The 329,566-nt window shown below is 63.2% G+C and carries 318 protein-coding genes, 3 tRNA genes, 1 pseudogene and 1 riboswitch (1 of these 323 cut by a window edge); of the genes and pseudogenes, 190 read left to right on the top strand and 132 right to left on the bottom strand.

What is annotated here, in order from left to right:
* Nucleotides 1-485 precede the first annotated feature (485 nt).
* From ACGYK9_RS04155 to rarD, 3 genes are all read left to right on the top strand, one after another.
* The gene (locus ACGYK9_RS04155) at nucleotides 486-695 is read left to right on the top strand and encodes a hypothetical protein (protein ID WP_067266439.1); all 210 of its coding nucleotides are present in this window, start codon (nucleotides 486-488) and stop codon (nucleotides 693-695) included.
* The gene (locus ACGYK9_RS04150; protein ID WP_209218648.1) at nucleotides 692-1,147 is read left to right on the top strand and encodes a host attachment family protein; all 456 of its coding nucleotides are present in this window, start codon (nucleotides 692-694) and stop codon (nucleotides 1,145-1,147) included. The genes ACGYK9_RS04155 and ACGYK9_RS04150 overlap by 4 nt, the downstream gene beginning before the upstream one ends.
* Nucleotides 1,148-1,213: 66 nt before the next feature.
* Complete coding sequence (rarD, locus tag ACGYK9_RS04145) at nucleotides 1,214-2,134, top strand: EamA family transporter RarD (RefSeq protein WP_067266431.1); 921 nt, start codon at nucleotides 1,214-1,216, stop codon at nucleotides 2,132-2,134.
* Here rarD and ACGYK9_RS04140 read toward each other — a convergent pair.
* Nucleotides 2,071-2,619, bottom strand: a complete 549-nt coding sequence (locus ACGYK9_RS04140; RefSeq protein ID WP_394408912.1) for a TIGR00730 family Rossman fold protein — start codon at nucleotides 2,617-2,619, stop codon at nucleotides 2,071-2,073. The genes rarD and ACGYK9_RS04140 overlap by 64 nt on opposite strands.
* Before the next feature lie 104 nt (nucleotides 2,620-2,723).
* On the opposite strand from ACGYK9_RS04140, the gene ACGYK9_RS04135 reads away from it, so the two are divergent.
* The 3 genes from ACGYK9_RS04135 to ACGYK9_RS04125 all read left to right on the top strand — a co-directional run bounded on the left by ACGYK9_RS04135 (nucleotide 2,724) and on the right by ACGYK9_RS04125 (nucleotide 7,748).
* Nucleotides 2,724-4,826: a LysM peptidoglycan-binding domain-containing protein gene (locus ACGYK9_RS04135; protein WP_394408909.1), complete on the top strand. Its 2,103-nt coding sequence runs from the start codon at nucleotides 2,724-2,726 to the stop codon at nucleotides 4,824-4,826.
* Nucleotides 4,827-4,942: 116 nt separating this feature from the next.
* The gene (locus ACGYK9_RS04130) at nucleotides 4,943-6,814 is read left to right on the top strand and encodes an ABCB family ABC transporter ATP-binding protein/permease (RefSeq protein ID WP_394408906.1); all 1,872 of its coding nucleotides are present in this window, start codon (nucleotides 4,943-4,945) and stop codon (nucleotides 6,812-6,814) included.
* 103 nt (nucleotides 6,815-6,917) lie between these two features.
* The gene (locus ACGYK9_RS04125; RefSeq protein ID WP_394408903.1) at nucleotides 6,918-7,748 is read left to right on the top strand and encodes an ion transporter; all 831 of its coding nucleotides are present in this window, start codon (nucleotides 6,918-6,920) and stop codon (nucleotides 7,746-7,748) included.
* A gap of 23 nt (nucleotides 7,749-7,771) precedes the next feature.
* Here the strand turns inward: ACGYK9_RS04125 and ACGYK9_RS04120 are convergent, their stop codons facing one another.
* The gene (locus ACGYK9_RS04120) at nucleotides 7,772-8,221 is read right to left on the bottom strand and encodes a DUF302 domain-containing protein (RefSeq protein ID WP_394408900.1); all 450 of its coding nucleotides are present in this window, start codon (nucleotides 8,219-8,221) and stop codon (nucleotides 7,772-7,774) included.
* Nucleotides 8,222-8,372: 151 nt separating this feature from the next.
* Here ACGYK9_RS04120 and ACGYK9_RS04115 point away from each other — a divergent pair, with 151 nt between their 5' ends.
* The 3 genes from ACGYK9_RS04115 to der all read left to right on the top strand — a co-directional run bounded on the left by ACGYK9_RS04115 (nucleotide 8,373) and on the right by der (nucleotide 12,069).
* Nucleotides 8,373-9,077, top strand: coding sequence for a hypothetical protein (locus tag ACGYK9_RS04115; protein WP_394408897.1), 705 nt, complete (start codon nucleotides 8,373-8,375; stop codon nucleotides 9,075-9,077).
* 67 nt (nucleotides 9,078-9,144) lie between these two features.
* Nucleotides 9,145-10,527, top strand: a complete 1,383-nt coding sequence (locus ACGYK9_RS04110; RefSeq protein WP_394408894.1) for a PQQ-binding-like beta-propeller repeat protein — start codon at nucleotides 9,145-9,147, stop codon at nucleotides 10,525-10,527.
* Between the two features lie 60 nt (nucleotides 10,528-10,587).
* Nucleotides 10,588-12,069 carry a ribosome biogenesis GTPase Der gene (der, locus tag ACGYK9_RS04105; protein WP_394400526.1) on the top strand — a complete coding sequence of 494 codons (1,482 nt, stop codon included), beginning with the start codon at nucleotides 10,588-10,590 and terminating at the stop codon, nucleotides 12,067-12,069.
* Nucleotides 12,070-12,075: 6 nt separating this feature from the next.
* Here der and ACGYK9_RS04100 read toward each other — a convergent pair whose 3' ends face one another.
* Both ACGYK9_RS04100 and serS read right to left on the bottom strand, forming a co-directional pair.
* Nucleotides 12,076-12,792: a hypothetical protein gene (locus ACGYK9_RS04100; RefSeq protein WP_394408891.1), complete on the bottom strand. Its 717-nt coding sequence runs from the start codon at nucleotides 12,790-12,792 to the stop codon at nucleotides 12,076-12,078.
* 197 nt (nucleotides 12,793-12,989) lie between these two features.
* Nucleotides 12,990-14,420: a serine--tRNA ligase gene (gene serS / locus ACGYK9_RS04095; protein WP_394408888.1), complete on the bottom strand. Its 1,431-nt coding sequence runs from the start codon at nucleotides 14,418-14,420 to the stop codon at nucleotides 12,990-12,992.
* Between the two features lie 217 nt (nucleotides 14,421-14,637).
* Here serS and yajC point away from each other — a divergent pair, with 217 nt between their 5' ends.
* The 10 genes from yajC to ACGYK9_RS04045 are packed head-to-tail and all read left to right on the top strand — an operon-like array spanning nucleotide 14,638 to nucleotide 21,449.
* Nucleotides 14,638-14,916: a preprotein translocase subunit YajC gene (gene yajC / locus ACGYK9_RS04090; RefSeq protein WP_067627241.1), complete on the top strand. Its 279-nt coding sequence runs from the start codon at nucleotides 14,638-14,640 to the stop codon at nucleotides 14,914-14,916.
* A 35-nt stretch (nucleotides 14,917-14,951) separates the two neighbouring features.
* Nucleotides 14,952-16,601 (top strand): protein translocase subunit SecD, encoded by a 1,650-nt coding sequence (secD, locus tag ACGYK9_RS04085; protein ID WP_394408885.1) that lies wholly within the window; start codon nucleotides 14,952-14,954, stop codon nucleotides 16,599-16,601.
* Nucleotide 16,602: 1 nt separating this feature from the next.
* Nucleotides 16,603-17,571, top strand: a complete 969-nt coding sequence (gene secF / locus ACGYK9_RS04080) for a protein translocase subunit SecF (protein ID WP_394408882.1) — start codon at nucleotides 16,603-16,605, stop codon at nucleotides 17,569-17,571.
* Nucleotides 17,564-18,319, top strand: a complete 756-nt coding sequence (locus tag ACGYK9_RS04075) for a sulfite exporter TauE/SafE family protein (protein WP_394408879.1) — start codon at nucleotides 17,564-17,566, stop codon at nucleotides 18,317-18,319. Before secF ends, ACGYK9_RS04075 begins: the two co-directional genes overlap by 8 nt.
* Before the next feature lie 18 nt (nucleotides 18,320-18,337).
* Nucleotides 18,338-18,691 (top strand): Mth938-like domain-containing protein, encoded by a 354-nt coding sequence (locus tag ACGYK9_RS04070; RefSeq protein ID WP_067266397.1) that lies wholly within the window; start codon nucleotides 18,338-18,340, stop codon nucleotides 18,689-18,691.
* Nucleotides 18,692-18,710: 19 nt separating this feature from the next.
* Nucleotides 18,711-19,322, top strand: coding sequence for a heme ABC exporter ATP-binding protein CcmA (gene ccmA / locus ACGYK9_RS04065; RefSeq protein WP_394408876.1), 612 nt, complete (start codon nucleotides 18,711-18,713; stop codon nucleotides 19,320-19,322).
* Complete coding sequence (gene ccmB, locus ACGYK9_RS04060; RefSeq protein WP_394408873.1) at nucleotides 19,319-19,975, top strand: heme exporter protein CcmB; 657 nt, start codon at nucleotides 19,319-19,321, stop codon at nucleotides 19,973-19,975. Before ccmA ends, ccmB begins: the two co-directional genes overlap by 4 nt.
* A 52-nt stretch (nucleotides 19,976-20,027) precedes the next feature.
* Nucleotides 20,028-20,762, top strand: coding sequence for a heme ABC transporter permease CcmC (gene ccmC, locus ACGYK9_RS04055; RefSeq protein ID WP_067266389.1), 735 nt, complete (start codon nucleotides 20,028-20,030; stop codon nucleotides 20,760-20,762).
* Complete coding sequence (gene ccmD, locus ACGYK9_RS04050) at nucleotides 20,762-20,917, top strand: heme exporter protein CcmD (RefSeq protein ID WP_394408871.1); 156 nt, start codon at nucleotides 20,762-20,764, stop codon at nucleotides 20,915-20,917. The genes ccmC and ccmD overlap by 1 nt, the downstream gene beginning before the upstream one ends.
* Before the next feature lie 13 nt (nucleotides 20,918-20,930).
* On the top strand, nucleotides 20,931-21,449 hold the full coding sequence (locus ACGYK9_RS04045; RefSeq protein ID WP_322329688.1) for a DsbE family thiol:disulfide interchange protein: 519 nt from the start codon (nucleotides 20,931-20,933) through the stop codon (nucleotides 21,447-21,449).
* Here ACGYK9_RS04045 and ACGYK9_RS04040 read toward each other — a convergent pair.
* The 3 genes from ACGYK9_RS04040 to acnA all read right to left on the bottom strand — a co-directional run bounded on the left by ACGYK9_RS04040 (nucleotide 21,439) and on the right by acnA (nucleotide 25,823).
* Nucleotides 21,439-22,029, bottom strand: coding sequence for an NAD(P)H-dependent oxidoreductase (locus tag ACGYK9_RS04040; protein ID WP_394408868.1), 591 nt, complete (start codon nucleotides 22,027-22,029; stop codon nucleotides 21,439-21,441). The two genes, ACGYK9_RS04045 and ACGYK9_RS04040, sit on opposite strands and share 11 nt — an antisense overlap.
* A gap of 63 nt (nucleotides 22,030-22,092) precedes the next feature.
* Nucleotides 22,093-22,905: a hypothetical protein gene (locus ACGYK9_RS04035; RefSeq protein ID WP_394408865.1), complete on the bottom strand. Its 813-nt coding sequence runs from the start codon at nucleotides 22,903-22,905 to the stop codon at nucleotides 22,093-22,095.
* 143 nt (nucleotides 22,906-23,048) lie between these two features.
* Entirely contained in the window at nucleotides 23,049-25,823 is a 2,775-nt protein-coding gene (acnA, locus tag ACGYK9_RS04030; RefSeq protein WP_394408862.1) for an aconitate hydratase AcnA, read from the bottom strand.
* A 252-nt stretch (nucleotides 25,824-26,075) separates the two neighbouring features.
* Here acnA and ACGYK9_RS04025 point away from each other — a divergent pair, with 252 nt between their 5' ends.
* Nucleotides 26,076-26,786: a DUF1223 domain-containing protein gene (locus ACGYK9_RS04025; protein ID WP_394408859.1), complete on the top strand. Its 711-nt coding sequence runs from the start codon at nucleotides 26,076-26,078 to the stop codon at nucleotides 26,784-26,786.
* A 9-nt stretch (nucleotides 26,787-26,795) separates the two neighbouring features.
* Here ACGYK9_RS04025 and ACGYK9_RS04020 read toward each other — a convergent pair whose 3' ends face one another.
* From ACGYK9_RS04020 to ACGYK9_RS04005, 4 genes are all read right to left on the bottom strand, one after another.
* Nucleotides 26,796-27,704, bottom strand: coding sequence for a lysophospholipid acyltransferase family protein (locus ACGYK9_RS04020; protein WP_394408856.1), 909 nt, complete (start codon nucleotides 27,702-27,704; stop codon nucleotides 26,796-26,798).
* Nucleotides 27,705-27,842: 138 nt separating this feature from the next.
* Entirely contained in the window at nucleotides 27,843-28,001 is a 159-nt protein-coding gene (locus ACGYK9_RS04015; protein WP_162931827.1) for a hypothetical protein, read from the bottom strand.
* Nucleotides 28,002-28,075: 74 nt separating this feature from the next.
* A complete protein-coding gene (gene purB, locus ACGYK9_RS04010) occupies nucleotides 28,076-29,380 on the bottom strand; it encodes an adenylosuccinate lyase (RefSeq protein WP_394408853.1) in 1,305 nt (434 codons plus the stop codon).
* 315 nt (nucleotides 29,381-29,695) lie between these two features.
* Nucleotides 29,696-30,907, bottom strand: coding sequence for an alpha/beta fold hydrolase (locus ACGYK9_RS04005; RefSeq protein WP_394408850.1), 1,212 nt, complete (start codon nucleotides 30,905-30,907; stop codon nucleotides 29,696-29,698).
* A gap of 168 nt (nucleotides 30,908-31,075) precedes the next feature.
* Between ACGYK9_RS04005 and ACGYK9_RS04000 the strand changes: the two genes are divergently transcribed.
* Nucleotides 31,076-32,230, top strand: coding sequence for a trans-sulfuration enzyme family protein (locus ACGYK9_RS04000; protein ID WP_394408847.1), 1,155 nt, complete (start codon nucleotides 31,076-31,078; stop codon nucleotides 32,228-32,230).
* Between the two features lie 38 nt (nucleotides 32,231-32,268).
* On the opposite strand, the gene ligD is transcribed toward ACGYK9_RS04000, so the two are convergent.
* The 11 genes from ligD to ACGYK9_RS03945 form a co-directional block, all read right to left on the bottom strand.
* Entirely contained in the window at nucleotides 32,269-34,728 is a 2,460-nt protein-coding gene (gene ligD, locus ACGYK9_RS03995) for a DNA ligase D (protein ID WP_394408844.1), read from the bottom strand.
* Entirely contained in the window at nucleotides 34,728-35,567 is an 840-nt protein-coding gene (locus ACGYK9_RS03990; protein WP_067266361.1) for a Ku protein, read from the bottom strand. Before ACGYK9_RS03990 ends, ligD begins: the two co-directional genes overlap by 1 nt.
* Before the next feature lie 10 nt (nucleotides 35,568-35,577).
* Nucleotides 35,578-36,525 (bottom strand): YihY/virulence factor BrkB family protein, encoded by a 948-nt coding sequence (locus ACGYK9_RS03985; RefSeq protein ID WP_394408841.1) that lies wholly within the window; start codon nucleotides 36,523-36,525, stop codon nucleotides 35,578-35,580.
* Between the two features lie 74 nt (nucleotides 36,526-36,599).
* Nucleotides 36,600-37,871 carry a DUF3618 domain-containing protein gene (locus ACGYK9_RS03980; RefSeq protein WP_394408838.1) on the bottom strand — a complete coding sequence of 424 codons (1,272 nt, stop codon included), beginning with the start codon at nucleotides 37,869-37,871 and terminating at the stop codon, nucleotides 36,600-36,602.
* Complete coding sequence (locus tag ACGYK9_RS03975) at nucleotides 37,861-38,259, bottom strand: phage holin family protein (protein WP_394408835.1); 399 nt, start codon at nucleotides 38,257-38,259, stop codon at nucleotides 37,861-37,863. The genes ACGYK9_RS03980 and ACGYK9_RS03975 overlap by 11 nt, the downstream gene beginning before the upstream one ends.
* Nucleotides 38,256-38,873, bottom strand: coding sequence for a hypothetical protein (locus tag ACGYK9_RS03970; protein WP_394408832.1), 618 nt, complete (start codon nucleotides 38,871-38,873; stop codon nucleotides 38,256-38,258). The genes ACGYK9_RS03975 and ACGYK9_RS03970 overlap by 4 nt, the downstream gene beginning before the upstream one ends.
* Before the next feature lie 285 nt (nucleotides 38,874-39,158).
* Nucleotides 39,159-39,959: a lytic transglycosylase domain-containing protein gene (locus ACGYK9_RS03965; RefSeq protein WP_394408829.1), complete on the bottom strand. Its 801-nt coding sequence runs from the start codon at nucleotides 39,957-39,959 to the stop codon at nucleotides 39,159-39,161.
* A gap of 96 nt (nucleotides 39,960-40,055) precedes the next feature.
* A complete protein-coding gene (locus ACGYK9_RS03960; protein ID WP_394408826.1) occupies nucleotides 40,056-40,286 on the bottom strand; it encodes a hypothetical protein in 231 nt (76 codons plus the stop codon).
* 82 nt (nucleotides 40,287-40,368) lie between these two features.
* On the bottom strand, nucleotides 40,369-40,959 hold the full coding sequence (locus tag ACGYK9_RS03955; protein WP_394408823.1) for an exopolysaccharide biosynthesis protein: 591 nt from the start codon (nucleotides 40,957-40,959) through the stop codon (nucleotides 40,369-40,371).
* Nucleotides 40,960-41,098: 139 nt separating this feature from the next.
* Nucleotides 41,099-42,505: a type I glutamate--ammonia ligase gene (glnA, locus tag ACGYK9_RS03950; RefSeq protein WP_168613076.1), complete on the bottom strand. Its 1,407-nt coding sequence runs from the start codon at nucleotides 42,503-42,505 to the stop codon at nucleotides 41,099-41,101.
* A gap of 49 nt (nucleotides 42,506-42,554) precedes the next feature.
* Entirely contained in the window at nucleotides 42,555-42,893 is a 339-nt protein-coding gene (locus tag ACGYK9_RS03945; RefSeq protein ID WP_067266338.1) for a P-II family nitrogen regulator, read from the bottom strand.
* 211 nt (nucleotides 42,894-43,104) lie between these two features.
* Between ACGYK9_RS03945 and ACGYK9_RS03940 the strand changes: the two genes are divergently transcribed.
* Complete coding sequence (locus tag ACGYK9_RS03940) at nucleotides 43,105-43,959, top strand: NAD(P)H-hydrate dehydratase (RefSeq protein WP_394408820.1); 855 nt, start codon at nucleotides 43,105-43,107, stop codon at nucleotides 43,957-43,959.
* Here ACGYK9_RS03940 and ACGYK9_RS03935 read toward each other — a convergent pair.
* Complete coding sequence (locus tag ACGYK9_RS03935) at nucleotides 43,956-44,477, bottom strand: Hint domain-containing protein (RefSeq protein ID WP_394408817.1); 522 nt, start codon at nucleotides 44,475-44,477, stop codon at nucleotides 43,956-43,958. The two genes, ACGYK9_RS03940 and ACGYK9_RS03935, sit on opposite strands and share 4 nt — an antisense overlap.
* A 134-nt stretch (nucleotides 44,478-44,611) precedes the next feature.
* Between ACGYK9_RS03935 and ACGYK9_RS03930 the strand changes: the two genes are divergently transcribed.
* Nucleotides 44,612-44,695, top strand: a tRNA-Leu gene (locus tag ACGYK9_RS03930).
* A gap of 49 nt (nucleotides 44,696-44,744) precedes the next feature.
* Here the strand turns inward: ACGYK9_RS03930 and ACGYK9_RS03925 are convergent.
* The 7 genes from ACGYK9_RS03925 to ACGYK9_RS03895 form a co-directional block, all read right to left on the bottom strand.
* Nucleotides 44,745-45,674, bottom strand: a complete 930-nt coding sequence (locus ACGYK9_RS03925) for an AEC family transporter (RefSeq protein ID WP_394408814.1) — start codon at nucleotides 45,672-45,674, stop codon at nucleotides 44,745-44,747.
* Between the two features lie 62 nt (nucleotides 45,675-45,736).
* Nucleotides 45,737-46,546 (bottom strand): MBL fold metallo-hydrolase, encoded by an 810-nt coding sequence (locus ACGYK9_RS03920; RefSeq protein WP_394408812.1) that lies wholly within the window; start codon nucleotides 46,544-46,546, stop codon nucleotides 45,737-45,739.
* Nucleotides 46,546-47,352 carry a TatD family hydrolase gene (locus ACGYK9_RS03915; protein ID WP_322329503.1) on the bottom strand — a complete coding sequence of 269 codons (807 nt, stop codon included), beginning with the start codon at nucleotides 47,350-47,352 and terminating at the stop codon, nucleotides 46,546-46,548. The genes ACGYK9_RS03920 and ACGYK9_RS03915 overlap by 1 nt, the downstream gene beginning before the upstream one ends.
* A gap of 13 nt (nucleotides 47,353-47,365) precedes the next feature.
* Nucleotides 47,366-48,478 carry a DNA polymerase III subunit delta' gene (locus ACGYK9_RS03910; protein ID WP_394408809.1) on the bottom strand — a complete coding sequence of 371 codons (1,113 nt, stop codon included), beginning with the start codon at nucleotides 48,476-48,478 and terminating at the stop codon, nucleotides 47,366-47,368.
* Nucleotides 48,479-48,530: 52 nt separating this feature from the next.
* On the bottom strand, nucleotides 48,531-49,175 hold the full coding sequence (gene tmk, locus ACGYK9_RS03905) for a dTMP kinase (protein WP_394408806.1): 645 nt from the start codon (nucleotides 49,173-49,175) through the stop codon (nucleotides 48,531-48,533).
* The gene (locus ACGYK9_RS03900) at nucleotides 49,172-50,362 is read right to left on the bottom strand and encodes a D-alanyl-D-alanine carboxypeptidase family protein (RefSeq protein ID WP_394408803.1); all 1,191 of its coding nucleotides are present in this window, start codon (nucleotides 50,360-50,362) and stop codon (nucleotides 49,172-49,174) included. Before ACGYK9_RS03900 ends, tmk begins: the two co-directional genes overlap by 4 nt.
* 22 nt (nucleotides 50,363-50,384) lie before the next feature.
* Entirely contained in the window at nucleotides 50,385-51,278 is an 894-nt protein-coding gene (locus tag ACGYK9_RS03895) for an SPOR domain-containing protein (protein WP_394408800.1), read from the bottom strand.
* A 247-nt stretch (nucleotides 51,279-51,525) separates the two neighbouring features.
* Between ACGYK9_RS03895 and ACGYK9_RS03890 the strand changes: the two genes are divergently transcribed.
* Nucleotides 51,526-51,615, top strand: a tRNA-Ser gene (locus tag ACGYK9_RS03890).
* 384 nt (nucleotides 51,616-51,999) lie between these two features.
* On the opposite strand, the gene ACGYK9_RS03885 is transcribed toward ACGYK9_RS03890, so the two are convergent.
* On the bottom strand, nucleotides 52,000-52,857 hold the full coding sequence (locus tag ACGYK9_RS03885; protein ID WP_394422395.1) for a hypothetical protein: 858 nt from the start codon (nucleotides 52,855-52,857) through the stop codon (nucleotides 52,000-52,002).
* A 157-nt stretch (nucleotides 52,858-53,014) separates the two neighbouring features.
* Between ACGYK9_RS03885 and ACGYK9_RS03880 the strand changes: the two genes are divergently transcribed.
* Nucleotides 53,015-55,045, top strand: a complete 2,031-nt coding sequence (locus ACGYK9_RS03880) for an NERD domain-containing protein (RefSeq protein WP_394408794.1) — start codon at nucleotides 53,015-53,017, stop codon at nucleotides 55,043-55,045.
* A 29-nt stretch (nucleotides 55,046-55,074) separates the two neighbouring features.
* Here the strand turns inward: ACGYK9_RS03880 and ACGYK9_RS03875 are convergent, their stop codons facing one another.
* The 5 genes from ACGYK9_RS03875 to ACGYK9_RS03855 form a co-directional block, all read right to left on the bottom strand.
* Entirely contained in the window at nucleotides 55,075-55,467 is a 393-nt protein-coding gene (locus ACGYK9_RS03875; protein ID WP_394408791.1) for a hypothetical protein, read from the bottom strand.
* Nucleotides 55,464-56,795, bottom strand: a complete 1,332-nt coding sequence (locus tag ACGYK9_RS03870; RefSeq protein ID WP_394408788.1) for a recombinase family protein — start codon at nucleotides 56,793-56,795, stop codon at nucleotides 55,464-55,466. The genes ACGYK9_RS03875 and ACGYK9_RS03870 overlap by 4 nt, the downstream gene beginning before the upstream one ends.
* 2 nt (nucleotides 56,796-56,797) lie before the next feature.
* Nucleotides 56,798-57,295: a DUF2924 domain-containing protein gene (locus ACGYK9_RS03865; protein WP_394408786.1), complete on the bottom strand. Its 498-nt coding sequence runs from the start codon at nucleotides 57,293-57,295 to the stop codon at nucleotides 56,798-56,800.
* Nucleotides 57,296-57,693: 398 nt separating this feature from the next.
* Entirely contained in the window at nucleotides 57,694-58,614 is a 921-nt protein-coding gene (locus ACGYK9_RS03860) for an ImmA/IrrE family metallo-endopeptidase (RefSeq protein WP_394408783.1), read from the bottom strand.
* Nucleotides 58,611-58,931 (bottom strand): helix-turn-helix domain-containing protein, encoded by a 321-nt coding sequence (locus tag ACGYK9_RS03855; protein WP_093359951.1) that lies wholly within the window; start codon nucleotides 58,929-58,931, stop codon nucleotides 58,611-58,613. Before ACGYK9_RS03855 ends, ACGYK9_RS03860 begins: the two co-directional genes overlap by 4 nt.
* A gap of 161 nt (nucleotides 58,932-59,092) precedes the next feature.
* Here ACGYK9_RS03855 and ACGYK9_RS03850 point away from each other — a divergent pair, with 161 nt between their 5' ends.
* The 21 genes and pseudogenes from ACGYK9_RS03850 to ACGYK9_RS03750 all read left to right on the top strand — a co-directional run bounded on the left by ACGYK9_RS03850 (nucleotide 59,093) and on the right by ACGYK9_RS03750 (nucleotide 75,850).
* Nucleotides 59,093-60,319: a hypothetical protein gene (locus tag ACGYK9_RS03850; RefSeq protein ID WP_394408780.1), complete on the top strand. Its 1,227-nt coding sequence runs from the start codon at nucleotides 59,093-59,095 to the stop codon at nucleotides 60,317-60,319.
* Nucleotides 60,312-61,241 carry a hypothetical protein gene (locus tag ACGYK9_RS03845; protein WP_394408778.1) on the top strand — a complete coding sequence of 310 codons (930 nt, stop codon included), beginning with the start codon at nucleotides 60,312-60,314 and terminating at the stop codon, nucleotides 61,239-61,241. The genes ACGYK9_RS03850 and ACGYK9_RS03845 overlap by 8 nt, the downstream gene beginning before the upstream one ends.
* Nucleotides 61,242-61,400: 159 nt before the next feature.
* The gene (locus tag ACGYK9_RS03840; protein ID WP_043869387.1) at nucleotides 61,401-61,610 is read left to right on the top strand and encodes an AlpA family transcriptional regulator; all 210 of its coding nucleotides are present in this window, start codon (nucleotides 61,401-61,403) and stop codon (nucleotides 61,608-61,610) included.
* Between the two features lie 11 nt (nucleotides 61,611-61,621).
* Nucleotides 61,622-62,107: a hypothetical protein gene (locus ACGYK9_RS03835; RefSeq protein ID WP_394408774.1), complete on the top strand. Its 486-nt coding sequence runs from the start codon at nucleotides 61,622-61,624 to the stop codon at nucleotides 62,105-62,107.
* The gene (locus ACGYK9_RS03830) at nucleotides 62,107-62,853 is read left to right on the top strand and encodes an ATP-binding protein (RefSeq protein ID WP_154491241.1); all 747 of its coding nucleotides are present in this window, start codon (nucleotides 62,107-62,109) and stop codon (nucleotides 62,851-62,853) included. Before ACGYK9_RS03835 ends, ACGYK9_RS03830 begins: the two co-directional genes overlap by 1 nt.
* A 19-nt stretch (nucleotides 62,854-62,872) precedes the next feature.
* The gene (locus ACGYK9_RS03825; RefSeq protein ID WP_164612602.1) at nucleotides 62,873-63,373 is read left to right on the top strand and encodes a DUF669 domain-containing protein; all 501 of its coding nucleotides are present in this window, start codon (nucleotides 62,873-62,875) and stop codon (nucleotides 63,371-63,373) included.
* A gap of 64 nt (nucleotides 63,374-63,437) precedes the next feature.
* A complete protein-coding gene (locus tag ACGYK9_RS03820; RefSeq protein WP_394408769.1) occupies nucleotides 63,438-63,812 on the top strand; it encodes a hypothetical protein in 375 nt (124 codons plus the stop codon).
* Nucleotides 63,812-64,756: a PD-(D/E)XK nuclease family protein gene (locus ACGYK9_RS03815; protein ID WP_394408766.1), complete on the top strand. Its 945-nt coding sequence runs from the start codon at nucleotides 63,812-63,814 to the stop codon at nucleotides 64,754-64,756. The genes ACGYK9_RS03820 and ACGYK9_RS03815 overlap by 1 nt, the downstream gene beginning before the upstream one ends.
* Nucleotides 64,750-66,486: a DEAD/DEAH box helicase gene (locus ACGYK9_RS03810; protein ID WP_394408763.1), complete on the top strand. Its 1,737-nt coding sequence runs from the start codon at nucleotides 64,750-64,752 to the stop codon at nucleotides 66,484-66,486. Before ACGYK9_RS03815 ends, ACGYK9_RS03810 begins: the two co-directional genes overlap by 7 nt.
* Nucleotides 66,483-66,707, top strand: a complete 225-nt coding sequence (locus ACGYK9_RS03805) for a DUF6511 domain-containing protein (RefSeq protein ID WP_394408760.1) — start codon at nucleotides 66,483-66,485, stop codon at nucleotides 66,705-66,707. The genes ACGYK9_RS03810 and ACGYK9_RS03805 overlap by 4 nt, the downstream gene beginning before the upstream one ends.
* Nucleotides 66,707-68,980: a PriCT-2 domain-containing protein gene (locus tag ACGYK9_RS03800; protein ID WP_394408757.1), complete on the top strand. Its 2,274-nt coding sequence runs from the start codon at nucleotides 66,707-66,709 to the stop codon at nucleotides 68,978-68,980. The genes ACGYK9_RS03805 and ACGYK9_RS03800 overlap by 1 nt, the downstream gene beginning before the upstream one ends.
* A 390-nt stretch (nucleotides 68,981-69,370) precedes the next feature.
* Nucleotides 69,371-69,859 (top strand): crossover junction endodeoxyribonuclease RuvC, encoded by a 489-nt coding sequence (locus tag ACGYK9_RS03795; RefSeq protein WP_394408754.1) that lies wholly within the window; start codon nucleotides 69,371-69,373, stop codon nucleotides 69,857-69,859.
* Entirely contained in the window at nucleotides 69,856-70,053 is a 198-nt protein-coding gene (locus ACGYK9_RS03790) for a hypothetical protein (RefSeq protein WP_394408751.1), read from the top strand. Before ACGYK9_RS03795 ends, ACGYK9_RS03790 begins: the two co-directional genes overlap by 4 nt.
* Nucleotides 70,046-70,426 (top strand): DUF6362 family protein, encoded by a 381-nt coding sequence (locus ACGYK9_RS03785; protein WP_394408748.1) that lies wholly within the window; start codon nucleotides 70,046-70,048, stop codon nucleotides 70,424-70,426. The genes ACGYK9_RS03790 and ACGYK9_RS03785 overlap by 8 nt, the downstream gene beginning before the upstream one ends.
* Before the next feature lie 161 nt (nucleotides 70,427-70,587).
* Nucleotides 70,588-71,259, top strand: a complete 672-nt coding sequence (locus ACGYK9_RS03780) for a hypothetical protein (RefSeq protein WP_394408746.1) — start codon at nucleotides 70,588-70,590, stop codon at nucleotides 71,257-71,259.
* Nucleotides 71,256-72,197, top strand: coding sequence for a hypothetical protein (locus tag ACGYK9_RS03775; RefSeq protein WP_394408743.1), 942 nt, complete (start codon nucleotides 71,256-71,258; stop codon nucleotides 72,195-72,197). The genes ACGYK9_RS03780 and ACGYK9_RS03775 overlap by 4 nt, the downstream gene beginning before the upstream one ends.
* 443 nt (nucleotides 72,198-72,640) lie before the next feature.
* Nucleotides 72,641-73,867, top strand: coding sequence for a DNA modification methylase (locus ACGYK9_RS03770; protein ID WP_394408740.1), 1,227 nt, complete (start codon nucleotides 72,641-72,643; stop codon nucleotides 73,865-73,867).
* 3 nt (nucleotides 73,868-73,870) lie between these two features.
* Nucleotides 73,871-74,377 (top strand): annotated as a pseudogene (locus ACGYK9_RS03765) (DNA cytosine methyltransferase); the annotation flags it as partial.
* A 205-nt stretch (nucleotides 74,378-74,582) separates the two neighbouring features.
* Nucleotides 74,583-75,065, top strand: a complete 483-nt coding sequence (locus ACGYK9_RS03760; RefSeq protein WP_394408982.1) for a hypothetical protein — start codon at nucleotides 74,583-74,585, stop codon at nucleotides 75,063-75,065.
* On the top strand, nucleotides 75,062-75,271 hold the full coding sequence (locus tag ACGYK9_RS03755) for a hypothetical protein (protein WP_394408737.1): 210 nt from the start codon (nucleotides 75,062-75,064) through the stop codon (nucleotides 75,269-75,271). The genes ACGYK9_RS03760 and ACGYK9_RS03755 overlap by 4 nt, the downstream gene beginning before the upstream one ends.
* Before the next feature lie 225 nt (nucleotides 75,272-75,496).
* Nucleotides 75,497-75,850 carry an HNH endonuclease gene (locus ACGYK9_RS03750; RefSeq protein ID WP_394408734.1) on the top strand — a complete coding sequence of 118 codons (354 nt, stop codon included), beginning with the start codon at nucleotides 75,497-75,499 and terminating at the stop codon, nucleotides 75,848-75,850.
* 81 nt (nucleotides 75,851-75,931) lie between these two features.
* Here ACGYK9_RS03750 and ACGYK9_RS03745 read toward each other — a convergent pair whose 3' ends face one another.
* The 3 genes from ACGYK9_RS03745 to ACGYK9_RS03735 form a co-directional block, all read right to left on the bottom strand.
* Nucleotides 75,932-76,444 (bottom strand): DUF3489 domain-containing protein, encoded by a 513-nt coding sequence (locus ACGYK9_RS03745; protein WP_394408732.1) that lies wholly within the window; start codon nucleotides 76,442-76,444, stop codon nucleotides 75,932-75,934.
* A gap of 93 nt (nucleotides 76,445-76,537) precedes the next feature.
* Nucleotides 76,538-76,789, bottom strand: coding sequence for a hypothetical protein (locus ACGYK9_RS03740; RefSeq protein ID WP_394422392.1), 252 nt, complete (start codon nucleotides 76,787-76,789; stop codon nucleotides 76,538-76,540).
* 9 nt (nucleotides 76,790-76,798) lie between these two features.
* The gene (locus ACGYK9_RS03735) at nucleotides 76,799-76,981 is read right to left on the bottom strand and encodes a hypothetical protein (RefSeq protein ID WP_374292961.1); all 183 of its coding nucleotides are present in this window, start codon (nucleotides 76,979-76,981) and stop codon (nucleotides 76,799-76,801) included.
* Nucleotides 76,982-77,096: 115 nt separating this feature from the next.
* Between ACGYK9_RS03735 and ACGYK9_RS03730 the strand changes: the two genes are divergently transcribed.
* The 8 genes from ACGYK9_RS03730 (at nucleotide 77,097) to ACGYK9_RS03695 (ending at nucleotide 84,631) form a co-directional block, all read left to right on the top strand.
* A complete protein-coding gene (locus tag ACGYK9_RS03730; protein WP_394408726.1) occupies nucleotides 77,097-77,693 on the top strand; it encodes a terminase small subunit, Nu1 in 597 nt (198 codons plus the stop codon).
* Complete coding sequence (locus tag ACGYK9_RS03725; protein ID WP_394408979.1) at nucleotides 77,608-79,521, top strand: phage terminase large subunit family protein; 1,914 nt, start codon at nucleotides 77,608-77,610, stop codon at nucleotides 79,519-79,521. Before ACGYK9_RS03730 ends, ACGYK9_RS03725 begins: the two co-directional genes overlap by 86 nt.
* Complete coding sequence (locus ACGYK9_RS03720) at nucleotides 79,512-79,733, top strand: phage head-tail joining protein (RefSeq protein ID WP_394408723.1); 222 nt, start codon at nucleotides 79,512-79,514, stop codon at nucleotides 79,731-79,733. The genes ACGYK9_RS03725 and ACGYK9_RS03720 overlap by 10 nt, the downstream gene beginning before the upstream one ends.
* 62 nt (nucleotides 79,734-79,795) lie before the next feature.
* On the top strand, nucleotides 79,796-81,253 hold the full coding sequence (locus ACGYK9_RS03715) for a phage portal protein (RefSeq protein ID WP_394408720.1): 1,458 nt from the start codon (nucleotides 79,796-79,798) through the stop codon (nucleotides 81,251-81,253).
* 4 nt (nucleotides 81,254-81,257) lie between these two features.
* The gene (locus tag ACGYK9_RS03710; protein WP_394422390.1) at nucleotides 81,258-83,273 is read left to right on the top strand and encodes a prohead protease/major capsid protein fusion protein; all 2,016 of its coding nucleotides are present in this window, start codon (nucleotides 81,258-81,260) and stop codon (nucleotides 83,271-83,273) included.
* A 73-nt stretch (nucleotides 83,274-83,346) separates the two neighbouring features.
* Nucleotides 83,347-83,682, top strand: coding sequence for a DUF2190 family protein (locus ACGYK9_RS03705; RefSeq protein WP_394408714.1), 336 nt, complete (start codon nucleotides 83,347-83,349; stop codon nucleotides 83,680-83,682).
* The gene (locus ACGYK9_RS03700; RefSeq protein ID WP_228657450.1) at nucleotides 83,682-83,993 is read left to right on the top strand and encodes a hypothetical protein; all 312 of its coding nucleotides are present in this window, start codon (nucleotides 83,682-83,684) and stop codon (nucleotides 83,991-83,993) included. The genes ACGYK9_RS03705 and ACGYK9_RS03700 overlap by 1 nt, the downstream gene beginning before the upstream one ends.
* Before the next feature lie 5 nt (nucleotides 83,994-83,998).
* On the top strand, nucleotides 83,999-84,631 hold the full coding sequence (locus tag ACGYK9_RS03695; protein ID WP_394408711.1) for a DUF6441 family protein: 633 nt from the start codon (nucleotides 83,999-84,001) through the stop codon (nucleotides 84,629-84,631).
* Nucleotides 84,632-84,681: 50 nt separating this feature from the next.
* On the opposite strand, the gene ACGYK9_RS03690 is transcribed toward ACGYK9_RS03695, so the two are convergent.
* Complete coding sequence (locus ACGYK9_RS03690) at nucleotides 84,682-85,059, bottom strand: hypothetical protein (RefSeq protein ID WP_394408709.1); 378 nt, start codon at nucleotides 85,057-85,059, stop codon at nucleotides 84,682-84,684.
* A gap of 107 nt (nucleotides 85,060-85,166) precedes the next feature.
* Between ACGYK9_RS03690 and ACGYK9_RS03685 the strand changes: the two genes are divergently transcribed.
* The 13 genes from ACGYK9_RS03685 (at nucleotide 85,167) to ACGYK9_RS03625 (ending at nucleotide 97,932) form a co-directional block, all read left to right on the top strand.
* Complete coding sequence (locus tag ACGYK9_RS03685) at nucleotides 85,167-85,586, top strand: acyl-CoA transferase (RefSeq protein WP_394408706.1); 420 nt, start codon at nucleotides 85,167-85,169, stop codon at nucleotides 85,584-85,586.
* Between the two features lie 24 nt (nucleotides 85,587-85,610).
* Complete coding sequence (locus tag ACGYK9_RS03680) at nucleotides 85,611-86,549, top strand: phage tail tube protein (RefSeq protein ID WP_394408703.1); 939 nt, start codon at nucleotides 85,611-85,613, stop codon at nucleotides 86,547-86,549.
* On the top strand, nucleotides 86,549-86,986 hold the full coding sequence (locus ACGYK9_RS03675; protein ID WP_394408700.1) for a hypothetical protein: 438 nt from the start codon (nucleotides 86,549-86,551) through the stop codon (nucleotides 86,984-86,986). The genes ACGYK9_RS03680 and ACGYK9_RS03675 overlap by 1 nt, the downstream gene beginning before the upstream one ends.
* A 98-nt stretch (nucleotides 86,987-87,084) precedes the next feature.
* Nucleotides 87,085-87,225 (top strand): hypothetical protein, encoded by a 141-nt coding sequence (locus ACGYK9_RS03670; protein ID WP_394408697.1) that lies wholly within the window; start codon nucleotides 87,085-87,087, stop codon nucleotides 87,223-87,225.
* On the top strand, nucleotides 87,206-89,623 hold the full coding sequence (locus tag ACGYK9_RS03665; RefSeq protein WP_394408694.1) for a phage tail tape measure C-terminal domain-containing protein: 2,418 nt from the start codon (nucleotides 87,206-87,208) through the stop codon (nucleotides 89,621-89,623). The genes ACGYK9_RS03670 and ACGYK9_RS03665 overlap by 20 nt, the downstream gene beginning before the upstream one ends.
* Nucleotides 89,623-90,249: a DUF2460 domain-containing protein gene (locus tag ACGYK9_RS03660; RefSeq protein WP_127657658.1), complete on the top strand. Its 627-nt coding sequence runs from the start codon at nucleotides 89,623-89,625 to the stop codon at nucleotides 90,247-90,249. The genes ACGYK9_RS03665 and ACGYK9_RS03660 overlap by 1 nt, the downstream gene beginning before the upstream one ends.
* The gene (locus ACGYK9_RS03655) at nucleotides 90,246-91,130 is read left to right on the top strand and encodes a DUF2163 domain-containing protein (RefSeq protein WP_394408691.1); all 885 of its coding nucleotides are present in this window, start codon (nucleotides 90,246-90,248) and stop codon (nucleotides 91,128-91,130) included. The genes ACGYK9_RS03660 and ACGYK9_RS03655 overlap by 4 nt, the downstream gene beginning before the upstream one ends.
* The gene (locus ACGYK9_RS03650; RefSeq protein ID WP_203331078.1) at nucleotides 91,127-91,561 is read left to right on the top strand and encodes an NlpC/P60 family protein; all 435 of its coding nucleotides are present in this window, start codon (nucleotides 91,127-91,129) and stop codon (nucleotides 91,559-91,561) included. The genes ACGYK9_RS03655 and ACGYK9_RS03650 overlap by 4 nt, the downstream gene beginning before the upstream one ends.
* Before the next feature lie 9 nt (nucleotides 91,562-91,570).
* A complete protein-coding gene (locus tag ACGYK9_RS03645; protein ID WP_394408686.1) occupies nucleotides 91,571-95,536 on the top strand; it encodes a glycoside hydrolase/phage tail family protein in 3,966 nt (1,321 codons plus the stop codon).
* Nucleotides 95,537-95,546: 10 nt separating this feature from the next.
* Nucleotides 95,547-96,623 carry a DUF2793 domain-containing protein gene (locus ACGYK9_RS03640; RefSeq protein ID WP_394408683.1) on the top strand — a complete coding sequence of 359 codons (1,077 nt, stop codon included), beginning with the start codon at nucleotides 95,547-95,549 and terminating at the stop codon, nucleotides 96,621-96,623.
* Nucleotides 96,624-96,642: 19 nt separating this feature from the next.
* Nucleotides 96,643-96,930, top strand: coding sequence for a DUF6127 family protein (locus tag ACGYK9_RS03635; RefSeq protein ID WP_026784118.1), 288 nt, complete (start codon nucleotides 96,643-96,645; stop codon nucleotides 96,928-96,930).
* Nucleotides 96,931-97,003: 73 nt separating this feature from the next.
* Nucleotides 97,004-97,678: a YcbK family protein gene (locus tag ACGYK9_RS03630; protein ID WP_394408680.1), complete on the top strand. Its 675-nt coding sequence runs from the start codon at nucleotides 97,004-97,006 to the stop codon at nucleotides 97,676-97,678.
* Entirely contained in the window at nucleotides 97,675-97,932 is a 258-nt protein-coding gene (locus ACGYK9_RS03625) for a hypothetical protein (protein ID WP_394408677.1), read from the top strand. The genes ACGYK9_RS03630 and ACGYK9_RS03625 overlap by 4 nt, the downstream gene beginning before the upstream one ends.
* A gap of 194 nt (nucleotides 97,933-98,126) precedes the next feature.
* On the opposite strand, the gene ACGYK9_RS03620 is transcribed toward ACGYK9_RS03625, so the two are convergent.
* The 5 genes from ACGYK9_RS03620 to ACGYK9_RS03600 all read right to left on the bottom strand — a co-directional run bounded on the left by ACGYK9_RS03620 (nucleotide 98,127) and on the right by ACGYK9_RS03600 (nucleotide 106,556).
* Complete coding sequence (locus tag ACGYK9_RS03620; protein WP_394408675.1) at nucleotides 98,127-98,792, bottom strand: hypothetical protein; 666 nt, start codon at nucleotides 98,790-98,792, stop codon at nucleotides 98,127-98,129.
* Between the two features lie 94 nt (nucleotides 98,793-98,886).
* Nucleotides 98,887-101,556 carry a TnsA endonuclease N-terminal domain-containing protein gene (locus tag ACGYK9_RS03615; protein WP_394408672.1) on the bottom strand — a complete coding sequence of 890 codons (2,670 nt, stop codon included), beginning with the start codon at nucleotides 101,554-101,556 and terminating at the stop codon, nucleotides 98,887-98,889.
* Nucleotides 101,549-103,423, bottom strand: coding sequence for a site-specific DNA-methyltransferase (locus ACGYK9_RS03610; protein ID WP_394408669.1), 1,875 nt, complete (start codon nucleotides 103,421-103,423; stop codon nucleotides 101,549-101,551). The genes ACGYK9_RS03615 and ACGYK9_RS03610 overlap by 8 nt, the downstream gene beginning before the upstream one ends.
* On the bottom strand, nucleotides 103,423-106,341 hold the full coding sequence (locus ACGYK9_RS03605; protein WP_394408666.1) for an ATP-dependent helicase: 2,919 nt from the start codon (nucleotides 106,339-106,341) through the stop codon (nucleotides 103,423-103,425). Before ACGYK9_RS03605 ends, ACGYK9_RS03610 begins: the two co-directional genes overlap by 1 nt.
* Entirely contained in the window at nucleotides 106,338-106,556 is a 219-nt protein-coding gene (locus tag ACGYK9_RS03600) for a helix-turn-helix domain-containing protein (protein ID WP_394408663.1), read from the bottom strand. The genes ACGYK9_RS03605 and ACGYK9_RS03600 overlap by 4 nt, the downstream gene beginning before the upstream one ends.
* A 137-nt stretch (nucleotides 106,557-106,693) precedes the next feature.
* Here ACGYK9_RS03600 and ACGYK9_RS03595 point away from each other — a divergent pair, with 137 nt between their 5' ends.
* Nucleotides 106,694-109,981: a sacsin N-terminal ATP-binding-like domain-containing protein gene (locus ACGYK9_RS03595; RefSeq protein WP_394408660.1), complete on the top strand. Its 3,288-nt coding sequence runs from the start codon at nucleotides 106,694-106,696 to the stop codon at nucleotides 109,979-109,981.
* Between the two features lie 246 nt (nucleotides 109,982-110,227).
* Here ACGYK9_RS03595 and ACGYK9_RS03590 read toward each other — a convergent pair whose 3' ends face one another.
* The 3 genes from ACGYK9_RS03590 to ACGYK9_RS03580 are packed head-to-tail and all read right to left on the bottom strand — an operon-like array spanning nucleotide 110,228 to nucleotide 113,549.
* Nucleotides 110,228-111,124 carry a plasmid partitioning protein RepB C-terminal domain-containing protein gene (locus ACGYK9_RS03590; RefSeq protein ID WP_394408657.1) on the bottom strand — a complete coding sequence of 299 codons (897 nt, stop codon included), beginning with the start codon at nucleotides 111,122-111,124 and terminating at the stop codon, nucleotides 110,228-110,230.
* Complete coding sequence (locus tag ACGYK9_RS03585) at nucleotides 111,121-112,032, bottom strand: plasmid partitioning protein RepB C-terminal domain-containing protein (protein WP_394408976.1); 912 nt, start codon at nucleotides 112,030-112,032, stop codon at nucleotides 111,121-111,123. Before ACGYK9_RS03585 ends, ACGYK9_RS03590 begins: the two co-directional genes overlap by 4 nt.
* Entirely contained in the window at nucleotides 112,032-113,549 is a 1,518-nt protein-coding gene (locus ACGYK9_RS03580; RefSeq protein WP_394408973.1) for a recombinase family protein, read from the bottom strand. Before ACGYK9_RS03580 ends, ACGYK9_RS03585 begins: the two co-directional genes overlap by 1 nt.
* A gap of 151 nt (nucleotides 113,550-113,700) precedes the next feature.
* Between ACGYK9_RS03580 and ACGYK9_RS03575 the strand changes: the two genes are divergently transcribed.
* Nucleotides 113,701-114,075 carry a hypothetical protein gene (locus ACGYK9_RS03575; protein ID WP_394408654.1) on the top strand — a complete coding sequence of 125 codons (375 nt, stop codon included), beginning with the start codon at nucleotides 113,701-113,703 and terminating at the stop codon, nucleotides 114,073-114,075.
* A 362-nt stretch (nucleotides 114,076-114,437) separates the two neighbouring features.
* Here the strand turns inward: ACGYK9_RS03575 and ACGYK9_RS03570 are convergent, their stop codons facing one another.
* Nucleotides 114,438-115,352: a LysR family transcriptional regulator gene (locus ACGYK9_RS03570; protein WP_394408651.1), complete on the bottom strand. Its 915-nt coding sequence runs from the start codon at nucleotides 115,350-115,352 to the stop codon at nucleotides 114,438-114,440.
* 147 nt (nucleotides 115,353-115,499) lie between these two features.
* Here ACGYK9_RS03570 and ACGYK9_RS03565 point away from each other — a divergent pair, with 147 nt between their 5' ends.
* The 8 genes from ACGYK9_RS03565 to ACGYK9_RS03530 all read left to right on the top strand — a co-directional run bounded on the left by ACGYK9_RS03565 (nucleotide 115,500) and on the right by ACGYK9_RS03530 (nucleotide 123,764).
* Nucleotides 115,500-116,267 (top strand): ABC transporter ATP-binding protein, encoded by a 768-nt coding sequence (locus tag ACGYK9_RS03565; protein ID WP_394408648.1) that lies wholly within the window; start codon nucleotides 115,500-115,502, stop codon nucleotides 116,265-116,267.
* A 1-nt stretch (nucleotide 116,268) separates the two neighbouring features.
* The gene (locus ACGYK9_RS03560; protein ID WP_322329521.1) at nucleotides 116,269-116,970 is read left to right on the top strand and encodes an ABC transporter ATP-binding protein; all 702 of its coding nucleotides are present in this window, start codon (nucleotides 116,269-116,271) and stop codon (nucleotides 116,968-116,970) included.
* Between the two features lie 28 nt (nucleotides 116,971-116,998).
* Nucleotides 116,999-118,201: an ABC transporter substrate-binding protein gene (locus ACGYK9_RS03555; protein ID WP_394408645.1), complete on the top strand. Its 1,203-nt coding sequence runs from the start codon at nucleotides 116,999-117,001 to the stop codon at nucleotides 118,199-118,201.
* 74 nt (nucleotides 118,202-118,275) lie between these two features.
* The gene (locus ACGYK9_RS03550) at nucleotides 118,276-119,133 is read left to right on the top strand and encodes a branched-chain amino acid ABC transporter permease (RefSeq protein ID WP_322329523.1); all 858 of its coding nucleotides are present in this window, start codon (nucleotides 118,276-118,278) and stop codon (nucleotides 119,131-119,133) included.
* Entirely contained in the window at nucleotides 119,133-120,086 is a 954-nt protein-coding gene (locus tag ACGYK9_RS03545; RefSeq protein WP_394408642.1) for a branched-chain amino acid ABC transporter permease, read from the top strand. The genes ACGYK9_RS03550 and ACGYK9_RS03545 overlap by 1 nt, the downstream gene beginning before the upstream one ends.
* A complete protein-coding gene (locus ACGYK9_RS03540) occupies nucleotides 120,083-121,204 on the top strand; it encodes an acyl-CoA dehydrogenase family protein (protein WP_394408639.1) in 1,122 nt (373 codons plus the stop codon). The genes ACGYK9_RS03545 and ACGYK9_RS03540 overlap by 4 nt, the downstream gene beginning before the upstream one ends.
* Nucleotides 121,205-121,207: 3 nt before the next feature.
* The gene (locus ACGYK9_RS03535; protein ID WP_394408636.1) at nucleotides 121,208-122,224 is read left to right on the top strand and encodes an NAD(P)-dependent alcohol dehydrogenase; all 1,017 of its coding nucleotides are present in this window, start codon (nucleotides 121,208-121,210) and stop codon (nucleotides 122,222-122,224) included.
* Between the two features lies 1 nt (nucleotide 122,225).
* Nucleotides 122,226-123,764 (top strand): acyl-CoA synthetase, encoded by a 1,539-nt coding sequence (locus ACGYK9_RS03530; RefSeq protein ID WP_394408633.1) that lies wholly within the window; start codon nucleotides 122,226-122,228, stop codon nucleotides 123,762-123,764.
* A gap of 390 nt (nucleotides 123,765-124,154) precedes the next feature.
* Here ACGYK9_RS03530 and ACGYK9_RS03525 read toward each other — a convergent pair whose 3' ends face one another.
* From ACGYK9_RS03525 to hemN, 4 genes are all read right to left on the bottom strand, one after another.
* Complete coding sequence (locus ACGYK9_RS03525; RefSeq protein WP_394408630.1) at nucleotides 124,155-125,939, bottom strand: TRAP transporter permease; 1,785 nt, start codon at nucleotides 125,937-125,939, stop codon at nucleotides 124,155-124,157.
* Between the two features lie 61 nt (nucleotides 125,940-126,000).
* Nucleotides 126,001-126,954: a TAXI family TRAP transporter solute-binding subunit gene (locus tag ACGYK9_RS03520; protein ID WP_394408627.1), complete on the bottom strand. Its 954-nt coding sequence runs from the start codon at nucleotides 126,952-126,954 to the stop codon at nucleotides 126,001-126,003.
* Nucleotides 126,955-127,310: 356 nt separating this feature from the next.
* Nucleotides 127,311-127,655, bottom strand: coding sequence for a DUF3140 domain-containing protein (locus tag ACGYK9_RS03515; RefSeq protein WP_394408624.1), 345 nt, complete (start codon nucleotides 127,653-127,655; stop codon nucleotides 127,311-127,313).
* 159 nt (nucleotides 127,656-127,814) lie between these two features.
* The gene (gene hemN, locus ACGYK9_RS03510; RefSeq protein ID WP_394408621.1) at nucleotides 127,815-129,170 is read right to left on the bottom strand and encodes an oxygen-independent coproporphyrinogen III oxidase; all 1,356 of its coding nucleotides are present in this window, start codon (nucleotides 129,168-129,170) and stop codon (nucleotides 127,815-127,817) included.
* Nucleotides 129,171-129,724: 554 nt separating this feature from the next.
* On the opposite strand from hemN, the gene ACGYK9_RS03505 reads away from it, so the two are divergent.
* Entirely contained in the window at nucleotides 129,725-130,072 is a 348-nt protein-coding gene (locus ACGYK9_RS03505) for a GNAT family N-acetyltransferase (RefSeq protein WP_394408618.1), read from the top strand.
* Nucleotides 130,073-130,331: 259 nt separating this feature from the next.
* Here the strand turns inward: ACGYK9_RS03505 and ACGYK9_RS03500 are convergent, their stop codons facing one another.
* The 13 genes from ACGYK9_RS03500 to ACGYK9_RS03440 form a co-directional block, all read right to left on the bottom strand.
* The gene (locus ACGYK9_RS03500) at nucleotides 130,332-131,078 is read right to left on the bottom strand and encodes an ABC transporter permease (protein ID WP_394408615.1); all 747 of its coding nucleotides are present in this window, start codon (nucleotides 131,076-131,078) and stop codon (nucleotides 130,332-130,334) included.
* Nucleotides 131,078-131,761 carry an ABC transporter ATP-binding protein gene (locus ACGYK9_RS03495; protein WP_394422387.1) on the bottom strand — a complete coding sequence of 228 codons (684 nt, stop codon included), beginning with the start codon at nucleotides 131,759-131,761 and terminating at the stop codon, nucleotides 131,078-131,080. The genes ACGYK9_RS03500 and ACGYK9_RS03495 overlap by 1 nt, the downstream gene beginning before the upstream one ends.
* A 50-nt stretch (nucleotides 131,762-131,811) precedes the next feature.
* Nucleotides 131,812-132,495, bottom strand: coding sequence for a TenA family protein (locus ACGYK9_RS03490; protein ID WP_394408609.1), 684 nt, complete (start codon nucleotides 132,493-132,495; stop codon nucleotides 131,812-131,814).
* On the bottom strand, nucleotides 132,492-133,439 hold the full coding sequence (locus ACGYK9_RS03485) for an ABC transporter substrate-binding protein (RefSeq protein ID WP_394408607.1): 948 nt from the start codon (nucleotides 133,437-133,439) through the stop codon (nucleotides 132,492-132,494). The genes ACGYK9_RS03490 and ACGYK9_RS03485 overlap by 4 nt, the downstream gene beginning before the upstream one ends.
* A gap of 37 nt (nucleotides 133,440-133,476) precedes the next feature.
* Nucleotides 133,477-134,439, bottom strand: a complete 963-nt coding sequence (locus ACGYK9_RS03480) for a ThiF family adenylyltransferase (RefSeq protein WP_394408603.1) — start codon at nucleotides 134,437-134,439, stop codon at nucleotides 133,477-133,479.
* On the bottom strand, nucleotides 134,436-135,032 hold the full coding sequence (locus tag ACGYK9_RS03475; RefSeq protein ID WP_394408600.1) for a thiamine phosphate synthase: 597 nt from the start codon (nucleotides 135,030-135,032) through the stop codon (nucleotides 134,436-134,438). The genes ACGYK9_RS03480 and ACGYK9_RS03475 overlap by 4 nt, the downstream gene beginning before the upstream one ends.
* The gene (locus ACGYK9_RS03470) at nucleotides 135,029-135,790 is read right to left on the bottom strand and encodes a thiazole synthase (RefSeq protein WP_394408597.1); all 762 of its coding nucleotides are present in this window, start codon (nucleotides 135,788-135,790) and stop codon (nucleotides 135,029-135,031) included. The genes ACGYK9_RS03475 and ACGYK9_RS03470 overlap by 4 nt, the downstream gene beginning before the upstream one ends.
* Nucleotides 135,791-135,793: 3 nt before the next feature.
* On the bottom strand, nucleotides 135,794-135,991 hold the full coding sequence (gene thiS / locus ACGYK9_RS03465) for a sulfur carrier protein ThiS (protein WP_394408594.1): 198 nt from the start codon (nucleotides 135,989-135,991) through the stop codon (nucleotides 135,794-135,796).
* Nucleotides 135,981-136,961 carry an FAD-dependent oxidoreductase gene (locus ACGYK9_RS03460; RefSeq protein ID WP_394408591.1) on the bottom strand — a complete coding sequence of 327 codons (981 nt, stop codon included), beginning with the start codon at nucleotides 136,959-136,961 and terminating at the stop codon, nucleotides 135,981-135,983. Before ACGYK9_RS03460 ends, thiS begins: the two co-directional genes overlap by 11 nt.
* Nucleotides 136,954-137,757: a bifunctional hydroxymethylpyrimidine kinase/phosphomethylpyrimidine kinase gene (gene thiD, locus ACGYK9_RS03455; protein WP_394408588.1), complete on the bottom strand. Its 804-nt coding sequence runs from the start codon at nucleotides 137,755-137,757 to the stop codon at nucleotides 136,954-136,956. Before thiD ends, ACGYK9_RS03460 begins: the two co-directional genes overlap by 8 nt.
* A gap of 67 nt (nucleotides 137,758-137,824) precedes the next feature.
* Nucleotides 137,825-137,921: riboswitch (TPP riboswitch) on the bottom strand.
* Between the two features lie 111 nt (nucleotides 137,922-138,032).
* Nucleotides 138,033-141,362, bottom strand: coding sequence for an error-prone DNA polymerase (locus tag ACGYK9_RS03450; protein ID WP_394408585.1), 3,330 nt, complete (start codon nucleotides 141,360-141,362; stop codon nucleotides 138,033-138,035).
* On the bottom strand, nucleotides 141,362-142,849 hold the full coding sequence (locus tag ACGYK9_RS03445) for a Y-family DNA polymerase (RefSeq protein WP_394408970.1): 1,488 nt from the start codon (nucleotides 142,847-142,849) through the stop codon (nucleotides 141,362-141,364). The genes ACGYK9_RS03450 and ACGYK9_RS03445 overlap by 1 nt, the downstream gene beginning before the upstream one ends.
* On the bottom strand, nucleotides 142,797-143,531 hold the full coding sequence (locus ACGYK9_RS03440) for an ImuA family protein (protein ID WP_394408582.1): 735 nt from the start codon (nucleotides 143,529-143,531) through the stop codon (nucleotides 142,797-142,799). Before ACGYK9_RS03440 ends, ACGYK9_RS03445 begins: the two co-directional genes overlap by 53 nt.
* Before the next feature lie 145 nt (nucleotides 143,532-143,676).
* On the opposite strand from ACGYK9_RS03440, the gene ACGYK9_RS03435 reads away from it, so the two are divergent.
* Nucleotides 143,677-144,315 carry an SOS response-associated peptidase gene (locus tag ACGYK9_RS03435; protein WP_394408579.1) on the top strand — a complete coding sequence of 213 codons (639 nt, stop codon included), beginning with the start codon at nucleotides 143,677-143,679 and terminating at the stop codon, nucleotides 144,313-144,315.
* Here the strand turns inward: ACGYK9_RS03435 and ACGYK9_RS03430 are convergent.
* Entirely contained in the window at nucleotides 144,312-145,742 is a 1,431-nt protein-coding gene (locus tag ACGYK9_RS03430) for a UdgX family uracil-DNA binding protein (RefSeq protein ID WP_394408576.1), read from the bottom strand. The genes ACGYK9_RS03435 and ACGYK9_RS03430 overlap by 4 nt on opposite strands.
* Nucleotides 145,742-146,977 (bottom strand): putative DNA modification/repair radical SAM protein, encoded by a 1,236-nt coding sequence (locus tag ACGYK9_RS03425; protein ID WP_394408573.1) that lies wholly within the window; start codon nucleotides 146,975-146,977, stop codon nucleotides 145,742-145,744. The genes ACGYK9_RS03430 and ACGYK9_RS03425 overlap by 1 nt, the downstream gene beginning before the upstream one ends.
* A 227-nt stretch (nucleotides 146,978-147,204) precedes the next feature.
* On the opposite strand from ACGYK9_RS03425, the gene dctP reads away from it, so the two are divergent.
* The 14 genes from dctP to choV all read left to right on the top strand — a co-directional run bounded on the left by dctP (nucleotide 147,205) and on the right by choV (nucleotide 162,508).
* Entirely contained in the window at nucleotides 147,205-148,176 is a 972-nt protein-coding gene (dctP, locus tag ACGYK9_RS03420; protein ID WP_394408570.1) for a TRAP transporter substrate-binding protein DctP, read from the top strand.
* Nucleotides 148,177-148,195: 19 nt separating this feature from the next.
* Complete coding sequence (locus ACGYK9_RS03415; protein ID WP_394408567.1) at nucleotides 148,196-148,678, top strand: TRAP transporter small permease; 483 nt, start codon at nucleotides 148,196-148,198, stop codon at nucleotides 148,676-148,678.
* A 13-nt stretch (nucleotides 148,679-148,691) separates the two neighbouring features.
* Nucleotides 148,692-149,996: a TRAP transporter large permease subunit gene (locus ACGYK9_RS03410; RefSeq protein WP_394422384.1), complete on the top strand. Its 1,305-nt coding sequence runs from the start codon at nucleotides 148,692-148,694 to the stop codon at nucleotides 149,994-149,996.
* Between the two features lie 175 nt (nucleotides 149,997-150,171).
* The gene (locus ACGYK9_RS03405; RefSeq protein WP_394408561.1) at nucleotides 150,172-151,689 is read left to right on the top strand and encodes a malonyl-CoA synthase; all 1,518 of its coding nucleotides are present in this window, start codon (nucleotides 150,172-150,174) and stop codon (nucleotides 151,687-151,689) included.
* 174 nt (nucleotides 151,690-151,863) lie between these two features.
* A complete protein-coding gene (locus ACGYK9_RS03400) occupies nucleotides 151,864-154,722 on the top strand; it encodes a monovalent cation/H+ antiporter subunit A (protein ID WP_394408558.1) in 2,859 nt (952 codons plus the stop codon).
* A 1-nt stretch (nucleotide 154,723) separates the two neighbouring features.
* On the top strand, nucleotides 154,724-155,071 hold the full coding sequence (locus ACGYK9_RS03395; RefSeq protein ID WP_067260931.1) for a Na+/H+ antiporter subunit C: 348 nt from the start codon (nucleotides 154,724-154,726) through the stop codon (nucleotides 155,069-155,071).
* Entirely contained in the window at nucleotides 155,068-156,612 is a 1,545-nt protein-coding gene (locus ACGYK9_RS03390) for a monovalent cation/H+ antiporter subunit D (RefSeq protein ID WP_394408555.1), read from the top strand. The genes ACGYK9_RS03395 and ACGYK9_RS03390 overlap by 4 nt, the downstream gene beginning before the upstream one ends.
* Before the next feature lies 1 nt (nucleotide 156,613).
* Nucleotides 156,614-157,114, top strand: coding sequence for a Na+/H+ antiporter subunit E (locus tag ACGYK9_RS03385; protein WP_394408552.1), 501 nt, complete (start codon nucleotides 156,614-156,616; stop codon nucleotides 157,112-157,114).
* A complete protein-coding gene (locus ACGYK9_RS03380) occupies nucleotides 157,111-157,398 on the top strand; it encodes a K+/H+ antiporter subunit F (protein WP_067260936.1) in 288 nt (95 codons plus the stop codon). Before ACGYK9_RS03385 ends, ACGYK9_RS03380 begins: the two co-directional genes overlap by 4 nt.
* Nucleotides 157,395-157,790, top strand: coding sequence for a monovalent cation/H(+) antiporter subunit G (mnhG, locus tag ACGYK9_RS03375; RefSeq protein WP_394408549.1), 396 nt, complete (start codon nucleotides 157,395-157,397; stop codon nucleotides 157,788-157,790). Before ACGYK9_RS03380 ends, mnhG begins: the two co-directional genes overlap by 4 nt.
* Nucleotides 157,791-157,909: 119 nt before the next feature.
* A complete protein-coding gene (locus ACGYK9_RS03370) occupies nucleotides 157,910-159,526 on the top strand; it encodes a caspase family protein (RefSeq protein ID WP_394408546.1) in 1,617 nt (538 codons plus the stop codon).
* A gap of 128 nt (nucleotides 159,527-159,654) precedes the next feature.
* A complete protein-coding gene (gene choX, locus ACGYK9_RS03365; RefSeq protein ID WP_394408543.1) occupies nucleotides 159,655-160,575 on the top strand; it encodes a choline ABC transporter substrate-binding protein in 921 nt (306 codons plus the stop codon).
* An 86-nt stretch (nucleotides 160,576-160,661) separates the two neighbouring features.
* Entirely contained in the window at nucleotides 160,662-161,495 is an 834-nt protein-coding gene (gene choW / locus ACGYK9_RS03360) for a choline ABC transporter permease subunit (protein ID WP_093925898.1), read from the top strand.
* Nucleotides 161,492-162,508: a choline ABC transporter ATP-binding protein gene (choV, locus tag ACGYK9_RS03355; RefSeq protein ID WP_394408540.1), complete on the top strand. Its 1,017-nt coding sequence runs from the start codon at nucleotides 161,492-161,494 to the stop codon at nucleotides 162,506-162,508. The genes choW and choV overlap by 4 nt, the downstream gene beginning before the upstream one ends.
* A gap of 67 nt (nucleotides 162,509-162,575) precedes the next feature.
* On the opposite strand, the gene cueR is transcribed toward choV, so the two are convergent.
* Both cueR and ACGYK9_RS03345 read right to left on the bottom strand, forming a co-directional pair.
* Nucleotides 162,576-162,968 carry a Cu(I)-responsive transcriptional regulator gene (cueR, locus tag ACGYK9_RS03350; RefSeq protein ID WP_067260948.1) on the bottom strand — a complete coding sequence of 131 codons (393 nt, stop codon included), beginning with the start codon at nucleotides 162,966-162,968 and terminating at the stop codon, nucleotides 162,576-162,578.
* A gap of 9 nt (nucleotides 162,969-162,977) precedes the next feature.
* Complete coding sequence (locus ACGYK9_RS03345; protein ID WP_394408537.1) at nucleotides 162,978-165,497, bottom strand: heavy metal translocating P-type ATPase; 2,520 nt, start codon at nucleotides 165,495-165,497, stop codon at nucleotides 162,978-162,980.
* A gap of 271 nt (nucleotides 165,498-165,768) precedes the next feature.
* Between ACGYK9_RS03345 and ACGYK9_RS03340 the strand changes: the two genes are divergently transcribed.
* On the top strand, nucleotides 165,769-170,988 hold the full coding sequence (locus tag ACGYK9_RS03340) for a GEVED domain-containing protein (RefSeq protein ID WP_394408534.1): 5,220 nt from the start codon (nucleotides 165,769-165,771) through the stop codon (nucleotides 170,986-170,988).
* A 237-nt stretch (nucleotides 170,989-171,225) separates the two neighbouring features.
* Nucleotides 171,226-172,110, top strand: a complete 885-nt coding sequence (gene purU, locus ACGYK9_RS03335) for a formyltetrahydrofolate deformylase (protein WP_394408531.1) — start codon at nucleotides 171,226-171,228, stop codon at nucleotides 172,108-172,110.
* 128 nt (nucleotides 172,111-172,238) lie between these two features.
* Here the strand turns inward: purU and ACGYK9_RS03330 are convergent.
* A tRNA-Thr gene (locus ACGYK9_RS03330) sits at nucleotides 172,239-172,314 on the bottom strand.
* Between the two features lie 127 nt (nucleotides 172,315-172,441).
* Between ACGYK9_RS03330 and ACGYK9_RS03325 the strand changes: the two genes are divergently transcribed.
* Nucleotides 172,442-173,317 carry a hypothetical protein gene (locus ACGYK9_RS03325; RefSeq protein ID WP_322329625.1) on the top strand — a complete coding sequence of 292 codons (876 nt, stop codon included), beginning with the start codon at nucleotides 172,442-172,444 and terminating at the stop codon, nucleotides 173,315-173,317.
* Here ACGYK9_RS03325 and ACGYK9_RS03320 read toward each other — a convergent pair.
* Nucleotides 173,314-174,714 carry a pyridoxal phosphate-dependent decarboxylase family protein gene (locus tag ACGYK9_RS03320; protein ID WP_394408527.1) on the bottom strand — a complete coding sequence of 467 codons (1,401 nt, stop codon included), beginning with the start codon at nucleotides 174,712-174,714 and terminating at the stop codon, nucleotides 173,314-173,316. The genes ACGYK9_RS03325 and ACGYK9_RS03320 overlap by 4 nt on opposite strands.
* A gap of 195 nt (nucleotides 174,715-174,909) precedes the next feature.
* On the opposite strand from ACGYK9_RS03320, the gene hpaR reads away from it, so the two are divergent.
* Nucleotides 174,910-175,371, top strand: coding sequence for a homoprotocatechuate degradation operon regulator HpaR (gene hpaR / locus ACGYK9_RS03315; RefSeq protein WP_271689953.1), 462 nt, complete (start codon nucleotides 174,910-174,912; stop codon nucleotides 175,369-175,371).
* Nucleotides 175,372-175,395: 24 nt separating this feature from the next.
* Here hpaR and ACGYK9_RS03310 read toward each other — a convergent pair whose 3' ends face one another.
* Nucleotides 175,396-176,274, bottom strand: coding sequence for a 2-dehydro-3-deoxygalactonokinase (locus ACGYK9_RS03310; protein ID WP_394408524.1), 879 nt, complete (start codon nucleotides 176,272-176,274; stop codon nucleotides 175,396-175,398).
* Between the two features lie 180 nt (nucleotides 176,275-176,454).
* On the opposite strand from ACGYK9_RS03310, the gene ACGYK9_RS03305 reads away from it, so the two are divergent.
* The 14 genes from ACGYK9_RS03305 to ACGYK9_RS03240 all read left to right on the top strand — a co-directional run bounded on the left by ACGYK9_RS03305 (nucleotide 176,455) and on the right by ACGYK9_RS03240 (nucleotide 190,651).
* Nucleotides 176,455-178,746 carry a bifunctional salicylyl-CoA 5-hydroxylase/oxidoreductase gene (locus ACGYK9_RS03305; RefSeq protein ID WP_394408521.1) on the top strand — a complete coding sequence of 764 codons (2,292 nt, stop codon included), beginning with the start codon at nucleotides 176,455-176,457 and terminating at the stop codon, nucleotides 178,744-178,746.
* Entirely contained in the window at nucleotides 178,743-179,474 is a 732-nt protein-coding gene (locus ACGYK9_RS03300) for an SDR family NAD(P)-dependent oxidoreductase (RefSeq protein WP_394408518.1), read from the top strand. Before ACGYK9_RS03305 ends, ACGYK9_RS03300 begins: the two co-directional genes overlap by 4 nt.
* On the top strand, nucleotides 179,471-179,932 hold the full coding sequence (locus tag ACGYK9_RS03295) for a MarR family winged helix-turn-helix transcriptional regulator (RefSeq protein WP_271689827.1): 462 nt from the start codon (nucleotides 179,471-179,473) through the stop codon (nucleotides 179,930-179,932). Before ACGYK9_RS03300 ends, ACGYK9_RS03295 begins: the two co-directional genes overlap by 4 nt.
* Nucleotides 179,922-180,722, top strand: coding sequence for an enoyl-CoA hydratase family protein (locus ACGYK9_RS03290; protein WP_394408515.1), 801 nt, complete (start codon nucleotides 179,922-179,924; stop codon nucleotides 180,720-180,722). The genes ACGYK9_RS03295 and ACGYK9_RS03290 overlap by 11 nt, the downstream gene beginning before the upstream one ends.
* A 44-nt stretch (nucleotides 180,723-180,766) precedes the next feature.
* On the top strand, nucleotides 180,767-181,918 hold the full coding sequence (locus ACGYK9_RS03285; RefSeq protein ID WP_394408512.1) for an acyl-CoA dehydrogenase family protein: 1,152 nt from the start codon (nucleotides 180,767-180,769) through the stop codon (nucleotides 181,916-181,918).
* Complete coding sequence (locus tag ACGYK9_RS03280) at nucleotides 181,915-183,537, top strand: AMP-binding protein (protein WP_394408509.1); 1,623 nt, start codon at nucleotides 181,915-181,917, stop codon at nucleotides 183,535-183,537. Before ACGYK9_RS03285 ends, ACGYK9_RS03280 begins: the two co-directional genes overlap by 4 nt.
* Nucleotides 183,534-184,361, top strand: coding sequence for a tryptophan 2,3-dioxygenase (locus tag ACGYK9_RS03275; RefSeq protein ID WP_394408506.1), 828 nt, complete (start codon nucleotides 183,534-183,536; stop codon nucleotides 184,359-184,361). The genes ACGYK9_RS03280 and ACGYK9_RS03275 overlap by 4 nt, the downstream gene beginning before the upstream one ends.
* Entirely contained in the window at nucleotides 184,362-185,549 is a 1,188-nt protein-coding gene (gene kynU, locus ACGYK9_RS03270) for a kynureninase (RefSeq protein WP_394408503.1), read from the top strand.
* An 87-nt stretch (nucleotides 185,550-185,636) separates the two neighbouring features.
* Nucleotides 185,637-186,782, top strand: a complete 1,146-nt coding sequence (locus ACGYK9_RS03265) for an ABC transporter substrate-binding protein (RefSeq protein ID WP_394408500.1) — start codon at nucleotides 185,637-185,639, stop codon at nucleotides 186,780-186,782.
* A gap of 96 nt (nucleotides 186,783-186,878) precedes the next feature.
* On the top strand, nucleotides 186,879-187,796 hold the full coding sequence (locus ACGYK9_RS03260) for a branched-chain amino acid ABC transporter permease (RefSeq protein WP_394408497.1): 918 nt from the start codon (nucleotides 186,879-186,881) through the stop codon (nucleotides 187,794-187,796).
* 3 nt (nucleotides 187,797-187,799) lie between these two features.
* A complete protein-coding gene (locus tag ACGYK9_RS03255) occupies nucleotides 187,800-188,783 on the top strand; it encodes a branched-chain amino acid ABC transporter permease (protein WP_394408494.1) in 984 nt (327 codons plus the stop codon).
* Nucleotides 188,776-189,543, top strand: coding sequence for an ABC transporter ATP-binding protein (locus ACGYK9_RS03250; RefSeq protein ID WP_394408491.1), 768 nt, complete (start codon nucleotides 188,776-188,778; stop codon nucleotides 189,541-189,543). The genes ACGYK9_RS03255 and ACGYK9_RS03250 overlap by 8 nt, the downstream gene beginning before the upstream one ends.
* Nucleotides 189,540-190,229, top strand: coding sequence for an ABC transporter ATP-binding protein (locus tag ACGYK9_RS03245; protein ID WP_394408488.1), 690 nt, complete (start codon nucleotides 189,540-189,542; stop codon nucleotides 190,227-190,229). Before ACGYK9_RS03250 ends, ACGYK9_RS03245 begins: the two co-directional genes overlap by 4 nt.
* 23 nt (nucleotides 190,230-190,252) lie before the next feature.
* On the top strand, nucleotides 190,253-190,651 hold the full coding sequence (locus tag ACGYK9_RS03240) for a RidA family protein (RefSeq protein ID WP_394408485.1): 399 nt from the start codon (nucleotides 190,253-190,255) through the stop codon (nucleotides 190,649-190,651).
* A gap of 18 nt (nucleotides 190,652-190,669) precedes the next feature.
* Here the strand turns inward: ACGYK9_RS03240 and ACGYK9_RS03235 are convergent, their stop codons facing one another.
* The 3 genes from ACGYK9_RS03235 to ACGYK9_RS03225 are packed head-to-tail and all read right to left on the bottom strand — an operon-like array spanning nucleotide 190,670 to nucleotide 192,703.
* A complete protein-coding gene (locus ACGYK9_RS03235; RefSeq protein ID WP_394408482.1) occupies nucleotides 190,670-191,476 on the bottom strand; it encodes a metal ABC transporter permease in 807 nt (268 codons plus the stop codon).
* Nucleotides 191,469-192,227: a metal ABC transporter ATP-binding protein gene (locus ACGYK9_RS03230; RefSeq protein WP_394408479.1), complete on the bottom strand. Its 759-nt coding sequence runs from the start codon at nucleotides 192,225-192,227 to the stop codon at nucleotides 191,469-191,471. Before ACGYK9_RS03230 ends, ACGYK9_RS03235 begins: the two co-directional genes overlap by 8 nt.
* Complete coding sequence (locus ACGYK9_RS03225; protein WP_067267520.1) at nucleotides 192,224-192,703, bottom strand: Fur family transcriptional regulator; 480 nt, start codon at nucleotides 192,701-192,703, stop codon at nucleotides 192,224-192,226. Before ACGYK9_RS03225 ends, ACGYK9_RS03230 begins: the two co-directional genes overlap by 4 nt.
* Before the next feature lie 83 nt (nucleotides 192,704-192,786).
* Here ACGYK9_RS03225 and ACGYK9_RS03220 point away from each other — a divergent pair, with 83 nt between their 5' ends.
* Nucleotides 192,787-193,932: a zinc ABC transporter substrate-binding protein gene (locus tag ACGYK9_RS03220; protein WP_394408476.1), complete on the top strand. Its 1,146-nt coding sequence runs from the start codon at nucleotides 192,787-192,789 to the stop codon at nucleotides 193,930-193,932.
* Nucleotides 193,933-194,044: 112 nt separating this feature from the next.
* Here the strand turns inward: ACGYK9_RS03220 and ACGYK9_RS03215 are convergent, their stop codons facing one another.
* The 4 genes from ACGYK9_RS03215 to ACGYK9_RS03200 all read right to left on the bottom strand — a co-directional run bounded on the left by ACGYK9_RS03215 (nucleotide 194,045) and on the right by ACGYK9_RS03200 (nucleotide 197,880).
* The gene (locus ACGYK9_RS03215) at nucleotides 194,045-196,066 is read right to left on the bottom strand and encodes a PhoX family protein (protein ID WP_394408473.1); all 2,022 of its coding nucleotides are present in this window, start codon (nucleotides 196,064-196,066) and stop codon (nucleotides 194,045-194,047) included.
* A gap of 65 nt (nucleotides 196,067-196,131) precedes the next feature.
* Nucleotides 196,132-197,190 carry a YeeE/YedE family protein gene (locus ACGYK9_RS03210; protein ID WP_394408470.1) on the bottom strand — a complete coding sequence of 353 codons (1,059 nt, stop codon included), beginning with the start codon at nucleotides 197,188-197,190 and terminating at the stop codon, nucleotides 196,132-196,134.
* Nucleotides 197,183-197,521, bottom strand: a complete 339-nt coding sequence (locus ACGYK9_RS03205) for an ArsR/SmtB family transcription factor (protein ID WP_394408467.1) — start codon at nucleotides 197,519-197,521, stop codon at nucleotides 197,183-197,185. The genes ACGYK9_RS03210 and ACGYK9_RS03205 overlap by 8 nt, the downstream gene beginning before the upstream one ends.
* Nucleotides 197,518-197,880: a hypothetical protein gene (locus ACGYK9_RS03200; protein ID WP_394408460.1), complete on the bottom strand. Its 363-nt coding sequence runs from the start codon at nucleotides 197,878-197,880 to the stop codon at nucleotides 197,518-197,520. Before ACGYK9_RS03200 ends, ACGYK9_RS03205 begins: the two co-directional genes overlap by 4 nt.
* Before the next feature lie 97 nt (nucleotides 197,881-197,977).
* Between ACGYK9_RS03200 and ACGYK9_RS03195 the strand changes: the two genes are divergently transcribed.
* From ACGYK9_RS03195 to ACGYK9_RS03130, 14 genes are all read left to right on the top strand, one after another.
* A complete protein-coding gene (locus ACGYK9_RS03195) occupies nucleotides 197,978-198,715 on the top strand; it encodes a cytochrome c biogenesis CcdA family protein (protein ID WP_394408457.1) in 738 nt (245 codons plus the stop codon).
* A gap of 28 nt (nucleotides 198,716-198,743) precedes the next feature.
* The gene (locus ACGYK9_RS03190) at nucleotides 198,744-199,328 is read left to right on the top strand and encodes a thioredoxin family protein (protein ID WP_394408454.1); all 585 of its coding nucleotides are present in this window, start codon (nucleotides 198,744-198,746) and stop codon (nucleotides 199,326-199,328) included.
* Nucleotides 199,329-199,463: 135 nt separating this feature from the next.
* Entirely contained in the window at nucleotides 199,464-199,940 is a 477-nt protein-coding gene (gene soxX / locus ACGYK9_RS03185) for a sulfur oxidation c-type cytochrome SoxX (RefSeq protein ID WP_394408451.1), read from the top strand.
* Nucleotides 199,941-200,059: 119 nt separating this feature from the next.
* A complete protein-coding gene (soxY, locus tag ACGYK9_RS03180) occupies nucleotides 200,060-200,479 on the top strand; it encodes a thiosulfate oxidation carrier protein SoxY (RefSeq protein ID WP_168613463.1) in 420 nt (139 codons plus the stop codon).
* Nucleotides 200,480-200,510: 31 nt separating this feature from the next.
* Nucleotides 200,511-200,840: a thiosulfate oxidation carrier complex protein SoxZ gene (soxZ, locus tag ACGYK9_RS03175; RefSeq protein WP_322329644.1), complete on the top strand. Its 330-nt coding sequence runs from the start codon at nucleotides 200,511-200,513 to the stop codon at nucleotides 200,838-200,840.
* Between the two features lie 44 nt (nucleotides 200,841-200,884).
* Nucleotides 200,885-201,736, top strand: coding sequence for a sulfur oxidation c-type cytochrome SoxA (gene soxA / locus ACGYK9_RS03170; RefSeq protein WP_394408448.1), 852 nt, complete (start codon nucleotides 200,885-200,887; stop codon nucleotides 201,734-201,736).
* Between the two features lie 87 nt (nucleotides 201,737-201,823).
* Complete coding sequence (soxB, locus tag ACGYK9_RS03165; protein WP_394408445.1) at nucleotides 201,824-203,524, top strand: thiosulfohydrolase SoxB; 1,701 nt, start codon at nucleotides 201,824-201,826, stop codon at nucleotides 203,522-203,524.
* Nucleotides 203,525-203,597: 73 nt separating this feature from the next.
* Nucleotides 203,598-204,860 carry a sulfite dehydrogenase gene (soxC, locus tag ACGYK9_RS03160; protein WP_394408442.1) on the top strand — a complete coding sequence of 421 codons (1,263 nt, stop codon included), beginning with the start codon at nucleotides 203,598-203,600 and terminating at the stop codon, nucleotides 204,858-204,860.
* The gene (locus ACGYK9_RS03155) at nucleotides 204,844-205,899 is read left to right on the top strand and encodes a c-type cytochrome (protein ID WP_394408439.1); all 1,056 of its coding nucleotides are present in this window, start codon (nucleotides 204,844-204,846) and stop codon (nucleotides 205,897-205,899) included. Before soxC ends, ACGYK9_RS03155 begins: the two co-directional genes overlap by 17 nt.
* Nucleotides 205,900-206,020: 121 nt before the next feature.
* Nucleotides 206,021-206,677, top strand: coding sequence for an ATP-dependent Clp protease proteolytic subunit (locus tag ACGYK9_RS03150; RefSeq protein WP_067267539.1), 657 nt, complete (start codon nucleotides 206,021-206,023; stop codon nucleotides 206,675-206,677).
* Between the two features lie 124 nt (nucleotides 206,678-206,801).
* Nucleotides 206,802-208,070, top strand: a complete 1,269-nt coding sequence (clpX, locus tag ACGYK9_RS03145) for an ATP-dependent Clp protease ATP-binding subunit ClpX (RefSeq protein ID WP_271689851.1) — start codon at nucleotides 206,802-206,804, stop codon at nucleotides 208,068-208,070.
* Nucleotides 208,071-208,137: 67 nt separating this feature from the next.
* Complete coding sequence (locus ACGYK9_RS03140) at nucleotides 208,138-208,506, top strand: Rid family hydrolase (RefSeq protein WP_394408436.1); 369 nt, start codon at nucleotides 208,138-208,140, stop codon at nucleotides 208,504-208,506.
* A gap of 103 nt (nucleotides 208,507-208,609) precedes the next feature.
* Nucleotides 208,610-208,993, top strand: a complete 384-nt coding sequence (locus ACGYK9_RS03135; RefSeq protein WP_394400811.1) for an NADH:ubiquinone oxidoreductase subunit NDUFA12 — start codon at nucleotides 208,610-208,612, stop codon at nucleotides 208,991-208,993.
* A gap of 55 nt (nucleotides 208,994-209,048) precedes the next feature.
* Nucleotides 209,049-209,411: a DUF2155 domain-containing protein gene (locus ACGYK9_RS03130; RefSeq protein ID WP_394400814.1), complete on the top strand. Its 363-nt coding sequence runs from the start codon at nucleotides 209,049-209,051 to the stop codon at nucleotides 209,409-209,411.
* On the opposite strand, the gene aat is transcribed toward ACGYK9_RS03130, so the two are convergent.
* From aat to ACGYK9_RS03090, 8 genes are all read right to left on the bottom strand, one after another.
* Nucleotides 209,375-210,010, bottom strand: a complete 636-nt coding sequence (gene aat, locus ACGYK9_RS03125; protein WP_394408433.1) for a leucyl/phenylalanyl-tRNA--protein transferase — start codon at nucleotides 210,008-210,010, stop codon at nucleotides 209,375-209,377. The genes ACGYK9_RS03130 and aat overlap by 37 nt on opposite strands.
* Nucleotides 210,011-210,016: 6 nt before the next feature.
* Nucleotides 210,017-211,369: an acetyl-CoA carboxylase biotin carboxylase subunit gene (gene accC / locus ACGYK9_RS03120; RefSeq protein ID WP_394408430.1), complete on the bottom strand. Its 1,353-nt coding sequence runs from the start codon at nucleotides 211,367-211,369 to the stop codon at nucleotides 210,017-210,019.
* 9 nt (nucleotides 211,370-211,378) lie between these two features.
* Nucleotides 211,379-211,885: an acetyl-CoA carboxylase biotin carboxyl carrier protein gene (accB, locus tag ACGYK9_RS03115; RefSeq protein ID WP_394400822.1), complete on the bottom strand. Its 507-nt coding sequence runs from the start codon at nucleotides 211,883-211,885 to the stop codon at nucleotides 211,379-211,381.
* Between the two features lie 197 nt (nucleotides 211,886-212,082).
* Complete coding sequence (locus ACGYK9_RS03110; RefSeq protein WP_067261816.1) at nucleotides 212,083-212,835, bottom strand: ABC transporter ATP-binding protein; 753 nt, start codon at nucleotides 212,833-212,835, stop codon at nucleotides 212,083-212,085.
* A gap of 33 nt (nucleotides 212,836-212,868) precedes the next feature.
* Nucleotides 212,869-213,633 (bottom strand): ABC transporter ATP-binding protein, encoded by a 765-nt coding sequence (locus tag ACGYK9_RS03105; RefSeq protein ID WP_394408427.1) that lies wholly within the window; start codon nucleotides 213,631-213,633, stop codon nucleotides 212,869-212,871.
* Between the two features lie 10 nt (nucleotides 213,634-213,643).
* Entirely contained in the window at nucleotides 213,644-214,849 is a 1,206-nt protein-coding gene (locus ACGYK9_RS03100) for a branched-chain amino acid ABC transporter permease (RefSeq protein WP_394408424.1), read from the bottom strand.
* Between the two features lie 3 nt (nucleotides 214,850-214,852).
* Complete coding sequence (locus ACGYK9_RS03095; protein WP_271689857.1) at nucleotides 214,853-215,881, bottom strand: branched-chain amino acid ABC transporter permease; 1,029 nt, start codon at nucleotides 215,879-215,881, stop codon at nucleotides 214,853-214,855.
* 101 nt (nucleotides 215,882-215,982) lie between these two features.
* Nucleotides 215,983-217,329, bottom strand: a complete 1,347-nt coding sequence (locus ACGYK9_RS03090; RefSeq protein WP_067261823.1) for a substrate-binding protein — start codon at nucleotides 217,327-217,329, stop codon at nucleotides 215,983-215,985.
* A 234-nt stretch (nucleotides 217,330-217,563) separates the two neighbouring features.
* Between ACGYK9_RS03090 and ACGYK9_RS03085 the strand changes: the two genes are divergently transcribed.
* From ACGYK9_RS03085 to ACGYK9_RS03070, 4 genes are all read left to right on the top strand, one after another.
* Complete coding sequence (locus tag ACGYK9_RS03085; RefSeq protein WP_394408421.1) at nucleotides 217,564-218,856, top strand: helix-turn-helix domain-containing protein; 1,293 nt, start codon at nucleotides 217,564-217,566, stop codon at nucleotides 218,854-218,856.
* A gap of 117 nt (nucleotides 218,857-218,973) precedes the next feature.
* Nucleotides 218,974-219,342, top strand: coding sequence for a response regulator transcription factor (locus ACGYK9_RS03080; RefSeq protein ID WP_067261826.1), 369 nt, complete (start codon nucleotides 218,974-218,976; stop codon nucleotides 219,340-219,342).
* A gap of 6 nt (nucleotides 219,343-219,348) precedes the next feature.
* On the top strand, nucleotides 219,349-219,639 hold the full coding sequence (locus ACGYK9_RS03075; RefSeq protein WP_394408418.1) for a hypothetical protein: 291 nt from the start codon (nucleotides 219,349-219,351) through the stop codon (nucleotides 219,637-219,639).
* The gene (locus tag ACGYK9_RS03070; protein ID WP_394408414.1) at nucleotides 219,639-222,338 is read left to right on the top strand and encodes an ATP-binding protein; all 2,700 of its coding nucleotides are present in this window, start codon (nucleotides 219,639-219,641) and stop codon (nucleotides 222,336-222,338) included. The genes ACGYK9_RS03075 and ACGYK9_RS03070 overlap by 1 nt, the downstream gene beginning before the upstream one ends.
* Before the next feature lie 32 nt (nucleotides 222,339-222,370).
* Here the strand turns inward: ACGYK9_RS03070 and ACGYK9_RS03065 are convergent, their stop codons facing one another.
* Nucleotides 222,371-222,793 carry a TIGR01244 family sulfur transferase gene (locus ACGYK9_RS03065; RefSeq protein ID WP_394408411.1) on the bottom strand — a complete coding sequence of 141 codons (423 nt, stop codon included), beginning with the start codon at nucleotides 222,791-222,793 and terminating at the stop codon, nucleotides 222,371-222,373.
* 67 nt (nucleotides 222,794-222,860) lie between these two features.
* Complete coding sequence (locus tag ACGYK9_RS03060) at nucleotides 222,861-223,100, bottom strand: hypothetical protein (protein ID WP_168612596.1); 240 nt, start codon at nucleotides 223,098-223,100, stop codon at nucleotides 222,861-222,863.
* Nucleotides 223,101-223,208: 108 nt separating this feature from the next.
* Between ACGYK9_RS03060 and ACGYK9_RS03055 the strand changes: the two genes are divergently transcribed.
* The 3 genes from ACGYK9_RS03055 to tig all read left to right on the top strand — a co-directional run bounded on the left by ACGYK9_RS03055 (nucleotide 223,209) and on the right by tig (nucleotide 226,024).
* The gene (locus ACGYK9_RS03055; RefSeq protein WP_067261835.1) at nucleotides 223,209-223,493 is read left to right on the top strand and encodes a DUF2312 domain-containing protein; all 285 of its coding nucleotides are present in this window, start codon (nucleotides 223,209-223,211) and stop codon (nucleotides 223,491-223,493) included.
* A gap of 127 nt (nucleotides 223,494-223,620) precedes the next feature.
* Nucleotides 223,621-224,538 (top strand): calcium/sodium antiporter, encoded by a 918-nt coding sequence (locus ACGYK9_RS03050; protein ID WP_394408409.1) that lies wholly within the window; start codon nucleotides 223,621-223,623, stop codon nucleotides 224,536-224,538.
* Nucleotides 224,539-224,692: 154 nt separating this feature from the next.
* Nucleotides 224,693-226,024, top strand: coding sequence for a trigger factor (gene tig / locus ACGYK9_RS03045; RefSeq protein WP_394408406.1), 1,332 nt, complete (start codon nucleotides 224,693-224,695; stop codon nucleotides 226,022-226,024).
* A gap of 315 nt (nucleotides 226,025-226,339) precedes the next feature.
* Here the strand turns inward: tig and ACGYK9_RS03040 are convergent, their stop codons facing one another.
* The 6 genes from ACGYK9_RS03040 to rpsF all read right to left on the bottom strand — a co-directional run bounded on the left by ACGYK9_RS03040 (nucleotide 226,340) and on the right by rpsF (nucleotide 230,684).
* Nucleotides 226,340-228,298, bottom strand: coding sequence for a bifunctional 2',3'-cyclic-nucleotide 2'-phosphodiesterase/3'-nucleotidase (locus ACGYK9_RS03040; protein WP_394408403.1), 1,959 nt, complete (start codon nucleotides 228,296-228,298; stop codon nucleotides 226,340-226,342).
* Nucleotides 228,299-228,370: 72 nt separating this feature from the next.
* A complete protein-coding gene (locus ACGYK9_RS03035) occupies nucleotides 228,371-228,856 on the bottom strand; it encodes a lytic transglycosylase domain-containing protein (RefSeq protein WP_271689866.1) in 486 nt (161 codons plus the stop codon).
* A gap of 127 nt (nucleotides 228,857-228,983) precedes the next feature.
* Nucleotides 228,984-229,274 carry a hypothetical protein gene (locus tag ACGYK9_RS03030; protein ID WP_394408400.1) on the bottom strand — a complete coding sequence of 97 codons (291 nt, stop codon included), beginning with the start codon at nucleotides 229,272-229,274 and terminating at the stop codon, nucleotides 228,984-228,986.
* A 161-nt stretch (nucleotides 229,275-229,435) separates the two neighbouring features.
* Nucleotides 229,436-230,062 (bottom strand): 50S ribosomal protein L9, encoded by a 627-nt coding sequence (rplI, locus tag ACGYK9_RS03025; RefSeq protein WP_067261846.1) that lies wholly within the window; start codon nucleotides 230,060-230,062, stop codon nucleotides 229,436-229,438.
* An 11-nt stretch (nucleotides 230,063-230,073) separates the two neighbouring features.
* Nucleotides 230,074-230,301, bottom strand: a complete 228-nt coding sequence (gene rpsR, locus ACGYK9_RS03020; protein WP_005852865.1) for a 30S ribosomal protein S18 — start codon at nucleotides 230,299-230,301, stop codon at nucleotides 230,074-230,076.
* A gap of 29 nt (nucleotides 230,302-230,330) precedes the next feature.
* Nucleotides 230,331-230,684, bottom strand: coding sequence for a 30S ribosomal protein S6 (gene rpsF / locus ACGYK9_RS03015; RefSeq protein WP_067261847.1), 354 nt, complete (start codon nucleotides 230,682-230,684; stop codon nucleotides 230,331-230,333).
* A gap of 224 nt (nucleotides 230,685-230,908) precedes the next feature.
* On the opposite strand from rpsF, the gene fabD reads away from it, so the two are divergent.
* The 24 genes from fabD (at nucleotide 230,909) to cysE (ending at nucleotide 251,554) form a co-directional block, all read left to right on the top strand.
* A complete protein-coding gene (gene fabD, locus ACGYK9_RS03010) occupies nucleotides 230,909-231,841 on the top strand; it encodes an ACP S-malonyltransferase (RefSeq protein ID WP_394408397.1) in 933 nt (310 codons plus the stop codon).
* A gap of 66 nt (nucleotides 231,842-231,907) precedes the next feature.
* The gene (fabG, locus tag ACGYK9_RS03005; protein ID WP_007119971.1) at nucleotides 231,908-232,645 is read left to right on the top strand and encodes a 3-oxoacyl-[acyl-carrier-protein] reductase; all 738 of its coding nucleotides are present in this window, start codon (nucleotides 231,908-231,910) and stop codon (nucleotides 232,643-232,645) included.
* Nucleotides 232,646-232,847: 202 nt separating this feature from the next.
* Nucleotides 232,848-233,081, top strand: coding sequence for an acyl carrier protein (locus ACGYK9_RS03000; RefSeq protein ID WP_067261852.1), 234 nt, complete (start codon nucleotides 232,848-232,850; stop codon nucleotides 233,079-233,081).
* Between the two features lie 159 nt (nucleotides 233,082-233,240).
* Nucleotides 233,241-233,774 (top strand): GNAT family N-acetyltransferase, encoded by a 534-nt coding sequence (locus tag ACGYK9_RS02995; RefSeq protein WP_394408394.1) that lies wholly within the window; start codon nucleotides 233,241-233,243, stop codon nucleotides 233,772-233,774.
* A gap of 142 nt (nucleotides 233,775-233,916) precedes the next feature.
* A complete protein-coding gene (fabF, locus tag ACGYK9_RS02990) occupies nucleotides 233,917-235,176 on the top strand; it encodes a beta-ketoacyl-ACP synthase II (protein ID WP_271689878.1) in 1,260 nt (419 codons plus the stop codon).
* Nucleotides 235,177-236,361, top strand: coding sequence for an endolytic transglycosylase MltG (gene mltG, locus ACGYK9_RS02985; RefSeq protein WP_394408391.1), 1,185 nt, complete (start codon nucleotides 235,177-235,179; stop codon nucleotides 236,359-236,361). It begins immediately after the preceding gene.
* A 222-nt stretch (nucleotides 236,362-236,583) separates the two neighbouring features.
* A complete protein-coding gene (locus ACGYK9_RS02980; RefSeq protein ID WP_394408388.1) occupies nucleotides 236,584-236,928 on the top strand; it encodes a hypothetical protein in 345 nt (114 codons plus the stop codon).
* Entirely contained in the window at nucleotides 236,837-238,207 is a 1,371-nt protein-coding gene (locus ACGYK9_RS02975) for a DNA-packaging protein (protein ID WP_394408967.1), read from the top strand. Before ACGYK9_RS02980 ends, ACGYK9_RS02975 begins: the two co-directional genes overlap by 92 nt.
* 131 nt (nucleotides 238,208-238,338) lie before the next feature.
* Nucleotides 238,339-239,517, top strand: a complete 1,179-nt coding sequence (locus tag ACGYK9_RS02970; RefSeq protein WP_394408385.1) for a phage portal protein — start codon at nucleotides 238,339-238,341, stop codon at nucleotides 239,515-239,517.
* Nucleotides 239,507-239,734 (top strand): hypothetical protein, encoded by a 228-nt coding sequence (locus ACGYK9_RS02965; RefSeq protein WP_394374191.1) that lies wholly within the window; start codon nucleotides 239,507-239,509, stop codon nucleotides 239,732-239,734. The genes ACGYK9_RS02970 and ACGYK9_RS02965 overlap by 11 nt, the downstream gene beginning before the upstream one ends.
* A gap of 23 nt (nucleotides 239,735-239,757) precedes the next feature.
* On the top strand, nucleotides 239,758-240,366 hold the full coding sequence (locus ACGYK9_RS02960) for an HK97 family phage prohead protease (RefSeq protein WP_394408382.1): 609 nt from the start codon (nucleotides 239,758-239,760) through the stop codon (nucleotides 240,364-240,366).
* Between the two features lie 35 nt (nucleotides 240,367-240,401).
* The gene (locus tag ACGYK9_RS02955; protein WP_394408379.1) at nucleotides 240,402-241,580 is read left to right on the top strand and encodes a phage major capsid protein; all 1,179 of its coding nucleotides are present in this window, start codon (nucleotides 240,402-240,404) and stop codon (nucleotides 241,578-241,580) included.
* A gap of 166 nt (nucleotides 241,581-241,746) precedes the next feature.
* On the top strand, nucleotides 241,747-242,346 hold the full coding sequence (locus ACGYK9_RS02950) for a head-tail connector protein (RefSeq protein ID WP_394408376.1): 600 nt from the start codon (nucleotides 241,747-241,749) through the stop codon (nucleotides 242,344-242,346).
* Nucleotides 242,343-242,681 (top strand): head-tail adaptor protein, encoded by a 339-nt coding sequence (locus ACGYK9_RS02945; protein WP_394408373.1) that lies wholly within the window; start codon nucleotides 242,343-242,345, stop codon nucleotides 242,679-242,681. The genes ACGYK9_RS02950 and ACGYK9_RS02945 overlap by 4 nt, the downstream gene beginning before the upstream one ends.
* Nucleotides 242,678-243,088, top strand: a complete 411-nt coding sequence (locus ACGYK9_RS02940) for a DUF3168 domain-containing protein (protein WP_394408370.1) — start codon at nucleotides 242,678-242,680, stop codon at nucleotides 243,086-243,088. The genes ACGYK9_RS02945 and ACGYK9_RS02940 overlap by 4 nt, the downstream gene beginning before the upstream one ends.
* A 35-nt stretch (nucleotides 243,089-243,123) precedes the next feature.
* On the top strand, nucleotides 243,124-243,546 hold the full coding sequence (locus ACGYK9_RS02935) for a phage major tail protein, TP901-1 family (protein ID WP_067263135.1): 423 nt from the start codon (nucleotides 243,124-243,126) through the stop codon (nucleotides 243,544-243,546).
* Nucleotides 243,547-243,548: 2 nt separating this feature from the next.
* Entirely contained in the window at nucleotides 243,549-243,863 is a 315-nt protein-coding gene (locus ACGYK9_RS02930; protein ID WP_394408367.1) for a gene transfer agent family protein, read from the top strand.
* Nucleotides 243,860-244,072 carry a rcc01693 family protein gene (locus tag ACGYK9_RS02925; protein WP_394408364.1) on the top strand — a complete coding sequence of 71 codons (213 nt, stop codon included), beginning with the start codon at nucleotides 243,860-243,862 and terminating at the stop codon, nucleotides 244,070-244,072. The genes ACGYK9_RS02930 and ACGYK9_RS02925 overlap by 4 nt, the downstream gene beginning before the upstream one ends.
* The gene (locus tag ACGYK9_RS02920) at nucleotides 244,065-244,724 is read left to right on the top strand and encodes a phage tail tape measure protein (protein WP_394408361.1); all 660 of its coding nucleotides are present in this window, start codon (nucleotides 244,065-244,067) and stop codon (nucleotides 244,722-244,724) included. The genes ACGYK9_RS02925 and ACGYK9_RS02920 overlap by 8 nt, the downstream gene beginning before the upstream one ends.
* Before the next feature lie 27 nt (nucleotides 244,725-244,751).
* Entirely contained in the window at nucleotides 244,752-245,384 is a 633-nt protein-coding gene (locus ACGYK9_RS02915) for a TIGR02217 family protein (RefSeq protein ID WP_394408358.1), read from the top strand.
* Nucleotides 245,384-246,271, top strand: a complete 888-nt coding sequence (locus ACGYK9_RS02910; RefSeq protein ID WP_394408354.1) for a DUF2163 domain-containing protein — start codon at nucleotides 245,384-245,386, stop codon at nucleotides 246,269-246,271. Before ACGYK9_RS02915 ends, ACGYK9_RS02910 begins: the two co-directional genes overlap by 1 nt.
* On the top strand, nucleotides 246,268-246,714 hold the full coding sequence (locus ACGYK9_RS02905) for an NlpC/P60 family protein (RefSeq protein WP_394408351.1): 447 nt from the start codon (nucleotides 246,268-246,270) through the stop codon (nucleotides 246,712-246,714). Before ACGYK9_RS02910 ends, ACGYK9_RS02905 begins: the two co-directional genes overlap by 4 nt.
* Nucleotides 246,714-250,643, top strand: a complete 3,930-nt coding sequence (locus ACGYK9_RS02900; protein WP_394408349.1) for a glycoside hydrolase/phage tail family protein — start codon at nucleotides 246,714-246,716, stop codon at nucleotides 250,641-250,643. Before ACGYK9_RS02905 ends, ACGYK9_RS02900 begins: the two co-directional genes overlap by 1 nt.
* A 98-nt stretch (nucleotides 250,644-250,741) precedes the next feature.
* Nucleotides 250,742-251,554: a serine O-acetyltransferase gene (cysE, locus tag ACGYK9_RS02895; protein WP_394408346.1), complete on the top strand. Its 813-nt coding sequence runs from the start codon at nucleotides 250,742-250,744 to the stop codon at nucleotides 251,552-251,554.
* 70 nt (nucleotides 251,555-251,624) lie between these two features.
* Here cysE and ACGYK9_RS02890 read toward each other — a convergent pair whose 3' ends face one another.
* The 5 genes from ACGYK9_RS02890 to ACGYK9_RS02870 form a co-directional block, all read right to left on the bottom strand.
* A complete protein-coding gene (locus ACGYK9_RS02890; protein ID WP_394408344.1) occupies nucleotides 251,625-252,980 on the bottom strand; it encodes a pyruvate dehydrogenase complex dihydrolipoamide acetyltransferase in 1,356 nt (451 codons plus the stop codon).
* 10 nt (nucleotides 252,981-252,990) lie between these two features.
* Nucleotides 252,991-254,382, bottom strand: coding sequence for a pyruvate dehydrogenase complex E1 component subunit beta (locus ACGYK9_RS02885; RefSeq protein WP_394408341.1), 1,392 nt, complete (start codon nucleotides 254,380-254,382; stop codon nucleotides 252,991-252,993).
* A 4-nt stretch (nucleotides 254,383-254,386) separates the two neighbouring features.
* The gene (gene pdhA, locus ACGYK9_RS02880; protein ID WP_067265381.1) at nucleotides 254,387-255,394 is read right to left on the bottom strand and encodes a pyruvate dehydrogenase (acetyl-transferring) E1 component subunit alpha; all 1,008 of its coding nucleotides are present in this window, start codon (nucleotides 255,392-255,394) and stop codon (nucleotides 254,387-254,389) included.
* Between the two features lie 205 nt (nucleotides 255,395-255,599).
* Nucleotides 255,600-255,899, bottom strand: a complete 300-nt coding sequence (locus ACGYK9_RS02875) for a septum formation initiator family protein (protein ID WP_067265383.1) — start codon at nucleotides 255,897-255,899, stop codon at nucleotides 255,600-255,602.
* Between the two features lie 121 nt (nucleotides 255,900-256,020).
* The gene (locus ACGYK9_RS02870) at nucleotides 256,021-257,199 is read right to left on the bottom strand and encodes a phosphoglycerate kinase (protein WP_394408338.1); all 1,179 of its coding nucleotides are present in this window, start codon (nucleotides 257,197-257,199) and stop codon (nucleotides 256,021-256,023) included.
* Between the two features lie 127 nt (nucleotides 257,200-257,326).
* Here ACGYK9_RS02870 and ACGYK9_RS02865 point away from each other — a divergent pair, with 127 nt between their 5' ends.
* Both ACGYK9_RS02865 and ACGYK9_RS02860 read left to right on the top strand, forming a co-directional pair.
* Nucleotides 257,327-257,833: a peptidylprolyl isomerase gene (locus tag ACGYK9_RS02865; RefSeq protein ID WP_394403571.1), complete on the top strand. Its 507-nt coding sequence runs from the start codon at nucleotides 257,327-257,329 to the stop codon at nucleotides 257,831-257,833.
* Entirely contained in the window at nucleotides 257,826-258,380 is a 555-nt protein-coding gene (locus tag ACGYK9_RS02860; RefSeq protein ID WP_394408336.1) for a peptidylprolyl isomerase, read from the top strand. Before ACGYK9_RS02865 ends, ACGYK9_RS02860 begins: the two co-directional genes overlap by 8 nt.
* Before the next feature lie 230 nt (nucleotides 258,381-258,610).
* Here ACGYK9_RS02860 and ACGYK9_RS02855 read toward each other — a convergent pair whose 3' ends face one another.
* The 4 genes from ACGYK9_RS02855 to ACGYK9_RS02840 form a co-directional block, all read right to left on the bottom strand.
* Nucleotides 258,611-259,111, bottom strand: a complete 501-nt coding sequence (locus ACGYK9_RS02855) for a polymer-forming cytoskeletal protein (protein ID WP_394408333.1) — start codon at nucleotides 259,109-259,111, stop codon at nucleotides 258,611-258,613.
* On the bottom strand, nucleotides 259,101-260,429 hold the full coding sequence (locus ACGYK9_RS02850) for a DUF5930 domain-containing protein (protein ID WP_394408331.1): 1,329 nt from the start codon (nucleotides 260,427-260,429) through the stop codon (nucleotides 259,101-259,103). Before ACGYK9_RS02850 ends, ACGYK9_RS02855 begins: the two co-directional genes overlap by 11 nt.
* Nucleotides 260,430-260,622: 193 nt before the next feature.
* The gene (locus ACGYK9_RS02845; RefSeq protein WP_209217615.1) at nucleotides 260,623-261,441 is read right to left on the bottom strand and encodes a ferritin-like domain-containing protein; all 819 of its coding nucleotides are present in this window, start codon (nucleotides 261,439-261,441) and stop codon (nucleotides 260,623-260,625) included.
* Nucleotides 261,438-261,911, bottom strand: a complete 474-nt coding sequence (locus tag ACGYK9_RS02840) for a peroxiredoxin (RefSeq protein WP_394408328.1) — start codon at nucleotides 261,909-261,911, stop codon at nucleotides 261,438-261,440. Before ACGYK9_RS02840 ends, ACGYK9_RS02845 begins: the two co-directional genes overlap by 4 nt.
* A gap of 108 nt (nucleotides 261,912-262,019) precedes the next feature.
* Here ACGYK9_RS02840 and ACGYK9_RS02835 point away from each other — a divergent pair, with 108 nt between their 5' ends.
* The 8 genes from ACGYK9_RS02835 (at nucleotide 262,020) to uvrA (ending at nucleotide 274,800) form a co-directional block, all read left to right on the top strand.
* The gene (locus ACGYK9_RS02835; protein ID WP_394408325.1) at nucleotides 262,020-265,361 is read left to right on the top strand and encodes a DUF3971 domain-containing protein; all 3,342 of its coding nucleotides are present in this window, start codon (nucleotides 262,020-262,022) and stop codon (nucleotides 265,359-265,361) included.
* Between the two features lie 40 nt (nucleotides 265,362-265,401).
* Entirely contained in the window at nucleotides 265,402-266,466 is a 1,065-nt protein-coding gene (gene queA / locus ACGYK9_RS02830; RefSeq protein WP_394408322.1) for a tRNA preQ1(34) S-adenosylmethionine ribosyltransferase-isomerase QueA, read from the top strand.
* Between the two features lie 72 nt (nucleotides 266,467-266,538).
* Nucleotides 266,539-267,873 (top strand): MFS transporter, encoded by a 1,335-nt coding sequence (locus ACGYK9_RS02825; RefSeq protein WP_394408319.1) that lies wholly within the window; start codon nucleotides 266,539-266,541, stop codon nucleotides 267,871-267,873.
* 65 nt (nucleotides 267,874-267,938) lie between these two features.
* Nucleotides 267,939-268,538 (top strand): DUF924 family protein, encoded by a 600-nt coding sequence (locus tag ACGYK9_RS02820; protein WP_394408316.1) that lies wholly within the window; start codon nucleotides 267,939-267,941, stop codon nucleotides 268,536-268,538.
* Nucleotides 268,539-268,635: 97 nt separating this feature from the next.
* The gene (lpdA, locus tag ACGYK9_RS02815; RefSeq protein ID WP_394408313.1) at nucleotides 268,636-270,030 is read left to right on the top strand and encodes a dihydrolipoyl dehydrogenase; all 1,395 of its coding nucleotides are present in this window, start codon (nucleotides 268,636-268,638) and stop codon (nucleotides 270,028-270,030) included.
* A 72-nt stretch (nucleotides 270,031-270,102) separates the two neighbouring features.
* Nucleotides 270,103-270,666: a methyltransferase domain-containing protein gene (locus ACGYK9_RS02810; protein ID WP_394408311.1), complete on the top strand. Its 564-nt coding sequence runs from the start codon at nucleotides 270,103-270,105 to the stop codon at nucleotides 270,664-270,666.
* A gap of 6 nt (nucleotides 270,667-270,672) precedes the next feature.
* A complete protein-coding gene (locus ACGYK9_RS02805; protein WP_394408309.1) occupies nucleotides 270,673-271,848 on the top strand; it encodes an MFS transporter in 1,176 nt (391 codons plus the stop codon).
* A gap of 66 nt (nucleotides 271,849-271,914) precedes the next feature.
* Nucleotides 271,915-274,800 carry an excinuclease ABC subunit UvrA gene (gene uvrA / locus ACGYK9_RS02800; RefSeq protein WP_394408307.1) on the top strand — a complete coding sequence of 962 codons (2,886 nt, stop codon included), beginning with the start codon at nucleotides 271,915-271,917 and terminating at the stop codon, nucleotides 274,798-274,800.
* A 36-nt stretch (nucleotides 274,801-274,836) separates the two neighbouring features.
* On the opposite strand, the gene mmsB is transcribed toward uvrA, so the two are convergent.
* From mmsB to ACGYK9_RS02775, 5 genes are all read right to left on the bottom strand, one after another.
* The gene (gene mmsB, locus ACGYK9_RS02795) at nucleotides 274,837-275,721 is read right to left on the bottom strand and encodes a 3-hydroxyisobutyrate dehydrogenase (protein WP_394408305.1); all 885 of its coding nucleotides are present in this window, start codon (nucleotides 275,719-275,721) and stop codon (nucleotides 274,837-274,839) included.
* Complete coding sequence (locus tag ACGYK9_RS02790) at nucleotides 275,718-276,761, bottom strand: enoyl-CoA hydratase/isomerase family protein (protein WP_394408302.1); 1,044 nt, start codon at nucleotides 276,759-276,761, stop codon at nucleotides 275,718-275,720. The genes mmsB and ACGYK9_RS02790 overlap by 4 nt, the downstream gene beginning before the upstream one ends.
* 7 nt (nucleotides 276,762-276,768) lie before the next feature.
* Nucleotides 276,769-277,911 (bottom strand): acyl-CoA dehydrogenase family protein, encoded by a 1,143-nt coding sequence (locus ACGYK9_RS02785; RefSeq protein ID WP_394408299.1) that lies wholly within the window; start codon nucleotides 277,909-277,911, stop codon nucleotides 276,769-276,771.
* An 81-nt stretch (nucleotides 277,912-277,992) separates the two neighbouring features.
* The gene (locus tag ACGYK9_RS02780; protein WP_394408296.1) at nucleotides 277,993-279,102 is read right to left on the bottom strand and encodes a carboxylate-amine ligase; all 1,110 of its coding nucleotides are present in this window, start codon (nucleotides 279,100-279,102) and stop codon (nucleotides 277,993-277,995) included.
* 55 nt (nucleotides 279,103-279,157) lie between these two features.
* Nucleotides 279,158-280,657: a CoA-acylating methylmalonate-semialdehyde dehydrogenase gene (locus ACGYK9_RS02775; RefSeq protein ID WP_394408293.1), complete on the bottom strand. Its 1,500-nt coding sequence runs from the start codon at nucleotides 280,655-280,657 to the stop codon at nucleotides 279,158-279,160.
* A 110-nt stretch (nucleotides 280,658-280,767) separates the two neighbouring features.
* On the opposite strand from ACGYK9_RS02775, the gene ACGYK9_RS02770 reads away from it, so the two are divergent.
* The 3 genes from ACGYK9_RS02770 to coaD all read left to right on the top strand — a co-directional run bounded on the left by ACGYK9_RS02770 (nucleotide 280,768) and on the right by coaD (nucleotide 282,806).
* Nucleotides 280,768-281,688 (top strand): LysR family transcriptional regulator, encoded by a 921-nt coding sequence (locus ACGYK9_RS02770; protein WP_067265445.1) that lies wholly within the window; start codon nucleotides 280,768-280,770, stop codon nucleotides 281,686-281,688.
* A 61-nt stretch (nucleotides 281,689-281,749) separates the two neighbouring features.
* On the top strand, nucleotides 281,750-282,184 hold the full coding sequence (locus ACGYK9_RS02765; protein WP_394408289.1) for a CBS domain-containing protein: 435 nt from the start codon (nucleotides 281,750-281,752) through the stop codon (nucleotides 282,182-282,184).
* A gap of 124 nt (nucleotides 282,185-282,308) precedes the next feature.
* Complete coding sequence (gene coaD, locus ACGYK9_RS02760; protein ID WP_067265450.1) at nucleotides 282,309-282,806, top strand: pantetheine-phosphate adenylyltransferase; 498 nt, start codon at nucleotides 282,309-282,311, stop codon at nucleotides 282,804-282,806.
* 134 nt (nucleotides 282,807-282,940) lie between these two features.
* On the opposite strand, the gene ACGYK9_RS02755 is transcribed toward coaD, so the two are convergent.
* Both ACGYK9_RS02755 and gap read right to left on the bottom strand, forming a co-directional pair.
* The gene (locus tag ACGYK9_RS02755; RefSeq protein ID WP_169306043.1) at nucleotides 282,941-283,084 is read right to left on the bottom strand and encodes a hypothetical protein; all 144 of its coding nucleotides are present in this window, start codon (nucleotides 283,082-283,084) and stop codon (nucleotides 282,941-282,943) included.
* Between the two features lie 59 nt (nucleotides 283,085-283,143).
* On the bottom strand, nucleotides 283,144-284,145 hold the full coding sequence (gap, locus tag ACGYK9_RS02750) for a type I glyceraldehyde-3-phosphate dehydrogenase (protein ID WP_394408285.1): 1,002 nt from the start codon (nucleotides 284,143-284,145) through the stop codon (nucleotides 283,144-283,146).
* Between the two features lie 219 nt (nucleotides 284,146-284,364).
* Here gap and ACGYK9_RS02745 point away from each other — a divergent pair, with 219 nt between their 5' ends.
* The gene (locus tag ACGYK9_RS02745) at nucleotides 284,365-285,339 is read left to right on the top strand and encodes a DUF808 domain-containing protein (RefSeq protein ID WP_394408282.1); all 975 of its coding nucleotides are present in this window, start codon (nucleotides 284,365-284,367) and stop codon (nucleotides 285,337-285,339) included.
* Nucleotides 285,340-285,420: 81 nt separating this feature from the next.
* Here ACGYK9_RS02745 and tkt read toward each other — a convergent pair whose 3' ends face one another.
* A complete protein-coding gene (gene tkt / locus ACGYK9_RS02740) occupies nucleotides 285,421-287,436 on the bottom strand; it encodes a transketolase (RefSeq protein ID WP_394408279.1) in 2,016 nt (671 codons plus the stop codon).
* Nucleotides 287,437-287,767: 331 nt separating this feature from the next.
* Between tkt and ACGYK9_RS02735 the strand changes: the two genes are divergently transcribed.
* From ACGYK9_RS02735 to rpiB, 4 genes are all read left to right on the top strand, one after another.
* Nucleotides 287,768-288,355 carry a hypothetical protein gene (locus tag ACGYK9_RS02735; RefSeq protein ID WP_394408276.1) on the top strand — a complete coding sequence of 196 codons (588 nt, stop codon included), beginning with the start codon at nucleotides 287,768-287,770 and terminating at the stop codon, nucleotides 288,353-288,355.
* Nucleotides 288,355-288,747: a cell division protein ZapA gene (locus tag ACGYK9_RS02730; RefSeq protein WP_067268217.1), complete on the top strand. Its 393-nt coding sequence runs from the start codon at nucleotides 288,355-288,357 to the stop codon at nucleotides 288,745-288,747. Before ACGYK9_RS02735 ends, ACGYK9_RS02730 begins: the two co-directional genes overlap by 1 nt.
* On the top strand, nucleotides 288,744-289,079 hold the full coding sequence (locus ACGYK9_RS02725; RefSeq protein WP_271691489.1) for an MliC family protein: 336 nt from the start codon (nucleotides 288,744-288,746) through the stop codon (nucleotides 289,077-289,079). The genes ACGYK9_RS02730 and ACGYK9_RS02725 overlap by 4 nt, the downstream gene beginning before the upstream one ends.
* A 125-nt stretch (nucleotides 289,080-289,204) precedes the next feature.
* Nucleotides 289,205-289,654 carry a ribose 5-phosphate isomerase B gene (rpiB, locus tag ACGYK9_RS02720; protein WP_271691487.1) on the top strand — a complete coding sequence of 150 codons (450 nt, stop codon included), beginning with the start codon at nucleotides 289,205-289,207 and terminating at the stop codon, nucleotides 289,652-289,654.
* 81 nt (nucleotides 289,655-289,735) lie between these two features.
* Here the strand turns inward: rpiB and grxD are convergent, their stop codons facing one another.
* The 3 genes from grxD to ACGYK9_RS02705 form a co-directional block, all read right to left on the bottom strand.
* Nucleotides 289,736-290,098: a Grx4 family monothiol glutaredoxin gene (gene grxD, locus ACGYK9_RS02715; RefSeq protein WP_394408273.1), complete on the bottom strand. Its 363-nt coding sequence runs from the start codon at nucleotides 290,096-290,098 to the stop codon at nucleotides 289,736-289,738.
* 1 nt (nucleotide 290,099) lies between these two features.
* Nucleotides 290,100-290,360 (bottom strand): hypothetical protein, encoded by a 261-nt coding sequence (locus ACGYK9_RS02710; RefSeq protein WP_394408271.1) that lies wholly within the window; start codon nucleotides 290,358-290,360, stop codon nucleotides 290,100-290,102.
* Nucleotides 290,361-290,446: 86 nt separating this feature from the next.
* The gene (locus ACGYK9_RS02705) at nucleotides 290,447-290,683 is read right to left on the bottom strand and encodes a BolA family protein (RefSeq protein ID WP_067268222.1); all 237 of its coding nucleotides are present in this window, start codon (nucleotides 290,681-290,683) and stop codon (nucleotides 290,447-290,449) included.
* Nucleotides 290,684-290,828: 145 nt separating this feature from the next.
* Here ACGYK9_RS02705 and ACGYK9_RS02700 point away from each other — a divergent pair, with 145 nt between their 5' ends.
* From ACGYK9_RS02700 to ACGYK9_RS02675, 6 genes are all read left to right on the top strand, one after another.
* Nucleotides 290,829-291,788, top strand: a complete 960-nt coding sequence (locus ACGYK9_RS02700; protein ID WP_394408268.1) for an XdhC family protein — start codon at nucleotides 290,829-290,831, stop codon at nucleotides 291,786-291,788.
* Nucleotides 291,785-292,786, top strand: a complete 1,002-nt coding sequence (locus tag ACGYK9_RS02695) for a molybdopterin-binding protein (RefSeq protein WP_394408265.1) — start codon at nucleotides 291,785-291,787, stop codon at nucleotides 292,784-292,786. Before ACGYK9_RS02700 ends, ACGYK9_RS02695 begins: the two co-directional genes overlap by 4 nt.
* An 86-nt stretch (nucleotides 292,787-292,872) precedes the next feature.
* Nucleotides 292,873-293,358 (top strand): (2Fe-2S)-binding protein, encoded by a 486-nt coding sequence (locus tag ACGYK9_RS02690; RefSeq protein WP_067268228.1) that lies wholly within the window; start codon nucleotides 292,873-292,875, stop codon nucleotides 293,356-293,358.
* A 115-nt stretch (nucleotides 293,359-293,473) separates the two neighbouring features.
* Nucleotides 293,474-295,849, top strand: a complete 2,376-nt coding sequence (locus ACGYK9_RS02685; RefSeq protein WP_394408263.1) for a xanthine dehydrogenase family protein molybdopterin-binding subunit — start codon at nucleotides 293,474-293,476, stop codon at nucleotides 295,847-295,849.
* Between the two features lie 65 nt (nucleotides 295,850-295,914).
* Nucleotides 295,915-296,703 carry an FAD binding domain-containing protein gene (locus tag ACGYK9_RS02680; RefSeq protein ID WP_394408260.1) on the top strand — a complete coding sequence of 263 codons (789 nt, stop codon included), beginning with the start codon at nucleotides 295,915-295,917 and terminating at the stop codon, nucleotides 296,701-296,703.
* Nucleotides 296,704-296,865: 162 nt separating this feature from the next.
* Nucleotides 296,866-298,803, top strand: coding sequence for an OmpA family protein (locus ACGYK9_RS02675; protein WP_394408257.1), 1,938 nt, complete (start codon nucleotides 296,866-296,868; stop codon nucleotides 298,801-298,803).
* Between the two features lie 112 nt (nucleotides 298,804-298,915).
* Here ACGYK9_RS02675 and infC read toward each other — a convergent pair whose 3' ends face one another.
* Complete coding sequence (gene infC, locus ACGYK9_RS02670) at nucleotides 298,916-299,464, bottom strand: translation initiation factor IF-3 (protein ID WP_209217843.1); 549 nt, start codon at nucleotides 299,462-299,464, stop codon at nucleotides 298,916-298,918.
* Between the two features lie 199 nt (nucleotides 299,465-299,663).
* Between infC and ACGYK9_RS02665 the strand changes: the two genes are divergently transcribed.
* Nucleotides 299,664-299,933, top strand: coding sequence for a hypothetical protein (locus ACGYK9_RS02665; RefSeq protein ID WP_271687103.1), 270 nt, complete (start codon nucleotides 299,664-299,666; stop codon nucleotides 299,931-299,933).
* Nucleotides 299,934-300,017: 84 nt separating this feature from the next.
* Here the strand turns inward: ACGYK9_RS02665 and purF are convergent, their stop codons facing one another.
* From purF to alr, 5 genes are all read right to left on the bottom strand, one after another.
* Complete coding sequence (gene purF, locus ACGYK9_RS02660) at nucleotides 300,018-301,502, bottom strand: amidophosphoribosyltransferase (protein ID WP_394408964.1); 1,485 nt, start codon at nucleotides 301,500-301,502, stop codon at nucleotides 300,018-300,020.
* A 233-nt stretch (nucleotides 301,503-301,735) separates the two neighbouring features.
* Nucleotides 301,736-302,290, bottom strand: a complete 555-nt coding sequence (locus tag ACGYK9_RS02655) for a CvpA family protein (protein WP_067268241.1) — start codon at nucleotides 302,288-302,290, stop codon at nucleotides 301,736-301,738.
* A gap of 29 nt (nucleotides 302,291-302,319) precedes the next feature.
* Nucleotides 302,320-303,687: a DNA repair protein RadA gene (gene radA / locus ACGYK9_RS02650; RefSeq protein WP_394408254.1), complete on the bottom strand. Its 1,368-nt coding sequence runs from the start codon at nucleotides 303,685-303,687 to the stop codon at nucleotides 302,320-302,322.
* 104 nt (nucleotides 303,688-303,791) lie between these two features.
* Nucleotides 303,792-304,589, bottom strand: a complete 798-nt coding sequence (locus ACGYK9_RS02645; RefSeq protein WP_394408251.1) for a DNA repair protein — start codon at nucleotides 304,587-304,589, stop codon at nucleotides 303,792-303,794.
* 280 nt (nucleotides 304,590-304,869) lie between these two features.
* Nucleotides 304,870-305,913 (bottom strand): alanine racemase, encoded by a 1,044-nt coding sequence (gene alr, locus ACGYK9_RS02640; protein WP_394408248.1) that lies wholly within the window; start codon nucleotides 305,911-305,913, stop codon nucleotides 304,870-304,872.
* A 129-nt stretch (nucleotides 305,914-306,042) separates the two neighbouring features.
* On the opposite strand from alr, the gene ACGYK9_RS02635 reads away from it, so the two are divergent.
* Together ACGYK9_RS02635 and ACGYK9_RS02630 are read left to right on the top strand one after the other, a co-directional pair.
* On the top strand, nucleotides 306,043-306,768 hold the full coding sequence (locus tag ACGYK9_RS02635; RefSeq protein WP_394408245.1) for a sterol desaturase family protein: 726 nt from the start codon (nucleotides 306,043-306,045) through the stop codon (nucleotides 306,766-306,768).
* A gap of 100 nt (nucleotides 306,769-306,868) precedes the next feature.
* Nucleotides 306,869-308,176 carry an alpha/beta hydrolase family protein gene (locus ACGYK9_RS02630; protein WP_394408242.1) on the top strand — a complete coding sequence of 436 codons (1,308 nt, stop codon included), beginning with the start codon at nucleotides 306,869-306,871 and terminating at the stop codon, nucleotides 308,174-308,176.
* A gap of 293 nt (nucleotides 308,177-308,469) precedes the next feature.
* On the opposite strand, the gene ACGYK9_RS02625 is transcribed toward ACGYK9_RS02630, so the two are convergent.
* From ACGYK9_RS02625 to ACGYK9_RS02590, 8 genes are all read right to left on the bottom strand, one after another.
* Nucleotides 308,470-309,969 (bottom strand): replicative DNA helicase, encoded by a 1,500-nt coding sequence (locus tag ACGYK9_RS02625; RefSeq protein WP_067268251.1) that lies wholly within the window; start codon nucleotides 309,967-309,969, stop codon nucleotides 308,470-308,472.
* A gap of 150 nt (nucleotides 309,970-310,119) precedes the next feature.
* The gene (locus ACGYK9_RS02620) at nucleotides 310,120-310,797 is read right to left on the bottom strand and encodes an orotate phosphoribosyltransferase (RefSeq protein WP_394408239.1); all 678 of its coding nucleotides are present in this window, start codon (nucleotides 310,795-310,797) and stop codon (nucleotides 310,120-310,122) included.
* A gap of 55 nt (nucleotides 310,798-310,852) precedes the next feature.
* Nucleotides 310,853-311,884, bottom strand: a complete 1,032-nt coding sequence (gene pyrC / locus ACGYK9_RS02615) for a dihydroorotase (RefSeq protein ID WP_394408236.1) — start codon at nucleotides 311,882-311,884, stop codon at nucleotides 310,853-310,855.
* A 46-nt stretch (nucleotides 311,885-311,930) separates the two neighbouring features.
* Nucleotides 311,931-312,890, bottom strand: a complete 960-nt coding sequence (locus tag ACGYK9_RS02610; RefSeq protein WP_209217651.1) for a phosphoadenosine phosphosulfate reductase — start codon at nucleotides 312,888-312,890, stop codon at nucleotides 311,931-311,933.
* 143 nt (nucleotides 312,891-313,033) lie between these two features.
* Nucleotides 313,034-313,729, bottom strand: a complete 696-nt coding sequence (locus ACGYK9_RS02605; protein WP_394422379.1) for an FkbM family methyltransferase — start codon at nucleotides 313,727-313,729, stop codon at nucleotides 313,034-313,036.
* Nucleotides 313,730-313,732: 3 nt separating this feature from the next.
* Nucleotides 313,733-316,087 (bottom strand): glycosyltransferase family 2 protein, encoded by a 2,355-nt coding sequence (locus ACGYK9_RS02600; RefSeq protein WP_394408231.1) that lies wholly within the window; start codon nucleotides 316,085-316,087, stop codon nucleotides 313,733-313,735.
* Entirely contained in the window at nucleotides 316,087-316,713 is a 627-nt protein-coding gene (locus ACGYK9_RS02595) for a sulfotransferase (RefSeq protein ID WP_394408228.1), read from the bottom strand. The genes ACGYK9_RS02600 and ACGYK9_RS02595 overlap by 1 nt, the downstream gene beginning before the upstream one ends.
* Nucleotides 316,710-317,729 carry a glycosyltransferase family 2 protein gene (locus tag ACGYK9_RS02590; protein ID WP_394408225.1) on the bottom strand — a complete coding sequence of 340 codons (1,020 nt, stop codon included), beginning with the start codon at nucleotides 317,727-317,729 and terminating at the stop codon, nucleotides 316,710-316,712. The genes ACGYK9_RS02595 and ACGYK9_RS02590 overlap by 4 nt, the downstream gene beginning before the upstream one ends.
* A 185-nt stretch (nucleotides 317,730-317,914) precedes the next feature.
* On the opposite strand from ACGYK9_RS02590, the gene ACGYK9_RS02585 reads away from it, so the two are divergent.
* Together ACGYK9_RS02585 and ACGYK9_RS02580 are read left to right on the top strand one after the other, a co-directional pair.
* Nucleotides 317,915-318,823 (top strand): AAA family ATPase, encoded by a 909-nt coding sequence (locus tag ACGYK9_RS02585; protein ID WP_394408222.1) that lies wholly within the window; start codon nucleotides 317,915-317,917, stop codon nucleotides 318,821-318,823.
* A gap of 5 nt (nucleotides 318,824-318,828) precedes the next feature.
* Nucleotides 318,829-320,088 (top strand): VWA domain-containing protein, encoded by a 1,260-nt coding sequence (locus ACGYK9_RS02580; protein ID WP_394408219.1) that lies wholly within the window; start codon nucleotides 318,829-318,831, stop codon nucleotides 320,086-320,088.
* 211 nt (nucleotides 320,089-320,299) lie between these two features.
* Here the strand turns inward: ACGYK9_RS02580 and purL are convergent, their stop codons facing one another.
* Nucleotides 320,300-322,459 (bottom strand): phosphoribosylformylglycinamidine synthase subunit PurL, encoded by a 2,160-nt coding sequence (purL, locus tag ACGYK9_RS02575; protein ID WP_394408216.1) that lies wholly within the window; start codon nucleotides 322,457-322,459, stop codon nucleotides 320,300-320,302.
* Nucleotides 322,460-322,742: 283 nt separating this feature from the next.
* Complete coding sequence (locus tag ACGYK9_RS02570; protein WP_209217657.1) at nucleotides 322,743-323,654, bottom strand: LysR family transcriptional regulator; 912 nt, start codon at nucleotides 323,652-323,654, stop codon at nucleotides 322,743-322,745.
* Nucleotides 323,655-323,823: 169 nt separating this feature from the next.
* Here ACGYK9_RS02570 and ACGYK9_RS02565 point away from each other — a divergent pair, with 169 nt between their 5' ends.
* The 4 genes in view from ACGYK9_RS02565 to argC are tightly spaced (at most 57 nt apart) and all read left to right on the top strand, a layout consistent with a single transcriptional unit that may run on beyond the window.
* Nucleotides 323,824-327,237: an indolepyruvate ferredoxin oxidoreductase family protein gene (locus ACGYK9_RS02565; RefSeq protein ID WP_394408213.1), complete on the top strand. Its 3,414-nt coding sequence runs from the start codon at nucleotides 323,824-323,826 to the stop codon at nucleotides 327,235-327,237.
* Between the two features lie 57 nt (nucleotides 327,238-327,294).
* Entirely contained in the window at nucleotides 327,295-328,167 is an 873-nt protein-coding gene (locus ACGYK9_RS02560; protein WP_394408210.1) for a lysophospholipid acyltransferase family protein, read from the top strand.
* A gap of 9 nt (nucleotides 328,168-328,176) precedes the next feature.
* On the top strand, nucleotides 328,177-328,986 hold the full coding sequence (murI, locus tag ACGYK9_RS02555; RefSeq protein WP_394408207.1) for a glutamate racemase: 810 nt from the start codon (nucleotides 328,177-328,179) through the stop codon (nucleotides 328,984-328,986).
* A gap of 38 nt (nucleotides 328,987-329,024) precedes the next feature.
* A protein-coding gene (gene argC, locus ACGYK9_RS02550; RefSeq protein WP_394408204.1) for an N-acetyl-gamma-glutamyl-phosphate reductase crosses the window boundary here: on the top strand, nucleotides 329,025-329,566 show its 5' portion. It continues 487 nt past the right edge of the window; the window shows 542 of its 1,029 coding nt (coding positions 1-542); its start codon is at nucleotides 329,025-329,027; the stop codon falls past the right edge of the window.

The following is a 329,566-nucleotide window of genomic DNA, read 5'->3' as shown; positions in this document are numbered from 1 at the left end:
GCGAGAGCCGCTCGCGCCTGATGCGTGTGGCGCTCTCCCAGTCACCGACGCCCACGACTACGCCGCAGGCTGGGTGAGCTGGGACAACGTCGCGTCGCGCATGTGATCTAGCGGCGGCGCGTGCGAGAGCCGCTCGCGCCTGATGCGTGTGGCGCTCTCCCAGTCACCGACGCCCACGACTACGCCGCAGGCTGGGTGAACTGGTACAACGTCGCGTCGCGCATGTGATCTAGCGGCGGCGCGTGCGAGAGCCGCTCGCGCCCGGTGCGTGTGGCGCACTCTCAGTCACCGACGCCCGCGGCTGCGCCGCAGGCTGGGTGAACTGGTACAACGTCGCGTCGCGTTTGTGATATGGCGGTGCGCCCTTACGGCCAGCCGGAACAAGACAGAAACCCCGCAGCCTGCTGCGGGGTTTTTTCGTTGGAACCCAAGACCCTTCGCGGATGTTTTTCTCCTGAGACTTCACGTCAAAAAAGGAGGACAACATGGCCGAGCGGAAGCGATCCAACGACGGTAGCAAGGAGACGGAAAAATTCCTCTCCGATACCGAAACGCCAGACCAAGGTGGCCGCGCCGGGGGTGATCTGCAAAAGGACGTTGGCACCCAAGACGCCATGCGCCGCGCCGAAAAGGGCGAAGACGGCGTGACCCGCGTCACCGGCGAAGACAAACGCAACCATGGAGAGCCTTCATGACCAAACTCAGCCAAGACACATGGGTGCTGATCGCGGATGGCGAAAAGGCCCTTTTCCTGCAAAACCACACGGACGGCGAAGACCCCTATCTTCAGGTCGTGCGCAAGGAAGAGCAGGAGAACCCACCGGCGCGGGAGCAAGCCGCCAACCGCCCCGGTCGGATGAGCGATGGTCCAAGCGGGCACCGCTCTGCCTTTGACGACACGGATTGGCATGAGCTGGAAAAAGAGCGATTTGCCAAGGACTTGTCGGACATCCTTTACAAGCTGGCCCATAAGGGCCGCTTTGATCGGATCGTCTTGGTGGCCCCTCCGGCAGTGCTGGGGGACCTACGCGATGACCTCCACAAAGAGGTGCAGAGCAAGGTGGTGGGGGAAATCCCCAAGACCCTGACGAACCACCCCATCGATGAGATCGAGAAGATCGTGGCCGGGGAATTGGCCCAAGCCTGAGTTTTCCCTTGGCGCGGGAATTGATTGCCTTCACAAGGAAGCAGTCTACCGCGCCAAGGATTTCCCATGACCGACACCACCAAGGGTTTCGCCGCCATGATCGCGGCCTGCTGTATCTGGGGGCTGTCGTCTATCTTCTACAAAATGCTGTCGCATGTGCCCGCCGCCGAGGTGTTGGCCCATCGCACCCTCTGGTCGCTCGTGTTCTTCGTGATCGTGCTGGCAGTGCAGCGGCGTTTGCGCGCGATCCTTGACGCGATGGTAGGGCCGCGGGCTTTTGGCCTGCTCGCTTTCGCGGCGCTGGTGATCGCGACGAACTGGTACCTCTTCATCTGGGCGGTCCAGAGCGGGCAGGCGACGGAGGCGGCCTTGGGCTATTACATCTTCCCGCTGGTCTCGGTCCTGTTGGGCCGTCTTGTCTTTGCCGAGCGGTTGAGCCCCGTACAGCTTTTCGCGGTCGGGTTGGTGACAGTCGCGGTCTCGCTGCTCACCTATGGCTTGGGCACCGCGCCTTGGCTCGCTATGGCGCTGGCGGCGTCTTTTGGGCTTTATGGGCTGGCGAAAAAGCGGTTGGCGGTGGGGCCGGTCGTCTCTGTCACCGCTGAGGTGCTGCTGTTGTCGCCCCTTGCGGTGCTCGTCCTGTGGCAAACGGGTGACAATGGAGCGGGGGCCTTCGGGGCCTCCTTCCGCGATACGGCGCTGCTGATACTCGCCGGGCCGATCACCGCGACGCCGCTGATCCTGTTCAGCTACGCGGCGCGGCGATTGTCGATGGCGACGGCCGGATTGCTGAGCTACATCAACCCGACCTTGCAGTTTTTCTGCGCCGTAGTCCTGTTTCGCGAACCGTTCACGGGCTGGCATGTGCAGGCCTTTGTGCTGATCTGGTGCGCGCTGGCGGTCTATTCCGTCAGCACCTTCCGTCAGGACAAAGCGCGGCGCAGAGCGCTGAGAGCGGCCTCGGCATCCGGCACCACGGTGACGTAATCCAGCAGCGTCGCATCGGCAAAGCCATGGGTCACGACATGGTTCATGAGCGACATGAAAGGATCCCAGTAACCGTTTGTGTTCACAAGGAAAATGGGTTTCTCATGCAGGCCCAACTGGCGCCATGTCAGCACCTCGAACAGCTCGTCCAATGACCCCGCGCCGCCGGGCAGAACCGCCACGGCGTCGCTGTTCATGAACATCACTTTTTTGCGCTCGTGCATCGTCTCGGTCACGATGTAGCGGGTAAGGTCGGTCTTGCCGACTTCCCATGCCACGAGATGCGCGGGGATCACGCCGAAGGTATCGCCGCCTGCGGCTTGGGCCGCACGCGCGACGCTGCCCATCAGGCCGACATCGCCCGCGCCATAGACCAGCCGCAGCCCGGCCTCGGCCAGACCCCGGCCCAGTGTTTCGGCGTCTTGGGTGAAGGCTTCGTCGTCGCCGGGGCGGGAGCCGCAATAGACACAGACAGAATGTTGCATGGTAAAGCGTCCTGTTGATTAGGAAAATTCGGCGCGGACCGTCTGCGCTTTTGACCCCTGTTAGCCTGCTTGCTAAAAAGGCTCAACCACAGGGGAAGTAGAGAATGTTCAAGGGATTTGGCCGGTTTGGCGGCATGGGGGCGATGGCGGCGGGTGCCTTTGCGGCGGCGGTGCTGGCGCTTGGCGCTTGGATCGGCAGCAAGCGCGGCGCGCCGGAGGAGGCGGCCCCCGAAACGGTGGCCGTGCTCCCCGAACGCGATGCCACCCCTGAGAATGCCACGCTGGTGCCGGATGCTGTGAAAGGTGTCTCGGTCGGCCCTGAGGGCGAGGCGGCAACGGAGCCCGAGGCGGCGCCGCAGGCGCCGGCCTTTGACGAAGTGCGCCGCGAAAGCGACGGGATGACGGTGATCGCGGGCCGCGCGGCGCCGGGCAGCACCGTGGCCGTGTTGAAGGATGGCGAAGAGGTGGCCCGCGCCACCGCCGATGGGGCCGGGAAATTCGCGACCCTTGCCATGATCCCGCCCGACGGCAAGGGCCATGTGCTGACGCTTTTGGGGCAGGACGGCGCGGCGGAGCTTGCTTCGGAAGAGGAGATTATTCTCACCCTTCGCGCAGTGCCAGTGCAGTTGGCGGAGGCCAATATCGCGCCGGAGGAAAGCCCGGTCGCGTCGGTTGAGGAGGGGGCCACAGAGCCGTACGAGGCGGCAGAGCCTGAAATCTCTGAGACCACGATGGAAGAGCCGATTCCGGCAACGACTAACGACGCCGAAGAGCAGAGCGCGGCAGCTACGGGTCAAAACCCAGCCGCTGCGCAGGCGGGGCAGGCGACCCCTCTAGCCGGAACGGCCACAGCCGAAGCGGAGCGCGCTGCGACCGACAGTGCGGACGCGCAAGACGCCGAGGCGGACCGAGGGCAGTCGACGCAAGACGAGGCTGGCACGGACGAAGATACCGTATCGACAGAGCAAGACCCGGCTATCTCCGAAGAGGAGGTTGCCTCCGCCCCCGCTCAGGCCACCCTGCTCTCCGATACCGGGACCGCTGACGTAGAGAGCAGAACATCGGAGCAACCCTCTCAAGCGATGCCGATGGCCGAAACAGGCACCGCGGAGGACGAAAGCGCGGCGGCGTTGGTTCAAGACAGTGCTGCCGAGCAGGGCGCGGATAGCAACACCGCGCCGTCCCAAGCCACGCCGATGGCCGGAACAGGCAGCGCCGAAGACGTGAGTGCCGCGACGGTAGAGCAAGACGATGCCGCCGAGCAGGGCGAAGTTACCAGCACAACACCGGCCCAAACCACACCAATGGCGGGGACGGGTACGGCTAAAGACGTGAACGCCGCGCCGTCGGAACAAGACGGTCCCGCCGATCAGGGGGCAGACACCAGCGCCACGTCTTCTCAAGCGACGCCGTTGGCGGAAACCGGCACCGATGAGGGCGACACCGCCGCGCCAAACGCTGACGCTGAGGCGCCACCTCAAGCCACACCACTGGCAGAGACGGGAACTACTGAGAGAGACGCCACCCTCGCGCAAACACCGCCCGCAGCCGTGACGGAGGCCCCGAACCTCGCCGACCGCAGCCCATCGGCGCCCGAGACCACAACCCCCGCCCCTTCGGAGGAGCTCGACACCGCTGCCGCACCGGCAAAGCCGCCCGCGCCCGCTCCGGTGTTGAAATCCACCGCCGAAGGGGTCGAACGGCTCGACACCGCGCCGCCGCAGGTGATGACCAATGTGGCGCTCGACACCATCGGTTACTCCGATCAGGGCGATGTGCAGCTGGCGGGCCGTGCCCAGCCGGACACCAGCGAAGTGCGCGTCTATCTCAACAACAACGCCGTCACCAGCTTGCCGGTCGATCAAGAGGGCCGCTGGCGCGGCGATCTGCCGAACGTCGATGAAGGCGTCTATACCCTGCGCGTGGATGAGCTTTCCCGCGGCGGCGATGTGACCAGCCGGGTAGAGACCCCCTTCAAACGCGAATCTCCCGAGGTGCTGGCCGCCGCCACCGAAGGGCTGACCGGCCCGCTCAGCGCGGTGACGGTGCAAAAAGGCGATACGCTCTGGGCAATCTCGCGTGCGCGCTATGGCGATCCTCTGCTCTATGTGAAGGTTTTCGAGGCCAATAGCGCAAATATCCGCGACCCCGATCTGATCTATCCCGGACAGGTCTTCGACCTGCCTGAAGAGCCGGCATCGGAGTGATCTGAGCGGCAAAACCGGGGCGGCATTCGCGGCGCGCAGAGCGGCTGTGCGCCGCCCGGTACTGGCAACCCAAGGCCATGGGGCCTATGTAGCCTGTAATCACTTCAGGAATTCCCATGCCAGCCGATACAGACCAATCTAACGCCGCGCGGCGGCGCGACCGCAAGACGCCCAAGCCCGAACGCATCCCCACAGAAGCCGAGATGATCGACGCCGCCGAGCGTCAGTCGGGCTTCTTGGTGCTGCGCAAGGTCGCGCCCTACCTCTGGCCCAAGGATATGCCATGGGTGAAACGCCGGGTGGTTCTGGCGATGCTGGCGCTGCTGGTGTCGAAGCTGATCATCGTCGCCACGCCGTTCTTCTACCGCGACGCGGTGGATGCGCTGGCGGGCGAGGGGACGCCGATGCTGGCGCTTGGCGCGATTGGTCTGACCGTGGCTTACGGCATGGCGCGGCTCATGGGGGTGGGCTTTCAACAGGTCCGCGATGCGGTGTTTGCCCGCGTCGGGCAGCGCGCCCTGCGGATGCTGGCGCTTGAGACCTTTCAGCACATCCACAAACTGTCGATGCGCTATCATATCACCCGCAAGACCGGGGGCCTCAGCCGGATCATCGAGCGAGGGGTCAAAGGTGTCGACTTTCTGCTGCGCTTCCTGCTCTTCTCCATCGGGCCGCTGATCCTTGAGCTGATCCTCGTGGGCGTGATCCTCGCCGTGCTCTTCGACGTCTGGTATCTGGCGGTCGTGGCGGTGACCATTGCGCTCTACGTCTGGTTCACCTTTGCCGTCACCGAATGGCGCGTGCGCCTGCGACGGCAGATGAACGACAGCGACACCGACGCCAACCAAAAGGCGATCGACAGCCTGCTGAACTATGAAACGGTGAAATACTTCGGCGCCGAGGGGCGCGAGGCGGCGCGTTATGACGCCGCGATGGCCGATTATGAGAACGCGGCGATCAAGACAAACTATTCGCTGGCCTTCCTGAACTTTGGCCAAGCTCTGATCATCACCGCAGGGCTCGTGGGGGTCATGGTCATGGCGGCGATGGGCGTGCAAAGCGGCGAGCTGAGCGTCGGCGACTTCGTCATGGTGAACTCCTACATGATTCAACTGACCGTGCCGCTGAACTTCCTTGGCACCGTTTACCGCGAGATCCGTCAGGCGCTTGTAGATATGGGGCAGATGTTTGGCCTGCTCGAACAACCGGCCGAGATTGACGACAAGCCAAACGCGCCGGACCTAAAGGTTACCGGTGGCCATGTGACGCTGGAAAACGTGCGCTTTGCCTATGACGCCGACCGCGAAATCCTCAAAGGCATCTCGCTTGAGGCGCGCCCCGGAGAGACGGTGGCGATCGTCGGCTCGACCGGCTCGGGCAAATCCACCATCGGGCGGCTGTTGTTCCGCTTCTACGATGTCGCGGGCGGGGCGCTCAAGATCGACGGGCAGGACGTGCGCGATGTCACCCAGCATTCGCTGCATATGGCGATTGGTGTGGTGCCGCAGGATACGGTGCTGTTCAACGACACCATCGGTTACAACATCGCCTATGGCCGCGATGGGGCGACGCAGGAAGAGGTCGAGGACGCGGCGCGCGCCGCGCAAATCCATAATTTCATCATGGCGCTGCCGCAGGGCTATGAGACCATGGTCGGCGAGCGGGGGCTGAAGCTTTCGGGCGGTGAGAAACAGCGCGTCGGCATCGCGCGGACCCTGCTGAAAGACCCGCCCATCCTGCTCTTGGATGAGGCCACAAGCGCGCTCGACAGCGAGACGGAGCATGAGATCCAAGACGCGCTGCGCCGCGCGGGCCAAGGGCGCACGGTGCTGACCATCGCCCACCGCCTCTCGACCATCGCCGAGGCCGACCGCATCGTCGTGTTGGAGAAGGGCGAGATCATCGAACAGGGCAGCCATGAGGTGCTGCTCGCCCAAGGTGGGCGCTATGCACAGCTTTGGCAGCGCCAACAGGCGGAAGAAGAGTAGACGGAGAAGCTGGCCCCGCCTTCTGTTTCGGCAGGCAGGCGGGGCATTGCCGCCGAGGGGTGCATTTGCGGGCGATCTGCTCTTGCACTGTGCGGGGCGGCGCATGATATCTACCGCCATGACCGATGTTTCGACCCCCTCGCAGACCTCGCTGCGCGCCCGCGCAGCCCGGCTGGCCGACCGCCCTTCGTTCCAGAATTTCATTCTGGGCGTGATTCTCTTTAACGCCGTGATCTTGGGGCTTGAAACCTCGGACGAGGTGATGGCGCAGGCCGGGCCGCTGATCCTGCTGCTGGACCGTATCTGTCTGGCCATTTTCGTCATCGAAATTGCGATCAAGCTTTTCGGGCGCGGGCTTGATTTCTTCAAACGCGGGTGGAGCATCTTTGACTTCGTCATCGTCGCCATCTCGCTGATCCCGGCCACCCAAGGGCTCAGCGTTCTGCGGGCCCTGCGCATCCTGCGGCTCTTGCGCGTCGTCTCGGTCGCGCCCTCGCTGCGCCGTGTGGTCGAGGGGTTGGTCAACGCGCTGCCCGGCATGGGCTCGGTCTTTTTGCTGATGGGGGTGATCTTTTACATCGCCTCGGTCATGGCCACCAAACTTTTTGGCGCGGATTTTCCGCAGTGGTTCGGCACGCTGGGCCAGTCGGGCTATTCGCTGTTCCAGATCATGACGCTCGAGTCGTGGTCCATGGGCATCGTGCGCCCGGTGATGGAGGTCTATCCCTATGCCTGGATGTTTTTCGTGCCCTTCATCATGGTCACCACCTTTGCGGTGGTGAACCTGCTCGTCGGTCTGATCGTGAACTCGATGCAAGACGCGCATCATGAGGAAAGCAACGAGCAGACCAACACCTACCGCGATGAGGTCATGTCGCGGCTGACCGATCTGGAAAACCTGATCAAGGCGCAGAACACCCCGCCCAAACCCTAAGAGGCCGGGGCGGGGAGAGGGCGTTATTCCTCGCCGATCGCCTTGGCGGTGAGATTGTCCAGCGCTTCGGTCATCTTGGTGAGATATTCCGCCTCTTCGGGCAGGCCGTGGGCGGTGACCAGCGTTTCAGGCGCGGCATAGGTCACATGCACGGCCCCCTCGCCATCGGCGTAGACCAGCACCCGCATCGGCAGGTCCAGCCCGGCGGTCTGGGCATCCTGCATCGCGGGCGTGCCGAGCTTTGGGTTGCCGAAGATCAAAAGCTGCGTCGGGCGCAATTCCATCTCGGCCTTTTCGGCCCCGGCGGCATGATCGACCCGGGCAAAGACCTCGGCCCCTGCTGCCTCGACCGCGCTTTCCAGTCGGTCCATCGTCGTGGGCACGTCATGGGGAGAGATTTTGGCCACCAAATCCTGCGCCAATGCGGGCATGGCCGCCATCACGACACCTGCCGCCAGTGCAATCGCTTTCATCATCGTCTCCTTTCGCTGCATTCTGCCCCTGACCTAGCGTGACGCGCCCCCGGGCCAAGCGGTCGGCGAAAAGGCGCTGCGGTTCGCTGGGTCTTGGCTTGGCTGGCCACGCGCGGTAAGAGGGGCAAAATCAGGCCGGGGGCAGGGCGCGATGAGCGATACCGACAGTTTTATTGACGAAGTGAACGAAGAGGTCCGCCGCGACCGGCTATACGGCTACCTGCGCCGCTATGGTTGGATCGCCGTGCTGGCCGTGGTGGCCATCGTCGGCGGCGCCGCGTGGAACGAATACAGCAAAGCACAGGAGCGGGCCGAGGCCGAAGCTCTGGGGGATGCGATGCTTGCCGCGCTCGAAGCGGATGCCAGCAATGCCCGCGCCGAAGCGCTCGCCCCGATTGAGGCCGATGGCCCCGGTGCCCGCGCCGTGCTGAACTTCATGCGCGCCGATGCGCTGGCCGAAGCGGGTGAGACCGATGCCGCTGTGGAGCAGCTTGATGCCGTGGCGCTCGACGGTGACCTCGCGCCGATCTACCGGGCCTTGGCGCAGTTCAAGATCGTGACCCTTCAGGGCCAATCGGTGCCCGTGGCCGAGCGGCGTCAGGCCCTCGAAGCGCTGGCCCAGCCGGGTGCACCGCTGCGCCTGCTGGCCGAAGAGCAATTGGCCCTGATCGACATCCAAGAGGGTGAGACCGACAAGGCCGTGGCGCGTTACCAAGCCATTCTTTCCGATGCGGAAACCACCCCGGACTTGCAACAACGCGCCCTTCAGGTGATTGTGGCCTTGGGTGAAGAACCGGGTGACGAGAGTGCCGCCGCAGAGGCCGCGCTGGAGATCCCCGAAGCAACGGGTGACTGACACATATCCACCCGCCAAAAATGGCGGGGGCGTGAAGGTTGAGGAAAGACAGAAAGTGAGCAGGTCCATGACGAAGCATCGCGAAACCGAACCCGGGCAAGCGGGTCTGCGGGGTCTGGGCATGGCGGGGGCCGTCGGTGCCGCGCTGCTGTTGACGGCCTGCGCGGATGAGCAGACCTATCTGCCGGGCAAACGCGAGGACGTGCGCGCGGTGCTGCAAAACCCCGGGGTGCAAGACCCTGCCTTTGCCGCCGCCACTGGCCCTGTGCCAGAGAATACCAGCCGCGCCATCGCTTTGGGCGGCACGGTGAACAACGCCAATTGGACCCATAGCATCGGCACCGCCGCGACCCGCATCAGCCATCCCGCGTTGCGCACGGCCTTGCAGCCGGTCTGGAGCGCCGATATCGGCGCGGGCGACAGCCGCAAACAACGTATCACCGCCGATCCGGTGGTGGCGGGCGGGCGTGTCTTCACGCTCGACGCCGGGGCGCAGGTCACCGCGACCTCGACCTCAGGCCAAACGCTCTGGACCCGTGACCTCACTCCCGCATCCGACCGCGAAGGCCAAGCCACCGGTGGCGGCCTCGCCGTGGATGGGGAAACGCTCTATGTCTCCGTGGGCTTTGGCGTTCTGGCCGCGCTCGACGTGACGACGGGCGGCGTGCGCTGGACCCAAGACCTTGACGCCACCGGTTCGGGCACGCCGACCGTCTCGGGCGATCTGGTCTATCTCACGGCGGGCGACGATACCGGCTGGGCGCTGGACAAGGCGACTGGCCGCATTCAGTGGCAAACCGGTGCGGTCACCAGCCTTAGCAACGTTTTGGGCGCGCCTGCGCCCGCCGTCACCAGCGATCTGGCGATCTTTGCCTTCGGCTCAGGCGAGGTGCAGGGGCTGTTCCGCCAAGGCGGGCTTGAGCGGTGGTCGACCTCTGTTCTGGGCAAACGTCCGGGCCGCGCGCTGAGCTTTGTGGGCGATGTGACAAGTGCGCCTGTGGTCTCGAACGGGACCGTCTATGTGGGCAATCATTCGGGCCGTCTGGCCGCACTCGACGTCGACAGCGGCGACCGTAAGTGGGTCGCACGTGACGGGGCGATCGGTGCGGTTTGGCCTGCAGGCGATTCTGTCTTTGCAGTCACGGACCTCAACGAACTGGTCCGGCTCGACGCCAGCACGGGCCGCCGCATCTGGGGCACGCCGCTGCCGAATTTCGTCAAGGACAAGCCCAAGAAGCAATCCGAAGTGGTGGCCCATTACGGCCCGATCATCGCCGGGGGGCGCGTGATCGTGGCTTCCAACGACGGGGTGCTGCGCAGCTTTGACCCCGTGAGCGGCGGGCTGACCGGCACCACCCAAATCCCCGGCGGGGCGACAACCGCCCCCGTCGTGGCGGGCGGCACGCTTTATGTCGTCTCCACCAAGGGGAAATTGCACGCTTTCCGTTAGGCCGCAAATAGGCTAAGGCGCGTGTCTGAACTGGCCCAACCGGGGCCCGGAGCCTGAATTATGTCCTTTACCCTTGCCATCGTGGGCCGTCCCAATGTCGGGAAATCCACGCTGTTCAACCGCCTTGTCGGCAAACGCCTTGCCTTGGTCGACGACCAGCCCGGCGTGACCCGCGACCTGCGCGAGGGGGCGGCGAAACTGGCCGACCTGCGCTTTACCGTGATCGACACCGCGGGGCTGGAAGAGGTCACCGACGACAGCCTGCAAGGCCGGATGCGCCGCCTGACCGAACGTGCGGTGGACATGGCCGATGTCTGCCTCTTCATGATCGACGCCCGCGTCGGCGTGACCCCCTCTGACATGGTCTTTGCCGAGATCCTGCGCAAGAAATCCGCCCATGTGATTCTCGCGGGCAACAAGGGGGAGGGCAAGGCCGCCGACGCCGGAATGATCGAGGCCTATTCGCTGGGTCTGGGCGAGCCCATTCGCATGTCCGCCGAACATGGCGAGGGGCTGACCGATCTTTACACCGCCCTGATGCCGCTGGCGGATGAATATGCCGAACGTGCCACCCAAGACGCGCCCGAGACGGATGTGGACCTGCCCGAGGATGACGCCGATCTCGAAGCCGAATCCCTGCCGATGCCGACCCGCGCCAAGCCCTTGCAGGTCGCCGTGGTGGGCCGCCCCAATGCTGGCAAGTCGACGCTGATCAACCAGATTCTGGGTGAGGACCGTCTGCTGACCGGGCCAGAGGCTGGGATCACCCGCGATGCGATCTCGCTGACCACCGAATGGGCCGGGCCGAATGGTGAGCCGGTGCCGATGCGCATTTTCGACACCGCCGGGATGCGCAAAAAGGCCAAGGTTCAGGAGAAGCTGGAAAAACTCAGCGTTAGCGACGGTCTGCGCGCGGTGAAATTCGCCGAGGTTGTGGTGCTTTTGCTCGACGCCGAAATCCCGTTCGAGCAGCAAGACCTGCGCATCGCCGATCTGGCCGAGCGTGAGGGCCGTGCCGTTGTCGTGGCCGTGAACAAATGGGACATCGAAGAGAACCGGCAGGAGAAACTGCGCGATCTTAAGGAAAGCTTCGAGCGGCTCTTGCCACAGTTGCGCGGTGCACCGCTGATCACCGTGTCCGCCAAGACGGGCAGGGGGCTTGACCGTCTGCAAGCCGCGATCATGCGGGCCTATGAGGTCTGGAACCGCCGTGTCACCACCGCACAGCTCAACCGCTGGCTCTCGGGGATGATGGAGGCGCATCCGCCCCCCGCGCCGCAGGGCAAGCGCATCAAGCTGCGCTATATGACCCAAGCCAAGACCCGCCCGCCGGGGTTCGTGGTGATGTGCAGCCACCCCGACAAGGTGCCGGACAGCTACACGCGCTATCTGGTCAACGGGTTGCGGTTGGATTTCGACATGCCCGGCACGCCGATCCGTCTGTGGATGCGCGGCCAGTCCGACGCCAACCCCTATAAGAACCGCAAGAAAGCGGCACCGTCGAAGCTGCGCAAGCACACCGACGGTCGCCGCAAGGACTAAGCGCGCTCAGCCGCGCCGAAACGCCCTGACGGTGGGCAGCGCCACTATGACGCTGCCCCCGAGCGCCAGATAGGCGACCAAGGCCGTCTCGCCCCAATTGGTCACGACCACGCCCACCAGCCCCCAGATCACCGCGATGCCATAGGTCGGTGTCCGCCCCAGAGCGGTCTGGACGATGGCGCCGATTGCAATCGCCAGTCCGACAAAGACCACCGCCGCTGTCTGCTCTTCCAAATAGCCGTATCCTGCGGCCAGAAGCGCCAGCGACACGCAGGAAGCGGCAGAGAGCCAGCCTGCGTAGAGCCCTACCGGGGCGGCGGCCCAGAGCGGGTCTTCGACCGGAGCAAGGAATAGGGCGATCAGCGCGGTGATCAGCATGATCCAGATCAGTATCGCGGCCCAAACGGGGCTCATGGTGGCCACGGCGAGCCATGTGGTCCCCACGGCGAGCGACAGGCAGAGCGGCACGCGCATGTCATGCCACTGCCCGTCCCGCGGCGCGCGCAACAGGCCATAGCCAAGGCCCGCGATCAGCCACAGGTAAATCACCCCCCAGATGGAAAAGGCATAGCCCGCAGGCTGCGCGGGCGGGTTGTCCTGCGGAATGGGGAATTGGTTCGGATCAAAGCCCGAAAAGCTGGGAACGAAAAAGGGTGAGATCGCGAAGGCGATGCTGAGCAGCAGGGCAAGCACGGCGATCAGGGTGCGGGAGGATTTGGGCAAGGTCGGCCTCGCGGGATTAGCTGTTGCGTTACAGCTAATCCTAGAGCGCCCGCGCGCCACGGCAACCAAGGGCCAGCGCCTACGCGGTCGCACCGCAAGTGCGCCCAAAATTATCTGGTACGCCCCCCGGCGGGGCGGGGCGGGCAGGCGAAGGCCCGACCCCTGCGGCGCGGATCGGGCCTAGCGGTGGCTCACCCTTAGGCGAGCACACCTTCCGCAGTGAGGGTCGTCTTGCCCCCCAGATAGGGCGCAAGCGCTTCGGGCAGTTTCACCGAGCCATCCGCCTGCTGGCCATTCTCCAACACCGCGATCAGGCAACGCCCAACCGCCAGCCCCGAGCCATTCAGCGTATGCACGAACTGCGGCTTGCCACCGCCTTCGGGCTTGAACCGCGCGTTCATGCGCCGCGCCTGAAAATCGCCGGTGGTCGAGACCGAGGAGATCTCACGGTAGCAATCCTGACCCGGCACCCAGGCTTCGATGTCATAGGTCCGCCGGGCGCCGAACCCCATGTCGCCGGTGCAGAGGATCACCGTCCGGTAGGGCACGCCGAGTTTTTCGAGGATGCCCTCGGCGCAAGCCACCATGCGCTGCTGCTCGGCGTCGCTCTCATCCGGGTGGGTGATCGAGACCATCTCGACCTTTTCGAACTGGTGTTGGCGCAGCATACCGGCGGTGTCGCGGCCTGCGCTTCCGGCCTCGGAACGGAAGCAGAGCGTATGGGCCGTCATGCGCATGGGTAGTGATCGTTCTTCGAGAGTATTATCGGCGATGCTATAAGTAAGCGTGACTTCTGAGGTTGGGATTAGCCAATAGTCTTCTTGCGTATCGGCTCTTTCGTAGGCCTCTTCCACAATGTCAGCGAGAGAGGCATCAGAGAGTTTATCCAGGATCTCAGGTTCAGATTTACTGTAGTCTTCCAGGGCCATTTTGCTAAGTCGAGCTCGGCTAGCCATTGAAGCTGCTACAAATGAATCGCCGCCAAATTTCGGCAGTTTGTCTGTACCGTACATTGCCGCATTGTTGACGAGAACAGGCGTGTTGTACTCTGTCAGCCCATTTTCATCCACATGGGTGTCGATCATGAATTGCGCCAGCGCGCGGTGCACCCGCGCCACGGCACCTTTCAGCATGACGAAACGCGCGCCCGAAGTCTTGGCGGCGGTCTCGAAATCCATGCCGGGTTTGACGCCTTTGATCTCGTAATGCTCAACCGGTTTGAAATCGAAGGCGGGCTTCTCACCCCAGTTCTTCACCTCGACATTGTCGTTCTCATCATCGCCTTGAGGCACGTCCTCGGCGGGGTTGTTGGGGATGCGGGCGAGCATATCGGTCAGCTTCGCGTCCAACTCCTGCGCCTCGGCGTTCATTGCGGCGACTTCGGCCTTCTTGTCGCTGACCAGCGCGCGCAGACGCTCGAACTCGGCCTCGTCGCCACGGCCCTTGGCTGCGCCGACTTCCTTGCTGGCCTTGTTCTGTTCGGCCTTGGCAGTCTCCGCGGCGGCGATCTTGGCGCGGCGCGCGGCATCGAGGGACAGCACCGCCTGCGACATCGGAGCCTCGCCCCGGCGGGCAAGAGCGGCGTCGAAACCTTCGGGATTGTCGCGGATGGCGCGGATGTCGTGCATGGGTCTGTCCTATGGATCGGGTGAATCGGTTTTGCTGCCTTATGCCTTAATGTGGGGTGCGGGGGTAGGGGCCGCAACCATGCGGCGATTGGCCCCGCGCGGGCGGGCAGGCGGCATCGGCTTTCCACCTTGCACCCCGCTGTCACCGCGCATAGCTTCTGGCCAAATTCTCAAGGCCCATTTTGCGGCCCAATACCCATCGAAAAGGACGACCCCCATGGAAGGCATCCAGCAATTCGTGCCGCTGATCCTGATCTTCGCGATCATGTATTTTCTGCTCATCCGCCCGCAGCAAAAGAAGGCGAAGGAACATCAGGCCATGGTGGCCGGTCTGCGTCGGGGCGATCAGGTCGTGACCCAAGGCGGCATCATCGGCAAGGTCTCCAAGGTCAAAGACGACGGTGAGCTTGAGGTGGAAATCGCCGAAGGCGTGAAAATTCGCGTGGTGCAGGCCACCATCGCCACCGTGGTCTCCAAGACCGAACCGGCGAAATAAACCCTACCCCGAGGCCGCAACCCAAAGGCGGAACTATGCTACAGATTGATCTGTGGAAGCGGATTGTCATTGTCCTGACCTGTCTGGCAGGGCTTTGGCTGGCGCTTCCCAATGCCTTTTACGCTCCTGTCGAAAAGCACAATGACGCCGTTGCGGCCATCGAGGTTCAGGGCAGTACGCCCGAACTGGAAGCGCAGCGCGCGCTTTGGCCTGAGTGGATGCCCTCGGGGCTGGTGAACCTTGGCCTCGATTTGCGCGGCGGTGCGCATCTGCTGGCCGAGGTGCAACTGGCCGATGTCTATGCCTCGCGCATGGAAGCACAATGGCCCGAGGTGCGCGACGCCCTGCGCAGCCTGACCCCGGTTCGCCGGCAAGAGGCGCCAGCGGGGGAATTGCGGGTCCGTCTGAACGATCCGTCGAAGATGGCCGAGGCGCTACAGATCACCCGTGATCTGGCCCGCCCCGTCACCACCGTGACCGGCGCAGGCGGCAGCGACATCGACGTGAGCGGGGCCGATGGCATCATCACCATCACCCTGTCGGATGCCGAGAAACAGGCGACCGACGAACGCACCATGCAGCAGAGCCTCGAAATCGTGCGCCGCCGCATTGACGAAGTCGGCACCCGCGAGCCGACGATCCAGCGTCAGGGCGCGGACCGCATCCTGATCCAAGTCCCCGGCATCGGTTCAGCGGCCGAATTGAAAGCCATCATCGGCACCACGGCGCAGCTGACCTTCAACCCGGTGGTGAACCGCGGCTCGAATGAGAACGACAACCCCGGCATCGGCAACGCCATCCTGCCCGCGGCGGATGAAGAAGGCGTCTTCTACACAATCGAGACCGCCCCCGTCGTCACCGGCGAGCAATTGGTCGACGCGCAGCCCAGCTTTGACCAGAACGGCGCGCCTGCCGTGTCTTTCCGCTTTGACACCTCCGGTGCGCGCAAGTTCGGCGATTACACGGCAGAAAACATCGGCTCGCCCTTCGCCATCGTGCTCGACGATGAAGTCATCAGCGCGCCGACGATCCAGAGCCATATTCCCGGCGGGTCGGGCATCATCACCGGGCGCTTCTCGGTCGAGGAAAGCACCAACCTTGCCGTGCTGCTGCGCGCAGGCGCGCTGCCCGCGGGGCTGAGCTTTGTCGAAGAGCGCACCATCGGGCCGGAACTGGGCCAAGACAGCATCGACGCGGGCAAGATCGCGACCATGGTCGCCTTTGTCGCCGTGCTGTGCTTCATGTGGGCGTCCTACGGGCTGTTCGGCTTTTTCGCCAATATCGCGCTGATCATCAATGTCGGGCTGATCTTTGGCCTGTTGAGCCTGATCGGTGCCACGCTGACGCTTCCGGGCATCGCCGGGATCGTGCTGACCGTCGGCATGGCGGTCGACGCCAACGTGCTGATTTTCGAGCGTATCCGCGAAGAGCAGCGCAACGCCAAGGGTGCCGCGCGGGCGATCTCACTGGGGTATGAGCGTGCGCTCAGCGCCATTCTGGATGCCAATATCACCACTTTCATCGTGGCGGTCATCCTCTTCGCTCTCGGCTCTGGCCCGGTGCGCGGCTTTGCCGTGACGCTGGGGCTGGGCATCGTCACATCGGTTTTCACCGCCTTCTTCGTCACCCGCTTGCTGGTGGTGATCTGGTTTGAACGCCGCCGTCCCAAGACAATCGAGGTTTGACATGCGACTGAAGCTGGTACCCGACAATACGAACTTCGATTTCTTCGGCTATGCCAAGATCACCTTCGGCGCCTCCGTGGTGCTGATGGTCCTGTCCCTGATCGCTTGGGGCGTGATGGGGCTGAACTTTGGCATCGACTTCCGCGGCGGCACCACGCTGCGGACCGAAAGCACCCAAGCCGTCGACGTGGGCGAATACCGCGATGCGCTCGCGCCGCTTGAATTGGGCGACGTCACGATTTCCGAGGTCTTCGACCCCGGTTTCGGCGCAGACCGCCATGTGGCGATGATCCGCGTGCAGGCTCAAGAGGGGCAGCAGGCGGCGACGACCGACACGATCGAAACCATCGAAGCGGCACTGCAGAGCGTCGCCCCCGATATCAAGTTCACCTCTGTCGAATCCGTGGGGCCGAAGGTTTCGGGTGAGCTGATCCAGACCGCCTTCCTTGCCGTGGGCGGGGCGCTGGCGGCGATCCTGATCTACATCTGGTTGCGGTTCGAATGGCAGTTCTCGGTCGGCGCGGTGGTGGCCCTGTTCCACGACGTGGTGCTGACCATCGGTTTGTTCTCGCTCCTCCAGATCCGTTTCGACCTGCCGGTCGTGGCGGCGATCCTGACGATCATCGGCTATTCGATCAACGACACCGTGGTGATCTTTGACCGCCTGCGGGAGAATCTGCGCAAATACAAAAAGCGCCCCCTGCGGGATGTGATGAACCTCAGCGTGAACGAGACGCTGAGCCGTACGCTGATGACCTCGGGCACCACCTTGCTCGCTCTTATCGCGCTGCTGATCTTGGGCGGTGACGTGATCCGCGCCTTCGTCTTTGCCATCACATGGGGCGTGATCGTCGGCACCTATTCCTCGGTCTATGTGGCCAAGAACGTGGTGCTTTACCTTGGCGTGAAACGCGACTGGTCCAAGCCTGACGCGGGCGCGGGCACGCAATTCGCCAATATTGATGCCTGACCTGCTGGCGCAGGCCATCGCCACCCCCGGGGTGGCATGGCTTGCGCTGGCCGTGATCGTGGCGGGGTTGGTGCGCGGCTTTGCCGGTTTCGGCTCTGCCATGATCATCATGCCCGTCGCGGCCTCTGTCCTCTCTCCGGTTGAAGCGATTCTGTTTCTCACCGCTGCCGAATTGATCGGCCCCCTGCCAAACCTCCCCGATGCCCTGCGCGAGGGCGCGCCCCGCGAAGTGGGGCGGCTGCTGCTCGGCGTGCTGATCGGGATGCCACTGGGGCTCTGGGGGCTGTCGCTAATCTCGCCCGAGGGGTTCGGCTGGATCGTCTCGGGCGTGGTGCTGGGGCTTCTGGCGCTGCTGCTCGCGGGCTGGCGCTATCACGGGCCGCTTGGCGCGAAGCTGGTGACGGCCACCGGGGCTCTGGGTGGCTTTATGACCGGTTTCGCGGGCATCGCCGGGCCGCCGGTGATCCTGCTCTATATGGCAAGCCGCAGGCCCGCTGCGGTGATCCGCGCGAATTTCCTGCTCTATCTTCTGGGGCTCGACCTGATGCTTTTTGCCATGCTCGCCGCGACGGGGCAGGTGGTCTGGCCGGTGCTGTGGCTGGGCCTCTTGGCCGGGGTGCCCAATGTCATCGCCAATATCATCGGGGCGCGGCTATTTGACCCAAAGCGAGAGCGGCTTTTTCGCGCGGTGGCCTATATCGTCATCGCCGCATCGGCTATCCTCGGCCTGCCGCTGTGGAATATCTGAGCCTGTGAGGGATGTAACATGCGATTGAACGAGATCACCTATACCGACGCCAAACCGATCGACGGCTACGGCCCCGGCTTCTTCCGCATCGATGGCGAGGTCGTGGAGGGCGCGCAGGTGATCGGCCCGGAGGGCATCACCGGCTGGGGCGGACTGGCCGATCCCGCGCCGGTGCTGGCGCTGGCAGGCAAGGTCGACGTGGTCTTTCTCGGCACCGGGTCGGAGGTGGCGCATATCCCCGATGACCTGCGTGAGACCTTGGAAGAGGCCGGGCTGGGGGTCGAGGTCATGTCCTCTCCCGCCGCCTGCCGCACCTACAACATTCTGCTGAGCGAGGGGCGGCGCATCGCGCTGGCCCTCTTGCCGGTCTAAGGGCGGAGCGGCGCGGCCAGTGCAAGTCAGCAACCTTAGCGTCGCACGCGGCGGGGTGCCCGTGCTCTCGGGCCTATCCTTCGCGCTGGCGGCGGGGGAGGCTTTGGTGCTGCGCGGCCCGAACGGGGCCGGGAAGACGACGCTGCTGCGCTGTATTGCAGGGCTGCAAGCGCCGCTCACGGGGCAGATCGAGGGGGCGGAGGACCGTGTCGCCTATGCCGCCCACGCAGATGGGCTGAAATCCATGCTGACCGTACGCGAGAACCTGAGCTTTTGGGCGCAGGTCTTTGGCAACACTGACATTTCCGCTGCACTTGATGGCTATGCGCTGCGCCCTTTGGCGGACCGTTTGGCTGCGACCCTCTCCGCCGGGCAAAAGCGCCGTTTGGGCTTGGCGCGGCTCTTGGTGACGGGGCGGCCGATCTGGGTTTTGGATGAGCCGACGGTCTCGCTCGACGCGGATGCGGTGGCACTGTTCGGCGCTGTCCTGCGCGGGCATTTGGCGTCGGGCGGATCGGCCCTCATGGCCACGCATATCGATCTGGGGGTGGAGGCGCGCATGCTTGACATCAGCACCTACCGTGCGGCCCCCGACGCCGATCTCGGCGCCAGCGATGCGGCCTTTCTATGAAGGCGTTGCTGCTGCGAGACTTGCGTTTGGCGTTGCGGGCGGGCGGGGGCTTCGGCCTTGGCTTGGCGTTTTTCTTGATCGTGACGATGCTGGTGCCCTTCAGCGTCGGGCCGGAGGCCACGCTGCTGCGCGCGATTGCGCCCGGTGTGCTTTGGCTTGGGGCGCTGCTGGCCTGCCTTCTGTCGCTCGATCGGCTGCTGGCGCTCGACCTCGAAGACGGCTCGCTGGAACTGCTGTTGACCGCTCCGTTGCCGCTGGAAGGGGCGCTGGCGATCAAGGCTTTGGCGCATTGGCTGACCACGGGACTGCCGCTGGTTCTGGCGGCGCCCTTTCTGGGGGTGATGCTGCAACTCGAGGCATCGGGGCATCTGTGGCTGCTGCTCTCGCTGGCGCTCGGCACGCCCGCGCTGTCGGTGATCGGCATGTTTGGCGCGGCGCTGACGGTGGGGATCAAACGCGGCGGGCTGCTGCTGTCGCTGCTGGTGCTGCCGCTCTATATTCCGACGCTGATTTTCGGGGCCGAAGTCGCCCGGCGCGGGGCGGCGGGCTTGGAGGCCACGACGCCGCTTTTGATGCTGGCGGGGCTGACGCTGGCCGTGGTGGCCTTGATGCCATTTGCCGCAGCCGCCGTGCTACGGATGGGGTTGCGATGACCCCAACAAATCGTGCATTGAGCACCACCCAACCGCGCGATAGGTAGTCTGCATGTCCCTTTGGCAATACGCAAATCCGGTCAAATTCCTTGCGCTTTCGCAGCGCGTGCAACCTGCGCTTTGGGTGCTGGCGGCGGCTTTCGTAAGTGTGGGCTTGCTTTGGGGGTTTTTCGGCACGCCTGATGACGCGCGGCAGGGCAGCACGGTCAAGATCATCTACCTGCATGTGCCCGCCGCCCTGATGGCGATCAACGCGTGGTTCATGATGCTGGTGGCCTCGCTCATCTGGTTGATCCGCCGTCACCACGTCAGCGCATTGGCGGCCAAGGCCGCGGCCCCCGTGGGGCTGGTGATGACGCTGATTGCGCTGGTCACGGGGGCGATTTGGGGCCAGCCGATGTGGGGGACATGGTGGGCGTGGGATCCGCGGCTCACGTCCTTCCTGATCCTCTTCCTCTTCTATCTGGGATATATCGCGCTGTGGCAGGCGGTCGAAGACCCGGATACCGCTGCCGATCTGACTTCGGTCCTTTGCCTCGTTGGCTCCGTCTTTGCGGTGCTGTCACGCTATGCGGTGCAGTTCTGGAACCAAGGGTTGCACCAAGGCACCTCGATCCCCGTGGCCACGGGCAACCGCAGCGTGGCGGATGTTTTCTTTTACCCGCTGGTCCTGGCAATGCTGGGCTTTGGCCTGCTGTTTCTGGCGCTGGTGGTTTACCGCACGGGCACCGAGATTCGCCTGCGCCGTACGGCGGCGCTCAGGGCGCGGATGAATAGGGGGGCGTGATGCCGGATCTTGGAAAATACGCGGGCGAGGTGCTCTCGGCCTATGCCGTATCTCTGCTGCTTCTGGCAGCGCTGATCGGCTTGACCCTCTGGCGCGGTCGCGCGGCGCGCCGGGCTTTGGAAGAGACAGAGCAGGAGGCCGGACGCCGTGGCTAAACTCTCGCCCATGATGATCGCGCCGCCGGTGATCTTTGCCGCCTTCGTCGCACTGGCCGCCGTTGGCATGTACCGCGACGATCCCGAGGGGCTGCCCTCGACGCTGGTGGGCCAACAGGCGCCTGCCATGCCCGAAGCCACGCTGCCCGGCTATCCGCAGGCCACGGATGACATGCTGCGGGGAGGGCAAGTGAGCTTGGTGAACTTCTGGGCCAGCTGGTGCCCGCCTTGCCGTGCCGAACACCCCAAACTGCTTGAGATGCAGGCCGAGGGGATGAACATCATCGGCGTCAATTTCAAGGATACCGAGAAGAACGCGACCGCCTATCTCGAAGACGAAGAGAGCCCCTTTGCCGGGGTCGGTTTCGATCCGCAGGGGCGTGTGGCAATCGACTGGGGCGTGACCGCGCCGCCGGAGACTTTCATCGTCGACGGGGACGGCACGGTGTTGTTCCGCTTTGCCGGGCCGCTGGTCGGCAGCGATTACGAACAGCGGTTCCTCCCGGCCCTGCGGGATGCGATCACCCGCTGATCTTTTCGGCGTATTCGACCAAACGTTTCGCCTGATAGGCGACGGATTTCTTGCCAGTCTCACTCAGCGGGCCGGGTTCGCAGGAGTATCCGTAGGGGTTGCCGCCATCTTCGAATTTGATGCCATCGGCATAGCCCGGCGGCACGATGATCGCCCCCCAGTGCATCGCAGTGACATAGATCGACTGAAGCGTCGTTTCCTGCCCGCCATGCGGGTTCTGCGCCGAAGTGGTCGCCGTGATCGCCTTATTGGCGAGCGCCCCTGACTGCCAGAGCGGCCCCAGCGTGTCGATGAAGGCGCGGAACTGGCTGGCGGCGACGCCAAAGCGGGTGGGGGCCGAGATGAAATAGCCATCGGCCCATTCCATGTCCTCGGGTTTGGCCTCGGGGATGTCTTGCATCTTGTCCAACTGGGCGCGCCACGCGTCTTGGCCATCGACAACGGCCTGCGGGGCGGTCTCGGCGCAGCGGCGCAGGCGGACCTCGGCGCCTGCCTCTTCGGCGGCGCGCGCGGCTTGCTCTGCGATGGCGTGGTTGGTCCCATAGGTGGAGTAGAACAGAACGGTGATTTTCGGGCTCATGGTTTCTCCTTTTACGAGGTGCTTCGGGATCAACGGGAGTTCCCGGTCTTCTGTTCCTCGGGGTCAGAGGGAATAGGGCCGCGCCCATTCGCGCAGGCGGTCGATAAACTGGGCGTTGGTCAGTTGGTCCAAGCGGCCCTCGGGCGCGGTGAAACCGGGCAGCGGCTCAAGCGCGATGCGCAGGCGGCGCATCTGTTCGGGGTAGGGGGCGACCCGCTCGGCCAGTTCCACCATTCCTGCGGGCACCCGGCGGGCGGGGTGTTCGGCGCTGTAGTAAAGCGTGAATTGCATCGCATTGAGGTTCGACACCAGATCGGCAAGGGCGGGCATAATGATCGTGTTCATCTCATCGCTGTCCGCCGCGAACATCGACGCCTTGCTCAAAAGCCCCCGCGCTTGCGCGACGGTGGTGGTGGTCGACAGCACGAAGCTGACCGAGAGGGTCAGGATTACCATACCGTTGACCCCGACGAGCACCGACATCACCTGCCAGAAGGCGCCTTGCGTTTGCAGCGGCCCGCCCCCGAGGGTGGAAAGCAGATGGCCGACAAAGGCGGAATCGCGGATGAAACCCGCAGGCTGCGTGCTGTCAGACATCACCACCGCGTAGCGGCTGAGTTGAAACACCAAGGTCCATCCGAGAGAGACGAGCAGGATCCACGTCGCCGCGATGGCCGTCATCACCACCGGACCTGAGAGGCGATGGCGCGTATCTCCCTTTGGCATCACCTTGGAAAAGAGGAAGAAGGCTGCCCGCGCGACCCGTTCCGACAGGGGGGCCACAGGGGCCGCGCCAATGGCGGTATAAAGAAAATCCAGCAGGACAATAACAAGGATCACCGCGCCCAAAGCGCCTAGCGCGTAACCTGTTATCATTCCTGTGCCTTCCTCGAACGCGATCGTCTTATGAAGGCAACCCATGATGGGCGGGCAGGTTCCCGCGCAGCGGCGCGCGGCAAATGAAAAGGAGCGACCCGATGGGGCCGCTCCTTGACTTGTTTCGCGGTTGCGATTGGCGCTTAGGCCGATTTCGCCAAGTTGCGCAGCACGTAGTGCAGCACGCCGCCGTGTTCGATGTACTCGATCTCAATCGCGGTATCGATGCGGCACTTCAGAGTAATCTCTTTGGTGCTGCCGTCCGCCATGGTGATCTCGCAGGGCACTTCCTGAAGCGGCTTGATGGTGTCGAGCCCTTTGATCGAGACGCTTTCCTCACCGGTCAGACCCAGCGATTTGCGGGTGTCGCCGCCGGTGAACTCAAACGGGATGACGCCCATGCCGACGAGGTTAGAGCGGTGGATACGCTCAAAGCTCTCGGCAATCACGGCTTTCACGCCCAGCAGAGCGGTGCCCTTCGCGGCCCAGTCGCGCGAGGAGCCCGCGCCGTACTGTTCACCGCCGAAGATGACCAGCGGGGTGCCGTTCTCCTGATACGCCATGGCGGCATCGAAGATCGAAGTCTGCTCGCCATCGGGGCCCTTGGTGTAGCCGCCTTCGACGCCATCCAGCATCTCGTTCTTGATGCGGATGTTGGCGAAGGTGCCGCGCATCATCACCTCGTGGTTACCACGACGCGAACCGTAGGAGTTAAACTCCCGCACCGGCACCTGGCGTTCGATCAGATACTGACCGGCAGGCGTGGTTTCCTTGAAGGAACCGGCAGGCGAGATGTGGTCGGTCGTGATCATGTCACCCAGCACCGCCAGCACTTTCGCGCCTTCGATGTTCGAGATGGTGCCCGGCTCGGGCGATATGCCTTGGAAGTAGGGCGGGTTCTGCACGTAGGTCGACTGCGGCGGCCAATCGTAGGTCTTGCTGTCGGTGGTCTCAACCGCCTGCCACTTTTCATCGCCTTTGAAGACGTCGGCGTATTTCTCTTGGAAGGCTTCGCGCGTCACGGTCTGTTCGACCAGTTCAGCGACTTCCTGCGTCGAGGGCCAGATGTCTTTCAGGTAGACGTCGTTGCCGTTCTTGTCCTGACCCAGCGGGCTGTTGGTCAGGTCGTGGTTCATGTCACCGACCAGCGCATAGGCCACCACGAGGGGCGGGGAGGCGAGGTAGTTGGCGCGCACGTCGGGGCTGATACGGCCCTCGAAGTTGCGGTTGCCCGAAAGCACCGAGGTGCCGATCAGGTCATAGTCGTTGATCGCCTTGCTGATCGGCGCTTCCAGCGGGCCGGAGTTGCCGATGCAGGTGGTACAGCCATAGCCGACGAGGTTGAAGCCGATGGCATCCAGATCGTCTTGCAGGCCAGCGGCCTCAAGGTAATGCGACACGACCTGCGAGCCGGGCGCCAGCGATGTCTTGACCCAAGGCTTGCGCGTCAGGCCCAGCTCACGCGCCTTGCGCGCCACGAGGCCCGCGCCGATCATGACATAGGGGTTCGAGGTGTTGGTGCAGGAGGTGATCGAGGCGATCACGATGGAGCCGTCATGCAGCTGGTAATGGCCGTCGTCGGTCATCACATAGCCGCGGTTGTGGTGGCCCTCGTCACCGGGGATTTCCTGCGGCTCGGGCTGGCCGCCTTCGCCTTCCCAACGGATTTCGGAGTTCGCAGAGGTGTCTTTGCCTTCGCGGATGCCTTTGACGTATTCGGCGAAAGCGGTGTGCGCCTTGTCGAGTGCGATGTAGTCCTGCGGACGCTTGGGGCCCGAGATCGCGGGCACGATGGTGCCCATGTCGAGGCTCAGCGTGTCGGTGTAGACCGGCGCGTAATCCGCATCGCGCCACATGCCGTTTTCCTGCGCATAGGCTTTGACCAGCGCCACGCGATCCTTGTCGCGGCCGGTGTTGGTCAGATAGCGCAGCGTCTCATCGTCGATCGGGAAGAAGCCACAGGTCGCGCCGTACTCAGGCGCCATGTTGGCGATGGTCGCGCGGTCCGCCAGCGGCAGGTGGTCAAGGCCGTCACCGTAGAATTCCACGAACTTGCCGACCACGCCCTTCTCGCGCAGCATTTCCACGACTTTCAGCACGAGGTCGGTGCCGGTGGTGCCTTCCATCATACGGCCCGTCAGCTCGAAGCCCACGACCTCGGGGATCAGCATGGAGATCGGCTGGCCCAGCATCGCGGCCTCGGCCTCGATCCCGCCGACGCCCCAGCCCAGAACGGCGGCGCCGTTGACCATGGTGGTGTGGCTGTCGGTGCCCACCAGCGTGTCGGGGTAGGCGACTTCCTCGCCGTTCTGGTCCTTGTCGGTCCAAACGGTCTGGCTGAGGTATTCGAGGTTCACTTGGTGGCAGATGCCGGTGCCGGGGGGCACAACGCGGAAGTTGTTAAACGCCTTCTGACCCCACTTGAGAAAGGTATAGCGCTCGATGTTGCGCTCATACTCACGGTCCACGTTCATCTGGAAGGCGCGCGGGTTGCCAAATTCGTCGATCATGACGGAGTGGTCGATCACGAGGTCGACGGGGTTCAGCGGGTTGATCTTGTCGGCGTCGCCTCCAAGCGCCACCAGACCGTCGCGCATCGCGGCAAGGTCGACCACCGCTGGCACGCCGGTGAAGTCCTGCATCAGCACGCGGGCCGGACGGTAGGCGATCTCACGCGGGTTCTTGCCGCCCTTGGTCGCCCATTCGGCAAAAGCCTTGATGTCGTCCTGGGTGACGGTCTTGCCGTCTTCAAAACGCAGCATGTTTTCCAGAACGACTTTCAGCGCCGCTGGCAGTTTGGAGAAATCGCCCAGACCAGCCGCTTCGGCGGCGGGGATGGAGTAATAGGCGACGTTCTGGCTGCCAACGGAGAGGGTTTTCCGTGTCTTGGCACTGTCGTGACCGACTTGGATTGTCATGGCGGGCTCCCTTCGGGGTCTGATGGGTGGCTAGATTGCCGTCTCAATGCCACTACGGGCGCGGCGGTTCAACTGTTATCGGGCGGTTTCGCGCGATTTTGTATACCATTGTGTACCGACTTTGAAGGGGGCATCATGCGCAGCATGCGGCTGGGGGCGCTAACGGCCGTTTCAACAAAGGTTGATTGGTATTTTACCCTCCCAGCCGTTAGACCAAACCCATCACCGCGATATTGATCCGTCTGGAATTTTATGAAGCCCCTGATTTTTCCCGTCCTTGCCGCATTTTCGCTGCTGGCCGCGCCCTTGCAGGCTCAGCAGGAGCAGCCTGTGGTGGTCGAACTCTTTACCTCTCAGGGCTGTTCCTCTTGCCCCGATGCCGATGCAATGCTCGCCGAATTGGCTGAACGGGAGGATATCATCGCCCTCGCGCTGCATGTGGATTACTGGGATTACATCGGCTGGGAGGATCCCTTTGGCGATCCGGCCCATGCCGAGCGTCAGCGCGGCTATGCCGCTGTCGGCGGGCGGCGCAGCGTTTATACGCCTGAGCTGATCGTGCAGGGGCAGACCGATATCGTCGGCGCGAAACCGATGAAACTGATGGACGCGGTCGAACGTCATGCAGAGGCCGCGCCGCAGGTGGCGCTGACGGTCGCGCGGTCAGGTGCAGCGGTTGAGATCACGGCAGATCCTTTGGCCAAAGGCGTGGGGCCGATGCAGATCCACATGCTGCGCTATTCCCCGATGGAGCGGACCAAGGTCACCCGGGGTGAAAACGCGGGCCATGTCATGGAGCACAGCAACGTGGTGCAGGGCTGGCAGGTCTTGGCGGACTGGGACGGGGCGGCGCCCCTGTCGCTGCGTGCCGAGGCCGAGGGCGATCTGCCCGTCGTGGTCATCGTTCAGCGCAAAGAGCAGGGCGGGCCGGGGGCGATACTTGCCGCCGCGCGAGCCAAGTAAGGCGCGCCCTTAGGTTTCGTGGGGCCGCCAGCGGCGGTGCACCCAGAACCACTGCTCCGGCGTCTTGGTGACCTGCGCGGTCAGACTGTCGTTCAGCGCCTGCGTCATGGTCATCGGATCGCTATGCGGCACCGGCGCTTCGAGCACCACGTCAAAGCTGACGCCATCGTCCTGACGAATGCCGTAAAAGGGGATCAGCAGCGCATTATAGCGCAGCGCCAGTTCCGCCGCCGAGATAGCGGTGCGGGCAGGCTTGCCGATGAAATCGAGGATCGGCGCGCGGATGACATGTTGGTCAAACAGCAGCACCAGCCGACCGCCCTGTTTCAGATGCCGCACGAAGCCCGCCGTGCCGCGCCGCCCTTGGGGGAACACCGGCCCACCGAAGGCTTCGAGCGTTTTGACGTAATGCGCGTTGAAATAGGGATTTTTCATCTTGCGGTAGAGCCCGCCGATGTCATAGCCCCGCGCCACGAGAGAGGCGCGCGCCGCTTCGTAATTGCCGTAATGCCCGGTCACGAGGATCACCGGCTGGCCCGTGCGGTTGGCCTCTTCCAGCGCCGCCATGCCCGGCCCCTGTGGGGCGATCTCGGCCATGCGTTTGGGAAAGTCCTCGGCGGAATAATTCTCGATAAAAGACCGCCCGAGATTGTTGAGGCAGCGGGTGGCAATTTCCTCACGACGGGCAAGCGGCATCTCGGGCCAGACATGCTCCAGATTGTCCAGCGCACGGCGGCGGTAGCCCGCGAGCGGGGCCAGAATATGCTGCACCAATCCGCCGACAAAGCCGACCCGCGTCTTATATGGCAGGGCCAAAGCCGTGCGGATGATGCCGACGATCAGCAGGTTGCTTAGGTAATGCCGGGCCCGGCGACCGAAGGGATAGGGCTTTTTGGCTTTGGTGGCTGGGTCCGACATGGGCTCTGACAGGCTGTTAAACTTTTCCTGACATAGCCTGCGCCGACGCGCGCAACAAGCCATGCCGGGCGGCATAGGCCGGGGTCAGCCGTCAGAGGCCCGGGCAGGGGGCATTGTACTCTGCCGCCGGTGGAAAGCTTAGGCGGTGGCGTCCGGCACGCAGGTGCCGCTGCTGATGTCGAGTTTCATACCCTCCGCGCAGGTCATGACCTGTTTGTCATGGACGCAGCCCGAGGCGAGGGCGAGGGAGGGGGCCGTGAGCGCCATGAGGGCGCCGAGTGTCAGTGCGAGTTTCATGTCGTTTGCTCCTTTGACAGGCGCGGATAGGGTACACCCACCCGCGCCAATCTCAAAGCGTTACGATCCGCGTGTTACGCGCCGAAGACGCGTTTGAAGATCGTGTCGACATGTTTGGTGTGGTAGCCCATGTCGAATTTCTCATTGATGCCGTCTTCGCCCAAGGCTGCGACGACCTCTTCATCGGCCAGCAGCAATTCGCGGAAATCGAGCCGTTCTTCCCAGACCTTCAGCGCGTTGCGCTGCACCATTGAATAGGCATCCTCACGGCTCACGCCCGCTTGGGTCAGGGCCAGAAGCACCCGCTGGCTCATCACAAGGCCGGGGAATTTGTTCATGTTCTCCAGCATGTTGTCGGGGAAGATCAGCATCTTGTCGACGACGCCCGCCAGACGGTGCAGGGCGAAGTCCAGCGTGACGGTGGCATCGGGGCCAATGCCGCGCTCGACAGAGGAATGCGAGATGTCGCGCTCGTGCCAAAGGGCCACGTTCTCCATCGCCGGGATCACCGACATGCGCACGAGACGCGCCAGACCGGTCAGGTTCTCGGTCAGCACCGGGTTCTTCTTATGCGGCATGGCCGAGGAGCCCTTTTGCCCCATGGAGAAAAACTCCGCCCCTTCCAGCACCTCGGTACGCTGCATATGGCGAATCTCGATCGCGACGTTTTCGATGCTGCTGGCGATGACGCCGAGCGTGGCAAAGAACATCGCATGGCGGTCGCGCGGGATGACTTGGGTCGAGATCGGCTCGGGGTTGAGGCCCAATTTCTCACAGACATGCTCTTCGACGCGCGGGTCGATATTGGCGAAAGTGCCGACAGCGCCCGAGATCGCGCCGGTGGCAATCTCGTCACGCGCGGCGACGAGGCGGGCGCGGTTGCGGTCCATCTCGGCATAGAAACGGGCAAAGGTGAGGCCCATGGTGGTGGGTTCTGCGTGGATGCCGTGGCTGCGGCCGACGCGCACGGTGTCTTTATGCTCAAGCGCGCGTTTCTTCAGCGCGGCAAGCAGTTTGTCCATACCGTCGAGCAGCAGGTCGGCGGCACGCGTCAGTTGCACGTTGAAACAAGTGTCGAGCACGTCGGAGGAGGTCATCCCCTGATGCACGAAACGCGCCTCATCGCTGCCGACATGTTCGGCCAGATGCGTGAGGAAGGCGATGACGTCATGTTTGGTCACGGCTTCGATCTCGTCGATGCGGGCCACGTCGAATTCGACGTCCTTGGCTTTCCACACGGCGTCGGCGTTTTCGCGCGGGATGGTGCCCAGATCGGCCATGGCGTCGCAGGCATGGGCCTCGATCTCGAACCAGATGCGGAATTTCGTTTCCGGCGACCAAACGGCAACCATATCGGGACGGGAGTAGCGGGGGATCATGCGCGCACCTTTTTAGGACAGGGGATGGGTCAAGGGCGGCATAGACTGACTTGGGGTTAAGGACAAGTCTGAGGGGGGAGGGTGACGAGGGCCATCGCCTGCCCGCGGGTCGGCGATCATACGTAAGTCGGTGCCACTTTATGGCTCAACCATGATGTGCGCTCGCGAGGTTACGCCCAGCCTCTCCAAATTGCCTAGCCGGTCGCACCAAAGGTGCGCCAGTGTATATCGGCAAGCCTTTGGCGTGACGGGCGGGCAGACGATGGCCCGGCGCCTGCGGCTTGATTCCGGGCCGGGATGGTAAACCTGTTGTAGCTAAAGCAGTTCGGTCACCACCGTCGAACTCCGCTCCAACGTCCGATGCACCGGACACTTGTCCGCGATCTCCAACAACCGCTGGCGCTGCTCCTCGGTCAAATCCCCCTCCAGCCGGATACGCCGCCGCCAAGTGTCGATCTTCTCTGCCGCGCCTGTGCATGCGTCCTGCGCGTGCACCTTGTCGTGGCAGACATCCACGCTCACGCCGTCGAGCGGCCAGCCCTTGCGCCGGGCATACATGCGGATGGTCATCGAGGTGCAAGCCCCCAATCCGGCAGACAAAAACCCATAGGGCGACATGCCGCGGTTGGTGCCGCCATAGGCCCGCGGCTCATCCGCCAGCGCGTGGTGATGCGGGCCTGCGTTCACATCTTGCAAGAACCCATCGGCATCCGCTTCGGTTACGCGCACGATCCCTTCCGGCGCGCCGGGGGGCGGGGCGGGGGATTTCAACGACATGTAGCGATCCGCCCATGTGGCGATGATCTCGGCCGCATATTCCGCGTCGCGCGGGCGGGTGATCAGGTGGTCGGCATCGTCGAGGGTCACGAAGCTTTTGGGGTGTTTCGCGGCCATGAAAATCTGTCCGGCGTTGTCGATGCTGACGATCTCATCGCGCGGCGCGTGCATCACCAGCAGCGCGGCTTTCAGCACAGCGATATCGGGGGCGAGCGTGGCCCCCTGCAGATCGTCGATGAACCCCTGACTGATGGTAAAGGGCCGCCCGCCGAGATTGACCTCGGCGCTCCCATTTTCCGAAATCTCGGGGAGGCTCTCGGCAAAGTTATGGGTCACATGGGCCGGATCGAAAGGCGCGCCGAGCGTGGCGACGGCGCTGACATGGGGCAGTTGTGCGGCGGCTTTTAGAACCGCCGCGCCGCCCAGTGAATGGCCGATCAAAAGCGCGGGGGCCATGTCACGGCCCGACAGATAGCGGCACGCGGCGAGCAGATCATCGACGTTGGACGAGAACGACGTCTCTTCGAAATCGCCCTCTGAATGGCCTAGCCCGGTGAAATCAAAGCGCAGCACCGCAATCCCCATCGCCGCCAAACGGCCCGCAATGCGCCGCGCGGCGGGGATGTCTTTGCCGCAGGTGAAACAATGCGCGAAAAGCGCGGTCGCCAGATGCGGCCCCTCCGGCATGTCCAGCCGTGCGGAGAGTTCCGTGCCGCCCGGGCCGGGAAAGGTGATGCGTTCGATGGCCATGAGGCTCTCCAATTTGCTTGAGGTAAAGGTGACATCTCTAGCGGGCGGATCAAGGGCCGGGGCCGCGCGCTCACCCAAGCGTGACGCGAAAGCACTGCGCGTGATCGCATTTGCCCCCGGTTGTTGCTTTGTATACGACTTGTGCAAAACCCCTGTCGGAGACATATCTTGGCCCAGCCCCCCAAACCGAACCTGCACCCTGCCACCATCGCGGCCCAGGCCGCGGGCGCCGTCGATCCCGCCTCGGGCGGTGTGGTGCCGCCGGTGCAATTCGCCACCACCTATCTGCGGGACGAGAATTACGATCTGGTCAATCCCGACAACGTCTATCTGCGCTCGCATAACGAAAACACCCGCGTGGCGGAGCGTCTGCTGAACGCGCTCGAAGGGGCCGACGAGACGCTGATCTTCCCCTCGGGCATGGCGGCCATCGCGGCGGTCTTTCGCACCGTGCCCAATGGGGCGAGCGTGGTGGTGCAGAGCCAGATTTACTGGGGCACGACGAAATGGATCCGCGATTTCTGCGCCCGGCGGCAGATCGCGCTGCATGAGGTGGACGCGAGCGACCTTGATGCCTTTGCCGCCCTGTGCCGCGCCGAAAAGCCTGACCTCTGCTTGATCGAGACGCCGTCGAACCCATGGTTGCGGATCACCGATATTGCCGGGGCCGCCGCCGCCGCGCATGAGGTGGGCGGGACGCTGGTGGTCGACAGCACCGCAGCTTCGCCGGTGCTGAGCCACCCGTTGGAGCATGGCGCGGATATCGTGATGCATTCGGCGACCAAGGGGATCAACGGCCATTCCGACGTTCTGGCAGGTTCGCTGGCCATCAAGGACGCCGATGCACCGCGCTGGCAGATGATCCGCGATGACCGCAACGAAGCGGGCGCGGTGATCGGCCCAATGGAGGCGTGGCTATTGGCGCGTGGGATGCGCACCCTGCCGCTTAGGATGCGCGAAATGTCTCGCAATGCCATGGCCTTGGCTGAGTTCCTGTCGGATCATCCGCAGGTGGAACATGTGATGTACCCCGGCCTGCCGGACCACCCCGGCCATGCGCTGGCCGCGCAGCAGATGCACGGGGGCTATGGCGGGCTGTTGTCCTTTGTCGTCAAAGGCGGGGCCGAGGCGGCGTTGAAAGCGGCGGGGCGGTTGCAACTGTTCCACCGCGCGACCTCGCTCGGCGGTGTGGAAAGCCTTGTCGAGCATCGCCACACGATCGAGCCGCATACCGGAATCCCCGAAGGGCTGTTGCGCCTGTCGGTCGGGATCGAGGATGTCGAAGACCTTGGTGCCGATCTGGGTCAAGCGCTCGGGCAGTGAAACGAAATTGGCCGCGCACCCTCGCGGCCAATCTTGCCTCACGTTTCAGACCATTCCTGCAACTTATCGATTACCTCATCGGTCAGCGATTGCAGATCCTCCTGCACCGCCAGTGCCGGGCAGGGTTGATCCAGCCGCGCGGCCATATCGCCCATGTGGAAGCCATTCGCGCTGTCGAGCGTCTCTAATTCCTCCCAAGTCACAGGCACGGCGACCGGCGCACCGGGGCGCGCGCGAAGGGAGTAGGGCGCGATGGCCGTGGCACCGCGTTCATTGCGCAGCCAGTCGATGAAAATCCGGCCCTTGCGCTTGGCCTTGGACATGGTCGCGACATAGCGGTCGGGGTCCTGCGCGGCCATGACATGGGCAAAGGTCTTGGCGAAAAGCTTGACCGTCTCCCAACCGCGCGTGCGGCGCAGGGCCAGCCAGACATGCACGCCCTTGCCGCCGGTGACGATGGCCCCCGATTGCAGGCCGAGGGCCGCCAGCGCATCGCGCAGCTCAAACGCTGCCGCTCGGACATCGGCCCAGTCCAGCCCTTCATCGGGGTCGAGGTCAAAGACCAGCCTGTCGGGGCGGTCCAGCCGATCCACCCGCGCGCCCCAGATGTGATATTCCAGACTGCCCATCTGCGCCGCCGCGATCAAGCTTTCGGGGCGCGTGGCATAGAGGTAATCCGCCGCGTCGCCATCGCTTTCCTCGATCGAGACGCGTGACAGCGCGTCGGGCATCCCGCCGCTGTCATGTTTTTGAAAGAAACATTGCCCGTCGATCCCCGAAGGGCAGCGAAAAAACGACAGCGGACGGTGGCCCATGAGGTCGATCATCCGCTCCCCGACACGTTCGTAATGCCGTGCCACATCGCCTTTGGTGCAGCCCGCATCGGGAAAAACCTTGCGGTCGGCATTGCTGATCTGCACGCCGCTGATCTTGCTGTCGCTATCCATTTTAGGCTCCTCTTGCGGTTCCTCCAAGGTCACGCTGCCCGCGTCCTTATCCTCGCGCAGGCCCAGAAAACTGCCGTGCCGGATCACGCCATCGTCGGTAAACTCGGCAAAATCGACCTCGGCCACCAAATCGGCGCGGACCCATTTGGCATCGCGCGCCACCTCCGCAGGCACATCGCTTGCGGGCGGGGTCTTGCGGGCGGTCATGGCGCGGGCGAGGTCGGCCATCACCGCCTCAGAGAACCCCGTGCCGACGCGGCCCTTGTAGCGCAATTCGCCGCCCTCATGGCTGCCCAGCAGGAGCGAGGCAAAGGCGCGGCCCTTTTTGTCGGAGGGGGAATAGCCGATGATCACGAATTCCTGCCGCCGGGTGCATTTCACCTTGAGCCAGCTTTTGCTGCGCCTGCCGGAATAGGGCGCGTCAACGCGTTTGGAGATGATCCCCTCGGCCCCGGCTTTGCAGGCGCGGTCGAAGACTTCGGAGCCATGGCCGACGATATGTTCACTCAGCCGCAGCGGCCCGCCTGCGGGCACGCCGGATAGCAACTGCGCCAGACGGGCGCGGCGGTCCATCTGCGGCGCGTCGCGAAAATCCTCACCGTCGAGTGACAGCAGATCGAAGGCGTAAAAGACCAGCGGATGCCCCTCTTTCAGCGCCTTTTGCAGCGAAGAGAAGGCCGAGCCGTTGATCTTGGCCGCCATGACCTCTCCGTCCAAGAGCGCCCGGTCGCAGGGCAGTGGATCAAAGGCGTGGCCAAGCGCGCCGAACTTGTCGGTCCAATCCTTGCCGGAGCGGGTGAAAAGCCGCGTGCCGTTCTTGCCCAGGGACACCAGACAGCGATAGCCGTCGAACTTCGTCTCATGCATCCAACCGTCGCCCTCGGGCGCGTCGGCGACGAGGGTGGCAAGCTGGGGTTTGACGAAAGCGGGGTTCTTGCCTTTGCGCTTGGGGCGCGGGTCGGCGAGCTTTTTGGCGGGGGCGTCCTTGGCGATCTCGGCCATTGTGCGGCCCGTGGTGATCGACCGGGCGGTGCCTTTGGTCAGCCCATCGGGCAGATCACGGGCATAGTCGTCGCGCTCTTTGATCAGTAGCCAGTTCTCGCGCTTTTCCCGGCCCCGCATCCGCACCAGCGTCCAACCGCCCTGCATCTGCTGGCCTTGCAGCGTGAACTTGAGCTTGCCGTCTTTCAGCCCCTTGGCCACATCGCCCTGCGGCATCCATGTGCCCCGGTCCCAAAGCATGACCGTGCCGCCGCCGTATTGTCCCTTGGGGATCGTCCCCTCAAAGCCGCCGTAGTCGAGCGGATGGTCCTCGGTCCGCACGGCAAGGCGTTTTTCCGACGGGTCGGGGGAGGGGCCTTTGGTGACAGCCCAGCTTAGCAGCACCCCCTCCCATTCAAGGCGAAAATCATAGTGCAGGCGGGTGGCATCGTGTTTCTGAACAACAAAGCTTTGCCCCGCACCGCTCCCGATTTGGCCGCGCGGCTCCGCTGTCGCCTCGAAATCGCGTTTGGCATTGTAGCTGGCGAGCCTGTCGGGGGATTTGGCCATCACGAGGCTTTCTTACGCGGCGCCTTTTTCTTGGCGCTGGATTTCCCGCCGCCCGCTTCTTTCAGGCTCTCTTTCAGCGCGCCCATGAGGTCGATCACATTCTCGCCCTCGGCGGCGCTGTCATCCCCGGTCTGCACGCGCGGGGTCTTTTTGTTCTTCACCTTGGCATCTAACAGCTTTTGCATCGCCTCGGCATATTTGTCGGTATAGGCGGAGGCGTCGAAAGGCGCGGTTTTCTTGTCGATGAGCGAGGTCGCGACGTCGAGCAATTCCTTGTCGGTCTTGTCGTCCTCGATATCGGTGAAAATCTGATCCGCCTCGCGCAGCTCATCGGCATAGTGCAGCGTTTCCATCAACAGCCCGTCGCCGCAGGGTTTGACGCAGGCCAGATATTCCTTGCCGCGCATGGTGACCTGCCCCAACCCGACCTTGCCGGATTGGCGCAGCGCATCGCGCACCACGCGGTAGGCGTCTTGGGCCAGATCGTCGGAAGCGGTGATGTAATAGGGTTTGTCGAAATAGAGCGGAGAGATTTCGCAGGCATCGACGAATTGCACCAACTCGAAAGTCTTTTTCGTCTCCAGCTTGATCTCATCCACCTCATCGGGGTCGAGCAGGATATATTCGTCGCTGCCGACCTCGTAGCCTTTGACGATATCCTCGGCCTTGACCGGGCCGATGCCGGGCACGGATTTCTCATAGCGGACCCGCTTGCCCGAGGGTTTGTGAATTTGCCGGAACGAGACCTTGGAACTGGTCTTGGTGGCCGAGAATATCTCGACCGGAATCGACACCAGCGAGAGGCGAAGTTGACCTTTCCAAAGTGCGCGCGGTGCCATGAGAACTCTCCTATTCGCCCTTCGCGCGGCCCAGCTTATCAGCCTTGACCGCGTCGCGTTGGCCCATCAGCTCATCCGGGCCGGTGGTGCTGTCCTTGCGGGTCTGGGCCTCCATCTCGGAGTTGAACTCGGCCCCCAGAAGCACGATGAAGGCCGAGATCCAAAGCCACATCAGCAGGATGATCGCCCCGGCCATGCTGCCGAAACTTTCATTGTAGCTGCCGAAGTTGCTGACGTAGATCGAAAACCCGATGGAGGCGACGATCCACAAGATGCAGGCGATGACGGAGCCGGGGGTGAGCCATTTCCACTCCGCATCGTCACGGGCAGGGCCGTAGCGGTAAAGCACGGCCAGCGCGAGCGCGGTAAGTGCGGCAAGCAACACCCAGCTGCCGTAGGTGAGCAGCGTCTCGACCCAATCCGGCAGGGCGAGAAAGGCGACCACTGCCGGCACAGCCAACGTGGCCGCGAGGCCCAAGAGCAGCACGCCGATCAACATGAGGGTGAGGCCAAGGGTCCAGATCAGTTTGGAGACGAAACCGCGGGTCTCATCCTCGTCATAGGCGACGTTCAGACCTTCCATCAGACTGCCCACGCCCTTGGACGCGGAGTAGAGCGCGAGGACCAGACCGATCAAGAAGGCCCAGCCCAGACCGGTTTCTTCAGACCCGGTCACGGCGACGGCTTGGCCGAGGATGATATTGGCGGCTTCTTCGGGAATGAGGTTGGTGAGGGATTCAAGCTGCGCGGTGACCTGAGCGGGCTCCATCACCAATCCGGCAAGCGCCATCAGGGCGGTCACGGCAGGGAAAATCGCCAGCAGCGCGTAAAAGGCGACACCAGCGGCGACAAGCGACACATGATCGGCGGCGATCTCATCCTTGACCCGCAACAGGATGTCTTTCCATCCGGGGGCCGGTATTTCCATCGGCGTTTCCGCTTTCCGTCCGCGCGCCATATCTGGTCCTTTGACGTTGAATTCGTATCGTAAAATATGCCCGCCCCCGAGGTCGGGAGCGGGCGAGGCTTGGCTTAGCTCTTCACGTCGCCGAGCTTTTGCTTATCGGCTTCGCTTTTAGCCGCGTCCGCAACGCGCTGACCGCTTTCCTTTGCCTTTTTCACGGCAGCATCGGCGGCGGTCTCTTCGTCGGCGGCGGCATCGGCATTGTCTTTGGTCTCTTTCAAGACTTTGCCTGCCTCATCCGTCGCGGCCTTGGCGACCTTGCCCAGCTTGTCACGCTCTTCCGCGTAGATACGCTCGGCTTCGTTAAAGAGCGCATCGCTGTGCTCGCCCATATAGGCGTCTTCGGTGCGGCTGCGGGGCAGGGCGGCGCCGATTGCGGCACCCACTGCGACGGCCAGCGCGCCGGCGACCATCGGATGCTCTTCGAACATGTCCGAGGCACGCTCACCGCCCTGACGGGCATAGCGGCCGCTGGCGTTCCACGCATCCACAGCGCGGGCACGGGCCATCACGATGCGCTCACGCGCTTCGGCAGTCATGTTTTCAGTGCCTTCCGACAGACGGTCCCGCAAGGCATGTGCACGCTCATTGGCGGCATTGGCGCTGTCGCGTACGCTGTGGGCCGCGCCGCTGGCGGTGCTGCGGATGCTGTCCACGGCGGAACGCGTGCCATAGGACGCGCGGTCACGGGCATAGCGGGCGCCACTGGCGACCGAGGAACCGGCGGAGCGGGCACGCCCGGCAGCCGAGCTTGCTGCGCCCTTGACGCTGCCAGCGGCAGAGCCTGCGGCACCGGACACGCCGCTTGCGGCGGTGCCTGCGGCCCCTTTCACGCTGCCTGCGGCAGAGCGGGCACGATCGCCGAAGCCGCGGCCATCATCGTCGTCGTGATGCACGTCACGGGCCCAAGCGGGCACATCATCGGCAGCGCCGCGTTCGGAGCCATAGCTGGTGGCATAGGCGCTCGCGGGGGCAGAGGAACGACGCGCTTCGCGCACGGCGGGGCGGTTTTCGGTATTGGTCACCGGCACCGGCACGGGATGTGCGCGGTCGCGGTCTAGACCTTCGTAGCCCCGGCGGTCACGGCTGTTGCCGCTGCCGAACATCATCCACGCAAGGCCCGCACCTGTCAGCGCCAATGCGACCGGGTTGCGCTTGGCCGCGTCAGAGATGGAGCGACCCCAGTCGCCGCCATGCTCGCGGAACTGGTCAGAGAACTGACGCGCGATGCCTTCTACCGAAAAGCGGTCTTGCAGATCGTCCAGCGTATCGGCCAGACCGGCGCGCTCCCGTTCAATCTCGCGTTCAATTTCTTCGGGGTTTCTGGAGTCATTTGTCATCGTAGACCTCCTTCATGGTCTCTGCGTCACGCTTGACGTTTTTGGCGGTGCGGGTTGGCGCAAGGCTGCTGAGTTTCAGATCATTGGTGCCTTTCTGGATCATCACATAGGCGACGATGGCCAGAAGAACGCCCACGATCACGGCGGACCAACCAGCGGCGATGCCAGCTTCGGTCAGGGCAGCCACGAGGGCGGCGCTCAGCACGTTCAGGGCGGTGAGGGCCACAACCACGGCGCCAACGATCAGGCCGATGGCCACGCCCGCATGTTTCAAGTTCTCATTCACTTCGGCGCGGGCCAGATCGACCTCTTTGCGCATCAGCGAACTGACGTGGGAGAGGGCTTCGGTCAGCAGGCTCCCGGCGGATTTGTTGCTTTCGGTGGTCATACTTTATCTCCTGTAACGACATTGGGCGCGGCAGGCTGAGTTGTCGGCTGAGCGGCGGTGCGGCTGGGCACGGTGCTGGCAGCACCGGTGGGCGGCGTGCCGGTCATCGGACGGTCGATGCGGTCGTCGTCGTCATATTCGACGCCGGTGCCGCCGTAGCCGCCCTGAGGCCGATCGCTGGAGGCTTTGGCGAAACGGGTGGCCACGAAGCCCAGAAGGGCCGCGCCACCGAGGAAGACCAGCGGGTTGCGCTTGGCGAAACCGTTCAGGTCGCCCATCATTTCGCCCAAGTCCTTGTCGCGCATGCTGTCAGAGACATCGGCAAGGCCGTCGGCGAGCTGGCTAAAGCTGCGCTCCTGCGGGGAGCCACTCCGCAGCTCATCAGCTGCAGTGCGCAGGGCAGAGGCCACGCCTTTGACCTCGTCAGCGGCGGTGTCGCGCGCTTGGTAGGCATAGTTGGTCGCTTCGGCGGATACGGTGTCGGCCACGTCGCGGGCCTGCGCCTTGGCGGATTCAGCGGCGTTGCTCGCGGCGGCGGCAGCTTTGTCTTTTGCAGCGGTCGCCTGCTCTTTGGCGGCAGCGCTTTGGGTCTGTGTGGTGTTGTTGTCGGGCATGGTGACCTCCTTTAAAATACGAGATTCAGGATCGCGAGAACGACCACGATCAGGCCGATGAGGTAGAAAATTCCGTGCATGGGTCCCTCCATTCGTCTGCAGCAATTATCTTATCTACAGTCCAACGACTGACGCCGCGGGCGGTTCCCCCGCCGGGGCAAAAGAATGCTGGGAACCCTTTGGCCTATAGGAATTAAACGGGCGCAGAAGCCCGCCGAGCCCACAAACGCAAGCGGCGCGCCCCGATTGGGACGCGCCGCCGCTTAACATAGTTTAAGTGGGCTATTAGCCGTCGATGCGGCTGGCCATGATGGCGATGGCCTTTTGATAGACCCCCGCCGCGTTCCACGCCTGAATGACACGGAAGTTCGGCTGACCCTCTTGATAGCCCGCCCCCGGCTGCCAGCCTTTCTGGCGCAGGAAATTGGCGGTAGAGGCCAGTGCGTCGACCTGATTGTAGAAATCGACCCGACCGTCGCCATTGCCGTCAACGCCATAGCGCAGCGCGTTACCGGGCAGGAATTGCGTGTGACCCAACTCACCATGTTTCGCGCCTTTGGTGTTGGAGGTGATGGCGCCGCGGTCGACCAGTTTCAGCGCGCCAATGGCATGGGGCACGAAAAAGTCGGAGCGGCGGCAGTCATAGGCCAGCGTGGTGATGGCCGAGACGACAGCGCTATTGCCCATGAAACCGCCAAAGCCCGTCTCCATCCCGTGGATCGCCAGCAAGACCCCCGCAGGCACGCCATAACGCTGCTCAAGCGCGTTATAGAGCCCGGCGTTGCGCGCTTTGCGTTTGCGGCCTTGGGCCACGATCGTATCCGCGCCGCGCACCTGCATGAACTTGGACAGGGAGTATTTGAAGGATTTTTGGTTCCGGTCGGCGGCGATGGTGCCATTGGCGTAGCGCGCGCTTGCCAATGCGTCCAAGCCGCGCTGGCCGACGCCTGCGGCGCGGGCCTCTTGGGCGAAAGCGCCTTTCCATGCCTCAAAGCCATTGGCCGTATTGCCACATTGGGCGGCCAATGTGGGCGCGGCCATGAAGGTGCAGATGGCCGCGGTGGTGGTGAAAAGTGTTCTGAACATGAGATTGACCCTCTGCGTCTGTGTGCCGAGCAGAGGTTAGCCCATATGGGAAACGGTTCAACTCACTTGGCGACCGAAAGGGAAAATCTTTGGCCCTCAGCGGGGCAGTAGCGCACGGATATATTCAAAGGCGGTGCCAGCCCAGAGATTGACCTGCGGCGCGCTGTCTTGGGCGAAGCTTGCCCCGCCAAAGAGCAGGCCGATTGTCACCAGAAAGACCAGCCCTTTGCTGCTGCGCTTGGCGCGGCGCTGCTTGCCGCGCGCCTGTTTCGCGCGCTGTTCGATGCGGTGCAGCCGCTCGTTAAAGGTCGTCGTAGAAATCGCCATCTATCCGCTTCCTTAGCCGGGTCTTGGTAAAGAGTGCTTAAGCGCTGTGGCTCTTTTATGGCGATGGTGGGGCGCGGGGCGGTCAGCCGCCCAGAAAATAGGACGCGCCTGCAAAAGCCGCGATCCCGGCACCGATAAAGCCCAGTAGCATCAGCAGCCCGTCACGATAAAGCAGCGCCAGTCCGAAGATCGAAATCACGATCATCGGCGCGGAGGTGGCGAAGGGAACCACCTCAAGCGGAGGGACGGCAAAGCACAGGCAAAGGATGACGACACAGGCAACCTTTTGACCTGTGGGGCCTGCGATGCGCGCCAGCCGAGCATGTAGCTTGTCGTCAATCCATTGCGAAACGGGCCGCAGCCATTCGACGGATTTCAGCACCTTATCGGTATCCAGTGAGCGCTTGCGCAGCCAGTTTGGGGCCCAGAAATGCTCATACCCCAGCAGCATCCGCAGGGCGAGAATGCAAACCAGAAGCGCCAGAGCGGTGGGAAAACCGGGAATGCCGCCCAAGGGAGTCAACTCCATCAGCGGCAGCACGGCAAGGGCGGGGCCATAGCCGCGTTGGTCAAGCGCGTCGATCAACTGGCCAACTTCAACGGTGTCTTTCCCCTTGGACGCGTCTTTTAACTCATCGACAACATCCGTCAGCGCCGTTGAATCATCGGCCATGATGCGCACCCCTTTCTCGCTGCTCTGCCAAGCCAACGCGGTAGGGCAGGCTCTGTTCCGCGGGGTGCCATGCAAAAGGGCGCGGAATGAACCGCGCCCTTTCGAATTTCTCTAGCCGCCCCACAGGGCGGGCGTCGGATCAGCAGCTGTAGTACATGCCGAATTCAACGGGGTGCGGGGTCTGTTCGAATTTCAGAACCTCTTCCATCTTCAACCCGATATAGCCTTCGATCTGGTCGCGGGTGAACACGTCACCGGCCAGCAGATAGTCCATGTCGTTGGACAGCTCGTCCAGCGCCTCGCGCAGCGAACCGGCCACTGTCGGGATGTCCGCCAGCTCTTCCGCGGGCAGGTCATAGAGGTTCTTGTCCATCGCCTCGCCCGGGTCGATCTTGTTCTTGATGCCGTCAAGGCCAGCCATCAAGAGCGCCGAGAACGCCAGATAAGGGTTCGCCGCCGGATCGGGGAAACGGGCCTCGACGCGCTTGGCTTTGGGGCTTTCGGTCCACGGGATACGCACGCAGCCCGAACGGTTACGCGCGGAGTAGGCGCGCAGAACGGGCGCTTCGAAACCCGGGATCAGACGCTTGTAGCTGTTGGTCGTCGGGTTGGTGAAGGCGTTCAGCGATTTGGCGTGGGCCAGAATGCCGCCGATGAACCACAGTGCTTCTTGGCTGAGGTCGGCGTATTTGTCACCCGCAAACAGCGGCTTGCCGTCTTTCCAGATCGACATGTTAACGTGCATGCCCGAGCCGTTGTCGCCAAAGACCGGCTTCGGCATGAAGGTCGCCGATTTGCCATAGGCGTGGGCCACGTTGTGGATCACGTATTTGTACTTCTGGATTTCATCCGCCTGTTTGGTCAGCTCACCAAAGATCAGACCCAGCTCGTGCTGGCAGGAGGCAACCTCGTGGTGATGCTTGTCGACCTTCATGCCAAGGCGCTTCATGGTCGAAAGCATTTCGGCGCGCAGGTCTTGCGCTTCGTCCACCGGGTTCACCGGGAAGTAGCCGCCTTTGAGGCCCGGGCGGTGGCCCATGTTGCCCATCTCATAGTCGGTGTCGGTGTTCCACGAGCCGTCGGATGCGTCAACTTCGTAGGATACCTTATTGACTTCGTTCGAGAATTTGACGTTGTCAAAGAGGAAGAACTCGGCCTCGGGGCCAAAGTAGGCATTGTCGCCGATGCCCGAAGAACGCAGATAGGCTTCGGCCTTCTCGGCAGTGCCGCGGGGGTCACGCTCATAGCTTTCGCCGGTGTCAGGCTCAACGATGGAGCAGTGCAGGCAGATCGTGGTCTCGGCATAGAAGGGGTCGACATAGGCGGTGCTGACGTCGGGCATTAGTTTCATGTCGGAGGCTTCGATGCTTTTCCAGCCTGCGATGGACGAGCCGTCGAACATGAAGCCCTCTTCGAGGAAGTCTTCGTCTACCAGATCGCTCACGATGGTAACGTGCTGCAAAGCGCCGCGGGTGTCGGTAAAGCGGATGTCGACATATTCGATGCCTTCATCTTTGATTTTGCTCAGGAATTCCTGGGTATCCATCGTGTAGGTCCTTTATGGTCTATTCGTAGTCTGGGCCCGAGGGCCGTTGTCAAAGCGCGTCTGAACCGGATTCACCGGTACGGATGCGAATTGTTTGTTCAACAGGGGAAACGAAGATTTTGCCGTCACCGATTTTCTCCGTCTTGGCGGCGTCGACGATGGCCTCGATAGCGGCATCGACCTGATCGTCATCCAATACCACTTCGACCTTCACTTTGGGAAGGAAATCTACAACATACTCCGCACCGCGATAGAGCTCGGTGTGGCCTTTCTGGCGGCCGAAGCCTTTCACTTCAATCACACTCAGACCTTGAACGCCCACATCTTGAAGGGCTTCTTTGACTTCGTCGAGTTTGAACGGCTTGATGATGGCTTCGATCTTTTTCATGGTAATCCCCTGACAATTCCCGCGCATTTATGCTCTGGTTTCGACAGAGCATCCCGCCCGCGTAACGTCCAGCGCCGGGCAGGGGGTAACATGGCGCGGCGGATGCATTTGCCAAGGGGCGCTGAGAATTTGCGCAGCACGCCTAAAAAATGAGCATTCGTGAATCGGCTCTGGGCTGTACCTTTCGGCAGCGGTCGCTAGATCCCCTTGCATGCGTATTTCCGAGATCACCCGCGAAAGCCTTGATGTTGAATTGCTGCGCAAACAGCCGGGGCATAAGTACGACCACGGCCATGCGCTCGTCCTATCCGGCGGCCCAGGCCAGACCGGGGCTGCGCGTGTGGCGGCGCGCGGCGCGTTGAGGATCGGGGCAGGGGCCGTGACCTTAGGCGTGCCGCCCGCCGCACAGCTTGAAACGGCGATGCAGGTCACGGCGATCATGCTCCAACGGGTGCCGGATGGCGCGGCATTGTCCGAGGCGTTGACAGACAGCCGGATCAACGCGCTTTGTCTCGGTCCCGCTTTGGGATTGGGGGGGAGGGCAGCGGGGCTTGTCAAAGCCGCGCTTTCAGCGCCGAGTGTCGTGCTGGATGCCGATGCGATCACCTTGCTGTCGCAAGACGCGGAGCTGCGCGGAGCCCTCCACGAAAACTGCGTTCTGACCCCACATATGGGAGAGTTCGCCCTGCTGGCCCCTGATCTGGCAGAAGCGGCTCAGGCCGAAAGGCAGGATGCCAAGGCACAGGCCGCCCGGGATGCCGCCGCGCGTTTTGGCTGCGTGGTCTTGTTGAAAGGGCCGGAGACGATCATCGCCACACCGAAGGGGGAGCTGCGTCGCCACAGCGCGACCCAAGACCGTGCGACCCCTTGGCTCGCCACCGCTGGGGCGGGCGATGTCTTGGCGGGACTTATCACCGGGCTGCTTGCGCGGGGGAGCGCCCCGGTCGAAGCAGCCTCCACCGCGGCATGGATACATGCCGAGGCAGCGCTGCTGCATGGGCCGGGGCTGATTGCCGAAGACCTGCCCGATCTGATGCCACAGGTGCTGCGGGACTTGGGGGTTTAGGCCGCGTGCAACACAGCACCGCGGGCGCGGGCGGCATCGGCTGTGCCAAGCTCCAGCCCATCGGCGTAGATCACATGCGGGCCGTCGCAGAATATCTGGATCAGGGTCGTATCTTCCTCCCCCAGATCGGTGATGAATTCATCGTCGACCAAGGCCCGCGCCGCGACCAAGGCGCGTTCGGAATTGAAAAGCGCCCGCGCGCGCCAATCGCGTACCAGCACCATCTGATCCCCGGCGAGTGCGACGTCGCGTTCGGGCCGCGTGTGGCCCAGTGAGCCCGCCGCCAGCGCGATGCGCCGCACGCTGCGGGTCGTGCGTTGAATATGAAGGATTTTTGCAAAGCCACTATCGCGCGTGATGACCCGATCCCCGACCGAGAGATACTCAACCGGGATCTCACCATCCAACGTCAAAATAAGGGCGCCCTGCACAAGACCGGTGTCCAGCGCAGCAAATGGGGAAAACTGCCCCCCATGGCGATTTTTGTCGCCTACGCACCCGACCGTATTCGGTTTCATGGGCGTCTCTTTCTATTGTACCTGCCTCAGGTATCACCAACCATATGCAAACATCTGGTTAATGTCTTGTGCTTTTTTGCTCTCGCATCTGCCGCGCGGGTTTGCTAATCAGCGCGGGCACCGGTTGGTGCAGTGCGGGTGTGGCGGAATTGGTAGACGCACCAGATTTAGGTTCTGGCGCCTTTGGCGTGGGGGTTCGAGTCCCTTCACCCGCACCATTTTCCCCGGTAAATCAAAGATATCGCGGGCTTTTCGCGCGTGCCCCGCTCAGCCCAGCACCGTCAGCCAAAGCCATACCGTTAGGATCGAACTGCCCGTCGCAATCAGCACGGAGCTGGCCGCCACACGGCGCGCGCGGCCGTACATATTGGCGAAAATATAGGCGTTGAACCCCGGTGCCATGGCCGCGGTCAGCACGCCGGACCGGAAACCGGCCTGCGGCAGCGACAGCATGGTGCCAAAGCTCCAGACCAGCGCGGGGTGCACCAAAAGGGCGATGGCGCAGACCATCAGGATCGCTTTCATATCGCCTTCGGGCTTGTATTGCAGCAGCACACCGCCAAGCGCGAAAAGCGCGGCTGGCAGGGCGGCGCGAACGATAAGCGACAGCGCGTCATCTACCACGCCGGGGATCGGCAAGCCACTGAGGTTGACGGCAAACCCACCGAGGATGGCGATCACCAGCGCGTTGCGAAACATTGCTCGGCTGACGTTGCGTAGCAGCGACAGGCCCGATTGCCCGCGGTTGCGCACGAATTCCATCACCGTGATGCCCAAACCGTAGCAAAAGGGCGCGTGGAACGACAGGATCGCATAGTTCCCGGCCAGCGCCTCGGGCCCGTAAGCGCGTTCGGTGATCGGCAGGCCCAGCAGGATCGAATTCGAGAACAGGCAGCAAAATCCGATCGCCACGCTGTCTTCCCAATCGCGGCGGAACAAGAGCCGCGCGCCGAGGATGCCAAGCGCAAAACACAGCGCCGCACCGCCGTAGAAACTGCCCAGAAGGCGCGGGTCATAGCTGCTCGACAGATCAATGCGGGCGATGGCTTGGAACAGCAGACAGGGGATGGCGAAGTTCTGGGTGAATTTCATCACCCCATCGATGCCAGAGACGGGGAAGAGCCTGCGCCAGACCGCAACATAACCAAAGCCGATGACCAGAAAGACCGGCAGAATGACGTCTAAAAGAGTTTGCACTTGAAAGGGGCCTTATGGGGGCGCGGCGGGGCGCCGACCCTTAGGCCCGCGCCCGGCGTTGCCTAATCTGAATGGGGAAGGGGGAAATGAAGGGTCAGCCCGTCATAGGCCGGTTGAATGTGATCCGGCGTCTCTGCGGCGACGGTGTGGTAATCAAGGTCGTTGTGCATATTGGTCAGGACCGCCGTTTCGGGCGCCACGCGGTCGATCCAGCCAAGGGTCTGCGCCAGATGGCTATGGGTCGGATGCGGCTCCCGCCGCAGGGCGTCGACGATCCAGCAGCGCAGGTTGTCCATCATCGGCCAGCAGTCCTCGGGGATGGCCGAGACATCGGGCAGATAGACGATATCGTCAAAGCGAAAGCCGAGCGCGTCGATATTGCCATGGGTGACGGTGAAGGGGTTGAACTTCAGGGTGCCACCCGGGCCGTCGATGCTGACCTCGCCGGTGATCTCATGCATGTCGAGGATGGGCGGGTAGCTGGACCATTCGGGCTGCACGAAGGCATAGCCGAACCGTTCGATCAGCGCGTCCCGGGTGGGCGCATCGGCCCAGACCGGCAGCCGCGCGCGCATGTTCATCACCACCATGCGCAAATCGTCCAGCCCGTGAACGTGATCCGCGTGGGAATGGGTGTAGATCACCGCATCGAGCCGCCCGATGCCTGCGTCCAAGAGTTGGCTGCGCATGTCGGGGGAGGTGTCGATCAAAGCGGTGGTGGTGCCTGCCTCCGTCACCCGCTCCACAAGGATCGAGCAGCGGCGGCGGGCGTTCTTGGGCTCATTCGGGTCGCAATCGCCCCAGTGGCCGCCGATCCGCGGGACACCCCCGGAAGAGCCGCAGCCCAATATGGTCACCCGCAGGTCGGCCATCAGCGCGCAGGCTCCCAAGCGGCGGCTTTTGCGAAGAGACGCTCGAAATTCTCCTGCGTGCGGGCCGCGAAATCGGCGTAGTCGAGGCCAAAGGTCTCAGCCGCGCGGCGGGCGGTATGGGCGGTAAAGGCAGGCTCATTCGGTTTGCCGCGATGCGGCGGCGGGGCGAGATAGGGCGCGTCGGTTTCCACCAGAATACGGTCGAGCGGGGCGGCGGCGAAAATATCGCGCAGATCCTGCGATTTGGGGAAGGCGGTGATGCCGGACATCGACAGGTAGAACCCCAGATCGAGCGCGGCACGGGCCAGTTCAGCGGAGGAGGAGAAGCAATGCATGACGCAGCTATAGGCGCCATTCGCATGTTCCTCGCGCAGGATGCGGGCCATGTCGTCATCCGCGTCGCGGGCATGGATGATCAGCGGCAAGCCACTTTCCCGCGCCGCCGCGATATGAATGCGCAGGGAGGTCTTTTGCACCTCGGCACTCTCGGCGGTGTAGTGGTAGTCGAGGCCTGTCTCACCAATGCCGACCATCTTGGGGTGCTGGGTCAGGGCGAGAAGTTCGTCGACCGAAGCCATCGGCTCTTCGGCGGCGGACATCGGATGGGTGCCTGCGGCGTAGAACACCGGCTCATGCGCCTCGGCAATGGCCCGCACGCTCGGCTCGTTCTTTAGCCGGGTGCAGATGGTGACCATGCGGGTGACGCCAGCCTCCGCTGCGCGGGCGATGACGCCGGGCAGGTCTTCTTGCAGGCTCTCGAAATCGAGGTGGCAATGGCTGTCGGTGATTTGGGGCGTGTCGGTCATGCTGTCCTTTCGGCTATCTTGGCGCCGTCTGGCCTATCTGCCGCAGGGTATCTAGGACCAGCGCGGCAGGGTCAAGGTTCACCGCCAGCCCGTGACGGGCGCGGTCGGATATCTGCTGCGCCGCGTCGGCCCATGCGCGCCCCTGTGCGGGGCTGGGCGAAAGGCGTTGCAGCACGGCAATCTCATCGGCGCAGGCGGGCTGCGCGGGCGGCGCACCGGTGGCCCCGGTGCGGGCCAGACGCACCAGCAGCAGGTCCAAGAGGGTAAAGAGCAGGTCGAGTTTCGCCTCCCCCCCGCGCTGTGCTGCGGCTTCGGCCAGTTTGATGGCGCGGCCCCGGTCGAGTTGCGGCAGCGAAGAGATCAGGCCGACGAGATCGGCATAGGTTTTCACCCCGCCCATCAGCGACAGGCGCAGCGCCCCGCCGACCGACCCGCCGGAAAGCTCGGCCAGGGCGGCGGGATCGTCTTCGACCTCCACGCCCGACCCGGCCAGCGCCTCGGCCATCTGATCCGCGTCGAGCGTGCCGAGCCGCAGGGTGCGGCAGCGCGAGCGGATGGTGGGCAACAGGCTGGAGGGCTGGTGGCTGAGCAGCAGCAGGACGGCCCGTTCCGGCGGCTCCTCCAGCATCTTCAGCAGCGCGTTGGCGGCATTGGGGTTCATCTCATCCGCGTCGTCGATGATGACAACGCGGCGGCCCCCATCGGCGGCGGACATCTGAAAAAAGCCGTTCAGCGCGCGGATGTCATCGACGACGATCTGCTTGCGCATCTTCTTGGTGTCGGGGTTCAGCGTGCGGGTCACGGATTTCAGCCCCGCCTCGGCCCCGGCGGCGACGCGGCGGGCGACAGGGTGGTCGGGGTCGATCTCAAGCGTCTCGGCCGGGGGCAGGTCGAACATCCCGCCATCGGGGTCGGGGGTCGCCAAAAGAAACCGTGCGATGCGCCATGCGAGCGTCGCCTTGCCCACCCCGCGCGGGCCAGTCAGCATCCATGCGTGATGCAATTTGCCGCTGTTGAAAGCGTCGAGAAAGGCAGCCTCGGCGGCGCTTTGGCCGATCAGTTTCGGCGTGTCGCGCGGGTGGCGGGCACCATCCACACGGTCTGGCTGGGGGGTGTCGTCTGTCATGGCCTCGGTCTAGCATGTTTCGCCGCAGAGGGAAGCGGGCAGGGCGCGTGGATCAGTCCAATCGCGCGGCGACGGTCGCGGTCACATCGCGGGCCACGCTGTCGATGTCGCGGCCCCCGTCGATCACATGGAAGCGGTCGTTGAATTCCTTGGCAAGGCTCAGAAAGCCCCCGCGCATCTTGGCTTGAAGTTCCACGCCGAAATCCTCGAACCGTTCTTCTGCCGTTTGGCGCGAGAGGGCGCGTTCAAGACCATGGGCCGGATCCATGTCGATCAAGAGGGTCAGGTCAGGCTCCACCCCGATCATCAGCGCGTGCAGGTCATCGACCATCTGCCGCAGATCGCCGCGCGAAAGGCCCTGATACATCCGCGTGCTATCGGCGAAACGGTCGCAGATCACGACCTTTCCGGCGTCGAGCGCGGGGCGAATGGTGCGTTCCAGATGGTCCCGGCGGGCCGCGGTGAAGAGCAGGATTTCCGTCTGCGCCGACCAGCGGTCGGGATCACCCTGCAAGACAAGCGCACGAATTTCCTCGGCCCCCGGGCTGCCGCCCGGCTCGCGGGTCAGCACCACGTCATGGCCCTGTGCCGTCAGATGATCCGCCAAAAGCCGCGCTTGGGTGGATTTGCCGGATCCGTCGATGCCTTCGAAGGTGACGAAGAGGCCCGGCGCGCGGGCCTTCTCTGCGCTGGTCACGAAGCTTCCGCTTCCACGGTGGGGGCCGCCTGCGGGCCTGCGTTGAGGCGGTTCATCAGGTGTAGCGCGGCGGCGGTCATCTTGACCATGAACCCGCCCGGCGCGATGGAGGCGGAGGCCACCAGCGGCACGCGCATGGCGGGCAATTCGCCGCGGTCGACCACCAGTTCGCCCAATTCATCGCCCTTGCTGATCGGCGCTTGGAACGGTCCGGTGTAGATCACCTCGGCCTCGACCTCATCCCCGCCGGTGACGGGCACAAGCATGGACAGATCGTCCTTCAGCTCAAGCCCGACCGATTGGGTCGTGCCAAGGGCCACTGGGGCTTCGGCGATGCGGGTGCCCGCTTCGCCCAGATCGCGCTGCGTGAACTGGCGGAAGGCCCAGTTGACCACCGATTCAGCCTCCTGCGCGCGGGCGGCAGCGCTGTCGAGACCCGAAAGGACAAAGATCACCCGGCGGTCGCCCTGTTTGGCCGAACCGACAAGCCCATAGCCCGCCTCATTGGTGTGCCCGGTTTTCAGGCCATCCGCGCCGATGCCCAGACCCAAAAGTGGGTTGCGGTTGGTCTTGTTCTGCGGCGCGCGGCCATCAAAGGCGAACTCCCGTTCGGCGAAAAGCGGATAGAACTGCGGGAAATCGGTGATGATCCGGTTGGCCAGCAGCCCCAGATCGCGGACCGACATCAGATGCCCCGCCTGCGGCCAGCCGTTGGAATTGGCGAAGGTGGAATTGGTCATCCCCATCTGCTGCGCGCGCTGTGTCATCAGCCGGGCAAAGCCGTATTCGGTACCATCGGGGCTGAGCGCTTCGGCAATCACGGCGCTGGCGTCATTGCCCGACAGCACGATGATCCCGCGGATCAGGTCCTCGACCGAGACGCGGTCGGTGGTGTCGAGGAACATGGTCGAGCCGCCGTAGGACATCGCGTGTTCGGACACGGGCAGTTTCTCGACCAAATCGAGCCCGCCGTTCTGCTTGCCACGCTCCACGGCCTCGAAGGCCATGTAAAGTGTCATTAGCTTGGACATGGAGGCCGGGGGCAGCGGCTCATCCGCGTTCTTGGCCAGCAGCACGGTGCCGGTGGTCTGGTCCAACACATAGGCGGCGGTGGCGCGGGTATCGAAAGCGGCGGCAGGCTGGAGCGTCAGCACCAGCGCTACGGCGGCGGCAAAAAGGCGGATCATAGGGAGCATTTCCTCCGGTTTGTCAGTTCGACACGGCGTAGGCGTCGGTAAAGCCCTCGGCCTTGACCTTCTTGAGAAGGGTATCGAGTTCGGATTTGCTGGTGGCGGGGCCGATCACCACGCGCCAGAAGGGTTTGTTGTTGATCGCGCTTTGCTTGACGGTGGGCACCATGCCCGCGCCGCGCATCTGTTTGGCGGTGCGGGTGGCATTGGCCTCCACGCTGAAGATGCCCAGTTGCACGTAGGGTTTGGACAGTTTCGCACCAGCCGCCGGGCGCGCCGGTTTCGGGGCCGCGGGGGCGGGCGGTTTGGCCGCCGGTTTGGCGGTGGCAGTGGCAGCGGTGCTGGCCGTCGGTGCTGGGGCCAGCGCGGTGGCGGTGACAGGGGCAGGGCTGGCAAGAGTGGCTGCAGCGTCACCGCTATTCTCGGCCTCAAAGCTCTCTTCCGGGGCAGCGCTTTCCTCGCGCCGCAAGGCGGTCACGTTCAGCGGCGCCGGAGCGCCCGCCAGAATGCCAAGCGCAGCGGCGGCATCCGAAGAGATTTGCAGTTTGGGTCCGGGCAATTCGCGCTCACGCCGGAACAGGGCACCGATGACGAATTTGCCGTTCGCCTCATTGCGCACGATCACGCGCTCAGGTTCGGTGACGTCCGGATGCGCCACCCAGACCCCGCCGAGCGAGGGGCGCCCGTCCCAAAGACCCTCATCCGTGGCTGAGAAGACCTCAGGTGCTTCGACATCACGTTCCACCAATTTGGTCGAGGTGCTGCGCGGCGCGCTGGCGCCTTCGTTTGCACCGAAGGGGAGTTTGAAATCACCGCCCTCGCAACTGGCCAGCAAACCAACTGCCAGAATGCCCACGCCCAAGCCCGCCGCGCGGCTTTTCTTGATGCGCAACGGTTGATTGTCCCTGCTCATGCCCTTGATGTCCTTGCCTGCTGTCGTCGCGCGCCGCGACCCATGTCCCGCGAGAATGTCGCGCCGTTGGATCGGCACGCCCTGCGCCCCTCTGAAAGGGGCTTTGGCGCAGAGTAACCCGACCGGGCAGCGCTTGAAAAGACCGCGCAGGGCAGATCGGCGAATTTCCCCAAAGGGGTGCGGGGGGCTGGCCGCGAAAATGTGCGTTTGCCGAATCAATCCCGGCGCTCTAGGAGGAGCGTGCTGCGGAGGAGTGGCAGAGTGGTCGAATGCACCGGTCTTGAAAACCGGCGTGCGTGAGAGCGTACCGTGGGTTCGAATCCCACCTCCTCCGCCACTTGCACAGTGCAAACCCGAAAACAGGTCCCTCGCGGGGCCTTTTTCTTTATGTGCCAAAGGGGTTTGCAGGGACCGTCCGCCCTTCGGAGATTGGCCAACTGCGCGAGATCGGTCTCCGAACGCCCACCGTCTCTTTCCACCCGCCCTGCGCTCTGGGCGAGACGGGTTCAAAACCCCCATAGATTTCAACGGACTGACGAGGTCGCTTTGCGCCCGTGTTTCGCTGGTTCCGGCTTGTCTCAAAGCCGATGGCGACGCGACACGCGCGGCGTGTTCGTTGGTATGTCTTGGGAGTCTTGCGCGAAGCTTCCGGGGGACAGTAGAGATCGAGAAGATCAGGGGGCAACCGGCGTGGAGGGGGCTCGCGCGGGATCAGGGCAGACTATTGGGGCAAGCCCTCTCCAGGCTCCTGAGAGATCACGAGCCTTCGCCGCGGATCCGTTTCCTCGGCATTCCCCTGAAGCCATGCAAGGATGTGCCGCGAGTCCTCTACCGAAACCGTTGCATCGCGGGAGATACGGAAACCTGCCATACGTTCAAGATCGCGCGGTCCCAGCATCGATCTTTCCAAGTATGTCCGGATCGAAATGACTGGCATGGGGTCTGGAAAGAATGACTTGGCCGCAGCGTTCACGCGCAGCGTGCGCAAGACCAGTGCCCCGTCACCGTGAGGCATGAGCATGTCGTACGTCATGTCGTCCTTCAGCTTGGTCAGATTGTGCTCGAAGCCTGAAGACAACATGGTTCGAAGGGAGCGCGCCTTCTGAAGGATCTGGAGAACATCGGCTTTCAGTGTCTCGGGGGTCGAAGCTTCACGCTCCATCAACCTGGAAATGGCATGGTGCGAGATATTGGCAGCAATATTGATGTGCGAATTATTCTCTCCGGCGCGCGCAATACACAAAAGATCGGCAAGAATGACCGATCGCTCAGAAAAGGCCTTCTCCTCGTCGCCGATCATTGCAAAGACATCAGTTTCACGAGCAGACGCCATCCGCACGGCGAACACAGCCTTCATGACCTTGTCCCATTGGGCCAAATGGACGCCGCCAAACGCAGGGCGCACATTCTTGGATACGCGCTCGATCACGCGGCCGGGCTTCTTGGAGGGAACGGATTCATGAAAGGCGGACAGTGCGGCCTTGCGCCGCGGCGAGTTCAACCAGCCTGTTATCACGCTCAGGTCTGGACGATCCTGGATGAACTTCGTAGCGTGGCCCTCAGCCAATCTTTTGTACAAGGCTTGCGCTCCCGGCTGCCAAAGAATTTTCACAGTATCAACAAGATGCAGAACGAAGGTCCAGCTTCAAGCCCTAAGGTGAACCAGGGCGTACCGTGGGGTTCATCAACGACTGGTGGGGCATTTAACCCGATGCGCCGCGCACGGAGCTTTTATTATGAGTGAGTTGCCCGAGCGGCTTATTGAACCGCCTTTAGAAGACCTTTCGCGCCTGCGGCAAGAATTGACGGAAGGCGAGCGAATTGTTTTTGACTTCTTTCATCGAAACCTTGACCCGAAATGGGAAATATATGTTCAGCCGCACCTGAACGGCTTACGTCCTGATTTTGTTTTGATGCATCCCACTATTGGCATCGCGGTTTTCGAAGTAAAAGATTGGAACCTTGATGCGATGGAGTACTTTCCGAAGAACATAAATTCCCATCGGACGGAGCTTTGGGCACGTAAGGACGGGCGAGATTTTTCGCACGAGCGAAGCAATCCTTTCACGGCAATAGCCCGTTACAAGGAACGAATATACAATCTCTATTGCCCTAGGCTGCAACAAAACGCGGGATTTGCGGCTATTACCGGAGGAGTGGTTTTCCCATTTGCGGATGGTAAACGGGTTCGTGAATTGCAGAAATCCTTCCTTAGCGACGGTGAGGTTAAGTCGGCAGGTCGATATTTGCCAGTCAGCGGTCGTCATGAGTTGATGACAGGAGACCTGGCTGCGGTTTTTCCTGATGCAACATTGTCTCATTCGAACCTGATGCGTCCGGCCCTTGCGGATGATTTGCGCGGCTGGTTGGTCGAGCCAGATTTTGCGAAAGAGCAGAGAAAGAAATTGTCGCTGGACGCTCGGCAAAGTGATCTCGCCGATACACGGACGAAGTCCGGATTTCGACGCATCAAAGGCCCTGCTGGCTCCGGTAAATCTCTTGTCCTCGCTGCCCGCGCCTCGCGTCTGATAGCAGAGAATAAGTCGGTTCTGATCGTCACATTCAATATTACGCTTTGGCACTACTTGCGCGACCTCGTGGTGAGAGGTTCTCCTGTGCGCGGCAAGATGCAGAACGTTGTTTTTGCTCACTTTCACGATTGGTGCAAGGACGTGTGCCTTGAGGCTGACATGGGCGAAGCATACGATGAGTTGTTCAAGCCAATCTGGCCGCTCAACTCCGAGATAGAGCGTATACGGGCGCAGAAGCTGCCACCGCAAAGGGAAAGGGAACTCCTGAAGCCACTGCAGCGGGAACTCAACAGATTACTTACTCCAATCTTGAATATTGACGTGCCGAGTTTGGCAGCCGAAGCGGCTAAAAGCGCCGAAAGCACGAAGTACGACGCGATCCTGGTCGACGAAGGACAGGATTTTCTTCCCTTGTGGTGGAACGCCTTGCGGAATAGCCGCAAATCCAATGGCGAGATGGTGCTCGTAGCAGATACCACTCAAGATATTTACGGTACAGCGCGCAGCTGGACCGATGAAGCCATGACCGGTGCAGGTTTCACGGGCGATTGGTCCAGACTTGAGGTCAGCTATCGACTTCCATTTGACGCGCTCAAGGCATCACAAGATTTTGCAACCAGGTTTCTTCCCAAGGACATGATTGATCTTCCAGATACTGCTCAGGGAAATCTGGAGGTGGAGCCCTGTACGTTAAAATGGGTTCAGTGCAGCCCTGAGGACTCCGAACGTCAATGTGTCGACGCTACGCTTGCGATGATGCGAGAGACCGGAAAGGCTGGCCTCGCGAACGCGGACATTACTTTCATATGCAACGACATCGATTTTGGTCGAAAAGTTGTCGACGAGCTTGGCACCTACAGCGGTGTCCGTACAGTCCATACGTTCGAGAGAAGCAAACTTGAGCAGACGCGGAAGAAAATGGGATTCTTCATGGGGGATGCGCGCGTCAAGGCCACAACGTTGCATAGTTTCAAAGGGTGGGAGACGCGGCTTCTGGTTGTTCATGTCGGTCATGCCATCGGCAGCGATGGGTTGGCTTCCGTTTACGCAGCACTGACGCGGCTCAAGCGTAGCCCGGAAGGTAGTTGGCTGACGGTCGTTTGCTCAGCGCCCGAGTTGTCAGAATATGGGCGCACTTGGTCAGGCTACAAGGATATTTCGAGGACCGTTCCCGGTGAAGAAAATCCTTACATCAAGGCAGCGGAAGGGCTCATTAAATTCCGGTCAGATCAGTAATTTTGGTCGGTTGAATCCCTCGGTAGCCGTCATTGATCGGCGTTGATTGCTTTCTCAGCCTGCTCCTGCCATGTCTCCCCGGCCAGAAAACACAGGTCATACAGGCTGACCGCCGATACTTCGCGGCCGCAGATCAGGCGTTTGAGGACCTCCGGCGCCAGATAGGCGAGGCGCAGCTGGCGGCTGACATGGCGTTCGGCCAGACCGACGGCCTCGGCCAGTTCCTGGATCGTGGCGAACTCGCCTGCCTCCATGCGACGCCGCCATCCCCATGCCCGGCCGATGGCGCGCAGGATGTGCGGGTCCTGCGTCTGATCCTCGCTCGGGCTGTAATCGGCGGGCGGCATGATCTTGGGCCGCCCGTTCTTCTTGCGCAGCTTCAGGGGGATCAGCACGCGGATCGTGTCATTGTCTCGTGTCATTCGGCGGCCTCCATGTCGCGCGGGGCGATCATTTCGCGGATGACGCCCGCGACGCCTTCGCGGCGGATGTCGACCTCGAGCCCGACGGCGGTGACGGTGACGCGCCGGACCAGCAGCTGGATGATCCGCGCCTGTTCGAGCGGAAACAGCTGCGCCCAGAGCGTGTTGAAATCATGCAGCGCCGCGATGGCCTCGGCCTCGGAGACCTGATCGCGCTTCAGCGCCGCCAGCACCTGCGTGACCACCTCGGGCGTCTGCAGGATGCGCCGGACCTCGGTGACGATGGCATCCTCGACCATGCCCGCAGGCAGGCGGGTCGGCGCGAGGTCGCTGCCGCCGTCATCCTCCGAGGTTCGGTTCTTGATCACGTCCATCGACACGTAATAGCGGTAGAGCCTGCCGCGTTTCTTGGTCGCGGTCGGCGTCATTGCCGCGCCGGTGTCCGTGAAGATCAGGCCCTTCAAAGGCGCGGGCGTCTGCATGCGGCTGTTGCTGGAGCGCGCGTGGCGGTTGCCCTGCAGGATGACGTCGACCTGATCCCAGACCTTGTCCGTGACGATGGCCTCGTGCTCGCCCGGATAGGCCTTGCCCTTGTGGACGGCCTCGCCGCGATAGACGCGATTGCGGAGCACCCGATAGAGATAGCCCTTGTCGATCAGTGTGCCCTGCTTGCTGCGAAACCCTTCCCGCCGCAGTTCCTTCGCCAGCATCGTGGCCGAGCCGAGCTCGACGAACCGCTCGAAGATCCGGCGCACCGAGGCGGCCTCTGTCTCGTTGATCACCAGCTTGCGGTCCTGCACATCGTAGCCAAGCGGCACATAGCCCCCCATCCAGATCCCGCGCTTGCGCGAAGCCGCGACCTTGTCGCGGATGCGTTCGCCGATGACCTCGCGTTCGAATTGGGCGAAGCTGAGCAGGATGTTCAGCGTCAGCCGCCCCATCGACGTGGTCGTGTTGAAGGACTGCGTCACCGAGACGAAGGTGACGCCGTTGCGGTCGAAGACCTCGACCAGCTTCGAGAAATCCATCAGGGCGCGGCTGAGCCGGTCGATCTTATAGACCACCACCACGTCGATCAACCCATCGTCGATGTCGGCCAGCAGCTGTTTCAGCCCCGGCCGGTCCAGATTGCCGCCCGAGAAGCCGCCGTCGTCGTAGCGGTCGCGGGTGGCGACCCAGCCCTCGGATTTCTGGCTGGCGATATAGGCTTCGCAGGCCTCCCGCTGGGCGTCGAGGCTGTTGAACTCCATGTCGAGCCCTTCCTCACTCGACTTGCGGGTGTAGATGGCGCAGCGCAGGCGGCGGCCGGGGCACGTGTTCATGTCCATGCTCAAACCTCCCGCGATCGGACCTGCAGCCCGAAGAAGCGATAGCCGTTCCAGCGCACGCCGGTGATTTCCCGCGCGATGCCGGAGAGCGATTTGTATTTGCGGCCCTGCCACTCAAAGCCGTCCTTCAGCACGGTGATGGTGTGCTCGACCCCGTTCCATTCCCGGATCAGGCGCGTGCCTGCCACCGGATTGCGGGGATCCGCGATCTGGTTCTTGCGGCGAGAGACGCCCTCGACCTCGTCGGCAAGGAGGTCCAGCATGCGGCGGGTCTCGTGGTCGGGCCCGCCATAGGTCAGTTCCTGCAGGCGATAGGCAATGCGGCCCTCGAGAAAGGCGCGGCTGTTGTTCGGCGCGGCGCTGCCGAGGAGCCGTTCCCATTCGGCCTTCAACTCTTTCACCGACATGGCCTTGAGCGCGGCGATGCGTGACAGGACGCTTTGGTCCAGGCGCGCGTCCTGCCCGGGTTTGGGCGGCGTTATCTTACTGTGATGCTTCATCAATTCCTCCGATGCGGATGCGTTTCCTGCGACGACCACCGCTCTTTCGGGGCGGGTAGTCCACGGAACTGTCTCCGTCGTCGGGCAATAAAGAACTGGACTTCCCGGCATTCAGGCGAACGACGCCCGCGGCGAGGATGCGACCCAACTCGGCGAGCCGGGCATCTGGGGACATGCGTTCAGGGCATAGAGGATTGGGCCCGGAAACCGGGTCTTCGGGGGGAATGGACATGGCGGGTTTCCGCGACTGTTGTGATAGGCGAAATGTGTCGCGAAATCAGATAAATATCAAGCAAATCAGTTTGTTACGGTCGACGGGGGCCTCTGCGCTGCGTGGCGAAAATCTGCGTAGCAGAAATGCCCCCGCACTGACCTGTCGGTCGGGCGGTCGTGGCGAATCAACTCGTCCGGCCGTCCATGAACTTGTCGAAGCTGTCGAGGACCGGCTCCTCTTCCAGATCGGCCATCTCCCATCGCGACGGGGCGCGGTCGGGGTAGAGCAGAAGCGAGATCGTCATCTGGTCATTGCTGGGCGAGAACACGGTCATCTCATGCACAGGCTCGGAGCCGAGCCAGACGCCAGCGGGATGATGGCAGCCGTATCGCCCTGCATCCCCGTCCACCTCTTGCGCGGCAAGCGAGGCTGGCGGCAACTCGATCACCTCTTGCCTTGCCCGGTAGAAAACGCGGGACTTCAGCAGCGGTTCGCTGGACCAGGCCCAATCGATGAAGCCCTCTTTGCCAACCACGATCATCGCGCGCTTGTCGGTAATGGTCATCCATTTCAGGATCGCGGCCGTCAGCGACACGGCATAGCGATCCGAGAGTTCGGTCATTACGTCGATATCGATGATCCGGCCTTTGATCTGCTCGCGGAAATCGTCGAGCGGCATCAGCAGGTAGGAGGCGAATGTGTTCGCCTCCGCCTCGATCCTGTTCCGGGCCTCATCCCAGTCGGCCATGTTGCGGCTGGTGCATTCCAGCCCGCCCGAGTTGGCCTGTCGGTGCAGGAGGTAGTGCCCCAGCTCATGCGCCAGCGTGAAGTTGCGCCGCCCCGGCGACCGGATGGTCTCGTTGTAGACAATGCCCCACTCGCCGGAACCGCTGGGATGCGGCATCAGCATGCCTTCGACGCCTTTGGACAGCGCAAGTCCCTTCACGATGGTGATTGGCGCTTCCGGAAACACCTGACGCGAGAAATCCTGCGCGAGCGCGGCCACATCGATGGGGAACCGCGGCAGCCCGTGCACCGCCTGATGCACGGACAGGATTTTCGTCAGGCGGTTGGCCCAGCTCTGGGGCGTCGTCGGCAGGCTCAATCCTTCTTCCCCCACATGTCGATCATCTGGTTGATTTTCTGTTGGTCTTCGGGGTCGAGCTTGCTGAACTTGCGGAAGAAGGCCTCCTTCAGAACCTCGTCGCTGGGCTCCTCGCTGTCATCGAGCAGGTAATCGGTCGTGACCTCCAGAGCCTGGGCGATGCGGGTCAGCTTCTCGCCCGACGGTTTTCGCGTGTCGCGGTTCTCGAGTTCCCAGAGGTAGCTCTTGCTGGAGTCGGTCAGCTCCGCGAGCTTGTCGAGGGAGTATCCCTTTTCCTGACGGTGGCGCTTGATCTTCGCGCCGAGGGACGTGGTCATCGTATCATCCTTGGTTTCCTTGGTTGGAGAACGCTTGTTCGATATGCCGAACAAAATTGTGCCGCGCAAGTAGACGTGGCGATTTGTTCGATATATATCGAACAACATCGTATCGCGTTTTCGCGATTCTGTCCTCCTCCCCGGCCAAAGAAAGGGCTCTCATGACCGCCATCGCCGCGTTCCTCCGCAAGACCCCCGTGATCCGTCTGCAGGATTACTTCACTGCTGGCGGGTTCACCTCGCTTGCGCCCATCGACTGGACGAAGCCGGAGCCCGAGGTGGTGGAGCCGCTGATCAAGGCCGTCGATGCCATGTCCGATGACGAAAAGCAGCGCGTTGTCCTCGATGCGGCCCGCGTGGCGGCGCTGGCGGATGAGCCCGGCCAGAACGCCTTGCAGAACGTCGTCGTGAACCGCGCGGTCTTCGATACGCTCGAGGGGGCCAACAACCGCTCGCTCTGGGTTTTCCTCAACGAGAACGACCGGTTCCGCCTGGCCGAAGAAGTGCGCTACAATGACGAGCGCCGCCGGGGGCGGTCGTGGAGCGGGTTCGGCGTGGATGCCAATCTCACGGTGAAGAAGGACCCGGTCTCGCTCGCGGCGTTCACTGCCGCGATCCGCGAACGGTTCGAAACGCCCAACGTCCATGTCGACATCTTCGACCGCCACCGGGTGATCCTCGAGGGCGAGGAATGCGAATTGGTCCAGGTCGCGGTCTACCGGGAGGGGCGTCCCGAGGACACGCTGGGATTCGACGCCAACAGCACCCTGTCACGTCGGATCGTGAAGCCGGTCTTCGAGGCGGCGCTGACTTATGAGGCCGCGACCGGCGTAATCGAGGTCGTGGCCAAGACACGCGAGGACCGGATCGATCTGACCCGGTACATGGCGCGCGACCTGCTGGGCATCACCCTCGATGAAGAGCAGTCGCTGCCGCTGCGCGAGTACGATCTCAGCATGCTGCTGCGGCCGTTCGACTTCCCGACTGACCCGGCCGACGGGATTGCCGGCGTGACCGTCAAGGAATTGCGCCTGATGGATCTGGGCGATGCGAAGGAGCGCATCACGCTCGAATCCATGTCAGGTGCCGACCGGACGATCTGGCAGATGGCGGAACACCGGATTGGCCTCGACATTGGTGGCGGCGCGCGTGTCATGGGTGGCACCGGCGACGTGGCGGAATGGGTGGTCACCCGTGCGCGCTTCACCATCAAGTTTCACCCGGGCCCCGATGGCGGGCGGGGCAAGTCGCTGTCGCTGACCGTGACCATGCCGCATGGCTGCAACCTCAAGGACATGACGCCGCAAGAGCGCCTGATCGGCGAGAAGTATTTGCGGCTCTGGGGTATCCTGAAGGACGACAACGACGAAGGCGACGTCCTTGAGTAAGCGTGCGATCGACCTTCTGCTGCGGGCCATGGAAGCCCGCAGCATGTCTCTCCAGGCATCGGCGCTGCACCAGGTTTCCCGAAGCGCGACCGACGCTTTGATCGCGGCCAAGCTGTTGGTGTCGGGCGGGCATGTCCCTGTCGTCGCCGCGATGGACAACTATGAGGATGAACCCATTGAGGCCACCTGGTCGGCCGAGCTGAAATCATTCGGCTATCACGACAGCAACGGCCGCTGGGTCAAGGTCGCCAATCAGGACATCGCGGCATGCAAGGTCGACTACGGTCTGGCTCTTGCCAAGATGCTGGTGGCGTTCGAGCGCGCCGGCCCCTCACGTCCGACGCCATTGGTCTCGGATCTGATCTGGGAGGTGGGAACCATCAAGCTTGCCGGAGCGAAGGCCCCGGTGCCCGTTTGGTTTGCCCGGCGGCTTGGCGATCCGGGGGTCTGGGCGAAGCTCGAGGCGCTGATCGGGCGCAAGCCGCCGCAGGAAATCCGCATCATCCTGACCTCCACCCCCGGCGAGCGCATTCCCGAGACCGCCCAGAAGCGCAACCACACCATCAACGTGGTAGACGTTGCGGGTGATCCGGCCAAGCTCGCGATCTCGCCGCAGGTCCTCGGGGCGCGGGTGTTCCCCGGCCAAGCGCAGCGGCGTTTCCCGATCGATCATTCCGATGACTACGGCATCGTCTGGCTGCGCGGCGAAGCCCTCACCTTCAAGAGCCCCAAGCAGCGTCGCTTGTTGAACGTGTTGTTCGATGCATACGAAACAGGTTCTGCAACATGCCTGACTGAAGCCGTGTTGTATGAAGCGGGCTACAAGGACGGCACGAATTCATTCTCCAAGGTGTTCAGCGGTCGCGACGACTGGCGCTCGTTCATCAAATACGCCGACGGAAACTGTTGGATCGAGCCCTGATCCGATCAGCCATCGCCATTTCGAAGGCCGTCCATCAGGGCGGCCTTTTGCTTTTGTGACCTTCCTACCGGCTTCCCTACCGGTGCCCTCCCTCAGCCCTACCACGCCCTCCGCCATGTTGAACCCGCAAGTGTTCGCAGAAATCCCAAGGAGGTTCACATGGCGACCAGGCACCTTTCCCAGATCGAGCTGGCGGCTCGCTGGAATATTTCGCACCGCACGCTGGAGCGCTGGCGGTGGACGGGCGAAGGCCCGAAATTCATCAAGCTCGGCGGCCGTGTGATCTACCGGCTCGAGGATGTCGAGGCCTTTGAGGCCGAACAGATCCGCGGCGTGGATCATGAACCCCATCGCCCGATGTCGGCGTGAGGGGGCGGAACATGACGATCTCCAATCACATCACCCTGGCCGATATCCACCGCATGCCGGTGGGCCAGATCGCGGCGCTGCCCGCCGATCAGCTTGCGCTGCTGAAAGGCGCGGCCGACGAGCAACTGACGCAGGCAAAGTCCGTCGCGGACTGGCTCGACGGCGCCATCTCCCTCAAATACGCCGACCGCGCCCAGGACACCCGCCAGGAGGCGGGCAAGGACACCGGCACGATCCGGTTCGAGGATGACGGCGTCACCGTGATCGCCGAACTGCCCAAGCGCATCGACTGGGATCAGGCGTTGCTGGCGCAGATCGCCGAAAACATCGCCTCTGCGGGCGAGGATCCGGCGGAATTCATCGAGACCAAGCTGTCGGTGTCCGAGCGCAAATACGGCGCTTTGCCGGAAAGCTGGCGCAAGGGCTTCGAGCCCGCGCGCACCGTCCGCACCGGCAAGCCGAAGTTCCGCCTCGTGCTGAACGAGGAGATGCGCTGATGGCCATTTCGCTCGCTTCCTTGCGCACGACATCCGTGCTGACCCCGCCGCGCATCCTCATCCACGGCGTGGCCGGGGTGGGCAAATCCACCTTCGCAGCCGATGCCGACCGGCCCGTCTTCCTCATGACCGAGGATGGCTTGGGCAAGCTGCAGGTCCCGCACTTCCCGCTCGCGACCAGCTATGCGGAGGTGGCCGAGGCGCTGGATGCGCTCTCGAACGAGGACCACGATTTCGGCACGGTCGTCGTCGACAGCGTCGACTGGCTGGAGCCGCTGATCTGGGCCGAGGCCTGCAAGCGCAACGGCTGGGCATCGATCGAGGCGCCGGGGTTTGGGAAGGGCTATGCCGAGGCGCTGACCATCTGGCGCGAATATCTCGACCGGCTCAACGCGCTGCGCGACCGCAAGGGCATGGTGGTCATCCAGATCGCCCATACCGACATCAAGCGCTTCGACAGCCCCGAGCACGAGCCCTACGACCGCTATGTGATCAAGCTGCAGACCCGCGCCTCGGCGCTGCTGCAGGAGCATTCGGACGTGGTACTCTTCGCCAACTATCAGATTTCGGTCGCGAAATCCGATGTCGGCTTCAACAAGAAGGTGACCCGGGCGCTCGGGTCCGGTGCGCGCGTCATGCACACCGAAGAGCGTCCCGCCTTCCTCGCCAAGAACCGTTACGGCCTGCCGGACACCCTGCCGCTGATGTGGTCGGAGTTCCTCGCGGCCATGCCCCAATCCCAATGAACTGAACAAGGACAAGACCATGGCACGTTTCGACACGTCCTTCGACGCCACCAGCGTCGAGCCCACCACCGCCTACGAGCTGCTGCCCGCAGGCAAATACCGCGCCCAGATCGTCGAGAGCGAGATGCGCGTCACGAAGAACGGCATGGGCCAGTTCCTTTGGCTGATGCTCGACATCCTCGAGGGCGAGCACAAGGGCCGGAAGATCTTCGATCAGCTGAACCTGGTGAACCCGAACCCGACCACGGTGGAAATCGCGCAGCGCACGCTCTCGGCGATCTGCCACGCCACGGGCCGGATGCATGTCAGCGACAGCGAGGAGCTGCACCTGATCCCGATGACGATCCAGGTGAAGATCCGGCCGCCGAAGAACGGCTATGGCGAGAGCAACGCGATTGCCTACCTGCCGCCCGAGCGGGGTTCGGCCCCGGCCGCCCGTCCGGCGAAGCCTGCGCCCGATCCGGCCGGTTCTTCGGTGCCGCCGAAAATGGCCTCCGCGCCCTGGAACAAGAAGGGCTGAGCCTTCGCACTGCCCTGCGCCCTGACTGACGGGGCAGCGCGCAACCCCATCTGAGGAAATTCCCATGACTGACATGATCAACGCGGCCGCCGAGGGAAACCTTGGGGCCGTGAACAGCCCCGGCTTGCCTGACGACCAGCGGCGGCTGATCGAGCTCGACGATGCCATCGCCAAGATCCGCACGCAGATCGCGACGGCCGATCTGGCCCGCCAGCGCGGCCAGAAGCCGATCGACCCGGACTGGTTCCACCGTGCCCGCACGGCCCTGCGCCACCTGTGTCGCGAGCGCGCGGAGCTCTTGGCCAAAGGCACCGGCCGCCGTCGCCGCGAAAAGCTCAAGGACGCGCTGATCGGCATCCTGCGCGAACGCCATGACCCCGAGACCTGGGATGGCATTCTGGCCGAGGCGCAGGCCCGCAGCGCACGGGAGGGCCTGTGATGGCAGAGCTTCCCGAAGCCCCCACGCCGACACTGACGGCGATCTATGCGGACTATGAGGCCCGGCAGGGCGATGGTTTCCGTGACCACCTCGGGGCGTCGATCATCGGTAAATCCTGCGCCCGGGCGCTTTGGTATGATTTCCGCTGGATCACGCCCGCGCGCCATTCCGGCCGCCTGCTGCGCCTCTTCGAGACGGGCCAGCTGGAAGAGGACCGGCTCGTGCGCAACCTGCGTGCCACCGGGGCGACCGTGCTCGAGGTCGATCCCGAGACCGGCCGCCAGTTCCGGGTCGAAGCCCATGGCGGTCATTTTGGTGGCTCGCTCGACGGCGTGGCCCTTGGGCTCCTTGAGGTGCCGAAGACCTGGCATGTGCTGGAGTTCAAGACCCATTCGGTTAAGAGCTTCAACGAGTTGGTCGCCAAGGGCGTCGTTCTGGCCAAGCCCCAGCACGCCGCGCAGATGCAGATCTACATGCACCTGACGGGCATCACGCGCGCTCTTTACGTGGCGGTCTGCAAGGACACCGACGCGCTGCATGTCGAGCGCATCGAGGCGGACCGCGCCATGGCCGAGCGCCTGCTGGAAACGGCGGGCCGCATCATCTTCGCCCAGCATCCGCCCGCGCGGATCAGCGAAGATCCGGCCTGGTTCGAATGCCGGTTCTGCGATCACCATGCGGCCTGCCATGACGGCGGTGGCGCGGCGGTGACCTGCCGGTCCTGCCTGCATGCGACGCCTGTCGATGGCGGTTGGCACTGTGCGCGTCACGACCGGATGCTGGCGCCTACCGAGCAACGCGCCGCCTGCGACCGCCATCTCTTCATCCCCGATCTCATCCCGGGCGGGGTCATCGATGCGGGCGACGATGTCGTCACCTACCGCATGGCCGATGGCTCGACCTGGACCAACGACGCCCGTTCCCCGGAGGCTGCGCCATGCTGACCCTGCGCCCCTATCAACAGGCCGCGATCACCGCGATCTACGGCTATTTCCAGACCCACACCGGCAATCCGCTGGTGGTCATTCCGACCGCGGGCGGCAAGTCGCTCGTCATGGCCTCCTTCATCGAAGGCGTGCTGAAGGCCTGGCCCGACCAGCGCATCCTGATCGTGACCCATGTCCGGGAATTGATCGCCCAGAACCATGCCGAGATGATTGGCCTCTGGCCCGATGCCCCGGCGGGCATCTATTCGGCGGGTCTCGGCAAGCGCGAGGCTCAGGCGCGGATCCTTTTCGCGGGCATCCAGTCCATCCACCGCCGCGCGACCGAGATCGGCCACACCGATCTGGTGCTGATCGACGAGGCGCATCTGATCCCCGGCAAGTCGAGCACGATGTATCGGCGATTCCTCGACGCGCTGAAGGCGATCAATCCGGCGCTCAAGGTGATCGGGCTGACCGCCACGCCGTTCCGGCTCGACTGCGGGATGCTGCACGAGGGGCGGAATGCGCTCTTCACCGACATCGCCTATGAGGCACCGGTCCGCGAGCTGATCGATGCGGGGTATCTGAGCCCTCTGGTCTCGAAACAACCCGCCACTCGGCTCGACGTCTCGAAGGTGGGCACCCGCGCGGGCGACTTCATTGCGCGCGATCTGGCGGCGGCGGTCGACCAGGACGCCATCACCCGCGCGGCCGTGGCCGAGATCATCGCGCATGGCCGCGACCGCAAATCCTGGCTGGCCTTCTGTTCGGGCGTCGAGCATGCGCGTCATGTGGCGGAGGAATTCGGCCGCCAGGGTATCAGCTGCCGCACGATCTTCGGCGACACGCCGAAGGACGAACGCGATGCGATCCTTGCCGCCTTCAAGCGCGGCGAAATCCGGGCGCTCGCCTCGATGGGCGTGCTGACCACCGGCTTCAACGCGCCGGGGGTCGACCTGATCGCGCTCCTGCGTCCCACGCAATCGGCCGGGCTCTATGTGCAGATGGTCGGGCGCGGCACCCGCCTTGCGCCGGGCAAGGAAAACTGCCTGGTGCTGGACTTCGCCGGCAATGTCCGCCGCCACGGGCCGATCGACTTGGTGCGCCCCAAACGCCCCGGTGATGGCGGTGGGGGCGAGGCGCCGACCAAGGTCTGCCCGGACTGTGACAGCATCATCGCGCTCTCGGCGACGGAATGCCCGGATTGCGGCTATGTCTTCCCGGCGCGCGAGGTGAAGATCGCCCCCACGGCCGCCACGCTGCCGGTGCTTTCGCCAAAGCAACGATGGCTTCCGATCACGGGCGTTTCCTACAGCCGCCACGACAAGGCGGGCGGGCGTCCGTCGCTCAAGGTGACCTATAGCTGCGGCCTTGCCACCTACAGCGAATGGGTATGCCTCGAGCATCAGGGCTATGCCCGCCAGAAGGCGGCCGAGTGGTGGCGCAAGCGCGCGCCCGGCTGCCCCGTGCCGCTGAGCGTGGCCGAGGCCCTCGCGCAGACGAGCCGCCTTGCGTGTCCCAGCGACATCTCGGTCCGTCCTTCGGGCCGTTATCTTGAAATCTCCGGTTACAGGTTCGCCCCATGCGCCCATCCGACTCCGGCCTCTGCGCCGTCTGCCACCGGGAACCTCGCGGCTTTGGCTGGTTCGAACCGGGGTTCCGCCGCACCGACCCGCGGCGTGACGCCAGCCGGAAGCGGCTCTGCAGCCGCGCCTGCCAAGACCTCTGCCATGGGAGGAAGGGCATGATCGATCCGACCCCGAACGAGACCGAGGCCATGGCCACGGGCGGCCAGATGGGCGGCGAATATCTGGAATCTCTCGGCAAGTCCGACCTCGCGACCCTGTCCGAGGAGGAATGGGTCCGGTTTCTCGATGCGGTTGTGACCGGCTATTGCGACCACCTGCGCGCGCTGGCTGCGAAGGATCGCAACCGGCTCGACGCGATGGCGCCGGAGGTGCCGTTCTGATGGCCGACACGTCCTGGATGGCGCGCTTCGGCGCGCGGCTCGTCACCAATGGCTATGCCATCCTGCCGATCGGCCCGGGCACCAAGAAGCCCGGCCGGTTCCAGCGCGGCGGCTGGGCCGATTACCCGGAATGGAACCGCCATGCCGAACGCCCGACCACGGAGGTCGAGGTCGCGACTTGGGCTGCCTGGCCCGATTGCGGCATCGGCATCGTCGGCGGTGCGGTGGCAGCGGTCGATATCGATATCGCGGCGGTCGCCGAACTGGCATTGCAGATCGAGGCGCTGGCCCGGGCGCGCCTCGGCGACACGCCCGCGTTGCGCATCGGCCGCGCCCCGAAGCGCATGCTGGTCTACCGCACGGCCGCACCGTTTCGGGGCATCAAGCGCCATCCGCTCGAGGTGCTCTGCCTCGGGCAGCAGTTTCTGGCCTATGCCGATCACCCCGATACCGGCGCGCCCTATGTCTGGCCCGACGAGGGTCTGGCCGATCTCGATATCAGCGACCTTCCGGAAATCACTGCGGAAGCGGCGGCGGCCTTTCTCGACGAGGCCAATGCGATCTTGCCCGAGGCCCTACGCCAGCGCGGGCTGCGCTCGGCAGCACCGGCCACATATCTGCGAAACCACGGGCAGATCGGCACCTTGCCCGCCATCCGGTCGGCGCTCGACAGGCTGCCGAATGACGAGCTCGACTACGACAGCTGGATGCGCATCGGCATGGCGTTGAAAGGTGCGCTTGGCGATGAGGGCGGCGATGTCTTTGCCACCTGGTCGGCCCAGGCCGCCAAGGATGTGCCCGCGACAACGGCTCGCGCCTGGGCGAGCTTCAAGCCCGACAGGATCGGCGCGGGCACGATCTACCACCTCGCCATGGAGCGTGGCTGGCAGCCCGACGCCGCCTTGCGCCTCGATGGCAGCCTCGATCCGGACGGCCCGCATCCGGCCGCCGATCTGCTGGCCCGGCTGGAGGGGAGCGCGCCCACCGTCGCCGACCCGGAAAATCCCGCCTTCAGCCTAACCATCCCCGACGGTCTCGTCGGCGAGCTGACCGGCTATATGCTCGCCACCGCCCGCCGCCCGCAACCGCTTCTGTCGCTTGGGGCCAGCCTCTGCGCCATCGGCGCGCTGATGGGGCGGCGGTACCGCACGACCAGCAACCTGCGCTCGAACCTCTATGTCGTGGGGATTGCTGACAGCGGCTCGGGCAAGAACCACGCCCGCGAGATCATCAACGAGGTCTTCTTCGAGGCGGGTCTCGCCCACCATCTCGGCGGCAACAAGATCGCCTCCGGCGCGGGGCTCTTGACTGCGCTCCATCGCCAACCCGCGATCCTGTTTCAGATCGACGAATTCGGGATGTTCCTGTCGGCCGCCGCCGACCGCAAGCGCAGCCCGCGTCATATCACCGAGATCCTCGACAACATGACCGAGCTGTTTACGGCGGCAGGCGGGATCTTCCTCGGGGCAGAATATGCGAACCGCGACGGCACCAATGAGCGGCGCGACATCAACCAGCCGTGCCTTTGCGTCTATGGCACCACGACGCCGCTGCATTTCTGGGGCGCGCTGCAGGGCGCGAATGTGGTCGACGGCTCGCTCGCGCGTTTTCTGATCCTGCCGAGCGATGAGGACTATCCCGACGAGAACCTCGCCGTGGGCATCCGGCAGGCGCCGCCCGCGCTGATCCATGCGCTCCAGCTGGTCGCGAAAGGCGGTGGGGCCGTGAAGGGCAACCTGACCGGCAAGACCGCCGATCAGAACACCGCCGTGAACCCGATTACCGTGCCGATGTCGGACGCGGCGCGCGCCCGGTTCGCCGATCTCAGCGACGCCCTGACCGAGGAACTGCGGGCAGCGGCCGGCACCGCCTTTACCGCCATCCTCGCCCGCATCGGAGAGAACGCGCTGAAGCTGGCGCTGATCGTCGCTGTCGGGCGCGATCCGGTGCGCCCCGAGATCGACATCACCGCGGCGGACTGGGCCATCGGCTTCGTGCGCCATTACGCGCGGCGCACCATGGAGGCGGTCGAGCGCCATGTGGCAGACACCGAGACCGAAGCGCATCTGAAGCGCCTGAAGGAGATCGTCCGCGCCGCCGGGCCGAAGGGGATCACCAAATCCGAGATCACCCGGGCCTCCCAATGGCTGAAATCGCGCGACCGCGACGAAATCCTGCTGACGCTGATCGAGAGCGGCGACATCACGACGGGCATGCGCGGCTCCTCGACCAAGCAGGCCATGGTCTACCGGATGGCGCGGTGGGGCGGGTGACCGGAGATCCTTCAATCCGCCTGAAGCGGCCCTTGAAGCCGAAATGCCGACAAGCAGCAGAAACGAAAGGGAAAAACCGGATCTTTCAAATCCTTCAATCTTTCAAGTGGATCCCTTTCCCCTATACGCGTGCACGCGCGTTCTAAAAGAGAGAGAAAGGTACCTATTGAAATATTGAATAATTGAAAGATTGTATATTACACATACAGGACAACCACTTAGGGGCGGAAATCTTTCAAGGCGCCCCTCTGAAGGTTCTGAAGGATTTGCCGGGCGGCCCAGCTGCCCAGCCCATGAACTGACCAGACCACCCTTCGGGGCCTGGCGAGACCGCAGCCTTCACCGGCCAGCCCGCTCGCCTCGCTCACAAACGCGAAGAGGAGGTCTCTCATGACCCAATCCAACGAACACCCGCGCTGCATCCTTGCGCTCGATCTTGGCACCACCACCGGCTGGGCCTTGCGCAGCCAAGACGGGCTGATGACCAGCGGCACCGCCAGCTTCAGGCCCGGCCGCTACGATGGCGGTGGCATGCGCTATCTGCGCTTCACCAACTGGCTGACCGAACTGGACCGCCTGTCCGGTCCGATCGCCGCGATCTGGTTCGAGGAGGTCCGCCGCCACGCCGGAACCGACGCGGCCCATGTCTATGGCGGGCTGATGGCCTCGCTCACCAGCTGGGGCGAGTTGCGGGGCATCCCCTACGAGGGCGTGCCGGTGGGTACGATCAAGCGCCACGCTACCGGCAAGGGCAACGCGCCCAAACAGGCCATGATCGATGCTGCCCGCGCGAAGGGCTTCAGCCCCGAAGACGACAACGAGGCCGATGCCATCGCCATCCTGCTCTGGGCCCTCGAGGCCCGGGGAGGTGCGGCATGAGGTTCCACCCCAAGGGCTATGGCGGGCAGCGACGCTCGCCCGATGAGGTGAAGCGCGACGGCTGGCGCGAACAGGGCGTGTTGGCCGTCAGCGTGCATGATCAGCGCCTGACCTGGCCCGAGCGTGAACTCGTCGAGCAGTTGGGCACGCGGCTCTATGGTCCGCGCCCAGTCGAGGATCTGCGCCATGGCTGAGCACATCTGGACCGCCGAGGACGTCGCCGATCATTTCGAGGAGGCGTTCCGCACCCTGCGCAAGCTGCCGCCCGTGAAGGTGCAGGGCTATTTCAACGCCTGGCCACAGGTCATCCGCACCGAGCGCGAGATCCTCGCCATGGAGCCCGAACCGATGCGGGTCTGGCCCTCGGCCGCCGCGATCTCGCGGCTCGAGCAGACCTTCGACTGGGTGCTCTGGCTCGGCGAGAGTGAACGCCGCCTGATCTGGTGGCGTGCTGCCCGGCGGCCGTGGAAGCAGATCACCCATGAGCTGGGCGTCGACCGCAGCACCGCATGGCGCCAGCACAAGCTCGCGCTCACCAAGATCGCCGCGCGGCTGAATGCGCGCTGAAATACTTGGCTCGGGCGGTCTCGTAGGATGCCACCCGAACCAACTCGTACTGCCTTCCACGGCGCCGCGCTCGGGAAGTACCTGTTTGTCGGAGGAAAATCGACTTGCGAAGCTCGAGAAAGTCTACTGATATCCTTCGTGCAGCGTAACGGATGAATATCATGCAATTGCCAACGGAAGTTGTCCAAGCTGAAATTCTGGATTGGTGGGAAGGAGAGCGTGAAAAAATCGCTCAGATTCTGCCTGACCGTCTGCCGGCGTTGTTTTATAGCGTGGACAAAGTCATTGATGGCATGTCAGCCGCAGATTTTCTGAAGCGAGGCAAGTTCGTCGCCGAGAAGGTTGAACCCCTTGTCGCGGACTGGATAGAGCGAACGTATAAAGAACTGACGCATGAGCTCGACAAGTCTTTTCGGGCGTCGGCTGGGGAGGTCGAGGGTAAAGACGCCTATCAGAAATGGTCATACGGCGAGATGGCGACAGCCGGTGCAGCAATCGCTGCGTCCGCCGCTCCTGTTGCTGGAATACCGTTTTTTGCGGGAGGACTGACGACCGCCGGAACCGCGGTACTCGGGCTTACCTTGGGCGGTGGGGCATTGATACCGGCTGCTGTTGTCGCATTGGCGGGAAGCGCAGCTCTATTGGCTGCGGGGCCCGGCATCCGCTCGAAGGCAATATCGCAGCTGAAGTCAAAGCTGAAAACATCTTTGCACGACGCCATTACCACGCGCGTCGTTGGCGAGGCAGCCGATGCAAAGTTAGTTTCTCTCAAGCATGTACTTTTCAATGAATTGCAGGGCGTCGCGTTAAAGAGGATGGAGATGGTCAAATGAGTATCCCATTCGATATTCCCCTCCAGTTTCAAGCCGCCCATCTTGCAGGTGATATCATCCGCAGCGGCGCTGTGCTCAGAGACTCTGCAACCGGTCGGATTGTTGCCCACCTTCAAGAGACTGGGGCATTGCAAAAAGCTCTTCAGACTGGGCTTTCATTCGATCCGACAGGTGCCACGGGCTTGATCGGGATAGCACAGAATGCCGCGATCTCTCACAAGCTTAACGCGATGCAGGCTATGATGGGGACGATGCAGACGCTGCAAATCGCGGCTTTGGCATCATCTGTTGTTGGTATCGGCGTTACGGCTGCAAGCACCGCCATGATCTTGAGGCGACTCGACCAAGTAGATAAGTCGCTTGGTGGCATTGAGGCCTCTGTCGCTGGGTTGCCATCGAAATGGCGCGAAATGAACCTCCGATCCAAGATTGTGACCGTGCGGACGGCGCTGGAACGTCTGCAAGAAGCCGAGGTTAGGCCTGACGCAAAAGAGGTCATCACAGCGGTCGAAGAGAAGATGAGTTACGTCTTTGACGAACTGCACAGTGGTCTCGCAGAGGTTGTAATAGAAGCTCGGGTGGATGCTGGGTTGGTGCGAGCCCTTTTGGCGAGTTTAGCCCTATGTGGGGGCGCGCAGATTAAATCACTTCTTTGGCTCGATATGAAAGAGGCGGCTGAATTGAGGGCGCGGCACCAATGCGTCAAACTCCAGAACCTCGCTTTTTTGATGCCACGCGACCTGATGGTCGGCCGAGTCGACGGCGATCAGAAAACTGCACTGGGAATATCCCAGGACTTCTCAGAAGTTCGATTGCGCATCGCTTCTCAACCAAGTCTCGCGCGCACATTGATAGCGCACGAGATTAACGGCCGAGAATACATTGAGCGCATTGAACAAGAGGAGACCGAGCCGTATCTGCTCTTGGCGCCGAGTTAGGTTTTTGGGGATCGCCGCTGAAATCACCAACCTGTTTTGTGATCTTGGCCTCGGCAATGCTGCGGTTGCATGAAGTGTTGCAACACTTTGATCTTCGACAGCTGCAACAGATCCATGCTATCTGAAGGATATGATGGGGAGAGTGCGTCGGAAGACGGCTCTCCCCGTCTCCGTTCGCGCGGACCCGCGACAGCAGGGCCGCAGCGGAGCGCATTTCCCTGAAATCGGCGGGTCCTTCCCGGCGTCCATCCTATGCGGGCGGGCGAAGCGCGAGGGTTTCCCAGTGACGCCCCTGAAAATAGCCGTTTCGTTTCGCTTAGGCCCACGCGGCAACACGCGAAGGGCCTGACGGCCCGACACCCCATGCCTGAACCGAAACGGCCCCACGGGGGCATTTCGGTTCACGCCCCCATTTCGCCGCCCGGCACCCCAAGGACATTCCCATGGACGTCGTCGACCTGCCGCTCGAGCAGATCATTCCCTATGCGCGCAACCCCCGGCGCAACGAGCAGGCCATCGCCACGGTCGCGGCCTCGATCCAGGAGTTCGGCTGGCGTCAACCAATCGTCGTGGACGAGGCGATGGTAGTTCTGGCCGGGCACACCCGGCTGGAGGCTGCGCGCAAGCTCGGCTTCAAGACTGCGCCGGTGCATGTCGCCAAGGGGCTGACCGCGTCCCAGGCCCGCGCTTTCCGGATCATGGACAACCGCTCCGGCGAGAATGCCGAATGGGACAAGGACCTCTTGAACCTCGAACTGGCGGACCTGCTGGAGGCGGATTTCGACCTCGGCCTGACCGGCTTCACCGAGGACGAGGTGAACGCGCTGATGTCGAGCCTCGATGCGGGCACCGGTCCGCAGGAAGGCGAAGACGAGATCCCGGAAACGCCGGAGGAGCCGATCAGCCGTCCCGGCGATCTCTGGGCCCTGGGGCACCACCGGCTTCTCTGTGGTGACAGCACGGTCGCCACCGATGTTGAGCGGCTGCTTGGCCCGGTGAAGCCGCTCCTGATGGTCACCGATCCGCCCTACGGCGTGGAATACGACCCGGGCTGGCGCAACCAGGCTGGGGCGGCCAAGACCAAGCGCACCGGCAAGGTGTTGAACGATGATCGGGCCGATTGGCGCGAGGCCTGGGCGCTGTTCCCCGGCGATGTCGCCTATGTCTGGCACGGCGCGCTGCACGCGGCGACCGTGGCCGAAAGCCTCGAAGTCGCGGGCTTCACGATCCGGTCCCAGATCATCTGGGCCAAGGAGCGGCTGGTTCTGAGCCGGGGCGATTATCACTGGCAACACGAGCCCGCCTGGTATGCCGTCCGAAAGTCCGGCAAGGGCCATTGGGCGGGCGACCGCAAGCAGACGACGCTCTGGCACATCTCGGGCAAGGACCAGGACGAAAAGACCGTCCACGGCACCCAGAAGCCCGTGGAATGCATGCGCCGGCCGATCCTCAACAATTCGAGCCCGGGTCAGGCGATCTACGAGCCCTTCATGGGATCGGGCACCACGCTGATCGCGGCAGAGACCACGGGCCGCGTCTGCCACGGTATCGAGCTGAACCCGGCCTATGTCGATGTGGCCGTCCAGCGCTGGCAGAAATTCACCGGGCAACAGGCCGTCCTCGACGGGGATGGAACGCCCTACGACGACCTCAAGACCAAAGACCGCTGAGGGATGGATGACCTGGCTTTACCTTCCGCAGGCCTGCCTGACGGAACAGGCGGCGCACGCCTCTTCGGCCTGTCGCTCTGCTCCGGCGCTGGGGGCATTGACCTCGGGCTCACCATCGCCTTGCCCGGGTATCGAACTGTGGGCCATGTCGAACGGGAGACCTTCGCCGCGGCCACTCTCGTGGCGCGGATGGAAGACGCGGCCCTGGATCACGCGCCTATCTGGGACGATGTTGCCAGTTTCGACGGCCGCCCATGGCGCGGCGCGGTGGACATCGTCACTGCGGGCTATCCGTGCCAGCCGTTCTCCGTCGCGGGCAAGCGTCGGGGCGCGGACGACCCGCGCCACCTCTGGCCCCAGGTCGCCCGCATCATCGGCCAGGTCGAGCCGCCCTTTGTCTTCCTCGAGAATGTCGCCCATCATCTCCGCCTCGGCTTCCCCGAAGTCGCCAGCGAACTGGTCGGCATGGGCTACCGCCTTGCGGCAGGCCTCTTCACGGCGGCGGAAGTCGGCGCACCGCACAAGCGCGAGCGGCTCTTCATCCTCGCCCTCCGCGACGGGGACGAGCTGGCCGACCCCGCGCGCCTGCTCTGGCACCCGCTCGAGTGGCGGGAACCGGACGGAACTGCTGCGGCTCTGGCCAACACCCCGCGCCAGCCCCAACGAGAACCGGCAGACGAAACCGACGCCGTCGCAGGCAGCGGGGCAGCATGGGATGAACCTTGCGACGACGGCTGCGATGTGGCCGACGCCGCAGACCGACAGCTTTCGGAGCCGGGGTGGCGAGCGGCGCGACGAGAAGGGTCTGGACCGGATGGCACGGGACTGGCCGACGCCGATGGCGAACGACGGATGCAAGCCGAGCGCGGGCAACCGGCGGACTGCGGACCTGACCCACGCGGCCGGGATGTGGATGACGCCGACGGCGCGGGATCACAAGGATGGGGCGACGACGCTGGCGAATACGCCCGTGAACGGCCTGCTTGGCCGCCAGGTCCTGGTGACGCCGATGGCTGGGAGCGATACCTCCGAGCCGCGCCGGACCTTGAACCCGCTGTTCGTCGAGGCGCTGATGGGCTGGCCCACCGGGTGGACCGGCTTCGCCTCTGTGGAAATGGAGTGGTACCGCTGGTTGCGGCGCATGCGCTGCGAACTCTCGCGGCTGAACTGCTGGCCGATGGATGAAGCAGCGGCATGAAGCAGTCCCGCCTCATGTCGCTGGTCGAGTCCGTCGCCAACGTGATCGTCGGCTACGGCGTTGCGGTCTTCACGCAGATCCTGATCTTCCCGATCTTCGGGCTGCACACGACGCTGGCGCAGAACCTGAAGATGGGCGCCATCTTCACCATCGTGTCGATAGCGCGTTCCTTCGCCCTGCGGCGGGTGTTCGAACGATGGCGTTGACGCTAAACGTGCAGCTTATTATTCTCCAATCAGCGAAGATGATCTTGTCGTCTTGATCAAGCCAGAGGCTGGTCAGATCTGAAGGTTAATCCATCAGGTTTCGCTATCCGGCCTGCGGAACCACGAAAACTCGGGTCTCGCGCGAGCAAGAGCTTCCTGCCGGGGAGCGTCCCATTGGGACGTCGCGCATTCGCTTCTCATGAAGTCGAATGGAGTACCCGTGCCATGAAAGCACTGAAGAATCTGCGTCGTAAAAAGATGCTCGCACAGGGGGGGCGCTGTTTCTACTGCGGCCTGCCCATGTGGGATGAAGCCATGGATACCTGTCTGACGGTATCCTCCAAAGCGGCTGGATTGCCGAGAATCCTCCGATGCACGGCCGAGCATCTCCATCCTCGTTCCGAGGGTGGTGCAAACACCGCTGACAACATCGTTGCCGCCTGCCTATTCTGCAACAACTCGCGTCACCGGCGAAAACGGCCACTGTCGCCCGAAGCCCATCGCGCGCATGTGCAGCAGCGCATGGCGGCGGGACGATGGCTGGCAGCGCAATTTGAGACATCGGTGCCAAGGGTCTAGGCGAGCAGCGGAGTCGCGAGACGAAACCAAGAAATAGCGCCGCCCCGGGTGGGGCGGCGGGCTCTGGCGACGGGCATCTTTCTAGGCAACTGGAAGTTTGTACACGCGCCCCCGGTTCTCGACCTTCTCCGAGGTCACCTCGAGCCCGAGTTTCTTCTTCAGCGCCCCGGCCATCGCGCCGCGCACCGTGTGCGACTGCCAGCCGGTCGCGGCCATGATCTCCTCGATGGTCGCGCCGTCCGGCGCGCGCAGCATAGCGATCAGCGTAGCCTGCTTGGTGCCTTCGCGCGGCGTGCGCATCTTGGGTGCGGGTTCGGGGGCAGCGGCGGTGTCCGGTGCGATGCCGATGGCGGCAAGGCCTGCGTCGGTGGCAACCAGCGTGACGCCGTGGCCGTCGCCGGTCTCACGCCAGACGGGCTCGCCCCTGCGCATGTCCGCCTCGGCTTCTTCGAGCAGACCCTTCGCGAGCATCGCGCCGACCACCTTTGCGGCGGCGCCACCCCGCAGGCTCTCGGGCATCGGCAGGGCGATATGCTCGGGCCGCTGAGCGGCGGCGCTGAGGATGATGGCTTGAGTATCGGAAAGCTGGGTCATGGGGGCGTCTCCATATTCGGGTCGCGTCCGTCGCGATCCTTCTATGACCCCAAGCCGCGCCCGCGCGCGGCAGAGGTCCGCAGATTCCGGAGGTCAGTCTGCGAATTCGCCTTCGCCGAACGCGCTGTCGGTTATGCGCTTCAACAGGCTGGTGTAGTGTTCGAGGGTGCTGACGTGGCCCCAGTTGATCTCGTCGGACTGGGCGTTGAAGTGGTCATCGCTCAGCCTCTGCAGGCGGGCGAGCATCGCGTCGATCTCGGCCTTCTTTTCAATGAAGGCCGCCAGTGCGGCTTCTTGGTTCCGGCGGGCCTTTTCGGCGCGGAGTTGGTGGCGGTCGGTCATCATCCTGCCCCCTCAGTTCTTCTGCTCGATCATCGCGAGGATCGCGCAGGCCATGCCGCCCAGAAACTCGCCGCGCCGGAAGACGATCTCGTCGATCTCGGCCGCGCGGGTGATTGCGGGATCGACCTGAAGGTCGGCGGCCATGTGCGGAAGCAGGCGGGCGGCTTCAAGGTTGTAGCGTTCGGCGAGGGTCATGGCAGGCTCCGTGGGGTGCATCGTTTTCTTAGGATCAGCTTCGCTCTGCCGGGGCACATCATCCAGTATAATCGCAGCAATTACAGGGCTTTAATCGGAGCGCGCGGATCATCTCATGTCGTCAGCCACGCAACCCATCGGCGTGATCGCGCGGCTCCTTGATCTCTCGGAGCGCCGGGTTCAGCAGCTGAGCCGAGAGGGCGTGATCCCGAAGGCGGAGCGCGGCCAATACGACCTGATCGGCTCGGTGCGCGGCTATGTCCGCTACCTGCGCGATCAGGCCACAAGGGCGCAGGCCGGTGCGCCGGATTACGCGGCCGAGCGGGCGCGCTTCATTCGTGCAAGGGCTGATCTCGCCGAGATGGAGGCCGAGGAAAAGCGCGGCGCGCTGATCGCGGCCGAAGAGATCGAGGCCGCCTGGATCGCCGTCCTGGCGCTTCTGCGCACCCGCTTGCTCGCGCTGCCGGACCGGCTGGCGCCGCAGGTTTTTGAACAATCAACCGTCGGAGACACCCGGAACCTGATCCGAATGACCATCCGCGAGGTGCTCGATGATCTCGCGCAGCCAGATGTCCAACTCGAAGCCAGCGCTGACATTGACGGGCTCGCCGATCCTGAAGCGGACGGTGGAGACGGCGCTGAAGGTGCTGCGCCCGCCGCCGGAACTGACGATCAGCGATTGGGCGGATCAGAACCGACGTCTGAGCTCTGAGGCCAGCGCCGAACCCGGGCAATGGCGCACGAGCCGCGCCGAATATCAGCGCGGGATCATGGAGGCGATCTCGGACGCCTCGACCGAGACGGTGGTCATCATGTCCTCCGCCCAGGTCGGCAAGACCGAGGTGCTGAACAACGCCTGCGGCTATCACATCGATCAGGATCCCGCGCCGATCATGGTGGTGATGCCGACCGAGCGCGATGCGGAGACCTGGTCGAAGGACCGCTTCTCGCCGATGGCCCGCGATACGCCCTGCCTGCAAGGCAAGATCGCCAATCCGCGCTCGCGCGACGGCAACAACAAGATCCTGCACAAGCGCTTTCCGGGCGGGCATCTGACCATCGTCGGCGCGAACGCACCCTCGGGTCTGGCCAGCCGCCCGATCCGCCTGCTGCTGTGCGACGAGGTCGACCGCTACCCGTTCAGCGCGGGCGCCGAGGGTGATCCGGTCAACCTCGCCAGGAAACGCACGGTGACCTTCTGGAACCGCAAGATCGTGCTGGTCTCGACGCCCACGAACAAGGGCACCAGCCGGATCGAGGCGGCCTTCGAGGAAAGTGACCAGCGCCGGTTCTGGGTGCCATGCCCGGACTGCGGGGCGGAACAGGTGCTGACCTGGACACAGGTGCGCTGGAGCAGAGGGCCCCAAGGCGACCAGCGGCCTGAAACTGCGCGCTACCACTGCGCCGATTGCGATGCGGCGTGGCGGGACGAGACCCGCTGGTCGGCCGTCTCAAAAGGGCATTGGGTGGCGGAGCAGCCGTTCGCGGGCGTGGCGGGGTTTCACTTGAACGAGATCTACTCGCCTTGGGTCAGACTGGAGGCGATGGTGCGGGCCTTTCTCTCGGCCCGCTCCGGCGGGGACGAGACGATGAAGACCTTCGTCAACACGTCTCTGGGCGAGACCTGGGTCGAGACCGGAGAAGCGCCGGACTGGCAGCGTCTCTACGACCGGCGCGAGGCTTGGAAACCGGGCACGGTGCCCGCGGGTGGGCTGTTCCTCACCGCCGGTGCCGACGTGCAGAAGGACCGGATTGAGATCGATGTCTGGGCCTGGGGTCGCGGGCTGGAAAGCTGGCTCGTCGATCACATCGTAATCGAGGGCGGGCCGGACCGGCATGACGCGTGGTCGGAACTGACTGCGCTGCTGGATCGAAGCTGGCCGCACGAACGCGGCGCGCATTTGCGCATCGCGCGGCTCGCCATCGACACCGGCTACGAGGCCCCGGCTGTCTATTCCTGGTCGCGCAACGCCGGGTTTGCACAGGTTTCCCCGGTGAAGGGCGTCGAGGGCTTCAACCGCTCGAGCCCAGTGTCGGGGCCGACCTTCGTCGACGCGACCGAGGGCGGAAAACGCCTGCGGCGCGGCGCGAGGCTGTGGACCGTGGCGGTCTCGACCTTCAAGGCCGAGACCTACCGCTTTCTGCGGCTGGGACGGCCGACTGAGGAAGAACGCGCCGAGGGCGCGGCCTTTCCGCCCGGCACGATCCACCTGCCAACATGGGTGGAAAGCGAGTGGCTGAAGCAGGTCGTGGCCGAGCAACTGGTCACCGTCCGCACGAAACGCGGCTTCGCCAAGCTCGAATGGCAGAAGCTACGCGAGCGCAACGAGGCGCTGGATTGCCGGGTCTACGCCCGCGCCGCTGCTTGGATCGCGGGCGCGGACCGCTGGTCTGAGGAGAAATGGCGAGATCTCGAGGATCAGCTCGGGGCCGCGCCCTACGGTGACACCGATCCGGCCGGGCAAATTCACCGGTCGGGACAAGCCCCGCAGGGCAAGCGCCGCTCCGACTGGCTCGGGCGGCGGGAAGGATGGTTTTGAACATGACGGATTGGACGGAAACCGAATTGTCGGCTCTGCGCCGGGCCTATGCCAGCGGTACCACCCGGGTCAGCTATGACGGCAAGTCCGTGGACTATGGCTCGGCCGAGGATCTGCTGGCTCGCATCCGTACCATCGAGCGCGCCATTGCGGGCGTCAGCCGACCGCTGTCGGTCGCCGGGCTCGCGGGCTTCTCGCGCGGGGACCGGTGATGTCGGCAAACTGGTTCGACAGGGCCATAGCCTCCGTCGCCCCTCGGGCCGCCGCTAGGCGCGTGCTGGCTCGTCAGGCCTTCGAGACCCTGACACGCGGCTATGACGGGGCGGCCAAAGGGCGGCGGACCGAAGGCTGGCGCGCGCCGGGCACATCGGCCGATACCGAGGTTGGCGTCGCCGGGGCGCTCTTGCGCGACCGGATGCGCGATCTCGTGCGCAACAACCCACATGCGGCCAAGGCCGTGGCGGTACTGGTCAACAACATCATCGGCGCGGGCATCATGCCGCGCGCCGCGAGCGGCGAAGACACGCTGGACCGCAAGGTCGATGATCTGTTCGAGCGCTGGACGGCAGAGTGCGACGCCGATGGCCAGCTCGACTTCTACGGGCTGCAGACGCTGATCTGCCGCGAGATGGTAGAGGCGGGCGAGGTGCTGGTGCGCCGTCGTCTGCGGCGATCCTCGGACGGTCTGCAGGTGCCGCTGCAATTGCAGGTGCTGGAGGCCGACTTCCTAGACGCCTCGAAATCCGGTGCCCTCGGCGCGGGCCGGCTCGTGCAGGGGATCGAATTCGACCCGGTCGGCAAGCGCCGGGCTTACTGGCTCCATGCCGAGCACCCGGGTGACGCGTGGGGTGCGCTGAACGGTGGGCTCGGATCGCGCCCGGTCCCTGCGACCGAGATCGCCCATGTCTACGAGAAGCAGCGCACGCAGGCGCGCGGTGTTCCCTGGGGCGCGCCGGTGATCCGGTCCTTGCGCGATCTCGACGATTACGAGGTGGCGGAACTGGTCCGCAAGAAGACCGAGGCCTGCGTCACCGCCATCGTCTTCGGCGATGACGAGGCGCAGCAGGGCATCGCGCCCGCAGTGGTCGATGCCGACGGCAACCGGGTGGAGCAGTTCGAGCCGGGGCTGATTGCCTATGCCCGTGGCGGTAAGGACATCCGCTTCAACCAGCCTGCCGCCACCGGTGGCTATGGCGAGTACAAGCGAGCGAGCCTGCACACCATCTCGGCCGGGTTTAGGGTGCCCTACGAGCTGCTGACCGGGGACCTCTCCCAGGTGAACTATTCCTCGATCCGGGCGGGGCTCGTGGAGTTCCGCCGCCAGATCGACGCCTTGCAGTGGCAGCTCTTCATCCCGATGTTCTGCGCGCCGGTCTGGCGCTGGTTCACGGAAGCCGCTTGGGCGGCGGGCCAAATCCCGACACCCGATGTCCCGGTCGAATGGCAGCCGCCGAAGTTCGAGGCTGTCGATCCGCAGAAGGATGCGATGGCGGACCTTCTGGCGATCCGTTCGGGCACCATGACGCTGGCACAGGCCATCGCCCGGCAGGGCCGCAACCCCGACGCCGTGCTGGCGGAAATCGCCGCTACCAACGCGAAGCTCGACGACCTCGGGCTCGTGCTCGACAGCGATCCGCGCCGCGTCACCAAGACCGGCAGCGCGCAGGCGGGCGACCCGACAGCACCCGCCGATCCGGAAACCACACCGGCGCAGGCCGACCAACAGGACTGACCCCATGGACACAATGATCGAACTGCCGGCCCTGCGCCGGTCGGCGGAGCTTGCGCCAAACAGCGTCGACAACGACGCGCGCACCGTCGAGGTGATCTGGTCGGCAGGCGCCCGCGTTCGCCGCGCCAGCTTCTTCGGCGAACCCTATGACGAGGAGCTGAGCCTCGATCCCGCCCATGTCCGGCTCGAACGGCTGAACGCGGGCGCGCCCTTCCTGAAGGTCCATGAGATCGACACGCTCGACGCCGTCATCGGCTCGGTCGTGCCCGGTTCGGCCCGGATCGAGAACAGTCGCGGCATCGCGCAGGTGCGGATCAGCGAGCGTGCCGACGTCGAGCCGATCTGGCGCGACATCCAGGCCGGGCACATCCGGGCGGTCTCGATCGGCTACCAGGTCCACCGCTTCGACATCTCGAAACCCGATGGCGGGCGCGAGCTTTGGCGGGCGGTCGAATGGACCCCGTTCGAGATCTCGGCCGTGCCGGTCGGCGCCGATCCCGCCGCGGGCTTCCGCGCCAAGGGCGAACATCACGACTGCGTCCTCCATCGCCGGGACGCTGAAACCAGCGAAGGAGCATCCCCCATGACCGACAAGACGACCCCGGCCGCCCCGGCCGACGACACCACCGACACGGCAGCGACCGAGGAGATCAACATGCCCGACGACAAGACCGGCGCGGCCGAGACGCGCAGCCAGGCCAAGGCCCCCAAGCCTGAGGCCCCCGACACCGAGGCCATCGCGACCCGTGCCCGCGATGCAGAGCGCGACCGCGTTTCCACCATCTACGATCTGGCGGGCCGCCTGAACCTCGAGCGCAGCTTCGCCGAGGATCTGGTCAAGCGCGGCGTCAGCGTGGACGAATCCCGCCGCCTGATCCTCGATCAGGTCGCCGCGAAATCGGACGAGACCCGGACCTTCCCGCATGTCTCGGTCCCCCTTGGCGGCCGGGATGAACGCATCACCCGCCGCGACGCGGTGGCGAACGCGCTGCTGCACCGCTACAGCCCCACGCTGTTCCAGCTGGAGGACGCCGCGCGCCAGTATCGCGGCATGACGCTGCTGGAACTCGCCCGCGAAAGCCTCGGCAATGCTGGGGTCAACACGCGCGGCCTGTCGCGCGACGAGGTGGCGACGCGCGCCCTGCACTCGACCTCCGACTTCCCCGAGATCCTGTCGGCGGTCACCAACAAGACGCTGCGGCAGGCCTATGACGCCTATCCCCGGACCTTCTCGCTCTTCTGCCGCCAGGTGCTGGCGACCGACTTCAAGTCGATGCACCGCGTCCAGTTGGGCGAGGCGCCGCAGCTTCTGGAGGTCGGCGAAAGCGGGGAGTTCAAGCGCGGGACGCTGGGCGAGAGCAAGGAGAGCTACAAGGTCAAGACTTACGGCCGGGTCGTGGCCATCACCCGGCAGGTGCTGATCAACGACGATCTCGACGCTTTCACCCGGATCCCGGCGATGTACGGCAACTCGATCGCCCAGCTGGAGAGCGACGTGGTCTGGGGGATCATCACCGCCAACCCGGCAATGGCCGATGGCACGGCGCTGTTCCACGCCAACCACAAGAACCTCGCGGGCACCGGTGCGGCGCTGGCCGTCGATGCGGTGGGCGCGGCCCGTGCGGCGATGGCGCTGCAGACGGGCCTCGACAAGAAGACGGTGCTGAACATCCGCCCCGCCTTCCTGATCGTGCCCGCCGCGCTGGAGCTGAAGGCCGAGCAGCTGGTCGCCCAGAACCTCGTCCCCGCCGCGACGTCCAGCGTGGTGCCGCAATCGATCCGCACTCTCTCGCCGATCAGCGAGCCGCGCCTCGATGCCGCCAGCGCCACCGCCTGGTATCTGGCGGCGAGCCCGAACCAGATCGACACCATCGAATACGCCTATCTCGAAGGCCAGCAGGGCGCCTACATCGAGACGCGCAACGGTTTCGACGTCGACGGCGTCGAAATCAAGTGCCGCCTCGACTTCGGCGCCAAGGCCATTGACTGGCGCGGCCTCTACAAGAACCCGGGCGCGTGACGCCCGCTTCCTGAACCCTGACATGCGGGCGGTCCTGACGGGCCGCCCTTCGTCTTTCCACGAGGATCCCCCCATGAAAAACTTTGTCCAGCCCGGCAACACCATCACCTTGATCGCCCCCTATGCCGTCGCCTCCGGCAATGGCCTGCTCGTCGGTTCCATCTTCGGCGTGGCAGCAGGCACCGCCGCGCTCGGCGAGAGCGTCGAGACCGCGCTTACCGGCGTCTTCGACATCACGAAGATCGGCTCGCAGGCCTGGACGGCCGGCGCAAAGATCTACTGGGACGACACCAACAAGCGCACCACCAACGTGGCAACCTCGAACACCCTGATCGGCGTGGCCGTCGAGGCAGTGGCGAGCGGCGCGGGCGACACCATCGGCCGGGTGCGCCTGAACGCGACGTTCTGATGAGCGCCTTTGCCGCCGCCGTGGGCGCGCTCTTCGCCGATCCGAACATCGGCCGGGACGCGGTCTATATCGCCGACGGCGGCGCGCCCCAGCTGGTGCGCGTCGTCGCCCGGCGCGCGGATGCGGTCACCGACTTCGGCGATGCGCGGCTCTGGTCCGAGACCACGAGGATCGACCTGCGCGTCGCCGAGGTGGCGAACCCGCGCCCCGGTGACCGCATCGAGATCGACGGCGACGCCTTCCTCATCCAGGGCGAGCCCGTCCGCGACCGCGAGCGGCTGGTCTGGACCGTCGATCTGCGCCCGGCGTGACCGTGATGAAGCTGAAGCTCGACATCGATCCCGACATCGTAGCCATGATGGCTGCCGAGGTCGCGGCGGGGGAACGCGCGGTGACGGCCGCCATGCGCGAGGCCGGATCCGGGCTGAAGTCGGCCTGGCGGTTGCAGATCACCGGCGCGGGGCTCGGCCCCCGGCTCGCCAACTCGATCCGGAGCCAGAACTTCCCGAGATCGGGCGAGAGCCTCAACGCCGCGGCGCTGGTCTGGTCGAAGGCGCCGGTCATCGTCGGCGCGCACGACAGCGGGCCGCTGATCCGCTCGAAAAACGGGTTCTGGCTGGCGATCCCGCTGCCCGCCGCAGGCAAGTCCCTGCGGGGCGGTCGGATCACGCCCGGCGAATGGGAACGGCGACGCGGACTGCGCCTGCGCTTCGTCTATCGTCGGAGAGGGCCGAGCCTGCTGGTGGCGGAGGGGCGGCTGAACACCAAGGGCCAGGCGGTGGTGTCGCGCTCGAAGACCGGGCGCGGAAAGTTGACTGCGCCGATCTTCCTGCTGGTGCCGCAGGTCAAGCTGCCGAAGCGGCTCGACCTGGCGCGGGATGCGGAGCGGGCGTTGGACGGTGTGCCGGGACTGATCGTGGAGAAGTGGGTAGATGGGCGGCTTGGCTGACCAACAGATCCAGATGAGGATCGCCTGATCAACTGGCATCCAGCCATTGGTCAGTCAGGTACCATGGTCATGTCGATCTGGATCATGAACTCTGCCTCATCCAACGATTGAACGGCAATCTGGCCGGATTCTACCTCGGAGCTCGAAAAAAGCAGCCGACCGTCGAACATCATGCTGTCGTTGACATCATGGCCGGCGGCCACAAGCGCTGATTGCCAATCAGCGAACATGGGCGTCGGGTCCGTCTCGACAACAATCTGGAGTAGATGGGTATTCGAGCCGATCTTCTGGTCCATCAGCACGGCGTGCGGCTCTGGCAGTGTGATGCCAGCCGGTAGCCATTCAGGGGGGGCGGCTAGAACTGCGAGAGGCATCGCTCCCAAGCACAGTGCGAAAACACGGGTCGCGGATCGGGCAAGGAAATCCATGATCAGGCTCCAGATTCGGGAAGCGTCTGAACAAGACTAGCAGCGGAACTCGCTGATGGAAAAGAAAATCAGACTTATTGCCGTCTTGGCCTGAATGAGGACAGGAAATGCCCACCCCCCGCGAAACCATCCTCGCCGCGCTGCACGCGCGGCTCTCGGCGCTGCCTGCCACCGCCCTGCGCGGCGATATGCTTCCCGAGCGCGTGCCAGCCGAGGGGCTGTTGATTCTACGCGACGGTGAGCCGGGAGAGCCCGAGGTGACGCTGTCGCCGCTGCGCTACCACTACCAGCACCGCGCAGAGATCGAGGCGGTCATTCAGTGCACCGCCCGTGACGCCGCCTTCGACGCGCTGACCGCCAGCATCGGCACGAACATCGCCGCCGACCGCACGTTGGGCGGCCTCTGCGACTGGATCGAAGCCGAAGCGCCGCGCCCGGTTGATCTGCCGGTCGAGGGCGCCGCGAGCCTGAAGGCCGCCGTGATCCCGGTGGTGCTGCACTATTCCACGGCCGACCCGCTCGGCTGATCCCGACAATCCGAGGAGAACACAATGGCACGAGCCCAGGGGGCGCGCGCGCAGATGGCGCTAGCGTTCGAGACAACCTATGGAACGCCCCCGGTGGGCGGTTTCACCAAGATGCCCTTCGCCAGCACGTCGCTGGGCGCCGAGCAGCCGTTGCTCAATTCCGAACTGCTGGGCTACGGCCGCGACCCGCTGGCCCCGATCAAGGATGCGGTGACGGCCGATGGCGATGTCGTCGTACCGCTTGACGCCGAGGCCTTCGGGTTCTGGCTGAAGGCGGCTTTTGGTGATCCAACCACGACCGGCACCGGCCCCTGGACGCACGAGTTTCAGTCGGGGTCCTGGACGCTGCCCAGCATGTCCATCGAGACCGGCATGCCCGAAGTGCCACGATTTGCGATGTATTCGGGCTGCGTGCTCGACCAAATCACCTGGCAGATGCAGCGCTCGGGGCTCCTGACCGCCACCGCGCGGTTGGTAGCGCAGGGCGAGTCGATTGGAACTACGACCAGTGCAGGCACGCCTGCCGCTCTCGAATTGCAGCGCTTCGGCCACTTCAATGGGGCGATCACCCGCAATGGCTCCGCCCTCGGCAACGTCGTCTCGGCCGATATCACCTATGCCAACAACCTTGACCGCATCGAGACCATTCGCTCGGACGGCCGCATTGATGGGGCAGACCCCTCTATCGCCGCGCTGACCGGCTCCATCGAGGTCCGATTTGCCGATCAGACGCTGGTGACACAAGCGATCAATGGCGATCCCTGCGAGCTCGAGTTCGCCTATGTGCTGCCCTCTGGCGAGAGCTTCACCTTCACCGTGCACGCCGTCTACCTGCCGCGCCCGCGCATCGAGATTTCCGGGCCGCAGGGCGTGCAGGCCATCTTCGACTGGCAGGCCGCTCGCGACAGCGTTGTCGGCCGGATGTGCACGGCCACCCTGATCAACGACATTGAGGTGTACTGATGCTGACGCTCGACCTGACGAACGCGCCGCGCTGGCGCGACCTTGCGCCCGGCGTCCGGGTGCAGCTCCGCCCGCTGACCACGGCGCTGATGGTTGCGACCCGCAGCGATCCCGCTGTCGAGGCGGTTCCCGAGGACGCCTCCGACGAGGAACGCGCCGTCGCCTTCGCCAAGGCGCTCGCGCGGCGGGCGATGCTCTCCTGGGAGGGCATCGGCGACGCCGACGGCAACTCCATCGAACCGAGCCCCGAGGCGATCGACGCGCTGCTCGACGTCTGGCCGATCTTCGAGGCCTTCCAGCTGACCTATGTCTCCAAGGGCCTGCTGCTGGAACAGGAAAAAAACGCCTCCGCGCTCTCGCCGAATGGTCCTTCGGCGGGGGCGACCGATACTGCGAAGCCTGCGCGCAAGCGTGCCAAGACTGCCCGACGCGCCTGAACCGGCCGCTCACGTATGAAGGCTGGCAGGTCTGGGATCTCGTCGGTCGCCTCGGCGGCCAACTGCGCGTCCTGCCCGGCGCCGTGATCGGCTGGGACATGTCTGCGGCGCTGGCGCTCGGTGACGCCCTCAGCGTGCCGCCGCTCGCCATGGCCGAACTGTTGCCCGTCATCGAAGCGGTGATGGTCGCCAAACTCAACGAACAGATGGATCACTCCCATGGCGGAAAAACGGGTTAGCGTCCGCCTCGCGGCCGTGGGCGGACGGCAGGTGCGCGCCGAGCTGGAAGGTGTCGGCGAGGCCGGGTCGCGCGGCTTCGGACGGCTCAGCCGCGAGATGGAAGCGGCGAACGCCCGGCTCGCGGCCTTCTCGCGGCGGGTGCGTGTGGCTGCCGCCGCCGCAGTGGCGGCCGCCGCCGCTGCTGGCGTGGCGATGATCCGCTCCGGTCTGCAGACGGTCGATGCACAGGCCAAGCTGGCCCAGTCCCTCGGCACCACCGTTGCCTCGATCCAGACGCTGGAGCGCGCGGGCGAGCTGGCGGGCGTGTCGATGTCCGGCATCGAACAGGCCACCAAGGATCTGACGCGCCGTCTCAGCCAGGCGGCGGCCGGGACCGGTCCCGCCGCCGATGCGCTCGACCGGCTCGGGCTGTCGGCCAGCGAACTGATCGCCCTGCCGCTGGATCAGCGCGTGGGTGCGATCAACGCCGCCATTGAGAACTTCGTGCCCGCCGCCGAGCGCGCGGCGGTCGCGGGCCAGCTGTTCGGCGAGGAAGGCTCGATCGCCATGTCGCGGATCGACACCGCGACGCTGCGCCAGGCGACGGAGGACGTCCTCGCTTTCGGAGTCGTCGTCTCCGAGCAGGACGCTGACCAGATCGAGCGGACCAACGATGCGATCTCCCGGCTCGGGCTGATCTGGCGCGGGCTGTCGAACCAATTGGCGGTCGCCGCGGCACCCGCGCTGGAGGCCGTCGCCAACGCCATGGCGGCCATCGCCAGCCGCACGGGTCCGCTGGGCACCTCGATCCGCGGGCTCTTCGACAACATCGGCCGCCTGACCACCTACGCCGCCACCTTCGCGGCCTTTCTCGCGAGCCGCTGGGTGGCGGGAATGGCCGCTGCCGCGCTCTCGGTCCGTGGCCTCGCCACGGCGTTGGTCGTCCTGCGCGGCGCGCTGATCCGCACCGGCATCGGCGCGCTTATCGTCGGCGCGGGCGAGCTCGTCTACCAGTTCACGCGCCTCGTCTCCGGCGCGGGCGGCTTTGGCGCGGCGATGTCGCTCCTGAAGGACCTTGCCGTCGAAGTCTGGGATCGGATCAAGATGGGGGCTGCGGCGGCGGGCGCTGCGACCACGGCGATGTTCTTCGATCTGAAGGCCGATGCCGCCTCCGGCATGCAGAGCGCAATCGAGAGCGTGGTGGCTTTTGGCAACACGGCCGCGAACACTTTTGAGGGTGCCTATGAGGCAATCAAGGCGATCTGGGGAATGCTGCCCGCCGCCATCGGCGATCTCGCGTTTCAGGCGGCGAACAGCCTGATCGACGGTGTCGAAGCGATGCTGAACGGCGTTGTTTCTCGGATCAACGGCTTCATCGGCGGCATCAATCAGGGGCTGGAAGCGCTCGGGTCCGAACGACGGATCTCGATTATCCCGGATCTTGAGCTGGGCCAGATTGAGAACCGCTTCGAGGGTGCTGCGACTGCCGCGACGACTGCCGCGCAGACGGCGTTCGACCGGGCCTTCGAAGAGAACCCGCTCACAGCCCCCGATCTCGGGCTCACCGAGGTGGCCAATTCTGCACTGGCGACAGCCAACACGTATCGCGGTGCAGCGCGGGATTTGGCAGAAGGTGCGCGTGCGCCACTCGCCAGCTGGCAGGGGCTGCGCGATGCGGTGCGGGGCAGCGATGACGATGGCGCCGATGCGCTGACCGAAGCCACCGACGCGGCGGCGCGGTTCGAGACAGCCCTTGGCGATGCCGGACAGGCGGCCACGGGTGCGGGCGCAGCGGTCGGGGCTGCAGCGGCCGCCGCCGAACCCAATACCGAAGCCGCCGTCACCGTCTGGCAGGCGGTCACCGCTGCACTTTCCGACTATGCCAGCAAGGCGCGTGAGATCGGCGGAGATATCGGACAGAGCCTCGTCAGCGCGTTCCAGTCGGCCGAGAATGCTGTCGGTGAGTTCGTGAAGACCGGCAAGCTGGATTTCCGCGATCTGGTTACCTCGCTGCTGGCCGATCTCGCCAAGCTTGCGGCGCGGCGGTTCATCCTGGGGCCGATCGCCAATGCGCTTTCCGGCGCGCTTGGCGGCGCGGGTGGTATCTTCGCGAACATCCTGCATGCGGGCGGCATGGTTGGATCGGGCGGGCCTTCGCGCATGGTCCCGGCCATGGCCTTCGCCGCCGCTCCTCGCATGCATTCAGGCGGCGTCGCCGGGCTGCGCCACGACGAGGTGCCCGCAATCCTGCAGCGTGGCGAACGCGTGCTGTCACGGCGTGAGGCGGAATCCTATGGCGGAGGCGGCGGTGTGAATGTAACGATCATGGCCCGTGACGCCGACAGCTTCCGGCAATCGAGGACGCAGGTCGCGGCGGACATTGCCCGCGCCGTTTCCCTCGGGCGGAGGGGCATGTAATGGCGTTTCATGAGGTCCGGTTTCCCGACAATATCAGCCGGGGCGCACGCGGCGGGCCGGAACGCCGCACCCAGATCGTCGAACTCGCCTCGGGCGACGAGGAGCGCAACGCCAGTTGGGCCAACTCGCGACGCCGCTACGATGTCGCCTACGGCATCCGCCGCGCGGACGATCTGGCGGCCGTGGTCGCCTTCTTCGAGGCGCGTAACGGTCGCCTGCACGGGTTTCGCTTCAAGGACTGGGGCGATCACAAGTCCTGTCTGCCTTCAGGAACGCCATCGCTGACCGATCAGTCGATTGGCACCGGCGACGGCGCGACCACCGCCTTCCAGCTGGTGAAGCGCTACGCCTCGGGCAGCCAGATATGGACCAGAACGATCACCAAGCCCGTCGCTGGCACGGTGCGCGTCGCCCTCGATGGCGCCGAACAGTCGGGCGGCTGGTCCGTCGACACGACCACCGGCATCGTCACCTTGGACAGCGCGCCCGCCGAGGGCGTCACGATTACCGCGGGCTTCGCCTTCGACGTGCCGGTCCGCTTCGACACCGACGCGCTCGATGTGACGCTCGACCTCGAGCGGCTCGGCTCGATCACCTCCATCCCGCTTCTGGAACTGCGCCGATGAAGACACTTGATCCCGCCCTGCAGGCCCATCTCGACGAGGGCACGACCACGCTCGCCTGGTGTTGGCGGATCAGTCGCGCCGATGGCGTCACCTTCGGCTTCACCGACCATGACCGGACGCTGACCTTCGATGGCACCGATTTCGAGCCCGAGAGCGGGCTGACGGCGTCCGAGGTGCGCTCGGGCTCGGACCTGTCGGTCGATGCGCAGGACGCCGAGGGCGTGCTGACCTCGGACCGGATCACCGAGACCGACATCCTCGACGGCCGCTGGGATAATGCCGAGGTCGAGGTCTGGCGCGTGAACTGGGCCGACACCGGCCAACGCGTGCTGATGCGGCGCGGGGCGATCGGCCAGATCCGGCGCGGGCGGCTGGCCTTCGTAGCTGAGGTCCGCTCGCTCGCACATGTCCTCGGCCAGACGGTCGGGCGGACCTTTCAGGCGACCTGTGACGCCGCGCTCGGCGATACGCGCTGCCGCGTCGATCTGGAGAACACGGCCTTCAAGGGCACCGGGGTCGTGATCGATCTCCTGCGCGACCGGGCCTTCACAGCCTCGGGTCTCGGCGACTTTGAGGCCGGCTGGTTCACCTTCGGTACCGTCGAATGGACGAGCGGCGCAAACGCGGGGCGGCGCACCGAGGTGCTGGGCCATGACGTAGCGGACGGCGTGGCAATCCTGACCCTGCTCGAGGCGCCGGTGCGCGCGATTGCCGAGGACGACGCGTTCACCATCCGTGCGGGCTGCGACAAGCGGATGGAGACCTGCGGGGCGAAGTTCGCCAACACCACCAACTTCCGCGGCTTCCCGCATATCCCCGGTCAGGATGCCGTGCTGCGCTACGCCTCCAAGGATGGCGGGCACGAGGGCGGCGTGCTGTGACCTCCGCCGATCCCGCCCGCGTCATCGCCATCGCGCGGTCCTGGCTGGGCACACCATACCACGACCAGGCCAGCCTGCGTGGCGTCGGCTGCGATTGCCTCGGGCTTGCTCGGGGCGTCTGGCGCGAGGTTGTGGGCCCGGAACCATTCCCGGTCCCGCCCTACAGTCGGGACTGGGGCGAGACCGGCCCGCGCGAGGTGCTGGCCGAGGGCGCGCGCGCCATGATGGTCGAGGTGGAACCCGCGGCAGCCGGTCCGGGCGCGCTAGTGCTCTTCCGAATGAAGCCCCGCGCCATCGCCAAGCATGTCGGGATCCTGACCGGGCCTGACACCTTTCTGCATGCCTACGAGCGGCTCGGCGTGATCGAGGAACCGCTCACCCACGCCTGGCTTCGGCGCATTGCCTTCGCTTTCCTGTTCCCGCAACGCTGAGATCCACACATGGCCACCCTCGTTCTCGGCGCGGCCGGCGCCGCCATTGGCGGCAGCATCGGCGGCGCGATCCTCGGCGTCAGCGCCGCGACGATCGGCGGTTTCATCGGCTCCAGCATCGGCTCGGTCGTTGACAGCTGGATCATCTCGTCGCTGGCGCCCACCCAGCGCATCGAGGGCGCGCGGCTCGACACCCTGCGCATCACCTCGGCCACCGAGGGCGCGGTGATCCCGCGGCTCTACGGGCGCATGCGCATGGGCGGCAACATCATCTGGGCGACGGATTTCCGCGAGGAGACGAAGACCACCACGCAGGGCGGCGGCAAGGGTGGCGGGGGCGGCAAGGTCAAGACGACCGAGTACCTCTACTACGCCTCCTTCGCCGTCGCGCTCTGCGAGGGACCGATCACCGGCATCGGCCGCATCTGGGCCGACGGCAAGCCGATGGACCTCTCCGGCGTTACCTGGCGCTGGTATCCCGGCGACGAGGCCCAGACCGCCGATACCTTCATCGCCGCGAAGATGGGATCGTCGAACACCCCCGCCTATCGCGGCACGGCCTATGTCATCTTCGAGGAACTGGCGCTCTCGACCTATGGCAACCGCCTGCCGCAGCTGTCCTTCGAGGTGTTCCGCCCGCTCGCCGATCCCGACACCGCCGAGGGGCTGACCCGCGCCGTCACCATGATCCCGGCCTCGGGCGAGTTCACCTATGCCACGCAGGCGATCCGCAAGACCGATGGCGGCGCGACGGTGCCCGAGAACCTGAACGCGCTGGCTGACTCTACGGACATGGTGGAGGCACTCGACCGGCTGCAGGCGATGGCGCCGGTGGTCGAGAGCGTCAGCCTCGTGGTGGCGTGGTTCGGCGACGACCTGCGCGCGGGCTTCTGCAAGGTGCGGCCCGGTGTCGAGGTGTCCGCGAAGTTGACCACGCCCGCCAGCTGGTCGGTCAATGGCGTCGCCCGCGCCAGCGCCTTCCTCGTCAGCCGGGACGATCAGGATCGCCCTGTCTATGGCGGCACGCCGTCCGACTTCGCGGTGGTGCAGGCGATCCAGGAGATGAACGCGCGTGGGCTGCGCGTCACCTTCTACCCGTTCATCCTGATGGACGTCCCGCCGGGCAACAGCCTGCCGAACCCCTATTCCGACAACGCCGCCGAGATCGGCCAGCCCGCGTTCCCTTGGCGGGGGCGGATTACCTGTTCTCCCGCGGCAGGGTTCGCGGGGACGGTGGACAAGACCGCCACGGCCGCGACGCAGGTGTCCGCACTGTTTGGCACCGCAACGCCCGCAAGCTTCAGCGTTTCGGGTCAGTCGGTTTCGTGGACCGGCACGCCGGGCGACTGGGGTCTGCGGCGCATGGTGCTGCACTACGCCCATCTCTGCGCGGCGGCAGGCGGTGTCGACGGCTTCCTGATCGGCACCGAGATGCCTGGGCTGACCACGATCCGCTCGGGCGCCAGCACCTATCCGGCGGTGCAGGCGTATCGGGACCTCCTCGCGGATGTGCGCTCGATCCTCGGGTCCGGGACGAAGATCGGCTACGCCGCCGACTGGTCGGAGTATTTCGGGCACCAGCCGGGCGATGGCAGCGGCGACGTGTTCTTTCATCTCGATCCGCTGTGGGCCGATCCGGACACCGACTTCATCGGCATCGACAACTACATGCCACTCTCGGACTGGCGCGACGGGTTCGAGCATGCCGATGCGCAGGAGGGCTGGCCCGCGATCTACGACCGCGCCTACCTGCAGGGGAACATCGCGGGCGGCGAAGGCTTCGACTGGTTCTATGCCAGCGCGGCGGACCGCACCGCGCAGGTACGCACCCCGATCACCGATGGTGCGGCGGGCGAGCCGTGGGTCTTCCGCTACAAGGATCTGCGCGCCTGGTGGTCGAACGCCCACTACAACCGCCCGGGCGGGGTGGAGAGCGGTACGCCGACGGCATGGGTGCCGCAGTCCAAGCCGATCTGGTTCACCGAGCTCGGCTGTCCCGCCATCGACCGCGGTACGAACCAGCCGAACGTCTTCTTCGACCCGAAGTCGTCGGAGAGCTTCACGCCGCATTTCTCGCGGGGCTGGCGAGATGACGCCATCCAGCGGGCCTATCTGGAAGCGACGTATCTCTGGTGGGGAGAGTCTGCGAACAACCCGGTGTCCTCGGTCTACGGCGGCCGGATGGTGCATGTCCCCGAATGCGCCGCCTGGACCTGGGACGCGCGGCCCTATCCGTTCTTCCCCGCGCTGACCGATGTCTGGACGGACGGCGCGAACTGGCGGCTTGGCCACTGGCTGACCGGTCGTCTGGGAGCCGTGTCGCTGGCCGCACTCGTGCGGCACCTCTGCCTGCGCGCAGGGCTGCCCGAGGACCGGATCGACGTCACCGGCCTCTGGGGCGCGGTGGAGGGCTACGCCATCACGGCGCTGGAGAGCCCGCGCGCCTCGATCACAACGCTGTCGCGGCATTTCGGCTTCGACGCGGTGGAGACCGAGGGGGTGATCCGGTTCGTCATGCGCGGCCGGGCCTCCGTCGCCACTCTCGCGCCTGACGATCTGGTCGCCGCCCGCGAGGGCGACGTGCTGGAACTGACGCGTGGCCAGGAAACGGAACTGCCGCAGGCGTTGAAGTGGCAGATCGCCCGCGCCGATGAGGACTACGACGCGGCCCTCGTCGAGGCGCGGCGCATCACCGTGGACACGACGCGTATCGCCTCCGAGAGCTTCCCCATGGCCGTGCCGCCCGAGGAGGCCGAACGCCGCTGCCGTCGCGCGCTGATGGAGGCGTGGGTGGGGCGCGAGACGGCAGCGTTCCGATTGCCGCCCTCGCGCCTGGCGCTCGATCCGGCCGACGCGATCCGGCTCGCGCATGACGGGCGACTGGTCGATCTGCGGCTCGTCTCCATCGCCGACGCCGAGGCGCGCGGCATCGAGGCGGTGCGCCAGGACCGGGCGACCTACGATCTGCCGCCCGGCGATCCCCGCGCAGCCTCGCTGACGCGGGCCGTGGTATTCGGCGCGCCGGATGCGGTGCTGATTGACCTGCCTCAGCTGACCGAGGACCAGCCGGCGCATCGGCCTTACGCCGCAGCCCATGCCGTGCCGTGGCCGGGCGAGATGGCGGTGTTCCGCAGCCCCTCGACGGACGGCTTCGAGCTGCTGACCACGTTCGGCAGCCGCGCCCGGTTCGGGGCTCTGGTCTCCGACTTCTTCGCGGGCCCCACCTCGCGCTTCGACCTTGGCAACGTGCTGGTGGTCGATCTGCTGACCGGCACGCTGGAAAGCGTCACCGACCTGACGCTCTTCGGAGGCGCCAACGTGCTCGCCATCGAGAGCGCGCCTAGTGTCTGGGAGATCGTGCAGGCGGGCGCGGCCGAGTTGCTCGCCTCAGGCCGGTATCGGCTCACCCGGCTCCTGCGCGGCCAACGCGGGACGGAAGTCGCCATGGGCAATCCGACGCCCGCTGGCGCGCGGGTGGTGGTGCTCGACGACAGCCTCGCATCGCTGCCGATCGCCGAAGCCGATCTTGGCATCCCGTGGAACTGGCGCATTGGCCCCGCGAGCCGTCCCGTCAGCGACGAGACCTATGTGGCGCAAACCTTCACGCCTTCGGGTGTCGGGCTACAGCCGTTCTCCGTCACCCATGTCGAACAGCCGTGGCGCACACCGCGCACGCCCGGCGATCTGACCATCCGTTGGACGCGCCGGTCCCGGTCACTCGCGGCCGATAACTGGGGCGCGGTCGACGTGCCACTCGCCGAGGAAACCGAGGCCTACGAGGTCGAGATCCTCGACGGCGCAACCGTGGAGCGGGTGCTGAACACGACCACCACCAGCGCGGTCTACACCGCCGCAGACCAGACCGCCGATTGGGGCGCACCGCTCGCCACCGGCGACAGCCTCACCGTCCGCATCTACCAGCTCTCCGCACTCGTCGGGCGGGGCGCGCCGAAAACCGTCACGCTCACGTTCTGAAGGCCATCCCATGTCCGACGCCACGACCCATCTCCTGCTGCCCTACATCCTTGCGTCGCAGGCCCAGAAGCACGTCACCCACAACGAGGCGCTGCGGATCCTCGACGGGCTCGTCCAGCTCTCCGTCCTCGACAGGGATCTGACCGCGCCGCCTGGTAGTCCGGCCGATGGCGACCGCTACATCGTCGGCTCGGGCGCGACGGGCGACTGGGCGGGCTGGGACCGGAACGTCGCGCTCTGGACCGACGGCACCTGGCTGCGGCTGCCGCCACGGACTGGCTGGCGGGCATGGGTCGAGGATGAGGGCCTGCTGCTCGTCTATGACGGCGGGGGCTGGGTCGGCACCACACCGGCGGCGCTGCAGAACATGGCGCTTCTCGGGTTGGGTACGACAGCGGATGCCTCGAACCCGTTCTCGGCCAAGCTGAACGCCGCGCTCTGGACGGCGAAGACCGTGGCCGAGGGGGGCACCGGCGATCTGTTCTACACCATGAACAAGGAGGCCGCGGGCGACGATCTCGGGCTAACGTTGCAGACCGGCTTCGTCACCAAGGCGCTGGTCGGGCTCTTCGGCTCGGACAGGTTCCGCCTCGCGGTCTCGGCCGACGGCAGCACCTTCTTCGACGGGCTCAGCGTCGAAAACGCCACCGGCATCGTCGATCAGCCCCGGCTGCCGCGGTTCAAGGCGTACACCAACTACGACAACTACGTGGGCGTTGGCGCCTGGACCAAGATCGGTCTGAACAACACCGACTATAACGATCAGGGCGCCTTCGACGCCGCGAACAACCATTTCGTGGCGCCGGTCGACGGCACCTACCTCTTCGGCGCGACGCTCATGTACAAGGTCAACGCCAGCACGACCGCGCGGATGCGCGGGCGGCTGGTCCTGAACGGAACCACGGAAATCCGTGGCTCCCTCGGCGAAATCTCCGCCACCCACGTCTCGCTCGCCACCGCGATCTGGCTGCAGACCATGGTCCCGCTGACCGCGGGAGATACCGTCGAGCTGCAGGGATATTTCCGGGTCGCGGACGGCTACTTCGCTGCCGACCAGACGTCCTTCTGGGGCTGCAAGATCGGCTGAGCGGCGGAAGGAGGACCCGATGACACCACCCCGATCCGAGGGCTTCGTGCGCATTCCCGACGCCGAGTTCGAGGCGATCCTGACCCGAGCGGCCGAGGAAGGCGCGAAGCGCGCGCTCGCCGATGTCGGGCTCGACGGCGACGAAGCCGCGCTCGACATCCGCGATCTGCGCTCTCTTGTAGACTGCATCCGGCTGGTGCGGCGCACCGCGATGCAGACCGCCGTCCGCATGATCACTACCGGCGTCATGCTGGCGCTGCTCGCAGGCATCGCCATCAAGCTCAAGATCTTCGGCGGCGGCCCGTAGTCGCTCCCCATCCCCATTCATCAGCCCGCAATGACCCGCCCTCGAGGCGGGTTCTTCGTTTCTGGAGGACCCCATGACCACGACCTTCCACCGCCATTGGCGTGATGTACCGGAGAGCACCTGGCACTGGCCGAATTTCAGCCCGGCCGAGATCGGCTGCCGAGGCACCGGCAGGCTGCTGATCAACGAGCCTGCGCTCGACAAGCTGCAGGCGCTGCGAGACCGGCTGGGCAAGCCGCTGATCGTTCGCTCGGCCTATCGCAGCCCCGAGCACAACCGTGCCGTCGGCGGCGCGACCCGGTCGAAGCATCTCGACGGCGCCGCCTTCGACATCGCCATGGCGAACCACGACCCGGTGGCGTTCGAGGCCGCGGCGCGCGAGGTCGGATTTCTTGGCTTCGGCTTCTACCCGAGATCGGGGTTCATCCATGTCGACCTCGGTCCTGCGCGGCAGTGGGGCGAGCGGTTCCCGGTCCGCGCGACTGCATTCGCCGAAGAAACGCCACCAGCGCGCGAAGTGCTGGCCGACAGCCGCACCATGAAGGGAGGTGGCGCAGCGGGCGTGGCGACCCTGGGCGCAGCCGGGTTGGAGGTGGCGCAAGGCGCCCTGGCCGAGACTCAGACCGCCATCCTGCCGCTCGTCCCGTATCTCGACACGTTGCGCTGGGTGTTCATCGCGGTGGCGCTCGGCGGCATCGCGGTCACGATCTACGCCCGGCTCGACGACTGGAAGCGGGGGCGGCGATGATCGCCGGCCTCCTCGCTGCGTTCGCCGGATCGGCATGGGCACGCGCAGCGCTCCGCTACGGCGTCACAGCCTTCGCGATCCTGCTTTTCCTGCTTGCCCTGCGCCGCTCCGGCGAACGCGCTGGTCGCCTCGCGGAACGCCTCGACACCAGGGAGAAAGCCAATGAATTTCAGAGAAGGATGCTGGAGGCGGCGGCTCGCCGTCCTCGTAACCGCGACGAGCTTGTTAACCGGTTGCGCGACGGCAGGTTTTGAAAGTGGCGGCGTGGCAGCGTGTCCGCCGGTCGTGGAATACAGCAGGGAGTTTCAGGCACGGGCGGCCGAGGAACTAGCATTGTTGCCAGATGGATCGGCGATCGCGGAGATGATGGCCGACTATGCTGTCATGAGAAACCAGGCTCGAATATGCAAATCCAATTGAAGCGTGATGAGCATAGTCGGTCTCTGATCTATTCAACGACGGGATAAAATGGCTTGCCCCAGTTTTCATTTGGGTTGTCCATCATGATGTCGATGAAAACAGGCATCAGAAACCCGAGGATTGCAGCGCCGTCCCGAACCTGCGCCCGGTTCACACTACTGTTCCAGGTCGCCCCTCCATGAACGAGCTGATTGCGCAGAACGTACAACCGGTCGAAGACGAAGCTCAGGACGCGTACACTGTCACCGGCTTGGAAGGCCTGCGCGAAGGAGCGGGCTGAGGTCTTGAAGCGATCCTCCCAATCTTCAAACCCATCAATCCCATTGTGGTATTGCCAAAAGGGATTGAAGACATATCGGTTTTCCATGAGCATCCGAACCGGGCCTGAAAACCGCTGCCACAGAGCCTTGTAGATGCGCTGGTCGCCATCAAGAGCGACCAGCCGACCAAAATAATCTACGAAGGCTGCGCGTTCGCCCGGGGCCACCGCTTGAAACTCCTGTTCGTCTGCATAGGCAGCATTGAAAGCGATCCATAGAAAGATGAAGCGCGCATCATCATCTTCACCACAGGCCTCTGCTCGGCCGACCCAGCTGATGGCACGATGAGCACGCAAACCCATGGTTCGCGGAAAATCCGCTCGAATAGCGCGCTGCTTGGCCTTTAGAGTGGCATGGGAAAGGGGTTCAGACATGAAGACTGCCCTTCAGGTAAAGAGTGACAGGGGCGTGTTCCGGCTAGAAAAACAGACCTGAGTTCCACAGTTAACCCAGCTTGATGACGGTAGATCACATCAGCATCCGGTACCGACGTTCATCGGCATCACTCGATTTGATGATGCGATACTCCATGCCACTGGCCACGGCGATTTGCTGTGCAAAGTCTTTCTTTGCCTGCACAACTGAATCTTCGATCTGGTGGTCGCCTTTCACCTCAACGATCACGTACTTTTCACTGCCATCGGTCTCTTCGCGCACGAATACAAAATCTGGATAGTAGCTACGAACTGTACGGGAATCCGGGTCGATGTACTGAATGAAGAAGTCTGACTGTCCGTGCGTAAGCATTCCGGTAAAGTAGATTTTCTTCACTCTTTGTTCGCGAAGCAAATCCCAGAACAGCGTCCTCTCTGGATTCGAGTCAAAACAGTAGGTATCGAGGTGGAAGCTTTTCTCAATCTCGGCCTCCTTTGCATCACTGCTGCGAACGATTTTGTCTTTTGCCGCAGTAATCTCATAGTATCCGCTTGGCGGAACTTTTATGAGTTCGACTTCATGCTCTTCCTTTTTTTGGGTTTCGTCGAGATCGAATAGGAGTTTGAAGAGGCGTGGAATTATCTCGTCATATAGAATTTCATTGAATTCATTGACGATTTCTACGAGTTCTTCGGTCCCCTCTTTGGTCGTATCCAGCAGATCCTCGATGTCGGAAGGGTTGAGGTTGAGATAGCGCGCGATCTCGGCCACTAGGGTAAGTCGCGAAAAGACACGCTTCTCACGTCGCTGAGTAAGGTCAAACGAACGGCTGGAAGCTGCCTTGGCCGCGTCGGCCGCCGTGAGCCCCTCCTGTTGAGTTTCAATTAGCCGATACCTTTCGACCAATTCAGCCCAAGCTTCAGTATCCGAGCGGTTCAGGCCGAGGGATGCCCCGGCCGCTAGCTTCTTCTCACGAACGCTGTACTGTTTGCGCACACGGACAAGCTTGATCTTCACCGGTGGTTCAACCACGCGGATTTGTACTCGTTCCTTGTCGCTTGCCACGTTTTGAAGTTCGTCGGCGCTGATGCGGAAGTTCTGCTGAAGCTCGTCGTTGAGGATCTGGAGATTGTCGTCTGAGAGGAACACGTGACCTGTGTGCTGAGCTTCGCCGATGGCTCGGAGACAACGCATGGTTGCCTGAAGAACGAAGACCTTGGACTTGGGGGCACGAAAAAGCCCGACGCCGAAGAGCGAACGACAATTCCAGCCTTCACGTCCTTTGTTCACCAGAAGAATGAATTGCTTTTCAGAGTCTGGCGTATCCAACCGGTTGAATTCGCGAATGTCGTCGTTTGTTGTCAGTTTTTCATCGCCGACGTTCACGAGGATCCGCGAGGCAGGAATGCCGTGTTTGGCCAGAGCACGTTCCACTGCGGGGCGCAGATCGCCAGTTAGCTCGTCGATGGTTGCAGCGAAGAACGCCAGCTTGGGCAGCATGCCTTCGGGACGTAGGTCCTTCGTCGCCTCGAGAAACCGGTCTACCGCAATTCCCACGAACTCTTCATTGCGTGTGTTTTTGTAGCTGCGCAGGTCCACCTTTTTGAGGAAGCCCTTGTCGATCGCCTCCTTGAGGCCGTAGGCGTAGATGACCTCCGGTAGAACCTCCTTGCCGACGTAGGGCGTGCCGGTGAAATTGTAGCAGGCGACTACGCGTGTGCCGGCTTTGTTCAGGCTCGCGGCCAGGATGTCGATGGTCGTTCGAAGGCTGGTGTCTGTTGCCTTGGTCCCGATCCCCATGTCTTTCGCCAGCTTCTTTCCGAAAGCATGGTGGGCCTCGTCCACAAAGATGCCGAGCTGTTCGAGGCGACACAGTTTCTCAAAACGCTGGTTGGTCGTGAGTTCGGCTTCTTCCTCCGGCTGGTCCCAATCGTAGAGGTCAGAAGCCTCGGCGTAGACGCCGCTTTCAGCAACGGTATTTCCCGTCGCGCCGAAGAGCTGGTCCATCGGCGTCTTTTCCTTCCGCTGACGCTTCAGGATGATCTTCTGTGTGTTCGAGACGACGATGTTGAAACGCGAGCGATCAAGCGTGCTGAGTGACGTCCCGGCTTCTTCAAGATAGTGGAAGCGCAGGTGGGTGGTAAGGAAGTTCACGTATTCAGGCGGCACGACCTGCGCGAGGTCGAAGGACTCGATCTCTTTCAGAGATTGCAGCACGGTCTTGTCCGGCGCGAAGACCAGCGCGTTATGACAGAAGCGCTCGTCCTTCTCGAATTTGTTGCCCAGCAGGAATTCGTAGAAGATGCAGGTCGCCATAAGGATCGTCTTGCCGGTCCCCATGGTCAGCGCGAAGATGTAGTTCGGATAGATGCGGGAGTTCTTCCGCATCGCGGCAAAAACGGCCTTGTACTGGTCTTGCGTCACCGCATCGAACATCGACCCTTGGCGCGTGTCTCCGACAATGCCGCCTTCGGCACGGCCCGCAAAACGGCCCGATTTCTCGAACCAAGCCTTGAAGATCTCTTCGACCTTCGCGTTCCCCATGAATTCCTTGAGGAACACGTACATCTCCAGCGCCTCGAACTGCGGTTCACGCAGGAAGGCCTTGGGGTTCTTTTCCGGGTTGTTGAAGTCCAGGAACTTGCGGGTCAGCTCCTTGTAGTGGGTGCGAATAGTGCCGCGGTTTCCGCGGTAGAACTCCCACAGGAACTGGAAGAAGGCGAAGTCCAGCGACGCGCTTTGGGTCTTGGGGCGGCTAGCCATTGGTGACGTTCCCTTCCCAGGATTCCGAGAGGAGGTCGGTGATCTTGACGCGGATGGTGCCGGCGTCGGCGGGCACCTTGTAACGGCCGATCACCAGGTCGGTCTTGTCCTCCGGGATGTCCACAACGGTGGGCTGCAGAACCGCACCATCGTAGTTCCAATCGATGAGGATGCTCTCGGTCAGCTCTCGCCAGTCGTCCACGGCCTCTTTTTGCATGGACAGCTTTTGCAGCAGGTTCATGGGGTAGAAGCGTTCGATGATAAGCTCACCGTCCTTGACCGCCACCTTGGCGTCAGAGTCACGCTTGAATTCCAGGTCGGCCTTGTCGCGGAGGATGTCCAGGACTTCGACATCGATTTTGTAGGGCTTGGCTGCAAGAATGAGGTGAGCAGAAAGGTCTGGTTCGTGGCCCATACAAATTAGCGTTACTTTTTCAACTGCCCGGTTTGGGTTTTCACCTTGACGGCGCTCCCAAGCTTTGTAGTCAAATCCAGAAATCAGCTCGTTCAAATCGGCACGTGTCGCGATACGGTTAACTGGCATGATCTTGATCATGCGCCCGTCTTTCTCTCCGTCAAAAATCGTGCTCATTTCCAATGGTTGGACTTCTAGAGCATCGATCAGTAGTTCCTTTGCCTGCGCGGGGTTTCGGAAAACGTCGTAGTTGTTAACGTTGTAGACTTCGAAACCGGTGAATTTTTTGTCCTCTGGATCATTGAATGATCCCTGAAGTTTCGTGGATGCGCGAACAAGTCGTTTGGTGGTTGCTTGAATGGCACCAAGATTGATGTCGGCTCCAAGGAAACGGCGCCCAAGCTTCATTGAAACAGCCTGTGTTGTTCCCGAACCCATGAAAAAGTCAAGCACAAGGCCGCCTGGTTTGGTGTGACCACCAATTATGCGCTGAAGGAGAGACTCTGGCTTTTGGGTTGGGTAACCTACTCGCTCAGGAGCATTACCCCTAAGAAACTGAATGTCCTCCCAGCAATCATCGACGCCCTCGTAGTCAAGATCGTTCCAGTAATCATTGATCGCCTTACCGTCCTCTAGAATGTCGTCAACGTATCGCTTGTACGGCGCCTGTCCTGCCGCTTGCCCCCGAGTTTCCCAAACCCATTCGCGTCCGTCGGGGTCTTTGTGGACTTTACGTCTCAGTGTTTTAAGCCGCTCCGCCCGGTCGTAGGCGGTGGCAATTTGTTTCATGAAGATCTTTGTTGCGCTAGTTTTTGCATAGAAAAAGATGGTGTCATGCTTTGCATTATACTTTGTTTCGATATGCATTTCGCGACCGGGGTAGGCCCAAATTATCTCACTCCGGAAATTCTGAGCTCCGAAAATCTCATCGAGAAGACACCGCAAATGATGTGATTTATGCCAATCGCAATGCACCAAAATGGACCCATCTTCGTCCAATAGCTCACGCGCTAGAACCAACCGATCATACATAAACTGCAGGTATTCGTCATTGGTCCAAATGTCAGAGTATTGTTTCTCTTCGAATGATTGCCAATCGTTGGTTGTGCTCTTTCCTTGGGCCAAAACCTTTAATTTGTAATCTGCCTTCGAGTCGAAGGGCGGATCTACATAAATGAGGTCTACTTTCCCACGAAACTCCTTCAACAGGTGGCTCATCACCTGAAGGTTGTCGCCCCAGAAGATCTTGTTGCGCCAGCCGTCTACTTCCTCGCCGTGCACCTCTTTCAGCTGCGCCGGGAAATACTGGGTTGATGTGAACGGTCGCTTCCCGCGCCAGTTCAGCATCGGGTAGCCCTTGATCGGCGCGAACTGGTATTTCTCCACGCTGTCGACACCCGCGTTCGAGGTGCCCAGATCCATGTTCTCTTGCGTGGTCTTGTCGTCGTTCATCAGTCGTCTTTCCTGAAATGCCAATTCTTGGTGTCACAATAGGCGCGCATATCGCAGTTCTCGCACAGCTTCGCGGGGCGTGCCTTGATCCGGTAGTCGCCGTCTTCGATCCGGCCGACGATCTCATCGAACCGCGCGATGGTCTTGCCGATGGCCCGGTCATCCTTGGAGAAGGTGACATACGGGTTCCCGTCCTGCTCGCCGGTATAGTAGAGGTGCATCCGGCTGACCTTGTGGCCGGTGCGCTCTTCGATGAGATGGGCATAGACCTCGAGCTGGCTCTGGTATTGCCGCAGCCGGTCGCGGTCCTTCTCCATATCGGGCTTCTTCTCGGACTTGAAGTCCACGACTTCAACCGTGCCATTCTCGCCCCGGATCAGGTCGACATTGCCCTTGAGGATGTAGTCCTCCTTGACCAGTGAAATCTCAACCTCGGTTTCGCGGATCCGGTCCCAGTTCCCGTTCTCACGCTTGTAGTAGCGCATCACGTGGTCCAGCGCAGCCGACAGAGCGACCGGGGCCAGGTAGACGCGCTCTTTCTTCGACAACATCGCGTAGTTCGATGAGAACCAGGACTCGATGGCGTCCGGAACGACGGTGTGTTCCTCGCCCCGTAGCACGGCCTTGTGGATGTCTTCGATGGTCTGGTGGACCAACGTGCCGAACAGCATCGGACTGACACGGATGGCCGCGAACTCGAGTTCCTTAAAGAAGCGGTACTGCTCCGCGCAGTTCTCGAACAGCGTGATGTGCGAGGTGAAGGAATACTCGCGCTTGAGGTTGATCTCTTTCACCTGCTCGAAGGTCAACTCGGACAGGTCAACGTCGCGCCAGTTGGGCAGGGAACGGAAGAGCGGCTCGAAATACTTCGATGGCGACTTCCCCAAGCCTTTGCCGTCACGCTCCTGCGCGGCCAGCACCAGCAGGTTCTGCGCGCGGGAGAAGGCCGTATAGTAGAGGCGTTGGAAATCGAAGTGCTTGATCCGATCCAGCGGCTCGAACCGCGCCTTGGAGAGGTAACCCCGATCCTCGAGCAGTTCGTCCAATGCGGTGTGCTGTTTGCGCGGCACCGCCTCCAGCGAACCGCAGACGACGACCGGGAACTCCAGGCCTTTGGACTGGTGAATGGTCAGGAACGAAACACAGCCCTTGGGCGCGTATTCTGCCTCGTCCTCATACTCGCCGATGCCGCCATCCTGAAGGAAGCGGAAGAACTGGTTGAACAGGTTCCGGATGTCGCGCTCGATGAATTCGGGGTTCAGAACGGTGACATAGTGCAGGTATTCGAACTTGGTCAGCAGCTTGGAGAAAGTCGCCAGATTGCGTGCGGCGCGCCCCTTGTCCACGCCCTGCATGGTTTCTTCATCGAGGAAGCGGGAAAACAGAGGGAACTGAAGGAGCTGATAGAAAAGCCCTGAAAACGCATAGTCGGTCGTCTGCGTCAGGACGGCATGGCGCTTGGCCAACGGCCGCGCCCATTCCAGCATCCGTCTGTTCTCGGGCTTGCGAAGCTCGTCAGTGAACGCCTTGAAGCACGAATGGTCGTAGTAGTCCCAGATCTGAAGATGGGCGCCTTCGGCCCACTGGCGTACCTTGGAAAACTGAGGAAACAGGAAAATCAGCGCACCGATCATCAACCGGATCTCTTCACGCTCGAAGAACATGTTGGACCGCGGAGAGTAGACTGGCACGTCGTTGGCCTCGAGGAAACGTGCCAACGCCACAACTCGGGCGTTCTTCACGGAACGAAACAGAAAGGCGACCTGGTTCCAGTCTGAGAGCTTCCCCGAGTCCCTGAGCGAATGGAGGAAGGCCAACACTTCGGCGTGCCAATTGTCGTTTTGGTCGGGCTCGTCTTTGGCCGCAAGTCGGACGGCCGTCGGGACCGCCGGGAAGATGTCGTCCCGTGGAATGATCGCTTTTTCAAAGCGGAAGGTGCGCTCGCCGTCTGACCAGTCTTGGCCGGCCATCCATTCATTGTACGTGTTGATGATCGCAGGATGAGACCTGTAGTTCACGGTCAGCGAGACTTGCTTGCATTCGCCCTCATCGAAGAGCGTAGGGAATTCGAGAATATTTCGGATCGTGGCTCCCCGAAATCGGTACAGACCTTGGTCGTCGTCACCCACGACGCAAAGATTTTTTTGCTTACCAGCAAGAAGCAGCAATATGCGTTCCTGAATGGTATTCGTGTCCTGATACTCGTCCACCATGAGGTGTGATAGTTTGCCGCGCAGGCTTTCAAGCACTTCAAGGTGCGTCTCAAGCAGCTTTAGCGCCTCATACTGAATGCCAGAGAAATCTAGGCAGTTGTTCTCTAGTAGAAGCTCCTGGTATTTCTTGAAGCATCCGGCAAGGGCCCTAACTTCCACATCCGGTGCTTCCTCTAGCGTCGTCGGATCAAGCGCTTCTTCGCTGACTTTGTTGAGCCACTTTAGAAGCTGCTCTGATTGCCGCCAGCGTCCGGTTTGATCATCACCCATGACCAGCTGGGCATCAGGAAGCTCTCGGAACTCTGTGATTCTTTGGTATAGAAAATACTGCTGATCGAACTGGTCAAACAGAGTAAAACTGCGCTTCAACCTCGTGTACTCACGGTAATCCTCAAGTATGCGAAGACATATTGAGTGAAACGTACCAAGATACATCTCATTCAGGTTGAATTCGATTTTCAGATCTGAAAGCCGATTTGAAATTCGAGTTGTAAGTTCTCGGGCCGCTTTATCGGTGAACGTAACAACGAAAAGCGACTCCGGAGCGGCGCCTTCATTTTTTATCAGATAAACAATTCTCTCAACGAGCGTGAACGTTTTCCCTGAGCCTGGGCCAGCAATGATCAGGACAGGTCCTGTGGTAGCCTTGATTGCCTCCAGCTGCTGAGGGTTGGCATTTGAAGAGAGCGAAATCGGAGCGTTCATTGATCATCTGCTCCTTGCGCTGTCTTTGAGCCGCCGGAAACGGTCTTGCTTTCCATCCATGCATTCAAATCCGCCCTACGGAACCGCCAAGTTCCACCCAACTTGAAAGCCGGTAACGTCCCATTTGCGGCAAGCCGGTAGACCGTTCTCTTGCCCGCCTTAAGGAAGGCAGCGACCTCGTCGACAGTCAGTATCTCGTCTTCCTGATCGCCCATGGGCATCTCTCATCGGTTCGCGCCTGTGCTTCATCTTGCGCAAGATTGCGCAGAAGGGCAAGAATGTACAAACTTGGCAAGATGATTTGATAGGGTTGACGTTCTCCAGATCGGCCCGTCGGAAGTGAGGCGCTGTCGTGGCATCCAACTACGAGTCGATACGTGATGAGAACCGAGAAAGGTATGGCACAGACATCGCTCGGATCGGGCCGATGCTACTTGCTGACCGTTATGACGATCGAACACATTTCATCTTCGAGCTGCTTCAGAATGCCGAGGATGCGCTTCGCCGCCGAGGTGCTTGGGAGGGCCCTCGGCAAGTATCCTTTAAGTTAACCGGAGACTCCCTCACGTTATCCCATTTCGGAAGGCCATTCGACGATGCTGACGTGCGGGGTGTCTGCGGCATCGCCGAAAGCACGAAGGATGAGCATTCAATCGGTCGTTTCGGGATCGGGTTTAAATCCGTGTACACGTTCACAGATTGCCCAACGATCCATTCGGGCGATGATGACTTTGAGATACGCAACTATGTGCAGCCATTGAAGGCAGGCAAAACTGATCGTGACCCCGAGGAAACACTAATCGTCCTGCCACTGAAAGCCGAAGACAAAACGGCTGAGAGTGAAATCGTAAATGGTTTCAAGCGATTGGGGCCGAGCTCATTATTGTTTTTGAGGTCAATCGAGGAAATCAACTGGTCCGTCGGGGACAACGTATCCGGCGTCTACCTGCGGAGCAAACCTGAGTCTGTTGGCCCGAACGTTCACAAGGTGAATTTGATAGGCCAAGAAAGCGAAAAGGATGAGGTCGATGAGCAATGGCTCGTGTTTCATCGAGAGGTTTCTTCGCCAGAGGGTAAAGCTGTCGGGCGCGTTGAAGTTGCCTTTTCTTTGCGCAACGAGGACGGACCATCAGATGTTTGGCACATCGCACCGGTTCCGACGTCACCTTTGGTGGTGTTCTTTCCCACTGCCGTTGAGACAAATTTGGGATTTTTGGTTCAAGGGCCGTATCGGACGACGCCAAGCAGAGACAACATTCCTCGCAACGATCCTTGGAACAAATACTTGGTCGAGGAAACAGCTGAGCTGTTGATCGAGGCACTAAGATGGTTAAGGGATCAATCATTACTCGACACTTCGGCGTTGGCTTGTTTGCCTCTTGATCGAGACAAATTTCCCGAAGGCTCGATGTTCGCTCCCGTGTTTGATGCAGTCCGCGATGCGCTCTTGGAAGAGCCGTTGCTGCCGAAGTTCGGAGGCGGGCATATTGCAGCCAAGAAAACAAAGCTCGGAAGAACAAAGGAGCTACGAGAGCTATTTCGACCGGAGCAGATTGCAGCGCTGTTTTCTGGTGATGTGGATGGGTGGCTTTCTGGAGACATCACCCAGGACCGAACGCCCGAACTACGACAGTATCTGGTGCACGAACTTGAAGTACCGGAGATTACGCCAGCTTCGATAGTTCCGCGTCTCAACCTCGAATTTCTTGAGGCGCAAGCTGACGATTGGATCCTCAAACTCTATGAGTTCCTGAATGGCCAGGGGTCACAATTGCGACGTTCACTTCAGGCTATTCCCCTGATCAGGCTGGATGACGGCTCGCATGTGACTGCACGCGAGGGCGGCAAAGCTCAGGCATTCTTGCCTAGTAACTTTGAGACCGGTTTTCCTACGGTAAAGTCATCCGTTTCTGCAACTGAAGAGTCCCGGGAGTTTCTTGTCTCCCTCGGAATTACTGAGCCCGATCCAGTAGACGATGTGATCTGGAATGTTCTGCCCACTTACCAGCATGACGAAGTCGATGAGGACGAGGCTCTATACTCACGTGACATTGCGCGGATCCTTTCAGCCTATCAATCGGATTCAAAATTGCAGCGCGAGAAGTTAGTGGCAGCTCTTCGGGCGACGTCATTTGTAATGGTGTTGGATGCCGGGGATGGTACGCGTTACGTATCTCGTCCAGGGGAAATTTATCTAGCGACAGATCGCCTTAAGAAGCTTTTTTCAGGCGCTGCCAACGTCATGATCGTCGATGACTCCTATGAATGCTTGCGTGGCGAAGCGATGCGAGAACTGCTCGAAGCCTGCGGTGCCCTAAGGTGCCCGAGGCCCATTGAGGCTCCCGATGCCTTGAGCCACCTAGAACTCCGAGAGATTCGGATTTCCGCGGGTCACGAAGAAACTTCTGGCGTGAAGGACAAGGTCCAGGACTGGACACTGGACGGTTTCGATGAGTTGATGGAAATCCTCCCGGGACTGGAGCCGGAAGAGCGCACAGTTCGTGCTCGCCTAATCTGGGAAAGTCTAGGGGATTTGGAGGAACGGCGTGGTCGTGGTGTATTCGATGGGCTCTACAGCTGGACCCACTACGGAAGTTACAAAAAGGATTTTCCGTCAGCGTTCGTTCGCCATCTGAACGCAGCTGCTTGGGTTCCGGATGAGAACGGTGACCTGCAGCCGCCAAACCAAGTGATCTTTGAAAACCTTGGATGGAAACCCAATCCATTTCTCCTGGCGCAAATAACTTTCAAGCCACCCATAATCGAGCAGCTTGCGAAAGAGGCGGGAATAGATCCAGACACCTTGGACCTGTTAAGAAAGTACGGGATTACAAGTGCTTCTGATCTGATGTCGAGGCTTGGCATAAGCGATCCCGTGCCTGAAATCGAGGACGATGCTGACGCTGAGAATGACGCGGTCGAAACCGAAGACCCTGACGTCTACAAAGACGCTGAGGATCTTTATGGCGATGACATGCCGGACATCCCCGAAGGAAGCTACGATCCGGCTGGCGACGATGAAGTAGGGAGAAGCAATTCTGGGGGAACCGGAGGCGGGAGCGGGAATAGAGGAGGCTCGTCAGGGAGCGGAAGTGGTGGCAAACCGAGTGCTTCGAAGGCTGAAAGCACCGGATCAGGCAGCAGCGCAACCAACAAGACCGGTAACCATCAAGGCAGGCGTTCCCCCGGGTCCAAAGGGGGTAGGCCATTCATTTCTTATTTGGGCACGCATCCCGATGATGAGGGACCAGACCCAGATGGCCTCGATCGACCAAAACGAATGCAACTGGAAGCAAAGGCTATTGAAAAGATAATTGGTCTTGAACCGAACCTCCAAAAGACCGCGGAAGGCAACAAAGGCTTTGACCTCTATGAAGAAGACGCAGAGGGCAATGTCGTCCGTTGGGTTGAAGTGAAGTCAATGACCGGATCACTGAATGATCGGCCCGTCGGCCTATCGCGCGCGCAATTTGATCTCGCCTCGGAGCGACGCGAGCACTTTTGGCTCTATGTCGTTGAATACGCATCGGAAATTGAAGCTGCACGTGTAGTGAAGATTCAGGACCCCGCTGGCCGTGCCCGCACGTTTACCTTTGATAGCGGCTGGCTGTCGATCGCGGAGACCAGCCCAGAGGCTTAGATCGGCCGTCAGTGCAGCCGTTGGTTGAAAGGCAGGCGTGCCGACTCGCGCGCTTCCTCGGCACGCCTGCGAATATCGCCGCCGCTTTGCGGCCGCGCGGCCGGCGAAAACTCGAGCCGACCTGGTGGGCTCCGTGCGGGTTCGCCGCCATCCCCACCGCCGCGCTCGATCCGGCCCATAGTCCGGCGTCTCCCGCGGTCCCCGCGCTTATCGGGTCCGGGTCCCCATAAAGCCTGCAGTGACGGCTTACTCGGCCTCCGCCGGCACCACAGACTCCATCTCGGCGATGGTCTGAAATTCGGACAGGAACTCCGGACGTGTCTGCATCAGATACCGCACCACGCGCGCGTTCCCGAGGAGCTTGCCGACGTAGCCACGGAGCACGGTAAGCTGCAGGTGGTCCTGGCCGTAGGTGTCCTGGATCTGTGTGATCCCTTCCTGAAGCCGGGCAAGTTCCTTTTCCATCCGGGCGACCGCCTGCGGTGTGACGCCGTTGATGCGTTTGGGCTTGTTCGCTTCGACAAGCTGCGCCTGCGGTGTACCGGCGAGGATCGCCGAGATGTAGGCGACAGAGTAGTTGTTGGCGTTCACCATGAGCTCGGCGGCTTCGATCTGGCGCAAGGGGATCATCTTGCGCAGCGTTGTGAACACGGCCGCGGTGCACGCCTTGTCCTTCAGGATCGCCACGGCTTCCGGGCAAATGCCGTCGAGCAGCTTGACCTTGCGCTGGATGCTGCGCGGGTTGAGGTCCAGCGCGGCCGCGATCTTTTCCTCCGAGACACCGCGCTCGATCGCTTTCAGGATCATCCGGTGCTCCTGAATGGGCGCGATACGGCTGATGCGCTTGTTGTAGGTGAAGGCCTCGTCGTCGGTCGACACGAGGCATTCGACCTGTTCCTGACCCAGATCCTTGAGGACTTCGATCCGGACATGTCCATCGAGCAGCAGCCAGCTGCCGCTGGCATCCCCGTTTCGCGCGACAACAGGCGGCTCGACCAAACCAATCTCGCGGATCGACGCAGTGATCTGGGTGTATTTCCGGCTGGACTTGATGGACTTGCTCAGCACCCGGACCGGCAGGATGTCCGCGACCGCTATCGTGACGCAATCGTTCTCGAAGCCGAGCTGAACCTTCTTGGTCATGGCACTGCCCCCTCGGCGAGGGTGTCCTGCAGGTAGCTGGGCATGGTTTCCAGACCTTCCGCGCGCAGCAGCGTCACGAAATGATCGTCCTCGAGTAGTGTCCGAAATGCCTGCCAGATGAACAGCAGCCGCCCCTGCGTCAGTTCCGCTTTCTTGATCAGAAGCTTCTGGCGGTCCGCTTCCTTCTGGTAGGCGCGCACCAACGCTTCGCTCGTCAGCGGTCGCCGGTTTCGGCCGTCGCGGCCGTATTGCTTGGGATGGATCTTCTTTCCACGGGCGTCGCGCTGTTCGATCAGGCGCCGGGCCGCCGCGAGTTTCTTGCCTCGCAGTTTTTTCTGCGTGTAGGCGTCCATCAGCGCACGCTGCGCGCCCTCGGCATCGGTCTTCGATATGTCGATGGCGAGGTTCAGGGGGAGCAGGCCGGTTTCGACGGCCGTGACCAGCCGCTCTTCGCCGCGCTCCAAGAGGCCGGCGATCATGCCGACATAGTCCGGCGAGACCCCGATCTTGTCGCCAATCTGGCGGTCGTTGTAGCCACGTTCGCGGAGCGTGCCGATTTCCCGCATCAGATCGATTGGGCGATGCTGGCGGCGAGCACAGTTCTCGACGAGGCTCATTACTAGGCAGTCGGACTCATTGGCATCGATGACAATGGCGGGGATGGCTTTCTGCTTCAGTTGAATGAAGGCCTCGAGCCGCCCTTGGCCGCAGACGAGGTCATATTCCTGTGGATCTGTGTCGGTGCGGCGGGTGACGGTGATTGGGCGCTTCAAACCGATCTTGGCGATGTTCTCCACCATGTCCGCAAACGTCCTGGGGTTTCGGACCCGCGGATTGAGAACGCGAATGCGGTCGGTCGGGACCAGGGTGACTTCCGTCTGGTGAGTTTCTTCCGCGCTTTTGGCCATCATGCCACCTCCGTCACCTTCGCCCGCCCGGCGAGGGCGTAGAAATCTTCAAGCGTCGCAATTCGATAGGCATCGAGCCACAGGCCGTTCTGCTCGGCCATCTTCAGCCGCGCGTCGGTCATGTCGATGCTGGGTAGAAGGTAGAAATCGCGCGGCGCGTCGTTGGTCTCGTTCATCCGCACAGCAATCGTGATGTCCGGAACGAGGCCGGTGTCGAGACGGATGTGCCAGCGCAAGGATCCAGTTGCCGTCACCTGGCAGCGGGCCAGAACGACCGACACCGTGAATTCGTCATTGACGCGCAGCAGCTGCGTGTCGGGGGCCTGCACTACGCGACCTCCCTGGGCGGCCACGCCCTCGATGATCTCCTCAACGACCTGGGGGTGGGCAGCGCGCAGCGCCTTGTTGATCTCGATGTAGCGGTAGTCCCGCTCCGGCTCATAGCCGATGAGGCGATAGGCGCGCAGCAGGCTGCCAAAGCGACTGCGATAAGCGCTGGACGAGGGCAGATCGTTCTCCTCGTCGATAATCAGCCCGGACAGCTGGCCCTGTCGTTTCAGGATCGCCCGCAGGGCATCGAGCAACTCCTCGTCTGAGAAATGGCGGCTGCGGGCATCCACGATTTCCCGCGCGCGCAAAAACAGCGCTTTGTTGACGATGGCCGGATAGGCGCCCTCGGCCCGGATCCACATGTCCCGTGGATTCACGACGCGGCGCTGCTTCAGCTTGAACGACACCTTGTTGAAGACGTTGTTCCCGATGTATTTTTCGTTGGTCAGCACCTGATGGACAGTCGCCCGGGTCCACGGTCGGTCGAGATCGGTGCGGTGACCTTCGGCGTTCAGGACCTCCGCGATCTCGCGCTCGGGCCGCCCCTCATTCACGAACATCTCGTACATGCGCTGGACGACCCGCTGTTCCTCCTCGGGGCCGGGGACCAGGATCACGCGGTCGGTCTGCAGGCTCTTCTGCTCGCCGCGCGACAGCTCACCCTTCGGGTTGCCGTGCTCGTCGATCAACACGCGCCGCAACCCGTATCCGGCCGCGCCGCCTTGGCGATATCCAAGCTCTACCAGGCGGCATTGCCCCGCAAAAACCTTCACCGAAAGCTCACGGCTGTATTCGCCGGCCATGACGCGCTTGACGGTCTTCAGAAGGTTAGAGCCGATGCTGCCATCGTTCTCGAACTGCTCGCCGCAGTAGTGGACCCTGATCCCGGCGCGGGAACAGACGTGCTCATGGTATGCGCCCTCATCGGCGTCCTGAAATCGACCCCATCGGCTGACGTCATAGACAAGGATCGCCCTGAAGTCGGCTTGGCCGGATTGGACCTCGGCCATCAGCTTTTGGAGCGCCTCCCGGCCGTCGAGTCGTAATCCCGACCGGCCTGAGTCCTCAAACGTGCGCAGAATGTTCAGGCCACGAGCCTCGGCATAGCTGCGTATGACATCGAGCTGGTTCTCGGTGGAGTACTTCTGGTGATCGGTCGACATCCGCACATAGGCGACGGCCGGCACATCCTTCTCAGGCGGCGCGTCGCTCGTGTCTGAATGGGTCGCCCAACGACCGCTCACATCCGTATCTCCTCATTATTCCAGGCAAATCCATCGCTCCCGCCGGAATCAACGGCTGAATTCTTCGCGTCCATGTAAAGCGAAGGAGGGTGGAATGTCGTTTCCGAAAAAGGGCAAGTTCTTTCCAAGGGAAAACGGATATAATGAAAAAACGGAGCAGCTAACGAATGGCGGCTTCGTCGAAGAAATCGCGGCGGCGTTGAAACGATCGTTGGGAGATAGTCGGGCGGGCGTGAAGACCGTGGCAGCCTGGACGGGTGCCAACGAGAAGACGGTAAAGAACTGGTTCTCGGGTACTTACGGTCCGAGCGGTGCTCACCTGACCGCGCTGGCGCGCCACTCCGACGAGGTGCTCACCACGTTCTTGGCTATGGCGGGGCGCGAGGATCTGATGGTTGCCATCAAACTCGCGGCGGCCGAGCAGGCGGTCGAGGAACTGCTCGAGGCCGTGCGGCATCTGAACCGATAGGGCCCGGCGGGACGATCATTTAACCAATCGTCTGGGGTCGAGAGTTTTGTCCCTCAACAGTGCGCATGATTTCGAAGCGATCCCGCGCGGTGGAAACCTGCACGGGAGAGAGTTGGTCGCCGGGGTCGTTTCCACCGCCACCATGCATTCCTATTTGATTTGAATGGGCCGCGTTCGGCGACCTGTTGCCCTGGTTGCAGAGAAATATAGCTGCCTATCGTTTCTCTTGTGTTTCTTTCGGACGCGTCTGAATCCTTCCATTGACCGGTACGGAATGTGGTATTTCGGGAATGGCCCTGCCTGTCTCTCAGACAAAGCTGTATTTGAGCGGCAAGCCGATGCGGCTTTTCTCTATCACTGAGTTACGCTTCTGAAGGTGACGACGGTAACCGATCTGCCTTGGAACGGTTTTCAAGAAGCCAATCACGGAACCGTAGCGCTGCAGGGGATGAAGTTTTCAAGCGCGGCAGGATAAGATGATAACCATATGATGTTTCGAAGTCTCGGCAGAAAGGACTAACCAACGCACCACTTTCCAACTCCTCCTGCACTAGCCACGAGGCAAAAAGAGATACCCCTAAACCATTGATGGTCGAGCTGAGCTGAAAATGACGATCTTCAAGCATCATTTGCGGCTGGCTATGCGCCATCTTCATTCCGTTCAAGTCGAACCATTCTTCCCACATTCCGGTATCGTCTACATGCAATAGGGTGCAGCCTGTCACATCCTTTGGTTCGGTGATCGGATGTTTTGCAAGATACTCGGGGCTGCAGACCAATGCCATCCTTTCGGGCCAAAGAGGGTGGACTTCAAAGCCATTCCAGTCGCCCTTTCCCCATTGAATGCCGATGTCCGCAAAGCTCCCGGGCTCGGGCATATAGGCATAGTTATTGTTGTGGTTGTGCATGGATAGGCGCACGTCAGGATATTGTTCGATCAAGTCACCCAACTCTGACGACAACCAGCGGCTGGAAAACATCGGCAAGAGCGCGATACGGATCGCGCCCGCTCGTATCGATAACTGATCGAGCCCAGTTTGGATCATCTCAAGCCCCCGCCCAACATGCTGCGCCAGCTCGACGCCCTCGTCCGTGAGGGTCAGCCCTTGTCCGGTGCGGTGGAAGAGCCGGTAGCCAAGATCCGATTCCAATTTTTTAATGTGATAGCTCACTGAGCTTTGGCTGATGTTTAAGAGTTGCGCGGCGCGGGTGACATTCCGAGTCTCGGCGGTGAGGCTAAACACCTGTACAGAATTGATATTCCTGATCGGTTTCACGGTGCCAAACTCCTCCGAAGTCTTCGCCCTTTCGAAATCTAACCATCTAAAAATTAGATATCCAAGCGGAATCTTTGAATTTGATTTGCGCCATGGGCCGTCGCTACGCTTCTCGAACCGCAGGAGGAGCGGGGAGGGGAATATATTATGGCGACACCTGTTTTGAGGGTCGAATCTCTGTGCAAGTCGTTTGGCGGCGTGCATGCGATCCGAGACCTGTCCTTTAATGTGAACGAGGCGCAAATCCTCGGCTTGATTGGACCGAACGGTTCCGGAAAATCGACCACTGTGAACAGTCTGGCGGGGTTGTTCCCAATCACATCCGGCGCGATTAGCTTGGCCGGCGCCAAGATCGATAATCTGCCTGAATATGATCGTGTGGCGAAGGGTCTGTCGCGGACCTTTCAGACAGCCATTACATTCACGGAATTCACGGTACGCGACCATATCGTGCTGGGCTGCAACGTTACGCGCACGTCGCATCCGCTGGCGTCTGTATTCGGCATGGGCTGGAAATCCAGCGAGGAAGAGGAACTGGCCGCGCGTGTCAACCGGATCCTCGAGATCACTGACCTTGCGCCGGTACAGGATCACCGCGTGGGCACCATTAGTTCGGCCCAACAACGCTTCCTGATGATCGCAACGGCACTGGCTTCAAATCCCAAAGTGATCTTGCTGGATGAACCCGCCGCCGGGCTGGTCTCGCATGAGCGCAAGACCTTAAGCGACCTGATCAAGAAGATCCGCGATCTGGGGACTTCTGTGCTGGTGATTGAACACCACATGGCGTTGATCATGGAGGTCTGCGATCGGATCGTTGTGCTCAACTTTGGCCAAAAGATCGCCGAAGGCACGCCTGAGGAAATCCGCAACAATCCAGTCGTCATTGACGCATATCTCGGCGAGGCGGCTTGACATGTTGAACGTATCCAACCTGCGCGTTAGCTACGGCGCGATCGAAGTCATCCACGGCATCGACTTGCAGGTCAATCAGGGCGAATGCGTCGCGCTGATTGGCGCGAATGGCGCGGGCAAGTCTTCTACGCTCAAGGCGATCTGCGGGCTGGTTCCGGCTACCGCAGGAACCATTGAGTTCGAGGGCCAAGATATCACCAACCAAAGCGGCCACTCCATCGTCAAAGCGGGGATCACCATGTGCCCCGAAGGGCGTCAGGTCTTTCCGCAAATGACAACGCTGCAGAACCTCAAGATGGGAGCCTATCCGCGCAAGGATGCAGAGCAGGCATCCGATGTTGAAGAGATGATGGACATGTTTCCTATCCTGCGCGACCGCGCCAGCCAGGCGGCGGGCACGTTGTCGGGGGGTGAGCAGGAGATGTTGGCCATTGGCCGGGCGCTTATGGCGCGGCCCAAGCTCTGCATCTTTGATGAGCCATCGTTAGGGCTCGCCCCGAAAATCGTCGCGGAGGTGGGGGAGACCATCGCGAGAGTCAAAGAGATGGGGAAAACCATCCTACTGGTCGAGCAGAACTCGGCCATGGCGCTGCGGCTTGCCGACCGGGCCTATCTTTTCGAAGCCGGAGAGATCGTGCTGAGCGGGACGGGCGCAGAGCTGCAATCACATCCAGATGTCGCAAAGGCGTATCTGGGCCACTGATACCAACGTTTCTGGGAGGAGACAGAACATGAGACTGACAGCAATAACAGCTGCAATGGTCATGACGGCAGGTGCCGCATGGGCCGAGGAAAAGACGCTCGACATCGGGGTTAGCGATGCGCTGACCGGGGGCGGGGCCGTTTACGGACTGCCGCAGACCAATGCGGTGAAACTGGCCGCGAAAGAGATTAACGCCAGTGGCGGGATCAAGGTGGGCGAAGACACCTACATGCTCAACGTCATCGCCTATGACGACAAGGCCAACCCGACCGAGGCCTCCAACGCCGTACGCAAACTGATCGACCGAGATGGCGTTAAGTATATTCTTGGTTTCTGCTGCTCGGGTGCGACCGGGGCTGTGGCATCTTTCATCGAATATGAAGATGCGGTGATGCTCGTGGGCAATGCGGCCGAGCGGTCGATCACGACCCGCGAAATCCCGAACCTCACGCGCACGCGTCCACCAGCAGATTATACTGGTGCGGCGGCTGGTACCTTCGTCGCCGAAAAGGGCCACAAGCGGGTTGCCGTCTTGGGCGCGCTGGATGTGGGGTTCTACGCCAGCTACGTCGACGCCTTTGAAAAGGAGTTGGAAAAAGCGGGCGGAGAGATCGTGAGCCGGGAGGCATTTGGTCTGAAAGACCGCGACATGTCTCCGCAGTTGACCAAAATCCGCGGCCAAGAGCCTGACGCGATCCTTGTCGTCGGCTATGTGGAGCCAGCAGCCTTTATCTACCGTCAGGCAGTCGAGCTTGGCATCGACGTGCCGCGCTATGGTTTCACCTCCGGTAGCGAAGAGCAGTTTACCCGTGTGGCCACTTCGGAGCAGATGGAAGGCGTTTGGGACCTGCGCCCGACAGAGTTGACGCTGCTTTCGGCATCTGAAAACGGCAAAGCCTACCACACCAACTATACCGAAGAGTACGGCATCGCGCCTTCACCAAGCTCACCTTATTCCTATGACCAAACCTATGCTTTGAAGGACGCCATCGAGGCGGCCGGGACCGTAGACGACACTGAGGCTGTGGCTGAGGCGCTGCGCGAGATTGCGGTGCCTGATGAGGTCGTCATGCAATACCTGCCTGTCGATGACAAAATGTTCGATGAAAACGGGCAGGCCTATACCTCCAATGGCGCTTTCCAGTGGCAGGGCGGCAATTGGGTCTTCGTGCAAGACTTGCCGTCTGACGCCGCCGCGTATTCAGCTTTCCTGAGCACGCTGGACGACTGATCCCTCCCCGGGCGGGGCGCGGGCAGGTTTCCTGCGCCCCATTCTTCTATCTTCTTTAATTCGCAGGGTGCGGCATGGTTGAGGTACTTCAACAGATTATTAACGGCATCGCCATCGGGGGTGTCTATGTGCTGATCGCACTGGGGCTGACCACGGTTTTCGGAATCCTCGGCATCGCGCATTTTGCCCATGGATCGGTCTCTATGTTCGGGGGTTATCTTACGTTCTTTTTCGTCACCAGTTGGGGCATACCCTTGCTACTGGCGATCCTGATTGCGCTTTTGGTCGGGCTTGCCCTGGGCGTATTGATCGAACTTCTGGCCTATCGCCCGGTACGAGATGCCAATCACATCAACGCCTTTATCGTGGCGCTTGGCCTGACCATGATGGTTGAGGGGATCAATCTCGAACTTTTTGGGCATGAGCAAGTCGTTATCCCGACCGACTTCTCCCGCGTCTTCAACATCGGCGGTGTCACCATTCCTGAACTGCGGCTCTATGTGATCCTTGCCGCCGCGCTTTTGATCGCCGCAATGACAGTGTTTGTCGAACGCACCAAAACGGGCCAAGCGATCCGCGCCGTGGCCGAGAACCGCGACGCCGCGATCCTTATGGGGGTCAACGTCAAGACGATCCCGCTGGTGGTTTTTGCGATCTCGACAGCGCTTGGTGTCTGTGCCGGGGTCATGGTCGGGTCGCTTTTTGCGATCGCGCCGGGCATTGGCGAGGGCTTGGTCGTCAAGGGGTTTGCCGTGCTCATCTTGGGCGGTCTCGGGTCGATCCCCGGCGCCGTGGTGGGAGGGCTCGTGCTTGGCATCACCGAAGCGCTCGCCGCCGGTTTCATTTCATCCGCTTATAAGGACGTGATCGCATTCGTGGTGATGATCGGCGTTCTGTTGTTCCGGCCTCAGGGCCTGATGGGGAAAGCATAATGGCTCGTAATCGCACCTTCATCCTTTATGGGCTGGCACTGGTTGGCTTCGTATTGTTGCCGCAGCTCATCTCTGTGAAATACTATATCCACCTGAGCGTGTTGGCCTTGATCTGGGTCATCGCAGCGCAAGGGCAGAACTTGATCCAAGGCTACACCGGCTATGTTTCCATCGTGCAGGCCGGCTTCATGGGGATTGGGGCTTATTCGACGGCGCTGATGGGCATGCACTTTGATCTGCCAGTCTGGCTGACGATCATCCTCGCGCCCTTCGTTACTGCCTTCTTCGCGCTGCTGACAGGCTACCCCAGCTTGCGGGTGAAAGGGCACTACTTTGCCATCGTCACGCTGGCGTTCAACATGGTGATTTTCATCGTCCTGATGAACTTCCACGAGCTTACCCAAGGCGAGGCAGGCATCACCGGCATCCCGAAGCCGGGTGGCAAGGACGCACTGTTCAATTGGCGCGATCGAGAAACGTATTATTACTTTGTATTGATCATCGCGACGTTGATGACGGGGCTTGCGGCATTGATCGTGCGGTCGCGTATCGGGCAAATCCTCGTAGCGATCCGCCAGAACGAAGACCTCGTCGGCGCGGTTGGTATCGCGGCTTGGAAATACAAGCTCTTTGCCTTCGTGACCTCCGCGATGTTCGCGGGCCTCGCCGGTGCGATCTACGCCCACTACCAAAGCTTCATCAATCCTGAGATCTTCGGCATTGCGCAGTCGCTTGATGCGATCCTCGCGGTCATCATCGGCGGATCGGGCACCATTGCCGGGCCAATCATCGGCGCGTTTTTCGTGGTCTTCCTGCCTGAATACCTGCGCTTTGCCGATAGTTTCCGGCTGATCCTCTACGGGCTGGTGCTGGTACTGGCGACGATCTTCATGCCGCGTGGCATTGCCGGTATCGCCCGCGACCTGATGGAAAAACGTCAGGGCCGGACATGAGCCAAGCTTTTCTGGATCAGGTCGCGCATTTCGCCAAGGGACGTGTTGCCGCGGAGGCGGCAGCATGGTCCATCGGCGCCGCGCCGGAGCCCGCGCTTTACCATGAGGCCGCCGCTTTGGGGCTTCTGGGTATTGAGGTGCCAGAGGAAATGGGAGGCAGGGGCTTCGGCTTTGCCACCCGCGCTGTAGCTTTGGAGGTGTTGGCCGGAGCAGATTTCGGTTTTGCGATGTCCCTGGTCAATACCCACAACATTGCCCTCAGGCTCTGTGAAGTAGGACAGGATGCCGCCGCACAATATCTGCCCGACCTGCTTTCTGGCCGGATGCACGCCTGCACCGCTTTGACCGAACCCGGCACCGGCAGCGATTTCGCTGCCATTCGCACCACCGCGCGGCAGGTTGCAGGCGGCTGGGAGATCGAGGGGGAAAAAGCATGGATTATCAACGGGCGGCAGGCGGGGCTTTCGATCGTCTATGCGCAATGCGCAGAGGTGGGCGACAGCGATGGCATCGCAGCCTTCCTCGTTGATCTGAATGCGCCGGGTGTCACCCGCTATGCCATCGACAGTGCCTTTTCGCAGACCAGTCTGGGCACCGGCGGGTTTTACCTTTCGGGGGTTAAACTGCCACATGAAGCCATGCTCGCTGCACCCGGCACAGCTTTCAAAGCGATCCTGAAAGAGATCAATGCCGCACGGACCTATGTTGCCGCAATGTGCAACGGCTTGGTGCAAGCAGCACTGGATAGTGCTGCGGCCTATAGCGCTGAACGTTGCAGCTTCGGTAAGCCGCTGAACGCCATTCCACGCTGGCAGACAGAGTTCGAGGCCGCGCAAGCCGCCTTGATGCAGGCCCGACGCGCTACGGAGCAGGCTGTCGAAAAGGTGGCACAAGGCGCGGATGCGCAACTTGCGGCTGCTGAGGCCAAGATCAGTTCGGTCTCCTGTGCGCAGGCTCAACTGCCAAGACTTTTGCAACTGATGGGGGCCGAAGGCTTGCGCCCGGAACACCCCTTTACCCGCCACATCGCCGCCGCACAGATGGCGGGCTTCACCGATGGGGCAACAAATATCCTCAAAGACAGGGTGGCGCGCTTGACCGCCCGGAAGGAGAGCTGAACCATGCGTGTATTCCAGATTGAAGGCGACTGGGGATTCGACAACCTCACACTGACAGAGCGCGATGAGCCAAGCTGCGGACCTGGAAAGGTCATTGTCGAGATGCGGATGGCGTCGCTCAACTCTCGCGATCTGATCGTGCCCGAACGGGGCTATGGCCGAGCGACGGGTGAACTGCCCTTGATCCCTGTGTCCGACGGTGTGGGTGAAGTTGTCGAAGTAGGGCCGGGTGTGACCCGGGTTGCCGTGGGGGACCGTGTCTGCCCGACCTATTTCCAAAATTGGACCGCGGGCGCGCCAAGCCCTGAGCGCTTTGCGTCAGCCTTGGGGGGGCCGCTGGACGGGGTTATGGCGGACCGCATCTGTCTATCTGCGGAAGGGGTGGTCAAGGTTCCTGACTACCTGACCGACGCCGAAGCGGCGACGCTGCCCTGCGCCGCGCTCACGGCATGGAGCGCGGTCATCACCCACGGCCAAACCCGCGCCGGGGACAAGCTGCTGGTCCAAGGCACCGGCAGTGTCGCGCTCTTCGCCTTGGCCTTTGCCAAGATGCATGGGGCGCATGTCACTGTAATTTCCTCCAGCGACGACAAACTCGCGAAAGTCAGGGAAATGGGCGCAGACGCGACAATCAATTACCGGAGTGAAGAAGATTGGGCCCGCGCCAGTCGCCCTATTACCGGCGACCGCGGCGGCTATGACAACATTATCGAATTGGGCGGCGCGAAAACACTGCCTCTGTCTCTGAAGGCCGTGCGGCCGGGCGGAACGTTGTCCATGATTGGGGTGCTTTCGGGGCTGAACATCGACGCCTCGCTGGGTCCGATTGTCGCCCGGCAGGTCCGCCTCCAAGGCGTCACCGTGGGCCATCGAGACGGGTTTGAGGCGATGCTGCGTGCCATGGCTCAGCATGAGCTGCGGCCTGTTCTGGGCGAGACCTTCAAGTTCGATCAGCTGAAAGAGGCCCTAACGCATTTACGCGCCGGCGGCCACTTTGGCAAAACCCTCATCGAGTTCTAACATGTCCGACATTGATACTTCTTGGCAGCCTCGCCACCATCCGGCGGACAAGGCAGCCTTCGTCATGGCCGCCACCGGCGAAAGTGTCAGCTTTGCTGCGCTCGAAGCCCGGGCAAATCAAGGCGCGCATTTGTTGCGCGCTATGGGCATCGAAACGGGCGCGCATATTGCCATTCTGATGGAGAACCGTCGCGAAATGCTGGAAGTCTGTTTTGCAGCAGATCGTGCCGGCGTGTATTACACGACCATCAGTACCCATCTGGGGCCGGAAGAGATCGCCTATATCCTCAACGATTGCGATGCTCAGCTGCTAATTACAAGCGATCGGTTTGCGGGAATAATCGCAAAGCTACAGACGGATTTTGGCAAAGCCTTCGCTGTGCGCGTCGTAGGCGGGGGGGCGGAAGGATTGCCAAGTTGGGATCATGGCGTCGCGGAACAGCCACCCACGCCAATCCCAGACGAGGCCCAAGGGCTTGATATGCTCTATTCCTCAGGAACGACCGGGCGGCCAAAAGGTATCAAATGGCCGTTGGAACCCGCGCCGCTTGGAACGCGCACGATGCTGGTCGATTTGCTAACCGATCTTTTCGGCTACGGGCCGGATACCCGATACCTGTCCACTGCGCCGCTTTACCATGCAGCCCCATTACGCCACTCAATGGTCACGATAAAATCGGGTGGTACTGCGGTTGTCATGGACCGCTTTGACGCCGAAGAGGCGCTAAGACTTATTGAAGAACATCGCATTACCCACAGCCAATGGGTGCCAACCATGTTCGTGCGCCTGTTGAAACTACCTCAGGAGGTACGTGAGAAATACAACCTTTCCTCCATGCAAATGGCTGTGCATGCCGCAGCGCCCTGTCCGATTGAGGTCAAGCACGAGATGCTGGCTTGGTGGGGGGATATTATCCACGAGTATTATGCTGGTACGGAGAATAACGGTTTCACCGCGATAACAAGCCGTGAGTGGCGGGGGCATCCTGGTTCAGTGGGCCGGGCCAAACTGGGGGTCATCCATATCTGCGGCGAGACCGGTGAAGAGCTTCCAGTTGGCCAAGAAGGAGAGATTTTTTTCGAGAATGGCCATCAGTTCGCTTATCATAAAGACCCAGAAAAAACCCGGCGTGCCACTAATGAAAAAGGCTGGACAACCCTCGGGGATATCGGTCGGGTCGACGCGGAAGGTTATCTTTACCTGACAGATCGCAAATCTTTCATGATCATTTCGGGCGGAGTGAACGTTTATCCGCAAGAGACTGAAGATACGCTGCTAAACCATCCGGCCGTGCTCGACGCAGCCGTTATCGGCATTCCACATGAGGATTTTGGTGAAGCCGTTCATGCTGTTGTGCAGTTGTTGCCAGATGTCGACGCTTCAGATGAACTGCGTGACGCGTTGTTTGAATTTTGCCGAACAAAGCTGTCTTCGATCAAATGCCCACGGAGTATCGAGTTCCGCAAGAGGTTGCCCCGGACAGAGACGGGGAAGCTGCACAAAAGGCTCCTAAGAGAAGAGTATTTGGCGCCAAGATAAAAGACCAGAGCAGAGGGTTGAATGACACTATGCCGCGCCCGGCTAGCGGATACAGAACGGCCCCCTTAGCGAGTATCACCGGAGAGATGCGGGGTGAATTGCTTGATGAGACCATGTTTGAACGCCTGCATTCGGCGTTGGGTGTTCTGACCCCGGTCGATTACGCGCGAACCCTGACTAATGCAGTCACTCGCTCGTCTGCGAAAAATGGAAACGCCGCGCGTTGGGCGATCGCTCAAGCGGCGGCATCTATTGTAAAGACGAAACGGGCTTTGGTTGCGGCTGGATGAAAATTCAATGACCGGTCACGCCTCCAATAGTACCTGGATTGATTCGCGCGTCTGCTTCGAAACATCAACTTGACTAATCGCCTGTTCTACGACCGCGCGCTCAAATCCACAGGCCAGAAAACACAACAGCCAGCCCACCTGCGCAAAGCGCGAGCGTCGGCACGGGCCGTCGCGCGCCGATCAAACCGTATGAAAGCAGGGTCAGCCCCAATGCGACACGACCAGCCGCCAAGAGAGCTGCCAATGGGGTGTCCGAAAGGGTCAGCATATCCGGGTTCGCGACCATACCGAGCGGGATGATGTAGAGCCCAATGCCAAGCGCCATCGCTGTCAGAGCGACCTTCAACCAATTCTCGCCAATCATTCCCGCGGCGATAAAAACAGCGCCGCAGACCGGGGGCGTGATTGTCGAGAGAAGCGCGAACCAAAAGACAAAGAGATGCGCTTGAAGCGGCGAAAGACCCAGTTCAATGAGCGCAGGACCGGCGACGGAGACGCAGATCACATAGGCCGCCGTGGTGGGTACCTCCATGCCCAGAATGAGGCAAGCAAGCGCCGTGAGCAGCAGGGACGGCCAAAGAAGTCCCCCGGCCCCCGCCAGAATGAGAGAGGTGATTTTCACGCCAAGCCCGGTGATCGACAGCACACCGATGATGATTGAGGCGCAAAGGATGATAGAGGCGATCAGGGCAACCTGCCGCGCGGCATTGAGGACTGCACTTGCCATTCGCGTGGCGATCTGGCGCGGCTCGAAAGTGAGCTTTGCGTTGAAGAACAAGAGCAACGCCGCTGCGAGGATCGCCATAGCCGCCGCATATTCAGGCGTGAACTGCGCGACGAACATCCCCCATAGCAGGACCGAGAAGGGGACGAGGAAGAAGAGCGATGTGACTACCACGTCGCGCAATGCAGGGCGATCCGCTTCTGCGATCCCTTTGAGGGCGAAGCGCTGCGCGTAGGCGTTGATGCCAACCCAGACCGCCACAAAGTAAAGCACCGCCGGAAGCGCGGCGGCAGCCATGATGCCGGTGTAGGGCACGCCGGTCAGCTCGACCATCACGAAAGCGCCTGCGCCCATCAGGGGCGGCATGATTTGCCCGCCTGAGGAAGCCACGGCCTCGACTGCGGCGGCGAGGCGTTTGGGATAACCGAGCTTGGTCATTGCGGGCAGGGTGATCGCGCCGGTGGAAGCGACATTTGCGGAGGCCGAGCCGGAGATCGACCCAAAGAGCGCCGACGACAAAACAGACACTTTCGCCGCGCCGCCTTTCAGCCGCCCCGCCGCGGCGGCGGCGACATTCATGAAGCCTTGGCCCGCTTCGCCAGCGTTCAGAACTGCGCCGAAGATGACAAAGATCGCCACGACAGAAACGGAGACACCGGTGAGCGTTCCCCAGATGCCGCCCTCGGCGATGGTTAGTGTTCCGAAATAGCTTTCTATCGGCGTGCCGGAATGGCCGAACTCGCCGGGAATATGCTGCCCGAACAGGCCGTAGAGCAGGGCGAGTGCCGCAACCAGTGGCAAGGGCCAACCGATCACGCGCCGCGCCGTTTCCAGCACCACCAAGAGCAGGGTCGCCGCCACGGCAAGCTGGAAGTTGCTTTCGATGAACCCGTATTGATCGCCAAGCGCATCACTGTTGAAGGCCACCCAAAGCGCTGCGGCGATGCCCAACGCGGCCAAGATGATGCCAGTGGTCCGCCGCAGCGGGGTCTGCGCGTCAAAGACCAAGGCGAAGGGCAGGATGAAGGCCATATGCAGCGGCCTGCTGATCAGGTTCGGCACCAGACCCGAAAACACCAGCGCCAAGTGATAGCTGACCAGCGCGATGGCCAGCGCGATCCAGAAACTCGCCGCCAATCGGCTTTCGGGGAGATTTGTCATCTATGGAGTTCCGGCTTTGGCTGGGCAAGCGCGGCGCGGAAAACCCGCGCCGCGCGTCTTGTTATTGCGAGGTTTCTGTCGCGATCCCGGCTTCCTCGTAATAGCGCAGCGCGCCGGGGTGGAGTTCAGTGGTGATATTGGCCATCAACTCAGGCGTGACATTGCCCCACCAAGGCGAAGTATCGGCCATCTTGGCCTTGTTTTCCCAATAGGTCTTGGTCAGCTGATAGGCCGTTTCATCGTCCATCTTGGTTGTTGTGAAAGCGACGACGGGCAGGGACGTTGTGGTCACATCCTGCTCTTGGCCCGCATAGGTGCCCGCCGGAATGACAATGCGGGTCCGTTTGGATTGGGTGATCTGCTCGTCCGACAACGGGACCACGGTCACGGGGGTGGAAGCGGCGGCTTCGACGACATTTGGCGCCGGGAATGAACCCGCGGTGACAAAGCCGTCAATCTGCCCGTTCTTCAAAGCGGCCACGGCGTTGCCCAATTCCGCATCCGCGATCTCGACACTGTCTGCCAGCCCGAACATATCCAGATACTTCGCGCCTTCGGTCGCGCCGAAAGACCCTTTGCCCAGCAGGATGCTCTTGCCTTCCAAATCCGCGAGCGCGGTGGCGCCGCTGTCCTGAGACATCACGAAATGCATGGTCAGCGATGGGATCGGGAAAAGCGCGCGAATCTCATCGAAAGCCGGTGCGGTCTTGCCTTCAAACATAGCCTTGCCGTTCTGGGCCAGACCAACGAGCGAGGGCGGGGTGGTAAAGACATAGTCGGCCCCGCGCGCGCGGACTTCCATAACGTTCTGAACCGATCCTTGGCTCTCTTCCACGGTAACCGAGATGTCTCCGCCGCTGCCCGCTTTCATGGCTTCGGCAAGCTCCACGCCCATTTGATAGTAGGACGAGCCCGATTTGGCCGACTTATAGGTCACACGGGTCTCGGCGCTTGCGGCGCCCCCCACAAGCCCCAGGGCCAATGCCGCGCAAATAGTTTGTTTCAACGCATTCATGGTTTTTCCTCCTCCAAGCGCAAGGCCAACGTTCTCCCGGCGAAACATGTGCGGGACTGCCTTCGGGTGACTTTCTGGCAGCACACTACGACATTGTCGAGAATGGGGTTTCGCTGTTGGGTGGCTCTTGTAGAGCAATACGGTGGGCCGTTTCGGCCTCGCGGGGGCGAAGAGGGCAGAGGCGGCAGGTTCGCTGCGCCCCGCAACCAGTTCTGCGATGCGCGGATCGGAGACCATAGGGGGCGAGAGATATCGACGCTTGAGTTGCGAAGAAGCGCAACTGTCTGCGCGCCTCCGCCAAGGTCGAAGCCCGATCAAAGGTCCATACCCTTATCACTCGGGCAAGGCGCAGTGCGTCAGCTATCGCCCTTTAGAGGATCATGGCCCCAATTCATCAGCGAATAGCGCCATTTCGAGTCTTTAACATCATCCTTCGGCCCGCCTTGGGAGAGATGCCGTTTGATATAGCCGACGACGGTCGCCATGTGATCCCACTGATCGTCGGTCAGGTCGTCCTTGTTGGTGCGTTTGATCTTAACGATCCTGCGGCCGGATTTGTGCCCGGTGCTTTCACCGCTTCCACTGTTGCCCACGGACTTGGAGGCCTCGGTCTCCAGCCAGTCCTCAAGCTCCGCCGGTGCCATGTTGACCAGATCGCGCCACTCGCCCCAGATTTCGTCCTTCGATTTCGATGAAGACATTTTCTTTCCCAATCCATTACTGGAAAGAAACCGGCCCGCGCGCGCTTTGTTCCGATAGGTCACAGCGGTCTGCCTTGGTCGGCGGGACGCGCGCCAATCTGTCTGCCGTTATCTGGTCAGTGTCCGAACGGCCCGCGCCTCGGGCGAGCCGGTGAAAGCTCAGGAAGCTTGCGAATAGCGCATGCCCTCCGGCACCTCTCGGTCCAGCAGTGATGCGATCATGCGGGTCAGGGCGCGACCTTCGGGCAGGATGTCGAGGCGCGTTCCGGACAAGCGCACGAATGGCGTGAAGCGGGTCGCGATGGCCTTCAAGTCGGGCGCGAGATCGAAGGCCCGCGCGCCGAAAGTTTCTGCCAATGCGTTCAGGTCGAGGGCAAAGTCGCACATCAGACATTCGATCGCCCGCGCGGTCAGGCGGTCCGTATCCTCCAAGGCGTAGCCGCGCGTTCCGGGCAGGTCGCCAGCCGCGATGCGCGCGGTGTAGGCCGCCGTCGCGGGGGCGTTCTGTACGTAGCCCCCCGGAAAACGCGTGATTGACGAGGCGCCGAGGCCGATCAGGGTTTGGCAATTGTCATCGGTGTAGCCTTGGAAATTCCGGCGCAGGCGGCGGTTGTTTTTTGCTTGGGTCAGCCCATCCTGCGGCGTGGCGAAATGATCAATGCCGATTGCCTCCATGCCCGAAGCGGCGAAGCGTGCCGCGGCCTTCTCGGCGAAGTGATAGCGTGCGACTGCGTCTGGCAGTGTCGCCTCGCGGATGAGTTTCTGCCGTTTCGCGACCCATGGCACATGCGCATAGCCGAAAAGCGCCACGCGATCCGGGGCAAGAGACAGGGTCTTGTCGATCGTATCCTCCAGCCGCGACATGGTCTGATGAGGCAGGCCGTAAACCAAGTCGGTATTGAGAGAGGTGACCCCCTCGGCGCGCAACTGGTCGACACAGCGGCGCGTGACCTCGAAGGACTGGAGGCGCCCGATGGCCTGCTGCACCTCAGGGTCGAAATCCTGAATGCCGATAGAGGCCCGTGTGAGGCCCGCGGCGCGCAGGGCAGCGATTTTGGTGGGGTCGATCTGGGTGGGGTCGATCTCGACGGAGAACTCGAAATCCTCGGTCGGGGTGAGGAGCTGATGAAGGGCGCGGTTCAGGCGGTCGATGAGGGTAGGCGGTAGGATGGTCGGTGTCCCCCCACCCCAATGCATCCGCCCCATCCGCATGCCCGCAGGCATCGCGGCGCGCAGAAGCTCAAGCTCGGCCTCAAGAGCTTCGATATAGCGCTCGACAGGGCTGAGCGTCTTGGTGCCCTGCGTGTGGCAGGCGCAGAAATAGCACAGCCGCTCGCAAAAGGGGATGTGGACATAGACCGAGACCGGCGCGCCGGGGTCCAACGCGCCAAGCGCTGAGCGCTGAAACGCGGCGCCCACCGCGGGGGTGAAGGCCGCCGCGGTGGGATAGGAGGTGTAGCGCGGCACGCGCGCGTCGAAGAGGCCGAGAGCCTCTAGCATCTGTATCTGTTCCATGGCACCGGTTTAGGTGGCCGCCGTTCTGCGGTCTTTGCGCTGGATCAATTCGGACGCAAAAATTGCGCATTGCCGTCGGTTGGGTGATCGTCGGCGGCTTGGGCTTTGCCACAGTTTTCACGCTCTTTCTGACACCGATCCTCTACCGCGGGATCGCCGTCTTGGGTGCCGCCCCCCGCCGGGGCAGCGCATCGGCTGAGAGCGGACGCGGAGGGGGCGGTATAGGCCGTCGCGGGATTGACTCACGCCGCGCCAGCGGTTTCCCGGAACTGCACGGAGTGCAACAGGATGACGAGGGCAGCAGCGCGCTATTCCCGCGGCGCGCGCCACAGGCTGGAATAGCAAAGGTGCCGGCAACCTATGCAAGCAGCGCATTTCTCCTGCCCTGTTCGATCTCTACTCCGGGCGGGTCGGCTTCCCATCTTGGACTTGAGATTGGAGACATCATGCACACCGCCGTTCCAGAACCTCTTTCCGTTCCCCTCCCGCTTCTAAAGCAGACTCTATGCGAACATTACCAAAGACTTAGCCCCGCCTCGCGAGAGCTGAGATTCATGGGCCAGCTGAACGATGATGCCTTGCTGCGCGTGGTTCGGGGCTCCAACCCCGACCTGACGCTCGGCGTCGAATGCGATGATGCTTTGCGTGCGATACTGGAGCTTCATTGCATCGACAGCACCCATGCGGAGATCGGGCTTTCGGTTGAAGACGCCTATCAAGGGCGCGGCTATGGCCGGAGGCTCTTCCATCGCGGTCTGGCCGAAGCGCGCGCGCGAAATATTGAGACCGTGGATGTGAACTTCTTACGCAGCAATATCGCAATCAAAAAGCTCTGCATCGAAGAAGGGGGAGAGATACGTTGCCGTGGGGGCGAATGTGTCGCGCAGCTGTCGTTGAACTGACCGGAAAATTTGAGAGGGACATGTGGAATCTGCCTCTGGCTATCAGGTGAATGGCCCCCACTTAGGTTGCGGCGGCCAATTTTCACGTCTTTGCTTTTAGGTGATGGTGAACCCGCGCCCGACGGGGTCGGTTTCATCGAGTAACCATTTCACATAGCCGATAACTTTGGCAGTGCCCGGATATCCTTGGACGCTGGAGCGCGGATTGCCATGCCGTGCCGCATAAGGGCATCACGCTATCCATGGGGTTCCAAAGCACCTAAAACCGCCGTGCCGTCCAGCGGGCGAGCGCTTCGACCGCGGACCAGAGCAGCAGCGACAGCGCTGCGAGCACGATCAGGGCCGCGAACATGAGCGCGGTTTGGCCGCGGCCATTGGCCATCAGCATCAGATGCCCCAGCCCGCGGGAGGAGCCGACCCATTCGCCGATCAGCACCGCGAGGGGGCCGTAGACCACCGCCAGACGCAGGCCCGAGATCAGCCCCGGCACGGCATGGGGCAGGCGCAGCAGCAGTGTTTCGCGCCAGCGGTTGGCGCCCGAAAGATGCGCCAGATCGCGCAGGCCCGGGGGCAGCGCCATCAGCCGATCGAAGAGGGCCGAGGCGATGGGAAAATAGGTGACCAGCGCGATGGTCACGATCTTGGAGGGCATCCCGTAGCCGAGCCAAAGGGTGATGACCGGGGCGAGGGCGAAGACAGGCACGGCCTGAGCCACCACCAGCATCGGGCGCAGCAGCCAGCGCGCGCGGCGCGAGAGGGTCAGCAACAGCGCGGTCTCAATGCCGAGGAAAATGCCCAAACCTAAGCCCAGTGCAAGATTGCCCGCCGACCATAGCGCGTTTTGCCAGAGCAGCGCGGCATTCCCGCCCAGCGCTTGCAAGACAAGCCAAGGCCCCGGCAGGATGAAACGCGGCACGCCGCTGAGGGTGACAACAAGCTGCCAAATCGCGACGGCGAGGGCGAAGCAGACCATGCCACGCCATAATTTATGCAACGTAGATACCATCAGGCGACCTGCGCGGGTGAGGCCAGCCCCATGCGGCGCAGCAGATCGGCTTGAGCGGCGAGAGTCTCGGGGGCGTCGATCCGGCGCGGTGGCGGCGTTTTGGGCAGGGGGCAGGGGGCGGCCCCATGGCGGCTCACGATCCAAGCGTGATTGGCGAGCCTTAGGGCCTCAGCCGGGTCATGGGTGATCAGCACGACGGTTCGCCCGCAAAGCAGCCGCGCCGCTAGATCCTGCATTTTAAGGCGGGTCACCACATCAAGGGCCGAGAACGGTTCGTCCAGCAAGACCACGGGGCGGTCTTCGTAAAGCGTGCGGGCAAGGGTGACGCGCTGGCGCTGGCCAGCGGAAAGCTGGGCAGGTTTGCGGCGCAGCTCCGCGCGAAGCCCGACCTCGGCCAAAAGTGCTGCGGCGCGGTCAGGGTCCGCCCGTTCTCCGCGCAGCCGGGCGGGGATGGTGACATTCTCAACCGCATTCGCCCAAGGCAGCAGTTGATCGTCCTGCGCCATCATCGCAACACGGGGGGCGATGGGACGGTCGTCATCGGCGGCAATACGGCCCTCCAACCGGGCGGCGGTGGGCAGACCCGCAAGCAGCCGCAGCAGCGAGGTTTTCCCCACACCCGAGGGGCCGAGCAAGACGTTCCATTGCCCGGCCTTGAGGGTAAGATCAAAATGGTCGATCAAAGGGCCCGCAGCGCCGTGAAGCGCGCCCGATAGATGCACCGCAGGGGCGGTCATGCTGCCGCGGGCGACAGCGCCATGCCCCAAAAGCCAACCTCAAGCGCCGTGGCCGTGTTGAAACGCTCTTGCAAGGTCTTGGCCCGGGGCAGGGTTTGCCAATCCGCACCCAGACGCCGCTCTAGCCCCCCGTCGATCAGCGCTCCGACATCGCGGCACAGTGCTTGATACTCCTCGCCGCCATAGACCGCGCACCAATCGGCATAGGGGCCGTCATTGCCCCGCAGGGTCAACCCAATCTCAGCATAGCCCAGTACGCAGGGGGCGAGGGCGGCCATCAGGTCAAGGAAATCCCCTGAATAGCCCGCTTCCAGAACATAGCGTGTATAGGCGAGGTTGCCGGGAGCCTCTGCCGTGGACTCGAGCGTGGTGCGGTCGATGCCATGGCCTGCGCAGGTCTCTACATGGAGGGGCATCTCCACATGCACGAGCGCATGGACCGTGGCACTCGCGGCGGCCATTTCATCCAGCGTTTCCGCCTTGGCCGCAGCAAGAGCCCAAGCGCGGGCGAAGTGGGTCAGGAAAACATAGTCCTGCCGCAGGTAATGCAAATAGCTGGTCTGCGGCAGGCTGCCGTTGCCCAGCTGTTCGACAAAGTCATGGCGGGTATAGGCCCGCCATGTCTCTCCGGCACCATCGCGCCAAGCGGCGAAGGCCTTGCCGTAATCGGGTGCCGTCATGGTTTCGCCTGCGCTGTGACGTCGACCACCAGATCGGCGGCGGGGATCACGGTTTCCACCACGCCGCTTTCCTTCATGAAGGTCTCGAACCGGTCATAGCGCCCGTGGTCCACGGCCGCGGGGCGGGTGGCGAAACGCGGCCATGTGTCTTCCCATGCGCGGGTGTTCAGCTCGTTGCGCAGCTCGGCGTCGGAGGCAAAGAAGACCTCTCCGCTGGCCGCCGGATCATTCACGATATCGGCTGCGGCCCGTTCGGTGGCACGCAGGAAGCGGGCGATCATGTCGCGGTCCATCTCTTCGGCATGGGCGACGTAGATCAGCTCATCATAAGCGGGCACGCCCTCGGCTTCGGGGTAAAAGCAACGGCCCTCATGGCCTTCGATCTGCATCTGGTTCAGCTCGAAATTGCGGAACGCGCCGATCACCCCGTCGACTTGGCCCGACATCAGCGCGGGCGAGATCGACCAACCGATGTTGATCTGCTCCACCTCCGCAGGGGCTACGCCATTGTGGCTCAGCATCGCGTCCAGCAGCATCTCTTGCACGCCCGCCACGGCGAAACCTACTTTCCGACCCTTGAGGTCCGCCATCTCCTGCACCGGCCCATCGGCGCGCACGACAAGGCAGGTAAGCGGTGTCTCAACCAGCGTGCCCACGCGGCGCAGGTCCAACCCCTCGCGCTGGGCGAGATGTAGTTCCGGCTGATAGGACACCGCCAGATCGACACGGCCCGCCGCCACCATGCGCGGAGGTTCATTCGGGTCGGCGGGGGAGACGAGTTCGACTTCCAGCCCCGCATCGGTGAAATAGCCCTTTTCCTGCGCCAGAATGATCGGCCCGTGATCGGGGTTCACGAACCAGTCGAGCATGACGGTCATCTTGTCTTGGGCCACGGCGGGGGCGGCGATCAGCGTAAGGGCAAGGGGTGCGAGTATGTTTTTCACGGAATGGCTCCAATAGATTGTTTGTTCGGGGAAAAGGTCAGGCATCGGGCAGTGCGATCAGGGCGATCTCGCCCGGCCAGCGTGCGCGGAGGGTGTTGGCCGCGTGATGCGCGCGCAGGCCGGTGCAGCAGGCAAGCACGATGCGGGGTGCATCGGCTGGCAACGGCAAGTCCGGCAGCGCCTCGGGCGGGACATGGCGCGCTTGGGCTGAGAAAGGCGCGGGCGCCTCGGCGCGCAGGTCGATAACCATATCGCGCGGGGTGATCTGGCTTTCGGCGATGAAACCCGCGGCGCGCGCAGGCTCGGGCGCGCTGTCAAAACGAAAGCCCGACATGCGCCATTGCGCGGCGTCCCAGATCAAGAGTTGCCCCAGCGGGGAGGGCGTGAGACCCAGCAGCACCGAGAGCGCCATCTGCGCCTGCGCCGCGCCGATCATCCCCACCACGGGCCCCAAAACACCCGCCGTGTCACATGTCGCTGCGGTCTGCGGCAGGTCAGGGAAAACAGCGCGGAGCGAGGGAGCACCCCCGCAGAAACCACCGACATAGCCCGACAGCCCAAGGGCCGAGGCTGAAATCAGCGGTTTGCCCTGCGCGCGGGCTTCGTCCGACAGGGTCAGGCTGGCGGCGAAAGTGTCTGCGCAGTCGAGCGCGATATCGCAGCCCGCGAGCAGAGCGGGCGCATTGGCGGGGGTGAGCCATTCGGCTTGAGGCACAATCGTCACCTCGGGGTTCAGCGCCGCCATCGCCTCGGCGGCGGCACGGACCTTGGGCCTGCCGATATCACCCATCCGGTAGAGCGGTTGGCGGTGCAGATTGCTCAAGGCCACCTGATCGCCGTCGACCAATGTGATCCGCCCGACACCGGCCCCGACGAGATATTGCAGCACAGGCACCGCCAGCGCTCCGGCCCCGACGACCAGCACATGCGCCGCCGTGAGCCGCGCTTGCCCCTCGGCACCGACCTGCGGCAGAACGGTCTGGCGGGCGTAGCGGCTCATGCCGTCACCTCAAGCCATTCGCGCATCCGTGCCTCGGGGTCTGCGTTCAATGTGATGTCCGTGACCGCCGCCACCGTATCGGCCCCGGCGGCAAAGGCCCCCGGCGCGCGGGCGACAGACATGCCGCCAATGGCGCAAAGCGGGATATCCCCGATCCGCGCCTTCCATTCCGTCAGCCGGTTGAGGCCCTGTTCGGTCCATTTCATCTTTTTCAGAATGGTCGGATAGACGGGGCCGAGGGCGATGTAATCGGGGGCGAGGGCCAGCGCGCGGTCAAGCTCGGCATGGTCATGGGTCGACAGGCCCAGCTTCAGCCCGGCGGCGCGGATCGCGGGGATGTCGGCACTGTCCAAATCCTCTTGCCCCAGATGCAGCCAATCGGCCCCCAGTTCAATCGCCAGTTGCCAGTGGTCATTCACGACCAGCAGCGCGCCGTGCTGGCGGCAGAGGTTGAGCGCGGTGGTGATCTCGGCGCGCAGCACCTCTTCGGGCGCGTCCTTGATGCGCAGTTGCACCAGCTTCACGCCCAAGGGCACGGCCCGGGCGACCCATGCGGCACTATCGAAGACGGGGTAGAAACGCGGCAAGCTCATAGCCAAGCCTTTCCGATGACGGGGGTGGAGGGTACGGCCATGTCGCGCTGGCCCATGGGGCCGGAAGCGGCGGCAAGCGCGCCCGCGCGGCAGGCCAGCGCAAAGGCTTCGGCCATGGCGGCGGGGTCTTCTGCCTCGGCCACAGCGGTGTTCAAGAGCACCGCGTCGAACCCCATCTCCAACGCCTGCGCCGCATGGCTGGGCAGGCCGAGGCCCGCGTCGATCACCATGGCCACATCGGGAAAGGCCGCCCGCAGACTGCGCAGCCCATGCAGGTTGTTCAGCCCCAGCCCCGAGCCAATCGGCGCGCCCCAAGGCATCAGCACCCGGCAGCCGGCATCGATCAGCCGCGCGGCTAGCACTTGGTCCTCGGTGGTATAGGGAAAGACCTCGAAGCCATCGGCACAAAGCGCCTCGGCGGCCTCGACCAGCCCGAAGGGGTCAGGCTGCAAGGTGTCGGCATGGCCGATCACCTCCAGCTTGATCCAATTGGTCCCGAAATACTCCCGCGCCATCTGCGCCGTGGTGATCGCCTCCCGCGCGGAATGGCAACCGGCAGTATTGGGCAGCAGATGCACGCCCAGCCCGCGCACCATGTCCCAAAACGCCTGTCCCGCGCCTTGCTCGCGGCGCAGCGAAACCGTGGCGACCGGCGCGGCGCTTTGGCGAAAGGCGGCCTCCATCACCGCGGGCGAGGGGTAGCGCGCGGTGCCTAGCATCAGCGGCAGGGGCAGGGTGGTGCCGTAGAAATCGCGCATCGCTCAGCCCCCCTGCATGGCGCTGAGCACTTCGAGCCGGTCGCCGTCGCTCAGCATGGTCTCGCCCCGCGCGCCTGCGGGGACGAAGCTGCCGTTGAGCGCCGTGGCGACTTTCGCCGCGCCCCAGCCGAGCTCTGCCAATGCCGCGTCAAGCTGGGAGGCCGCGACCTCACGCGCCTCGCCGTTCACTTCAATCTTCACGGAATAAATCCCCCGTTGTCGCTGTTGCTAGAAATTCTGCCGCCTGTTCCGCCAGAGCAGGTGCCATGAGAAAGCCGTGCCGGAACAATCCGTTCAGATGCAGCACCGCCCCGCGCTGCACGATGCCGGGCAGGTTGTCGGCAAAGGCCGGGCGCAGGTCGGCGCCCATCTCGATGATCTCGCCCTCGGCAAAGCGCGGGTCGAGCGCATAGGCGGCTGAGAGCAGTTCCAGCGCCGAGCGGGCGGTCATGCCGCTGCGGCTGGCGCTTTCGATCTGGGTCGCGCCCAGCATGTAGATGCCTTGCCCGCGCGGCACGACGTAAAGCGGGTGGCGCGGGTGCAGCAGGCGGATCGGGCGGGTGAGGGTGACATCAGGGGCGCGCAGCAGGATCATCTCGCCGCGCACGGCACGCAAACCGGGCAGAGCGTCGCGGGCCACCATGCCGCGGCAGTCGATCACCGGGCCTGTGACCTCCGAAGGGGTGAGGGCCGTGGTCTCAACCGTCACGCCCTCGGCGGCCAGCGCATGGGTCAGGTCTTGCAGCGCTTGGCGCGGGTTCAGATGCGCTTCCTCGGCAAAGAACAACCCGCGGCGATGGCGCCCGGCGAGGTCCGGCTCACAGGCCGCGATGGCTTCGGCGTCGCAGTCGCTGTGGCCTTCGGTGCGGGCGGCGAAACGCTGCAATTCCGCGCGGTCCCGCTCGGGGGCGAGGACCAGCGTGCCCCGATGGGTGACTTCCGTGATCTCCCCCCATAGCGCCGCGGCACGCCGCCCATGGGTCACCACCGCAGGCTCGCTCAGCGCCCCTTCGCAGAAGGGCGCGAGCATGCCGCCCGCCCACCACGAACAGCCGTGCGGCCCGGGCGGGCCTTTGCGGTCGACGAGCCGGGGCCGCAGCCCCTGCGCTAGACAGGCCCGCGCGGCCCAGAGCCCTGCCACGCCCGCGCCGATGATGGTGACATCACTCATGGGGCCAAACGCCGTGAAAATGATGGACCGGCCCGTGGCCATGGCCGATGTTGAGGGCGTCCGCCGCGGCAATGGCGCGTTGCAGATAGCTATGGGCAGCTTCCACCGCCCCCGGCAGAGGCAGGCCCCGCGCCAGACCGGCGGCAATGGCGGCAGAGAGCGTGCAGCCGGTGCCATGGGTGTTCGCCGTCTGCTGGCGGGGCGCGGAAAGGCGCAGGGTGTCGGCCTCGGAAATCAGCAGATCGACGCAGGTCTCGCCCTTGCCATGGCCGCCCTTCATCAGCACCGCGCGGGGGCCGAGCGACAGCAGCGCGCGGCCCTGCGCCAGCATGGTGGCCTCGTCGGTGGCTTCTTCTGTGTCCAGCAGCCGCGCGGCCTCGGGCAGGTTCGGCGTCAGCACATGGGCGCGGGGCAGCATCCGGTCGCGCAGGGTTTTGACCGCTTCGGCAGAGAGCAGCGCATCGCCGGATTTCGCCACCATCACCGGGTCGAGCACAACGGGCGCGGCGCAGTCTGCCAGCCCCTCGGCCACGGCGGAGATCGTGGCCGGGTCGCCCAACATGCCAATCTTGACCGCGCCGATGGCCAGATCGTCAAAGACCGCCGCCATCTGCGCGCGGATCATCGCAGGCGCGATCATGGCGACTGCGGTGACGGCGCGGGTGTTCTGCGCGGTCACGGCGGTGAGCACGCTGGCCCCATAGACGCCAAGCGCGCTAAAGGTCTTGAGATCGGCTTGAATCCCCGCCCCGCCGCCGCTGTCGGAGCCCGCAATCGTCAGTGCTTGAAACGCCATTCGGCCCCCCATTTGTTAGATGGGCCGAGGGCATGGAGATACGGGGTAAACGACCGCCCAGATGGGGCTGATGCTTGCTTCCGTTCCCTACGCCGGTACGACCCGGATCAGGTTCGATGGGTCGGTTTTCACCTCTCAGCCTTGCGGCACCCCAACGGATTTCCGGCAGGCTAGCGAGGGGCGTTCATAGGGTCAACAGGGGATCGGTTATTTATTGGTTTGCTTTTTATATCATGTAGTTACGGTGTGTACCTCATGCATTGCATGAGGATTCGTTAATGAAAATCCCGCGATTTGGGGATCACCTTGGCATCGCGCGGGTGGCCGTGCATGGCCACCTGACCGGGCAGCGGATGGGTCGGGTGATCGCCCCGCGTGGTGATGCCGGGCATCGGTGCCTCCGACAGCGCCGCCAGCCGGTCAGAGCGGTTCTCAAGCCGCTCGGCCACCACGTGGATCACCCGCCCGTCGGTCTGCACGCGCCCCTCCACGACCAGAAGCCGCGACGACATGATCGTGGGGCGGTAGAGCTTGAACATGTTTGGCCAGATCACGAGGTTGGCGACGCCGCATTCATCTTCCAGCGTGATGAAACAGACGCCCTTGGCGCTGCCGGGTTTTTGCCGCACCAGCACCAGCCCGGCGAGCTTCACCCGCCGCCCGTGGCCCATGCGCGAGAGGTCCCGCGCAGAGGAAAACCCCTGTGCGGCGAGGCTGGCGCGGTAGAAGGACATCGGATGCGCCTTCAGCGACAGGCGCAGCGTCTGATAATCGGCCACCACCTGCTCGGCCTTCGGCATCGCTGGCAAATGCACCTCCGGTTCGGGGCCGCGGGCCGAGGCCTCGGCATGGTCGAAGATCGGCAAGGCCGGCGCGTCGCGCAGCCCCTGCGCCTGCCAGAGCGCTTGGCGCCGGTCGATCCCCATGCTGCGCATCGTGTCGGCGGCGGCCAACTGCCGGATCGCCTTGGCGTCCAGCCCCGCGCGGGTCTTGAGGTCTTCGACATCCACGTAAGGCGTCTCGCGCCGGTCCATGATTCGCGCGCCCGCTTTCTCCTGCAGTCCGTCCACCATGCGCAGCCCCAGCCGCAAAGCAAAACCGTCGCCGCAAGGCTCCAGCGTGCAGTTCCAGTCCGAGAGGTTCACGTCCACGGGGCGCACTTCGACATCATGCTCGCGCGCATCGCGCACGATCTGGGCGGGCGCGTAGAACCCCATCGGTTGCGAGTTCAGCAGGGCGCAGGCAAAGGCCGCCGGGTAGTGGCATTTCATCCATGAGGAGACATAGACCAGCTTGGCGAAACTCGCGGCATGGCTTTCGGGAAAGCCATATTCACCAAAGCCCTTGATCTGGTCGAAGCAGCGCTGCGCAAAGACCGGGTCGTAGCCGCGCTTGGTCATGCGGCCCACCATCTTGTCCTGCAGCTTCTCGATCGTCCCGCGCGAGCGGAAGGTGGCCATGGCCTTGCGCAGCTCGTTGGCCTCGGCGGGGGAGAACCGCGCCGCGTCGATGGAGATTTTCATCGCCTGTTCCTGAAAGATCGGCACGCCCAGGGTCCGGCTGAGGATGCTAAAGAGTTCATCCTGCGGATAGGCCGGGCCGGGGGCGGGGTAGACGACGCTTTCCAGCCCCTGACGGCGGCGCAGGTAGGGGTGCACCATGTCGCCTTGAATGGGGCCGGGGCGGACGATGGCGACCTCGATCACCAGATCGTAGAAGACGCGCGGCCGCAGTTTCGGCAGCATCGCCATCTGCGCGCGGCTTTCGACTTGAAAGACTCCAAGGCTGTCGCCCCGGCAGAGCATGTCGTAGGTGGGCCGACCGGTGGCGTCGTCCTCGTGATCCTCGACCGGCACCGTGGCCAGTTCCAGCGGGCGGTCGTAATGCGCCTCGATCAGGTCGAAGCATTTGGCGATGCAGGTCAGCATGCCAAGGGCGAGGATATCGACCTTGAAGATCTGCAACGCGTCGATGTCGTCCTTGTCCCATTCGATGAAACTGCGCTCGGGCATGGCACCATTGCCGATGGGCACGATCTCGGTCAGGGGGCGTTCGGTCAGGATGAAACCGCCGACGTGCTGGCTCAGGTGCCGTGGCATGCCGATCATCTGGGAGGCGAGTTTCAGCACCATACGCAGGTAGGGGTCTGAAAGGTCCAGGCCTGCTTCGCGGGCGCGGGCGTCGTCCATCTCGCCCTCGAAACTGCCCCAGACGGTGCCGGCGAGTTTCGAGGTCACGTCTTCCGAAAGCCCCATCGCCTTGCCGACCTCGCGAATGGCCGAGCGCGGGCGGTAGTGGATCACCGTGGCGCAGAGCCCGGCGCGGTGGCGGCCGTATTTGCCGTACATGTATTGGATGACTTCCTCGCGGCGCTCATGCTCGAAATCCACGTCAATGTCGGGCGGTTCGTCGCGTTCCTCAGAGAGGAAACGCTCAAACAGCAGGTTGTGTACGGCGGGGTCGACCGAGGTGATGCCGAGGCAGAAGCAGACAGCGGAATTGGCCGCCGAGCCGCGCCCTTGGCAGAGGATCGGCGGCTGCGCTTCCTCGCGGGCGAAGCGGACGATGTCGTAGATGGTCAAGAAATAGCGGGCGATTTCCTTGGTTTCGATCAGGGCGAATTCCTTCTCGATGGTCTTTTTCACCGCCTCTGGCACGCCGTCGGGGTAGCGCCGCGCGGCACCCTCCCATGTGAGGCGCGCCAGTTCCTCCATCGGGCTGCTCCCCTCGGGGACGATCTCATGCGGGTATTCATAGGCCAGATCGGTGAGACGGAACGCGATGCGGTCCGCCAGCCGCCGCGTCTCGGCGATGGCATGGGGCCAGTCGGCGAAGAGGCGCATCATCGCCTCAGGCGATTTCAGATGCCGCTCGGCATTCGCGGCCAGAAGGTAGCCCGCCTTGGGCACGATCACGCCTTCGCGGATCGCCACCATCACGTCTTGCAAGGGCCGCCGGTGGCGCGCGTGGTAGAGCACGTCGTTGGTCGCCATGATCCTAAGGCCATGGGCGCGGGCCAGCGCATCCAGCCGGTTGATCCGGGCGCGATCATCGCCCCGGTAAAGGTGACTCGCCCCCAGATGCCGCATCTCCGGCAGCGCCTTGACCAAGCGCGGCAGGCCGGCGGCAAAGACGTCGAGGTTCTCGGGCGGCATGACGATCAGGTGCAGCCCTTCGGCCTGTTGCGCCAGCATCTCAAGCGTCAGATGGGTCTCGCCCTTTTGCTGCCATTCGCCGTCCACCGATTGCATCTTGCCCGCCGACAGCAGCGTCGAGAGCCGCGCATAGGCGGCACGGTCCTGCGGGTAGGCCAGCAGTTCGGTGCCGCAGAGCAGCACCAGCCGCGCGCCGATCAGGGGGCGAATATGGGCCTTCTCGGCCTCCACATGCAGCCGCACCACGCCCGCGAGGGTGTTGTGGTCCGCGATGCCGAGACTGTCGTAGCCGTGGTGATGCGCCGTTTCGACCAGATCGACGGCGTCCGAGGCGGCGCGGAGGAAGGAAAAGCAACTCGCCAGCCCGAACTCCACGTAGTCCGCACGGGGTGGCGGGCTGAAGCCGTCTTCGCCCAACGTGCGGCGCTTATGTCCCTCTTGCTCGGGCATCAGGCGAAGAGCCCGTGCAGGAACCAGCGCGGTTCGGCCCCGCGACCGTCGTGGATCACGCCCTCGCGGTAGAGCCAGAAGCGCTGGCCGCCCGCGACCTCCACTTTATAGTAATCGCGCAGCCGGGTGCCGGGGCGGTCGCGCCACCATTCGGGGGCGATGCGTTCGGGCCCGGCGTGGCGGGTGGTCTTGTAGGTGACGCGGCGCCAGTTGAACTGCGAGGGCGGGCCTTCGGGCACGGCGTAGATCACGCGCACCTCCTCGGGCGGGGTCAGCAGGCGCAGCGGGCGTTCGCGCAGCAGCGCGGGGGCGGCTGTGGGGGTGGCTTGAAGTGCCTCGACGCGTTCTTCGACCGCCTCGGGCTTGTGGGTCTCGCGCCACTGCGGCCAGCTCACCTTTTCGGGCCCCAGCTTGGCGACCAGACGGTCCAAAAGCCCGGCCACATCCGCCGAGGGGTCGCGTTTGCCGTCGAGGTGGTCCTGCATCAGCGGCAGCGGCTCGCTCGCCAGCGCCTCCAGCGTCATGAGGTCAAAGCCAAAGCCGCTGTCGATGTTCTCGAGCTTGCCGTCGAAGAGCCGGCGCAGATGGGCGGCGTCCCGGCTGGCGCGGGCGGTGGCGGTGTCGAGGCCGCGCCAGTCGCCGTCGATGCGGTAGACGGTCAGCCGCAGCCGCCGCGCGCCCAGTTCCGCCCGGGCCAGTTGCGCGCAGAGGTCTTCGACCAGCGCGGGCAGATGCGGGGCGGGGTCGAGCACCGGTTCGGGCAGGCGGCTGCGGGCCATGAAGTGACGGTGGTCGGGCGGGGCTTTGAGCGGATCGGCGGCCTTGCCGAGCGCTTTGTCGAGCAGGATCAGCGGGTTGTGCGTAGGTTTCAGGCTGGCAAAGCGGCGCATCAGTGCGGCGCGGGGCAGATCGCTCAGCGCGCCGATGGTCTTGAGGCCAAGCCGGTCCAGCAGCCGCGTGGTCTGCGCATCCAGCCGCAGGGCGGCGACGGGCAGGGGGGCGAGGGCGGCGCTCACATCCTCGGCGGTGCAGATATGCGCGCCCGAGCCGAAACGCGCCAGCGCCTGCGCGGCACCGGGGGTGGGGGCCATGGCGCAGCGCGCGGTCAGCCCCTGCAGGGCAAAACGGCTGCGGATGTCGCGCAGCATCGCCGCCTCGCCGCCGAAAAGATGCGTGCAGCCGGTCACATCGAGCAGCAGCCCGTGATCGACGTCCCGCGCGGTCCAGGGGCACCAGCGCCGCGCCCAATGCACCAGCCGCTTGATCAGGGCGATATCGCCGTCCAGATCGGCAGGCTCGACATGCAGATCGGGGTGGATCGCCTGCACGTCGACCACCCGCGCGCCCGTCTCGATACCCCGGGCGCGGGCAGCGGTGCTCAGCCCATGGACCACCGGCTCATGCGTCCCGTCGCGCGACAGGACCACCGGCACCTCATCCCCCGGAACGCTGCGGTATTGGCTGATCACCCGGCGCCAGCGCTCCATCGTCAGATCGGGGAACCAGACGGAGACGATCCGCGGCGCGGGGGCTGTGGCGTTTGTCGGGCTCATGGTCGGCCACCCAGCGGCCGGGCGCATGGCCGCGGGCGCGAAACAGCTCCAGATCCCAGCGGGCCGCGCCCGGGGCCTGCGGATCGTCGGGATGCGCCTGCGCGGGCAGGGAGGCGATGCGCCAGCGCATCCGCGCCGCGCTCAGGCCCCCGGGGTCGCCACTGCGGATGAGGTAGAGCGGCACGCCCGAGGCCTCGGCCCGGAGCGACAGCCGTTTGGTGGCGGTGAAATCCAGCACCTCCGGCCCGCCATGCACCTCGCCCACCACGGCGGAAAGACCGGCGCAGGCCGCGCCTTCCTCCATCGTCCAAAGCACGTCGCGCGGATGGCTGGCACTGACCAGAAGCACCGGCTGCTCCAGTCCGAAAGCCGCAAGGCTGGGGGTATAGGGCGCGCCGTTCTCGCGCCGCGACAGGAAGTCCTGAACCCAAAGCACCGGCCCCTTGCCGCGCGGCAGCAGCGACAGCACGAAGCCACTCGCCGAAGCACTGGCGAAGGCCCCCGGAAAGACATCCGTCAGCGGCGCATGCGTGGCCAGAACCCCCGGTTCGGGCGGTGTCGACGGCCGTCGCCGCGGCAGGGTAAGGACCTGCCCATATGTAGAATCGGTTGTCATGCACGACTCCATATGTTCACATTTTGTTCTATTCATAAACGATGAACTGCGGCCCTGTCAAAATTTTGAACCGCCCCCCGCGAAGCCCTTGCCGGGGCGCGGAAAAACCGCATCTACTGGACGCAGGGCGCGACAGGAGGCGAAAATGTGCAATTTATATTCCCTCACCAAGGGGCAGGACGCGATCCGCGGCTGGTTCGACGGGATCGAGGACAATGCAGGCAATCTGCCGCCCATGCCCGGCATCTACCCCGATTATCCCGCCCCGGTAGTGCGCCACGGCGACACCGGCCCGGTGCTGGAGATGATGCGGTGGGGCATGCCGTCCCCGGCCTTTGCGCTTAAGGGCAAGAAGACCGACCGCGGCGTCACCAACATCCGCAACATCGCCTCACCGCATTGGCGGCGCTGGCTGGTGCGGGAGCATCGCTGCGTCGTCCCATTCACCGCCTTTTCCGAGCCGCTGAACCGCCCCGGGGAGCGTTCGCGCCCGATCTGGTTCGCGCTTGGCGAGGACCGCCCGCTGGCCTTCTTCGCCGGGGTCTGGACGCAATGGACCTCCGTGCGAAAACTGAAGGACGGGGAGACCACCGACAACCTCTATGGCTTCCTGACCACCGAGCCCAATGCCGAGGTCGCGGCCGTGCATCCCAAGGCGATGCCGGTGATCCTGACCACACCGGGCGAGGTGCAGAGCTGGTTGAGCGCAGAGACCGCCGACCTGCCAAGGCTGCAACGTCCGCTGCCCGACGGCGCCCTTCAGGTCATTGACCCCGAGGATTAAGCCGCCTCGGCCATCATCCGTGCTGCCATCGCGAGGTCCGAGCGAAACTGCGCCTCGGCCTCCTCGCGCACCCGGGGATCGGGGACGCGCAAGAGGTAGGAGGGGTGCAGGGTGATCAGCACCGGAATGCCCTCCGGCCCCGCCTCGATCGTGCCGCGGCGTTTCAGGATACCCGTGCCCTTGCCGGTGAGACTCTGCGCCGCCGTAGCGCCCATGGCGAGGATGAGCTTCGGCTGCACCTGCGCCACCTCGGCGTTTATCCACCAGCGGCACTGGTCGATCTCCGGCGTCTCGGGGCGCTGGTGAATGCGGCGTTTGCCGCGGGCGGTGAACTTGAAATGTTTGACCGCATTGGTGACGAAGGCGGCGTCTCGGTCGAGGCCGGCCTCACCGGCGATGCGGTCGAACATCTGCCCCGCCGGCCCGACGAAGGGGCGGCCCGCGAGGTCTTCCTGATCGCCGGGCTGTTCGCCCACGACCATAAGATCGGCATGCACCGGCCCTTCGCCCGGCACGGCCTGCGTGGCGTGACAATGAAGCGGGCAGCGGGTGCAGGCGCGGATCGCGGACGGAAGCTCTTCGGCCGGGCCGTCCCAAGCGGACTCAAAAGCCGAAAGCTGCGCCTGCACCCGGTCCATGCGCGCGGGCGGCAGGGTCGGTGCGGCTTCGGCCATGGCACGCGCGCGGGCCGGGGCCTCGGCGATCATCTGGGGGATGAAGGCGGCCTCGGGCATGTTCTTCCAGTATTTCTTGGGCATCTCCGATTGCATCGCCTTCACCATCAGGCGGGCGGGATTGAAGATGTTCTGGAAGTAAGTGATCCAAAGCTGCTCGCCCGCGTCCTCGGGCAGGTCAGGCTTGGCGTGGCCTTCCTGAAAACTGAGCTTGCCGCCCTCGAAGATCGCCGAGACATCGGGCGTCAGGATGCGCCAGTCCATGTCGGAAAACCGCCGCACGAAGAAATCCGCCGTCGGCTCCACCGTGTGATGCGTGGGCTCGAACCACGCGGCGAAGCTGCGGCGCGGGGCGTTTGGATCACCGATCTCGCGGAAGCGGACAAACGCCTTCATCTTGTGCTGGCAGCGGCGGACGTTCTTCTCCATCCCGCGCAGCACGGCGAGGTCGGCATCGCCGCGGTCCGACATCAGATGCGGCGCGTCCTTCACGCGCCAGAGGAAGGCATAAAGCCGCGCGAAACGTTCCGGGTCGCTGTGCCAGACGGCGGTCTCGGCCATCGACACGAAGCTGCGCGGCACCGCGACGCGGCCCTTGGCCGTCGGCGCGGCTTCCCCGCCAAACAGGTCTGGGGCGGCGGCATGGTCGCCCCAGAGGATCTGCTCGGGCGGAACGCCCGCGGCCAGAAAACCGCGCGCCGCCTCGCGCCATGCCTTGGCGGTGCCGATGGGGGGCAGGGAGACGCGGTGCATCAGAACAGGGTCAATTGCTCAGGCGGCGGCGCGAAGCGCGCGCGCAGGTCGGCGCTGTCGGTAAGGCCGCCGGGCGTCCAGCCCCCCGCGGTGACAAAGGCGCGGGCCTTTTTCATCGAGGCGCCCATGCGGGTCAGGTCTTCGTAGCGCAGGGCGCGATGGCGACGGGCGGCGAGGATGCGGTTGACGGTCTTCACCCCGAACCCCGGCACCCGCAGCAGCATCTCGCGGCTGGCGCGGTTGACGTCGAGGGGGAAGTGTTCGCGGTGCACCAGCGCCCAGGCGAGCTTCGGGTCAACCTCAAGATCAAGATTGCCGTCGCGGGTGACGGAGGTGATCTCGTCCAGCTGAAAATCGTAGAACCGCAGCAGCCAGTCGGCCTGATAGAGCCGGTGTTCGCGTTGCAGGGGCGGGCGGATCAGCGGCAGTTTCGCGGAACTGTCGGGAATGGGCGAGAAGGCAGAGTAATAGACCCGCTTCAGCTTGTAGCTAGAATAGAGCCGCGTCGATTGCCCCAGCACGGTGGCGTCGTTCGACCCATCCGCGCCGATGATCATCTGCGTCGACTGGCCCGCGGGGGCGAAGCGCGGCGGGCGTTTGCCGGAGTAAGACTTGTCCCTGCTCGCCTCCTTGGTCATCCGCACATTGGCCATGGCGCGGCGGATCTGCTCGGGCTTTTTCTCGGGCGCATATTGCTGCACCGCCGTGTCGGTGGGCAGTTCCACGTTGATTGACAGTCGGTCCGCCAGACGGCCCGCTTCCTCGATCAACTCAGGGGAGGCGTCGGGGATCGTCTTGAGGTGGATGTAGCCGCGAAAGTTCTCCTCGTGGCGCAGCTTGCGGGCGATCTGCACCATGTCCGACATCGTGGCATCGGGTGAGCGGATCACGCCCGAGGACAGGAACAGCCCCTCGATATAATTGCGGCGGTAGAACTCGATGGTGAGTTTCACCACCTCGTCCACGCTGAAGCGCGCGCGCTCCACGTTCGAGGAGACGCGGTTGATGCAATAGCTGCAATCGTAGATGCAGAAATTCGTCATCAGGATCTTGAGCAGGCTGATGCACCGCCCGTCCGGGGCATAGGCGTGGCAGATGCCGCTGCCTTCGTTGGAGCCCAGCCCCTTGCCATCGCGCGAGTCGCGCTTGGTGGAGCCCGAGGAGGCGCAGGAGGCGTCGTATTTCGCCGCATCGCTGAGAATCGCCAGTTTTTGATCGAGTGTCTGTTTTACCATGCGTTCTATATATGTTCTCGCGTCAGCGGCGTCATTAATCTATCTTAATGCCGCGACAATTTGCGCATGGAACTGATGAAGCGCGCGTAAGGGCAAGGGAAGCCGAGATTAAATTGACGTAGGGAAATCTAGTCGCTACCAATTACATGCAGATACATATTATGCATTTGCATGCGAGGGCACCGAGGCAAAGATCGCGGGCTTTTGATCACAACTGGGAGACGACCATGAAAACAACAACCACGCTTAGCGCGGCGGTCTTTGCCGTCAGCACATTTGCCACCGGCAGCATCGCTCAGGCCGAAGAAGTGACCCTGCGCGCCGTTTCTGCCTTTACCCTTGGCACCGCCTTTAGCCGCGAGTTCGAGTCCTTTGTCGAGTGGATCAACGAGAACGGCAAAGGGGTCGTGCAGATCAATCTGGTCGGCGGTCCTGAGGCCGTGCCGCCTTTTGAACTGGGCAATGCGGTGCAGTCCGGCGTCGTCGACATCGCAAATAACACTACGGCCTATTACCCCAACCTGCTGCCCACCGGCGACGCACTGCATTTGGCCGAGAACACCATTCAGGACCAGCGCGCCAATGGCTGCTATGAACTGGTCGACCGTATCCATCAAGAGCAGATGAAAGTGAAATACCTCGCCCATGCGGGCGACGGGATCGGCTATCACCTTTATCTCACCAAACCGGTCGAGGGGCCGGATCTGAGCGGTCTGACCATCCGTACCACGCCGGTTTACCAAGCGATGTTTACGCAGCTTGGCGCCAACCTCGTGCGGACCGCGCCGGGCGAGGTCTACAGCGCGCTGGAGCGTGGGGCGATTGACGGCTACGGCTGGCCCTCGCAGGGGGTGCTGGACCTTGGTTGGGACGAGCAGACGAAGTACCGTGTCGACCCGAGCTTTTACAACGTCGACGTCAACGTTCTGGTGAACCTTGATACTTGGAACGGGCTAACGGAGCAGCAGCGCGCCAAGCTGGCCGAAGGTGCCGCTTGGATGGAAGAACTGAACAACGACAACGCGGATCGGAACGCCTCGGAATATGCGGCGCAGGCCGAGGCGGGTATCGAGACGATCACCTTTGGCGCGGCCGATGCCGAGACTTGGATCGCTGCCGCCCGCGATGCCGGTTGGGCCGCGGTGGAAGAGGTCGATGCCGATCTTGCGCAGCAGATGCGCGCCTGCATGACCAAGTGATCCTCCAATGATCTCTAGAATGTTTGACCGGACACTCCGGGGGCTGGCCGTTTTTTCGGCTGGTATCCTCGGGGTGATCGCGGTGTTCATTGCTCTCAATGTTGTGCTGCGCAATTTTGGCCTGCCGGTGGTCTATGGCGCGCTGGATGCGATCCAATACGCGCTGATGATCGCCACCTTCCTTGGCGCGCCTTGGGTGCTGTCGATCGGTGGCCATGTGAAGGTCGATCTGATCACCAGCAATCTTGCGCCACGCACGGCCCATGTGCTCACCCGTCTCACCAGCGCCATCGGCGCTGTCACGGCAGGGGTGTTGGGGTGGTACGGATTGCAAGCGGTGCTGGCGTCGGCCGCGCGGGGGTCGATGATCCGCACGTCATTCGTCATTCCGGAATGGTGGATGCTGGCCTTCGTGCCGCTGTCATTGGCGCTTTGCACGGTTATTTTCATTCGCCGCCTTTTCTATCCGGAAACGGCCGAGCGTAGTCTGAGTGGTCTTTGAGATGGATTGGGCTTTGATCCTGACGCTCATGCTGGGCAGCCTCGCGGTGCTTTTGCTGATCGGCTTGCCGGTCGCCTTTGCCTTTATCGCCGTGACCACCGTGGGCGCATACTTCGTGCTGGGTGGCGAACGTGGCATTCTGCAGCTGGCGCGCAACTCGGCGCAATCGGTGGCGAATTTCCAGCTTGCCCCGATACCCCTGTTCATCCTGATGGGGGAGATCCTCTTCCAGACCGGGGTGGCGCACCGCGCCATCGACGCCATTGAGCGGGTGGTGACCCGCATCCCGGGCCGCATGTCAGTGGTGACGATCTTCGGCGGCACGATCTTTGCGGCACTCTCCGGCTCGACCATCGCCAATACCGCGATGCTGGGCGGCACGCTGCTTCCGGGGATGCTGAAACGGGGCTACCACCCGTCGATGGCCATGGGGCCGATCATGGCTTCGGGGGCGATTGCGATGCTGATCCCGCCTTCGGCGCTGGCGGTGCTGGTGGGCTCGCTCGCCGGTATTTCCATCGCGGGGCTGCTGATCGCGGGGGTACTTCCGGCCTTGCTGCTGGCGGTGCTTTTCGTGGCTTATGTGGTGGGGCGCAGTGTATTGGACCCAAAGGTCGCGCCGCCCGATGTTTACGAGGATATGTCGCTGCGCGAACGGTGGACGCCTTTTGCGATCTATGTCTTGCCGCTGACGGTACTTTTCGCGGTGGTAATCGGCTCTCTGCTGGCAGGGATCGCCACACCCACGGAGAGCGCTGCGCTGGGCAGTATCACGGCGGTGATCATCGGGGCAGCCTATCGGGCCTTGAGTTGGGAGAAGATGGGCCGTGCCCTGATGGAGACGCTGAAACTGTCGGTGATGATCCTGTTCATCATTGCGGCCAGCCAGACCTTTGCGCAGGTGCTGAGCTTTTCTGGCGCGACCAACGGGCTGATCAATGCAATCAACGCGGTCGATCCGACGCCTTTGATGGTGCTTTTGGGGATGATCGCGATCCTGCTGTTTCTGGGGTGTTTCATCGATCAAGTGTCGATGTTGATGGTGACGGTCCCGGTTTTCGTGCCCCTGGCGGGCGCGATGGAGATCAACGAGCTGACCCTCGGCGTGGTTTACCTGTTGACCATGGAGATCGGTCTGCTGACACCGCCCTTCGGGCTGCTTCTCTTCGTCATGCGGGGCGTGGCACCCGAGGGGATCCGGATGCCGCAAATCTATGCCTCGGTGATGCCCTTTTTGTTAATCAAGCTCTTCGTGCTGGCGCTGGTCGTCTGGCTGCCGGGCATCGGTACTTGGTTGCCGGGCTTAATGGGCCGCTAATCCGCAGGGCGACGCGTCCGAGCGTCGCCCTACAACCTATTGCCTCGGTTCAACATTTCCCCTCACCGCAGCCATACGCAGCCCTCCGCCTGCTTGCATTACCCTGCGTAATACGGTTGTAATTCCGCGAGGAGGCAATCGGCTTTCCCAAGAACAACACGTGAGGAGCACCGTGATGGCAAACCCCCTTTATGACACTCTGTTTGGCCGTCACGCGGGCAAGACGACCGCCTTTTTGCACCTTGAGGGCGGGGTGACGCTGACCCATGCGGGCTTTCTGAGCCGGGCGGGCCGCTTTGCCCATGTGCTAACCGAGCTGGGGGTGAAGCCGGGTGACCGGCTCGCGGTGCAGATCGACAAATCCGCGGATGCCTTGGCGCTCTATGCCGCTTGCGTGCAGGCGGGCGTGATCTTTCTGCCGCTGAACCCGGCCTATACGGCGGATGAGGTGCGCTATTTCGTGACCGACAGCGGGGCGGCGGCTTTTGTCTGCCAGCCTGCGCGGCGCAACGAGATGGCGCCGCTGGCCAAGGACACGGGCTGCCAGCTTGAGACGCTGGGCACCGAAAACGATGGCAGTTTTGCGGACCGCGCAGCCTCGGCCCCCGATCAGTTCGAGACCGTCGCGCGTGGGGGCGATGATCTGGCGGCCTTCCTCTATACCTCCGGCACGACGGGGCGCTCAAAGGGGGCGATGCTGACGCAGGCGAACCTTTTGTCCAACGCGCAGACGCTGGCCGATCTGTGGCGTTTTACCAATGCAGACGTGCTGCTCCATGCGCTGCCGATCTTCCATACCCACGGGCTTTTCGTGGCGACGAATGTGACGCTGGTGGCGGGGGGCGCGATGATCTTTATGCCCAAGCTCGACATCGACCGGTTGATCGACCGGATGCCCCATGCCACCGCGATGATGGGGGTGCCCACCTTCTACACCCGGCTGTTGGACGACGCGCAATTTACCAGCGAGACGGCGGCGAATATGCGGCTGTTCATCTCGGGCTCCGCCCCGCTGTTGGCGGAAACCCATGTGGATTTCGAGACCCGGACTGGCCACCGTATCCTTGAGCGTTACGGCATGACCGAGACCAATATGAACACCAGTAACCCCTATGAGGGCGAGCGCCGCCCGGGCACCGTGGGCCTGCCGCTGCCGGATGTGGAGTTGAAGATCACCGACCCCGAAACCGGCGCGACCCTGCCGGATGGCGAGATCGGCAGCATCGAAGTGCGGGGGCCGAATGTCTTCAAGGGCTATTGGCAAATGCCCGAGAAGACTGCCGCTGAATTGCGCGAAGACGGGTTTTTCATCACCGGCGATTTGGGGCGGCGCGATGCGGATGGCTATGTCACCATCGTGGGCCGCGACAAGGATCTGATCATTTCAGGCGGCTATAACATTTACCCCAAGGAGGTCGAACTGCTGCTCGACGACCAACCGGGCGTGTTGGAAAGCGCGGTGATCGGCGTGCCGCACCCCGATTTCGGCGAAAGCGTCGTGGCGGTGCTGGTGGCACGCCGGGGGGTGGAGCTGGACGTGGAGCAGATCGCCGCGGGCGTGGCCGGATCGTTGGCCAAGTTCAAACAGCCCCAGAAGTTGATCGTGCTGCCGGAACTGCCGCGCAACACGATGGGTAAGGTGCAAAAGAACGTGCTGCGCGAAAACTACCGGGACCTCTTCCAGCCGGGGTGACGCGGCCCGAGCGGTACTGTCGGACGGGCAAAGGCACAGGCATCCCCCTCCCACGGGGCAGGGCGGGGGCGTAACCTGCGACAATCTGGCGTTTATTGCCCGGTTTCGCTTGAGGTGCCGGGAAAATTTCTACAGAACGTGGTGACCTTTCAGTCCGCTAGATCAGGAGTTCGCGTGTCCCTCTTCCTTATCGTTGCCTTGCCTTTCCTTGGTGCTTTGCTACCCGGACTGATGAATTCCGCAGGGCGCCAAGCCTGCGCCGGGGTCACCTTCATGGTTACCCTCGTGGCCTTTGTGGGCCTGCTCACCCATTTGCCCGCCGTGCTGGCCGGAGAGGTGCTGACCGCGCGGGTTGACTGGATCCCGCAGCTTGGTCTGAACCTGACCTTGATGCTCGACAGTCTTGGCTTTTTCTTTGCCTGTCTGATCCTTGGCATCGGTCTACTTATCATCGCCTATGCGCGCTCTTATCTGTCGCGCAATGATCATATGGGTGAGTTTTTCACCTATCTCTTGCTCTTCCAAGGCGCAATGGTCGGCATTGTTCTGAGCGATAACGTGTTGATTCTGCTAATCTTCTGGGAGCTGACCTCGCTATCGTCTTTCCTGCTGATCGGCTATTGGAAGCATCTCCCCGAAGGCCGCCAAGGGGCGCGGATGGCGCTGACCGTGACGGGCATGGGCGGGCTTGCGATGATCGGTGGCATGTTGCTGCTGGGGCAGATCGTCGGCAGCTATGACCTGAGCGTGATCTTGGAGAACCGGGAGGCGATCCAAGCCTCGCCGCTCTATCTGCCCGCGCTGATCCTGATCCTGCTGGGCTGTTTCACCAAATCGGCGCAGTTCCCCTTCCACTTTTGGCTGCCCCACGCCATGGCCGCGCCCACGCCGGTCTCGGCCTATCTGCACTCCGCCACGATGGTGAAGGCGGGGATCTTCCTGATGGCGCGGATGTGGCCGGTGCTCTCTGGCACGCCGGAGTGGTTCGTCATCGTCACCACGGCGGGGCTGATCACCATGGTGCTGGGCGCGGTGATCGCGCTGTTCAAACATGACCTGAAGGCGCTTTTGGCCTTCTCGACGGTCAGCCACCTTGGTCTGATCACCATGCTTCTGGGCACTGGCACGGCCTTTGGCGCGCTGGCGGCGGTGTTTCACATCCTGAACCACGCGACCTTCAAGGCCGCGCTCTTCATGTCGGCGGGGATCGTGGATCACGCGGTGCATACGCGCGATATCCGCCGTTTGGGCGGGCTGCGGCATCTGATGCCGGTAACCTTCGTGATCGCCACGCTGGCGTCGCTTTCGATGGCGGGGATCCCGCTGTTCAATGGCTTCCTGTCGAAAGAGATGATGCTGGAAGAGACGCTGCACACCACGCTTTTCGATCTGCCGTGGCTGGTGCCTGCGCTTGCGACCTTCGGCGCGCTCTTCTCCGCGGCCTATAGTTTCCGGCTGATCGGCCACACCTTCCTTGGCAAGGAGCGTGACGATTATCCTGATCATCCGCATGATCCCAAGCCCGGCCTCTGGCTGCCGCCGGCGCTCTTGATCATTCCCGTGGTGGTGATCGGCCTCGCGCCGTTTCTGGCCGAGCCTTTCGTCAAGCTGGTGACCGCCTCTGTCCTCGGCGACGCAGCCGAGATGTCTTCTGCGCATTTCAAAATCTGGCACGGGCTGGGGCCGGCGCTTTATATGTCGATCATCGCGGTCGTGGGCGGGCTGATCTTGCTGACGCTCTTCACCCCGCTGCTGCGCGTCTGGGATGCCGCACCCCGGCCCGAGGCCAAGCGTATCTTTGACCGGATCATCGCGGCCTCTGTCGGCCTGTCGCAGGCGGTATCGCTGCGGCTGCACAACGGGGCTTTCTCACGCTATGCCGCCGTGATGGCGGTGACCGTTGTGGGCGTGGGCTATTACGCCTGGGCCACCGGCACGGTGGGCGCGGCGAGCCGCGTGCTTCAGCCGACCAACGCCGTGCAGATCGCGGGCTGGCTGATGCTGGTCGCGGCGGCCTGCGGGCTGGTGTTCCTGCACCGCAACCGCCTGTTGTCGCTGATCCTGATCGGCATCGTCGGGCTGATCGTCTCGGCCGGTTTCGTCTTCTTCAGCGCGCCTGACTTGGCGATGACTCAGCTGACGGTCGAGGTGGTGACGATCATCCTGCTGCTCTTGGCGCTGAACTTCCTGCCCAACCGCACACCCATTGAAAGCAGCGTGCTGCGCCGGACGCGGGACGTTGTCGTCTCCCTCGCGGCGGGGGCGGCGACCATGGCGCTGTCCTACCATTACCTGCTGCGCGACACCGTGGCGCCGAGCATTTCCGAATTCCACCTCGCCAACTCCTACAAGGGTGGCGGCGGTACCAATGTGGTGAACGTGATCCTCGTGGATTTCCGGGGTTTCGACACCTATGGCGAGATCATCGTGCTGGGCATCGCCGCCCTGCTGATCTACGCGCTGACCGAGACGCTGCTCTCGGGCCCGGTGCGGGCGCGTTTGCTGAACCGCAAACCTGACCAGCCGCGCGCGGGCGACCGGCACCCGATGATGATGGTGGTGATGACCCGCGTGATCATGCCGGTGGTGCTGATGGTGGGTTTCTACATCTTCCTGCGCGGTCATAACGAGCCGGGGGGCGGTTTCATCGCCGGTTTGATCGTCTCTATCGCCGTGGTGATGCAATATATGGCCAGCGGCTTTGCCTGGGCCTCGGCGCGGCTGCGCTATCCCTATCATGGGATCATCGGCACCGGCGTCTTGATCGCGGGGCTGACGGGGATCGGATCGTGGCTTTTTGCAAAGCCGTTCCTGACATCGGACTTCACCTATGTGCGCATCCCGCCCTTCGACAAGTTCGAACTGGCGACGGCGGCGCTGTTCGATCTGGGCGTGTTCCTTGCCGTAGTGGGGGCGGTGATGCTGTCGCTCGAAAGCTTCTCGCGGCTGGCGCGCCGGGCGCATGTGCCCGAGGCGGATCATCCGATGGACATCGACCCATCGCGCGAAGACAACACCAAGGCGGAGGCATAACATGGAACTTCTCGTCGCATCCGCCATCGGCATCCTGACAGCCTCTGGCCTCTACCTCGTGCTGCGCTTGCGGAGCTTTCCCGTCATCATGGGCACATCGCTGCTGACCTATGCGGTGAACGTCTTTCTCTTTGCCTCGGGCCGTTTGACCGTGGGCGCACCGCCGATCCTGAGCGATGCCGCGCGCTATACCGATCCGCTGCCGCAAGCGCTGGTGCTGACCGCCATCGTGATTTCCTTTGGCATGACCGCCGTGGTGGTGATGATCGCCCTCGGGGCCTATCTGGGCAATAAGGATGATCATGTGGACGAGCCGCTGACCGATACCAAGGCGGAGGACCGCACATGACCCATTGGCTGATCCTGCCCATCGTGCTGCCTGCGTTTATCGCGCCTTTCATCATTCTGGCCGCACGCTATCACATCACCATCCAGCGGGTGCTGTCGCTGTTTGGCGCGCTTGCGCTGGTCGTCGTGGGGCTTGGCCTCTCTGTCGAGGCGGCGAGCGGCAAGGTCATGCTCTACCGTCTCAGCGATTGGGCCGCGCCCTTTGGCATCGTGCTGGTCGGCGACCGCCTGTCGACGCTGATGGTCACGCTGACGGCGGTGCTGGCGCTGTTTGTACTGCTTTATGTCATCGGGTCGAAATGGGACGAACGCGGGCGGCATTTTCATGCGCTGTTCCAGTTCCAACTGATGGGGATCATGGGCGCCTTCCTGACGGGCGACCTTTTCAACCTCTTCGTCTTTTTCGAAGTGCTGCTGATCGCCTCCTACGGGTTGATGATCCACGCCGGTGGCACGCCGCGTCTGCGGGCTGGGGTGCAATATGTGCTCTATAACCTGCTGGGCTCGACGCTGTTCCTCTTTGCGCTCGGCGCAATCTATGCCGAGACGGGGACGCTCAACATGGCCGATCTGGCGCAGCGGGTGGCCTTGATCGATGCAGGCGCGACCGTGGGCATCCGCATTGCGGCGGTGCTGCTCTTGATGGTCTTTGCGGTCAAAGCCGCCGTGGTGCCGCTGCACTTCTGGCTCCCGTCGAGCTATGCCGAAGCACCCGGCCCGGTGGCGGCGCTTTTCGCCATCATGACCAAGGTCGGCGCCTATGCGATCATCCGCGTCTATACGCTGATCTTCCCGCCCGAACTGGCCGTGACGGCGGATCTGCACACCACATGGCTGCTTCCCGCAGCACTGCTGTCGCTGGCGCTTGGCATGATCGGCGTGCTGGCGGCCAAGCAGTTGGACCGTATGGTGGCCTTTTCCGTCATCGGCTCCATGGGCATGGTGATGATCTCGATCGCGCTGTTCACGCCCGAGGGGATTGCGGCGGCGCTTTACTATATCGTGCATTCGACACTGGCCGCGGGCGCGCTGTTCCTGATTGCCGATTTGGCGCGGGCAGGGCGCGACAACCTTGATCTGACGGCGCAGCCGCAGGTGGCGGGGGCCAAGCTGACCTCGGCCCTGTTCTTTGTTGCCGCCATCGCCATGGTCGGCGTGCCGCCGCTTTCCGGCTTTCTGGGCAAGCTGCTGATCATGGATGCCGCCGCCGCCAGCGATGCTTGGGTCTGGATCTGGGCCGTGATCTTGGGCGCGAGCCTTTTGAGCCTCGTGGGCTTTGGCCGCGCGGGCAGCGTGGTCTTCTGGAAGGCGCGCAGCGTCACGCCGGAGGAGGGGGCAACCCCCGCTGAGCGCCCCTCGGCGTTGAGCTATGTCGCGGTGGGTGGGCTCTTGGCCCTGCTGGTGGCGCATACACTGCTGGCCGGACTGGCCACCCAATATGCCACCACGATTTCAAAGCAATTGTTCGGGCCGGAACGTTACCTGACCACCGTGTTGGAGACCCCCGGCAAACTGTCGGACGGCAAAGAGGAGGCCCATTGACATGATGCGACCGATCCGTTGGCTCTTGCCGCACCCGTTTCTGACCCTGCTGCTGACCGCGGTGTGGATCCTGCTGCAAAACAAGTTCAGCGCAGGCATGTTGGTCTTTGGCCTGATCCTTGGCATCGTGATCCCGATCCTGACCGCGCGCTGGTGGACGGACCGGCCGCACGGCATCCGCCCGCTGCGAACGCTGGCCTATGTGCTTTTGGTGATCTGGGACATCGTCATCGCCAATATTCAGGTGGCCTGGATCATCCTGACCAAATCCAACGCCAGCATGTCACCCGCTTGGGTCGTCGTGCCGTTGGACCTGAAAGAACCCGAGGCGATCACGATCCTTATGGGCACCATCACCCTGACCCCCGGCACCGTCTCGGCGGACCTGTCGGACAACGGGCGCTACCTCTTGGTACACGCGCTGGACGCGAGCGACCCCGACGCGGTGCGTGATGAGATCAAAGACCGCTACGAACGCCGCTTGAAGGAGATTTTCGTATGACCCAAGCGACCGACCTTTTGACGCTGGCGCTCTACGGCGCGCTGACCCTCGTCGCCATTGCGCAGTTCATGGCGATGATCCGTCTGTGGATCGGCCCCGGCACGGGGGACCGGATTCTGGCGCTGGACACGATGTTTATCAACGCCATCGGCATCATCGTGCTTTTGGGCGTTTTGCAAGGCACGCAAATCTACTTTGAGGCCGCGCTGATCATCGCCATGCTCGGTTTCGTCTCGACCGTGGCCTATGCCCGTTTCGTCCTGCGCGGAGATATCATCGAATGAGCCCTGAGATCATCGCCACTTACTTCGTTATCGCGCTGCTGGTGATCGGCAGTTTCTTTGTGCTTGTCGCCGGGATTGGCCTGCTCAAGCTGAATGATCCCATGACCCGTCTGCACGCGCCGACCAAGGCCGCGACGCTGGGGATCGGGGCCTATCTGCTGGCGGCCATGGTGAACTCTTTCCTTTCGGGCACGGGGTCGCTGCATGAGCTGCTGATCATGGCCTTTATCTTTGTCACCGCGCCGGTGTCGGCCAATTTCATGGCCAAGGCGAATATCCATCGTCGCGATTGCCTGCCAAACCCGCCTGAGTTGCCGGATGGCGATACTTGGGCCACGCTGAACGTGCCGGGAGAAGACCGCGAGATCGAGGAGACACCGCCCCACGCCTGAGGCAGGGGGGCCAAGGTCGGATTCATTTCAAACTGTTACGATGGTGGAAACCTTTTCCTGCCAGCATAGGTTAACGGGCGGCGCTGCCCAACCGAAGCTGACCGAAAGGATCCTGCCATATGCGTCTGACCGCGCTTCTGCTGATGCTGTTTCTGCCCTTCGCCGCAGCGGCGCAAGACCGTGTGGCGATGGTCATCGGCGTCTCCGCCTATGAGGATGCCGTCACGCTTGACGGTCCGCGCGCGGATGCGGTGCGGCTGACCAAGGCGCTGGAGGGGCAGGGCTTTGACGTCACCACGCTGATCGACGCTGAGAGCGCGGCGTTCAAACAAGCGCTTTCCGACTTTGCCTTTCAGGCCGAAACGGCGGACATCGCCCTGATTTACTACGCGGGCCGCCGTGTCGCCTCCGGCGGGCAGAGCTATCTGATCCCGATCGACGCACCTTTGGCCCCAGCCTCGGCGCTGCGGCGGGAGGGGGTTGCCCTTCCCGCGCTCCTGCGTGCGGCGGGCAAGGCGCGGCAGATACGGCTTGTTCTGCTCGACAACTGCCACGCCGCCCCGCAGCAAGCCACCGCGCCCCTGCCACCGCCTGAGCCACGCCTTGGCACCTTGGTCGTGACTTCTGGCGAGGTGGGCGCTTGTGACGAGAGCGGTGAAAACGCGGGCCTTTTCGCCGAAACGCTGGCCGAGGTTTTGGCCCAGCCGGAGGTCGAGGTCGGGGCCATGCTGGATGATTTCCGCGCGGCTTTGCGCAGCCGCAGCGGTGGCAGCCTCTCAGCGCGGCGCTATGGGCGGCTTAACCCCATGCCATTCTTCCTCGGCGGCGGTGACGGGGAATCGGCCCCGGGGGACTGGGCCGATTTGAACGAGACACAGGGCCAGCGTTTGGCCGAATTGGCGGGGCAGGGCGATACCCGCTCGCAACTCGGCCTCGCCGCCCTGCAAAGCGATCCCGACGATCCGCGCTATGATCCGCAGAATGCGGCGGCGCAGCTCATGCTCGCGATTGAGACCGGCTCAGCCGAAGCGCGCTATCAACTGGCCCAGCTCTACGAAGAGGGTCGGGGCGTGGAGCAAGACGAGGCCCGCGCGATGCAGCTTTATCGCGACGCTGCCGAGCGGGGCCATGCCGGGGCCTTGAACGATCTGGGCTTCATCCACTTGCAGGGCGAATTGGGGCAGGAGGCCGACCCCGAACTGGCGCTCGATTACTTCCGCCGTGCAGCCGATAGGCGACACCCTGCTGCGATGTTCAACTTTGCCGCGATGATCGACGATGACAAAGTGCCGGGGCGCGGGGCTGCGGATGCCGCGCTCTACCTCTATCGCGCGCTGCGGGCGGGGGATGGCACCCTGCTGGGGCTAATGCAGGAGGAGCCGCGTTTGTTCGACAGTGATACCCGCAAAGCGCTGCAACGCAAGCTGTCGGATGTCGGGTTTTATGACGGTGCGATTGACGGGCTTTATGGCGACGGTACCCAAGCCGCGATCCGCGCGGCATTTGGGATGGAGGCGGGCGCGCTTCCGGGCGAAGCCACTGAAACAACTAAGAAAACGCCGGAGGCCGAGACGTCGGAAACGTCTCCGATAGCATCCGAGACGCCGCAGGAGGAGCCTGACCAAGAGCCGACAACCCAAACCGAAGACGCCCCCGAAATCGATGCCGAGCCAGAGCCCGGCGCGGATAAAAATGTCACCCCGGTTCTACGCCCCAAACAGGCCGCGCGGGAGTGAGTTTTGAAACAAGTAGTATTGCATTTTGCCCTCCAGTAGGTTGGCAAAATTAATCCGGTTGCAATATCGCGGCCGATGGCTTTTGATTGGCGCATCAGTCAATAAAAACTTCTCTGGGGAGAACACCAATGAAAAAACTGCTTATGACATCCGCTCTGGCGACGGTCGCTGCGACCTCGCTGGCCGCTGCCGAGTGTAGCGAAGTCACCTTCTCCGACGTGGGCTGGACCGACATCACCGCCACCACCGCCGCCGCCTCTGTCGTGCTCGACGCGCTTGGCTATGACACCGAGACCAAGATCCTCGCCGTGCCGGTGACCTATACTTCCATGGCCTCGGGCGACATCGACGTGTTCTTGGGCAACTGGATGCCGACGATGGAAGGCGATATCGCCAAATACCGCGAAGAGGGCAGCGTCGACACCGTGCGCGCGAACCTTGAAGGCGCGAAATACACGCTGGCCGTGAACAAGGCCGCCGCCGACATGGGGATCAAAACCTTCGCCGACATCGCCGCCAACGCCGATGCGCTGGAAGGCAAGATCTACGGCATTGAGCCCGGCAATGACGGCAACCGTCTGATCCAGTCGATGATCGACGAGAATGCTTTTGACCTGAAGGACTTCGAAGTCGTCGAATCCTCCGAGCAGGGCATGTTGGCACAGGTGCAGCGCGCCAGCCGCAAGGAGGAGCCTGTTGTCTTCCTTGGTTGGGAGCCGCATCCGATGAACGCCAACTTCGACCTGACCTATCTTGAAGGTGGTGACGATTACTTTGGCCCCGATCTGGGCGGTGCGACGGTTTACACCAACACCCGCGCCGGTTTCGTCGAAGAATGCCCGAACCTTGGCAAATTCCTCCAGAACCTCGAATTCAGCCTTGAGATGGAGAATGAGATCATGGGCGCGATCCTCGATGACGGCGAAAAGCCGGAAGAGGCCGCCGCCGCTTGGATCAAGGCCAATGCTGACGTGCTCGACACATGGCTGGACGGTGTGACCACCGTCGATGGCGGCGATGCGATGGAAGCTGTCGCTTCGCTGAAGTGATCCTCACGCTATGATGGACAAGACCCGCTCCAGATTGATGGGGCGGGTCATTCTCATGCGCAATTCTCCAATCCTGAAGGACTGACATGGACTGGCTGACAGAAAACAAGATCCCCGTGGCCGATGTGGCCGAAGACGCGCTGGATTGGTTGCAAACGAACGGGGCGTGGTTCTTTGACGGGCTGTCGGACCTGATGGAACGGCTGATCGAGGCGATCCTCTGGGTGCTGCAAACCCCGCATCCGCTGATCCTGATCGCCGTCTTCGCCGCGATCACATGGGGCATTCAGCGCAATTGGAAAACCGTGGCCTTTGTGGTGCTCGGCTTTCTGTTCATTCTGAACCAAGATTACTGGGAAGAGACGATGGAGAGCCTGACGCTCGTGCTCTCGGCTTGTGTGGTCTGCATGGGCGTGGGCGTGCCGATTGGCATCGCCGTGGCGCATCGGCCCCGGCTTTATGCATGGGTGGCCCCGGTCTTGGACCTGATGCAGACGCTGCCGACCTTCGTCTATCTGATTCCCGCGATTGTCTTTTTCGGCATTGGCATGGTGCCCGGGTTGATCGCCACGGTGATCTTCGTGCTGCCCGCGCCGATCCGGCTGACGCAGCTTGGCATCTCCTCGACCCCCAAGGCGCTTCTTGAGGCCGCGCAGGCGTTCGGCGCCAAGCCGCGCCAGACGCTGTGGAAGATTGAGCTGCCCTATGCGTTGCCGCAGATCATGACGGGTCTGAACCAGACCATCATGCTGTCGCTGTCGATGGTGGTGATCGCAGCATTGGTGGGCGCAGACGGTTTGGGCGTGCCGGTGGTACGTGCCCTGAACCAAGTCAACACAGGCTTGGGATTTGAATCCGGGTTGGTGATCGTTGTCGTGGCGATCATGCTCGACCGTATCCTGCGGGTGGGGCGGAAATGACTAAAGCAGTAGAATTCGACAATGTTTCCATCGTCTTCGGCGATAAGCCCGAGAAGGCGCTGCCGCTGATGGACGAAGGCCAAAGCCGTGCCGAGATCGAAGCAGCGACGGGGCAGGTGTTGGGCGTGCATGACTGCTCGCTCACCGTTGAGAATGGTGAGATCCTTGTGCTGATGGGGCTTTCGGGCTCGGGCAAATCAACGCTCTTGCGGGCGGTGAATGGGCTGAACCCGATGGTGCGCGGCACCGTGCGGGTTCATGCCGAGGGCTGGTCCTGCGATGTGCATGAGAGCAACGCGGCAGAGCTGCGCCGGGTGCGCCGTGAAGGCGTGTCGATGGTGTTCCAACAGTTCGGCCTGCTGCCCTGGCGCACGGTGCGCGACAATGTGGCGCTTGGGCTGGAACTCTCCAATGTGCCCAAGGGCGAGCGGTTGGAGCGGGCCGAGCGGCAGTTGAAGCTGGTGGGGCTTAGCGATTGGGCCGACCGCAAGGTGGGGGAGCTCTCGGGCGGCATGCAGCAGCGTGTGGGCCTTGCCCGTGCCTTTGCCACCGAAGCGCCGATCCTGCTGATGGATGAGCCTTTTTCGGCGCTCGATCCGCTGATCCGCACGCGGTTGCAGGATGAGTTGTTGGACCTGCAACGCGATCTTAACCGCACGATCATTTTCGTCAGCCATGACCTTGATGAGGCGTTCAAACTGGGCGGGCGTATTGCGATCATGGAAGGCGGGCGCATCGTGCAGATCGGCACCCCGCGCGAGATTTTCTCGAACCCCGCTTCCGATTATGTGGCGGAATTCGTGGCCAATATGAACCCGCTTGAGGTGCTGACCGCCCGCGATGTGATGGGGCCAACCGATGGGGCTGCCCATCCCGAGACCAGCGCCGAGACGCCGGTGCGGGATCTGATGGACGGTCTGCGCGGCCCGGAGGCGGGTTTCGCGGTGATTGAAGAGGGCAGGCAGATTGGCGCGGTGACGGCGCATAGCATCGTGGAACGGCTGAAACGCTAGGGCGGGGTCCAAACGCCCGGCAGCGCTGTCTCACGGAGGGCAGCGCTGCCCTCCGTGGTTAATAGGATCAGTTCGCCGCTGTCCCGAGCGTCTTCAGAATCGGACAATCTGGCCGGTCATCGCCCGCACAGTCGCGGACCAGCGTGCTGAGCGTGTCGCGCATCTCTTGCAGGCCGCTTATCTTGGCTTCGATCTGGGCCAAATGGTCCTTGGCGATGGCGCGCACATCGGCGCTGGCGCGGTTCTTGTCCTCCCAAAGCGCCAACAGGTTGCGGCAATCTTCGATGCTGAATCCCAGCGTTCTGGCACGGCCCAGAAAGGCCAGCTTGTGCATCTCGCTTTCGCGGAAGGCACGGTAGCCATTGGCGTCGCGCAGCGGCTTGACCAGCCCGATATCCTCGTAATAGCGGATGGTTTTGGGCGGCAACCCTGTGCGTTGTGAGACTTCTCCGATGTTCATGGGACGATCCTATTCTGCGGCTACGTCTGCGGCCACGGGGGCGGCGGCCCGGGGGCCGTGGGATGGGGTGGCGCTCTCGGTCAGAGGGGCGGCGATCCAGCGCAGGCGCAGGGCATTGCTGAGAACGAAAACGCTCGACAAAGCCATTGCCCCGGCAGCCAGCGCGGGCGACAAGAGCCAACCGGTCAGCGGGTAGAAGGCGCCAGCGGCCACGGGGATCAGCAGGACGTTATAGCCGAAGGCCCAGAAGAGGTTTTGCCGGATATTCGCCATGCTGCGCTGGCTTACGTCGATGGCATTGACCACCGCGCGCAGATCGCCCGACATCAGCACCACATCCGCCGCTTCGATCGCCACATCGGTGCCGGTGCCGATGGCCAGCCCGACATCGGCCTGCGCAAGCGCGGGCGCGTCGTTGATCCCGTCGCCGACGTAGGCGATGTGGTTGTCGCCTTTTCTCAGGTCGTCGATGGCGGCCACTTTGCCATCGGGCAGCACCTCGGCGACGACGCGGTCGATGCCCAGTTGCGCTGCGATGGCCTCTGCCGTGCCGCGGTTGTCGCCGGTGATCATCGCCACTTCGAGGTTGAGGTCGTGCAGCCGCGCGATGGCCTCGGGCGTGCCGGGTTTGATCGGGTCCGCCACCGCGATGACCGCCGCTAACTGGTTGTCGATCGCGGCGAAAAGTGGGGTTTTTCCCGCCTTGGCCAGATCCGCGCTTATAAGCTGAGCGTTGCCCAGATCAATCCCCTCGCGGGTCATCAGCCGGTCGGCGCCCAGCGTGACCCGGCGGCCGGCCACCAATGCGCTGACGCCGTAGCCGGTATGTGATTGGAAATCGATTATCTCGCGCGGCACGGGGCCAGCCGCTTCGGCCCGGCGCAGGATGGCTTGGCCGATGGGATGTTCCGAGCGTGCTTCGACCGCGCCAATCAGCGGCAGCAGTTCGTTTTCGGTCATGTCGTTCATCAGCACCAGATCGGTGAGTTCGGGGGTGCCCTTGGTCAGCGTGCCGGTCTTGTCCAAGGCAATGGTCTTGACGCTTTGCAGGCTTTGCAGCGCGTCGCCTTGGCGGAACAGCACGCCCAGTTGCGCGGCCCGTCCGGTGCCGACCATGATCGAGGTCGGCGTGGCCAGAGCCATCGCACAGGGGCAGGCGATGATCAGCACCGCGACCGCAGCCACCAAAGCATGGCTGAGCGATGGGCCAAAGGCCAGCCAGACGCCAAAGGTCACCAGTGCCACGGCGATCACCGCGGGGACGAACCACAGGGTGATGCGGTTGACCAAGTCCTGAATGGGCAGTTTCGCGCCTTGGGCCTCTTCGACCATGCGGATGATCTGCGCCAGAACCGTGTCACCGCCCACCTTCGTGGCGCGATAGGTCAGGCTGCCGGTGCCATTGACCGTGCCGCCGACGAGTGCCGCACCGCCGGTCTTTTCCACCGGCACAGGCTCACCGGTAATCATGCTTTCATCGACATAGGATTGCCCTTCGACGACGATGCCGTCGGTGGCGATCTTCTCGCCCGGGCGGAGGTAGATGATGTCGCCGGTTTCGATCTTTTCCAAGGGCAGTTCGATGACAGCGCCGTCGCGCTCCACCCGTGCGCTGGTGGCGCGCAGGCCCATGAGCTTGGCAATCGCGGCCCCGGTGCGCCCCTTGGCGCGGGCCTCAAGATAGCGGCCCAGCAGGATCAGCGTGACGATCACGGCGGCGGCTTCGAAATAGACCACGCGGCTGCCTGCGGGCAGTATCCCCGGCGCAAAGAGCGCGGTGACCGAGTAGAGCCAAGCCGCCCCCGATCCGAGTGCCACGAGCGAGTTCATATCCGGCGCGCCCTTCGCCAGCGCAGGCAGGCCATTGCTATAGAAATGCCGCCCCGGCCATGCCAGCACGAGGGTAGTGAGAATGAATTGGATGAGCCAGCTTGTCTCCATCCCGATGGTCGCGGCGATCCGATGGTGGAATGCGGGCAACAGATGGCCGCCCATCTCAAGCACAAAGACGGGTAGGGTGAGCGCGGCGGCCAGCAGGGTCATCCGTTTGAGGTGGATGGCCTCCGCTTCCTTGCGCGTCGCGGCCTCGGGGGTGCCCGCCCCGGGCGTGTCGACGCTGGCGGGATAGCCTGCCTTTGCCGCCGCATCGTGCAGGGCGGGCAAAAGATCGGCGTCTTCCAAGATTTCGACCCGCGCCTCTTCGCTGGCGAGGTTCACCGTGGCCGAGAGCACCCCCGGCACCGCAAGCAGCGCGCGTTCCACACGGCCCACGCAGGAGGCGCAGCTCATGTTCGACAGCCGCAAACGATGGGTGGTTTTGCGCGCCGGGTAGCCCGCCTGCGCCAAGGCGGCATCGAGTTCGCCCGCGTTAAACGCGGGATGTGCCGTCACGCGCACGGTTTCTGCCGCAAGATTCACTCGGGCCTCACCGATCCCGTCCAGTGCGTTTAGCGCTTTTTCGACACGCCCCACACAGGACGCGCAGCTCATGTTCTGCACGCCAAAAGTGAGTGTTTCCGCTTTGCCCATTTCACGCCCTCTATTCGTCTTGGGCTGAATATGGGGCTTCCAGTCGCTGGAGGGTCAATAGGTCATTTTCGGAAAATTGATTTGGTAGCGCGGCGGCACAGGCGCGGCAGCTTTGCAGCCCGCTAGGGCACAGAGGCATATGCACAAGAGCGACCACCACCTATCCCTTCACCGCCCCTATAACCGGAAGCATATCTTAATACCTTTCTGCGTAAGTCCTCAGAACCCGCTTCGTCGCTAGGCTGTGTCTTAAAAGGTTGTGAGCAAAGATATGCATTTTTACACTTATTTTCTCGGCACGTTCACGGCGCAGCACTTGCGCCGCCTTTCGGCCTTGGCAGGGCAGGGGCCTTGGCTTCGGATGATCGCGGCATCGTTTTGGACATTGTTCTTGCTGGCTTTGCTGACCAGAGCCGCCTTGGCGCAGCAGCTCATTCTCAATCCCGTCGCCGCGCCCACCGTGGTCGGGGCCGGCGTGGGGGAGCGGGCCTTGTGGCGCAACGCGGGCACGGTTGGCGGGGTGTCGGTCGATATCGTCGGTGAAATGGCCTTTGCCGGGCGGGATCATATTTTCGCCTCGGGCAATGGGCAAATCCAGATTACCTCGACCGGGCAAGACCCGCATTTCATGGATTTCTACCTCTATGAGGCAGGCACCCATAACATCACGACCAATACTGGCGGGGTGCCGGTGGTGGCGGATGTTTTCTTTCAGATTAATGACATCGACGGTCCGTTGAATGAGCAGGTCTATGTGAACGTCTGCGACGGCACGGTCGAATATGTCCGCATTGACCGCAGCGCGACGACCTATCGGGGCTATATCGAAGGGCCGGATGCAAACCTCGGGACAGAGGTGTTCTATCTTGCCGGGGACCGCAACTATAGCAACCAGCCGGTATCGGGGCTTGAAATCTTCTACCCGCAGACCTCGACCTTTCGCTTTGGTCGGACCGCCAACAGTGGCTTCCTCGTCCGGCTCGCCAATCCGACCTATGACGAAGCGCAGACCTATGACCTGCAATGCGGTGACTTCAAAGCACCCGTTTTGCAGGACGATCTGAAAGAACAGGTGCTGAGCGAGCCTGTGGTGGTCAACATCCTGTTCAACGACAGTCTCGCGACGGAAAACAACAATGCGCCGGCCAATAATTCGGGCCAGCCTAGCGAATATGCGAAACAGGCTGTCGATCTGATCCCCCCTGCTGGGGCGCAGAACATCGTGACCGATTCCGAGGGCCACCGGGTGGGTTTCGACATTCTGGGGGAGGGCACATGGAGCTATGACGACCTGACCGGGGAGCTGACCTTTACCCCCTTCGTCGCCTTCTTTGCCGCGCCGACGCCAATCAGCTACCGCTATCAATCGCCCATCATCCTGCCGAATGAGCCGCGGGCCTATTCCGCGCCCGCGCAGGTCTCGATCGATGTGGGCTCTGTCGGTCTGTTGAAACTGGCGCAATTGGTCGATACCAACCTCAACGGCTATGCCGATCCGGGTGAGACGATCGCCTATGTCTTTACCGCTGAGAACTTCGGCAACGTCGATCTGACCAATGTGCAGCTTGCCGAGACGCAGTTCAGCGGCAAGGGCGTGCCCCCGGTGATCACCTTTCAGGCCGCCACGTCGCTGTCGCCCGAAGGCACGCTGCTGGTCGGGGAGAAGGCCGTCTATACGGCGACCTACACGCTGGTGCCTGAGGATCTGGACACCACGATCAGCAACCAAGCGCAGGTCACGGCCCAGACACCGGGGGGGACGGCAGTCTCGGACCTGTCGGATTCCGAGAACCCCGGTGACGGGGATGGCGTGGCGTCGAACGGGCCGGGCGAAGGGCGTGATGATCCCACGACGATCTACGCAGGCTCCGGCCCCGACCGGGGGGATGCGCCGGTCACCTATGGCGATCCGCAGCACGCAGATACCGCGCAATATTGGATCGGCGCGCTGAATGGTGACGGCGACGGCTCGGCGCAACATTCCGTCGATGGCACCGGCGATGACCTTGATCGCAAGGATGATGAGAACGAAGAGAGCTTTCCCCAGCTCTACGGTGATCTGACCCGCACGGTGACCGTGGTCGTAAACGAACCCACCCCCGGCACTGGCTACCTGCAGGCTTTCGTCGATTTCGGCGGCGATGGCATCTTTCTTGGCGATCAGGTCGCGACCGATATCCAAGACGGCGGTCCGCAAGACCTCGACGGGGCGGTGAATGGAGAGATTTCATTCCCCGTCAGCGTGCCGGTCACCGCCGTTCTGACCCCGACCTTCGTCCGACTGCGCTGGTCTTCGACCGCGGGGCTCGATGCGATCACCCCCGCCCCGGATGGGGAGGTCGAAGACTATGGCATCACCATCAAGACACCGCCAGACGCCGACCGGGGCGATGCCCCGGCGAGCTATGGCGATCCGCAGCATATCATTGAAGGCCCCGGTGCGCCTGAGGTCTATCTGGGCAGCACCCCGCCGGATATCGATCTGCTGACGCAGAACTCCATCGGGGCCACGGGGGATGATGCCGACGGGTCGGATGATGAGGACGGGGTGATCCTGCCGCAATTCTACCGTGGTGGTCTGGCCGAGATCACGGTGACAGTCAGTGATCTGATCGCCGCGCCGGGGTCGTCATATCTGCAGGCCTTTATCGACTTCGATGGCGATGGCACCTTTGACCAAGCCGGGGAGCAGGTGGCGGTGAACCTGCAAGACGGCGGCCCGCAGGATAAGGACGGCCTCAGCAATGGCACGATCCTTTTCGAAGTGGCGGTCCCCGCGGGGGCAACGACACTGCCCACCTATGCCCGCTTTCGCTGGTCGACCGACAGCACTGGCCTTGTCACAGCCTTTGAGGGGGAGGTGGAGGACTATACGCTCACCATCTCAAGCGATCCGCCGCCGCTGGTCTGCGATGCTTCGCTCTATGCCATCGTCGACAGCCCCTCAGCGCTGAGGCGTATGACCTTCCGCGATGGCGGGGGGAGCTATGCCACAACGGTTGAGACCTCGGGCAGCACCGGACAGAACCGCGACGGCGCGTGGGGCTATAACGCGCTGGACGGCTATATCTACGGCGTGGATCAAAGTAGCCGCAGGCTTTTCCGGATCGATGGCGCGGGCGACATTACGGACTTCGGTAATATCCCCGGGGCGGGGGATGCATTGAACGCGGGGGATATCCTGCCGAATGGGCGGCTGATCTACGAAGTGGATCTGAATACATGGCAGATCGTCGATCTGAGTAATCCCGCCACGCCGATCGCCTTGGGCGAGATCAGTCTCTCCATCGGCGTCAATCCCGAAGATTTCGCCTTCAACCCCGTGGATGGCATCATGTACGGGATCGACAGAAACTCGGGCTTCCTGTTCCGCGCTGCGGTCAACAACGGCACCCCGGGGAGCGTGACACCCCAAGCGATCGGCCCTGCCGTCTATGCGGGCATGTTCGACGCGCTGTGGTTCGACCGTGACGGCAGGCTCTATGGCTATTCCAACACCACCAACAACCTCTTTGTCATCTCAACGGCGACAGGTGTGCCGCAACTGGTATCCGGCATTCCGGTCGATGAAGGCGGGCGCAGCGATGGCATCTCCTGCCGGGGGCCTGCACCGATCCCACTGGGGGGCATCTCGGGCAACATCTATGAAGACGCGGATGCCTCGGACGTGAAAGACAATGGGGAGACCAATTTCGGCGCGGGTGTGGGCATTTCGGTCTATGCCGACAATGGCACCCCGGCCAATACCGCCGATGACATCTTTCTGGTGACCACGGATACCTTGGCCGATGGCACCTATGCGGTGGGGGAGTTGATGGTGAACACGACCTACCGTGTCGCATTGGATGAGGCGGACCCCGATCTGCCGTCGGGGCTGACCATCGGCACCTCCAACCCGCTGCTTGGCGTTCCTGTCTCCGGCAATAGCGTGACAAGTGACCAAGACTTTGGCTTCGATCCGGCAGGCAGTGACCTCGAACTCAGCAAAATCGCTGCCGCTACTGGGACGACCACGCCGATCACCAACGTGTCAGAGGGGGATACCATCGATTGGATCATCACCATCACCAATGTCAGCGGCGGCTCGCCCTCGGGGGTCAAGGTGATCGACCAGATCCCAAGCGGTTTCGCCTATGTCTCGGACGATGCGCCCGCGACGGGGGATACCTATGACCCTGACACAGGCTTGTGGTTCGTGGATGAACTGCTCAGCGGAGAGAGCGAGACCCTGACGATCACCACCACGGTGCTGGGCAGCGGTGATTTCACCAATCAGGCCGAGATCATCTATAGCTCTCTGCCCGATCCCGACAGCGATCCCAGCACGGGGCCGCTGACCGATGATCTGTTCGACCAACTGCCCGACGATGACGAAGCCTCCTATTCCGTGACCCTCGTCACCGGAGAGCGGATTTTGACGGGCCGTGTCTTTATCGACAATGGGGCAGATGGCGGTACCGCCCATGACGCCCTGCGCAATGGCAGCGAAGGGGGGGCATCTTCGGCGGTGTTGGAAATCCTCGACAGTGGCGGTGCGGTACTGGCGACCCCCGGTCTCGCGACCGATGGCACTTGGAGCTATGGGCTTTCTGGCAGCTACAGCGGCCCGATCACGATCCGCGCGATCCCGGCGAATGATTACCGGGCGATCTCGGAAGCGACGACCGGGCTGCCCGATTTGGTCGACACCAACCCGCATGACGGTGAATTCACCTTCACGCCCGAGGCTTTCGGCAATCGCATGGGGTTGGACATCGGTCTGCTGCAACTGCCCAGTCTGACCAATGACAGGACCACGACCGTCGCACAGGGGCAGGTTGCGATCTTGCCGCATATCTATACCGCCACCTCAGACGGGCCGGTGACCTTCTCCTACGCTGGTGCCACTTCGACCCCCACCGGCGCGTTCAGCGCGGCGCTGTTCCAAGATATCGGCTGTGACGATAGCGTCGACGGTCCGATCACCGGCCCCATCGCCGTCACCACGGGGCAGACCATCTGTATCGTCTCACGGGTGTCCGCCGGTTCGGGCGCTGGGCAGGGCAGCACTTATGTCTATCAGGTGCTAGCGACCACGGCATTCGCCCGGACCACGGTGACCAGTTCGGCCAGCAATACCGATGAGGTCTCGGTCGCGGGGCGTTCCACCCAGATTGAACTGCGCAAAACGGTCGAGAATGAGACCCAAGGCACCGGGGAGGGCACCACCAACCTCGGCAGTGTGAACGATATCCTTCTCTACCGCATCTATCTGCAAAACAACGCAACCACGCGGGCGTCCAACGTCAAGATCTACGATAGAACCCCGCCCTATACGCAGCTGTCGGAGCCTATCGTCGATCCGCAACAGGTCTCGCCCAACCTCAGCTGTGATCTGGTGGTGCCGGCAAGCAATGTGGCCAGCTATGCCGGGGCGGTCGAGTGGAACTGCACGGGCCAGATGTTGCCGGGGGAGACCGGGGCCGTGCAATTCAGGGTCGGCATTCAATAGGTCGGTCGCTCTCTGGCCGGGGCGGCGGCGCAATTTGCTGCGCCGCCACCCGGTGTTTGGCGGATCATCAACATTGATGCGCATAGGAAAATGTCACCTAGGCAGAGCAGCCGATCTCGGCATGGGCGACCCCCGTCATACACGCGCTATCGCTTGCCTTCCCCCGCGGAGCCTGCAAACGGTAGAGCAAGCACAACCAGCCCTGCCGCCCCGACCAAAGCCCCCAAGGACCGCCCCATGACCAAGTTCTGCCTGACCGTGACCTGCCCCTCGCAACGGGGGATCGTCGCCGCCATCGCCAATTACATCGCCGAAACCGGCTGCAACATCACCGACAGCGCGCAGTTCGACGACACGGAGAATGGTCAGTTCTTCATGCGCATCAGTGCCGAAGCCGAAACCGGCGCCACGCTTGAGACCCTGCGCGAAGGGTTCACAGCGGTCGCGGAACCCTTTGGCATGACCTATGAATTTCACGACCAAGACACCACCATGAAGGTCGTGGTCATGGTCTCGCGCTTTGGCCACTGCCTGAACGATCTGCTCTACCGTGTGCGCATCGGCGCGCTCCCGATTGAGATCGTCGCCGTGATCTCGAACCATATGGATTACCAAAAGGTCGTGGCGAACCACGACATTCCATTTCACTGCATCAAGGTGACGAAGGAGAACAAACCGCAGGCCGAAGCGCGGATTATGGAAGTGGTGGAGGAAACCGGCGCCGAGCTGATCGTGCTGGCGCGCTACATGCAGATCTTGTCTGACGCCATGTGCCAAAAGATGTCGGGGCGGATCATCAACATTCACCATTCCTTCCTGCCGTCCTTCAAGGGGGCGAACCCTTACAAGCAGGCCTATGAACGGGGCGTGAAATTGATCGGTGCCACCTCGCATTACGTCACCGCCGATCTGGACGAGGGGCCGATCATCGAACAGGACATCGTGCGCATCACCCATGCGCAAAGCGCCTCGGATTATGTCTCGCTCGGTCGCGATGTGGAGGCGAGCGTCTTGGCGCGCGCGGTTCACGCTCATGCCCACCACCGGGTGTTTCTAAACGGGAATAAAACCGTGGTCTTTCCCGCATCGCCCGGCAGCTACAGCTCCAAGCGAATGGGTTAGGGGCCACGGCCCCGCGTCTGCCGAATGCGGCGGGGGCGCGGGGCCATCGGGCGGCTTGGCCGAGCCTGTAGGCAGGCGTAAACCAGCGTCCAACAGCAGCGGATCAGCGAATGATTTAAAGAGAGAAGTGGTGCCCCCACACGGACTCGAACCGCGGACCTACTGATTACAAATCAGTTGCTCTACCAGCTGAGCTATAGGGGCACTGAGGGCTCATTTAGAGAAAGGAGCCGGGGGGTGCAAGAGGGGAAATGCGAGATTCTTTCGGATTTTACACGCGCGCCGGGACGGGCTATTCAACGCCGAGATTTTCAAGGGTAAGCAGAGTATCATGCAGCTCGTTTTGCACACAGGTGTTCATTTCACGGAAGACGAGCGGCTGCTGAAATGCCTGCTGCGCAATCAGGACGATTTCGCCAAGACGGGCGTCAAAGTGCCCGGCCCCAGCACCTATCGCAACCTGTTCCGTGACACGCTCAACGCGATGCATAAGGCGGAGCCGTCGGAGGTGGCGCGGGATGTTCTGCTGGACGCGATCCTCGATGACGGGACAGCCAGCCGGGTGATCCTGTCGGATGCGAATTTCTTCCGCTCCCCTGCCACGGCCCTGCAAGAAGGCGTGCTTTATCCCGCCGCCGCCGTGCGCATGCTGCGCATGGCGCAGCTTTTCCCCGAGGATGAGATTCGCATCTTTATGGCGATCCGCAATCCCGCCTCCCTCGTGCCGGTGCTTTACGAGAAAGCGGCGGATAAAACCTCGGCCGCGTTCTGGGGGGAGCGGGGGCCGGAGGACCTGCGTTGGTCCGAGACGATCGGCCAACTGCGCGAAGCGGCGCCGGGGATTCCCATCACCCTGTGGTGCAATGAAGACGCGCCGCTGATCTGGGCGCAGATCATTCGCGAGATGGCGGGGCTGGCGCCCGAGACCAAGATCAAGGGCGGTTTCGATCTTTTGCAGACGATCATGTCGGAGGAGGGGATGAAACGCTTTCGCGGCTATCTCGACACCCACCCCGATATGTCCGAGGCGCAGAAGCGCCGCGTGATCACCGCGTTCCTCGACAAATACGCGCTGGAGGAAGAGATCGAAGAAGAGCTCGACATGCCCGGCTGGACCGAGGAATTGGTCGAGCGGATGACGGCGATCTATGACGCGGATGTCGAGGTCATCCGCGCCATGCCGGGCGTCACGCTGATCGCACCCTAAGTCCCGGCCAATTCGGTGATCACGTCATAGGCCATGGCCACATCTTCGGCCGTGGCGGTGAAAGCACCTGCCTGAAAGCGGATCACTAGGGCCCCGTCGATCCGGGTCTGGGTCAGGTAAATGCGCCCGTCGTCGTTGATCCGGTTCAGCAGGTCTTGGTTATGGGCATCGAGATCTTCGGCTCCGAGATGGCGGAAGGTGAAGAGCGAGAGCATCGGTTGGGTCACGATCTCGAACCCCTCCGTCGCCTCCAGCCGCGCGGCCAAATCCTGCGCCCATGAGACGTGATTGCGGATCATCTCGCGCAGCCCCTCCAGCCCATGGGCACGGATCAGGAACCACAGTTTGAGCGCGCGGAAACGGCGGCCCAGCGGCACGGACCATTCGGAATAGTTCACCACGCCATCCGCGCCATGGGTCTTCAGGTACTCTGGCTGAATTGCCAAGGTACGCACCAGATCGTCGGGATTGCGCAGGAAATGCGTGGTGCAGTCAAACTGCGCCCCCAGCCATTTATGCGGGTTCATCACCACCGAGTCGGCCCGTTCGACCCCGGCCCAAAGGCTGCGGAATTCAGGGCAGATCATGGCCGACCCGGCCCAAGCGGCGTCGACATGGGTGTAGAGCCCTTCGGCGTCGGCCACATCCATCACGGCGGCAATATCATCGCTGGCCCCCGCACTGGTGCCCCCGGTGCAGGCGATGATGCCCGCAGGCAGATGCCCCGCGGCGCGGTCGGCAGCGATGGCGGCGCGCAGGGCGTCCGCGTCCATCGCACGGGTCGGGCCTTGTGTCGGAATACGGACAAGGTTCTCTTCACCCAGCCCCGCGATCCAGATGGCGCGGTCGACCGAGGTATGCACTTCGGCCGAGCAATAGACCCGCAGGCGCGGCTGACCGGAAAGCCCCGCTTTGTTGCCCTGCCAGTCAAGCGCCCGTTCGCGCATGGTCAGCACGGCGCAAAGCGTGGCGGAACTCGCGCTGTCTTGGATCACCCCGATCAAGCCATCCGGCAGGCCGATCGCCTGACGCATCCAATCGCAAACGCGGGTCTCCAACTCCGTCGCTGCCGGAGAGGTCTGCCACAGCATGCATTGCGCCGCGATGGCCGAGACGAAATATTCCGCCAGCACCGAGACCGGCGCAGCATTGGCCGGGAAATAGGCAAAGAAGCGGGGGTGCTGCCAATGGGTCATGCCGGGCATGAGGGTCTGTTCGAAATCGTCGAAGATCGCCTGCATCGCCTCGGCCCCTTCGGGCGGGGCATCGGGCAGGGCGGAAAGCAACGCGCCGGGGGCCACCTGCGCGCGCACCGGGCGGTTGCGCAGACCTGCGTGGTAATCGGCGGCCCAATCGGCGGCGCGGCGGCCCCAAGCTCGGAAATCCTCCCAATTCATGCGCCGCTCCCTTGCTGTGGAATTCTGGTTGTCATCCGCATTTCCTGCCCCATGTTGTTGTATTGTCTCACTGTTGTTCCGCTGGGCTTGACCTCTTCAAGAATGTTGTCGCAGCGGCTATGGTGGTCGTCACGCCCTTTTGGGCGGTCTTTGACTTGGTAAGTAGCGATCAGGAAACCGTCAAGAATGGCCCCAATGCCCCCCCTGCGCCGCACTGCCCGCTCCCTTCCGATTGCGCTTTTGCGCGCGCGGGAAAGGGTGATGGGGCCGATCCGCGAAATCTTGAACGAAAGCGGCATCTCGGAACAGAAGTTTCGCGTGCTGCGCGTGGTCGAGGAATCCGGCCCGATGGAGCAGACCGCACTGGCGCAGCAGGCCTGTCTGCTGCTGCCGAGCCTGACCCGCATGCTGCGCGCGATGGAGGAGGAAGGGCTGCTCAGCCGTGCCAGCGATCCCGATGACGGGCGCAAATCCATCGTCACCATCACCGATCAGGGCCGTCAGGTGATCCAAGACCACGCGGGTGATGCGGCAGCGCTGTTCTCTGATTTCGAGGCGCGTTTCGGCAAGCAGCGAATGGAAGACCTGCTCGATATGCTCGAAGATCTCGTCAATCTGGACATGCAGAAAAAGACCGACGGGGAAAAGAAAGACTGACGGGAAATGTGTTGGCGGGCAGGGCTATCCCCCGTTAACCGCCCGCCGTACCGCGCAGATCCCCGCCAGCGCCATGCGTCTGCCATCCGCCTCGGTCGCCGGTGCGCCCTGTTGCGACAGCGCCCGCAGATAAAGCGGTACAGCCCCGCCCGTGCCGATCACCGCCAGCGTTTGCCCCAGCCAATAGGCCCGCGCCGCCGCCAGTTCCGCCCCGATCAAAGTGCCCGCCAGTCGCGCCTCTGCGGTAGGCGGCGGGATGTCCTGCAAGGCCAGATCGGCCCGGATGGAGGCAAGCCGCCCCGCCATACGCTCGGGCCGCGACAGCCCATCGCTGAGCGCGTCGTCAAAAGCCGTGTCGTCCAGCGCCGTGCCCTCGGCGGGCGTGTCTTCTCCCAAGAGGTCCAACAATTCTCCCGTCAGGAAGGTCTGGAAACTCACCACTTCGCCTGCGCTGATTTGCGCCCAGACCGAAGTGGCCCCCGGCAGGCAGATCACCCCGTCCCAGTCTTTGTTGAGGCTCAGAAACCCCGCGATGCGCGTTTCGGCCCCTTGCAGCAGACCGCTGGGGGTCTGCTGGCGCAGGGGTGGGATGACCTGAAGGTCGAAGTTGTCGGTGGCGACAGCCGTTGTGCGTTCAGCCGTGGCGGTGCAGGGCACCATGCGCGGCGCGGCATCGGTCCCGCCTGCGGGCATGCCAGCGACGAAGACCGGCAGGCGGGGCAGTTGCCACGGCGCGGTCAGCTTAGCGAGCGCGGCGTCGAAGGCCGCGAGGCCGTCGGGTTCGGGAGTCTCGCCATCGCTCGTGGCGCTCTCTAGCATCGACGCGCCTTGCATGGCCCAGACCTGCAAACGCGCCTCGTGAACCTCTACCGCCAGCCAATCTGCATTGCTCAAACCCGTCATCGCGCTGCCCCCGTCGTGGAATGTCCCGACGGCATAGGCCCTATGGCCTGCGGGTTCAACGCGTCCGCTCCGTGCAAACAGACGAACCACCGATTTGCTTCAAGCCTAAAATATTTATTCTTGAACGAAAAAGCGACTCGCCCTAGGCTCCCTTCCAAAGCGAACCAGAGGGGAATTTCGATGCGTGCAATCTGTCTTGGCGGCGGTCCTGCGGGGCTGTACTTCGCGATCTCTCTCAAGCTGCGCCAGCCCGAGGCCGATGTCACCGTGCTTGAGCGCAACCGCCCCGATGACACCTTCGGCTGGGGCGTCGTGCTCTCGGACGAGACGCTGGACAATCTCGAGGCCAATGATCCCGTCTCGGCCAAGGAAATCCGCCGCCACTTCGCCTATTGGGACGACATCGCGCTGCACCACAAGGGCAACACGATCCTCAGCTCCGGCCACGGTTTCTGCGGCATCGGGCGCAAGCGGCTGCTGCTCATTTTGCAGGAGCGGGCCCGCGAATTGGGTGTGAACCTGCAGTTCGAGACCGAGGTGAAGGCCGCATCGGAATACATGGACGACTACGATCTGGTAGTCGCCTCGGACGGTCTGAACTCCAAGACCCGGATGGAGTTCGAGGACACTTTCAAGCCCGACATCGACGTGCGCCGCTGCCCCTTCGTTTGGCTCGGCACGCATCAGAAATTCGATAATGCCTTCACCTTCATCTTTGAGAAGACCGACAAGGGCTGGATCTGGGTCCATGCCTACCAGTTCGACACGGACACCGCGACTTTCATCGTCGAATGCAGCCAGGAGACCTTCGACGCCTACGGTTTCGGCGAGAAGACGCAGGAAGAGACCATCGCGATCTGCGAAGAGATCTTCAAGGACCACCTCGACGGCCACAAGCTGATGACCAACGCCAGCCACATCCGCGGCTCGGCTTGGATCAAGTTCCCCCGCGTGCTTTGCGAAAAGTGGAGCCACGAGAACGTGGTGCTGCTGGGCGATGCCTCGGCCACGGCGCATTTCTCGATCGGCTCGGGTACGAAGCTGGCGCTGGAATCGGCAATCTCGCTGGCGAAACACGTCAGCGACGACGTCGATCTGCCCACGGCTTTCGAGAAATACGAAGAGGCCCGCCGCCTCGAAGTGTTGCGCCTGCAATCGGCAGCGCGCAACTCGGTCGAATGGTTCGAGGACGTAGAGCGTTACCTCGACCTCGACCCGGTGCAGTTGAACTACTCCATGCTGACCCGCAGCCAGCGGATCAGCCACGAGAACCTGCGCGAGCGCGACCCGAAGTGGCTCGAGGGGGCCGAGAAATGGTTCCTCGAACAGGCCGGCGCCGACACCAACGGCCCGATCCGCGCGCCGATGTTCGCGCCGTTTCAACTGCGCAACATGAAGCTCAACAACCGCATCGTCGTCTCGCCCATGGCGCAGTACAAGGCCGTGGACGGTTGCCCGACGGACTGGCATTTCGTGCATTACGCCGAACGGGCCAAGGGTGGGGCAGGGCTGGTCTATACCGAGATGACCTGTGTGTCCCCCGAGGGGCGGATCACGCCGGGCTGCCCCGGCCTCTACGCGCCCGAGCACGAGGCGGCGTGGAAGCGGCTCACGGATTTTGTCCATGCCGAGACCGACGCCAAGATCTGCTGCCAGATCGGCCACTCTGGGCGCAAAGGCTCGACCCAGCTCGGCTGGGAAGAAATGGACGCGCCGCTGAAAGCTGGCAATTGGGAGATCATCTCGGCCTCGCCGATCCCGTGGTCGGAAAACAACGGCGTGCCGCGTGAGGCGACCCGCGAAGACATGGACCAGATCCGCGACGAATTTGTCGAGGCGGCCCGTATGGCCGACCGCGCCAATTTCGACATGATCGAACTGCACGCGGCCCACGGTTACCTGATCTCGTCGTTCATCTCGCCCCTGTCGAACCAGCGCGAGGATGAATACGGCGGCAGCCTTGAGAACCGCATGCGCTACCCGCTCGAAGTCTTCCGCGCCATGCGCGACGCATGGCCCGAGGAAAAGCCGATGGCGGTGCGTATCTCGGCCAACGATTGGGTCGAGGAAGTCGGCGTCATGCCCGAGGAAGCGGTCGAGATCGCGCGCATGTTCAGTGAAGCCGGGGCCGATATCATCGACGTCTCGGCGGGTCAGACCTCGAAACAGGCCAAGCCGGTCTACGGCCGCATGTTCCAGACCCCCTTCAGCGACCGCATCCGCAACGACGGCGGGATCAAGACCATGGCCGTGGGCAATATCTACGAGGCCGACCACGTCAATTCGATCCTGATGGCGGGCCGCGCCGATCTGGTCTGCCTCGCCCGCCCGCATCTGGCGGATCCCTATTGGACCTTGCACGCCGCCGCCGCCATCGGCGACCGCCACGCTGACTGGCCGCTGCCCTACGGCCCGGGCCGCGATCAGGCATGGCGTCTGGCGGACCGCGCGGCGGAAATGGAGAAGGTATGAGCCATATCGTCATCACCGGAGGCGGCACCGGCGTGGGGGCCGAGATCGCCCATGCGGTGGCCGCCACCGGCGCCAAGGTGACCATCATGGGCCGCCGCGAAGCCCCCCTGCGCGAGCAGGGGTTGCCGTTCCAGACCTGCGACGTGACCGATCCGGAGGCCGTGCAAGCCGCCTTCGCCGCCGCGCGCGCTGAGAATGGCCCCATCACCGGCGTCGTCGCCAATGCGGGTGCTGCCCATTCCGCGCCTTTCCACAAGATCACCGCGCAGGACATAACCGACATGATGGCGGTCAATGTCACCGGCGTCTTCAACGTTTGGCAGGCGGCACTGGCGGAGATGAAGGAGGCCGGGCAGGGGCGGCTGATCGCCGTGGCCTCCACCGCGGGGCTCAAGGGCTATCCATATGTCGCGGGCTATGTCGCGGCGAAACACGGTGTCGTCGGCCTCACCCGCGCGCTGGCGCTGGAACTGGCGCGCACGGGCATCACGGTGAACGCAATCTGCCCCGGTTTCATCGACACGCCGCTTCTGGAACGCTCGGTCGAGAATATCACCGAGACCACGGGCAAGAACGCCGAGGAGGCCCGCGCCCTGCTGAAACGCGCCAGCCCGCAGAACCGTTTCGTGGAGACCTCCGAGGTCGCCGGCGCCGTGCTCTATCTGCTCTCAGATGCCGCGGCTTCGGTCAACGGCCACGCGCTGGCGCTATCGGGGGGCGAGGTGTGAGCAACGCGGCCAAGGATCGTGTCCGGCTCTGGCTACGGCTGCTGAAAGTGGTGCGCGGGCTGGAACAGGAACTGCGCGACAGGCTGCGGCGCGAGCATAACACTACGCTGCCGCGTTTCGACGTGATGTCGGCCCTCTCGCGCCATCCCGAGGGGCTGAAGATGAGCCAGCTTTCCGGCGTGCTGCGGGTGTCCAACGGCAATGTCACCGGCATCGCCGACCGCCTCAGCGAAGAGGGGCTGGTGGAGCGCATCCCGGTGCCGGGCGACCGGCGTGCGATGATGCTGCGGCTGACGCCTGAGGGGGCGGCGCAATTCGCCCGCCAAGCGCAGGCGCATGAAGACTGGATCAACGAAAAACTGCGCGGAATCTCCTCCGAGGAAGCCCGCGCCATGGCGGCCCGCCTACAGGCCTTCGCCGCCCAAACGGAAGAAGAGGAAAAAGCCAATGCGCAGTGACGTGACGCATTTTCAATGCGAGATCAAAGGCCGGATCGCCACCGTGCGGCTCGACCGGCCCGACCGCAAGAACCCGCTGACCTTCGACAGCTACGCCGAGCTGCGCGACTGGTTCCGCGATCTGGTCTATGCCGATGACGTCGATGTGGTGATCTTTGGCTCCAATGGCGGCAACTTTAGCTCCGGCGGCGATGTGCATGATATCATTGGTCCTTTGACCAAGATGAACATGAAGGAATTGCTGCAATTCACCCGCATGACTGGCGATCTGGTCAAGGCCATCGTCAACTGTGGCAAACCGGTGATCGCCGCCGTCGACGGTGTCTGCGTCGGCGCGGGCGCGATCATTGCCATGGCATCGGACCTGCGGTTGGCGACGGCGGAGGCCAAGACGGCCTTCCTCTTCACCCGCGTGGGCCTCGCGGGTTGCGACATGGGCGCCTGCGCGATCCTGCCGCGCATCATCGGCCAGACGCGGGCCGCGGAATTGCTCTACACCGGCCGCGCCATGTCGGCCGAAGAGGGCGAACGCTGGGGCTTCTACAACCGGCTGGTGACGGGCGAGACGCTGGAGGAAGAGGCCATGGCACTGGCAAAGAAAATCCAGGCCGGCCCCAATTTCGCGCATATGATGACCAAGACGATGCTGGCGCAGGAATGGGCCATGTCGATCGAACAGGCGATCGAGGCCGAGGCGCAGGCGCAGGCGATCTGCATGCAAACGGGTGATTTCGAGCGCGCCTACAACGCCTTCGTCGCCAAGGAGCGCCCAGTCTTCGAAGGGGATTGAGCCGAATACGAAAGCCAAAAGATAACACGCGGGGAGGCGTAACCATGGCTGACAAAAGTTTTCTCGACTGGCCGTTTTTCGAGCCGCGCCACAAGGAGTTGGCGCTGAAGCTCGATGAATGGGCCGGGCGCGAGTTGAAGAATGTGGATCACGGCGACACCGACGGGGCTTGCCGTGATCTGGTGACGATGATGGGCCAAGACGGCTGGCTGCGCCACAGCGGGGCCGAGGGCAGCGAGGTGCTCGACGTTCGCACCCTTTGTCTGATCCGCGAAACGCTGGCGCGGCACGATGGGCTGGCGGACTTTTCTTTTGCGATGCAAGGACTTGGCACCGGCGCGATTTCGCTCTTCGGGACCGATGAGCAGAAGGCCGAATGGCTGCCCAAGACCCGCTCGGGGCAGGCGATCTCGGCCTTTGCCCTGACCGAGCCGCAGTCCGGCTCGGACGTGGCAAATTCCACCATGACCGCGACGCCGGATGGCAACGGCTATGTGCTCGACGGGCGCAAGACGTGGATTTCCAACGGCGGCATCGCGGATGTCTACACTGTCTTTGCGCGCACCGGGGAGGCGCCGGGCGCCAAGGGGCTTTCCGCCTTCATCGTTCCCGCCGACACGCCGGGGCTCAAGGTCGAGGAACGGCTCGAGGTCATGGCACCGCACCCGCTGGCGACGCTGCATTTCGACGGGGTGAAACTGCCCGGCTCGGCGCTTCTGGGCGAGGCGGGACGCGGCTTCGCCATCGCCATGTCGGTGCTCGACGTCTTTCGCTCCACCGTGGCGGCCGCGGCCCTCGGCTTTGCCCGCCGCGCGCTGGACGAGGCGCTCACCCGCGTGACCAGCCGTCAGGTGCAGGGCGCGCCCTTGAGCGAGTTGCAGATGGTGCAGGGCCATATCGCGGACATGGCGCTCGACGTCGATGCTGCGGCGCTGCTGGTCTACCGTGCTGCCTGGACCAAGGACAGCGGCGCACCGCGCGTCACCCGCGAGGCCGCGATGGCGAAACTCTTTGCCACCGATCAGGCGCAAAAGGTCATCGACAAGGCCGTTCAATTGCACGGCGGCGATGGTGTGCGTAATGGCGAGGCAGTCGAGCGACTTTACCGTGAAATCAGGGCCTTGCGCATTTACGAGGGCGCCTCGGACGTGCAACGTGTTGTCATCGCTCGACAGACTTTGGGAGCCATGTCATGAAGCTGCATCCGACCGGACATGAAGACACATTCGCCCGCGACAACCTGCCGCCCTTCGACCAGTGGCCGGACCTTTTGCTGGAGCGTTTCGACTATCCAGATCGCCTGAATGTCGGCGTCGAACTCACTGATAAAATGGTGGAAAAAGGGTTCGGAGATTGCACCGCGTTGATCGGCAACGGGCGGCGGCGTACCTATAAAGAGTTGTCGGACTGGACCAACCGTTTGGCCGCTGCACTGGTCGAGGATCTGGGCGTGAAGCCGGGCAACAGGGTCCTGATCCGCTCGGCCAACAACCCCGCCATGGTGGCCTGTTGGCTGGCGGCGACCAAGGCGGGGGCGGTGGTCGTTAACACCATGCCGATGCTGCGCGCGGGTGAGCTTTCGGCCATCGTCGACAAGGCCGAAATCACCCATGCGCTTTGCGACACGCGGCTGATGGACGAGATGACGGCCTGTGCCAAGACTTCGAAGTTCCTCAAGACCGTCGCGGGTTTCGACGGCACCAGCAACCACGACGCCGAGTTGGACCGTCTGGCGCTTGAAAAGCCGGTTCATTTTGAGGCGATGGACACCGCGCAGGACGATGTGGCGCTGCTCGGGTTTACATCAGGAACCACCGGTAACCCCAAGGCAACAATGCATTTTCACCGCGATCTTCTGATCATCGCGGATGGCTATGCGCGCGAGGTGCTCAGCGTTACGCCGCAGGACGTCTTTGTCGGTTCGCCGCCCTTGGCCTTCACCTTCGGCCTTGGCGGTCTTGCCGTATTCCCGCTCCGCTTCGGGGCCGCGGCGACGCTCTTGGAAACCGCCAGCCCGCCCAACATGATCGAGATCATCGAGAAGTACAAAGCCACCGTTTGTTTCACCGCCCCCACCGCCTACCGCGCCATGATGCAGGCGATGGAGGAGGGCGCGGACCTTAGCAGCCTGCGTGCCGCCGTGTCCGCCGGTGAGACATTGCCCGCGCCGGTCTACCACGAGTGGCAGGAGAAGACAGGCAAGCCCATGCTCGACGGGATCGGGGCGACGGAGATGCTGCATATCTTCATCTCCAACCGCTTCGACGACCACCGCGCGGCCTGTACCGGCAAGCCCGTGACGGGCTACGAGGCGCGGGTGATCGACGCGGAGGGCAACGAAGTGCCGCGCGGCGAGGTGGGCCGTCTGGCGGTGCGCGGGCCCATCGGTTGCCGCTATCTGGGCGACAAAAGGCAGGCCGATTACGTGAAGGACGGCTGGAACATCACCGGCGACAGTTTCATCATGGACGAAGACGGCTACCTGCATTTCGCCGCCCGCAACGACGATATGATCATCAGTTCGGGCTACAATATCGCCGGGCCGGAGGTCGAAGCCGCACTTCTGAGCCACCCTTGGGTCAGCGAATGCGGTGTGGTCGCCGCCCCCGACGAGGCCCGCGGCTCCATCGTGCAGGCGCATGTGGTTCTGGTCGAGGGTGCGCCAGAAGATGCCAACACCATCAAGACCTTGCAGGACCATGTTAAAGCGACGATTGCCCCTTACAAATACCCACGCGACATCCGTTTCATCAAGGAACTGCCCAAGACCGCGACCGGCAAGATTCAGCGCTTCGCGTTGAGGGAGGGCAAATGAGCACGTTCGACGAAGCCTCCCGTGGCGCCAAGATGGATTTCGCCAAGGACAAGTCCTATGGCGATTACCTCGGGCTGGACCAGATCCTGACCACCGAGAACCCGCTCGACATGGCGCATGACGGGCTGCTGTTCATCATCCAGCACCAGACGTCCGAGCTTTGGATGAAGCTTGCGATCCACGAGTTGACGGCCTGTCGGCAGGCCCTGCAGGCTGGTGATTTGCGCCCCAGTTTCAAGATGTTGACCCGGGTGGCACGGATCTTTGAACAGCTTAACTCGGCTTGGGACGTGCTGCGCACCATGACGCCCAGCGAATACACTCAGTTCCGCCCCTACCTTGGCGCGTCGTCGGGCTTCCAGTCCTACCAGTATCGCCTGATCGAATATCTTCTGGGCAACCGCATCGCGGCGCTGACCAAGCTGCACGAACACACGCCCGAGCCGCACGCGGCGCTTGTGGCGGAGATGCAGCAGCCGAGCCTTTATCAGGTGGCGGTCGATCTGCTTTGTGACCGGATGGGGGTACCCTCGCTCGCGGGCCAGCCCGAGCCGCGTGCATGGGAGGCTAAGCGAGAGGTGCAGAACCTCTGGCAAAAGGTTTATGAAGACCCGGCAACCCATTGGGAACTCTACGAATTGGCCGAGAAACTTGTCGATCTTGAGGATTACTTCCGCCGCTGGCGGTTCAACCACGTCACCACCGTGGAACGCATCATCGGATTCAAGCGCGGTACGGGCGGCACCTCGGGTGTGACGTATCTGCGCAAAATGCTCGAAGTGGAGCTCTTCCCCGAGCTTTGGCATGTGAGAGGAGCGCTGTAAGTGTCTGTTTTGAAAAAAGATCAGTTTGTCCTGCCCGAGGGTGTCATCTACCTCGACGGCAACTCGCTGGGGCCGCTGCCGAAGGCCGCCGCGGCGCGGGTGCAGGAGATGATCACGGACGAATGGGGCGAGATGCTGATCCGCGGCTGGACCAAGGCTGCTTGGATGGAACAGCCCGCCCGCGTCGGCAATATGGTGGCGGGGATCATCGGCGCGCCCGAGGGTTCGGTCGTCATGGGCGACACGCTCTCGATCAAGGTGTTTCAGGCGCTGGCCTCGGCGCTGAAGCTGCGGCCCGGGCGCAAGGTGATCCTGTCGGACAACGGCAACTTCCCGTCGGACCTCTACATGGCCGAGGGGCTGGTGGAGCTGTTGGAGCAGGGCTATGAGCTGCGCACCGTGGCCCCCGAGGAGGTGACGGAAGCCATTGGCGAGGATATCGCCGCCGTGATGCTCACGGAGGTCGATTACCGCACCGGGCGCAAACACGACATGAAGGCGATCACCGAACTGGCCCATGCCAATGGCGCGGTGATGATTTGGGATCTGGCGCATTCCGCGGGCGCGCTGCCGGTGGATTTGGCGAGTAGCAATTGCGAATTCGCCGTGGGCTGCACCTACAAGTACCTTAACGGCGGGCCGGGCGCACCGGGCTTCATCTACGTCCGCCCCGATCTGGCCGACGCGGTGCAGCCGGCGCTCGCGGGCTGGCTCGGGCATCGCCAGCCCTTTGCCTTTGAGCAAAACTACCAGCCCGGGCAGGGGATCGAGCGGATGCGCGTCGGCACGCCGCCGGTCATTCAGCTCACGGCGCTGGAAGTGGCAATGGAGCTTTGGGCCGATGTCGACATGCAGGCGCTGCGCGAGGCCTCGGTGGCGCTGCAGGAGCAGTTCATCGAGGAGATCGAACGCGACGTGCCGCAGCTAACGCTGGCGAGCCCGCGCAACAGCGCTGAACGCGGCAGCCAGGTCTCCTTCCGTTTCGAGGAAGGCTATGCCGCGATGCAGGCGGTGATCGACCGCGGCGTGATTGGCGACTTCCGCGCGCCCGACATCATGCGCTTTGGCTTCACGCCACTTTATCTGGACGCCGAGGATGTCTCCAAGGCGGTCGAGATCATCCGCGACGTGATGGAGAACCGCCTCTGGGACAACGAAAAATACAAGACCCGCGCGCGGGTGACCTGACAGTATCAGGCGCAGGCGTTAAGCTGGCAAAACGATCCAACAAAACGGGCCCGGCAAAGAGGCCCAAACCAACCAAGGGAGACTGAAATGAAGATGAAATCACTGGTGATGGCGGCCTCGGTCGCGGCATTGGCGGCAGGCGGCGCATGGGCCGAAGACGGTAAGGTGAAGGTCGGCATGATCACCACGCTCTCGGGAGGCGGCGCGGGCCTTGGCATTGACGTGCGCGACGGGTTCCTGCTGGCCACCAAGTTGGCCGGGAACGAGAACCTTGAGGTCGTGGTCGAGGACGACCAGCGCAAGCCCGAGATCGCGGTGCAACTGGCCGACAAGATGATCCAATCCGAGAAGGTCGACGTCATGACTGGCATCATCTGGTCCAACCTCGCCATGGCTGTGGTGCCGGCGGCGACGGCGCAGGGCAAGTTCTACCTCTCGCCCAACGCCGGTCCCTCGGCGCTGGCAGGCAAGGGCTGCAACCCGCTTTACTTCAACGTGGCATGGCAGAACGACAACCTGCACGAGGCTGCGGGCGCCTATGCGAACGACGCGGGCTACGCGAACACCTTCATGCTGGCGCCGAACTACCCGGCGGGCAAGGACGCGTTGACCGGCTACAAACGCACCTATGAGGGCGAAGCGGCGGGCGAGGTCTATACCGATCTGGGCCAGACCGACTACGCCGCCGAGATCGCGCAAATCCGCGCCTCGGGCGCCGACAGCGTGTTCTTCTTCCTGCCCGGCGGCATGGGGATTTCCTTCCTCAAGCAATACGCCAACTCGGGCGTGGAACTCCCCGTGGTGGGTCCGGCCTTCAGCTTTGATCAGGGCATCCTTCAGGCCGTGGGCGAAGCCGCTGTTGGGATCAAGAACACCAGCCAGTGGAACAAGGATCTCGACAACGCGGCCAACAAGACCTTTGTCGAAGCCTTTCAGGAGGAATACGACCGTCTGCCCTCGCTTTACGCAAGCCAAGGCTATGACACCGCGAACCTGCTGCTGAGCGCGATGGAAAAGGCCGATGTGTCGGATGCCGAGGCCTTTGGCGCGGCGCTGAAAGAGGCTGATTTCGACAGCGTACGGGGCAAATTCTCGTTTGGTAACAACAACCACCCGATCCAAGACTACTACGTGCGCGAAGTGGTCAAGGAGGGCGATGTCTATACCAACAAGCTCATCGGCCCCTCGCTGACGGATCACGCTGACGCCTACGCGGCCGACTGCAAGATGTAATCCCGCGCGGCCCCGGCGCTGACTTCGGTCGCCCGGGGCCGACAAACTAACGCTTTCACGCCGGGCTTCGTCCGGCGCGCCGGGAGGCTTTGCCAAATGTCATTCATCCTGCTCGTCGAACAGGTGCTGAACGGGGTCCAATCCGGGGTCATGTTGTTTCTCATGGCCGCCGGGCTTACGCTCATCTTCGGGGTTATGGGGCTGATCAATCTCGCCCATGGGTCGCTCTACATGGTCGGCGCTTTTGCTGCGGCGGCGGTGGCGGCGGCTACGGGGTCTTTCCTTCTTGCGCTGGTGGCCGCACTTGCCGCTGCCGCCTTAGCGGGCTGCCTGATCGAGATGACGGTGATCCGCCGCCTTTATGACCGCGACCACCTCGATCAGGTTCTGGCGACCTTCGCGATGATCCTGATTTTCTCCGAGGGCACGCGCTTCTTCTTTGGCTCCTTCCCGCTGTTTCTCGACATTCCCGCCGCGCTGGCGGGGCCGGTGACGCTGCCGGGCGGCATCCAGTATCCGCTTTATCGCCTCGTCATCATCGGCGTGGGCCTTGCCATCGCCGCCGGTCTCTTCCTGCTGATCGCCCGCACCCGCATCGGCATCCAAATCCGCGCGGGCGAGGCCGACCGCGAGATGATTGCCGCGCTCGGTGTCGACATCGCCAAGCTTTACACGCTGATCTTTGCGCTTGGTGCCGCGCTTGCGGGGCTGGCCGGCGCGCTGGTGGGCGCGATCCAATCGGTACAGGTCGGCATGGGCGAACCGGTGCTGATCCTCGCCTTCGTGGTCATCGTCATCGGCGGCATCGGTTCGATCAAGGGCGCGCTTATCGGGGCGCTGCTGGTGGGGCTGACGGACACCTTGGGTTCGGTCCTGCTGCCGCTCTTCTTTGCCAATTTCATGGAGGCTTCGGCCGCGACTTCAGTCGGCTCCTCGCTCGCCTCCATGTCGATCTACATTCTCATGGCGGGGGTCTTGTTGTTCAAACCCACCGGCCTGTTCGGGGAGGCTTGAGCCATGCACCGCGAAACGATCCTGAATACCTTCCTGTTCCTGCTGTTGCCGGTCACGGCGCTGGCCGCCTTTGCCCTCGATGAGCCTTTCATCATCACGCTGGCGACCAAGGCCGCGATCCTCGCGCTAGCCGGAGTGGGGCTGAACATCGCGCTCGGCCTCGGCGGTTTGGTGAGTTTTGGCCACGCGGCTTTCTTCGGGCTCGGCGGCTATGCCATGGGCATCCTCGCGGCCCATGCGCAGAGCTATACGCCGCTGATGGAAAGCCCCTTACTGATCGAGGGGACCAAATCGATGCCGGTGATCTGGCTCGTGGCGATCGTGGTCTCGGCGCTGGCCGCGCTGCTGATCGGCGCGCTGTCTTTGCGCACCTCGGGCGTCTATTTCATCATGGTTACGCTGGCCTTCGGGCAGATGCTCTTTTACTTCGCGATTTCCTGGCCGGCCTATGGCGGCGAGGACGGGCTGTCGATCTATGTGCGCAACGGTTTTCCGGGGCTGAACACGCTCGATCCGCTGACCTTCTTCTGCATCGCCTTTACCATTCTCGCGCTGGTGTTGCTTTTTGCAGGCCGTCTGGCACGGGCGCCCTTCGGGCTCGCGCTTTCGGCCGCGCGTCAGAACGCCGAGCGGGTCGAAAGCGTCGGCCTCGCGCCCTTCCGGCTGCGGCTCGTGGCCTTTGTCATCTCCGGTGCCGTCACCGGCCTTGCGGGCGCGCTATTTGCCGATCTCAACCGTTTCGTCAGCCCCACGATGTTCTCTTGGCAGACCAGCGGCGAGATCATGATTTTCGTGATCCTCGGCGGGGTGGGGCGGCTCTTTGGTCCGGTGGCCGGGGCGGCGCTCTTTATCCTGTTGGAGCATGTTCTGGGCGGGCTGTCGGAGTTCTGGCACATCTACCTCGGCTTCCTTTTGTTGATGGTGGTGCTTTTTGCCCGGGGCGGCATGATCGGCCTGATCGCCGGACGGGAGGTGGCCCATGACTGATATGAATGTTCAACCGCTTCTGGACGTACGCAATCTGAACAAGAGCTTTGGCGCGTTGAAGGCGACGGACGATGTCTCGATCACCCTGCGCCCGGGCGAGATCCATGCGCTAATCGGTCCCAACGGCGCGGGCAAATCGACGCTGATCAAGCAGATCGCGGGCGAACTGCGCTCCGACAGCGGCTCGGTGCATTTCGCGGGGCAGGACGTGACGCCGCTCAGCACCGTGCAGCGGGCGCGGGCGGGGCTGGGGCGGACCTTTCAGATCTCCTCGCTCGCCATGGAATATACCGTGCTGCAGAACGCGGTTCTGGGCGCGCTTGGCCAATCGGGCCGGGTGATGCGCTTCTTCGCCCCTGTGATGCGGCAACAGGAACTGCGGGCCGAGGCGATGCGGGCGCTGGAACTGGTGGGGCTGGCCGATCACGCGGCCACCCGCACCTCGGACCTGTCGCACGGGCAACGCCGGCAACTCGAGGTCGCCGTGGCGCTGACCCTGCGGCCCAAGGTGTTCTTGATGGATGAACCGATGGCCGGTCTCGGGGCAAGTGGCTCGAAAGAGATGACCGGTTTTCTCGACGGGCTGCGCGCCGAGGCGCCGATCCTGCTGGTGGAACACGACATGGACGCGGTCTTTGCCCTGGCGGACCGGATTTCCGTGCTGGTCTACGGGCGCATCATCGCCAGCGGCACAGCGGCCGAGATCAAGGCCGATCCACAGGTCCGCGTGGCCTATCTTGGCGAGGAGGACGCAGCATGAGCCTGCTGGAACTCAAAGACATCACTGCCTCCTACGGGCCGACGCAGGCGCTTTTCGGCGTCGATCTGGCGCTGGAGGCGGGCGAGGTCTGTGCGCTGATGGGGCGCAACGGGATGGGCAAATCCTCGACCATCAAGGTCATCTGCCGGATGCTGAAGCACAGCGGCGGCAGCCTGCATTTCGATGGGCGCGACATCGCGGCGCTGCCTTCGTTCCGCGCCGCGCAGGCGGGGCTGGGGCTGGTGCCCGAAGGGCGGCGTTGTTTCGCGCCGCTGACGGTGCACGAAAACCTCATCGCTGCCGCGCGCCCCGGCGAATGGGACGAGGCGCGGGTGGTCAAGCTCTTCCCCCGTTTGGGGGAGCGGCGGGATCAGGCGGCAGGCTCGCTCTCGGGCGGGGAGCAGCAGATGCTGGCGATTGGCCGCGCGCTGATGACCAACCCGCAACTCCTGCTGTTGGATGAGGCGACCGAGGGGTTGGCCCCGGTGGTGCGCCAAGAAATCTGGGCCGCCGTGGCCGAGCTGAAGCGCGACAGCGGTCTGGCGCTTCTGGTGGTGGACAAATCCCTCGCCGAGCTGCGGCGCGTCGCCGATCACGCCGTTATCCTCGAACGTGGCCGCTCGGTCTGGTCTGGTCCGATGCCCGCGCTCGATTCCCAAATCGCCGACCAATTCCTCGGCGTGTGACTGTTAACAAAAAGGAACACGACATGTCGCATCAAATCATTCAGCCCGAAGGTTGGGCCCCCGCGAAAGGCTATGCAAACGGCATGCTGAGCGGGGATGGCCATCTGTTCGTCGGCGGTCAGATCGGCTGGACCGCCGAGCAGAAGTTCGAATGCCATGACTTCATCGGCCAGATGAAACAGGCGCTGCAAAACATCCGCGACGTGGTCGAAGCCGCCGGCGGCACGCCCGAGGATATCACCCGGCTGACGTGGTATGTCACGGATAAGAAAGAATATCTCGCCGCGCAAAAGGACGTGGGCCGGGCCTATCGCGAGGTCATGGGTAAGCATTTCCCAGCCATGGCGATGGTGGTCGTCGCCGGTCTGGTCGAGGATGAGGCCAAGCTTGAGATCGAAGCCGACGCGGTGATCGCGCGCTAAGCCAAGCCGCCGTCGGGGTCACCCCCGGCGGCGCAGCACCGGAAGGGCCGCCGAAAAGGCGGAGGAAAGTGCAAAGAGACCCGCCGCGATGCTGACGATGCTCGGCCCTGTCGGTGTGTCGAACTCCAATGAGGCCAGCAGCCCCCCGAGCGCCGCTACCGCGCCCAGACCCATGGCCCAAAAAGCCATGGTTTCCGGCGTGCGGGCAAAGGGGCGGGCGGTGGCGGCGGGGATGATCAGCATCGCCGCGATCAGCAACGCGCCGACCACTTTGATCGCCACCGCGACCATGATCGCCAGCGCCAGCGTCAGGATCAACTGCTCGCGCCGGGGATTGCCGCCTGCGGCCTGTGCCAGATCGGGGTTCAACGTCGCCGCCAACAGCGCCGACCAGCGCCACGCCAGCAACAGCGCCACCGCGACGGCTCCACCCCAGATCACGCCAAGGTCAAAGCGCGTGACGGCGAGGATTTCACCAAAGAGGTAGGACGACAGATCGACCCGCTGTCCCGGCAGCAGTGAGACAGCCACCAAACCAAGCGCCAGCGCGGAATGGGCCATCACGCCCAAAAGCGCGTCGGCGCTGACATTGCGGCCCGAAAGCGTGCTGATCACCAGCGCCATGACGAGCGCCACTAAAAGCACGCCCGCGGTGATCGGCAGATCGGTCGCCAGCGCCAGCGCCACGCCCAAGAGGGCGGCATGGCTGGTGGCATCGCCGAAATAGGCCATGCGGCGCCAGATCACGAAACAGCCCAAAGGGGCGGCGGCCAGCGCTACGCCAAGACCCGCGAGGGCGGCGCGCAGAATGAAATCGTCAAGCATTCTCAATCTCTTGGTGGTGGCCGTCACAGGCGGCGCCGTGATGGTGGTGGTGATGGTCGTGATCGTGCCGGTAGAGCGCCAGCGCCCCTTGGGTGCCGCTGCCAAAGAGGGCGCGGTATTCGGGCGCTTCGGAGACCGTCTCGGGCGTGCCTTCGCAGCAGACATGGCCGTTGAGGCAGAGCACACGGTCGCTCGCCGCCATGACGACGTGCAGATCATGGCTGACCATCAGCACGGCGCAACCGAGGTCTTGGCGCACGGCTTCGATCTGGCGGTAAAAGGCGGCGGAGCCGGGCTGGTCCAGCCCCTGCGTCGCCTCGTCGAGGATCAGCAGATCGGGCCTTTCCAGCAGGGCGCGGGCCAGCAGCACGCGTTGGAATTGCCCGCCCGAGAGGTCGACCATCTGCCGCTCTGCCAGTTCCGGCACGCCAGCGGTGGCCAGCGCGTCGCGGATCGCTTCGGGCTTCTGGCGGCGGGGCAGGTTGATGAAACGGCGCACGGTGAGCGGCAGGGTCGCGTCGATTTGCAGCTTTTGCGGCACATAGCCGATGCGCAGCCCCGGTTTGCGGGTGATCTTGCCCGCAGCCGGTTTCAGCGCGCCGATCAGCGCGCGCAGCAGGCTGGATTTGCCCGACCCGTTGGGGCCGACGATGGTGACGATCTCACCAGCGTCGATATTGAAGTTCACGTCGCGCAGGGCGATCTGACCGTCGTGGCGCAGGGTCAGGCCGCGCGTATTGATCAGGCTCATGCACCGGGCTCCTGACAGGCGGGGCAGAGGCCCTCGGCCTCGACCACGCTGCGCTCAATGCGGAACCCGGCGGCGCGGGCGGCATCGCCAAGGCGGCTTTTGTTCGGGGTGGTGTCGGCCTCCGCCACCGAGCGGCAGCTGCGGCAGATCAGAAAGGCGGGCGCGTGGTCTTCGCCCGGATGCACGCAGCCGACATAGGCGTTAAGCGCTTCGATCTTATGGGCAAGCCCCGCCTTCACCAGAAAATCCAAGGCGCGATAGGCCACGGGGGGCTGCGCGCCCAGACCCTCGGCCGACAGTCGGGCGAGCAGGTCATAGGCGCCCAAGGCGCGGTGTTCCGACAGCAGGATCTCCAGCGCGCGGCGGCGCACCGGGGTCAGCCGCAGGCCGCGTTCGGCGCATTGCGCTTCGGCCACCTGCATGGTGCTCCGCACGCAGGCGGCGTGGTCATGATCACTAAATCCTATGGGGCGCATGGGAAACCTCAATTCGTTTCGGTATTGATATGTTATAACAGCGGTGTTAGCAAGGTGATACTATAACATTTTGAAGGTCTGCCATGTATCGTTTCACGCTCCCCGCCGCCGTTCTCGTCGCTGCTGCGTCGCCGCTTTGGGCGGATGTCCCCGCCGTTGCGACAGATATCGCCCCGGTGCATGGGCTGGTGTCGCAGGTGATGGAAGGGGTCGGCACCCCCGACCTCATCGTGCCGCCGCGCAGCTCGCCCCATGGCTATGCCATGCGCCCCTCCGAGGCGCGCGCGCTGAGCGGGGCCGATTTGGTCGTTTGGGTCGGCCCGTCGCTGACCCCATGGCTGGCCGATCCGCTGCAATCGCTGGCCAGCAGCGCCAGCCATCTGGCCTTGATGGAGCAGCCCGGCGCGCGGGTTCTGGCCTTCCGCGAAGGGGCGACCTTTGAGCCGCATAGCCACGGTAATGAGGGGCATGAGGGTCACGAGGGCCATGATCACGCCGAGGAAGGGCATGACCACGACGCGCATGGGCATGATGACGACGGCCACGAGGAACATGACCACGAGGGGCACGACCACGGGGATCATGACGATCACGGACATGGCGAGAAGGATCACGACGACCACGGCCATGACGACCACGGTCACGACGACCACGATCATGACGATCACGGCCACGACGACCACGGCCATGAAGGTCACGATCACGCCCATGACGGCGACGATCCCCACGTCTGGCTCGACCCGCGCAACGGGCAGCTTTGGCTGGGCCAGATCGCCGAGGCGCTGGCGGAGCTAGACCCCGAGAACGCCGCGCAATACCGTGAGAACGCCGAGGCCGCTCAGGCCGAGCTTGCGGTCTTGGAGGAAGACATCGCCGAGACTCTCGCCCCGGTCAAAGACCGCCCCTTCATCGTCTTCCATGACGCCTACCACTATTTCGAAGCGCGTTTCGACATCGAAGCCCGTGGCGCCATCAGCGAGAATGACGCCCGCGCCCCGGGGGCTGCGCGTGTGGCAGAGCTGCGCGACCTAGTGGCCGAGAGCGGCGCGAAATGCGTCTTTGCCGAGCCGCAGTTCAACCCCGGCCTGATTGCCGCCGTGACCGAAGGGCAGGAGACCGGGACCGGCACGCTTGACCCGATCGGCGCGGATCTGGAACTGGGTGTTTCTTTCTACCCCGAACTGCTGCGCGGCATGGCGCAGAGCATGTCTGACTGCCTGTCGGACTGATTTAGGCGCTGGCCGAACAGAACGGCCAAAAAAAACAGCCCAATAAAAAGTGGTGCAGCCGGGGAAGCTGCACCACATCTTACATGCTGAAATGACTTTTATAGAATTCTGATCAGACGGCGATCTTACCGCCGCCTTGCTTGGTAATGACGACCACCGCAGGGCGCGGGGGCATCTTGGGGTCGAAGTCGGGCCAGCGGGTGGCCGGGTCCTCAAAGGTGCTTTCCCGCTCGAAACCAGGGATGTCCTTGGTGCCATCCGTACCCGGGTGCTGCACCGCGACAAAGAGCGTTTCGCCATCCTCGGTGAAGTAGGGGCCGCACATCTCACCGCCGATGGGGCAGCGGAAGAAGAGCTTCGAGGTGCCGCGCGCTTCGCCTTCGGTTTCAAGCGCGTAGAGCCCATCGGATTTGCCGGTCTTGCCCCAGCTGCTGCCCTGATCGGTGCTGATCCAGAGGCGCCCGTCGGCATCCATCGCGGCATTGTCGGGGCTGCCGAACCAGCCGTTTTCCGATGTCTCAGGGTTCCACTGGGCGCCGACCTCGGCCACCTTTGGGTCACCGCATTGCACGAGGATCGACCATGTGCCGCTGGTGGCAGCGTGGTCGGCATTCGCTTCCTTGATCTCGATGATATGGCCAAAGCTGCTTTCCGGGCGCGGGTTGGCGGCGTTGGTGTCGCCCTGCTTGCGCTTGGTGTTGTTGGTCAGCAGGATATAGGCCGTGCCATCGCCACGCGGCTGCGCGTCTTCGGGGCGGTCCATCGGGGTGGCGCCCAGCAGGTCGGCGGCCAGACGGGTGTCGATCATCACGTCGCCTTGGTCGTTGAACCCATTTTCGGCGGTCAGCGGCCCGGTGCCATGCACCAGCGGCAGCCAGTTGATCGTGCCGTCCTCTTCGAACCGCGCGACGTAAAGCGTGCCATCGTCCAGCAGAGTGCCATTGGCCGCCGGATCATCGGAGACCGTCCCGGCAGACACGTATTTGTATTGATAGTCAAAGCGGTTGTCGTCGCCCATATAGACCACAAGCTTGCCATCTTTGCTCACCGTGGTCTCGGCGCCCTCATGACGGAAACGGCCCAGAGCGGTGCGTTTGACGGGGGTTGAGGTCGGGTCCATCGGGTCAACCTCGACCACCCAGCCGAACTTATTGGGCATGTTCGGCTCGGCGTCCACGTTGAAACGGTCGTGTTTTAGGCCCCAAGCGTACCACATGCCCGGCACGCCGTAACGGTCCCAAGATTTCTCTTCCGCGGCACCGGCGATGTCGGGCTTGCCGTCGGCATCCAGCTTGTTGGTCCAGAAATAGCCGTGGAAGTTCTCTTCGGCCATCAGCCATGTGCCCCAAGGGGTCAGCCCGCCCGCGCAGTTGTTGAGCGTGCCGATGACTTTGGTGCCGCTGGGGTCGTCGTTGGTTTTCAGCCGCGCGTGACCGGCGGCGGGGCCGCTCAGCGTCATCGCGGTGTCGAGCGGGGTGATGCGGCGGTTCATCTTGCCGTCGCGCACCACCTGCCATTTGCCCGCCGCGTCGCGGGCGATCTCGATGACCGAGCCGCCGTGGGCTGCCATTTCGATGTCGATCAACTCAGGCGTCATGCCTTTGAAGTTCACCTTGTCCTGACGGCCAAGACCGGGGAACATGACCTCTTCGTTGGTGTATTCGTGGTTCACGCAGAGCAGCCCGCGGCTGGCGTCGTCGTTCAGGGGCACGAAGCCCACATAGTCGTTGTTATAGCCGAACTGCTTCGACTGCGCGGCGGCGGTCTGGTTCATCACGTCGAATTCCGGCGCATCGGCGGTGATCGGGTCGCCCCACCGCAGCAGGATCTGCGCGTCATAGCCGGGGGCAACGTGGTGGGTCTCGTCATTGCCCCATGCCAGCTCGTCAAAGACATAGCGGCTTTCGGCGGCGCGGGCCTTGGACGGGGCGATGGCGGCGGCACTGCCGAAAAGGGCGGTGGTGGCCGACACCCCAAGCATGCCGCGCAGGATGTCGCGGCGGCCATAGCGGGCGTTGATCACATCGCCGATGGTGCGTGACAGGTTCGCATTGGTGGGGATGTCGTCGAATGCCTCAAAGGCTTCGGCCTTGTTGCCGATGGCGGGGTCGTTGAGAATCTCGCGGCGGGTCATCATGCTTCCTCAGGTGACTTGGCTGGCCTCCATTTGCACCATGACTGTCACGGTTTTATGACGCGTCAGACTGTGCTGCGGCGAAATCCTACGATGAGTTGGCGCAGGCCCAAAGCCGCGCCCGCAAAGATCGCGGCGAGGGTCACCGGCCCGCTGAAGGCCAGCACCGAGATGGCCGAGATGCCTTGCCCGATGGTGCAGCCCATGGCGATCACCGCACCAGCTCCCATCAACCCCGCGCCGAATATCTGGCGGCGGAGTTCGCGCGGGTCTTCGCAGGCTTCCCAGCGGAAATGCCCCTGCCAGAGCGAACCCAGAAAGGCCCCGACCCAGACCCCCGCGACCGAGCCGATGCCAAAGCTGAGCGGGCGAACCGAGCCCTGCATCGCATAGAGCAGCGTCTCTCCCACGGGGGCGGCATAGCTATGTGACATGAGCGTTTGCGCGCCAAAACCGGTCCGCGCCAGCCACGCCGTGCCCGCCCAGCCCGAGGTGATCGCCAGCCCGGCCACGGCGCCCCAGACCACTTTGCGCAGATCGCCACGAAAGCTGCGGGCGCTGAGCATCAGCAGGCAGACCACGAGGCCGAGCAGGATGCCGATCAGCGGCACCGATCCGCCCATGAAGGCCGACAGCACATGTGCGATGCCGACAGGCGGCCCCGCGTTCATCTGGCGCGGGAAGAGCAGGGCGCGCGCCGGGGCAAGCGGGCCGGAGAGCACGGCAAAAGCCGCAAGCCCCATGACCAAGACAATGACGAAGGCGCGCAGGTCACCCCCGCCAAGCCGCGCCAAAGCGCCAAAGCCGCAGGTGCCCGCCAGCGCCATGCCGTAGCCGAAGATCAGCCCGCCAAAGACCGCAGGCGCCCATGAGAAGGCAATCGTCAAGTGAAAGGCGCGGTCGAGGTTGATCAGCCCCAAGCTGGCAAGGGTGAAACTGCCCAGCATCGCCACGCCGATGGCCAGACCCCACATCCGCATCCGGTCGCCCGATCCGCCATAAAGCAGGTCTTCGATCGCGCCGAGGGTGCAAAACCGCCCCAATCGTGCGGCGAGGCCCAGCAACACGCCGCCCAGCCCGCCCAGAAGGGCGGCGGTCAGCGGCTGGCCCCAAAGCTCAATCATCCTTGCAGAACAATTCGTAGACCAGTTCCAGCATTTTGCGGGGCCGGTCATCGGCAAGCCGGTAGTAGATCGTTTTACCGTCCCGACGCGGAGTCACCAGCCCTTCGAGCCTGAGGCGCGACAGTTGCTGCGATACGGCGGCTTGCCGGGTCGAGAGCAGGGCTTCCAACTCGCTCACCGACTTCTCTCCCGAAACGAGGTGACACAGGATCATCAACCGCCCCTCATGGCTGATCGCCTTAAGAAAGTTCGACGCGGTCACGGCGTTGGTCAGCATCCGGTCCATGTCCTCTTCGGACATGTCGGGGTTAATCACGGGCAGGGCTGTCATTCGGTCAATTCCTCGAAATCAGTCTTGTCGCGTAATAGCATATTCAGCATGGGCCAGAAGAACTCCGCACCGGGGTAGCCTTCGAGCCGGCCCAGTTCGGTGTCATCTTCAACCAGCAGGAAGGTCGGCGTAAACACCACCGCGCGCTGTGGGGTGACGCTGTCCTCGACCGCCGAGATGTCGACGCGGCGCAGCGGGGCAAATTCGCCCTCGGCGGTCTTGGGATAGGCGGGGGCAATCTCTTCGTCCCAACGTTGGCAATAGATGCAGCCGGGCTGTTCGACCATGACCAGTTCCACCGCCCCAAGGGGCTGGGCGGTCAGCGCCGCGAAGCTCAGAGCGGTCAGTGTGCGGATCATCGGCTTGCCTGATTGACGTTTGGATGACACTCAACGTAATTTGAATATGTGAATTGTTCAAGCGCGGCGGACCGGCGCGGCGCGGGCGGGGGGTAACATGTTCGACATCACCTATGCAGGCGCGCTTTTCGCAGGGCTGCTCAGCTTCTTTACGCCCTGTATTCTGCCGATGGTGCCATTCTATCTTAGCTATATGGCGGGGCTCAGCGTGACCGAATTGCGCAGCGATGGCGCAATCGCGCCGGGGGCGCAGCGGCGCTTGGTGTTGTCTTCGCTGCTCTTCGCGCTTGGGGTCACGACGATCTTCGTTCTGCTCGGCATGGGTGCCACGGCCATCGGGCAGGTGTTCACCCAGTACCTTGAGCCGCTGAGCTGGGTGGCGGCAGCGATCCTGACGGTCTTTGGCCTGCACTTCCTCGGCGTGATCAAAGTGCCGCTGCTCTACCGCGAGGCGCGGCTGGAGGGGGGCGGCAAGCCCACCTCGGTCTGGGGCGCCTATGTCATGGGGCTGGCCTTCGGCTTTGGCTGGACACCCTGTGTCGGCCCCGCGCTGGCGGCGATCTTGATGATCGCCTCAGGCATGGGCGATATCGCCCGGGGCGGGCTGTTGCTAGCCGCCTATGGCGCGGGGATGACCGCGCCCTTCGTGGTGGCCGCGCTTTTCGCCAAACCGTTTCTCAACTGGGCCGCGCGGCATATGGCGCTGGTGCAAAAGGTGGAAAAGGCGATGGGGGTGATGCTGATCCTCTTTGCCGTGCTGATCGTGACCGGCGGGGTGCAACTGATCGCGGATGCGATGATCCGTTGGTTCCCCAGCTTCACGACGTTAGGATAGACGCAACAATCAGGAGGAGGACGCCAAGATGATCGGATCGAGGATAGGAGCCGCAGTGGCGGCGGCGATGCTGGCATGGCCTTTGGCCGCGGCGGAGCTGGGCGACGACGGGCTGCACAAGACGCCCTGGATGCGCGACACCTTCAAAGACCTGCGTGAGGATCTGGAGGAGGCTAGGGGCGAGGACAAACGTCTGATGCTGATGTTCGAACAGCGCGGCTGCATCTATTGCACCAAGATGCACAAAGAGGTTTTCCCAGCCCCCGAAATCGCCAATTACATTGAAGAGAATTATTTCGTTGTGCAGCTGAACCTGCATGGCGATATCGAAGTGACCGATTTCGACGGGGAGACGCTCTCGGAAAAGCAGATGGCGCGGAAATGGGGGATTCTCTTCACCCCGACGCTGATGTTCCTGCCCCATGAGGTGGCCGAAGACGCGACCGCGCCGCAGGCGGCGGTGGCGGTGATGCCGGGGGCGTTTGGCAAAGGCACGACGCTTGATATGCTCACTTGGGTGAACGAGGAACGCTACGCGCTCGACGGCGATGAGGATTTCCAACGCTACCACGCGCGGATGATCCAAGAGCGCAACAATGGCAGCACCGATTGACCGGGGAAAGCGGCGCCGCACGGGGAAAGCTATTCAAAAGTTTGAATTTGTTGTTGCGCCGCGCCGCATCCCTGTCTTAGGGTCAGGTAAACCGGATCACACATCACCGTGATCGGCACTGGGAGGAAGTTTTCGATGATGAGATGGATCGCCGCCGCAATTGTGTCGGGCGCGCCCGTTCTGGCCGCCGCTGAAACCGTGGCACCTGCCGACGTGACCTATGATGACTATGGTTCGGTTGAACAATCCCTGACCGGGACACCCGGCGATGCCGCCAAGGGTGCGGCCATCGTCGGCAGCAAGAAGGCGGGCAACTGTGTGGCTTGCCACCAGATCAGCGCGCTCAGCGATGTTCCCTTTCAGGGCGAAATCGGTCCGATGCTCGACGGTGCTGGCGACCGCTGGAACGAGGCTGAGTTGCGCGGGATCGTAGCCAACAGCAAGATGACTTTCGAAGGCTCGATGATGCCTTCCTACTACAAGACCAGCGGCTATGTCCGCCCCGGCGATGGCTTCACCGGCAAGGCGGGGACCGAGCCTTTGCCGCCGCTGCTGGATGCGCAGCAAATCGAAGATGTCGTGGCCTTTCTGGCGACGCTTAAGGAAGAGTAACGCGGCCCGCCGGCCGCGCTGAGCAAGCGGTGGCGGGGGACCGGTGCAAGAGATCGCGATCAGCGCATCGCGGAATGGAATGACGGCGCGCTGCGCCCGTACGAACAAGGAGACGAGAGATGAACTTCTCAAGACGTGAAACCCTGGGCCTCGGCCTTGGCGCCATGGCGCTGACCATCCTGCCGGTGGGGGCTTCGGCCGCCACGGTGGACGAACTGATCGCGGAATTCACCGGCGGGGCCGACATGGCCGACACCGGCGTGACCCTGACCGCGCCCGAGATCGCCGAGAACGGCAACACCGTGCCAATCTCGGTCGAGGCACCGGGCGCTTCGGCCATCATGGTGCTGGCTGCGGGCAACCCGACGCCGCCCGTGGGCACCTTCAACTTTGGCCCGCTGGCAGGCAGCCGCAGCGCCTCCACCCGCATCCGGCTGGCGCAGACCCAAGATGTCATCGCCATCGCCAAACTGGAAGACGGCACCTTCGCCCGCACCAGCGCTGAGATCAAAGTTACAATCGGTGGCTGCGGCGGCTAAGCCCGCACGCCCCAAATCAGGAGTTTAGAGAATGGCAGAAGGTGTAACACCCCGCGTCAAAGTGCCGAAAAAGGCCGAGGCCGGCGAGGTCATCACGATCAAGACGCTGATCAGCCACCCGATGGAATCGGGCCAGCGCAAGGACAGCGACGGCAACGTCATCCCGCGTTCGATCATCAACCGCTTCACCGCCGAGTTCAACGGCGAGAGCGTGATCGATGTGAAGATGGAACCGGCGATGTCGACCAACCCCTATTTCGAATTCGACGCCACCGTTCCGGAAGCGGGTGAGTTCAAGTTCACGTGGTACGACGACGACGGTTCGGTCTACGAAGAAGTCAAATCCATCGCCATCGGCTAACCCTCAGGGGTGGCCGGCCGGCGCATGGAACAGGGAGGAAAGACATGAAATTCAAGGCAATGACCGCTCTCGCGGCGCTTTTGGTGGCCGCCCCCACGCTGGGGTCCGCCGATGAGGAGGCCGAGCTTGTCGTCAACGGCGAGATCGAGATGGTGACCAAGACCGATGCGCCTGCGCATCTCGACGGCGCTTTGCCCGAGATCATGTCTGGCTGGCGTTTCCGCTCGGACGAGACGCAGCAGCTTCAAATGGACGACTTCGACAACTCCGGCATGATCTTTGTCGATCAGGCGCAGGCGGCGTGGGACACGGCAGAGGGCAGCGAGGGCAAATCCTGCGCCTCCTGCCACAACGACGTGGAGACCTCGATGAAGGGGGTCCGCGCGGTCTACCCGAAGTGGAACGAGGACGCGGGCGAGGTGCGCACGCTGGCGCAGCAGATCAACGACTGCCGTGAGAACCAGATGGGCGCGGAGCCCTACAAATACACCGGCAGCCAGATGACGGCGATGGAGGCGCTGATCTCGGTCCAGTCGCGCGGCATGCCGGTCAATGTGGCGATCGACGGCCCGGCCCAGAGCACATGGGAGCAGGGCAAGGAGATGTACTACACCCGCTACGGCCAGCTTGAGCTGAGCTGCGCCAATTGCCACGAGGACAACTACGGCAACATGATCCGGGCCGACCACCTGAGCCAGGGCCAGATCAACGGCTTCCCGGTCTACCGTCTGAAAAACACCAAGCTCAACAGCGCCCATGCGCGTTTCAAGGGCTGCGTGCGCGACACGCGGGCCGAGACCTTCAAGCCCGGCAGCCCCGAGTTCGTGGCGCTGGAGCTTTACGTCGCCAGCCGCGGCAACGGCCTGTCGGTCGAAGCCCCCTCGGTGCGTAACTGATTTAATTTCCGGGCGTTTCGCCTGACATGATCCCGCCCCCCGCATGGGGGCGGGGCCTTTCCCTGTTTTCAAGTGCTGGAGCGTAACATGCTGTCTCGCCGTGATTTTCTGCAAATGTCCATGGCCGCGGCCTCCATCTATGGCGGCTCGGGCTTCGGCAACTGGGCGCGGCTGGCGGCGCAGGACCGCTTTGATCAGGACGCGCTTCTGGAGTTCGAGAAGTTCGGCAATGTCACCCTGATGCATGTGACCGACATCCATGCCCAGCTGAAGCCGATCTATTTCCGCGAGCCCGCCGTGAACATCGGCGTCGGCGAGAACCGCGGCAAGGTGCCCCATATCACCGGCGAGGATTTCCGCGTCCGCTACGGCATCGGCGGCGGCACGCCGTTGGATTATGCCCTGACCTACGACGATTTCGTGGCCCAAGCACAGGCCTACGGGAAGGTCGGCGGGCTCGACCGCGTGGCCACCGTGCTGAACGCCATCCGTGCTGACCGGCCCGACGCGCTGCTCTTGGATGGCGGCGACACCTGGCACGGCTCGATGACCTGTCTCAAGAGCGAAGGGCAGGACATGGTCAACGTGATGAACGCGCTGAAGCCCGACGCGATGACTTTCCACTGGGAGTTCACACTGGGCTCCGAACGGGTACAGGAGATCGTCGAAGGGCTGCCCTTTGCCGCCCTCGGCCAGAACATTTTTGACCGTGAATGGGATGAGCCGGCGGAACTGTTCAAGCCCTACGAGTTCTTCGAGCGCGGCGGCGTGAAGATCGCCGTCATCGGGCAGGCCTTTCCCTATATGCCCATCGCCAACCCCGGCTGGATGTTCCCCGAATACTCCTTTGGCATCCGCGACGAGCATATGCAGCAGATGGTCGACGAGGTGCGCAGCAAAGGTGCTGAACTGGTCGTCTGTCTGAGCCACAACGGTTTCGACGTCGACAAGAAGATGGCCGGGATCGTCAAAGGGATCGACGTGATCCTCTCGGGCCACACCCATGACGCGCTGCCCGAACCGGTGCTGGTGGGCGAGACGCATATCATCGCCTCCGGCTCGAACGGGAAATTCGTCTCTCGCGTCGATCTGGACGTGCGCGACGGCAAGATGATGGGGCTGCGGCACAAGCTCATCCCAATCTTCTCGGACCTGATCACGCCGGACGCGGAGGTGGCCAAGCTGATCGATGCACAGCGCGCGCCCTTCCTTGAGGAACTGACCCATGTGGTGGGGCAGAGCGATGCGCTGCTCTACCGCCGCGGCAACTTCAACGGCACGTGGGACGACCTCATCTGCGATGCGCTGCTGAGCGAACGTGACGCCGAGATTGCGCTCAGCCCCGGGGTGCGTTGGGGGCCGTCGATCCTGCCGGGGCAGGACATCACCCGCGAGGACATCTTCAACGTCACTGCCATGACCTATCCCAATGCCTACCGCACGGAAATGACGGGCGAATTCCTGAAAGTCGTGCTGGAGGACGTGGGCGACAACCTGTTCAACCCGGACCCCTATTACCAGCAGGGCGGCGACATGGTGCGCGTCGGTGGCATGGGCTTCAAGATGGACATCGCCAAGCCGCAGGGCGAGCGGATTAGCGAGATGACCCTCTTGAGCACCGGCGAGCCCATCGACCCGCAGCGCAGCTATGTCGTGGCCGGTTGGGCCTCCGTCAACGAGGGCACCGAAGGCCCGCCGATCTGGGACGTGGTGGAAAGCCATATCTCGAAACTGAACACCGTGGGCGAAGGCGCCCGGACCCCAGTGAAAATCGTTCTGCCAAAGTAAGAAAAATGAGAATAGGGGTTCTCACATAGATACAAATTCAATAAAATGAATTTGAATATGTGAGGGCCACGACATGACAGAAGAGAACCACAAGGGGCCATCGCGCCGTGCCTTTCTGACGGGGGCAGGGGCGGCGGCCGCGGGGACGCTGGCAGGGCAAGCCAGTGCCGCGCAGACCGATCCGGGCATTGCGATCCATCCATGGATGCAGGAGTTGGGGGACGGCGTCGATGTCGCGCCCTACGGGATGCCTTCGCCGCATGAGGCGGATGTGAAACGCCGCACCGTGGAATGGCTGACCGCCGACCCGGTGAGCTCGATCAACTTCACCCCGCTGCATGACCTCGACGGCACAATCACCCCCAACGGGCTGTGTTTCGAGCGGCACCATTCGGGCGTCGCCAAGGTCGACCCGGCAAAGCACCGGCTGATGATCAACGGGCTGGTCGACAAGCCGCTGGTGCTGACGATGGACGACCTGCACCGCTTCCCCCGCGAAAACCACGTTTACTTCCTCGAATGTGCCGCCAACTCCGGGATGGAGTGGCGCGGCTCGCAGCTTAATGGCTGCCAGTTCACCCACGGCATGATACACAACGTGCAATACACCGGCGTGCCACTGCGGCTGGTGCTGGAGGAGGCGGGTGTGAAGCCCGAAGGCAAGTGGCTGCTGGCCGAGGGCGCGGATGCCGCGGCGATGAGCCGCTCGATCCCGATGGAAAAGGCGCTCGACGATTGCCTCGTGGCCTTCAAGATGAACGGCGAGGCGCTGCGCCCCGAACAAGGCTACCCGGTGCGCCTCGTCGTGCCCGGCTGGGAGGGCAACATGTGGGTCAAATGGCTGCGCCGGCTTGAGGTCGGCGACCAGCCTTGGCACCACCGCGAGGAAACCAGCAAATATACCGACCTCATGGCCGATGGTGTGGCGCGGCGCTTCACTTGGGAGATGGACGCGAAGTCGGTCATCACCAACCCCAGCCCACAGGCGCCGATCACCCACGGCCCGGGGCCGACCGTTCTGACCGGCCTCGCTTGGTCGGGCCGCGGCACGATCCCGCGCGTGGATGTGACACTGGATGGTGGCATCACATGGCATCAGGCGCGGATGGACGGGCCGAGCACGCCCAAGGCGCTGCACCGCTTCTACTTCGACTTCGAATGGGACGGCAAACCCCTGCTGCTGCAAAGCCGCGCGCATGACAGCACCGGCTACGTCCAGCCCACGAAGGACGCGCTGCGCGCGGTCCGGGGCGAGAATTCGATCTACCACAACAATGGCATCCAGACCTGGGCGGTCGATGCAGACGGAAAGGCCGAAAATGTCGAGATTTCTTAAAGCTGCCCTCCTGACCACCGCGCTGGCAAGCCCGCTGGCCGCTGAGCCTCTGGGCCTCGGCCGCTCCGCCACCCCCGAAGAAGTCGCGCTGTGGGATATCGACGTGCGCCCTGACGGCACAGGTCTGCCCGAGGGCCGTGGCGACGTGATGACCGGGGATGAGATTTACACCGCGAAATGCGCCTCCTGCCACGGCGTCTTTGGCGAGGGCACGGGCCGTTGGCCGGTCCTCGCGGGTGGGCAGGGCAGCCTGACCGACATGCGCCCCGTCAAGACGATCGGCAGCTATTGGCCATACCTTTCAACGGTTTACGACTATGTGAACCGCGCGATGCCCTTTGGCGATGCGCAGTCGCTGACCGATGACGAAGTTTATGCGATCACCGCCTATCTGCTCTATCTCAATGATGAGGTGGATGAGGATTTCGTGCTCTCGTCTGAGAACTTCGCTGAGGTTCGTTTGCCGAACGAGGATGCCTTCAAGTCTGATGACCGGGCCGAGGTGGAGTTTGCGTCTTTCAAACAGGACCCCTGTATGAGCGATTGCAAACCTTCGGTTGAGATTACCATGCGCGCCGCCGTGCTGGACGTGACGCCCGAGGAAACCGCCGCTAAAGCTGCCGCGGAGGCGAAGGCCGAAGAAGCCAAACCAAAGGCGGAACCTGCACCCGAAGAAACCCCTGCGCCGGCAGAGATGGCCGAAGCCCCCGCTGCTAACCCCGCGCAGATCAAAGCGGGGGAGAAGGTGTTTCGCAAATGCAAATCCTGCCACCAGATCGGCGCCAAGGCCAAGAACCGTGTCGGCCCGATGCTGAACGGCATCGTGGATGGCCCGGCGGGCGCGGTTGACGGCTTTCGCTACTCCAAAGCCATGCAGGCCGCGGCAGCGGAGGGGTTGGTCTGGTCTCACGATGAGTTGAGCGCCTTTCTGGCGGACCCTAAGGGCTTCATGAAAGGCACTAAAATGTCGTTCCGGGGTGTGCGCAAGCCCGAGGATATCGACGCGTTGATCGCCTACCTGCGCGACGCGTCGGAGTGATCGGCGCGATTAGCGCAGACTGTCGTGCCTGCCCCCCTTGAACCCCCATACCGGGGGGACTAATCTCTGGGTAACAGTTTTGCGGGTATGGTCCCGCGAACAGGAACTGAGGCAGGCACGCATGAACGATCCGATCAACACCTATATGAACACGCTTGTCCCGATGGTGGTTGAGCAAACCAGCCGGGGCGAGCGGTCCTACGACATCTTCTCGCGTCTGCTGAAAGAGCGGATCATCTTCGTCAACGGCCCGATCCACAGCGGGATGAGCCATCTGGTCGTCGCCCAGCTGCTGCACCTTGAGGCCGAGAACCCCTCCAAGGAAATCAGCATGTACATCAACTCGCCCGGTGGCGAGGTGACGGCGGGCCTGTCGATTTACGACACGATGCAATACATCAAGCCCAAGGTCTCCACCCTGATCTGCGGCATGGCGGCCTCCATGGGGTCGGTCATCGCGATCGGCGGCGAAAAGGGCATGCGTTTCGCGCTGCCCAATGCCGAGGTGATGATCCACCAGCCCTCCGGCGGCTCGCAGGGCATGGCCGAAGATATCCTGATCTCGGCGCGCCACATCGAACGCACCCGTGAGCGGATGTATCAGCTTTATGTCAAACACTCCGGCCAGCCGCTGGAAACCGTTCAAAAAGCGCTCGACCGTGATCTGTGGATGACGCCGGAGGAAGCCAAGGAATGGGGCCATCTCGATGAGATCGTCGAAAGCCGTGGCAAGGCCGATGAGGCTGCCGCCGGTGGCAAGGACAAGAAAGACAAGTAATCGAAGGGGCCCGGCGCTGCATATTTTGCGATTGTAGCGCCGGGGTCACTGGCCTAAGCTTGAGGCCAAATCTCGCGGCCCCAAGACCGGGGCGGACATACACGACAGACCTGAAAGGTTTGAGATGGCGAATAATTCCGGCAACGACAGCAAAAATACGCTCTACTGTAGCTTCTGCGGCAAGAGCCAGCACGAGGTGCGCAAGCTGATTGCGGGGCCGACCGTGTTCATCTGCGACGAATGCGTCGAGCTGTGCATGGATATCATCCGAGAAGAGACCAAAGCATCGGGCCTCAAGGCGACCGACGGCGTGCCCACGCCCCGCGACATCTGCGGCGTGTTGGACGACTATGTGATCGGTCAGGCGATGGCCAAGCGCGTGCTCTCGGTGGCGGTCCACAACCACTACAAGCGGTTGAACCACGCCCAGAAGGGCGGCGATATCGAACTGGCGAAATCCAACATCCTGCTGATCGGCCCCACCGGCTGCGGCAAGACGTTGCTGGCGCAGACGCTGGCGCGCATCCTTGATGTGCCCTTCACCATGGCCGATGCGACCACGCTGACCGAAGCCGGCTATGTCGGTGAGGATGTGGAGAACATCATTCTCAAGCTGTTGCAGGCGTCGGAATACAACGTCGAGCGGGCACAGCGCGGCATCGTCTATATCGACGAGGTCGACAAGATCACCCGCAAGTCGGAAAACCCCTCGATCACCCGCGACGTGTCGGGCGAGGGCGTGCAGCAGGCGCTCTTGAAACTGATGGAAGGCACCGTGGCCTCTGTCCCGCCGCAGGGCGGGCGCAAGCATCCGCAGCAGGAGTTCCTGCAAGTGGACACCACGAACATCCTCTTCATCTGCGGCGGTGCTTTTGCCGGTCTCGACAAGATCATCGCGCAGCGCGGCAAGGGCTCTGCCATGGGCTTCGGCGCCGATGTGCGTGACAATGACGCCCGCGGCATTGGTGAGATTTTCACCGATCTCGAACCCGAAGATCTGCTGAAGTTCGGCCTGATCCCGGAATTCGTGGGCCGTCTTCCGGTTCTGGCGACGCTCGAAGATCTGGACGAGGACGCTTTGGTCACCATCCTGACTGAGCCGAAGAACGCTTTGGTCAAACAGTACCAGCGTCTGTTCGAATTGGAGGACACGCAGCTGACCTTCACCGATGACGCGCTGCAAGCCATTGCCAAACGCGCCATCGAGCGGAAAACCGGCGCCCGGGGTCTGCGCTCCATTCTCGAAGACATCCTGCTCGACACGATGTTCGAACTGCCGGGGCTGGAGACGGTGAGCGAAGTGGTCGTCAACGAGGAGGCCGTCACATCGGAGGCCAAGCCGCTGATGATCCACGCCGACAGCGAAAGCAAAGAACCAGCCAGCGCGGGCTAATCGTGCTAGGCGAATTCATAGGGGCGGGCCATCTGGTCCGCCCTTTCGCGTTTCAGGGGAGGGTTTGATGCGGCGCATTTCATCGGGCGGCATCTATGAGGACAAGATCGGCTATAGCCGCGCAGTGGTGGCGGGGGGCATGGTCCATGTCTCGGGCACCGTGGGTGAGGGGGCAGAGGTGACGGCGCGATGCGCGGCGGCACTGGCAACGATCGAGGCGGCCTTGGCCGAGGCGGGCAGTGATTTCGCCCATGTGGTGCGCGTCACCTATATGCTGTTCGACGCGGCGGAGTTCGAAGCTTGCTGGCCGCTTCTACGGGCGGCCTTCGGCGCGCATCCGCCCGCCGCGACGATGATCGAATGCGGGCTGATCGACCCGAAATACCGGATCGAGATTGAATGCACGGCCCTTCTGCGCGCGGCGGCAGAAGGTTAACTTACGGCGGTGAATCCTGCCTTGCAGGGAACCTCCTGCGCGGTGAGGCTGGACGCCAAAGCCTCCATGGTGCATATAACGGGCAACAGGAACGGAGACCTCGATGGGCATTCTCAATTCACTTCTGCGCGGTGTCACATGGTGGAACGGCCAGACGCTGAACACCCAGCTTTTCACTTGGCGCAAGGGCAGCAAGGTGGGCGAAGACGCGCAGGGCAACGTCTATTACCGCAACGCCGATGACAGTAAACGCTGGGTCATTTTCAACGGTGAGGCCGAGGCGAGCCGCGTGAGCCCCGATTGGCATGGCTGGCTACACCGCACATGGGATGAGCCGCCGACCGACAAGCCGCTGGCGCATAAGCCGTGGGAAAAGGCCCATGTGGAGAATCGCACCGGCACTGCCATGGCCTATGCGCCCGCCGGGTCGCTGCGCCGCGCCGAACCTGTCGAGCGTAAGGATTACGAGGCCTGGCAGCCTGAATGATCGGTTGGCCGCGCCTTTTGCGCGGTCCCAAGTCTCACGCAATCCGGGTGGTCCCATGAAAAAGCTCCTCTTGGCCGCGCTTGTGCTGGCCGCGCCGCTTCACGCTCAAGAGGGGGGGCAGGTCGCCAGTGCCTCGGGCGGCGTGTTGCGCGCCTTGGACAAGATTTCGGGCGATACGACCGATCTGGAGATCGCCAAGGGCGACCGGCTTAGCTTGGGCAATTTGCAGATCACCATGGTCGATTGCCGCTATCCGGCTGGGGATCCGGCGGCCAATGCCTATGCCGCGCTTGAGATCACCGAAGAGGGCAGCGACAGCGCGTTGTTCTCTGGTTGGATGATCGCCTCCGCGCCCGCGCTGCACGCGCTTGAGCATTTTCGCTATGACATCTGGGTCATGCGCTGCAGCACGTCCTGAAAACTGTCCAAGCTGGGCGCGCTGAACCGCGCATTGCCCCGTTTCGCCACATCAAGCTGCGCGTGATAGTCCGCCCGTGAAATCTCCACCGCCCCGAGAGAGGCGAGGTGATCGGTCAGAAACTGCGTATCGAAGAGGGTGAACCCCGCGCGGCGCAGCCGATCCACCAGCGCTGCCAGAGCCATTTTTGACGCATTGGTGCGGCGCGAGAACATGCTCTCGCCAAAAAACGCGCGGCCCAGCGTCACGCCATAGACACCGCCCGCCAGCGCATCACCGTCCCAAACCTCAAGCGAATGGGCATAGCCCGCGCGGTGCAACGCAGTGTAGAGCGCGGTGATCTCGGCATTGATCCATGTGTCTTCGCGGTCGGCACAACCGGCGACGACAGCTTGAAAATCATGGTTGATCGTATGGTGGAACGTGCTACGCCGCATGGCGCGGGCCAGAGAGCGCGAGATGTGGAAACCATTGAGCGGTATCACCCCACGGCGCCGCGGATCGACCCAGAAAATTTCCGGGTCGTCGCGGTGTTCCGCCATGGGGAAAATCCCGATGGAATAGCCGTGGAGCAGGATCTCGGGCGTCAGATCCGACATGTCATTTCAGCCGTCGCCGAGGTTGGTTTCCAGCCAATGCTCAAGCCAATGGATGTTGTAGCCACCCGACTGGATGTCTTCCTCGGCCAGCAGCGCGTGGAACAGCGGCACGGTGGTGTCGACACCATCCACGATCAGCTCACCCAGAGCGCGCCCCAGTCGGGCCAGCGCCTCGGGCCGGTCGCGGCCGTGCACGATCAGCTTGCCGATCAGGCTGTCGTAGAAGGGCGGGATCGAATAGCCGTCGTAGAGCGCCGAATCCATCCGCACGCCAAGCCCGCCGGGGGCGTGGTACTGCGTAATCTTGCCCGGGCAGGGCGCGAAGTTCGGCAGACGTTCGGCGTTGATCCGCACCTCGATGGCATGGCCGTTGATGCTCAGATCGTCCTGGGTGAAGGACATCGGCAGCCCTTCCGCCACGCGAATCTGCTCGCGCACCAGATCGACGCCAAAAATCGCCTCGGTCACCGGGTGTTCCACCTGCAGGCGGGTGTTCATCTCGATGAAGTAGAATTCACCGTTCTCGTAGAGGAACTCGATCGTGCCGGCGCCGATGTAGTTGATATTGGCCACGGCGTCGGCGCAGGTCTTGCCGATGCGGGCGCGTTCTTCGGCGGTGATCGAGGGGCCGGGTGCTTCCTCGAAAACCTTCTGGTGGCGGCGCTGCAGCGAACAGTCCCGCTCGCCCAGATGCACGGCGTTGCCCTTACCGTCGCCAAAGACCTGAATCTCGATATGGCGCGGCGTGGTGAGATATTTCTCGATATAGACTTCGTCGTTGCCGAAGTTCGACTTGCCCTCGGCGCGGGCGGTCTGGAAGGCCTTTTCCATATCCTTCGCGGTCTTGGCGACCTTCATGCCCTTGCCGCCGCCACCGGCGGTGGCCTTGATGATCACCGGATAGCCGATCTCCTCACCAATGCGCTTGGCCTCTTCCAGCGAGGTGACCCCGCCGTCGGAGCCGGGCACGCAAGGCACGCCGAGCTTCTTCATCGTGTCCTTGGCGGTGATTTTGTCACCCATGACGCGGATATGCTCGGCGGTGGGGCCGATGAAGGTCAGGCCGTGATCCTCGACCACCTGCACGAAATTGGCGTTTTCCGACAGGAAGCCGTAGCCGGGGTGGATCGCCTCGGCGCCCGTGATCTCGCAGGCTGCGATGATCGCGGGGATCGAGAGGTAGGATTGCGTCGAGGAGGGCGGGCCGATGCAGACGGATTCGTCGGCCATGCGCACATGCATCGCGTCGCTGTCGGCGGTGGAATGCACCGCGACGGTCTGGATGCCCATCTCGCGGGCCGCGCGGATCACGCGCAGCGCGATCTCTCCCCGGTTGGCGACTAGGATTTTGCTGAACATGTCCGGCCCTTATTCCAGGATGACCAGCGGCGCGCCGAACTCGACGGCATCGCCGTCACCGACGAGGATGCGTTTGACGGTGCCCGCACGGGGGGCGGGGATGTGGTTCATGGTCTTCATCGCTTCGACGATCAGAAGCGTGTCACCTTCGGAGACAGAAGCACCGACCGAGATGAAAGCGGGCGCGCCCGGCTCACCTTGCAGGTAGACGGTGCCGACCATGGGCGATGTGACCGCGCCGGGGTGATCCGCGGGATCGGCATCGGCGGCAGGCGTCGAAGCGGCGGGCGCGGCTGCGGCAGGCGCCGGTGCCGCGGCAGGCGCGGGAGCGGCTTGGTACTGCTGCTGGGGGGCGGCCATGATCTGCTGCGGCGGCTTGCGGCTGACGCGCACGTTCAGGCTGTCATCCTCGGCATAGTCGCGTTTCACCTGAAGCTCGGTCAGGTCGTTTTCGTTCAGCAGCTCGGCGAGGGCCTTGATGAAGGCCACGTCAGCGTCATGGGTTTTGTTTGTCATTGGATCCTCGAAGATTTCGGCAGGCCTGCGGCCCGTCGCTGCGCGATTGATTGGCACGCTTATAGGGCATGGGCAAAGCCATGAAAAGCCAACTGTTGTCTAGGGGGTAGGATCGGTTTTTTGTCGCGCAAAGCAGTCCGGGGCGCGAGAAAAAGGCGGGGCCTCAGCCGCGCGCGCCGGACATGAGTGACCTTAGGTCAGATCGCGAGGTATTCCGCGCGCAGTTCCGCGTTGTCCAGCACCTCGGCGGCGGTGCCGTCAAAGACCACGCCGCCGGTGTCGAGGATCACCGCCCGGTCGGCCAGTTTTAGCGCCCGCACCGCGTTTTGTTCGACCAGAATCGTGGTGATGCCCTGCGCCTTGATCAACCCCAGCGTTTTCTCGATCTCATCCACGATCACCGGCGCCAGCCCTTCGTAGGGTTCATCCAGCAGCAACACCTTGATGTCACGAGCCAAGGCGCGAGCGATGGCGAGCATCTGCTGCTCCCCGCCCGAGAGGGTCACCCCCTCTTGATGGCGCCTTTCGCGCAGACGGGGGAAGAGGTCATAGAGCCGGTCGAGCGACCAGCCGATGGGCGGGGCGATCTGGGCGAGTTTGAGGTTCTCTTCGACCGTGAGGCCGGAAATGATGCGCCGATCCTCGGGCACCAGCGCCAGCCCCGCGGCAGAGGCTTGGTGGCTGGCCATATTGTGCAAAGGCTGATGGTCGAGCCAAACCTCGCCGCGTTTCAACTCCGGGTCGCTCACCCGCGCGATGGCCCGCAGGGTCGAGGTTTTGCCCGCCCCGTTGCGGCCCAGTAGGGCGAGAATCTCCCCTTCATGGACGTTAAAGCTCACCCCCTGCACGATGTAGCTTTCGCCGTAATAGGCGTGAATGTCCCAGACCGAGAGGAAAGCCGGGGCGGTTTGGGCATGGTTGGCGTTTTTGTCGAGCGTGCTGGTGGTCATATGCTGTCCTAGATCTGCGGCAAAGGGAGGGGGTCAGGCGGCGTCTTGGCTTTCGCCGAGATAGGCTTCGCGCACCTTGGGGTGGCCCTTGATCCGGTCGGGCGTGTCTTCGACCAGTGGCGTGCCTTGGGCCAGCACGGTAATCCGCTCGGCCAGTGAAAAGACGACATGCATGTCGTGTTCGATGATGGCGATGGTGATGTCGCGCTCGTCCTTGATCTGTTTTAGCAGGTCGATGGTGTTATTGGTATCGGCCCGCGCCATTCCGGCGGTCGGTTCGTCCAAGAGCAGCAGACGGGGGTCTTGGGCGAGACACATGGCGATCTCCAACCGCCGTTTGTCCCCGCGCGACATGGAGGCCGCGGGCATGTGCCGTTTGTCGATCATACGCATGTCGCGCAGCATTTCCTCGGCCTTGTCGATCATGTCGCGCTGGCCCACGACCCGCGACCAGCCGTTCAGTTGAAACGCCCCGTCGCGTTTGGCAAGGCAGGGGATCAGCATGTTTTCCATCACCGTCAGATCACCAAAGATTTCGGGCGTTTGGAACACGCGGGAAATGCCCAACTGGTTGATCTCATAGGGTTTGCGCCCCAGCACCGACTGCCCGTCGAACATGACCGATCCGGTATCGGGGATGAGCTTGCCCACCAGACAGTTCAGCAGCGTGGATTTGCCCGCCCCATTGGGGCCGATGATCGCGTGGACGGAGTTCTCCGCCACGCTGAGGTTTACATCGCTCAGCGCCTGCAACCCGCCAAAGCGCTTGCCGACATTTTTGACTTCGAGAATGGCCATGATGTCTCTCCTATTCCGCGGCTTCGCTGCGCTGTTGGGCGGCATCGGCCTCGACCGAGCCTGCGTTCTTGTCCCGGCGGCGGAAGACCCGGCCCAGACGTTGCCCGCCCTCGACCAGCCCACCGGGCAGGAAGATCACGACCAGCATGAACAGAAGGCCAAGGGTCAAGTGCCAGCCCTTGCCGACGAAGGGGTGGATGATCGCGACCATCGCGTCTTCGATCCCGTCGGGCATGAAGGCGAACCAGCCGTGCAGCACGTTGTCGTTGATCTTGGCAAAGATGTTCTCGAAATACTTGATGAAGCCTGCGCCCAGCACCGGGCCGATGAGCGTGCCCGCGCCGCCAAGGATCGTCATCAGCACCACCTCGCCGGAGGCGGTCCATTGCATCCGTTCGGCCCCCGCCAGCGGGTCCATCGCCGCCAGCAGACCGCCCGCCAGCCCAGCATACATGCCCGAGATGACAAAGGCCGCCAGCGTGTAGGGCCGCGTGTTCAGCCCGGTGTAATTCATCCGCTGCTGGTTCGATTTCACCGCCCGCAGCATCATGCCAAAGGGCGAGCGGAAGATGCGGATTGCCAGATAGAAGGCGAGGATCAGGAAGACCGCGCAGAAGTAGTAGCCGACCGAGAAGGTGAAGGTCCAACCACCGAAGAAGAGCGTCGTCGAGGAGTTCATCGCGGCACCGAAGAGATTCGGGAAGGTGGGTGCATCTACGGATTGGAGATATTGCGGATCGGAGGTGTAGATCTGCAACCCCGTCTCACCGTTGGTGATCGGCGTCAGCACCGAATAGGCGAGGTTGAAGGACATCTGCGCGAAGGCCAGCGTCAGGATCGAAAAGTAGATGCCCGAGCGCCGCAGGCTGATGTAGCCGATCAGTGCCGAGAACAGCCCCGCCATGATAACGGCCAGCACCAGCGCGGGCACGACGTTGTAGCTGAGCAGTTTGAACATCCAGACGGCAGAGTAGGAACCGACCCCCAGAAAGGCCGCATGGCCAAAGGAGAGATAGCCGGTCAGGCCAAAGAGGATGTTGAACCCAATGGCAAAGATGCCAAAGATCACAAAGCGTTGCATCAGGTCGGGGTAGCCCGCGTTGAACTGTGCAAGGCCCGAATCCGCCGGAAAGGGGTTGAGGATGAAGGGGGCGAAGAGCGTGAGAACGATCACAACCCCCAAAAGAAGCGTATCGCGTTTTTCCAGTCCGAACATGTCTTATTCCTCCATCACGCCGCGGCGCCCCATCAGACCGCGCGGGCGGACCAGCAGGATCACGATGGCAACGACGTAGATGATGATCTGGTCGATACCGTAGATGATGCTTTTGATTTCATTCATGGAAGCGAGGCTTTCGAGGATTCCCAGCAGGAACCCCGCCAGCACCGCGCCGGGCAGCGAGCCCATGCCGCCGACCACGACGACGACGAAGCTTAGCACCAGAAAGTCCATGCCCATGTGATAATTGGGCGAGTTGATCGGCGCGTACATCACGCCCGCAAGCCCCGCCACGGCGGCAGCAATGCCGAACATGATGGTAAAGCGGCGGTCGATGTCGATGCCCAGAAGGCCCACGGTCTCACGATCTGCCATGCCTGCGCGAACCACCATGCCGAAAGTGGTGAATTGCAAGAAAGCAAAGACCGCGGCGATGATGAGGGTCGAAAAGCCAAAGTAGACCAAGCGCCAATAGGGGTAGGCCAAAGACGTGTCCAAACCCAAGAGCGGCGCGAAATCGAAGCTGCCGACAAAGGCCTCGGGCGCGGGTGTGGGGATTGGGTTGGCGCCGTAGAAATACTTGACGACTTCCTGCAAAACGATGGCAAGGCCGAAGGTCACGAGGATCTGATCCGCATGGGGGCGCTTGTAGAAATGTTTGATCAGTCCGCGTTCCATGATGAAGCCAATGAGCAGCATCACCGGAATCGCGAAGAGGATCGCCAGCGGCACCGACCAATCGATAATCGCCTGTCCCGTTTCCGGCCCGAACCACTGTTCGACATAGGGGGTTTTGACCTTCAGCGGATTGCCGAGGAAATCCTTCTTGGTCTCGTCAATGGTCTCGACGCTGAGCGTCAGAATGCGTTGCAGCGTGACCGAACAGAAGGCCCCGATCATGAAGAGCGCCCCATGGGCGAAGTTGACCACGCCAAGGGTGCCGAAGATCAGTGTCAGCCCGAGCGCGATCAGCGCATAGGCCGAGCCTTTGTCGAGGCCGTTGAGTATTTGCAGAAGGATTGCGTCCATGGTCCCCACCTGTAAGGGAAGCGTTTACAAGCGGCTTGGCCGCTTGCAGCGATAAAAAGGGCGCGCAGGATCAGGCCCGCGCGCCATCTGATGTCAGCGGATCACGCGCCGGGGTTGCATTTGCCCAGATCACCGCCTGCGAACATCGGGTGATCGGGGGCATATTCGACCTGTGCACGGGGCGTCTGTTCGACGATCTCCAGCGTGTCGTATTCGCTGGTCGGGTTCTCCGCCCCCTTCATCACGAGCACGTCCTTGAAACACTGGTGATCGTCCGCACGGTAGAGCGTCGGCCCGTTGCCCAGACCGTCGAACTCATAGCCCTCCAGCGCCTCGACCACGGCGCAGGGGTTGAACGAGCCTGCGCGTTCCACCGCATCGGCATAGAGCAGCGTTTGCACGTAGCAGGTATGCGCCGAGTTCGACGGCGGCCGGCCATATTTCTCACCAAAGGATTTGGTGAAGGCTTTGGACCCTTCATCCTGCAGCTGCCAGTTCCAGTTCATCGAGCCGATCACGCCCTGCACGTTGGCCCCGGCACCGGCGGCCATCAGCTCGGAATAGAGCGGCACGACGATCTCGAATTTCTTGCCGTTGACCTGTTTGTCGAGCAGGCCGAACTGCACCGCATTGGTGAGCGAGTTCACCATGTTGCCGCCGTAGTGGTTCAGCACCAGCACATCGGCGCCCGAGTTCAGCACCGGCGCGATATAGGAGGAGAAATCGGTCGAGGCGAGCGGCGTCAGCACGTTCTCCACGGTCTCCCAGCCCATCGCCTCGGTCGCGGCGGCGATGGATTCCTGCTGGGTCCAGCCCCAGTTGTAATCCGCCGTCAGGTGATAGGCGCGACGCTCAGAGCCATAGGCGTTTTTGAGCACCGGGGCGAGGGCGGCGGCGGACATATAGGCGTTGAAGAAATGCCGGAAGCCATTGGCCTTGCGGTCTTTACCGGTGGTGTCATTGGCGTGGGTGAGACCCGCCATGAAGATCACCCCCGCCGATTGGCAAAGGTCCTGCACCGCCACGGCCACCCCCGAGGACGAGCCGCCGTTGATCATCACCGCGCCGTCTTTTTCGATCATCGATTTGGCGCTGGCGCGGGCGGCGTCGGATTTCGTTTGGGTGTCGCCGGTGACATATTCGACCTTTTTGCCCAGAATACCGTTCCCTTTCAGCGCCTTGGAGCTGAAGGTGTTCATCATGCCGCCGTCGCCCCCGCCATTGAGGTGTTCGACCGCAAGCTCCTGCGCGCGCAGCTCATCCAGACCTTCTTCGGCATAGGGGCCGGTCTGGGGCACGTTGAAGCCGAGCGTCACGGTGCTGCCCGTGGGGGCATTGGTGAAGCCCGCGTGATTTTCCGCGCGCAGATAGGTCGGCAGCGCCAACCCTGCACCGGCAACCGCGCCGGTCTGGATCAGCCCGCGGCGTGTCAGTTTCGTAAACGACATGAAGTCCTCCCATTTTTGTAAGTCGCGGCAGCGGAACCTCCCCCCGATGCCACAACACGCAATAGTGCAAAGAAACTATGGCGCGGAAAATGAAAACCGATCAATAAGGCGCTTGATCGAAACGATTTTTTTGTAAATATATTCGCAATCGCATCGGTGGGCCTGTAAAGAATATGATATTGCGGCGCAGAAAGACCTTGAAACAACGGGCGAAAAATCACGCGGGGCCGTCCCATGCGTGAGGGTCTGACCGGCAGCCGTATCCGTGAGCGGCGCGTGATGGCGGGGCTGAAACAGGCCGAGCTTGCGCAGCAAAGCGGCATCTCGGCCAGCTATCTCAACCTCATCGAGCACAATCGGCGCAGAATCGGCGGCAAGCTTTTGCTCAACATCGCCCATGCGCTTGGGGTCGAGCCGCAGGCGTTGACCGAAGGGGCCGAAGCCGCGCTGATCGCCACCCTGCGCGAGGCGGCAGAGGATGCGGGGCTGACCGGGCCAGAGAGCGACCGGGCGGATGAATTCGCGGGGCGGTTTCCGGGCTGGGCCAATGTGCTGGCCAACAGCCAGCGCCGCATCGCGGCATTGGAGCAGACGGTCGAGGCGCTCTCGGATCGTTTGGCCCATGACCCGCAGCTTGCCACCTCCATGCACGAGTTGCTCAGCACCGCCGCGGCGATCCGCTCCACCGCCGCGATTCTGGCCGAAACAGACAGTTTGCAAGCGGAATGGCGCGATCGGTTTCACGCCAATATCCACCAAGACAGCCGCCGCCTATCCGACAGCGCGCAGGCGCTGGTGACCTATTTCGACAATGCCGCCGAGACCCGCGACGTGGCCCATTCGCCCCAGGCCGAGGTTGAGAGTTTCCTCGCCGCGCATGACTACCGTTTCGACCCTTTGGAAGAGGCGCGCGCCCCGCAGGCGGCGATTGCGGCGCTGGTCGAACAGGCCGATACGCTCAAGACCAAGGCCGCGCAGCATATCGCGACGGGGGTGTTGCAACAGATCGCCCGCGATGCAGCGGCGCTACCCTTGGCGCGGCTGGAGCGGGCGGCGGGGGAGATGGGGCATGACCCTGCCGAACTGGCGCAGGCACTCGATCAACCGATGGGCCGGGTGCTGCGGCGCTTGGCATCACTGCCCGACCTCGGCGCGGGGCTGGTGGTCTGTGACCGTTCTGGCAGCGTGACATTCGCCAAGTCGATCGAAGGGTTCACCGTGCCGCGCTTTGGCGCCCTCTGTCCGCTTTGGCCGCTCTTCGCGGTGCAGGGGCAGCCGGGACTGGTGATGAAATCCCGCGTCATGCAGATGGGGCGCGGGCAGGCGGAGTTCGAGGCGATTGCCACCTGCGAAGTGCAGGCCGCCGCTGCCTATAACACGCCGCCGCTCAGCCAATCGGTCATGCTGCTCTTGCCGGTGCCCTCGGGGGCGGCACCTACGCAGCCCGTGGGCGCGACCTGTCGCATTTGCCCGGTCGAAGGATGCCGCGCACGGCGCGAGCCTTCGATCCTGCGCGAGGGGATCTGAGGCCGCGCGGCAGGCAGTTTTTGACAGGGCTGGCAAACCGATGCATGCTCGCCCCGGTGCGCGAGACCCCGCAGCAAGACGGGGCGGCCGCACACCGAGGGGGGAGACTTTTTGCCGATGAGCAAACTCGTAGTTCTGGTGGAGGACGAGGTGAATATCGCCGAGGCCATCCGCTTTTTGCTGAGCCAAGAGGGTTGGCGTGTGGAGACCCTGGCCAATGGGTCAGGCGCGGTGGAGGTGATCCGCAAGGCATCGCCGGATCTGGTGATGCTCGACGTGATGCTGCCGGGCAAGAGCGGTTTCGAGATATTGGATGAGCTGCGGGGTGACCCCGAAACCGGCGCGTTGCCGGTGCTGATGCTGACCGCGCGTGGCCAAAGCCGGGACCGCGCCATGGCCGAAAAGGCGGGTGTCAGCCGCTTCATGACCAAGCCGTTCTCGAATGCCGAGATGCTGGACGCGGTGCGCGACCTGATCGCCAGTTAACCCGCCATGCCCCGTAGGCCGATCTTTTTGGAAAAACGCGGCTACCGTCAGCGGCGGATGATGGATGCAGTGCGCCTGTTGCCGTTTCTGGGGCTGATGCTGTGGATGGTGCCGCTGCTTTGGCCCGTCCCAGCGGGCAGCCCGGACCCCACGGCGCCGACCATCCCGATGAGCGTGGCGCTGCGCTATCTTTTCGGGGTTTGGGCGTTGCTGATCTTGGCGACTTGGGCACTGTGGCGGCGCACGCGGGATGTGGCCTCGGGCGAAGGTGCCGATCACACGGATGGGCAGCCCTAATGGTCTCGCTCAACCAGCTGGTCGCGGTCTGTCTGATGTATGTGGCGGGGCTGTTCATCGTGGCATTCGCCGCCGAACGCGCGGCCCTGCGCGGGCAGGGCGGCTGGCTGCTGCGCTCGCCGTTGGTCTATACCCTGTCGCTGTCGATCTACTGCACCGCTTGGACCTTTTACGGCGCGGTGGGCTATGCGGCGCGCTCGGGGCTGGAATATGTGACCATCTACCTCGGCCCTTCGCTGGTGATGATCGGCTGGTGGTGGGGGCTGCGGCGTTTGGTGCGGATCGGGCGAAGCCATCGCGTCACCTCGATCGCGGACCTGATTTCATCGCGCTACGGCAAGTCCAACACGCTGGCGATTGTCGTGACCGTCATGGCCGTGATCGGTGTGACGCCCTATATCGCGCTGCAATTGCAATCGGTTATCCTGTCGCTGTCGATCTTCGCCGCCGCCGACGTGCCGCTGGCCGAGGCGGGGGGCGATGTGATCAACCGGGGGCAGGCGGCGCTTTGGGTCGCGGCGGGGCTGACGCTCTTTACCGTGCTTTTCGGCACCCGGAACCTGAATGTGAACGAACGGCATCACGGCGTGGTCATCGCCATCGCGGTGGAGGCGGTGGTCAAGCTCTTGGCGCTGGTGGCGGTGGGGGTCTACGTCATCTGGGGTCTGGCCGGAGGCTTGGGCGAAACCTTGGCGCGGATCGACGCCTCCGACATCGGGCAATGGGAGGTGCAGGGCAGCCGTTGGGCCGCGTTGACCGTGCTTTCGGGGGCGGCGCTTTTGTGCCTGCCGCGCATGTTTCAGGTCATGGTGGTCGAGAACGACGACGAGCGGCAGTTGCAGATCGCAAGCTGGGCTTTTCCGCTTTACCTGATGCTGATGAGCCTTTTCGTCGTGCCCATCGCGGTGGTGGGGCTGGATCTGATGCCCGAGGGCGCGAACCCCGATCTGTTCGTGCTGAGCCTGCCGCTCAGCCAAGGGCAGAACGGGCTGGCGATGCTGTCTTTCTTGGGGGGGTTCTCTTCGGCGACCTCAATGGTGATCGTCGCCACGCTGGCGCTGTCGACCATGGTCAGCAACCATATCGTGATGCCGATCTGGCTGGCGCTGCGCCGCGACGGGGCGACGCAATCGGGGGACGTGCGCAATATCGTGATCCTTGCACGGCGGCTGTCGATCTTTTGCGTGGTGGGCTTGGGTTATCTCTATTACCGCGCCTCGGGCGGAAGCGGGGCGCTGGCGGCGATTGGCACGATTTCATTCGGCGGAGTGGCGCAGTTTCTGCCCGCGATGCTTGGCGGCGTGCTTTGGCGCGGGGCCACGCGGACCGGCGCGCTTTGCGGGCTTGGCACGGGCTTTGTGCTTTGGGTTTTTACCATGTTGCTGCCGAGTTTCGGCGCGGATGTGGCCTTGTCGACCGAGACGTTGGAACAAGGACTTTGGGGCCTCGCTTGGCTGCGCCCCGAGGCGCTTTTTGGCATCGCGGGGATCGACCCGACGGTCCATGCGGTGGTGTGGAGCCTCGCGCTCAACACGCTGGTTTTCGTGATCGTCTCGCTTTTCAGCTTTCCTACACCGTTGGAACGGCTTCAGGGCGCGCAATTCGTTAATGTCTTTGACCATTCCGGCCCGGCGCGGGGCTGGACGGCATCCGTCGCGGGCAGCGAAGACCTGATGATCATGGCGCAGCGCATCTTGGGCGCGCGGGAGGCACAGGCGTTTTTCACCCGCGAGGCCGAGCGGCAGGGGCAGGGGCGGCGTCTGCCCGAGCCCACGCCACGATTCGTGCAGGCGCTGGAGCGGGAGTTGGCGGCCTCGGTCGGGGCGGCCACGGCCCATGCGATGGTGGCGCAGATCGTCGGCGGGGCCTCGGTCTCGGTCCAAGACCTGCTGGCTGTGGCCGACGAATCCGCGCAGATGCTGGAGTATTCCAGCCAGTTGGAGGCCAAGTCGCGGGAGTTGACCGAGACGGCAGCGCAGCTGCGCGCGGCGAATGAGAAGCTGACGCAGTTGTCGCTGCAAAAGGATAGTTTCCTCAGCCAGATCAGCCATGAATTGCGCACGCCGATGACCTCGATCCGCTCGTTTTCCGAGATCCTGCGCGATGCGCCCGGTCTCACGGACGCCGACAAGAACCGCTATGCCACGATCATTCATAGCGAGACGATCCGTCTGACGCGGCTGTTGGATGATCTGTTGGATCTGTCGGTTTTGGAGAACGGGCAGGTGACGCTGAACCAGCGCGAAGGCAACCTGCGCGATCTGCTGGATCTGGCGGTGACCACGGCGCAAGCGGGGGCCACGCGGCCGCTCAAGGTGCTGCGCGATCCGCAGGCCGAGGATATTGTGCTGACCAGCGATCTCGACCGGCTGGTGCAGGTCTTTATCAACCTCGTCACCAACGCCCGCAAATACTGCGCTGCGGATGACCCGCGACTGGTGATCACGCCGCGGGTGACGGCGCAGGGGCTGGTGATTGATTTCGTCGACAACGGCCATGGGATCGACGCAGGGTCGGAGGCGCTGATTTTCGAGAAGTTCTCGCGCATCACGGGGGAGGGCGATGGCGCGGGGCTTGGCCTTGCCATCTGCCGTGAAATCATGTGCCGCTTGGGCGGAGAGATCAGCTTTCTGCTGGATGTGCCCGGCACGGCCTTCCGTGTGCAACTGCCCGCCCGCGCCCTGACCGCGGCGGCGTAGAATACCGGCCCCCAATGGGACCGGCAGAGACCTCAGGTATAGCTTTGCCCCAGCATGGGGCGCATGTTTTCAAGGTCATACCCGCCTTGACGTGCGGCTTCGATGATCGCGTCGCTGTCCATCTCACCGGCTTGGCCCAAGGCCCAAGCGATGGTGGAGCGGGTGCCCGAGGCGCAATAGGCCAGCACGGTGTCATCGGTTTCCACGCCGAGGGCGCGGTTCTTGGCGATGACATCTGGGGTCATGGTCTGGTGGGTCAGCGGCTGTTCGGCAAAGGCAATCCCCGCGGCCTCGGCCGCGCTGCGCATGGCGGCGGCCTGATGGCTGGGCGGCACTTCCGCGTCGGGGCGGTTGCACAGGATGCGGGTGATGCCTTGGGCGCGCAGGCTTTCCATGTCACCGGGCTCGATCTGCGGGGCGACGAAATAGCGGGGGGTGATTTGGCGAATATCCATGGGCCGATTTAAGCAGATGCAGCGGCCCTGTCCAGCACCGCCGGGGCGGGCTGGTCAAACGCGCCGATCAGCCCAGCGAAATCCCGAGGATCACCAGCATCAGACCGATCACGGACAGAAACAGCGCGCCCATATTCAGCGGCACGACTTTGCGCAGCACCACGCGCATCTCCTCATCGTCGAGCTGCGCGCGTTTTGCACGGCTCACTTTGATGATGCACCAGCCCAGACCGAGCAATCCCAAAAGGGACAGACCCGCGCCGCCCCAGACCATGAGATCGAAAATAGATGTGTTTGCGCTTTCCATGGCGGCAGAGCTACGCCAAACCGCCAAGGGGGGCAAGTCCCGCTTGCGGGCTGGGCGTGCAGCCTGTAGTCAAACCCGCCAGAGCCAGCCATTCCGTGAGGACTTCCCATGAGCGATACCAGCACCAATCCCGATGTCGTCGAATCCCAAGGCGATGCGACCTACCGGGTCACCGCCAATGAGCTGCGCCAGTTCGTCGAGCGGATCGAGCGTTTGGACGCCGAGAAGAAAGACCTTGCCGAACAGCAAAAAGAGGTGATGGCCGAAGCGAAATCGCGCGGTTACGACACCAAGGTGCTGCGTAAGGTGATCGCCCTGCGCAAGCGCGACAAGGACGACATCGCCGAAGAAGAAGCGGTGATGGAAATGTACAAAGAAGCCTTGGGCATGTGAGCGCCCTGCCGCGGCGGGACTGAATTTTCCGCGCGGCCTTGAATGCCTCCGGCCCATCCCCATTTGCATCGGGCGTCTGCGCGGTCTCCGCGGCGCCCGATGGTCTGAGGCCGGTGAGATTTTTCCCGTGAACATTCTGTTTGTCCTTGGTGGTCTGCTGGGGCTCGTGCTCGGTGGTGAGTATCTGGTGCGCGGCGCCGTGGCGCTGGCGCAGAGGGTAGGCTTGTCGCCCTTAGTGATCGGGCTGACGGTGGTGGGCTTTGGCACCTCGGCCCCGGAATTGGTGACCTCGGTTCAGGCGGCTTTGCTGGGCGCGCCGGACATCGCGCTTGGCAATGTGGTGGGGTCGAACATCGCGAATATCCTGCTGATTCTCGGCCTTGCGGCGGTGATCGCCCCGGTGACCATCTCCGGGCGTAGTTTCGCGCGAGACGGGACGGTCATGCTGGCGGCGAGCCTGCTTTGCCTCGGCACTGTGCTGCTGGGGCAGGTGGATCGGCTTGCGGGGGGCGCCGCCCTCGTTGGGCTGGCGGCCTATCTGATTTACACCTTTCGCAGCGATCGAAGCGGGGCAGAGGCGATGGAGCCGCTGCCGGATCAAGCGCCGTCTTGGCTGGCGCTTGTCTGGCTGCTGGGGGGGCTTTTGCTAGCCATTGTCTCGGCGCATTTTCTGGTCACCGGCGCCGTGGCGCTTGCGCAGGCCGTGGGGCTGTCCGAGGCGGTGATCGGCCTGACCATCGTGGCCGTGGGCACCTCCATGCCGGAATTGGTCACATCGGTCATCGCCGCAAGGCGCGGGCAGAGCGATGTGGCATTGGGCAACGTGGTCGGCTCCAACATCTTCAACATCCTCGGCGTGCTGGGCATCACCGCGCTGATCCAGCCGGTGGGGGTTGCTGCGCAGATCGCCACGCTCGACATCTGGGTGATGCTGGGGGCCACGGTGGCGCTGATCGCCTGCGCCTTTGGCGGGCGCGTGACACGCGGGCAGGGGGCGCTCTTTGCGCTGGCCTATGTGGCCTATGTCGCCGTGCTTTTGGTCTAGCCCGACACTGGGTTGTCCGGCGGGGGTGGGGGCGATTTCTGCGGATGTGGCGCGATGGGCCGCGGACCCCCTTGCGCAGGCGGTTCAACACCCATAGAAGGACACAAATTTTCGCCCGCGCCCCCGCCGCGCGGCCTTACCCTATGGAGCACACATGCAGGTCAACGAGACGCTGAACGAAGGTCTGAAACGCGGTTACAACATCACCGTCACCGCCGATGAGCTTGAAGCCAAGGTCAACGAGAAGCTGGCCGAAGCGCAGCCCGAAGTCGAGATGAAGGGCTTCCGCAAGGGCAAGGTGCCGATGGCGCTGCTGAAAAAGCAGTTCGGCCAGCGGATCATGGGCGAAGCGATGCAGGAAAGCATCGACGGCGCCATGAACGAGCACTTCGAAAAGACCGGCGACCGCCCCGCGATGCAGCCCGAGGTCAAGATGACCAATGAGGACTGGAAAGAAGGCGACGACGTCGAAGTCTCCATGTCCTACGAAAAACTGCCTGAGATTCCCGAAGTTGATCTGAGCAAGATCGAACTGGAAAAGATGGTGGTCAGAGCTGACGATGCTGCTGTCGAAGAAGCACTGGCAAGCCTTGCCGAAACCGCGCAGGACTTCAAAGCCCGCGAAGAAGGTGCCAAGGCAGAAGATGGCGATCAGGTTGTGATCGACTTCAAAGGCTCCGTCGACGGCGAAGAATTCGAAGGCGGCGCGGCGGAAGATTACCCGCTGACACTGGGCTCCAACTCCTTCATCCCCGGCTTCGAAGAGCAGCTGGTTGGCGTGAAAGCGGGCGAAGAGAAATCTGTCGTTGTGAACTTCCCCGAAGAGTATCAGGCTGAGCATCTGGCTGGTAAGGAAGCGACCTTCGCTTGCACCGTGAAAGAAGTGAAAGAGCCCGTCGCGGCCGAGGTCAACGATGAGATGGCCAAGAAATTCGGCGCCGAGGATCTCGAAGCGCTGAAAGGTCAGATCGCTGAGCGCCTGGAAGCTGAATACGCTGGTGCATCGCGCGCCGTGATGAAGCGTAACCTGCTGGACGCGCTCGACAAAGAGGTCAGCTTTGACCTGCCGCCGTCGCTGGTTGACGCCGAAGCCAAGCAGATCGCGCATCAGCTGTGGCACGAGGAAAACCCCGATGTGGAAGGCCACGACCACCCCGAGATCGAGCCGACAGACGAGCACAAGACATTGGCCGAGCGCCGCGTCCGTCTGGGCCTGCTGCTGGCCGAGCTGGGCCAGAAAGCCGACGTTCAGGTGACCGACGCCGAGATGACCCAAGCGATCATGAACCAGGCGCGTCAGTACCCTGGTCAGGAGCGTCAGTTCTTTGAATTCGTGCAGCAGAACCAGCAGATGCAGCAGCAGATGCGCGCGCCGATCTTCGAGGACAAGGTCGTCGATCACGTGGTCGAGCAGGCCAAGGTGACCGAGAAGGAGATCTCGAAAGAAGTGCTCCAGAAAGCTGTTGAAGAGCTGGAAGACGAATAAGTCTTACCGGATCGGATTTTGGAGCAGGGGCGGCGGGAAACCGTCGCCCCTGTTTCGTTTGGGCTGGGTGAGAAGCGTGGCCTTTGCCTGTCACTCTGGATGGGCGTGAAGGATTACCGAACCTACTGTCGACGTCCCGCCCGGGGGCACCCCGGGCATCGACCTCCTTCTGTCCTGGGGGCGATTTGCAAGGTCTCGGAAATTCGCAGCAGTTGTGTGCGATGGGGGCGACCGCAGGCCACCATCGTTGCAACGCCCCCAAGGGAAGGCGCTGCTCTATGTGGCAATGTCAGATGCTGATACGCAGCGGGGACGTCACAAAGTAATCCGGAACTGCGCGAAGCCGTCTTCCGTGTCGCCTACCTGTTCCATCTCTACGCCTGTCACCTCATCGACGTAGTCCGCCGCCTTTGGCCCGGTTTCGAACATTACGCTCGTTTCCTCCAACGGCGCGAAGCGCCAGTTGGCATCGGCGCGGGGGCTAATGGTGCCTTTTTCGACGATATAGCGCACAATCACATCGCGGTTGGTGTCAGGCCCTTCAAAGACGATGGTATCGCCCATCGCGCCGGGGAAGGCCCCGCCGCCGCTGGCGCGGTAGTTGTTGGTAGCGATGATGAATTCGGCTTTAGGATCAAGAGGTTTCCCTTCGAACTCAAGGTTCACGATCCGGCTCGCCTCAGGGTGCGCCACGGCGCCCTTGGGGCTGAATTTCGAAGGCTGGCTGAGGTCGATCTGATAGGTGACCCCGTCGATCACATCGAAATTATAGCTGGGGAACTCGGGGTTCAGCAGCGGCTGGTTGGCCTTGCCGGGGGTGATCTGGTTGAACATGCCGGCAGAGCGTTCGAGCCAGTCTTTCACCTGCGCCCCGGTGACCCGCACCGCGCGGGCGGTGTTGGGGTAGAGGTAGAGGTCGGAGACATTCTTGATCGCCACATCGCCTTTCGGGACGTCAGTGTAATACTCCGGCCCGCCACGGCCACCGGCCTTGAAGGGGGCGGCGGCAGAGAGGATCGGCAGCCCCTCATGTTCGGTCCCCTTCAGCATCTGTTCGATATACCAGCGCTGCGCGTTGGAGACGACCTGCACGGAAGGATCATCCGCCACCAGCGCGAAATAGCTGTGCAGATTGGCGTCGGTCTTGCCCACGGCGCGGCGAACATAGGCCAGCGTCTCATCATGTTCCTGCTGGACGGAGGCAAGCACCTCGGCATCGCTTTCCACCAGCGGCATCACAGAGCGGTCTTCGTTGCGCTGCGAAATCGCGCGGGCCTCGGCGCTGTGGCTGGCGATGCGCCAGCCGCTGCCGTCACGCTCAAGCATCAGGTCGATCAGGCCGAGGTGGCTGCCCCAGAAGCCGCCCATGGTGGCGGGTTTGCCGTGGATCGTGCCTGCGCTAACGTCCACGCCCGGATAGTCCGCATAGCTGCCCGAGGGGAAGACGAGGTGGCTGTGTCCGGTCATGATGGCGTCGATCCCCTCTACGGCGGCGAGGGGGACAGAGGCGTTTTCCATCATATCCTCTTCCTTGGCCGCACCGATGCCTGAGTGCGACAGCGCGATGATGATGTCGGCGCCTGCCTCTTTCATCTGGGGCACCCATGCGCGGGCGGACTCGAGGATATCGCGGGCCTGCACCTTGCCTTCGAGGTGGCGGCGGTCCCAGCTCATGATCTGGGGCGGAACGAAGCCGATGATGCCGATCTTGATCGGATGCGTTTCACCGGCACCATCGGTCAACATCCGGTCGAGCAGGACATAGGGTTTGACCAGTGTTTCATCGTCGCTCGGCTTGGCGCCGACCTTTTTGACGACATTGGCACTGACCACCGGGAATTCGGCCCCGGCAAGGGATTTCATCAGGAAGTCGAGCCCGTAGTTGAACTCGTGGTTGCCAAGGGTCGAGGCGTCATAGCCAAGCGCGTTCATCGCTTGGATCACCGGGTGCATGTCGCCCTCTTTCATGCCGCGCTCATAAGCGATGTAATCGCCCATCGGATTGCCCTGCAAAAAGTCGCCGTTATCGAGCATCAGGGTATTGGTCGCCTCGGCGCGGATCGATTTGACGATGCTGGCGGTGCGGGCAAGGCCCACGGTGTCGACCTCTTTGTCGGCGTAATAGTCGTAAGGAAAGACATGCACATGCAGGTCCGTCGTCTCCATCAGCCGCAGATGCGCCTGATTGGCCGCGGCACGGAGAGAAAAGGGGTGGAGGGCCAGCAATCCGGCAGTGCCGGCGAGGAAGTGACGGCGGTTGAGGCGGAGGGTCATGCGGCGTTCCTTCTTGACGTGATTAACACCTACCTGAGGCGAAGCGAGAGGCCGCGCAAGCCCGAAAATTAATCACCCGTCCCGTAGGCCAGTTTCCACAAGCATGCCGCGACGCTTGGCCTCGTAATAGTAGCCGCGGGCGTACCATTTGATGGCGGTGCCATGGTCGCCGTCCGACAGGAGCCAGGCCCCGCGCAGGTACTTTAGCGCGTATTTCAGATTGGTATCGGCGTCCAAGAGATCGGAAGGTTTGCCCCGGAACCCCATCGACCGTGCGGTGGCGGGCAGGATTTGTAGCAGACCGTAATAGGGGCCGTTGCGGGCGCGGGGATTGTGGGTGCTTTCGCGGATGGCGAGACGGTGCACCAATGGGCGCGGCAGGTCGTAGAAGTCGGCCCAGTGGTTGATCTTGCGCCGCAACTCGGGCGTCTCATTCGGATGCAGGGGCAGGGCGGGGCGCTGCGGCGGCGTGGAGGAGACTTCGGGCGCGGCGTTGCAGGCGGTGAGCGTGCTGGCGGCGATGAGGGAAAGGAACATGCGGCGTGTGGTCTGAGGCATGATGCACCGGGGGTTGTTATTTCGCCCCGAGGATCGCCCCAAGGGGGCCATCGGGCAAGAGCGGAGGCGCAGGATACGCGGCCCCTTGCCCAAGCCTTGGACCCTCAGGCGCGGCTTTTCGCCATGCTTAAACGTCGGCGACGATTTCGCCTTTCATTTCGCCGGTCATGCGGCTCTGATCTTCGCGTTTTACCGAACGTCGGACCTCGTCGATCTTGAGTTCGGCGGCGTCGCGCGTGGCCCTGTCGGGCCATTCGGTGATTGCGGCACTCGTGCGCTCAGAGGTGCGGACCACGGTGATGCGGCTGGCGCCAAAGCCCTTGAGGGCGGGTAGGCGCCTTTCTTCGATGGCGCGCAGGGCCACGTCGTAATCCGCCCCGTCGGCGAGTTCCCAAGTGGTGATGGTGATGTAACGCATGTGTCATCCTCCATGCTTAATGGAGGTATCATAGCATAAATCGCGCTGTTTTTGCAGGGGTTTGCGTCAGAGGCGCGCGCGGGGCGGTTGGAGGGCTTGCGCAAAAGAAAACGCCGCGCGGAGGACCGCGCGGCGTTTCATGTCAGATCGGACAGGCCGGATCAGCTGTTGCTGTCGTCCTGTGCGTCGCCCTCGGGGGTGCGCACCACGTCCGAGTCGCCGTCTTCGTCAGCGGCAGAGCCGATGTCGTCGAAGAGTTCGGAGATCTCGAATTCAGCGGCGGCTTCCTCTTCGGCGGCCAGTTCCTGAATCGATTTGCCCGATGCCTGAAGCTCGGCCTCTTCGGGCGAACGTGCAACGTTCAGCTCGATTGTGGCGTCGACTTCGGGGTGCAGGATGATGCGCACATCATGCACGCCCAGTTCCTTGATCGGGTTGCCCAGAACGACCTGCTTGCGGTCGATCGAGAAACCTTCGGCAGTCGCGGCTTCGGCGGCGTCACGGGTGGTGACGGAGCCGTAGAGCGCGCCGGCGTCGGAAGCGGAGCGAATCACGACGAACTGCTGACCGTTCAGCTTCTCGGCGAGTTTCTCGGCTTCTTTCTTGGTCTCGAGGTTCTGTGCCTCGAGCTGGGCTTTCTGGCCTTCAAAGGCTTCGACGTTGGCCTTGGAGGCCGACAGCGCCTTGCCTTGCGGCAGCAGGTAGTTGCGGGCATAGCCGGGCTTTACGTCCACGACTTCGCCCATCTGGCCCAGTTTGGCCACACGTTCCAGAAGGATAACTTGCATGTGCTCTCTCCTTACTTGACGGCGTAGGGCAGCAGGGCGAGGAAACGGGCGCGTTTGATGGCACGGGCCAGCTCGCGTTGTTTCTTGGCCGATACGGCGGTGATGCGGGAAGGAACGATCTTGCCACGCTCAGAGATGTAGCGTTGCAGCAGACGTGTGTCCTTGTAGTCGATCGCAGGTGCGTTGTCGCCCGAGAAGGGGCAGACTTTGCGACGGCGGAAAAATGGTTTTGCAGCCATGGTTTATGTCCTCTTCTTCAAGCTGGCGATCAACGGCGCTCGCGACGGTTGTCGCGTTCGTCGCGTTTCTGCATCTGCACGGAGGGCAGTTCTTTGTGCTCGTCGACCTTGATGGTCAGGACGCGCATCACGTCATCATGCAGGCGCATCAGGCGTTCCATTTCCTGCACGGCGGTCGCGGGTGCGTCCGAACGCAGGAAGGCATAGTGGCCCTTGCGGTTCTTGTTGATCTTGTAGGCCATCGTCTTGACGCCCCAGTACTCGCTGTCGACGAGCTTGCCGTCGTTGTCCGCGAGAACGGTGCCGAAGTGTTCGATGAGGCCTTCTGCTTGCGTGTTGGACAGGTCCTGACGCGCAATCATAACATGCTCATAAAGCGGCATGTGCACTCCTATTTGTATCAAGGCGCATTTCATAGGCGGGGCGTTCATCCTTGCTCCCCACCACGAGAGTCTGCGCGGTTCATATGCTGTGCAAGGAAGCGCCCCGTATACACGGTTTCCCGGCCACGGCAAGCCCCGGCGCGGGCGCGCGGGCCGGGACGGGCTTGCCCTTGCGGCATGTGACGCGATACATCGGGTAAAACCGCTAATAAGAGGCTGCAACCATGAGCATCGCATTCGTTTTTCCCGGGCAGGGCGCCCAGACCATCGGCATGGGCCGCGATCTGGCCGAAGCCTATCCCGAAGCCCGCGCCGTATTTGACGAGGTCGACGCGGCCTTGGGCGAGAAACTGTCTGACCTGATCTGGGAAGGCGACATCGAGACGCTGACCCTGACCGAGAACGCGCAGCCCGCGCTGATGGCGACCTCTTTGGCTGCTATGGCCGCGCTGAAGGCCGAAGGTGTAAGTGTCGAGAAAGCGGCCTTCGTGGCGGGGCACAGCCTTGGCGAATATTCTGCGCTGTGTGCTGCGGGCGCGCTGTCGCTGGCTGACACCGCGCGGCTGCTGCGCATTCGCGGCAAGGCCATGCAGGCCGCCGTGCCAGTGGGCGAGGGCGCCATGGCGGCGATTCTCGGCCTCGGGATCGAAGAGACCGAGAAACTGGCCGAAGCCGTTGCCGAGGGCGCGGTCTGCCAGGTCGCCAATGAAAACGACCCGAGCCAGAACGTGCTCTCGGGCGAGAAGGCCGCGGTGGAGCGCGCTGTGGCCATGGCGAAAGAGGCCGGGGCCAAGCGCGCGTTGCTGCTGCCCGTCTCCGCCCCTTTCCATTGCCCGCTGATGGGGCCGGCTGCGGAAGAGATGGCGAAAGCACTGGGCGAGGTGACCTTCAACGATCCCGCCGTGCCGCTGGTCGCCAATGTCACCGCCGAGGCGGTTTCGGACGCCGCCCGCATTCGCGAGTTGCTGGTCGAACAGGTCACGGGCCGAGTGCGCTGGCGTTCCTCTGTTGAGTGGATGGCCGCACAGGGCGTGACCGAGGCATGGGAGATCGGCGCGGGCAAGGCGCTTTCGGGCATGATCCGACGCATCGACAAAAGTGTCGCCACCCGCAGCATCGGCGCGCCGGATGAGGTGAAGGCCGCGGCCGAATCCTAAGACATAGAAAAGTGGCATCTCGCCGCGCCGGGGCACAGCGCCTCGTGAGAGAATAAAGGAAGAGACATGTTCGATCTTACAGGAAAGAATGCCCTGATCACCGGCGCTTCGGGCGGCATCGGCGCGGATATCGCGCGCAAGCTGCACGCCCAAGGGGCTACCGTTGGCCTGTCCGGCACGCGGACCGAACCGCTTGAGGCGCTGAAGGCCGAGTTGGGCGAACGCGCCCATGTGCTGCCGTGCAACCTCAGCGATATGGAAGCTGTCGACGCGCTGCCGAAACAGGCGGCGGAGGCCATGGGCTCGGTCGATATTCTGGTGAACAATGCGGGCATCACCCGCGACAATCTTTTCATGCGCATGTCGGATGACGAGTGGAATTCGGTGCTCAACGTGAACCTCACCGCGACCTTCAAGCTCTGCAAAGGGGTGATGCGCGGCATGATGAAGGCGCGTTGGGGCCGGATCATCAATATCTCCAGCGTCGTGGGCGCCACGGGCAACCCCGGTCAGGCGAATTATGCAGCCTCGAAGGCCGGTGTCGTGGGCATGTCCAAGTCGCTGGCGTATGAGGTGGCGAGCCGCGGGATCACGGTGAATGCTGTGGCACCGGGGTTCATCACCACGGCCATGACCGACAAGCTGACGGATGAGCAAAAGTCTGGAATCATGGGGCAAATTCCCGCAGGCCGCATGGGCGATCCGGATGAGATCGCCGCCGCCGTGGTCTATCTTTCCAGTGCCGAGGCTGCTTATGTGACAGGGACCACCTTGCATGTGAACGGCGGTATGGCCATGTTGTGACCCTGCGCCTCAATAGCGTTTGCCAAGTCCGGCGCATGTGCTAAAGGGGGCGCAGAATCGAAACGGAGGGTGCTTGATCACCCCCTGCGCCTTGTGCGAACAAGGAAATAGCCGCCCCTTTTGGGGCATCCTCCAAACGCCGATTACCGGCGGGCGGAAACCAAAAGGGGCCTTGAATGGCCCGAAGACATGAGGACTTATTATGAGCGACGTCGCAGACCGCGTGAAAAAGATCGTTGTAGAACACCTGAGCGTGGAAGAGGACAAAGTGACTGAGAATGCGTCGTTCATCGACGATCTCGGCGCAGACAGCCTCGACACCGTGGAACTGGTGATGGCGTTCGAAGAAGAGTTCGGCATCGAGATCCCTGATGACGCGGCTGAGAACATCCAGACCGTTGGCGATGCGGTCAAGTTCATCAAAGAAGCCTCCTAAGGCTTTGCCGGGCAACCGGCGGATTTGAGTTTTGAAAACGGCGTTGTTCCTAGCGGAATGACGCCGTTTTTATTTGCCTGAACGGGGTGGGCTTGTCCCTTTGGAGCTGAGGTCGCATGTCTGCGCCAAGAAGTTTCAAGCGTGAAGGCAATTCACCCCATGTCCCGCACGATCCCGACCATCAACACCGCCAGACTGACCCTGCGCGCCATGCGCGCCGAGGATTTTCAGCGCTATGCCGAGATTTGGGCGATGCCCGATGTGGCGGACCGGATCCTCGATCAGCCCCGGCCCAAGGGGCAGTCATGGGACGCTTTTCTGCGCAACGCGGGCCATTGGCAGATCACCGGCTTTGGGCAGTGGGCGGTGCAGCTCCACCGCCAGCGCGAGATGTTGGGCCAGACCGGTTTCGTCTTTGGTTCCCGCAATTTCGGTGAGGATTTCGACACTTACCCCGAGGCGCGGCTGGTCTTGGCCCCTCAGGCCCAAGACCAGCGGCTTGGGGCCGAGGCCGCCCGGGCGGCGCATGAGTGGTTTGATCGGGTGATCACGGGCCGCACGGTCTGTATGATCTCGGCGGGGAATGAGGCCGCTTTGCGGATCGCGAGGGGGCTTGGTTATCAGGGGCTGCGCGAGGTCAAGACGGCGGGCGGTGCGGTGCATCTGATGACCCGGCGCGGCCCGCCGGGCTAAGCCCACAAGCCGCGAAGGCGCCTGAGATTCGACCCATCGGCGTTTTTGCGCTCTGCCTGCGGACCCCCGCCGATATGCTTGTGCCTACAGGCTTTTGCAGGGTAAGAGGTTCGCCGAGACATTATCGGCAAGGGGCACTGAGATGCGCAGAGTTGTAGTAACGGGTTTGGGTTTGGTTACCCCGCTCGCGGACGGCGTGGAAGAAAGCTGGAAACGGATCCTTGATGGGAAGTCCGGGGCCGGGCCGATCACCGGCTTTGATGCCAGCAAATTGGTGACTCAATACGCTTGCGAAGTGCCTTTGGGCGATGGCAGCGATGGCACCTTCGACGCCAATAAATACATGGAGCCGAAAGAGCAGCGCAAGGTCGATACCTTCATCCTCTTCGGCATGGCTGCCGCCCAGCAGGCGGTTGAGGATTCGGGTTGGAAGCCGACCGAGCAGGAAGATCAGGAACGCACCGGCGTTCTGATCGGCTCGGGCATCGGGGGGCTGAACTCCATCGCCAATACCGCCGTCATGATGCACGAGAAGGGCCCGCGCCGCGTGAGCCCCTTCTTCGTGCCGGGCGCGCTGATCAACCTAATCTCGGGTCAGGTGTCGATCCGCTATGGTTTCAAGGGGCCGAACCACTCGGTCGTGACCGCCTGTTCGACCGGCGCCCATGCCATCGGCGATGCGGCGCGGCTGATCAAATACGGTGATGCGGATGTGATGATCGCAGGCGGTGCCGAGGCGGCGATCTGTGAGATCGGCATGGCGGGCTTTAACGCCTGCAAGGCGCTCTCGACCAAACGCGGCGACGATCCGCAAAAGGCCAGCCGCCCCTATGACGTGGACCGCGACGGCTTCGTCATGGGCGAGGGCGCGGGCATCGTGGTGCTGGAAGAGTATGAGCACGCCAAGGCGCGCGGTGCCAAGATCTATGCCGAGGTGCTGGGTTATGGCCTGTCGGGCGACGCGCATCACATCACCGCCCCTTCCGAGGATGGCGAGGGCGGCGAACGCTCCATGCGTGCGGCGCTGAAGAACGCGGGGCTGGAGCCTGCGGATGTGGATTACATCAACGCGCATGGCACCTCGACCATGGCCGACACCATTGAGCTGGGCGCGGTCGAGCGTCTGATGGGTGATGCGGCGGGCAATGTGACCATGTCCTCGACCAAATCCGCCACCGGGCATCTTTTGGGTGCCGCGGGCGCGATCGAGGCGATCTTTTGCATGCTTGCGATCCGCGATCAGGTAGCGCCGCCGACGATCAACCTCGACAATCCGGCGGTGGAAACCCCGATTGATCTGGCGCCGAACAAGAAGGTCGAGCGCAAGATCGACGTGGCGCTCAGCAACTCCTTTGGTTTCGGCGGCACCAACGCATCGGTCCTGTTCGGGAAAGTCAGCTAAATGTGGCGTCATATCGCCTCTAACGCCGTGACGTTTCTGTTGGTCGGCCTGTTCCTGCTTGGGGGGATCATCCTCTGGGGCAAGTCGACCTATGTCTCTGAGGGTCCGTTGGAACAGGCGATCTGTGTGCAGGTCGAGCGCGGCTCGAACATGCGGCAGGTCAGCCAGAACCTTGAGGAACAGGGCGCGGTTTCCTCGCCCGCGATCTTTCGCATGGGCGCGGATTACGAGGAGAAGTCGAGCAGCCTGAAGGCGGGCAGTTTTCTTGTTCAGCCCGGCACGTCGATGCAGGGGATCGTGGATATCGTGACCCAAGGGGGGGCCAGTACCTGCGGCACGGAGGTTGTCTATCGCATCGGGGTGAACCGGGTGAGCGTGCAGGTCCGTGAGTTGGACCCGGTCACCAGCCGTTTTGTCGAACGCGCGGAATTCACTCCGAGTGAGGAAGAGGCTCCCGAAGCCTATACCGAAATCTCGAGTGCGAATGACACGCGGTTTCGTGTGGCATTGGCCGAAGGCGTGACCAGCTGGCAGGTTGTCGAAGCTCTCAAGCAGGTCGAGCAATTGACCGGCGAGGTTGCGGAGCTTCCAGCAGAGGGGAGCCTCGCGCCCGATAGCTATGAGGTGCGTCCGGGCGACGACCGCGCCGAGGTGATTGCACGGATGGCCGCGGCGCAGGAGGTGCTCTTGGCCGAAGCCTTTGAAGCGCGCGACCCCGATCTGCCGATTGAGACGCCCGAGGAGCTGCTGATCCTTGCGTCGATCATCGAAAAGGAAACCGGTGTCGCCGCCGAACGTGAGCAGGTGGCGAGCGTTTTCGTGAACCGTTTGAACCAAGGGATGCGGCTTCAGACCGACCCCACGGTGATCTACGGGGTGACCGAGGGCAAGGGCGTGCTGGGCCGGGGGCTGCGGCGCTCGGAACTGCGGGCAGAGACGCCATGGAACACCTATGTGATCGACGGTCTGCCGCCCACGCCCATCGCCAATCCGGGCCGGGCGAGCCTGATGGCCGCGGCGCAACCGGCGGAGACGGACTACGTCTTTTTCGTGGCGGACGGCACCGGGGGGCACGCTTTTGCGGAAACCTTGGACGAGCATAACCGCAACGTTGCGCGCTGGCGTCAGATCGAGGCGGAGCGCGGTGCGGAAGCGGCGGGGAATGCCTCAACCGGCGGAAACTGAGACCACTAAAAACCCCGCTGGAGACAGCGGGGTTTTTATTTGCGCGGGTGCTTTGCCGCGCGGTGCTGTAAGGTCTTGTTAATACAGTTTTTCTTGACTTTGCGCACGGTCTGGCGTAGGACTTGTGGCACGCTAGAGGACATGGGCGAACGGCCCCGGGGTAACCCGGTGGTCGTTTTTTTGTGTCTGCTCGGTTGGGGATAACCAACAAGAGGTAAAGCGATGACGATCATTACCCCGGAGCAAGAGACGGAAGACAGCGCGGAAATCCTGCGCGGTCTTCAAGAAGCTATCGGCGCGCTGCGTCGGGAAATCGAAGGTCTGACGGAACAGGCCCGGTCCGGGGGGGAACTCAAGGAAACTGCGGTGTCTGGCAAAACGTCCAAAGTGGCGGGACTGCTGGCGCATTGCCTGAAAGCGGAGAACACGCTGAATGACTGTCGAAACCGACAAGCTGGAATCGCGCGCGGGGGCTATGCCCTCGACATGGACAAAGCGCGGGCTGACATCGGGTGCAAGCTGGATCGCCTGCGCCGATGCTCAGACCCAAACGCAGTTTCTGAATGAACTCGGTGAGGGAGAGCTTCTGGCTCTCCCTTTTTTGTTTGAGTTCTGGGCGCTTGACCACCAACTGCCGCCTGAGGGCGATTGGCAGACATGGGTGATCATGGGCGGGCGCGGCGCGGGCAAGACGCGCGCCGGTGCGGAATGGGTGCGCAGCAAGGTTGAAGGGAGCGTGCCGCTCGACCCCGGTGCGTGCAGCCGCGTGGCGCTGGTGGGGGAGACCATCGAGCAGGTGCGCGAGGTAATGATTTTTGGCGACAGCGGCATTCTGGCCTGCAGCCCGCCGGATCGGCGGCCCGATTGGGAGGCGACGCGCAAGCGGTTGGTCTGGCCGAATGGGGCGATTGCCACGGTGCATACGGCGTATGACCCCGAAGGGCTGCGCGGGCCGCAGTTTGATGCGGCTTGGGTGGATGAATTGGCTAAATGGAAGCGCGGGCAGGAGGCTTGGGACCAGTTGCAGTTTGCGCTGCGTTTGGGGGAGCGCCCGCAGGTCTGCGTGACGACGACGCCGCGCAATGTGGATGTGTTGAAGGCGCTTTTGGCCGCGCCTTCGACGGTGACGACCCATGCGCCGACGGAGGCGAATGCGGCCAATCTGGCGGGGTCGTTCCTGGAAGAGGTGCGAGCGCGCTACCGTGGCACGCGGCTAGGGCGGCAGGAGTTGGATGGTGTTTTGTTGGCCGATGCCGAGGGGGCGTTGTGGACCTCGGCCTTGTTGGAGGCGGGGCGGGTGCGAGAAGCGCCGGAGCTGGACCGGATCGTGGTGGGTTTGGACCCGGCGACGACGAGTGGGGCGGGCTCGGACGAGTGCGGGATTGTTGTGGTGGGGGCGCAGACAAAGGGGCCGCCGCAGGAGTGGCGGGCGGTGGTGCTGGCTGATTGCACGGTGCAGGGGGCCACGCCCATGGGCTGGGCGCAGGCGGCGATTGCGGCGATGACGCGCTATGGGGCGGATCGGTTGGTGGCTGAGGTCAATCAGGGCGGGCAGTTGGTGGCTGAGGTGTTGCGGCAGGTCGATCCGCTGGTCTCGCTCAAGACCGTTCATGCGGCGCGGGGCAAGGTGGCGCGGGCGGAGCCAGTGGCCGCGCTTTATGAGCAGGGGCGGGTGTGCCATTTGCCGGGGCTGGATGCGCTGGAGGATCAGATGTGTCTGATGACGGCGCGCGGCTATGAGGGCAAGGGCAGCCCGGACCGGGTCGATGCGCTGGTCTGGGCGCTGCATGAGCTGATGATCGAGCCTGCCGCGCAGTGGCGCAGCCCGGGGGTGCGGAGCCTGTGAGCGGGCTGTTGCGTGGGACAGCGCACGGTGGGTTTCTTCAGCGTTAAGGGATTTCGGGGACAGTCTGACAACGCCGGGCAATGCGGGGCAGGTCTTCGCCGCCGGGGCCGGGCAGAATGAGGAGCGACGACATGGTATTCGATTTTCTACGGCGTGGCGCGGCAGGTGAGACAGCGGAGCGCAAAGCATCCGCCACGGGGCCAGTCGTCGCCTATCAGACCTCGGGCCGTGTCGCCTGGAGCCCGCGCGATAGCGTGAGCCTGACGCGTGCCGGGTTCTGCGGCAATCCGGTTGGGTTCCGCTCGGTCAAGCTGATCGCTGAGGCTGCCGCAGCGCTGCCGCTGGTCGTGCAGGACAGCGCGCGGCGCTACGAGGAACACCCGCTGATTGAGCTGATGCGCCGCCCGAATGCGGGCCAAGGCCGGGCGGAGATGTTTGAGGCGCTGTATGGGCAGATGCTTTTGAGCGGCGATGGCTATGTCGAAGCCGTGGGCGGTGAGAGCGGTTTGCCGGTAGAACTACATGTGCTGCGCTCGGACCGGATGAGCGTGGTGCCGGGGGCGGATGGCTGGCCTGTCGCCTATGAATATGCGGTGGGCGGGCGCAAGCACCGTTTCGATGCGAGCGGTGCGGCGACGCCGGTTTGTCATATCCGCAACTTTCATCCGCAGGACGATCACTACGGGTTCAGCCCCATGCAGGCGGCGGCCATGGCAATGGATGTGCATAATGCGGCGAGCCGTTGGTCGAAGGCATTGTTGGACAATGCCGCGCGGCCCTCCGGCGCGATCGTGTATCGGGGGGGCGAGGGGCAGGGCAAGCTGAGCGAGGATCAGTTTGACCGGCTGGTGAGTGAGATGGAGAGCCATCATCAAGGCGCGCGCAATGCCGGGCGGCCGATGCTGCTGGAGGGCGGGCTCGACTGGAAGCCGATGGGTTTTTCGCCCTCGGATATGGAGTTTCAAAAGACCAAGGAGAGTGCGGCGCGGGAGATCGCGCTCGCCTTTGGGGTGCCGCCGATGCTGATCGGGGTGCAGGGCGATGCCACTTACGCAAATTATCAAGAGGCGCATCGGGCGTTCTATCGTCTGACGGTGCTGCCGCTGGCGACGCGGGTGACGGCGGCGCTGGCGGAGTGGCTGAGCGGGTATCTGGGGGCGGCGGTGATGGTGAAGCCGGACCTTGACCAAGTGCCTGCATTGGCGGCGGAGCGTGATGCGCAATGGGCGCGGGTGTCTGCGGCGGCGTTCCTGAGCGATGCGGAGAAGCGCAGCCTGTTGGGGCTTCCGGCGGTGACCGATGATGCCTGAGCTGCGTGAGATCGAGCGCTTCGAATGCGCGCCGGGCTTGCGGCTTCAGGCGCATGAGACGCTCAGCGCGGTGCACCGCGAGAACATGCAAAAGCGGCTCGACCGGATTGAGCAGATGATGGAGCGGTTGGAACGGCGGCTGTGGCTGACGGTCTACGGCGTGGTGGCGGTGATCTTGGCGCAGGCGGTGCAATCCTTTCTGGCGGTGGCGCCATAGCGGGCTGAACGAGGGAAAATACGATGACTTATCAATTGGATGCCTCCGGCGGCTGGTCGGAGAACGGGGAAGCTGTGCCTTCGGGCTGCGGGTTGGAGCATAAATTTGCACGCTTCGGCAGCGTGACATCGGTGGAGGATGGGCTGGAGATCAGCGGCTATGCCAGCCTCTTTGGCGCGGTCGATCAGGGCGGCGATGTGGTCGAGGCGGGAGCCTATGCGGCAAGCCTTGCGGCGGTCGCGAAGGCGGGGCGCAGCGTCAAGATGCTGTGGCAGCACGATCCCGCCCAGCCCATCGGCGTCTGGGACGAGGTGTGCGAGGATGGCCGGGGTCTTTGGGTCAAGGGGCGCATCCTTAGCACTGTGGCCAAGGGCCGGGAGGCGGCGGCGCTGATCGAGGCAGGGGCCATCGACGGGCTCAGCATCGGCTACCGCACCGTGAAGGCGGGCAAGACCACCAAGGGGCAGCGGCTGCTGTCGGAACTGGAGCTTTGGGAGGTGTCTTTGGTGACCTTTCCGATGCTGCCATCGGCGCGGGTCGGGGCCAAGGGAGAGTTCAGGGCCGTAGGCCATGTCCTGCGCGAGATGGCGGCGGCCTTTGATGCCGCGCGGGCCGAGATGGTGCGGGGCTGAGCCTGAGTTTGACTGAGCAGATCGAAGGAAAAGCGATGACCAAGAGTGAGACGAGCACAAAGGCGGGCAAAGACCTGTCTCCGGCGGAGGAAGTGCGGCAGGCCGTGAGCGGTTTTGTCAGTGACTTCAACGGCTTTCGGGCCGAGATCAATACGAAACTTCAACAATCAGAAGAGCGAATTGCCATGATGGACCGCAAGATGACCCTGCCTGCCCGCAGCCCTTTGGGGGGCGCGATCGATCACGATGCGCCGCATAAGAAAGCCTTTGACGCCTATCTGCGCAACGGCGATGACGACGGGCTGCGGGGGCTGGAACTGGACGGCAAATCGATGTCGACGGCGGTCAATTCGGACGGCGGCTATCTGGTGGATCCGCAAACCGCCGACCGGGTGCAATCTGTGCTGAATGCGGGGGCGTCGATCCGCGCGATTGCCTCGGTGGTGCAGGTGGAGGCCACCTCTTATGACGTACTGGTCGATCACGCCGATGTGGGCGCTGGTTGGGCGACCGAAAGCGGCGCGCAGGCCGAGACGGACACGCCCCAGATCGACCGGATCACCGTGCCGCTGCATGAGCTGAGCGCGCTGCCCAAGGCGAGCCAACGTCTGCTGGATGACAGCGCCTTTGATATCGAAGGTTGGCTGGCGGGGCGTATCGCCGACAAATTTGCTCGGGCCGAGGCGGCGGCCTTTGTCAGCGGTGACGGCATCGACAAGCCCACCGGTTTTCTGAGCCACCCAGCGGTGGACAACGGCGTCTGGACCTGGGGCAATCTGGGCTATGTCCCCAGCGGCACCAACGCCAACCCCGAGGCCGATGCGATCATTGAGTTGGTCTATGCCCTTGGCGCGGCTTACCGCAAGAACGCGGTTTTCGTGATGAACTCCAAGACCACGGCCAAGGTGCGCAAGTTGAAAGACACCGATGGGCGGTTCCTGTGGTCCGACGGGTTGGCGGCAGGCGAGCCTGCGCGGCTCATGGGCTATCCGGTGCTGGTGGCCGAGGACATGCCCGATCCGGCGACCGATGCGATGGCGATCGCCTTTGGCGACTTTTCCGCAGGCTACACCGTGGCTGAGCGCCCCGATCTGCGGATCTTGCGCGACCCGTTCAGCGCCAAGCCGCATGTGCTGTTCTATGCCACCAAACGTGTCGGCGGCGACGTGAGCGATTTCGCGGCGATCAAGCTGATGAAATTCGGCCTGGCGTAAGCCGGTGCCGAAGCCGGGGCCGGGGCAACTTGGCCCCGGCCCGGACGTGCGCCTGCGAGGTTGCGTTGTCTAGCTGCTCCCCTCCGACCGAGCAATGCAACCGGTGCGCGTCCGGGAATAACCGCATGGCCCCAAGGGGCGCGGGAGCGATTTTTGGAGACGTTCGATGATGTTGATCGAAGAGACAAATGTGCCGGATGCGGTCTTGCCGGTTGAGGCCTTCAGAATGCATCTGCGCCTTGGCACCGGCTTTGCGCAGGACGGCCTTCAAGACCCGGTGTTGCGCAGCTTCCTGCGCGCGGCGATGGCGGCGGTGGAGGCGCGGACGGGCAAGGTGTTGATCATTCGGCGTTTTGCCCTGTCGCTGACCTTTTGGCGCGATGCCGCGGCGCAGGTCTTGCCCGTGGCCCCGGTGCAAGAGATCGTGCGGCTGGCGCTGGTGGCGCGGGTTGGGGTGGAGACGGCGGTGGACCCCGAGCGCTATTGGCTGGAGCGCGATGCGCAAGCGCCGCGTTTGCGGGCCAGCACCACCGCCCTGCCGCGCATCCCAAGCGCGGGGGCCGCGCTGATCAGTTTCGACGCGGGCATGGCCGCCGATTGGGGCGGGTTGCCGGATGATTTGGCCCAAGCGGTGATGCTGCTGGCCGCGCATTACTATGAATACCGCGACGACACGGCGCTTGGTGAAGGGTGCATGCCCTTTGGTGTCAGCAGCCTGATCGAACGCTACCGCCGGGTGCGCCTCGGCTTTGGGGGAACGGCATGAGCCGCCCGCAGTTGAACCGGCCCCTTGTATTGGAAGCGCCGCAGCGCGTGAGCGATGGCGCGGGAGGGCATCGCGAGGTCTGGCAGCCCTTGGGCACTCTCTGGGCCGATGTGCGCGCGCGGACGGGGCGGGAGACTGCGCAGGGCGGGGTGGCCGTCAGCCGGATGGGGGTCAAGATCACAGTGCGGGCGGCGCCGGAAGGTGCCCCGCAGCGACCAACCCCCGAGCAGCGGTTTCGCGAGGGCACGCGGGTCTTCGTGGTCCGGGCCGTGGCCGAGAGCGATGCGGGCGGGCGCTATCTGATCTGCTTTGCCGATGAGGAGGTGGCGGTATGACCTATGCGCTTTCAGGGGCATTGCAGGCGGCGGTTTATGACCTATTGCAGAGCGATCCGGGCCTCACCGCGCTGATCGGTGACGCGGTCTTTGACGCGGTGCCGGGGGGGAGCCTGCCAGAGACCTATGTGCTCTTGGGCCAAGAGGTGGCGAAGGACCTGTCGGACCCGCAGGGCGCGGGGGCGGAGCATCGCCTGACCCTGTCGGTGGTCACCAGCGCGCCGGGGTTCAGCACGGCGAAGGGCTGCGCGGCAGTGATCTCAGACCTGCTGCATGGGGCAAGACCCGCGCTCAGCCGGGGGCGCGTGGTGGATATGGCCTTTCTCAAAGCTACGGCGCGGCGGATCGACGGGGCCTCTGCCCGGCGGATCGACCTGCAATTCCGCGCCCGGGTCGCGGACGCATAAGACTTTAGATTTCAGATTGGTGCGAGGAGACAGTGATGGCAGTTCAAGCGGGCAAGGACCTTTTGGTCAAAGTGGATATGACCAGCGACGGACAATTCGAGACGATCGCCGGGCTCAGGGCCAAACGGGTGAGTTTCAACGCCGAAACGGTGGATGTGACCTCGCTCGATTCAAGCGGCGGTTGGCGGGAATTGCTGGCGGGTGCCGGTGTCCGCTCGGCCGCGATCAGCGGGTCGGGGGTGTTTCGCGATGCGGGCACGGATGAACGGGCGCGGCAGTTGTTTTTCAACGGGCTCACGCCGGATTTTCAGGTGATCATTCCGGATTTCGGCGTGGTGCAGGGGCCGTTTCAGGTCTCCGCTCTGGAATACGCGGGGTCGCTGAATGGGGAGGCCACCTTTGAGCTTAGCCTGCAATCGGCGGGGGAGCTGATCTTTACCCCCGATGTGGTGGTGTGAGCATGGCGAACCCATGGCGCGGCGAGGTGAGTCTCGTGATTGATGGTGAACGTCATGAGGCGCGGCTGACCCTTGGGGCCTTGGCCGAGTTGGAGGCCGCGTTGCAGGCCGACAGCCTCGTGGCTCTGGTCGAGCGGTTTGAAAGCAATCGTTTTTCGAGCCGCGATGTCTTGGCCCTGTTGCTCGCCGGGCTGCGCGGAGGCGGGGCGGAGATGGATGCCGCCACGCTTGAGCACGCGCAGATCGAGGGCGGGCCAATGGCGGCGGCGCGGGCGGCGGCGGAATTGCTGGCGCGGGCCTTTACGGTGCAGGCGTGAGCGCGGCAAGCGGCCTTGACTGGCCCGCGTTGCTGCGGGTGGGGCTGTCGCGATTGGGGCTGCTGCCGGATCAATTCTGGGCGCTGACGCCGGCGGAGTTGCAGTTGATGCTGGGGCCGAAGTCTGGCCCCACGCCGCTGCTGAGCGACGGTCTCGCCGCGCTGATGGCGGCCTATCCAGATGAGACGAAAGGGGCCGGTGATGGCTGACTTTGACGATTTCGAGAACCTTGAGAGCCGGGCCGAGGGGCTGAATGAGACGCTGGCGCAGACCAGCGGTTTGGTGGCCGGGTTCGACGGTGAGCTGCGGCGAATGCGCGGCGCGCTCGCCGCGACGGGCAAAGACGTGGCGACCCTTGAGAAAGGGCTCAGCCGTGGATTGAGGCGGGCCTTTGATGGGGTGGTCTTTGACGGGGCCAAACTCTCGGACGCGCTGAGCGACTTGGCGCAGTCGATGATCCGCACGACTTACAATGCCGCGATGCGCCCGGTGACGGACCATTTCGGCGGGCTGATCAGCGAGGGCGTGGGCAGCATCGTGGAGGGGATATTGCCCTTCGCCGATGGCGCGCCTTTCTCGCAAGGTAAGGTCATGCCCTTCGCGCAGGGTGGGGTGGTCAACTCGGCGACCGCCTTTCCCATGCGCGGCGGCACGGGGCTGATGGGTGAAGTCGGGCCGGAGGCGATCATGCCCTTGGCGCGGGGGGCGGATGGCAAGCTGGGCGTGCGCGGCAGCGGCGGCGGCGCGACGACCATCGTGATGAATATCACCACCCCCGATGTGCAGGGGTTTCAGCGCAGCCAAAGCCAGATTGCCGCACAGTTGAGCCGTGCCCTCAGCACCGGCAACCGCAACCGATAGGCCGCGCGGCGGATAAAGGAGCAGATCATGCAGTTTCACGAGGTCAGATTTCCCCCGTCGCTAAGCTTTGGCTCTGTCGGGGGGCCGCAACGGCAGACAGATGTGGTCACCTTGGCCAACGGCCATGAGGAGCGCAACACGGCTTGGGCCCATTCGCGGCGGGTTTACGATGCCGGGTTGGGAATGCGCTCGATCGACGATCTACAGGCGCTGATTGCCTTTTTCGAGGCGCGCATGGGTCAGATGTACGGGTTTCGCTGGAAGGATTGGGCCGATTATAGGTCGGGCAAGATGGCGCTTCCGGTGGCTTTCGACGACCAGAGCATCGGCTATGGGGATGGGGTGCGGGCGGCGTTTCAACTGACCAAGACCTACCGCTCGGGGGCGCAGTCCTATCGTCGTCCGATTACGAAACCGGTGGCCGGGACCGTGCGCGTGGGGCTGGAGCAGGATGAGCTGCGCGAGGGCGTCGAATATGAGGTCGACGGAGAGAGCGGGATCATCACCTTTGCCCATCCGCCCGACCCTGAGATCGAGGTTTTTGCGGGCTTCGAGTTCGACGTGCCGGTGCGCTTTGACACTGATCGCATTCTGGTCTCGGTCGAGAGTTTTCAGGCCGGACAGGTGCCCGATGTGCCGGTGGTCGAGGTGCGGGTCTGATGGCGGGGCTGGACAGGGATTTGGAAGCCCATATCGCGCAGGGTGTGACGACGCTCTGCCATTGCTGGCAGGTGACGCGCGCGGATGGGGCGGTGTTTGCCTTTACCGACCACGACATGCCGCTGATGTTCGACGGGGTCACCTTTCGTGCCGATACCGGGCTGAGCGCGCGGGCGTTGGCCCAGACCAGCGGGTTGTCGGTTGATAACACAGAGGCGCTTGGCGCGCTCAGCGATGATGCGATCCGCGAGGATGAGATCGAACAGGGCCGCTTTGACGGCGCCGATGTGCAGGCGTGGCTGGTGAACTGGGCGGACCCCGCGCAGCGGCGGCTGCAATTTCGCGGCTCAATTGGTGAGTTGCACCGCGCGGGAGGCAGCTTTCGCGCTGAGTTGCGCGGGCTGACGGAACCGCTCAACCGGCCCCTGGGGCGGGTCTATCAAAAGCCCTGTTCGGCGGTGTTGGGGGATAGCGATTGCCGGTTCGCTCTCACCGCGCCCGGCTATGCTGAGACGCGTGTGGTCGAGACGGTGTCGGAGGCGCAGTATTTCCGTTGGAGCGCGTTCCCGGGCTACGAGGAAGGTTGGTTTGCCCGGGGGCGGCTTGATGTGCTGGAGGGGCCGGCGGCGGGGCTCTGGGGCATGGTCAAACGTGACTACCATGAGGACGGGCAGCGCGTGATCGAGCTTTGGCAGCCGATCCGCGGCGCGGTGGCGGCGGGCACCCGTGTCCGGCTTACCGCAGGCTGCGACAAGCGGATGGAGACCTGTCGGCTGAAGTTCAACAACCTACTGAACTATCGCGGCTTTCCCGATTTGCCGGGGGAGGATTGGATGATGGCGGTGCCCCGGTCGGACGGTGCGAATGGCGGCGGGTCACGCCGATGAGTGCTGCGGGAGAGCGTTTGGTGCAGGCAGCCCGCGGATGGATCGGGACGCCCTATGTGCATCAGGCCGCAACGAAAGGGGCGGGCTGTGATTGTCTGGGCCTGATACGGGGGCTTTGGCGGGAGTTGCTGGGCGCGGAGCCTGAGGCGGTCCCGGCCTATTCGATGGATTGGTCCGAGCCGCAGGGGGAGGAGCGGCTCTGGGCGGCGGCGCTGCGGCACATGGCGATGAAAGACAGCGATGATGCGGCCCCCGGTGACGTGCTGCTTTTCCGGATGCGGCAGGGTGCGGTGGCAAAGCACCTTGGGCTGCAGGCGCGCGTCGGGGCCAGCGCCAGTTTCATCCACGCCTATGCGCGGCACGGGGTGGTGGAAAGCCCGCTCAGCCCGCCATGGCAACGGCGCATCGTGGCGCAATTTGTATTTCCTGAGGAGGTCTCTTGATGGCGACGATTGTTCTTTCGGCAGCGGGGGCGGCGGTTGGCGGCTCCATCGGGGGCACGCTGGCGGGGCTGTCGTCGGTTGCGGTGGGCCGCGCGGTGGGGGCGAGCCTTGGGCGGTTGGTGGATCAACGCCTGCTGGGCCAAGGCGGGGAGGCGGTCGAGACCGGTAAGGTGGATTGCTTTCGCCTGACAGGCTCGGGCGAGGGGGCGGCGATCCCGCAGCTTTACGGGCGGATGCGACTGGCGGGGCATGTCATCTGGGCCTCGCAGTTCCAAGAAGTCACCGAAGTCAGCGGCGGCGGCAAGGGTGGCCCGCCAACGCCGAAGACGACCGAATATAGCTATACCGTCAGCCTCGCCATCGCGCTCTGCGAAGGGGAGATCACCAGCGTCGGGCGCATCTGGGCGGATGGGGAGGAGATTGCCCCGGACGATCTGAACATGCGCGTTTACCGGGGCGCGGCGGACCAGCAGCCCGACCCGACCATCGCCGCGATCGAGGGCGCGGACCGGGTGCCGGCCTATCGCGGCACAGCCTATGTGGTGATGGAAGACCTCCCGCTTGCGCAATTTGGCAACCGGGTGCCGCAGTTCTCTTTCGAGGTGCTGCGCCCCGAGCAGCCGCAAGCGCCGGGGTGGGAGCATGCGCCCGCCTATGGTGTTCAGGGGGTCGCCCTGATCCCCGGCACGGGGGAATACGCGCTGGCGACGACCCCGGTGCATTACACCGACGGCCCCGGCAGCCGGTGGAGCGCCAATGTGAACTCGCCCGCTGCCAAGACCGATTTCGTGGTGTCCTTGGAAAGCCTGACCGAGGAATTGCCACGGTTGGAAGCGGCCTCTCTCGTTGTATCATGGTTTGGCGGCGATTTGCGCTGCGGCGACTGTCGCCTGCGGCCCAAGGTCGAAGACCAGGATATCGATGGGGAGAATATGCCTTGGCGGGTCTCTGACGTGACGCGTGGCACGGCGGAGGTGATCACCCAGCAAGAGGCGCGCCCGATCTACGGCGGCACGCCAGCCGATGCCGCGGTGATTGAGGCCATTCACGCGCTGAAGGCAGCGGGCAAGGCGGTGATGTTCTACCCGTTCATTTTGATGGATCAGATCGAAGGCAACGGGCTGCCGGACCCCTATAGCGATGCCGAGGACCAGCCCCGCTTGCCGTGGCGTGGGCGGATCACGCTTTCGGTGGCCCCGGGGCGGCCGGGCAGCCCGGATGGTACGGCGGCGGCAGAGGCTGAGGTGGCGGCGTTTTTCGGAACCGTCACGGCTGAGGATTTCGCGGTGGGCGAAGGCTCGGTCATCTACAACGGCCCCGAGGAATGGACCCTGTCGCGCTTTATCTTGCACTATGCCGCGCTTTGCGCCGCAGCAGGCGGGGTCGAGGCGTTTTGCATCTCCTCGGAGATGCGGGGGCTGACGCAGATACGCGCGGCAGGCAACAGCTTTCCCGCGGTGGCCGCGCTGCGGGCCTTGGCCGGAGAGGTGCGCGCCTTGTTGGGGCCGGAGGTTAAGATCAGCTATGCCGCTGATTGGTCTGAGTATTTCGGCTATCACCCGCAGGATGGCAGCGGCGATGTCTTCTTTCACCTTGATCCGCTATGGGCCGATCCGCAGATCGATTTCATCGGGATCGACAACTACATACCGCTAGCCGATTGGCGCGATGAGGAGGGGCATCTGGACGGCGAGAACTGGCCCGCGATCTATGATGTCGGCTATCTGAAATCCAACATCGAAGGCGGCGAGGGCTATGACTGGTACTACCATTCGCCCGAGGCCCGAGACGCGCAGGTCCGCACGCCGATCACCGATGGCGCGCATGATGAGCCTTGGGTGTATCGCTACAAAGACCTGCGCTGCTGGTGGGAGAGCCCGCACCACCCGCGTATCGGCGGGCAGCGGCAAGCCGCTCCAACGGAATGGCAGCCGATGTCGAAACCGATCTGGTTCACGGAATACGGCTGCGCGGCCATCGACAAAGGGGCGAACCAGCCCAACAAGTTTCTCGATCTGAAGAGCTCGGAAAGCGCCTTGCCGCATTATTCCACTGGCGCACGGGACGATCTGATGCAGATGCAATATCTGCGGGCGATCTCGGATTACTGGCGCGATCCGGCGCATAATCCGATCTCGGAGGAATATGGTGCGCCGATGCTGGATATGACGCGCGCTTTTGTCTGGGCATGGGACACGCGGCCGTTTCCCTTCTTCCCCAACAATGTCGATCTCTGGAGCGATGGGGAGAATTACAGCCGTGGCCACTGGCTGAACGGGCGTGCCTCGGCGCGGTCGCTGGCCTCGGTTGTGGGGGAGATTTGCCGCCGGGCGGGTGTGGTGCATTTCGATACCTCCGCGCTGTTCGGCTATGTGCGCGGCTATACGGTGGCCGAGGTTGGCGAGGCGCGTGCCGCGCTGCAACCGCTGATGCTGCGCTATGGGTTCGATGCAATCGAACGCGACGGGGTTTTGCAGTTTCGGATGCGTGTCGGGGCGGATGCGCTGCCCCTCGACCCCGATCGCCTCGCGGTTCACCCCGATCTGAGCGGGGTGACCGAGCAGTCGCGCGAGGCGGAGGCCGAAGTCTCGGGCCGTGTGCGGCTGCGGTTCGTTCAGGCCGATGCGGATTTTGACCCGATTGCCGAAGAGGCGGTTCTGGCGGATGAGGCGACCCATGCGGTCACCGGGACCGAGCTGAACATGGCCTTGACCCGAGGCGAGGGGCGGCAGGTGGCCGAACGCTGGCTGACCGAAGCGCGCGTCGCGCGTGAGACGCTGCGGCTGGCATTGCCGCCGTCGCGGATGGCTGTCGGGGCGGGGGATGTGATCGAACTGCCGGGCGATGGGGCGGAGGGGCCGGGGCGCTACCGCGTCGACCGGGTGGAACAGGCCGGCTCCCTGCTGATCGACGGCGTTCGGATTGAGCCCGAAGTCTATGATCCCGCACCGCTTGATGAAGAACTTGGAGCGCTGCGCCCCTTCGTCCCGCCGCTGCCGGTTCTGCCGCAGTTCATGGACCTGCCGCTTTTGCGCGGGGATGAGGTGCCCCATGCGCCGCATCTGGCGGTGACGGCGACCCCTTGGCCGGGCTCCGTCGCGGTCTACCGCTCTGCCGTGGATTCGGATTATGCGCTGAACGCCATCGTGGCGAACCGGTCGATCATGGGCGTTACCCAAACGCCGCTAAGCGCGGCACGACCAGGGTTGATTGACGCGGGGCCGGTGCTGGAGGTCAAATTAACCAGCGGCAGCCTTCAGTCCGTTAGCAGAGAGGCGCTTTTGAATGGGGCGAACCTTGCCGCCATTGGGGATGGGAGCGCGGACCGTTGGGAGTTGTTCCAGTTTGAGGAGGCGCAGCTTGTCGCCCCGATGACCTATTGGCTGACGGGTCGTTTGCGCGGGCAGGCAGGCAGCGATGGGTTGATGCCCGAGGTTTGGCCCGCCGGGTCGCGCTTTGTGCTGATGAACGGGACACCGCAACAGGTCGAGCTGAGCCCGCATCTGCGCCGCGTGGCACAGCATTACCGCATCGGGCCTGCGCGGCGACCGGTGGATGACCCCTCTTACCTGCATCAGGTTCATGCCTTTGACGGGAATGGTCTGCGGCCCTACAGCCCCTGTCATCTGCGGGCCGAGGCTGGGGCCAGTGGCGATATCACCCTTAGCTGGATTCGTCGAACGCGGATCGACGGCGACCCTTGGGAGGGGCCGGAGGTGCCGCTTGGCGAGGAGAGTGAACGCTATCTCTTACGCGTTTACGAAGGCAGCGAGGAGCGGCGGGAGGTGCTGGTCGATACGCCGCGGTGGACCTATAGCACTGCGGCACGGGCGGCGGATGGCGTCAGCGGGGCGTTTGACGTGACGGTGGCGCAGGTCTCGGCCACATATGGCGCGGGGCCGACTACAGGTTTGACCGTCCCCGGATAGGCCCGCGCGTTATCACGATTTTGAGCATGGGCGGATTTACAAATGGTCCTGCGCTATTGCATGAGCTACCCTTACGGCAGAGTGAAGGAGCACGTGCCATGGCGCAGACACGCAGAAATATCTCGAAAGTGGACCCGGTCTGGGACCAGATTCAGCAAGAAGCCGAGGATGCGGTGCGTGATGAGCCGTTGATCGGCGGCTTTGTGCATGCCTGTATCCTGCACCATAAATCTATCGAGAATGCGCTCTCCTACCGCATCGCGGCCAAGCTTTCGTCGAACGAGATGTCGATGATGGTCGTGCGCGAGATGGTCGAGGAAGCCTATGCCGAAGACCCAGACCTCGTCGCCGCGGCGCGCGCGGATCTGGTGGCCATCTATGACCGCGACCCGGCCTGCCACCGGCTGTTGCAGCCGATTCTGTATTTCAAAGGCTATCAGGCGGTGCAGGCCTACCGTGTGGGCCACCACCTTTATACCAAGGGCAAACGCGATCTGGCCTATTTCATCCAGATGCGGGTGAGCGAGATTTTTGGCGTGGATATCCATCCGGCGGCCAAGATGGGCAAGGGCATCATGATCGACCACGCGCATTCCATCGTCATCGGTGAGACGGCGGTGGTGGGCGACAACGTCTCGATGCTGCATTCGGTGACCCTTGGCGGCACCGGTAAAGAGGAAGAGGACCGTCACCCCAAGATCGGCAATGGCGTGTTGATTGGCGCAGGCGCGAAGGTTCTGGGCAATATCTCTATCGGCCATTGCAGCCGCATCGCGGCGGGGTCGGTTGTGCTGGAGCCGGTGCCTGCCTGCAAGACCGTTGCCGGGATCCCGGCGCGGATCGTTGGAGAGGCGGGCTGCGATCAGCCGTCGATGTCGATGAACCATCTTTTTGGGCCGGACGCCGAATAGGGGCAGTTGCCAGTATCGCAATAAAAAGCCGGGGCATGCCCCGGCTTTCTTCGTTTGTGAGGTGCAGCCCTTAGGCCAGCATGATCATCGGATTTTCAAGGTTCTCGACAATCGCGTTCAGCAGTTGGGCCCCGAGCGCCCCGTCGATCACGCGGTGATCGACCGAGAGGGTCACGGACATGACTGTCGCCGCCGTGATCTCACCGTCCTTGCCGATGATCGGTTTCTTCACGCCCGCGCCCACGGCGAGGATCGCACCATGCGGCGGGTTGATGACCGCGTCGAAGTTGTCGATCCCGAACATGCCGAGGTTGGAGATGGCGAAGCTGCCGCCCTGATACTCATGCGGAGCGAGCTTGCGGTCGCGAGCGCGGGTGGCGAGGTCTTTCATCTGCGCCGAGAGGGTCGAGAGCGACTTGGTGTCGGCGTCCTGTAGCACGGGGGTGAACAGCCCGCCTTCGATGGCCACGGCCACGGCCACATCCGAAGGCTTGAGCTTCAGGATACGATCCCCGGCCCAAACGGCGTTGGCATCGGGCACCGATTGCAGCGCCAGCGCGCAGGCTTTGATAATGAAATCGTTAACCGAGAGCTTCACGCCGCGGGCTTCGAGCTGCTTGTTCAGGTCGCTGCGGAAGGACAGCAGCGCGTCGATCTGGATATCGCGCCGCAGGTAGAAATGCGGGACCGTCTGCTTGGCCTCGGTAAGGCGCGCGGCGATGGTCTTGCGCATTCCGTCGAGCTTGACCTCTTCGATCTCGCGGTCCTCGTACATCTTGCGCACGGCGTCGGAGGAGGGGCCGGCGGGAGCAGGCTGTGTCACCGGCGCGGCGTCCTTGGCGGCGGCGGGGCTGCCGGCCTTGGCAGCCGTCGGCTGGGCGCTTTCCACATCGGCTTTGACGATCCGACCACGCGGGCCGCTGCCTTCGATTTGGGTGAGGTCCAGCCCCTTGTCCGCAGCGATCCGGCGGGCGAGGGGGGAGGCGAAGATGCGCCCGCCCTTGTCGTCCTTGGGCGCGGCGGGGGCTTTGGCGTCGCTGTTGGTCGGCGCGTCATTCGCATCCGTCGCACCGCGGCCATAGCCCGCTCCGGGCGTTTCGGCCTCGGCTGCTTTGGGCGCTTCCTCGGCCTGAGGTTTCTCTTCTTTGGCCGGGGCGGCGCTGTCGATGTCGTCGGCGCTTTCGCCTTCCTCGAGCAGCACCGCAATCGGCGTGTTTACCTTCACGCCTTCGCTGCCTTCTTCGATCAAGATCTTGCCGATGGTGCCTTCGTCGACAGCCTCGAACTCCATCGTGGCCTTGTCGGTCTCGATCTCGGCGAGGATGTCGCCCGAGGCGACTTCGTCCCCCTCTTTGACCAGCCACTTGGCGAGCGTGCCTTCCTCCATCGTGGGCGAAAGGGCGGGCATGAGAATTTCTGTTGGCATGATCCGCTCCTTACCGGTAGGTGACTTTGCGCACGGCCTCGATCACCTCGTCGGTGGTGACCAGAGCGTGTTTTTCGAGGTTGGCGGCATAGGGCATGGGCACGTCCTTGCCGGTGCAGGTGATGACCGGGGCGTCGAGGTAGTCGAACGCCTCCTGCATGATCACGCCGCTGATGTAGCCGCCGACCGAGCCCTGCGGCCAGCCTTCTTCGACCGTCACGCAGCGGTTGGTCTTCATCACGGATTTCAGGACCGTTTCGGTGTCCATCGGGCGCAGGGTGCGCAGGTCGATGACCTCGGACTCGATACCGTCCTCGGCCAGTTTCTCCGCTGCTTCCAGCGCATAGGTCATGCCAATGCCGAAGCTGACGATGGTGACATCCGCGCCCTCGCGCCAGAGCCGGGCTTTGCCGAAGGGGACGGTGTAGTCCTCGATGTCAGGCACATCGAAGCTGCGGCCATAGAGGATTTCGTTCTCAAGGAAGATCACCGGGTTCGGATCACGGATCGCGGACTTCATCAAGCCTTTGTAATCGCTGGCCGAATAGGGCATCGCGACCTTGAGGCCGGGGATCTGCATGAACCAGGCGGCGTAGTCCTGGCTGTGCTGGGCGCCGACGCGGGCCGCAGCACCGTTGGGGCCGCGGAAGACCATGGGCGCGCCCATCTGGCCGCCGGACATGTAAAGCGTCTTGGCCGCGGAGTTGATGATCTGGTCCATCGCCTGCATGGCGAAGTTGAAGGTCATGAACTCGACGATCGGGCGCAGACCGCCGAAGGCCGCGCCGACGCCGATGCCGGCAAAGCCGTGTTCGGTGATCGGCGTGTCGATCACGCGCTTGGCGCCGAATTCGTCCAGCAGACCTTGGGAAATCTTATAGGCGCCTTGGTACTCGGCCACTTCCTCGCCCATGAGGAAGACGTTCTCGTCGCGGCGCATTTCCTCGGCCATGGCGTCGCGCAGGGCCTCGCGCACGGTCTGCTGCTTCATCTCGGTGCCCTCGGGCCAGTCGGGGCTGGTGTCGGGCTCGGGCTGCTTCTTGCCCTCGGCAGGCGCTTCGCGGTCATCGTCGGAGGATTTGGCCTGCGCGGGCTTAGCCTCCGCGCCCTTCTCCTCGGCGGGGGCGGATTTCGCGGTGTCGATGTCGCCGGCGCTTTCGCCTTCTTCGAGCAGCACGGCGATGGGGCTGTTCACCTTCACGCCTTCGGTGCCTTCTTCGATCAGGATCTTGCCGATGGTGCCTTCGTCCACGGCTTCGAATTCCATCGTGGCCTTGTCGGTCTCGATCTCGGCGAGGATGTCACCGGAGGAGACTTCGTCGCCTTCCTTGACCAACCATTTCGCCAGCGTGCCTTCTTCCATGGTGGGGCTGAGGGCGGGCATGAGAATTTCGGTTGCCATTGCTTCAGGCCTCCTGCGGAACTTCGGTTGCGTAGATGTCGGTCCAGAGCTCGTCGAGATTGGGCTCCGGGCTCTCCTTGGCGAAATCGGCGCTTTCGTTCACGATTTGCTTGATCTCCTTGTCGATGGCCTTGAGATCTTCCTCGCTCGCGTGGTTGCCCTCCAAGAGCAGGCTGCGCACGGCCTCGATCGGGTCGCGTTCGTCGCGCATTTTCTGCACTTCCTCGCGGGTGCGGTATTTCGCGGGGTCGGACATGGAGTGACCGCGATAGCGGTAGGTCTTGATCTCCAGAATATAGGGGCCGTCCTTGCGGGCGTGTTCCACGGCCTTCTGACCGGCTTCCTTGACCGCCAGCACGTCCATGCCGTCGACCGCCTCACCGGGGATGCCGAAGGCGCGGCCGCGTTCCCAGATCTCGGCCGAGGAGGTCGAGCGCTGCTGCGAGGTGCCCATGGCGTATTGGTTGTTCTCGATCACGAAGATCACCGGCAGTTTCCACAGAGCGGCCATGTTGAAGGTCTCGTAGACCTGGCCCTGGTTCGCCGCACCATCGCCGAAATAGGTGAAGGTGACGCGCCCGTTGCCCTTGTATTGATCGGCAAAGGCAAGGCCCGCGCCAAGCGGCACCTGCGCCGCGACGATGCCGTGACCGCCATAAAAATGCTTCTCTTTCGAGAACATATGCATCGAGCCGCCCTTGCCCTTGGAATAACCGCCCTCGCGGCCCGTCAGCTCGGCCATGACGCCGTTAGGGTCCATGCCGCAGGCCAGCATATGCCCGTGGTCGCGGTAGGAGGTGATGCGCTTGTCGCCTTCCTCAGCAGCGGCCTCAAGGCCGACAACAACCGCTTCTTGTCCGATATAGAGGTGACAGAACCCCCCGATCAGCCCCATGCCGTAAAGTTGTCCGGCTTTCTCTTCAAACCGCCGGATCAGCAGCATGTCGCGGTAGTAGCTGGTCAGCTCCTCCGCCGAGACATTGGGTTTCTTGCTCGATTTCCTCGCGGCCATGGACGTCTCCTCCGTCGGCTTTGGTCAGGTGCCAAAAGTAGTTTAGCGTTAAACTATTCCCTAACGCATTCCAGAATGGATTGCGAGAGACTTTGTGACGTGGTGCGCGCACCACGGCTGACAAGGCGCAGGAGGCCAGAGATTTCGTATGATTGCAAGGCCGCAGGCGCAGGGCAGGGGCCGATAGACGATAAGCCGCGAAAGCTTAGCGAATGACGATCTCATCGGTGCGGACCATGCCCAGCACTTTGCGCGCGCGTTCGTCCAGAAGATCAAGGTCAAGGTAGTCGTCCGACAGGCGGCGGGTCAGGTTTTCCATCCGGGCAACTTCGGCGCGGACCTCGGCCAAACGGTCGCTCAGCTTTTGGTTCTCGGCCACGATCTCGGTCCGACGGAACAGGCCGAAATCCCCCTGGACGGCGGCAAAAGTAAAATACAGGCTCAGCGCGAAAGCGATTGCGAAGAACAGTAATGTGCCGAAAGCCGGTCGGGTGTTGCGTGTCATGGTTCTGCCTCTGCGTCTCTTGGCGGACGTGACACCAGTATGCCACAGACGATTCGTCATGGGAATCCCACAATTGCGGGAAACCCGTTGTTTTTAACGGTAAATCGGGTTTTTGTGCGACTTAGCCGCCCAAAGCGGCGACGCCGGGCAGGGTCTTGCCCTCCATCCATTCAAGGAAGGCGCCCCCGGCGGTGGAGATATAGGTGAAATCATCCGCCACGCCCGCTTGGTTCAGCGCCGCGACCGTGTCACCGCCCCCAGCGACGGAGGTCAGTGTGCCTTCGCGGGTCTTTGCGGCGGCGGCTTGGGCCGCGGCGACGGTGGCGGTGTCGAAGGGCGGGATTTCAAAGGCTCCCATGGGGCCGTTCCAGATCAGGGTGCGCAGCTCGGCAAAGGCCGTCTCAACCAATGCGACAGTCTCGGGGCCGGCGTCGAGCACCATCTGATCTGTCGCGAGTTTTGCATCAGGCCCAAGCGGGGCGACCTCATGGGCCGCACCCTTGGCGAACTCCCGCGAGACCAGACCGTCGACCGGCAGGATGACCCGGCAGCCTGCCTTTTCGGCCTGCGCCATGATGTCCTTGGCCGTGTCGTAATAGTCCGGCTCTTCCAACGATTTGCCCAAATCGGCCCCGAGTGCGGCGAGGAAGGTGTTTGCCATGCCGCCGCCGATAACCAAGACGTCGAGCCGGTTCACGAGGTTTTCCAAAAGCGCGATCTTGGTCGAGACTTTGGCCCCGCCCACGACAGCGCCCACCGGGCGCTCGGGCTTGGCCAGTGCCGCCTCCAGCGCCGAGAGCTCCGCCTGCATCAAGCGCCCCGCGCAGGCAGGCAGCAGCCGCGCCAGCGCCTCGGTCGAGGCATGGGCGCGGTGCGCGGCAGAGAAGGCATCGTTGCAATAGATATCGCCGAGCGTGGCCAACCGGCGGGCGAAATCTTCGTCATTGGCCTCTTCACCGGGGTAGAAGCGGATGTTTTCCATGAGTTGCAGATCGGCCTGCGCGTCGCCTGCGGCGTCCAGCGATGGCAAGAATGCCACGTCGCGGCCCAGTGCCTTTTCCAGCGTGGGGAGGACTTGGCGCAGGCCCATTTCCTCGACGACCTTGCCCTTGGGCCGTCCGAAATGCGCCAGCAGCGTCACCTTGCCACCGCGCGACAGGATGTCGTTCACCGTGGGGACGATCCGCTCGATCCGCGTGGCATCGGTGACGCGGCCCTCTTCGACCGGCACGTTGATGTCGACGCGCAAGAGCACCCGCTTGCCGTCCAGTTCCATATCGTCCAGTGACTTCCAGCCCATCGATCTTCTCCCAATCCAATCTCTTGCGCTGTGTTTTGCTGTTATCGGGCCTCAGGTCAATGCGCGGCTTGGCAATCGCGGCCAAGCTCCTTAGGTATCTGGCAAAGACAAATCAAAGGATTGCCCCATGGCCGAGATCAAAGACCCCGAGAATACCATCCTGATGGAACTGAAGGACGGCACCGTCACCATCGAACTGATGCCCGACCTCGCGCCCAAGCACGTGGAGCGCATGAAGGAACTGGCGCGCGCCGGGAAATACGATAATGTCGCCTTCCACCGCGTGATCGAAGGGTTTATGGCCCAGACTGGCGACGTGGCCAATGGCAACATGGAAGACAACTTCAACCTGCGCGCGGCGGGCACTGGCGGCTCGGACCTGCCGAACCTGCCCGCAGAATTCTCCAAGGTTCCGCACGCCCGCGGCACCATCGGTGCGGCCCGTTCGGCCAACCCCGACAGCGCCAACAGCCAGTTCTTCATCAACTTCAAGGACAATGACTTCCTCAACGGTCAATACACCGTTTACGGGCAGGTCATTTCTGGCATGGAGCATGTCGACGCGATCACCCGGGGCGAGCCGCCTGCGAACCCTGACCGCATGATCTCCGTCAAGGTGGCCGCAGATGCGTAAGATCGCCACCTCCAGCGCCGTTCTGGCGCTTCTCGGCTCGGCGGCCATGGCCACCGGGCTCGAGATCGAGGTCGCGGGCGAGGCCAATGGCACCGTCAAGATCGACCTGCTCGAAGACGTCGCGCCCAACCACGTGGCGCAGATCACCGAACTGGCCGAGGAAGGCGCCTATGACGGGGTGGTCTTTCACCGCGTGATCGACGGTTTCATGGCGCAGACCGGCGATGTGCAGTTTGGCCGCGCCGATGGCGACACTGCGCGCGCTGGCATGGGCGGCTCCGAGAAGCCTGACCTGAAAGCGGAGTTCTCGGACATTGCCTATGAGAAGGGCGTCGTCGGCATGGCCCGTAGCCAGAGCCCCGACAGCGCCAACAGCCAGTTCTTCATCATGTTCGACGAAGCACCCTTCCTTAACGGTCAGTACACCGTGGTTGGCAAGGTCACCGAAGGGCAGGACGTGGTCGATGCCATCAAGCGCGGCACCGGCCCGAACGGCGCCGTCGTGGGCACGCCGGACGTGATGCAGAAGGTCACTGTGACTGAGTAACGTTCCGACTAGCATCGCGTGGGGTGGGCTTGCTCACCCCGCGCACCGGCCAGCTCAGGCCGTGATGAAATGAGCGTTATCGCCAGTGGCCTGCCCGCAGAGCAGCGGGGTGCATATTCCAAGCTATTGATATTGGCGAAGCGGGCAGGGCGCAGCGTAGACCGCCCCCCCCCAAGCAAACAGGCGCCGCATTCCCTGCGACGCCTGCGAATGTTTAGCCTGCCGAAACCTTATGACGCGGGGTTCGGCTTCTGCGCGGGTGCGGATTTCGCGCCGGGGTTCAGCGGGTCGTCCTGACGCTGCACGGAGCCTTCGAAATGCGCGCCGGATTCGATCGCGATGGTTTTGTGGATGATGTCGCCTTCGACCCGCGCGGTCGATGTCAGGCGCACCTTGAGGCCACGCACGCGGCCCACGATGCGGCCATTGATCACCACGTCATCGGCAACCACTTCGCCCTTGATCGTCGCTGTCTCACCAATGGTCAGCAGATGGGCGCGAATGTCGCCTTCGACTGTGCCTTCAACCTGAACGTCGCCCGTCGTTTTCATGTTGCCGGTCACATGCAGGTCCGAAGACAGAACGGATGCGGGCGGCTTCGCCTTGGGCGCGCTGGCCTTGAACTCGCTCTGCTTAGCGGGCGCGGGGGACGCCGAAGCATTGGAAGGTGCCGGTTTGGACACATCTGCATCCTGAGGGGCGGGATCGTTGATTTTGCTTTTAGAAAACATCGTTTGCAGCCTTGATATAGATCATGGGGTTAACAGCCTTGCCACCTACGCGGACTTCATAGTGGAGATGGACACCGGTGACCCGTCCTGATGCTCCCATATCACCAATATGCTGCCCGCGCGAGACTCTTTGACCAACTTTCACGCGCAGCTTGGACATGTGGGCATAACGGGTCTCGATGCCGAACTCATGCTGGATCTTGACCAGACGGCCATAGCCCGAGGACCAGCCTGCGTGAATCACCACGCCATCGGCGGTCGCATAAAGCGGCGTGCCCATGCCGGCGGCAAAGTCGACGCCCTTGTGCATGCGGCGGCCACCTGTCTTGGGATCGCGGCGATAGCCGAACTGGCTGGTGAAGCGGAAAGCGTTTTTGACCGGGTTTGCGAAAGGCGCCTTTTCGGCGGCGATGCGGTAGAGGTTCAACCGGTCCATCTGGCCCAGCAGCTTGTTCGCACGCAGCGTGTCGGGGCTCAGCTCTTCGCCGCGGGTGGTGAAGGACAGCGGTGTCATTGGCCCGCCTTGGCCGGAATAGCCACGGCGCACGGTGGCGAGGATACGGTCAGTCGGCATGCCCGCGCTGCGGAACATCTTGTCAAGCGGGGCGACAGAGACGCTCATCGCTTCTTCAAGCTGGCGGAAGATCGCGTCGTTCTGGTCGCGCATCAGCGCGATTTCCTGCGCCATCTCATCGGCCTGCAACAGCGCATCCTGCGCGTCGACCACGACCTTGTCGCGCTCCGCCGCGGTCCGGGCAAGGGCTTGGGCAAGGAAATCGACCGGTGCTTGATCGGCATCGGCGCGCAGGATGCCTGCTTCGCCATTCTCAAGGCTGCCTTCCAGTTCGGCCAGTTTCAGCCGGGCCTTCTGGCGGTCTTTCATCGTGTCACGCAGGGTGGATTGGATCACCTCGATCCCGGTTTCCAATTCGCGGCGGCGCGTCTCAGAGGCCAACAGTTCGGACTGCATGACGGAAATCTGTGTCAGCGCGGCGTTAAAGCGGTCTTGGGCGGCAAGCGCCTCTTCGGCGCGCAGGTCGCGCTGCGCGGAAAGCTCGTTCAACCGGGCCTGATAGGTGCGCTGGTCGCGTTTGGCCTGTTCGCGGAAATTGCCGGAGCCAATGCTGTCCATCAAGATGATGGCGGTGGCGATGATGGCCCAAGAGACCAGAAAGGCCGATCCCGCCAGCCCAAGGATCTGGGTGCCGGGCCGCAGGCGGATGAAACGTGTGTCGCTGTCGGATTTCAAAAAGACGCGGCGTTCGGGAAAATACTGCTCAAGCAGAGCATGCGTCTTGATGGCAATCCGTGTGCGCACGTTTTCGTCCTTTGTCCCGTCCCGTCGGTGCGCGGGGCTCGGCCCCTTCGCGCCCAACGTCAATAGCCAGTGCCCGCGAATGGGGCAACCCTATTGACCCGCGCCTGCGCGGCATTCCCCCATTCGCCCAAAAAAGCGCTTTTTCATTGGCAAAAAACCGCCGATACCAAGCACTTGCTGCGTCAGGCCCGGTTCAGCTTGGCCCGCCATCCGCGGTCAGGGGCCAGTAGAAATCGGGCGGGATTCCCGCCTCGGCGCGCTTTTCCTCGTTGAAGGGCGGCTTCAGATCGCCATGGAAATACTTGCGCACGAGGGCATGAAAACGGTCCTTTGGGTCGTCGTCATGGCGGCCACAGAGGAAGTGAAACCACTTGCTGCCATAGGCCACATGGGCGACCTCTTCGGCATAGATCGTCTCAAGCGCGGCCACGGCGCTGTCGGCCTTTGCTTTGCGGAAAATCTCGATCATCCCGGGGGTCACATCAAGGCCGCGCGCCTCCAGCACCATGGGCACCACGGCGAGGCGGCCCATCAGATCGTCCACCGTGTCTTCGGCGGCGCGCCACATGCCGGCATGGGCGGGCATGGCACCGTAATGGCTGCCCATTTCCTCAAGACAGTCGCACATCAGGTTGAAATGTTTGGATTCGTCATCAGCTGCTTTGACCCAATCGTCATAAAAGCCCAAGGGCAGCGGCACATGGGAGAAGCGGGCGATCACATCCCAATGCAAATCCACGGCGTTCAACTCGATATGCGCCACGGCATGGAGCAGCGCCGCGCGGCCTTCGGGCGTGCCGGGACGGCGGCGCGGGACGTCGCGGGGCGAGAGCAACTCGGGCTGTGCGGGCCGGGCAGGGTGCAGCGGCGGGTCGGCGCGGCCCACCTCGGGGCGTTCACCGGCCTCGCGGGCCGAGAGCCACTGCGCCGCATATTTCCGCGACAGCGCGGTCTTCTCGCGCCCATCTGCCGTGCGCAGCACCGCCTCGGCCATTTCCGCCAGCGGCATCATGCGCCGCGCACCGCGTCGAGCACGGCATCCACATGGCCCGGCACCTTCACCTTGCGCCAGACCTGCGCGATCTGCCCTTCGGCGTCGATCAGATAGGTCGCGCGTTCAATGCCCATGGATTTCTTGCCGTACATGTTCTTTTCGACCCAAACCTCATAGGCTTCGGTCACCGCGCCATCGGTGTCTGACAAAAGCGGCACCGTCAGCGCGTGTTTGGCGGCGAATTTGTCGTGTTTGTCCATACTGTCACGCGAAATGCCAAAGACCTGCACGCCTGCCTCGGCGAACTCAGAAAAACGCTCGGAAAAGCCGATCGATTCCTTGGTACAGCCGGGCGTGTCGTCGCGCGGGTAGAAGAACAGAACAACCGGCGCGCCGCGCAAGGCAGAGAGCGTGATCTCGCCACCGCCGGTCACGGGAAGGGTGAAATCCGGGGCCGGTTGGCCGGGCTGGGGTCCGATCTGCGACATGGGGCGGTTCCTTTGGCTTGTGAAGGGTCGTTCAGGGCTGTCATACTGCATCTGATTTGACAACGTCAAAGCCGCCCCAGAAAGCCGCCCCAGTCGAACCGGAGCCCGATGCGCGACCCGTCCCTTTCCAGTCCCCCTGCGCCAGATGGCGAAGGGCCGCCGCGCCGCCGGTCGCGCCGCCGCGCGGGGATCGTCTCGGCTGTGGTGCTGGTGCTCTTGGCGGCGCTGGCCACCGGGGCGGCGGTCTATTTCACCGGGCGTCCGATTCCGGCGCCGCTTTGGGTGCAGACACGGATCGAGGCGCGGATCGCCTCGGCCCTGCCGCAAGCGCGGGTGGATTTCGGCGCGATGGAATTCGTCGTCGATGAGGGTTGGCGCCCCCGCGTGCGTTTGCAAGACATCTTTGTCACCACGCCCGAGGGCGATGAGATCGTCAGTTTTAATGAGTTCAAGGCCAGCCTGTCGATGCAGTCCCTGCTGCGCGGTGTGGCGCAGCCGCGGGCGATTTCGCTTTCGGGCGTGGTGGCCAACCTGCGCCGCGGGGCGGATGGCCGGGTGAGCCTGAGCGCCGGAGCCGGGATTGCCCCACCCGAGCGGGAGGCGGCGACCCTGCCGCAACTTATCGGCCAGATCGACGAGGTGCTGGCCGCACCCGCGCTTTCCGCCCTACGCTCGGTCGAGTTGCGCGCGCTGACACTGCGGTTCGAGGACGCGCGCGCAGGCCGCGCTTGGACCGGGGACGGCGGGCGGCTGCGCCTGTCGCGTAGCGGCGATGCGCTTGACCTCTCCGCCGATCTTGCGGTGCTGAGTGGGGGCGCGGGAGTGGCCACGTTGACCGCGAATTACAGCAGCCAGATTGGAGAGAATGCGGCGACCTTCGGCGTGACATTCGACGGGGTCGATGCGCGCGACATCGCGGCGCAGGGGCCAGCGTTTTCGTGGCTTGAGGTGCTGCGGACCAATATCTCGGGCGCGGTGCGCAGCGGCATCGACAGCGCGGGCCGTTTCGCGCCGATCAACGCCTCTCTGCAGATCGGCAAGGGTGTGTTGCAGCCCAATGCGCAGACCAAACCGATCCCCTTCGATGGGGCGCAGAGCTATTTCAGCTATGATCCCGCGCGCCATTTGCTGCGCTTTGACGAGATGTCGCTCGATAGCCCTTGGGTCTCGGGCAATATCACCGGCAGTTCGCAACTGGGCGACGTCACGGGCGGCATTCCGGGGCGGATGGTGGGGCAGTTCAGCCTGCGCGACCTGCGGGCCAATCCGGCGGAGGTCTATCCTGAGACGGTGGCCTTGGATCAGGCGGATATCGACTTTGAACTCAGCCTAAACCCGTTTCGCCTGAAACTGGGCCGTCTGGAGATCAGCGATCAGGGCCGCAACCTGCGCCTTGATGGCGCGCTGGTGGCCGAGGCGGAGGGCTGGAACCTGTCGCTCGACGGGCGGATGGACCGGCTCAGCCCGGAACGCCTGTTGGCGCTCTGGCCCGAGGGGGTGAAACCCAAGACCCGCAAATGGCTGGACGAGAACCTTCACGCGGGCCGAATGCGCAACCTCGATCTGGCGCTGCGGATGGCGCCGGGGGAAGCGCCGCAGACCTATGTTGCCTTCGACTATGCCGGGGCCGAGGTGCGGTTTCTGAAGACCCTGCCACATATTATGGACGGCAGCGGCCATATGAGCCTGCTCGACAACCGCCTTGTCGTCACGGTGGACGCGGGCGAGGTGATCGCGCCGCAGGGCGGGGCGGTGACTCTGGATGGCTCGTCCTTCATCATTCCTGACGTGCGGGTGAAAGACGGCAGCCCCTCGGTTATCCGGCTTAACACGCGCTCCACCCTGACCGCGGCGCTGTCGCTGCTGAACCAGCCGCCGATGCGGGTGATGGAAAAGGCCGGGCTGCCCGTGACGCTCGCGGATGGGGAGGCGGTGCTGAAAGGCACGCTGGCGCTGCCGTTGAAAAAGGGCGGCAAGCCCGAAGACGTGCGCTATCACTTTGCGGGGGATTTGCTGGCGCTCTCGACCGATACGCTCGTTAAGGACCGCAGCCTTCAGGCCAGCAAACTGGCCATCACCGCCGACAATGACCGTATCACCATCGGCGGCGCGGGACGTATCGACGGGGTAGGCTTCGACGGGGAATGGTCGCAGGCAATCGGCCTCGGCTCGGACGAAAGCCGCCTGACGGCTCAAGTGGCGCTGACCCCGGCGGGGCTCGAAGCCTTTGGCGTGGCACTGCCCCCCGGCAGCCTGCGCGGTGAAGGGCGCGGGCAGATTGCCGTGGACCTCAAGAAGGGCGAAGCGCCGCGCTTCACCTTGCAAAGCGATCTGGCGGGTTTGGGCGTCTCCGTCCCGCAACTGTCATGGAGCAAGGCGCCGGGCACCAAGGGCGAGTTGCGACTGGCGGGGCGTTTGGGCGAGACGCCGAATATCGACGCCTTTCAATTGAACGCGCCGGGGCTGCGGGTGGCGGGCTCCATCGACCTCGCCCCCGGCGGCGCATTGGACCGGGTGCGGATCGACCGGCTGCGGCGGGGCGACTGGCTGGATATCCCGTTGCAACTGATCGGGCAGGGCAAGGGCAACCCGGTGCAGGTGGTGCTGGGCGGCGGCACGCTCGACATGCGCCGGGCCGAGTTCGGCGGGGCCGAGGGGCAAGCTGGGCCGCCGATGCGCGTGGCGCTGGACCGGTTGCAGATCACCGACACGATTTACCTGACCGATCTTTCGGGCACATTCGACACCGCCAAGGGAATGGACGGCGCCTTTACCGCCCGGCTCAATGGCGGCACGCCGGTGCAGGGGCGGGTGCTGCCCCAGGCGGGGCGCAGCGCGGTGCGGGTGGTCTCGGACGACGCAGGCGGGGTGCTGCGCTCTGCCGGGTTGGTTAAACAGGTGGTCGGGGGCAATCTGTCGCTCACCCTGCTGCCGGTCGGCTCGGGCGGGGCCTTTGACGGGCAGATCACGGTCAGCGATGTCGCCATTCGCGATGCGCCGGGGATCGCGGCGCTGGTCAATGCCATCTCGGTCGTCGGGCTAATCAACGAGCTCAACGGCGACGGGATTTACTTCGACGATGTGGAGGCGAATTTTCGCCTGACCCCGAACCGCCTGACCTTGACCGAGGCCAGCGCCGTGGGCGCGTCCTTGGGCCTGTCGATGGACGGTGTCTATGTGCTCGACAGCGGGTTGATCGACATGCAGGGCGTGATCTCTCCAGTCTATATGTTCAACGGGATCGGGTCGCTCTTTACCCGCAAGGGCGAGGGGCTGATCGGGTTCAATTACCGGCTCACGGGGGCCGCGAAAGACCCCAGCGTTTCGGTCAACCCGCTCTCGGCGCTCACCCCCGGCATGTTCCGCGAGCTGTTTCGCCGTCCGCCGCCCCAGCCGCCACAGGTGCAGGGCCAAGCGAATCCGGTTGCCCGGGTGCCGGAGGAACGCTAAGCGCCAAAGCGACCCTGCCGCCAGACCCGGAGCCGCGCCGATGAAGCTTTCCGATTTCGATTTCGATCTGCCTGAGACCCTGATCGCCACCCGCCCCGCCAACCCGCGTTCTTCCGCGCGGTTGCTGGTGGCCGAGGGCGACGCTCTGCACGACCGGCGCGTGACCGACCTGACCGACTGGCTGCGCCCCGGCGACCGATTGGTGCTGAACGACACCCGCGTGATCCCCGCACGGCTGAGCGGCATTCGCCGCCGGGCCTCGGCCCAAGGGGCGGTGCAGGCCAAGATCGAAGTCACCCTGTTGGAGCCGCGCGGGAACGGCACTTGGTCGGCGCTGATTAAGCCGCTGCGCAAGCTGAAGATTGGCGAAGAGGTCGTCTTTTCCGACGATCTGCGCGCCACGTTGGAAGCAGTGGAAGACGGGCAGGGGCATCTGCGGTTCAATTGCGCGGGCGATGATTTCGATGCGGCGCTTAATGCCGCGGGGGCGATGCCGCTGCCGCCCTATATCGCCGCCAAACGTGCCGCTGATGCGCAGGACATGACCGATTACCAAACCGTCTTTGCCCGCCACGCGGGCGCGGTCGCGGCGCCTACGGCCTCGCTGCATTTCGACGAGCCGCTGCTCGAAGCACTGGCCGCGAAGGGCATCACATTTAGCCATGTCACCCTGCATGTCGGCGCGGGCACCTTCCTGCCGGTCAAGGTCGACGACATCTCGGAACACAAGATGCACGCCGAATGGGGCCGGGTTAGCGCAAAGGCCGCTGAAGAGATTGCCGCCACCCGCGCCGCCGGAGGGCGCGTGATCCCCGTGGGCACCACCGCCCTGCGCTTGATCGAGACGGCGGCCCGTGGTGGTGAGATCACCGCTTGGGAAGGCGACACCGATATTTTCATCACGCCGGGGTTCACGTTCAACGTCACCGACGGGCTGATGACGAATTTCCACCTGCCCAAATCCACGCTGATGATGCTGGTCTCGGCCCTCATGGGGGTGCAGCGGGTGAAGGGTATCTATGCCCATGCCATCGGCGAGGGCTATCGCTTTTTCTCCTACGGCGATTCCTCCCTTCTGCTGCCTGAGGCGCAAAAACCCGCTTGAATGTCGCACTAGGGGGTGACTAGCCTGCGATTGCCGTCCATGGGAGGGCTTGGGCGAACAAGGAATTGACTGATGGTTCAAGTGGTTTCAAGCGCATGGGCGCTTTTGCTGGGCATGTGCCTGTTGATGGTCGGCAACGGCATGCAAGGCACGCTGCTGGGTATCCGCGGCGGCATCGAAGGCTTCTCGACCTTCCAGATGTCGATCGTCATGTCGGCCTATTTCGTGGGCTTCCTCGGCGGGTCGCGCATGGCGCCGGGGATGATCCGGCGGGTGGGCCACGTGCGGGTCTTTGCGGCATTGGCCTCGCTGATCTCGGCGGTGATGATCATCTATCCGACCTTCCCCAATACCATCGTCTGGTCGCTGGGCCGGGTGCTGATCGGCTTTTGCTTCTCCGCCGTCTACGTGACCGCGGAAAGCTGGCTGAACAACGCCGCCACGAATGAGAACCGTGGGCAGGCGCTCTCGGCCTATATGATCGTGCAGACACTGGGCATCGTGATCGCGCAGGCGCTCTTGCTGACCGCCGACCCCTCGGGCTTCGTGCTCTTCGTCATCCCCTCGGTGCTGGTGAGCATCGCGGTGACCCCGATCCTTTTGTCGATCAGCCCGACACCGCCTTTTGATACCACCAAGCCGATGAGCCTGCGCGAGTTGATGGATTTCTCGCCCTTGGGCTGTGTCGGCATGTTCCTTCTGGGCGGCGTCTTCTCCGCGCAGTTCGGCATGGCGGCGGTTTACGGCGCCGAGGCCGGGCTGAGTGTCGGGCAGATTTCACTTTTCGTGGCGATGTTCTTCGTCGGCTCCGTGATCCTGCAATACCCCATCGGCTGGATCTCGGACCGCATGGACCGCCGCAGCCTGATCGTCATCGTTGCCACGCTCGGCGGTATCGGCTCGGTCATCGGGATGACGCTGGGCCATATCTTCCCGATCCTGCTGGCCACGGCCTTTCTGGTGGGCGGCATGTCGAACCCGCTCTACTCGCTGCTCATGGCCCACACCAACGACTTTCTTGAGCATGAGGACATGGCCTCGGCCTCGGGCGGGATGATATTTATCAACGGCTTGGGCGCGGTTCTGGGCCCGGTGATCACCGGTTGGATGATGGGCACGGCGCTTGGGCCGGGGGGCTTTTACCTCTTCACCGCCGTGCTTTTCGCCGCTCTGGCCGCCTATGCCTCCTACCGTAAGACACAGCGTGCCGCGGTACCGGTCGACGAGACGGGCAACTACGTGCCGATCTACCCTTCGGCCACTGCCGTGGCCGTGGAGATCGCGCAGGAATATATCATTGAAACGGAACAGGAGGCCGCCGAGGAGGCTGCCCAAGAAAACGCCGAAGCAGAGAAAAACGCCCCTGATAGCGATAACGATGTCGCGGATGACATAAAACGTGACTAGGCTTTTGCGGTAAGACGTTCTTAACTTTAACGAAACGCCCAGATTGCGGCAAAGGAGTGTGCGGGATGGCTGCTACAAATGCAGAACCCCAAGATGTACTGAATTTCTGGCTCGAAGGCGTAGGTCCGGCCGGATGGTACAACAGTTCCGAAACGTTGGACGCTGATATCCGCGCGCGTTTCGAGGGGCTTTGGAATGAGGCGCAGGCGGGCAAGCTGAACCACTGGCTGACCAATCCCACCGACGCGCTGGCCTTTCTGATCCTGACGGATCAATTCCCGCGCAACATGTTCCGCGACACGGGCAAAGCCTTCTCCAGTGACCGGACCGCGCTGGCGGCGGCAAAGCTGGCGATTGAAAAGGGCTGGGACATGCGGGTTGAGGCGCCCGCGCGGCAGTTCTTCTACCTGCCGCTGATGCATTCCGAAAACCTCTGCGATCAGGACCGCTGCGTGCGTCTGATGTGCGAGCGAATGCCGAAAAGCGACGGCAGCAACCTGTTGCATGCCCGCGCCCACCGCGAAGTGATCCGCCAGTTTGGCCGTTTTCCCTATCGCAATAAGGCGCTGTCACGCAGTTTCACCGCGCAGGAGACCTCCTATCTCGACGCGGGCGGCTATGGGCGGACGGTCAAGGGCCTGCGCGCGGAACTTCAAGCGGCCTGAGCCTTGGGCAGGCCGGGGCAACACGCGTGGTTGTGGCGATTGCAAATATGGTTTAGCGGTAAACTATATTTGCAAACCCTAACGCGAGGTCCTTGCCATGGCTGCCAAATCCTTTGATCTGATCGTGATCGGTGCGGGGCCGGGCGGCTATGTCGCCGCGATCCGTGGCGCACAGCTTGGCCTTAAGGTCGCGGTGGTTGAACGGGAAAATCTCGGCGGTATCTGCCTCAACTGGGGCTGTATCCCCACCAAGGCGCTGCTGCGCTCTGCCGAAGTGTTCCACCTGATGCACCGGGCTAAGGACTTCGGTCTGGCCGCCGACAAGATCGACTATGATCTTGAGGCCGTGGTCAAACGCTCGCGCGGCGTGGCCAAGCAGATGGAAGGCGGGGTCAAACACCTGCTGAAGAAAAACAAGGTCGAGGTCTTCATGGGCGAGGCTTCGATCCCCGCGAAGGGGAAGGTCTCCGTCAAAACCGAGAAGGGCGGCGAGGAGCTGACGGCCAAGAATATCGTGCTCGCCACCGGCGCACGGGCCCGCGAATTGCCGGGGCTGGAGGCGGACGGCAAGCGCGTCTGGACCTACCGCCACGCCCTGCAACCTGTGCACGACCCCAAGAAACTGCTGGTCATCGGGTCCGGTGCCATCGGCATCGAATTTGCGAGCTTTTACAACACCCTTGGCGCCGATACCACGGTGGTCGAGGTGATGGACCGCGTGCTGCCTGTCGAAGACGAAGAGATTTCGAAGTTCGCCAAAAAGGCATTCGAAAAACAGGGCATGACCATCATGCAAAAGGCCACGGTCAAGAAGCTCGACCGTGCGGACGACAAGGTCACCGCCCATATCGAGCGGGACGGCAAGGTCGAGAAGCTTGAGTTCGACACCGTGATTTCCGCCGTTGGCATTGTTGGCAATACCGAAGGGCTGGGGCTGGAAGAGCTTGGCGTCAAGGTCGACCGCACCCATGTCGTGACGGATGAATATTGCCGCACCGGGGTCGATGGGCTCTTTGCCATTGGCGACATCGCGGGTGCGCCCTGGCTTGCGCATAAGGCCAGCCACGAGGGCGTCATGGTGGCCGAGCTGATCGCGGGCCAGAAACCCCATCCCGTCAAACCCGAAAGCATCGCCGGCTGCACCTATTGCCACCCCCAAGTCGCCTCCGTCGGGCTGACCGAGGCGAAGGCCAAAGAGCAGGGCTATGACATTAAGGTCGGGCGTTTCCCCTTCATCGGCAATGGCAAGGCCGTGGCTTTGGGTGAGCCTGAGGGGCTGGTGAAAACCATCTTCGACGCCAAAACCGGCGAACTTCTGGGCGCGCATATGGTCGGGGCCGAGGTGACGGAGCTGATCCAAGGCTATGTCGTGGGTCGCCAGTTGGAGACCACCGAAGAAGACCTGATGAACACCGTCTTCCCGCATCCGACGCTCAGCGAGATGATGCATGAATCTGTGCTCGACGCTTTCGACCGCGTGATTCATATGTAAAGCGCGCGGGGCAGGGCGCGCCCAACGCGCCTCGCCCCGCCGTACTTCGGCCAAACCGTCGGGAGCCATGTCGTGGTCAGCCTAAACCGTGTCGTCATGCACCGAAGCACCCGCCGGATGATTGACCGTTTGAACCCTGAAACGCTGGACGCCGCCGAAATCTCCGGCAAGTTCGGCAAACGGTTCACGTTCAAGAGCTACACCCAGTTCGCCTATCCGACCTACGACATCTGCGCAGGGCCCTTCACCGATCCCACGAGCGGTGCCGTGCGGCAGTTCAATCTGATCCTCGCCAATCAGGTTTGGGAGCATCTCGACCGGCCCTATACGGCCTTGGGGCATGTTCAACAGATGCTCAGGCCGGGTGGATATTTCTGGATCGCCGTGCCGTTTTTCATCCCCTTTCATGCCGCCCCAAATGACAACTCCCGTTGGTCCGCCCGGGGCCTGCAGAACCTGCTGATCGAAGCCGGGTTTGAGGTGCATCGGATCACCGCCAAACAATGGGGCAACCGTGCCGCCGCCGCCCGCAATCTGGAGCCTGACGGGCCCCCGGCTTTCGACAAGACCACAGATGATTTGACCAACGACCCCGAGATGCCGCTCTGCGCTTGGGCGCTGGCCCAGAAGGCTTGAGGGGAGATGGCTGAACACACCTCCTTTCTGCGCGTCTTTGCGCTTTGGGCCGCGGGGCTGGGGGCGGCAGCGCAATATGGCAAGATGAGTGTCATCTTCGACCTGCTGCCGGATATCTACCCGCAGGCCGGGGCGGCGCTCGGGTTCTTGGTCTCCTTGGTGGGCGGAGTCGGAATCCTCCTTGGTGTCGTGGCGGGGCTGGTGGTCGCCCGGGTCCGCTATCGCCGCGCGCTTCTCTTCGCCCTTTGGCTTGGCGCGGCTGTGTCGGCATTTCAGATGTTCTTGCCGGGCGTTGGCTGGATGCTGGCCAGCCGCGTGGTCGAAGGTCTGTCGCATCTGGCCATCGTCGTCGCCGCGCCGACCCTCATCGCGCAGCTCAGCACCGTGAAAGACCGCGGGTTTACCCTGACCCTCTGGGGCACCTTCTTTGGCGTCGCCTTCGCGGTCCTGACGCTTTTCGGCCGCCCGCTCGCATTGAACTGGGGTGTGCCAGCGCTCTTCGCCGTTCACGCGGTCTATATGGCGGGCTGCGCGCTGGTGCTCTCCACCAGTCTGCGTAGCTTGCCGGAGGAGGGCGCGCAGCCGCCTTTCTCCCTGCCGCAGATACTCCGCGATCACCTTGCGATTTACCGGTCACCCTTCCTCTCTGCCCCGGCGGCGGGTTGGCTATTCTATACATTCAGCTTCGTCTCCATCCTCACTGTCTTGCCGCCCTACCTCCCCGAGGCATGGCGCGCGGTCACCATGGCCGCCATGCCGCTCACCAGTATCGCGGTGTCGATGACCATTGGCGTGGCGCTGCTGCGCCGCCTGCCAGCGGTCTACGTCGTGCAAACGGGCTTTGGCCTCTCGGCCCTTTCCATGGTTTGGCTCTGGCTCGCCCCCGGCACCCCGCTGGCCTGTCTGGCGCTTGCTGGGGCCATGGGGCTGATCCAAGGGGCAAGTTTCACCGCTGTGGCGCAGCTGAACACCGGCCCTGCCGCGCAGGCACAGGCCAACGGCGCGGTGGCGCAGATGGGCAACCTCGGGAACAGCCTCGGCACGCCGGTCATGGCCTTCGGCCTGGCAAGCTTCGGCGCCGCGGCGCTGCCGCTACTCGCGGGCGGGGCTTTCGTTATGGGGCTTGTGGCACATCTTCTCCTCGGTGCGGCCCGACGTCGCAGGCGGCACGTTCCTGTTTAGTTCTCACTTTTCCGTTGGAAAACACTGCATCAGCACCTATGTACAAATCGTTAAGAGGGGCATGTGATGGCTGAGCTGAAGAATATTGAAGTGCGCGGCGCGCGCGAGCACAATTTGAAGAACATCGACGTGGATATTCCACGGGACCAACTGGTTGTAATCACCGGGCTTTCTGGTTCCGGCAAGTCGAGTCTTGCCTTCGACACGATCTATGCCGAAGGGCAGCGGCGCTATGTGGAATCGCTCTCGGCCTATGCGCGGCAGTTCCTTGACATGATGCAAAAGCCGGATGTGGATCACATTTCCGGCCTCAGCCCCGCCATCTCAATCGAGCAAAAGACCACGTCGAAGAACCCAAGGTCGACCGTCGGCACGGTAACCGAGATTTACGACTACCTGCGTCTGCTCTTCGCCCGCGTTGGCACGCCCTATAGCCCCGCCACCGGCAAGCCCATCGAAGCGCAGCAGGTGCAGGACATGGTCGACCGGATCATGACGATGGAAGAGGGCACGCGGGCCTATCTGCTGGCCCCCATCATCCGCGACCGGAAGGGGGAATACCGCAAAGAATTCATCGAGTTGCGCAAGCAGGGCTTCCAGCGGGTCAAGGTGAATGGCGACTTCTACGACCTGGATGAGCCGCCGACCTTGGATAAGAAATTCCGCCATGACATTGACGTCGTCGTAGATCGGATCGTGGTGCGCGAAGGTTTGGAAACGCGGCTTGCGGACTCGCTTCGCACCGCGCTCGACCTTGCCGACGGGATCGCTGTGCTGGAAACGGCCCCCAGCGAAGGAGAGGCAGAACGCCACACGTTCTCCGAGAAATTCGCCTGTCCCGTCAGTGGCTTCACCATCCCCGAGATTGAGCCGCGGCTGTTCTCTTTCAACGCGCCCTTCGGGGCTTGCCCGTCTTGCGACGGCCTTGGCGTCGAGCTTTTCTTCGACGAACGTTTGGTGGTGCCGGATCAAAACCTAAAGATCTATGATGGGGCGTTGGCACCATGGCGTAAGGGGAAGTCTCCGTACTTTAAGCAGACCATCGAAGCCATTGCGAAGCATTACAATTTTGACCAGAAGACCCGTTGGAAAGACCTGCCTGAGAAAGTGCAGAACGTCTTCCTCCACGGCTCCGGTAAGGAGGAGATCACCTTCCGCTATGACGAGGGCGGCCGCGTCTATGAGGTGAAGCGGGTGTTCGAGGGCGTCATCCCCAACATGCAGCGGCGCTACCGCGAAACCGATAGCAATTGGGTGCGCGAGGAGTTTGAGCGCTATCAGAATAACCGCCCCTGTGGCACCTGCGGCGGCTATCGCCTGCGGCCCGAAGCGCTGGCGGTGCGGATTGGCCCCCGGGACGGCGGTGAAGATGAATTGCTTCATATCGGCAAGGTGGTCGAGATGTCGATCCGCGAGGCTTTCGACTGGTGCAAGACGGTGCCAGACCATCTGACCGATCAGAAGAACGAGATTGCCCGGGCCATTTTGAAGGAAATCCGGGAGCGTCTCGGCTTCCTTAATAACGTTGGTCTTGAGTACCTTACGATGTCACGTTCAAGCGGTACTTTAAGTGGTGGTGAGAGTCAGCGCATTCGTTTGGCGAGCCAGATCGGCTCGGGGTTGACGGGCGTTCTCTATGTTCTTGATGAGCCGTCGATTGGTCTGCACCAGCGCGACAATGACCGTCTCCTCGATACACTGAAGAACCTGCGCGATCAGGGGAACACTGTGATCGTGGTTGAGCACGATGAGGAGGCCATCCGCGAGGCGGATTACGTCTTTGATATTGGGCCGGGGGCTGGGGTCCACGGCGGGCAGGTTATCAGCCATGGCACGCCGCAAGAGGTTGCAGCCGATCCGAATTCTGTCACGGGTCAATACCTTACCGGCGTTCGCGAAATCTCGGTCCCGGCGAAGCGGCGCAAGGGGAATAAGAAGAAGTTGCAGGTGGTAAAGGCCACCGGCAACAACTTGCAGAATGTGACGGTGGACTTTCCGCTGGGGAAGTTCGTCTGCGTGACGGGCGTGTCAGGGGGCGGTAAATCGACCCTGACGATTGAGACGCTGTTCAAGACCGCTTCGATGAATCTGAACGGTGCACGACAGACGCCTGCGCCGTGTCAAACGATCAAAGGGTTGGAGCATCTCGATAAGGTCATCGACATTGACCAACGCCCGATTGGGCGAACTCCGCGTTCTAATCCAGCAACTTATACGGGGGCCTTCACCCCAATCCGCGACTGGTTTGCCGGGCTGCCGGAGGCCAAGGAGCGCGGCTATAAGCCCGGGCGCTTCTCCTTCAATGTCAAAGGGGGTCGTTGCGAGGCCTGTCAGGGCGACGGGGTCATTAAGATCGAGATGCACTTTCTGCCGGACGTCTATGTGGAATGCGAGACCTGTAAGGGCGCGCGCTATAACCGCGAGACGCTAGAGGTGAAGTTCAAGGGCAAGAGCATCGCCGATGTCCTTGATATGACTGTGGAAGATGCGCAGAGCTTCTTTGCCGCGGTGCCGTCGATCCGTGAGAAGATGGACGCCCTGATGCGGGTTGGTCTTGGGTATATCAAGGTCGGTCAACAGGCGACGACGCTTTCGGGCGGTGAGGCGCAGCGGGTGAAGCTCAGCAAAGAGTTAAGCAAACGCTCGACCGGGCGTACGCTTTACATTCTGGATGAGCCAACCACCGGTTTGCATTTTGAAGACGTGCGTAAGCTTCTGGAAGTGCTGCATGAATTGGTCGATCAGGGCAACTCGGTCGTGGTGATCGAGCATAACCTCGACGTGGTGAAAACAGCCGACCACATCATCGATATCGGCCCTGAGGGCGGTGACGGTGGCGGGCGCGTTGTGGCCACGGGGACGCCCGAAAAGGTCGCGGAGGTGGCCGAGAGCTATACGGGTAAGTACCTAAAGCCCATGCTGCGGAAGGAAACGAAAGTGGCGGCGGAATAACCGCCGCCACTTCATCGGGTCGGTTGTGGTAGGGGCTTAACCTTGATGCCCGCGCTGCTCGAACCGCGGGAGCATGGCAGAGAAATCCTTGCCCTTGCCGCCTTCTTCTTCGACGAAGCGGGTGTAGAGTTCTTTCGCCAGTGCGCCCATGGGCGTGTCGGCATTGGCCATTTCAGCGGCTTGCTGCGCGAGGCCGAGGTCTTTCAGCATCAGCTCCGCTGCGAAGCCCGGTTTGTAGTCATTGTCGGCAGGCGACTGCGGACCGACGCCGGGGGCAGGGCAATAGGCGTTCATTGACCATGAATAGCCGGAGGACGTGCTAACCACGTCGAACATGCGCTCACGATCAAGGCCCAGCTTGTCGGCGAGTGCGAAGGCTTCGCAGGTGGCGATCATCGTGGCGCCGAGGATCATGTTGTTGCAGATCTTCGCGGCTTGGCCCGCGCCCGCGTCGCCGCAGTGCACGGCCTTTTGCCCCATGATGTCGAAGAGCGGTTTGGCTTTCTCGAAGGCCGCCTCCGCACCGCCTGCCATGAAGGTGAGCGTGCCGCCCTGCGCGCCGCCGATGCCGCCGGAGACGGGGGCGTCGACGAAAAGCAGCCCGGCTTTCTGCGCTGCCTCTGCCGCGAAACGCGCGCTTTCTACATCGACGGTGGAGCAGTCGATCAGCAGCGCGCCGGGGGCCATATGGGCGACCGCTTCTTCGGCGACTTGGCGCAGGATCGCGCCATTGGGGAGCATGGTGATGACGACTTCGGCGTCGGTGACCGCCTCGGCGATGGTCTTGGCCTCGGCGACCCCTTCGGCGGTGGTGCCAGCCACGTCATTGCCGCGCACCGTATGGCCCGCGGCAGCGAGGTTGGCCGCCATCGGGCCGCCCATATTGCCCAGTCCGATGAAACCGATTGTGAGTTTGCTCATGAATTTTCCTCCAACTTCAATTCGTTGTCGCCCAAGGGGGCGAGCATGGCTGCGACATCGGCCTGCGGTACGTTCCAATCGGCATGTTGCCAGTTGGGGCTGCGATCCTTCTCGATGATCGCGGCGCGCACGCCTTCGATGAAGTCGCCTTTCTCCAGTGATCGCGCGGTAAAGCGGTATTCCTGTTGCAGCGCCGGGACCATGCCGATGCCCGGGCCGCGCAGACGGCGGAGCATTTCCAGCGTGCAGCCCATCGACAGGGGGGAGTTGCGGCGCAGGGTCTTCAGCGTCTCGGCGGCGAAGGCGCTTTCCGATATGGAAAAGGTGGCTTCGATCTTTGCTAAACTCTCCGTGGCGAAGAGGTGGTCTACCTCCTCCTGAACCTCGGCTAGTTTGGATGGGGGCGGGGTCGTCGCCGCGCGGTCGAGGATGAAGGGATCGCCGTTTTCTTCCAACCGCGCGATCAGCTCGGGCCATTGGTCTTCGGGGATGAAGTAGTCCGCAAAGCCCGCGTGCAGCACATCCGCCGGACCCATGCGCGCCCCGGTGAGGCCGAGGTATTCGCCCATTCGCCCCGGTGCCTGCGCCAGCAGCAGCGTGCCGCCGACATCTGGCACCAAACCGATGCCGCATTCCGGCATGGCGATCTTGCTCGTCTCACCCACGACGCGGTGCGAGCCGTGGCAACCGATGCCGACGCCGCCGCCCATGGTGAAGCCCTGCATGAAGGAGATCACCGGTTTGGGGTAGCCATGCAGCTTGTTGTTGAGCCGGTATTCATCGGCCCAGAACTGCCGGGCGAAATCGTAATCGCCCTCCTTGCCGGTCTGGTAGAGTTGCGCGACGTCGCCGCCAGCGCAGAAGGCTTTCTCGCCCTCTGCGTCTAACACGACGACCGCGACCTCCGGGTCGTCGCGCCAAGCATCAATGGCCTTCTCGATGGCGATACACATGTCGTAGCTCAGCGCGTTCAGCGCCTTGGGCCGTGTTAGGGTGATGCGGCCCGCGCGCCCCGTTTTGCGGATGTTGATGTCACTCATAGGGGCCTCAGCGGTTCTTGAGCATGTCGCGGGCGACGATCACGCGCATGATCTCATTGGTGCCTTCGAGGATCTGGTGTACGCGCAGGTCGCGGACCAGCTTCTCGATGCCGTAGTCGGCAAGGTAGCCGTAGCCGCCGTGTAGTTGCAGGCACTGGTCGACAACCTTGCTGCCGGTCTCGGTCACGAATTTCTTGGCCATTGCGCAGAACTTGGTGGCGTCCGGCGCGCCGGTGTCGAGCTTCCATGCCGCCTGACGCAGGAAGGTGCGGGCGGCCTGAAGCTCGATCTCCATGTCGGCAAGGCGGAACTGCAGCCCCTGGAACTGGTCGATGGTCTGGCCAAAGGCCTTGCGGTCGCCCATGTATTCCAGCGTCTTGTTCAGCGCGGTCTGCGCGGCACCGAGCGAGCAGGCCGAGATATTGAGCCGCCCGCCGTCAAGGCCCGCCATGGCGTATTTGAAGCCCTTGCCCTCTTCGCCGACAAGGTTCTCGGCCCCGATCTTGCAATCGTCGAACTGCACCAGCGCCGTCGGCTGGCTCCGCCAACCCATCTTGTCTTCCAGACCGCCGAAGCTGAGGCCCGGGGTGCCGTCCTCGACATAGACGGTGGAGACGCCGCGCGCGCCCTCGTCGGAGGTGCGGACCATGGTGACATAGGCGTCCGAATAGCCGCCGCCCGAGATGAAGGCCTTGGTGCCGTTCAGGGTGTAGCCTTCGTTGGTCCGCTCGCAGCGGGTCTTGAGCGCAGCGGCGTCGGAGCCGGAGCCGGGCTCGGTCAGGCAGTAGCTCAGAACCGTCTCCATGGTGAGCACCTTGGGCATCACGCGCTCTTTCATCTCATCACTGGCGAAAGTGTCGAGCATCTTGGCGCACATGTTGTGGATCGAAAGGAACGCCGCGACCGAGGGGCAGGCCATCGAGAGCGCCTCGAAGACCAGCGTGGCGTCGAGGCGCGTGAGCCCCGCGCCGCCGGTCTCTTCGGAGACATAGAGCCCGCCGAAGCCCAGCTCGCCGATCTGCGGCCACAATTCCTTGGGGATGGTGCCGTCCTTTTCCCACTGACGGGCATGGGGGGCGATATTGTCCTGCCCAAAGGCATGGGCCATATCGAAAATGGCGGTCTGTTCCTCGTTCAATGCGAAATCCATCGCGGCTCCTCCCTGAAGTCATGTGTCCTTGGAACTGAACACTTGTTTAATTCTATCAGCCGAAAGGTATCGCAACAAGCGTCACAGATCGGCGTGGTATTCCTCGATCAGATTGCGGACGACAGCCTCGCCGCCTTTGCCCTCGGGCGCGTCGGCCCAGACTTTGCGCTGGCGGTCGGCAGAGGTGCCCTCTTTCACCACATCACGCAAGGCGCAGACCTCATCCAGACACCCGAGCGCTTCGGCATCCTCAGCGATCAGGCCGATGATCTCTTCGAACAGTTGGTCGAAGGGTTTGAGGGTCGGCCCGCCAAAGTCGATCAGCGTCTCGTTCACCCCGTAGCGCTGCGCGCGCCAGCGGTTTTCCTCGATCAGGAAACGGTCATACTCGCGCCAACGCAGGTTGCTGTCGCGCAGGCGCAGGAGGAAGCGCGCGATAGACTGGGTCAGACCCGCCAGCCCAAGCGCATGCGACAGGCGCGGCTGCACATCGCAAATGCGGCTTTCCAGCGTGGGGTAATGGGTCGAGGGGCGCAGGTCCCACCAGATTTTCGATTGATCGGGAATGATGTCGAGGTCGATCAACGCCTGCGTGCTGCGCTCATATTCCCCCCAGCTATGAAGCAGCGGCGGCAGGCCGGTGCGGGGCATGCTCTCCATCACCGCAAGACGGTAGGAGGCCAGTCCGGTGTCTTCGCCCTGCCAATAGGGCGAGGACGCCGAAAGAGCGAGCAGATGCGGCAGGAAATAGGAGAACTGCGGCATCAAGTCGACCCGCAGGTCGTCGCCGTCGATGCCGACATGCACATGCATCCCGCAACTCAGCATCCGGCGGGCGATGTTCTCCAACTCGCTCTCGATCTTGGCGTAGCGTTCCTTATGGGTGATCTCTTGGTTCTTCCAATCCGAGAAAGGATGGCAGGACACGGCGATGGGGGCGAGGTTATGTTTGGCGGCATGTTTGGCGATGGTGCTGCGCAGGTGGCGCAGATCGTCGCGGGCCTCGGCCACAGTGGCGCAGGGTTTGCTGCCAATCTCGATCTGACAGAGCAGCATCTCGGGGCTGACCTGATCGCCGAGGTCCTTGCGGCAATCCTCCATCAGCCCTGCGGGCGTGTCGGCCAGCGCCAGTGAATCCTTGTCGACTAGAAGGTACTCTTCTTCGATACCGATGGTGAATTCTTTTTGCATGGCGCTGGCCTCGTTCAATGGGGCCGACTGCCGCGGGGGCAGCCGGCGTGATGGATCACTCCATCACCGGGATGGAGAACTCGCCACCCTCCTTGATGCCCGACGGCCAGCGGGCCGTCACGGTCTTGGTGCGGGTGTAGAACTTGAACGCATCCGGGCCGTGCTGGTTCAAATCGCCGAAGACGGATTTCTTCCAGCCGCCGAAGGTGTGGTAGGCCAGCGGCACCGGGATCGGCACGTTCACACCGACCATGCCGATGTTGATGCGGTTGGCGAAGTCCCGCGCCGCATCGCCGTCACGGGTGAAGATCGCCGTGCCGTTGCCGTATTCGTGGTCCATCGCAAGGCCAAGCGCCTCTTCGTAGTCCTTGGCGCGGACGCAGGTCAGCACGGGGCCGAAGATTTCCTGCTTGTAGATGTCCATGTCCTTGGTCGCGCGGTCGAACAGGTGCGGACCGACGAAATAGCCGTTCTCATAGCCCTGTAGTTTGAAGTCGCGCCCGTCGACGACCAGTTCGGCGCCCTGATCGATGCCGGTCTGAACCAGACGTTCGATGTTGGCCTTGGCGGCGGCGGTGACGACGGGGCCATAGTCCACGTCGTTGCCGGCGGTGTAGGGGCCCACTTTCAGCTTTTCGATGCGCGGCACCAGCTTCTCGATCAGACGGTCGGCGGTTTCCTCGCCCACCGGCACGGCGACCGAGATCGCCATGCAGCGTTCGCCCGCGGCACCGTAGCCCGCACCCACCAGCGCGTCGGCGGCCTGATCGAGGTCGGCGTCGGGCATGATGATCATGTGGTTCTTGGCACCGCCGAAGCACTGCACGCGTTTGCCGTTGGCGCAGCCGGTGGCATAGATGTACTCGGCGATCGGGGTGGAGCCGACGAAGCCGATGGACTGGATCACGTCATGGTGCAGGATCGCGTCGACCGCTTCCTTGTCGCCGTTGACGACCTGCAGGATACCCTTGGGCAGACCGGCTTCTTCCAGCAGTTCGGCCAGCATCAGCGGCACGGAGGGGTCACGCTCGGACGGCTTGAGGATGAAGGCGTTGCCGCAGGCGATGGCGGGCGCGAACATCCACATCGGGATCATGGCCGGAAAGTTGAAGGGCGTGATGCCCGCGGTGACACCCAGCGGCTGGCGCATGGAGTACATGTCGATGCCGGGGCCTGCGCTGTCGGTGAAGTCCCCCTTCAGCAGTTCCGGCGCGCCGATGCAGTATTCCACCACTTCGAGACCACGCTGCACGTCGCCGGCGGCGTCGGGCAGGGTCTTGCCGTGCTCGCGGCTCAGCGCTTCGGCGAGCTTGTCCATGTCGCGGTTCAGCAGGGCCACGAATTTCATCAGCACGCGGGCGCGACGCTGCGGGTTGGTGGCGGCCCATTTCGGCTGCGCGGCCTGCGCGTATTCCACGGCCTTGTTCAACTCGTCGCCATTGGCCAGCGGCACCTTGGCCTGCACCTCGCCGGTGGCGGGGTTCATCACGTCGGCAAAGCGCCCGGAGGTGCCCTTAACGTGTTCGCCGTTCAGGTAATGCGTCATCTCTTGCATGATCGGTCTCCTCTATGGTTGGCGGCACGATAGCCTTGCAAAAAGAACCGGAACAGAGGAAGGATGGCAAAACCGTCTTGCATTTTTGCAAAACGTAAGAGGGCAGGTAGATGGATCAGAATTGGGACGACCTGCGGCTGTTTCTCGCCGTCGCACGAGAGGAAAGCCTGTCTGGTGCGGGCAAGCTGCTGCGGCTCGATCCCGCGACGCTGGGCCGCCGCATGGCACGGTTGGAAAAGGCGTTGCAAACCGTCCTCTTCGTGAAATCGCCACAGGGCTATATGCTGACCGAGGCGGGGCGAGACCTGATGCAACGGGCAGAGCGGGCCGAACAGGCGATGCGCGCGGCCACCGCCGGGGTGCAGGTGCAAAGCGATCAGCTTTCGGGGCAGATCCGTGTCGGCGCGCCCGACGGCGCGGCGAACTATCTGCTGCCACAGGTCTGTGCGGCGATTGCCGCGAAGAACCCCGATCTGGACGTGCAGATCATCGCATTGCCGCGCGTTTTCAACCTGTCCCGGCGCGAGGCGGATATGGCCATCGGGGTGAGTGCGCCCACGGCGGGGCGGCTGGTGGTGCAAAAAGTGACGGACTACCACCTCCATCTCGCCGCCGCGGAAAGCTATCTGGCGCAGCATCCTGAGGTGACCGCTGTGGGCGATCTGCAAGGGCACCGGATGGTCGGCTATATCCCCGATATGATCTTTGACCGTGAGTTGGACTACCTTGCGGACCTTGGCATCAGCCGGGTGGCGCTGGCGTCGAATTCCGTCTCCGTGCAGGTGCGGATGATCCAGCAGGGCGGGGGGATTGGGGTCGCGCATGACTTCTCGCTCGCCGCGACGCAGGGGGTGCGGCGCATCCTCACCGATGCCGTGAGCCTCAAACGCGCCTTCTATCTGATCCGCCACGCAGATGACCGCCGCAATGCCCGGTTGGCGGCCTTTGCCGAAGCGCTGGCCACCGGATTGCGGGCCGAAACCGCGCGGCTGGAGGCGCTGGCCTCGGGCCGGGCTGCGCCAAAAGCTTGACAGAAAAGGATTTCGCGGTGACGCTGGAGGTGACTTTGCCCTGTACCCAAGGAGGCGCCAGATGCTCGTATCGCAGATTCTCAAGACCAAGCCCGATGACAAGGTGGTGACGGCCAAACCCGGATTGGCGATCTCCGAGGCGGCGGCGATGCTGGCCGAGAAACGGATCGGGACGCTGGTGATCTCGGCCGATGGCAAGACGCCTGATGGGATCCTGTCTGAGCGGGACATCGTGCGCGAGCTGGGCCGCTCAGGCGCGGGCTGTCTGGAGCAGGCGGCCGAAACCCTCATGACCCGCAAATTGGTGACCTGTAGCCGCGACGACCGCTCCGACGCGGTTCTGCAAAAGATGACCGATGGGCGGTTCCGCCATATGCCGGTGCTTGAGGACGGCGAACTGGTGGGGCTGATCTCGCTCGGCGATGTGGTCAAAGCACAATTGCAAGAGCTGTCGATGGAGAAACAGGCCCTTGAAGGCATGATCATGGGCCACTGAAGCGGCCTTTGAACTGTGATCCCCGCCGACTGACGGCGGGGCAATGCTACCGCTAACCGACTTGCGCTTGGGGCGGTGAAATGATTGGCTGTGCCGCAACGCAGCAGATACGCAGGACAATTACATGCGCATAGCCCTTTACCCCGGTACGTTCGACCCGATCACGCTGGGGCATATCGACATCATCCGCCGCGCGGCCCGTATGGTCGACCGGCTGGTGATCGGCGTGGCCATCAACCGCGACAAGGGGCCGTTGTTCACCCTCGAAGAACGGGTCGCCTTGATTGAAGCGGAATGCGCGCAACTTGCCGAAGAGACCGGCGTCGAGATCGTGGTGCATCCGTTCGAGAACCTGCTGATCGACTGCGCCCGCGATGTCGGGGCCCAGACTATCGTGCGCGGCCTGCGCGCCGTGTCCGATTTCGAATATGAGTTCCAGATGGTCGGCATGAACCGGCAGTTGGACGATTCCATCGAGACGGTCTTCTTGATGGCCGAGGCCACTCATCAGGCGATTGCCAGCAAATTGGTGAAAGAGATCGCGCGGTTGGATGGGGATGTCAGTAAATTCGTGACGCCGGCTGTGAATAAGGTGCTGATTGAGCGGTTTTCGCAGAGGTAGCGTTTGGAGTGGTGAGTGGGCCGCGTGAGGCGTGGTTCTGCGAGGTATTTTTAAAAGGATGAAGGGGAGGGGCGTGGCGCTTGATTGGCGGCCGCGTCTTTTTTTGGCTATGGGGGCGAGCGATTGGGGGAAGGTTACCGCCAGAAGGCCATCCATTCGATCAGCGCGAAGAGTTTCTTGCCGAGATAGATCATATGGTCGGCCCCATAGACATAGAGGTCGACCGCCATCGCCCCGGCGATGACGAGGGCCAGCACGATGGCGATGGGATTGGTCATGGTGTGGCTCCGGCCGGGGAATGGCCTGATATTACAGGCACATCCCCGCCGTGCAAGCCTCAGCCCAGTTTGCCCATGGCCACGGCCACATCGGCCATGCGCACCGAGAAGGCCCATTCGTTATCGTACCACCCCAGCACGCGCACCGTGCGGCCTGCGACGACGATGGTCTGGTCGGGGGCGAAGATGCAGCTTTCCTCAGTATGGTTGAAGTCGATGCTGACCTTCTGCTCGGGGTCGTAGGCCAGCACGCGTTTCATCGGGCCGTCGGCGGCGGCGCGGGCGGCGGCGTTGATTTCCTCAACAGTCACGTCGCGGCTGGCCTGGAAGGTGAGGTCGACAGCGGAAACATTGGGCGTGGGCACGCGCATTGCGGTGCCGTCGAGTTTGCCCTTCAGCGCGGGAAGCACTTCGCCCAGAGCCTTGGCGGCGCCGGTGGAGGTGGGGATCAGCGCCATGGCGGCGGCGCGAGCGCGATAGAGGTCGTTGTGGCGGCGGTCGAGCGTCGGCTGGTCGCCGGTGTAGCTATGGATCGTGGTCATCAGGCCGCTTTCGATGCCTACGGCCTCATGCATCACCTTGGCCAGCGGGGCGAGGCAGTTGGTGGTGCAGGACCCGTTGGAGATCATCCGGTCGGAGACTTCGAGTTGGTCATCGTTGACGCCATAGACGATGGTCTTGTCGACGTTCTTGCCCGGCGCCGAGAGGAGCACGCGTTTGGCGCCGTTTTCGAGGTGCACATTGGCCTTGTTGCCGTCGTTGAACTTGCCGGTGCATTCCAGCACGACGTCGCAGCCGGACCAGTCGAGCTCTTCGAGGTTGTAGGTCGACATCATCTCGATGTCGTTTTGGCCGAGGTTCATGTAGCCGTCGTCGATCTGCACCTCGCCCGGGAAGCGGCCATGGACGGAATCGTATTTGATGAGATGTGCCGCGGTGCTGAGCGGGCCGGTGGCGTTGACCTTGATCACCTCGATATCATCGCGCCCCGAGGCCGCGATATGGCTGAGCGTGCAGCGGCCGATGCGGCCAAATCCGTTGATGCCAACTTTGATGGTCATGGTGCATTCCTTGTCTCGGGCCGCGCGCGTGGTGGGCCGTATGTCGGGGTCGCGGGTTCTATATCCGGCAGGGGCGGTCAGGGGAAAGGGGCAAAACCAAATGATTTCCATATGTTAGCGTTAAACTTACATGTTAGCGGTAAAGGTCGCAGCGGCTTCGGACTTGCCAGATGGGCTGCACATGCTACTTCGGATGCAGCACGCAAAAAGGGGCATGGAATGAGCGGTTTACTGGCACTTGTGGATGACGTGGCGGCCATCGCCAAGGTTGCAGCGGCGAGCGTGGATGACGTGATCGGGCAAGCGGCCAAGGCGGGCTCCAAAGCCGCGGGCGCGGTGATCGACGATGCCGCCGTGACGCCGAAATATCTGCATGGGTTCAAGGCCGAGCGTGAATTGCCGGTGATCTGGCGGATCACCAAAGGATCGTTGCGCAACAAGCTGGTCTATTTGCTGCCCGTAGGTCTGCTTTTGGCGAATTTCGCGCCATGGGCGATCCCGCCGCTTTTGATGCTGGGCGGGGCTTACCTGTGTTTCGAGGGGGCCGAAAAGGTCGCCCATGCGCTTGGTTGGGGGCATGGACATGAGGATTATCCCGATAAGGAGAAGGTGGTCGAAGACCCTGCGCAGCTGGAAGAGAAGAAGGCCGCAGGCGCGATCAAGACTGACTTTATCCTGTCCGCGGAGATCATGACCATCGCTCTCTCCGCGATCCCGGAGAGCAACTTTTGGATGGAAGCGGCGACGCTTGCGGCGGTGGCGATCATGATCACCGTGGCGGTCTATGGCGCTGTCGCCTTGATCGTCAAAATGGATGATGTGGGGCTTGTGATGGCGAACCGGGGGCGGTTTGGCCTGACGCGGAGCTTGGGCCGCGGTCTGGTCCGCGGGATGCCGGGGTTCCTGAAGCTGCTGACCATTGTCGGGACCGCGGCCATGCTTTGGGTCGGTGGGTCGATTATCATCCACGGGTTGGAGCAGATGGGTTATGCCGCACCTTACAAATGGATTCATGAAATCGCCGTAACTGTTGGTCATGCGGTACCAGTGCAGTTCCAAGGGGCTGTCGAATGGATCACCACGGCAGGGTTTGACGGGATCTTTGGTCTGGCGCTTGGTCTTGTTCTGATCCCGATCGGCGAAAAGATCGTGACGCCGATCTGGCGCAAGGTATTCCACAAGGCCGCCGTGTAGGAGGCGACCTTAGTTGGCGCATTAAAAAGGGGGCGACGGATGAACCGTCGCCCCCTTTTTTGACGTCTTGTGAACTTTGGCTCAGAGCAGCGCTTTGGCCTTCTCTGCCACGTTCTCTGCGGTGAATCCGAAGCGCTCGAAGAGTTCTTCCGCCGGGGCAGAGGCGCCGAAACGGTCCATGCCGACGAAATCGGCTTTGCCGTATTTGCCACGCTCGCCAAAGAGCCACTGGTCCCAGCCCTGACGGGCACCGGCCTCGATCCCGACGCGCACGGCGCCACCGGGCAGGACGCGCTTGCGGTAGGCTTCGTCCTGCGCGGCGAAGAGTTCCATGCACGGCATGGAGACGACGCGGGTGCCAATGCCTTCGGCTTGGAGCAGCTCGCGCGCGGCCAATGCGACATGCACCTCAGAGCCGGTGGCAATCAGGATCACCTGACGTTTGCCCTCGGCATCGGCCAGCACATAGGCGCCCTTTTCGGTGAGGTTGTTGTTTTTGTGCTCCAGACGCACGGTGGGCAGGCCCTGACGGGTCAGCGACAGCACCGACGGCGTGGTTTTCGCGGTAAAGGCGATCTCCCAAGCCTCTGCGGTTTCCACCGCGTCGGCGGGGCGGAAGACGTAGGTGTTGGGCGTGGCACGGCTGATCGCCAGATGCTCGATCGGCTGGTGGGTCGGACCATCTTCGCCAAGGCCGATGCTGTCATGGGTCATGACGAAGGCCGTGGGGATTTGCATCAAGGCCGCCAGACGCATCGCGGGGCGCGCGTAGTCGGTGAAACACATGAAGGTGCCGCCATAGGGGCGCAGGCCGCCGTGCAGCGCCATGCCGTTCATTGCCGCCGCCATGCCGTGTTCGCGAATGCCCCAGTAGACATAGCGCCCGCCTCGGTTGTCGGTGTCGAAGATGCCGAGATCGCTGGTCTTGGTGTTGTTCGAACCGGTCAGGTCAGCCGAGCCGCCAACGGTTTCTGGCAGGATCGGGTTCAGCACTTCGAGGGCTTTCTCGCTTGCCGCGCGGGTCGCCATCTTGGGCGCGCCTTCGGTGATCTGCTTTTTGAAGGCCTTGACCGTCGCGCTCATCTTTTTCGGCGCGTCGAGGGCGAGGGCACGATTGAAGGTCTCGCGCTTGGCGCGGGGCAGTTTGTCGAAACGCTCTTCCCAGTCGCGGCGGGCATCGGCGCCGCGTTTGCCGATCTCTTCCCAAGCGGATTTCACGTCAGCGGGCACTTCGAAGGGGCCGGTGGTCCAGCCATAGGCGGCTTTGGCTTCGGCCATTTGGTCGGCGTCGGTCAGCGCGCCGTGGCCTTTCGAGGTGTCCTGCGCGGCGTGGCCGAGCGCGATATGCGTCTTACAGGCAATCATCGAGGGCAGGTCAGTGGATTTCGCTTCGGTCAGGGCGGCGTCGATTTCATCGGGGTTGTGGCCGTCGATCTCAATCACATGCCAGCCTGCGGCCTTGAAGCGGGTGACCTGATCGGTGCTGTCCGACAGGGTGACGGGGCCGTCGATGGTGATGTTGTTGTTGTCCCACATCACGATGAGCTTGCTCAGCTTGTGACGGCCCGCCAGCGTGATTGCCTCTTGGCTGACGCCTTCCATCAGGCAGCCGTCGCCAGCGATGACATAGGTGTAATGGTCCACGACCTTTGCACCGTATTGCGCGCGCAGCATCTCTTCGGCCATGGCGAAACCGACGGAATTGGCGATGCCTTGGCCCAGCGGGCCGGTGGTGGTCTCAATCGCATCGGCGAGGAAGTTCTCCGGGTGGCCCGCGGTGCGCGCGCCCATCTGGCGGAAGTTCTTCAACTCTTCGATGGGAAATTGCTCATAGCCCGTCAGGTGCAGCAGCGAGTAAAGCAGCATGGAGCCGTGGCCCGCCGACAGGATGAAGCGGTCGCGGTCGGGCCAAAGCGGGTTGGACGCGTCGAACTTCAAGTGCTTCTCAAAGAGGACGGTGGCCACATCGGCCATGCCCATCGGCATGCCGGAGTGGCCGGAATTGGCGGCGGCCACGGCATCGAGGGTCAGCGCGCGAATGGCGGTGGCCTTGGACCAGTGGTCGGGGTTTGCGCTTGCAAGGGCTGTCAGATCCACGGGGGCTTCCTTTGGGGCTGTGGCAGATTGGGCTCGTGCATACCAGCGATGGGGCAAAGTTCAAGCACAACTGGGGTGCGCGGGCGGGTCCGGGGCGGCCCGTAGCGGGGGCGAGAGTGAACTTGGCGGCTCAAGTCGCTGAAACGAAAGGGGGGCGCAATTTGAGCGCGCTTTGGCTAGGATTGCGAAAACCGGCTGATACGGGCGATTCGCGCGCGTGACATTGGGTGGGGCGCGCGCTATCTGCGGGACGGGCCGCCGCAACAGGGCGCAGCCCGGGGCACGGCAGGCGAAAACGCCGCCGAGAGAGCAGGACGAGTGAGGAGAATTCATGCGGATGAGTGAACTTGAAGACTATCAGCGCCGCATCACGGCCGCGATGGACCAGATGGCGAAGGGGGTGGACCGGCTGAGCGCCGCGCCCGCAGAACCGGATGAGGATATCGTGCAGGCCTTGGAAGAGGAGCGGCAAGCCAACGCTCAGCTGACCGACCGGGTCAAGACGCTGAAGGAAAGCCATCAGGACGAATTGAACGACCTGCGCGCGCAGATGGACTTCAACAACGACCGGGTGACCCAGCTTGATATGGACGTGCAGCGTCTGCGTCAGGCGAATGAGCAGCTGTCGGCGGCTTGCGAGCAGTTGCGGCTGGCCAATGCGGAGGGGCTGGCCGATCCCAAACTGGTCGACACCGCCGTGATTGCAGAGTTGGAGAGCCTGCGCGCCACCCGCGCGATCGAGATGGCCGAGATCGACGCGGTATTGACCGCGCTGGCCCCCTTGGTCGAAGAAGGCGAGCCGGAAGTTCAAGCTGCGGATGAAACGGGGGCAGAGGCCAAAGCCGAAGCGCCCGCGCCCGAAAGCGCTGCGCAAGACGACAGCGCCGAAGAAGAACCCAAGTCAGGAGGGGCCGACTGATGCCCGAGGTACGGATCACCATTGGCGGCCGCCATTTCGAGGTCGCCTGTCAGGAAGGTGAAGAAAGCTATCTGCAAGCCGCCGCCAAGATGCTGGACGACGAAGCCCGCGTGCTGAGCGATCAGGTGGGCCGCATGCCCGAGGCGCGGATGCTGCTGATGGCGGGCCTGCTTTTGGCCGACAAGACCGCCAGCGTCGAGGACCGCATCGCCGAGCTGCGCGCGGAACTGGCCGAGCGTGAGGCCGAACTCACCAGCCTGCGCAACGTCAAGGTCGAGCCTGAGCGGATCGAAGTGCCGGTGGTGCCGCAGGGGGTGAAAGACACCCTTGCCGAAATCGCCGCCCGGGCCGAGGCGCTGGCCGCCGAGATTGAGGAGAAGGCGGGCAAATGAGCCGGGTCCTCAGGGCAGCCCTTTGCGCGCTGCTCTGGGCCGCGCCTGCGGGCGCCGAAACCTCCGCCGTTACCTACATTTGTGAGCGCGGCGTTTCGGTGCCGGTGGTCTATGTGCCCGGTGCCGATCCGGGCGTGGCAGTGCTCTATGTCGAGGGGCGGTTGATCCAGTTGCGCCGCCTGCCGTCCGCCTCTGGCGCGCGCTATGGCTGGCCTTCGGACGGTGCGGGCTATGAGTGGTGGGAGCATCAGGGCCGTGCTTCGCTGGCTTGGCGGGCAGGGGCGGGCGACGGGGTGACCCCGATTTATAGCGACTGTTTGCCTCAGGACTAACAGCGCGGGATTGCGGCGCGGGCTGCAATATGCTCTGGGAGGCGCGAAACGCGCCCCTGCGGCGCGACCAGCTAACGCGCCCCAACGGGGCGACCCTCCATGACGCAAAATCAGGACGCCCTCAGATGACCACCAAACCCCGCATCATCGTCTCAAGTGACCACGCCGACATCGCCCTGCGCCAAGACATCGCGCGCCATGTGGCCGAACGCGGGTTCACGGTTGAAGACATCGGTCCCGCCACGGCGGAAAGCACAGATTACCCCAAACATGGCGAAGCCGCCGCACGGCGCATCGCGGCGGGGGAATTCGATCTGGGCATTCTGATCTGCGGCACGGGGCAGGGCATCATGATGGCGGCCAATAAGGTCAAGGGCATCCGCTGCGGCGTGTGCAGCGATACCTTCTCGGCCAAGATGATCCGGGCGCATAATGACGCGAATATGCTGTCGATGGGCGCGCGGGTGATCGGCGGCGGTCTCGCGCTTGAGATCGTTGATGCCTTTCTTGACACCGAATTCGAAGGCGGGCGGCATGGCCGCCGTGTCGATATGATCTCGGCCATCGAAGACTGAGGCGCCGTCCGGCCTTAGATGCAAAAACACCCCGGAGCGCGAAACCGCTCCGGGGTGTTTTGTTTGACGCGGGCGCCCGGCTTAGCCGTTGGCTTCGCGGATCTTATCGGCGGCTTCCTTGTCAAAAGCGACACCGTTTTCGTCGAAAAGCGTGTCCAATTCGCCCGACAGCGTCATCTCGGTGATGATGTCGCAGCCGCCGACGAACTCGCCTTTGACGTAAAGCTGCGGGATGGTCGGCCAGTCGGAGAAATCCTTGATCCCCTGACGCAGGTTCTCATCCGCCAGCACGTTCACGTCGCTGTAGTTCACGCCCATGTAGTTCAGCACCCCGGCCACGCGGCTGGAGAACCCGCACTGCGGCATCTCTTTGGTGCCCTTCATAAACAGAACCACGTCGTTCTTGGTGATCTGTTCTTTGATCTGGCTTGCGGCATCGCTCATGTCATTTGTCCTTCGTATCTGGTTTCTTGAACGCAGCGTGATAGCGCCGCGCATAGGTTTCGTCGTCGGCCCAGGGTTTGACCTCAACTTCGGCCCCACCAAGGAAAAAGCCGCCCCGTTTCTTGGTCCAATTCGTATGCCCGCGCTCTAGGCTTTCGTTGCGCCGCGCGGTGCGGGCCACGGCATCCAAATCCAGCGCCTCCATCCCCAGCGGCACCTTGCCGGTCTCAGGCCGGGGTGGCTGGCGCCGCGACAGCGGCACATGCTGGCCGCGCCGGGCGCGGTGCTGGGCCTAGGCGGTGGCGGCGATCCCGCCCACGACAGCCGCAGCGACCCAGCCCCACATGATTAGTCCGGGGTCCGGGTGGTAAGCGCCAGCGCGTGCAATTCGCCGTTTGACCCGTCCATCTTGCCTTTGAGGGCCGCATAGACGGCGCGCTGCTGTTGGACCCGGTTCATGCCGCGAAAGCTTTCGTCCACGACCATGGCCGCCATATGCACGCCATCATTGCCTTCGACGGTGATCTTGGCATCCGGAAAGGACGCGCGGATCAGGTCTTCGATTTCGCTGGCTTGCATGGGCATGGGGTGGCTCCGGCTGTTGTGAGTGCTTGGGCTAGATGTAGTGCCGCAGGCCATGGCGTGCAAGGCGAAGCCGAAGGCCGGATCGGCCATTGACCTTTGCCCCTATTGCGACACACTTTGCGCCCTCACGTTGAAAGGACAACCGATGGACCGGATCCCCGAACAAGCGCTCGACTGGGCCGAGGCCGGACAGCCTGTGGCCCTTGCCACAGTGGTGGAAACATGGGGTTCCGCCCCCCGGCGCGCTGGTGCGCAGCTGGTCGTGGCGGGCGATGGCACGATGATGGGGTCCGTCTCGGGCGGTTGCGTCGAAGGGGCCGTGGTGGTCGAGGCTTTGGAGGCGCTGGAGGACGGCCGCACGCGGCTGTTGGAATATGGCGTCAGCGATGGTGACGCCTTTGCCGTGGGGCTGGCCTGCGGCGGCACGATCAAGGTGCTGGTGGAGCCGGTGGGGCCGGAAGCGCTCAGCCTTGAGATGCTGCGCGAATTGGTGGCACGGCGCGCGGCCCGTAAGCCGGTGGCCTATGAGGTGGCGTTGGACGGCAGCGACCGTCGGCTGACAGGGGCGGGGCATGAGGACCGCTTTCGCCGCGACCGCTCTGGCGTGGAGGATGAAACCGGGCGGTTCATTGCCATCCACAATCCGCCGCTGCGGCTGGTGATCGTGGGCGCCGTGCATATCGCGCAGCATCTGGTGCGCATGGCGACAGAGGCGGGGTTCGCTCCGATCGTCGTCGACCCGCGGGAGGCTTTCGGCTCACCCGCCCGCTTCCCCGATTGCCAAGTGGTGAACGATTGGCCCGACGCCGCCCTGCGTGAGATCGGGGTTGATGCGCGCACCGCCGTGGTCTTGCTGACCCATGACCCGAAACTCGACGATCCGGCGCTGCATGTGGCGCTCGGGTCCGAGGCTTTCTATATCGGCGCGCTCGGCTCGACCCGGACGCAGGCCAGCAGGCTTGATCGGCTGGCGGAAGCAGGTGTGGCGGCAGAGCAGGCGGCGCGTATCCACGGGCCGGTCGGCCTTGATATCGGCGCGGCCAGCCCGGCTGAGATCGCCGTGTCGATCCTTGCCCAGATGATCCAAAGCCTGCGCCGCCCATGAGGTTTGGCCCGGTCCCTTTGAGCGCGGCTTTGGGCGCGACGCTGGCCCATTCCGTTGCGGTTGAAAAGGGGCGGCTGCGCAAGGGCCGCGTGCTGACCCAAGAGGATATCGCAGCACTGGAAGGCGCGGGCATCGAAGAGGTGATCGTCGCCCGGCTCGACCCCGGTGATATTGACGAGAACGCAGGCGCCGCGCGGCTGGCCGAAAGCCTCTGCGGTGCGGGGCTGCGGATGTCGAAACCCTTCACCGGGCGGGTGAACCTGCTGGCCGATGGGCCGGGGGTGGTGGTGATGGACCGCGCGGCGCTTGAGGCGGTCAATGCGGTGGACCCGATGATCACGCTGGCCACCGTGCCACCCTATCAGCAGATGGGCGAGAGCGGCATGGTGGCGACGATCAAGATCATCTCCTACGCCCTGCCTAAAAGCACAGTCGTGGCCGCCTGCACGGCGGCGGGAGAGGGCGCCTTGCGCCTTGCGCCGCCTCTGCTGCGCGATGCCACGCTGATCATCACAGACGTGCCCGGCGGCGCCGGGGACAAGGGCCGCGCCGCGGTGGAGGGGCGGCTGACGGCGCTTAATGTGACCCTTCGCGATGTCGTAACCGTCCCCCATCGCAGCGCCCCGCTGACCGAGGCGATTGCCGCGGCTGAGACCGATCTGGTCCTGATCCTCACCGCCTCCGCCACTTCGGACATCAATGACGTGGCCCCCTCCGCCCTGCGCGCGGCGGGGGGCGAGGTGACGCGCTTTGGCATGCCGGTCGATCCGGGCAATCTGCTCTTTCTCGGCCAACTTGGCGCCCGCGCCGTGATCGGCCTGCCGGGCTGCGCCCGTTCGCCCGCGCTCAACGGGGCCGATTGGGTGCTGTCGCGGCTGGTTTGCGGCATTCCCGTCACCAGCGCGGATATCGCGGCGATGGGGGTGGGCGGCCTGCTGAAAGAGATCCCCACGCGCCCGCAGCCGCGCAACCCCGGCAAAAGCGCGGGCAACGGCTGAGGAAAAACCTTAGGAAAATATATGTTCTCAACTAGGGCTTGTCGTGCTTAACTGATCTCAACAAGCGTCAGACTGGGAGGAAGAACATGACACAGGTCAAGATGACCGTGAACGGCAAACCCGCGTCGGGAGAGGTCGAGGGCCGCACTTTGCTGGTGCATTTCCTGCGCGATGATCTGGAACTGACTGGCACCCATGTGGGCTGCGACACCAGCCAATGCGGCGCCTGCGTGGTGCATGTGAACGGCAATGCGGTCAAAGCCTGCACCATGTTCGCGGTCGAGGCCGATGGCGCCGAGGTCGAGACCATTGAAGGGCAGGCGGCCCCCGATGGCACGCTCAGCACCATCCAACAAGCGTTTCAAGATCACCACGGGCTGCAATGCGGCTTTTGCACGCCGGGCATGGTGATGTCGGCAGCGGCGCTGCTCAAGGAAAACCCGAAACCTTCGGAGGCCGAGGTGCGCCATTACCTTGACGGCAACATCTGCCGCTGCACCGGCTACCACAATATCGTCAAAGCGATCATGGCGGCCAGCGGCCAGGAGGTCAGCGCGCTGGCGGCAGAGTAACGTTGGAAGCAGTGTCGCGCTGAGCAGACCGGTGATGGCGGAGGGAGGACCGCCAGAACCGGAACCCGCGTGACGGATCAGGTGCATCCGCACCGCCACCAAACGGGAGGATATTATGCCAAAGGATTTTGAACCGACGAGCGGTATTGGGGCCAGCAGCAAACGGCGGGAGGATGTGCGCTTTCTCACCGGGTCGGGGCGCTACACCGATGACATCAACCTGCGCCGCCAGACCCATGTATTTTTCCTGCGCTCGGATGTGGCCCATGGGCGGCTGACCGGGGTCGATACCTCTGCCGCCGAAGACATGCCCGGCGTGCTGAAGATTTTCACCGGCGCGGATTTCGCCGAAGTGGGCGGGATGCCCTGCGGCTGGGAGATCACCGACAAACACGGCCAACCCATGCAGGAGCCGAAACACCCCGTGCTGGCGCATGAAAAGGTCCGCCATGTGGGCGAGCCCATCGCCGCCGTGGTGGCCGAGACACTGGCGCAGGCCCGCGACGCCGCCGAGGCGATTGTCGTCGATATCGACGAGTTGCCCGCCGTGGTGAACATGAAAGACGCGGTGAAAGACGATGCGCCCAAGGTGCATGACGACCTGACCAGCAACCTCTGCTACGACTGGGGTTTCGTGGAAGAGAATAAGGAGGCGGTGAACAAAGCCTTTGACGAGGCCGCCCATGTCACCACGTTGGAACTGGTCAACAACCGCCTCGTCGCCAACCCGATGGAGCCGCGCGTCGCCATCGGCGATTACAACCGCTCGGACGGGGAGCATACGCTCTATACCACCAGCCAGAACCCGCATGTGATCCGCCTGCTGATGGGCGCCTTCGTGCTGGGCATCCCCGAGCACAAGCTGCGCGTGGTGGCACCTGACGTGGGCGGCGGCTTCGGCACCAAGATCTTTCACTATCAGGAAGAGGCCTTTTGCACTTTCGCGGCCAAGGCGGTGGGGCGTCCGGTGAAATGGACCTCGAGCCGGTCGGAAGCCTTCATGTCCGACGCCCATGGCCGCGACCATGTGACCAAGATCGAGCTGGCTCTGGATGCTGAGAACAACTTCACCGCCCTGCGCACCGATACCTATGCCAATATGGGGGCCTACCTGTCGACCTTCGCGCCTTCGGTGCCGACCTGGCTGCACGGCACGCTCATGGCGGGGAATTACAAAACGCCGCTGATCTACGTGAACGTTAAGGCGGTCTTTACCAATACCGTGCCAGTAGATGCCTATCGCGGGGCCGGTCGGCCCGAGGCGACCTATCAGTTGGAGCGTTTGATCGACACGGCTGCGCATGAGTTGCAGGTCGACCCGATCAAACTGCGCCGCCAGAACTTCGTGACGGAGTTTCCCTATGCCACCCCGGTGGCGGTGGAATATGACACGGGCGATTACAACGCCACGATGGACAAGCTCGAAGAGATCGCGGACCACGCGGGTTTTGAAGCGCGGCGCCGTGAGAGTGAGGCGAAGGGGAAGCTGCGCGGCTTTGGCGTGAACTGCTATATCGAGGCCTGCGGGATTGCACCGTCGAACCTTGTGGGCCAACTCGGGGCGCGGGCGGGGCTGTATGAAAGCGCCACGGTCCGGGTTAACGCCACCGGCGGGCTGGTCGTGATGACCGGCAGCCACAGCCACGGGCAGGGGCATGAGACCTCATTCGCGCAGGTGGTGGCCGATATGATCGGCATCGACGAGAATATGGTCGAGATTGTCCATGGCGACACCTCCAAGGTGCCGATGGGCATGGGCACCTATGGCTCGCGCTCGCTCGCGGTGGGCGGCAGCGCCATGGTGCGCGCGACCGAAAAGATCATCGCCAAAGCCAAGAAGGTCGCAAGCCACCTGCTCGAAGCCTCGGAAGGGGATATCGAGTTGAAGGATGGGGCCTTTAGCGTCGCGGGCACGGATAAATCCGTGGCGTGGGGCGATGTGACGCTTGCCGCCTATGTGCCGCATAACTACCCGTTGGAAGAGATCGAACCGGGGCTTGAGGAAACCGCCTTTTACGACCCGTCGAACTTCACCTATCCGGCGGGGGCCTATGCCTGCGAGGTCGAGTTGGACCCTGAAACCGGCCATGTCACTGTCGAACGTTTCACCGCTGCGGATGATTTCGGCAATGTGGTGAACCCGATGATCGTGACCGGCCAAGTCCACGGCGGTTTGGCCCAAGGCATCGGTCAGGCGCTTTTGGAAAACTGCGCTTACGATGAAGACGGCCAACTCCTCAGCGCGTCCTACATGGATTACGCCATGCCGCGCGCTAGCGATTTGCCGTTCTATGACGTGGATCACTCCTGCCAGACGCCCTGCACCCACAACCCCTTGGGGGTAAAAGGCTGCGGGGAGGCAGGGGCCATCGGTTCGCCGCCTGCGGTGGTTAACGCGGTGCTCGACGCCATGCGCTCGGGCGGGAAGGACATCGGCCATATCGACATGCCGGTCAGCCCCGCGCGGGTCTGGGAGGCGATGAATGGCTAAGCGCCTGCTGAAGATTGGTTTGAGAAAAGAGGCGACGCTCGGGCGGCCTCTGGGAAGGATGAAAGATGTATGATTTCGAAGTAGAGCGCCCCAGCAGCGTGGCGGATGCGGTCAAGGCTTTGGGGCAGGAGGATGCGCAACCGCTCAGCGGCGGTCAGACGTTGATCCCCACGCTGAAGGCGCGGCTGGCGATGCCCTCGGTTCTGGTGTCGCTGGCGGGGATCGATGCGCTCAAAGGGGTTGAGATGCGCGATGGCGCGCTGTGGATCGGTGGCGGCACGACCCATGCCACGGTCATGCGCGAGGCGGCGGAGAGCTACCCGGCGCTCGCCAGCCTCGCCGCACGGATCGGCGACCCGGCGGTGCGCAACCGGGGGACCATCGGCGGATCGCTCGCCAATAACGACCCCTCTGCCTGCTACCCGGCGGGCGCTCTGGCCAGTGGCGCGACGATTGAGACCGACCGCCGCGAGATTGCCGCGGATGACTATTTCCAAGGCATGTTCACCACCGCGTTGGAGGAAGGGGAGATCGTCACCGGCGTCCGTTTCCCCATTCCTAAGGCCGCGCATTACGAGAAATTCATCCAGCCCGCCTCGCGCTTCCCGCTGGTCGCGGCCTATGTCGCGCGCCTCGGCGATGGGGTGCGCGTGGCGATCACGGGTGCGTCGAACGACGGTGTCTTCCGCTGGAGTGAAGCCGAAACTGCCCTGTCGGAACGGTTCGCGCCGGAAGCCTTGGAGGGGCTGACACTCGACGCGGGTGACATGATCAGCGATCTGCACGGCAGCGGCGCCTACCGCGCCCATCTGTGCGGCGTGATGACCCGCCGCGCTGTGGCCGCCATCGCCTGATAGCCGATAACAGCAGCGTAAACCTTTGCCGCGTCCTTATAGGGGGCGCGGTATTTTCATGGGGTAAGCTCTTGATATTGGATAGCGGAACCAGCGCCCCCATCATGCGTTGGGTGACAAGCGCTGCCCGAACGGCGTTCCCGTAATGATGAGGACGTGAACATGAAAAACCTACTGAGATCTACGACTTCGCTGGGTCTGAGCCTTGCCTTGGCTTTCCCGCATGGCGCCTTTGCGCAGGAGCAAAATCTGAATGAATGCGGCCCCGTGGGCGAAGCGACCGAATTCCCCTGCGCATTCGACGATCAGACGGTAGAAAGTGCCGAAGAGCTTCGTGTTATGGCCGGGCTGAGCGGTGAGGCCGAGGCGGAAGTCGAAGCCGAAGGTGAAGCAGAGGTCGAGGCCGAGGCAGAAACCGAAGCCGAGGCGGGTTCGCTGCTGGATCAGGCGACCGGCGCGGTTGAAGCGACGGGTGAGGCGGCCGCGGCTGCTGTGAACGACGTGACCGAACAGGCCGAAGAGGCCGCCGACGCAGCTGAGGCGCAGGCTGAAGCCGCAGCCGAGGCGGCAGAGGAAACCGCAAGCGAAGCGGAAGCGGAGGCCGAAGCCGAAATGACCGCCGAGGCTGAGAGCGAGGTTGAAGTCGACGAAGAGGTTGAGACCGAAGCGGAAGTTGAAGCCGAGCAGGAAAGCGAAGCCGAGGTTGAGGAAGAGGCCGAGGCCGAGATCGACGAAGACGTTGAGGCTGAGACTGCGCAGGACGTGGAAGCTGAAGCCGAAGCGACCGCTGAAGTTGATGCTGAGGCGACCGGGAACGTAGAAACCGACGGAAACGCCGAAGCTGCGACTGACGCGGAAGACAATGAGACTGTGGTCGAGACCTCGGAAGAGACCGACGCCGAAATGGAAGCGGAAACCAGCGGCGAAGCGGTCGGCGAGGAAGACAACGCCGGTCTGACCGAAGAGCAGATCCAAGCCCGTGAAGAGCGCCGCGAAGCCCGCCGTGCCGAACGCCGCGAAGAGCGCCGTGAGCAACGCCGCGCCGAGCGTGAAGCTGCCGCCGCCGCCGCCGCTGCCGCCGAAAACGAGGCGGACGCCGAAGTAGTGACCGAGGAAGTGACCGAAGAAGACGTGCGCAGTTCGGACGAAGACTTCGAGACCGAAGTGGCTGCCGCAGGCGAAGCCGATGCCGCCGCCGCCGACGACGACGACAGCGGGATGTCGGACTTCGAAAAAGCGCTGCTCCTCGGCCTTGGGGCCGTGGCTGTCGGCTCGGTTCTGAACAATGGTGAGAAAATCGTCAGCCGCTCCGGTGACCGTGTGGTCGTGCAGGACGACACCGGCGAGCTGCGCGTGCTGAAGGACGATAACGCTCTGCTCCGCCGCCCCGGTGACGAGGTGCAGACCCAGACTTTCGACGACGGCTCTACCCGGACCATCGTGACCAAAAGTGACGGAAGCCGGGTCGAGACCATCCGCTCGCGCGATGGCACCGTGCTGCGCCGGACGAACTTCGATGCGCAGGGCCGTGAATATGTGCTGGTCGATGACCTCGTGGAAGAGCGCGAAGTTGTCGTGAACGATCTACCGCAGGTTCAGCAGAACCAGCAAGCACAGCGCGCCAGCACCCAAGACGAAGCCGCGCTCCGTCAGGCGCTGCAAGCTGAGATGCGCAACGATCAGGGGCGGACATTCTCCCTGCGTCAGGTGCGTGAAATCCGTGAGGTACGCTCCCTCGCGCCGGAACTGGAACTTGATGCCGTGCGCTTCCCCACCGGCTCCGCCGCGATCCAGCCTGAACAGGCCCGCGCGCTTGCCAATATCGGCACCACACTGCGTGACCTGATCCAGAAGGACCCGCGCACCGTGATCCTGGTCGAAGGTCACACCGATGCGGTTGGCGATGCGAGCTATAACCTCGCCCTGTCGGACCGCCGCGCGGAGACCGTGGCCCTGGCGCTGACCGAGTACTTTGATGTGCCGCCCGCCAACCTGATCACGCAAGGCTATGGCGAGAGCCAGCTGCGCGTGCCGACCACGTCGGCGGAACCCGCGAACCGTCGTGCCGTGGTGCGCAACATTACCGGTCTGCTACGCTAAGCAAACCACGCCCCCAAACAGAAAACGCCCCCGGAGCGATCCGGGGGCGTTTTACGTTATTGGATGGCGAATGTGCCAGTCGGGCCCGTCATGCGGGCCCGATTGAGCCTGATCACTTGTTGGGCAGGGGCCCGATCACCATGACCATTTGGCGGCCTTCCATCTTGGGGAAGTTCTCCACCCGGCCGATCTCTTTGGTGTCGGCAGCGACGCGCTCCAAAAGCTCACGACCGAGGTTCTGGTGCGCCATCTCACGGCCACGGAACCGGAGGGTAACCTTCACCTTGTCGCCACCTTCAAGAAACTTGAAGACATTGCGCATCTTCACATCGTAGTCGTTCTTGTCCGTATTGGGACGGAACTTGACCTCTTTGATCTCGATGATCTTCTGTTTCTTGCGGGCTTCGCTCTCGCGCTTTTGCTGTTCATATTTGAACTTGCCGAAATCCATGATCTTGCACACGGGCGGCTTGGCATTGGGCGAAATTTCAACAAGGTCGAGGCCGGCGTCATCGGCCATTTCCATGGCGCGCTGCGGCGAGACAACGCCGACGTTTTCGCCATCGGCACCGATCAGGCGGATTTCGGGGGCACGGATCTTGTCGTTGACGCGCGGGCCGGTGTCACGTTGGGGCGGCGCGTTATGAGGTCTGCGAGCGATGGTGATGGTCCTTTGATTGTTACCTAATTCGAGAATGCAAGGTAAACCCGCGTGGGGCCATCTTCAAGTCGCAAAATCACGCTATGCGTGGGGTTTGGGGCGATTTACCCTTGATCTGGGGCGATTGTGGCGCAATTCACGGCTATGCGGCCCCGGGGGAAATCTTTAACCTCGCGGGGCGTAGATTAAGGGGAATGGAATGAAGAATCTGGTCTGGTTGGTCGTGGCGGCGCTGATTGCGCTGGCGGGCTATATGCTTTTCACCGGCAAGGGGCCGCAGGAAGTGGCCATCGAAGCTTCTGAGGCGATCAATGCGCCCGAGGTGGCCGAAGATATGACCAACGCCGCTGAAGACGCCGCCGATGCAATCGCGGGCAGCGTGGATGCCGCCGGGGAGGCGATCAGCGATGCCGTGGATGACGCAACCGAGAGCGCCAATGACGCGGCGGAGCCTGCGGCACAGAATTAAGCGGCTCCGCGCAATGCGGAAAAGCAAAGGCCGCGTCCGGGGAACCGGGCGCGGCCTTTGCTTTGGTTTGATCCGTCTGGCGGGTTACTCGGCGGCGGGCTTCATCTGGAAGCCTTCCTTAACCTGATCGGCAGGGGTGACCGGGTAGTCGCCAGAGAAGCAGGCGTCACAATACTGCGGGCACTCGGCGTTGCGGCCTTCGTCTTCGCCCACCGCGCGGTAGAGACCGTCGAGCGAGATGAACTTGAGACTGTCGACCTGCAAGTGGTCGCGCATCTCATCCTCGGACATGGTCGCCGCCAGCAGCTTTTCGCGCTGCGGGGTGTCGACGCCGTAGAAACAGGGCCAAGCCGTGGGGGGGGAGGCGATGCGGAAGTGCACCTCTTTCGCGCCCGCGTCGAGGATCATCTCTTTGATCTTGCGCGAGGTCGTGCCGCGCACCACCGAGTCGTCGACCAATATCACCCGCTTGCCCTTGATCAGCGCGCGGTTGACGTTGAGCTTGAGGCGGACCCCCATGTTGCGGATCTGCTCGGTCGGCTCGATAAAGGTCCGGCCCATATATTGGTTGCGAATTATGCCCATCGCGTAGGGAATGCCGGATTCAAGGCTATAGCCAATCGCCGCCGGGGTGCCGCTGTCAGGCACAGGGCAGACGAGATCGGCCTCCACGGGGCTTTCCTTGGCCAGTTCGCGGCCAATATTCTCACGCGTTTCATAGACCGAGCGACCGCCGAGAATGCTGTCGGGGCGGCTAAAGTAGACATGTTCGAAAATACAGAAACGCGAGGCGACACGGCGGAAGGGGAAGTGGCTCTCGACCCCTTTCTCGGTGATCACCACCATCTCGCCGGGTTCGATCTCGCGGACGAATTCCGCGCCGATGATGTCGAGCGCGCAGGTCTCCGAACTTAGCGCCCAGCCATCGCCGACACGGCCCAGCACGAGCGGGCGCACGCCCAGCGGATCGCGCACGCCGATCAGTTTGGTGCGCGTCATCGCCACGACAGAGAAGGCCCCTTCGACTCGGCGCAGCGCATCCTCCATCCGCTCGGGGATGTTCTGTTGTAGCGACCGCGCCATCAGGTGAATGATACACTCACTGTCCGACGAGGACTGAAAGATCGAGCCGCGTTCAATCAACTCACGGCGTAGGGCGTTGGCATTGGTGATATTGCCGTTATGGGCAATCGCGGCCCCGCCCATGGCGAACTCGCCAAAGAAGGGCTGCACGTCGCGGATCGCGGTGGGGCCCTTGTTGCCGGAGGTCGAATAGCGAACGTGACCGATGGACAGCTCGCCGGGAAGGGTTTGCATGACATCCTGCGAGGTGAAGTTGTCGCGGACATAGCCAAAGCGCCGGGCCGATTGGAAACCGGCGGCGGGATCGTAGCTGACGATACCGCCAGCCTCTTGTCCACGGTGCTGGAGGGCGTGCAGGCCAAGGGCCACGAAAGTGGCGGCATCGGCAACGCCAACCACGCCAAAGACGCCGCATTCCTCCTTCAGTTTATCCTCATCTCCGCTGTCGCGCAGATAGGAAGTGTCAAAGGGATGGGCGGGCGGCATGTGCTTGGACAACGGGGCAACTCCGAATCCGGGTGAGGTCGCTGCCTATGTAGGGGCTTCGTAAGCGGCTGTCACCCCGCATGTCGCCTGCGGGGGGCATGAGGCAGGATAAAGCGCCGCATTGCCAGCCAAGGAGGCGGCTCCCGTAACCTGCCAAGCCCAAACGCAAAACAGGCGGCCATGATGCACTGGCCGCCTGTTTAAAAGGATTGTGTTAAGAGATTATGAAGGCCTTAGGCGCTACATTTGCCCACCAGCGCCTCATAGCGGTTGGTGATCCAGCCGAGCGCCTCTTGCGGGTCTTTTTCTTCGATCTGGCCGGTGAAGCGCGAGAATACGGCGGCGGAGCGGCTGTTTTCGACCATGGTGGTCCGCTCACCGGTGATGACAGTGTCGTAGACAAAGAAGGCAATCGCGACGAGCAGCACGCCGCGCACGACGCCAAAGATGAAGCCAAGCCCTTGGTCCACGCCGCCCAGCATCGAGCGGTGCACAAGCGAGGAGAAGAGCGGCGTGAAGAGCGAGACCACGATCAGTGCTGCGGCAAAGACCAGCGCAAAAGCGCCAATCACCGACAATTCGCAGCTATCGGCCAAGAATTCGCCCACATAGGGCAGTTCACGCACCAGCGGTTCGACCTGCGGCGCAAAGAGAAAAGCCAGCACAGCCGCTGCAATCCAGCCGACAATCGCCATCAACTCGCGCACCAGCCCGCGGCCATAGGCCAGCAATGCCGATAGCACGATGACAACCGCGACCACCCCGTCAATAATGGTAAAACCGTCCATGCGCGTTCTCGCCCTCGTCTAAGGGGGGATCAGCCCGCCCCGAAAATTTCGCCAACAAATCCGGTCAGATCGCTCATCGTATTCAGCGCAATTCCGGTCACACCCACAGCCTTGCCGCCGCGCGGTGCAATAGCGCTCGTAAAACCAAGTTTTTGCGCCTCTTTCAACCTGTTTTCCGTCTGGCTGGCGGGGCGCAGCGCACCGGAGAGGCTAATCTCTCCGAAAACAACGGTTTCGGCGGGCAGGGCCGCGTCTTCCCGCGCCGAGAGGATTGCGGCGGCCACGGCGAGATCGGCGGCGGGTTCGGAGATCTTCATCCCGCCCGCCACATTGAGGTAGACATCCAGCCCCGCGAAAGGAATTCCGCATCGCGCTTCCAGCACCGCAAGGATCATTGCCAGACGCCCCGAATCCCAGCCCACCACCGTCCGGCGCGCTTGGGAGTGGGGTGAGGGGGCCACCAGCGCCTGAAGCTCGACCAAGACAGGCCGGGTGCCTTCGATGCCCGCAAAGACAACCGAACCGGGGGAGGGTTGCCCGCGTTCTGACAAGAACAGCGCCGAGGGGTTGATCACCTCTGACAGACCGCCGCCCGTCATCTCGAAAACGCCGATCTCATCCGCCGGCCCAAAGCGGTTTTTCACCGCGCGCAGGATACGGAACTGGTGGCCACGCTCGCCTTCGAAATAGAGCACGGTGTCGACCATATGCTCCACCACGCGGGGGCCAGCGATCTGGCCTTCTTTGGTGACATGTCCCACGAGGATCACGGCGACCCCGCGGCGTTTGGCGAAACTGGTCAACTCATGCGCCGCGGCGCGGACCTGACTGACCGATCCGGGCGCGCTTTCGACGTTGTCGGCCCACATGGTTTGGATCGAGTCGATGATGGCAAGCTGCGGGCGCTCGGCCTCAAGCGTGGTTAGGATGTCGCGCAGGTTGGTTTCCGCGGCCAGTTTCACCGGCGCTTCGGAAAGGCCCAGTCGTTGCGCGCGCATGCGGACCTGCGCGCTGGCTTCCTCCCCGCTGACATAGATCGTCTTGAGGCCGGAGTTGGCGAAATGCGCGGCGGCTTGCAGCAGGAGGGTCGATTTCCCGATGCCGGGATCGCCGCCCACGAGGATCGCCGAAGCAGGCACCAGCCCGCCGCCCAACACGCGGTCCAACTCCGCAATGCCCGACTGTGCGCGCGGGGGCGGGGTTTCTTGTGTGGCAAGATCGGTGAGTACAATGGCAGAGCCGCGCCTTGCGCCCAAGGATTTACTGGGCGGCCCTGCGGAGATGCCTTTGTCTTCGACGATGGAATTCCACGCGCCGCAGGCGTCACAGCGCCCGGACCATTTGGAATGTTTCACGCCGCATTCGGCGCAGGAAAAACTGGAGGAGGATTTGGCCATGGGCCCTTTTCGCGCAGGTGCCCGATGGCGTCAAAGGAAAAGCATCCGGCCCTTGGGTGATGATCCCGGGGGGGAACCCAATGGGCCGGATGCCGCCGCTGGCATTACTCAGCGGCTTTGGGCGGCAGGTCGATCACGATATTGTCGAGCGATGTCGTCTCGGGCTTGCGCTCGGGCGTTTCGGTCTGGACCACACGTTCAAGGCCAAGCTCGGGCATGATCTCACGCATCTCTTCACGCAGACGCTCAAGCTGGGCCACGGCGACGCTTTCTTCGAGTTCGACTTCGTGCAGCCAATGTTTAATCTCGGTCGAGATCGCTTTTGCCTGATCGAGGCGGCTGTTGAAAAGTTCGACCTCTTCTTGACGCTGCTTGAGGAAGCTGCGGGCACGGGCCAGTTTCTCATCCGAATAGGCTTCGGCCAGATCGCGGGCCACGTGGCTCATCTGAGCGGCCATTTCCAGCACGGCAGGCTCCAGCGTGGCGAGGTCGGGATGATCGCGCAGATAGGCCAGACGTTCGCGCACCGAATCGAATTCCGAGCTCATCTGAAAGGTTTCGGCCCGGTCGGCGGCGTGCACGGCGGCATAGGCGCGGGCCACGTCCTGCATGCCGACATTGAATTGGCGGTGCGAGGTCTCAAGCTGCATGACACGGCGGTTAGTGGGCAGGAAAAAGCACAGGCCCACAGCAAGGACGGTCAGCGCCAGTTGGGCGTACATCCCGGCGTTTTCGACAGGCTCACCGGCGTATTGCAGATCAAGGCTGATCCAATTCCAAAGGCCGAGGGCCGCCATGATGCTGGCCCCGGTAAGGGCAAGCGCGGCGAGGGCAAAGACCACGACGGCGAGCCGCTGAAAGGCGAATTGGATGAGGTAGGCAAAGGAACGAAGCTGGGACATACTTTCTCCCCCCTGGAAGAGCTACTAAGCAAGTTTCTGCCGACCAACGCCTCCTTATCCTTCTTTGTTCCCATTCCCTGCGGGATTATGCTGAGGATTTAACGTAGTTTTGCCGAGATTATGGCACAACCGCAGGTTTTTCGGAAGTTATTTGCGCCTGCGCAGTGCAATTTCGTGATCGGCAGCGCAGGGCAGGGACGATGCGTACCCTGGGGAAATGGCAGTGAGTCGCGCAGCATCTTTCGCGGCGGCGTGCTGCGACGCGGGGAAAATCGCCGACCTAACCGGCGTAGTTTCGCGCATATCTTGCGCCCAAAGAGGTGAGCACCTCATAGCCGATCGTGCCCGCCCAATCCGCCAAATCGTCAACGCCTTGGCTTTGCCCCAGCAGTTGCAAGGTCGCGGGCACCTCCTCCAATGCAGAGACATCCACCGTGATCAGGTCCATCGAGACGCGGCCAAGGATGGGCAGGGTAACACCCTCATGCTGGAAACAGGCGGTGCCGGTCGCATTGCCCATCGCGCGCAGAAGGCCGTCGGCGTAGCCCGCGGCCACGGTGGCGAGCGTCACGGTGCTCTCCGCCGTCCATGTGTTGCCATAGCCCACAGTCTCCCCGGGGGTGACGCTGCGGCTCTGGATCACTGGCACGTCGAGGGTAACCACTGGTCGCGCCTCTGTGAATGGGCGCCCGCCGTAAAGACCGATGCCGGGCCGGGTGACGTCGAAATGATACTCCGGCCCCAGCAGAATGCCCCCCGTGGCGGAGAGCGAGCGCGGCACCTCGACCCCTTGGGTCATGTCGCGGAAACTGTGCAGTTGCGCGTCGTTCATCTCGTGATCCGGCGCGTCCGAGCAGGCCAGATGCGACATGATCAGCCTGGGGTTCTGGCTCAGCGCGATGTCGCGCAGGGCTGCCCATTCCGCAGGCTCCATCCCCAGCCGGTTCATCCCGCTGTCGAGTTGTATGCCGAAAGCATGGCCGGGCAGGGTCTCTAGCTGGCGCAGAAGCTGCTCTGTCGAGTTGATCATCGGCGTCAGCGCGGCACCGGCAATCGCCTCTGCATCGCCCGGCATATGACCGGAAAAGACATTGATCACCGGGCCTTCGCCCAAGGCTTGGCGCAGGGCCACGCCCTCTTCGGTCAGAGCCACGAAGAACTGCCGCGCACCGGCCTCGGCCAATGTCTTGGCCACACGGGCGGCGCCCAGCCCATAGCTGTCGGCTTTGACCACGGCGGCGGTCTCGGCCTTTGTCATACGGTCGAGGGCGCGCCAGTTGTCGGCGATGGCTTGTAGGTCGATGGTCAGGGTCGATTTTGTCATGCGCGGATGTGGGCCGGAATGAGGGGGGAGGTCAAGCGGCCAAGGGCACCTAACGTCATGCGCGACAGGCAGGCGGGGGATTTGTTACAGTTTTGCCTACCGGATGCGCAGGATGGGGAGGTCAGACGGATGTCACGGATCAAGATCATGTTCGGCCATGCGGGCGTGTCGCTCATGGCGCTGGCCGCTGTGGTGGCCTTTGTTGCGATGCTTTGGGGGGCGCCGCTGTGGTCTTGGGCGCTGGTGCCGCTGGGGGTCGCGGCGCAGATGCTTAATGAGTACAACCTGCACCGACATGTCTTTCACCTTGCCCCGCCGAAGCGGCAGTGGGCCTTTGATCTGCTTTACCGCGCGCATTACGGACACCATGATTTCCCGACCAATCACGGGCTGTTCTTCGTGCCGGTCTGGGTCGCGGTGCCGATGCTCGTGGGGAACTTCCTTCTGGTCTGGGGCATCGCGGCGCTTTTGGGGTTCGAGACCAGCATCTGGATCGCCACGGCGATCGTGCCTCTGGGCGGGGTGCTGACCTTTTTGGGCTATGAGTGGTTTCACATGACGGCGCATCTGACGGTGCCAAAAACGGCGGTGGAGCGGCATGTCACACGGCTGCACAACCAGCATCACTTTCGCGACTTCAACAAATGGTTCCACGTCAGCCCGGGCGGGGAGATCATCGACCGGGCCATGGGCACCGATATCGACACCGAGGCTTTGAAACAGCAGCAGCGGGTGGCTTTCATCCGCACCTTGGGGATGCAGCCCGATGACCCGAGGTTGCTGGCCGCCCGCGCGAAATTCGCCGGGAAATACGGGCTGAGCGAGGCCGAAGTGGCGCGCGCCGCGCGGGGGTAGGTGTGAAACTTCCGTAACGTTACCCGAAGGGCGCTTGCCTGTCCCCGTGGCGCGGGTAGGCTCGGCGCAATTCAAGGGAGGACGAACCATGCACCGACATATGACCACCACAGCCCTGCTTGCCGCGGGCCTTACCGCTGGCGCGGCGCAGGCGGAGAACCGGATCGACCGGCAATTGCCGAACGCGCCCGAACTTGCGGCCTATGGCGACCATGCCGTGGGGGTGCGCACTTTGGAGATGGTCAACCCCGACCAGATCGACATCCTCGCCATCGACCCCGCCGCCGACAAGCCCGAGGAGATGCCGCGCTACGACCGGCCGCTGACGGTGGAGATGTATTACCCCGCCGCCGTGGGGGCGGAGGGCGAGACCGCCTTCAAGGCTTATCTCCGCGACGGCACCACCGAGGTCACGCTCGAGGGACAGGCCATGCGCGACGTCGATCCGGCGGAGGGCGAGACCTTTCCGCTCGTGCTGATCAGCCATGGCTATCCGGGCAACCGGTACCTCATGTCGCATCTGGCAGAGAACCTCGCCTCCAAAGGCTATGTCGTGGCCTCGATCGACCATACTGACAGCACCTACCGCACGCAGGCGGCTTTTGGCTCGACACTGGTGAACCGCTCGCTGGACCAGCTTTTCGTGCTTGAGCAGATGGCGCAGAAGGCCGCGGAGGGCGGTGATTTCGCGGGGCTCTATGATGCCGAGAACACAGGTCTGATCGGCTATTCCATGGGCGGCTACGGCGCGATCATCACCGCCGGGGGCGGGGTGACGGAGGCTTCGGTCGGCTATACATGGGGCGGGCCGCACGGGACGCTAGGCATTCATCAGGCCGGCTCCGAGACGCATGACGCGCTGCCCGACCCGCGCATCAAGACCGCCGTGGCCTTCGGCCCCTGGGGCATGAACCGCGGCTTTTGGGATGCCGAGGGGCTGGCGGGTGTGCAGATCCCGATGTTGTTTATCGCAGGCTCGCAGGACGATACCTCGCTCTACGAAAACGGCATCCGGGCGATCTGGGAAAACACCTCGAACGTAGACCGCGCGCTGCTGACCTACATGAATGCGGGCCACAACGCGGGCGCGCCCATGCCGGCGCCGGAGGAGGCCTATTACTTCAGCGAGGACAAGGGCTTCAACATTTCCGAGCATTACACCGACGCGGTCTGGGACACGGCGCGGATGAACAATATCGCGCAGCATTTCGTGACCGCGTGGATGGACAGTCATTTGAAGGGTGAGAGTGAGAAGGCGGCGTATCTCGATCTGGTAGAGAATTCGAACGACGGCGTTTGGTCGGTCGAGGAGGATGGGACCGAGAAGGAGGACCACAGCTACTGGAAGGGTTTTCCGGAGGGGACCGCCAAGGGGCTGATGTATGAGGTGAAACCGGCGTCCGAGTGAGGCTGGGGCCCGGTAGCGTTGCCGGGCCTCTTTGCCACTAGGCCCGGAATCAAGCCGTAGGCGCCGGTCCATCGCCCGCCCGCCCCGTCACGCCGGAGGCGTGCCGGATTATGATCGGCGCACCTTCGGTGCGACCGGGTAGGCGATTTGGTGAGGCTGGGTGGTACCTCGCGGAACGCACATCATGGTTGCACCATAAAGTGGCGCGAGGCTACCGGGGATCGCCAACCCATGGGCAGGCGATGGCCCTTGTTCCTAAAATTCCCGTTGGGGAAAACTGCAGACGCCAGCCCTCAAAACTCCTGATCGTCCCCGCCGCCCTGCTGCCAAGGCTGCACGAGGTTGCCGAACCGGGTGAACTTGCCCTCGAAGCTGAGGTCTACCGTGCCGATGGGGCCGTGACGCTGCTTGCCGATCACCACCTCGGCGCGGCCGTGTAGACGCTCCATCTCTTCCTGCCAGACCGCCATCTTGTCGAGCTCGTGATCGCCCGGCTTCTCGCGCTCCTTGTAGTATTCCTCGCGGTACACGAACATCACCACGTCGGCGTCCTGTTCGATCGAGCCGGATTCCCGAAGGTCCGAGAGCTGCGGCCGTTTATCGTCGCGGCTCTCCACCTGACGCGAGAGCTGCGACAGGGCGATCACCGGGATGTCGAGTTCCTTGGCGATGGCCTTGAGGCCCATGGTGATCTCGGAAATTTCGTTCACCCGGTTCTCGGATTTGCCGGTGCCGCGCACGAGCTGGAGGTAGTCGATGATCAACACGTCGAGCCCGTGGGTCCGCTTCAGGCGCCGCGCGCGGGCGGCAAGCTGGCTGATCGGCAGGGCAGGCGTGTCGTCGATGAAGAGCGGGCAAGCCTCGAGCGCCTTGGCGGCATCAACGAAACGGCGGAACTCGGCCTCTGTCATGTCGCCCGAGCGGATCTGGTGGCTGGGGATCTCGGCAGCTTCCGACAGAATCCGCGAGGCAAGCTGTTCGGCGCTCATCTCGAGGCTGTAAAAGCCCACGACGCCGCCGTCGATAGCACCCTCGGTGCCGTCGGGCTTCATCCCGCGCTTGTAAGCCTTGGCCACGTTGAAGGCGATGTTGGTGGCAAGCGATGTTTTACCCATCGAAGGGCGCCCGGCGAGGATCAGAAGGTCCGAGCGGTGCAGACCGCCCAGTTTCTTGTCCATGTCGATCAAACCGGTGGAGACGCCCGAAAGCCCCCCGTCACGCTGATAGGCAGCATTGGCCACGTTGACCGCATCCGTGACGGCCTTCAGGAAGGACTGGAAACCGCTTTCCACCTGACCCTGTTCGGCCAGCTTGTAAAGCTCCTGCTCGGCCTCGACGATCTGCTCGCGCGGCTCGGAGGAGACATCGACCTGTGCAGCCTTGGCCGAGATGTCGCGGCCCAGCTGGATGAGGTCGCGCCGCACGGCGAGGTCATAGATCATCTGCGCGTAGTCGCGCACGGCGAAGGCGCTGATCGCCGCACCGGCAAGGCGGGCCAGATAGGCCGGGCCGCCCAGCTCCTTCAGCCCCTCATCGTCCTCCATGAAGGCCTTGAGCGTGACCGGCGAGGCGAGGTTGTTCTTGGCGATCCGCTGGGCCGCGATGTCGAAGATGCGGGCGTGGACCGGCTCGTAGAAGTGCTTGGGCCCGATGACCGAGGCGACGCGGTCGTAGACGTCATTGTTGGTTAGGATCGCGCCCAAAAGCTGCTGTTCGGCCTCGATCGAATGCGGCATCGATTCCGGTGCCTGCACGGCCAATTGGTTCGCGTTCAGCGATGTAATCTCGTTCATGACCTCACCCATTTCTACCCAGATGGACCTCATAGCCAGTGGGTTCGTCCGGCGCAAATTGTATCTTTTGTGGATATCTTTACCGACAAAAGGCCCCACCACATTTTGCCTTGTGGTGGGGCCTTCGGTCAACATCTTGCGGAATTTCGGTTAACTTTTGCGGGATTCCTGCCAATCGCGCGGGGCGTTCAGGAAGGCTTCGACCTCCGTCAGCGTGGCTGCGTCAAAGGCCCCTTGGGTGCGGGCCTCGGCAAGCACGTCCCACCATGTGCAGAGCGCATGGAGCGTAACGCCATGGTCGCCAAGGGTCTTTTCGGTCTGGGGGAAGATGCCGTAGTGAAAGATCACCGCCGTATGGGCGCAGGTCGCCCCGGTTTCGCGAATCGCGTCGACGAAGCTGAGTTTCGAGCCGCCATCGGTGGTCAGGTCTTCGACCAGCAGCACGCGCTGTCCCGGCGTCATCTCACCTTCGATCCGCGCGTTGCGACCGTAGCCTTTGGGCTTTTTGCGCACATAGGTCATAGGCAGGGCCATGCGTTCGGCGACCATGGCGGCGAAGGGGATGCCCGCCGTCTCGCCCCCGGCGATATTGTCGAAGGCCTCAAAGCCCGCGTCGCGCATGACGGTGACGGTGAGGAAATCCATCAGCGTGGACCGGATGCGCGGGTAAGAGATCAGCTTGCGGCAGTCGATATAGGTGGGCGACGGCAGTCCCGAGGCCAGCGTGAAGGGCTCCTCCGCGTTGAAATGCACCGCGCCGATCTCCAGCAGCATGCGCGCGGTGAGGCGGGCCATTTCTTGGGGGCTTGGGTGGCTGGTGGGGATCATGGCAGGCGTCCTTGGGTGGGGAGAGGTCGGAGCGGTATTTAAGAAAGGATGAAGATCAGGTGGTCCAGTGCAGATCGAAACCGGGGTCGAAGACCGTGACCGGGCCGTCGGGCGTGTCGATGCTGTCGGGGTGCTGGGGCGCTTCGCGGCGTAGGGTGATCTGTGTCTCGTTCGGGGGCAGGCCGTAGAAGGCAGGGCCGTTGAGCGAGGTGAAGGCTTCGAGCTTGTCGAGCGCGCCGTCTTCTTCGAATACTTGAGCGAGGATGGACATCGTGTTGGGCGCGGTGAAACAGCCCGCGCAGCCGCAGGGCTGCAGCTTGGCGCCATCGGTATGGGGCGCGCTGTCGGTGCCGAGGAAGAAGCGCGGATCACCGGAGGTGGCCGCTTGGCGCAGGGCGCGGCGGTGGGTCTCGCGCTTCGCGACCGGCAGGCAGTAGTAATGCGGGCGGATGCCACCGGCGAGAATGTGGTTGCGGTTGATCACCAGGTGGTGCGTGGTGATCGTGGCGGCAAGACCGCTGTCGTTGCTGCGCACATAGTCGGCGGCGTCAGAGGTGGTGATATGCTCCATGATCACGCGCAGCGAAGGATGCGCGCGGCGGATCGGGTCGAGCACGCGGTCGATGAAGACGGCTTCGCGGTCGAAGATGTCGATCTCGCTGTCCGTGACCTCGCCATGGGTGCACAGCGGCAGGCCGATCTCGGCCATGCGGTCGAGCACCGGGGCGACATTGTCGAAGTTCGACACGCCGCTGGCGGAGTTGGTGGTGGCGCCCGCGGGATAGAGTTTGACGGCGTGGATCAGCCCTTCGGCATGGGCGCGGGCGACATCGTCGGGGTCCGTCTCCTCGGTCAGGTAGAGGGTCATCAGGGGCGTGAAATCCGCGCCCTCGGGCAGGGCGGCCATGATGCGGTCGCGGTAGGCGGCGGCCTGGGCGCCTGTCACAACGGGGGGCACGAGATTGGGCATGATGATGGCGCGGGCAAAGTCGCGGGCACTGTGCGGGACCACGGCGCGCAGCATATTGCCGTCGCGCAGGTGCAGGTGCCAGTCATCGGGACGGCGGATCGTGAGGCTTTGTGTCATGGGCGCGGGGCTAGCACAGAGCGGGGCCGCGCGCCAGATTGAAAACCTATCCGGTGGCGGTCGCGGCCTCGGCCACGCGGGCCTTGCGTCTGGCGCGGATGCGTTCGAGGCGGCGGGCAAAGCGGGGCGCTTTCATCCGGGCCGAGACATTGGCGCAGAGCGCTTCGAGCAGCAGTTCGCGCCCTTGGGTGTTGATCGCTTGGCTGAGGTTGCGCAGATAGGGCAGGTAATCGCGCCGCGCGCGGTAGAGGGCGGCGAAGCGGGTTGCGTCCAGCGTGCCCTCGGCGGCGGCTTGCAACAGCGGGTCGAGCTGGTCGATCTCTAGCAGGTCGGTTTGCAGCGCATCGCCCATGAAGGGCATCCGCAATTTGGTGACATTGGCACGGGTGAAGAGCGCCGCATGCATCGCGTCGAGCCTCTCGCGCGGGTCATAGAGGACGAAGACCCGTTCGGCGGCGTCGAGCATATCGGGCGCATAGCCATAGCGGGAGGTGAAATCGAGGATGCGCATATCTGCGAAACGGTCATCCCATTCGGTGATGCGCGGGTTCAGCGTGGCCTGCGGTTGGATCGCCACCACTGCCGCGCCGGGGGCGGCCACGGAATAGGCGGCGGCGGCATAGGCGCAGGGGCCCGCGCCATAGAAGAGCACTTGGTCGAATTCGTCGAAGAAGCCGTCGTCAATCAGCCGGTCGAAATAGGCATAGACCTCTTCGGCGCGGAACCATGTGTCACCGTCGCTGGCAAGGCACAGATGCGACCAATCGTGATTGCGCACCATGTCCCAGCCCAAGGGCTGCGCCTTGTCAGAGAGCGCATGCATGCCCTGATAGGTCTCGAAGGTGACGAGCAGGGTCGTCTCACGCTCGATGAAGGCGGAGAAGTGGCTTTTGCCCAGAGATTGGAAATAGCCGTCTTCTTCGGCGACGGCCTCAATCGCGCGCAGCCATTTGCGTTTGGGCATATCGGCCAGTGAGCTTTCGATCGTGGGCGTCTCGCGCGGCATCGGGCATCCTCGGGCTTGTCGGGGCGGGGCAGAACCGCCGTTTCAGCTGGGTGTAGCCGGATATTAGGGCAAAAATGCGGAAAATCCGTGAGAAATTGAAGAGAATGTGACGGTTTTCCGGGGGCGCAGCTGTCGAAGGCGCGTTACCACCTATGGCGGAAAGCCACGACTTTGTTGTGCGAGCCGCGGTGATAATAGGCCATGCCCGCCTGCATGAAGGCGGTGAAGACCTTGTTGACGCCCTCGGGGCCGATCCATTGCGGGTGCAATTCGATGATCGCGGCGCGGAGGGTGTCGAGGGGCAGGGTGGGGATCAGATCGACCTCGGCCCCTTCGATGTCGCAGATCAATACGCTTGGGGTGAGATCGGCAAAGACTTTAGCCGCGTCGAGCACGTCGATCTGATGGGGCTCAGGCGGGTCTTCGTCTTTGAAACGGGTCAGGGAAGACGACAGGATGCGGTCGCGCACATAGAAATCCGCCTTGCCGGGGGCGGGGCCGAGGATCGCGTTGGTGACATGGGCGTTCGACAGCCCGTTGGCCGCGTGGACCCGCCGGATATAGGGGATGAGGTTGGGGTTCGCCTCAAAGCTATGGACTGAGGCGACATTGCGTTTGCTGGCCACCAGCGTCGACATATAGCCAACCCCGCCGCCCAGTTCGATCACCCTGTCGCCTTCGCGGACGACGCGCAGCGCGGCCTCACTCTCCTTGGCTTCATAGGCGTTCTGTCGCAGCAGCTTGCGGATCCGCCCGCGCAGGATCGCCGGATCGTCGGGAAACTTCATGCCGCGGGAGTGGATGAAATTGGGTTCAGACGGGGGCGCGGCCTGTGTCACGGGTCAGCTTTCCATATCGAGGGCAAGGGCATAGGCGGCGCGCTCTGTCGCGGTTAACTTGATGTTAAGCGCTTGGCGGTAGAGATCGCGGAACTCCGGTGTCTGGCGCAGTTCTTCGGCCTTGGCGCGGTGCCAGTCGAGGCCCGCTTGGTGATGTTTGCGGAGTTGGGCGTCGGTGAGGAGGCGGTCCATTTCGGCGCGCAGACGGGGCAGGTTGCGCTGGATCGACAGGTCGCGGTGGTCGTTCCAGTCCATCCGGATCCAATAGTTGATCCCGATGGAGCGGTCGACGTGAAGCGCGCGCCCGCGCTGGCGTTTGATGAGGAAGGAGTCGGCTGACCGGAGGGCATAATGGTTTAACTGCAGCAGATCATAGCCGATGTTGCTGCGCGAGGACCGCCAGCCATTGCGCAGCGCATCACGTGTCATGTCGTGGCCCGCGCCGTTGACCCATTTGACCTCGGACACCGCGGCCTCGTTCAATTTGTTTGGCCGGTGGCAGGACAGCTTGCCATAGGCGCCGAGGTTGCGGAACATCGTTTTGAACCCCCATGCGGTATGGGGTTTGGGGCAAAAACTCGGCGCGCAGTGTTCGAATTGGCCGATCACGGGGGCCTCCGACAGGGCGGTCACATCGTTGTGGCCGAAGAGGCGCCACGTCATCGCGATATTCGTGGCCTCGGGGGCGGCGGCGAAGAAGTCTTCGAGCCTGCCGTTGCCGGTGCGGATGTTGACGAATTCGTCAACGTCGATATGCGCGATCCATTCCGCTTGGCGGACGAGCGGTTCCTCCAGCGCTTGGTTCAGCGCGTGTTGTTGGGGGGAGTTGCCTTTCCAATCGTCGTTGTTGCGGTGCTGGAGAATGCCCATGTCTTGCAGACGCCCCAAAACGGCATCGGTGCCGTCGCTGCAATCATTGGTGTAGATCAGGAAGTTATCAAAACCCACGGCGCGGTGATAGGCCACCCATTCGACGATATAGGGCGCTTCGTTTTTCATGCAGGCGACGATGACATTGCCGCTGTTGCCGGACGGCAATGTGCGCGGGGGCACGGCGGTATAGGCGGGCGCGGGTTGGTCTTCGCCCGCAGGGGCTGCGCCGTTGTGGGGGCGGAAAGGGCCGCGCAGAATGGTTTCGTGGTTGACCTTTAGTCGGGTGAGGAGCCGATCATTGGCGGCGCGCGTCTCTTCGGGGGCGTCGGGATCGTGCAATAGCGCCTCGAACATCGCCGCGGAGCGGCGGGCCTCCTTGGCATCTGCGCGTTTTTGCGCGAGCGGGGTCGCGGTACTGCGGATGCGGTGGGCGAAGGCGGCGAGGTATTGGGTGGCGCGAAAGCCGAACTGGGGGTCGGCTTCTTGCCAAGCAGCCTCGGGCGCATCGGGGGTAAGCGCCTGATCCAGCGTGGGAAAACGGGCGATGAGTGCTGCGTTGTCGCGGGCGAAATGGACGGAGATCGCGGCGAGGCTCCCGGGTTTGATCACGGGGCCGCCGATTTGGAGCGCCTGCAACATCTGGCTCCATGTGCTGCGCGGGCAGGCAAGGTCATGGGCCTGTTGGTAACGGATCAGCACATCGTTGAACTGCCGCATCCGCGCCAGCCAAGGCGCGGGCAGGGCTGCGAGGGCGCGGCCGGGATCGACGGGGCCGAGGGGCGTGGAAAGGCCGAGGCTTTCGGTGATCTCGCTGGCCCCGGCCTTGGACATAAGATGGGGCAGGTCGAGCGGGCGAAACGTGATGTTCTCTGCGCCGAAGACGGCAGCCCAATGGGCGTGCAGCGCTTGATAATCGACCCAAAAGGGCGGGGCTTGCACCTCGGGGAAAAGGCCGAAATCCGGCGCGGTCTCTCTCTGAGCAAGCGCGCCCTGCCACCAGTCGCCGCGCTTAGCCAAGGCCAATTCCTGCGTTAGCGGATGACGGCGGCTTTCGGCCACGGCAAAGCCGTAATGCGCGACCAGCGTCCGTGCCTGTTCTCCCAGATGCGCGATCACGCGGATATCGTCGAAATAGGGGCGCAGCAGATCGTGCAGGGCGCGCAGCTCCTCGGGCCGCGACAGCAGATTGCCCAGTTGCGCCGCGCTAAGCACCACATGATCGGCGCGGGTCGCGGCCAGCTCATGGGGGATCAGCGCGTGAAATTCATCGCGCAGGGTCGTGCCGATCAGGGGGCTGTCCAAGCCGCGGCGGTGCCGTAGCAGCCCCACCGCTTCCGGGGCGGCGCAAGCGGCATAGAGGCGGACGTGGTTCCAGTCAGCGGCGAGAACCCCCTGCTTGAGCAACGCGTCCTTTTGCTGTTGCAGGATGTTGCGCAGCCGGGCGGCAGCGCGTTCGGTCGGACCGATGAAGAGGGTCAGCCGCATCACCCGGCCTCCGCCTTGCCGGTGTTGCTTTGGCCCCACCACGGCAAGTCGATCTCAAGATAATCCGCGATCTTGTCGCGCGCCTCGGGGTCTTCGATGTCGAACTCCAGAAAGTTGGCACTACCGGCGAAGACGCGGCGGCAGAAGCTGAAATGCCCTTCGATCCACCGGGCAAGCTCGGCCTCGTCGCGGCCAAAGCCGCGGGGCAGCCCCGGCACATCGGCTTGTGGCAAACGGCGGCGGCCCAGGTTGTTCCAGCGCATCATGCTGTTGGCCGTTCTGGCCGGATCACGGTGCGAGAGTAGGAACTTGACCTCGGGGTGGTGGTGCTGGATGGCGTTCAGCACGCCCCAATCGGTCTGCGGCCAAAGGCTGCGGTCATGGCGCACGGCGCTCATCTCATTGATCACGTCGAACTCATGCAGCCGCGCCAACGGGTCACCGCTGGCAAAGTAATCGGCATAGATGATCCGGCCTACATGCGCTCCGGTGATCTCGGGCGAGTTGCTTTGGCCCTTGCGAATGCGCCAATCCGCGACCTTGAGCCCGGCGTGGCGTAGCGCATCTGTGAGCGTGGTGGTGCCGGTCTTGGGCAGGCCGAGGTTTACGATCCGCGGCCCCGTCATGTGAGGCCGATCTCGGCGCGGATCCGCGCTTCGGCGGCGCAGAGCGGGCTGGCTGCGCGCAGCTGCGCCTGCATTTCGCGGTAGCTCGGATCGGTCAGCAGCGCCTCGCGGCGGGCGCGGTGGGCGGCCACGGAGGCGGCATGCAGATCGGCGACGCCGGGCAGCGCTTTTAGGCGGTCGATTTCTTCATTCAAGGCGGGCAGGTAGCGCTGAATCGAGCGATCCTCCCAAGCTGCATCGTTCCGGTCGCGCCAATAGCTGTCATCAAAAGCGCGGTGTTCGCGGTTCACGTCGCCACGGTCGTTCTTGACCAGATAGCTGTCGAGCGAGCGCAATGCGTAGTGGTTCAGCGTGGCAAAGCGCCGTGCGCCGCGGGCGGGAAAGGCGCGGATGCGGCGTTTGCTGGCGGCACTGCGAAAGGGCTTAGGCACCTGACGGCCCGCGCCATCGGTCCAATGCGGTTGGTGCTTCCTGTCGTCGTGGAAGGGCCGGTGCGCCCCGTAGTAGCCCAAGGGGAAATCTTGCCGGACCAAAGTCTTAACCTCAATCGCCGTATCGGCACAGCAGATGTCGGGGTTATGGCTATGGGTGAATTGCGCGATGACGGGGGCGTCGGTGAAATCCTCGATCCCGCCATTGGCGAAGAACTGGAAATGCAGCGAGATCGCCTGCGGGTTGCCGCAGGCCGTGATCAGGGCGGGCAGTCGGTGGTCGCCGACATGAATGTTCAGAAACTCATCCACATCGGAGATCCAGACCCAATCGGCCTGTGTGACGATGGGATGACGCCGCGCATCCTTGAGCGCCTGCATCTGGTAGTTTCGATTGGTGGCCGGGTTGGGCAGATGGGTGACGAGACCGTGGCGGGCAAGCGCGTCGAGCAGCGCATCGGTACCATCGCTGCAATCGTTGGAGTAGAATAGGAAATCCGTGACCCCGATCACCCGGTTGAAGGCGATCCATTCCAGCAAAAACGGGCCTTCGTTCTTGACGCAGGTGACAGCGGTGATGCGCATGTCAGACCCCGCCGCGCCGGATCGCGATGAAAATGCTCTGTCCCATATCCGCCCCTGTGGCCCCCTTGTTGCCGGAAGCCGTCGTTTATTGCGCAGGACTATGCCAGCGCGGGGAAATCCCGTCAATCTGCCGCCGCGCGGTCTGCCCTCTTGACGGGGCGGGGTGGGAATGCACCACTGGGGCCATGAAAAACATTGATACGATCGACGCGGTCCAAGAGATGCTGAGCGCTGAGGGCTATGTCTGCGACCGCGCGCTTGGGGTCGTGGTGTTCCTCAGCCTCACGCTGGGGCGGCCCTTGTTTTTGGAGGGCGAGGCGGGCGTCGGCAAGACCGAGATCGCCAAGGCGCTGGCCGCCGGTCTGGGGCGGCGGTTGATCCGGTTGCAATGCTATGAGGGGCTCGACGCCTCCAGCGCGGTTTACGAATGGAATTTTCCGGCGCAAATGGTGGCGATCCGCACGGCGGAGGCGGGCGGCGGTGCAGACCGGCGCGCGCTGACGCAGGAGTTGTTCAGCGACGACTACCTGATCGAACGCCCGCTATTGCAGGCGCTGCGCCCGGATGAGAACGGCGCCCCGGTGCTGCTGATCGACGAGTTGGACCGCACCGATGCGCCTTTCGAGGCGTTCTTGCTGGAGGCGTTGAGCGATTTTCAGGTGACCATCCCCGAGCTTGGCACGATCCGCGCGCCCGAGCCGCCGATTGTGATCCTGACCTCGAACCGCACGCGTGAGGTGCATGACGCGCTGAAACGCCGCTGTCTATACCACTGGGTCGATTACCCGGATGTGGCGGGCGAGATGGCGATCCTTGCCGCCCGCGCGCCTGAGGCAGCAGAGGCGCTTAGCCGCGAGGTGGTGGCCTTTGTCCAGCAATTGCGGACCGAGGATCTGTTCAAGAAGCCGGGCGTGGCGGAGACGATTGACTGGGCGAAATGCCTGCTGGCTTTGGATGTCACAACGCTCAGCCCCGAGGTTATCGCCGATACGCTGGGGGCTGTGCTGAAGTATCAAGATGACATCGCCAAGCTGCAAGGCTCCGAGGCGGCGCGCATTCTTGATCAGGCCCGCGCATCGCTGGCGCCTGGCTGAGCGCGATGGCCGAAGACCTACCTTTGGACCTGCCTGACGACCCCAAGCTGGCGGGAAATATCACCCATTTCGCCCGCGCCCTGCGCCGGGCGGGCTTGTCAATCGGGCCGGGACGGGTGGTAGAGGCGGTGGAGGCCGTCGCCGCCCTGGGCTTCACCAGCCGCCGCGATTTCTATTGGACGCTCCATGCCTGTTTCGTGAGCCGCCCCGAACAGGCGCGGGTCTTTGCGCAGATATTCCGGCTTTATTGGCGTGACCCGCGGTATTTGGAGCATATGATGGCCGCGATGCTGCCTGCGATCCGCGGCGTGCAAGAGGATCGCCCCGCCACGCCCGCCGAGAAACGTGCAGCAGAGGCCCTGTTGGACGGGGCCGAGGCACCGGAGCGGGAGGACGCGCCTCAACCCGAGGAGACCCTCGTCGAGGTGGATGCAAGCCTGACCATGTCCGCGCGGGAGCGGTTGCGGACATTGGATTTCGAACAAATGAGCCTTGCCGAAATGGCTGAGGCGAAACGGATGTTGGCCAAGCTCGACCTGCCGGTGCCGCCGATGACGAGCCGCCGCAATGTGGCGGCGGCGCGGGGGCGGATCGACGTGGCGCGCACGATGAAAGCAGCGCTGCGGCGGGGTGGAGAGGCGGACCGGCTTTATCGGAAGACACCGCGCGCGCGCTATCCGAACCTCGTCGTGCTGTGCGATATTTCCGGCTCGATGAGCCAATACAGCCGGGTGATCCTGCATTTTCTGCATGCGGTGGCCAACCGCAGGGGCAAAGGCTGGGCGCAGGTGCACGGTTTCACCTTTGGCACCCGGCTGACCAATATCACCCGCCATCTTGCCACCCGCGACGTGGATGCGGCGCTTGCCGCGGCGGGGGCGCAGGCGCAGGACTGGGAGGGCGGCACGCGCATCGGCGCGGCGCTGGCGGCCTTCAATCGCGACTGGTCGCGGCGGGTCATGGGGCAGGGGGCGGTGGTCTTGTTGATCACCGACGGGCTGGACCGGGACGACCCGGCGGAATTGGCGCGGCAGATGCAGCGGTTGCAGCTGACCGCGCGGCGGGTGATTTGGCTGAACCCGCTGCTTCGCTGGGACGGTTTCGCGCCCAAGGCGGCGGGCATTCGCGCGATGCTGCCCCATGTCGATAGTTTTCGCGCCGGGCATTCGATTGCATCATTGGAAGCGCTGGCCGAGGCGATCTCGGGCCCCGATGATGTGGGGGAGAAGGCGCGGATGTTGGCGGGGTTGAACGCAGAGGTTTAGCCGATGAAGGGCGGGCGGAGGGCTGCGGGTCTCTCCAAAACCAGAGGGGTCTCGGACCCACCCTTGATTGATCCCGGCCTGTCACCCGCCTGTCGTCGGTTCAAGCGAAATAGCCGTATCCCCTAAAGGGGCCCCTCGGCGATTTAGCTTGCCCCGCCGCCCTGCGCGCGACCGTTTGGTCTCAAGCAAGGGCGGCTCCGAAACCAGAGGTTCAGGCGAAGGTCTGGGCGAAAGTGGTCCGGTAGGTCGCGCGCAGGTCCGACAGGGGGGCGGAGGTGTTGCCGAAGCTGACCTTGTCGCCGCCAAAGGCGCCGACGGCGGTGACCGCTACGCCCGCTTCCTTGCCCGCGGCGATCAGGGTTTCCGCGGCGTCGGCGGTGCAGGCGACGAGGTAGCGGGCTTGGTCTTCGCCGAAGAGGATGGCGGTGTCTTCGCTTTCGATTTCGACGCCGATCCCTGCGGTTTCAGCCAGCTCGAAGGCCGCGAGGGCGAGGCCGCCGTCGCCGAGGTCGGTGCAGGCGGAGATTTGGCTGGCTTGGGCGCGGATGAATTCGCCGTGGCGGCGTTCGGTGGCGAGGTCGACATGGGGGGCGTCGCCCTCGGCCCGGTCGAAGGCTTCGGCGAGCAGGGCGGATTGGCCGAGGTGGCTGCCAGTCGCGCCGATCAGGAGGGCCACATGGCCGTCGCGCAGTTGATTGCTGATGACCTGATCGAGGCTGTCGATCAGGCCGACCGTGCCGATCGTGGGCGTGGGCAGGATGCCTTTGCCGTCGGTCTCGTTATAGAGCGAGACATTGCCGGACACGATGGGCATGTCAAGCGCGCCCACGGCCTCGCCGATGCCTTTGATGGCGCCGACGAATTGGCCCATGATCTCGGGCTTTTCGGGGTTGCCGAAGTTGAGGTTGTCGGTCGTCGCCAGCGGTTTGGCGCCCACGGCGCAGAGGTTGCGATAGGCTTCGGCGACGGCCTGTTTGCCGCCTTCGGTTGGGTTGGCTTTGACATAGCGCGGGGTCACGTCGGAGGTGAAGGCCAGCGCCTTGTCGGTGCCATGCACCCGCACGATGCCTGCGCCGAGGCCGGGCAGGCGGACCGTGTCGCCCATGACCATCGTGTCGTACTGTTCGTAAACCCAGTCTTTCGAGGCATGGTTCACGGAGCCGATCAGGGCGCGCAGACCTTCGATCGGGTCGATGCTGGGCGCATCGGTCAGCGCGGCGGCGGCGGGTGTCTCCACCCAAGGGCGGTCGTATTCGGGCGCGGTGGAGGCGAGTTTCGACAGCGGCAGGTCGGCTTTGACCTCACCATCGAGACAGATGAGGAAGCGGTCTTCGGGGAGGGTTTCGCCCACGATGGCGAAGTCGAGGTCCCATTTGTCGAAGACGGCTTTGGCCTCGGCCTCAAGCTCAGGGCGCAGCACCATGAGCATACGCTCTTGGCTTTCGCTGAGCATCATTTCATAGGCGGTCATATGCGGCTCGCGCGTCGGGACCTTTTCAAGGTCGAGACGCACGCCGAGACCGCCTTTGTCGCCCATTTCCACGGCAGAGCAGGTCAGCCCCGCAGCGCCCATGTCTTGGATCGAGATCACGGCGCCAGTGGCCATCAGCTCGAGCGTGGCTTCCATCAGGCGCTTTTCGGTGAAAGGGTCGCCGACTTGAACGGTGGGGCGTTTCTCTTCGATGGTGTCGTCGAATTCGGCGCTGGCCATGGTCGCGCCGCCGACGCCGTCGCGGCCCGTCTTCGCACCGAGGTAGACCACGGGCATGCCCACGCCGGAGGCGGCGGAGTAGAAGATCTTGTCGGCATCCGCCAAGCCCGCCGCGAAGGCATTGACGAGGCAGTTGCCGTCATAGGCTTTGTCGAAACGCACTTCGCCGCCGACGGTCGGCACGCCGAAACAGTTGCCATAGCCGCCGACGCCTTCGACGACACCGTGCACAAGCTGACGTGTCTTGGGGTGGTCGGGGCGGCCGAAGCTCAGCGCGTTCATCGCCGCGATGGGGCGCGCGCCCATGGTGAAGACATCGCGCAGGATGCCGCCGACGCCGGTCGCAGCACCTTGGTAGGGTTCGATGTAGGAGGGGTGGTTGTGGCTTTCCATCTTGAAGACCAGCGCTTGGCCATCGCCGATGTCGACCACGCCCGCATTCTCGCCCGGGCCACAGATCACCTGCGGGCCGTCGGTAGGCAGCGTGCGGAGCCATTTCTTGGAGGATTTATAGGAGCAGTGTTCGTTCCACATGGCCGAGAAAATGCCCATCTCGGTATAGTTCGGCTCGCGCCCGAGGATATTGACGACCTCGGCGTATTCCTCGGGGGTGAACCCGTGGCTGGCGATAAGGTCGGGCGTGATGGCTGGATCTTGCATGGAAATTCCCCGGCTGGCGCGTTTGCGCCCTCATACAAGGGGAAGTGCCGGGGGGGAAGTGGCTTTGGCCGCCTGCGGGCTGAAAGAAGGCGATGGGCCAAAAAAAAGGCCGAGCTAAAAGCTCGGCCAAGTCCAACAGGGAGGTATGAAGCGACGCGCCCTCAGGCTGTCAATCTTCATGATGGTGAAATAGGAGGCAGGGCTGCTCAAATCAAGGCTAATTAACATGGCAAGTCATCATGGCCGATATGCGCCTATTGCATGGCTGGCGATGGGCTGCGGTTCAGCCTTCGCCTTCCACCCGTTCGCGCCACTGTTTGCGGTAGGTAATGATCTCTTCTTGAACGAAATCCTTGAAGGCGGCGACGCGTTTGGATTGGCGCAGTTCTTCTGGATAGGCGAGGTAGACCGGCACTTCGGCGGATTCGATATCGGGCATGACCTGCACGATATGGGGGAAGTCTTGGATCAGGTAGTTGGGCAGCACGCCGAGGCCAAGGTGGTGCACCACGCCTTGGAGCACGCCGAAATAGTTGTTCACCGTCAAAAGCGAGCGCAGGTCATACATCATCAGCTCTTTGACCAGTTGCAGCCCGGCGCCGACCTGATCGCTGTCTGTGTTTTGACAGATCAACCGGTGGTCGGTCATGTCTTCCATACGCTCAGGCGTGCCGTGTTTCTCAAGATACTCCGGGCTGGCGTAGAGGCCCATGCGCACGGACATCAGCCGTTTGCGGACCAGATCGGCCTGGCTCGGTTCCTTCATGCGGATCGCCACGTCGGCCTCGCGCATCGGCAGGTCGAGCACGCGTTCTTCGAGCATCAGATCGACTTTGAGGTCGGGATATTGCTCGTAGAGTTTGGGCAGGCGCGGGGCGAGCCAGAGGGTGCCGAAGCCGGTCGTCGTCGTGACGCGCAGCTCGCCAAAAACCTCTTCTTCGCTGTCACGGATGCGCGCCGCGGCGGCGTCAAGGCGTTTGGCCATGGCCGAGGTTGCGTCGAACAAAAGCTCCCCCTGTTCGGTCAGGATCAGCCCGCGCGCATGCCGGTGAAAGAGGTTGGTGTTAAGCTGCTCTTCCAGCCCGCGAATCTGTCGGCTGACGGCGGATTGCGAGAGGTTGAGCTTGTCCCCCGCATGGGTCAGCGACCCCGCATCGGCCACGGCGTGAAAAATTCTGAGTTTGTCCCAATCCATGGCCCGTACTTTCCTTGCCCAGCCTTTCTCCTACCTTAATAGCCGGGAGAAAACAGCACAAACCGTCGCCTGCGGGACTGCCGTTGCGGAATAACTGCTATACAGGTCAGTAACTGTGACCTATAATCCAGGCAATCATGCAAGACTGACGTGCTAGGGAGGGCCCGCCATGACGACGCAAAAGATTTCACTCAACGACCGTTTCGACCTCGATAAAAGCCCGGTGCTGCTGAACGGCACGCAGGCGCTGGTCCGGCTGATGATGATGCAATCGGCACGGGATCGCGCCGCGGGGTTGAATACCGCGGGCTATGTCACCGGCTACCGGGGCAGCCCGCTGGGGGGCGTGGATCTGCAAATGCAGCGCGCGCAGAAGTTCCTGACTGACTACAACGTGCGCTTCGAGCCGGGGCTGAACGAAGACCTCGCGGCGACCATGCTTTGGGGCAGTCAGCAGGCGGAACTGCGCGGGGAGGGCAAATACGACGGCGTCTTCGGCCTGTGGTACGGCAAGGGGCCGGGCGTGGACCGCACCGGCGACGTGATGCGCCATGCCAACATGGCGGGCACCTCGCCCCATGGTGGCGTGCTGATGGCCATGGGTGACGACCACACCGGCGAATCCTCCACCGTGCTGCACCAGTCCGAATGGGCCATGGTGGATGCCTATATGCCTGTGGTCTCTCCCGCAGGTGTGCAGGAAATCCTCGACTATGGGCTTTACGGCTGGGCGCTCAGCCGTTTCTCGGGTCTTTGGGTCGGTCTCAAGACTATGAAGGACACGGTGGAAGCGACCAGCGTGGTCAACGGCGATCCCAACCGGATGAAGCTGATCACGCCTGACTTCGACATGCCTGATGGCGGGCTTTCGATCCGTCTGAACGACACGCCGCATCTGCAAGAAGCGCGGATGATCGACTACAAGCGCTTCGCGGCAGAGGCGTTCTCTCATGCCAACAAGATGGACAAGCGCGTCTGGGGCAAGCGCGGCGCCAAGATCGGCTTTGCCGCGGCGGGCAAGAACTGGCTCGATCTGGTACATGCGCTGAGCCTGTTGAACATCGATGAGAACGAGGCGGAGCGTCTGGGGATCACGACCTACAAGATCGGCCAGACCTTTCCGCTCGACATGCAGGGGTTCCACGATTGGGCCGATGGGCTGGACCTGATCGTGGTCGTCGAAGAGAAACGCAAACTGATCGAGATCCAGATCAAGGAAGCGCTCTTCAACGACACCCACCGTCGGGTCTATGGCTGGCACAAGGGCGGCGCGGGCATGGAGCATGGCGAGGAATTGTTCCCGACCCGTGGCGCGCTCGACCCCATTCTGATCGCCGAGAAGATCGGTGGTATTCTGTTGGAAGAGGGGCGCGAGACCGATGGCATCCGCGCCGGGCTGGAAGCGCTGAACGAGGCGCGCCGTTCGGACAATGCCGAGGATATCGCCGCGCGCCTGCCGTACTACTGCGCGGGCTGCCCGCATAACTCCTCGACCAAAGTGCCCGATGGCTCGCGCGCCTATGCGGGCATCGGCTGTCACTATATGGTGCAGTGGATGGACCGGGAGACCACGGGTTTCACCCATATGGGCGGCGAGGGCGCGAACTGGATCGGGGAGGCGCCGTTCTCGAATACCGAGCATGTGTTCCAGAACCTCGGCGACGGCACCTATAACCATTCCGGCGTGCTGGCCATTCGTGCCGCCATCGCGGCGGGGACGAACATCACCTACAAGATTCTCTACAACGATGCGGTCGCCATGACCGGCGGGCAGCACAACGAAGGCGACCTTGACGCCTACCGCATCGTCGAAGAGTTGAAGGCGATGGGCGTGAAGAACGTCGCGGTTGTCTACGACCAGAAGGAAGACGTAGACCTGACACGCTTCAAGGGTGTCGAAATCCACGAACGGGCCGAGATGCCGAACGTGCAAAAGGCCTACCGCAAGCACAAGGGCGTCAGCGCTATTGTCTACATCCAGACCTGCGCTGCCGAGAAGCGCCGCCGCCGCAAACGCGGGCTGTTCCCGGACCCCGACAAGCGCGTCTTTATCAACGAGGACGTCTGCGAGGGCTGCGGCGATTGCGGCGTGCAGTCGAACTGCGTGGCCGTGGTGCCGAACGAGACCGAGCTGGGCCGCAAGCGCGCCATCGACCAGTCGCAGTGCAACAAGGATTTCTCCTGCCTCGACGGGTTCTGCCCCTCCTTCGTGACGCTGGAAGGCGCCAAGATACGCAAGGACCCGACCACGGAACTGACCATCCCCGACCTGCCGCAGCCCGAGTTGCCCGAGATCGACGGCACCCATAACGTTGTCATCACCGGCGTCGGCGGTACCGGCGTCGTGACCATCGGTGCACTGCTGGCGCAGGCGGCACAGCTTGACGGCAAGGGCGCTGGCATGATGGAGATGGCGGGCCTCGCCCAGAAGGGCGGAGCGGTGCATATCCACTGCCGTCTGGCCGAACGCCCCGAGGACATCAGCGCGATCCGCGTCGCCACCGGCGAGGCGCATGCGCTTATCGGCGGGGATCTGGTGGTCTCTGCTGGTCACAAGACGCTGGGACTAACGCGCGTCGGTCGCACCGGTGCCGTGGTGAACTCGCACCAGATCATCACCGGCGACTTCACCCGCGACACCGAGTTTCAGATGCCCTACGACCGGCTGAGCCTCGCGCTCGAGGCGCGGCTGAAGGATGACGTGGCGATGTTCGATGCCTCTGATCTCGCCAAGGCGACTTTGGGCGACTCGATCTTCTCCAACATGATGATCTTCGGTGCCGCGTGGCAGCGCGGCCTGCTGCCGCTGACGTTCGAGAGCCTTATGCAGGCGATCGAGATGAACGGCGCGGCGGTGGAGCGCAACAAACGGGCCTTCGAGATCGGTCGCTGGGCCGTGCTCTACCCCGAGGACGCTAGAGCGGTGAGCCAGCCCAAGGTGGTGGAACTGCCCAAGTCGCTGAACGAGAAGATCGCCTTCCGCGAGAACCATCTGACGGAGTATCAGAACAAGAAGCTGGCCAAGCGCTACACGAAGATGCTCGACGGGATCAAAGACCGCGACGTCAAGGCCGCGGCGGCGATGGGTTACCACAAGGTGCTGAGCTACAAGGACGAATACGAGGTCGCCCGCCTGCTGATCACCAGCCGCGACAAGGCGCGGGCGGAGTTCGACGGCGACTTTAATATGACCTTCCACATGGCGCCGCCGCTGATCTCGAAGATGGGCCCGAACGGCCGTCCGCAGAAGCGCGAGTTTGGCCAGTGGCTGGAAGGGCCGCTGCGGGTCATGGCAAAGTTCAAAGGGCTGCGCGGCACCCCGCTCAATCCCTTCGGCTATACCGCCGAGCGCAAGATGGAGCGTGCGTTGATCAAGCAATATGAGGCCGATATGGCCGAGGTGCTGCCAAAGCTGACCGACCAGACCCGCGACGCCATCGTGGCGCTGGCCGAACTGCCGCTGCAAATCCGCGGTTTCGGACCGGTCAAACAGGCCAATGAGGCGAAGGCCGCGAAACGGCGCGAAGAACTGCTGGCGGTGATCCGCGCAGGCGGCACGGCCACGGCCAAGGCGGCGGAGTAATACCGCTGTTACATCTTTGCCCTAAAGTGTCCGCCAAGACGACCCTGAGGCCGAGATGTGACCTACGCCCGTGACATAAGCTATGCCCATTCCGCCCGAACCCGGGGTGGAAGGGCGCTCATCCGATTGATGGAAAACACCACCGGGCGCGTGTCCTTGCTGAAACGGGCCGAAGGCTACGAAGACGATCTGGCCGCGGGGCTGGGGTTCTTCGATGCGATGGTGCAGCGCTGTGGTTTGACGCTGGACGTGATGCGCGGCGCTTTGGCGGATATCCCGACGCGGGGGCCGGTCATTCTGATCGCCAATCACCCCTACGGCATTCTGGATGGGCTGATGCTGGGCCATATCCTGAGCCAGACGCGCGGCGATTTTCGCATCATGGCCAATGCGGTTTTCAGCCAAGCGCCGGATCTGGCGCATCATCTGCTGCCCATCAGCTTTGCCGAAGACCGCGCCGCACTGGCGCTCAACCTCGCCACCCGCCGGACCGCGTTGAACTATCTGGCGCAGGGCGGGGCGATTGGTATCTTTCCCGGGGGCACCGTCAGCACCGCTGCGCGGCCCTTTTCGCAGCCGTTGGACCCCGGCTGGCGCAGCTTCACGGCGCGGATGATCGCGAAGTCTGACGCCACTGTGGTGCCAATTTACTTTGACGGCCACACCAGCCGCTTGTTCCAGATCGCCAGTCACCTGCACGCAAACCTGCGCATGGGGCTGCTAATCAAAGAGTTCCGCGCCCGTGTCGATACGCCCGTGCGCGTGGCCATCGGCGCGCCCATTCCGCGCGCCACGCTCGACCCTCTGGCGGGGGACGCAAAAGCGATGATGGATTTCCTGCGCAAAGCCACCTATGAGTTGTCACCAAAGCCGGGCCAGTATCAGGGCCTCGGTTACGAGTTTGAGGAACGGCATAGAGCCGACAGGTGACGACGGACCATGGCAGTTGGTATTTTCGATTCGGGGCTGGGCGGGCTGACCGTCTGGAACAAGGTGCAAGAACGGCTGCCGGAGGTGGATTTTATCTACCTCGCCGACAGCGCCCATGCGCCCTATGGCGTGCGCGACGCCGATGACATCTATGAGCTGACCTGCGCCGCCGTGCAGCGGCTGTTCGATGCGGGCTGCGATCTGGTGATCCTCGCCTGCAACACCGCCTCTGCCGCCGCGCTGCGCCGGATGCAAGAGGGGTGGATCCCGCGCGACAAGCGGGTGCTGGGCGTCTTTGTGCCGCTGATTGAGGCGATGACGGAGCGGCAGTGGGGCGACAACTCTCCGCCGCGCGAGGTGGCGGTGAACCATGTGGCGCTCTTCGCCACGCCCGCCACGGTGGCAAGCCGCGCGTTTCAGCGTGAACTGTCTTTCCGCGCCATCGGTGTGGATGTCGAAGCGCAGGCCTGCGGCGGGGTGGTCGATGCCATCGAAGAGGGTGACATGATCCTTGCCGAAGCACTGGTGCGCAGCCACGTCGACGCGCTGAAGCGTAAGATGCCCAACCCCGATGCGGCAATCCTGGGCTGCACCCATTATCCGCTGATGCAGGAAGCCTTTCAGGCGGCTTTGGGCGGGCAGGTCAAAGTCTTCAGTCAGGCCGAATTGGTGGCGGATTCCTTGGCCGATTACCTTGAGCGGCATCCTGATATGACAGGCACGGGTGAGGCGGCTTTTCTGACCACTGGTGATCCCGCCCGGGTGAGCGACCGCGCGACGCAGTTCCTGCGACGACAGATCACATTCACCGCCGCCTGAACTCCAATTACATTTCGTTCCGAACAAGGGGACATACCATGACCCAGAACATCGCCATTCTTGGCGCCTCCGGCTATACCGGGGCAGAACTCATCCGGCTGATCGCTGGCCATTCTTCTATGCAGATCAAGGCTTTGGGCGCGAATTCCAAGGCGGGCCAGACCATGGCCGAGGTCTTTCCCCATCTGCGCCACCTCGATCTGCCCACATTGGTCACGATTGATGAAATCGATTTTTCCCAGATTGACCTGTGCTTTTGCGCATTGCCGCATAAGACCAGCCAAGAGGTGATCGCGGCGCTGCCGAAAGACCTGAAGATCGTCGATCTTTCCGCCGACTTCCGCCTGCGCGACCCTGAGGATTATGCCAAGTGGTACGGCAATGAACACGCCGCCCTTGAGCAGCAGAAAGAGGCGGTCTACGGCCTCACCGAATTCTACCGCGAAGAGATTGCCGCCGCGCGGCTGGTGGCGGGGACGGGCTGCAATGCGGCCACGGGGCAGTTTGCCCTGCGCCCGCTGATCGCGGCGGGGGTGATTGATCTGGATGATATCATTTTGGACCTGAAATGCGCCGTTTC

Source organism: Sulfitobacter sp. 1A15258 (genome assembly GCF_043557045.1).
GTDB classification, from domain to species: Bacteria; Pseudomonadota; Alphaproteobacteria; order Rhodobacterales; family Rhodobacteraceae; genus Sulfitobacter; species Sulfitobacter faviae.
The sequence above is the reverse complement of the archived record's forward strand: the minus strand, read 5'-3'. Positions and strand labels throughout refer to the sequence as shown.

What these genes read in the sequence shown, in the direction of transcription:
- ACGYK9_RS04155 (WP_067266439.1), top strand. Translation starts at nt 486, where the DNA reads ATGGCCGAGCGGAAGCGATCCAACGACGGTAGCAAGGAGACGGAAAAA.
- ACGYK9_RS04150 (WP_209218648.1), top strand. Translation starts at nt 692, where the DNA reads ATGACCAAACTCAGCCAAGACACATGGGTGCTGATCGCGGATGGCGAA.
- rarD (WP_067266431.1), top strand. Translation starts at nt 1,214, where the DNA reads ATGACCGACACCACCAAGGGTTTCGCCGCCATGATCGCGGCCTGCTGT.
- ACGYK9_RS04140 (WP_394408912.1), bottom strand. Translation starts at nt 2,619, where the DNA reads ATGCAACATTCTGTCTGTGTCTATTGCGGCTCCCGCCCCGGCGACGAC.
- ACGYK9_RS04135 (WP_394408909.1), top strand. Translation starts at nt 2,724, where the DNA reads ATGTTCAAGGGATTTGGCCGGTTTGGCGGCATGGGGGCGATGGCGGCG.
- ACGYK9_RS04130 (WP_394408906.1), top strand. Translation starts at nt 4,943, where the DNA reads ATGCCAGCCGATACAGACCAATCTAACGCCGCGCGGCGGCGCGACCGC.
- ACGYK9_RS04125 (WP_394408903.1), top strand. Translation starts at nt 6,918, where the DNA reads ATGATATCTACCGCCATGACCGATGTTTCGACCCCCTCGCAGACCTCG.
- ACGYK9_RS04120 (WP_394408900.1), bottom strand. Translation starts at nt 8,221, where the DNA reads ATGAAAGCGATTGCACTGGCGGCAGGTGTCGTGATGGCGGCCATGCCC.
- ACGYK9_RS04115 (WP_394408897.1), top strand. Translation starts at nt 8,373, where the DNA reads ATGAGCGATACCGACAGTTTTATTGACGAAGTGAACGAAGAGGTCCGC.
- ACGYK9_RS04110 (WP_394408894.1), top strand. Translation starts at nt 9,145, where the DNA reads ATGACGAAGCATCGCGAAACCGAACCCGGGCAAGCGGGTCTGCGGGGT.
- der (WP_394400526.1), top strand. Translation starts at nt 10,588, where the DNA reads ATGTCCTTTACCCTTGCCATCGTGGGCCGTCCCAATGTCGGGAAATCC.
- serS (WP_394408888.1), bottom strand. Translation starts at nt 14,420, where the DNA reads ATGCACGACATCCGCGCCATCCGCGACAATCCCGAAGGTTTCGACGCC.
- yajC (WP_067627241.1), top strand. Translation starts at nt 14,638, where the DNA reads ATGGAAGGCATCCAGCAATTCGTGCCGCTGATCCTGATCTTCGCGATC.
- secD (WP_394408885.1), top strand. Translation starts at nt 14,952, where the DNA reads ATGCTACAGATTGATCTGTGGAAGCGGATTGTCATTGTCCTGACCTGT.
- secF (WP_394408882.1), top strand. Translation starts at nt 16,603, where the DNA reads ATGCGACTGAAGCTGGTACCCGACAATACGAACTTCGATTTCTTCGGC.
- ACGYK9_RS04075 (WP_394408879.1), top strand. Translation starts at nt 17,564, where the DNA reads ATGCCTGACCTGCTGGCGCAGGCCATCGCCACCCCCGGGGTGGCATGG.
- ACGYK9_RS04070 (WP_067266397.1), top strand. Translation starts at nt 18,338, where the DNA reads ATGCGATTGAACGAGATCACCTATACCGACGCCAAACCGATCGACGGC.
- ccmB (WP_394408873.1), top strand. Translation starts at nt 19,319, where the DNA reads ATGAAGGCGTTGCTGCTGCGAGACTTGCGTTTGGCGTTGCGGGCGGGC.
- ccmC (WP_067266389.1), top strand. Translation starts at nt 20,028, where the DNA reads ATGTCCCTTTGGCAATACGCAAATCCGGTCAAATTCCTTGCGCTTTCG.
- ccmD (WP_394408871.1), top strand. Translation starts at nt 20,762, where the DNA reads ATGCCGGATCTTGGAAAATACGCGGGCGAGGTGCTCTCGGCCTATGCC.
- ACGYK9_RS04045 (WP_322329688.1), top strand. Translation starts at nt 20,931, where the DNA reads ATGATCGCGCCGCCGGTGATCTTTGCCGCCTTCGTCGCACTGGCCGCC.
- ACGYK9_RS04040 (WP_394408868.1), bottom strand. Translation starts at nt 22,029, where the DNA reads ATGAGCCCGAAAATCACCGTTCTGTTCTACTCCACCTATGGGACCAAC.
- ACGYK9_RS04035 (WP_394408865.1), bottom strand. Translation starts at nt 22,905, where the DNA reads ATGATAACAGGTTACGCGCTAGGCGCTTTGGGCGCGGTGATCCTTGTT.
- acnA (WP_394408862.1), bottom strand. Translation starts at nt 25,823, where the DNA reads ATGACAATCCAAGTCGGTCACGACAGTGCCAAGACACGGAAAACCCTC.
- ACGYK9_RS04025 (WP_394408859.1), top strand. Translation starts at nt 26,076, where the DNA reads ATGAAGCCCCTGATTTTTCCCGTCCTTGCCGCATTTTCGCTGCTGGCC.
- ACGYK9_RS04020 (WP_394408856.1), bottom strand. Translation starts at nt 27,704, where the DNA reads ATGTCGGACCCAGCCACCAAAGCCAAAAAGCCCTATCCCTTCGGTCGC.
- ACGYK9_RS04015 (WP_162931827.1), bottom strand. Translation starts at nt 28,001, where the DNA reads ATGAAACTCGCACTGACACTCGGCGCCCTCATGGCGCTCACGGCCCCC.
- purB (WP_394408853.1), bottom strand. Translation starts at nt 29,380, where the DNA reads ATGATCCCCCGCTACTCCCGTCCCGATATGGTTGCCGTTTGGTCGCCG.
- ACGYK9_RS04005 (WP_394408850.1), bottom strand. Translation starts at nt 30,907, where the DNA reads ATGGCCATCGAACGCATCACCTTTCCCGGCCCGGGCGGCACGGAACTC.
- ligD (WP_394408844.1), bottom strand. Translation starts at nt 34,728, where the DNA reads ATGGCCAAATCCCCCGACAGGCTCGCCAGCTACAATGCCAAACGCGAT.
- ACGYK9_RS03990 (WP_067266361.1), bottom strand. Translation starts at nt 35,567, where the DNA reads ATGGCACCGCGCGCACTTTGGAAAGGTCAACTTCGCCTCTCGCTGGTG.
- ACGYK9_RS03985 (WP_394408841.1), bottom strand. Translation starts at nt 36,525, where the DNA reads ATGGCGCGCGGACGGAAAGCGGAAACGCCGATGGAAATACCGGCCCCC.
- ACGYK9_RS03980 (WP_394408838.1), bottom strand. Translation starts at nt 37,871, where the DNA reads ATGACAAATGACTCCAGAAACCCCGAAGAAATTGAACGCGAGATTGAA.
- ACGYK9_RS03975 (WP_394408835.1), bottom strand. Translation starts at nt 38,259, where the DNA reads ATGACCACCGAAAGCAACAAATCCGCCGGGAGCCTGCTGACCGAAGCC.
- ACGYK9_RS03970 (WP_394408832.1), bottom strand. Translation starts at nt 38,873, where the DNA reads ATGCCCGACAACAACACCACACAGACCCAAAGCGCTGCCGCCAAAGAG.
- ACGYK9_RS03965 (WP_394408829.1), bottom strand. Translation starts at nt 39,959, where the DNA reads ATGTTCAGAACACTTTTCACCACCACCGCGGCCATCTGCACCTTCATG.
- ACGYK9_RS03960 (WP_394408826.1), bottom strand. Translation starts at nt 40,286, where the DNA reads ATGGCGATTTCTACGACGACCTTTAACGAGCGGCTGCACCGCATCGAA.
- ACGYK9_RS03955 (WP_394408823.1), bottom strand. Translation starts at nt 40,959, where the DNA reads ATGGCCGATGATTCAACGGCGCTGACGGATGTTGTCGATGAGTTAAAA.
- glnA (WP_168613076.1), bottom strand. Translation starts at nt 42,505, where the DNA reads ATGGATACCCAGGAATTCCTGAGCAAAATCAAAGATGAAGGCATCGAA.
- ACGYK9_RS03945 (WP_067266338.1), bottom strand. Translation starts at nt 42,893, where the DNA reads ATGAAAAAGATCGAAGCCATCATCAAGCCGTTCAAACTCGACGAAGTC.
- ACGYK9_RS03940 (WP_394408820.1), top strand. Translation starts at nt 43,105, where the DNA reads ATGCGTATTTCCGAGATCACCCGCGAAAGCCTTGATGTTGAATTGCTG.
- ACGYK9_RS03935 (WP_394408817.1), bottom strand. Translation starts at nt 44,477, where the DNA reads ATGAAACCGAATACGGTCGGGTGCGTAGGCGACAAAAATCGCCATGGG.
- ACGYK9_RS03920 (WP_394408812.1), bottom strand. Translation starts at nt 46,546, where the DNA reads ATGGCCGACCTGCGGGTGACCATATTGGGCTGCGGCTCTTCCGGGGGT.
- ACGYK9_RS03915 (WP_322329503.1), bottom strand. Translation starts at nt 47,352, where the DNA reads ATGACCGACACGCCCCAAATCACCGACAGCCATTGCCACCTCGATTTC.
- ACGYK9_RS03910 (WP_394408809.1), bottom strand. Translation starts at nt 48,478, where the DNA reads ATGACAGACGACACCCCCCAGCCAGACCGTGTGGATGGTGCCCGCCAC.
- ACGYK9_RS03900 (WP_394408803.1), bottom strand. Translation starts at nt 50,362, where the DNA reads ATGATCCGCCTTTTTGCCGCCGCCGTAGCGCTGGTGCTGACGCTCCAG.
- ACGYK9_RS03895 (WP_394408800.1), bottom strand. Translation starts at nt 51,278, where the DNA reads ATGAGCAGGGACAATCAACCGTTGCGCATCAAGAAAAGCCGCGCGGCG.
- ACGYK9_RS03880 (WP_394408794.1), top strand. Translation starts at nt 53,015, where the DNA reads ATGAGTGAGTTGCCCGAGCGGCTTATTGAACCGCCTTTAGAAGACCTT.
- ACGYK9_RS03875 (WP_394408791.1), bottom strand. Translation starts at nt 55,467, where the DNA reads ATGACACGAGACAATGACACGATCCGCGTGCTGATCCCCCTGAAGCTG.
- ACGYK9_RS03870 (WP_394408788.1), bottom strand. Translation starts at nt 56,795, where the DNA reads ATGGACATGAACACGTGCCCCGGCCGCCGCCTGCGCTGCGCCATCTAC.
- ACGYK9_RS03865 (WP_394408786.1), bottom strand. Translation starts at nt 57,295, where the DNA reads ATGAAGCATCACAGTAAGATAACGCCGCCCAAACCCGGGCAGGACGCG.
- ACGYK9_RS03855 (WP_093359951.1), bottom strand. Translation starts at nt 58,931, where the DNA reads ATGACCACGTCCCTCGGCGCGAAGATCAAGCGCCACCGTCAGGAAAAG.
- ACGYK9_RS03850 (WP_394408780.1), top strand. Translation starts at nt 59,093, where the DNA reads ATGACCGCCATCGCCGCGTTCCTCCGCAAGACCCCCGTGATCCGTCTG.
- ACGYK9_RS03840 (WP_043869387.1), top strand. Translation starts at nt 61,401, where the DNA reads ATGGCGACCAGGCACCTTTCCCAGATCGAGCTGGCGGCTCGCTGGAAT.
- ACGYK9_RS03835 (WP_394408774.1), top strand. Translation starts at nt 61,622, where the DNA reads ATGACGATCTCCAATCACATCACCCTGGCCGATATCCACCGCATGCCG.
- ACGYK9_RS03830 (WP_154491241.1), top strand. Translation starts at nt 62,107, where the DNA reads ATGGCCATTTCGCTCGCTTCCTTGCGCACGACATCCGTGCTGACCCCG.
- ACGYK9_RS03825 (WP_164612602.1), top strand. Translation starts at nt 62,873, where the DNA reads ATGGCACGTTTCGACACGTCCTTCGACGCCACCAGCGTCGAGCCCACC.
- ACGYK9_RS03820 (WP_394408769.1), top strand. Translation starts at nt 63,438, where the DNA reads ATGACTGACATGATCAACGCGGCCGCCGAGGGAAACCTTGGGGCCGTG.
- ACGYK9_RS03815 (WP_394408766.1), top strand. Translation starts at nt 63,812, where the DNA reads ATGGCAGAGCTTCCCGAAGCCCCCACGCCGACACTGACGGCGATCTAT.
- ACGYK9_RS03810 (WP_394408763.1), top strand. Translation starts at nt 64,750, where the DNA reads ATGCTGACCCTGCGCCCCTATCAACAGGCCGCGATCACCGCGATCTAC.
- ACGYK9_RS03805 (WP_394408760.1), top strand. Translation starts at nt 66,483, where the DNA reads ATGATCGATCCGACCCCGAACGAGACCGAGGCCATGGCCACGGGCGGC.
- ACGYK9_RS03800 (WP_394408757.1), top strand. Translation starts at nt 66,707, where the DNA reads ATGGCCGACACGTCCTGGATGGCGCGCTTCGGCGCGCGGCTCGTCACC.
- ACGYK9_RS03795 (WP_394408754.1), top strand. Translation starts at nt 69,371, where the DNA reads ATGACCCAATCCAACGAACACCCGCGCTGCATCCTTGCGCTCGATCTT.
- ACGYK9_RS03790 (WP_394408751.1), top strand. Translation starts at nt 69,856, where the DNA reads ATGAGGTTCCACCCCAAGGGCTATGGCGGGCAGCGACGCTCGCCCGAT.
- ACGYK9_RS03785 (WP_394408748.1), top strand. Translation starts at nt 70,046, where the DNA reads ATGGCTGAGCACATCTGGACCGCCGAGGACGTCGCCGATCATTTCGAG.
- ACGYK9_RS03780 (WP_394408746.1), top strand. Translation starts at nt 70,588, where the DNA reads ATGCAATTGCCAACGGAAGTTGTCCAAGCTGAAATTCTGGATTGGTGG.
- ACGYK9_RS03775 (WP_394408743.1), top strand. Translation starts at nt 71,256, where the DNA reads ATGAGTATCCCATTCGATATTCCCCTCCAGTTTCAAGCCGCCCATCTT.
- ACGYK9_RS03770 (WP_394408740.1), top strand. Translation starts at nt 72,641, where the DNA reads ATGGACGTCGTCGACCTGCCGCTCGAGCAGATCATTCCCTATGCGCGC.
- ACGYK9_RS03760 (WP_394408982.1), top strand. Translation starts at nt 74,583, where the DNA reads ATGAACCTTGCGACGACGGCTGCGATGTGGCCGACGCCGCAGACCGAC.
- ACGYK9_RS03755 (WP_394408737.1), top strand. Translation starts at nt 75,062, where the DNA reads ATGAAGCAGTCCCGCCTCATGTCGCTGGTCGAGTCCGTCGCCAACGTG.
- ACGYK9_RS03750 (WP_394408734.1), top strand. Translation starts at nt 75,497, where the DNA reads ATGAAAGCACTGAAGAATCTGCGTCGTAAAAAGATGCTCGCACAGGGG.
- ACGYK9_RS03745 (WP_394408732.1), bottom strand. Translation starts at nt 76,444, where the DNA reads ATGACCCAGCTTTCCGATACTCAAGCCATCATCCTCAGCGCCGCCGCT.
- ACGYK9_RS03740 (WP_394422392.1), bottom strand. Translation starts at nt 76,789, where the DNA reads ATGATGACCGACCGCCACCAACTCCGCGCCGAAAAGGCCCGCCGGAAC.
- ACGYK9_RS03735 (WP_374292961.1), bottom strand. Translation starts at nt 76,981, where the DNA reads ATGACCCTCGCCGAACGCTACAACCTTGAAGCCGCCCGCCTGCTTCCG.
- ACGYK9_RS03730 (WP_394408726.1), top strand. Translation starts at nt 77,097, where the DNA reads ATGTCGTCAGCCACGCAACCCATCGGCGTGATCGCGCGGCTCCTTGAT.
- ACGYK9_RS03720 (WP_394408723.1), top strand. Translation starts at nt 79,512, where the DNA reads ATGGTTTTGAACATGACGGATTGGACGGAAACCGAATTGTCGGCTCTG.
- ACGYK9_RS03710 (WP_394422390.1), top strand. Translation starts at nt 81,258, where the DNA reads ATGGACACAATGATCGAACTGCCGGCCCTGCGCCGGTCGGCGGAGCTT.
- ACGYK9_RS03705 (WP_394408714.1), top strand. Translation starts at nt 83,347, where the DNA reads ATGAAAAACTTTGTCCAGCCCGGCAACACCATCACCTTGATCGCCCCC.
- ACGYK9_RS03700 (WP_228657450.1), top strand. Translation starts at nt 83,682, where the DNA reads ATGAGCGCCTTTGCCGCCGCCGTGGGCGCGCTCTTCGCCGATCCGAAC.
- ACGYK9_RS03695 (WP_394408711.1), top strand. Translation starts at nt 83,999, where the DNA reads ATGAAGCTGAAGCTCGACATCGATCCCGACATCGTAGCCATGATGGCT.
- ACGYK9_RS03690 (WP_394408709.1), bottom strand. Translation starts at nt 85,059, where the DNA reads ATGGATTTCCTTGCCCGATCCGCGACCCGTGTTTTCGCACTGTGCTTG.
- ACGYK9_RS03685 (WP_394408706.1), top strand. Translation starts at nt 85,167, where the DNA reads ATGCCCACCCCCCGCGAAACCATCCTCGCCGCGCTGCACGCGCGGCTC.
- ACGYK9_RS03680 (WP_394408703.1), top strand. Translation starts at nt 85,611, where the DNA reads ATGGCACGAGCCCAGGGGGCGCGCGCGCAGATGGCGCTAGCGTTCGAG.
- ACGYK9_RS03675 (WP_394408700.1), top strand. Translation starts at nt 86,549, where the DNA reads ATGCTGACGCTCGACCTGACGAACGCGCCGCGCTGGCGCGACCTTGCG.
- ACGYK9_RS03670 (WP_394408697.1), top strand. Translation starts at nt 87,085, where the DNA reads ATGTCTGCGGCGCTGGCGCTCGGTGACGCCCTCAGCGTGCCGCCGCTC.
- ACGYK9_RS03665 (WP_394408694.1), top strand. Translation starts at nt 87,206, where the DNA reads ATGGCGGAAAAACGGGTTAGCGTCCGCCTCGCGGCCGTGGGCGGACGG.
- ACGYK9_RS03660 (WP_127657658.1), top strand. Translation starts at nt 89,623, where the DNA reads ATGGCGTTTCATGAGGTCCGGTTTCCCGACAATATCAGCCGGGGCGCA.
- ACGYK9_RS03655 (WP_394408691.1), top strand. Translation starts at nt 90,246, where the DNA reads ATGAAGACACTTGATCCCGCCCTGCAGGCCCATCTCGACGAGGGCACG.
- ACGYK9_RS03645 (WP_394408686.1), top strand. Translation starts at nt 91,571, where the DNA reads ATGGCCACCCTCGTTCTCGGCGCGGCCGGCGCCGCCATTGGCGGCAGC.
- ACGYK9_RS03640 (WP_394408683.1), top strand. Translation starts at nt 95,547, where the DNA reads ATGTCCGACGCCACGACCCATCTCCTGCTGCCCTACATCCTTGCGTCG.
- ACGYK9_RS03635 (WP_026784118.1), top strand. Translation starts at nt 96,643, where the DNA reads ATGACACCACCCCGATCCGAGGGCTTCGTGCGCATTCCCGACGCCGAG.
- ACGYK9_RS03630 (WP_394408680.1), top strand. Translation starts at nt 97,004, where the DNA reads ATGACCACGACCTTCCACCGCCATTGGCGTGATGTACCGGAGAGCACC.
- ACGYK9_RS03625 (WP_394408677.1), top strand. Translation starts at nt 97,675, where the DNA reads ATGATCGCCGGCCTCCTCGCTGCGTTCGCCGGATCGGCATGGGCACGC.
- ACGYK9_RS03620 (WP_394408675.1), bottom strand. Translation starts at nt 98,792, where the DNA reads ATGTCTGAACCCCTTTCCCATGCCACTCTAAAGGCCAAGCAGCGCGCT.
- ACGYK9_RS03615 (WP_394408672.1), bottom strand. Translation starts at nt 101,556, where the DNA reads ATGGCTAGCCGCCCCAAGACCCAAAGCGCGTCGCTGGACTTCGCCTTC.
- ACGYK9_RS03610 (WP_394408669.1), bottom strand. Translation starts at nt 103,423, where the DNA reads ATGAACGACGACAAGACCACGCAAGAGAACATGGATCTGGGCACCTCG.
- ACGYK9_RS03605 (WP_394408666.1), bottom strand. Translation starts at nt 106,341, where the DNA reads ATGAACGCTCCGATTTCGCTCTCTTCAAATGCCAACCCTCAGCAGCTG.
- ACGYK9_RS03600 (WP_394408663.1), bottom strand. Translation starts at nt 106,556, where the DNA reads ATGGGCGATCAGGAAGACGAGATACTGACTGTCGACGAGGTCGCTGCC.
- ACGYK9_RS03590 (WP_394408657.1), bottom strand. Translation starts at nt 111,124, where the DNA reads ATGACCAAGAAGGTTCAGCTCGGCTTCGAGAACGATTGCGTCACGATA.
- ACGYK9_RS03585 (WP_394408976.1), bottom strand. Translation starts at nt 112,032, where the DNA reads ATGGCCAAAAGCGCGGAAGAAACTCACCAGACGGAAGTCACCCTGGTC.
- ACGYK9_RS03575 (WP_394408654.1), top strand. Translation starts at nt 113,701, where the DNA reads ATGTCGTTTCCGAAAAAGGGCAAGTTCTTTCCAAGGGAAAACGGATAT.
- ACGYK9_RS03565 (WP_394408648.1), top strand. Translation starts at nt 115,500, where the DNA reads ATGGCGACACCTGTTTTGAGGGTCGAATCTCTGTGCAAGTCGTTTGGC.
- ACGYK9_RS03560 (WP_322329521.1), top strand. Translation starts at nt 116,269, where the DNA reads ATGTTGAACGTATCCAACCTGCGCGTTAGCTACGGCGCGATCGAAGTC.
- ACGYK9_RS03555 (WP_394408645.1), top strand. Translation starts at nt 116,999, where the DNA reads ATGAGACTGACAGCAATAACAGCTGCAATGGTCATGACGGCAGGTGCC.
- ACGYK9_RS03550 (WP_322329523.1), top strand. Translation starts at nt 118,276, where the DNA reads ATGGTTGAGGTACTTCAACAGATTATTAACGGCATCGCCATCGGGGGT.
- ACGYK9_RS03545 (WP_394408642.1), top strand. Translation starts at nt 119,133, where the DNA reads ATGGCTCGTAATCGCACCTTCATCCTTTATGGGCTGGCACTGGTTGGC.
- ACGYK9_RS03540 (WP_394408639.1), top strand. Translation starts at nt 120,083, where the DNA reads ATGAGCCAAGCTTTTCTGGATCAGGTCGCGCATTTCGCCAAGGGACGT.
- ACGYK9_RS03535 (WP_394408636.1), top strand. Translation starts at nt 121,208, where the DNA reads ATGCGTGTATTCCAGATTGAAGGCGACTGGGGATTCGACAACCTCACA.
- ACGYK9_RS03530 (WP_394408633.1), top strand. Translation starts at nt 122,226, where the DNA reads ATGTCCGACATTGATACTTCTTGGCAGCCTCGCCACCATCCGGCGGAC.
- ACGYK9_RS03525 (WP_394408630.1), bottom strand. Translation starts at nt 125,939, where the DNA reads ATGACAAATCTCCCCGAAAGCCGATTGGCGGCGAGTTTCTGGATCGCG.
- ACGYK9_RS03520 (WP_394408627.1), bottom strand. Translation starts at nt 126,954, where the DNA reads ATGAATGCGTTGAAACAAACTATTTGCGCGGCATTGGCCCTGGGGCTT.
- ACGYK9_RS03515 (WP_394408624.1), bottom strand. Translation starts at nt 127,655, where the DNA reads ATGTCTTCATCGAAATCGAAGGACGAAATCTGGGGCGAGTGGCGCGAT.
- hemN (WP_394408621.1), bottom strand. Translation starts at nt 129,170, where the DNA reads ATGGAACAGATACAGATGCTAGAGGCTCTCGGCCTCTTCGACGCGCGC.
- ACGYK9_RS03505 (WP_394408618.1), top strand. Translation starts at nt 129,725, where the DNA reads ATGGGCCAGCTGAACGATGATGCCTTGCTGCGCGTGGTTCGGGGCTCC.
- ACGYK9_RS03500 (WP_394408615.1), bottom strand. Translation starts at nt 131,078, where the DNA reads ATGGTATCTACGTTGCATAAATTATGGCGTGGCATGGTCTGCTTCGCC.
- ACGYK9_RS03490 (WP_394408609.1), bottom strand. Translation starts at nt 132,495, where the DNA reads ATGACGGCACCCGATTACGGCAAGGCCTTCGCCGCTTGGCGCGATGGT.
- ACGYK9_RS03480 (WP_394408603.1), bottom strand. Translation starts at nt 134,439, where the DNA reads ATGAGCCGCTACGCCCGCCAGACCGTTCTGCCGCAGGTCGGTGCCGAG.
- ACGYK9_RS03475 (WP_394408600.1), bottom strand. Translation starts at nt 135,032, where the DNA reads ATGAGCTTGCCGCGTTTCTACCCCGTCTTCGATAGTGCCGCATGGGTC.
- ACGYK9_RS03470 (WP_394408597.1), bottom strand. Translation starts at nt 135,790, where the DNA reads ATGCGCGATTTCTACGGCACCACCCTGCCCCTGCCGCTGATGCTAGGC.
- ACGYK9_RS03460 (WP_394408591.1), bottom strand. Translation starts at nt 136,961, where the DNA reads ATGAGTGATGTCACCATCATCGGCGCGGGCGTGGCAGGGCTCTGGGCC.
- thiD (WP_394408588.1), bottom strand. Translation starts at nt 137,757, where the DNA reads ATGGCGTTTCAAGCACTGACGATTGCGGGCTCCGACAGCGGCGGCGGG.
- ACGYK9_RS03450 (WP_394408585.1), bottom strand. Translation starts at nt 141,362, where the DNA reads ATGCCCGAGCAAGAGGGACATAAGCGCCGCACGTTGGGCGAAGACGGC.
- ACGYK9_RS03445 (WP_394408970.1), bottom strand. Translation starts at nt 142,849, where the DNA reads ATGGAGCGCTGGCGCCGGGTGATCAGCCAATACCGCAGCGTTCCGGGG.
- ACGYK9_RS03440 (WP_394408582.1), bottom strand. Translation starts at nt 143,531, where the DNA reads ATGACAACCGATTCTACATATGGGCAGGTCCTTACCCTGCCGCGGCGA.
- ACGYK9_RS03435 (WP_394408579.1), top strand. Translation starts at nt 143,677, where the DNA reads ATGTGCAATTTATATTCCCTCACCAAGGGGCAGGACGCGATCCGCGGC.
- ACGYK9_RS03430 (WP_394408576.1), bottom strand. Translation starts at nt 145,742, where the DNA reads ATGCACCGCGTCTCCCTGCCCCCCATCGGCACCGCCAAGGCATGGCGC.
- ACGYK9_RS03425 (WP_394408573.1), bottom strand. Translation starts at nt 146,977, where the DNA reads ATGGTAAAACAGACACTCGATCAAAAACTGGCGATTCTCAGCGATGCG.
- dctP (WP_394408570.1), top strand. Translation starts at nt 147,205, where the DNA reads ATGAAAACAACAACCACGCTTAGCGCGGCGGTCTTTGCCGTCAGCACA.
- ACGYK9_RS03415 (WP_394408567.1), top strand. Translation starts at nt 148,196, where the DNA reads ATGTTTGACCGGACACTCCGGGGGCTGGCCGTTTTTTCGGCTGGTATC.
- ACGYK9_RS03405 (WP_394408561.1), top strand. Translation starts at nt 150,172, where the DNA reads ATGGCAAACCCCCTTTATGACACTCTGTTTGGCCGTCACGCGGGCAAG.
- ACGYK9_RS03395 (WP_067260931.1), top strand. Translation starts at nt 154,724, where the DNA reads ATGGAACTTCTCGTCGCATCCGCCATCGGCATCCTGACAGCCTCTGGC.
- ACGYK9_RS03390 (WP_394408555.1), top strand. Translation starts at nt 155,068, where the DNA reads ATGACCCATTGGCTGATCCTGCCCATCGTGCTGCCTGCGTTTATCGCG.
- ACGYK9_RS03385 (WP_394408552.1), top strand. Translation starts at nt 156,614, where the DNA reads ATGATGCGACCGATCCGTTGGCTCTTGCCGCACCCGTTTCTGACCCTG.
- ACGYK9_RS03380 (WP_067260936.1), top strand. Translation starts at nt 157,111, where the DNA reads ATGACCCAAGCGACCGACCTTTTGACGCTGGCGCTCTACGGCGCGCTG.
- mnhG (WP_394408549.1), top strand. Translation starts at nt 157,395, where the DNA reads ATGAGCCCTGAGATCATCGCCACTTACTTCGTTATCGCGCTGCTGGTG.
- ACGYK9_RS03370 (WP_394408546.1), top strand. Translation starts at nt 157,910, where the DNA reads ATGCGTCTGACCGCGCTTCTGCTGATGCTGTTTCTGCCCTTCGCCGCA.
- choX (WP_394408543.1), top strand. Translation starts at nt 159,655, where the DNA reads ATGAAAAAACTGCTTATGACATCCGCTCTGGCGACGGTCGCTGCGACC.
- choW (WP_093925898.1), top strand. Translation starts at nt 160,662, where the DNA reads ATGGACTGGCTGACAGAAAACAAGATCCCCGTGGCCGATGTGGCCGAA.
- choV (WP_394408540.1), top strand. Translation starts at nt 161,492, where the DNA reads ATGACTAAAGCAGTAGAATTCGACAATGTTTCCATCGTCTTCGGCGAT.
- cueR (WP_067260948.1), bottom strand. Translation starts at nt 162,968, where the DNA reads ATGAACATCGGAGAAGTCTCACAACGCACAGGGTTGCCGCCCAAAACC.
- ACGYK9_RS03345 (WP_394408537.1), bottom strand. Translation starts at nt 165,497, where the DNA reads ATGGGCAAAGCGGAAACACTCACTTTTGGCGTGCAGAACATGAGCTGC.
- ACGYK9_RS03340 (WP_394408534.1), top strand. Translation starts at nt 165,769, where the DNA reads ATGCATTTTTACACTTATTTTCTCGGCACGTTCACGGCGCAGCACTTG.
- purU (WP_394408531.1), top strand. Translation starts at nt 171,226, where the DNA reads ATGACCAAGTTCTGCCTGACCGTGACCTGCCCCTCGCAACGGGGGATC.
- ACGYK9_RS03325 (WP_322329625.1), top strand. Translation starts at nt 172,442, where the DNA reads ATGCAGCTCGTTTTGCACACAGGTGTTCATTTCACGGAAGACGAGCGG.
- ACGYK9_RS03320 (WP_394408527.1), bottom strand. Translation starts at nt 174,714, where the DNA reads ATGAATTGGGAGGATTTCCGAGCTTGGGGCCGCCGCGCCGCCGATTGG.
- hpaR (WP_271689953.1), top strand. Translation starts at nt 174,910, where the DNA reads ATGCCCCCCCTGCGCCGCACTGCCCGCTCCCTTCCGATTGCGCTTTTG.
- ACGYK9_RS03310 (WP_394408524.1), bottom strand. Translation starts at nt 176,274, where the DNA reads ATGACGGGTTTGAGCAATGCAGATTGGCTGGCGGTAGAGGTTCACGAG.
- ACGYK9_RS03305 (WP_394408521.1), top strand. Translation starts at nt 176,455, where the DNA reads ATGCGTGCAATCTGTCTTGGCGGCGGTCCTGCGGGGCTGTACTTCGCG.
- ACGYK9_RS03300 (WP_394408518.1), top strand. Translation starts at nt 178,743, where the DNA reads ATGAGCCATATCGTCATCACCGGAGGCGGCACCGGCGTGGGGGCCGAG.
- ACGYK9_RS03290 (WP_394408515.1), top strand. Translation starts at nt 179,922, where the DNA reads ATGCGCAGTGACGTGACGCATTTTCAATGCGAGATCAAAGGCCGGATC.
- ACGYK9_RS03285 (WP_394408512.1), top strand. Translation starts at nt 180,767, where the DNA reads ATGGCTGACAAAAGTTTTCTCGACTGGCCGTTTTTCGAGCCGCGCCAC.
- ACGYK9_RS03280 (WP_394408509.1), top strand. Translation starts at nt 181,915, where the DNA reads ATGAAGCTGCATCCGACCGGACATGAAGACACATTCGCCCGCGACAAC.
- ACGYK9_RS03275 (WP_394408506.1), top strand. Translation starts at nt 183,534, where the DNA reads ATGAGCACGTTCGACGAAGCCTCCCGTGGCGCCAAGATGGATTTCGCC.
- ACGYK9_RS03265 (WP_394408500.1), top strand. Translation starts at nt 185,637, where the DNA reads ATGAAGATGAAATCACTGGTGATGGCGGCCTCGGTCGCGGCATTGGCG.
- ACGYK9_RS03260 (WP_394408497.1), top strand. Translation starts at nt 186,879, where the DNA reads ATGTCATTCATCCTGCTCGTCGAACAGGTGCTGAACGGGGTCCAATCC.
- ACGYK9_RS03255 (WP_394408494.1), top strand. Translation starts at nt 187,800, where the DNA reads ATGCACCGCGAAACGATCCTGAATACCTTCCTGTTCCTGCTGTTGCCG.
- ACGYK9_RS03250 (WP_394408491.1), top strand. Translation starts at nt 188,776, where the DNA reads ATGACTGATATGAATGTTCAACCGCTTCTGGACGTACGCAATCTGAAC.
- ACGYK9_RS03245 (WP_394408488.1), top strand. Translation starts at nt 189,540, where the DNA reads ATGAGCCTGCTGGAACTCAAAGACATCACTGCCTCCTACGGGCCGACG.
- ACGYK9_RS03240 (WP_394408485.1), top strand. Translation starts at nt 190,253, where the DNA reads ATGTCGCATCAAATCATTCAGCCCGAAGGTTGGGCCCCCGCGAAAGGC.
- ACGYK9_RS03235 (WP_394408482.1), bottom strand. Translation starts at nt 191,476, where the DNA reads ATGCTTGACGATTTCATTCTGCGCGCCGCCCTCGCGGGTCTTGGCGTA.
- ACGYK9_RS03230 (WP_394408479.1), bottom strand. Translation starts at nt 192,227, where the DNA reads ATGAGCCTGATCAATACGCGCGGCCTGACCCTGCGCCACGACGGTCAG.
- ACGYK9_RS03225 (WP_067267520.1), bottom strand. Translation starts at nt 192,703, where the DNA reads ATGCGCCCCATAGGATTTAGTGATCATGACCACGCCGCCTGCGTGCGG.
- ACGYK9_RS03220 (WP_394408476.1), top strand. Translation starts at nt 192,787, where the DNA reads ATGTATCGTTTCACGCTCCCCGCCGCCGTTCTCGTCGCTGCTGCGTCG.
- ACGYK9_RS03215 (WP_394408473.1), bottom strand. Translation starts at nt 196,066, where the DNA reads ATGACCCGCCGCGAGATTCTCAACGACCCCGCCATCGGCAACAAGGCC.
- ACGYK9_RS03210 (WP_394408470.1), bottom strand. Translation starts at nt 197,190, where the DNA reads ATGATTGAGCTTTGGGGCCAGCCGCTGACCGCCGCCCTTCTGGGCGGG.
- ACGYK9_RS03205 (WP_394408467.1), bottom strand. Translation starts at nt 197,521, where the DNA reads ATGACAGCCCTGCCCGTGATTAACCCCGACATGTCCGAAGAGGACATG.
- ACGYK9_RS03200 (WP_394408460.1), bottom strand. Translation starts at nt 197,880, where the DNA reads ATGATCCGCACACTGACCGCTCTGAGCTTCGCGGCGCTGACCGCCCAG.
- ACGYK9_RS03195 (WP_394408457.1), top strand. Translation starts at nt 197,978, where the DNA reads ATGTTCGACATCACCTATGCAGGCGCGCTTTTCGCAGGGCTGCTCAGC.
- ACGYK9_RS03190 (WP_394408454.1), top strand. Translation starts at nt 198,744, where the DNA reads ATGATCGGATCGAGGATAGGAGCCGCAGTGGCGGCGGCGATGCTGGCA.
- soxX (WP_394408451.1), top strand. Translation starts at nt 199,464, where the DNA reads ATGATGAGATGGATCGCCGCCGCAATTGTGTCGGGCGCGCCCGTTCTG.
- soxY (WP_168613463.1), top strand. Translation starts at nt 200,060, where the DNA reads ATGAACTTCTCAAGACGTGAAACCCTGGGCCTCGGCCTTGGCGCCATG.
- soxZ (WP_322329644.1), top strand. Translation starts at nt 200,511, where the DNA reads ATGGCAGAAGGTGTAACACCCCGCGTCAAAGTGCCGAAAAAGGCCGAG.
- soxA (WP_394408448.1), top strand. Translation starts at nt 200,885, where the DNA reads ATGAAATTCAAGGCAATGACCGCTCTCGCGGCGCTTTTGGTGGCCGCC.
- soxB (WP_394408445.1), top strand. Translation starts at nt 201,824, where the DNA reads ATGCTGTCTCGCCGTGATTTTCTGCAAATGTCCATGGCCGCGGCCTCC.
- soxC (WP_394408442.1), top strand. Translation starts at nt 203,598, where the DNA reads ATGACAGAAGAGAACCACAAGGGGCCATCGCGCCGTGCCTTTCTGACG.
- ACGYK9_RS03155 (WP_394408439.1), top strand. Translation starts at nt 204,844, where the DNA reads ATGTCGAGATTTCTTAAAGCTGCCCTCCTGACCACCGCGCTGGCAAGC.
- ACGYK9_RS03150 (WP_067267539.1), top strand. Translation starts at nt 206,021, where the DNA reads ATGAACGATCCGATCAACACCTATATGAACACGCTTGTCCCGATGGTG.
- clpX (WP_271689851.1), top strand. Translation starts at nt 206,802, where the DNA reads ATGGCGAATAATTCCGGCAACGACAGCAAAAATACGCTCTACTGTAGC.
- ACGYK9_RS03140 (WP_394408436.1), top strand. Translation starts at nt 208,138, where the DNA reads ATGCGGCGCATTTCATCGGGCGGCATCTATGAGGACAAGATCGGCTAT.
- ACGYK9_RS03135 (WP_394400811.1), top strand. Translation starts at nt 208,610, where the DNA reads ATGGGCATTCTCAATTCACTTCTGCGCGGTGTCACATGGTGGAACGGC.
- ACGYK9_RS03130 (WP_394400814.1), top strand. Translation starts at nt 209,049, where the DNA reads ATGAAAAAGCTCCTCTTGGCCGCGCTTGTGCTGGCCGCGCCGCTTCAC.
- aat (WP_394408433.1), bottom strand. Translation starts at nt 210,010, where the DNA reads ATGTCGGATCTGACGCCCGAGATCCTGCTCCACGGCTATTCCATCGGG.
- accC (WP_394408430.1), bottom strand. Translation starts at nt 211,369, where the DNA reads ATGTTCAGCAAAATCCTAGTCGCCAACCGGGGAGAGATCGCGCTGCGC.
- accB (WP_394400822.1), bottom strand. Translation starts at nt 211,885, where the DNA reads ATGACAAACAAAACCCATGACGCTGACGTGGCCTTCATCAAGGCCCTC.
- ACGYK9_RS03110 (WP_067261816.1), bottom strand. Translation starts at nt 212,835, where the DNA reads ATGACCACCAGCACGCTCGACAAAAACGCCAACCATGCCCAAACCGCC.
- ACGYK9_RS03105 (WP_394408427.1), bottom strand. Translation starts at nt 213,633, where the DNA reads ATGGCCATTCTCGAAGTCAAAAATGTCGGCAAGCGCTTTGGCGGGTTG.
- ACGYK9_RS03100 (WP_394408424.1), bottom strand. Translation starts at nt 214,849, where the DNA reads ATGTTCGGACTGGAAAAACGCGATACGCTTCTTTTGGGGGTTGTGATC.
- ACGYK9_RS03095 (WP_271689857.1), bottom strand. Translation starts at nt 215,881, where the DNA reads ATGGACGCAATCCTTCTGCAAATACTCAACGGCCTCGACAAAGGCTCG.
- ACGYK9_RS03090 (WP_067261823.1), bottom strand. Translation starts at nt 217,329, where the DNA reads ATGTCGTTTACGAAACTGACACGCCGCGGGCTGATCCAGACCGGCGCG.
- ACGYK9_RS03085 (WP_394408421.1), top strand. Translation starts at nt 217,564, where the DNA reads ATGCGTGAGGGTCTGACCGGCAGCCGTATCCGTGAGCGGCGCGTGATG.
- ACGYK9_RS03080 (WP_067261826.1), top strand. Translation starts at nt 218,974, where the DNA reads ATGAGCAAACTCGTAGTTCTGGTGGAGGACGAGGTGAATATCGCCGAG.
- ACGYK9_RS03075 (WP_394408418.1), top strand. Translation starts at nt 219,349, where the DNA reads ATGCCCCGTAGGCCGATCTTTTTGGAAAAACGCGGCTACCGTCAGCGG.
- ACGYK9_RS03070 (WP_394408414.1), top strand. Translation starts at nt 219,639, where the DNA reads ATGGTCTCGCTCAACCAGCTGGTCGCGGTCTGTCTGATGTATGTGGCG.
- ACGYK9_RS03065 (WP_394408411.1), bottom strand. Translation starts at nt 222,793, where the DNA reads ATGGATATTCGCCAAATCACCCCCCGCTATTTCGTCGCCCCGCAGATC.
- ACGYK9_RS03060 (WP_168612596.1), bottom strand. Translation starts at nt 223,100, where the DNA reads ATGGAAAGCGCAAACACATCTATTTTCGATCTCATGGTCTGGGGCGGC.
- ACGYK9_RS03055 (WP_067261835.1), top strand. Translation starts at nt 223,209, where the DNA reads ATGAGCGATACCAGCACCAATCCCGATGTCGTCGAATCCCAAGGCGAT.
- tig (WP_394408406.1), top strand. Translation starts at nt 224,693, where the DNA reads ATGCAGGTCAACGAGACGCTGAACGAAGGTCTGAAACGCGGTTACAAC.
- ACGYK9_RS03040 (WP_394408403.1), bottom strand. Translation starts at nt 228,298, where the DNA reads ATGACCCTCCGCCTCAACCGCCGTCACTTCCTCGCCGGCACTGCCGGA.
- ACGYK9_RS03035 (WP_271689866.1), bottom strand. Translation starts at nt 228,856, where the DNA reads ATGCCTCAGACCACACGCCGCATGTTCCTTTCCCTCATCGCCGCCAGC.
- ACGYK9_RS03030 (WP_394408400.1), bottom strand. Translation starts at nt 229,274, where the DNA reads ATGCGTTACATCACCATCACCACTTGGGAACTCGCCGACGGGGCGGAT.
- rplI (WP_067261846.1), bottom strand. Translation starts at nt 230,062, where the DNA reads ATGCAAGTTATCCTTCTGGAACGTGTGGCCAAACTGGGCCAGATGGGC.
- rpsR (WP_005852865.1), bottom strand. Translation starts at nt 230,301, where the DNA reads ATGGCTGCAAAACCATTTTTCCGCCGTCGCAAAGTCTGCCCCTTCTCG.
- rpsF (WP_067261847.1), bottom strand. Translation starts at nt 230,684, where the DNA reads ATGCCGCTTTATGAGCATGTTATGATTGCGCGTCAGGACCTGTCCAAC.
- fabD (WP_394408397.1), top strand. Translation starts at nt 230,909, where the DNA reads ATGAGCATCGCATTCGTTTTTCCCGGGCAGGGCGCCCAGACCATCGGC.
- fabG (WP_007119971.1), top strand. Translation starts at nt 231,908, where the DNA reads ATGTTCGATCTTACAGGAAAGAATGCCCTGATCACCGGCGCTTCGGGC.
- ACGYK9_RS03000 (WP_067261852.1), top strand. Translation starts at nt 232,848, where the DNA reads ATGAGCGACGTCGCAGACCGCGTGAAAAAGATCGTTGTAGAACACCTG.
- ACGYK9_RS02995 (WP_394408394.1), top strand. Translation starts at nt 233,241, where the DNA reads ATGTCCCGCACGATCCCGACCATCAACACCGCCAGACTGACCCTGCGC.
- fabF (WP_271689878.1), top strand. Translation starts at nt 233,917, where the DNA reads ATGCGCAGAGTTGTAGTAACGGGTTTGGGTTTGGTTACCCCGCTCGCG.
- mltG (WP_394408391.1), top strand. Translation starts at nt 235,177, where the DNA reads ATGTGGCGTCATATCGCCTCTAACGCCGTGACGTTTCTGTTGGTCGGC.
- ACGYK9_RS02980 (WP_394408388.1), top strand. Translation starts at nt 236,584, where the DNA reads ATGACGATCATTACCCCGGAGCAAGAGACGGAAGACAGCGCGGAAATC.
- ACGYK9_RS02975 (WP_394408967.1), top strand. Translation starts at nt 236,837, where the DNA reads ATGCCCTCGACATGGACAAAGCGCGGGCTGACATCGGGTGCAAGCTGG.
- ACGYK9_RS02970 (WP_394408385.1), top strand. Translation starts at nt 238,339, where the DNA reads ATGGTATTCGATTTTCTACGGCGTGGCGCGGCAGGTGAGACAGCGGAG.
- ACGYK9_RS02965 (WP_394374191.1), top strand. Translation starts at nt 239,507, where the DNA reads ATGATGCCTGAGCTGCGTGAGATCGAGCGCTTCGAATGCGCGCCGGGC.
- ACGYK9_RS02960 (WP_394408382.1), top strand. Translation starts at nt 239,758, where the DNA reads ATGACTTATCAATTGGATGCCTCCGGCGGCTGGTCGGAGAACGGGGAA.
- ACGYK9_RS02955 (WP_394408379.1), top strand. Translation starts at nt 240,402, where the DNA reads ATGACCAAGAGTGAGACGAGCACAAAGGCGGGCAAAGACCTGTCTCCG.
- ACGYK9_RS02950 (WP_394408376.1), top strand. Translation starts at nt 241,747, where the DNA reads ATGATGTTGATCGAAGAGACAAATGTGCCGGATGCGGTCTTGCCGGTT.
- ACGYK9_RS02945 (WP_394408373.1), top strand. Translation starts at nt 242,343, where the DNA reads ATGAGCCGCCCGCAGTTGAACCGGCCCCTTGTATTGGAAGCGCCGCAG.
- ACGYK9_RS02940 (WP_394408370.1), top strand. Translation starts at nt 242,678, where the DNA reads ATGACCTATGCGCTTTCAGGGGCATTGCAGGCGGCGGTTTATGACCTA.
- ACGYK9_RS02935 (WP_067263135.1), top strand. Translation starts at nt 243,124, where the DNA reads ATGGCAGTTCAAGCGGGCAAGGACCTTTTGGTCAAAGTGGATATGACC.
- ACGYK9_RS02930 (WP_394408367.1), top strand. Translation starts at nt 243,549, where the DNA reads ATGGCGAACCCATGGCGCGGCGAGGTGAGTCTCGTGATTGATGGTGAA.
- ACGYK9_RS02920 (WP_394408361.1), top strand. Translation starts at nt 244,065, where the DNA reads ATGGCTGACTTTGACGATTTCGAGAACCTTGAGAGCCGGGCCGAGGGG.
- ACGYK9_RS02915 (WP_394408358.1), top strand. Translation starts at nt 244,752, where the DNA reads ATGCAGTTTCACGAGGTCAGATTTCCCCCGTCGCTAAGCTTTGGCTCT.
- ACGYK9_RS02910 (WP_394408354.1), top strand. Translation starts at nt 245,384, where the DNA reads ATGGCGGGGCTGGACAGGGATTTGGAAGCCCATATCGCGCAGGGTGTG.
- ACGYK9_RS02905 (WP_394408351.1), top strand. Translation starts at nt 246,268, where the DNA reads ATGAGTGCTGCGGGAGAGCGTTTGGTGCAGGCAGCCCGCGGATGGATC.
- ACGYK9_RS02900 (WP_394408349.1), top strand. Translation starts at nt 246,714, where the DNA reads ATGGCGACGATTGTTCTTTCGGCAGCGGGGGCGGCGGTTGGCGGCTCC.
- cysE (WP_394408346.1), top strand. Translation starts at nt 250,742, where the DNA reads ATGGCGCAGACACGCAGAAATATCTCGAAAGTGGACCCGGTCTGGGAC.
- ACGYK9_RS02890 (WP_394408344.1), bottom strand. Translation starts at nt 252,980, where the DNA reads ATGCCAACAGAAATTCTCATGCCCGCCCTTTCGCCCACGATGGAGGAA.
- ACGYK9_RS02885 (WP_394408341.1), bottom strand. Translation starts at nt 254,382, where the DNA reads ATGGCAACCGAAATTCTCATGCCCGCCCTCAGCCCCACCATGGAAGAA.
- pdhA (WP_067265381.1), bottom strand. Translation starts at nt 255,394, where the DNA reads ATGGCCGCGAGGAAATCGAGCAAGAAACCCAATGTCTCGGCGGAGGAG.
- ACGYK9_RS02875 (WP_067265383.1), bottom strand. Translation starts at nt 255,899, where the DNA reads ATGACACGCAACACCCGACCGGCTTTCGGCACATTACTGTTCTTCGCA.
- ACGYK9_RS02870 (WP_394408338.1), bottom strand. Translation starts at nt 257,199, where the DNA reads ATGGGCTGGAAGTCACTGGACGATATGGAACTGGACGGCAAGCGGGTG.
- ACGYK9_RS02865 (WP_394403571.1), top strand. Translation starts at nt 257,327, where the DNA reads ATGGCCGAGATCAAAGACCCCGAGAATACCATCCTGATGGAACTGAAG.
- ACGYK9_RS02860 (WP_394408336.1), top strand. Translation starts at nt 257,826, where the DNA reads ATGCGTAAGATCGCCACCTCCAGCGCCGTTCTGGCGCTTCTCGGCTCG.
- ACGYK9_RS02855 (WP_394408333.1), bottom strand. Translation starts at nt 259,111, where the DNA reads ATGTTTTCTAAAAGCAAAATCAACGATCCCGCCCCTCAGGATGCAGAT.
- ACGYK9_RS02845 (WP_209217615.1), bottom strand. Translation starts at nt 261,441, where the DNA reads ATGATGCCGCTGGCGGAAATGGCCGAGGCGGTGCTGCGCACGGCAGAT.
- ACGYK9_RS02840 (WP_394408328.1), bottom strand. Translation starts at nt 261,911, where the DNA reads ATGTCGCAGATCGGACCCCAGCCCGGCCAACCGGCCCCGGATTTCACC.
- ACGYK9_RS02835 (WP_394408325.1), top strand. Translation starts at nt 262,020, where the DNA reads ATGCGCGACCCGTCCCTTTCCAGTCCCCCTGCGCCAGATGGCGAAGGG.
- queA (WP_394408322.1), top strand. Translation starts at nt 265,402, where the DNA reads ATGAAGCTTTCCGATTTCGATTTCGATCTGCCTGAGACCCTGATCGCC.
- ACGYK9_RS02825 (WP_394408319.1), top strand. Translation starts at nt 266,539, where the DNA reads ATGGTTCAAGTGGTTTCAAGCGCATGGGCGCTTTTGCTGGGCATGTGC.
- ACGYK9_RS02820 (WP_394408316.1), top strand. Translation starts at nt 267,939, where the DNA reads ATGGCTGCTACAAATGCAGAACCCCAAGATGTACTGAATTTCTGGCTC.
- lpdA (WP_394408313.1), top strand. Translation starts at nt 268,636, where the DNA reads ATGGCTGCCAAATCCTTTGATCTGATCGTGATCGGTGCGGGGCCGGGC.
- ACGYK9_RS02805 (WP_394408309.1), top strand. Translation starts at nt 270,673, where the DNA reads ATGGCTGAACACACCTCCTTTCTGCGCGTCTTTGCGCTTTGGGCCGCG.
- uvrA (WP_394408307.1), top strand. Translation starts at nt 271,915, where the DNA reads ATGGCTGAGCTGAAGAATATTGAAGTGCGCGGCGCGCGCGAGCACAAT.
- mmsB (WP_394408305.1), bottom strand. Translation starts at nt 275,721, where the DNA reads ATGAGCAAACTCACAATCGGTTTCATCGGACTGGGCAATATGGGCGGC.
- ACGYK9_RS02790 (WP_394408302.1), bottom strand. Translation starts at nt 276,761, where the DNA reads ATGAGTGACATCAACATCCGCAAAACGGGGCGCGCGGGCCGCATCACC.
- ACGYK9_RS02785 (WP_394408299.1), bottom strand. Translation starts at nt 277,911, where the DNA reads ATGGATTTCGCATTGAACGAGGAACAGACCGCCATTTTCGATATGGCC.
- ACGYK9_RS02780 (WP_394408296.1), bottom strand. Translation starts at nt 279,102, where the DNA reads ATGCAAAAAGAATTCACCATCGGTATCGAAGAAGAGTACCTTCTAGTC.
- ACGYK9_RS02775 (WP_394408293.1), bottom strand. Translation starts at nt 280,657, where the DNA reads ATGCAAGAGATGACGCATTACCTGAACGGCGAACACGTTAAGGGCACC.
- ACGYK9_RS02770 (WP_067265445.1), top strand. Translation starts at nt 280,768, where the DNA reads ATGGATCAGAATTGGGACGACCTGCGGCTGTTTCTCGCCGTCGCACGA.
- ACGYK9_RS02765 (WP_394408289.1), top strand. Translation starts at nt 281,750, where the DNA reads ATGCTCGTATCGCAGATTCTCAAGACCAAGCCCGATGACAAGGTGGTG.
- coaD (WP_067265450.1), top strand. Translation starts at nt 282,309, where the DNA reads ATGCGCATAGCCCTTTACCCCGGTACGTTCGACCCGATCACGCTGGGG.
- ACGYK9_RS02755 (WP_169306043.1), bottom strand. Translation starts at nt 283,084, where the DNA reads ATGACCAATCCCATCGCCATCGTGCTGGCCCTCGTCATCGCCGGGGCG.
- gap (WP_394408285.1), bottom strand. Translation starts at nt 284,145, where the DNA reads ATGACCATCAAAGTTGGCATCAACGGATTTGGCCGCATCGGCCGCTGC.
- ACGYK9_RS02745 (WP_394408282.1), top strand. Translation starts at nt 284,365, where the DNA reads ATGAGCGGTTTACTGGCACTTGTGGATGACGTGGCGGCCATCGCCAAG.
- ACGYK9_RS02735 (WP_394408276.1), top strand. Translation starts at nt 287,768, where the DNA reads ATGCGGATGAGTGAACTTGAAGACTATCAGCGCCGCATCACGGCCGCG.
- ACGYK9_RS02730 (WP_067268217.1), top strand. Translation starts at nt 288,355, where the DNA reads ATGCCCGAGGTACGGATCACCATTGGCGGCCGCCATTTCGAGGTCGCC.
- ACGYK9_RS02725 (WP_271691489.1), top strand. Translation starts at nt 288,744, where the DNA reads ATGAGCCGGGTCCTCAGGGCAGCCCTTTGCGCGCTGCTCTGGGCCGCG.
- rpiB (WP_271691487.1), top strand. Translation starts at nt 289,205, where the DNA reads ATGACCACCAAACCCCGCATCATCGTCTCAAGTGACCACGCCGACATC.
- grxD (WP_394408273.1), bottom strand. Translation starts at nt 290,098, where the DNA reads ATGAGCGATGCCGCAAGCCAGATCAAAGAACAGATCACCAAGAACGAC.
- ACGYK9_RS02705 (WP_067268222.1), bottom strand. Translation starts at nt 290,683, where the DNA reads ATGCCCATGCAAGCCAGCGAAATCGAAGACCTGATCCGCGCGTCCTTT.
- ACGYK9_RS02700 (WP_394408268.1), top strand. Translation starts at nt 290,829, where the DNA reads ATGGACCGGATCCCCGAACAAGCGCTCGACTGGGCCGAGGCCGGACAG.
- ACGYK9_RS02695 (WP_394408265.1), top strand. Translation starts at nt 291,785, where the DNA reads ATGAGGTTTGGCCCGGTCCCTTTGAGCGCGGCTTTGGGCGCGACGCTG.
- ACGYK9_RS02690 (WP_067268228.1), top strand. Translation starts at nt 292,873, where the DNA reads ATGACACAGGTCAAGATGACCGTGAACGGCAAACCCGCGTCGGGAGAG.
- ACGYK9_RS02685 (WP_394408263.1), top strand. Translation starts at nt 293,474, where the DNA reads ATGCCAAAGGATTTTGAACCGACGAGCGGTATTGGGGCCAGCAGCAAA.
- ACGYK9_RS02680 (WP_394408260.1), top strand. Translation starts at nt 295,915, where the DNA reads ATGTATGATTTCGAAGTAGAGCGCCCCAGCAGCGTGGCGGATGCGGTC.
- ACGYK9_RS02675 (WP_394408257.1), top strand. Translation starts at nt 296,866, where the DNA reads ATGAAAAACCTACTGAGATCTACGACTTCGCTGGGTCTGAGCCTTGCC.
- ACGYK9_RS02665 (WP_271687103.1), top strand. Translation starts at nt 299,664, where the DNA reads ATGAAGAATCTGGTCTGGTTGGTCGTGGCGGCGCTGATTGCGCTGGCG.
- purF (WP_394408964.1), bottom strand. Translation starts at nt 301,502, where the DNA reads ATGCCGCCCGCCCATCCCTTTGACACTTCCTATCTGCGCGACAGCGGA.
- ACGYK9_RS02655 (WP_067268241.1), bottom strand. Translation starts at nt 302,290, where the DNA reads ATGGACGGTTTTACCATTATTGACGGGGTGGTCGCGGTTGTCATCGTG.
- radA (WP_394408254.1), bottom strand. Translation starts at nt 303,687, where the DNA reads ATGGCCAAATCCTCCTCCAGTTTTTCCTGCGCCGAATGCGGCGTGAAA.
- ACGYK9_RS02645 (WP_394408251.1), bottom strand. Translation starts at nt 304,589, where the DNA reads ATGTCCCAGCTTCGTTCCTTTGCCTACCTCATCCAATTCGCCTTTCAG.
- alr (WP_394408248.1), bottom strand. Translation starts at nt 305,913, where the DNA reads ATGACAAAATCGACCCTGACCATCGACCTACAAGCCATCGCCGACAAC.
- ACGYK9_RS02635 (WP_394408245.1), top strand. Translation starts at nt 306,043, where the DNA reads ATGTCACGGATCAAGATCATGTTCGGCCATGCGGGCGTGTCGCTCATG.
- ACGYK9_RS02630 (WP_394408242.1), top strand. Translation starts at nt 306,869, where the DNA reads ATGACCACCACAGCCCTGCTTGCCGCGGGCCTTACCGCTGGCGCGGCG.
- ACGYK9_RS02625 (WP_067268251.1), bottom strand. Translation starts at nt 309,969, where the DNA reads ATGAACGAGATTACATCGCTGAACGCGAACCAATTGGCCGTGCAGGCA.
- ACGYK9_RS02620 (WP_394408239.1), bottom strand. Translation starts at nt 310,797, where the DNA reads ATGATCCCCACCAGCCACCCAAGCCCCCAAGAAATGGCCCGCCTCACC.
- pyrC (WP_394408236.1), bottom strand. Translation starts at nt 311,884, where the DNA reads ATGACACAAAGCCTCACGATCCGCCGTCCCGATGACTGGCACCTGCAC.
- ACGYK9_RS02610 (WP_209217651.1), bottom strand. Translation starts at nt 312,890, where the DNA reads ATGCCGCGCGAGACGCCCACGATCGAAAGCTCACTGGCCGATATGCCC.
- ACGYK9_RS02600 (WP_394408231.1), bottom strand. Translation starts at nt 316,087, where the DNA reads ATGCGGCTGACCCTCTTCATCGGTCCGACCGAACGCGCTGCCGCCCGG.
- ACGYK9_RS02595 (WP_394408228.1), bottom strand. Translation starts at nt 316,713, where the DNA reads ATGACGGGGCCGCGGATCGTAAACCTCGGCCTGCCCAAGACCGGCACC.
- ACGYK9_RS02590 (WP_394408225.1), bottom strand. Translation starts at nt 317,729, where the DNA reads ATGCGCATCACCGCTGTCACCTGCGTCAAGAACGAAGGCCCGTTTTTG.
- ACGYK9_RS02585 (WP_394408222.1), top strand. Translation starts at nt 317,915, where the DNA reads ATGAAAAACATTGATACGATCGACGCGGTCCAAGAGATGCTGAGCGCT.
- ACGYK9_RS02580 (WP_394408219.1), top strand. Translation starts at nt 318,829, where the DNA reads ATGGCCGAAGACCTACCTTTGGACCTGCCTGACGACCCCAAGCTGGCG.
- purL (WP_394408216.1), bottom strand. Translation starts at nt 322,459, where the DNA reads ATGCAAGATCCAGCCATCACGCCCGACCTTATCGCCAGCCACGGGTTC.
- ACGYK9_RS02570 (WP_209217657.1), bottom strand. Translation starts at nt 323,654, where the DNA reads ATGGATTGGGACAAACTCAGAATTTTTCACGCCGTGGCCGATGCGGGG.
- ACGYK9_RS02565 (WP_394408213.1), top strand. Translation starts at nt 323,824, where the DNA reads ATGACGACGCAAAAGATTTCACTCAACGACCGTTTCGACCTCGATAAA.
- murI (WP_394408207.1), top strand. Translation starts at nt 328,177, where the DNA reads ATGGCAGTTGGTATTTTCGATTCGGGGCTGGGCGGGCTGACCGTCTGG.